The organism is Actinopolymorpha cephalotaxi (assembly GCF_013408535.1).
In the GTDB taxonomy this organism is placed as follows: domain Bacteria; phylum Actinomycetota; class Actinomycetes; order Propionibacteriales; family Actinopolymorphaceae; genus Actinopolymorpha; species Actinopolymorpha cephalotaxi.
This window is the reverse complement of record NZ_JACBZA010000001.1, coordinates 57,672-516,869: the sequence shown is the minus strand read 5'-3', so window position 1 is coordinate 516,869 and position 459,198 is coordinate 57,672. Positions and strand designations below refer to the sequence as shown.

Annotated in this window: 413 protein-coding genes, 3 tRNA genes, 4 pseudogenes and 2 riboswitches (2 of these 422 running past the window's edge); of the genes and pseudogenes, 194 read left to right on the top strand and 226 right to left on the bottom strand. The window is 71.0% G+C overall.

The genetic code is table 11. From position 1 onward, the window contains the following. Positions 1–50, bottom strand: partial view of an NAD(P)/FAD-dependent oxidoreductase gene (locus FHR37_RS02305; protein WP_092881652.1) — the start only. The gene continues 1,351 nt to the left of window position 1, outside the view; the window shows 50 of its 1,401 coding nt (coding positions 1–50); the start codon lies at positions 48–50; its stop codon lies beyond the left edge, outside the window. A 127-nt stretch (positions 51–177) separates the two neighbouring features. Here FHR37_RS02305 and FHR37_RS02300 point away from each other — a divergent pair, with 127 nt between their 5' ends. Next, positions 178–852, top strand: coding sequence for a hypothetical protein (locus tag FHR37_RS02300; protein ID WP_092881650.1), 675 nt, complete (start codon positions 178–180; stop codon positions 850–852). A gap of 23 nt (positions 853–875) precedes the next feature. Here FHR37_RS02300 and FHR37_RS02295 read toward each other — a convergent pair whose 3' ends face one another. The 7 genes and pseudogenes from FHR37_RS02295 to FHR37_RS02270 form a co-directional block, all read right to left on the bottom strand. Continuing rightward, on the bottom strand, positions 876–1,748 hold the full coding sequence (locus tag FHR37_RS02295) for a uracil-DNA glycosylase (protein ID WP_092881884.1): 873 nt from the start codon (positions 1,746–1,748) through the stop codon (positions 876–878). Beyond that, entirely contained in the window at positions 1,748–2,710 is a 963-nt protein-coding gene (locus tag FHR37_RS02290) for a Ppx/GppA phosphatase family protein (protein WP_330831777.1), read from the bottom strand. Before FHR37_RS02290 ends, FHR37_RS02295 begins: the two co-directional genes overlap by 1 nt. Before the next feature lie 21 nt (positions 2,711–2,731). Next, a pseudogene (locus FHR37_RS30800) lies at positions 2,732–3,268 on the bottom strand (DUF501 domain-containing protein); the annotation flags it as partial. Beyond that, positions 3,265–4,032 carry an FtsB family cell division protein gene (locus FHR37_RS32870; RefSeq protein ID WP_092881645.1) on the bottom strand — a complete coding sequence of 256 codons (768 nt, stop codon included), beginning with the start codon at positions 4,030–4,032 and terminating at the stop codon, positions 3,265–3,267. The pseudogene FHR37_RS30800 and the gene FHR37_RS32870, both read right to left, overlap by 4 nt. 5 nt (positions 4,033–4,037) lie before the next feature. Further along, entirely contained in the window at positions 4,038–5,327 is a 1,290-nt protein-coding gene (gene eno, locus FHR37_RS02280; protein WP_092881643.1) for a phosphopyruvate hydratase, read from the bottom strand. A gap of 100 nt (positions 5,328–5,427) precedes the next feature. Next, on the bottom strand, positions 5,428–6,534 hold the full coding sequence (locus tag FHR37_RS02275; RefSeq protein WP_237768603.1) for a MazG family protein: 1,107 nt from the start codon (positions 6,532–6,534) through the stop codon (positions 5,428–5,430). Between the two features lie 19 nt (positions 6,535–6,553). Further along, positions 6,554–7,168: a SurA N-terminal domain-containing protein gene (locus FHR37_RS02270; RefSeq protein WP_175542376.1), complete on the bottom strand. Its 615-nt coding sequence runs from the start codon at positions 7,166–7,168 to the stop codon at positions 6,554–6,556. 108 nt (positions 7,169–7,276) lie between these two features. Here FHR37_RS02270 and FHR37_RS02265 point away from each other — a divergent pair, with 108 nt between their 5' ends. Further along, a complete protein-coding gene (locus tag FHR37_RS02265) occupies positions 7,277–8,620 on the top strand; it encodes a histidine kinase (protein WP_092881639.1) in 1,344 nt (447 codons plus the stop codon). 12 nt (positions 8,621–8,632) lie between these two features. Continuing rightward, entirely contained in the window at positions 8,633–9,295 is a 663-nt protein-coding gene (locus FHR37_RS02260) for a response regulator (protein WP_092881637.1), read from the top strand. A 16-nt stretch (positions 9,296–9,311) separates the two neighbouring features. Here the strand turns inward: FHR37_RS02260 and FHR37_RS02255 are convergent, their stop codons facing one another. After that, positions 9,312–9,683 (bottom strand): ArsR/SmtB family transcription factor, encoded by a 372-nt coding sequence (locus FHR37_RS02255; protein WP_237768602.1) that lies wholly within the window; start codon positions 9,681–9,683, stop codon positions 9,312–9,314. A 340-nt stretch (positions 9,684–10,023) separates the two neighbouring features. On the opposite strand from FHR37_RS02255, the gene FHR37_RS02250 reads away from it, so the two are divergent. Next, positions 10,024–10,611 carry a TMEM165/GDT1 family protein gene (locus FHR37_RS02250; protein ID WP_092881633.1) on the top strand — a complete coding sequence of 196 codons (588 nt, stop codon included), beginning with the start codon at positions 10,024–10,026 and terminating at the stop codon, positions 10,609–10,611. Between the two features lie 117 nt (positions 10,612–10,728). Here FHR37_RS02250 and FHR37_RS02245 read toward each other — a convergent pair whose 3' ends face one another. After that, positions 10,729–11,559 carry an aldo/keto reductase gene (locus FHR37_RS02245; protein WP_092881631.1) on the bottom strand — a complete coding sequence of 277 codons (831 nt, stop codon included), beginning with the start codon at positions 11,557–11,559 and terminating at the stop codon, positions 10,729–10,731. 199 nt (positions 11,560–11,758) lie between these two features. Here FHR37_RS02245 and FHR37_RS02240 point away from each other — a divergent pair, with 199 nt between their 5' ends. Then, positions 11,759–12,271 (top strand): GNAT family N-acetyltransferase, encoded by a 513-nt coding sequence (locus tag FHR37_RS02240; RefSeq protein WP_092881629.1) that lies wholly within the window; start codon positions 11,759–11,761, stop codon positions 12,269–12,271. Positions 12,272–12,315: 44 nt separating this feature from the next. Here FHR37_RS02240 and FHR37_RS02235 read toward each other — a convergent pair whose 3' ends face one another. The 6 genes from FHR37_RS02235 to FHR37_RS02210 form a co-directional block, all read right to left on the bottom strand. Next, complete coding sequence (locus FHR37_RS02235) at positions 12,316–13,266, bottom strand: CAP domain-containing protein (protein ID WP_092881627.1); 951 nt, start codon at positions 13,264–13,266, stop codon at positions 12,316–12,318. Between the two features lie 117 nt (positions 13,267–13,383). Continuing rightward, entirely contained in the window at positions 13,384–14,385 is a 1,002-nt protein-coding gene (locus FHR37_RS32295; RefSeq protein ID WP_139238833.1) for a hypothetical protein, read from the bottom strand. A 195-nt stretch (positions 14,386–14,580) separates the two neighbouring features. Further along, complete coding sequence (mfd, locus tag FHR37_RS02225; RefSeq protein WP_092881625.1) at positions 14,581–18,225, bottom strand: transcription-repair coupling factor; 3,645 nt, start codon at positions 18,223–18,225, stop codon at positions 14,581–14,583. Positions 18,226–18,394: 169 nt separating this feature from the next. Then, complete coding sequence (locus FHR37_RS02220) at positions 18,395–19,354, bottom strand: sulfotransferase family protein (protein ID WP_092881623.1); 960 nt, start codon at positions 19,352–19,354, stop codon at positions 18,395–18,397. A gap of 2 nt (positions 19,355–19,356) precedes the next feature. Next, positions 19,357–20,118, bottom strand: a complete 762-nt coding sequence (locus FHR37_RS02215) for an AMIN-like domain-containing (lipo)protein (RefSeq protein WP_175542375.1) — start codon at positions 20,116–20,118, stop codon at positions 19,357–19,359. Next, on the bottom strand, positions 20,115–22,964 hold the full coding sequence (locus FHR37_RS02210; protein ID WP_175542374.1) for a PKD domain-containing protein: 2,850 nt from the start codon (positions 22,962–22,964) through the stop codon (positions 20,115–20,117). The genes FHR37_RS02215 and FHR37_RS02210 overlap by 4 nt, the downstream gene beginning before the upstream one ends. Before the next feature lie 457 nt (positions 22,965–23,421). Between FHR37_RS02210 and FHR37_RS02205 the strand changes: the two genes are divergently transcribed. The 4 genes from FHR37_RS02205 to FHR37_RS02190 are packed head-to-tail and all read left to right on the top strand — an operon-like array spanning position 23,422 to position 28,560. Beyond that, positions 23,422–24,774, top strand: coding sequence for a hypothetical protein (locus tag FHR37_RS02205; RefSeq protein ID WP_237768601.1), 1,353 nt, complete (start codon positions 23,422–23,424; stop codon positions 24,772–24,774). Beyond that, positions 24,771–26,078, top strand: coding sequence for a phosphotransferase (locus FHR37_RS02200; protein ID WP_092881619.1), 1,308 nt, complete (start codon positions 24,771–24,773; stop codon positions 26,076–26,078). Before FHR37_RS02205 ends, FHR37_RS02200 begins: the two co-directional genes overlap by 4 nt. Then, positions 26,075–27,544 carry a YveK family protein gene (locus FHR37_RS02195; protein WP_092881617.1) on the top strand — a complete coding sequence of 490 codons (1,470 nt, stop codon included), beginning with the start codon at positions 26,075–26,077 and terminating at the stop codon, positions 27,542–27,544. The genes FHR37_RS02200 and FHR37_RS02195 overlap by 4 nt, the downstream gene beginning before the upstream one ends. Next, the gene (locus tag FHR37_RS02190; protein ID WP_202817922.1) at positions 27,544–28,560 is read left to right on the top strand and encodes a glycosyltransferase family 2 protein; all 1,017 of its coding nucleotides are present in this window, start codon (positions 27,544–27,546) and stop codon (positions 28,558–28,560) included. The genes FHR37_RS02195 and FHR37_RS02190 overlap by 1 nt, the downstream gene beginning before the upstream one ends. Before the next feature lie 32 nt (positions 28,561–28,592). Here the strand turns inward: FHR37_RS02190 and FHR37_RS02185 are convergent, their stop codons facing one another. Together FHR37_RS02185 and pssD are read right to left on the bottom strand one after the other, a co-directional pair. Further along, positions 28,593–29,096, bottom strand: a complete 504-nt coding sequence (locus FHR37_RS02185) for a glycosyltransferase (protein ID WP_092881615.1) — start codon at positions 29,094–29,096, stop codon at positions 28,593–28,595. A 16-nt stretch (positions 29,097–29,112) separates the two neighbouring features. After that, complete coding sequence (gene pssD, locus FHR37_RS02180; protein WP_092881613.1) at positions 29,113–29,616, bottom strand: PssD/Cps14F family polysaccharide biosynthesis glycosyltransferase; 504 nt, start codon at positions 29,614–29,616, stop codon at positions 29,113–29,115. 320 nt (positions 29,617–29,936) lie between these two features. Here pssD and FHR37_RS02175 point away from each other — a divergent pair, with 320 nt between their 5' ends. After that, positions 29,937–31,850, top strand: coding sequence for a hypothetical protein (locus FHR37_RS02175; RefSeq protein WP_092881611.1), 1,914 nt, complete (start codon positions 29,937–29,939; stop codon positions 31,848–31,850). 12 nt (positions 31,851–31,862) lie between these two features. Then, positions 31,863–34,964 (top strand): polysaccharide biosynthesis C-terminal domain-containing protein, encoded by a 3,102-nt coding sequence (locus FHR37_RS31185; RefSeq protein WP_092881609.1) that lies wholly within the window; start codon positions 31,863–31,865, stop codon positions 34,962–34,964. Between the two features lie 118 nt (positions 34,965–35,082). On the opposite strand, the gene FHR37_RS02165 is transcribed toward FHR37_RS31185, so the two are convergent. The 6 genes from FHR37_RS02165 to FHR37_RS02140 all read right to left on the bottom strand — a co-directional run bounded on the left by FHR37_RS02165 (position 35,083) and on the right by FHR37_RS02140 (position 41,675). Next, positions 35,083–36,117 carry a glycoside hydrolase family 26 protein gene (locus FHR37_RS02165; protein WP_139238832.1) on the bottom strand — a complete coding sequence of 345 codons (1,035 nt, stop codon included), beginning with the start codon at positions 36,115–36,117 and terminating at the stop codon, positions 35,083–35,085. A 287-nt stretch (positions 36,118–36,404) separates the two neighbouring features. Then, on the bottom strand, positions 36,405–36,989 hold the full coding sequence (gene pth, locus FHR37_RS02160) for an aminoacyl-tRNA hydrolase (protein ID WP_237768600.1): 585 nt from the start codon (positions 36,987–36,989) through the stop codon (positions 36,405–36,407). Positions 36,990–37,049: 60 nt separating this feature from the next. Next, positions 37,050–37,724 (bottom strand): 50S ribosomal protein L25/general stress protein Ctc, encoded by a 675-nt coding sequence (locus FHR37_RS02155; RefSeq protein WP_092881605.1) that lies wholly within the window; start codon positions 37,722–37,724, stop codon positions 37,050–37,052. Positions 37,725–37,918: 194 nt separating this feature from the next. Further along, entirely contained in the window at positions 37,919–38,899 is a 981-nt protein-coding gene (locus FHR37_RS02150; protein ID WP_092881603.1) for a ribose-phosphate diphosphokinase, read from the bottom strand. Then, entirely contained in the window at positions 38,896–40,458 is a 1,563-nt protein-coding gene (glmU, locus tag FHR37_RS02145; protein ID WP_330831713.1) for a bifunctional UDP-N-acetylglucosamine diphosphorylase/glucosamine-1-phosphate N-acetyltransferase GlmU, read from the bottom strand. Before glmU ends, FHR37_RS02150 begins: the two co-directional genes overlap by 4 nt. A 155-nt stretch (positions 40,459–40,613) precedes the next feature. Beyond that, the gene (locus tag FHR37_RS02140; RefSeq protein ID WP_092881601.1) at positions 40,614–41,675 is read right to left on the bottom strand and encodes a helix-turn-helix domain-containing protein; all 1,062 of its coding nucleotides are present in this window, start codon (positions 41,673–41,675) and stop codon (positions 40,614–40,616) included. A gap of 108 nt (positions 41,676–41,783) precedes the next feature. Here FHR37_RS02140 and FHR37_RS02135 point away from each other — a divergent pair, with 108 nt between their 5' ends. The 8 genes from FHR37_RS02135 to FHR37_RS02100 all read left to right on the top strand — a co-directional run bounded on the left by FHR37_RS02135 (position 41,784) and on the right by FHR37_RS02100 (position 49,444). Then, positions 41,784–42,740 (top strand): phytanoyl-CoA dioxygenase family protein, encoded by a 957-nt coding sequence (locus FHR37_RS02135; protein WP_092881599.1) that lies wholly within the window; start codon positions 41,784–41,786, stop codon positions 42,738–42,740. Positions 42,741–42,798: 58 nt separating this feature from the next. Beyond that, the gene (locus FHR37_RS02130) at positions 42,799–43,590 is read left to right on the top strand and encodes a sugar phosphate isomerase/epimerase family protein (protein WP_092881597.1); all 792 of its coding nucleotides are present in this window, start codon (positions 42,799–42,801) and stop codon (positions 43,588–43,590) included. A 44-nt stretch (positions 43,591–43,634) separates the two neighbouring features. Beyond that, a complete protein-coding gene (locus FHR37_RS02125) occupies positions 43,635–44,621 on the top strand; it encodes a Gfo/Idh/MocA family protein (protein ID WP_092881595.1) in 987 nt (328 codons plus the stop codon). After that, positions 44,618–46,033 (top strand): sulfatase family protein, encoded by a 1,416-nt coding sequence (locus FHR37_RS02120; RefSeq protein WP_092881593.1) that lies wholly within the window; start codon positions 44,618–44,620, stop codon positions 46,031–46,033. Before FHR37_RS02125 ends, FHR37_RS02120 begins: the two co-directional genes overlap by 4 nt. Positions 46,034–46,151: 118 nt before the next feature. Then, positions 46,152–47,525 (top strand): sulfatase, encoded by a 1,374-nt coding sequence (locus tag FHR37_RS02115; protein ID WP_092881591.1) that lies wholly within the window; start codon positions 46,152–46,154, stop codon positions 47,523–47,525. Positions 47,526–47,551: 26 nt separating this feature from the next. Next, a complete protein-coding gene (locus FHR37_RS02110) occupies positions 47,552–48,181 on the top strand; it encodes an MBL fold metallo-hydrolase (protein WP_092881589.1) in 630 nt (209 codons plus the stop codon). Between the two features lie 71 nt (positions 48,182–48,252). Next, positions 48,253–48,447 carry a hypothetical protein gene (locus FHR37_RS02105; RefSeq protein ID WP_092881587.1) on the top strand — a complete coding sequence of 65 codons (195 nt, stop codon included), beginning with the start codon at positions 48,253–48,255 and terminating at the stop codon, positions 48,445–48,447. Positions 48,448–48,595: 148 nt separating this feature from the next. After that, positions 48,596–49,444: an alpha/beta fold hydrolase gene (locus FHR37_RS02100; RefSeq protein ID WP_092881872.1), complete on the top strand. Its 849-nt coding sequence runs from the start codon at positions 48,596–48,598 to the stop codon at positions 49,442–49,444. A gap of 36 nt (positions 49,445–49,480) precedes the next feature. Here FHR37_RS02100 and FHR37_RS02095 read toward each other — a convergent pair whose 3' ends face one another. Next, a complete protein-coding gene (locus FHR37_RS02095) occupies positions 49,481–49,807 on the bottom strand; it encodes a DUF4333 domain-containing protein (protein ID WP_175542373.1) in 327 nt (108 codons plus the stop codon). A gap of 266 nt (positions 49,808–50,073) precedes the next feature. On the opposite strand from FHR37_RS02095, the gene FHR37_RS02090 reads away from it, so the two are divergent. The 5 genes from FHR37_RS02090 to FHR37_RS02070 all read left to right on the top strand — a co-directional run bounded on the left by FHR37_RS02090 (position 50,074) and on the right by FHR37_RS02070 (position 54,500). After that, on the top strand, positions 50,074–51,285 hold the full coding sequence (locus FHR37_RS02090) for a low temperature requirement protein A (protein WP_202817921.1): 1,212 nt from the start codon (positions 50,074–50,076) through the stop codon (positions 51,283–51,285). 67 nt (positions 51,286–51,352) lie between these two features. Next, positions 51,353–51,724 (top strand): hypothetical protein, encoded by a 372-nt coding sequence (locus FHR37_RS02085; protein ID WP_202817920.1) that lies wholly within the window; start codon positions 51,353–51,355, stop codon positions 51,722–51,724. Positions 51,725–51,885: 161 nt separating this feature from the next. Continuing rightward, positions 51,886–52,740, top strand: a complete 855-nt coding sequence (locus tag FHR37_RS02080; RefSeq protein ID WP_237768599.1) for an inositol monophosphatase family protein — start codon at positions 51,886–51,888, stop codon at positions 52,738–52,740. 97 nt (positions 52,741–52,837) lie between these two features. Next, positions 52,838–53,527: an alpha/beta fold hydrolase gene (locus FHR37_RS02075; RefSeq protein WP_092881583.1), complete on the top strand. Its 690-nt coding sequence runs from the start codon at positions 52,838–52,840 to the stop codon at positions 53,525–53,527. 229 nt (positions 53,528–53,756) lie between these two features. Then, on the top strand, positions 53,757–54,500 hold the full coding sequence (locus FHR37_RS02070; protein WP_202817919.1) for a calcium-binding protein: 744 nt from the start codon (positions 53,757–53,759) through the stop codon (positions 54,498–54,500). Position 54,501: 1 nt separating this feature from the next. Here the strand turns inward: FHR37_RS02070 and FHR37_RS02065 are convergent, their stop codons facing one another. Then, positions 54,502–54,867, bottom strand: a complete 366-nt coding sequence (locus FHR37_RS02065) for a VOC family protein (RefSeq protein ID WP_092881579.1) — start codon at positions 54,865–54,867, stop codon at positions 54,502–54,504. Between the two features lie 65 nt (positions 54,868–54,932). Here FHR37_RS02065 and FHR37_RS02060 point away from each other — a divergent pair, with 65 nt between their 5' ends. Continuing rightward, complete coding sequence (locus FHR37_RS02060) at positions 54,933–56,102, top strand: ArsR/SmtB family transcription factor (RefSeq protein WP_175542372.1); 1,170 nt, start codon at positions 54,933–54,935, stop codon at positions 56,100–56,102. An 82-nt stretch (positions 56,103–56,184) separates the two neighbouring features. Continuing rightward, entirely contained in the window at positions 56,185–56,460 is a 276-nt protein-coding gene (gene rpmB / locus FHR37_RS02055) for a 50S ribosomal protein L28 (protein WP_456237018.1), read from the top strand. 387 nt (positions 56,461–56,847) lie between these two features. Here the strand turns inward: rpmB and FHR37_RS02050 are convergent, their stop codons facing one another. Then, the gene (locus FHR37_RS02050; RefSeq protein ID WP_175542371.1) at positions 56,848–57,012 is read right to left on the bottom strand and encodes a hypothetical protein; all 165 of its coding nucleotides are present in this window, start codon (positions 57,010–57,012) and stop codon (positions 56,848–56,850) included. Between the two features lie 147 nt (positions 57,013–57,159). Between FHR37_RS02050 and dnaE the strand changes: the two genes are divergently transcribed. The 3 genes from dnaE to FHR37_RS02035 all read left to right on the top strand — a co-directional run bounded on the left by dnaE (position 57,160) and on the right by FHR37_RS02035 (position 62,418). Continuing rightward, positions 57,160–60,720: a DNA polymerase III subunit alpha gene (gene dnaE, locus FHR37_RS02045; RefSeq protein WP_092881575.1), complete on the top strand. Its 3,561-nt coding sequence runs from the start codon at positions 57,160–57,162 to the stop codon at positions 60,718–60,720. Positions 60,721–60,912: 192 nt separating this feature from the next. Next, positions 60,913–61,506, top strand: a complete 594-nt coding sequence (locus FHR37_RS02040; RefSeq protein WP_092881573.1) for a GNAT family N-acetyltransferase — start codon at positions 60,913–60,915, stop codon at positions 61,504–61,506. A 99-nt stretch (positions 61,507–61,605) separates the two neighbouring features. Beyond that, on the top strand, positions 61,606–62,418 hold the full coding sequence (locus tag FHR37_RS02035; protein ID WP_092881571.1) for a hypothetical protein: 813 nt from the start codon (positions 61,606–61,608) through the stop codon (positions 62,416–62,418). 13 nt (positions 62,419–62,431) lie between these two features. Here FHR37_RS02035 and FHR37_RS02030 read toward each other — a convergent pair whose 3' ends face one another. The 4 genes from FHR37_RS02030 to FHR37_RS02015 all read right to left on the bottom strand — a co-directional run bounded on the left by FHR37_RS02030 (position 62,432) and on the right by FHR37_RS02015 (position 65,947). Continuing rightward, complete coding sequence (locus tag FHR37_RS02030) at positions 62,432–62,878, bottom strand: HIT family protein (RefSeq protein ID WP_202817918.1); 447 nt, start codon at positions 62,876–62,878, stop codon at positions 62,432–62,434. Between the two features lie 41 nt (positions 62,879–62,919). Further along, positions 62,920–64,128: a class I SAM-dependent methyltransferase gene (locus tag FHR37_RS02025; protein ID WP_092881569.1), complete on the bottom strand. Its 1,209-nt coding sequence runs from the start codon at positions 64,126–64,128 to the stop codon at positions 62,920–62,922. Between the two features lie 86 nt (positions 64,129–64,214). Beyond that, positions 64,215–65,150: a DUF2332 domain-containing protein gene (locus tag FHR37_RS02020; RefSeq protein WP_092881567.1), complete on the bottom strand. Its 936-nt coding sequence runs from the start codon at positions 65,148–65,150 to the stop codon at positions 64,215–64,217. Continuing rightward, entirely contained in the window at positions 65,147–65,947 is an 801-nt protein-coding gene (locus FHR37_RS02015; protein WP_175542370.1) for a class I SAM-dependent methyltransferase, read from the bottom strand. Before FHR37_RS02015 ends, FHR37_RS02020 begins: the two co-directional genes overlap by 4 nt. Positions 65,948–66,056: 109 nt before the next feature. On the opposite strand from FHR37_RS02015, the gene FHR37_RS02010 reads away from it, so the two are divergent. Continuing rightward, positions 66,057–67,025 (top strand): phosphotransferase family protein, encoded by a 969-nt coding sequence (locus FHR37_RS02010; RefSeq protein ID WP_092881862.1) that lies wholly within the window; start codon positions 66,057–66,059, stop codon positions 67,023–67,025. 24 nt (positions 67,026–67,049) lie between these two features. Here FHR37_RS02010 and FHR37_RS02005 read toward each other — a convergent pair whose 3' ends face one another. After that, entirely contained in the window at positions 67,050–67,430 is a 381-nt protein-coding gene (locus tag FHR37_RS02005; protein ID WP_092881563.1) for a MerR family transcriptional regulator, read from the bottom strand. Between the two features lie 73 nt (positions 67,431–67,503). On the opposite strand from FHR37_RS02005, the gene FHR37_RS02000 reads away from it, so the two are divergent. Next, complete coding sequence (locus FHR37_RS02000) at positions 67,504–68,454, top strand: alpha/beta hydrolase family protein (RefSeq protein WP_092881561.1); 951 nt, start codon at positions 67,504–67,506, stop codon at positions 68,452–68,454. Positions 68,455–68,500: 46 nt separating this feature from the next. Here FHR37_RS02000 and FHR37_RS01995 read toward each other — a convergent pair whose 3' ends face one another. Together FHR37_RS01995 and FHR37_RS01990 are read right to left on the bottom strand one after the other, a co-directional pair. Further along, a complete protein-coding gene (locus tag FHR37_RS01995; protein ID WP_139238830.1) occupies positions 68,501–69,427 on the bottom strand; it encodes a phosphotransferase in 927 nt (308 codons plus the stop codon). Between the two features lie 65 nt (positions 69,428–69,492). Beyond that, positions 69,493–70,122 (bottom strand): LUD domain-containing protein, encoded by a 630-nt coding sequence (locus FHR37_RS01990; protein ID WP_092881557.1) that lies wholly within the window; start codon positions 70,120–70,122, stop codon positions 69,493–69,495. Positions 70,123–70,325: 203 nt separating this feature from the next. Between FHR37_RS01990 and sigJ the strand changes: the two genes are divergently transcribed. Then, positions 70,326–71,279 (top strand): RNA polymerase sigma factor SigJ, encoded by a 954-nt coding sequence (sigJ, locus tag FHR37_RS01985; protein ID WP_092881555.1) that lies wholly within the window; start codon positions 70,326–70,328, stop codon positions 71,277–71,279. A 12-nt stretch (positions 71,280–71,291) separates the two neighbouring features. Here sigJ and FHR37_RS01980 read toward each other — a convergent pair whose 3' ends face one another. Continuing rightward, on the bottom strand, positions 71,292–71,780 hold the full coding sequence (locus FHR37_RS01980) for a hypothetical protein (RefSeq protein ID WP_092881553.1): 489 nt from the start codon (positions 71,778–71,780) through the stop codon (positions 71,292–71,294). Positions 71,781–72,388: 608 nt separating this feature from the next. Between FHR37_RS01980 and FHR37_RS01975 the strand changes: the two genes are divergently transcribed. Continuing rightward, positions 72,389–73,915, top strand: coding sequence for an FAD-binding oxidoreductase (locus tag FHR37_RS01975; RefSeq protein WP_092881551.1), 1,527 nt, complete (start codon positions 72,389–72,391; stop codon positions 73,913–73,915). Here FHR37_RS01975 and FHR37_RS01970 read toward each other — a convergent pair. Continuing rightward, complete coding sequence (locus FHR37_RS01970) at positions 73,842–74,474, bottom strand: MarR family winged helix-turn-helix transcriptional regulator (RefSeq protein WP_202817917.1); 633 nt, start codon at positions 74,472–74,474, stop codon at positions 73,842–73,844. The two genes, FHR37_RS01975 and FHR37_RS01970, sit on opposite strands and share 74 nt — an antisense overlap. Positions 74,475–74,513: 39 nt before the next feature. Here FHR37_RS01970 and FHR37_RS31180 point away from each other — a divergent pair, with 39 nt between their 5' ends. The 5 genes from FHR37_RS31180 (at position 74,514) to FHR37_RS01950 (ending at position 77,688) form a co-directional block, all read left to right on the top strand. Beyond that, on the top strand, positions 74,514–75,131 hold the full coding sequence (locus tag FHR37_RS31180; RefSeq protein ID WP_237768622.1) for a mycothiol-dependent nitroreductase Rv2466c family protein: 618 nt from the start codon (positions 74,514–74,516) through the stop codon (positions 75,129–75,131). Next, entirely contained in the window at positions 75,047–75,568 is a 522-nt protein-coding gene (locus tag FHR37_RS31175) for an HIT family protein (protein WP_237768618.1), read from the top strand. The genes FHR37_RS31180 and FHR37_RS31175 overlap by 85 nt, the downstream gene beginning before the upstream one ends. 145 nt (positions 75,569–75,713) lie before the next feature. After that, entirely contained in the window at positions 75,714–76,616 is a 903-nt protein-coding gene (locus tag FHR37_RS01960; protein WP_092881549.1) for a hypothetical protein, read from the top strand. Next, the gene (locus FHR37_RS01955; RefSeq protein WP_092881547.1) at positions 76,613–77,062 is read left to right on the top strand and encodes a phage holin family protein; all 450 of its coding nucleotides are present in this window, start codon (positions 76,613–76,615) and stop codon (positions 77,060–77,062) included. The genes FHR37_RS01960 and FHR37_RS01955 overlap by 4 nt, the downstream gene beginning before the upstream one ends. Then, on the top strand, positions 77,035–77,688 hold the full coding sequence (locus FHR37_RS01950; protein WP_092881545.1) for a DUF3618 domain-containing protein: 654 nt from the start codon (positions 77,035–77,037) through the stop codon (positions 77,686–77,688). The genes FHR37_RS01955 and FHR37_RS01950 overlap by 28 nt, the downstream gene beginning before the upstream one ends. 94 nt (positions 77,689–77,782) lie before the next feature. Here FHR37_RS01950 and FHR37_RS31170 read toward each other — a convergent pair whose 3' ends face one another. Together FHR37_RS31170 and FHR37_RS01940 are read right to left on the bottom strand one after the other, a co-directional pair. Continuing rightward, positions 77,783–79,813, bottom strand: a complete 2,031-nt coding sequence (locus FHR37_RS31170) for an HNH endonuclease (RefSeq protein WP_237768598.1) — start codon at positions 79,811–79,813, stop codon at positions 77,783–77,785. 168 nt (positions 79,814–79,981) lie between these two features. Continuing rightward, entirely contained in the window at positions 79,982–80,917 is a 936-nt protein-coding gene (locus FHR37_RS01940; RefSeq protein ID WP_202817916.1) for an AraC family transcriptional regulator, read from the bottom strand. A 114-nt stretch (positions 80,918–81,031) separates the two neighbouring features. Between FHR37_RS01940 and FHR37_RS01935 the strand changes: the two genes are divergently transcribed. Continuing rightward, positions 81,032–81,799: a class I SAM-dependent methyltransferase gene (locus FHR37_RS01935; protein WP_092881539.1), complete on the top strand. Its 768-nt coding sequence runs from the start codon at positions 81,032–81,034 to the stop codon at positions 81,797–81,799. Between the two features lie 28 nt (positions 81,800–81,827). Here FHR37_RS01935 and FHR37_RS01930 read toward each other — a convergent pair whose 3' ends face one another. The 6 genes from FHR37_RS01930 to FHR37_RS32865 all read right to left on the bottom strand — a co-directional run bounded on the left by FHR37_RS01930 (position 81,828) and on the right by FHR37_RS32865 (position 87,382). Then, entirely contained in the window at positions 81,828–82,406 is a 579-nt protein-coding gene (locus FHR37_RS01930) for a calcium-binding protein (RefSeq protein WP_092881537.1), read from the bottom strand. Positions 82,407–82,554: 148 nt separating this feature from the next. After that, the gene (locus tag FHR37_RS01925; protein ID WP_092881535.1) at positions 82,555–83,142 is read right to left on the bottom strand and encodes a hypothetical protein; all 588 of its coding nucleotides are present in this window, start codon (positions 83,140–83,142) and stop codon (positions 82,555–82,557) included. Between the two features lie 130 nt (positions 83,143–83,272). Further along, positions 83,273–84,157 (bottom strand): phosphotransferase, encoded by an 885-nt coding sequence (locus FHR37_RS01920; RefSeq protein WP_092881533.1) that lies wholly within the window; start codon positions 84,155–84,157, stop codon positions 83,273–83,275. An 8-nt stretch (positions 84,158–84,165) separates the two neighbouring features. Then, positions 84,166–85,014: a fructosamine kinase family protein gene (locus tag FHR37_RS01915; protein WP_175542368.1), complete on the bottom strand. Its 849-nt coding sequence runs from the start codon at positions 85,012–85,014 to the stop codon at positions 84,166–84,168. 34 nt (positions 85,015–85,048) lie between these two features. Then, positions 85,049–86,341, bottom strand: coding sequence for an MFS transporter (locus tag FHR37_RS01910; RefSeq protein WP_092881529.1), 1,293 nt, complete (start codon positions 86,339–86,341; stop codon positions 85,049–85,051). 78 nt (positions 86,342–86,419) lie between these two features. After that, a complete protein-coding gene (locus FHR37_RS32865) occupies positions 86,420–87,382 on the bottom strand; it encodes an FkbM family methyltransferase (RefSeq protein WP_092881527.1) in 963 nt (320 codons plus the stop codon). Between the two features lie 123 nt (positions 87,383–87,505). Here FHR37_RS32865 and FHR37_RS01900 point away from each other — a divergent pair, with 123 nt between their 5' ends. Then, positions 87,506–88,087, top strand: a complete 582-nt coding sequence (locus FHR37_RS01900; protein ID WP_175542367.1) for a hypothetical protein — start codon at positions 87,506–87,508, stop codon at positions 88,085–88,087. Positions 88,088–88,101: 14 nt separating this feature from the next. Beyond that, positions 88,102–88,863: a carbon-nitrogen hydrolase family protein gene (locus tag FHR37_RS01895; protein WP_175542366.1), complete on the top strand. Its 762-nt coding sequence runs from the start codon at positions 88,102–88,104 to the stop codon at positions 88,861–88,863. A gap of 43 nt (positions 88,864–88,906) precedes the next feature. Here FHR37_RS01895 and FHR37_RS01890 read toward each other — a convergent pair whose 3' ends face one another. Next, positions 88,907–89,206, bottom strand: coding sequence for an MmcQ/YjbR family DNA-binding protein (locus tag FHR37_RS01890; RefSeq protein WP_092881523.1), 300 nt, complete (start codon positions 89,204–89,206; stop codon positions 88,907–88,909). Between the two features lie 127 nt (positions 89,207–89,333). Here FHR37_RS01890 and FHR37_RS01885 point away from each other — a divergent pair, with 127 nt between their 5' ends. Then, on the top strand, positions 89,334–89,987 hold the full coding sequence (locus FHR37_RS01885) for a class I SAM-dependent methyltransferase (RefSeq protein WP_092881521.1): 654 nt from the start codon (positions 89,334–89,336) through the stop codon (positions 89,985–89,987). A 65-nt stretch (positions 89,988–90,052) separates the two neighbouring features. Here the strand turns inward: FHR37_RS01885 and FHR37_RS01880 are convergent, their stop codons facing one another. The 4 genes from FHR37_RS01880 to FHR37_RS01870 form a co-directional block, all read right to left on the bottom strand. Further along, on the bottom strand, positions 90,053–90,688 hold the full coding sequence (locus FHR37_RS01880) for an NADP-dependent oxidoreductase (protein WP_237768596.1): 636 nt from the start codon (positions 90,686–90,688) through the stop codon (positions 90,053–90,055). 12 nt (positions 90,689–90,700) lie between these two features. Continuing rightward, a complete protein-coding gene (locus tag FHR37_RS31160) occupies positions 90,701–90,973 on the bottom strand; it encodes an alcohol dehydrogenase catalytic domain-containing protein (RefSeq protein ID WP_237768595.1) in 273 nt (90 codons plus the stop codon). A 565-nt stretch (positions 90,974–91,538) separates the two neighbouring features. Beyond that, positions 91,539–92,183, bottom strand: a complete 645-nt coding sequence (locus FHR37_RS01875) for a hypothetical protein (RefSeq protein ID WP_139238829.1) — start codon at positions 92,181–92,183, stop codon at positions 91,539–91,541. Between the two features lie 173 nt (positions 92,184–92,356). Further along, entirely contained in the window at positions 92,357–94,534 is a 2,178-nt protein-coding gene (locus FHR37_RS01870; protein WP_175542365.1) for an NACHT domain-containing protein, read from the bottom strand. 502 nt (positions 94,535–95,036) lie between these two features. Here FHR37_RS01870 and FHR37_RS32290 point away from each other — a divergent pair. Beyond that, positions 95,037–95,258, top strand: a pseudogene (locus FHR37_RS32290) (arginine--tRNA ligase); the annotation flags it as partial. Positions 95,259–95,579: 321 nt separating this feature from the next. Here the strand turns inward: FHR37_RS32290 and FHR37_RS32285 are convergent. Continuing rightward, a complete protein-coding gene (locus FHR37_RS32285; protein WP_269086063.1) occupies positions 95,580–95,861 on the bottom strand; it encodes a hypothetical protein in 282 nt (93 codons plus the stop codon). Between FHR37_RS32285 and argS the strand changes: the two genes are divergently transcribed. From argS to FHR37_RS01855, 3 genes are all read left to right on the top strand, one after another. Next, positions 95,860–96,717 (top strand): arginine--tRNA ligase domain-containing protein, encoded by an 858-nt coding sequence (gene argS, locus FHR37_RS32280; RefSeq protein WP_269086062.1) that lies wholly within the window; start codon positions 95,860–95,862, stop codon positions 96,715–96,717. The genes FHR37_RS32285 and argS overlap by 2 nt on opposite strands. A 161-nt stretch (positions 96,718–96,878) precedes the next feature. Continuing rightward, positions 96,879–98,042, top strand: a complete 1,164-nt coding sequence (locus FHR37_RS01860; RefSeq protein WP_202817915.1) for a hypothetical protein — start codon at positions 96,879–96,881, stop codon at positions 98,040–98,042. A 1,184-nt stretch (positions 98,043–99,226) separates the two neighbouring features. Then, positions 99,227–102,574, top strand: coding sequence for a P-loop NTPase family protein (locus FHR37_RS01855; protein WP_139238828.1), 3,348 nt, complete (start codon positions 99,227–99,229; stop codon positions 102,572–102,574). Between the two features lie 50 nt (positions 102,575–102,624). On the opposite strand, the gene FHR37_RS30795 is transcribed toward FHR37_RS01855, so the two are convergent. From FHR37_RS30795 to proS, 3 genes are all read right to left on the bottom strand, one after another. Then, positions 102,625–103,032 carry a tyrosine-type recombinase/integrase gene (locus FHR37_RS30795; RefSeq protein WP_202817914.1) on the bottom strand — a complete coding sequence of 136 codons (408 nt, stop codon included), beginning with the start codon at positions 103,030–103,032 and terminating at the stop codon, positions 102,625–102,627. An 84-nt stretch (positions 103,033–103,116) separates the two neighbouring features. Then, positions 103,117–103,190: transfer RNA gene (locus FHR37_RS01845), tRNA-Gln, on the bottom strand. A 166-nt stretch (positions 103,191–103,356) separates the two neighbouring features. Next, positions 103,357–104,769: a proline--tRNA ligase gene (proS, locus tag FHR37_RS01840; RefSeq protein ID WP_092881515.1), complete on the bottom strand. Its 1,413-nt coding sequence runs from the start codon at positions 104,767–104,769 to the stop codon at positions 103,357–103,359. Between the two features lie 51 nt (positions 104,770–104,820). On the opposite strand from proS, the gene FHR37_RS01835 reads away from it, so the two are divergent. Next, entirely contained in the window at positions 104,821–105,306 is a 486-nt protein-coding gene (locus FHR37_RS01835) for a hypothetical protein (protein ID WP_092881513.1), read from the top strand. Positions 105,307–105,324: 18 nt separating this feature from the next. On the opposite strand, the gene FHR37_RS01830 is transcribed toward FHR37_RS01835, so the two are convergent. From FHR37_RS01830 to FHR37_RS01810, 5 genes are read right to left on the bottom strand one after another with little or no spacing between them, the layout of a single operon-like run. Beyond that, complete coding sequence (locus tag FHR37_RS01830; protein ID WP_092881511.1) at positions 105,325–106,137, bottom strand: CPBP family intramembrane glutamic endopeptidase; 813 nt, start codon at positions 106,135–106,137, stop codon at positions 105,325–105,327. A 9-nt stretch (positions 106,138–106,146) separates the two neighbouring features. Continuing rightward, positions 106,147–107,028, bottom strand: a complete 882-nt coding sequence (locus FHR37_RS01825) for an NAD-dependent epimerase/dehydratase family protein (RefSeq protein ID WP_092881509.1) — start codon at positions 107,026–107,028, stop codon at positions 106,147–106,149. A gap of 28 nt (positions 107,029–107,056) precedes the next feature. Then, on the bottom strand, positions 107,057–107,428 hold the full coding sequence (locus FHR37_RS01820; protein ID WP_092881507.1) for a VOC family protein: 372 nt from the start codon (positions 107,426–107,428) through the stop codon (positions 107,057–107,059). Beyond that, complete coding sequence (locus FHR37_RS01815; RefSeq protein WP_092881505.1) at positions 107,425–107,901, bottom strand: GNAT family N-acetyltransferase; 477 nt, start codon at positions 107,899–107,901, stop codon at positions 107,425–107,427. The genes FHR37_RS01820 and FHR37_RS01815 overlap by 4 nt, the downstream gene beginning before the upstream one ends. Next, entirely contained in the window at positions 107,898–108,740 is an 843-nt protein-coding gene (locus FHR37_RS01810) for a trans-aconitate 2-methyltransferase (protein ID WP_092881503.1), read from the bottom strand. The genes FHR37_RS01815 and FHR37_RS01810 overlap by 4 nt, the downstream gene beginning before the upstream one ends. A 222-nt stretch (positions 108,741–108,962) precedes the next feature. On the opposite strand from FHR37_RS01810, the gene FHR37_RS01805 reads away from it, so the two are divergent. Further along, complete coding sequence (locus tag FHR37_RS01805) at positions 108,963–109,436, top strand: MarR family winged helix-turn-helix transcriptional regulator (protein ID WP_202884617.1); 474 nt, start codon at positions 108,963–108,965, stop codon at positions 109,434–109,436. A gap of 75 nt (positions 109,437–109,511) precedes the next feature. After that, complete coding sequence (locus FHR37_RS01800; protein WP_092881501.1) at positions 109,512–109,964, top strand: RrF2 family transcriptional regulator; 453 nt, start codon at positions 109,512–109,514, stop codon at positions 109,962–109,964. Positions 109,965–109,994: 30 nt separating this feature from the next. Here FHR37_RS01800 and FHR37_RS01795 read toward each other — a convergent pair whose 3' ends face one another. Next, on the bottom strand, positions 109,995–111,875 hold the full coding sequence (locus tag FHR37_RS01795; protein WP_092881499.1) for an ABC-F family ATP-binding cassette domain-containing protein: 1,881 nt from the start codon (positions 111,873–111,875) through the stop codon (positions 109,995–109,997). A gap of 247 nt (positions 111,876–112,122) precedes the next feature. On the opposite strand from FHR37_RS01795, the gene FHR37_RS01790 reads away from it, so the two are divergent. Next, entirely contained in the window at positions 112,123–113,382 is a 1,260-nt protein-coding gene (locus FHR37_RS01790; protein ID WP_092881497.1) for a mandelate racemase/muconate lactonizing enzyme family protein, read from the top strand. A 119-nt stretch (positions 113,383–113,501) separates the two neighbouring features. Here the strand turns inward: FHR37_RS01790 and FHR37_RS01785 are convergent, their stop codons facing one another. Both FHR37_RS01785 and FHR37_RS01780 read right to left on the bottom strand, forming a co-directional pair. Continuing rightward, entirely contained in the window at positions 113,502–113,705 is a 204-nt protein-coding gene (locus FHR37_RS01785) for a DUF397 domain-containing protein (RefSeq protein ID WP_092881495.1), read from the bottom strand. After that, positions 113,695–114,585: a helix-turn-helix domain-containing protein gene (locus tag FHR37_RS01780; protein WP_092881493.1), complete on the bottom strand. Its 891-nt coding sequence runs from the start codon at positions 114,583–114,585 to the stop codon at positions 113,695–113,697. Before FHR37_RS01780 ends, FHR37_RS01785 begins: the two co-directional genes overlap by 11 nt. Positions 114,586–114,933: 348 nt before the next feature. Between FHR37_RS01780 and FHR37_RS01775 the strand changes: the two genes are divergently transcribed. Then, positions 114,934–115,146 carry a hypothetical protein gene (locus FHR37_RS01775; protein ID WP_237768594.1) on the top strand — a complete coding sequence of 71 codons (213 nt, stop codon included), beginning with the start codon at positions 114,934–114,936 and terminating at the stop codon, positions 115,144–115,146. Here the strand turns inward: FHR37_RS01775 and FHR37_RS01770 are convergent. From FHR37_RS01770 to rsmI, 8 genes are all read right to left on the bottom strand, one after another. After that, a complete protein-coding gene (locus FHR37_RS01770; protein WP_092881489.1) occupies positions 115,114–115,722 on the bottom strand; it encodes a pentapeptide repeat-containing protein in 609 nt (202 codons plus the stop codon). The genes FHR37_RS01775 and FHR37_RS01770 overlap by 33 nt on opposite strands. 65 nt (positions 115,723–115,787) lie before the next feature. Then, the gene (locus FHR37_RS01765) at positions 115,788–116,846 is read right to left on the bottom strand and encodes a serine protein kinase RIO (RefSeq protein ID WP_237768593.1); all 1,059 of its coding nucleotides are present in this window, start codon (positions 116,844–116,846) and stop codon (positions 115,788–115,790) included. Between the two features lie 313 nt (positions 116,847–117,159). Further along, the gene (locus FHR37_RS01760) at positions 117,160–118,068 is read right to left on the bottom strand and encodes a 4-(cytidine 5'-diphospho)-2-C-methyl-D-erythritol kinase (RefSeq protein ID WP_092881487.1); all 909 of its coding nucleotides are present in this window, start codon (positions 118,066–118,068) and stop codon (positions 117,160–117,162) included. Beyond that, a complete protein-coding gene (rsmA, locus tag FHR37_RS01755; RefSeq protein WP_092881485.1) occupies positions 118,065–119,006 on the bottom strand; it encodes a 16S rRNA (adenine(1518)-N(6)/adenine(1519)-N(6))-dimethyltransferase RsmA in 942 nt (313 codons plus the stop codon). The genes FHR37_RS01760 and rsmA overlap by 4 nt, the downstream gene beginning before the upstream one ends. Before the next feature lie 82 nt (positions 119,007–119,088). Next, positions 119,089–120,297, bottom strand: coding sequence for a ubiquitin-like domain-containing protein (locus FHR37_RS01750; RefSeq protein WP_330831712.1), 1,209 nt, complete (start codon positions 120,295–120,297; stop codon positions 119,089–119,091). A gap of 369 nt (positions 120,298–120,666) precedes the next feature. Next, positions 120,667–121,473 carry a TatD family hydrolase gene (locus FHR37_RS01745; RefSeq protein WP_238344867.1) on the bottom strand — a complete coding sequence of 269 codons (807 nt, stop codon included), beginning with the start codon at positions 121,471–121,473 and terminating at the stop codon, positions 120,667–120,669. Between the two features lie 98 nt (positions 121,474–121,571). Further along, entirely contained in the window at positions 121,572–123,176 is a 1,605-nt protein-coding gene (gene metG, locus FHR37_RS01740; RefSeq protein ID WP_092881479.1) for a methionine--tRNA ligase, read from the bottom strand. A gap of 35 nt (positions 123,177–123,211) precedes the next feature. Beyond that, positions 123,212–124,039 (bottom strand): 16S rRNA (cytidine(1402)-2'-O)-methyltransferase, encoded by an 828-nt coding sequence (rsmI, locus tag FHR37_RS01735; RefSeq protein ID WP_092881477.1) that lies wholly within the window; start codon positions 124,037–124,039, stop codon positions 123,212–123,214. A 170-nt stretch (positions 124,040–124,209) separates the two neighbouring features. On the opposite strand from rsmI, the gene FHR37_RS01730 reads away from it, so the two are divergent. The 3 genes from FHR37_RS01730 (at position 124,210) to FHR37_RS01720 (ending at position 127,412) form a co-directional block, all read left to right on the top strand. Next, the gene (locus tag FHR37_RS01730) at positions 124,210–125,862 is read left to right on the top strand and encodes a dolichyl-phosphate-mannose--protein mannosyltransferase (protein WP_092881475.1); all 1,653 of its coding nucleotides are present in this window, start codon (positions 124,210–124,212) and stop codon (positions 125,860–125,862) included. 142 nt (positions 125,863–126,004) lie between these two features. Continuing rightward, complete coding sequence (locus FHR37_RS01725; protein WP_092881473.1) at positions 126,005–126,622, top strand: DinB family protein; 618 nt, start codon at positions 126,005–126,007, stop codon at positions 126,620–126,622. A gap of 100 nt (positions 126,623–126,722) precedes the next feature. Continuing rightward, on the top strand, positions 126,723–127,412 hold the full coding sequence (locus FHR37_RS01720) for a CBS domain-containing protein (protein WP_092881471.1): 690 nt from the start codon (positions 126,723–126,725) through the stop codon (positions 127,410–127,412). Positions 127,413–127,416: 4 nt separating this feature from the next. On the opposite strand, the gene FHR37_RS01715 is transcribed toward FHR37_RS01720, so the two are convergent. Next, on the bottom strand, positions 127,417–127,941 hold the full coding sequence (locus FHR37_RS01715) for a hypothetical protein (protein WP_092881469.1): 525 nt from the start codon (positions 127,939–127,941) through the stop codon (positions 127,417–127,419). A gap of 261 nt (positions 127,942–128,202) precedes the next feature. Then, positions 128,203–129,639 (bottom strand): GuaB1 family IMP dehydrogenase-related protein, encoded by a 1,437-nt coding sequence (locus FHR37_RS01710; protein ID WP_092881467.1) that lies wholly within the window; start codon positions 129,637–129,639, stop codon positions 128,203–128,205. 304 nt (positions 129,640–129,943) lie between these two features. On the opposite strand from FHR37_RS01710, the gene FHR37_RS01705 reads away from it, so the two are divergent. The 5 genes from FHR37_RS01705 (at position 129,944) to FHR37_RS01685 (ending at position 137,089) form a co-directional block, all read left to right on the top strand. Beyond that, positions 129,944–130,720, top strand: a complete 777-nt coding sequence (locus FHR37_RS01705) for a response regulator transcription factor (RefSeq protein WP_092881465.1) — start codon at positions 129,944–129,946, stop codon at positions 130,718–130,720. Positions 130,721–130,763: 43 nt separating this feature from the next. Further along, on the top strand, positions 130,764–132,281 hold the full coding sequence (locus FHR37_RS01700) for a sensor histidine kinase (RefSeq protein ID WP_092881463.1): 1,518 nt from the start codon (positions 130,764–130,766) through the stop codon (positions 132,279–132,281). Between the two features lie 34 nt (positions 132,282–132,315). Further along, on the top strand, positions 132,316–134,421 hold the full coding sequence (locus FHR37_RS32270; RefSeq protein WP_092881461.1) for an ArnT family glycosyltransferase: 2,106 nt from the start codon (positions 132,316–132,318) through the stop codon (positions 134,419–134,421). Between the two features lie 189 nt (positions 134,422–134,610). Then, positions 134,611–135,873, top strand: coding sequence for a bifunctional glycosyltransferase family 2/GtrA family protein (locus tag FHR37_RS01690; RefSeq protein WP_237768592.1), 1,263 nt, complete (start codon positions 134,611–134,613; stop codon positions 135,871–135,873). Positions 135,874–135,949: 76 nt separating this feature from the next. Further along, positions 135,950–137,089 carry an alpha/beta hydrolase-fold protein gene (locus FHR37_RS01685; RefSeq protein ID WP_092881457.1) on the top strand — a complete coding sequence of 380 codons (1,140 nt, stop codon included), beginning with the start codon at positions 135,950–135,952 and terminating at the stop codon, positions 137,087–137,089. A 16-nt stretch (positions 137,090–137,105) separates the two neighbouring features. Here the strand turns inward: FHR37_RS01685 and FHR37_RS01680 are convergent, their stop codons facing one another. Both FHR37_RS01680 and FHR37_RS01675 read right to left on the bottom strand, forming a co-directional pair. Beyond that, entirely contained in the window at positions 137,106–137,831 is a 726-nt protein-coding gene (locus FHR37_RS01680; RefSeq protein ID WP_092881455.1) for a pentapeptide repeat-containing protein, read from the bottom strand. Positions 137,832–137,916: 85 nt separating this feature from the next. Beyond that, positions 137,917–138,174 (bottom strand): hypothetical protein, encoded by a 258-nt coding sequence (locus FHR37_RS01675; RefSeq protein WP_092881453.1) that lies wholly within the window; start codon positions 138,172–138,174, stop codon positions 137,917–137,919. Positions 138,175–139,042: 868 nt separating this feature from the next. Here FHR37_RS01675 and FHR37_RS01670 point away from each other — a divergent pair. From FHR37_RS01670 to FHR37_RS01660, 3 genes are read left to right on the top strand one after another with little or no spacing between them, the layout of a single operon-like run. Then, entirely contained in the window at positions 139,043–140,032 is a 990-nt protein-coding gene (locus FHR37_RS01670) for a phosphotransferase family protein (RefSeq protein WP_092881451.1), read from the top strand. A 30-nt stretch (positions 140,033–140,062) separates the two neighbouring features. Then, positions 140,063–141,415, top strand: a complete 1,353-nt coding sequence (locus tag FHR37_RS01665; RefSeq protein WP_092881449.1) for an MATE family efflux transporter — start codon at positions 140,063–140,065, stop codon at positions 141,413–141,415. Positions 141,416–141,441: 26 nt separating this feature from the next. After that, entirely contained in the window at positions 141,442–142,218 is a 777-nt protein-coding gene (locus FHR37_RS01660) for a phosphotransferase enzyme family protein (RefSeq protein ID WP_092881447.1), read from the top strand. Between the two features lie 6 nt (positions 142,219–142,224). Here FHR37_RS01660 and FHR37_RS01655 read toward each other — a convergent pair whose 3' ends face one another. Then, positions 142,225–143,991 carry a glycoside hydrolase family 13 protein gene (locus tag FHR37_RS01655; protein WP_202817912.1) on the bottom strand — a complete coding sequence of 589 codons (1,767 nt, stop codon included), beginning with the start codon at positions 143,989–143,991 and terminating at the stop codon, positions 142,225–142,227. Between the two features lie 230 nt (positions 143,992–144,221). On the opposite strand from FHR37_RS01655, the gene FHR37_RS01650 reads away from it, so the two are divergent. Further along, complete coding sequence (locus tag FHR37_RS01650) at positions 144,222–144,656, top strand: VOC family protein (RefSeq protein ID WP_092881443.1); 435 nt, start codon at positions 144,222–144,224, stop codon at positions 144,654–144,656. 12 nt (positions 144,657–144,668) lie between these two features. On the opposite strand, the gene FHR37_RS01645 is transcribed toward FHR37_RS01650, so the two are convergent. Beyond that, a complete protein-coding gene (locus FHR37_RS01645) occupies positions 144,669–145,055 on the bottom strand; it encodes a VOC family protein (protein ID WP_092881441.1) in 387 nt (128 codons plus the stop codon). A gap of 34 nt (positions 145,056–145,089) precedes the next feature. Between FHR37_RS01645 and FHR37_RS01640 the strand changes: the two genes are divergently transcribed. Next, positions 145,090–145,617, top strand: coding sequence for a DinB family protein (locus FHR37_RS01640; RefSeq protein ID WP_237768591.1), 528 nt, complete (start codon positions 145,090–145,092; stop codon positions 145,615–145,617). 77 nt (positions 145,618–145,694) lie between these two features. On the opposite strand, the gene FHR37_RS01635 is transcribed toward FHR37_RS01640, so the two are convergent. The 7 genes from FHR37_RS01635 to galU all read right to left on the bottom strand — a co-directional run bounded on the left by FHR37_RS01635 (position 145,695) and on the right by galU (position 151,171). Beyond that, positions 145,695–145,771: transfer RNA gene (locus FHR37_RS01635), tRNA-Ala, on the bottom strand. Between the two features lie 126 nt (positions 145,772–145,897). Then, positions 145,898–146,947, bottom strand: a complete 1,050-nt coding sequence (gene sepX / locus FHR37_RS01630; RefSeq protein ID WP_092881436.1) for a divisome protein SepX/GlpR — start codon at positions 146,945–146,947, stop codon at positions 145,898–145,900. A gap of 162 nt (positions 146,948–147,109) precedes the next feature. After that, positions 147,110–147,748: a GNAT family N-acetyltransferase gene (locus tag FHR37_RS01625; protein ID WP_330831776.1), complete on the bottom strand. Its 639-nt coding sequence runs from the start codon at positions 147,746–147,748 to the stop codon at positions 147,110–147,112. A gap of 50 nt (positions 147,749–147,798) precedes the next feature. Then, a complete protein-coding gene (locus tag FHR37_RS01620; RefSeq protein WP_202817911.1) occupies positions 147,799–148,329 on the bottom strand; it encodes a MogA/MoaB family molybdenum cofactor biosynthesis protein in 531 nt (176 codons plus the stop codon). After that, entirely contained in the window at positions 148,326–148,817 is a 492-nt protein-coding gene (moaC, locus tag FHR37_RS01615; RefSeq protein ID WP_092881432.1) for a cyclic pyranopterin monophosphate synthase MoaC, read from the bottom strand. The genes FHR37_RS01620 and moaC overlap by 4 nt, the downstream gene beginning before the upstream one ends. A 70-nt stretch (positions 148,818–148,887) precedes the next feature. Continuing rightward, the gene (gene glp / locus FHR37_RS01610) at positions 148,888–150,132 is read right to left on the bottom strand and encodes a molybdotransferase-like divisome protein Glp (RefSeq protein WP_092881430.1); all 1,245 of its coding nucleotides are present in this window, start codon (positions 150,130–150,132) and stop codon (positions 148,888–148,890) included. Between the two features lie 79 nt (positions 150,133–150,211). Continuing rightward, entirely contained in the window at positions 150,212–151,171 is a 960-nt protein-coding gene (gene galU, locus FHR37_RS01605) for a UTP--glucose-1-phosphate uridylyltransferase GalU (protein ID WP_092881428.1), read from the bottom strand. 255 nt (positions 151,172–151,426) lie between these two features. Between galU and FHR37_RS01600 the strand changes: the two genes are divergently transcribed. Beyond that, a complete protein-coding gene (locus FHR37_RS01600) occupies positions 151,427–152,011 on the top strand; it encodes a 5-formyltetrahydrofolate cyclo-ligase (protein WP_092881426.1) in 585 nt (194 codons plus the stop codon). A gap of 19 nt (positions 152,012–152,030) precedes the next feature. On the opposite strand, the gene FHR37_RS01595 is transcribed toward FHR37_RS01600, so the two are convergent. Continuing rightward, positions 152,031–154,694: a penicillin acylase family protein gene (locus tag FHR37_RS01595; protein ID WP_092881424.1), complete on the bottom strand. Its 2,664-nt coding sequence runs from the start codon at positions 154,692–154,694 to the stop codon at positions 152,031–152,033. Positions 154,695–155,714: 1,020 nt separating this feature from the next. Here FHR37_RS01595 and FHR37_RS01590 point away from each other — a divergent pair. The 9 genes and pseudogenes from FHR37_RS01590 (at position 155,715) to mscL (ending at position 165,347) form a co-directional block, all read left to right on the top strand. Beyond that, positions 155,715–157,868, top strand: coding sequence for an ABC transporter substrate-binding protein (locus FHR37_RS01590; RefSeq protein ID WP_092881422.1), 2,154 nt, complete (start codon positions 155,715–155,717; stop codon positions 157,866–157,868). A 92-nt stretch (positions 157,869–157,960) separates the two neighbouring features. Then, on the top strand, positions 157,961–158,947 hold the full coding sequence (locus FHR37_RS01585) for an ABC transporter permease (RefSeq protein ID WP_092881420.1): 987 nt from the start codon (positions 157,961–157,963) through the stop codon (positions 158,945–158,947). A gap of 13 nt (positions 158,948–158,960) precedes the next feature. After that, positions 158,961–160,079 carry an ABC transporter permease gene (locus FHR37_RS01580; RefSeq protein ID WP_092881418.1) on the top strand — a complete coding sequence of 373 codons (1,119 nt, stop codon included), beginning with the start codon at positions 158,961–158,963 and terminating at the stop codon, positions 160,077–160,079. 102 nt (positions 160,080–160,181) lie between these two features. Further along, positions 160,182–161,408, top strand: a complete 1,227-nt coding sequence (locus FHR37_RS01575) for an ABC transporter ATP-binding protein (protein ID WP_092881416.1) — start codon at positions 160,182–160,184, stop codon at positions 161,406–161,408. 8 nt (positions 161,409–161,416) lie between these two features. Continuing rightward, positions 161,417–162,511 (top strand): ABC transporter ATP-binding protein, encoded by a 1,095-nt coding sequence (locus FHR37_RS01570; protein WP_092881414.1) that lies wholly within the window; start codon positions 161,417–161,419, stop codon positions 162,509–162,511. Continuing rightward, the gene (locus FHR37_RS01565; RefSeq protein ID WP_092881412.1) at positions 162,508–163,044 is read left to right on the top strand and encodes a hypothetical protein; all 537 of its coding nucleotides are present in this window, start codon (positions 162,508–162,510) and stop codon (positions 163,042–163,044) included. The genes FHR37_RS01570 and FHR37_RS01565 overlap by 4 nt, the downstream gene beginning before the upstream one ends. Positions 163,045–163,229: 185 nt before the next feature. Further along, positions 163,230–163,541: pseudogene (locus FHR37_RS32860) on the top strand (FmdB family zinc ribbon protein); the annotation flags it as partial. A 333-nt stretch (positions 163,542–163,874) separates the two neighbouring features. Then, complete coding sequence (gene cpaB / locus FHR37_RS01555) at positions 163,875–164,732, top strand: Flp pilus assembly protein CpaB (RefSeq protein WP_202817909.1); 858 nt, start codon at positions 163,875–163,877, stop codon at positions 164,730–164,732. 105 nt (positions 164,733–164,837) lie between these two features. Beyond that, complete coding sequence (gene mscL, locus FHR37_RS01550; protein ID WP_092881406.1) at positions 164,838–165,347, top strand: large conductance mechanosensitive channel protein MscL; 510 nt, start codon at positions 164,838–164,840, stop codon at positions 165,345–165,347. A 19-nt stretch (positions 165,348–165,366) separates the two neighbouring features. Here mscL and FHR37_RS01545 read toward each other — a convergent pair whose 3' ends face one another. Further along, a complete protein-coding gene (locus tag FHR37_RS01545; protein WP_175542362.1) occupies positions 165,367–165,540 on the bottom strand; it encodes a hypothetical protein in 174 nt (57 codons plus the stop codon). Between the two features lie 111 nt (positions 165,541–165,651). Here FHR37_RS01545 and FHR37_RS01540 point away from each other — a divergent pair, with 111 nt between their 5' ends. Together FHR37_RS01540 and FHR37_RS01535 are read left to right on the top strand one after the other, a co-directional pair. Continuing rightward, positions 165,652–166,596 (top strand): ABC transporter permease, encoded by a 945-nt coding sequence (locus tag FHR37_RS01540; protein WP_092881404.1) that lies wholly within the window; start codon positions 165,652–165,654, stop codon positions 166,594–166,596. After that, positions 166,593–167,705, top strand: a complete 1,113-nt coding sequence (locus tag FHR37_RS01535) for an ABC transporter ATP-binding protein (protein ID WP_237768590.1) — start codon at positions 166,593–166,595, stop codon at positions 167,703–167,705. Before FHR37_RS01540 ends, FHR37_RS01535 begins: the two co-directional genes overlap by 4 nt. Here FHR37_RS01535 and FHR37_RS01530 read toward each other — a convergent pair. Both FHR37_RS01530 and FHR37_RS01525 read right to left on the bottom strand, forming a co-directional pair. Further along, positions 167,693–168,277 (bottom strand): GNAT family N-acetyltransferase, encoded by a 585-nt coding sequence (locus FHR37_RS01530; RefSeq protein ID WP_092881850.1) that lies wholly within the window; start codon positions 168,275–168,277, stop codon positions 167,693–167,695. The two genes, FHR37_RS01535 and FHR37_RS01530, sit on opposite strands and share 13 nt — an antisense overlap. A 67-nt stretch (positions 168,278–168,344) precedes the next feature. Beyond that, positions 168,345–169,448, bottom strand: a complete 1,104-nt coding sequence (locus tag FHR37_RS01525) for an LLM class flavin-dependent oxidoreductase (RefSeq protein WP_269086061.1) — start codon at positions 169,446–169,448, stop codon at positions 168,345–168,347. A 106-nt stretch (positions 169,449–169,554) separates the two neighbouring features. Between FHR37_RS01525 and FHR37_RS01520 the strand changes: the two genes are divergently transcribed. From FHR37_RS01520 to FHR37_RS01510, 3 genes are all read left to right on the top strand, one after another. Then, a complete protein-coding gene (locus FHR37_RS01520) occupies positions 169,555–170,349 on the top strand; it encodes an aldo/keto reductase (RefSeq protein WP_092881400.1) in 795 nt (264 codons plus the stop codon). 173 nt (positions 170,350–170,522) lie between these two features. Then, positions 170,523–171,311 (top strand): phytanoyl-CoA dioxygenase family protein, encoded by a 789-nt coding sequence (locus tag FHR37_RS01515; protein ID WP_092881398.1) that lies wholly within the window; start codon positions 170,523–170,525, stop codon positions 171,309–171,311. A gap of 57 nt (positions 171,312–171,368) precedes the next feature. Then, positions 171,369–172,292 (top strand): D-isomer specific 2-hydroxyacid dehydrogenase family protein, encoded by a 924-nt coding sequence (locus FHR37_RS01510; protein WP_092881396.1) that lies wholly within the window; start codon positions 171,369–171,371, stop codon positions 172,290–172,292. Positions 172,293–172,315: 23 nt separating this feature from the next. Here FHR37_RS01510 and FHR37_RS01505 read toward each other — a convergent pair whose 3' ends face one another. After that, complete coding sequence (locus FHR37_RS01505; protein ID WP_092881394.1) at positions 172,316–174,202, bottom strand: MFS transporter; 1,887 nt, start codon at positions 174,200–174,202, stop codon at positions 172,316–172,318. 125 nt (positions 174,203–174,327) lie between these two features. Between FHR37_RS01505 and FHR37_RS01500 the strand changes: the two genes are divergently transcribed. Then, a complete protein-coding gene (locus FHR37_RS01500; protein WP_092881392.1) occupies positions 174,328–174,585 on the top strand; it encodes a hypothetical protein in 258 nt (85 codons plus the stop codon). A 182-nt stretch (positions 174,586–174,767) separates the two neighbouring features. Here the strand turns inward: FHR37_RS01500 and FHR37_RS01495 are convergent, their stop codons facing one another. Together FHR37_RS01495 and FHR37_RS01490 are read right to left on the bottom strand one after the other, a co-directional pair. After that, positions 174,768–175,487 carry an ABC transporter permease gene (locus tag FHR37_RS01495; RefSeq protein ID WP_092881390.1) on the bottom strand — a complete coding sequence of 240 codons (720 nt, stop codon included), beginning with the start codon at positions 175,485–175,487 and terminating at the stop codon, positions 174,768–174,770. Between the two features lie 59 nt (positions 175,488–175,546). Further along, positions 175,547–176,434 (bottom strand): ABC transporter ATP-binding protein, encoded by an 888-nt coding sequence (locus tag FHR37_RS01490; protein ID WP_092881846.1) that lies wholly within the window; start codon positions 176,432–176,434, stop codon positions 175,547–175,549. Positions 176,435–176,543: 109 nt separating this feature from the next. Between FHR37_RS01490 and FHR37_RS01485 the strand changes: the two genes are divergently transcribed. The 3 genes from FHR37_RS01485 (at position 176,544) to FHR37_RS01475 (ending at position 178,517) form a co-directional block, all read left to right on the top strand. Continuing rightward, positions 176,544–177,707 carry a sensor histidine kinase gene (locus FHR37_RS01485; protein ID WP_237768589.1) on the top strand — a complete coding sequence of 388 codons (1,164 nt, stop codon included), beginning with the start codon at positions 176,544–176,546 and terminating at the stop codon, positions 177,705–177,707. After that, the gene (locus tag FHR37_RS01480; RefSeq protein WP_092881386.1) at positions 177,704–178,306 is read left to right on the top strand and encodes a response regulator transcription factor; all 603 of its coding nucleotides are present in this window, start codon (positions 177,704–177,706) and stop codon (positions 178,304–178,306) included. Before FHR37_RS01485 ends, FHR37_RS01480 begins: the two co-directional genes overlap by 4 nt. Before the next feature lie 138 nt (positions 178,307–178,444). Continuing rightward, positions 178,445–178,517: transfer RNA gene (locus FHR37_RS01475), tRNA-Arg, on the top strand. Positions 178,518–178,589: 72 nt separating this feature from the next. On the opposite strand, the gene FHR37_RS01470 is transcribed toward FHR37_RS01475, so the two are convergent. The 7 genes from FHR37_RS01470 to FHR37_RS01435 form a co-directional block, all read right to left on the bottom strand. After that, on the bottom strand, positions 178,590–179,093 hold the full coding sequence (locus FHR37_RS01470) for a P-loop NTPase family protein (RefSeq protein WP_092881384.1): 504 nt from the start codon (positions 179,091–179,093) through the stop codon (positions 178,590–178,592). Between the two features lie 230 nt (positions 179,094–179,323). Beyond that, positions 179,324–179,995 carry a Type 1 glutamine amidotransferase-like domain-containing protein gene (locus FHR37_RS01465; protein WP_175542361.1) on the bottom strand — a complete coding sequence of 224 codons (672 nt, stop codon included), beginning with the start codon at positions 179,993–179,995 and terminating at the stop codon, positions 179,324–179,326. A gap of 154 nt (positions 179,996–180,149) precedes the next feature. Then, complete coding sequence (locus FHR37_RS01460; protein ID WP_175542360.1) at positions 180,150–181,106, bottom strand: GNAT family N-acetyltransferase; 957 nt, start codon at positions 181,104–181,106, stop codon at positions 180,150–180,152. Positions 181,107–181,179: 73 nt separating this feature from the next. Further along, the gene (locus FHR37_RS01455) at positions 181,180–182,199 is read right to left on the bottom strand and encodes a phosphotransferase (protein WP_092881378.1); all 1,020 of its coding nucleotides are present in this window, start codon (positions 182,197–182,199) and stop codon (positions 181,180–181,182) included. Further along, positions 182,196–182,465, bottom strand: coding sequence for a hypothetical protein (locus tag FHR37_RS01450; RefSeq protein ID WP_139238827.1), 270 nt, complete (start codon positions 182,463–182,465; stop codon positions 182,196–182,198). Before FHR37_RS01450 ends, FHR37_RS01455 begins: the two co-directional genes overlap by 4 nt. A gap of 740 nt (positions 182,466–183,205) precedes the next feature. Further along, positions 183,206–184,096 carry a hypothetical protein gene (locus tag FHR37_RS01440; RefSeq protein ID WP_092881374.1) on the bottom strand — a complete coding sequence of 297 codons (891 nt, stop codon included), beginning with the start codon at positions 184,094–184,096 and terminating at the stop codon, positions 183,206–183,208. Between the two features lie 154 nt (positions 184,097–184,250). Then, complete coding sequence (locus FHR37_RS01435; protein ID WP_202817907.1) at positions 184,251–184,847, bottom strand: hypothetical protein; 597 nt, start codon at positions 184,845–184,847, stop codon at positions 184,251–184,253. Between the two features lie 155 nt (positions 184,848–185,002). Here FHR37_RS01435 and FHR37_RS01430 point away from each other — a divergent pair, with 155 nt between their 5' ends. Further along, on the top strand, positions 185,003–186,586 hold the full coding sequence (locus FHR37_RS01430) for an FG-GAP repeat domain-containing protein (RefSeq protein WP_092881372.1): 1,584 nt from the start codon (positions 185,003–185,005) through the stop codon (positions 186,584–186,586). A 308-nt stretch (positions 186,587–186,894) separates the two neighbouring features. Here the strand turns inward: FHR37_RS01430 and FHR37_RS01425 are convergent, their stop codons facing one another. The 3 genes from FHR37_RS01425 to FHR37_RS01415 all read right to left on the bottom strand — a co-directional run bounded on the left by FHR37_RS01425 (position 186,895) and on the right by FHR37_RS01415 (position 188,621). Then, a complete protein-coding gene (locus FHR37_RS01425) occupies positions 186,895–187,656 on the bottom strand; it encodes a S1C family serine protease (protein ID WP_175542359.1) in 762 nt (253 codons plus the stop codon). 76 nt (positions 187,657–187,732) lie between these two features. Continuing rightward, complete coding sequence (locus FHR37_RS01420; RefSeq protein ID WP_175542358.1) at positions 187,733–188,125, bottom strand: COG4315 family predicted lipoprotein; 393 nt, start codon at positions 188,123–188,125, stop codon at positions 187,733–187,735. A gap of 217 nt (positions 188,126–188,342) precedes the next feature. Then, positions 188,343–188,621: a COG4315 family predicted lipoprotein gene (locus FHR37_RS01415; RefSeq protein WP_175542357.1), complete on the bottom strand. Its 279-nt coding sequence runs from the start codon at positions 188,619–188,621 to the stop codon at positions 188,343–188,345. A 1,012-nt stretch (positions 188,622–189,633) separates the two neighbouring features. Here FHR37_RS01415 and FHR37_RS01410 point away from each other — a divergent pair. Continuing rightward, positions 189,634–190,290 (top strand): Type 1 glutamine amidotransferase-like domain-containing protein, encoded by a 657-nt coding sequence (locus tag FHR37_RS01410; protein WP_092881364.1) that lies wholly within the window; start codon positions 189,634–189,636, stop codon positions 190,288–190,290. A 17-nt stretch (positions 190,291–190,307) separates the two neighbouring features. On the opposite strand, the gene FHR37_RS01405 is transcribed toward FHR37_RS01410, so the two are convergent. From FHR37_RS01405 to FHR37_RS01390, 4 genes are all read right to left on the bottom strand, one after another. Beyond that, positions 190,308–190,907 (bottom strand): DinB family protein, encoded by a 600-nt coding sequence (locus tag FHR37_RS01405; RefSeq protein WP_092881362.1) that lies wholly within the window; start codon positions 190,905–190,907, stop codon positions 190,308–190,310. 396 nt (positions 190,908–191,303) lie between these two features. Then, positions 191,304–191,882, bottom strand: a complete 579-nt coding sequence (locus tag FHR37_RS01400) for an AAA family ATPase (RefSeq protein ID WP_092881360.1) — start codon at positions 191,880–191,882, stop codon at positions 191,304–191,306. Between the two features lie 47 nt (positions 191,883–191,929). After that, positions 191,930–194,503 carry an MMPL family transporter gene (locus tag FHR37_RS01395; RefSeq protein WP_092881358.1) on the bottom strand — a complete coding sequence of 858 codons (2,574 nt, stop codon included), beginning with the start codon at positions 194,501–194,503 and terminating at the stop codon, positions 191,930–191,932. Positions 194,504–194,561: 58 nt separating this feature from the next. Next, positions 194,562–195,230: a TetR/AcrR family transcriptional regulator gene (locus FHR37_RS01390; RefSeq protein ID WP_092881356.1), complete on the bottom strand. Its 669-nt coding sequence runs from the start codon at positions 195,228–195,230 to the stop codon at positions 194,562–194,564. 90 nt (positions 195,231–195,320) lie between these two features. On the opposite strand from FHR37_RS01390, the gene FHR37_RS01385 reads away from it, so the two are divergent. Together FHR37_RS01385 and FHR37_RS01380 are read left to right on the top strand one after the other, a co-directional pair. Further along, the gene (locus FHR37_RS01385; protein ID WP_092881354.1) at positions 195,321–196,367 is read left to right on the top strand and encodes a hypothetical protein; all 1,047 of its coding nucleotides are present in this window, start codon (positions 195,321–195,323) and stop codon (positions 196,365–196,367) included. 55 nt (positions 196,368–196,422) lie between these two features. Then, positions 196,423–197,373 (top strand): hypothetical protein, encoded by a 951-nt coding sequence (locus FHR37_RS01380; RefSeq protein ID WP_092881352.1) that lies wholly within the window; start codon positions 196,423–196,425, stop codon positions 197,371–197,373. Positions 197,374–197,382: 9 nt separating this feature from the next. On the opposite strand, the gene FHR37_RS01375 is transcribed toward FHR37_RS01380, so the two are convergent. From FHR37_RS01375 to FHR37_RS01360, 4 genes and pseudogenes are all read right to left on the bottom strand, one after another. After that, a complete protein-coding gene (locus tag FHR37_RS01375) occupies positions 197,383–197,934 on the bottom strand; it encodes a putative immunity protein (RefSeq protein WP_092881350.1) in 552 nt (183 codons plus the stop codon). Positions 197,935–197,936: 2 nt separating this feature from the next. After that, positions 197,937–198,788 (bottom strand): PHP domain-containing protein, encoded by an 852-nt coding sequence (locus tag FHR37_RS01370; protein ID WP_092881348.1) that lies wholly within the window; start codon positions 198,786–198,788, stop codon positions 197,937–197,939. Between the two features lie 454 nt (positions 198,789–199,242). Beyond that, positions 199,243–199,305: pseudogene (locus FHR37_RS33405) on the bottom strand (hypothetical protein); the annotation flags it as partial. Between the two features lie 187 nt (positions 199,306–199,492). Then, positions 199,493–200,089 (bottom strand): TIGR03086 family metal-binding protein, encoded by a 597-nt coding sequence (locus FHR37_RS01360; RefSeq protein ID WP_092881344.1) that lies wholly within the window; start codon positions 200,087–200,089, stop codon positions 199,493–199,495. A gap of 84 nt (positions 200,090–200,173) precedes the next feature. Between FHR37_RS01360 and FHR37_RS01355 the strand changes: the two genes are divergently transcribed. Continuing rightward, complete coding sequence (locus tag FHR37_RS01355; RefSeq protein ID WP_092881342.1) at positions 200,174–201,178, top strand: fructosamine kinase family protein; 1,005 nt, start codon at positions 200,174–200,176, stop codon at positions 201,176–201,178. 12 nt (positions 201,179–201,190) lie between these two features. Here FHR37_RS01355 and FHR37_RS01350 read toward each other — a convergent pair whose 3' ends face one another. Continuing rightward, a complete protein-coding gene (locus tag FHR37_RS01350) occupies positions 201,191–201,691 on the bottom strand; it encodes a GyrI-like domain-containing protein (RefSeq protein ID WP_237768588.1) in 501 nt (166 codons plus the stop codon). Positions 201,692–201,788: 97 nt separating this feature from the next. Here FHR37_RS01350 and FHR37_RS01345 point away from each other — a divergent pair, with 97 nt between their 5' ends. Beyond that, entirely contained in the window at positions 201,789–202,196 is a 408-nt protein-coding gene (locus FHR37_RS01345; protein ID WP_092881338.1) for a VOC family protein, read from the top strand. 28 nt (positions 202,197–202,224) lie between these two features. On the opposite strand, the gene FHR37_RS01340 is transcribed toward FHR37_RS01345, so the two are convergent. Continuing rightward, positions 202,225–202,962: a CG0192-related protein gene (locus tag FHR37_RS01340; RefSeq protein WP_092881336.1), complete on the bottom strand. Its 738-nt coding sequence runs from the start codon at positions 202,960–202,962 to the stop codon at positions 202,225–202,227. Between the two features lie 121 nt (positions 202,963–203,083). Here FHR37_RS01340 and FHR37_RS01335 point away from each other — a divergent pair, with 121 nt between their 5' ends. Further along, positions 203,084–204,493 carry an acyltransferase family protein gene (locus tag FHR37_RS01335; protein ID WP_092881334.1) on the top strand — a complete coding sequence of 470 codons (1,410 nt, stop codon included), beginning with the start codon at positions 203,084–203,086 and terminating at the stop codon, positions 204,491–204,493. Here FHR37_RS01335 and FHR37_RS01330 read toward each other — a convergent pair. Further along, positions 204,484–204,876, bottom strand: a complete 393-nt coding sequence (locus tag FHR37_RS01330; RefSeq protein ID WP_092881332.1) for an ArsR/SmtB family transcription factor — start codon at positions 204,874–204,876, stop codon at positions 204,484–204,486. The two genes, FHR37_RS01335 and FHR37_RS01330, sit on opposite strands and share 10 nt — an antisense overlap. 58 nt (positions 204,877–204,934) lie before the next feature. Here FHR37_RS01330 and FHR37_RS01325 point away from each other — a divergent pair, with 58 nt between their 5' ends. Then, positions 204,935–207,043, top strand: coding sequence for a heavy metal translocating P-type ATPase (locus tag FHR37_RS01325; protein WP_275936392.1), 2,109 nt, complete (start codon positions 204,935–204,937; stop codon positions 207,041–207,043). A gap of 8 nt (positions 207,044–207,051) precedes the next feature. On the opposite strand, the gene FHR37_RS01320 is transcribed toward FHR37_RS01325, so the two are convergent. Both FHR37_RS01320 and FHR37_RS01315 read right to left on the bottom strand, forming a co-directional pair. Then, entirely contained in the window at positions 207,052–207,621 is a 570-nt protein-coding gene (locus FHR37_RS01320; RefSeq protein WP_092881328.1) for a hemerythrin domain-containing protein, read from the bottom strand. Positions 207,622–207,745: 124 nt separating this feature from the next. Continuing rightward, on the bottom strand, positions 207,746–208,084 hold the full coding sequence (locus FHR37_RS01315; protein WP_092881326.1) for a hypothetical protein: 339 nt from the start codon (positions 208,082–208,084) through the stop codon (positions 207,746–207,748). Positions 208,085–208,386: 302 nt separating this feature from the next. Here FHR37_RS01315 and FHR37_RS01310 point away from each other — a divergent pair, with 302 nt between their 5' ends. The 4 genes from FHR37_RS01310 to FHR37_RS01295 all read left to right on the top strand — a co-directional run bounded on the left by FHR37_RS01310 (position 208,387) and on the right by FHR37_RS01295 (position 210,307). Continuing rightward, positions 208,387–208,626: a LapA family protein gene (locus FHR37_RS01310; protein WP_092881324.1), complete on the top strand. Its 240-nt coding sequence runs from the start codon at positions 208,387–208,389 to the stop codon at positions 208,624–208,626. 178 nt (positions 208,627–208,804) lie between these two features. Further along, complete coding sequence (locus FHR37_RS01305; RefSeq protein ID WP_092881322.1) at positions 208,805–209,143, top strand: SHOCT domain-containing protein; 339 nt, start codon at positions 208,805–208,807, stop codon at positions 209,141–209,143. A gap of 101 nt (positions 209,144–209,244) precedes the next feature. Then, entirely contained in the window at positions 209,245–209,847 is a 603-nt protein-coding gene (locus FHR37_RS01300; RefSeq protein WP_092881320.1) for a right-handed parallel beta-helix repeat-containing protein, read from the top strand. A 76-nt stretch (positions 209,848–209,923) separates the two neighbouring features. Next, positions 209,924–210,307 carry an SHOCT domain-containing protein gene (locus tag FHR37_RS01295; RefSeq protein WP_092881318.1) on the top strand — a complete coding sequence of 128 codons (384 nt, stop codon included), beginning with the start codon at positions 209,924–209,926 and terminating at the stop codon, positions 210,305–210,307. A 28-nt stretch (positions 210,308–210,335) separates the two neighbouring features. On the opposite strand, the gene FHR37_RS01290 is transcribed toward FHR37_RS01295, so the two are convergent. From FHR37_RS01290 to FHR37_RS01265, 6 genes are all read right to left on the bottom strand, one after another. Further along, positions 210,336–211,910: a N,N-dimethylformamidase beta subunit family domain-containing protein gene (locus FHR37_RS01290; RefSeq protein ID WP_237768587.1), complete on the bottom strand. Its 1,575-nt coding sequence runs from the start codon at positions 211,908–211,910 to the stop codon at positions 210,336–210,338. A gap of 94 nt (positions 211,911–212,004) precedes the next feature. Then, on the bottom strand, positions 212,005–213,564 hold the full coding sequence (locus FHR37_RS01285; protein WP_092881316.1) for an alpha-N-arabinofuranosidase: 1,560 nt from the start codon (positions 213,562–213,564) through the stop codon (positions 212,005–212,007). Positions 213,565–213,594: 30 nt separating this feature from the next. Next, positions 213,595–215,202 carry a hypothetical protein gene (locus FHR37_RS01280; protein ID WP_139238824.1) on the bottom strand — a complete coding sequence of 536 codons (1,608 nt, stop codon included), beginning with the start codon at positions 215,200–215,202 and terminating at the stop codon, positions 213,595–213,597. A 213-nt stretch (positions 215,203–215,415) separates the two neighbouring features. Continuing rightward, positions 215,416–215,670, bottom strand: a complete 255-nt coding sequence (locus FHR37_RS31140; RefSeq protein ID WP_092881312.1) for a type II toxin-antitoxin system RelE family toxin — start codon at positions 215,668–215,670, stop codon at positions 215,416–215,418. Beyond that, positions 215,667–215,954, bottom strand: coding sequence for a type II toxin-antitoxin system Phd/YefM family antitoxin (locus tag FHR37_RS01270; protein WP_092881310.1), 288 nt, complete (start codon positions 215,952–215,954; stop codon positions 215,667–215,669). Before FHR37_RS01270 ends, FHR37_RS31140 begins: the two co-directional genes overlap by 4 nt. Before the next feature lie 136 nt (positions 215,955–216,090). After that, a complete protein-coding gene (locus FHR37_RS01265) occupies positions 216,091–216,705 on the bottom strand; it encodes an NADPH-dependent FMN reductase (RefSeq protein ID WP_092881308.1) in 615 nt (204 codons plus the stop codon). 426 nt (positions 216,706–217,131) lie between these two features. Between FHR37_RS01265 and FHR37_RS01260 the strand changes: the two genes are divergently transcribed. The 5 genes from FHR37_RS01260 (at position 217,132) to FHR37_RS01240 (ending at position 221,865) form a co-directional block, all read left to right on the top strand. Continuing rightward, a complete protein-coding gene (locus tag FHR37_RS01260) occupies positions 217,132–218,238 on the top strand; it encodes an ABC transporter substrate-binding protein (RefSeq protein WP_092881306.1) in 1,107 nt (368 codons plus the stop codon). A 79-nt stretch (positions 218,239–218,317) separates the two neighbouring features. After that, entirely contained in the window at positions 218,318–219,160 is an 843-nt protein-coding gene (locus FHR37_RS01255) for an ABC transporter permease (RefSeq protein WP_092881304.1), read from the top strand. After that, a complete protein-coding gene (locus tag FHR37_RS01250) occupies positions 219,136–219,921 on the top strand; it encodes an ABC transporter ATP-binding protein (RefSeq protein WP_092881302.1) in 786 nt (261 codons plus the stop codon). Before FHR37_RS01255 ends, FHR37_RS01250 begins: the two co-directional genes overlap by 25 nt. After that, entirely contained in the window at positions 219,918–221,300 is a 1,383-nt protein-coding gene (locus FHR37_RS01245; protein WP_092881300.1) for an LLM class flavin-dependent oxidoreductase, read from the top strand. Before FHR37_RS01250 ends, FHR37_RS01245 begins: the two co-directional genes overlap by 4 nt. Before the next feature lie 22 nt (positions 221,301–221,322). Continuing rightward, complete coding sequence (locus tag FHR37_RS01240) at positions 221,323–221,865, top strand: flavin reductase family protein (RefSeq protein ID WP_092881298.1); 543 nt, start codon at positions 221,323–221,325, stop codon at positions 221,863–221,865. A 99-nt stretch (positions 221,866–221,964) separates the two neighbouring features. On the opposite strand, the gene ku is transcribed toward FHR37_RS01240, so the two are convergent. Beyond that, entirely contained in the window at positions 221,965–223,068 is a 1,104-nt protein-coding gene (gene ku / locus FHR37_RS01235) for a non-homologous end joining protein Ku (protein ID WP_092881840.1), read from the bottom strand. A gap of 83 nt (positions 223,069–223,151) precedes the next feature. Further along, positions 223,152–224,264, bottom strand: a complete 1,113-nt coding sequence (locus FHR37_RS01230) for a Gfo/Idh/MocA family protein (RefSeq protein WP_092881296.1) — start codon at positions 224,262–224,264, stop codon at positions 223,152–223,154. A gap of 109 nt (positions 224,265–224,373) precedes the next feature. Between FHR37_RS01230 and FHR37_RS01225 the strand changes: the two genes are divergently transcribed. The 3 genes from FHR37_RS01225 (at position 224,374) to FHR37_RS01215 (ending at position 226,511) form a co-directional block, all read left to right on the top strand. Next, positions 224,374–225,180: a DUF4118 domain-containing protein gene (locus FHR37_RS01225; RefSeq protein WP_092881294.1), complete on the top strand. Its 807-nt coding sequence runs from the start codon at positions 224,374–224,376 to the stop codon at positions 225,178–225,180. A 46-nt stretch (positions 225,181–225,226) separates the two neighbouring features. Further along, positions 225,227–225,481, top strand: a complete 255-nt coding sequence (locus tag FHR37_RS01220) for a hypothetical protein (protein WP_092881292.1) — start codon at positions 225,227–225,229, stop codon at positions 225,479–225,481. Positions 225,482–225,791: 310 nt separating this feature from the next. Continuing rightward, positions 225,792–226,511, top strand: a complete 720-nt coding sequence (locus FHR37_RS01215; protein WP_237768586.1) for a DUF2267 domain-containing protein — start codon at positions 225,792–225,794, stop codon at positions 226,509–226,511. Positions 226,512–226,603: 92 nt separating this feature from the next. Here the strand turns inward: FHR37_RS01215 and FHR37_RS01210 are convergent, their stop codons facing one another. Further along, the gene (locus FHR37_RS01210) at positions 226,604–228,553 is read right to left on the bottom strand and encodes an ABC transporter substrate-binding protein (protein WP_092881290.1); all 1,950 of its coding nucleotides are present in this window, start codon (positions 228,551–228,553) and stop codon (positions 226,604–226,606) included. Between the two features lie 114 nt (positions 228,554–228,667). Further along, positions 228,668–229,489 carry a phytanoyl-CoA dioxygenase family protein gene (locus tag FHR37_RS01205; RefSeq protein ID WP_139238823.1) on the bottom strand — a complete coding sequence of 274 codons (822 nt, stop codon included), beginning with the start codon at positions 229,487–229,489 and terminating at the stop codon, positions 228,668–228,670. A gap of 280 nt (positions 229,490–229,769) precedes the next feature. On the opposite strand from FHR37_RS01205, the gene FHR37_RS01200 reads away from it, so the two are divergent. The 7 genes from FHR37_RS01200 to FHR37_RS01170 all read left to right on the top strand — a co-directional run bounded on the left by FHR37_RS01200 (position 229,770) and on the right by FHR37_RS01170 (position 233,698). Beyond that, positions 229,770–230,378, top strand: a complete 609-nt coding sequence (locus FHR37_RS01200) for a MauE/DoxX family redox-associated membrane protein (protein WP_139238822.1) — start codon at positions 229,770–229,772, stop codon at positions 230,376–230,378. Then, the gene (locus tag FHR37_RS01195; protein ID WP_092881284.1) at positions 230,378–230,950 is read left to right on the top strand and encodes a hypothetical protein; all 573 of its coding nucleotides are present in this window, start codon (positions 230,378–230,380) and stop codon (positions 230,948–230,950) included. Before FHR37_RS01200 ends, FHR37_RS01195 begins: the two co-directional genes overlap by 1 nt. Positions 230,951–230,978: 28 nt before the next feature. Then, positions 230,979–231,179: a hypothetical protein gene (locus FHR37_RS01190; protein WP_092881282.1), complete on the top strand. Its 201-nt coding sequence runs from the start codon at positions 230,979–230,981 to the stop codon at positions 231,177–231,179. 15 nt (positions 231,180–231,194) lie between these two features. Beyond that, positions 231,195–231,755, top strand: coding sequence for a hypothetical protein (locus tag FHR37_RS01185; protein WP_092881280.1), 561 nt, complete (start codon positions 231,195–231,197; stop codon positions 231,753–231,755). Positions 231,756–231,837: 82 nt separating this feature from the next. Beyond that, a complete protein-coding gene (locus tag FHR37_RS01180) occupies positions 231,838–232,617 on the top strand; it encodes a hypothetical protein (RefSeq protein ID WP_092881278.1) in 780 nt (259 codons plus the stop codon). After that, entirely contained in the window at positions 232,614–233,183 is a 570-nt protein-coding gene (locus tag FHR37_RS01175) for a hypothetical protein (RefSeq protein ID WP_092881276.1), read from the top strand. The genes FHR37_RS01180 and FHR37_RS01175 overlap by 4 nt, the downstream gene beginning before the upstream one ends. A gap of 53 nt (positions 233,184–233,236) precedes the next feature. Further along, the gene (locus FHR37_RS01170; protein WP_092881274.1) at positions 233,237–233,698 is read left to right on the top strand and encodes an MSMEG_6728 family protein; all 462 of its coding nucleotides are present in this window, start codon (positions 233,237–233,239) and stop codon (positions 233,696–233,698) included. Positions 233,699–233,701: 3 nt separating this feature from the next. Here the strand turns inward: FHR37_RS01170 and FHR37_RS01165 are convergent, their stop codons facing one another. Next, a complete protein-coding gene (locus FHR37_RS01165; RefSeq protein WP_092881272.1) occupies positions 233,702–234,499 on the bottom strand; it encodes a TetR/AcrR family transcriptional regulator in 798 nt (265 codons plus the stop codon). Positions 234,500–234,749: 250 nt separating this feature from the next. Between FHR37_RS01165 and FHR37_RS01160 the strand changes: the two genes are divergently transcribed. Then, on the top strand, positions 234,750–235,256 hold the full coding sequence (locus FHR37_RS01160) for a WhiB family transcriptional regulator (protein WP_092881270.1): 507 nt from the start codon (positions 234,750–234,752) through the stop codon (positions 235,254–235,256). Here the strand turns inward: FHR37_RS01160 and FHR37_RS32265 are convergent. The 4 genes from FHR37_RS32265 to FHR37_RS01140 all read right to left on the bottom strand — a co-directional run bounded on the left by FHR37_RS32265 (position 235,155) and on the right by FHR37_RS01140 (position 239,992). Continuing rightward, positions 235,155–236,627 carry a glycoside hydrolase family 130 protein gene (locus FHR37_RS32265; RefSeq protein ID WP_092881268.1) on the bottom strand — a complete coding sequence of 491 codons (1,473 nt, stop codon included), beginning with the start codon at positions 236,625–236,627 and terminating at the stop codon, positions 235,155–235,157. The genes FHR37_RS01160 and FHR37_RS32265 overlap by 102 nt on opposite strands. Then, positions 236,624–237,637 carry a glycosyltransferase gene (locus FHR37_RS01150; protein WP_202817906.1) on the bottom strand — a complete coding sequence of 338 codons (1,014 nt, stop codon included), beginning with the start codon at positions 237,635–237,637 and terminating at the stop codon, positions 236,624–236,626. Before FHR37_RS01150 ends, FHR37_RS32265 begins: the two co-directional genes overlap by 4 nt. Further along, on the bottom strand, positions 237,634–238,767 hold the full coding sequence (locus FHR37_RS01145; protein ID WP_092881266.1) for a glycosyltransferase: 1,134 nt from the start codon (positions 238,765–238,767) through the stop codon (positions 237,634–237,636). The genes FHR37_RS01150 and FHR37_RS01145 overlap by 4 nt, the downstream gene beginning before the upstream one ends. A 172-nt stretch (positions 238,768–238,939) precedes the next feature. Further along, complete coding sequence (locus tag FHR37_RS01140) at positions 238,940–239,992, bottom strand: glycosyltransferase family 4 protein (RefSeq protein WP_202817905.1); 1,053 nt, start codon at positions 239,990–239,992, stop codon at positions 238,940–238,942. A gap of 360 nt (positions 239,993–240,352) precedes the next feature. Between FHR37_RS01140 and FHR37_RS01135 the strand changes: the two genes are divergently transcribed. Beyond that, a complete protein-coding gene (locus FHR37_RS01135) occupies positions 240,353–240,958 on the top strand; it encodes a DinB family protein (protein WP_237768584.1) in 606 nt (201 codons plus the stop codon). Positions 240,959–241,015: 57 nt separating this feature from the next. On the opposite strand, the gene FHR37_RS01130 is transcribed toward FHR37_RS01135, so the two are convergent. The 4 genes from FHR37_RS01130 to FHR37_RS01115 form a co-directional block, all read right to left on the bottom strand. Next, positions 241,016–242,212: an enolase C-terminal domain-like protein gene (locus FHR37_RS01130; protein ID WP_237768583.1), complete on the bottom strand. Its 1,197-nt coding sequence runs from the start codon at positions 242,210–242,212 to the stop codon at positions 241,016–241,018. Continuing rightward, complete coding sequence (locus tag FHR37_RS01125) at positions 242,209–243,072, bottom strand: HpcH/HpaI aldolase family protein (protein ID WP_092881262.1); 864 nt, start codon at positions 243,070–243,072, stop codon at positions 242,209–242,211. The genes FHR37_RS01130 and FHR37_RS01125 overlap by 4 nt, the downstream gene beginning before the upstream one ends. Continuing rightward, positions 243,069–244,106, bottom strand: a complete 1,038-nt coding sequence (locus FHR37_RS01120; protein ID WP_092881260.1) for an NAD(P)-dependent oxidoreductase — start codon at positions 244,104–244,106, stop codon at positions 243,069–243,071. The genes FHR37_RS01125 and FHR37_RS01120 overlap by 4 nt, the downstream gene beginning before the upstream one ends. Before the next feature lie 101 nt (positions 244,107–244,207). After that, the gene (locus tag FHR37_RS01115) at positions 244,208–246,262 is read right to left on the bottom strand and encodes a beta-galactosidase (RefSeq protein WP_092881258.1); all 2,055 of its coding nucleotides are present in this window, start codon (positions 246,260–246,262) and stop codon (positions 244,208–244,210) included. Positions 246,263–246,655: 393 nt separating this feature from the next. Here FHR37_RS01115 and FHR37_RS01110 point away from each other — a divergent pair, with 393 nt between their 5' ends. Beyond that, positions 246,656–248,332, top strand: a complete 1,677-nt coding sequence (locus tag FHR37_RS01110) for an HNH endonuclease signature motif containing protein (RefSeq protein WP_092881256.1) — start codon at positions 246,656–246,658, stop codon at positions 248,330–248,332. Positions 248,333–248,352: 20 nt separating this feature from the next. Here the strand turns inward: FHR37_RS01110 and FHR37_RS01105 are convergent, their stop codons facing one another. Further along, on the bottom strand, positions 248,353–249,249 hold the full coding sequence (locus FHR37_RS01105) for a nucleotidyltransferase domain-containing protein (RefSeq protein ID WP_139238820.1): 897 nt from the start codon (positions 249,247–249,249) through the stop codon (positions 248,353–248,355). A gap of 111 nt (positions 249,250–249,360) precedes the next feature. Here FHR37_RS01105 and FHR37_RS01100 point away from each other — a divergent pair, with 111 nt between their 5' ends. Further along, a complete protein-coding gene (locus FHR37_RS01100) occupies positions 249,361–250,341 on the top strand; it encodes a phosphotransferase enzyme family protein (RefSeq protein WP_092881252.1) in 981 nt (326 codons plus the stop codon). 442 nt (positions 250,342–250,783) lie between these two features. On the opposite strand, the gene FHR37_RS33400 is transcribed toward FHR37_RS01100, so the two are convergent. Beyond that, positions 250,784–251,128, bottom strand: coding sequence for a sortase domain-containing protein (locus FHR37_RS33400; protein ID WP_378079812.1), 345 nt, complete (start codon positions 251,126–251,128; stop codon positions 250,784–250,786). A 430-nt stretch (positions 251,129–251,558) separates the two neighbouring features. Between FHR37_RS33400 and FHR37_RS01090 the strand changes: the two genes are divergently transcribed. Next, positions 251,559–252,353 carry an SDR family NAD(P)-dependent oxidoreductase gene (locus FHR37_RS01090; RefSeq protein WP_092881248.1) on the top strand — a complete coding sequence of 265 codons (795 nt, stop codon included), beginning with the start codon at positions 251,559–251,561 and terminating at the stop codon, positions 252,351–252,353. Positions 252,354–252,383: 30 nt separating this feature from the next. Here the strand turns inward: FHR37_RS01090 and FHR37_RS01085 are convergent, their stop codons facing one another. The 4 genes from FHR37_RS01085 to FHR37_RS01070 all read right to left on the bottom strand — a co-directional run bounded on the left by FHR37_RS01085 (position 252,384) and on the right by FHR37_RS01070 (position 258,701). Continuing rightward, positions 252,384–255,137, bottom strand: coding sequence for a helix-turn-helix transcriptional regulator (locus FHR37_RS01085; protein ID WP_237768582.1), 2,754 nt, complete (start codon positions 255,135–255,137; stop codon positions 252,384–252,386). Next, entirely contained in the window at positions 255,104–255,376 is a 273-nt protein-coding gene (locus FHR37_RS01080; RefSeq protein ID WP_092881244.1) for a hypothetical protein, read from the bottom strand. Before FHR37_RS01080 ends, FHR37_RS01085 begins: the two co-directional genes overlap by 34 nt. A gap of 203 nt (positions 255,377–255,579) precedes the next feature. Further along, the gene (locus FHR37_RS01075; RefSeq protein ID WP_092881242.1) at positions 255,580–257,970 is read right to left on the bottom strand and encodes a glycoside hydrolase family 65 protein; all 2,391 of its coding nucleotides are present in this window, start codon (positions 257,968–257,970) and stop codon (positions 255,580–255,582) included. Then, a complete protein-coding gene (locus FHR37_RS01070) occupies positions 257,967–258,701 on the bottom strand; it encodes an HAD family hydrolase (RefSeq protein WP_092881240.1) in 735 nt (244 codons plus the stop codon). The genes FHR37_RS01075 and FHR37_RS01070 overlap by 4 nt, the downstream gene beginning before the upstream one ends. 148 nt (positions 258,702–258,849) lie before the next feature. Between FHR37_RS01070 and FHR37_RS01065 the strand changes: the two genes are divergently transcribed. Beyond that, entirely contained in the window at positions 258,850–259,899 is a 1,050-nt protein-coding gene (locus FHR37_RS01065; RefSeq protein ID WP_092881238.1) for a zinc-dependent alcohol dehydrogenase family protein, read from the top strand. Between the two features lie 143 nt (positions 259,900–260,042). On the opposite strand, the gene FHR37_RS32855 is transcribed toward FHR37_RS01065, so the two are convergent. Then, positions 260,043–263,330: a tetratricopeptide repeat protein gene (locus FHR37_RS32855; protein WP_092881236.1), complete on the bottom strand. Its 3,288-nt coding sequence runs from the start codon at positions 263,328–263,330 to the stop codon at positions 260,043–260,045. A gap of 347 nt (positions 263,331–263,677) precedes the next feature. After that, a riboswitch (ZMP/ZTP riboswitch) is annotated at positions 263,678–263,769 on the top strand. Between the two features lie 20 nt (positions 263,770–263,789). On the opposite strand from FHR37_RS32855, the gene FHR37_RS01055 reads away from it, so the two are divergent. Both FHR37_RS01055 and FHR37_RS01050 read left to right on the top strand, forming a co-directional pair. After that, positions 263,790–265,277 (top strand): glycine hydroxymethyltransferase, encoded by a 1,488-nt coding sequence (locus tag FHR37_RS01055; RefSeq protein ID WP_092881234.1) that lies wholly within the window; start codon positions 263,790–263,792, stop codon positions 265,275–265,277. A 93-nt stretch (positions 265,278–265,370) separates the two neighbouring features. Beyond that, complete coding sequence (locus tag FHR37_RS01050) at positions 265,371–268,022, top strand: DEAD/DEAH box helicase (protein ID WP_092881232.1); 2,652 nt, start codon at positions 265,371–265,373, stop codon at positions 268,020–268,022. Positions 268,023–268,056: 34 nt separating this feature from the next. On the opposite strand, the gene FHR37_RS01045 is transcribed toward FHR37_RS01050, so the two are convergent. Both FHR37_RS01045 and FHR37_RS01040 read right to left on the bottom strand, forming a co-directional pair. Beyond that, the gene (locus FHR37_RS01045) at positions 268,057–268,836 is read right to left on the bottom strand and encodes a 6-phosphogluconolactonase (RefSeq protein ID WP_175542356.1); all 780 of its coding nucleotides are present in this window, start codon (positions 268,834–268,836) and stop codon (positions 268,057–268,059) included. Between the two features lie 95 nt (positions 268,837–268,931). After that, the gene (locus FHR37_RS01040; protein WP_175542355.1) at positions 268,932–269,450 is read right to left on the bottom strand and encodes a DUF6790 family protein; all 519 of its coding nucleotides are present in this window, start codon (positions 269,448–269,450) and stop codon (positions 268,932–268,934) included. Positions 269,451–269,715: 265 nt separating this feature from the next. Here FHR37_RS01040 and FHR37_RS01035 point away from each other — a divergent pair, with 265 nt between their 5' ends. After that, positions 269,716–271,527 (top strand): hypothetical protein, encoded by a 1,812-nt coding sequence (locus tag FHR37_RS01035; RefSeq protein WP_175542354.1) that lies wholly within the window; start codon positions 269,716–269,718, stop codon positions 271,525–271,527. Positions 271,528–271,604: 77 nt separating this feature from the next. On the opposite strand, the gene FHR37_RS01030 is transcribed toward FHR37_RS01035, so the two are convergent. Beyond that, the gene (locus FHR37_RS01030; RefSeq protein ID WP_092881230.1) at positions 271,605–272,198 is read right to left on the bottom strand and encodes an O-methyltransferase; all 594 of its coding nucleotides are present in this window, start codon (positions 272,196–272,198) and stop codon (positions 271,605–271,607) included. 290 nt (positions 272,199–272,488) lie between these two features. Between FHR37_RS01030 and FHR37_RS01025 the strand changes: the two genes are divergently transcribed. The 3 genes from FHR37_RS01025 (at position 272,489) to nudC (ending at position 274,997) form a co-directional block, all read left to right on the top strand. Next, entirely contained in the window at positions 272,489–273,526 is a 1,038-nt protein-coding gene (locus tag FHR37_RS01025) for a hypothetical protein (protein WP_092881228.1), read from the top strand. A gap of 65 nt (positions 273,527–273,591) precedes the next feature. Next, positions 273,592–274,074, top strand: coding sequence for an Lrp/AsnC family transcriptional regulator (locus FHR37_RS01020; protein ID WP_092881226.1), 483 nt, complete (start codon positions 273,592–273,594; stop codon positions 274,072–274,074). Then, the gene (gene nudC, locus FHR37_RS01015) at positions 274,062–274,997 is read left to right on the top strand and encodes an NAD(+) diphosphatase (RefSeq protein WP_092881224.1); all 936 of its coding nucleotides are present in this window, start codon (positions 274,062–274,064) and stop codon (positions 274,995–274,997) included. The genes FHR37_RS01020 and nudC overlap by 13 nt, the downstream gene beginning before the upstream one ends. Positions 274,998–275,044: 47 nt before the next feature. Here the strand turns inward: nudC and FHR37_RS01010 are convergent, their stop codons facing one another. Then, complete coding sequence (locus FHR37_RS01010) at positions 275,045–278,263, bottom strand: bifunctional cytochrome P450/NADPH--P450 reductase (RefSeq protein ID WP_092881828.1); 3,219 nt, start codon at positions 278,261–278,263, stop codon at positions 275,045–275,047. A 98-nt stretch (positions 278,264–278,361) separates the two neighbouring features. Between FHR37_RS01010 and FHR37_RS01005 the strand changes: the two genes are divergently transcribed. Further along, a complete protein-coding gene (locus FHR37_RS01005; protein WP_092881222.1) occupies positions 278,362–279,051 on the top strand; it encodes a TetR/AcrR family transcriptional regulator in 690 nt (229 codons plus the stop codon). Positions 279,052–279,162: 111 nt separating this feature from the next. On the opposite strand, the gene FHR37_RS01000 is transcribed toward FHR37_RS01005, so the two are convergent. Next, the gene (locus tag FHR37_RS01000; protein WP_092881220.1) at positions 279,163–280,611 is read right to left on the bottom strand and encodes an NAD(P)/FAD-dependent oxidoreductase; all 1,449 of its coding nucleotides are present in this window, start codon (positions 280,609–280,611) and stop codon (positions 279,163–279,165) included. 192 nt (positions 280,612–280,803) lie between these two features. On the opposite strand from FHR37_RS01000, the gene FHR37_RS00995 reads away from it, so the two are divergent. From FHR37_RS00995 to FHR37_RS00980, 4 genes are all read left to right on the top strand, one after another. Then, the gene (locus tag FHR37_RS00995) at positions 280,804–281,238 is read left to right on the top strand and encodes a DUF1275 family protein (protein ID WP_092881218.1); all 435 of its coding nucleotides are present in this window, start codon (positions 280,804–280,806) and stop codon (positions 281,236–281,238) included. A 14-nt stretch (positions 281,239–281,252) separates the two neighbouring features. After that, positions 281,253–281,399: a hypothetical protein gene (locus tag FHR37_RS00990; protein WP_175542353.1), complete on the top strand. Its 147-nt coding sequence runs from the start codon at positions 281,253–281,255 to the stop codon at positions 281,397–281,399. 169 nt (positions 281,400–281,568) lie between these two features. Then, complete coding sequence (locus FHR37_RS00985) at positions 281,569–283,041, top strand: glutamate synthase subunit beta (RefSeq protein ID WP_092881216.1); 1,473 nt, start codon at positions 281,569–281,571, stop codon at positions 283,039–283,041. A gap of 151 nt (positions 283,042–283,192) precedes the next feature. Continuing rightward, complete coding sequence (locus FHR37_RS00980) at positions 283,193–285,838, top strand: Tex family protein (RefSeq protein ID WP_275936391.1); 2,646 nt, start codon at positions 283,193–283,195, stop codon at positions 285,836–285,838. Between the two features lie 13 nt (positions 285,839–285,851). Here the strand turns inward: FHR37_RS00980 and FHR37_RS00975 are convergent, their stop codons facing one another. Beyond that, the gene (locus FHR37_RS00975; RefSeq protein WP_175542352.1) at positions 285,852–286,550 is read right to left on the bottom strand and encodes a DUF402 domain-containing protein; all 699 of its coding nucleotides are present in this window, start codon (positions 286,548–286,550) and stop codon (positions 285,852–285,854) included. A gap of 234 nt (positions 286,551–286,784) precedes the next feature. Here FHR37_RS00975 and FHR37_RS00970 point away from each other — a divergent pair, with 234 nt between their 5' ends. From FHR37_RS00970 to FHR37_RS00960, 3 genes are all read left to right on the top strand, one after another. Next, the gene (locus tag FHR37_RS00970) at positions 286,785–288,590 is read left to right on the top strand and encodes a M15 family metallopeptidase (RefSeq protein WP_139238818.1); all 1,806 of its coding nucleotides are present in this window, start codon (positions 286,785–286,787) and stop codon (positions 288,588–288,590) included. A gap of 3 nt (positions 288,591–288,593) precedes the next feature. Next, positions 288,594–289,370: a hypothetical protein gene (locus tag FHR37_RS00965; protein ID WP_092881210.1), complete on the top strand. Its 777-nt coding sequence runs from the start codon at positions 288,594–288,596 to the stop codon at positions 289,368–289,370. Positions 289,371–289,558: 188 nt separating this feature from the next. Beyond that, positions 289,559–290,944, top strand: coding sequence for a M15 family metallopeptidase (locus tag FHR37_RS00960; protein WP_092881208.1), 1,386 nt, complete (start codon positions 289,559–289,561; stop codon positions 290,942–290,944). A 52-nt stretch (positions 290,945–290,996) separates the two neighbouring features. Here FHR37_RS00960 and FHR37_RS00955 read toward each other — a convergent pair whose 3' ends face one another. After that, positions 290,997–293,168 (bottom strand): prolyl oligopeptidase family serine peptidase, encoded by a 2,172-nt coding sequence (locus FHR37_RS00955; protein WP_092881824.1) that lies wholly within the window; start codon positions 293,166–293,168, stop codon positions 290,997–290,999. An 8-nt stretch (positions 293,169–293,176) separates the two neighbouring features. Then, positions 293,177–293,980, bottom strand: a complete 804-nt coding sequence (locus FHR37_RS00950) for a TetR/AcrR family transcriptional regulator (protein ID WP_202817904.1) — start codon at positions 293,978–293,980, stop codon at positions 293,177–293,179. A 145-nt stretch (positions 293,981–294,125) separates the two neighbouring features. On the opposite strand from FHR37_RS00950, the gene FHR37_RS00945 reads away from it, so the two are divergent. Next, entirely contained in the window at positions 294,126–294,602 is a 477-nt protein-coding gene (locus tag FHR37_RS00945) for a YrdB family protein (RefSeq protein WP_092881206.1), read from the top strand. A 9-nt stretch (positions 294,603–294,611) separates the two neighbouring features. Here FHR37_RS00945 and FHR37_RS32850 read toward each other — a convergent pair whose 3' ends face one another. From FHR37_RS32850 to FHR37_RS00910, 7 genes are all read right to left on the bottom strand, one after another. Next, entirely contained in the window at positions 294,612–295,430 is an 819-nt protein-coding gene (locus tag FHR37_RS32850) for a VOC family protein (protein WP_175542351.1), read from the bottom strand. Positions 295,431–295,523: 93 nt separating this feature from the next. Further along, a complete protein-coding gene (locus FHR37_RS00935) occupies positions 295,524–296,549 on the bottom strand; it encodes an aspartate-semialdehyde dehydrogenase (RefSeq protein ID WP_092881202.1) in 1,026 nt (341 codons plus the stop codon). Positions 296,550–296,662: 113 nt separating this feature from the next. Next, positions 296,663–297,253, bottom strand: a complete 591-nt coding sequence (locus FHR37_RS00930) for a hypothetical protein (protein ID WP_092881200.1) — start codon at positions 297,251–297,253, stop codon at positions 296,663–296,665. Next, positions 297,250–298,623, bottom strand: coding sequence for a DUF58 domain-containing protein (locus tag FHR37_RS32845; RefSeq protein WP_237768581.1), 1,374 nt, complete (start codon positions 298,621–298,623; stop codon positions 297,250–297,252). Before FHR37_RS32845 ends, FHR37_RS00930 begins: the two co-directional genes overlap by 4 nt. 10 nt (positions 298,624–298,633) lie before the next feature. Beyond that, positions 298,634–299,620: an AAA family ATPase gene (locus FHR37_RS00920; protein WP_092881198.1), complete on the bottom strand. Its 987-nt coding sequence runs from the start codon at positions 299,618–299,620 to the stop codon at positions 298,634–298,636. Next, complete coding sequence (locus FHR37_RS00915) at positions 299,617–300,135, bottom strand: hypothetical protein (protein ID WP_092881196.1); 519 nt, start codon at positions 300,133–300,135, stop codon at positions 299,617–299,619. Before FHR37_RS00915 ends, FHR37_RS00920 begins: the two co-directional genes overlap by 4 nt. After that, on the bottom strand, positions 300,132–300,869 hold the full coding sequence (locus tag FHR37_RS00910) for a DUF4129 domain-containing protein (RefSeq protein WP_202817903.1): 738 nt from the start codon (positions 300,867–300,869) through the stop codon (positions 300,132–300,134). The genes FHR37_RS00915 and FHR37_RS00910 overlap by 4 nt, the downstream gene beginning before the upstream one ends. A 188-nt stretch (positions 300,870–301,057) precedes the next feature. Between FHR37_RS00910 and FHR37_RS00905 the strand changes: the two genes are divergently transcribed. After that, complete coding sequence (locus FHR37_RS00905; RefSeq protein WP_092881194.1) at positions 301,058–302,002, top strand: carbohydrate kinase family protein; 945 nt, start codon at positions 301,058–301,060, stop codon at positions 302,000–302,002. Positions 302,003–302,100: 98 nt separating this feature from the next. Here FHR37_RS00905 and FHR37_RS00900 read toward each other — a convergent pair whose 3' ends face one another. Continuing rightward, positions 302,101–302,295, bottom strand: a complete 195-nt coding sequence (locus FHR37_RS00900; RefSeq protein ID WP_139238817.1) for a hypothetical protein — start codon at positions 302,293–302,295, stop codon at positions 302,101–302,103. 68 nt (positions 302,296–302,363) lie between these two features. Here FHR37_RS00900 and FHR37_RS00895 point away from each other — a divergent pair, with 68 nt between their 5' ends. The 9 genes from FHR37_RS00895 (at position 302,364) to FHR37_RS00855 (ending at position 312,641) form a co-directional block, all read left to right on the top strand. After that, positions 302,364–304,157 (top strand): ABC transporter substrate-binding protein, encoded by a 1,794-nt coding sequence (locus FHR37_RS00895; RefSeq protein ID WP_092881192.1) that lies wholly within the window; start codon positions 302,364–302,366, stop codon positions 304,155–304,157. Positions 304,158–304,510: 353 nt separating this feature from the next. Then, a complete protein-coding gene (locus FHR37_RS00890) occupies positions 304,511–304,675 on the top strand; it encodes a hypothetical protein (protein WP_175542349.1) in 165 nt (54 codons plus the stop codon). Between the two features lie 21 nt (positions 304,676–304,696). Continuing rightward, a complete protein-coding gene (locus FHR37_RS00885; protein ID WP_092881190.1) occupies positions 304,697–305,935 on the top strand; it encodes an FAD-dependent oxidoreductase in 1,239 nt (412 codons plus the stop codon). Positions 305,936–306,025: 90 nt separating this feature from the next. After that, positions 306,026–306,823, top strand: a complete 798-nt coding sequence (locus FHR37_RS00880) for an SDR family NAD(P)-dependent oxidoreductase (protein WP_092881188.1) — start codon at positions 306,026–306,028, stop codon at positions 306,821–306,823. A 31-nt stretch (positions 306,824–306,854) separates the two neighbouring features. Then, entirely contained in the window at positions 306,855–308,087 is a 1,233-nt protein-coding gene (locus FHR37_RS00875; protein ID WP_092881186.1) for an enolase C-terminal domain-like protein, read from the top strand. 74 nt (positions 308,088–308,161) lie between these two features. Next, a complete protein-coding gene (locus FHR37_RS00870; protein WP_202884459.1) occupies positions 308,162–309,655 on the top strand; it encodes a DNA-3-methyladenine glycosylase 2 in 1,494 nt (497 codons plus the stop codon). Next, on the top strand, positions 309,652–310,155 hold the full coding sequence (locus FHR37_RS00865) for a methylated-DNA--[protein]-cysteine S-methyltransferase (RefSeq protein ID WP_092881182.1): 504 nt from the start codon (positions 309,652–309,654) through the stop codon (positions 310,153–310,155). The genes FHR37_RS00870 and FHR37_RS00865 overlap by 4 nt, the downstream gene beginning before the upstream one ends. Before the next feature lie 188 nt (positions 310,156–310,343). Then, positions 310,344–311,489: an NAD(P)/FAD-dependent oxidoreductase gene (locus FHR37_RS00860; RefSeq protein WP_092881180.1), complete on the top strand. Its 1,146-nt coding sequence runs from the start codon at positions 310,344–310,346 to the stop codon at positions 311,487–311,489. 105 nt (positions 311,490–311,594) lie between these two features. Next, positions 311,595–312,641 (top strand): lactonase family protein, encoded by a 1,047-nt coding sequence (locus tag FHR37_RS00855; RefSeq protein WP_175542348.1) that lies wholly within the window; start codon positions 311,595–311,597, stop codon positions 312,639–312,641. 72 nt (positions 312,642–312,713) lie between these two features. Here the strand turns inward: FHR37_RS00855 and FHR37_RS00850 are convergent, their stop codons facing one another. From FHR37_RS00850 to FHR37_RS00830, 5 genes are all read right to left on the bottom strand, one after another. Further along, positions 312,714–313,757 carry a zinc-dependent alcohol dehydrogenase gene (locus tag FHR37_RS00850; RefSeq protein ID WP_092881815.1) on the bottom strand — a complete coding sequence of 348 codons (1,044 nt, stop codon included), beginning with the start codon at positions 313,755–313,757 and terminating at the stop codon, positions 312,714–312,716. Between the two features lie 174 nt (positions 313,758–313,931). After that, complete coding sequence (locus FHR37_RS00845) at positions 313,932–315,383, bottom strand: rhamnulokinase (RefSeq protein WP_092881813.1); 1,452 nt, start codon at positions 315,381–315,383, stop codon at positions 313,932–313,934. Between the two features lie 91 nt (positions 315,384–315,474). Continuing rightward, a complete protein-coding gene (locus FHR37_RS00840; protein WP_092881176.1) occupies positions 315,475–317,508 on the bottom strand; it encodes a bifunctional aldolase/short-chain dehydrogenase in 2,034 nt (677 codons plus the stop codon). A gap of 54 nt (positions 317,509–317,562) precedes the next feature. Further along, positions 317,563–318,735 carry an L-rhamnose isomerase gene (gene rhaI / locus FHR37_RS00835; RefSeq protein WP_092881811.1) on the bottom strand — a complete coding sequence of 391 codons (1,173 nt, stop codon included), beginning with the start codon at positions 318,733–318,735 and terminating at the stop codon, positions 317,563–317,565. Between the two features lie 25 nt (positions 318,736–318,760). Further along, on the bottom strand, positions 318,761–319,072 hold the full coding sequence (locus FHR37_RS00830; protein WP_237768580.1) for an L-rhamnose mutarotase: 312 nt from the start codon (positions 319,070–319,072) through the stop codon (positions 318,761–318,763). Positions 319,073–319,424: 352 nt separating this feature from the next. Here FHR37_RS00830 and FHR37_RS00825 point away from each other — a divergent pair, with 352 nt between their 5' ends. Next, entirely contained in the window at positions 319,425–320,732 is a 1,308-nt protein-coding gene (locus FHR37_RS00825; protein ID WP_092881172.1) for a Gfo/Idh/MocA family protein, read from the top strand. 111 nt (positions 320,733–320,843) lie between these two features. Next, positions 320,844–322,820, top strand: a complete 1,977-nt coding sequence (locus tag FHR37_RS00820) for a S9 family peptidase (protein WP_092881170.1) — start codon at positions 320,844–320,846, stop codon at positions 322,818–322,820. Between the two features lie 20 nt (positions 322,821–322,840). Here FHR37_RS00820 and FHR37_RS00815 read toward each other — a convergent pair whose 3' ends face one another. Beyond that, positions 322,841–324,535 carry an HNH endonuclease signature motif containing protein gene (locus tag FHR37_RS00815; protein ID WP_092881168.1) on the bottom strand — a complete coding sequence of 565 codons (1,695 nt, stop codon included), beginning with the start codon at positions 324,533–324,535 and terminating at the stop codon, positions 322,841–322,843. A gap of 442 nt (positions 324,536–324,977) precedes the next feature. On the opposite strand from FHR37_RS00815, the gene FHR37_RS00810 reads away from it, so the two are divergent. Then, positions 324,978–326,783: a glycoside hydrolase family 2 protein gene (locus tag FHR37_RS00810; RefSeq protein WP_092881809.1), complete on the top strand. Its 1,806-nt coding sequence runs from the start codon at positions 324,978–324,980 to the stop codon at positions 326,781–326,783. A 108-nt stretch (positions 326,784–326,891) separates the two neighbouring features. Continuing rightward, positions 326,892–328,682: a hypothetical protein gene (locus tag FHR37_RS00805; RefSeq protein WP_092881166.1), complete on the top strand. Its 1,791-nt coding sequence runs from the start codon at positions 326,892–326,894 to the stop codon at positions 328,680–328,682. Positions 328,683–328,766: 84 nt separating this feature from the next. Here the strand turns inward: FHR37_RS00805 and FHR37_RS00800 are convergent, their stop codons facing one another. Further along, positions 328,767–330,776 (bottom strand): aldo/keto reductase, encoded by a 2,010-nt coding sequence (locus FHR37_RS00800; RefSeq protein WP_092881164.1) that lies wholly within the window; start codon positions 330,774–330,776, stop codon positions 328,767–328,769. 262 nt (positions 330,777–331,038) lie between these two features. Here FHR37_RS00800 and FHR37_RS00795 point away from each other — a divergent pair, with 262 nt between their 5' ends. From FHR37_RS00795 to FHR37_RS00785, 3 genes are read left to right on the top strand one after another with little or no spacing between them, the layout of a single operon-like run. Beyond that, complete coding sequence (locus FHR37_RS00795) at positions 331,039–332,430, top strand: extracellular solute-binding protein (protein ID WP_237768579.1); 1,392 nt, start codon at positions 331,039–331,041, stop codon at positions 332,428–332,430. Then, on the top strand, positions 332,427–333,377 hold the full coding sequence (locus FHR37_RS00790; protein WP_092881162.1) for a carbohydrate ABC transporter permease: 951 nt from the start codon (positions 332,427–332,429) through the stop codon (positions 333,375–333,377). The genes FHR37_RS00795 and FHR37_RS00790 overlap by 4 nt, the downstream gene beginning before the upstream one ends. A 15-nt stretch (positions 333,378–333,392) precedes the next feature. Then, positions 333,393–334,265 (top strand): carbohydrate ABC transporter permease, encoded by an 873-nt coding sequence (locus FHR37_RS00785; protein WP_092881160.1) that lies wholly within the window; start codon positions 333,393–333,395, stop codon positions 334,263–334,265. Positions 334,266–334,610: 345 nt separating this feature from the next. Here the strand turns inward: FHR37_RS00785 and FHR37_RS00780 are convergent, their stop codons facing one another. From FHR37_RS00780 to FHR37_RS00770, 3 genes are all read right to left on the bottom strand, one after another. Continuing rightward, a complete protein-coding gene (locus tag FHR37_RS00780; RefSeq protein WP_092881805.1) occupies positions 334,611–334,964 on the bottom strand; it encodes a response regulator transcription factor in 354 nt (117 codons plus the stop codon). Positions 334,965–335,393: 429 nt separating this feature from the next. Further along, entirely contained in the window at positions 335,394–336,491 is a 1,098-nt protein-coding gene (locus FHR37_RS00775; RefSeq protein WP_092881158.1) for a Gfo/Idh/MocA family protein, read from the bottom strand. Next, on the bottom strand, positions 336,476–337,156 hold the full coding sequence (locus FHR37_RS00770; protein WP_092881156.1) for a ThuA domain-containing protein: 681 nt from the start codon (positions 337,154–337,156) through the stop codon (positions 336,476–336,478). The genes FHR37_RS00775 and FHR37_RS00770 overlap by 16 nt, the downstream gene beginning before the upstream one ends. 338 nt (positions 337,157–337,494) lie before the next feature. Between FHR37_RS00770 and FHR37_RS00765 the strand changes: the two genes are divergently transcribed. Together FHR37_RS00765 and FHR37_RS32840 are read left to right on the top strand one after the other, a co-directional pair. Further along, on the top strand, positions 337,495–341,421 hold the full coding sequence (locus tag FHR37_RS00765) for a S8 family serine peptidase (protein ID WP_092881154.1): 3,927 nt from the start codon (positions 337,495–337,497) through the stop codon (positions 341,419–341,421). A gap of 60 nt (positions 341,422–341,481) precedes the next feature. Next, positions 341,482–342,282 carry a methylenetetrahydrofolate reductase gene (locus FHR37_RS32840; RefSeq protein ID WP_092881152.1) on the top strand — a complete coding sequence of 267 codons (801 nt, stop codon included), beginning with the start codon at positions 341,482–341,484 and terminating at the stop codon, positions 342,280–342,282. On the opposite strand, the gene FHR37_RS00755 is transcribed toward FHR37_RS32840, so the two are convergent. Further along, positions 342,266–343,102, bottom strand: a complete 837-nt coding sequence (locus FHR37_RS00755; RefSeq protein WP_092881150.1) for an aminoglycoside 6-adenylyltransferase — start codon at positions 343,100–343,102, stop codon at positions 342,266–342,268. The two genes, FHR37_RS32840 and FHR37_RS00755, sit on opposite strands and share 17 nt — an antisense overlap. 320 nt (positions 343,103–343,422) lie before the next feature. On the opposite strand from FHR37_RS00755, the gene FHR37_RS00750 reads away from it, so the two are divergent. Beyond that, positions 343,423–343,734, top strand: a complete 312-nt coding sequence (locus FHR37_RS00750; RefSeq protein ID WP_330831710.1) for a winged helix-turn-helix domain-containing protein — start codon at positions 343,423–343,425, stop codon at positions 343,732–343,734. 104 nt (positions 343,735–343,838) lie between these two features. Here FHR37_RS00750 and FHR37_RS00745 read toward each other — a convergent pair whose 3' ends face one another. Then, positions 343,839–347,093, bottom strand: a complete 3,255-nt coding sequence (locus FHR37_RS00745) for a family 78 glycoside hydrolase catalytic domain (protein ID WP_092881148.1) — start codon at positions 347,091–347,093, stop codon at positions 343,839–343,841. Between the two features lie 270 nt (positions 347,094–347,363). Between FHR37_RS00745 and FHR37_RS00740 the strand changes: the two genes are divergently transcribed. Next, positions 347,364–348,428, top strand: a complete 1,065-nt coding sequence (locus tag FHR37_RS00740) for a LacI family DNA-binding transcriptional regulator (RefSeq protein WP_175542347.1) — start codon at positions 347,364–347,366, stop codon at positions 348,426–348,428. Positions 348,429–348,457: 29 nt separating this feature from the next. On the opposite strand, the gene FHR37_RS00735 is transcribed toward FHR37_RS00740, so the two are convergent. From FHR37_RS00735 to FHR37_RS00725, 3 genes are all read right to left on the bottom strand, one after another. Beyond that, positions 348,458–349,309, bottom strand: a complete 852-nt coding sequence (locus FHR37_RS00735) for a class I SAM-dependent methyltransferase (RefSeq protein WP_092881144.1) — start codon at positions 349,307–349,309, stop codon at positions 348,458–348,460. Between the two features lie 136 nt (positions 349,310–349,445). Then, positions 349,446–350,198, bottom strand: a complete 753-nt coding sequence (locus FHR37_RS00730) for a metal-dependent transcriptional regulator (RefSeq protein ID WP_092881142.1) — start codon at positions 350,196–350,198, stop codon at positions 349,446–349,448. Positions 350,199–350,669: 471 nt separating this feature from the next. Continuing rightward, complete coding sequence (locus FHR37_RS00725; protein WP_092881803.1) at positions 350,670–351,686, bottom strand: hydroxyacid dehydrogenase; 1,017 nt, start codon at positions 351,684–351,686, stop codon at positions 350,670–350,672. A 102-nt stretch (positions 351,687–351,788) separates the two neighbouring features. Here FHR37_RS00725 and FHR37_RS00720 point away from each other — a divergent pair, with 102 nt between their 5' ends. Continuing rightward, on the top strand, positions 351,789–352,517 hold the full coding sequence (locus FHR37_RS00720) for a 3-keto-5-aminohexanoate cleavage protein (RefSeq protein WP_092881140.1): 729 nt from the start codon (positions 351,789–351,791) through the stop codon (positions 352,515–352,517). Positions 352,518–352,552: 35 nt separating this feature from the next. Here the strand turns inward: FHR37_RS00720 and FHR37_RS00715 are convergent, their stop codons facing one another. After that, a complete protein-coding gene (locus FHR37_RS00715; RefSeq protein ID WP_092881138.1) occupies positions 352,553–353,587 on the bottom strand; it encodes a LacI family DNA-binding transcriptional regulator in 1,035 nt (344 codons plus the stop codon). Between the two features lie 383 nt (positions 353,588–353,970). Between FHR37_RS00715 and FHR37_RS00710 the strand changes: the two genes are divergently transcribed. From FHR37_RS00710 to FHR37_RS00690, 5 genes are all read left to right on the top strand, one after another. After that, the gene (locus FHR37_RS00710) at positions 353,971–355,128 is read left to right on the top strand and encodes a Gfo/Idh/MocA family protein (protein ID WP_092881136.1); all 1,158 of its coding nucleotides are present in this window, start codon (positions 353,971–353,973) and stop codon (positions 355,126–355,128) included. Beyond that, positions 355,125–356,300, top strand: a complete 1,176-nt coding sequence (locus FHR37_RS00705) for a dihydrodipicolinate synthase family protein (protein ID WP_092881134.1) — start codon at positions 355,125–355,127, stop codon at positions 356,298–356,300. The genes FHR37_RS00710 and FHR37_RS00705 overlap by 4 nt, the downstream gene beginning before the upstream one ends. Further along, positions 356,297–357,157 (top strand): sugar phosphate isomerase/epimerase family protein, encoded by an 861-nt coding sequence (locus FHR37_RS00700; RefSeq protein ID WP_092881132.1) that lies wholly within the window; start codon positions 356,297–356,299, stop codon positions 357,155–357,157. The genes FHR37_RS00705 and FHR37_RS00700 overlap by 4 nt, the downstream gene beginning before the upstream one ends. Positions 357,158–357,532: 375 nt before the next feature. Then, positions 357,533–358,825, top strand: coding sequence for an ISL3 family transposase (locus FHR37_RS00695; protein WP_179770970.1), 1,293 nt, complete (start codon positions 357,533–357,535; stop codon positions 358,823–358,825). A 10-nt stretch (positions 358,826–358,835) separates the two neighbouring features. Further along, the gene (locus FHR37_RS00690; RefSeq protein WP_179770969.1) at positions 358,836–361,043 is read left to right on the top strand and encodes an HNH endonuclease signature motif containing protein; all 2,208 of its coding nucleotides are present in this window, start codon (positions 358,836–358,838) and stop codon (positions 361,041–361,043) included. Between the two features lie 140 nt (positions 361,044–361,183). On the opposite strand, the gene FHR37_RS00685 is transcribed toward FHR37_RS00690, so the two are convergent. Then, positions 361,184–361,567: a VOC family protein gene (locus FHR37_RS00685; protein WP_092889502.1), complete on the bottom strand. Its 384-nt coding sequence runs from the start codon at positions 361,565–361,567 to the stop codon at positions 361,184–361,186. 28 nt (positions 361,568–361,595) lie between these two features. Continuing rightward, positions 361,596–361,979, bottom strand: coding sequence for a nuclear transport factor 2 family protein (locus FHR37_RS00680; RefSeq protein WP_092889499.1), 384 nt, complete (start codon positions 361,977–361,979; stop codon positions 361,596–361,598). 82 nt (positions 361,980–362,061) lie between these two features. On the opposite strand from FHR37_RS00680, the gene FHR37_RS00675 reads away from it, so the two are divergent. After that, positions 362,062–362,634, top strand: a complete 573-nt coding sequence (locus FHR37_RS00675; protein ID WP_092889496.1) for a TetR/AcrR family transcriptional regulator — start codon at positions 362,062–362,064, stop codon at positions 362,632–362,634. Between the two features lie 63 nt (positions 362,635–362,697). Here the strand turns inward: FHR37_RS00675 and FHR37_RS00670 are convergent, their stop codons facing one another. From FHR37_RS00670 to FHR37_RS00655, 4 genes are read right to left on the bottom strand one after another with little or no spacing between them, the layout of a single operon-like run. Then, on the bottom strand, positions 362,698–363,534 hold the full coding sequence (locus FHR37_RS00670; protein ID WP_092889492.1) for a class II fructose-bisphosphate aldolase: 837 nt from the start codon (positions 363,532–363,534) through the stop codon (positions 362,698–362,700). Positions 363,535–363,584: 50 nt separating this feature from the next. Beyond that, positions 363,585–364,745 carry an N-acetylglucosamine-6-phosphate deacetylase gene (gene nagA / locus FHR37_RS00665; protein ID WP_092889489.1) on the bottom strand — a complete coding sequence of 387 codons (1,161 nt, stop codon included), beginning with the start codon at positions 364,743–364,745 and terminating at the stop codon, positions 363,585–363,587. A gap of 16 nt (positions 364,746–364,761) precedes the next feature. Beyond that, positions 364,762–365,709: an ROK family protein gene (locus FHR37_RS00660; RefSeq protein WP_237769110.1), complete on the bottom strand. Its 948-nt coding sequence runs from the start codon at positions 365,707–365,709 to the stop codon at positions 364,762–364,764. Further along, on the bottom strand, positions 365,706–366,611 hold the full coding sequence (locus tag FHR37_RS00655) for an SIS domain-containing protein (protein WP_092889486.1): 906 nt from the start codon (positions 366,609–366,611) through the stop codon (positions 365,706–365,708). The genes FHR37_RS00660 and FHR37_RS00655 overlap by 4 nt, the downstream gene beginning before the upstream one ends. Positions 366,612–366,884: 273 nt before the next feature. On the opposite strand from FHR37_RS00655, the gene FHR37_RS00650 reads away from it, so the two are divergent. Together FHR37_RS00650 and FHR37_RS00645 are read left to right on the top strand one after the other, a co-directional pair. Next, complete coding sequence (locus FHR37_RS00650) at positions 366,885–367,673, top strand: DeoR/GlpR family DNA-binding transcription regulator (RefSeq protein WP_092889483.1); 789 nt, start codon at positions 366,885–366,887, stop codon at positions 367,671–367,673. 66 nt (positions 367,674–367,739) lie between these two features. Further along, complete coding sequence (locus FHR37_RS00645; RefSeq protein ID WP_092889480.1) at positions 367,740–368,585, top strand: metallophosphoesterase family protein; 846 nt, start codon at positions 367,740–367,742, stop codon at positions 368,583–368,585. Between the two features lie 314 nt (positions 368,586–368,899). Here the strand turns inward: FHR37_RS00645 and pdxH are convergent, their stop codons facing one another. Continuing rightward, positions 368,900–369,616, bottom strand: coding sequence for a pyridoxamine 5'-phosphate oxidase (pdxH, locus tag FHR37_RS00640; RefSeq protein WP_092889477.1), 717 nt, complete (start codon positions 369,614–369,616; stop codon positions 368,900–368,902). A 140-nt stretch (positions 369,617–369,756) separates the two neighbouring features. Between pdxH and FHR37_RS00635 the strand changes: the two genes are divergently transcribed. Together FHR37_RS00635 and serC are read left to right on the top strand one after the other, a co-directional pair. After that, a complete protein-coding gene (locus FHR37_RS00635; protein WP_202818388.1) occupies positions 369,757–370,404 on the top strand; it encodes a class I SAM-dependent methyltransferase in 648 nt (215 codons plus the stop codon). A gap of 101 nt (positions 370,405–370,505) precedes the next feature. Beyond that, the gene (gene serC / locus FHR37_RS00630) at positions 370,506–371,651 is read left to right on the top strand and encodes a phosphoserine transaminase (RefSeq protein WP_237769109.1); all 1,146 of its coding nucleotides are present in this window, start codon (positions 370,506–370,508) and stop codon (positions 371,649–371,651) included. A gap of 67 nt (positions 371,652–371,718) precedes the next feature. Here the strand turns inward: serC and FHR37_RS00625 are convergent, their stop codons facing one another. Further along, positions 371,719–373,509, bottom strand: coding sequence for a hypothetical protein (locus FHR37_RS00625; RefSeq protein ID WP_092889471.1), 1,791 nt, complete (start codon positions 373,507–373,509; stop codon positions 371,719–371,721). 324 nt (positions 373,510–373,833) lie between these two features. Between FHR37_RS00625 and FHR37_RS00620 the strand changes: the two genes are divergently transcribed. Further along, positions 373,834–374,469 carry a YesL family protein gene (locus tag FHR37_RS00620; RefSeq protein WP_092889465.1) on the top strand — a complete coding sequence of 212 codons (636 nt, stop codon included), beginning with the start codon at positions 373,834–373,836 and terminating at the stop codon, positions 374,467–374,469. On the opposite strand, the gene FHR37_RS00615 is transcribed toward FHR37_RS00620, so the two are convergent. After that, complete coding sequence (locus tag FHR37_RS00615; RefSeq protein WP_202818387.1) at positions 374,452–375,375, bottom strand: helix-turn-helix transcriptional regulator; 924 nt, start codon at positions 375,373–375,375, stop codon at positions 374,452–374,454. The two genes, FHR37_RS00620 and FHR37_RS00615, sit on opposite strands and share 18 nt — an antisense overlap. A gap of 101 nt (positions 375,376–375,476) precedes the next feature. Here FHR37_RS00615 and FHR37_RS00610 point away from each other — a divergent pair, with 101 nt between their 5' ends. Together FHR37_RS00610 and FHR37_RS32835 are read left to right on the top strand one after the other, a co-directional pair. After that, positions 375,477–376,934 (top strand): MFS transporter, encoded by a 1,458-nt coding sequence (locus FHR37_RS00610; RefSeq protein ID WP_139239208.1) that lies wholly within the window; start codon positions 375,477–375,479, stop codon positions 376,932–376,934. A 105-nt stretch (positions 376,935–377,039) separates the two neighbouring features. Continuing rightward, the gene (locus tag FHR37_RS32835) at positions 377,040–378,203 is read left to right on the top strand and encodes a DMT family transporter (protein WP_237769108.1); all 1,164 of its coding nucleotides are present in this window, start codon (positions 377,040–377,042) and stop codon (positions 378,201–378,203) included. Between the two features lie 9 nt (positions 378,204–378,212). Here the strand turns inward: FHR37_RS32835 and FHR37_RS00600 are convergent, their stop codons facing one another. Beyond that, a complete protein-coding gene (locus tag FHR37_RS00600) occupies positions 378,213–378,803 on the bottom strand; it encodes a TIGR03086 family metal-binding protein (protein ID WP_092889457.1) in 591 nt (196 codons plus the stop codon). A gap of 165 nt (positions 378,804–378,968) precedes the next feature. On the opposite strand from FHR37_RS00600, the gene FHR37_RS00595 reads away from it, so the two are divergent. Together FHR37_RS00595 and map are read left to right on the top strand one after the other, a co-directional pair. Then, positions 378,969–379,814: a helix-turn-helix domain-containing protein gene (locus tag FHR37_RS00595; protein WP_092889454.1), complete on the top strand. Its 846-nt coding sequence runs from the start codon at positions 378,969–378,971 to the stop codon at positions 379,812–379,814. 52 nt (positions 379,815–379,866) lie between these two features. Continuing rightward, on the top strand, positions 379,867–380,637 hold the full coding sequence (gene map / locus FHR37_RS00590; RefSeq protein WP_092889450.1) for a type I methionyl aminopeptidase: 771 nt from the start codon (positions 379,867–379,869) through the stop codon (positions 380,635–380,637). 47 nt (positions 380,638–380,684) lie between these two features. On the opposite strand, the gene FHR37_RS00585 is transcribed toward map, so the two are convergent. The 6 genes from FHR37_RS00585 to FHR37_RS00560 form a co-directional block, all read right to left on the bottom strand. Next, positions 380,685–382,226, bottom strand: coding sequence for a molybdopterin-dependent oxidoreductase (locus FHR37_RS00585; RefSeq protein ID WP_237769107.1), 1,542 nt, complete (start codon positions 382,224–382,226; stop codon positions 380,685–380,687). Positions 382,227–382,520: 294 nt separating this feature from the next. Further along, on the bottom strand, positions 382,521–383,135 hold the full coding sequence (gene thpR, locus FHR37_RS00580; RefSeq protein ID WP_092889444.1) for an RNA 2',3'-cyclic phosphodiesterase: 615 nt from the start codon (positions 383,133–383,135) through the stop codon (positions 382,521–382,523). A 16-nt stretch (positions 383,136–383,151) separates the two neighbouring features. Continuing rightward, complete coding sequence (locus FHR37_RS00575) at positions 383,152–384,942, bottom strand: MFS transporter (protein ID WP_092889441.1); 1,791 nt, start codon at positions 384,940–384,942, stop codon at positions 383,152–383,154. Next, positions 384,939–385,313, bottom strand: a complete 375-nt coding sequence (locus FHR37_RS00570; RefSeq protein ID WP_238344775.1) for a MarR family winged helix-turn-helix transcriptional regulator — start codon at positions 385,311–385,313, stop codon at positions 384,939–384,941. Before FHR37_RS00570 ends, FHR37_RS00575 begins: the two co-directional genes overlap by 4 nt. A gap of 363 nt (positions 385,314–385,676) precedes the next feature. After that, complete coding sequence (locus FHR37_RS00565) at positions 385,677–386,450, bottom strand: SDR family NAD(P)-dependent oxidoreductase (RefSeq protein ID WP_092889435.1); 774 nt, start codon at positions 386,448–386,450, stop codon at positions 385,677–385,679. A gap of 97 nt (positions 386,451–386,547) precedes the next feature. Continuing rightward, complete coding sequence (locus FHR37_RS00560) at positions 386,548–388,044, bottom strand: NCS2 family permease (RefSeq protein WP_092889432.1); 1,497 nt, start codon at positions 388,042–388,044, stop codon at positions 386,548–386,550. Positions 388,045–388,214: 170 nt separating this feature from the next. Between FHR37_RS00560 and FHR37_RS00555 the strand changes: the two genes are divergently transcribed. Further along, positions 388,215–388,535: a DUF2530 domain-containing protein gene (locus FHR37_RS00555; RefSeq protein ID WP_237769105.1), complete on the top strand. Its 321-nt coding sequence runs from the start codon at positions 388,215–388,217 to the stop codon at positions 388,533–388,535. 76 nt (positions 388,536–388,611) lie between these two features. Here FHR37_RS00555 and FHR37_RS00550 read toward each other — a convergent pair whose 3' ends face one another. Beyond that, the gene (locus tag FHR37_RS00550; RefSeq protein ID WP_237769104.1) at positions 388,612–389,427 is read right to left on the bottom strand and encodes a DUF3027 domain-containing protein; all 816 of its coding nucleotides are present in this window, start codon (positions 389,425–389,427) and stop codon (positions 388,612–388,614) included. Positions 389,428–389,570: 143 nt separating this feature from the next. Between FHR37_RS00550 and FHR37_RS00545 the strand changes: the two genes are divergently transcribed. Further along, a complete protein-coding gene (locus FHR37_RS00545; protein WP_237769103.1) occupies positions 389,571–391,220 on the top strand; it encodes an MFS transporter in 1,650 nt (549 codons plus the stop codon). 32 nt (positions 391,221–391,252) lie between these two features. Here FHR37_RS00545 and FHR37_RS32830 read toward each other — a convergent pair whose 3' ends face one another. The 5 genes from FHR37_RS32830 to FHR37_RS00520 form a co-directional block, all read right to left on the bottom strand. Next, positions 391,253–391,636: a cold-shock protein gene (locus FHR37_RS32830; protein ID WP_092889426.1), complete on the bottom strand. Its 384-nt coding sequence runs from the start codon at positions 391,634–391,636 to the stop codon at positions 391,253–391,255. A 170-nt stretch (positions 391,637–391,806) separates the two neighbouring features. Next, positions 391,807–393,249 carry an ATP-dependent sacrificial sulfur transferase LarE gene (gene larE / locus FHR37_RS00535; protein WP_237769102.1) on the bottom strand — a complete coding sequence of 481 codons (1,443 nt, stop codon included), beginning with the start codon at positions 393,247–393,249 and terminating at the stop codon, positions 391,807–391,809. 70 nt (positions 393,250–393,319) lie between these two features. Beyond that, positions 393,320–394,207 carry an META domain-containing protein gene (locus tag FHR37_RS00530; protein ID WP_092889423.1) on the bottom strand — a complete coding sequence of 296 codons (888 nt, stop codon included), beginning with the start codon at positions 394,205–394,207 and terminating at the stop codon, positions 393,320–393,322. Between the two features lie 67 nt (positions 394,208–394,274). Continuing rightward, entirely contained in the window at positions 394,275–394,781 is a 507-nt protein-coding gene (locus FHR37_RS00525; RefSeq protein ID WP_092889420.1) for a type 1 glutamine amidotransferase domain-containing protein, read from the bottom strand. Between the two features lie 148 nt (positions 394,782–394,929). Beyond that, positions 394,930–396,093 (bottom strand): lysylphosphatidylglycerol synthase transmembrane domain-containing protein, encoded by a 1,164-nt coding sequence (locus tag FHR37_RS00520; protein ID WP_092889417.1) that lies wholly within the window; start codon positions 396,091–396,093, stop codon positions 394,930–394,932. A 351-nt stretch (positions 396,094–396,444) separates the two neighbouring features. Here FHR37_RS00520 and FHR37_RS00515 point away from each other — a divergent pair, with 351 nt between their 5' ends. Both FHR37_RS00515 and FHR37_RS00510 read left to right on the top strand, forming a co-directional pair. Beyond that, the gene (locus FHR37_RS00515; protein ID WP_092889535.1) at positions 396,445–398,715 is read left to right on the top strand and encodes a helicase-associated domain-containing protein; all 2,271 of its coding nucleotides are present in this window, start codon (positions 396,445–396,447) and stop codon (positions 398,713–398,715) included. A gap of 67 nt (positions 398,716–398,782) precedes the next feature. After that, on the top strand, positions 398,783–399,673 hold the full coding sequence (locus tag FHR37_RS00510) for a DUF3152 domain-containing protein (RefSeq protein WP_092889414.1): 891 nt from the start codon (positions 398,783–398,785) through the stop codon (positions 399,671–399,673). A gap of 8 nt (positions 399,674–399,681) precedes the next feature. Here FHR37_RS00510 and FHR37_RS00505 read toward each other — a convergent pair whose 3' ends face one another. The 4 genes from FHR37_RS00505 to FHR37_RS00490 all read right to left on the bottom strand — a co-directional run bounded on the left by FHR37_RS00505 (position 399,682) and on the right by FHR37_RS00490 (position 403,238). Beyond that, positions 399,682–400,554: an HAD-IIA family hydrolase gene (locus FHR37_RS00505; protein ID WP_092889411.1), complete on the bottom strand. Its 873-nt coding sequence runs from the start codon at positions 400,552–400,554 to the stop codon at positions 399,682–399,684. Positions 400,555–400,579: 25 nt separating this feature from the next. Then, positions 400,580–401,863, bottom strand: coding sequence for an ArsB/NhaD family transporter (locus tag FHR37_RS00500; RefSeq protein WP_092889409.1), 1,284 nt, complete (start codon positions 401,861–401,863; stop codon positions 400,580–400,582). Between the two features lie 30 nt (positions 401,864–401,893). Beyond that, a complete protein-coding gene (locus tag FHR37_RS00495; protein WP_092889406.1) occupies positions 401,894–402,340 on the bottom strand; it encodes a CBS domain-containing protein in 447 nt (148 codons plus the stop codon). 79 nt (positions 402,341–402,419) lie between these two features. Then, on the bottom strand, positions 402,420–403,238 hold the full coding sequence (locus FHR37_RS00490; protein WP_092889403.1) for a class I SAM-dependent methyltransferase: 819 nt from the start codon (positions 403,236–403,238) through the stop codon (positions 402,420–402,422). Between the two features lie 86 nt (positions 403,239–403,324). On the opposite strand from FHR37_RS00490, the gene FHR37_RS00485 reads away from it, so the two are divergent. Both FHR37_RS00485 and FHR37_RS00480 read left to right on the top strand, forming a co-directional pair. After that, positions 403,325–403,945, top strand: a complete 621-nt coding sequence (locus tag FHR37_RS00485) for a CGNR zinc finger domain-containing protein (RefSeq protein ID WP_202818386.1) — start codon at positions 403,325–403,327, stop codon at positions 403,943–403,945. Between the two features lie 132 nt (positions 403,946–404,077). After that, positions 404,078–405,733 carry a DNA repair helicase XPB gene (locus tag FHR37_RS00480; RefSeq protein WP_092889400.1) on the top strand — a complete coding sequence of 552 codons (1,656 nt, stop codon included), beginning with the start codon at positions 404,078–404,080 and terminating at the stop codon, positions 405,731–405,733. 84 nt (positions 405,734–405,817) lie between these two features. Here the strand turns inward: FHR37_RS00480 and FHR37_RS32825 are convergent, their stop codons facing one another. Then, the gene (locus FHR37_RS32825) at positions 405,818–407,617 is read right to left on the bottom strand and encodes a glycoside hydrolase domain-containing protein (protein WP_092889397.1); all 1,800 of its coding nucleotides are present in this window, start codon (positions 407,615–407,617) and stop codon (positions 405,818–405,820) included. 429 nt (positions 407,618–408,046) lie between these two features. On the opposite strand from FHR37_RS32825, the gene FHR37_RS00470 reads away from it, so the two are divergent. The 3 genes from FHR37_RS00470 to FHR37_RS00460 are packed head-to-tail and all read left to right on the top strand — an operon-like array spanning position 408,047 to position 412,316. Continuing rightward, positions 408,047–410,248 (top strand): HelD family protein, encoded by a 2,202-nt coding sequence (locus FHR37_RS00470; RefSeq protein ID WP_139239207.1) that lies wholly within the window; start codon positions 408,047–408,049, stop codon positions 410,246–410,248. After that, positions 410,245–410,949, top strand: coding sequence for an HD domain-containing protein (locus FHR37_RS00465; RefSeq protein WP_092889394.1), 705 nt, complete (start codon positions 410,245–410,247; stop codon positions 410,947–410,949). Before FHR37_RS00470 ends, FHR37_RS00465 begins: the two co-directional genes overlap by 4 nt. Before the next feature lie 44 nt (positions 410,950–410,993). Then, positions 410,994–412,316 (top strand): hypothetical protein, encoded by a 1,323-nt coding sequence (locus FHR37_RS00460; protein WP_092889391.1) that lies wholly within the window; start codon positions 410,994–410,996, stop codon positions 412,314–412,316. A gap of 56 nt (positions 412,317–412,372) precedes the next feature. On the opposite strand, the gene FHR37_RS00455 is transcribed toward FHR37_RS00460, so the two are convergent. Together FHR37_RS00455 and FHR37_RS00450 are read right to left on the bottom strand one after the other, a co-directional pair. Continuing rightward, entirely contained in the window at positions 412,373–412,636 is a 264-nt protein-coding gene (locus tag FHR37_RS00455; protein WP_092889388.1) for a DUF4031 domain-containing protein, read from the bottom strand. Continuing rightward, positions 412,633–413,391, bottom strand: a complete 759-nt coding sequence (locus FHR37_RS00450; RefSeq protein WP_092889385.1) for a copper homeostasis protein CutC — start codon at positions 413,389–413,391, stop codon at positions 412,633–412,635. The genes FHR37_RS00455 and FHR37_RS00450 overlap by 4 nt, the downstream gene beginning before the upstream one ends. A gap of 27 nt (positions 413,392–413,418) precedes the next feature. Between FHR37_RS00450 and FHR37_RS00445 the strand changes: the two genes are divergently transcribed. Beyond that, positions 413,419–413,760, top strand: a complete 342-nt coding sequence (locus FHR37_RS00445; protein WP_092889526.1) for a hypothetical protein — start codon at positions 413,419–413,421, stop codon at positions 413,758–413,760. A 211-nt stretch (positions 413,761–413,971) separates the two neighbouring features. Then, positions 413,972–414,730: an RraA family protein gene (locus FHR37_RS00440; protein WP_092889381.1), complete on the top strand. Its 759-nt coding sequence runs from the start codon at positions 413,972–413,974 to the stop codon at positions 414,728–414,730. A gap of 93 nt (positions 414,731–414,823) precedes the next feature. Here FHR37_RS00440 and FHR37_RS00435 read toward each other — a convergent pair whose 3' ends face one another. Next, a complete protein-coding gene (locus FHR37_RS00435; RefSeq protein ID WP_175542813.1) occupies positions 414,824–415,756 on the bottom strand; it encodes a helix-turn-helix domain-containing protein in 933 nt (310 codons plus the stop codon). Positions 415,757–416,012: 256 nt separating this feature from the next. Here FHR37_RS00435 and FHR37_RS00430 point away from each other — a divergent pair, with 256 nt between their 5' ends. The 5 genes from FHR37_RS00430 (at position 416,013) to FHR37_RS00415 (ending at position 418,636) form a co-directional block, all read left to right on the top strand. Next, entirely contained in the window at positions 416,013–416,345 is a 333-nt protein-coding gene (locus FHR37_RS00430; protein ID WP_139239206.1) for a hypothetical protein, read from the top strand. 196 nt (positions 416,346–416,541) lie between these two features. Then, complete coding sequence (locus FHR37_RS32240) at positions 416,542–416,664, top strand: hypothetical protein (RefSeq protein WP_269086109.1); 123 nt, start codon at positions 416,542–416,544, stop codon at positions 416,662–416,664. Between the two features lie 138 nt (positions 416,665–416,802). Beyond that, on the top strand, positions 416,803–417,255 hold the full coding sequence (locus FHR37_RS00425; protein ID WP_092889373.1) for a hypothetical protein: 453 nt from the start codon (positions 416,803–416,805) through the stop codon (positions 417,253–417,255). An 88-nt stretch (positions 417,256–417,343) separates the two neighbouring features. Further along, a complete protein-coding gene (locus tag FHR37_RS00420) occupies positions 417,344–417,775 on the top strand; it encodes a hypothetical protein (protein WP_092889370.1) in 432 nt (143 codons plus the stop codon). A 186-nt stretch (positions 417,776–417,961) separates the two neighbouring features. Continuing rightward, positions 417,962–418,636, top strand: coding sequence for a hypothetical protein (locus FHR37_RS00415; protein WP_237769101.1), 675 nt, complete (start codon positions 417,962–417,964; stop codon positions 418,634–418,636). Positions 418,637–418,648: 12 nt separating this feature from the next. Here FHR37_RS00415 and FHR37_RS00410 read toward each other — a convergent pair whose 3' ends face one another. From FHR37_RS00410 to FHR37_RS00365, 10 genes are all read right to left on the bottom strand, one after another. After that, entirely contained in the window at positions 418,649–419,851 is a 1,203-nt protein-coding gene (locus FHR37_RS00410; protein WP_092889368.1) for a dipeptidase, read from the bottom strand. A 143-nt stretch (positions 419,852–419,994) separates the two neighbouring features. Continuing rightward, the gene (gene groL / locus FHR37_RS00405; protein ID WP_092889365.1) at positions 419,995–421,626 is read right to left on the bottom strand and encodes a chaperonin GroEL; all 1,632 of its coding nucleotides are present in this window, start codon (positions 421,624–421,626) and stop codon (positions 419,995–419,997) included. A 322-nt stretch (positions 421,627–421,948) separates the two neighbouring features. After that, entirely contained in the window at positions 421,949–422,149 is a 201-nt protein-coding gene (locus FHR37_RS00400) for a cold-shock protein (protein WP_092889363.1), read from the bottom strand. Positions 422,150–422,462: 313 nt separating this feature from the next. Continuing rightward, positions 422,463–424,040: an alpha-amylase family protein gene (locus FHR37_RS00395; RefSeq protein WP_237769100.1), complete on the bottom strand. Its 1,578-nt coding sequence runs from the start codon at positions 424,038–424,040 to the stop codon at positions 422,463–422,465. Between the two features lie 65 nt (positions 424,041–424,105). Beyond that, positions 424,106–424,387, bottom strand: a complete 282-nt coding sequence (locus tag FHR37_RS00390; RefSeq protein WP_092889361.1) for a MoaD/ThiS family protein — start codon at positions 424,385–424,387, stop codon at positions 424,106–424,108. Continuing rightward, on the bottom strand, positions 424,384–425,664 hold the full coding sequence (gene thrC, locus FHR37_RS00385; protein WP_092889358.1) for a threonine synthase: 1,281 nt from the start codon (positions 425,662–425,664) through the stop codon (positions 424,384–424,386). Before thrC ends, FHR37_RS00390 begins: the two co-directional genes overlap by 4 nt. Before the next feature lie 13 nt (positions 425,665–425,677). After that, a riboswitch (SAM riboswitch) is annotated at positions 425,678–425,850 on the bottom strand. 162 nt (positions 425,851–426,012) lie between these two features. Then, complete coding sequence (locus FHR37_RS00380; RefSeq protein WP_092889355.1) at positions 426,013–427,284, bottom strand: serine hydrolase domain-containing protein; 1,272 nt, start codon at positions 427,282–427,284, stop codon at positions 426,013–426,015. Positions 427,285–427,396: 112 nt separating this feature from the next. Further along, positions 427,397–427,840: a hypothetical protein gene (locus FHR37_RS00375; protein ID WP_139239205.1), complete on the bottom strand. Its 444-nt coding sequence runs from the start codon at positions 427,838–427,840 to the stop codon at positions 427,397–427,399. Next, the gene (locus tag FHR37_RS00370; RefSeq protein WP_092889349.1) at positions 427,827–428,021 is read right to left on the bottom strand and encodes a helix-turn-helix transcriptional regulator; all 195 of its coding nucleotides are present in this window, start codon (positions 428,019–428,021) and stop codon (positions 427,827–427,829) included. The genes FHR37_RS00375 and FHR37_RS00370 overlap by 14 nt, the downstream gene beginning before the upstream one ends. A 32-nt stretch (positions 428,022–428,053) precedes the next feature. Continuing rightward, entirely contained in the window at positions 428,054–428,653 is a 600-nt protein-coding gene (locus FHR37_RS00365; protein ID WP_092889346.1) for a hypothetical protein, read from the bottom strand. A gap of 204 nt (positions 428,654–428,857) precedes the next feature. On the opposite strand from FHR37_RS00365, the gene FHR37_RS00360 reads away from it, so the two are divergent. Both FHR37_RS00360 and FHR37_RS00355 read left to right on the top strand, forming a co-directional pair. After that, positions 428,858–430,309, top strand: coding sequence for an alpha,alpha-trehalose-phosphate synthase (UDP-forming) (locus tag FHR37_RS00360; protein WP_092889343.1), 1,452 nt, complete (start codon positions 428,858–428,860; stop codon positions 430,307–430,309). A gap of 195 nt (positions 430,310–430,504) precedes the next feature. Further along, the gene (locus tag FHR37_RS00355; RefSeq protein ID WP_175542812.1) at positions 430,505–432,076 is read left to right on the top strand and encodes a P-loop NTPase; all 1,572 of its coding nucleotides are present in this window, start codon (positions 430,505–430,507) and stop codon (positions 432,074–432,076) included. A 19-nt stretch (positions 432,077–432,095) separates the two neighbouring features. Here FHR37_RS00355 and otsB read toward each other — a convergent pair whose 3' ends face one another. Next, positions 432,096–432,941, bottom strand: coding sequence for a trehalose-phosphatase (otsB, locus tag FHR37_RS00350; protein WP_237769099.1), 846 nt, complete (start codon positions 432,939–432,941; stop codon positions 432,096–432,098). Continuing rightward, positions 432,938–433,291 carry a DUF3263 domain-containing protein gene (locus FHR37_RS00345; protein ID WP_237769098.1) on the bottom strand — a complete coding sequence of 118 codons (354 nt, stop codon included), beginning with the start codon at positions 433,289–433,291 and terminating at the stop codon, positions 432,938–432,940. The genes otsB and FHR37_RS00345 overlap by 4 nt, the downstream gene beginning before the upstream one ends. A gap of 271 nt (positions 433,292–433,562) precedes the next feature. On the opposite strand from FHR37_RS00345, the gene FHR37_RS00340 reads away from it, so the two are divergent. After that, positions 433,563–435,194: an amidase gene (locus FHR37_RS00340; RefSeq protein ID WP_175542811.1), complete on the top strand. Its 1,632-nt coding sequence runs from the start codon at positions 433,563–433,565 to the stop codon at positions 435,192–435,194. 15 nt (positions 435,195–435,209) lie between these two features. Here the strand turns inward: FHR37_RS00340 and FHR37_RS00335 are convergent, their stop codons facing one another. Then, positions 435,210–435,635 (bottom strand): VOC family protein, encoded by a 426-nt coding sequence (locus FHR37_RS00335; protein ID WP_175542810.1) that lies wholly within the window; start codon positions 435,633–435,635, stop codon positions 435,210–435,212. 352 nt (positions 435,636–435,987) lie between these two features. On the opposite strand from FHR37_RS00335, the gene FHR37_RS00330 reads away from it, so the two are divergent. The 4 genes from FHR37_RS00330 to FHR37_RS00315 all read left to right on the top strand — a co-directional run bounded on the left by FHR37_RS00330 (position 435,988) and on the right by FHR37_RS00315 (position 442,261). Further along, positions 435,988–437,019, top strand: coding sequence for a Gfo/Idh/MocA family protein (locus FHR37_RS00330; protein ID WP_092889337.1), 1,032 nt, complete (start codon positions 435,988–435,990; stop codon positions 437,017–437,019). A gap of 379 nt (positions 437,020–437,398) precedes the next feature. Next, entirely contained in the window at positions 437,399–438,775 is a 1,377-nt protein-coding gene (locus FHR37_RS00325) for an alpha,alpha-trehalose-phosphate synthase (UDP-forming) (RefSeq protein WP_092889508.1), read from the top strand. Next, a complete protein-coding gene (locus tag FHR37_RS00320) occupies positions 438,772–440,229 on the top strand; it encodes an FGGY family carbohydrate kinase (protein ID WP_092889334.1) in 1,458 nt (485 codons plus the stop codon). Before FHR37_RS00325 ends, FHR37_RS00320 begins: the two co-directional genes overlap by 4 nt. 160 nt (positions 440,230–440,389) lie before the next feature. Continuing rightward, on the top strand, positions 440,390–442,261 hold the full coding sequence (locus FHR37_RS00315) for a SpoIIE family protein phosphatase (protein WP_175542809.1): 1,872 nt from the start codon (positions 440,390–440,392) through the stop codon (positions 442,259–442,261). Positions 442,262–442,289: 28 nt separating this feature from the next. Here FHR37_RS00315 and FHR37_RS00310 read toward each other — a convergent pair whose 3' ends face one another. Next, entirely contained in the window at positions 442,290–443,255 is a 966-nt protein-coding gene (locus FHR37_RS00310) for a sugar kinase (RefSeq protein ID WP_179770967.1), read from the bottom strand. Beyond that, positions 443,252–443,911, bottom strand: coding sequence for a bifunctional 4-hydroxy-2-oxoglutarate aldolase/2-dehydro-3-deoxy-phosphogluconate aldolase (locus FHR37_RS00305; protein ID WP_092880188.1), 660 nt, complete (start codon positions 443,909–443,911; stop codon positions 443,252–443,254). The genes FHR37_RS00310 and FHR37_RS00305 overlap by 4 nt, the downstream gene beginning before the upstream one ends. 441 nt (positions 443,912–444,352) lie before the next feature. Here FHR37_RS00305 and FHR37_RS00300 point away from each other — a divergent pair, with 441 nt between their 5' ends. Further along, positions 444,353–445,792: an Nramp family divalent metal transporter gene (locus FHR37_RS00300; protein WP_092880185.1), complete on the top strand. Its 1,440-nt coding sequence runs from the start codon at positions 444,353–444,355 to the stop codon at positions 445,790–445,792. Positions 445,793–445,976: 184 nt separating this feature from the next. Continuing rightward, complete coding sequence (locus FHR37_RS00295; protein ID WP_139238775.1) at positions 445,977–446,813, top strand: FadR/GntR family transcriptional regulator; 837 nt, start codon at positions 445,977–445,979, stop codon at positions 446,811–446,813. 86 nt (positions 446,814–446,899) lie between these two features. Here the strand turns inward: FHR37_RS00295 and FHR37_RS00290 are convergent, their stop codons facing one another. From FHR37_RS00290 to FHR37_RS00265, 6 genes are all read right to left on the bottom strand, one after another. Then, positions 446,900–447,655, bottom strand: a complete 756-nt coding sequence (locus tag FHR37_RS00290; protein WP_092880179.1) for an SDR family NAD(P)-dependent oxidoreductase — start codon at positions 447,653–447,655, stop codon at positions 446,900–446,902. Between the two features lie 66 nt (positions 447,656–447,721). Next, positions 447,722–448,732, bottom strand: a complete 1,011-nt coding sequence (locus FHR37_RS00285; protein ID WP_092880176.1) for a hydroxyacid dehydrogenase — start codon at positions 448,730–448,732, stop codon at positions 447,722–447,724. A 46-nt stretch (positions 448,733–448,778) separates the two neighbouring features. After that, complete coding sequence (locus tag FHR37_RS00280; protein WP_237768528.1) at positions 448,779–449,570, bottom strand: SDR family oxidoreductase; 792 nt, start codon at positions 449,568–449,570, stop codon at positions 448,779–448,781. Next, on the bottom strand, positions 449,567–451,060 hold the full coding sequence (locus FHR37_RS00275; RefSeq protein ID WP_092880172.1) for an aldehyde dehydrogenase (NADP(+)): 1,494 nt from the start codon (positions 451,058–451,060) through the stop codon (positions 449,567–449,569). The genes FHR37_RS00280 and FHR37_RS00275 overlap by 4 nt, the downstream gene beginning before the upstream one ends. Continuing rightward, on the bottom strand, positions 451,057–451,974 hold the full coding sequence (locus tag FHR37_RS00270) for a fumarylacetoacetate hydrolase family protein (RefSeq protein ID WP_092880169.1): 918 nt from the start codon (positions 451,972–451,974) through the stop codon (positions 451,057–451,059). The genes FHR37_RS00275 and FHR37_RS00270 overlap by 4 nt, the downstream gene beginning before the upstream one ends. Before the next feature lie 68 nt (positions 451,975–452,042). Next, complete coding sequence (locus tag FHR37_RS00265) at positions 452,043–452,849, bottom strand: IclR family transcriptional regulator (RefSeq protein WP_092880166.1); 807 nt, start codon at positions 452,847–452,849, stop codon at positions 452,043–452,045. A 154-nt stretch (positions 452,850–453,003) separates the two neighbouring features. Here FHR37_RS00265 and FHR37_RS00260 point away from each other — a divergent pair, with 154 nt between their 5' ends. Beyond that, the gene (locus FHR37_RS00260) at positions 453,004–453,951 is read left to right on the top strand and encodes a U32 family peptidase (RefSeq protein WP_237768527.1); all 948 of its coding nucleotides are present in this window, start codon (positions 453,004–453,006) and stop codon (positions 453,949–453,951) included. Positions 453,952–454,067: 116 nt separating this feature from the next. Here FHR37_RS00260 and FHR37_RS00255 read toward each other — a convergent pair whose 3' ends face one another. From FHR37_RS00255 to FHR37_RS00235, 5 genes are all read right to left on the bottom strand, one after another. Beyond that, positions 454,068–456,227, bottom strand: a complete 2,160-nt coding sequence (locus FHR37_RS00255) for an HNH endonuclease signature motif containing protein (RefSeq protein WP_179770966.1) — start codon at positions 456,225–456,227, stop codon at positions 454,068–454,070. A 156-nt stretch (positions 456,228–456,383) separates the two neighbouring features. Beyond that, a complete protein-coding gene (locus FHR37_RS00250) occupies positions 456,384–456,686 on the bottom strand; it encodes a hypothetical protein (protein ID WP_092880157.1) in 303 nt (100 codons plus the stop codon). Between the two features lie 18 nt (positions 456,687–456,704). Further along, positions 456,705–457,577, bottom strand: coding sequence for a carbohydrate ABC transporter permease (locus FHR37_RS00245; protein WP_092880154.1), 873 nt, complete (start codon positions 457,575–457,577; stop codon positions 456,705–456,707). Beyond that, the gene (locus FHR37_RS00240) at positions 457,574–458,530 is read right to left on the bottom strand and encodes a carbohydrate ABC transporter permease (protein ID WP_092880151.1); all 957 of its coding nucleotides are present in this window, start codon (positions 458,528–458,530) and stop codon (positions 457,574–457,576) included. Before FHR37_RS00240 ends, FHR37_RS00245 begins: the two co-directional genes overlap by 4 nt. Before the next feature lie 22 nt (positions 458,531–458,552). Beyond that, positions 458,553–459,198, bottom strand: partial view of an ABC transporter substrate-binding protein gene (locus FHR37_RS00235; protein WP_202884458.1) — the 3' end only. Its footprint extends 755 nt past the window's final position; the window shows 646 of its 1,401 coding nt (coding positions 756–1,401); its start codon lies beyond the right edge, outside the window; the stop codon is at positions 458,553–458,555.

Genomic DNA, 459,198 nt, shown 5'->3' with positions numbered 1-459,198 from the left:
CCGACGTAGCCGCCTCCGGCGATGAGGACGTGGCGTGTGTTCACGTCCATTCACCTCCTCGGTCGCTGTTCAGGCTAGTCGCTCGTGAAATCTTTCACAAGGACCGGACGGCACTGTCGGGAACGTCACACGATTCGCATGACACGCCCTAAGCTCGAATGAACGAGGGAGGGAGCCGTGGGCGCGATCTTCGCTGTCATCCTCATCGCCCTCGTCGTCGCAGCAGTAGCGCTGACCGTGCCGCTCGTCGCGCTCGTCCAGCGCCGCGAACAGCGTCGACTCGAGGGGCTTGCCGCCTGGGCGTCGTCGATCGGATGGACGACGTACGCCGGCAGCGTCGAGGTGCCCTGGACCGCCCGCCTGCCCGGAGCGAACCCACGCGGGGTCCGGTGTCTGTTCACCGGCATCTACCGCGAACTACCCGTGAGCATGGCGGAGTACACGTACCAGACCACGCACACGACCTACGTCAACGGGCAAACCCAGGTCACCACCGACAACCACGACTTCGTCGCGTGCGTCGTGCACCTCCCGTACACCTACCCCGGCATCGAGGTCGCCAGCCGCGGCTCCGGCTCGCGCATGTGGCGCTGGCTCAACGGCCCGGACCAGACCGAGGAGGTGGGCATCGACGAGTTCGACCGGGACTACCGGGTCCACAGCACCCACCCCGAACTCGTACGTCAGGTGATCGGCCCGGCGCTGGTGCGCACCCACCTGGCCGGCATGGCGCCCAACTGGAGCCTGCACGGCACCGACCTGCTGGTGTACTGGCAGGGCCGGATGGAACCCACCCGCGTACTGCCTGCCGTGGACTCGGTCATCCGGGTCGCCAATCTCCTCGGCCGCTGAGGCAGTGGCGGCGCGCGGCTCGGTCAGTGCGCGGGCAGACCGGCGTGGTCGGCCGCGCGGGTGAGGACGGCGTCGAGCATCGGCTCGGTGAGCTTGCCGGTGAAGGTGTTCTGCTGGCTCGGGTGGTAGGAGCCGACGAGGAGCACCTCGGGGCGCTCGGCCGGAGCCTCGTCGGGCGCGGCCAGCGGCACCTCCGCTCCGTGGCCGAACCGCGGCCGCGGGCGGGGAATCCGGTAGCCCAGCGCGGCGAGGGTGCCGACGGCGGCGGTCCAGCCGTACGACCCGAGGGCGACCACCGACCGGACGGTCGGTGCGCACAGTTCCCACTCCCTGCGCAGCCAGGGAAAGCACGCGTCGCGTTCGGCCGGCAGCGGCTTGTTCGCGGGCGGCGCGCAGCGGACCGCGGCGACCACGCGGACGCCGAGCAGCCGTTGCCCGTCCCCTGCGGAAACGCTCGTCGGCTGCACCGCGAGGCCCACCCGGGCGAGCGCGGCGAACAACCAGTCGCCGGACCGGTCGCCGGTGAAGATCCGGCCGGTACGGTTGCCGCCGTGCGCGGCCGGAGCCAGCCCGACGACCAGGATCGCGGGCGCAGGATCGCCCCACCCGGCCACCGGGCGGCCCCAGTACGGCTCGCCGGCGAACGACCGGCGCGGCGAGGCGGCGACCTCCTCGCGCCACTCGACCAGGCGGGGGCAGGCCCGGCACACCGACTGCCGGGCGGTCAGCTCGCCGAGGTCCGGCGCGGTGGCCGCGAGCCGCTCGACCTCGGCCGCGTCGTGCGCGACGGGAGTGTCCGGCTCGGCCGGGTCGTCGGGCCAGCCGGTGCCCGGAGGAACCGGACTGGCGAACGCCACACCGGTCACCGGATGCGGACGCTGTTCGGGCGCTGTCATCAGCCGGCCGGACGGGACGCCTGCTCGGCGGCGCTCCACGCGATGCCGTCCAGGATGTCGTGCTCGCTGACCAGCAGGTGCGTACGGGCGAGGTGCGGCGACACCCGGGCGAGGATCCGGTCCAGGATCAGCGCGCCGGCGCCGATCACGTCCACCCGGCCCGGATGCATGTACGGCAGCGCCTTCCGCTGCGCATGGGTCATCGTCAGCAGCCGGTCGGCGGCCGCGTGCACGTCGGCCGCGGGGACGCGGGCGTGGTGGATCCGGTCGCGGTCGTACGACGGCAGGTCCAGCGCCATCGCCGCCACCGTGGTCACCGTGCCGGCCAGGCCGACGAGGGTACGGGCGCGCTCCAGCGGAACCTCCCCGGCCACCTCGTCCAGCTGACGCTCGACCTCCGCCCGGGCCTGCTCGATCTGCGCGGGCGTCGGCGGGTCGTCGGTGAGGTACCGCTCGGTCAGGCGTACGCAGCCCAGGTCGACCGAGACCGCGGCCTCCGGGCGGGCGCCGCCGAGGACGAACTCGGTGGAGCCGCCGCCGATGTCCACGACGAGGTACGGCGTCGGGATCCGGCGTCCGGCGAGCTCCCGAGTCGAGCCGGCGAAGGACAGGTCCGCCTCCTCCGCGCCGGTGATCACCTCGGGTTCGACGCCGAGGACCTCCCGGACCCCCGCCACGAACTCGGCCCGGTTGCCGGCGTCGCGGGAGGCTGAGGTGGCCACGAACCGCACCTGCTCCGCACCCAGCTCGCGGATCCGCTCGGCGTACCGCTCGCAGGCGGCGAACGTCCGGTCCAGCGCCTGCTCGGACAACCGGCCGGTACGGTCGACGCCCTCGCCCAGCCGGACGATCTCCAGCCGGCGGTCCAGCTCGTGCAGGGCCCGCGTCCCGGTGGCCGGCTCGGAGGTGATGTCGGCGACCAGCAGCCGGATGGAGTTGGTGCCGCAGTCGACGGCGGCCACGCGGACCGGCGGATCGACCTCCACGCAGCGCCCCTCCGCCGCCCAGTCGGGCAGCAGCGCCAGCGCCTCGTCCCCGAGCGGGTTGACCCCCGGCCCGGCCGCGAGCGCGTGGCCGACGAGGGAGTGCAGGCACTTCACCCGGTCGGGCATGCCACCGGCGGAGATCCCGGCGATCTCGGGTACGTGACCGAGCCGCTCGCGCGCGCTGAGGTAGTGCTCGTGTGCGCGCCGGTAGCGGGCGGCCAGGTCGGGGTCGGCGGACAGGCGTTCGGTCCATTCCCGCATCAGCCCACTCGCCTCCAGCCGCCCGATCTCGGCGGCCAGCCGCGGGCAGGTGAGGTAGAACGTGGTCGGGAACGGCGTACCGTCGGGCAGCCGCGGCTCGGTCTCCACGACGTCGGGCAGCCCGCACCGGCATCGGTGCGCGACGCGGTGCACACCGCGGGCCGGCCGGCCCAACTGGGCGCTGACCGCGGCCACGTCAGCCGGGTCCACCGGGGTGACCGGATCCGCAGGGTCCACGGGGTCAACGGGGTCCACGGGGTCGGGCGCGGTCATCGGTTCGGTCGCGGCGTCTGGGTGGGACTGGGGTCGATGGTCTTCGGCGGCTGGTGCTTCGGCGTGCTGGGCGTCTTACCGACCGGGGGCGACGTCGGCTGCACACCGGCCCTCTCGACACTCCCCCACAGGCTGGACCACCAGGCCTGCTGGGGTCCCGTGGGTACGGCCGCGGCACCGGCGACGGCCGGCGCCTTCGAGACCGAGCCGTCCTCGTCCACGACGACGTATCCCGTCTCGCCCGGCTTCACCCAGCGCAGGCGTTCGCGGGCCTGCGCCTGGACGTACGCCGGATCGTGCCAGCGCCGCAGCTCCTTCTCCAGCGAGGCCACGCGCTTGGTGCGCTGGGTCTCCTCGGTGCGCAGCGCGGCGATCTGGCTGCGTTGTTCGACCCAGGCCCGCAGGCTGGACGCGTAGGAGATGACCAGCGCCGCGATCACCAGCGCCAGGATCGCCGCCCGGCCGGTGACGTTGGCGTTGCGCCGCGAGGCGAGTTTGGCAGCGTCGGGCCGGCCGGGGTCGCGGCGTGCGCTGGGCACGGTTCCGGAGGTCGCGCGGGCCACCCCGGGCCGCACCGCCGCCTCCGGACGGGCCTCGCCCCGGCCGGCCGTGCGGGTGGGACCGGCCCCGGCGGAGCGGCGGGTGGTCCGGGAAGCACCCGCACCACCCCGCGCTCCGCGCCCGGACGCGCCGGGCTTGGCCCGGCCCGGACCCTGCCCGCGGCCCGCCGGCCGGGCGTTGCGGCCACCTCGCGCGTCGCTCACCGGACCTACTCGGAGGTGAACCGCGGGAACGCCGTACGTCCGGCGTACCGGGCCGCGTCGTCCAGCTCCTCCTCGATCCGCAGCAGCTGGTTGTACTTCGCCACCCGCTCACTGCGCGCGGGGGCACCGGTCTTGATCTGCCCCGCGTTGGTCGCCACCGCGAGGTCGGCGATCGTGGTGTCCTCGGTCTCACCGGACCGGTGGCTGATCATCGTGCGGAAGCCCGCCCGGTGGGACATGTCCACCGCGTCGAGGGTCTCGGTGAGGGTGCCGATCTGGTTGAGCTTGATGAGCACCGCGTTGGCCGACTGCTCGGCGATGCCGCGGCTGATCCGCTCGGGGTTGGTGACGAACAGGTCGTCGCCGACCAGCTGCACCTTCCCGCCGAGGGTCTCGGTGAGCCCCGCCCAGCCGGACCAGTCGTCCTCGGCCAGCGGGTCCTCCAGGGACACCAGGGGGTACGACGCACGCAGCTCGGCGTAGTAGGCCGCCAGCTCCTCCGACGTCTTGTCGCCACCCTCGAAGCGGTAGCGGTCGGTGTCGGCGTCGTAGAACTCGGTGGCCGCGGCGTCGATGGCCACGGCGATGTCGGTCCCGAACCGGAAGCCGGCCGCGCCGACCGCGGTGGAGATCAGGTCCAGCGCCGCCCGGTTGGACGGCAGGTTGGGCGCGAAGCCGCCCTCGTCGCCGAGCCCGGTGGACAGGCCCTGGCTCTTCAGAACCGCCTTCAGCGCGTGGTAGGTCTCCGCACCCCAGCGCAGCGCCTCGGCGAAGGTGGCCGCCCCGATCGGGGCGATCATGAACTCCTGGAAGTCGACGTCGTTGTCGGCGTGCGCGCCGCCGTTGACGATGTTGAGCATCGGCACCGGGAGCAGGTGCGCGTTGGGCCCGCCGACGTAGCGGAACAACGGCAGGTCGGCCGAGGACGCGGCGGCGCGGGCGACGGCCAGCGACACACCGAGCAGCGCGTTGGCGCCGAGCTTGGCCTTGTTGGGCGTGCCGTCCAGGTCCATCAGACGGGCGTCGATCAGCCTCTGCTCGCTGGCCTCGTAACCGACCAGCTCGGGGGCGATCACGTCGACCACGCCGCGCACCGCGCTGGTGACGCCCTTGCCGACGAAGCGCTTGTCGTCACCGTCGCGCAGCTCCACCGCCTCGAACGCGCCGGTCGACGCGCCGGAGGGTACGTCAGCGCGGGCGATGGTGCCGTCGTCGAGACCCACCTCGACCTCGACGGTGGGATTGCCGCGCGAATCCAGAATCTCGCGGGCGGTGAGGGCCTCGATCGTTGCCACGTGCTGCCTCCCAGACAACTCAGGTCATGGACTCCCCGAGCCTAGCGGCGTGACCTGTGCGCACCGCGAACCGACCCGCGCACCGCGGCGATCGCCGTGATCAGCCGCCGCGGTGCTGCTCGGCGGTGCGGTGCTGCTCGGCGGCGCGTACGGCGTCGACGTAGCGCCGGCAGGCGTCCCGCAACGCCTGCTCGGGGTCGAGGTCCGCGGATCGCGCGCGGTCGACCAGCGCCAGCAACGCCTCGCCGAGCCGGTCGGCGTCCAGGCGTTCCGGCCCGGTGGTGGTGTCCGTGGTGTCCGCGGAGATCTCGGCGAGTACGGCGGGATCGGGCCCGGCCACCCGGACACCCGACCGCCGCGTACGCCCGACCAGCTTGTCGGCGAGCGTCAGCGCGGGTAACGCCAGCGGCACACCCTCGACCACGGAGGTGCGCTGCTTCTCCTCGGCCTTCAGCTGGTCCCAGACGTTCTCCACCTCGGCTGCCGTCGACCCAGCCGGGCCAGTGGGGCCGACAGCGGTGGGGCCGAAGACGTGCGGGTTGCGCCGGATCAGCTTGCCCACCAGGTCGGCGGTGACGTCGTCGATGGAGAACGGCGTCTCCGCGTCCTCCTCGGCCAGCCGGGCGTGGAACACCACCTGGAAGAGCAGGTCGCCGAGCTCCTCACGAAGGTGCTGCCCGCCGCCGGTCTCGATCGCCTCGACGGTTTCGTACGACTCCTCGACGAGGTACCGCACCAGCGACCGGTGCGTCTGGTCGCGCACCCACGGGCAGCGGTCGCGCAGCTGGTCCATCACCGACACCAGGTCGAGCAGCCGGGCGCCGGGCAGGTCGTAGGAGGCGGGCACGACTTCCAGCGTCGGCAGGCCCTGCGTACCGGCCTCGGCGGCGGTGGCCAGCAGGTGGCCCAGCGCCCGGCCGAGCACGGGGTCGCCGTCGTCGGCGGCCAGCCACACCACGTCGGCGCCGGAACGCGCCCTCGTCACGAGGAGTTCGGCCAGCTCCGCGGGACCGAGCGGATCCTCGACCACGTGGACCCGGACCCCGGCGGCCTCGACCGCCGCGCGCTGCGGATGGGCGGCGTCGTCGGTGAGCACCTGGTCGGCCGAGCGCAGCAGCTCCCAGGCCGGCCAGGCGAGCAGCCCCGGCGCCACCCGCGGACTGGTCAGCAGCAGGGCGACCCGGCCGGCGGTCAGCTGCGGAGCCACGGTGGGATCCACGGTGGGATCAGGGCATCTGGGGTTGGGCGGGAGCCTCGGGCGCGGTCGGCTCCGGGGTGACGAGCTGGCCGCCCGGCTTCACCGCTCCACCGGACCAGGTGCCGTAGCGCGGGTTGACCTTGACCCCGACCTGCTCGGCGGTCTTGGACATCTCCCTGGCCACCAGCTGGTCGGCCTTGGCCTGCTCCTGCTGGCTGGACGGCTCCCCGCCGAGCAGCTTGGTGTTGAGGCCGCGGCGGAGGACGACCCAGCGGGCGAAGCCGTCCAGCATGTCCGGCGGGATCACCACACGCTGCGCCTTGATCTGCGACTTCACCTCGTCGATGTCGGCCTGACTGGCGCTCACACCCGCACGCGCGGCGGTGGGCACGATCAGGGCGTCGTCGACGAGCTGCTGGAGCAGGTCACTCTGCAGCTTCGTCGCCTCGGAGTCACCGAGATCGGACCGGCCGGCCTTGGCCAGGATGTCGCGCGACTGCTTCTGGAGGTAGGACACCGAGATCGTCTCGTCGCCGACCTGGGCCGCGGCTCCGGGGTTGGAGACCGCGCCGCAGCCGGACAGCGCCAGCCCGGCGACCAGGGCGACAGCGGCGACTCGACCAGCGTGCCTTCGACCGACCACGGGACCTCTTCTCGCACGTTCTCGCAACGGATACCAGCCACGTCCGCACCCGATCGTACGCAGACCGTTCCGGCGGCGGGCCGACGGGCCGGACCCTACTCTCGTCCCATGTCCGGCCCCATCTCCGAACGAACCGGCCCTTCCGGAACCCGCCCATCCGGATCCCACCCACTGCGAACCGGCGCGGCCAGGTTCCGGACGGGCCTCGCCGTGGGCGGGCTGTTCGTCCTCGCCGGCTGCGTGGCGGCGTTCCTCGTCAGCCCGTTCGTCAGCGTTCCGGCGGGCGTCGCCGCGGGCGGTCTGGTGTGGCTCCTGGTGGCCGGGCCGGCGTACCGGAACACCCTTGTCCCCGTCGCGACCGCCGCCGCGCTGGTCTCCCTCGCCGCCACGATCCTCATTCCGGAGTCGCTGCCGCCGAGCGTGCAGTGGTTCGGGCTGTTCGAGCTGGCCGGGCTGCTCTGGTTGATCATCCTGGTGGTCCGGCTCGCGCCGCTCTGGCAGGCGGTCGCCGTCGGCCTGCTCACCTCGGCCGCACAGGCGACGATGATCCTGCGCGCGGTGCACGGCTGGTCCCTGCTGGACCAGGTGGGGTCGGTCGGCTTCTGGGCGCTGGGCGCGGTGTGCGCGGCGCTCGGCGGGACCTACCTGCGGTCGCTGGACGGCACCCGCGAACGAGCCGTGCGCGAGGCCCGCCGCACGCAGCGGCTGGCGCTGGCCCGCGACCTGCACGACTTCGTGGCGCACGACATCAGCGGCATCGTGGTCCAGGCGCAGGCCGCGCGGGCGGTGGCGGCGCAGCGGCCGGAGGCGGTCCTCGAGGCGCTCGCGCGGATCGAGGAGGCCGGACTCGCGGCGCTGTCCTCGATGGACCGGACCGTGCACATGCTGCACGACCTGGAGGAGGACGTGGAATCACCGAGCCCGGCGTACGCCCAGGACACGGACCGGGCACCCGCGCCGGGCGTCGCCGACCTGCCCGAACTCCTCGACCGGTTCGCCGCCGGCGGGTCCGGGCCGGTGCGGCTGCAACTGCCGCCCGACCTCGCCGCCTCGGTGCCCCGCGAGATCGGCTCCACCGTCCACCGGGTGGTGGTGGAGGCGCTGACGAACGTACGCCGGCACGCACCGCTGAGCTCCGCCGTCACCGTCACGCTCGCCCGGGAGGACGGCGACGCCTCGGCGCTGACCGTGGACATCACCAACCAGCCGGTCGATCCGGACCACACGCCGGACCACCCGGACGCACCCGTCGACGGCGGCGACCGCCGGGGTGGCCTCGGCCTGGTCGGCCTCGCCGAACGCGTGCACGCTCTCGGCGGCACGCTGACCGCCGGTGCGTACGGCCGGGCGGGATGGCGTACGACCGCGGTCCTCCCACTGGCGACCGGGCGAACCGGCCGCGGCGACGACCGAGGCGAGCACCAGGGTGACTACCGGATGACTACCGGGTGACACGGTGACACGATGGCCGGCGTGGCCACCCGGATTCTCATCGCCGACGACCAGGAGAACATCCGCAGCGGCTTCCGGCTGATCCTGGACTCCCAGCCGGACATGCAGGTCGTCGCCGAGGCCGCGGACGGCGCCTCGGCACTGGAGCAGGCCCGGCACCTGCGCCCGGACGTCGTGATCGCCGACATCCGGATGCCGCGGCTGGACGGTCTGGAACTCACCCGGGCGCTGGCCGGGCCCGACGTCGCCGACCCGCTGCGGGTGGTGGTGGTGACGACGTTCGACCTGGACGAGTACGTCCACACCGCGCTGGAGTACGGCGCCTGCGGGTTCCTGCTCAAGCGGGCCGGGCCGACACTGCTGGTGGAGGCGGTACGCGCGGCGATGGCCGGGGACACGCTGATCAGTCCGTCGGTCACGGTCCGCCTGCTGCGCCATGTCACCCAGCGACGGCACACCCGCGCCACTCCTCCGGTCGAGCCGCTGACCGACCGGGAGGTGGAGGTGGCCCGTCTGGTCGCCGCCGGCAAGACGAACGCCGAGATCGGCGCCGACCTGTTCATCTCCGCGGGTACGACCAAGACCCACATCGCGAACATCCAGCGGAAGCTGGGCGTACGCAACCGGGTCGGTGTCGCCGCGTGGATATGGGCGACCGGCGAGACGATCCCCTGACCGCGGGTGAGCCGCCTCAGGGGCGGCGCGGGTGGCGTGGCGTGGGCGGGTCCGGCGCCAGCGAGCCGTCCGGGGCGATGTGCTGGAAGATCTGGTCCACCAGGGTGAGGACGTGCGGATCCTCCACGGCGTAGATCTGCCGCCGGCCCTCCCGCCGGGCGGTCACCAGGCCGGCCAGCCGGAGCTTGGCCAGGTGCTGACTGACCGCGGCGACGTTGGCGCCGGTGCTCTCCGCGAGCGTGCCGACGTCGTACTCGTGCCGGGCGAGCAGCCACACCAGGTGCAGCCGGGTGGGTGAGGACAGCAGGTCGAACGTCTCCGCCGCCGCTCGAAGCTGCGGCCCGGACGGCCCAGATAGCCCGGATGACCCGGATGACCCGGACGTCACAGACTGCCCGGTTGGCGAGGGCGGATCGGCTGGATTGACCATGACGCCGCCGATTCTTCCGTATCCGCCCGGTGAGCGGAACGGCCGGATGTGAGCCGGCCCACAACAGTTCGTCACTTGCGCAACTGGTTGACAATCGTGCCGGTCCGCGCCAGGCTGTACGACGCGAAGGGGAGTAGCCCCCAATGCCGTCGTCGACACACTGGCAGCCACCCCGCAGGGGCGGTGCCCGGCCCGGCAGCCTCCACCCAGGCGGGCGAGACCTTCGACCAGGCAGTAGTACGCCCGGGTCGAGGTCGCGCATTCCTCGATCCGGCCTGATCGAGGAGCGACACTTCCCATGGACGCCCTGACCGCCAGCTTCTTCCTCAGCTTCGGCGTCATCTTCGTGGCCGAGCTCGGCGACAAGTCCCAGCTGATGGCCCTGACCTTCGCCACCCGCTACCGCCCGCTCCCCGTACTCGTCGGGATCACCGTCGCGACCGCCGTGGTGCACGCGGTGTCGGTGGGCGTCGGCTACTTCCTCGGCGCGAACCTGCCCACCGGCTGGATCTCCCTGGTGGCCGCGCTGGCGTTCTTCGGCTTCGCCGGGTGGACACTGCGCGGCGACAGCCTCACCGAGGACGAGGAGCAGAAGGCCCGCCGGGCCAAGCAGTCCGCGATCGTCGCGGTCTCCGTCGCGTTCTTCCTCGCCGAGCTCGGCGACAAGACGATGCTGGCCACCATCACCCTGGCCACCCAGCACGGCTGGCTGGGCACCTGGCTCGGGTCGACCGTCGGGATGGTGGTCGCCGACGCCATCGCCATCGTGATCGGCCAGCAGCTCGGCCGGCGACTGCCCGAACGCACGATCCGGTACGGCGCCTCGGCGCTGTTCGCGGTCTTCGGTGTCTGGCTGCTCATCGAGGCGATCAGCCAGCTGCGCTGAGCTTTCCCTCGACGTAGGAACGACAAAGGCGGCGGCCCGTCCCTCGTGAGGACGGGCCGCCGCCTTTCGTTCGTACGTCAGTACGTGAGTACGTCGGTACTCCGGTGGATCGAGACCTCAGGAACCCAGCGTGTCCGGGTCGCCGCCGGTCCGCTCGTTGCGGTTCAGAGACGTGATCGTGCCCAGGTCGGTCGCCGACAGCTCGAAGTCGAACAGGTCGAAGTTCTCCGCGATCCGCGAAGGAGTGACCGACTTCGGGATGACCACGTTGCCGAGCTGAATGTGCCAGCGCAGCACGATCTGCGCGGGCGTCTTGCCGTACTTCTCGGCCAGCGTGTTGATCTCGGCGTCCTTCAGCAGCTCGCCGCCCTGCGCCAGCGGGCTCCACGCCTCGGTGGCGATGCCGTGCTCGCTGTCGAAGGCCCGTAGCTCCTCCTGGATGAGGTACGGGTGCAGCTCGATCTGGTTCAGGGCCGGGACGACGGTGGTGTCGGCGAACAGCCGCCGCAGGTGGTGCGGGTTGAAGTTGGAGACGCCGATGGAGCGGGCCCGCCCGTCGGCGTACAGCTTCTCGAACGCCTTCCAGGTGTCGACGTACTTGTCCTGGCTCGGCACCGGCCAGTGGATGAGGTACAGGTCCACGTAGTCGAGCTTGAGCCGGCGCAGGCTCTCCTCGAACGCGGCGAGGGTGGTGTCGTAGCCCTGCTCGCCGTTCCACAGCTTGGTGGTGACGAAGAGCTCCTCGCGCGCGACACCGGACTCGGCGAGCCCCTTGCCGGTGCCCTCCTCGTTGCCGTAGATCGCAGCCGTGTCGATGCTGCGGTAGCCGACCTCGATCGCGGTACGGACGGCGGCGGTGGCGTCCTCGTCGGGCACCTGCCAGACGCCGAAACCGAGCTGCGGCATCTGCACACCGTTGTTCAAAGTGACGTTGGGTACTGCGGACATGCGCGTGAACCTCCATCGAGTGCACTGGTGTGCCGGTCGCGTCGGCCTCACGTGGGGTCACGACCGACCGGGCATCCCAAACATCAGACCACAGGTGCGGCTCAGCGGCGAGTTGGGGCCGACCGGGGTCGGCCGCGGTCTGCCGATCGGAGGCGGGCAGTCGGAGTCGGGCCTACCCGCGCCGGTTAGATTTGCCCGCGTGGACCTGCGTACGGTCGGCTTCGACCACCCCGACGCCCAGACGCTGACCGAGCAGGTGCAGCAGGAGTACGTCGTCCGCTACGGCGGGATCGACCGCTCACCGATCGACCCGCGCGAGTTCGACCCGCCGGGAGGGCTGTTCCTGGTCGGCTACCTCGACGGCAAGCCGGTCGGCTGCGCGGGCTGGCGTACCCCGCCGTACACCCTGCTGCGGCCCGGCGACGCCGAGGTCAAGCGGATGTACGTCGCACCCGAGGCCCGCGGCCGGGGCCTGGCCCGCCGGATGCTGGCCGCCCTGGAACGCGACGCCGCCGTGGCCGGGAAGATTCGGATGGTGCTGGAGACCGGGCTCGGCCAGCCGGAGGCGATCACGCTCTATCTGTCCGCGGGATATACACCGATCCCGTCGTACGGCCTGCACCGCGAGGCTCCCGGCAACCGGTGCTACGCCCGGTCGCTGACGGTCACCACCGGTCCGGCGCCGGAGCAGGTGGGCGAGCCCCAGCCGTAGGTCGGCCGTAGCGCAGTTGCAGGTCGGGGCAGGTCAGCGACAGGTCAGTTGTAGCCGAAGTCCTGCGTCCACCACGGGCCTCCGGATCCGATGTGGGCGCCGACCCCGATCGCCTTGATCTTGCAGTTCAGCATGTTCGCGCGGTGGCCCGGGCTGTTCAGCCAGGCCTGGGTGACGTCCTGCGGCGTCTGCTGGCCGCGGGCGATGTTCTCCGCCGCGGGGGCGTCGTAGCCGGCGGCCCGGATGCGGTCCCAGGGGGTCCTGCCGTCCGGTGTGTCGTGCCCGAAGTAGTCACGGGCGGCCATGTCGTAGGAGTGCGCGTGCGCGGCCGACCGCAGCCGGTCGTCCACTCGCAGCGGTCCACAGCCGGCGCGTGCCCGGGCCTCGTTGGTCAGCCGGGCCACCTGGTCCTCGTAGGAGGTCTCACGGCCGGTGCTCGTGGTCCCCGAGCCGGTGTCCGGCTTCGCGGTGTGCGCGGGCGGCGCCGGCTCACGCGTGCGCAGGGAGGTACGCCGGGGGCGCGGCGAGTCGGCCTTGGACGCCTCGGGCTTGTCCGCCGTCTTCGGCGCAGGGTCGGCGGCCTTCTGCTTGCGCGCGGGGGCGGCCGGCTTGTCCGCCGGGGCGGTGTTCTTCGGAGTCGCGGTGCGCGCCGGCGTGGCCGCGGGCCGCGCCCTCACCGACCTGGCCGGGGTGGGGGTCGGCTTCGCGGCCGGGGCCTCGGCGGCGCGTTCGGGCGTACCCGCACCCTGCGGCGGATCGGCGACCACCCGTGCCCGGCCGGCCTGGGGAGTCGGATCGGCGGACTGGAAGTAGCCGCCCAGCGCGACCGCACCGCCGCCGAGGGCGAGAACCCCGGCCGCCACCAGCGCCGGCGCCATCAGGCGGCGCGAGAGCGGACTCCGACCCCGGTGGCGGGGCTGGTCCGCCTCCTCGTCCCAGTGGGCGTGGTCGCGTCCGTCGTCGTGGTGGAGTACGTCTCGCTCGTCGCGCGCCACGGCTTCTCCCAGGTCCTCGAGTTGCTGGCGGTCGGTGGTCGTGCGGTGTGTTTCAGCCCAGTGGGCGGCACCTGTCGCGAATGTCGGTTAAGACAAGTTGATGTCTGTTGATGTGTGTTACGGAAGGTCCGGCACCGGAATATTAGGGGACTTCGGCAGCGGCAGCGGCAGGTTCGGCAACGGTTTCCCGGTCGGCGAGCGCGTCGGCTCCGGTGTGGCCGTCGGCGAGGGATCCTTCGTCGGCGACACCGTCGGCTCCGGCGTCTTGGTGGGCGTGGCCGTGGCGGTGGGAACGGGGTCCTTCGTCGGCGACCGCGTCGGCTTCGGCGTGTCCGTCGGCGTCGGGCTGCCGGTCGGCGTCGGGTCCTTCGTCGGAGTCGAGGTGGGCGTCGGCGTACCGGTCGGCGTCGGCGTATCCGTGGGTGCGGGAGTACCCGGCGCCGTCGGGTCGCCGGTGGGCGTCGGCTGCCCCGTCGGGCTCGGGTCTTCGGTGTGGCCGGGGCGGTCGGGCGACCGGGTCGGGCCCGGCGCAGCGGTGCGCGGTGCGAGGGCGCCGGGCTCGGTCAAGCCCGCGCCCGGCAGCGGACCGGCGGCGAGCACGAACGGCGACTTCGCCGGCGGAACCTCCGTGGGGGCCGGCTCGCCGGGAACGGGGTTCGGCAGCGCGTCCGGAACGGCGTTCGTGAGGGTGACCGGCAACCCCAGCAGCGCCAGGCCCACGCCGGCCGCGCCGGGACGCTGGGCGGCGGCAGGCAGGAACGGGACCGGCCATGACTGGGCGGACCCCATCTCCGCCACGTGGGCGGTGGACCCGAGGGCGCCGCGGACCGCCCTGGTGGGCGCCGGCGTCGCCGTCGCCCCGCCGGGGCGGAGTGTCGACGCGGCCAGCGCACCGGGCTCGTCGCGACCCTCACCGAGGAGGTACCACCCCACGCCGGTCGCGGCGACACCCACGGCGACGACGCTGGAGAGGACCGAGGCGACCACCAGGGTCGGCCGGGGCCGACGGTGCCGGCCGGGCTGCCACTGGTCGGAGCGCTCCACCGAGGCGAGCTCGCCCGGGTCGGGCGCCGCGTGGTCGTCGTGGGCCCGCGAGGCGGACTGATGGTCGTCGGGCATCGGCACTACTCCTGGAAGGTACGAACACCCCGGTGCCGTCCTCCCCACGGCCACGGGTCCAAAGCCGCCGCAACCATAACTGATTGCCGCAATGCCGCCTTCCGGGCACAGTGCGTCACAACCGGACCAGCCGGACAGCCGGACAGCCGCGCGCCGGGCCGGCCGGGCTAACGAGGCCGGACAGCCGACCCGCTGTCAGCCGCCCGAGGACGCGCCCACCGGCGCGTCCAGCAGAACCGCGTCGATCAGGTCGTGCGCCCACTTCAGCAGCTCGACGTCCCGCAGCGGCTGCCCACCGATCGGGGCGGTGGCCGGACGGGGAACCAGGATGGTGCGCGCCGGCCGCTTGACGATCGTGCGGGGGTACAGCCGCATCAGCCGCAGCTCCTGGCTCTCCCGCAGGTCGGCCGGCGCGAACCTCACCTGGTTTCCCTGCAGGGTCACGTCGGTCAGCCCGGCCCGCTTGGCGTGCAGCCGGAACCGCGCGACCTCCAGCAGGTTGACCACCGGCTCGGGCAGGGTGCCGTACCGGTCGGCGAGCTCCTCCCCCACCTGGTCCACCTCCGCCTCGTCGCGGACGGCGGCAAGCCGTTGGTACATCTCCAGCCGCAGTCGCTGGCTGTCGACGTAGTCGTGCGGCAGGTGCGCGTCGATCGGCAGCTCGACCTTGACGTCGTTCTCCTCCTCGGGGCTGTCGCCGCGGTATTCCGCGACCGCCTCGCCCACCAGCCGGACGTAGAGGTCGAACCCGACGTCGGCGATGTGCCCGGACTGCTCACCGCCCAGCATGTTGCCCGCGCCCCGGATCTCCAGGTCCTTCATGGCCACCGCCATGCCGGCGCCGAGCTCGGTGTTCTGGGCGAGGGTGGCCAGCCGGTCGTGGGCGGTCTCGGTGAGCGGCCGCTCGGCGGGATAGAGGAAGTAGGCGTACGCCCGCTCCCGGCCGCGGCCGACCCGCCCGCGCAGCTGGTGCAGCTGGGACAGCCCGAACAGGTCGGCGCGCTCGACGATCAGTGTGTTGGCGTTGGAGATGTCCAGGCCCGCCTCGACGATCGTGGTGCACACCAGCACGTCGGCGCGCTTCTCCCAGAAGTCGGAGATGACCTCCTCCAGCTGGTGCTCGCCCATCTGGCCGTGCCCGACGCTGACCCGCGCCTCCGGCACCAGCTGCCGGATCCGGGCCGCCGCCTTCTCGATCGTGTTGACCCGGTTGTGTACGAAGAACACCTGGCCCTCGCGCAGCAGCTCGCGGCGGATGGCGGCCACCACCTGGCGTTCGTCGTACCCGCCCACGAACGTCAGCACCGGGTGCCGTTCCTCCGGCGGCGTCATGATCGTGGACATCTCCCGGATGCCGGTGATCGCCATCTCCAGCGTGCGCGGGATCGGCGTCGCCGACATGGTGAGCACGTCGACGCTGGCCCGCAGCGCCTTCAGCTTCTCCTTGTGCTCGACGCCGAAGCGCTGCTCCTCGTCGACCACGATCAGCCCGACGTCCTTGAACGACACCTCCTGGCCGAGCAGCCGGTGGGTGCCGATGACCACGTCGATCTCACCGGTGGTCAGGCCCCGGAGCACCTCCTCGGCCTCCTTGTCGGTCTGGAAGCGCGACAGTGCCCGCACCGTCACCGGGAACGGCGCGAACCGCTCGGCGAAGGTGGAGTAGTGCTGCTGGACGAGCAGCGTCGTGGGGACGAGGACACCGACCTGCTTGCCGTCCTGCACCGCCTTGAACGCCGCCCGCACCGCGATCTCGGTCTTGCCGTAGCCGACGTCGCCGCAGACCAGCCGGTCCATCGGGACGGTCTTCTCCATGTCCAGCTTGACGTCCTCGATGGTGGCCAGCTGGTCCGGTGTCTCGACGTAGGGGAAGGCGTCCTCGAGCTCGCGCTGCCACGGGGTGTCGGCGCCGAAGGCGTGCCCCTGGGTCGCCTGGCGCGCGGCGTACAGCTTGATCAGCTCGCCGGCGATCTGCTTCACGGCCTTGCGCGCCCGGCCCTTGCGCTTGGCCCAGTCCGAACCGCCCATCCGGTCCAGGCTCGGCTGCTCGCCGCCGACGTAGCGGGTCACCTGGTCGAGCTGGTCGGTGGGTACGAACAGCCGGTCGCCGGGCTGGCCCCGCTTGGAGGGGGCGTACTCGACGACGAGGTACTCCCGCGTGGTGCGGTGCTGACCGGTGCCGACCGTGCGCTGCGCCATCTCGACGTAGCGGCCCACGCCGTGCTGCTCGTGCACCACGTGGTCGCCCGGGGTGAGCTCCAGCGGGTCGATGGTGCGCCGGCGCCTCGCGGGCATCCGCCGCATGTCCTTGGTGGACGCACCGGACCGGCCCGCCAGGTCGCCCTCGGTGAGGACGACGGCCTGCGCGGTGGACGCCACGAACCCGTGGTCGATCCGGCCGCAGGTGACATGGACGACCGACGGCTCGGGCGCGTGGTCGAGGTGTTCGTCCAGGCGGGCGGGCAGGTCGTTGCCGCGCAGCACCTCCACCATCCGGTTGGCCGGCCCGTGGCCCTCGGTGACGAACACGATCCGCCAGCCGCGCGCGATCCAGTCGCGTACGTCGGTGAGCGCGCGTTCGGTGTCGCCCTGGTAGGTGTCGACCGCCCGCGCTGCGATCGCGTGCGACTCCACCGCGCCGGTGTCGACGTCGACGTCCAGCGCGACGATCTCGCCCATCTCCGTGCGCAGCGGGGCGGTCGGCGGGGCGTCCTCGGGCTCCAGGGTGAAGGGCGAAAGGCTCCACCAGGCCAGCTCGGTGTCCAGGGCGTGCCGGCGTACGTCGGCCAGCGTGCGGTAGGCCGCCGGGCCGAGGTCGATCGGCGCCTCGCCACCCCCCGCGGCGGCCGCCCAGCTGGCCTCCAGGAACTCCTGGCTGGTCGCCACCAGGTCGTGCGCCCGGCTGCGGACCCGCTCCGGCTCGGCCACCACGACGTGGGTGCGCTCGGGCATCAGGTCGACCAGCAGCTCCATGTCGTCGACCAGGACCGGGGCCAGCGACTCCATCCCCTCCACCGCGTGGCCGTTCGCGAGCTTCTCGAACAGCTCGGCCAGCTCCGGGTGGGCAGCGGCGAGCTTGGCCGCCCGCTCGCGTACCTGGTCGGTGAGGAGCAGCTCACGGCACGGCGGTGCGTACAGGCGCTGCTGCTCGGTGCTGTCCAGCGACCGCTGGTCGGCGACCTTGAACGACCGGATCTCCTCCACCTCGTCGCCGAAGAACTCCACCCGCAGCGGGTGTTCCTCGGTCGGCGGGAAGACGTCCACGATGCCGCCGCGCACCGCGAACTCGCCGCGCCGCTCCACCAGGTCGACCCGGGTGTAGGCGGCGGCCGCCAGCCGGCGCACCAGGTCGTCGAGGTCGATCTCGTCGCCGACGTGCAGCCAGACCGGCTCCAGGTCGGCGAGGCCCTTCACCTGTGGCTGGAGCACGCTGCGTACGGGCGCCACCACGACCTTCGGCGCCGGCGTCTCCTCCGTCGGGTGCACCAGCCGGCGCAGCACGGCCAGCCGGCGGCCCACGGTGTCCGACCGCGGGGACAGCCGCTCGTGCGGCAACGTCTCCCACGCGGGGTAGTAGGCGGCCGCCCACTCGGCGCCGAGCAGGCTCTGCAGCGTCTCGGTGAGGTCCTCGGCCTCCCGGCCGGTGGCGGTGACGGCGAGGACGGTGCGGCCGGCACCGCCGTGGTCGGGGGCGGCGGCCAGCGCGGCGATCGCGAACGGCTGCAGCGCCTTGGGTGCGGTCAGATCCAGCGGGGCGCCGGCGCCCGCCCGTGCGGTCTCCACGGCGGCGGCCAGCGCGGGATCGGCGACGACGAGCTCGACGAGTCCGGTGAGGCTCATGGGTTCCTTCGCGTGCGGAGGAGGTGGGCGGCGACACCCTCGCGGGTGGGGCCGAAACACCACGAACGCCCCGATTCGCGTGGCGAACCGGGGTTGCCCGTCCAGGCTAGCGCGGCCCGCCGACAGTCACCCCGGTGCTCCGTCTCCCTGGCGCTTCGTCGCGCGAACGTCAGCGGGCGGGGTCGCCCGGCGCCGCCACCGCCGGGCGCCGCCACACCGGCGGCTGACCGAGCAGCTGCGCGAGCTCCTCGTCGTACGGCGCGAAGTGGTCGTCCAGGCGGCGGCGGAGCGGCTCGGGCATCGGCTTGCCGGGCCGGGCGTTGTACCGCTCGAAGGATGCCGGCCGCCAGCCGGGCAGGCCGAGGAAGTCGAGGATGCCGGCGAAGACGGGTTCGGGCCGGGTGGAGAAGTCCTCGCTGGAGACCACGTGCACCTGCTCGGGGTCGAAGACGTCGTACAGCCGCCGCAGTTGTTCGACGTAACGCCCACGCGTGAGGTAGGCGTGGTGGCGGTGCGAGTGGCTCACGTAGCTCGGGTCGGTACGCAGCCGCTCCTCCTCACCGGCGAGCCGGCTCTCCTCCAGCTCCAGCGCACCCTCGAAGGTCGGCTCGGTCTCGAAGCCGCGCGCCACCCCGTGCTTGTAGGCGGAGTAGGCGCGTTCGACCGGATCCCGCAGCATGACGATCAGGCGTACGTCCGGGAGGTCCTGCCTGATCCTCGGCAGCGCCAGCGGGTGGTAGAGGTAGTAGCCGCTGGACTCCATCGCCTGGGGTTCGGGTGTCCCGGAGGCGCCGCCGGGGAGCGGGAGCCGCGCGCCGGCCGCCCGCCGCCGGGCGTTGAACCGCAGCGGGAAGTGGCCGCGGTACCACTCCGGGCCGTGGTGGTAGCCGAGGTCGAAGTAGTTGATCCCCTTGTGCAGAACGGGTCCGGCCACCACCGGGTGGGCGATCAGCGCGCGGTGCAGCGCCGTGGTGCCGCACCGCTGGCCGCCGATCACGAGGAACGACGGCAGCAGCCGGTGGCTCGCGGTGAGCCGGCCGAACGCGACGCTGAGCGTACGGCCGGAGTTCTTCACCCAGGGCGGCGCGGACGACCGCAGCGGGTTTCTGCCCGTGCCGGTTCCCTGCATGCTCACTTGTCGCGTACCTCCAGCACCAGGCTCGCCTTGCCCTTGCTCTCGTGCAGGCGGAACTCCGCGCGGTGGTCCAGTCCGACACCGAACGTCAGGCTGCCGGCGACGTTGTGCACCAACAGGATCTGCCGCACCTGCGGCTGCCCGGGCGAGAGGTCGGGTGGCACCGCCAGCCGGCCGCTGACGTTGGGGTTGGTCAGCTTGAACGACACCTGGAGGTAGGCGTTCCCCTCCACCGCGATCGGGTCGTCCTCGGGGTGGGCACGTACGACGTCGACGTAGCGGACGTCGTACTTCGGCACGACCTCGGTGCCGGCGAAGCGGAACGTCACCGTCTCCGACCCGCGTCCGCGTGCGGTGGTCAGCCCGACCAGGCGCGCCCGGGCCGTGCTGGTGTTGGTGCGCGGCTTCACGCTGTACACCCTCGGAGGTACGGGAACCGGGCTCGGCGCCGTCGTCGGCGCGGGAAGGTCGCGCCGGGGAGGCGTCTTCTGCTCGGAGTCGTCGTTCCCTGACACCTGCCGGACCTTCGCCGAGGGAGTCGGCGCCGCCGTCGGCGTGGGCGTGGCGGTCGGTGTGGCCGACGCGGTCGCGCGCGGGGTGGCGGGCGCACCCTGTGCGGCCGGGCGCCCGGCCTCCTGGTCGCCGGAGGAGTTCGAGCACGCACCGAGTCCGACGGCGAGCACGGAGACGGCCAGCAGGGCGCACACCTTCCGGCCGGATGTGACCTCGACGTTCCCGGCGTTCTTCAGAGGCGTCACGATCGGGCTCCGATCAGGAAGGACCACATGGTGGCCTGGGCACTCGCTGAGTCGGCGGTCGCGATCAGCCCGCCCGCCGTGGTCGTGCCGGCGGCGACGGTGCTGTCGGTCGCCAGCGTGGTGACGTGTCCGCCGCCGGTGCCGGTCCCGCTGCGGCGCACCTCCTGCCCGGCCGGGCCCGTCAGCGCCGTGGTGGTCGAGGACTTCTCGGCCCAGTAGCTGACCAGCCGCGGCGCTGTGCCGTCCGGCACCTGGACCGTCGGAGTGGTGTGGGCCGTCCCCGACGTGGTCTCCGACCTGCCCGCGGCGCCGAGCACGACCAGGGCGTTCCCGCGGTAGGCGAGCAGTGTCAGGTCGCCCTTGACATAGATGGAGGTGGTCACCGTGAGGGCCGTTCCCGCATCGCCTGCCTCCGCCACCTTCTGCCAGGCGCGGGTCTGCAGGCCGTTGGTCTGCTGTGGCGCGACGTCGGACCACCCGGTGACACCGGTGGGCCCGGAGACGGTCGCGGTCACGTCGTTGAACGAGCCCAGCAGCAGCAACCGGTCACCGGCCTGCACCGCTGTCGGGACGGTCACCCGGTGGGCCGTGGCGTTGGCGTTGGCTCCGGCCGCCCCGACGAACTCCACGCCGGTCGGAACCGTCGTGGTCGTCGCGGTGTAGGTCGCGGTCGAGGTGGCTCCCTTGTCGTCGGTCACGGTGAGCTTGACCACGTGGTCGCCCGCGTCGGTGAAGGTGTGCGAGACCGTCGGGCCGTCACCGGTTGCGCCGTCGCCGAAGTCCCAGGAGTACTTCGCGATCGTGCCGTCGGCGTCACTGGACGACGTACCACTGAACGTGCACACGAGATAGCGGCAGTCGCCCGAGGCCACGGCCACCGGCGGGTCGTTGGCCGCCGGTGCGCCCAGGGTGGACAGGAACATCGCCCGCGACCGCCAGTTCAGCCCGTCGATCGAGGGGCCGCTGATGATGCGGACCGTCCCGGACACCGGCACGTCGTTCACGAAGTCCACCCGGCGCAGGTTGCCGTCCACCGAGCTGCCCCAGTAGAGGCGGCCGTTGGCGTAGAACATCCCGGTCACCTTGGAGAAGTCGATCTGCGCCGTGCTCGCCGAGGCGGTGAACCGCTGCGCGCCCACCACGTAGCTCTCCACGGTGAACCTGCGGTAGTACAGCGAGGTCTGGCCGTTGACGGTGTAGTAGAGCCGGCCGTCCTTCCAGAACATCCCGGTCGCCGCCGCGACGTCGGTGTGCCAGGCGGCGTCGTTCACGATCTGGTCGGCGAGGTTGACCAGGGTGGCGGCGCCGTAGGTCGTCCCGTCGAAGGTGCGCCGGGTGAACTGCCCGTTGGACCAGCCGGTGTAGATCTGGTTGCCGAGCATGAAGCCGCCGCGCACGCTCGTCCAGTCGATCCCGCCGCCGGGAACGCTCCTGCTGGGACCGGAGGAGGTTTCGGTGACGGCCCGGACGAGCGGCTGGTTGCCGGTCGTGGGTACGACATAGACGTCACCGGGAATCGCGCCGACCGTCGGCCGCGGCGGCGTGGTGCCGCCGGCGAGCGGCAGGAAGCCGATCCGGGCGTGGTACTCGTAGTTGCCCAGCCGGTCGGTGTCGCTGCCCACCCACAGGCCCGCGGACGTGGCCAGCATGTCGAACACGCCGACGCCCTTGGTGCGGCCGGGGTTCCACCGGAACGGCAGACCGGTCGCCGGGTCCAGGGCGGCGATGCCCTCCCGGCTCACCGCGCCCGGACCGGCCTTGTCGCCCGCCCACGGGTTGTTGTGCCAGCGGAAGTGGCCACCGACGTAGACCGCGGCACCGGTCACCGCCACGGCGTAGGTGGTGTCGCCGCCGGTGTACTCGGCCCAGGTCGGGGTGATGCCGGTGCCGCGGGCACGGGTCTCGAACCGGCTGTTGGTGTCGCACGACTTGGGCGGCCCGCCCGCGTAGGCCCCGGTCGTCGTGACGACGAAGTAGTTGCCGTCCGGGGAGATGTCGATGTCGCGCATGTAGGAGTCGAACGACGACGAACAGAACGACGTGCCGTCGCTCTTGACCATGGGGTAGAAGTCGGTCTGCCAGTTGGCGACCGACGCCGAGGTGCCGCCGATGTCCAGCATCGCGACCTGGGATCGGGGCTGCCCGCCGACGACGGTGTAGTTGCCGATGGTGACCAACGTGGAGCGGTCCGGCGAGACGTCCATCTTCAGCACCTGCACCACGCCGCCGTTCTTCGGGCCGGCGTACTGCACCTGCATGAAGGGGTCGTACGCACCGGTGGTGGCGTTGATCGTCGCCAGTCCCGGCTGGGCGCGGCCGTTGACGGTGCCGAAGGTGCCGGCGATCCACAACCGGCTGCCCACCAGCCGCATGTCCTTGATCCGGCCGTTGAGCGTCGGGCTGGTGAAACCCGATGTCAACTGGCCGTTGGCAACGTTGAGTTTCGCGATGCTTTTCGCGGTGGTCACGCCGTTGACGGTGTTGAAGAAACCGCCGGCGTACACCGTCGAACCGTCGGCCGACACGATCAGTGTCGTCACCTCACCGTCGGTGCGGGGATTGAAGGTCGTGCTCACGACTCCGGTCGTGGCGCTGAAGGCGACGATGTTGGAGCGGTTGTAGATCGTGCTTCCGTCGGCGGAACTCACCTGGGAGAACTCACCACCCAGAATGATCATGCCGCCGACCTGGACGATCGACATGACCCGTCCGTCGAGCACATGGGGTGTCCAGTTGACCGGATCGGCACTGACGACCTTCGACTGCGGAACCTGCACGGCCGACGCCTGGGAGGGCAGCACGACCGTCGCCAGGGCGACCAGCATCAGGGCAGCGGCAACACGCATGCGGCGTAGCAACACGAGTTCCCCCCAAGGAACGAATCCCCGCCGGCGCCCCAGGATCCGAAGCGGGTTGTCGGCCAGCGCGGCAAGACGCCGCGTATGGATGAATGGTGCCAGCAGAAGTCCCCCACGACCAGAAAAGTAACCATATCTTTCTGAACGACACCGATGCCCAGGCCGGTCTCGTATCCTCGGGGGATAATCGGGGCGGATCCGTGCAGGTCCCGCAGTGTGAGGACGGTGCAACTTCCCTGCCCTGACGGCCCGCCGGCCTTTCACGCAAGCCATCCTGGGGGTTCATCCGGTGCGGGACGAGCAGCACGAGAGTGCGCGGAACGCCACGCTCGCGACGCGTCCGGTGACACCTTCTCGGGCGACACCTTCTCCGGCGACCGATCCACCGTCCGCCGACCCGTCGGCGACGACCCGAGCAACGACGACCGCGACGGTGACACCTCCGGTGGGCACCGGGTCGGTCGGTTCGTGGACCACCCCGAAGGTGTTCCGGCCCGGTTGGCCGCTGACGGCACTCTTCCTGTTGTTCCCGTTGTGGTGGGTGTTCGGCCTCACGTCCTTCGCCTTCGTGATCTTCGCGGTGCCGCTCGCCGTCGAACTCCTCCGCCGGCGCGCACTGCGCGTCCCCCGCGGCTTCGGCACCTGGCTGTTGTTCCTCACCTGGGTGCTGGCCGGCGTGACCATGCTGTGGAGCGACGCACCCACCGGTGAACCCGGTGGCGGTGGCGCCGGGCGGCTGATGGTCTTCGGCTTCCGTGCCGCGATGTATCTCGCCGCGACCGTCTTCCTGCTCTACGTCGTGAACGCCGACGAGCGCCGGCTGCCGACCCGGCGGGTGCTGCGGTTGCTGGGGTTCATGTTCGTCGTCACCACGTGCGGCGGGCTGCTCGGCGTCGTGGCGCCGTCACTGGAGTTCCGTTCGGTGCTGGAGCTGGTGCTCCCGCACGGGCTGGCGGGCAACGCGTTCATCAACCCGATGATCCATCCGGCCGCGGCCGAGACCCAGAACATCCTGGGGTACGAGGAGGGCCGGCCGATCGCGCCGTTCGCGTTCGCCAACTCCTGGGGCGCCAACTATTCGCTGTACCTGCCGTTCTTCCTGCTGGCGTGGTTCGGCCCCGACGCGGGGTGGCGGCGCCGGCTGGCGCCGTTCGTCGTGCTGCTCAGCCTGGTGCCGGTGGTCTACTCGCTGAACCGCGGACTGTGGGGCGCGCTCGGCGTCGGCATCCTCTACCTCGCGCTGCGGCTCGCGGCGATGGGCAGGGTGTGGGCGTTGCAGGCCGTCGTCGCGGCCCTCCTGCTCGGCGCGATCGCGTTCGTGGCCAGTCCGCTCGGGACGATGGTGCAGGCGCGGCTGAACGCACCGCACTCCAACGAACGCCGGGGGCAGCTCGCCACCGACACCGTACGCAACGTGGTGGAGGGGTCGCCGATCCTCGGCTTCGGATCGACCCGCAACGTGCGCGGCAGCTACTTCTCCATCGCCGGTGGCTCGACGCCGGACTGCCCCGCCTGCGGTGTGCCGCCGCTCGGCACCCAGGGCCAGCTGTGGATGGTCGTCTTCTCCCAGGGCCTGGTCGGGCTGGCGTTGTTCCTCTACTTCTTCGCCCGGCGGTTCTTCGCCCACTGGCGAGATCAGGCTGCCCTGAGCATCGCGGGTTGCGTCGCGCTCATCTTCTGGGTCATCGAGTTGTTCGTCTACGACACCCTCGACTCCCCGCTGTTCACGGTGATGATCGCCGTCGGGCTGACGGCCCGGATGTCCCGAACGGAACGAAGGGCGGTGGGTGCGCGATGAGCGAGCTGCCGTACCCGGCCACCGAGGACCGCCACCAGACCACGATCGAGGCCCTCCTGGAGACCACCCGGATGCTGTGGCCGGGCCCCGCGTGCAGCCGGGTCGAGGGGTCGATGCCGCGCGGGCATCGGGTCGTACGCGAGTACGCACTGCTACCGGACCGCTGTCAACCTCGCCTTGCGCTGCCCGTCGGCGCGCCCCGGGCCGCGGCCGAGCTGTTCCGGAAGTACAGCCAGGGGCTCTCCCGCCGCGAGCGGTACAGCCGGGCCGCGATGGCCCGGCTGGTCGGCACCCGCCTCGGCAACCGCGCCGTCACCCGGCTCCTCCCGGAGCGGCTCACCATCAGCGTGCCGGCCGGGCGTGTGGTCGAGTCGATCGAGGACCACCTCTCCCGACTGCTGGACAGCGAGGTGCTGGTCACGGTCGGCGTCGGACCGCCCCGTGCCAATCGCAAGCCGATCCTGCGGGTGCTCACCCCCGACGGCCGTACTCGCGCCTTCGTGAAGGTGGGGTTGTCGCCGGTGACCACCGAGCTCGTCCGGGGCGAGGCCGAGGCGCTGGCGGCGTACTGGTCCGCCGGTCCGCCCGGCCGGCTCGTGCACGCGCCCCGCGTGCTGCACCACGGCCGGTGGCGTTCCCTCGAGCTGCTGGTCATCGAGCCCGTACTCCCCGGCCGTGCCCGCTGGAGCCGGCCGGACGTACCCACCGCCGCGATGGCGGAGCTCGGCACCCGGCTCGGCACGAGCCGCCGCCCGCTCGACCGCAGCCTGGTCTGGGAAGGCGCCCGGTCCAGCCCGCCGGCGTTGACCGACCCGGACCAGGCGGCCGCGCTCGCTCGGGTCGTCGCCACCGTGGAGCGGCGCTTCGGCTCGACGCGGTTGACGTTCGGCGCGTGGCACGGAGACTGGACGCCGTGGAACATGGCCTGGGACGGCGACCAGGTGCTGCTGTGGGACTTCGAACGCTTCGCCGTCGGTGTCCCGCTCGGCTTCGACCTGGCGCACTACCGCCTGCAGTCGGTGCTGCGCTCGCACGGGGAGACGGCCGCGGCCGAACGCGCGCGGGCCGGACTGCTCACCGGCGGCCGGGCTGCCGGGACATCCACCCGGGCACCCACCCGGGCGTCGGCGGGGGACGCCGCGGGCGAGTGTGCGCCGGGTGATGATCCCGAGGCCGTCCAGGTGGCCTATCTCGTCGAGCTCGCCCGCCGGTACGCACTTGCCAGCCAGCCCGTCGAGGGCAGGCCGTTGCGCGCCCGGACCGCCTGGCTGATCGCGTTGCTGAGCGAACTGGTGGGCCGGTGAGCGACACCTCGCCGGACACGCCGGACACGCTCGAGGTGTCGGGGTACTCGCGGTTCGTACGCCGGCACTGGCTGGTGTGCTGCCTGCTCGGCCTGGTGGGGTTCGCGATCGGCATGCTGGGTCCGCTGCGCGCGCCGGCGACCTACCGGTCGACGGTCGAGGTGTTCGCGCCGGCGACGCCGGCCTACCTCGCGATCTCGGTCGACCCGGCGGCGCCCGCCGTCGACCCACGGGAGTGGACCCAGGACACCGAGGCCGCGTTGCTGCTGTCCGAACCCGTGCTCACCGCGGTCGCCCGGCGGCTTCCCGGCCACCCCGACCCCGCGACGCTCACCGGCCGGGTCGAGATCTCGGTGCCCACCAGCACCCGGGTGTACCAGATCGGCTTCACCGACACCGACCCGCGGCGAGCCCAGGAGGGAGCGCGGGTGCTGGCCGTGGAGTTCGCCCGCTACCGGGCGAAGGTGCTGGCGGCGCGCGCCGAGCGGGTGGCCACGGCGCTGGACTCCCGGCGTCATTACCTGCAGAACCTGCTGGACGACATCCCGGTGCCCGGCAGCGTACGAAACGACGACCGCGACGGCGACTCCGACGACCCCTCTCCCGCGCCCGCCAACCTGGTGCCGCGCGGTCAGATCCAGGCCCAGATCGGCGAGATCGACGACGCGCTGACCGCGACCGCGTTCACCGGGGCCAACACCGCGGCGGTAGTACGGTCGGCCACCCTCCCGGAGCGGCCCGAACGCCACAACCCCGAGGTGCCGCCGATGTCCGGGCTGATGGCCGGGCTGGCGGCCGGGCTGGCCGTCGGCGCGGTGCGCGAGTGGAAGCGCCCGGCGGTACGCGACGTCGCCGAGGTCACCGCCGCCACCGGCCTTGCTCCGGTCGCCGTCCTGAGCCGGCGGGGCCTGCGACGTCCCGCGGGCCACCGGGAGGCAGCCGACCTGCACCCGCTCGCCGTCCAGGTCCGCCTCATCCTCGGCGCGGAGCCCCTGAAGAACTCGACCGGCGCCTCGACCGGCCCGTCGGCCGCCGATCCCCCGGTCGTGCTCGTCACCGGGCACTGCACGGACGAACTGACCGCCGCCGTCGCCGACCATCTGCGTACGGCACTGGCCTCCGCCGGCCACGCCGCCGGCGACGAGCCACTGGTGAACGCCCGGGTGCCCACCAGCCGTCCCGATGCCAGGGACACCTTCGCGCTCGCCCGGGCCGCGGACGTGGTGCTGCTGGTCGCCGACCTCGCGCACAGCACCCGCACCGAGCTCGACCGGTGCGCCCGCCTCCTCACCCGGGCGGCGGGACCGCGCGTCGCCACCGTCGCGGTCGGCGACGCGAGGACAGGTCGCCCTCCCGCGGCCGGTCGTACTCACCCGGCTCATCCGACCCATCCGACCCAGCGGGTCCTCGACCGCGCGAGCCTGCCGGCCTCGCCCGCAGCGAACGCCGAACGGAGCGACACCTGATGGACACCCAGCCCACGCCCTCCACCGCGCCGTCCACCACCGCGCCGTCGGCCGTACCGCCGGGCATGCCGCTGGTCTCGGTCGTCATCGCCACCCGCGACCGGCCCCAGCTCCTCCGCGTCGCCGTGCGGGCGGTCCTCGACCAGGACTACGCCGGCCCGGTCGAGTGCGTCGTGGTGTTCGACCAGGCGCCGCCGGACACCTCGCTCGCCACGGACCCGGAGGAGGACCCGGACGCGGACCCGGACGCGGACGCCGGCGCCGCACCGACCCGCTCGGTCCGGGTGGTCGGCAACGTCCGTACGCCCGGCCTGGCCGGCGCCCGCAACTCCGGCATCGACAGGGCGGCCGGTGAGCTGGTCGCCTTCTGCGACGACGACGACGAGTGGCTGCCGGAGAAGCTGCGGCTACAGGTCGCGCAGCTGTCCGCCACCGGGGCCGACGTGGCCGTGTCCGGGATCGAGGTGCACTACGGGGACCGGGTGATCACGCGGGTGCCGGCCGCCTCCGACGTCGTGGCCACCTCGATCGCCCGCCGCCGGGTGATGGAGGCGCACCCCTCGACGGTCCTCGTGCGCGCCCGGGCGCTGCGCGAACGCATCGGGCTGGTGGACGAGAAGATCCCCGGCAGCTACGGCGAGGACTTCGACTGGATCCTGCGCGCGGCGCAGGCCGGGCCGATCGCCGTCGTCGAACGCCCACTGGTGAAGGTGTTGTGGGGCAGCCAGTCGTACTTCTCCGACCGCTGGGCGACCATCATCGAGGCCATCGACTACGGCCTGGTCAAGCACGAGGTGCTGCGTACCGACCCCGTCGCCCAGGCACGGCAGCAGGGCCGGAAGGCGTTCGCCTACGCCGCCATCGGTGACCGCAGAGCTGCGCTGCGCTGGGCCCGGCACACCCTGCGGCTCAACCCGCGCGACCCGCGCGCCTACGCCGCGATCGTGGTCGCGCTGGGACTTGTGTCCGCGGACCGGGCGATGCGGCTGGCGAACTCCGCCGGCCGCGGCATCTAGTCGGGCCTGGTAGGGATCAGGCCTGGCGGAGGTCAGGCCTGGAAGAGGCCGGCGACCAGCGAGCCGAACCGCTGCACGGTCGCCTCGGTCTGCCGCTCGTCGTCGGTGTCGCCGCGCCGGACCATCGCCGGATCGGCCAGCGCCGCGTCCAGCAGGATCTCGAATTCGTGCTGGGTGGTCGCGGTGAGTACCTGCCCGGTCTGCGCGAGCCGGTTGGTGAAGAGGTACTGGTGGTCGTCGACGTGCTCACCCCACCGCGCCCGTCGCGGAACGACGATCGGCCGGCGGCCGAGACGCCGGGCCTCGACGATGGTGGTCGGCCCGCCGTGACACACGAGCACCTGCGCCTGGTCCATCCAGGTGTTGAGCTCGCCGGGTTCGACGTAGGCAAGGCCACGGGCGTGCCGGGGAGGCATGGACGTGCCGTACTGGATCATGCAGTCGTCGGCGGGAAACCGTCGGCTCCATTCGTCGACCCAGCGAACGAGGCGGTGGAACGGGTGGTGGTCGGTGCCCACCATGGTGAGGACTCGCATGTTGCTCCGCCTGGTTCTAAAGGAGGGTCCCCACCACGTGGGAGCCCTTGTAAAGCGTGGCTTGCTCTTCCCACTGGACGCAGAAGAGGGACGACAGCGGCCGGCACAGTCGCCCGGTGAGGGTGCGGCTGTCGAGCCGGTCGTAGACCTCGAGGTAGACGGTTCGGATCCGCATCAGCCGGGCGACCAGGAAGAACGGGAACGCCACGCCCGCGCCGGTCGAGACCACGAGTTCGGGACGTTCACGGGTGATGACGCGCACGGCCAGCACAAGGTTGCGTACGAGGTTGGGCAGATTGCGGGTCGTCGGGAAGTACGCCCACGCGACGTGTTCGTCGCGGAGTCTCGCCTTGGCGTCCTGGGTCGCGAAGGTCACCCACGTGCGCTCCCGCCCTTCCCACCAAGGCTTCAGGGCAAGGAGCTGGGCGAGGTGGCCGCCGCTGGAGCCCACCAGGAGCAGGCGCTGCGGGTGCGTGGTGACCGCCTCTTCGGCCGGTGCGGCCTCGTTGATCACGTGCATGTTCGCCCCCCCGACGATTGTGAGCACGATGCGTGGTGAAAGGTCCGGAAAAAGACGATCTTGTGGGTACGGAGAAGTGCTGAGGCTCGAGGTTGAACGTCGTGATGGCGGAGAGGGTCCCATGAACACCGGATCGTTGCTGAAGCTAGGTACTACCCACCGCTTGTGGGCGTCATAAACCAATTGTTCCTCAGAAGATTGAGGAAAGCACCCGGACGCGCACGACCGTTGCCGACCGGCAACAATCGTTCCAAACGACACCGAAACGACGGCCGCTGGACTACCGTCTGTCCAGCACGGCACGTGGAGTTGGGGGGTTCATGCGCGACGACGACAACGCGTCCGCGCTCACGTCGTTCGTCCTCGACGCACTCCGTCGCCACCTCGCTCTCCTGATCGTCCTCGGCGTGGTGTGCGGCGCGGCCGGCGCCGGGGTGGCACTGCGCAAGGGTCTGCACTACACCGCGAGCGCCTCGATCCTGTTGAGCCCCCTGCAGGGGAATCCGTACACCCCCGACGGGCGCGGCGACCAGCTCGTCAACCTCCAGACCGAGGCACAGCTCGTCAGCACCAACGGCGTGGCGTCCGACGTCCGCCGCCGGCTGCACCTGGCGCAGAGCATGGAGGAGATCCGCTCCCACGTCCTCGTGGAGAACCCCACCAACACCCAGGTGCTGAAGGTGTCGTACACCGCCGGCTCCGCACGCGACGCGGTCCGCGGGGCGCAGGCGTTCGCCGACTCCTATCTCGCCTACCGCGAACGACGTGCGAACTCCGTGATCAGTTCCCAGCTGGGCAAGATCCGCCAGCAGCAGGCCAAGACCCAGCGGTCGCTGAACGAGGTGAGCGACGAGATGGGCCGGTCGGACACGACCGACTCCCGGCGGGCCTATCTCGCCGAACGCCTGAGCGCGCTGGCCTCCCAGCTCGCCAGCCTGGAGACCGAGACCAGCACCCTGACCGCCACCGACCAGTGGCCCGGCCAGGTGATCAGCTCCGCCGCGCCGGACCCGGGCACCGGCTTCCGCGACGCGATCGTCCTCGGCGGTGCCGGCGTTGTCGCCGGCCTGCTGCTCGGCATCGCCCTCGCCCTGCTGCGGACCCGGATCGACCTGCGCCTGCACCACCCCTACGACGTGGAACATCTGGGCATCCGGCTGCTCGGCCTGGTCGGCCCCGGCCGGCGGATGCGGCTGCGCCGGTCCACCACCGACCCGATCGACCTGTCCGAGCCCTACCGCGCGCTGCGCACGTCGGTCGTCACCGGCGTCGACGCCCCGCCGGTGACGCTCGCGGTGACGGGGATGTCGGACGGAATCGCCGCCGCCCCCGAAGCCGCCGGGCTCGCGGTGGGCCTGGCCCGAGCGGGGTTCGGTGTCGCGGTCGTCGACACCACCGGCGAGGTGTCCCGGCTACTCCTCGGAGGCGGTTCGCAGCATCCCGGGTTGTCCGAACTCCTCGCCGGTATCGCCGACCTGACCGAACTGCTGGTGGAGCCCGAGGACAACCTCGTCGTGCTCCCGCTCGGCTATCCCGCCCGGCAGACGATGGACCAGCTGCTGTCCGACCCCATGCGGGCGACCCTGGCCAGGCTGCGGGACTGGTACGACTACGTGATTCTCTGCGGGCCGCCGGCCGCCGGAGCCGACGGGCAGGCGCTGGCCTCGCTGGCCGACGGCGTGGTGCTCGTCGGCGCGGTCGGCGTCACCACCCGTACCGAGCTGATGGTCGCGACCGCCGCACTGGAACACGTCCACGCCAGCCTGCTCGGCGTGGTGATGGTCGAGGGGGTGTCGCCACGACGCTCCGGCGGCGGCCACTCCCGGCGCGCCGAACGCCGCGAGGAACGCCGGGAGGAGCGCCGGGAACGCAGGGCACGCGGCGGGCGGTCCGGGCACGGCCGCGCCCTGCCGGCGGACGGACTCGGAGCGGGTACGGCGCGGGCCAGGCCGGTGCCCCGGAAGGGCACCACCGAGGCACCACCGGTGATCGACACCACCCGGCGGCGACGGATCAGGCCGAGCGGACCGCGTCCTGCGTCCGCCCCGTCGGAGTCCGGGCAACCCGCGGCGGGGCCGGCGACGTCCGGGCAGGCAGCTCCGGAACGACCGGAACCGACCCGTCCCGGGGCGGTACCTCGGGCCGGAGCACATCCGACCAACGGCGACCACTGGTCGCCGGACCCGACCGCGGACACCACGGTCGACGAACCACTCGACCGGCCACGGTCCTAGGGGGAACACGCGGTGAGTGCGGTGAGTACGGCCGGTACGACGAGTACCCCGTCCATCCAACGGCTGGCACGTAACGGAATTCTCAACCTGGCCGGCACGCTCGTCGGCGGGGCGGCGAGCATCGCCCTGGTCGTGGTGGTCGCCAACGGCGTCCCCCAGGACGTCGCCGGGCTGCTGTTCGCGGCCACGTCGTTCTTCCTGATCGTCACCGCGATCTCCGGCCTGGGGACCGACGTCGGCCTGGCGCACACCATCCAGCGGCAGCTCGCCGTGGGCAGTCTCGCCGGCGCGGTGCGCACGGTGTGGATCGCGCTGCGCCCCGTCCTCGGGTTGAGTGTCGTCGCCGCGGTGGCGGTCTGGCTGGCGGCGCCGTGGCTCGCGACGGTGCTGGGCAGTGGCGACGGCGGTGGCGCCGCGAGCGTGCAGCACGGCGCCACGATGACGGCGATGCTGCGCGTCCTCGCGGTCAGCCTGCCGGTGGCCACGGCGTACGACACGATCCTCGCCGCCACCCAGGCACACCAGACGATGCGGCCCAACGTCATCGTGGAGAAGCTCGGCCGGCTGCCGGGGCAGATCCTGTGCATCGCGGTCGTCCTGCTGCTCGGGGCCGGTCCGGTGTGGCTCGCGGTGGCCTGGGTCGCGCCGTACGCCGTCGGCCTGGTCGGCGTGGCGTGGTGGTACCGCTCGATCGTCGCCGCACTGCGGTCCGCCCCGGCCGGCGACGCCCCCGGTGAGGGCCCGGTGGACGCCGCGCCGGCGGCCACCCTCGCCCGTGACTTCTGGGGGTTCACCGCGCCCCGCGCGCTGGGCCGGATCTGCCAGGTCGCGCTGCAGCGCTCGGACATCGTGCTTGTCGCCGCGCTGCTGTCCCCGCGCGACGCCGCCGTCTACACCGCCGCGACCCGCTTTCTCGTCCTCGGCCAGCTCGGCGTCCAGGCCATCCAGCAGGTGCTGCAGCCGCAGTTGGCGGCGTTGTTCGCCCGCGCGGACCTGGCGGGGGTGCGCGAGTCGTTCTCGGCGTCGACCGCCTGGCTGATGGCGCTGGCGTGGCCGATCTACCTCTGCAGCGCGGTCGCCGCGCCGGTGCTGCTGAAGGTCTTCGGCGGTGGGTACGAAGCCGGCCGGGCCACGGTGGTCATCCTGGCCCTCACCATGCTGGCCACCACCGCAACGGGTTCGGTGGACGTCGTGTTGCTGATGGCCGGGCGCAGTCGGCAGAGCCTGGTCAACAACGCCGCCGCCCTGGTCGTCGACGTGGTCCTCGTCGTCGTGCTGGTCCCCCGGCTCGGCATCACCGGTGCGGCGGTCGCGTGGGCGGCGGCGCTCGCGGTCCGCAACTCGCTGCCGATGCTGCAGGTGCGGCGGGCGTACGGCGTGATGTCGTTCGGCCCGGCCGTGCTGTGGGTCGCCGCCGCGGCGACCCTGTGTTTCGGCGTGGTGCCGCTGCTGGTGCACCTCGTGGCGCCGATGAACGTCGGTGTGGTGATCGGCTGGCTGGTCCCGATGTGCCTGGTCTACGCCGCGCTGTTGTGGAAGGGCCGGCACCACCTGCAGCTCGGCGCGTTCCGGACGGCGCTGGCGTCGGTGCCCCTTGCCAGGATCGGAACCCCGGTCCGGCGCCTGCACGGCCGGGCCCGGCAGACCGCCGGGCAGGGACTGCTGGCCGGGGTGGGCGCGCTGCGGCGGCTGCCGCTCCCCCACGGCGCCCGGGTCGCGCTGTCCACGCTGGTGCTCCGCCGGCCCGGGCTGGCCCGGGTGCCGCTGGACCGGCTGCTGCTCGGCATCCAGGACGGCGTACCCGCGACCACCTACGCCGCGGAGTTCGACGACCTGCTGTGGGCGTCCACGCCGATCGCCCGCGGGCCGCACGCCGGCCTGCTCCGGCTGGCGGCCGACCACCGTGCGCACGGTGACGGCGAGCTGACCGACGAGGCCATCCTCGCCTCGCCGTACGCCGAACACGCCCGGCGCTGCCTGCGGCTGACCGGACGCTACTTCTGGGCCACCGACGAGCGCGGAGTGGTGGAGGTAGCCCGGTCGTTCCTTGCCCGGGCGTCCGTCACCGACCCGTCGGAGGACGTACCGTCGCCGGTCGCGGTCGGCACCGCCGTGGGAACCGCCGTCGCCACCGGCGGTGCCGCCACCGAGGGTGCCGCCGGCCCGGTCCCGACCACCGGCTCGGCCGTCGAAGCCGCCGCCGGGCCGTCGGCGGACGACGGTGGTGGTGAGGAGGAGGAGGAGGAGGAGCCGGTGCGGGCCGGGCAGAGCGGCGCGTCCGATCCGGTTCTGGTGGCGCCGATCCGCGACTCCGACTGCTTCCAGGTGCTCGACGGCCACCACCGCCTGGCGCTGCTCGCGCACCGCGGAGCGGAGTCCGCCTCGGTCAAGGTCAAGCGGGTTCCGGTGACGACGCCGCTGCAGGACCTGCTGGGGCAGATGAGCTGGATCGGCGGGAAGAAGGAGCTGTACCAACCGATTGACGCGCCGGAGCTGCAGCGCAGCTGGACGACCGTACGCCGCTGCACCGACCGGCTGTCGATGATGGAACGCCGGCTGGCGGCCGAGGGCGTCGACGGCCCGGGCCACAGCTACCTCGACGTGGCCTGTTGCTACGGGTGGTTCGTGCACCAGCTCGGGCAGCGCGGGTTCGCCGCCGAGGGCATCGAACGCGACCCGCTTGCGCCGCGGCTCGCCGCCGGCATCTACGGGCTGGACCCGGCCCGGATCACCACGGGCGACGCCGTGGACTTCCTCCGTGCCGCCCGCGACGCCGGCCGCACGTGGGACGTGGTGTCCTGCTTCAGCCTCCTGCACCACTTCGTCCTCGGGCGGGCGAGCGTGTCCGCGGAGGAGCTGGCCGGACTCCTGGATTCGGTGACCGGGCGAGTGCTGTTCCTCGACACCGGCCAGGAGCACGAGGCGTGGTTCGCGCGGTCGCTGCGCGGCTGGGACACCGAGCACGTCGCCCGCTTCCTCACCACCCACACCGGCTTCGACCGGGTGGTCGACCTCGGGCCGGACGAGGACGCGGTGGCGCCGTACGCCGACAACTACGGCCGGCATCTGTTCGCCGGAATCCGGACCGCGGGTCAGCGCGACGCGCAGCGGTAGCCAGGAGGCCGGCTGCCGCGGCCGGAGACGCCGCTGGCCCGTACGCCTGGGGCGCCGGGCCAGTCGGTCGTCAGCCGTCGTCGGTCGTCGTCGTTCGGCCGTGGTTTCCTGTTTCGGCCTAGGGGTTGAAGTACGGCATCAGCCCCGTGGTGCGATAGGCCTGCAACGACGCCGTCGTGGAGTCGATGCGGGTGGCTCCGACCGTACGGTCGGCGGCGGCATTCCAGTACACCATCGCCTTCACCGCCGGCCAGTTCTTTGCCTGTGACCCCAGCGCCTTGAAGAAGTCCGGCTTTCCGGCCGGATTACCCGGCTGTTCACCGACTCCCCATTCGGAGAGCATCAATGGCTTTCCGGGCGCGAACTGCGTAGCCCAGGAATAGAAGCCGGGCCACTTCGGGTACTCGGGGAATTTCCGATTGAAGAGATCGGAAACGGGACCCCAGTATGAACCGCTACCGAAGATGTAGGGGTCGTAGGAGATCCAGTCGACCACGTCGTTGCCGGGGTACAGATCCTCGAACCACGGCTGGCTTCCCCACTTCGGCGAACCGATGTAGTTCATCACCGTGACGATCTGGGTGGCGCCGTCTCCGCGCAACCGCTGGACGACGTGGCGATACATCGCGCGGTAGTCCTGGGCGGTGTAGCCGGATCCCGTCGTCTGCCGGACCTCTTCCTCCGGCTCGTGGTGGATCGTGAGGAAGAACGGCTTGTTGAAGTTGGCCTTGATGTAGGCGGCCAGCGAGTCCAGCCTGTCGTCCTGCGCACCCGCCGCCACCTGGGCCCAGGTCTTCCCGCCCTCGGGCTTGTAGTTGATCGAGAGCAGGCGCTCCTTGCCTGCCTGGTTAGCCCGGGCTATCTCCGACGACGTCGGGAACAACTGTCCGGACGAGTGGTAGTAGTGCACGATGTTGACCGGCCGCTGAATCTGGTTCTCGAAATTCGTCAGCGCGGTGTCCCAGCTTTCCCCGGCGAGGGGATTGGGGGCGACGCCCCACCACGTGCCACATTTCGGCGTGAGTTTTGTACCCACGCCACAAGTGCTCTTGACGACGCCGCCCCCCGGCGCCGGCTTCTGGCCTGGTTGACACGCGGCACCGGCAATCAGCACGACCGCGAGTAATGCTGCGAGAAAAAGTTTTCGAAACACGGTGGCCCCTCCCGTCTGGCCAATTCATTCACCATAGGCAGGGGTCGTTGTCGGCCTCAGCCAAACGAAGCTGTGTGTCCGACAAAAATGAGTTCCCAGTGGGCCGGAGGGTAAACATGAAAATGCCGGCTCCACGCACCCCCCGGGCGCGAAGCCGGCACCTACGTACCCACCGACTCCCTGAGCCCGGAGAAAGTTGCATGCGAGATCGAACCGTGATCTGAACGTCGTGGTCAACCCTCGCGGGCGCGGACGGGTGCCGACGGGTCGGCCGGGCGGGCCGGAAGTCAGCCGTGCCAGGTGTTCTGCGCACGGTCGAGGCCCTCGGCCACCAGTGCCTCCACCGCGTCCGCGGCGTTGTCGACGAACAGCGGGACTTCCTTGCGCTCGGCCGCGGAGAAGCCGGACAGCACGAAGTCGGCCGGGTCCTGGCGCCCGGGCGGGCGGCCGATGCCACACCGCACGCGATGGAAGTCTCCGGTGCCCAGAGAGCGACGGATCGACCGGAGACCGTTGTGCCCGTTGTCGCCGCCGCCGAGCTTGAGCCGCAGTGCGCCGAACGGGATGTCGAGCTCGTCGTGGACGGCCACCACGCGCTCGGGTGGAACCTTGTAGAAGGTGGCCAGGCTCGCCACCGGGCCGCCGGTCTCGTTCATGTAGGACCGGGGCCGGGCCAGCACGACGCGGACGCCGGGGACGCCGCCGAGGCGGCCTTCGAGCACGTCGGCGCGGCCACGTGGGTGCGGCCTCAGCTTCCCGCCCACCCGGGCGGCCAGCAGGTCGAGGACCTGCTGGCCGATGTTGTGCCGGTGGGCGGCGTACGTGGGCCCGGGATTACCCAGGCCCACGACCAGCCAAGGGCCTTCGGACATGCGGTCGGACATGCGGTCGGACATGGAGGGTTACGCAGGTCGGGCCGGTGAGCGGCTCGACTACTCCTGCTCGCCGGACTCCTCGCCGGCGCCTTCCTCGGTCGCCTCGGGCTCGGCGGCCTCGGCACCCTCGGCCGCACCCTCGCCGCCCTCGATCTCGGCTTCGGCCTCGGCCAGCTCGCTCTCGACCTGCTCGGCGGTCGGCGCGGCGGTGATGTTGACGACCAGCGTCTCCGGCTCCAGGTGCAGCGTCGTGCCGCGCGGGAGCGAGATGTCCTTGGCGAGGATCTGCGTGCCGACCTCCAGGCCCTCGATGGAGACCTCGATGCCCGCGGGGATGTGCGTGGCCTCCGCCTCGACGGACAGGGTGGTGTGCTCGGTGGAGACCAGCGAGCCGGGTCCGGCCTCACCGGTCAGCGTCACCGGCACCTCGACGACGACCTTCTCGCCACGGCGGACGATCAGCAGGTCGACGTGCTCGAGGAAGCCCTTGATCGGGTCGCGCTGGACCTGCTTGGGGATCGCGAGCTCGCTGCGCTCACCCAGGTCGACGTCGAACAACGCGTTGGCGGTCTTGAGCGCGAGCATCAGCTCGTGACCCGGCAGCGTGATGTGCACCGGAGCGCCGCCGTGGCCGTACAGGACGGCGGGCACCAGACCCGCGCGTCGGATCCGTCGTGCCGCGCCCTTGCCGAACTCGGTGCGGGACTCGGCCTTGATCTTGACCTCGGACACGGAAAAAACTCCTCAGGAACGTGCGACGTCGGCTGCGGTCGATGGCTGCTCGGCGGCGCACATGTCCGCAACCGCGTCGATCACGGAGCCGGATATGGGCGTCCCTCGCCGAGGCAACCGGGAAAGAATACCTGCCGGTCTGTCAGGGGACGCGCAGGGGTCCGCCGAGTCGCGGATGAGAAACCCGCTGGTGATCAGCTTGCGCCGTTGAACAGGCTGGTCACCGAGCCGTCCTCGAACACCTCGCGGATCGCACGGGCGATCATCGGGGCGATGGACAGCACCGTCAGCGTGTCGAAGCGGTGCTCCTGCGGGATCGGCAGCGTGTTGGTGACCACGACCTCGCGGATGCGGGAGTTCTTCAGCCGGTCCACGGCGGGGTCGGACAGCACGCCGTGCGTCGCGGCCACGATCACGTCGGAGGCGCCCGCGTCGACCAGGGCCTCGGCCGCCTTCACCACGGTGCCGCCGGTGTCGATCATGTCGTCGACCACCACTGCCGTACGGCCCTCGACCTCACCGACCACGCGGTTGGCCACCACCGAGTTGGGGACGTTGACGTCGCGGGTCTTGTGGATGAACGCCAGCGGGCAGCCGCCGAGCCGGTCGGCCCACTGCTCGGCGACGCGCACCCGGCCGGAGTCGGGCGCCACGACGGTGACCCGGGAGGTGTCCACCCGGGTCTCGATGTAGCTCGCCAGCACCGGCAGGGCGAACAGGTGGTCGACCGGTCCGTCGAAGAAGCCCTGCGTCTGGGCGGTGTGCAGGTCGACCGCCATCAGCCGGTCGGCGCCGGCGGTGCTGAGCAGGTCGGCCATCAGCCGGGCCGAGATCGGCTCCCGGCCGCGGTGCTTCTTGTCCTGCCGGGCGTACCCGAAGAACGGCGTCACCACGGTGATCCGCTTGGCGGAGGCCCGCTTCAGCGCGTCGACCATGATCAGCTGTTCCATGATCCACTCGTTGATCGGCGCCGGGTGGCTCTGGATCACGAAGGCGTCGCAGCCGCGCACCGACTCCTCGAAGCGGACGTAGGTCTCGCCGTTCGCGAAGTTGTAGGAGGTGGTCGGCACCAGGTCGACCTCGAGAATCTCGGCCACCTCGTCTGCCAGTCCGGGATGAGCCCGACCCGAGAAGAGCATGAGGTTCTTCTGGGTGGTGAGTTTCATCCCGGTCACTGCTCACTCCTTCGTGGCGCGTCATCGACGTCGCCAGTGTCTCTCGTCCCGTTCGTGTGCGGTGCACGGGTCTCCCCCGTCGCCTCCCGTCCGGACGGTGTATCCGAGGCGGTGTTCCCCGCCGTGTTCCCGGCCGCCTGCGCGGCCTCCGCGGCCTCGGCCGTCCGGGTGCCGGCGCGCTTGCGGGCGACCCAGCCGCCGATGTTGCGCTGCTGGCCGCGGGCCACCGCCAGCTCGCCCGGCCCGACGTCCTTGACCACCGTGGAACCGGCGGCGACGTAGGCCCCGTCGCCGATCTGCCGGGGCGCGACCAGTACGGAGTCGCTGCCCACGAAGGAGTGCCGGCCGACGTCGGTGTGGTGTTTGTGCACCCCGTCGTAGTTGGCGAAGATCGTCCCGGCGCCGATGTTGGTGCCCTCGCCGATGGTGGCGTCGCCGACATAGGTGAGGTGCGGGACCTTGGCGCCGGGGCCGATCTCGGCGTTCTTCGTCTCCACGAAGGTCCCGATCTTGCCGGATTCGCCCAGGTTGGTGCCGGGCCGCAGATAGGCGTACGGGCCGACGGTGGCGCCGGCGCCGATCACCGCCCGCTCGCCGTGGGTGCGGACCACCGTGGCGTCCGGGCCGACGGTGACGTCGGTCAGCGTGGTGTCGGGGCCGACCTCGGCGCCGGACGCGACGCTCGTCGCGCCCCGGAGCTGGGTCTGCGGGTGCAGCGTGACGTCGGGTTCGAGGCGTACGGTCTCCTCCACCCAGGTGGTGGCGGGGTCGAGGACCGTGACGCCGGCCCGCATCCACTCGGTGAGGATCCGGTCGTTGAGCACCCGGCCGAGCTGGGAGAGCTGCACCCGGTCGTTGACGCCGAGGATCTCCGTCTCGTCCGAGGCGACGAACGCGCCCACCCGGTGCCCGTCGCCGGCCAGGATCGCGAGGACGTCGGTGAGGTATTCCTCACCCTGGCTGTTGTCGGCGTCGAGCCGGCCGAGCGCGTCGGCCAGCCGGGCGGCGTCGAAGGCGAACATCCCGGAGTTGATCTCGGCGATCGCCTGCTGGGCCGGGGTGGCGTCGCGGTGCTCGACGATGCTCCGCACCGCGCCGTCCGGTCCGCGCACGATCCGGCCGTACCCGGTGGGGTCGGCGACCTGCGCGGTCAGCACGGTCGCGGCGGACCCCTGCTCCTCGTGGGTGGCGAGCAGGGCGCGCAACGTCTCCGGCCGCAGCAACGGGACGTCGCCGTTGGTCACCACCACCGTGCCGCGCAGCGGGGGCAGGGCCTCCAGGGCGGTGCGGACGGCGTGTCCGGTGCCGCGTTGTTCGGCCTGGACGACCGGCTGCGCGCTCGGGTCGAGGGTCTGCAGGTGGGCGGCGACCTGTTCGCGGGCGTGTCCGACGACCACGACGAGGTGCTCGGGCTCCAGCGAGCGGCCGGCCCCCGCCGCGTGGGCGAGCAGACTGCGGCCACCGAGCTGGTGGAGCATCTTGGGGGTCCGGGACTTCATCCGCTTGCCCTCGCCGGCGGCGAGCACGATGACGGCGGCCGGCTTCACAGACGCGATCACTGGGGTACTCCTCAGGCGTCGCGGGCAGATTCGGGCCGAGCATATCCGTGACCGCCCGCCCCCGTGGCCGGGCCCGGTCAGCGGGTCGCGGGGTTCCGGACGCCCACCGCCGGCGGCCCGGCAAGCTCGGAGGTACAGCCTCAGGAGGTACAGCCTCAGAGCAGGCGTTCGCGGCGGCGCCACGCGGTGGGCGGCCGGCCGGTGCGGTCGCGGAAGATCCGGGAGAAGTAGTTCGCGTCGGCGAACCCGCACCGGCGGGCGACCTGGGCCACCGTCAACGGTGTGGTGCGCAACAGCCCCCGGGCGTGCTCGATCCGCTGGTCCAGCACCCACCCCATCGGCGACCGCCGCAGATAGGTGTCGAACCGCCGGCTCAGCGTCGCCCCGCTGCACCCGGCGACCTCGGCCAGCCCGGCCACCGTGAGCCGGTCGGCCAGGTGGTGTTCGACGTACGCCAGTACGCGGCGCAGCTCGTCCGGGACCACGCAGGTGTCGGACCCGCCTCTCCCCCCGAACCCGCCTCTACCCCCGAACCCGCCCGGCCCCGCGAACCCGACCGGCCCCGCGTACGCCTGGTCGCCGGTGCGCGCGGCGAGCTGACACGCCAGCCCGGTGAGCTCGTCGACCATCATCGTGCCGAGCGCCCGGATCGACGCCTGCGACGGCGTACCCCGCCGCCACACCTCCACCGCGTACGCGCTCAGCTGGGCCAGTCCCGGCGCGGCGTCGGCGGTCGTGGCCACCACCTGCGTACCCAGGTCCGGTTCGCCGTCCCGCCGCCACGGACAGCCGGCGTGCCGGTGGTTCGCGTCGTGCGGGACCGTCGGCTCCAGCGGGAACCCCTCCTCGTGCCGCGGCACGAGGTGCACGCCGACCAGCAGGAACGGGTCGACCTCCGCCGCCGTGTAGTGGATCCGGTGCCCCCACGGCAGGACGAGCAGCACGCCCGGCGCCAGCGAGAAGCGCACCCCATTGACCCGCGCCTCGCCCCGGCCGGCCCGGCACCAGGTCACCATCCGCGACTCCACGCGGGGAAAGCCGAAACGTTCACCCGGGCCGAACTGCACGGCGTTGGCCAGCAGCAGTGCCGGGAACGCGGGCGGGGTCACCGGGGTGAGCGGTGCCGGAACGAGAGGCCTCGATGCCCGTACCGGTTCGGCCACCACGGTGGTTCCCGAGGCGGCGCGCGGCGCCACGTCCGGCAACGGACCTGTCATGCGTGGATCCTCCAGTCTTCGACTGCTCAGACCATGTCGCGGGGCCCTGGTGCGTGGTGGGCTGGACTCATCGGCCGATCGGGAGCGAACGCCCACTCGGGAGCGACCATGACGACACCGCCCACGGCAGCACGCACCGCGGACTTCCTCGACTCCTCCGCACTCCTCGGCGACCCCGCCGCGCTGCGGGCCCGCGCGGACGAGCACGGCTATCTGTTCTTCCGCGGACTGCTGCCGGTCGACGACGTGCTCGACCTTCGCCTGCGGTTCCTGGAGATTGTCCGCCGGTACGGCTGGCTGGTCGACGGAACGCCGGTCTCGGACGGCATCGCCGACGTCGCGGCGTTCGACCGGGTGCCCCGCGAGGAGACGGCGTTCTGCGGGGTGGGCATCACGAGGGACGCCTACGCCGACATCCAGCGGGTACGCGAGTTCCACGAGCTCGCCCACCATCCCCGGCTGCTCGCGGTCTACCGGGACCTGTTCGGTGCGGACGTACTCCCCCATCCGCGCAACATCGCCCGGGTCGTGATCCCGGGTGGCGGCACCCGGCCGACGCCACCGCACCAGGACTTCATCCACATCCAGGGAACGCCGCGGGTGTGGACGGCGTGGTTCCCGCTCGGCGACTGCCCGCGCGAGCTCGGCGGCCTGTCCGTGCTTTCCGGTTCGCACCGCGAAGGCCTGATGTCCTACCGCGAGGCCGAGGGCGCCGGCGGGCTGGAGGCGTACCTGTGCGACCTCGACCTGCCGTGGTCGCAGGGCGACTTCGCGGCCGGCGACGTACTCACCTTCTCCAGCCACACCGTCCACCGGGCGCTGCCGCACGCGGCCGGCGACCGGGTGCGGCTGTCCTGCGACTTCCGCTACCAGCCGGCCGCGGAACCGCTGCACGAGGGATCGCTGAGGGTGCACTGCGACGTGCTCGGCTGGGACGAGGTGTACGCCGACTGGCCCGAGCCACAGACGCCGCGCGACGACGTGCGGTGGTACTGGCGGGACCTGGACCTGCGGCGCAGCGAGTGGGACGAGTCGATCCGCTGGCAGAAGGACCGGATCTGCTGAACGTACGTACCAAGCACGAACGACAGCCACCACGAAACCGAAGAGAAGAAGGTGACCTGTGAAGCTCGGATGCAACACGGTGCTGTTCGCCGGATTCGACGTGCAGGAGGCGCTCGACCAGATCGCCTTCGCCGGTTACGAGTACGTCGAGCTCGCCGCGATCAAGGGCATGTGCGAGCACCTCTCCGTCGACCAGGGCACCCGCGGCGCGGAGGAGGTCGGCAAGCGGGTCGAGGCGGCCGGGCTCACCGCGACCGCCGTCGAGGCCGCCACCACCGACCCCGAACGCCTGGCCCGGGTCTGTGAGCTCGCGGCCGCGATCGGCATCGACATCGTCAACGTCGGATCGGGCGGGAAGTCCGGGAACGAGGAGTCCACCAAGGAGGCGATCGCGAACGTCGTCCGGCTGGCCGACGTCGCCCGCGACCACGGCTGCCGGCTCGCGGTGAAGCCGCACGTCGGGCAGGCCATCTTCGACGCGGCGACCGCGTTGCGGCTGACCGCGGAGGTGGATCACCCGGCTCTCGGGCTGAACTTCGACCCGAGCCACCTCTACCGTGCCGACGAGGACCCCGACGACGTGGCCCGCCAGTGGGGTCCGCGGATCATCACCAGCCACTTCCGCGACTGCGCGTCCCGCGAACGCCAGGTCGGCCCGCCGCCCACCCAGGTGCCCGGCCGCGGAACCGTCGACATCCCGGCGGCGCTGCGTGCGCTGAAGGACGTGGGGTACGCCGGACCGCTCAACCTCGAGGTGATCGGCGCCGCGTCGTACACCCTGCCGCAGGCCACCTCGATCGCGGCCGAGACCCGCGGCTACCTCAACCGCTGCCTGCAGGAACTCGGCTGACCCGGCCGAACCCGGCTCTGCTCGTACCCCTCGAAAGGAGACCCATGTTGCGTGTGGCAGTCGTCGGCCTGGGCAACATCGGCAAGACGCACTCCCGCTACTACTCGGAGAACCCCGACGCCGAGCTCGTCGCCCTGTGCGACATCGACGCCGGCCGGGTCGACCCGGTGGCCAAGACGTACGGCGTACTGGCCTATCACGACCTCGGTGAGATGCTCGCCGCCGAACGCCCGGACGCGGTGAGCATCGCCACCGCCGGACCGGAGAACGGCGGCCACCACTACGAGCCGACGATGCAGGCGATCGAGGCCGGCGTGCACGTGCTGGTGGAGAAGCCGATCTCCAACAACATCGAGCACGCCCGGGAGATGGTCCGGGCGGCCAGGGAGCGCGGCGTCCTGATGGGCGTCAACCTCAACCACCGGTTCACCCCGGCGGCCGAACGCGCCAAGAAGCTGCAGAAGGACGGCACGCTCGGCGAGGTGCTGTTCCTCAACATGGCGCTGTGGATCAACAACCCGAACGAGAGCTCGCCGTGGTTCCACCTGCGGGCGCTGCACCCGCACTCGATCGACGTGATGCGGTACTTCGGCGGGCCGATCACCAAGGTGCAGGCCTTCTGCCACAAGGGTCCGGGCCGCCAGATCTGGTCCAACGCGTCGGTCAACGTGCAGTTCGCCAGCGGCGCGGTCGGTCACCTGACCGGCAGCTACGACGCCAGCGGCCTGCACCCGATCGAGCGGTGCGAGGTCGGCGGCAGCGCCGGTCGGCTGGTGATCGAGAACGTCTACCAGAAGCTGGAGTTCTTCCCGCGTACGTCGCCGGAGAAGCTGGTGGTGGAGAACTCCATCATGGGCGGGATGGGCACCTTCAACGAGACGTTCCGCAACCGGATCAACGCGTTCGTCTCGCAGGTCTCCGCGGGCGGTCCGCTGGACGCCTCCGGCGAGGACGGCCTGGCCGCGCAGGAGGTCATCGAGGCGGCGATCCGTTCGTTCGAGAACGGCACCATCGAGGAGGTGGCCGGATGACGGAGACCGCCGGGCGCAAACCGCCGAACATCGTCGTGATCGCGCTGGACACCCAGCGCGCGGACCACCTCGGCTGCTACGGCTACGGCCGCGACACCAGCCCGAACATCGACGCGTTCGCCAACCAGGGTGTGGTGTTCGAACATTGCATCGCGCCGAACATCCCGACCCACCCGAGCTTCACCACGTTGTTCTCCGGCAAGGAGGCGATCACCCACGACATCGTCAACATCGGCGGCGGTGTGCCGGTCGCCGACGGCGTACGCCTGCTGCCGGAGATCCTTCGGGACAACGGGTACGCCACCGCGGCGGTGGACAACATGGGGCGGCACTTCACCCGCGGCTACGAACGCTACGAGCAGTACCAGTGGGACCGTTCGGACCCGACGGTGCTGCGCAAGGCCGAGACGGTGACGAACCTCGCGCTGCCGGTGCTGGACGATCTCGTCGCCGACGAGCGGCCGTTCTTCTGCTTCCTGCACTACTGGGACCCGCACACGCCCTACCTCCCGCCGCCCGGCTATGAGGACCTCTACACCGACAGCGGCCGGGACCCCTACGACCCGGACAACCGCAGCATGGACGAGGCGTGGAGCTGGGAACCGTTCAAGTGGTACTTCCACGACTGGATGCCCGGCGTCACCGACGCCCAGCACGTGATCGACCTGTACGACGGCGAGATCCGCTACATGGACGAGCACCTCGCCCGGGTCTTCGCCGCACTCGAACGCGTCCGCGAGGACACGATCGTGGTGATCACCGCCGACCACGGCGAGGTGCTGAACGAACAGCTCGGCTACTTCGACCACCACGGGCTGTACGAGGGCAACGTGCACATCCCGCTGATCTTCTCCTGGCCGGGAACGCTGCCCGCGGGCAAGCGCATACCCGGCCTGGTGCAGAACCTCGACGTCGCGCAGACGCTGCTCGACGCCGCGGGCATCCCCCAACGGGAGCACATGGAGGGGCTCAGCCTTTTCCCCGTCCTGTCCGGCGTACGCGACGGCAACTACGACACGGTCTACCTGTCCGAGGCGACCTGGGAAGTCAAGCGGGGCTTGCGTACCGACCGGTGGAAGTTCATCCGGGCGATCGAGCCGGACCCGCACGGACGGCCGATGGTCGAGTTGTACGACCTGCACGCCGACCCGGGCGAGCAGAACAACATCGCCGAACGCGAACCCGTTGTGGTGAAGGAGCTTTCGGACCGGTTGGACGCGTGGCTGTCCCGGCGGCTGGCCGAGACCGGGAAGACCCGGGACCCGGTGGCCGAGCAGGGCGCCTGCGCGTCGAACATCGGCACGCCGAAGCCGGAGGAGGTGGTCGGCGCGGGCGCGACACCGCTCCGCGAACGCGTCGGCGGGGGCGCGGCCGGCATCCCTGACCCGAGCGAGCTCAACGCCGGCCGCTGAAGCCCTGAACCGAACCGCCGAACCGCCGAACCGCCGAACCGTCGAACCGTCGAACCGTCGAACCGTCGAACCGCCGAACCGTCGAACCGTCGAACCACCGAACGGAGCAGAACCCAACGTGCGAAGGCGTCCGCACATCGTCGTGGTGGGGATCGACACGCTGCGTCCGGACCATCTGGGGTGCTACGGCTACCAGCACCCGACGTCTCCGGGTCTGGACGGGCTCGCCGCGCAGAGCGTCGTCTTCGACGCGTTCTGCGCGGCGGGCATTCCCACCACGCCCGCGTTCACCACGTTGCTCACCGGGCTGCACCCACTGGTGCACCAGGTCGTCACCCACCCGGCGCGGCACCGGATGGGTGGGCGGATCGCCGGCCTGCCGCAACTCGCGCAGGAGGCGGGCTACCACACCGCGGCGTGTGACAACCTCGTCGTGCAGGGGTCCGGCCGGGGCAGCTGGTTCGCCCGCGGGTTCGAGCAGTACTCCGGCTTCGTCTACACGCCGTTCGGCGACCAGAGCGCGCGCATCACCGACGCGGCGCTGTCCCTGGCCGCCGACGCCGCCGGCGCTCCCGGGGACGACCCGCTGCTGCTGTTCGTGCACTACTGGGACCCACACACGCCCTACGGTCCGCGGCCGCCGTACGACACCCTCCACTACGAGCCGGGGTCCGGACCGTTCGACCTGGCCGACGTCCGCGCGCTGTCGCCGGACTACTACGACGCGTTCCTCGCCGACATGCGGCTGGCCCACCCCGACGACTACGCCTACGTCGTCGCGCAGTACGACGGCGAGATCAGCCAGGTCGACGCGCAGGTGACCCGGCTCGTCGACGGGCTCACCGGCCTCGGCCTGTGGGACGACACGGTGTTCGTCGTCCTGTCCGACCACGGCGAGTGCTTCGGCGAGGGCGACTTCCACTTCGACCACCACGGGCTGTACGACGCGGTGACCCGCACGGCCCTGATGATGCGGGTGCCCGACCTCGCACCGGGCAGGCGCGGCGCCCTCGTCTCCCACGAGGACCTGCTGCCGACGCTGTGCGACCTGGGCGACATCCCGTTGCCGGCGTACCCGCTGACCGGCACCAGCCTGCTCCCCGTACTCGCCGATCCCACCGCGCCCGGCCGGGAGCACGTACTGACGGTGGAGTCCACCCGGCAGGCCTCGATCTCGGTACGAACGCCTCACCACAAGCTGATCCAGCCGGTCACCGCGCTCGCCGACGGCACGGCGTTGCCGGACTTCTACGGCCGACCGCGCCGTCCGGACCCGCTGGTGTTCGACCTGTACGCCGACCCGGACGAGTCCCGCGATCTGTCCGCCGAGTGCCCGGCGCTGACCGAACGCCTGCGGGGCCTGCTGGAGCGGGAGCGGTCCCGGCTGCTGGCGTACCACGACGGCCCGGATCCCCTGCTCACACAGGGACTCGGCCTGCCGTTCGACCGTTTCCTGTCACGGGTGCTCGCCCGCGCCTCCGCCGGCCGCTGACGCCGGGCTCTGCCACGATGGGCCGCATGAAGCTCACGAAGTTCGGCCACGCGTGCGTACGCCTGGACAAGGACGGCCGGGCGATCGTCGTCGACCCCGGGGTGATGACGCCGGAGGCAGAGGCGCTGAACGGAGCCGACGCCGTCCTCGTCACCCACGAACACCTCGACCACCTTGACGCCGACCGGTTGGCGGAGTCGACGCTGCCCGTCTACACCTGCCCGGGCGTGGCCCGGCACCTGACCGGGCTCGGCGAGCGGGTGCACGTGGTGAACGACGGCGAATCGTTCTCCGTCGCGGGGTTCGAGGTGACGGTGGTGGGCCGCAAGCACCACCTCAGCCACCCGGACGTGCCGCCGGTGGACAACGTCGGCTTCCTGGTCGACGGGGAGGTGTTCCATCCGGGCGACGCGCTGACGGTGGTGGACGTACCCACGCTGCTGTTGCCCGGCCAGGCTCCTTGGCTGACGGCGCCCGCCATGATCGGCTACCTGCGTGAGGTCGCACCGCTGCGCGCGTACGCCATCCACGACGGACTGCTCAACGAGTGGGGGCTGCGAGTCCTGGACGACGTCCTCGCCATGGAGGCCCAGCGGGCCGGCACCGAGATCCGGCGGCCGAGAGCAGGCGAAAGCGTCAAACTCGGCGACCTCTGACGCGGGCGGGCGCACAATAAAGACAGGCTCGAGGCGAACACGTTTTCACGCGTCCCAGAGGAGGTCGGAAGATGACCGACACCACCGGCCCCCGAGAACGCTTCACCGACGAGGAACTCGCGTTCCTCCGGTACGTCCGTTTCGGTGAGCTGCCCGAGCGCGTCTCCCCGGCAGAATGGGTCGAAACCGCCGAAACCGACCCGCCGGAGCCGTTCCCCAACCGCCGGGACGACCCGCGCCACTGGGGCGGCGTCAACGCCGTCTGACCACCGCCGGATCACCGCCTGACCACCGCCGGATCACCGGAGTCTCCCGCTTACCGACTATTTCTTCCGGGTTCTGCCGGGATCCATGGTCGGAGCGTTCGCGGACCGGGAAGACAAGCCTGGAGCCGCAGGCACGGGAGGCGCCGTCATGACCAACTCCACGACCACGCCACCGCGCGGTTCGGGCCCACCGCCGGGTGCCGGCACGAGCGGCCACCTGCCGGTGAACGGCCTGAACATGTACTACGAGGTGCACGGCGAGGGCCGCCCGCTGGTCCTGCTGCACGGTGAGCTCACCACCATCGGCACGTCGTTCGGCTCGATCCTGCCGCTGCTGGCCGGCAATCACCGGGTGGTCGCCGTCGAACAGCAGGCGCACGGCCACACCGCCGACATCGAACGCCCGCTCACCTACGAACAGCTGGCCGACGACACCGCGGCCGCGCTGCGCCACCTGTCCGTACGCGATGCCGACATTCTCGGCTTCGGCATGGGCAGCGGCATCGCCGTCTGTCTCGCCATCCGCCATCCCGAACTCGTGCGCAAGCTGGTGCTGGCCACCCCCGCCTACGACCGGGACGGCTTTCACCCCGGCGTGGTCGAGGACATGGCCGCGCTGTCGCCCGAACACCTCGCGGGCAGTGCGTTCGAGGAGGACTACCTGCGCACCGCGCCCAGGCCGCAGGACTGGCCGGTGCTGATCGAACGCGTGAAGCGGCTCAACCTGGAGTTCGTCGGCTGGCCGGAGGAGGCGGTGGCGGCCATCAGGGCGCCGGCGCTGATCGTCGTGGGCGACTCCGACGTCGTACGCCCGGAGCACGCACTGTCGATGTTCCGCCTGCTCGGCGGCGGAGTGGCCGGTGACGTCGCCGGACTGCCCAGCTCCCAGCTCGCCGTCCTCCCGGGCACCGGGCACCTCGCGCTGATGGAGCGCGCCGAGTGGCTGACGCCCATGGTCGAGGCGTTCCTGGAGACTCCCGTACGCGCGAAACCCTGACCGAACGCTCTGCGCGGAAGGCCGGCAACCTGCACGTCAGAGGAGGTCGAGGGTGTAGTGGCCGTGCGCGTCCTCGAAGTACACGATGACGGCCCAGTCGTCGCCGCTGATCGAGCCGTGGCAGACGGCGACCGCGCCCTGGACGACCGAGGCGACGTCCGGGCACCTCATCGTCTCGACGTCGCCGCCGTCGTCGGTGATCCGGTTGGTCACCGAGTCCTCGAGGTCGGCCCCGCGGACACCGGCCGTCGTGGTGGTCAGTTTGCCGGTCAGCGGGCCGCCGCCTCCGGGCCCTCCCCCGACGAACAGCACCAGCAGCACGATCACGCCGAGCAGCGCGAGGCTGGACAGAACGAGACTCACGATCGCGAGCTTCGACGGCGAACCACGGTCGGGCCTCACCGGGGGCGGTGGCATCGCGGGCCAGACCGGCGGCTGTGAATAGTGTGCGTCCGTACCCTGGTGCATCAGACCGCGCTCGCCTTCGGGGTTTCCATGGTGCGTGGCCGAACGCTAGGCCCCGGCCGGCCGGACCGGCGGGACGATCTCCCAGGTTGGCCATTTCGGCCAGACCGGGATCGTGCCGGTACGTACGCCCAGACACTCGGTGAGCAGGACGGAAACGCAGGTTGAGCGAGATCCGGATCCACGTCCGCATGACCGCGCGGCCGGTCGACGAGCCGCACCGCGCCTCGAGCCAGCTCGAGCTGCTGTTCGACCTCACGTTCGTGGTCGCGGTCGCGAGCATCGTGGCCCAACTCGCCCACGGCATCGAGGCGGGGCACGCGGTCGCGGAGATCACGCCGTTCCTGGAGGTGTTCTTCGCGATCTGGTGGGCGTGGATGAACTTCACCTGGTTCGCCTCGTCCTACGACACCGACGACGTGACGTACCGGCTCCTGACGCTGGTGCAGATGGCCGGGGTCCTCGTGCTCGCGGCGGGGGTGCCCGCGGCGGTGAACGACGGCAACCTCGCCGCGGTGACACTCGGGTACCTGATCATGCGAGTGGGCCTCGTCGCCCAGTGGCTGCGGGCGGGAATCGAGGATCCGGGAAGTCGTGGAACGGCTTTCCGGTATGCCGCCGGGATCTCGATCGTGCAGGTGGGCTGGGTGCTCCGCCTCCTCCTCGCCGAGGCCGGGGTACTCCCCAAGGGCCTGCTGCTACCGGTCTTCGTCGTTCTCGTCGTGCTGGAGCTCACGGTGCCGGTCGTGGCGGAGCGGGCCGTGTCCACGACCTGGCACCCGCACCACATCGCCGAACGCTATGGCCTTTTCACGATCATCCTGCTCGGGGAGAGCGTGCTCGCCACCTCAGTCGGCGTCGCCACGGCGATCAAGGGCGGTGTGAACGGCTCACTCGTGACGGTCTCCGTGTCCGGGCTCGTCCTGCTCTTCGCGCTGTGGTGGCTCTACTTCCTCCAGCCAGCGGGCGAGGGCCTCAGCCGCAACCGCGAGCAGTCCTACCTGTGGGGGTACGGCCACTACTTCATCTTCGCGGCGCTCGCCGCTCTCGGCGCGGGGCTGGAGGTCGTGGTCGCGCGGACCGGGCACCACGCCGGGGCGTCGCACGTGTCGTCGCCGACGCTGTGTTACGCCGTGGCCATCCCGGTCGGCGTGTTCCTCGTACTGCTGACGGCGGCGCACGCGCCGATCGCGCCGGCGCCCCGTCAGGTCGTCCACCCCGCGGTGACTCTCGTCGGCGCCGGCCTCGTCCTGCTGCTGCCGCTCGCGTCGACGCTGACCGGCCCGGCGTTCGTGATCGCGGCCATCGCGGCCGTGTGCGTGCTGGCCGTCGCGGTGACGACCGTCCGGCAACGTACGAGCACGCCTGCGCAGTGAAAGTCACCTTGCCGCGGTTCGGAGCCGGGTGCGATGCTTGGGCGGCGTACGACCTCGGGGGTGCCCTGTGAGCAACTGGATGTGGATCCTTCTCATCTTCCTATGGCTCGGCGGTGCCAGCTGGATCGTGGACACCACCCGGAAGGCGCTGAAGACCCGCCACACGCGCCGGCTCGAACTCGAGCAGGAGACCACCCGCCGTACTCTCGCCCGGCAGGCCGCCGACCAACCTCCACAACCCATCTGCGGCTGCACCCACCACCTCGCCAAGCACGACCGGGCCACTGGCAAGTGCCACGAGCAGGTGCAGACCCCGGTCACCTGGGACGCCGAGCGCAAGCCCGTGCAGTTCGAGGCGCGGCAGTGCAACTGCCAGCAGTACATCGGTCCGGAACCCCTCGGCACCATCTACGCCCCCGAGATCGTCGACCCCGGCTGAGCCGGGGCCCGTCTGGCCCTGGCCCTTGGCGCCCCGGTCTGGATCGCCTACGGAGCGGGTAGGCGGACAACGCCGCCGCATGGCCGGCCGGTGTGCTCGCGTAACCTCGACCGACGTCGGCGTACGCACGCCCAGCGTGAGCGATCAGCAGGAGGACAGCTGTGGTCGGGGTGGACCTGGACGAACTCCTGAACGTCGCCCTCGGCGCCGCGGACATCGCCCGGCGCACACTGCGCGGCGAGTCCGGGGTGTCCCTCACCTCGGTGACCCAGAAGAGCGACCGGGACTTCGCCTCCAACCTCGACTTCGCCGTCGAACGCGAGCTCCGGGCGTACCTCCGCGAACGCACTCCACGGTTCGGCTTCCTCGGCGAGGAGGAGGGTTCCGGAGCGGCCGGCGGCGACCGCTCGGAGCTGCCCGCGACCGACCCGAGCCTCGACGAGCAGCCGTTCTGGGCGCTGGACCCCGTGGACGGTACATCCAACCTCATCCACGGCGTGCCCATGTGCGGTACGTCGCTCGGGCTGGTCCACCGCAGGCGCCCGGTCCTCGGCGTGATCGACCTGCCGTTTCTGGACGAGCGCTACCACGCGGTGCGCGGCGGTGGTGCGTTCCTCAACGGCGAGCCCATCCACGCCGGTACGGCAACCAGCCTGGAGCGTGCCTTCGTCGCGGTCGGGGACTTCGCCACGGGCGCGGCGGCCCGGCGGCAGAACCCCCTCCGGCTGGCGATGGTCGAGCAACTCGCCCATCGGGTCGAGCGGATCCGGATGCTCGGTTCGGCGGCCACCGACCTGGCGTGGACGGCGGCCGGCCGCCTGGACGCCTGCGTCCTGCTGAGCAACAAACCGTGGGACATGGCGGCCGGTGTGATCATCGCCCGCGAGGCCGGCGCCTCTGTCGTCGACATCGACGGCAGCCAGCACGACCTGGACTCCGAGCGGACCATCGCGGCGACGCCGGCCGTCCGGGACGAGCTGCTGGCCCTGCTCGCGGCCGCCGGAGTCGATCACTAGCTGGTACGCGACTTCTGGCCGGACCGATGAGTTCGCGGGCGGGCGACGGTCTACCCCGGGACGACAACGGCCGAGCAGGAGAGGTGGTCTGCCGAAGATGGCGACCTTCGTGTTGATCCACGGTGGCGGAGACGTCGGGTGGGCCTGGCATCTGGTGGAGGCCGAACTCCGGGCACGCGGCCACGACACGGTCGCTCCCGACCTGCCGTGCGAGGACGACTCCGCGGACCTCGACGCGTTCGCCGGCGCCGTCCTAGCGGCGGTCGGTGACCTGCGGGACCGACGGGACCTGGTGGTGGTCGGCCACTCCTACGGCGGCTTCACCGCCCCCCTTGTCGCCGACCGGCTCCAGGCAGATCTGCTGGTCCTGATGGCCGGGATGGTCCCCTCCCCCGGCGAGCCTCCGAACGACTGGTGGGCCAACACCGGGTACGCCGAGGCGGCGGCGAAGCAAGCGGACCTTGACGGCGGTCTCACGGGCAGCGACGACCTGTACGTCCTTTTCTACAACGGAGTTTCCCGCCCGCTTGCCGAGGAGGCGCTGGGGCGTGGGCGCGACGAGTCCTCCGCCGCGGGCCGTCAACCCTGGCCACTGCCGAAGTGGCCCGACGTGCCGACGAGGTTCGTGCTCTTCGGCGACGACCACCTCTTTCCCGCCGACTTCTTCCGCCGCCTGGTGCCCGAACGCCTGGGGATCACTCCGGACGAGCTGCCCGGGTGTCACTGCGCGATGCTCAGCCACCCCAAGGAACTGGCGGACACCCTGGTCGGCTACCTCGAACCATGAACACCACAACGCCCGAAGCATCGTACGTCCGGGCTGACGAAGCACTCCGAACTCGCCAAACGCAACGGCAGCGTCAAACGCCGGTTTCCCCCGTAAAGAAAGCGTGAAAGCTGCCCGGCAGCGTCGGGTTCGGCGGTGTTTCCAGGTGCGGTGAACGACTACAGTGACCTCGCCGAAGCGCCGCCGAACGATCGGGCACAGCCGCGCTTCTTCTCCAAGGGGAACTCACATGATGCGCAAACGCGCTGCTGCCATGCTCGCTGCCACCGCGGCCGTCGTCGGACTCGCCGGGCTGTCCGCTCCGGCCGCCAACGCCTCGGTCTACGGCGACACCGAGATCACCGGCGTGACGGTGAACGGCGGGAAGAGCGTCGTCATCGGTACGACGTACGCCAAGACGTTCAACGTCACCGTCCGCGGACGCGACGACTCTGGACTGATGTCGGTTGACACCGACCTGACCGGACCGGGCGGGTACTTCTTCAAGGACGGCACTCACTGTCAGAGCGCCACCTCGTGCACTGCCAGCTACACCATCGACCCTCGAGTGGACCTGTACAACGAGAATGCAGGCACGTGGTACGTCGGCGCCTGGCTGGACGCCAACGACGGCGACTACGCGTATGACGAGCGAGTCGGTCACTTCTCGCTGAAGCGGGCCGGCAGTCTCACCGTCAACGCCTCGCCCGAGCCGGTGACGAAGGGCAAGCTCATCACCGTCGCCGGCACCCTCAAGCGGGCGAACTGGGACACCGGCCACTACGCCGGCTACACCAAGCAGACCGTGGCGCTGCAGTTCCGCAAGAGCGGCACCTCGACGTACAAGACGGTCAAGACCGTGATCAGCGGAACTGGCGGCGGTCTGTGGACCAGGGTCACCGCGTCGGTTGACGGCACCTGGCGTTGGTACTTCCCGGGCACCGCCACCACCGCCGCGGTGACTGTGGCCGGCGACTACGTGGACGTGCGGTAGTTCAGCCCTTCACCCGGGCGGTGACGTAGAACTCGTTGCCGTCCGGGTCGCGGAAACCTGCCTCGCGTACGCCCCATGGCGCGTCGGCCGGCTCGGCGGTGATCTCGCAGCCGGCCGCACGCACCTGGTCGACCAGCGCGTCGACGTCGTCGGTCTCGAAGGAGCCGAGATCGGCCGGCTGGGGGTCGTCGCCGCGGTGCAAGAGGAAGTTGACAGTTGCCGAGGAGTCGCCGACGGGAACCGCCAGGGTGATGTCACCGTCGTCGTCGGACCGCCGTACGAAACCGAGTGTCCGCTCGTAGAACCTCGCCGACTTCTCGACATCGGCACAGAAGATGCTCCGTCCCGTGAACGCCACCGTGCTCATCGCGATCCTCGCCTTCCGTGGACGTCTCGGTTGCATGCGTCATGCGCAATGCACATACTAAGCAGATGCCCGACTCGTTGCCAGTCTTCGCGCAGGCCTGTCCGGCACCCCGACTGGAGATCGCCTCCCCCACGCTGGCCGTCGCGATGCCGACCGCCATGGTGCTGGTCGACTACGCGCTGGCCGGCCTGACGACTCCGACGTCCGATCCGAGCCTGGTGGCCGGCCAGTTGCCGGCCGACCTGGTGCGGGCGAGCCATCCGGTCCGTGCCGTGCTCGCCCACGGCACGGTCCTTCGCGACGTACTCCTCGCGCAGCTTCCATCCGAGCACAAGGGCCACACCTCCTGGCCCGCGCTGCGCCGGTGGCTGGCGGGCCTGGACGACGCCCGCGTGCTCGGGCTGGTCGAGTTCGGCGCGTACGCCTGTCTCGCCTACGACCAGCCCGCCGATGCCGGTGACACCGCGCAGCACTCACCGCGCGACGCGGCGGAGGTGCGGGGAACCCGTGCCGCGCTTCGACGAGATGTCACCGCCGTACTCGAGTCCTGGCCGGTGCCCCGCGCCGCCAGGCGTTCGGCCGAACTCCTCGACCCCGCCTCGGTGCGCGACACCCTGCTGGAGTTGCTGGACGCGATCTGGGAGCTCTGGCTCGAAGACGCCTGGCGCGAACAACTGCCTGCCCTGCGTGCCCAGACCGCGGCCGGCCCACCTCCACCCGGTTGTGGCGGCGCGCAGTGGATCAGCGTCGTCACGGGCCTGCGACCCGAAGCGGAGTACGCCGAGGCGGCCGACCAGGCTCGCCGGGTCACGCTGATGCCGTGCCCGGGACTTGGCAGAAGCCTGTCCCTGGTGCGGGACGAGGACGACATCTGGGTTCTGTACAGCCCGGCGTACGAACCGGGTCCTGACGCCGGCGCCGACGACAGCGCGGCGAGGCCGTCGCGACGTCGACGGTCAGGCATCTCCGTCGGAAGGCTCGGCTCGCTCGCCCCCGCGATGCGCGCTCTCGGCGACCGGACCCGGCTGGCGATCGTGCTGCAACTCCTCGACGACGGGCCGCTCACCATGGCGCAACTCGTCGACGCAGTGGGGGTTCACCAGAGCACCGTGTCCCGCCAGGTCGCCGCCCTGCGAGATGCGGGACTGGTGGAGGTCGACGACCAGCGGTACATCGCCGTCAACCGCGTTCAGGTTCGCCAGGTGTGCCGGACACTCCTGGATGCGCTTGAATAGCCGAGCCGAAGACCATCGCGGTGCTGCGACGTTCTAATTCCGTTGCTGGGAAACACATGCCTGGTTACGCTCGCCGAGCCGCGTGCTGATCTTCGACCGCAACGCGGCATTGAATTCCGGCGACCCACTCAGGAGATCCGCCATGGCTGGCGTGTGCGATATCTGTGACAAGCGCCCAGCGTTCGGAAACAAGGTTGCACGGCTGGGACACCGAGCGTTGAAGCGGAAGGTCAAGGGCCGTTCGCGTCGTCAGTTCAAACCCAACATCCAGACTGTGCACGCGGTGGTCGACGGCAAGCCCACGCGACTGAACGTGTGCACCTCCTGCATCAAGGCCGGCAAGGTCGAACGCCGCTGATCGCTTGGCGTACGTTCCTCTCCCCTTCGAATTTCGGTCGAGGCTTGAAATGCACTAACTCCCGCAACTAGTTCAGCCGACTTTCACCGAACCGACGAAACAGGTCGACGACCTCTTCCTGATTTCCGAGGATCGTGCGCCATACGTCATGCTGCATCGAGACGCGGCTAATTCCCGTTGGCGAACTGAGTACGGCACCAGTCGGCGACCTCGGCGACGTCGACCTCCCGGGCAGTGTCCACGCGTACCGGACCTATCGACCACGTGCCGCCGTGATCTGCGTGGCAGTGGGCTGTCCACGACCCCGCCGCAGGGTGACAGGGCGAGCAGGTTCCACATGGTCTGGCTGGCGGCGGCACCGAAGAGCGCGTTCCATTCGCGCTGCGGTCATTCGTCCGGCGGGTGGGAGCCGAGCACGTCGGCCCAGGTCTCCTTGATCAGGTCCTTGCCGAACAGCGGGACTCCGAGCTCACGTGCGAGCGGGTACGCCAACGTCGACTTCCCGGCGCCGGGCAACCCGTTGACGAGGATGACCAGTCGGTTGTTCGCCACCCCGGAAAGCCTAGATCCTTTACGTGGTGGCCGGGACCGGTCCGGGGTCGTCCCGCGCCACGATCGGGCGGAGTGTCCGGGGTTCGGATCCCGCACGGAGCGGTAGCCTCGTCGGCCTCGTCTGGCAGTTCCGGCTGAGGGGAGCCCATGCCCGCTTCGGGAAACGGCGACTTCGTCCACCTGCACGTCCACTCCGAGTACTCCATGCTCGACGGCGCCGCCCGGGTCGGCGACCTGTTCGCGGCCTGCGAGGAGCAGCGCATGCCGGCGGTCGCGCTCACCGACCACGGCTACCTCTTCGGCGCGTACGAGTTCTACAAGGCCGCGCAGCGCACCGCGGTCAAACCGATCGTGGGGCTGGAGGCCTACCTCACTCCCAAGACGCACCGCGGCGACCGCACTCGGGTGCGGTGGGGCGACGGAGGAGGCGCGGGTGGCGACGACGTGTCCGGGGGCGGCGCGTACACCCACCTCACCCTGCTGGCCGAGAACAACCTGGGCATGCACAACCTGTTCCGGCTGGGCTCACGGGCGGCGATCGAGGGCTTCTTCTACAAGCCGCGGATGGACCGCGAACTCCTGCACGCCCACGCCGACGGACTCATCGCCACGACCGGATGTCCGTCGGGTGAGGTGCAGACCTACCTGCGGCTCGGGCAGTACGACCAGGCGCGAGCGTCGGCGGCGGAGTTCCGGGACATCTTCGGCGCAGGCAACTACTACGTCGAACTCATGGACCACGGCCTGCAGATCGAGCGACGCGTACGCACCGACCTGCTGCGGCTGGCGAAGGACCTCGCTCTGCCGCTGGTCGCGACCAACGACCTGCACTACGTCAGACGCGAGGACGCCACCGCACACGAGGTGCTGCTGTGCGTCCAGTCCGCCTCGACGCTGGCCGACCCGAAGCGGTTCAGGCTCGACGGCGACGGCTACTACCTGAAGTCGGCGGCGGAGATGCGGGACCTGTTCCGCGACCTGCCGCAGGCCTGCGACGCGACGCTGGACATCGCCGAGCGGTGCGAGATCTCGTTCTCCGAGGGCGAGGGCCGCTACATGCCGCGGTACCCATGTCCGCCGGCTGAGGACGAGACGTCGTGGTTCCTCAAGGAGGTCGACGCCGGCCTACGGCGCCGCTACCCGGCCGGCATTCCCGGCGACGTGCGGGCACGCGCCGACTTCGAGGCCGAGGTGATCATCGGAAAGGGCTACCCGGGCTACTTCCTGGTGGTCGCCGACTTCATCACCTGGGCCACCGACCGCGGCATCCGCAGCGTCGTACGCGGGTCGGGCGCGGGGTCGATGTGTGCGTACGCGATGCGGATCACCGACCTCGATCCGCTCGAGCACGGGCTGATCTTCGAACGCTTCCTCAACCCCGAGCGGAAGTCGATGCCGGACTTCGACGTCGACTTCGACGAGCGTCGTCGCGGCGAGGTGATCCGCTACGTCACCGAGAAGTACGGCGACGACCGCGTCTGCCAGATCGTCACGTACGGAACCATCAAGGCCAAGCAGGCGGTCAAGGATGCCAGCCGGGTGCTGGGCCATCCGTTCGCGACCGGTGACCGGATCACCAAGGCGATGCCCGCACCGGTGATGGGCAAGGACGTCGGGCTCAAGCAGCTCTTCGACACGTCGCACAGCCGGTACGGCGAGGGCGGGGAGTTCCGCGCGCTGTGCGAGTCCGACGCCGAGGTCGCGACCGTGGTGGAGAAGGCGACCGGGATCGAGGGACTGAAACGCCAGTGGGGCATGCACGCCGCCGGCGTCATCATGTCGTCGGAACCGCTGATCGACATCGTTCCGCTGATGAAGCGGGAGCAGAACGGCGCGATCCTCACCCAGTTCGACTACCCGGCCTGTGAGTCTCTCGGCCTGGTCAAGATGGACTTCCTCGGGCTGCGCAACCTGGCGGTGCTCGGCGACGCGATCGCCAACGTGCAGCTCGCCCGTGACGTGGACGTCGACCTGGAGTCGCTCGGGAAGTCACGGGACGACAAGGAGACGTACGCACTCCTGGCGCGCGGTGACACCCTCGGGGTGTTCCAGCTCGACGGCGGCCCCATGCGCGCGCTGCTGAAGCTGATGAAGCCCGACCGGTTCGAGGACATCGCCGCCACCATCGCGCTATACCGTCCCGGCCCGATGGGCGCGAACTCCCACATCAACTACGCCCAGCGCAAGAACGGGCAACAGGAGACCAGCTATCTGCACCCGGAGCTGGCCGAGGCACTCGAGCCCATCCTCGGCGAGACGTACGGCCTGATCATCTACCAGGAGCAGGTGCTGGAGATCGCCCGCCAGCTCGCCGGCTACTCCCTCGGCAGCGCCGACCTGCTCCGCAAGGCGATGGGCAAGAAGAAGAAGGAGGTGCTGGACGCGGAGTTCGTCAACTTCGAAGCCGGCATGGTCTCCCGGGGATTCTCCGCCCAGGCCGTCACGGCACTGTGGGACGTGCTCGTGCCGTTCTCCGACTACGCGTTCAACAAGGCACACTCCGCGGCGTACGGGCTGGTGGCGTACTGGGCCGCCTACCTCAAGGCGCACTACCCCGCGGAGTACATGGCCGCCGTGCTCACCTCCGTCGGCGATGTCAAGGACAGGTTGGCGCTGTACCTCGGCGAGTGCCGGCACATGGGAATCACCGTGCTGCCGCCCGACGTTAACGAGTCCGACGCGACGTTCACCCCGGTGGGCGAGGATGTCAGGTTCGGGTTGACGGCGGTACGCAACGTCGGCGCCAACGTGGTCGAGGCGATCGTCGCCGCGCGGGGCGAGAAGGGCCGGTTCGCGGACTTCACCGACTTCCTGGCGAAGGTTCCCCTGCCGGTGTGCAACAAGCGGGTCGTGGAGTCACTGGTCAAGGCCGGCGCGTTCGACTCCCTGGGACACCGCAGGCGCGCGTTGACAGCCTGCCACGAGGACGCGATCGACCATTTCGTACGCGAGAAGCGCGCTGAGGCGGTCGGTCAGCACTCGTTGTTCGGCTCCTTCGACGCCGACGGCGGTGACCGCGGTGCCGAGCTCGGGATGCCGTTCGCGATCCCCGACGTCGAGGAGTGGGACAAGCGCGTTCTGCTCGCCAACGAGCGCAACATGCTCGGGCTCTACGTCTCCGACCACCCGTTGAACGGCCTCGAACACGAACTGGCGAAGCTGTGCGACACCACGGTCGCTCCGCTGCTGGCCGACGACGAACGCCCCGACGGCGCGACCGTCACCATCGCGGGCCTGGTCACCGCCATCCAGCGCAAGATCACCAGGCGCGGCGACGCGTGGGCCGTCGTCCGCGTGGAGGACCTCACCGCCGGGATCGACGTCCTGCTCTTCCCGTCCACGTACCAACTGGTCGGAGCCAACCTCGCCGAGGACAGCCTGGCCGTCGTCACCGGCCGGCTCGACCGGAGGGAGGACACGCCGCAACTCATCGCCACCGACCTGTCCCAGCCCGACCCGAGCGCCCTGGCGAGCAGCGCCGAGCCACTGGCGATCACACTGACCCGTGAGCGATGCACGCAGCCCGTCGTCGACCGGCTGAAGGAGATCTTCGCCGCGCACCACGGCTCCGTACGGGTTCACCTACACCTACGGGCCGTCGACCGGACGCTCGTCCTCCGCCTGGAGGACCACTGGCAGGTCACGCCCGGCCCGGCCCTGGTCGGTGACCTCAAGGCGTTGCTCGGCCCCGGATGCCTGCGCCCCTGACCCATCGTCGCCGCGTTCGCACTTCAGCCGCGCCGCCTCGTAGGCTTCGTGCGCTCCGGGTTCTGTCATCCGACGCTCCCGGATCTTCCGCCACCTGGTGTGCTCGCTCATCACACGCCTCCTCTGTTTCCAGTCGCGTCTGGTGCGCGCACCTGCTTGCGGCGAAAGCGCGCCGCACGTCAGGCTGCAGCCATGGATCCTGTCGCGTCGACCGAGCGGCTCGTGCTGCGGCGGTTCGAGCCGTCGGACGCGGACAACCTCTGGACGCTGTACGGCGACCGGGCGGTCATGCGCCACATCAGTCTGCCCACGATCCCGCGTTCCGAACTCGACGACCACGTGCTTCCGGAACTCCTTGCGGAGTACGACGAGTGTCCCGGCTTCGGGCACTGGGCGGCGGAGACGAGAACGGACAGGGAGTTCGTCGGCTGGTTCGGGCTCCATCCCGCCGTGCCGACCGACGACGGCCTGTGGACCCGCGGCACACCCACCGATGCGTTGGCCATGGTGTCGCTCGGCTATCGGCTACGACAGGCGGCCTGGGGCCGGGGCTTCGCGACCGAGGGCGCTCGCGCACTGATGCGGTGGGCGTTCGCCGACGTCGGCACGGCCGAGATCCGCGCCACCACGATGGCCGTCAACACCGGCTCGCGGAACGTCCTGGAGAAAGTCGGTTTCGAGCACATCCGTACGCTCCACCTGGACTGGCCCGATCCATTGGACGGTAACGAGCACGGCGACGTGGTGTATCGCCTGCGCCGGCGTGACTGGACGACACGTACGTAGCTCGGACCGAAAAGTCGTTGCGCCGCCAGGCCGGCCGAAGGCATCCTGAAAAGATTCGTTTTCAGTACGTCTGCCGATCGAGTGAGGTGCGCCGTTCCGATGTCCCAACCCTCGTTGCCCACGTTGCCCGAGACCCACCAGCAGTTCCTCGAATCGCTCCTGAAGCACCTGCGGGACGACGACCGCTTCGTGGGGCTCGTCGCCGGAGGGTCGCTGCTGTCGGGGAACGTCGACGAGTACTCCGACCTCGACCTGATCCCCGTCGTGGCCGACGAGCACCACGCGGCGGTGATGGCCCAGCGCATCCAACTCTGCGGCACCTGGGGGAAGCTGCTCTCGGGCTTCACCGGTGAGCACGTGGGCGAGCCGCGGCTGGTGATCTGCCTGTACGACGACCCGCTGCTGCACATCGACTTCAAGTTCGTCACCGCCGCAGACCTGGCCGACCGCATCGAGGACCCGGTCATACTGTGGCAGCGGCACGGCGATCTCGCCGAGTCCTTCTCGGATACCGTCGCCGAACACCCCATGCCCGACCCGCAGTGGATCGAGGACCGCTTCTGGGTGTGGATCCACTACGCCGCCACCAAGCTCGGGCGGGGGGAACTCTTCGAGGTCGTCGACTTCCTCGGCTTCGTGCGCGGGCAGGTGCTCGGCCCGCTGGCGCTGGTGTCCGCCGGGCATCTCCCGCGGGGCGTGAGGCGTCTGGAGACCAACGTGCCGGACTTCGCCGCCAAGCTACGCGGCACTGTCGCGGCGTACGACGCCACCTCCTGCGGCGAGGCGATCGAGCAGTGCGTGCACCTCTACAAGGAGCTTCGCGACCAGCTCGCGCCGGCCGACCTCGTTCGCAGAGACGACGCCGAGCGGGCCAGTGTCGCCTACCTGCAGCAGGTGCGGGCTGCCAAGTAGACCTTGACAGCAGTCAGTGTGCCGCCAGGCGAGCACGCAGCCTGGCGGCAAGCTCCGCGCGTTGGGCGGGGCTGACCTTCTCCCGCTCACCGGCGGCGAGGAAGCCGAACACGCCCGGGCCTGCCCGGTCCTGTGCCAGGTCGGCGGGACGCGCGACCACGTGGAAGTGCAGGTGGGATCCAGGGGACTCACCGAACCCCGCGACGTACGCCTTGGGAGTTCCCAACTCTTCAGCCAGCGCCCGCGCCAGCCGGACTTGCCAGACCCCGAGGCCCGCGGCTTCCTCGTCGGTCAAGTCGGCCAGGTGGATGACGTGCCGGCGAGGTTGCAGGATGAGCCAGCCCAACAGCCCGCTGCTGTAGGCGTGCACGACCGACCAGTGGTCGTCGTGGGCGATCAGAAATTCCGACGGGAGTCGTTCATCGTCGCCTCGCCCGCACGGGCACGCTGCGCGTTCCATGCGGGGTGAGCGTACCGGTTTCGCACAGGCGCTGCCTGCGCTCACGCGTCCAGGAGGCGTGCCAGGGCAGGTCGTACGTTCCACTGTTTGGTCATGTCGGCGTACTCCTCGCCGATGTTGTCACCGGCGTCGGCTCCGGTACGCGTGGCGCGCAACATGATGTTGCGGGGCGTGTGTTCGCTGCCGACGAACTGGATCGTCTCCACGCGATAGCCGTGCCGGCGCAGGATGGACGCACGCAGCGCGTCGGTCAGCACGTCCGCGAAGCGTTCGCGCAGGATGCCGTGCCGGGTGATCATCGTGTACGGCTCGGGCGCCTCGGCTTGGGCCAGCTGAGCCTGGATGTCGTGGTGGCAGCAGGGTGCCGCCAGGATCAGCGGCGCGTCCCACCGCACCGCCCGGGCCAGCGCGTCGTCGGTCGCGGTGTCACACGCGTGCAGGGACAGCACAAGGTCGGGAGCGTCGTCGAGCTCGGCGGCGGCGATACTCGAAGCGGCGAAGGTCAACTGGTGACCGAAGCCCAGATCCTTTGCCAGCTTGGTGTTCCGGTCACGTGCCTGCGGACGCAGGTCGATCCCGGTCATCCGCAAGGGCAGCTTGCGGACGTTCGCGAGGTAGCTGGCGGCGGCGAAGGTGAGGTAGGCGTTGCCACAGCCGAGGTCGACGACGCGCAGCGGCCGCTCCTCGGCCGGCCGCGGAACCAGGCCCGTCTCGAGCGCCCGGTCGAGCGCGGGCTCGAGCACCCGGAGAAACTCGTCGACCTGGCGGTACTTCGCCTGCCGGGTGGGCTTGATCCGGCCCTGGTGGTCGGCGATCCCGACCGCCCTCAGCACCGGGTCGTCGGCCGGCAGCAGCCGCGGCTTCTCCCGGTCGTGCTCGCGGCTGACCGGCTGCTCCTCCACGCGCGGGCGGACGTGCACCTGCGCCTCGCCCTTCTTGGTGACCCGAAGCTGCAGCGTCTCGTCCACGGAGTCGAGGTGCCAGTTACCGAACGCCGTCGCGAGCAGGCCGTCGACCGCCTCCTCCGCGTCCGGTCCGGGAGCGGCGTTGCGGGTGTGTGCCTGGTGTTCGTCGTACGTCGTGACCTGCAGCACCCGCCCGGCCCGGACGTCGACGTACCTCACCTCGGCCCGCCGCCAGGCGACCTCGTGCCCACGGCGCCGACCGGCGGCCACGGCGCGGACGAGCCGCTCGGGATCCAGGAGTTCCTCGCGTACGCGGGCAAGCGCCTGCGACAGGGGTTCGGGCATGTCGCCAAGGGTGTCACGAAGGCGGTCGCCGTCGGCCCGGCCGTCCCGTCGGACACCATGCGTAGCCGAACGGTCGCGTGGCCGGACTACCCGAACCAGTGGACCGCCTGGCCGTGCCCGCGGGTCCAGCCCAGCGGCCTGCCGTCGAGGGCGAGCACGTTGAGATGGGCATCATCTGGTGGTTCGGGAAGATCGTCGTACGGCAGAACGCCCGGGGCCTCGTTGGACACCCAGTGCCCGGGCAACCCTCTGACCAGGTCGGTGAACGCGGCCCGGCGCGCCGGCAGCAACTGGTACAGCACCGAGGTGTGGAACACCACCAGCGTGGCCTCGGCCGGTGCCCGCTCGACCAGAGCCGGCAGGTCGTCGACCAGGTCCCCGCGTACCAGCAGCGGAGGGTCGGCCGCGGCGACGGCCGCCGCTGTCCGCAGCCTGGCCCGGCGGTGGGCGTGCTCGGGCCAGATGAGCGCGTCGAGCCACGCGACGTCCGCAGGGTCGGTCACGTCGAGCGGGTTGAGGTCCAGGCCGCCCCGCCAGACGACCTCCGGCACCATGAGCGGCGGAAGCACACCGGTCGCCTCGCAGTCCAGCACCGGCGCGCCGTCACCGATCAGGTGGTCGCCGTAGCGGTAGGCATACCGGTCGGGATACAGACACAGCCCGGCGGACGCGCCGACCTCGAGCAGGGCGAGCGGTTGCGGCAGGGTGGCGAGCACCGGCAGCAGGACGGCGCACCGGCCGGCCTCGTTGGTCTGCGTGGCCCGGGTGCGTATCTGCGCCTCGATCCGCGGCCAGTTCGCCAGGGTGTAGTCGTGGAACGCGGCCGGGTCCTCCACCGGACCTCCCAGCAGGCGTACGACACCGAACAGGAGGTTCGGCTGCCGCTTCGCCGGTGGAAGGCCGTCCAGCAGGGCGAGCACCTCGTCGTCGCCGGACACCGCCAGCGACAGGCGTTCGTACGCGGGTGAAACTCCACGCGCCTCACGTGCGGAGAAGTTCGCGTAGGTCTGTGCGGTCGTCATGGCAACCTCCGGGCGACGGTGAGGAGCGCGACGAAGCCGACGGTCAGCACGGGCCGACCGAGCGAGTCCAACCGGCGTTCGATCCCGGCGAGAAACTCCGCACTCCTCGCCTCGCCGAGGGCGTGCGTTCCGGACTGCGTGGCCAGATTGGCGAGGTAGTCCGAGGCGGCGTAGCGCACCTCGAACGGGTAACGCCTGCTCGCCACCTCCTCGAACAACGTCCGTGCCTCGGCAGGAAGATGCCGCGGGCTGACCCGCTCGGGCGCGGGTGGTGGGTCACCTTCGTAACCCACCGCCCGGTAGTCCTCCTGCACCTGCGTCCAGAACGCATCGGCGTCCGCGGCCTGCACCCGCACGCAGCCGGCCACCGCCATGCAACCTCCCGGGCGCAGTAGCTGATGAGGTTTCGCGTACCGGAGTTGCGGATCGACCCAGTGCAGGGAGTTGACGGCCACCACCGCGTCCACCGGCGGTGCGGCCGAAGGCGGCTGCCAGTCCTCGAACGAGGACGTCACCACGTCGGTGGCGGGGAACCCGGCCAGCCGGGTACGGGCGAAGGCCGCGAGGTCGGAACCCAACTCCACGGCGGTGACGGCCAGCCCGCGTTCGGCCAGCGGCACGGTCGCCTGCCCGGTGCCGCAACCGATCTCGACCACGCGGTCTCCGGGCACGAGGCCGGCGACGTCCACCAGGTCGTCGAACAGCCGGGGCGGGCACACCGGCCGGGTCCGCTCGTAGTCCTGCGCCGACCGGTCGAACCCGGCATGCAGCACATGCCGTCTCGGATCGTCGTCCACGTACACCTCCCGGCCACCGCCTGCCGCCGCACCGCTGAGCAGCGGTGCTCGTACGGCACCTACGCTGATCCGACACGATGCTACGTGGGAGACGTCGACGGGAGCGCGCATGTCCGGGACCGACCGCATTCCAGGCTCATTTGCCGAGCAGGTCCACGCGATCGCGGCGCACTACGGGATCCCACGCGGCGAGGTCTCCCCTGCACCTGAGCAGGGACAGGTCAACTTCACCGTCTTCCTGGGGGACGACCTCGTTCTCCGTCTTCCTCGTGAGCAGAGGTTCGAGGTCCGGCTGGCGAAGGAGGCAGCCGTGATTCCCATTGCACAACACGCGGGAGTGCCGACGGCGGACCTTGTCCGCTACGACGCGAGCCACGAGGTGGTGGACGTTCCGTACATGCTTCTGGAACGCCTGCGCGGGCACACTCTCGGCGAGCGCGGATACGAGCCCGGGACGAGTGAGCGGGCGCATACGTCTCTCGGTGAACTGCTCGCGACTCTGCACGAGGTACGCATGAAGGATGTGGGCCCGCTCGCCGGGGTCGAGCAGCGGCCCGCGTTGTTGCCGGGACCAATGGTCGACTGGCTGATCGACGCCGGTGAGCTGGGACGCACGCAGGGACGGTGGCTGCTGGGCTGGCTCGCCTTCCTGGAGGCGAAGGAGGCCGGGGCGTCCGAGCCGGTGCTGGTGCACGGCGATGTCAGCCCGTCCAACCTGTTCGTCGACCGCCACGGCGAGGTCGACGCGATCATCGACTGGGGATCCTGCCACTGGGGCGATCCGCTACGCGACACGGTGGACCTTCCGATGCGGGCGTTGCCGAGCATCCTCACCGGCTACCGTTCGGCCTCCCGCTCCGCTGGTTTCGACAGTGACGTACGCGGTGACGACGCAGCGCTGGAAGCCCGCGCGCTTCGGTGGCACATCCTCATCGCACTGGCGAAACTCCACAAGGGCCCGTCGACGTCGGAGCGACGTCACTGGTCCGCGCCCAAGCAGGCAAGGCTTCTGGAGATCCTCAGGTTTTTCGCGAGCGACCCACCGAGCCCGTGGCCGGAGCTCGTGCTGCCGACCTAGCGAGGTGCGGCCTGGCGAGGTGGCCTAGCGACGTTGCCGTGCCCCACATGGCCGGCCGGTGCGCAGGTTCGTGGTGGCGCCTGCCACGACGTCGTCGAGTCTGTCCCGGACCGCTACCAGCTCGGCGATCTGGTGGTCGATCCGGCCCCGCTCGACCGCCAGCCCGTCGAGCAGTTCGGGCGTGGCGGTGCCGTCGACGACGCATGGCAGGAGCGTGAGAATCGCCTTGCTGGACAGGCCCGCGGAGTAGAGCTGCCGGATGAGCAGCACATGGTCGACCGCGCTGTCCGGGTAGTGGCGCTGACCGCTGGGACTGCGTTCGGCGGCGAGCAGTTTCTGTTCCTCGTAGTAGCGCAGCGCACGGGTGCTGACGCCCGACCTGCCCGCGAGTTCGCCGATGCGCATCGCCACGTCTCCTCTGTGAGCCGCGCCACAAGACTTGCCTTTGACGTCAACGTCAGGTTTTACCGTAACCCCCATGGCCACTCTGGACACAGCACCACCCCGGAACTCCGGTACCGCTCCCACGCCCGTCGTCTCTGTCAAGCCGATCTTGCTGCCCGCGCCGGAGCGCGGCGAGGACCTGCGTCTCCGCGTGGCCGCACCGGCCACCGGGACCAGGCTGCCGATGATCCTCTTCTCCCACGGCTACGAGTCGTCACTCGAGGGCTACCGTCCCCTCACCGACTACTGGGCCGCGCACGGCTTCGCGGTGATCCAGCCGACCCATCTCGACTCGAAAACGGTGGGCCTGCTCCCGGACGATCCCCGCGGGCCGCGGCTGTGGCGGCTTCGCGTCGAGGACCTCAAGCTCGTCCTCGACAACCTCGACACTCTGGAGGCGGCCGTTCCCGGCCTCGCCGGGAGGCCGGACCACAGCCGGGTCGCCGTGGCCGGGCACTCCTTCGGCGGCCAGACCGCGGGCGTCCTGCTGGGCCTGCGGGTCACCGACCCGGAGACCGGGACGGCAGAGGACCTCTCCGACCCGCGAGTCGGTGCAGGCGTGCTGTTGGCGACGGCCGGCCGGGGCGGAGACGACCTGACTCCGTTCGCGGCCGAGCACCTGCCCTGGTTGAGGAACCCGGACTTCGCCCACCTGACAACCCCGGCCCTGGTCGTCGCCGGCGACAAGGACGATCTCCCGCTGACCGTTCGGGGAGCGGACTGGACGACCGACCCGTACGCACTGAGCCCCGGTGACAAGAGCCTGTTGACACTGTTCGGAGGGGAACACTTTCTCGGCGGGATCTCCGGTTACGAGGTCACCGAGACCACCGACGAGAACCCCGCGCGCGTCGCACTGATCCAGCAGGTCACCCTCGCCTACCTGCGGCACGCACTCGGCATCGACAGCACCGACTGGACCGCGGCCCAGACGTCCCTCGGCGACCACTACCATCCCCTGGGCCGACTGGAATCCAGACCGTGAGCACGAACGTGGAGTGCCGGGCCGGCGACCTCAGATCACGCGGGATTCAGATCGATCGCCAGTCGATGCCGTCGGGTCGCGGAAGGTCCAGACAGGAAGCGGCCCAGGCCAGGTCGATCGCCAGCAGTCGAACGAACACCTTCACCAGCCAGCCCGGCGCCCCGGCGTCGTCCAGGATCCGCCGGGCGAGCGACGCACCACCGGCAGCAGCCCAACCACCGGCGGCCGGCAGTACGTCGTACGGCATCGGACCGCCTTCGAGGTGCAGGGTGGGAAGAAGCAGCGCCAGGTCGTGCTCGGCGCTCCCCCGCGAGGCGTCCGACCAGTCGACGAAGACCACCCGATCGTCCGCGACGCAGATGTTGTCGCTGCGCAGGTCCCCGTGGACCAGCGAGTCGCCGCTGTCGTCCAGGCCCGCTTCGGCCTCGGTGAGGGCGGTAGCGGCGCCGTTCAGCCAGCCGGCCGAGCACAGCCCGAGGTCGAGGAAGGCGGCCCGGTCCGGTCCCTCGCGCAGCAGGCTCGGCCAGTACGCCGGCCGGGGCGGCGTCGGCTCGAACGCGGCCGGAGCCCGAACCCCCGCCAAGTCCGCCACCGCGGCGAGCACCCGATCGATGTCGCCCTCTCGCCAGTCGACGCCCTCGTGGCCGGCGGGCCAGTGCGCGCGCCTGAGGTCCTCGACCACGAGGACAGGACGGCTGCCGGGTTCGTCGAGCCACGCCACGACCCGCGGCACGAAGCGTTCGGGCACCTGCCTAAGCGCGAGGTACTCGGTGTGAAGCCAGCGTTCCGTCTGCTCGTCGGTGGCCGCCTTGACGAAGACGCCGCTTCCGTCCTTCAGCGTCACCAGGAAGCGCGCCGCGGCCGTCAGGCCCGTGTCCGGCACTATCCACTTCGTGGTCGGCTGATCGACAGCGCGTTCCACGCGCGTGCGAAGCGTCGTCGCGGACGTCGACCGGGCGTCGTCTGGGGACATGACCCCATCCTGGCAGCGGGCCGTGCGCCACGGAAGGCTGCGGTGCACGGCCGGGTCGCGGGCGCTCAGAACCCGATCGCCTCGCGGAGCAGCAGGACGGTGCCGCGCCCTGGCTGGTACTCCGCGTTGAGGACGAGCAGCCGGTTGATGGCGCTGGGTGCTCCGTACACCGCCTGGGCACGGATGTTCTCCAGCGGGAAGGCGTGCTCCTCGACGCGGCGCAGCGCGGTGTCCAGGTCGGGCACCACCTTCTGCGCGCCGACGACCCAGATCGCGCGGGCGGCGCCTCCGGCGTAGGCAGGCAACTGGCTTCCGCTGCCGGAGGCGACCACGAGGGACCCGGTCTCGGTGACGGCGGCGACGCTGCCCACCACGACGTCGGGGGTGGCGGTCAGCCGCCGGATCTCGTCGGCCTGGGTGGCGCGGTCCATGGCCAGTACCCGTGGCTTGACGGCCCGGTATCGCCCACTGGCATTGAGATCGTCCTGGATGCCGGACAGCCGCAGCGTCTCACTGGCGCCGGTGAACACACTCGCGCCCTCGGGCACCAGCTCACCGACGCGAGTACGCGCCGCCGCCACGTCGTCGAGGATCTCGACGCCGAAACCGTGTGCGGCAAGGGAAGCGGCCGCCCGCTCCAGACTCCGCGCGGATGCCGGGTCGGCGAAGGTCGTTGCCGGGAAGGAGGTGGTCATGGTGCTCCTGAACTCGTCGGGCAGGCACGGTTGTCTACTTGTCACGTGCCTTCTCACGAGTACGACGGGGCAGCCCCGCCGGATGTCAGGCGTACGTCGCCTCGGCCTGTCCGTCGGCCCGGCGTCCCCGGCCTCACATTCGGGCCGGCGGTCTCGTCGTACCACCGAGGGCAGGACCGATCCCCGAGGGAGCCGTCGACGACATGACCACACCGCCAGAGCCGGGGAGCCGGCGAACCGAGGCCGGCCAGGACGCGATCATGGGCGAGCGGCGTCAGTTGATCAGTCTCGCGTACCGGCTGCTCGGCTCGCTGGCCGACGCCGAGGACGCCGTGCAGGAGGCCTACGCACGCTGGTACGCCATGTCCGGCGCGCAGCGGGAAGCCATCGTCTCCCCCGGCGCCTGGCTGACGACGGTCACCGGCCGCATCTGCCTGGACCTGCTCGGCTCCGCCCGTGCCCGGCGGGAGAAGTACGTGGGCGAGTGGATCCCCGAACCTCTGCCGGGCTCCACGGACTGGATCAGTGGCCGGCGCAGCACCGGCGACGCCACCTCCGAACGCGCCGACCCGGCCGACCGGGTCACCCTCGACGAGTCGATCAGCATGGCCTTCCTCGTCGTGCTCGACTCGATGACCCCGGCCGAGCGGGTCGCATTCGTCCTGCACGACGTCTTCGGCTACCCGTTCGCCGACATCGCCGAGATCGTCGGCCGCACCCCCGCGGCCTGCCGCCAGCTCGCCTCCTCGGCGCGCCGCCGCGTCCGTACGTCGCAGGCTCCACCGACCCCGGCGGCGCGGCAGGCCGGGATCGTCAGGGAGTTCAGCCGGGCTTGGCAGGCCAAGGACGTGGACGCCCTCATCGGCCTGCTGGACCCCGACGCCACGCTGGTCGCCGACAGCGGCGGTTTCGCGCCCGCCGCCCTGCACCCCATCGAGGGCGGCGAACTGATCGCGCGCCTGCTCGCCGACCTCGCCGGCAGGGCGCCGGGCAACGTGACCTTCGCCCAGCAGGTCGTCAACGGCCAGCCCGGTCTGGTCGCGCGAGAGGACGGCGTCACGATCACGGTGTATGCGTTCGAGATCGTGGCCGACCGGATCAGGCACATCTGGGCGGTACGCAACCCGGAGAAGCTGCGGCCGTGGACGGCCGGCTGAGTCCTCGACGGATCAGCCGGCGGGCTTGAGGGTGCCGAGGAGGCCCGGCGTCGACGTGGCGGAAAGGCACCGGCGGGGAAGCGAAACCCGTCCGGGCCGGTGCTCGAACGTGTTCATCTGCGCCCACTCGTCCAACTGGGGGTCGTAGAGGTTCTGCAGGCCGAACTGCAGGAGCTCCCAGAAGGTGGTGCGGTCACGCTGGTCGACGTAGATGTCGCCGAGGGCGATCGGCAACCGCGGCCACAGTCCGGGAGGAAGCTGCGGTACGACGATGCCGACCCGCCAGTGGTCGACGTACCGCAACTGCTTCCGCTGCAGTATTTCCGGCCCGACGAATCGAGACCCCGCGAGCAGACCGTTCAGGGTTTCCAGACTGAAGCCCGGAATCTTCGAACACGTGTGAACGGTCAGTCCGGGCCATTTGTAGGTCAGCGTGTAGAGCGTGTTGTGATAAATGAGGTTCGTGAACCAAATCGGATACTGCGGACCTCCGGCGACCATTTGACTGTTGCCGTTTCTGCCCTGCCATCTGAACGGAACGGTGATACCGAGGTCCCGCACGATCCATTTACCCGTTCCGCGGAAGTTTCGCGGAAGCCGGGGCGGCTGCGGTGTCTGCTCGCGACCCCAGGCGGCCACCTTCGGTGACGCGGCGGCGTGGGCCGGCGGAAGTGCCCTGGCGCGCGGCGCATGACTGACAGGCAAGGCCGGCTTGACGTCCGACACGGTTTCGGTACGCGTCACCCGCGTCGCAGCCGACGCTCCGCCGTCCCGCGGAAGTGCGGGAATGACGGCAAGTGCCCCGATGGCGGCAACAGACGCTATCGCCCGACGCGTGTGACCCATTGTGGCTCCCCGAGGTTCGCGTCACGTCCGGATGCGTGACGCCGGATCCCTGCCCGGCAATGAGGGCCGTCCCCGAAGCGGCGAATACCAAAACCGCACGGCGTGTCGAACTCTTTTACGGCCGACGCCCGAACCGGTCGACGCAATGTACGACGGTGCCGAGAAAACGCCGGGAAATCGGCGAGAACGGTTGCCCGACTCTGCACTCGGGCAGGAATTCCCGCGGCCGACCAGTCGCCGTACGCGAACTCCAGGAGCGCACCATGCCCGACCTCACTCGTCGCGACCTGATCAGGGCCACGGCCGCCGCCGGGTCCGGGGCCGTCATCCTCCCGGGCGTCGCGTCCGCCGGCCCGTCCCACGACCCGCACGGCCCACACGACGGGCACGACGAGCACGACCATCCCCGGCACCCGAAGAGCGAACCGGCGGAGCTGACCGGCCGGATCGTCCGCCCCGGTGACCCCGACTACCCCAGGGCCAGCCTCGGCTGGGACGAGCTCTTCGTCCACTATCCGCTGGTCATCGTCTTCGCCGAGGAGACCAGGGACGTGCTCAACGCGCTCGCCTGGGCGCGGCAGCACAACGTCGCACTGCGGGTACGGAGTGGCCGGCACAGCCTCGAGGGCTGGTCCAACGTCGACAACGGCATCGTGATCGACGTCAGCGAGCTGAAGTCGGCGCACATCGACAAGGCCTCGCTCACCGCCACGGTCGGCGCGGGGCTCAACCAGCTGGAGGCGGTGACTGCTCTCGGCCGGGAGGACCTCGCCGTCACGACCGGGACGGAGGGCAGCGTGGGCCTGTCGGGCGCGACGCTCGGCGGGGGTTTCGGCTTCCTCACCCGCTATCTCGGCATGGCCTGCGACAACCTGATCGGGGCCGACGTCGTCGTACCGTGGGGCGCCGACGGTGCCAAGGTGCTGCACGTGAACGAGAAGTGCCACACCGACCTGCTCTGGGCTCTTCGCGGCGCCGGCAACGGCAACTACGGCATCGTCACATCCCTTACCTACAAGGTGTCCCCACTGAAGGAGGTCGTCTACGTGCAGGCGGCCTGGGATGGGCTCGGCGACCTGCACGGCGTCTTCGACGCGTGGCAGAGCACGGCCCCGTTCACCAACAGTCGGCTCGGGACACAGGTGGAGATCCACAAGCCGCAGATCCTGCTGTTCGCCGTCCTCGCGGACGGGACCCGGGCCGAGGCTCTCGAACTGCTGTCCCCGATCCTCTCGGTCGGCAAGCCCACGGTCACGGTGCAGACCGGTGGGTGGGCCGAGATCTACGCCGGGTTCCAGATCCCGACCCGGGACGAGCCGGCGAACTGGAAGTTCTTCTCGCAGTTCACCCGCAAGCCGTTCCCTTCCAGGGCCGTCAGCATCATCGGCGAGTTCATGAACAACGCACCCACCGACGACAGCAACTTCTTCACTCAGGCGTTCGGCGGACGCGTCCGGAGGGCGACCAGGCCGGCCGGCGGCACGTCGTTCGCGCACCGCGACGCACTCTTCTACTCCGAGCCCGGCGCCGGCTGGGGCAAGCGGGGAGAGCCGAACTGCAACGACCCGCTCACCTCGCAGTCCCAGGCCTGGATCGCGGAGTTCAGTCAGGCGCTTCGCCCCTACGTGGACGGCGCGTACGTCAACGTGCCGAACATCGGCATGGCCGAGTGGGAGACGGCATACTGGCGATCGAACTTCTGCCGGCTGCGCAAGATCAAGTCGAAGTACGACCCGACGAACCTCTTCCAGTACGAGCAGAGCGTCCCGCCCTGGTCCTGCGACCGGTAGCACCGCCATCGCCCGCACCCGTGCCCCCGGTGCTCGGCAGGGTCTCGACAGACGTCAACAGCTTGCCGAGCAACGACGCGAGCTGGCGTTGCTCCCGGTCGTCGAGCGTCTCGAGGATGGCTGCCTCGTTCAGCATGTGAGCGCGCATGAGCTTGTCGACGAGTCGCCGGCCGGCTGTGGTCAAGGTGGCGATCCGGCCTCTGGCGTCCTCCGGGTCACGGGTCCGCGTCACCAGCCCGGCTGCGGCGAGCCGGTCGACCCGCTTGGTCACCGCGCCGGGAGTGACCAGGGTCGCGCGGGCGAGCTCGCCGCTGGGCAGCGCATGGGGCGGTGCGCTTCGGCGCAGGGCAGCCAGGACGTCGAAGTCGCCGGGTGCGAGCCCCGCGTCGGCGAACGGCGGCCGGAGTATCGGGTCACACACCGAGGCCAGTCGTTGGATTCTTCCCAGGACCAGCATCGGTGAAGGATCCAGGCCCGGCAGCCTGGCTCGCCACTGGTCGACGATCGCGTGCACGGCGTCGCTGTCGGGGGATGGTTCGCGCTCACTGCCTAGGGCCACCTCGCCAGGATACTTTCCTGGTCAAGTACTCTGCTTTCCATGGAAACTAATCCCGCTCTTTCCGGTGTGACGATCTATGTCGACCCGACCTGTCCCTTCGCGTGGATCACCAGCAGGTGGCTCGCCGAGGTCGAGCTGCACACCGGCGTGGAGGTGCGCCGCGAGCTGATGAGTCTCTCCGTTGCGAACGAGGGGCGGGAGCTCGACGACTGGTATCGGGACTACAACGACGGTGCGTGGCGCCCCGCCCGCGTTGCGGCCGCCCTCCTCGCCTCTGCTCATGCGGGGCGCTGGACGGAATTCTACGAGACGTTCGGACAGCGGCGCCACGTCGGCGGCCTACGGGACGACGCGCGGAACGTCGCACTGACCTTGGACGAGCTCCGGCTGCCGGTGGAGCTGACTGGCGCGGCCGAGGACTCCTCCTGGGACGACGATCTGCGCGCCCGTACGAAGGCGGCCACCGCGCCCCTGACCGACGACGGCGGCACCCCGATCGTGCACGTCGGCGACCGGGGATTCTTCGGGCCCGTACTCACGGCCGTGCCCCGCGGAGACGACGCCGTCCGGCTCTGGCACGCGGTGTCGACGCTCGCGACCATCCCCTCCTTCAGCGAACTCAAGGGCGCACGCGGCGAGCACCTGCAGACGGACTGATCGCACGAGCCACCTCTTGCGGCTCACTCAGGTCACTGGGAGGCCAGGACTGCCCGAGTGCCGTCATCGCGGAGAACGACCTGGCTCTGTCGTTCGTCCGCGACGACCGGCTGGACGGTTACTCGTACGTCATTCCGAAGCGGCATGTGCCGCTGCTCGCCGATCTCCGGGACGACGAGGCCTCCGCGGTCATGACCATGATTCGTCAACTCGCAACAGCCATCACGTCCGAACTGCGGCCAGACGGTCTGAACGTCTTCCAGAACAACGGGATCGTCGCCAACCAGACCGTGCCGCACGTGCACTTCCACGTCGCGCCGCGGACCGTCGAGCAGATGGCGACGTGGACGCCGGCGAGCGACGCCTGGAGCGGTGCCGTCCAGCCCGTCGAGCCCCGTCGCGAACTCGCCCAGCGCTTCGCCCGCCACCTGCCGTAGCACCCCGTGGACTGACCAGGCCGGACAGCACGCGCGACGACCCGGCCTCAGCCTTACGTGTTAAGGCACCGAACCGGGGTAGGCCAGCACGACATGCGACCGAGGGCCTTCTCGGCCCTTCGCACCTACGACAGTTGGAGGAAGCATGTCGACCCCTAGCTACGGTGGCCCGGCCGGTTCGGAGCCGACAGGCGCCAGCGATGGCAAGGAGCAGGCACGGCAGGTCGCGGGGAACGCCGCACAGGAGGGTTCCCGCGTCGCCGGGGTTGCCAAGGACCAGGCGCAGCAGGTCGCGTCGGAAGCTCAGCACCAGGCCAGAAACCTCCTCCACGACGTACGCGGACAGGTGGACGAACAGTCCCGCCTACAGCGGGACCGACTGGTCGGCACGTTGCAGAACTTCAGCGACGACGTCGAGAAGATGGCGAGCGGCCAGGACGGCAACGGAGGGCTTGCCCACGAAGTCGCCCGGCAGGTCGCCGGTCGAGTACGTGAGTTCAGCTCGCGGATCGACGGCCGTGAGCCGGCCGAACTCCTCGACGAGGTCCGCCGCTTCGCGCGCCGGCGGCCGGGCACGTTCCTCGCGGGCGCACTCGCGGCCGGTGTGGTGGCAGGCCGGCTGACCCGCGGCGCCAAGGAAGCCAACAACAACTCAGATGGTGCGCACAGCACCAGCGGCTCGGCAGGTTCCACCTCCGGCTACGACGGCGGAGTGGGCGGTTACACCAGGCCCGGAGCCACCGACTCGAACACGGTCGGAGACGCCGCGGCCAACTACGGGCCGAGCAGCCAGTACGAAACCTCCAGCACCGCCGACCCGACGAGCACCACCGGCTACAGCGGCGGCACCACCGCTCCGGCCGCCGGACCCGGCTGGTCCGAGCAGGAGAACCCGTACGCACCTCCGCGTACGGGCGCGGGCTCGGGAGGCTCGGGTGGGGTCGCTCCGCTGGACCCCGCGTCGGACGAGTACGCCCCGCCCGCCGAGCAGACGCCCGGTAGCGGCCGGATCGCCGACCGGCGCGGAACCACCGGGGAGGCGCCGTGAGCGGCACGGAACCGTTCAGCCCATCCGATTCCTACCACGCGACGACCGGTGGTGAGAGGCCGTCGGACAACCGTTCGCTCGGCGAGATCGTGGGGGCGATCGCCGGCGACCTGACCACGTTGGTACGCGCGGAGCTCGACCTCGCGAAGACGGAACTGAAGCGGGAGGCGACTCATGCCGGCAAGGGCGCGGGCCTCCTCGGAGGTGCCGGTGTCACCGGCCTGCTCGCGCTCGTGTTCGCGTCGCTGGCGTTGATGTTCGTACTCGACAACTGGATGCCCATCGGCCTGGCGGCGCTCATCGTCGCCGTCATCTGGGGCGTCGTCGCCGCCGTGCTCGCCACCCGCGGCAAGAAGGAACTCAAGCAGCCCATGCCTCCCCTGGAGGCGACACAGCGCACCCTGAAGGAGGACGTGCAATGGGCCAAAGCACAGAGGGGCAGTTGACCGACCAGATCGCCGACACGCGTGAGGACCTCTCGCGCAACCTCGACGCTCTGACCGACAAGGTGAGTCCGAGTCGGGTGGTCGAACGCCGCAAGGAAGCCGTACGCGGCCGGTTCGGTCGGGTGCGCGACCGGTTCATGGGGACGGCGCACGACGTCCGCGGCGTTGCGGGTCACGCGACCAGCAATGCGGGCGGGTCCGTGAGCGACCGCGCATCACAGGTCGGAAGCACGGCCAGTGACGCGGCCTCCGGCGCCGTCGACACGGTGTCCAGCACCGCGCACGGCGCTGCCCACACGGTGCAGGAGCGGACCGAGGGCAACCCGTTGGCGGTCGGGCTGATCGCGTTCGGGGCCGGCGCCCTGATCGGCTCTTTGTTGCCGGCCACCCAGAAGGAAACCCGGGTGGCCCGGCAGGTGGTGGAAACCGCCAAGGAGAAGGGCCAACCGCTGGTGGAGGAAGCGAAGTCCGTCGGCCAGGACGTCAGCCAGGACCTCCGCGAACACGCCACCGAAGCTGCCCAGGAAGTTCGCAGCACCGCCGAGGAAGGCGTACGCCAGGTAAGGGACGAAGGTCAGTCCTCGGCGCAGAACGTCAAGGACGATGCGAGGTCGCGTACGCGATAGAGGTCTGTGCACCAAGACCACTTCGCGTTTCGCCTGAACGTACGGCGCGTGGATGTCACTCATGTCGAGTGGATCCACGCGCCGTTCGTCTTCCTCAGAACGGCGGCAGGTCATCCTCGATCGTCCCTGTGCTCGCGCCGGTGGTGGCCGGCTCGGGTGGCACAGGGTCGGTGAGTGATGGTGCCGCGCTTCGGTACCGTCGGCCGAACGGGTCGGCAAGAGTGTGTTCGCCGGGGCCGGTCTGCTTGAGTTTCCAGTCCCGTTCGGTCTTGGCCTTGTGGTGGCGTGGGCACAGCGGGGCGATGTTGTCCACCGACGTTTCGCCACCGTCGGCGTACTCGGTGTTGTGGTCCAGGTGACACGTCGCGGCCGGGCGTCGGCAGGTGGTCCACACACACCGCTGGTCGCGGGCATGCACCAGCTCGGCCTGCAGCCCGCGCAGGAACCTCGCCGGGATCGGATGCAGGTGCAGTAACCGCCCGGTCACCGGATGGGTGACCCCGACACTGAATCTGGCTTCGGGGTTGTCGAGGTGGTTCGCCACGATCCGGCGGGCCACCTCGGTGATGATCGGCCCGACTCCGCCGAGCTCACCGGGCCGGGTGGACAGCCCCATCAGCGTGGTCAACGGCACGTTCAGCTGAATCTTCGAGCGCGTCCTTATCGGACCCCAGCTCGGCTGCAAAGAGGTCCACGGCGGTGGTGGCGGTGTGGAATTGTCTGTCGGCGGAGCCTGCGAATCAGGTGGATCAAGTGGATCGGGTGGGTCGGGTGGGTCGGGGTGTCCCGGCGGCTCGGCGGTGCGGGCTGCGGCCTCGTGGGCGGCGGTGTCGTGGACTCGGACCCCGTTCGTCGCGGCCGCGCCGCACACACTGCAAATGGCCGGTGCCGGAGAACAGTTCCCACACTCACACCAACTGTCGTGCAGGTCGTGGTCGGGGAACCGGTGAACAGCACAGCGCCCCGGTCCACCCTGGTCAGTGTCGCTCTGCGCCCACTTGGTCTCGGGCTCGGCCTCGGGCCACTCGGTCTGGCTTTGCGCCCGCTCGTTCTTGGGCTGGGCGTCGTCTCCGGCTCGCGGCTCGTCTTCGGGCTGCTCGGCGTCGACCTGCTCGCCGTCGGCCCGCTCCTGCGGAGAGTCGCCATCCGCAGGCCGCTGCCCAGAGTCCTCCTGCCCAGAGTCGGCCTGCTCGAGGTCGTCCAGCTCGAGGTCGCCTTGCTCAGATTCGCCTTGCGCCGCTGGGTTCTGTGCCCCAGCCTTCGTCTGCGTGCACTCCCCCTGATCAGCGGTGGCTGTGGGGGCGGAGCAGTCAACGAGGTCGGCGGAACCACTGAGCAGGGAGAAGGCGACGTCCGCGCGCAGTTGGCTCAGCTTGCGCGGGTCGCCGGCGGACTTCACGGCACGGGCGATCGCGTCGATGTACCCGTACGCCTCCGCGGCCTGATCAGCGGACAGGCCGCGGATTGCCAGGTCGGCGACACCGTCGACAGCCGGCCAGATCGCGACGTTCCGCCCCGTCCGCGCGGCGCGGTGCCGTTTACCGGCAGCCTCGGGATCGGCTTTCACGACCTCCGCCTCCACCTTCGCCCGCAACAACCCGCCCCGCAGTTCCAGCACCTTCGGGAAGATCGCGTCCTCGACCGCACCCCACAGGTCGGGTTTCGCGTCGGTGATCCGGTCCACGATCGCCCGCACGTCGGGCAGCTCCAGCCCACCGGACGCCAGCGCCGCACGTGTGCGCGGCAGACGGGGCACGGTGAGGGCCAGCGCCAAATACCAGCTGGAGCGGTAGCCCGACCACCGCAGCAAAGGTTCCAGCACGGCCTGGGTCATCGGGTCCATCTCGGCACTGCGCTGCGCCGGCTCATCGGGCATACCGGGTTCGGCGAAGGCCAGCTCGTTCACCTCGGCCAGACACTCGGCCTCCGCCCAGCCGATCAGCCGCCGCCACGCCCTGGCCCGCTCCTCCACCTCAAACCCGTTACACACCCCGCGATCCACCGACGCCAGCAACACCGCAAGCCGCGGCCCACCCGGCACATCAGCAAACCCGCCCGGCAGCACCCGGCGACGACCCGGACCCTCACCCGGATCGCCGCCGAAGTACTCACCGCCGTCGCTCATGTGTTCGAGTCTACCGCACATGATCGGCTTCCGCTCGCAGGAAACCGCCTGTCCACAAGAAGAATCGATGTCAATTTCTGCTTGCATCGACATCGCCCGACGCCTCGTCGTACACGCATGCAACGCCAGGACACGCAACGCAGAGGCACCACCGACAAGCCTGCCCCGTCAACCGGCGCGCTGGCTGCGACGCCACCGCTCGGGGGTGATGCCGTAGCGGTCGCGGAAGCGGCGTACGAGATAGGTGGCGTCGCGCAGGCCGGTCCGTGCGGCCACCACGCCGAGCGGTAGGTCGGTCTCCCGCAACATCCGCCGCACCTCGGTCATGCGCCGTTCGGTGACCCATTCGAGCAGCGGGCGGCCGGTGCGTTCACGGACCACGGTGGTGAGATGTCCCGGCGTGTACCCGAGCGCCCGGGCGATGTCCGCGGCCGAGACGGGATCGCGGAAGGTTGCCTCGATCTGGTGGAAGACCTGTTCCACCAGGGGATCCGGCGCGCCCACCGATGCCGGTGGAGCCAACCGCGCGGCCGCGACCAGAACGCGGGTCAGGAGCCCGGCGACGACCTCACCGGCGCCGAGACGATGCGGATCGGCAAGCTCGTCGGACAGTTCGGCCAGCCACTCCGACCATCGGGCCCGGTCCGGTTCGGCGACCAGGCCGTGCCCCGCGTCGGGTGCGAACATCGCCAGCAGCGGATGGGTGGACCAGGCCAACGGCGAGACCGCCGCCAAGGCCGGCACCGCGTCCGGTGTGAACGCGACCGACCATGCGCGGCAGCGGGTCAGCGCGATCACGGCCGATATGTCGATCACCCGGCCCGGCGGCACCGCGTGCACCTGACCAGGACGCAGCGGCAGGTCCGTACCGTCGACGGAGAACGAACCCTCGCCCTCCTCGACGTACACCAGGACGAGGAAGTCGTGCGCGTGCCGGTGAGCCGGTGGAACACCCACGTGCGCACCCTCGGCGTCGAAGCACTCCACCGAGACCGGCGGCACGCCCGGACGAAGCTCGTAGCGGTAGACGGGCGTCCCGTCCGAACGCATCGTCCGCAGGCGCGAGGACCGTCCCGGCGAGGTGCGAACCGAAGGATGTGCCATGGCGTCCGACTCCTGTCCTGTCCTGGAGCCGAAGAATATCCAAGGCTGGACGGTGACAACACCACGTCGTACGGACCCGCCTGATCCGGCGGGGCGAGCAGCCAGGGAGCAACCATGACATCCGGGACCAACGTACGCATCATCGACCAGCGCGCGCCGGAGGACCACGGCCGCCCGTTCCTGCCGGGAGCGGGAAAGACCTGGCTCCTCCCCTTCTACGATCTCTTCAGCCGGGTGGCCGACGTCCGGCGGCTGCACGAACGCGTCGCCCAAATCGCCGGTATCACGCCCGGCCAGACCGTGGTCGACGTCGGGTGCGGAACCGGCAACCTGTCGCTCGCGGTCCTCGCGGCACAACCGGGCGCCCGCGTTACCGGCCTCGATCCGGACGACGACGCACTTCGCCGGGCCGCCCGCAAGGCGCTGCGGCGCGGCGTGTCCCTGACCCTCACCCAGGGATACGCCGACCGGATTCCGGTCGAGGATGCCACCCTCGACCACGTCGTCTCGTCGCTGGCGCTGCACCACGTCGACAACGACGGACGGGTGGGGTTCGCGAAGGACGCGCTGCGCGCACTCCGGCCGGGAGGCAAGGTCACCGTCGTCGACTTCGGCGGCCCGGCGTCCGGTGCCGACGGCGCCGCCGCCGATCATGCTCACCACGACGCGCACAGCCACGGCCGCGGCCATGCGCTCCGGCACCTCCCCGGCCTGGTCCGCATGATCCGCTCGCGGGTCGCGACCAGCCCCGTCGTCTCCCGCAACTTCGACAACGGCCTCGTCACGCTCCTCCTCGACGCCGGGTTCGCCGACGCCCGCGAGGTCGAACACCTCGATCACAGGTTCGGGCGGATCACCTTCGTCCAGGCGACCCGCCCGTAAGACCCACCGACAACGCGACGCGTAACGGTCAGGGGATGGTGGCGTCCTTGGTGTCGGCTTCCCCGGCGCGGAAGTCGACGGCGATGTCGGTGCCCGTGCCGCCGGAGAAGGAGTCGGCACCGCGTCCGCCGGCCAGGAGATCCGAGCCGGCGCCACCCTGGAGTACGTCGTCGCCGAGCCCGCCGGCCAGACCGTCACTACCGGCACCACCCTGGAGTACGTCGTTTCCCGCGCCTCCGACGAGGGCGTCGTTACCCAGACCACCGTCAGCGGTGTCGTCACCGGCATCGGCGAGCACCACGTCGTTTCCTCCACCCGCCGCGACCAGGTCGATCCCTCCGCGGGCGTCGACGAGATCGTTGCCGTCACGGGTGAAGATGAGGTCGGGTTCGTCGGTGCCGGTGATGTGGTCGGTTCCGGCGCGGCCGGTGATGACGGTGACCGTGGCTGTGCCGGTCAGGGCGCCGTCACCGACCCGCACCGTGACGACCGTGGTTCCGTACGCCTGCGGGTTGGTAGGTACTGTCAACGTGCGGTTGGCACCGCTCCCGGCGAAGGCGATCCCGGTGTCGGGGAGCACCCGCTGGTTGCCGGAGGTCGCCGACACCGTGAGCTGCCCGGACGGCGTCTCGGCGTCGCGGCGACGGCGAACAGCCTGGTTCCTGCGGGTAGCTCTCCCGGAATCACCCGTCCAGGAGTGGCCCGGTCATCGGTGGTGCCGGCGCGCCGCGCGAATTGCCCGCAGGGATCCCCGGTCAGGGAGCGGTGCGCGAGGTGGCTTGCGAAGCCCACTCGTACAGCACGGAGTACGCCGGGCCGTCGGCACCGAGCCCGGTGACCTCGTTGATGTGCTCGACGACCCGCCGGGTGGAGGGGTCGCCGAGATCTCCAAGCCCGCGAACCTTCACCAGGTAACGAATTCCGGCCGCGGCGTCGGCGGCGATCCCGTTGTGGGCGAGTACGTCGAACACCTCGGCGACCGAGTCGGCATGCAGGCTCGAGGCGAGGCGGTATCCGGACGCGACCAGTTCGAACGCGCGCTCCACCTCGTCACCGGCCAGGTAGCCGGGACGGCCACGGTGACCCATCTCGGCGACCACCAGGTACCCCCGGTCCGGGTCCGCGGTGAGCTCGGCCACCTCCTCCCGGGTCCCGAAGAACTCCTGTCGCGGCACGTCCGCAGGCACCTCCGCGAGGATCGCGTTCGTCAGGGTGCTCTTGCCCGCGTTCCGCGGGAGCGCGTAGACCAGGAACGACTCACCCGACGCCGCGATCCGCCGCAGGAGGTCGGCACCATCCTCCGTGACGGACCCGTTCGCCACCATGTCGGTCAGCGTGATCACAGCGACTCCCCTCGACGAAACATCGGCAGGGTACCGCCGGACACTGGCAGGAACGACTCGTCGTACGAACGGTGAACGGCCAGACAAGGACATGCTGCCGCCCTACTCCCGCGCACGCATGCCGGGCACTCTAGTCGCGCAGGTCGGCGGGCGGCGTGTGGAAGGTACCGGCTGCAATCCGTTCGCGCACTCGGCTGAGTATCCGGTCACCGGACCGTGTGTCCCCACTTCGGTACGCGGCCGTCGCAGCCTCCACCGCGAACATCGGGCGATAGACACGCGCTCGCGCGAGCACCTCGTCATCGACAACGGAAGCGAGCGCCCGGAAGCCGAAACCGTCGGCCAGACAGGCGACGTCGTAGGCGTGATCGCCTTCGAAGGCGAAGTCCCAGTCCAGTACGCCGACGAGTTTCTCGTCGTTCCAGAACAGGTTGTAGCCGGTCAGGTCGGCATGCACGAGAACCGGTGGATCGGCTGCCGGCAGTGACATCAGCTCGGTGAGGCCCCGTTCGACCACCTGGGCATCCCCGGGGCCGAGCCGGGGCAGAACGTAGGCGTCGACCTCCTCCGCGAACGGATCACCCCCGGCATATCCGTAGGGCTGTGCAAGGTGCTCGCGGAGGCTGTCATCGACCGCCACGGCGGCAATGGCGGCGAGCAGTTCGCGGAGCGGAGTCAGGTCGCTGAGCCCCGGGTCCGGTTGTGGTCGGGAGGCGCCGCCGACATAGGTGACCGCGACCGCAACCCGGTCCTCGTACGCCACCACCTCACCCAGGGGTGCCGGAACCTCGAACGGCAGAGCAAGACCGGCGAGGTGTTCGTGCAAGGCGACACTGCGACGCAGCTCGGGGCCTGCGGTCTCGGGCGCGATCCGGATGGCGGCAACCCCGGGAACCACGACCACCTGGTGACAGGTTCCCTCGCTCAGGTAGGCCTTGGACAAGTCGTACTGTGGCCACAGGGCAGTGACGAGCACGCGAAGCTTCTGGGGCAGGGACCTGGCAGCGACCGGCATGACAGCCGTCACACACCGCTCTTGGTGAGGGTCTCGTCGAGCCAGCGCTCGTAGCGGCGACCGAAGTAGAGCACGTGCATGATCGCCGTGTAGACCTGGTAGATCGGTGCACGGGCCTCGAAGAAGTCCTTGTCGATCGGGTGGAATCGCTGGTACGCCTCGAACACCGCGTCGGCGTAGGGCTGACCCACCACGTGGGACAGATCCAGCTCCGGGTGGCCGTAGACGACGGACGGGTCGAGCAGACCCGTTATTTTGTTGCCTTCTGCGAGGATGTTGGCGCTCCACAGGTCGCCGTGCAGCAACGTCGGAGCGGTCGGCTCGCTGAGACGTTCACCCAGTTGTTCGCAGAGCGTTTCGACACGTGCGCGGAAGCCTGCGTTCAGGGTCCCGTTCGCCACCGCCGCATCGGCGCAGTACCGCAGCCGCTGATCCCTGAAGAACGGCACCCAGGCGCTGGACCACCCGTTCGGTAGAACGAACCAGCCGTTCAGCGTCGGACCGTCGAAGCCGAAGTCGGCGGCGTGCCGTCCGTGCACGATCGCCAGTTCCTCACCGAGAGACGTGGCCGCGGCGTCGGTCAGGTGCGAGCCGGGCATGAAGGTCTGGACGAGGAGTTCCGGATCCGCATAGATCACCTCCGGCACGACGCGGGGATGGGTGTCGTGGAGATGGCGCACCATCGTCGCCTCGATGTCAAGGTGGGCTTGCTCCCCGAACGCCGCCTTGCAGACGACGGTACGCCCGTCCGCCAGAGTCAGCCGCCGCACGTCCGCCACCATCCCACCGGCCAGTGGGCTCTGGTCGACGACGTCCATTCCCGCACGACGGCGTACGGCGTCAAGGATGCGTTGCACCGCGTCACTGTCGGCAGGTGCCATGGTCCTTCTCTCACACCCTTGCCGCGAAGGCGGCATCGTCCGGACGGAAACGACGTGCGGTGAGCAGGAAGCCGACGAACCCGAGGGCGGTCAGTGCGGCGGGGATGACGAACAGCTGGGGTATCCCGAGCCAACCGACGCCGAACGCTCCGACCGACCCGCCGACGGCTCCGGCGAGCGGGATGCAGCTGCTGAACATCGACGAAGCGAGCCCGATCCTGTCCGGGCAGAGTTGCTGGGCAACGGTGATGCCAAGACCCGCCACCGCGGCCCACAGCCCGGACATCAGCATCTGGCCGACGAACAACCCAGCGACCTGAGTGCTGGTGGCGTACGCGAGATGGGCGCCGACTCCGAGCAGCGCCGCCATCGCGAGTACCCGAATCGGGGTGAACCTGTCGGCCAGCCGGGCGAAGACAGGCATCAGAAGGAGCTCGAGGAACGGCTGTACGGCGATCACGGTCCCGCGCAGGGCGTCACCGACGTGCAGCTGGTTGGCCATGTACAACGGAAGGAACGCGAACTTCATGGTGTCCCCGTTCATCACCAGCACACAGCATCCGAGGAACACCAGCAGCGGCGTAAGCCCGTTCTTCGTTCCGTACCTCGTCGTTCCTCTGATGCGATCACCGTGCCGACGAGCCGTCGACTCGGCGCTCTCGTCCGGCTTGCCGGTCTCCAGCCTGAAACGTTCGACGCGGCGGGTGCCCAGCGGAACCAGCTGCACGACCAGGCACGCGGCGTTGGCCAGGAGCAGCGGCCGCAGGCCGAAGGTCGCGCCGAACCAGCTGCCGAGAACGGGGCCGACGATCCAGCCTGCGGTGAACGACATGCGGACGGCGGAGACGATCCTGTTGTCCGCCGGGGACGGATGCCGGCTCAGCTCGTCGCGGGTGGCGGCGAACAGCTGCCCCATCGCACCGCCGCCGAAGCTCAGGACGAACGCCCCGATGAGGAACGGCATCCACGGCCGGTCGGCCAGCGCCATCGCGGTCCAGCCGAGTGCAGCGATCACCGCGCAGGTTCGATACAGGAACAGCCGGTTGGCCAACCGCTCCGACAGCGTGCCGACCAGAAAGCCTGCGACCGGCGCCGTGAGGTTGACCAGGTAGTACAGCCCGGCGGCCTGGATCGGGATGTGCAGCTCGGTGACCAGGTACAACGTCATCTGCGGCATGGTCGACGACGTGCCGATCCCGGCGACGAACAGACTGATGCACGCGGCCCTCAGGAACGGCGTACGCCAGATGATTCGCGCGACGGACGTGTCCTTCAGGCTATGGTCACCCTCAGCTTGTCCCAACCCGGCTCACAACCATCCTCTGGTCTGGCATGATCAGGCCGATCGTACGAGAGTGTTGCCGGCGCGGTCGGCCGAGGATCAGTCGGCGACCGGAATCCCGAGGTCGCGCAACTCCTCGGCACTCCGGGTGGTGAACAGCCAGTCCCGGTACTGCGAGTTCGGGCTGAGGTCGCTCGCGGGGGCCAGATCGTGGTCGCGAACGAGATGGAACCGGTAGCCGTGCGGCTCCACGAACTCCGCCAAGCCCGCACCGTCACTGTGCTCGAGGACCTCGCACAGGATGTCGGGCCGGTGGGTGGCGAGGAACTTCTGCCCGTACTCGAACACTGCGTGCTCGCCTCCCTCCACGTCCACCTTCATCACCACGCGCGCATCAGACTCGGCGACATCGGTGAACGAGTCCAGCGAGCGGATGCCGATGGGTACACCGTCGCTGAAGTGCATGTCCACGGAGTAGTAGCACGGCAGGGCGGAGTCACCCGAGGCGATCGGCATGTCCACGGTCGAGCCGGGAAGGCCGAGACCGACGTGGTGCAACGTCGTTCGGTCAAGGACGCGGTTGCGCACACAGTTGTCGAACAGCATCCGGTAGACCTCGGGAACGATCTCGAACGCGTGCGCTGTCAGCTTCGGGTTGACAGTGGTGCCGACGAGGGTGAACAGCCCGGTGTACGCGCCAACGTCGAGCATCACGTCGGCCGGTCGGGCGAGAGCGGCGAACATCCGTACGGCGAAGTCGTCAGCCGGTTGGGGTCGTCGCCCCTTGCCCCAGTACAGCTCCTTCGCCACCACACACGCCGCCGGAGCCAGCATGACGTAGCGCTCGTCGTCGACGATGCCGGTGACCTCGCGCACAGTTGCCGGTGCCGGCAGCCGACCCGTCCGGCGCAGCTCGGGGCGAACCGCGGACACCGTCGCCCGCATCGCCGCGTTCGGCAGCCGCCAGCCGAGCACGCGCTTGACGTGCTTCTTCGCACCGCGCCAGCTCTGCCGTCGTCCCGTTGCCGTGTCGCGGAAGTCGACCTCGGACTGTGCTCCCACCGTGAACTCCTTCGACGTCGGCTGCCCAAGCTATCCGTCGCGACCAGCAACTGCCAGCACCGTTGGCCGACACCACGTGTCATGCTCGGCGGCGTGAGCCGACCGGCGGATCAGGAGGCAGGCGTGCACGAGCCCATCACCCAGCGCGGTATCAAGATCGCCGGTGAGAACCCGATGATCATCCTCTACCGCCCCGGCAGTGACGACATCGTCGTACTGGCAAGCATGTGGACCGCGCGGTACTCACCCGTCGGTGCGGGACGCGCCCTGCTGATCTGGGCCGACCCCGAGCAGTCGGGGCTCGCTGTGGACGCGCCGATCGGCATCTACACCGACAACCCCGAACTCGCCACGTACGTCTGGGAGCACTTCTACCGCGACTACGACACGATCCGTGGGCGCGGCATCGAGAGCGGGTCACCTGTTCCGGCCCGGTTCGCCGAGGTCTCCGGCGGCGACCGGTTCCACCGGATCACCTGTGTCACCGCGGCCGCCACGATCGAGCTCGAATGGCGGGAGGTGCTCGACTGCTTCCAGGTGACGACGCAGCTGACCGGCTTCGAGACCTCGGTCGTCGCCTGCCCGTGCGCGGTGGGCGAGGTGCGCGTGAACGGCGTTGCCGCCCGCGGCGAGGTCCATCAGCCGGAGGGATGGTTCGGCAGTTCGGCGGCACTGGCCTTCGCCGAAACCTGGCGCGAGATCTGAACCCGGGAGATCCGATGCAAGCTGCGCTTGCGGTTCACCGCGTGGTCGCCGACCAGGCAGCCAACCTGACCAGCATCACGAAGCTGACGAGGGAAGCCGCCGGCAAGGGCGCGGACCTGGTCGTCTTCTCCGAGACGGCGCTGACCGGCTTCGTGGGCAACGACGACCCGGCACACGACCGTCTGCTCGCCCAGCCGATTCCAGGGCCGGTCACTGAGCACCTGGGCGCCCTGTCACGCGAGACCGGGATGTGGATCGCCATCGGCATGTACGAACGCGAGCGGACGGCGACGGAAGAGCGCCTCTACGACAGCGCGATCCTCATCGACCCGGACGGGAAGGTTCAGCTCCACTACCGGCGGATCAGTCCGCAGTGGCACGGGTCGCCGGACCGTCGGGTCTACCGCCAAGGAACAGATCTTCCTGTGGCGTCGACCGACTTCGGAACCTGCGCCTTCCTCCTCTGCGGCGACCTGTTCGACGACGAACTCGTGCAGCGGCTGCGCCGCGTCCAGCCGAACTGGTTGCTCTTCCCCTTCGCGCGCAGCTACGACTCCGAGGTGGCCGACGCCGAGCAGTGGGAACGGGAGGAGCGGTTCGTCTACGCAGATCGGGCCGCGCGCGCCGGAGTCGGTGCCCTGATGGTGAACCACCTCGCAGCACGTGACGTCGGCGGCTGTTTCGGCGGCGCCTTGGCGGTGGCTCCTGACGGCACGATCATCGGTGAGCTTCCGCCGGGCAACGAGGGCATCCTCCTCGTCGACCTCTCCCGCTGACGACGCTCACGTGCGCTGCAGAGAGGCAGAAGAACCGCGGTCCTCAGATGCCGGCGATCCGGTACGAGTCACGGAGCAGCTCATCGAGTTCGTCCACGTCGACTCGCCCCAACCGGACAAGGACCAACTGTGGTGATCGATCGTGGTGACTGGTCCAGTAGTAGGTGTCCGGCTCCGCCGATGCGAGCGCGTCACGCTCGTGAGTCTTGACGGTGAGCACGTCGTCTTCCCACACCCGAGCCATGAGAGTCCTCGCGAACCAGGCCGGGCGACCCCAGCTGAGCCGCTCGGTGACGCCGGGCAGCGCCAGGCAGATGCGTCTCACGTCGTCCTCGGTGGCCACAGGCCAACGATGGCGGCTGGTGGCTGCGACGTCCAGCATCCTCGTCCGCCGAGCGAAATTCGTACAACCGACGGCCGGACCTTCGCCGCTCCGCCGCGCCGCTCAGAGGTGTGATCAACTGGATCTCGTGGCGAAGACAGACTGGCACGAGTGGCATGCGAAGTACGACGATCCGGCGGGCTCGCTGTCGAAACGTCTCGGCACCGTTCGAACGGAGCTGACCCGAATCCTCGATGCCCGCGGTTCTCACCCCACTCAGCTGGTGAGTATCTGCGCAGGGGACGGTCGTGACGTCCTTCCGGTACTTGCCGCTGGGCGCGGTCACGTTAGCGCCGTCCTCGTTGAGTTGGACGGTGATCTCGCAGGTACCGCCCGGCGCGAAGCGGCCGGCCTTGGTCTCCACGGCATCGACGTTCGCACGGCCGACGCAGGTGCACTCGACTCCTATCTCGAGGTGCCCCGAGCCGACGTGTTCCTCGCGTGCGGTGTGTTCGGGAACATCACCCACGAGGATCTGGAAACCACGATCGCGACCCTGCCTCAACTGCTTGCCCCCCACGCTTCGGTGATCTGGACGCGTGGCGCCGAGAGGACCGAAGACCCGAGTGCCTCAACCGGCGATCCAGTCGATCTCGTACGCGAGGTGTTCGCTCAACAGGACTTCGTTGAGGACACGGTGATCCGCCCCCACGACGCAGGGTTCAGGGTTGGCGTCCATCGCTTCGTTGGAGCGCCCACGACGCCACGCCATGGCGGCCACATGTTCCGGTTCATCCGCTGACCGGGCTGAGCGCCGCCACCTTGGCACCAGCTGCTGGCGGGCCCGAGCAGTTCTGCGCAGCCAACCTACGGAACCACGATGAGCTTGCCCCGAGAGTGCCCGCCCTGGCTGACCTTGAAGGCTTCCGCAACCTCGTCCAGACCGTAGGTCGCCCCGACCTCGACGGTGAGGTGCCCCTCGTCCGCCAGCGCGGCCAGCCGCGCGGTTTCGGCACCGTCCGGACGCACCCAGATCAACCGGCCTCCATGGGCCTCGACCTCCCCATCGGTGACCGAGGCGTGGCGCCCGCCCGACTTCAGCACCGACAGCGTCACCTCGAGCTGACCTCCGACGAAGTCTGCCACCGCATCGACTCCGTCCGGAGCCAGTTCCCGGACCCGATCGGCCAGACCCTCGCCGTAGGCGACCGGCTCCGCACCGAGTTCGCGCAGGTAGGCGTGGTTGCGTTCGGAGGCGGTGCCGATCACTCGTGCACCGCGAGCCCGGGCGATCTGCACGGCGAAGCCGCCGACCCCACCGGCGGCCGCGTGCACCAAAAGCGTCTGGCCGGCCTCCACTTCCAGCGCGTCGAGCGTTCGTAGCGCGGTGCCCCCAGCCAGTGGCAGACCCGCCGCCTGTTCCCAGGTGAGCGAGGCGGGCTTACGAGCCACCGCGTGCACCGGAATCGCCATCTGCTCGGCGAAGGATCCACCGCTCAGCACGTCCTTACGGGCCTAGGCGATCACCTCGTCGCCGATCTGAAACTCCGGCGTGTCCATGCCCAGACCGACCACGACCCCCGCGACGTCCCAACCGGGGATCACCGGGAAGACAGCGTCGATCAGCCCGTCGAGACCGCCCGACATCGCCTTCCAGTCGACCGGGTTCACGCCGGCGGCACGCACCTCGACCAGAACCGAGCCGGGAAACAGCTTCGGGGTGGGAAGCTCTCGCGCAACCAGGGTGCTCGGGTCCGAGCTGTACTCGTCATAGACCACCGCGCGCATTGGATCTCCTCTCGTAGCGGTCTCCTCCTACAGCCCATGTTGCCGCCAGATATTCCGTACGCCGGCTCGTGGCGTGGTCATGCGTAGAGGCCCAGACGATCGGCAGCGAACTGGGTCGACCACGACAAAAGCGCTTGGTCAGAGGGTGGCTGGGGTGGGAGGACTCGAACCCCCATCATCAGATCCAAAAGGCGATGATCACCGTCAGCCCCTTGCTGACCTGCGGCGATTCTGGCCGAAGCGCTGTCTGAGGTGTCATCCAGAGCCACATGCGCCTGCAGTTCATTGACAGTGCCATTGACAGCCGGCGGCCGGGTCCGGCGGGCCTGCGGAGAGATGTCCCCCACGTTGAGCAACGCGTTACGAGTGGGTTCTCGTGCGCGGAGCATCGACGGGAATGGCGCCGGGGCATCGTCTGACGCGGCTGGTGTCGCCGCACCTTCACCCGGTCCCTCTCCCCGAACGCCCTGCGGTTGCAGGGCGCTCCCGATCATCATGTGTGGTGTCCTCTCAGGTGGATCAGGTACCAACCAATAGACCCGAGCTTGCCTTGCCGCCGTCCAGCTCAGTCGTATTCGTAGATGTAGCGCCCCGGATCGGCACGGAACGTCTCCAGGTCGACTCCCTCATTCCTGCCCACGTCGAAGAACAGCCTGGCTTCGGCGGGCTGCTTCACCGCCCAGTCCACGACTTCGCGTAGGTCATCCGAGGTGAAGATCGCCAGCCCCGCGTAGAGGTCGTACCAGACCCCCTGCCACTGAGGCTTGCCCTGGTCGAATCGGATCTCTAAGACCCCACAGCCAGGGTCAGGTGCCCGGTTGACCGCTTCAGGCGGCTCGATCGGCCCGCCTTCACCGACCGCGCCCTGAACTGATTCCAGCACCCGTGCGGCATGCTGGCGGGCGGCCCACTCATAGACGCCGCGCTGGTGGTTGACCGGGCAGGTGGCCATTTCAGGCCCATCGTCGCTGTACCACTCGGCGAACCACACAGGGCGCAGGAAGTAGTCGGGGATCTGTTTGAGGTCCAGGTAGCTCATCCCCTCCGCCCACGTCGGTAGGTGTTTGCCGATGAGGATCTTGCCGGTTCCAGGCTCAGGACCGGGGGCGAACTGCACGTCGGTCGACCATTCGTGCCCGCCTCCATCCCCAAAGTCGCGGGCGCGTCGCAAGCTGGCCTTCCGACGTTCCAAGGCGCTCCACTCAGGCATGTGGCATCTCTCACTTTCGGTTCACATAACACGTGCCCCCACCCGAGAGAGTGGGGGCACGTCGAGGTGGTGCTGGCTAAACTAAGGCGTCCGCTCTGACCTGCACTCTAGGACCTCGGGCGCAAGCAACCGGTGAGCGCCACCGAGGTAACCGTCTTGCTCGCACCGACCTACTAGTTCTGTGCCGTGTCCGTGGGAGTCAGGGTGTTGGGGGATGCGGCTTGGTACGAGGGCTGGGGTGGGTGCTGGAGCCAGTCGCGTAGTTCCAGGTGGCGGAACTGGTAGGCGTTTCCGCTCTCACGCAGGATCCCGGCTTGGTGGCAGCGGTTGAGAAACCTTCCGAAACCAAGTGGCAAGATCCCCTCGCGGCGCGTGAGCCAGAGGGCGAGTACGTACCGCAGCCATGCATTGGCCGCGAGCCCACTCGTGAGCGTGGCTCCTAACGTGATCACGAACCCGAATGCGGCTATAAATAAGAGCCCGATCCCCCAGTCCCTACCCTTGAGCCAGGGCGACAGCGACAGCAACAGTGACAGCCCGGCCGCGAGCGAGAGCGCGAGCCAGTTGACTAGGTCGTTTCGCAATGCGTCGCGCGGGTTGAAACCTGCCGCGTCCAGCGGCGTCAGCCCTGCCGTGAGCGCGAACGTGAGCGCGAACGTGAAGCTGACAGCGAGGCTGACCACGAGGGCGGCCTCGCTGGGCAAGCTCCCGACCACGAACGCGCTGAGTACGAATCCACACCCGAACCCAACCGCTAGGTTTCTCGGGAGTTCCCTGGCGAGGCGGCGGCGGCCTTGGGGGGTGTGTAGTTGCTGCAGGCTGGCGCCCTTCGGCCTCACCATTTCTTGGTGACCTGTTGACCACGCCAACTGACACCAGGCCGTTATGACCAGCACAAAAAAAGCGCCTACCAAGATGTAGAAGAAATAGAATACGGACAGTGGGCTCAGGTAGTACCGAACGGTGTCTGTCACGGCGAGAGGATCGAATCTACTGAACGCCGAGAAGATCACAGCGAAACCAGCGACTAAGAGCGCGACGTTGGTACAGGCGTGCCAGCGGCGTACTCGCCGTGAACCGGCGATGTGCCACCATTGGTGCAGCACGATGTCGGTGCCGGCCATGCCGTGCTGTTGCTGCCAGGCCAGGTGCCGAGCCACAGTCCGCAGCCACGCCGTGATCTGGGCGGTGTTGGCGGTGGAGTCAAGCACCCGGATCCGGGTGGGGATGAACTGCTCCAGCAGCAGCTTCCGGACCCTGCTGTGGTAAGCGTCGGAGTCCTCGGCCCCGCTGGCGTCGATCTGGCGGAGCAGGCTCGACGGGTGTCCGTTGGCCCGACCGTAGGTGACCGCGAGGGTCAACCGCCATGGGGTGTTCAACGCGTGTAACAGTTCGATGCCGACGTCGGTGTCCAACTGGTCCAGTAGCAGCTGCCAGCCCTTCCAGGTGTCAGGTCTCGCACTCGTGCCGACCTCGAGACGCAAGTAGTCACGGATTTGATCAGGCGTCAGGGGTTGGATGACGACCTCGGTGGCGGGCCGGACCGGCTGGCCTAAGGCGAGATATTCGTCGTTGCGGCAGGTCAGCACCAGCGGTGCACCGCGCTCACCAGCGGTGTACTCATCGTTGAGCCGTGCCACAGCCCGCCGTGCCCGTTGCGGGTCGCCATCCTGCGGGTCCATTTCATCTAGCCCGTCCAGCATCGGAAGTACCCGCCGGGCCGCCACCAGCGCCGTCGCCTCCTGCCGCCGCATACCGTAGTCGGCGACCAGCCGACGGGTCAGCCACTCTTCGAAGGGCACGTCCACATTCCAGGTCGGGAGGCTGGCCCGCACCGGCACTGGCAACAGCCGCCGAGTCTGACCATCTGGCTGTTCCTGCCGCGCCTCGAGGGTTTGCACGAGCAACTGCACCGCCAGCACAGTCTTACCCGACCCAGGATCACCCAGGATCACCAGTCGTCCACCGGTCGCATGGTCTTGGTAAAACAGTCCTACCTCACCCAGATGCCCTGACCACCCCGATCCCGCTTCGGCGAAGACGACCAGCCGTTCTGCGAACCTCACATCCGCCGCCGCTGAGCCAGACTGGCCCGCCGCGAGCAGCCCTCGCAACGCGCGGCTCTCCTTCTTCAACGCCTGGTCGGTTAGCTCGTCGGCCGCTTGATCCAGGCGCTTCGCGAACACCTCATCGGCGTGCCAGCGCCGATCGACGACGTTCAGCAGGAAGCCGACCACGCCCAGACTCAGAGCCAGGACGTTCGACAACCCCACCCATCGGTTGAACTCATCGCCACTCGCGCCCCACGCCCGTACCGGAAGACCCACCGCCAAGAGCAGTAAAGCCACCATCAGCAGCGTCCACCCCAACCGCCGCGGCCACGACCATCTTCGCCACCACATCGCACTCCCCCACCCCCGGCGACCTCACAGCCCCTATACGCGCACACCCCGCTGAATCGTGGATCTCGTGATCGCGTGGCAGGCCGGCGTGTGGTCATCATGCCGGGAAGCAGGGCGGCGGCGGGTAGCTTTGTCGCTCTCGGTCGTTGTTCGCCGCGGAGGCCAAGGACTTGGCGACCGCTTGCTACGACGATCTTGCTAATCCCGCAAGTGGGCGGTTTTGCGGCTACGACTGGTTGTCTGCTGCTTCCGAACTACGTCGAGGCGGGGCCCAACGAGGACTGTTCTCCGCGCGCGGCAATGCCCTTGTGCCTCGGTTGAGCCTCATCACGAACCGGGCATCACCTGTTAGGTCCAAGACAGCGGGGCCCTCTTCGTCGCCCCTACAGGACGCCGACCCTTGCCGGAAACGTTCGTGCCGGGGACAGTTCGACGCCGATAGGATCCTCCGGTGACCTCAGAACAGCTCTCGTCCGCGGTAGTCGCCGTCTTGGCGAGTCTGACTGCTGACGGCACGGTGACCCTGCCCGACGGAGTACCTACTCAGGTCATCGTCGAGCGACCGAAGGTCCGAGAGCATGGCGACTACGCCACGAACATCGCGCTCCAACTGGCCAAGAAGGCGGGGATGCCGCCACGCGACCTCGCCGCGCTCCTGGCCGACCGACTCCGCGAGGTGCACGGGATCGCGTCGGTGGAGATCGCCGGTCCGGGATTCCTGAACGTACGCATCGATGCCGGCGCGCAGGGCGCCATCGCAGCGGAGATCGTGACCGCCGCCTCGTCGTACGGCCGTAACCGGATGTACGCCGGGGAGAGAATCAACCTCGAGTTCGTCTCCGCCAACCCGACAGGGCCGATCCACCTCGGCGGTACCCGCTGGGCAGCCGTAGGTGACGCCCTGGGCCGGATCTTCTCCTTCAGCGGAGCAGAGGTCACCCGCGAGTACTACTTCAACGACCACGGCGGACAGATCGACCGCTTCGCCCGGTCCCTACTCGCCAGCGCCCGCGGCGCGGCCACCCCCGAGGACGGCTACGCCGGCCAGTACATCGTCGACATCGCCCAGCAGGTACTCGCCACACACCCCGACACCCTCACACTGCCCGACGACGAGGCGCAGGAAGTCTTCCGGTCGGTCGGGGTCGAGCTGATGTTCGCCGAGATCAAGAAGACGCTCCACGAGTTCGGCGTCGATTTCGACGTGTACTTCCACGAGAACAGTCTCCACCACTCCGGCGCCGTCGAGCGGGCCATCAGCCGGGCTCTCCAGCATGGGCAACACCTACCGACACGACGGCGCGTTGTGGTTGCGAACCACGAAGTTCGGCGACGACAAGGACCGGGTGATCATCAAGTCCGACGGCAATGGCACCTACATCTCCGGCGACGTCGCGTACTACCTCGACAAGCGCGAACGTGGCTTCGACCGGTGCCTGATGATGCTGGGCGCGGACCATCACGGGTACGTCGGGCGGATGAACGCCGTGTGTGCCGCGTTCGGCGACACTCCGGGAGTCAACCTGGAGTTCCTCATCGGACAGATGGTGAACCTCCTCTCCCACGGCCAACCGCTGCGGATGTCGAAGCGCGCCGGCACTGCGATCACTCTCGACGATCTCGTCGACGCGATCGGCGTAGACGCGGCTCGCTACGCTCTGGCCCGATACAGCTGCGACAGCACAATCGACATCGACCTGGACCTGTGGGCCAAACAGACCAACGACAACCCGATCTACTACGTGCAGTACGCCCACGCACGCCTGTCCTCGATCCTGCGGAACGCGGACGAACTTGGGATCTCGGCCGACACTCTCACCGGTCTTGTCGACACCTTCGATCCGTCGCTGCTGTCCCACGAGAAGGAAGGCATCCTGCTCCGGACGCTCGCGGAGTTCCCACGCGTAGTGGCCACCGCCGCGGAGCTGCGCGAGCCGCACCGGGTCGCCCGCTACCTCGAGGACACCGCGTCCGCGTTCCACAAGTTCTACGACCTCTGCCGGGTACTGCCGCAAGACGACGAGGAGTTGTCCGATCTTCATCGCGGCCGGCTGCTGCTGGTCACCGCCACGCGGACGGTCCTGGCCAACGGGCTTGGCCTGCTCGGAGTGTCCGCGCCCGAGCGGATGTGAGGCGCACCCAGCCGATACCAGGTCGTGATGAGGGCTCATCTCCCGTCGGTCGGACAGCTTGTCCGCACCCGGGTTCTGCGCGGGGTCGCCAGGCTCGCTTGTCGACCGCTCGCGGCTTGGCCTGGCGACCCCGCGCAGGTTCCGGGTACGCCGCTTGCGCCGTGAAGCTTCGTGACGAGCTTGAGTCGGTCCTTCGGGCCTGGAACGCCTACGAGGTCAACCGCGGCACGCCCGCAGTCATCGACTTCGACTGCCACCCCACGACCGAGACCATCGAGCCTGCGACCAGCCGGCTTCAGGTCTACGAACAACTCCGGGCGCTCCGTAAGCGCACAGACGAGGCCGAGACGCCACACGTATCCGCACGCCTGACCGCCGACCTGGCCTACCTCGGCAGCCTCCTCGGCGAGCGCCCACCGTTCGCCGAATACATCCGCGCCACGCAGGGCTGCGGCGCGGCGGGATGGTCCGACGAGTACGTGAGGGAACGCGGCGAGCTTGCTCGTTCTGCGCTTGCTGACGTCGGGATCGGTTGGGGGCCGAACACCGACAAGGAGTTCCGGGCACTCGAAGGGCACATGAAGACAGCGGACGCGCCGGATGCTATTCGCGCGGCCGCCGACACCTACGAGAAGGCCGTACGCCGCGCGACCGGCTCCGACGCGCCTTTCAACCTGACCATTGAGACCGCCGACGTCGACGCGTACTGGGCGTACTGGCTGGACGGTGTGGGCGCCGACGTCCGGCTACGCCTCAACCTTCGGCAAGCGACCTTCACCGAGGTCGCCGCAAGACAGTTCGCTCTCCACGAGGTACTCGGGCATGGGCTCCAGGGCGCCAGTTGGTCGGCGCGCTGCGCCGCTGAAGACGTGCCTTGGGTCCGCCTCATGTCCGTCCACGCCAACCAGCAGGTCCTCCTCGAAGGCCTCGCCCAGGCGCTGCCGCTGTTCGTCGCCTCCGACGACCAGCTCCTGATGACGCGGGTGCGGCTTGACCACTACACCCAACTCGTCCGCGGCGAGCTACACCTCGCGATCAACACCGGCTCCAGCATCGACCAGTGCGTGCGTCACGCACGCGAGCGCGTGCCGTACTGGACCGATGCCCAGATCTCCGACTTCCTCACTGACCGCGGCTCGAACCCGCAGCCCGCGCTCCTACCTCTGGTCCTACCCGGCTGGCGTCGACTGGTTCATCAACCTCGCCAACGCCGCGCAGCCCGTGATCGAATACTGCCTGCGGTCCTTCTACCAGAACCCATATGGCCCAGAGGAACTCGAAGTCACCTGGCCATCCGGACCAACCGTTGGCGGGAGCGGATCTAAACCGACCTGACCTTGCCTGAGGCGCTGACGATCCGAGGCGGAGTTCCGCGACAGCAGTAGCCGTCGGTGGCCCGTTGGGCACCAACACCTATGCGAAGCGTCCGTCGCGAGGTCGACCGACCAGCGACATTTGGTGCTCAAGCCTACTAGAGACGGTCTAAACTCAGCGCGTGGCTGATCATTCCGCTGCTCGACCCCAGAGGAGACGCGCGAGCCCATACTCAACGGGCGGCGGAGGCACCGTCCTGGAGCATCGTTACGGTGCACTGCTGTTGAGCCATCTGCTGACTGCAGACCCATTGCCCGAGCTTGGGGACGACGTAACCCCGCGCGAGATCCACTTCCAAGCTAGTTCCTACAGCGTCGTCGACGACGTGGTAGTGCGCGGATATTCAGCGGATGGCACTCCCCGCCTGGTATCGATCGGAGTACGCAGGTCTCCTTCGTTTGTGCCAAGCGATCGCGCCTCGGTCGAATTACTCGGCTCCTACCTTCGAGTAATTCACGATCATCCAGCCGAGATAGCCACCGGCCGGTGGCGACTTGCGTTGGTTGTCGCTAGCCCCAACCAGCACGTACGACAGCTCCGAGAGTTAGCTGCCATGGCTAGGGACGCTGGAAGCGAAGATCATTTCAGGTCCGAGGTCAGACGCGTCGGGCGCTTGAACCGCACAGCTAGGGAGAGACTGCAACAGATCGATAAGGTTGTCGCTCTAGCCGCAGTGACGGAGGGAATCGATACTCAGAGGCTGCCAAACTCTGAGCTGACCTGGCGCCTTCTCACTTCCCTTACGCTTCGAGAAATCCGACTTGAAGGCATTGACGAATCGGACCGCTCATTTTGCGTTGCTCGACTCCGCGGAATCGTCTCGGCTGGCACAGCAGCTGCGGCCGATCGCCTATTTAGTCGACTGAGCGAACTCGCCGGCAGGTACGCACCAAATGCAGCCGCAAAGAACATGGAATCTCTGCGCCGCGATTTGGTCGGATACTCTCTGGTGGGAGGATCGTCGAGCGATGACCAAGAGACCGCGACCGAACAGCGGCCAACAAGAATTTTGGCACGGTCCGCGTACCTCTCCCAAGTACGGCGAATAGCGCCCCAGCAATTACGCGCCAGGGAGACCGACCTGGCCGAGCTTACACGGTTTTGCACATCCCTCGAGTCGAGCTCATATCTTTGGTTGCGCGCCGAAGCGTGGGCTGGGAAATCAGCCTTGCTGTCGAGCTTCGCCTTGAATCCGCCGCAAGGCGTGAGGGTTGTATCGTTTTTCATTACGGCACGCTGGGCAGGGCAAGCGGACCGAACAGCTTTTATTGAAGTCGTGCACGAACAACTTCTAGAACTACTCGGCGAACCTATGCCGGTGCTATTGACAGGAGCAACCCGCGAGGCCCACTTACTAGATGCGTTCGAGCGGGCCGCGAACCTATGCAGGCGTCGGGAAGAGCGCCTGATCTTGGTAGTGGACGGTCTCGACGAGGACTCCGGGGTCACTACTTCCCCAGACGCACATAGCATCGCCGCAGTTCTTCCCGAGAACCCCCCAGCAGGGATGCGGGTGATCGTTGCCGGACGCCCCAATCCCCCAATTCCGACAGATGTCCCTGATAGTCACCCTTTACGGAAAGCAGACATTGTTCGATCATTGCGTCGATCGGAATATGCCACGGTGGTTCGGCAGGATGCAGAGCGGGAACTCAAAAGACTTCTTCGTGGGAGTGCCATCGAGAAGGACTTGCTTGGCCTCCTGACAGCAGCAGGAGGCGGCCTCTCGGAGGGGGATTTGGCGCAGCTTACGGACGCGCCAGCATGGGAGATACAGGATCATCTTCAAGCCGTATCTGCTCGCACCTTCAACTCCCGAGCGGGCCGATGGCAGGCGGAGGTTCCCGTCTACGTTCTCGGCCACGAAGAAATTTACCAACAAGCACTGCGATTCCTCGGAGAGACGCGGCTGGAAGAATACCGAGAACGGATCCACGAGTGGGTGGAAGGATACCGAGCGGCCAAGTGGCCACCTAACACTCCTGAGTATCCCCTACGCGGCTACTTCAGGCTCCTGCAGGCTACGGCCGACACACCACGCATGCTGAAGTGCGTAACGGACCCTGATCGGCATAACCGCATGCTCGACATCATAGGCGGTGACAGCGCGGCGCTCAGCGAAATATTTGCCACACAGGAACAGCTGCTGAGCACAACTTCTCCGGATCTTGTCGCGTTGGGCAGGGTTGCCGTCCACCGAATTCGACTTACGGAGCGTAACGATCATCTGCCCGTCAATCTTCCCGTAGTCTGGGCCCAGGTGGGACGCTACAGCCGCGCCGAGGCCCTGGCACGCTCCATCACTACTCCGATTCGCCAAGTTCGAGCCTTGGTTTCGGTGGCGCAAGAGTTGAATGCTCTCGGAGAGTTGGACCGCGCGCGAGCGGTCGCGGAGCAGGCAGAGCAGGGGCTACGTGCAATCACCTCCACGGACAGCGAGGAACAGGCTCATGCCAATGCCGCCGTCGCTCGTGCGTACGCCAAGATTGGGGATATACCCCATGCACAAGCCTTAATTGGCCGAGCGTTAACTGCCGCTAAAGCGCTAGATAACGGACCCCAACGAGCCGATGCATTCAGAGCTGTGACACGCGCCGTCGCAGCAACCGGAAATATAGGAGAGGCGCTCGCGTTGGCCGGTGAGATCAACCGTTCACCAGAGCGTGCCGGTGCCGTTAGTGCCGTCGCGTTAGAAATAGCTGAGTCAGGAAACTGGAAACGGGGATACTCGATTTCCCGCTCAATACGCCCCCGAGCCGATCGAGCCCATACCCTAGCGACCATCGCTAAAGCAGCGTCAATATCTGGCGCTCGTCGTCGCGCAGATAGCATCGCTGCCGAAGCTCAAAGTCTTGCATTCTCTATCCAAAATCCGGGGCGGCGAGCATGGATCCTTGCTGCTGTCGCCCGCGAAGTTCGATCCATTTACGGTCCGGAAGCAGCTTGGCAGATCCTGCGTGAGGCCGAGTCCGCAGCGCTTGTCACCCCGAAGGCATCCGAAAGGACCGACGCCTTAACATCTATTGCCGGCGTACTAGCTCTTTGTGGCGTCCCAGACCGTGCCGCTGAGCTCGTTCGTGATATTCCCAGCCTTCGCCGACGCGCAAGAGCGCTTGCAGTTCTTGCATCCAATGTAGCTATGGCCGGCGAGAAGCATACAGCTGAGCAAATTGCTAATGAGGCTGAAGCCATCTCAAGATCGCTCGACGGAGGGAGCCGAGTTGCCGTCGGTCAGGCCGCACTGGCACAAGCCACAGCAGCGGTCGGAGACATCGAGCAAGCTGTCCATCTTGCGCATTCGATTTCTGACGTCCCACGGCGGGATCGTGCGTTAACTACGACGGCAGAGGCAGTAGCACGCGCCGGTAACCTCGACCGAGCGCTGGAGGTAGCCAAATCGGTCTCTGATGTTACCCAGCAGTCGGTCGCGTTGTTTTTGGTCGCAAAAGTCGCAATTGGGGTCGGGGACATTGAGCAAGTGAAGCGAATCTCGGGCTTAATAGAAGACCCGGCGTACAAAACTAAGGCATTCTATCTACCGTCTCGCGTAAATTCGGGCCGGAGTGGTGGAAATACGCAGCCGGCGCAGACCGTCCGCGTAACAGATTCAGACGACGATGCGACATCAGCAGACGAGCCGATAGCCCCACCGACAGACTCTTCTTTAACGCCATTTGAACTATCCGAGAGATTAGTAGGTCGCGCGCTAATACTTGTTCACGACCGGAACATCGAGCAGGCCGCGAAAGTGGTTGAATCGATCTCTGTCCCGGTGCTCCGCGTGAGAGCCCTGGCTACGCTTTCACGTGCTTCGGCATCAAATGGAGATGTAGACGCTGCTCGTGAACTTGTAGATCGTGCGTTGGTTATGGTGGATATGACCCCTCAGGGGTCATATCGCGATAGCGCACTGAACGAAGTCCTACACCAGTTGGTCGCAATCGGCGAGTCAGAAAGGGCGGAGCGCCTTGCGGCTACCATCTCCAACCCTGTACTTCGCCACCGAGCATTGAGCACCATAGCCTCAGCAATAGCACTCTCTGGAAACATCCTGTCCGCCGAGGGGACTGCTCGGAGAATCTCCGACGGACAATTGCGAGCGAAGACGTTGGCCTCCATTGTAGAGGTCGCGGTTTCCTCGGGCGAAATGACGGATGCCGAGCGTATTGTGTTCTCCATTGCAGCGCCAGCTTCGCGTGCTCGTGCCCTTGGGGTGGTAACCCAAGGGTGGGCGAGTAAAGGAAATATGCAGCGTTCCGAGACAGTTGCGTCCGAGATTACCGACCCGATAGAACGTTCAAAGACTCTCAGCGATTTAGCAGTGAACTACCCGAGTGATAGGTCACACCATCTCCTCGCGCAGGCGCTAGTAATTGGGCATTGGAGCACCTGCCTGCGTGCTCTGGCGCGGATCCGGCCGGACTTGATCACTGTAATTGGCGCAGAATTCCTTCACGCAAATGGGCCGGGCGGCTCCGTGTAAGAGGCCGCGATCATGGCCGCATGTGCCTACTGCGCTCCGCTTCCTGGGCGCTATGGAGCCGAGCGCATTAGCCGGTCGGCGAGGATTTCGACTGCACGTCTGTCTGATTCGGCTACCCAGGCAGTGTAGACGCGCAGGGTGGTGGTGCCGCCTCCACCATGGCCGAGGCGGCCGGCGACAGTGCGAATGTCGACGCCGGCGGTGATGAGCTCGGTCGCAGAGTAGTGGCGCAGGGCGTGCAGGTGGCTGTCGATCGTCCCTTGGCGCTGCTGGTCGACCTGCGCGAGAAGCCGGGTGCGGATCCGCTCGGCCTCCCGAGCGTCCTTTGTCGACTCGGTGAGGTAGCTGTCCTTACCCGTCAACGGGTCCGTGCCGGCGTAGACGAGCACCTGATATGAGTTCCCGCGGCGCCGTATGAACCCGCGCTGGCGGCGCTTCGGAGCGGCCTCGGTGGGCATGTCCGGAGTGTACTCATTGACACTCCCATTGACACTGATCGTCAGCGAACCGCATCCAGCGCGACAAAAGCGCTGGTCAGAGGGTGGCTGGGGTGGGAGGACTCGAACCCCCATCATCAGATCCAAAATCTGAGGTCTTGCCCTTAGACGACACCCCAAGGCGCCCACAGCCTACGCGGCAGCCGATCAGGCTCCCGCACCCGGTTGAGGGCGTTTCGGCCGGTCCGTACGACCCATTACGACCCATTACGACCCATTACGACCCATTACGCCAATTACGACCCATTACGACGCGGTACGACTGGGTACGGACCGGCCGATGCCTCAGTACGACCGGCCGACGATCGCGATCAGGTCCGGTTCCTTCTCGGTCTCCGGCACGCTCCCGTCGGGGCGGAGCAGGCAGCGTACGGTCACCGCGCTCTCCGCCAGCCTGGCCTCGCCCTCCTCGCCGAGAGCCGACCACGGGATCCGCGCCCAGCCCGAAGCGGACGCCTCGGTGGCCTCGTCGATCGTCGCCACGTCGACGGTCCGCGAGTCGCGGAACGCCGACGCCTCCCGCAGCAATGCTGCCTGGTCGACGGAAAGCGCCTCCGCGACCGCCGCGCCGACACCCGCGACCGGCGTCGGCGTCTTCGTACCCTGGATCCGCCGCACCACGGTGACCGTGCCGGCGGTCACGTCGCGCGGGCCGATCTCGATCCGCACCGGGACGCCCTTCAGCTCCCAGTCGACGGCCCGCCGCCCGTACGCCACCGACACCTGGTCGTCCAGGGCGACCCGTACGCCGGCGGCGCGCAGGTCGGCCACCAACCCGGCCGCGAGTTCCGCGACACCCTCACCGGCCTTGACCATGGTCACCACGACCTGGGTGGCGGCGAGCCGCGGCGGGATCCGCAGGCCGGAGTCGTCGCCGTGCGTCATGATCAGCCCGCCCACCATCCGCGTGGACGCGCCCCAGGAGGTCGTCCAGGCGTACGGCCGCTCCCCCTCGGCGTCGAGGAAGCGGATGTCGAACGCCCGGGCGAAGTTCTGCCCCAGCTCGTGACTCGTTCCCATCTGCAGGGCCTTGCCGTCTCGCATCATCGCCTCGCAGGTCAGCGTCTGCGCGGCACCGGCGAAGCGTTCCTTCGGCGTCTTCAGGCCGGGGATGACGGGGATCGCGAGCACGTCGGTCATGAACCCGGCGTACGTCTCGTGCAGGATGCGGCGCGCGAAGGCGGCCGCGTCGGCCTGCGTGGCGTGCACCGTGTGGCCTTCCTGCCACAGGAACTCCGTCGTACGCAGGAACAGCCGTGGCCGCAGCTCCCAGCGCACGACGTTCGCCCACTGGTTGATCAGCAGCGGCAGGTCGCGGTAGCTCTGCACCCACTTCGCGAGGTACTCGTTGATGACGGTCTCGCTCGTGGGCCGGACGACGAGCGGCTCCTCGAGATCCTTCCCACCGGCGTGGGTGACGACGGCGAGCTCGGGGCTGAACCCCTCGACGTGCTCGGCCTCGCGCTGGAGGTAGCTCTCCGGGATGAACAGCGGGAAGTAGGCGTTCTGGGCGCCCGCGTCCTTGATCCGGGCGTCCAGCTCGGCCTGCATCCGCTCCCAGATGGCGTAGCCGTACGGACGGATGACCATGGTGCCGCGGACGGGGCCGTTGTCAGCCAGCTGGGCCTTGGCCACGACGTCCTGGTACCACCGGGGAAAGTCGCTCACCTGGGAGGTGAGCACCGCTGCTCTGCTCATGGGGCGACACTAGTGTGACGCCGGACGGCGGTGCGAGCGAGAATGCCCTCCATGACCGCCGCCGACCCGCGCGACCCTCGTGACCCCGGTGATCCCAGCGACCCCGGTGCCCCCCGCGATTCGGGTGATCCTCGCGACGCCGAACAATCCCGCGACTCCGGAGAACCCCGCGATCCTCGCGATCTGTACGACCCGGGCGAAGCCACCCCGGCGCGGCCCCAGCGCCCGCCGCGCAACCGGTCCGGGTGGATCGGGCTGGCGCTGGCCGGTGTGGCCTTCCTCGCCTCGCTGCTGGTCGCCTGGACCGGCGCGGTCCTGCTCGCCGCCCTCGGCCTGGCACTGTCGGTGACCGGCCTGGTCCGCGCCTACCGTGGCCGGGCCACCAACGGCAAGGCGGCCGCGGGCGGGCTGGTGCTGGCGATCCTCACCGTCGCGCTCGGCTTCTTCTGGTCCCACCAGGCGCAGCCGTGCCTTCCGTACACCCAGGACAAGATGAAGTTCAGCCAGTGCTACCAGGACCACACCGGGCTGCTCTGAGCCGCGGACGAAGCAAGATCAGTGCAGCCACCCCACGTGGCCGCGCAGCAGCGCGTACCCCACGAACGCCACCACGTCCAGCAGGGTGTGCGCGACGACGAGCGGCCACAGCCGGTTGGTGCGCTGCCAGAACCGCCCGAAGATCAGCCCCATGATCACGTTGCCGACGAAGCCGCCGAACCCCTGGTAAAGGTGGTACGACCCGCGCAGCACCGCCGACGCGACCAGCCCGGAGTTCTCCCCCCACCCGAACTGCCGCAGCCGGGTGAGCAGGTAGCCGACGACCAGCACCTCCTCGGCCCAGGCGTTCCCGGCCGCGGACAGGATCAGCACCGGCGTACGCCACCAGTGCTCGCCCAGGGTGGACGGCTGCACGTTGAGGTTGAGGCCGAGCGCCTGGGCGAGGAAGTACAGCCCGAGCCCCGGGATGCCGATCACCGCGGCCAGCACGGCACCCGCGCCGAGGTCGCGCGGCCAGCGGCCCATGCCGAGCCCGACCAGCCGGGGTCCGATGCCCGAACGCCACAGCAGGTACGCCCCGAGGCCGCCCCACGCCAGCAGCTGAATGACCCCGGTGAGCTGCAGCGCGAAGTCGATCAGCTGCTGCGCGGCCTGGGAGACGTTGAGCGCGACCGACTGCTTGCTCAGCGGCTCCGACTTCAGCAGCGAGTCGAGCAGCGACAGCAGGCTGCGCAGCCCGGACAGTCCCAGCGTGACGCTGAAGACGAGCAACACCTCGACGAGCAGCCCGCGGCGTTCGCGGGGATCGGTGACCACCTCGGGCCGGTCGGGCCGTTGGGGCACCAGCCACCCGCGTACGTCGTGTCGCACAGCGGAACGCTACCCCTTGTCGCCGTGCAGCAGGCGGGCGATGTCGGCGGCGAACCGGCGTTCGGAGTCGTCCTGCGGTGCGTACCCGATCACCTCGCGCGCGTTGGTGATGCTCCAGAACTTCCGCGCGTTGTCGGAGACGCCGTAGAAGATGTGGAACGGCACACCGTGCTCGTCGGCGATGTCCGGCGTGTCGATCGAGCGTACGAACAACTGCCGCAGGTCGCGTTCGCTGATGTAGCCGGCGAGCTCCCGGACGTAGCGGTGGGCGGGCTGGTCGGCGAAGTTCTCCGGGTCGATCTCACGCGGCACCACGATCCGCACCTGGATCACCTCCAGCAACCGGCCGAGGCTGCCGCAGGCGTAGAGGAATCCCAGCGACTCGTACGCCGCCTTCGCCCAGCCGTAGAAGTTGTCCGGTCGCGGGTAGTCCTCCGGGCTCACCCGGTCCCGCCGCCCGGCGAAGTAGGGCTGTTCGTACCACTTGGCGGCCTGGTTCGTGCTGGCCGCGACCACCCGGCGCACACCGTGGTCAAGGGCGAGCTGGTAGACGCGCTGCATCAGGTCGACGTTGCGGCGCTCGCCGTCGTAACCGGTCTGCGGGTCGTCGCCGTCGGGCCGGTGGTACGCCAGATGCACGACCGTGTCGACGCCCTCGAAGTACTCCGCCAGCTCGCTCGCCGGGGCGCCGAGCAGGTCGACCACCTCGACGTCGCGACCGGGGCGTACGTCGAGGGTTCGTACGTCGTAACGCTCCCGGAGCTCGGGCACCAGCTGGCCGGCGATGTAGCCGGTGGCGCCGGTGACCAGCACCTTGCGGCGGGTCCCGGCGCCGGCGGAGGTGGCCGCGTCGGCGGTCGCGTCGGTCAGGGGGTCTGTGTAGGTCGGCATCCTCCCAGCCTCGCACCACCGCGTTCGGTCACCGCAGCGGCGTGAGGATCTCCACCCGGTTGCCGTTGCCGTCGGCGGTGTGGAACCGCCGGTAGCCCGGGAACAGGTCGTCCCAGTCCACCGGGACGCCCGCCGCTTCGGCCCGCGCCGCCACCGCGTCGATCCCGTCGTTGCCGTCGACGCAGAACGCCGGGTGGGCCTTGCGCGCCGGGGCGAAGTCGGCCTCCACGCCGACGTGCACCTCGACCCGCCCGTCGGCGGACCGGAACCACGCACCGCCCCGCGCCGCGAGCGCCGGCGGCTTGGCGACCTCGGACAGGCCGAGCACGCCGGCGTAGAACGCCCGCGCCCGGTCCTCCCCGCCCGGCGGGCAGGAGACCTGGACATGGTGCAGCCTCATGCGTCCACCCCCAGGTAGCGCTTCATCCCCACATGGCTGGCGACGAAGCCGAGCCGTTCGTAGAACCGGTGCGCGTCCGCCCGGGCGGCGTTCGAGGTGAGCTGCAGCCGGACCGCCCCGCGCCGCCGGCACTCGGCCAGCACCCACTCCATCAACGCGGTGCCGATCCCCCGCCCGCGCAGCTCGGCCGCGGTGCGGACCGACTCGACCTGGCCGACCAGGCCGCCGTGGTACATCAGGTGGCGCAGGAAGTTGACCTGGCAGGTGGCCACCACCTCGCCGTCGAGGACGCCGACGAGCAGCAGCGCGTTCGGGTCGGCGGTGATCTCCTCGTACGCCGCGACATAGCCCGGAGCCGGTTCGCCGTCGCGTCCCACGTCCTCGGCGACCTCGCGAATCGCGTCCGCGGCCACCAGCGCCAGCACCGCGGGCAGGTCCGCGCGGGTGGCCTCGCGTACGGTCAGATCGTTCACGACGAGGCCCGGTGCGCGACGGCGAACACCCGCCGGAACGGCAGCACGGTCCCGTAGTCGCGGCGCGGATAGGCGGCGGCGAGGCGTTCCTTGTAGACCTTCTCGAAGTCCGGACGTACGTCATCGGGCAACGCCTGCAGGATCGGCCGAGCGCCGGTGCCCCGGATCCACTCGAAGACGGCGTCCTCGCCGGGCAGCACGTGCAGGTACGTCGTCTCCCAGGCGTCCACCTCGCAACCGGTGCCGGCCAGCAGGGCGAGGTAGTCCTCGACACCCGGCGCGGCGGCCCGCTGCCGGACCCGCCCGGCGAGGTGTGTGGCCCACGGCTCCTCGGCGGCGAGTTCGAACAGGATGCGGTGGGTGGGGCTGTCGAAGTTGGCCGGCACCTGCAGGGCCAGCCAGCCGCCGGGGGCGAGGTGGCCGACCCAGGTGGGCAGCAGCGCCTCGTGGCCGGGCACCCACTGCAGGGTCGCGTTGGTGACCAGGACGTCGACCGGCCGTTCCGGCACCCACGAGTGCGCGTCGCCGAGCCGGAACGACAGCCGGTCGTTGGCCGTCTCCGCAGCCAGCTTCTGGGCCAACTTTTGGGCCCGGTCGATCATCTCCGGCGAGGAGTCGACGCCCTCGATCCGGGCGTCCGGCCAGCGGTCGGCCAGGGTGGCGGTGAGGTTGCCGGGCCCGCAGCCGAGGTCGACGACGTACGCCGGCGCCGGTGCGGCCACCCTGGCGACGAGATCGACGAACGGCCGGCCGCGCTCGTCGGCGTACTTCAGGTACTGCCGCGGATCCCACCGCAGCCCGCCCGTGCCACCCGTGGGCCGCTGGTCGTCGGTTCCCATTCGCTGCCTCCCGTGAGAGTCGTGCCCACGAATTGGACACGCAGATTTATCTTGACGTCGAGATAGCTTGCCCGAGCCAGTATCTCGACGTCAAGAGTCTTGACACCCCCTAGGGTGGACGTCGTGGAGAGCAACGAGCCGGCAGACCCGGGCGCGGACGCACCGGGACAGGCACCGGGCCAGGCACCGGGCCAGCCATCGGGAGAGGACGAGGTCGACCGGCTGGTCACCGCCTGGCGCCGGGAGCTGCCCGACCTGGACGTCTCGCCGTTCGAGGTGCTGTCCCGGGTCACCCGGCTGGCCCGCCACCTCGACCGTGCCCGGCGGCTGGTCTTCGCCACCCACGACCTGGAGTCGTGGGAGTTCGACGTTCTCACCGCGCTGCGCCGCGCCGGTACGCCGTACGAGCTCTCCCCCGGCCGGCTGCTCACCCAAACCCTCGTCACCAGCGGCACCATGACCAACCGGATCGACCGGCTGGCCGCCAAGGACCTGGTCGAACGCCGGCCCGACCCCGCCGACCGCCGCGGCGTACGGGTCCGGCTCACCGGGAAGGGCCGCGACCGGGTGGACACCGCCCTCGCCGACCTGCTCGCCCACGAACGCGAACTCCTGGCCGGGCTCCCGGTCGCCGACCGTGACCAGCTCGCGGACCTGCTGCGCCGGCTGATCGGCCCGTTCGACGAACGCAGCTGACCAGGACCGACCCCACGGCGCGCCGCGCGCCGGGCACCCGCCGACCTTCTCGCCGCGGCACGGCATGATGAGCCCGTGCAGATCTCGGCCCGCGCCGACTACGCCGTCCGCGCCATGCTCGAACTCGCCGCGGCACCCCACACGGTGACCGCGCAGGCGCTGGCGGACGCCCAGGGGCTGCCGCACAAGTTCCTCGAGGCGATCCTCGGCGACCTGCGGCGGGCCGGACTCGTCCGCAGCCTCCGCGGCGCCGAGGGCGGCTACCGGCTCGCCCGTCCCGCCGAGGAGATCGCGGTCGGCGACGTCATCCGCGCCGTCGACGGTCCGCTGGCCGGGGTTCGTGGCGTACGCCCGGAGCAGGCGTCGTACGAAGGAGTGGCGGCCAACCTGCAGACGGTGTGGGTGGCGACCCGTGCGGCCGTGCGCGGTGTCCTGGACGAGACCAGCCTCGCCGACGTGGTCAGCGGCAAGCTCTCACCGCATCTGAAGCGGCTGGTGAAGAGCCCGCAGGCCTGGGAACCCCGCTGACGGCGGGATTCCACCGATGGGTCACGCCGTTCACTCCAGGGACTCGGCGAGTTCCAGCCAGCGCAGCTCGACCTCGTCCTTCTCCGCCTGGACTCCGCGCAGTTCGCCGTCCAGCTCCATCAGGCGTTCGTAGTCGCTGGCGTGTTCGGCCTGCGCGCTGTGCAGCTGGTCGACCCGGCTGGTGAGCCGGGAGAGCTGGCGCTCCAGCTTGGCCAGCTCCTTCTTTGCCGCCCGCTGGTCGGCGGCCGAGGCCTGCGGCACGCCACCGTCCGGCGTCGGCGAGCCGGTGGGTTGCGGCGCCGCCGAGCCGGAAGCTCCCGACCCGAAGGCGCCGGACGACGTGCTCGCGCCGGTCGTTTCCGTACCAACTCCGTCCCGGCGCCGCTGGAGGTACTCCTCCACGCCGCCGGGCAGCATCGCGAACCGGCCGTCGCCCAACAGCGCCCAGACCGTGTCGCAGGTGCGCTCCAGGAAGTACCGGTCGTGGGTCACCACCACCAGCGAGCCCGGCCAGCCGTCCAGGAAGTCCTCGATCACCTGCAGGGTGTCGATGTCCAGGTCGTTGGTCGGCTCGTCCAGCAGCAACACATTCGGCTCGGTGAGCAGCAGGCACAACAGCTCCAGCCGGCGCCGCTCGCCACCGGACAGCTCACCCACGCGGGTGCGCAGCCGGTCGCCGCGAAAGCCGAAGCGTTCCAGCAGGGAGATCGCGGTGACCTCCGGCCCGACGGTCGGCACCGGGCGACGGCCGACGGCGCCCGGCCGGACGTTGTCCGGCGCCAGCTTGACCACCCGCTTGATCTCCTCGGCCGCGGCGGCCACGGTCACGTCCGGGTCGAGCGTGCCGAGCTCCTGGGACAGGTGGGCGAGCTGGACGGTCTGGCCCCACGCCACCTTCCCGTGGTCGGGTTCGGCCTCACCGGCGAGCAGCCGGAGCAGGGTCGTCTTGCCGGCGCCGTTCACGCCCACGACGCCGATGCGTTCGCCCGGGCCGAGCTGCCAGCTCACCTCCTGCAGCAGTTCCCGCGTGCCGCGGCGTACGTCGACGTCCTTCAGGTCCACCACGGTCTTGCCGAGCCGGGCGGAGGCGAACTTCGCCAGTGCCGGGCTGTCCCGCGGGTCGGGCTCGTCGGCGATCAGCGCGGACGCCGCATCCAGGCGGAACTTCGGCTTGGACGTACGCGCCGGAGCGCCCCTCCGCAGCCAGGCCAGCTCCTTGCGCAGGAGGTTCTGCCGCCTGGACTCGGTGGCGCCGGCCATCCGGTCGCGTTCGGCCCGGGCCAGCACGTAGGCCGCGTAGCCACCCTCGAACGAGTTGACCCGCGCGTCGGCCAGCTCCCAGGTCGTCGTACACACCGCGTCCAGGAACCACCGGTCGTGCGTCACCGCCACCAGCGCCTCCGACCGCCCGCGCAGGTGCTGCGCCAGCCAGTCGGTGACCTCGATGTCGAGGTGGTTGGTCGGCTCGTCGAGCAGGACGAGATCGTGCTCGCGGACCAGCAGCCGGGCCAGCGCCGCCCGCCGCCGCTCGCCACCGGACAGGTTGTCGACGGTGCGTTCGAGGGGTACGTCGGCGAGCAGGCCGGTGAGCACGTCACGTGCCCGGCGGTCCGACAGCCAGGTGTGCGGGGGCAGGTCACCGAGTACGACGTCGGAGACGGTGCGGCCCGGCTCGAAGTCGTCGCGCTGGCTCAGCACGCCGACCCGCAGCCCGCGGTTGTGGGTGACCCGCCCGGCGTCGGCCTCCTCGGTGCGCGCGAGCAACGCCAGCAGGGTCGTCTTGCCGGCGCCGTTGCGCCCGACCAGGCCGATCCGCTCCCCCGCGGAGACGCCGAGGCTCACCTGCTCCAGCAGCGGCGCGATGCCGTAGGACTTGTCGACCCGTTCGAGGTTGACGAGGTTGGTCGCCATCCCTGCCTTTCCGTAGTGGGGCGCTGCCGGTCCGATCCGGTGACCGCTGTGACCACCGCTGCACAGCAACCGGCCGCCGCGCCGCTGTCGAGGCTATCCGCTCGGGTGGATCACCCCCACGTCCCCGTCCCGCCCCCTGGCAGGTCCCCTGGCTGAGGCCGGACCGAGGCGTTCCGGCCGCGCCCGACCTGGGTGACGATGGACCGATACGCACCGAACGCCGTACGCCGAGTGAGGAAGGGTGCCGATGAGCGCGCCGCTGAGGATCACCGAGGTCGAACGCATCGTCGTCGACGTGCCGTTCACTCCCCGCTGCCAGGAGTGGAACGCCCTCCTGGTGTGGGACTGGGGCGTCATCGAGGTGGTGAAGGTGACCACCGACGCCGGCCTGGTCGGGTGGGGCGAGACCCTGCTGCACTACGGCTGGGGACTCGTACCCGAGCAGGCGATCGCGAAGGTACGCGGCGGCAACCCGGCCGACTTCCTGGGTGACGACTCGCTCGGCCCCGGCCTGCAGATGGCGATGTACGACCTCGTCGGCAAGGCGCTCGGCGTACCCGTGTCCGCCCTCCTCGGCCGGCAGGTGCGCGAGCGCGTCCCGATCGCCTGGTGGAACACCAAGATGTCCCCGGAGGCGCTGGCCGAGGAGGCGAAGGAGGCGGTCGCGGCGGGCTACGTCTTCCACAAGTTCAAGGCCCGCCCGTGGCTGGACGTCTACGCCCAGGTCGACCAGGTGAGCGCGGTGACTCCGCCGCACTACCGACTGGACATCGACTGGAACGCGATGCTGCTGTCGGCCGGGGACGCCGCGCCGGTGCTGCGTGAGCTCGACCGCCGCGAGCGCGTGGCGATCTACGAGACCCCGATCCCGCACGCGGACCTGGAGGGCTACCGCCACCTCCGCGACCGGGTCGGCCGGCCGCTGGCGGTCCACCTCGCCGCCCAGCCGTTCCAGGCCGTCGTACGGCAGGAGACCTGTGACGGCTTCGTCGTCGAGGGCGGCGTGGCGACGGCGCTGCACCGGGGCGCGATCTGTGCGGAGTTCGGCAAGGCGTTCTGGCTGCAGTGGGTGGGCGCCGGCCTCACCACGGCGCTGGTGGCTCACCTCGGCTCGGTCCTCACCCACGCCCGCTGGCCCGCGGTGACCGCGCTCAACAACTACGCCGACGACCTGATCGTGGATCCGCTGCGGGTCGAGCAGGGCTACCTCGTGGTGCCCGGCGGTCCGGGCCTGGGCGTCGAGGTGGACGAGGAGGCGCTGGAGCGCCACCGGATGCCGGCGCCGCACGTCCTGCCCGAACGCCGGCACGTCCTCTCGGTCGTCTGGCCGTCCGGCCGTGCCGTGCACTATGCCCGGATGGCCGACATGTGGATGGACTTCCTGGCCGGCAACCACCCCGTCCAGGAGCCCGGCGTGCGGATGGACGTACGACTGGACGACGGGTCCCCGGAGTGGCGGGAGCTGTTCACCCGGGCCCAGCGCGGTCCGGTACACGCGTCCGCCTGAAACACACGAAACCCCCGGCGGGAGGCCGGGGGTTTCGTGCTGTCACCGGATCGATCTCCGGATCCATTCACTGAGGCGGTGCCTGCTCAGTGCCCGGTCAGGGCCTGGTCGAGCGCAGGTCAGCGCAGGTCGAACTCGCCCTTCTTGGCGCCTCCGACGAAGCTGGACCACGCGCCGGAACCGAAGACCAGCTTCGGGCCCTGCCGGTCCTTGGAGTCGCGGACTGCCAGCTGCGCACCGAGGTCGGCGACCTCCACGCAGTTCGACATCCCGACCGAGGCCGATGCCTTGCGCCATCGCGCTCGGGACAGGTCAACTTTCATTTTCGCCTCCTTGTTGGGTGGCCATCTCCGATGCGATGGCCACGACTTTGCGGGCCGACTCGGTGGGGCTGAGCGCCACGGCGGCCATGTGCGCGAACGCGCGGTTACCTCGGTCGACGTCGGCCTCGGACTCCAGCAGCGCGATGCCGGCGTGTCCGTCGGTGAAGACGACGGGTGAGTGGACGTCCTCGTCGAAGTCGAAGATGGTGAACGGGCCGGACGTGCCCGGATAGCTGCCGGCCTCGAACGGCACCACCTGGAAGATGCAGCGCTCGGCCAGCTCCAGCACCCGCAGCAGCTGGCCGCGCATGATGCTCAGGTTGCCGCCCACGGGCCGGCGCAGCGCCGCCTCGTCGACGATCACCCACAGCCGGCTGCGGTCGTCGTCGGCGCCCTCCGCCCAGAACTGCTCCTGGCGGGCCATCCGCACCTTCACCGCCCGGGCCTGCTCGTCGGCGGTGAGGAACGTGCACATCGCGTCGAGCGCACTGGCGTACTCCTCGGTCTGCAGCAGACCAGGGAGCACCAGCGGCTCGAACTGCCGGATGCGCAACGCCTCCGACTCCAGCCCGACGAAGACGCTGTACTGCTTGGGGAGCGAGCCCAGCGGGGCCCACCATCCACGCTGCTTGCCGAGCTTCTGCAGGTCGCGCAGGAGCGATGCGAGCTGCTCGTCGTCCACCTTGTAGAGGTCGAGCAGCAGGTCGAGCTCAGCCTTCACGACTCCCACCTCGCCCGCCTCGATCTTGCGGATCTTCGAAGGTGAGCACCCGAGGAGCTCTGCCGAGTCGTCGAAGGAGCGTCCCGCCTCCTCGCGCAGCCGCTTCAACTCCTTGCTGAGCCGCCACCGCGAGATCGTGGGTCCGGTCACTCTGGGCATGCGAGCCTCCCCGGTGCGTAACTGCAGAAAGTCTGGACCTTGGGCCCGAATGTGGCAAGTACTTATGCCATACCAGTCCGGAAAACCCGGAACGGGAAGATCAACTCGGACTATGAAAATTTACATTGGAAGTCTTACTTGACCATACGTGGTGCTCCTGTCACTCTAGGAGTCCCTACGGGCCGCCGTAGACCCCGGCCCATTCCCTGCGCGGCGGCCCGTAGGACTCCACTTCGCGGAGCACGTGATGGAGAGGAAGGGCTCATGCCCACCAGCGCGACAACCATGCCGTGTCGCTTCCAGCTGTATCGACACCGTGACGCAACGGGCGTTTCGGGAACGGGTGTCGTGGCGTGGGGAACCGTGTACCCCAACGGGAAGGTCAGCCTCGCCTGGTGCGGGCCGCGACCCTCGATCAACGTCTACGAGTCACTCGCCGACGTCACCGCGATCCACGGCCACGACGGCCACACCCAGATCGTGGTGTACGACGAGCTGCCGCATCCGGCGGCCATCGACGCGGCCCGGCTACTCGGCCGTTTCGACGCGCGCGCCGTGTGACTCCGCGAGCAGCACCGCCCCGGCGAGGTCGAGCCGGGTGTCACCCAGCTTCGCCACACTCAGGTCGACCGCGTGCAGGTTGGCGCCGCGCAGATCCGCCTCGGTGAGCACCGTGCCCCGCAGACTGGCGAACGACAGGTCCGCGTCGCGCAGCACGCTCCCGTGCAGGTTGGCCTCGGCCAGGTCGGCGTCACCCAGCCGGAGCCCGCGCAGGTCGAGCCCGTTCAGGTCGGCGCCCCGCGCGGTGATGCCGCCCCACTGGCCGCCGCGTACGGTCAACGGCCGGAACACGCAGTCGACGAACGTGCTGCCGGTGAACTTGCAGCCGTCCAGGACCGCGGAGAAGAAGGAAGTACGCCGGAACTCACACCCCGCGAACGACGACTCGCGGTGCTCGGAGGCGTTGAGCCGGCAGTTGTGGAACTCGCACCGCTCGAACGACGCGCCGTGACTGCGGGACTCGGTGAGGTCGACCTCGCGGAACACGCACTCGACGAACCGCTCCGCCTCGAAGTCGCGGGCGTACCAGTCGAGCCGGTCGAAGGTCTCCGCCGTGGTCTGCGCGTTCGCCGCCATCCCCCCATGATGGTGGCGGCCACCGACAACGCCGGTGGCCGCCACGTCCGCACCTGCGGGAGGGGTCAGCTCGCGCCGGCCTCCTCGAGCACCTCCTCGGCCAGCCGGTCGGCGTCGGCGACGTCGGGATCGGTGCCGCGGGCCACGAACCACTCGCAGATCCGCTTGACGTCCCGGCGCAGGAAGTCCTGACCCTGCGGGTTGGTCACCACGTCGACCAGCTGGGGCAGGTCGATCAGGATCAGCTCGCCGTCGTTCACCAGCAGGTTGTACGCCGACAGGTCGCCGTGGGCGTACCCGTTGCGGCCGAGCAGGACCAGCGCGTCGTGCAGCTGCCGCCACAGGTCGGCCAGCTGGTCCGGCTCCGGGCGAAGCTGCGCCAGCCGCGGCGCCGCCTGCCCGTCGGCGGAGCCGACGAACTCCATCAGCAGCTCGGTGCCGAGGTGCTGGACCGGGTAGGGCACCGGCAACCCCGCGGTCCACAGCTGGCTCAGTGCGTCGAACTCGGCGACCGCCCACTGCTGGGCGATCAGGTTACGGCCGAAGTTGGTGCGGTTCTCGACCGCACGCTGGTCGCGGGTCCGGCGCGACCGCCGGCCCTCGAGATAGCCGGCGTCCCGGTGGAAGAGCCGGTGGTCGGCCGAGCGATACCGCTTGGACGCCAGCAGGCACCGGTTGCCGGTGCCGTCGGTGCCATCGGTTCCGTTGGTGTCATCGGTTCCGTTGGTGCCATCGGTGGCCGGCACGCCGCGTTCGATCAGGAACACGTCGGCTTCCTTGCCGGTCTTGAGGACGCCGAACTCGGTGTCCACCGCGGCCAGGTCGGTGACCAGCCACGACGGGTACGGCTCGGGACCCTGGCCGCCGGGGTCGTCCCAGGTGGTCCAGCGGTAGCCGGTCGGCGGCCCGTCGTCGGTGGCGGCGGCCTCGCGTTCGGCCGCCAGCCGGGCGCGGGCCTCCTCGGTCATCCGGCCCCGGGAGCGGGGCCCGGGGTCGGTGTCGGAGCGGCGGCGGCGCATCCGGGCCGAGGCCGGTGCGTCGTCGAAACCGGGGTTGAGGTCCTTGGCGACGTCGTAGGCGGAGACGTCGATGTTGCGGTCGTACTTCAGGTTGCGCTTGCGCACGGTGAGAGAACTCCTTGGGAGGGTGCAGCCCTCCCGCCGTACGCGGAGAGTTCGGCGCCTGTCAGCGGCCGGAGGGCTGCGCGAGAGGACGGGTACGAGACCACGCCCGGACGGCATACTTGGTCACTTCGCACCTCCTCGATCGCGCCGGCTCGACGGCCGGTCTGCCCTGGTCGCCGCGACAGGCACCGCCCGCGGCTGACGACTGCCGACACTCTGGCCCAAGCCCGCGGACGCCCGCAACCGGTTTTTCGGGGGCAGGGATTCTTCGGGTCTCCCGGACGATCCGGAGCCGGGACGACTCCGGGGGGACTCAGGACTCGACGACCCGGGCGCCCGGCACCGGCCCGGTGGCCCGGCGCACCGAGGCGCACAACCCCGTGCCGGCCAGCCGCGCGGACAGGTCGACCGCGTGCGCGTGGTCGCGGGCCAGGAACGCGCAGGTCGGACCGGATCCGGAGACCACCGAGCCGATCGCGCCGTAGTCGCGGCCGGCCTCCAGCACCTGGGCGAGCCGCGGCCGGATCCGCAGGGCGGCCGGCTGCAGGTCGTTGACCAGGGTCGCCCCGAGCTCGGCCGCCGAACCCGACGCCAGCGCGGACATCATCGGCTCGGGGATCCGCGGCGGCAAAACGGCCAGGTTGTCGCGGATCCGGTCCAGCCGGGCGTACACCGCGGGCGTGGACATGCCCTCGCCGTCCAGCGCGAACACCCACTCGTAGGACCCCCTGGCCAGCGCCGGGGTGACGATCTCGCCGTGCCCGGCGCCGATCGCGGTGCCGCCGAGCAGGCAGAACGGCACGTCGCTGCCGAGCCGGGCGGCCAGGGCGAGCAGCGTGGACCGGTCGGCATTGGTCCCCCACAGCGTGTCGCAGGCGACCAGGGCGGCCGCCGCGTCGCTGCTGCCGCCGGCCATGCCGCCGGCCACCGGGATGCCCTTGGTGATGTCGATCGAGACGCCGGCGTCGACCCCGGCGTGGTCGGCGAGCAGCCGGGCCGCGCGGATCGCGAGGTTGCCGTTGTCGAGCGGCACCTTGCCGGCCTCGCGACCGCTGACCCGCACCGAGAACTCCCCCGGTGGCGCGGGCGTCGCCGCCACCTCGTCGTACAGGCCGACCGCCTGGTAGACCGAGGCGAGCTCGTGGAAGCCGTCGGTGCGCAACGGGCCGACCATCAGCGCCAGGTTGACCTTGGCCGGCGTCCTCACCACTACTGCGCTCACCGAGCCTGCTTCCCTTCCGTACGTTTCGATCTCTGCGTGGACCGCGACGTGTCCGCGTCCTCGATGTCGGGCAGCGCCTCCGCGATCCGGGCGAAGGCGGTGACGTCCAGGCGTTCGCCGCGCTCGCCCGGGTCGATCCCGGCCGCCCGCAGCGCGCTCTCGGCCGCGGCCGGCGAGCCGGCCGGCCGGGACAGTGCCGCCCGCAGCGTCTTGCGGCGCTGGGCGAACGCCGCGTCGACGACCGCGAACACCTGTTCCCGGGACGCGGTGGTCGGCGGCGGCTCGCGGCGGGTGAACGCCACCAGGCCGGAGTCGACGTTCGGCGCCGGCCAGAACACCGTCCGGCCGACCAGGCCGGTCCGGGCGACCTCGGCGTACCACGCGGCCTTCACGCTGGGCACGCCGTACACCTTGGATCCGGGTGCCGCGGCCAGCCGGTCGGCCACCTCCAACTGCACCATCACCAGGCCGCGCTCGACCGACGGGAAGTGCTGGAGTACGCCGAGCAGGACCGGCACCGAGACGTTGTACGGCAGGTTGGCCACCAGCGTGGTCGGCGGCGGTCCGGGCAGCGAGCGGAGGTTCATCGCGTCGGCGTGCACCACCTCGAGCCGGTCGGCCTGCCCGGGTGCGAACCGTCCGACAGTCTCCGGCAGTGCGCCGGCGAGCACGTCGTCGATCTCCACCGCGACCACCCTGGCCGCCGCGCCGAGCAGGGCGAGGGTCAGGGAGCCGAGCCCCGGGCCGATCTCCAGCACCACGTCGTCGGGCCCGACCCCGGCGGTCCGCACGATCCGGCGGACGGTGTTGGCGTCGGTGACGAAGTTCTGCCCGCGCTGCTTGGTGGGGCGCAGGCCGAGGTCCGCCGCCAGCACGCGAACGTCCGCCGGGCCGAGAAGACTCGGCCCGGCGGACGCAGCTTCGAACGCGTTACCCACACCGGAACGCTATCTGGCGCCCACCTGCGCCCTTACGCGCGGACGCGCTCAGCGGTCCGGGGTGGTCACCAGGTGGTGATCGTCAGTCGTACAGGTGGCTGCCACAGCTCCACTGACCCGCGCCGTCCCGCTTGAACAGGAGCTTGGCCCGGTAGGTCTGCTCCGCGGAGGAGTTGTCGATCGGGTTGCCCGAACCGCCCACGGAGTGCCAGGTCGACAGCGAGAACTGGTAGAGGCCGTAGTAGCCGGACGGGTTGACCGCCCGCGGGTTGCCGCTGGACTCGCACTGGGCCAGTGCCGCCCAGTTGAGGCTGTCCACGCCGCCGCCGACGTTGCCGCCGCCGCCACCGCTTCCGCCGCCACTGCTGCTGCCGCCACCGCTGCTGCTGCCTCCGCCACTGCTGCTACCGCCGGAGGAGCGCGTCTTGGTGCCGTCCAGCACGATCTTGTCCACCGGCTGGCGGACGACCTTCTGGGACAGCAACTGGGTCTTGACCTTCTTGCCGTCGACGTAGGTCGTACGGAAGACCTGGGCCTTCTCGCCCTTGTGACCCGTCCGGCCGACCTTGCTGCTGCCCTTGTACAGGGACGACGTCTTCCGGTGGATCGTGTCGTACGACAACGCGACCTTGCGGGTCGCCTTGCGGACCTCGACCCGGTTGACGGTGATCGCGGTGCCGTCCTTGACCTCGGTGGACAGGCTCGGCTTCACCCGGTCGTCGGCGTCCACCTTGACCTGGGCCTTGGCGAGTGCCTCGGACACGGTGCGCAACGGCTCGTCGAGCGGGGTCTTCTTGCCGTCGTGGCTGATCACCACCGACTTGCTGGTGATGACGTCGACCGTGAGGCCCTTGCGCTCGATGCCGACTCCGCGGCTTGCCGAGGTGCGGGCGCCGTCGAAGCGGCCGCCCAGGTCGTTGAGCGCCTCGCCCAGGCTCATCGCGGTGACCCAGTGGGTCTGCTTGGAGCCGTCGACGTCGAGGGTCAGCGGACGGGCGTACCGGACCGCGATCCGGGTGCCGTCGGCGACCTTCGCCGTCCTCGCCGGCGCCACCACGTCACGGGGGCCGACCTTGATCTTCTGCGACGCCAGCACGTCACCGACGGTGGAGTCGAAAGTATGGAGATTGCGAGCCTTGCCGTCGACCGAGACGGTGACGGACTTGTCCAGCGACGCATAAGCGGTCGTACCGCCGATTCCCAGCGCGCCGACCAGTCCGATGCCGACGGCACCGATAAGTACCTTCTTGTGCACGGTGCTCCGATGGTCGTGCTTTCCGGGCACGGACACACAGACGGCACGCCTCAACGGGGGGCCAGGATCCGCGCGGCTCGACAGTGAGCTGATGACCAGCACGAACACGCGCCGGTATCGGGCGCGGATGACGCCCCCCTCTGCGCCGTCCGAGGCTTCCCCGACCCCGGCCAACGACACGGGACGATAACGAACAATGTCATCGCTATCAACTCGGGACACATTAGATGCTTATTCCGGACAGCTATCCGGACTTGTCGAGATGACCACGCATTGTCAGAAAAGCCGAAATGCGCTGGGCAGATGCGGTTCTCGGTATCGGTGAATTCCGTCGGTGTGATTCCGCCTGCGCGGAGTCCGGAACTCCGCGACCACCCGGTGACCACCCGGGTGCCCGGCAGGGGGTCACCAGGCGCCGAAGACCGCCTCGGTCGCCTCCGCCACGGCCACGCACATGGCCTCCTCCGAGACGCCCTTCACCTCGGCCATGCACCGGATGGTGAGGGGAACGAGGTAGCTCGCGTTCGGCCGGCCGCGGTGCGGTGAGGGGGCGAGGTAGGGCGCGTCGGTCTCCACCAGGATGCGGCCGAGCGGCACCTCGGCGAGGGCCTCGCGCAGCGGTGCGGCGTTCTTGAACGTCACGGTCCCGGCGAAGGAAAGGTAGTAGCCGCGGCGGACGCACTCCCGGGCCATCTCGGCGTCCCCGGAGAAGCAGTGCATCAGCACCCGCTCCGGCGCGCCCTCCTCGGCGAGCACCCGGAGCACGTCGTCGTGGGCGTCCCGGTCGTGGATGGCCAGCGCCTTGCCGTGCTTCTTCGCCAGCGCGATGTGGGCGCGGAAGCCGTCCTCCTGGACCTTCCAGCCCTCCTCGCCGGTACGGAAGTGGTCCAGGCCGGTCTCCCCCACCGCCCGCACCCGCGGGCTGGACCCGGCCAGCCGGTCGATCTCGGCCAGGGCCGCGTCGAGTTCGCCCGCCGCCGCGAGAACCGGCACCTCGTTCGGGTGCAGGGCCACCCCGGCCACCAGGGCGGGGTGCTCCTCGGCGGCCTGGACCGCCCAGCGCGCGCCGGGCAGGTCGCAGCCGATCTGCACGATCCGGGGTACGCCGACCGCCGCCGCCCGGGCCACGGCGTCCTCGACCGGGAGCCACCGGCCGCCGGGGCCGTCGGCGATGTCGAGGTGGCAGTGGGAGTCGGCGACCGGCGCGGCCAGGGGTGGCGGCGGCTCGGGCCGGCTGCGGTCGCGGCGGTCCTCCCCACCGGCCCGCTGCCGGGTCGGGCCGGCGTCGTGCTGTGCACCCGGCCGATGCGTCACGACGCCTCCGGCTCCTCGATCCGGGGGAACAGCGGCGCACCCTTGGTGAGCACCGACCCCTCGGGCAACTGGCCCCAGTTGCCGGCCTCGGTCAGCTGCTGGTCGGCCAACTCACCGATGCTCTGCCCGGCGCCGAGCATCTCCCACAGCGCCGCCGCGCTGCGCGGCATCACCGGGTTGTAGAGGACGGCCACCGCGCGCAACGCCTCGGCGGCGGTGTAGAGGATGGTCGCCAGCCGGGCACGCGCTTCCGGGGAGTCGTCCTTGGCGACCTTCCACGGCGCCTGCTCTGTCAAGTATCCGTTGACAGCGCCGACGAACGCCTCGCCCGCGGCCAGCGCCTCGTGGAAGCGCAGCGACACCGCGGCCTCGTCGGCCACCCGCACCGTCTGCACGAGGCGTTCGGCGATCACCTGCTCGGCGGGTCCGGAGTCGGCGGGGGCGGGCAGGTTGCCGCCGAAGTAGCGGCCCACCATCGCCGCGACCCGGGACGCGAGGTTGCCCAGCCCGTTGGCGAGTTCGGCGGTGTAGACGGCGGTCAGGTGCTCCCAGGAGAAGGAGCCGTCGGAGCCGAACTGGATGGCCCGCAGGAAGTAGTAGCGGAAGGCGTCCGACCCGAACGTGTCGATGATCTGGCTGGGCGCGATCCCCGTCAACTTCGTCTTGCTCATCTTCTCACCGCCCACCAGCAGCCAGCCGTGCGCGAACACCGTCGTCGGCAGCGGAAGGCCCGCGGCCATCAGCATGGCCGGCCAGATGACCGCGTGGAAGCGCAGGATGTCCTTGCCGACCAGGTGGACGTCGGCGGGCCAGACCTGCTTGAAAAGAAGGGGATCCGTGCGATAGCCGGCGGCCGTGACGTAGTTGAGCAGCGCGTCGATCCACACGTAGAGGACGTGCTCGTCGTCCCACGGGACCGGGATGCCCCAGTCGAAGGTGGACCGGGTGATCGACAGGTCCTGCAAGCCCTGCTTGACGAACGCCACGACCTCGTTGCGGGCGCTCTCCGGCTGCACGAACTCCGGGTGCTCCTCGTACAGCTTGAGGAGCTTGTCGGTGTAGGCGGAGAGTTTGAAGAAGTAGTTGGTCTCCGACAGCATCTCCACCGGCCGGCCGTGCACCGGGCACAGCTTCTGGCCGTTCTCGCCGTCGAGCAGTTCGGCCGGGAGCTTGAACTCCTCACAGCTCACGCAGTAGGGGCCCTCGTAGGTGCCCGGGAAGACCTCGCCGGCGTCGTACAGATGCTGCCAGAACTCCCGAACCCGCTCGGTGTGCCGCGTTTCGGTCGTACGGATGAAGTCGTCGTTGCTGGCGTCGATCGTCTCGAGCACGGGCTTCCACGCCGTCTCCACCAGCTGGTCGGCCCACTCGCGGGGCGTCACGCCGTTGGCCTCGGCGCTGCGCATGACCTTCTGGCCGTGCTCGTCGGTGCCGGTGAGGAACCACACCTTCTCGCCGCGCTGGCGGTGCCAGCGGGCCAGGACGTCGGCCGCGACGGTGGTGTAGGCGTGCCCGATGTGCGGCTTGTCGTTGACGTAGTAGATCGGCGTCGTGACGTAGAACGCCTTGCCGTCCTGACGGCTTGCGGAGGCATCGACCATGTCCGCGATCCTAGGGTCTGCCCTCGGGGAACGGCTCAGTGACCGGCGACGGCGGCGGCGTAGACGACCCGCTTCGCCACCCCGGACTCCTGCGCCACCGCCGCGATGGCATCCCTCCTGGAGGCGCCGGCCTCGACCCGCGCGTCGACCATCCGCGCCAGCTCGGCCGGGGGCAGGTCCTGCGCGGCGGCCGCCGGGGCCCCGCCCACCACGACCGTGATCTCCCCGCGTACGCCCTCCTCGGCCCAGGCGGCCAGCTCGGCCAGCCCTCCCCGGCGTACCTCCTCGTAGGTCTTCGTCAGCTCCCGGCACACCGCGGCGGGACGCTCGGCGCCGAACACCTCCGCCATCGTCTGCAGGCTCGCGGCCAGCCGATGCGGCGCCTCGAAGAACACCATCGTCCGCCGCTCGCCGGCGACCTCGCGCAGCCGGGCGGACCGTTCGCCGGCCTTGCGCGGCAGGAACCCCTCGAAGCAGAACCGGTCGACCGGCAGCCCGGACACCGCCAGCGCGGTGAGCACCGCCGACGGCCCGGGCACGGCGGTGACCCGGATGCCCTCCTCCACCGCGGCGGCGACGAGGCGGTAGCCGGGGTCGGAGACCGACGGCATGCCCGCGTCGGTGACCAGCACGACCCGCTGCCCGGCCAGCAGCGCCTCGACGAGCTCGGGGGTACGGCGGGCCTCGTTCCCCTCGAAGTAGGACACCACCCGGCCGGCCGGGTGGACGCCGACGGCCGAGGTGAGCCGGTGCAGGCGCCGGGTGTCCTCCGCGGCGATCACGTCGGCGGCGGTCAGCTCGGCGGCCAGCCGCGGCGGCGCGTCGTCGAGGGAGCCGATGGGGGTGGCGGCGAGGACGAGCACCCCGGCCTCCGCACCGGCCTCGCGGCCCGCTCCCCGGCCAGTCTCGCGGCCTGTCTCACGACCCGCTTCGCGGCCTGCCTCATGGGGGGAATTCGTACGGGCCGACACGTGCCCATCCTCGCACCGCGCCGGTCAGGCCGTTCCCACCTGGTGTCCGTACGATGACCCCGATGACGACGACAGCCTCCGAGCGCGCCGGCGACGGGTCGCCCGGACAGGCCGGCGCCGACGACGCCGCCGACCCCGCCGCCGTGATGGGACGCGACCCGGACGGCAGGCCCATCCCCCCGCTGCGCGGGCGGCTGTGCCCGCCGCTGCCCGACGACGGGTGGCGGGGCTGGATCGTGCCGCTGCTGATCACGGTGTTCGCCGCGGGGCTGCGGCTGTGGAACCTCGGCCGGCCGGCGAAGTTCGTCTTCGACGAGACCTACTACCCCAAGGACGCGTTCAGCCTCCTGCACTTCGGGGTCGAACACCAGTTCGTGGACAAGGCCAACGAGCGCATCCTGGCAGGCGACCTGAACGTGTTCGGCGAGCCCGCGTTCGTCGTCCACCCGCCGGCGGGCAAGTGGCTGATGGCGGCCGGCGAGTGGATGTTCGGCATGACGCCGTTCGGCTGGCGCGTCGCCGTGGCCGTCGTCGGCGCGCTGTCGGTGCTGGTGATGGCCCGGATGGTCCGCCGGCTCACCCGGTCCACGCTGCTCGGCTGCCTCGCGGCGTTCCTGTTCGCCGTCGACGGGCTGCACCTGGTGGAGAGCCGGATCGCGCTGCTCGACATGCCGGCGATGTTCTGGCTGCTGCTCGCGGTGACCGCGCTGCTGATCGACCGCGACTGGGTGCGCACCCGGCTCGCGGACGCGGCCGAGCCGCTCGGCCGGGTCACGCCCGGCACCTGGGGGCCACCGCTGCTGTGGCGGCCGTGGCGGCTGGTGGCCGGGCTGTGCTTCGGGCTGGCCGCCGCCACGAAGTGGAACGCCGCCCTCGCGCTCGCGGCGTTCGGCCTGCTCACCTGGGCGTGGGACGTCGGCGCGCGCCGGGCGGTCGGCGCGGCGTTCGCGCACTGGGCCGGGGTGGCCCGGCTGGCGCTGGACGCGGCGGTCGCCTTCGTCACGATCGCCGGCACCGCGGTGGCCGTCTACGTCGCGTCCTGGGCCGGGTGGTTCGCCTCACCGGACGGCTGGGACCGCACCTGGGCGGCGTCCAACCCGGCGCGCGGACTGGCCGGCCTGGTCCCCGACGCGGTGCGCTCGCTGTGGCACTACCACGCCGAGATCATGTACTTCCACACCCATCTGACGGAGAAGCACCAGTACGCCTCCTCGCCGTTGGGCTGGCTGGTGATCGCCCGGCCGGTGTCGTTCGACTGGGTCGACAACCTGGGGCCCAAGCAGGGCTGCCCGACCGACCGGTGTGTCCAGGAGATTCTCGGCATTGGTACGCCGGTGCTGTGGTGGCTCGCGGTGATCGCCCTGGCCGGCTGCCTGGTCTGGTGGATCCTGGGCCGGGACTGGCGGTTCGGCATCCCCGTGGTCGGCGTCGCCGCGACCTGGCTGCCGTGGTTTCAGTACGCCAACCGGCCGATCTTCTACTTCTACGCGATCATCATCCTGCCGTGGATGGTCGTCGGGCTCACCCTCGTGCTCGGCAAGGTGCTGGGGCCGCGGGACTCCTCGCCGCGGCGCCGGATGTGGGGCGCCGCCGTGCTGGGCGGGGTGACGCTGCTGGTGGTGCTGAACTTCGCGTACGTCTACCCGATCCTCACGGACCAGGTGATCCCGTACGACGCCTGGCTGCGGCGGATGTGGTTCCGCTCCTGGGTCTGATCGTCGGCCCGTCCGTGTAACAAACGTAGGGTCCGAACCTACGGTTGTTACACGGACGACGTGATCTTGGGAGGCGGAAAACCGACTGCGGACGCGGGCGTGCGGGTGACATGATCCCCGCGTTACTGATCGGGGAGGTGCAGTGGCAGACATTTCGAACACGCAGGGCACACCGCGGATCGCGCTGCTGCGCTGGCAGCTCGACGTCGCGTGGTCGCTGCTCGAGGTCCACCTGGGCGACCTCGACAACTCCGCCTACCTGTGGGAGCCGGCTCCCGGAGCGTGGACCGTACGCCGGGAACCGGACGGGCGGTGGACCGCCGACCGGCCGATGACCGACCTCTCCGTCCACCCCGAGCCGGCCCGCACGATCGGCTGGCTGACCTGGCGGCTGGGCTCGTGGTGGGCCGAGACGTCGGAGCGGTGCTTCGGCGCGGAGTTCGGCGACCATCCGCCCTCGGGTGACTGGCCCGGAGACGGCGAGGCGACCCTGGACTGGCTGCGTTCGGTCCGGGACGGCTGGAGCCGGGGCCTGTCCGCACTGGAGGACACCGACCTCGACTCCACCGCGCGGGCGGAGTGGCTGCAGCGGGGCACCCGGCCGTTCGGGTACGTCGCCGCGTGGGTCAACACCGAGGTCACCCGCTTCGCCGCCGAGATCGGCCTGCTGAGGAGCCTGCACCGCGCGGCCACCGACCCGTGGCACCGGCCACGATCGGGTCGCCGCCCCGGGCCGGGCTGGCACCGGCACACCGCCTGAGCCGTACGGGACCTTCGGCTCTGGGGCCTGCCCGGCGGCCGTCGCGACAGTGGGACCAGCCCGCCCTCCTGAAACACGTCCCAGGTCCGGCTGGAGTGAGATGACCGTCCACGTCGGCGACCGCATCGTCCTGGCCCACGAGCCCGATCGGGCGCACCGCCGGCACGGGACAGTACGCGAGGTGCTGGGCACACCCGAGTCACCGGAGTACCGCGTGGTCTGGGACGACGGGCACGAGTCGTTCATCTATCCGGGCCCGGAGGCGATCGTGCTGCCCGCCGGGACCGGGGAGACCGAGGACACCGCAGGCCCCGGGGACACCGCGGATCTCGAGGACGCCGCGCGGGTTCCGCGGGCGAGGAGCGGCAGGGGCGAGAACGCCGTCCCGGTGGGCCGGCACGACCCGGTCGAGCGGATCATGCGTTCTCCCGTACGTACCGTCGACGCCGCGAGCACCCTGCGGTCGGCGGCCGAACTCCTCGCCGAGGCCGACGTCGGCGCGCTGGTCGTGAACCGGAACGGCGTACCGGCGGGCATCCTGTCCGAGCGCGACATCGTCCGCGCCGTCGCTGGCGGCGGCGACCCGGACGAGGTGTGGTCCGCGGACGTGGTCGGTGTGGACGCCGACGACATCGTCTGGGCCCGCCCGAGCGACCCGATCCTGCAGGTCGCCGAACTGATGCGCCGGCACCACGTACGCCATGTTCCGCTGCGGGCGCGGGCGCGGCCGGGCGCTGTCGGCATCGTGTCCGCGCGCGACGTGCTCGACGTGCTCTACGACGACCGCTGAGTTCCTACGCCAACCGCTGGGACGCGTCCAGCCGGCGAAGCTCGGCGATCACCAGGTCGAACACCTCGTCGACCGCCCGGTCGGCGAGCACGCTGGTGGCCTCGCCGTCCCCGGAGCCGTCCTCGAGGCCGGCCTCCACGGAGAAGACCACGACCCGGGGCGGCAGGTGCAGGGACGTGAGCGCTCCCATGACCCCGCCGGGTGCGGTCGTCCCGGGCTCGGGCCGGCCGGGGCCGTGGGTCTCCATGACCGACTGCCGGATCGAACCCGGCGTACCGCCGGCGCGGGTCGACTCGACCATGATCAGCTCGTCCAGGCCGCTGTCCGCACTCAGCAGGCGTACGGGCAGATCGGTGCTGGCCAGGACCTGCACGCCCTCGACGTGCGTCTGCTCCCCGGACGCTCGCTGACCCGGGACCGGCTGCCCCCCGGTCAGCCGGTCTCCGGTCAGCCGCGCCACGATCCGCGGGCCGACGTCCCAGGCACCGGGACCGGCGCCCCCACTCCCCACGACTGCCACGGTCAACATCGGACCCTCCCCCGGCTTCGGGCCGCTGCTGGCGCAGATCTTTCAACGCGGCAAGGGAAACCCCTCTCGCCCGCGGCGCGGCACTGCATCGTTCACCCCCGCTGCCATGCCGCTGCGCCGAAGGGTTTCCCTTGCCACCTCACTTCAGCATCGGGCGGGCGGGCTCAGGAGAGTCGTTGGTCACCGCGCCGAGGGACGTTCGGCTGGCGCGTCCCGGTTTGCCGGAACGAGCCCGCTTGCCCGCCTCGTCACAACCGGAGATCACCAGCTGGTCGCGAGTGGCATTCCCTCGGCGAAGCCGGCCGCGGTCTGCACCCCGACCACCGCCCGGGCGTGGAACTCCTCGATGTCGGCCGCGCCGACGTAGGTGCACGAGCTGCGCACCCCGGCGACGATCCCGTCGAGGACGTTCTCCACGCTCGGCCGCTCCGGGTCGAGGTACATCCGGGAGGTGGAGATTCCCTCGCCGAACAGCCCCTTGCGGGCCTGCTGGAACGGCGTGTCCTCCGCCGTTCGCAACGCGACCGCCCGGGCGGAGGCCATGCCGAAGTTCTCCTTGTAGAGCCGGCCGTCGCTGTCACGGTGTGCGTCACCGGGCGACTCGTACGTTCCGGCGAACCACGAACCCACCATGACGTTGGACGCCCCGGCCGCCAGGGCGAGGGCCACGTCGCGCGGGTGCCGGACGCCGCCGTCGGCCCACACGTGCTTGCCCAGCTCGCGTGCCCGGGCGGCGCACTCCAGCACCGCGGAGAACTGCGGCCGGCCCACCGCGGTCATCATCCGGGTGGTGCACATGGCGCCGGGCCCGACGCCGACCTTCACGATGTCGGCGCCCGCCTCCACCAGGTCGGTCACGCCCTCGGCGGTGGCGACGTTGCCCGCCACGACCGGGACCTGCGGGTCGAGCCGGCGGACGATACGCAGTACCTCGAGGGTGCGTTCCTGGTGCCCGTGCGCGGTGTCGATCACGAGGACGTCCACCCCGGCGGTGAGGAGCGCCTTCGCCTTGGTCTCGACGTCGCCGTTGATGCCGATCGCCGCGGCGACCCGCAGCCTGCCGGCGGCGTCGACGGCCGGGTTGTAGAGGGCTGCCCGCAGGGCGCGTTCGCGGGTGAGGAGCCCCACGATCCGGCCGTCGTCGCCGACCACCGGAGCCAGCCGGTGCCGGCCGTCGTGGAGCTGGTTGAACGCGTCCTCGGCGTGGATGCCGTCGGGCAGGGAGAGCAGCTCACGCGACATCACCGAGGCCAGCTGGGCGAATCGGTCGACACGTTCGAAGTCGGCCTCGGTCACCACCCCGACGGCCCGGCCGTCCTCGACCACGACGACCGCGCCGTGCCCGCGCTTGGGCAGCAGGTTGAGTGCCTCGCCGACGGTGCCGGACGGGGCCATCGTGATCGGGGTGTCGTACACGGTGTGCCGGTCCTTGACCCAGCCGATCACCTCCGACACCACCTCGACGGGGATGTCCTGCGGGATCACCGCCAGGCCGCCGCACCGGGCGATCGTCTCCGCCATCCGCCGTCCGGACACCGCGGTCATGTTCGCCGCGACGATCGGGATGGTCGTCCCGCTGCCGTCTGACGTCGCCAGGTCGACGTCCAGCCGGGAGGAGACGATCGAGCGGTTCGGGACGAGAAAGACGTCGCTGTAGGTGAGGTCCTGCTCGGGGACCCGGTCGTGGAGGAAGCGCACATCCACCTCCTTGGGTGGCGGCTGGGAGTCGCCCGGCGGACGACTCAGGACAGTTGAAGATTACGGCGTTCCAAGGTTCGCGCGGACGCCGCGGCCGGACCGCCCCGACCGTCCGGTTGCCCGGGTGCGCGGCGAAACGGTGTGGTCACGCAGGGCTTTCGCGACGGCTGCCTGCCAGAGGGACGAACGTCGCACAACGGACGTCCGGGCGCGTTGGCCGTGCGTACGAAATCCTCCGCGGGGTCACAGCCTGTTCACAGCAATCGTTGAGGTTCCGCACAGACTTCGCAGTGACGATGCCCGCATGACGCGTACGACCTCGGCTACCCGACCGGACTCCTCCCACTCACCGGCTTCACCGGCACTGCGCCGGGCCGACGGCGGACCCGTCCGGGTGCTGGTCGTCGACGACGAGCCGACCCTCACCGACCTGCTGGCGATGGCGCTGCGCTACGAGGGCTGGGACGTGCGCACCGCCGACGCCGGTCGCGCGGGCGTCCGCGTCGCCCGGGAGTTCCAGCCGGACGCGGTGGTGCTCGACGTGATGCTCCCCGACCTGGACGGCCTGGAGGTGCTGCACCGGATGCGGGGCGAGGACCCGCGGGTGCCCGTACTCTTCCTCACCGCCAAGGACGCGGTCGAGGACCGGATCGCCGGGCTGACCGCCGGCGGCGACGACTACGTGACCAAGCCGTTCAGCCTGGAGGAGGTCGTGGCCCGGCTCCGCGGTTTGATGCGGCGTACGGTCACCACGACGACCCGTGAGGACGCGCTGCTGGTCGTCGGCGATCTCACTCTCGATGAGGACAGCCACGAGGTACGCCGGAGCGGTGATCTGGTCAGCCTCACCGCCACGGAGTTCGAGTTGCTGCGCTATCTCATGCGCAACCCGCGGCGGGTGCTGAGCAAGGCGCAGATCCTGGACCGGGTGTGGAGCTACGACTTCGGCGGCCAGGCCAACGTCGTGGAGCTCTACATCTCCTACCTGCGCAAGAAGATCGATGCCGGACGGGCGCCGATGATCCACACCATGCGGGGCGCGGGCTACGTGCTCAAGCAGGCTTACGGATCCGCGCCGTGAGGATGCCGGAAGCACCGCCAGGGGTCCTGCCGTGGTTGCTGCCGTGAGCGGTGTCAAGCGGGCGTTGACGCCGAACGGGTGGACGCTGCGGACGCGGCTGGTGGCGGCATTGACTGCGGTGTCGTTGCTGGTGTGCGCGGTGGTGGCGACGGTCACGCTGCTGGCGCTGCACACCTCGCTCACCGGTCAGCTCGACGACCAGCTCGCCGCCGCGGCCAGTCGCACCGCGACCGCGGAGCGCCCTCCGGGTGACGCCCCGCACCGGCCGTCCGATCTCCCCGCGGGACTGAGGTTCCTCGGCGCGCCCGGCATGGGCGTGGGCACTCTCGGCGCCCGGCTGGTCGACGGGACGGTCACCGACGCCGGCGTCCTGGACTCCTCCGGTGACCTGCTCCAACCCTCCTTCGCCGCGCGTTCGGCTCTCACCCGGCTCCCGGCCGACGGGCAGCCGCACACCCTCGACCTCGCCGGAGTCGGCAGTTACCGGCTGATCGCGGCCCGGACGCCGGACGGCGACGTCCTCGTCACCGGCCTCTCCCTGGAACCGGTGAACCGCACCGTCGTGCAGGTGGCCGGCGTCGTCGCCGGGGTCGCCGCCCTGGGCCTGCTGGCGGCGTTCCTCGCCGGCGCCACGATCGTGCGGCGCAGCCTGCGGCCGCTGAACCGCGTCGCCGCGACCGCCACCCGGGTCGCCCAACTCCCCCTGCACCAAGGCGAGGTCGCGCTGTCCGAACGGGTGCCCGCGATCGACACCGATCCGCGTACGGAGGTCGGCCGGGTCGGCGCCGCCCTCAACCAGCTGCTCGGCCACGTCGCGGACGCGCTCGTCGCCCGGCACCGGAGCGAGACCCGGGTCCGGCAGTTCGTCGCCGACGCCAGTCACGAGCTGCGGACACCGCTCGCGGCGATCCGCGGGTACGCCGAGGTGACCCGGCGCGGCCACGAGCAGGTGCCCGGCGACGTGGCGTACGCGATCGGCCGGGTGGAGTCCGAGGCCGCCCGGATGACCACCCTGGTGGACGACCTGTTGCTGCTGGCGCGGCTGGACGCCGGACGGCCGTTGGCTCAGGACGAGGTGGACCTGTCCTGCCTGCTCGTGGACGCGGTCAACGACGCCCGGGTGGCCGGCCCGGACCACCGGTGGGAGCTGCGCCTGCCTGCCGAGGCGGTGGTCGTCACCGGAGACCAGCACCGGCTGCACCAGGTGCTGGCCAACCTGCTCACCAACGCCCGTACGCACACCCCGCCCGGCACCCGGGTCACCGTCAGCCTGGCGAGGACGGGAAGGCGGGTGCGGATCGGTGTGTGCGACGAGGGTCCGGGCATCCCGGCGGAGCTTCTCCCGGTCGTCTTCGAACGCTTCGCCCGCGGCGACACGTCCCGGTCCCGGGCGGCCGGCAGCACCGGCCTCGGGCTCGCGATCGTGTCCGCGGTCACCGAGGCGCACCACGGGCAAGTACGGGTTGACAGCGCGCCCGGTCGTACGGAGTTCACGCTGGAGCTGCCCGTACGGCAGCCACGACCACTGGAACCGCACAGCCCACTCACAGCCGTCCGGTAGCTCTCGCACAGCCCGCCCGAAGACGCTTGCGGGCATGACGACGACACTTCTGCGCCGGCCCGGCGACCCGCGCTGGGTACGCCCGGCACTGCTCGCTCTGCTCGTGGCCACCGGCGTGCTCTACCTGTGGGGGCTCGGCGCCTCCGGCTGGGCCAACAGCTTCTACTCGGCGGCGGTCCAGGCGGGATCGGTGAGCTGGAAGGCGTTCTTCTTCGGGTCCTCCGACGCCGCGAACTCCATCACGGTGGACAAGCCGCCCGCCTCCCTGTGGCTGATGGCATTGTCGGTAAGGGCTTTCGGTCTCAGTTCGTGGAGCATCCTGGTGCCGCAGGCGCTGGCCGGGGTGGCCTCGGTGGGCGTCCTCTACGCGACCGTACGCCGGTGGTTCTCCCCTGCCGCCGGCCTGCTGGCCGGTCTGGTGCTGGCGACCACACCCGTTGCCACGTTGATGTTCCGGTTCAACAACCCGGACGCGCTGCTGGTCCTGTTGCTGGTGTTGGCGGCCTACGCCACGGTGCGGGCGACCGAGCGCGCGAGCACGAAGTGGCTGATGCTCGCCGGCGTGCTGATCGGGTTCGGCTTCCTGACGAAGATGCTGCAGGCACTGCTCGTCCTGCCCGCACTCGCGCTGGTCTTCCTGCTCGCCGCGCCCACCGGGCTGTGGCGGCGGATCGGTCAGCTTCTGCTCGCCGGGCTGGCCATGGTGGTGGGCGCAGGCTGGTGGATCGCGATCGTCGAACTCGTACCGGAGAAGTACCGACCCTACGTCGGCGGCTCGCAGACCGACAGCGTCCTCGAACTGACGTTGGGCTACAACGGCCTGGGCCGGTTGACCGGGAACGAGACGGGCAGTGTCGGCCCGGGCGCGCAGCAGGGTGGGTTCGGCGGTGGCGGCGGGCCGGGTGCCGCCTTCGGTGGGCAGACCGGCCTGGGCAGGCTGTTCAACGCGGAGATGGGCGGGCAGATCTCCTGGCTGCTCCCGGCCGCACTGGCGTTCCTCCTCGTCGGGCTGTGGCTGACCCGGCGTGCTCCGCGGACCGACCGAACCCGCGCCGCCCTGCTGCTGTGGGGCGGCTGGCTGGTGGTCACCGCGCTGGTGTTCAGCTTCATGGCGGGCATCATCCACGCGTACTACACCGTCGCGCTGGCACCCGCGATCGGCGCGCTGGTGGGCATCGGCGCGGTCGGCCTGTGGCGGCTTCGTGACCGGCTCCCGGCGCGGGTCGTACTGGCCGTCGTGGTGGGTGGCACCGCCCTCTGGTCCTACGTCCTGCTGGGCCGCACACCGGAGTGGAATCCATGGCTGCGCCCGGCCATCCTGGTCGCCGGCGGGGTGGCGGCACTGGGACTTCTCTTCGGCGCGCGGCGGCGCGCGGTGGCGCGGGCCGGCGCCGTGGTGGCACTGGTGACGATGCTCGCCGGTCCGCTGAGCTACTCCGTGGCCACCGCGTCCACCACTCAGGGCGGGTCCATCCCGTCGGCCGGCCCGGCCGGTCAGGGCGGGCCCGGTGGGATGGGCGGGCCCGGTGGGATGGGTGTCAGACCCGGCGGCATGGGCGGTCCAACAGGTATGCGTGGTGACGGAAACGGCAACGCTGCAAGGGGTTTTCCGGCCGGGCCACCACCCGGCGGCCGAGCAGGCAGCGGCAGGGCGGGCGGCATGGGCGCACTGCTGAACGGCAGTACGCCCAGCGCGAAGCTCACCGCGATGCTCGAGCAGGACGCCAGCTCCTACACCTGGGTCGCCGCGACGGTGGGGTCCAACAGCGCGTCCGGCTACCAGCTCGCCACCGGTGAGCCGGTGATGCCGATCGGCGGGTTCAACGGCAGCGATCCGGCCCCCACGCTCGCGCAGTTCAAGGCCTACGTAGCCGCCGGCAAGGTGCACTACTTCATCGCCGGCGGCATGGAGGCGCTGGGTTCGGTCAAGGACACCTCGCAGAACTCCCGGGCCGCAGGTCCGGGCGGACCCCCCGGGATGCGCGGCGGCACGAACTCGACCTCGGCCGGGATCGCCGCCTGGGTCGCGGCCACCTTCCCGTCCACGACCGTCGACGGAGTGCAGGTCTACGACCTCACCGCGACGAACGCCGCAAGCGTCGACGGAAGCACCAGCGGGAGTACCGCAAGCAGCAGTTGACACCGGACCACCGACGTCCGCGGCGGACCCCGTCGCGGCCCGCCTTCACCTTACGTCCTCGCGACCGGCGCGCCCTGCCGGTCGCGAGGACGTGCGCGTCTGCCAGGGCGCGTGGGGCTCCGGCACGTCACAGCCGTCCCACAGTTTCACCACACATCGCTCATAGCCGCCGCGTCAACTCTGGCTTGCATGACGACCGCGACCACGCCCATGACCACACCCACGACCTCGACCACCTCCGTGCACGCCGTACGCCACGACCACCGGCCCGATCCCGGCAGACCCGTTGTGGACGTGGTGATTCCGGTCCACAACGAGGAGGCCGACCTTCCTCGGTGCGTACGCCGGCTCCGCGATCACCTAAGCACCTACGTGCCGTACCCGTGCCGCATCACCATCGCCGACAACGCCAGCACCGACGCCACCTGGGCGATCGCCACCGAACTCGCGGCGGAGTACCCCGAGGTGGAGGCCGTTCACCTGGACCTGAAGGGGCGCGGCCGCGCGTTGCGTACGGTGTGGACGGACTCACCGGCACCCGTCCTCGCCTACATGGACGTGGACCTGTCCACCGACCTGGCTGCCCTGCTTCCGCTGGTGGCACCGATCCTGTCCGGGCATTCCGACCTCGCCATCGGCACCAGGCTCACCCGGCAGTCACGCGTCCTGCGCGGGCCCAGGCGCGAGCTCGTCTCCCGCTGCTACAACCTCCTGCTGCGCGGGACGCTGGTCGCCAGGTTCTCCGACGCGCAGTGCGGGTTCAAGGCGATCCGCGGAGACGTCGCCCGCCGGCTGCTGCCCCTCGTCGAGGACAGCGGGTGGTTCTTCGACACCGAACTCCTGGTCCTCGCCGAACGCGCCGGGCTGCGCATCCACGAGGTTCCGGTGGACTGGACCGACGACCCCGACAGCCGGGTGGACATCGTGGCCACCGCCCTGGAGGATCTGCGCGGCATCGTCCGCCTCGGTCGGGCGTTCACCACCGGCCGGCTGCCGCTGGCCCGGGTACGCGCGGAGTTCGGGCGCGGCCGTCCCGAACCACTCGCCGCTGGGGTGCCCGCCGGCCTGTCCCGGCAGTTGCTGCGCTTCGGTGCCGTCGGAGTCCTGAGCACGCTCGCCTACCTCGGGCTGTTCGTCACGCTTCGCCCCGGTGTCGGCGCCCAGGCGGCCAACCTTCTCGCGCTGCTGGTCACCGCGGTCGCCAACACGGCCGCGAACCGCCGGCTCACCTTCGGCGTGCGCGGCCGGGAGGCGGCCGGTCGCCACCAGGCGCAGGGCCTGCTGGTGTTCGGCCTGGGGCTGGCGCTCACCAGCGGCTCGCTCGCGCTGCTGCACGCGGGCGTGGCCGCACCCGGTCGCGGGGTCGAACTGGCCGTCGTGGTGGCCGCCAACCTCGCCGCGACCCTGCTGCGGTTCCTGTTGCTGCGCCGCTGGGTGTTCCGGGCCGCGTGACCACGAGGGCCAACGATGCGAAGGTAGGACGCGACGCCCAGGCCAGGGCCGGAAGCGACCAGCGAAGGTGGAGCCCATGATCCCCGATTCCACGCCGGAAACCAGCCACGGGCAGCGCTCCCCGTCGGCGGTGCGCACCGCCGAACACCCCTGGATCCATGCCGACCGCGCGGTGACGTTCTCCGTCTCGGCCCCGACCGCGCACACGGTCGAGCTGCAACCGGGCGGCCACGAGAGCGGGCTGGCCGCCGGGAGGACGCTGCCGTTCACCCGCGGCGAGAACGGCACCTGGACGCTGACAACCCCGCCGGTCAGGCCCGGCTTCTACTACTACTGGCTGCTCGTGGACGGGGTACCCACCAACGACCCGAACACCGAGACGTTCTTCGGCTACGGCCGGCCCACCAGCGGCCTGGAGGTCCCCGACCCGGACACCGACTTCCACGACCTGCTGGACGTGCCGCACGGCGAGGTCCGGACGCGGTGGTTCCGCGCGGCGACCACCGGCACGTGGCGGCGTTGCCTGGTCTACACGCCTCCGGGGTACGACGACGACCCGGGCAGGCGCTACCCCGTGCTCTACCTGCAGCACGGGGCGGGTGAGGACGAGCGCGGCTGGACCACCCAGGGCCGGGCCAACTTCATCCTGGACAACCTGATCGACCGCGGTGAGGCCGAGCCGATGATCGTGGTGATGAACAACGGCTACACGTTGGAGCCGGGCGCGGTCCCGGCCGAGCCGGGGTCCATACCGGAACTGTCCGAACGCCTGCTCACGGTGTTCGGCGACCTGCTCCTACGTGACGTCGTACCCATGATCGACGCCACCTACCGCACCGTCCCCGACCGGCGTTCGCGCGCCCTGGCCGGGCTGTCCATGGGCGGTGCGCAGGCGCTGTCGGTCGGGCTGACCAATCCGGACACCTTCGCGAGCGTCGTGGGGCTCAGCGCCGCGGTGTTCGAACCGCTCGACCCGGAGACGGCGTTCGGTGGCGTGCTGGCCGACGCGGACGCGTTCAACGCGCGGACCAGGCTGCTGTGGCTGTCCGCAGGCACCGGCGAGCAGTGGTTCGACGAGGTGCTCACCTCGATGGAATCGGTGCTGAGCAAGCAGGGCATCCACCACCGCACGTATCGTTCGCCGGGCACCGCGCACGAGTGGCAGACCTGGCGGGCCAGCCTGTACAACGTGGCCCCGCTGCTGTTCCGCGACTGACGTACGTACGCACTGCTCAGTCGTCGCCGGACCGGTCGCCGGGCTGGTCGTCGGCATCGTCGCCGGTCCCGATGACGATCCCGAGCGCACCGGCCAGGGCGTAGCTCAACGCCACCAGGTCGTCGGGGTCGATCACGGCGCCGCGCAGGCTTTCCACGCCGCGTACGCCGGCGAGCACGCAGTTGCGGAGCCGGGCGCCGGTCAGGTCGGCGTGCGCGAACTGCGCGCCGGACAGGTCGCAGTCGTCGAAGCGCGCGTTGCGCAGGTCGGCGTTGGTGAAGTCGGCCTGGGTCAGGCGGCAGCCGGTGAACCGCACCGCGGTCAGGGTGCTGAACCGGAACGCGGACAGGTCCAGCCGGCACTGGTCGAAGACGACGTCCCGGATGGTGCCGTCGGTCCAGTGCAGGCCGGTGGTACGCAGACCACGCAGCTCGCACCGGATCAGCGAGGAACTCGTCGTGGTGAGGTTGGCGAGGTCGCAGCGCTCGAACCGGCAGTCGGCGAACGTCGACTTCGCCAGGACGCCACCGCGCAGCTCGACGCCCTCGAAGAGACACTCCTCGACGTCGCAGGAGGTGACGTCGCGTTCGGCGAGGTCGAGGTCGGAGTAGGCGAGCCGGCGCAGGTGACCCTCGTCGGCCAGGTCGTCGCGCGGGAGCACCGCGGCGGTCAGGGTCTTCGGCAGCCGGGGCCGGGCCGGCAGGCGGCGGGCGGGGCGCCCGGATCGTGCGGGTGGCGGCATGCGCCGACCCTACGATCCACCACCCCCGGCGCCCGCCGGCACCATCGTCCGTACCCCCCGATGGCCGGGAAGCGACTGCCCGCCGTCACCTGCGGCGGTAGCGCTCTTCCCGCTCCTGTTCACTCTCGGCGCCGCCCCCACCGCTGCCCAGACTGAACCAGTTGCCCCACGCCGGACGCGTGGTGCGCATGTCGGAGTCGACGCGGGGCTGGACGGCACCGCGATCGTTGTCCCAGACGACATCGCTCTGCTTCCGGTGCTGGCGGATGTTGAGGATGCCCAACACCACCAGGGCCACTATTACCCCCGCGACTGCCCAGAGAAAGGTCATGTGGTCGAGCATGAGTCCCGACGATCATCGTGCCTATAGGCGAAACTACTCAACCTGGGCGGGCTCCGGAGATCAGCATCCGCCGTCGCCGCCACCTCCGCCTCCATCACCCCCGCCGCAGTCGCCGCCGCCCCATCCACCGCCGCCGTCTCCGCCGAAGAAGCCGCCCCCGCCGTCAGCGCCGAAGGCACGACCACTGCCACCACTGGCGCTACTCCGCCCCCCGTCCCAGGGAATGGAGTGGGTGAAGGGCAGGGTCGGCCCCTGGTCCTTGGTTCCTTTCATCTGGCGCTTGCGGTCCGAGCGACCGTCAAGGAAATGCACGAGGAGCAGCAGGAGAATCATTCCGATGATCCACGTGCCCACGACGTACCCCATGGCACCGAGGATGATCCCGGGCGACGGCCGTGTCCACAAGGCTGGGCGACCAGGTCAGCATCCGCCCCCTCCGCCGTCGCCTCCCCCGCCACCGCAGTCACCACCACCGCCTCCGCCATCGCCGCCGCCTCCGTAGCCCCCGCCGTAGAACCCGACAGCACCGGCGTCCCCACCTCCGTGCCACGACGACGAGCCGCGCGGCGCCGAGCGGGTGAGGGCCCGGCTCGTGCCGCGCTCGTACTTCTGTTTCGGCCCGACGTGCTTCCGGAACGACCGGGGCTTGCCGAGGCGTCTGCCGACCAGGACCACCAGGATCACCACCACGTCCCGGTGCCGAGGAGATAGAGGTTCATGGCACCGAGACTGAGCGCGGGTGCCGCCGTTGTCCATAGGCGAGAAGGGCCGAACCGCGCGTTCCCAGCCGCTGGCCACCGCCTTGTCGTTGTCGGCGGCTGCTGGGAGGCTGCGTCCGTCGCATACCTCCGGCCACGGGCAGGGATCAATGGAGAGCATCACCAAGAACCGCCAGTCGCCGCGGACGCTGAAGGCGATGGTCGCGCGCGCCTACGGTCCGGACCAGGTTCCGGCGGACGGCGACGACTGGGTGAGCGAGCTGGGGCACGGGTGGTTCAACGTCGCGTACCGGATCCGGCTGCGTGACGGCACGGCCGTCGTCGTCAAGATCGCGCCACCGGCCGGTGTCGAGGTGATGACGTACGAACGCGGCGCGATGGGCATCGAGCTGGCCGCACTGCGCCTCATCCGGGAGCGGACCACCGTGCCGGTGCCGACGGTCGACTTCGCCGACAGCAGTCACGAGCTGTGCGATGCCGACTACTTCTTCATGCCGTACGTCGACGCCGACAACCTCGGTATCGTCAAGGACGAGTTGACACCCGCCGTTCTGGATTCATACCAGGAGGCTCTCGGCGCGGCCAACCGCGAGCTCAACTCCATCCGTGGCACGGGATTCGGCCCGCTCGCCGGTCCCTTCGACCAGAGCTGGCGCGCGGTGTTCACCCGCATGGTCGAGGACGTGCTGCGTGACGGTGAACGCCGTCAGGTCGACATCGGCTGGGACTACGACGTCGTACGCGAGGTGTTCGACGCCCACGCCGGGACACTCGACGAGGTGGTCCAGCCCAGGTACGTCGAGTGGGACCTGTGGGACAGCAACGTCCTGGTCCGCGACGGGAAGATCGTGAGCATCATCGACCACGAGCGCGCGTTCTACGGCGATCCGCTGATCGAGGCCGGTTTCGTGCCCACCCAACTCGCGGCGTTCGGCGACGCGGCCGCGTTCATGCGCGGTTACGGACAACGCGAACTCACCGAGACCGAGCAGGTGCGCCGGCGGCTGTACTGCCTGCACCTGGTGCTCATCATGGTGATCGAGACCGTCTACCGCGGGCACACCGACAGCAGTCAGTACGACTGGGCGCGGGTTCAGGTGGCCGACCTCATGACGCGGTTCGGCCGCCGGCCCCGATGAGCGGTTCGGTGAGTGCGTGGTGAGCAGCGCATGGTGAGTGCGCCCCCGGGCAGGCGTTCGCCGATCGACCACGCGACGGCGCTGGGCACCGCGCCGGTCGGCCGGCTGCTGTGGCACACGTGCTCGCAGACCACGCTGTCCGTGGGCGTCTACGGGATCTACGCGCTGACCAACGCGTGGTTCGTCGCACGCGGGGTGGGCCCCCTCGCGATGGCCGCAGTTAACCTGGCAACGCCCGTGTTGCTGATCCTCGGCGCGGTGTCGACGACGGTCGGGGTCGGTGGCGCCTCGCTGGTGTCACGCAGCCTCGGGGCGAACGACCCACGGTCTGCCGCCCGGGCCGCCGGCAACGCGTTCGTGGTGTTCTGGGCGACAGCCGTCCTGGTGACCGTAGTGGGCCTGCTCGCGCTGGACCCCCTGCTGACGTTGCTCGGCGCCGTCGGGAGCACCCGCGAGCCGGCGGCCGAGTACGCGATCGTCCTCCTCGCCGGAGCGATCTTCTCCACCGGATTCTCCAGCCTGGTAAGGGCCGAGGGGCGCATGCGGTTCTCGACCATGCTGTGGCTCGTTCCGGTCCTGGTGCAGATCACGCTCGATCCCCTGCTGATCTTCGGGTTCCACCTCGGCGTGCGCGGCGCGGCGATCGGCACCGTCGGCGGGCAGGCGGTCTCCGCGGCGATGAGCCTGTGGTTCTTCTTCGGCCAGCGGCACCGGCCGTACCGGATCGGCCTGGCCGACCTCCGCCCCCATCCACCGACGATCCGCGCCCTGCTCGGAGTCGGCGCTCCGTCGTTCCTCGCCGGTTTCGGAGCCACCCTGCTGGCGGTGCTGGTCAACACGACGCTCTCGCGTGTCGGCGGCGCGACGGCGCTGGCCGCGTTCGCCGTGTGCGCACGGATCCAGACGTTCGCGATGATGCCCCAACTCGGCATCAGCCAGGGCCTGCAACCCGTGGTCGGCTACAACGCCGGGAGCGGGTTGTACGACAGGGTGCTGCGCGCACGAACCCTGTCCCTGCGCGCCACCGTCGGCTACGGCGTACTCGTCCTCGTCGCGGTCGTCGGGTTCGCCGGCCCGCTCGTGGCGGCCTTCGTCGACGACCCCGAGGTCGCGTCGACGACCCGGAACGCCCTGCGCATCATCGCGCTCGGGTTCGCCGTCGCGGGGGTCGCACCGCTGGTGTCGGCGTACTTCCAGTCGCTGGGGCGAGCGCGCCCGTCGTACCTCATCTCGGTCGGTACGATCCTTGTGATCAAGGTCCCGCTCGTGGTCGCGTTCAGCCACACGGGTTCGTCCGGGGTGTGGGTCAGCCTGGCCATGGGTGAGGTGGTGTCCGCGCTGGCGGCGCTGGTCGTCCTGCGCCGGGTCCGGCTCGGCGACTGACAGCCTGCCGTGGGTACGCTCGCCGGATGGCTGAGGCAATGTCTGGTGGCCGCTTCGCGAAGCCGGTTCGCCGGGGAGACACGGTCGAACGTGACCTTCGGCACCGAAACCCCAACGTGCACGCGCTCCTGCGGCATTTCGAGAACGTCGGATTCGAACTCGCGCCACGGTTCCTCGGCGTCAGTGCCGACGGAAGCCGGGAGGTGCTGAGCTTCGTCGAGGGCGAGACCGGCTACCCCCCGCTTCCGGCCGCGCAGCGATCGGACGAGGCGCTGGTGGAGGTCGCCCGCGCGATTCGCGCCATGCACGACGCCACCCAGGGCTTCGAACCGGTGGACCCGGCCGCCTGGCACCATCAGGACGTCGCGATGCCGACCCGGATCGACTGCATCGGCCACCACGACCTGGCCCCGTGGAACATCGTCTTCGACGGAAGCCGGGTCGTCGGCATCATCGACTGGGACAGCGTCGGCCCTTCCAACCGGGTGTGGGATCTGGCGTACGCGGCACACCAGTTCGTGCCGTTCCACCCGCCCGCGGGGCTGAAGGCGTTCGGCTGGGACACCGAGCCGGACCGAGCCGCCCGGCTGAGGATGTTCGCCGAGGCGTACGGCAGCGGGGTGACGCCGGAGGAGATCGTCGACCTCGCCGCCCTGCGACTGCTCTCGATCGGCGCCCACATCGCAGGGCAGGTACGCGCCGGGGACCCGAGCTTCGAGGTGCATCGCGAGGAGGATCACGCGCAGGGCTACCGGATCGCGGCGGAGTTCGTACTGGCCCACCGGGCGGCTCTGCTCACCTGACGGCGACTACCGGATCGGTGCCCGGCGCAGCACGAGCCCTTCCCACGCTCGCAGAACGATCTGTCCTCCGCCGGTGGCCGGCGATGCCGGGTAGTTGCCGATGACCAGTGCCGCCTGGTCCCAGTCGGGGCCGACCGGCACGGTCTGCTCGGTGCCGGAGAAGTTGCCCAGCACGAGCAACTGCTCATCGCCCCACGTACGGGTGAACGCGTAGATGTGCGGGTCGTCGGGCAGCAGCAGGTGGAAGTCGCCACGCTGGACCACCGGATCCTCGTGGCGCAGGGCGATCAGCCGTCGGTAGAGATGGAAGACCGAGTCGGGGTCGGCCACCTCGGCGGCGGCGTTGATGGTGTCGTGGTGGGGATTCACGTCGATCCACGGCTGCCCGGTCGTGAACCCCGCCTGCGGTGTGGCGTCCCACTGCATCGGGGTTCTCGCGTTGTCGCGGCTGCCCGCGGCCAGCCAGCTCAGCAGTTCCTCGTCGTTGAGCTGACCGCGCTGCCGCTCCGACGCGGCGAACCGGAGCGACTCGATGTCGCGGTACTCGTCGAGGGAGGTGAAGTAGGCGTTGGTCATCCCGAGCTCTTCGCCCTGGTAGACGTACGGAGTGCCGCGGTGCAGGTGCAGCACGATCGCGAGCATCATGGCCGACTCGCGACGGTAGGCGCCGTCGTCACCGTAACGGGAGACGACCCGGGGCTGGTCGTGGTTGTTCCAGTACAACGCGTTCCACCCGGCCTGCTCCAGCCCGGTCTGCCACCGGCCGAGTGTCGCCTTCAGGTCGCGCAGGTCGAGGGGAACGACGTCGAACCGCCCGGCCGGGCCGTGGTCCAGGGACACGTGCTCGAACGTGAACACCATGTCCAGTTCGTGGCGCGCCGGGTCGGTGAGGAGCTTGCCGTCCTCGACGGTCGCGCCCGGGGTCTCCCCAACCAGGAGCAGCCCGTCGCGGCGGCCCTCGTACACCTCGCGGTGAATCTCCTGCAGGAACTCGTGCAGCCGCGGTCCGTTGACCGTCGCCGCGAACGCGCTTCCGTACAACCCGTCCTCCGCGGGCACGTCCGGCAGGGACCCGTCGGGGCGGACATGCTTGGAGATGAGGTTGATGACGTCCATCCGGAACCCGTCGATCCGGCGGTCCAGCCACCACCGCATCATCGCGTACACGGCCTGACGGACCTCGGGGTTCTCCCAGTTCAGGTCGGGCTGCTTGCGGCTGAACAGGTGCAGGTAGTACTCGCCGGTGGTCTCGTCGTACTCCCAGGCCGGGCCGGAGAACACCGAGCCCCAGTTCGTCGGCTCCGCCCCAGGGGTGCCCGGCTCCATGCCCTCCCGGGCCGGCCGCCACCAGTACCAGTCCCGCTTCGGGTTGTCGACCGACGACCGGGACTCGGCGAACCAGGGATGCTCGTCGCTGGTGTGGTTGACCACGAGGTCCATGACCAGCTTGATGCCGCGCTCGTGCAGGGCCTCGATGAGCTCGTCGACATCCTCGAGAGTGCCGAAGGTGGGGTCGATGTCCTGGTAGTCGCTGATGTCGTAGCCGTTGTCGTCCTGCGGGCTGCGGTAGATGGGCGACAGCCACACCACGTCCACGCCCAGCTCCGCCAGGTAGTCGACCCGCTGGAGGATGCCGCGGACGTCGCCGATGCCGTCCCCGTTCGAGTCCTGGAACGATCGCGGATAAACCTGGTAGACGACGGCGCTCTTCCACCAGACGTCACTGGCCTCGGGCGTGTCAACGTGCGATTGCTCTGCGCTGTCGCTGATCATCAGGCTCTTCCCTTCGAGGGGCATCCACTCACGTGCCGGATGGGACGAGGGCGCGCGAACCGGCCATGCCGCAGGGCAGACCCTAATGGGGATACCGAACGATCGCCAGACGGTCCAGCGAGGCCCACTGTTGCCCGCAGTCGCTCCTGGATCACCTGCTGCATAGTGACGCGCTATCGCTATAGATCGCAGTAGTGCGATATGCCGAGGGGTGCGTCTATGGTGGCTCGATGACGTCGGTCAAGCAGGTCCAGGTCACCTTTGACTGTGCACAACCCGAACGTGTCGCCCGCTTCTGGTGCGAGGTGCTGGGGTACGTCGTACCGCAGCCTCCGGACGGGTTCGCCACGTGGGACGACTTCGATCGCTCGCTGCCGCCTGAGCACCAGGGTTCGGCGTTCGCATGCGTCGATCCCTCAGGTGTGGGCCCGCGGTTGTACTTCCAGCGCGTTCCCGAGGGCAAGGTCGTCAAGAACCGGTTGCATCTGGACGTACGGGTGGGCACCGGGCTCGTCGGCGAGGAGCGCCTGGCCGCGCTGGAGTCCGAATGCACGCGGCTCGTCGCACTCGGCGCCGTACGCCAACGGCTCCTGCCGGCCGATGACCACAACGAGTCGTGCATCGTGATGCAGGACGTCGAGGGCAACGAGTTCTGCCTCGACTGAGCGGCCGCGACGTCAGGAGACCTTCGAGACGATCTCCACGAGGTTGCCGTCCGGATCGCGCAACAGCGCGTTGCGGTTGCTGTTGCCGGCATCGTGGGGTGCCTGGACCGCGGGCACTCCCGCAGCGACCAGCTTCTCGAACGCCTCGTCGACGTCCCGGGTCCAGACCACCAGAACCATCGCCGGTCTCCCCGGTTCGGCGTTCACCCCGTGAACTCTCCTGGCCGCCTCGACCGTGCCGAGCCCGATGGTGAACCCGCCGAGCCGCAGCTCGACGTGCTCCGGAACACCTTCGGTGGGTGTTCGGAAGGTCTCCTCGAACCCGAGCAGATTCCGGTAGAAGCCGACAGCCGCCTCGATGTCGGCGGTGTAGAGATTCACCAGCGCGGCCTCGAACATGCGTGCACACTATCGGCAGGTAGCGTTGGCCGTCGTGACCACCGAATGGACCGCTCCTCCGATCGAGCGCGCTGACCCGGATCACATCGCCGCCGAGCGCAGGGCACTCGAGCAGTGGCTGGACTACCACCGGGACACCCTGCTGATGAAGTGCGCTGGGCTGACCCCCGAGCAACTGAAGCTGCGTGGGGTTCCGTCGTCGAACCTCTCGCTGCTGGGTCTGGTCCGGCATCTGGCCGACGTCGAACGCGGGTGGTTCCGCCAGTGCGCCGCGAACCAGGACGTGCCCGACCTGTACTGGACCGAGGCCGACGGGTGCGCCGACTTCAACAACGTCGAGTCGGCGGACGCCGAGGCAGACCTGGACATCTACCGGCGCGAGATCGTCGCCGCACGCGAGGCGGTGGCCGGCAAGGGCCTCGACGACGTCGTGCCATACCGGTGGGGCGGTCCCGACCGCGACCTCCGGTGGATCTACCTGCACATGATCGAGGAGTACGCCCGCCACAACGGCCACGCGGACCTGATCCGCGAAGCCATCGACGGTACGACCGGCGACTAGCGTCCGCGCCTACGGACTGCCCGGAGACGAACACACGAAGGCCCTGCCGGGTGATCCCGACAGGGCCTTTCGAGATGTGGTGGAGCTGAGGGGATTTGAACCCCTGACCCCCTCGATGCGAACGAGGTGCGCTACCGGACTGCGCTACAGCCCCATCCCGTGCCACGTCCCCCGCTGTGTGCGTAGCGGGCGGCGAACGACCAAGACGATAGCACGCGCACTCACCCAGAACGCCACCGCATCCGCCGCCCCGGCGGGGACACATCGACCGGTCACCGGCTCAGTCGCCCACTGCCCGCCAGTCGGTGTCGCCGCTCTTCTGTTCGCCGTTGGCGGACCCCCGCTCCGCGCCGGAACGATCATCGGCACCGGACTCGTCGAGCAGCATCTTGGGCGCGTCCCCCGGCCGGGTCAGCAGGCCGTCGGCCGACGTTCCGCCTGCGGCCCAGACGCCCGACTGGGCGAGATCGACGGTACGGACGGTCCGCGGCGCCTTGGCCTTGGTGACGTACGTCGGCAACGGCACCCGCACCGGGTCCCACAGCTCACCGGACGGCACCGACGGTCCCAGGGACACCCGGTCCGACGCGACCGGCGGCGCTGTCTCGGCGGCGGGAGCCGACGGGACGGAAGGTGTGGAAGGCGTGGAGAACGCTGAGGGTACGGGCGGCTCGTAGGCGGCCACGGTGATCGTGGGCGTCTCGACCGGGACGTCCCGGATCCGGTCCTCACCGACGTTGCGGGTGACAGCAGGCGCGGCGTGACGCGACACGGTCCGCGGCGACGGCATCTCGCGACGGTCGTCGGCCCGCTGCCGGTCGTCGGGCACCCGACGGGCCGACGGCGCGTCCATCGACCGGTGCTCATCAACCTGCCGACGCTCCTGCCGGGCGGCGGCGGCCGACACCATCAGGAAGCCCACGGTCAGCCCGACCGGCACCAGAACACTCCACCAGCCGACGACGCCGGCCATCGACAACACGGCGGCCAGCGTGGTCAGGACGGTGAGCAGAAGAAGCGTGCGTCTGCGGCGAGCCGCCGGGGAGACACCCGGAGCACTCCCCGGCCGGCGCGAGTGCGCGAAGGCCGACGAGAACTCCGGAGAGGTCGAGGAGGTGCGCTGCGGTGGCACCGCGACCTGCCCACCAGACTCGGCCGGGCGGGCACTTTGACGGCGAGCCAGAACGCGCGAAGTCGACGGAACGTCCTCGGAGGGGACGTCGTCGACTGGCCGCGCGGCGGTCGCCTCGTCGTGCCGGCGTAACCAGAGGGGGACGAGGTAGACGGCCCACGCAACCACGATCGCTGCATAGATCAGGCCAGTACCCACGTGGACGAACGTACGCAGAAAATCATGGAATCCGGCGCAGGTAACACGGTGTGTCGCCGGACTGGCCCCAGGACTTGTCCCGGACTTCTTCCCAGGCTCGCCCCGAACCCGTCCCGAACCCGTCCCGAACCCGTCCCGAACCCGGCCCGAACCCGGCCGGACTCAGCCCGGTGGCGCGTTGCTGCCGTGCTGTTCGGAGCTCCCTCGCTGCTCCGGAGGCGAGCTTCGCTGAGCGCGGCGCCAGCGGTTCAGCAGACCTTCGGGCACCTCCTCGGCGTTCAGCGCGAACGCCAGATGGTCGCGCCAGTCGCCGTCGATGTGGAGGTAGCGCGGACGCAAGCCCTCCTTGCGGAAGCCGAGTTTCTCCACCACCCGAAGGCTGGCTGCGTTCTCCGGGCGGATGTTGATCTCGATACGGTGCAGGCCGAGAACGAAGAAGCAGTGGTCGGCGGCCAGCGCCACCGCGGTCGGCATGATGCCGCGGCCGGCGTAGGACTGGTCGATCCAGTAGCCGATCTGCGCCCAGCGGGCCGAGCCGAGCGTGATACCGCTGACGGTCAACTGGCCGACGAGGCGTTCGACCTGCACGCTCCGCCCGCCCGGCGCCGGCGGCTCGGTGTAGGTCACCACGAACGGCAGGCAGATGCCGGCGCGCGCCTGCGCCCGCAGCATCCGCACCATCGACCGGAACGTGCGCGGACGCGGCTCGACGCCCGCCGGCGGCGTTGCCTCCCACGGCGAGAGCCAGGAGAGGTTGCGCGCGCGGACGTCCCGCCAGGCGCGGGCGTCACGGGTGCGCAGCGGGCGCAGCCCGACGGGGCCCTCGGAAAGCCGTACCGGCCAGGTCCTGGTCAGCGTGCACCTCCCGCGTGATCGCCGGGGACATGATCGTGGGGTACATGATCGCCGGGCGCGTGGTCGCCGCCGGCCACCTGGTCGACGGCATGGACGAGCACCGGTGCGAGCACGGCCAGGCCGTCCCGCGCACCTCCGGTCGAACCCGGCAGGTTGACCACGAGGGTGCGTCCCGCGAGCCCGGCAAGGCCGCGGGACAGGCTCGCCGAAGGTATGCCGCGCCCGAGACCATACGCCCGGATCGCCTCCGCCAAACCCGGAACCTCCCGGTCGAGCAGCGGCCGGGTGACCTCCGGCGTCCGGTCGGTGGGGCTCAGGCCGGTGCCGCCGGTGGTGAGCACCACGTCGTACGCCGCGGCGACGGCCTCCCGGAGTGCCTCGCCGACCGGCTCGCCGTCGGGCACCACCCGCGGCCCGTCCACCTCGAAGCCCAGGTCCGCCAGTCCCTCGACGAGCACCGGCCCGGCCCGGTCGGCGTAGACGCCCGCGGCCGCGCGGTTGGACACCGTCACCACCAGCGCTCTCACGACGGTCGCCGCCAGTCGCCGGAGACTCCCCCGGCCTTCTCCTCGACCCGGACGTCGGTGATCACCGCGCCCGGGTCGACGGCCTTCACCATGTCGACCACGGACAGGGCCGCCACCGAGACCGCGGTGAGGGCCTCCATCTCGACGCCGGTCCGGTCGGCGGTGCGTACGGTCGCGGTGATCTCCACCGCGTCGTCGGCCACTGTCAGGTCGACCTTGACACCGGTCAGGGCGATGGGGTGGCACAGCGGAACGAGGTCGGGTGTCCGCTTCGCGCCCATGATGCCGGCGACCCGGGAGACGCCGAGCGCGTCGCCCTTGGGTACCCCGTCACCGCGCAGCAACGCGACCACCTCGGCACTGACGAGCACCCGCCCGGTCGCGCGCGCGGTCCGGGCGGACACCTGTTTGCCGGACACGTCGACCATCCGGGCCTCCCCGGACTCGTCCACGTGGGTGAGACCACGGGGCCGTGCTGGTTCCGACATCCGCCGCCTTTCTCTTCCTGGGTCACCGGGTGTTCCTGGGCCACCGCACTCAGCCCGGGCCACACAGTGCTCAGCCGGACGAAGCCCCGCCCGCGGCCTCGGCGTCGAGCAGCATGACGTTCATGGTCGTGCCCTCCTCGACCTGGGTGACGTCCTCGGGTACGACCGCGAGCGCGTTGGCCTCGGCCAGCCCGCCCACCAGGTGCGATCCGGGCCCACCGACCGGGGCGACGTGGGCGCGGCCGTCCTCGTCGACGGAGTAGCGCACCCGGGTGTACTGCTGCTTTCCCTCGGGCGAGGTCCACCCGCCGGTCGCGGTGGCGGTGACCGTCGGCGCCACGTGCGGGGTGAGTCCGAGCATCTTGCGCAGCACCGGGCGTACGAACACCTGGAAGGAGACGTACGCGCTGACCGGGTTGCCGGGCAGGGTGAAGATCGGCGTGGAGTCCTCACCGACCACCCCGAACCCCTGCGGCTTGCCCGGCTGCATCGCGACGCTGGTGAACTCCACCGTGCCGAGCCGGCTCAGCACCGACTTGACCACGTCGTAGGCGCCGACGCTGACGCCGCCGCTGGTGACCACGAGGTCGGCCCGGACCAGCTGGTCCTCCAGCACCCGCATGAACTCCCGCTCGTCGTCGGGCACGCCCACCACGCGGTAGGCGATCGCGCCGGCCTCCCGTGCGGCGGCGGCCAGGGTGAAGCTGTTGGAGTCGTAGATGGCGCCCACGCCCAGCGGCTGGCCGGGTTCGCGCAGCTCCGAGCCGGTGGAGAGAACGACCACGCGGGGCCGCGGGCGTACCCACACGACGTCGCGGCCGACCGAGGCGAGCAGCCCGATCCGGCGGGCGTCCAGCCGGGTACCCGCGCGGACCAGCAGCTGGCCGGTGCGGACGTCCTCGCCGCGCCGCCGGATGTAGTCGCGGTCGCCGGGCGCCTGGGTGATCGAGACCTTGGCCACGCCGCCGTCGGTCCACTCGACGGGGACGACCGCGTCCGCGCCGTGTGGGATCGGGGCTCCGGTCATGATCCGCAGGGCCATGCCGGGTGCGAGGGCGAGTGCCTCCACCCCGCCCGCCGGCAGGTCGCCGATGACAGGAAGCACCACGGGCGAGTCCTCGCTCGCGGTCTCGACGTCCTTCCGCCGGACGGCGTACCCGTCCATCGAGGAGTTGTCGAACGACGGGAGGTCGAGGCCGGCCTCGACGTCCTCACACAACGCGCACCCCTGCGCGTCCAGCAGGTGCTGCTGGAACGGCGGCAGCTGCTGCACGGCGGCCAGCGCCTGGGCGAGGTGCTCGTCGACGGTTCTCACCGCGGGTCCTCCGATCTCACCGCACGTACCGCGCGTCTGCGTCCCGGCCCGGGCCGTCCCACCGACCCCGCCCGTCCTGCTACTTGCCCTTGCCGTCCTTGCCGTTGCCGCCGTCGTGACCGTCCTGCCCGTCCTTCTCCGCCACGAACTCCCGCAGCCAGGACAGGAACTCCGGCCCGAGGTCGTCCCGCTCGGCCGCCAGCCGCACCGTCGCGCGGAGGTAGTCGGCGCGGTCGCCGGTGTCGTAGCGGCGGCCGCGGAAGAGGACGCCGTGCACCGGGCCGCCCTCCTCGGCCTTGCGCCCGGCCAGGGTGCGCAGGGCGTCGGTGAGCTGGATCTCCCCACCGCGCCCGGGCTTGGTGTCGCGGAGTACGTCGAACACCTCCGGGGCCAGCACGTAGCGGCCGATGATCGCGAGGTTGCTCGGCGCCTCCGACGGGTCCGGCTTCTCCACCAGGTCGGTGATCCGCACGACGTCCTCGCGGTCGGTGGCCTCGACGGCGGCGCAGCCGTAGAGGTGGGCCTGCGAGGGCTCCACCTCGATCAGTGCCACGACGCTGCCGCCCTTCTCGCGCTGGACGTCGATCATCGCGGGCAGCAGCGGGTCGCGCTCGTCGATCAGGTCGTCGCCCAGCAGGACGGCGAACGGCGAGTCGCCCACGTGCGGCGCGGCGCACAGGACCGCGTGCCCCAGGCCCTTCGGCGCGCCCTGGCGGACGTAGTGCACGTCGGCCAACTGGCTGGACAGCTGCACCTCGGCCAGGCGGTCGTCGTCGCCCTTCTCCCGCAGCGTCTCCTCCAGCTCCCACGCCCGGTCGAAGTGGTCCTCCAGGGCACGCTTGCCGCGCCCGGTGATCATCAGGACGTCCTCGAGTCCGGCGGCGACGGCCTCCTCCACGACGTACTGGATCGCGGGCTTGTCGACCACCGGGAGCATCTCCTTCGGCGTCGCCTTCGTCGCCGGCAGGAAGCGGGTGCCCAGCCCGGCGGCGGGGATGACGGCCTTACGGACAGTGGAGGAAGAAGCGGAGTGACCCATGCGCCGAACCCTAGTGGGTGTGGGGGTATTCGCTCCGGAGCACCGCCGAGCCTGGCCGCTGATCACTGCGCGTACAGCATCGCCTACGCGGACCGGTCACGATCTGTAGACCATGCCGGAAAATTTGCGCACGGTCGGTTGATCTGGTTGGTCATTTCCCGGAAGTGATGCGTCTACCCGAATGTTGAGAGAAGATAACGAACCATGCAGGCCGAGAGCTTCCCGCCGCCTGACAGGCAGCTTGCCAAGGAGAAAATGCGCCGCCGCGTGCTAGGGCGGCGGGCTCGGCTGCGCCCGCCCGACCTGCAGGCGGCGGCCGTCGCGCTTCGTGACGTGCTGCTCAGCGTGTCCGAGGTGAGCCGGGCCGCGGTGGTCGCGGCGTACGTCGGAGTGGGCAACGAGCCCGGCACGGGTCCGTTGTTGGACGCACTCCGCCAGCGCGGCATCCGGGTCCTGCTGCCGGTCCTCGAGGCCGACTACGACCTCGACTGGGCGGTCTACACCGGGCCCGACGACCTGGTCCGGGCCACCCGCGGCCTGCTCGAGCCGACCGGCCCACGGCTCGGTCCCACCGCCGTCGGCACCGCCGACGCGGTTCTCGTACCCGGGCTCGCCGTCGACCGCTCCGGCATGCGGCTCGGCCGCGGCGGCGGCAGCTACGACCGGGTGCTCGTCCGGGCCGCCCGGGACGCGTTCCGCTGCGCGGTCCTGCACGAGGGTGAGCTCGTCGACGACGACCTCCCCGCCCAGCGGCACGACCAGCGGGTGCAGGCCGTCGCACTGCCCTCGGGGCTGGTGCGCTTCCCGCTCGCCAGGCACGAGAACACCCTCAGGTCCTGACCCGCCGGGCCCGGGCCGGCTAGGGAACCAGCGCCTGCAGATGCTCGGCGGCCCGCTCCACCGCGGGTTTGGCGTACGGCCAGGCGAACGTGCCGCCGGCCGCCCAGGTCCTGAACTGGTCGTTGTAGTGCGCCGACCCCGGATGCCCGGAGATGCCGGTGAGGTTGACCCAGCGCGAACGGTCGAAGTCGGCGAGGTCCACGACCATCCGCATCGACGGGACTGCCCGCACGTCGAACCCGGTCGCGGCGTTCCACGCGGTCGCCAGCACCGCGTCCGTCCCGCCGGGAAGGTCGTAGGGGCCGCGGTTGAAGAGCCGCTCCAGCGGCGCCACCCCGCTTCGCCCGAACGACTGGTCGACGAGCTCCAGCCGGTGCAGCCGACCCCACCGCCACTCGGCCGGATCCTTCGCCAGCCGCCGGGTGAGGTCCCGGCGCGCGCCCTCCAGTGCCCGGCGCAGGATGACGTCGCGGTCCTCTCGTACTCCCTTGGTGCGTACGTCGTCCCACCACGGGCTGTTCGGCCGGCTCAGCTGGCCGCGCACGACCTCCCACCACCGGTCACCGCCCGACGGCCAGGCGTTCCTCGGCAGCTCGTCGTGGAAGGTGTCCCCGAGCAACCTCGCCCAGACCGCGTTGAAGTACGCCGCGGGCGCGGAGTCGGCGCCCTGGCTGTAGTTCCAGCCGCGGAACAGCCGCTGGGCCTGCGCGGTGAAGTCGTCGACGCGGACCCGCAGGAGGTACGGCACCAGCATGGCGGCGGCTTCGTTGCGGGTGTCGGTCTGGATGGCCTGCATGTCGGCGACGTCGAGCCGGCCCTCGCGGCGGATCAGCTCGGTGATCAGGTCGCCGATCCGGTCGCTGCGGTAGCCGTAGGAGTAGTGGTCGGCGAGCTGGAAGGGGTACGACGCCGGTGCGACCGCCTGGTTGGCGGTGACGATGTAGCCGCGCGGCGGGTCGAACTCGGCCGGCAGCCGGTCGAAGGGCACCCAGCCGGTCCAGTCGTAGTCGCTGCTCCACCCCGGGACCGGCCAGCGGCCGTCGCTGCCCTTGCGGATCGGGATCCGGCCCGGCGCCTGGTAGCCGATGTGCCCGTCGACGTCGGCGTAGACGAGGTTCTGCGCGGGCGAGTCGAACAACGCCGCCGCGGCGCGGAACGACTGCCAGTCGCGCGCCGCGTCGATGCCGAACAACGCTTCTGCGGCCTTGCCCGGCTCCAGCGCGGTCCACCGCAGCGCGACCGCGGTCTGCCAGCCGCCGGCCCGCGACCAGCGGCCGACCCGGGACCCGCCGACGGCGCGGCCGACGGACGGGTTCGCGTCGGACAGCACCGGGCCGTGCCGGGTGGAGCGGACGACCACCTCGACCGGGTGCCGGCCCCGGACCTTGATCGTCTCCCGCCGGGTGGTCAGCGGCTCCCGCGCTCCGTCGTACAGGTAGCTGTCGCCGTCGATCCGCTCGACGTAGAGGTCGGTGACGTCCGCGCCGAGGTTGGTGAGTCCCCACGCGATCCGGTCGTTGTGGCCGATCACCACACCCGGCATCCCGGAGAAACCGAAGCCCGCCACGTCGAACGGGCAGTCCTCGCCGACCACCCGGCAGTGCAGGCCGATCTGGTACCACAGCGAGGGCAGCTGGGGAGCCAGGTGCGGGTCGTTGGCGAGCATCGGCTTGCCGGTGGTGGTGTGGGAGCCCGCGACCACCCAGGAGTTCGAGCCGATGCCGGCGTTCGCCCCGTCGCCGGGGCCGAGCGGGGAGGGCGCTCCGGCGAGGAACGCACGAGCCTCCCGCAACGCCGCCGCGGTGTCGGCGGGCAGGCCGGGGGGCGGCGAGTCGGCCGCGGGGTCGGTGAGCGGTGGGCCGGTGAGCGGTGGGCCGCCGGCCGGAGTGCGGGGCCCGGCGGGGACGACGACCGACCGGCCGGGCATCCGGACGGACCCGGCGCCGGAGTCGCCGCCCGCCGCGCTGTCCGCCGCGCTGTCCGCCGTCGGCAGCTGGGTGACGATCGGCGGGTGCCGGTCGAAGGGGTACGCGGGATAGAGCTGGTCGACCCGGTCCGGTGCCAGCCTGGTCGAGTCCAGCGCCCGGGCGATCTCGTCGTCGAGGTTGCCCCGCAGGTCCCACGCCATCGCCTTCAGCCAGGCCAGCGAGTCGACCGGCGACCAGGGCTCGGGGCGCTGCTCGGGCCCGAGCAGGCCGAGGGTGTACTCCACCGACAGGCGGGATCCGCTGTGGGTGTCGAGGTAGGCGTTGACGCCGTCGGTGAACGCCCGCAGGTAGCCGCGTACGGGGTCCGACAGCCGGGGGTACTCCTCCGCCGCCACCCGGCGCCAGCCCATGGTGCGGACGAACCTGTCGGTGGACACCAGCCGCGGTCCGAACCACTCCGCCAGCCGCCCGGCGGTGAGGTGCCGCCGGAAGTCCATCTCGTAGAAGCGGTCCTGCGCCTGGACGTACCCCTGGGCGCGGAACAGGTCCTCGGGGGTGTCGGCGTAGATCTGCGGAACGCCCCGCGCGTCGCGCCGGACCTCCACGGCGGCCGACAGCCCGGGCAGCCGCGCCTCGCCGTCGTACCCGGGAAGCGAGCGCCGAACGGCGACGATCGCGGCGGCACTGCCCACGACCAGAACGAGCGCGAGCAGGGTCACCAGAGCGACCGCGAGGCGCACCAGTCGTCGTTGCACGCTCCGCAGCCTAGTGGTTACACCAGGACATCCAGGGCACGTCTCGGACACGTCCCGCCGCGATCATGGGGGCTTCGACCGGCGGCGAGCCGGCCGGGAATTCGACGAAAAGGAATTCACGGAATGCACAATGGGCTGCCGTCAAATAAACAAAAACGGCAGCACTATTGAGCAACGACGAAATCGGGCGTCCCGAAACAATAGCGGCCCGAGCCGTCGGTCGCGGAAGTATGGCACAACTTCCGCACACCGGCGTCAAGAGGTGAACGTAGGGTCGGATCCGCGACGTCCCGGATCCGAAGGGTGGCCACCCGTGTCCGACCGGTAACGGCCAACCACTTCGCCGATACCCCTTGCACAGCAAGGCTTCCGGGCGGTACAAGCAGACCACTTCATCGATCCTGGGCGCCCCGGCCGCGTGCCGGACGGGGTGCATGTGGGATCGATTCCAGTACGTAGCGCATTCCTGCGACAACCCGGCGTAGTTCCTTCCACATTCTGACGTTTAGTTTCTTCCAGACCCTTGGAACGTCGACCCGGGCGGTATTAACATGCCCGAAATTACGCACAGGTCTCCGACTTGGGAGGCCTGACGTGCAGTGTCCGGAAGAGGTAACGAGACGGTCGCAAAACGATGACAATTCATCAGCACGCAACACGGGTTCGGCGAGGAGATTGCTCCTCGCCGGCGTCGTGCTGCCGTGCGCGCACCGTGGGGCCCGCGTCAAGGCGCCGGGCCGACCACCTCGGCGAGCCGGGCATGACCAACTTCACGACGCCGGAGACCAGGCCCGCGGAGGCCGCCGGCCCCTGCGGCGTCGTGACACCGGGGGTCGCCCTCGTGGGCACTCCTTCAACCACTGCACAACGCGCACATGTACTCACGCGACCGGGGCGTTCGGATCGTCCTGCGGTGGGATCGCGCGGTACTGAATCACCACGGGCTCGGCCAGTCGGCAGTTTCCGGCGGTCCTTCGGGATGCCGGCCCGCAGCGCCTTGAAGGAAAGGGCACAGATCAGATGACCGGAAAGGCCATGCTCAACCGGCGGACGTTCCTTTACGGGACCGCCGCTGCCGCGGGTGGCGTCATGCTTGCTGCGTGTTCGAGCGGCGGAGGCTCGACCGACGGAAGCGGACCCAAGAAGAACGCGGGCGACGGCGGGAACGCCTCCACCGCGAAGGGTTCCAACACCAAGGCGCTCCCCAAGCCGTCCAAGTTCCAGGAATCTCCGCTGCTCGCCGAGCAGGTCAAGGCCGGCAAGCTGGACGCGATCGAGAAGCGTCTCCCGGAGAACCCCTTCGTGATTCCTCACAAGTGGGTCAAGCCGGGCAAGTTCGGCGGTGATCTGCTGATGATCAGCCCCTCCGCCTCCGGTGGCGCGATCGACGCCTCCAACAAGGAGTACATGTACGGCCACACGCTGCTGCGGTGGCTGAACGACGGTCTGGCCATCACCGGCGGCCTGGTCGAGTCCTGGGAGCACAACGCCGACGCGAGCGAGTGGACCCTGCACTTCCGCAAGGGCCTGCGCTGGTCGGACGGGGAGCCCTGGTCCACCGAAGACATCATGTTCTGGTGGAACGACCTGGTGCTCAACACCGACCACAGCGAGACGCCCCCGGACGAGTGCAAGTCCGGCACCGGCAAGGTCGCCACGCTCAGCGCGGTGGACCCGAACACCCTCACCATGAAGTTCGACGCCCCCGCGCCGCTGACCGCCGACCGGCTGGCCATGTGGGTGAAGGGCACGAACGGCAACGGCCCGAAGTGGATGGTGCCGGCGCACTTCGCCAAGCAGTACCACCCGAAGTACAACAAGAAGGTCGGCAAGAGCTGGGCCTCGGCCGGCGGGCTGTTCGAGACCAAGGTCGACTTCTCCCGCAACCCGGACTGCCCGACGATGACCGGGTGGAAGCTGAAGTCCATCAAGGAGGGGCGCAGCATCGTCTGGGAGCGCAACCCGTACTACCACTGCGTCATGCCGAACGGCGACCAGCTCCCGTACGTCGACACCCTCAACATGTCGGTCGTCCAGGACAAGCAGGTCGGCAAGCTGCAGATGCAGCAGGGCAAGCTCGACTACGTGCACGGCCCGTTCTTCGGTGTCGCGCTGCCGGACATCTCGGCGATGAAGCAGTCGCAGAAGACGTCCAAGCTCGACGTCCTGCTGTGGGACGGCGGTTCGGGCACCGGGTCGGTGTTCTTCTTCAACTACGACCACAAGGACCCGAAGCTCCGCAAGCTCATCCGTGAGCCGAAGTTCCGCAAGGCGCTGTCGATGGCGACCAAGCGGGCCGACATGCAGAAGGCGATCTACTTCAACACCGGTGAGCAGACCACCGGCACGCTGAGCCCGAAGGCCAAGGAATACAAGGTCAACGACGAGGGCAAGCAGGTCTACCAGCAGTGGCGGGACTCCGCACTGAAGTACGACCCGGCGGCGGCCAAGAAGCTGCTGGACGAGCTCGGCGTGGTCGACAAGGACGGTGACGGCTACCGCGAGTTCCCCGACGGGAGCAAGCTGAAGTTCACCCTGGACTTCCCGGCCGACACCACCGACGACCACAAGCAGAAGAACTCCTACCTCGAGCGGGACTGGAAGGCCATCGGCATCAAGGCCCAGCAGAACCCCGTCGCGCCGCAGGGGTGGGGCGACCTGTGGAACAACGGCAAGCTCACGTCCACCACGGCGTGGGAGGTCGGGGACGGTCCCAACCACCTGGTCTACCCGCAGTGGCTGGTGCCGATCGAGAACAGCCGGTACTGCCCGCTCGAAGGCTCCTGGTACAACGTCCGTGGCACGCCCGACGAGGGCAAGCAGGCGAACGTCGACCCGTTCAAGCGGACACCGCCTCGGATGGAGCCCGAGAAGGGCGGTCCGATCGACCAGTTGTGGAAGATCTACGACAAGTCCAAGGTCGAACCGGACGAGATGAAGCGGACCCAGATGGTGTGGGAGATGATCAAGATCCACATCAAGTACGGTCCGTTCTTCCAGGGCTCGGTCGCCAACACCCCGCAGGTGGTGCTGGCCCGGCAGGGTCTGATGAACATCCCGAAGAAGGAAAACCTCGCGCAGGGTGGGTTCGTCAACCCGTGGATTCACCCGACGCCCGCGGTCTATGACCCCGAGACCTTCTTCTGGGACAAGCCCGACCAGCACAAGGTCTAAGGCGCAACGGATGGGTGGGGGTGCCGGTCGGCACCCCCACCCACCTGCCGCCGCCCCGCCCCACCGGGATCGACTGATCGGGAGACGCACAGATGGTCGTTTTCATTGTTCGGCGTTTGCTCTACATGATCCTCACGCTCTTCATCATCTCGATCGTCAGCTTCGTGATGATCCAGGCGCCGCCCGGAGACGCGCTGACGGCCGAGATCCAGCGGCTGCGCAGTATCGGCAACAACGTGTCGCAGGACCAGATCGACGCCCTCAAGACGCGCTACGGCCTGGACGACCCGGTGATGGTGAAGTACGGCAAGTGGATCGGCGGCTTCATGAAGGGCGACTTCGGTCAGTCCTTCACGTATCGCCAGCCGGTCGGCGACCTCATCTGGGGCCGGCTCGGGCTCTCGGTCATGCTCGCGGGCGGGGCGCTCATCATCGCCTGGTTGATAGCGATACCCATCGGGGTCTATTCAGCGACCCATCGATATTCGTTACCCGACTACCTCATCACCCTGTTCCAGTTCATCGGCGTGGCCGTGCCGGAGTTCCTGCTGGCGCTGGTCGTCCTGGTGTTCGCCGCGAGATTCCTGGGGTCCGACGTCGGCGGGTTGTTCTCCGCGCAGTATCAGGACGCCCCATGGAGTGGAGCGAAGTTCGTCGACTTCCTCAAGCACGTGTGGATTCCGCTGGTCGTCATCTCCGCGAGCAGCACCGCCTGGCTCACCCGCGTGATGCGGGCCAACCTGCTGGACGTGCTCAACCAGCAGTACGTCCAGACGGCCCGCGCGAAGGGCGTCCTGGAACGCCGGGTGATCTGGAAGCACGCCACCCGCAACGCCGTACACCCGCTCATCATGGCGCTGGGTACGACGTTGCCGGTCCTCATCTCCGGTGAGGCGATCGTGAGCATCGTGCTCAACCTGCCCACGACCGGACCGCTGTACCTGCAGGCTCTGCTGAACCAGGACATGTACCTCGCGGCCACGCTGCTGATGTTCTTGTCGATGCTGCTGATCCTCGGCAACCTGCTCGCCGACATCGCACTGGCCTGGGTCGACCCCCGGGCCCGGTCCGCCGAGTGAGAGGGCGCCACTGATGGCGATCATCCAGGAACCAATCTCCCAAGAGCACCAGGCGCCCGCCGAGAAGGGCTCCGACGTCGGCGAGATCCCCCAGTGGCGGTTGATGGCGCGCCGCTTCAAGCAGAGCAAGCTCGCCGTGGCCGGCGGGATCGTCCTGCTGGTGATGTACGGCATCGCGTTGTTCGCGCCGTTCCTGGCGCCGTACGACGCGAACGCCGTCAACTCCGACCGGGCCAACGCCGCACCGGCGAAGCTGACCTGGAAGGGCGGCCCGGCCGTCTGCGGGGTGGCCCAGACGCTGAACAAGGACACCTTCACCTGGGAGTACAAGACCAACTGCGACAAGCCGGACCCGATCAACTTCTTCGTGAAGGGCGCCGACTACAAGGTCTTCGGCCTCATCCCGACCACCACGCACCTGTTCGGGGTGGACAAGCCCAACACCGTCTACCTGTGGGGCGCCGACGACCAGGGCCGGGACATCTTCAGCCGGACCATCATCGGCTCCCGGGTCTCCTTGACCATCGGCCTGGTGGGTGTCGGTATCGGCACCATCCTGGGTGCCATCATCGGCACGATCTCCGGCTACTTCGGCGGACTCGTGGACAACGTGCTGCAGCGCATCATCGAGATCATCCTCTCGGTGCCGACGCTGCCGCTGTGGGCGATGATGGCGGCCATCCTTCCCCGCGACATGACGGTGACCAAGCGATATCTGTTCATCACCGTCATCCTGTCGCTGGTGGGCTGGGCCGGCCTCGCGAGACAGATCCGCGGAAAGGTGATGTCGTACGCCGGCGCCGACTACGTGGCGGCGGCCCGGGCCGCGGGCAGCGGGCACGCCCGGGTCATCCTGAGCCACATGGTGCCGAACTCCATCAGCCACCTGGTGGTGGTGACCATGCTGGCGATCCCCACCACGATCATCGCCGAGACGTCACTGTCGTTCCTCGGCATCGGGATGTTGCCGCCGGCGGTCAGCTGGGGTGTGCTCCTGCAGGACGCGCAGAAGGTGCAGGCCGTCCAGCAGTACCCCTGGATGCTCATCCCCGCGGTGGCGGTGGTGATCGCGGTGACGTGTTACCAGCTGCTCGGTGACGGCGTTCGTGACGCGGTGGACCCCTATGGCTAGGCCGTACCCGCACACCACCGGCATCCGCGGCACGAGCGAGGCGGGACGTCATCTCCGGCGTCCCGGCCTCGTTCGGCACAGAGGAGAGACAGGGGTCTCGTCATGAGTGAGGCAACCATCAGCAACCCCTCCACCAGGATGGCCGCCGACGCCGTCGTCAGCGTCCGTGACCTGCAGGTGGAGTTCCCGACCCAGATCGGCGTCGTACGTGCACTGAACGGCGTCACCTTCGACGTTCCCCGCGGCCGGGTGCTCGGGATCGTCGGCGAGAGCGGCTCGGGCAAGAGCGTGACCGCCCGCGCGATCCTGCGGATCATCGAGCGGCCGGGCCGGATCGTCAACGGCGACATCCTGTTCCGCCCGGGTGTGGAGCGGAAGGGCGGCGGCCGGGCCACCAGGCGCAACCGCGGCCGTACGGGTACGGGCGGGCCCAAGGAGGCCGCGCCCGAGGCCGGCGCGACCGAGGAGACCGGCACCGGCACCGTCACCAAGGCGCCCGCCGAGAACTCCCGGGGCGTGGTCGACCTGACCTCGCTGGACCCGACCGGTGACCGGATCCGGGCCATCCGCGGCCAGGAGATCTCGATGATCTTCCAGGAGCCGATGACCTCGCTGAACCCGGTCTACACCGTGGGCGACCAGATCGCCGAGGCGATCCTGCTCCACCAGACGCCGGACCGGAACGAGGCCAACAAGCGGGCGGTGGAGATGCTGCGCCGGGTGGGGATGCCCAACCCCGAGCGCATCGCCAAGAGCTACCCCCACCAGCTCAGTGGTGGTATGCGCCAGCGGGCGATGATCGCGATGGCGCTGTCGTGCACGCCGACCCTGCTGATCGCCGACGAGCCGACCACGGCTCTGGACGTGACCACCGAGGCGCAGATCCTGGAGCTGATGCGCGAGCTGCAGGACGAGTACGGCATGTCGATCATGTTCATCACCCACAGCATGGGCGTCGTCGCGCAGCTGTGCGACGAGGTGGTCGTCATGTACCTCGGCCGGGTCGTCGAACGCGCACCGGTCGACGACATCTTCCACGACCCCAAGCACCCCTACACCGTCTCGCTGCTGCGGTCGATCCCCCGGATCGGCGTCAACCGCGGGACGCCGCTGGAGGTCATCAAGGGTTCGGTGCCCGACCCGTACTCCACCGTTCCGGGCTGCCCCTTCCACCCGCGCTGTCCAAGTGCGATGAAGGGGTTGTGCGACACGGTGCTGCCGGTGGAGGCTCCGGTGGAAGGGAAACCCGACCACAACGTCCGGTGCCACCTCTACCCGGGCAGCACACCTGCCGAGGCCGCGTCCGCGTCCGCCGCCGCGGGCAAGTAGGAGGAATCGTGAACGACGTTCTGCTCGAGGTCAGCGACCTCAAGAAGCACTTCCCCATCAAGCAGGGCTTCCTGAGGCGCACCGTCGGCCACGTGAAGGCCGTGGACGGGGTCAACCTCTCGGTCAACCGCGGCGAGACGTTCTCGATCGTCGGGGAGAGCGGGTGCGGCAAGAGCACCACCGGCCGGACCATCCTCCGGCTGGAGGAGCCCACCGAAGGCTCGGTGGTCTTCGACCACACCGAGCTGGGCAAGGTCAACATCGGGGACGCCGACCACAAGACGCTGAAGCGGATCCGGCCGGAGATGCAGATCATCTTCCAGGACCCGTTCTCGTCGCTGGACTCGCGGATGACGGTCGGCCGGATCATCGCCGAGCCGATGATCATCAACAACACGCTGTCCGGCCGGGCGCTGCGGGACCGGATCGCCGAGTTGCTCACCGTGGTCGGACTGCGGCCCGAGCACGCCAGCCGATACCCGCACGCGTTCAGCGGCGGCCAGCGCCAGCGCATCGGGATCGCCCGGGCACTGGCGCTGAACCCCAAGCTGATCATCTGCGACGAGCCCGTGTCCGCACTGGACGTGTCGGTTCAGGCCCAGGTGCTCAACCTGCTGGAGGACCTTCAGGATCGCTTCGACCTGACGTACCTCTTCATCTCCCACGACCTCAGCGTGGTCGAGCACATCTCCGACCGCGTTGCGGTGATGTACGTCGGGAAGGTGGTCGAGGTCGGCACCACCGACCAGCTGTTCTACAGCCCGAAGATGCCCTACACCGAGGCGCTGCTGTCCTCGCTGCCGCAGCCGGACCCGCGCAAGCGGACCCGGCCCACGCTGCTCACCGGCGACGTGCCCAGCCCGGCCAACCCCCCGTCCGGCTGCTACTTCCACACCCGGTGTCCGTACGCTCAGGACATCTGCCGGGCCGAGGAGCCCCCGCTCCGCGACACCGGTGACAACCACATGGCAGCCTGTCACTTCTCCGACACGCTCGAACTCAAGGGCGCGAGCCGCCTTGCCGAGATCCCGGTGGCGCCGGAGGTCATGACCAAGGTGGCGGAGCAGCAGCAGGCGCAGAGGCAGCAGGAGGCAACGAAGTGACCACTCCCGTCCGCGAGGGGCGGCCCCGGTTCACCGGGGTCAGCACCTACCAGGACCCGATGGGGCGGTTCTCGTTCCGGTTCCCGTCCGACTGGCACCAGTTCGAGCTGGACGAGGACCGGGAGGGCGTGCTGTTCTCCCCCGAGGAGGACGACCCCAGGACGTACTTCGCGGCGTGGGTCAGCAAGCTCGACGACCACGTGGTCGCCGAGGACCAGGACACGATCCGCGAGGGCATCGAGGCGGGGCTCGCCCAGCTGCCCGGTTGTGAGGTGGAGAGCCGCAAGGACGACCTGCTCGGCAACCTCGTCAAGCTGGAGCGGATCTACACCTTCGAGGAGGAGGGGGCCGTCCGGAAGCGCCGGGTCTGGACCCTCTACGTCGACACCTGGCGGATCGTGCTGGTCTTCCAGGGTTCGACCGTCGGGGAGTACGACTACTGGCTGCCGATGGGCAACTACTCCTACGCCACGTTCGAGATCCCCGAGGCGCTGTGGTTCGCCACCGACCGGGACCTGAAGGCGTTCGACTGACGGCGTACGGGTGGGTGAGGGCCGTGCGGGTCCTCGATGATCGGAGCCTCCGGGGCCGGGACTGCGCTTAGCAGTCCTTGCCTCGGAGTGCTAATCTTTGCTCCGGTATCGCCTTGGCCAGGCCGCCTGTAACCGAGCCGCCGAGGCCGGCGAAGGTCTTCAGACCGTGCACATGGAGGGTGGCAGTGCCTACCTATCAGTACTCCTGCGTCGACTGCGGCGAGCAGCTTGAGGCCGTCCAGAAGTTCTCCGACGACCCGCTGACCGTGTGCCCCGCGTGCAGCGGCAAGCTCCGCAAGGTCTTCAGCGCCGTCGGCGTGGTCTTCAAGGGTTCCGGCTTCTACCGCAACGACAGCCGCAGCAGCCAGCAGCGGTCCGGTGGCTCCGGCAACGGCAGCGGCAAGGACTCCGGGTCCAAGGAGACCAGCGGCTCCGGCAAGGAGTCCGCAAGCAGCTCGTCCGACTCCGGATCGGGCAAGTCCGGCAGCTCGGACAGCTCCGGCGGCTCCGGGAGCTCGAGCGGCTCGGGAAGCTCCGGCGGCGGGTCCGGCAAGGACTCCGGCTCCAAGGCGAGCACCTCGAGCGGCTCCGGTTCCTCCAACGCCGCCTAGCTTTTCGCCCGCGCCGGCGTGGAGCCGGCGGGGTTCGTACGTACGCACTGCCGTCCTCGGTCGAGGGCGGCAGTTCGTCTGTCCGGGCTCGTCGACCGGCTCGTTGGCCGGGCTCGTTGGCCGGCCAGGTTTTTGTCCACAGCCGGCGGTTCGGCCGTCTCGAGGGGCCCAACTGTGGACAACCGGATCCGGGTGGGTTCGGCTGCCTAGCCTCGTCGCATGTCCCGACGCCGCTTCGCCACCTCGCGTACCGACGCCTCGTCCACCGACCCTCCCCGGGCGGGTGGGCTCTCCTCGCCGGCCTCGCGTTCCGACGTGCCCGGCTCCCCCGCCCGAGCCCGCGACCGGCCCGGCGGGCGAGGGATGCTGAGCGAGGTCACCCGGGCGATCTCCCGGCATCGCCGGCTGGTCGCGGCCGGGCTGGCCGCGGCGGGCGTCGCGCTGGCCCTGCACCTGCTGGCACCCGAGCCGCCGCCCACCGTCACCGTTCTGGCCGCGGCGCGCGACCTTCCCGGCGGGGCGCCGCTCTCACCGGGCGACCTGCGCGAGGTCGCCCTCCCCCCGCACGTCGTACCAGCCGGAGTCCTGCGCCCCGGTGACCCACGGGCCGGCGGATCGGCGGGCCGCGGCGCCGTGCTGGCCGGCCCGGTCCGGACGGGTGAGCCGCTCACCGACGCCCGGCTGCTCGGGCCGGACCTGCTGGCCCGGGTGCGATCTACCGCGCAGGTGGTGGCCGCTCCGGTACGCGTCGCCGACCCCGGCTCGCTCGCTCTGGTCCGGCCCGGTGACCGGATCGACCTGCTGGCCGCCGAGACCGACGTCGACCAGGCGGCCCGTCCCGCTCGGGTGGTGGCCACCCAGGTCCGGGTGCTCGCCCTGCCGGGCAGCGCGGGTGAGGGGGCGGCCGGATCCGAAGGCGGCGGCGGTCCGCTCGGAAGTGTCGGCGCCGGTGGCTCGGTGGACGCCGGCGGCGAGGGTGGCCTGGTCGTGGTGGCGGTGCCGGCCGAGACCGCCGCCGACCTCGCCCGGGCGGCGGTGACGTCGCGGATCTCCCTGGTGCTGCGCGCGGTGCCCTGACCGGGGCGCGCCGGCCAGGACACGGACAGGGGGTGATGTGGCGCGGCCGGCGCGCGGTAGGTTCCGGCAACGACCGGTACGCCGAGGTGGCGAGGAAGGAGCCCGATGTTCAAGGGGTTCAAGCAGTTCCTGATGCGTGGCAACGTCCTCGACCTCGCGGTCGCGGTCGTGCTGGGCGCGGCGTTCACCAAGATCGTCACCGGACTGCTCGACGGCTTCATCAACCCGCTGGTGGCGGCGATCTTCGGTCAGCCCGACCTCACCAAGGTGGGACACTTCACCGTCCACAACGCGCAGTTCAGCCTCGGGCTGATCATCGACGCGGTGTTCAACTTCCTGATCATCGCCGCCACGATCTACTTCCTCGTGGTGGTGCCGGTCAACCGGCTGGCGGCGCTGCGCCGGCACCGCCACGACCCCGAGGCCGCCCCGGAGATTCCGCCCGCCGAGGACATCCTGCTGCTTCGCGACATCCGCGACCTGCTGGCCGAGGCGCGCGAGCAGCGAGCGGGCCGCGCCGGTGATCAGCGGGACGATCAGCGGGACGGAGCCGGCGACCGGAGCCCGGGCCCTGACTATCCGCCGCCGGCCGGGCAACCGACAGTCTCGCGCTGACGCCGGCTGGCTGCCCGTACTACTGGCCGTGGTGGGGCGGCACCTCGTCGCGAAGGCGACGGTCGGCGTCGTCCTCGGACCCGTCCCGGTCGCCCCAGCGCTCCGGGTCGTCCTCGCCGGCTCGGTCGGGCAGCAACGGGCCGATCGCGTCCGCGCGCCGGTCCGTGCGAGAGGGCCGCTTGGGTTCGTCCATGTCCTCGATGATGCCTCGCCGCCGGGGCGGCGGGTGATCCGCCCCGACCCGCGCGTCCCACGCCGCCCCCACCCCCGCCGCCGGCTGGGTGGCCCCGCCTAGGATCCCGGCATGGCCCGACGGACCGGTGGACCCGCTCCGCGCACCGGTCCGGACGCCGGCACCGGTGCACCGGGCTCCGGCGGCGACTCCCCCACCGGGCGGGACCTCCACCCCGACGAAGTACGAACCGGCCGGACGACAGCCGGCGGGCTACGCCGGCCGGGCGACCGGGGAGTTCGTGCCCGGGTTCCGGTCGTCCTCGCCGTTCCCGCCTGCGTCGGGCTGGCGTTCTTGGTCGTCCCGCTGCTCGGCCTGGTGGTCCGCGCACCCTGGTCGAGCCTGATCGACGAGCTCGGACGGCCGGAGGTCTGGCAGGCCCTGCGACTGTCCCTGGTGTCGGCCACTCTCGCGACGCTGGTCGCGCTGGTGCTCGGTGTCCCGCTCGCCTGGGTGCTGGCCCGGAGCACCCTCCCGGGCCGCGGACTGGCGCGCGCCCTGGTGACCGTTCCGCTCGTCCTGCCACCCGTCGTCGGTGGGGTCGCGTTGCTGCTCGTGCTGGGCCGGCGCGGCCTGGTGGGGCAGTGGCTGGACGCGTGGTTCGGGCTGTCGCTGCCGTTCACCACCGCGGCGGTCGTCCTCGCCGAGGCGTTCGTCGCCACGCCGTTCCTGGTGCTGAGCGTGGAGGGTGCGCTGCGCGCGGCGGACCGGCGGTACGAGGACGCCGCCGCGACGCTCGGCGCCTCGGGCTGGCTGACGTTCCGCCGGGTCACCCTCCCCCTGGTCGCGCCCGGCGTCGCGGCCGGCGCCGTCCTCGCCTGGGCCAGGGCGCTCGGTGAGTTCGGGGCGACGATCACGTTCGCCGGGAACTTCCCCGGCACCACGCAGACGATGCCGCTCGCGGTGTACGTCGCGATGGAGACCAGCCCCGACGCCGCGATCGTGCTCAGCCTGCTGCTGCTCGTCGTGTCGGTGGTGGTGCTCGCCGCTCTGCGCGACCGGTGGGTGCCCCGGTGAGGACGGCGGGCCACGACGCGAACAGGCGAACCTCGACGGGCCTGCGCGCACACGTCGTCGTCCGGCGGCCGGCGTTCGACCTCGACCTCGACCTGACCGCCGGTCCCGGTGAGGTGGTGGCGTTGCTCGGCCCCAACGGCGCCGGCAAGTCGACGACGCTGCGCGCACTGGCCGGGCTGCAGCCCCTGAGCGCGGGCGAGATCCACCTCGGCGACCGGGTGCTCGACCGGCCGGCGACGCGGGACTACCTGCGCGTGGAGCAGCGCCCGATCGGCGTGGTCTTCCAGGACTACCTGCTGTTCCCGCACCTGTCCGCCCTGGACAACGTGGCGTTCGGTCCGCGCGCACACGGCGTGCCGAAGGCGCCGGCGCGAGCGGCGGCACAGTCCTGGCTGGAACGCGTGGGGCTGGCCGACGTCGCCGGCGCCCGGCCGCGCGCGCTGAGCGGCGGGCAGGCGCAGCGGGTCGCGCTGGCCCGGGCGCTCGCGGTGGAGCCCCGGTTGCTGCTGCTGGACGAGCCGCTCGCCGCGCTGGACGCCGCCACCCGGATGGACGTCCGCGCCGACCTTCGCCGGCACCTCTCGGCGTACGACGGGACCTGCGTCCTCGTCACCCACGAACCACTGGACGCCATGGTGCTGGCCGACCGGCTGGTCGTCCTGGAGAACGGCCGGGTCACCCAGCAGGGCTCGCCGGCGGAGGTTGCCCGCACGCCACGCACGGAGTACGTCGCCCGCCTGGTCGGCCTCAACCTGTTCCGCGGGCACACCGACGGGGCGGGCGAGGCAGGCGCGGCCGGTGTCGTCCGGCTGGCCGACGGCGGCGAGCTGACCACGGGGAGGCGGGTGGCGGGCGAGGTGTTCGTCGCGTTCGCCCCGTCGGCGGTGGCGTTGTACGGCAGCGCGCCCGGTGGCAGCCCGCGCAACTGCTGGCAGGTGGAGGTCGTCGGCGTCGAACGCCACGGAGACCTGATGCGCGTACGTCTGACCGGCCGGCCGCCGGTGCTCGCCGACGTCACCGCCGACGCGGTCGCCGACCTCGGCCTGCAGCCGGGCGCCCGGGTCTGGGCGAGTGTGAAGGCGGCCGAGATCCGCTGCTACCCGGCCTGACTGTCCGCGGCCGTACCGGCGGGGCGAAAGTCGGCGGCACGGAGCCGGTAGAGCACGCAGCGCCGCAACGGACCTTCCGGCTCCGAGGGATCGTCGAAGTCCTCCGCGGGATCGCGGGTCATGCCGATGCGCCGCATCACCGCCTGCGAACGGTGATTACCGGCAGTCGTGACCGCCAGGATCTCCGGCAGCCCGAGGGTCCGGAAGCCGAACGCCAGCGTCGCGAACGCTGCCTCGGTGGCGTAGCCGTGCCCCCAGGCGGAGCGGGCGAGCCGCCAGCCGATCTCGATTCCGTCGAACGGCATGTAGTCGTCCACCAGGTCCAAGCCCGCGAAGCCGATGAACGTCCCGGTGGCGACCACCTCGACGGCCCACCATCCGTAGCCACGCTCGTCGAACTCGGCCCGGAAGTTCTCCACCGACGCGGCACTCTGCTCGGGGGTCAGCAGGTCGCCCAGGTGCTCACGGACGGCCGGGTCGGCGTTCATCGCCGCCCACGGCGCCAGGTCGGCCTCGCGCCATCGGCGGAGCAGGAGGCGATCGGTACGGATGTCGGTACGAGTGTCGGTCACGGGGACGAGCGTGTGGCCCGGCCGGTACAGGCGCAAACCAATTTGCCGACGACTCCCGGCCTTACGGCTATCCCGCCGATGACCCGGCCTCGCTCCCAGCGGGCCAGGCCTGGGCGAGCAGCTCGAAGCTGTGCAGGCGTTCGGGCAGTCCGTGTGTCATCGTCGTCACCATCAGCTCGTTCGCGCCGGTGGCCGACACCAGGTCGGTGAGCTCGGCGAGCACGGACTTCGGGTCGCCGATGGTGGGCCGGCTCGGGCCCTGCTCGATGATCCGGAGCTCGGCGTCGGTCCACTCGTGCGCGGCGGCCTCCTCCGGCGTGGGGGTCCGTCGCGGGCGGCCGGTGTAGAGCGACACCTGCGCCAGCCGGGCCGGCCGGGCGATCGCCTCCGCCTCCTCGGCGGTGTCGGCGACGTAGACCGACTGGGTCACCATCGCGTACGGCTCGGCCAGTCGCGCGGACGGCCGGAAGGTGGACCGGTACAGCTCCATCGCGGGCAGCGTGTTGGCCGCGCTGAAGTGGTGGGCGAACGCGAACGGCAGCCCCAGCATCCCGGCGACCTGCGCGCTGTAGCCGCTCGACCCGAGCAGCCACACGTCCGGCGCGGACGCGGCCACGGGCGTGGCGCTCATCCGCCGCAGCGCGAGCCGGCCGCCACCCTCCTCGATGCCCAGCAGGTCGAGCAGGTCGGCGAGCTCCTGCGGGAAGTCCTCGGCGCCGAGTCCCTCCTTCGACCGGCGCAGCGCCGCCGCGGTCGCCGGGTCGGTGCCCGGTGCGCGGCCGATGCCGAGATCGATCCGGCCGGGGCTGAGCGCCTCCAGCATCGCGAACTGTTCGGCGACCACCAGGGGTGGGTGGTTGGGCAACATCACCCCGCCCGAGCCGACCCGGATGCTCCGCGTCCGCGCGGCCACATGGCCGAGGAACACACCCGGTGACGTGGACGCGACGCCGGGCATGTTGTGGTGCTCGGCCACCCAGAAGCGGCGGTAGCCGAGTTCCTCGGCCCGCTGGGCCAGGGCCGCGGCGGCGTTCAGCGCCTCCGCGCTCGTCTGCCCCTCACCGACCGGGGCCAGCTCGAGTACGGAGAGTGGGATCCGGCCGGCCGGGTCTGCGGGCGAGGCGGCGGGCGAGGAGGCCCCGGACTGGGGCTGGGGAATCGAGTCGGACACGCCTCCGAACGTACCTCCGAGAACCGTTTCGGCCACATCTGGCCAGCCCGCCCCCGCCGGGCCAACTGGTTGGCGTTTCACCCGCGCGAAGGGGTAGGACCGAGGAATGACTGACATCGGCCTGTCCTCCCAACTCACCGCACCGCTCTCCCCCGACGCCCGCATCCCGCTGATCGGGTTCGGCACCTGGCAGCTCTCCGGCGACGAGGCTCGCCAGGCCGTCGCCTGGGCGCTGGAAGCCGGCTACCGGCACCTCGACACGGCCACCGGCTACGGCAACGAGGACCAGGTCGGCACCGCGCTGCGCGACAGCGGCGTACCCCGCGACCAGGTCTTCGTCACCACCAAGCTGCCGCCGGACCACGTGGGCCGGGAGCGGCAGACCCTCCAGCAGAGCCTGGACAAGCTCGGCGTGGACCACCTCGACCTGTGGCTGATCCACTGGCCGCCGAACGGCACCGCCGGCGTCGAGTCGTGGAAGGTGTTCGTCGAGGCGCAGAAGGAGGGTCTCGTACGCCACATCGGCGTGAGCAACTACTCCCTGGACCAGATCGACGAGCTCACCTCCCAGACCGGCGTGACGCCCGCGGTCAACCAGATCAAGTGGAGCCCCGTGCAGTTCGACCGCGAGCTGCTCGAGGGGAGCCGTGAGCGCGGCGTCGTCGTGGAGGGCTACAGCCCGTTCCGCGCCGCCAAGCTGGACGACCCGGTGCTGACCGGACTCGCCGAGAAGTACGGCAAGACGGTCCCGCAGGTGATCGTGCGCTGGCACCTGCAGCGCGGCGTCGTGGTGATCCCGAAGTCGGCCAAGCGCGAACGCATCGAGTCCAACGTCGACGTGTTCGACTTCGAGTTGTCCGCGGACGAGCTCACCGCGATCGACAACCTGTCCGAGGCGTGACCGACCGCCCGGATCACTGAACCGACGCCGCACCCGGCCCGGACCCTGGCTCCCGGGCCGGGTGTGGCGTCTGCCGGTTCGGGCCAGCCGGCGACCGCAGGCGGCCAACGGGTGGAACCCCACCCGCACGCGGCGAACCATGGAGCGCGGGACCCGACCGAACGGAGCGCACCATGGACATGGCGACCGCACTGCGCGACCTCGCCGTCACCGACGAAACCCTGTCCACGAAGGAGAAGGACCAGCTCGACCGGGACGGTTTCCTCCCGCTGCCGGGCATCCTCAGCTCCGAGCAGGTCGCGGCGTTCAACACCCGCCTCGCCGAGCTCACCGCCGCCGAGGGCGAGCAGGCCGGCCTCGAGGTGCACCAGGAGGAGGGTGCGGACCGGCTGTCGGACCTGATCAACAAGGACCCGATGTTCGACGTCTGCTTCACCCATCCGCGGGTGCTGGCCGGGATGCGGCACGTACTCGGGGAGTTCAAGGTGTTCTCCCTCAACAGCCGCGCCTCCCGTCCGGGCAAGGGACTTCAGGGTCTGCACACCGACTACGGCGAGCCCGTCCGGCCCGGTGCGTACCGCGTGTGCAACTCCATCTGGCTGCTGGACGACTTCACCGCCGACAACGGCGCCACCCGCGTCGTCCCGGGTTCGCACCGGTGGGCCAAGCTGCCGGGCCAGGAGCTGGCCGACCCCAAGGACGCCCATCCCGACCAGGTTCAGCTGCTCGCCCCGGCCGGCACGGTCGTGATCTTCAACAGCCACCTGTGGCACGGCGGGACGCTGAACAGCTCCGACCGGGCCAGACGGGCCATGCACATGGCGTTCTGCACCCGTGACCTCGCCCAGCAGCTGGACCAGAAGGCCTACATCCGTTCCACGACGTACGACCGGCTCAGCCCGGCGCAGCGGTTCCTGCTCGACGTCGCCGCCGAGGACGTGGCCGCCCGCCAGGCGAGCTGAGCAGGCCGGCCGAGCACCGCCGATCGCGACAACCACCCGCGCGGAGATACTGGACGGATGACCTCCGGTGCACGTACCCCCAAGATCCACGTCGGCCCACAGCAGCTGCCCGAGCTCCTCGAGGCGGTGAAGACGGCGGGCGGTGAGGTGGTCGACGACCCCGCGCAGGCCGAGGCGCTGGTGTGGTGGGGCGGGTCGCCCGACCAGTTCAAGGACGTCGACCACGACGGCATCAAGTGGGTGCAGCTTCCGTCGGCAGGCATCGAGTCGTGGTTCCGGGCCGGCATCTTCACCTCCGGCAAGGTCTACACCTGCGCGGTCGGCAGTTACGCCGACGGTGTCGCCGAGCACACGCTGGCGCTGATGCTCGGCGGCCTGCGCCAACTGCACACGCTCGCCGGCGAACGCACCTGGACGGGCGTACGGTCCGGAACCCTGCTGGACTCGACGGTCGGCATCGTCGGCTGCGGCGGCATCGGCCGGGCGCTGATCCGGATGCTGGAGCCGCTGCGGGTCCGGGTGCTGGCGATCACCCGCTCGGGTACGCCGGTGCCGGGTGCGGCGCACACCTACACCCCGGACCGGCTGGACGACGTACTCTCCGCCTCGGACGTGGTTGTGATCGGCGCCCCGTCGACGGCCGAGACCAAGCACCTGATCGGCGCGCGGGAGCTGGAGTTGATGCAGCCGCACGCCTGGCTGGTCAACATCGCCCGGGGATCGCTGATCGACACCGACGCGCTGGTGGAGGCCCTGCGCGCCGGCAGCATCGCCGGCGCCGGCCTGGACGTCACCGACCCCGAGCCGCTCCCGGACGGCCACCCGCTCTGGGACGAGCCGCGCGCGCTGATCACGCCCCACTCGGCCAACCCGCCCAGCCTGCTCATCCCGGGACTCACCAAGCGGGTGAACGAGAACGTCCGCCGCTACGTCGCGGGCGAGAAGCTGGTCGGGCTGGTCGAGGTGGAACGCGGCTACTGAGCTCTACCGACCTCTGCCGACCTCTACCGACCCGAGTCCTCCGGCGGGCCGAACTGCCGGCGGCCCGTCGGCCGGACGAGGCCCTCGGCGACGGCGGTGCGCAACGCGGCGTCGAAGCGGCGGGGGCCCCACCGGCGGGCGCCGAGTTCGCGGAACAACGTCTCCCGATCCATCGGCCCGCGTTCGCCTACCAGGTTGGCGATCCGGGCGACCTCCTCGTCCAGGGCGCGGTCCCCGGCCAGCCGGCTCTGGCTGGGCGAGGCGCCGGAGGCGTGCATGCCGGGCGAGTAGAACGACGTACCCGGGCCGGGCCGGTATCGCTGTGTGCGCAGGCGTTCCGACCGCCGGGCGATGCGTTCGTCGCGTTCGGACTCGGCCCTTCGGGCCGCCTCCCGCGCGCTCACCCGGTCCTCGTCCTCGGTTCCTGCTTCCGCCCGCTCTCCCTCGCCGGTGCGCTCGTCCGTCTCGTCCGCCTCCTCCGCGGTGAGCGGGCGGGCGATGTTCTCCAGGGACTGCTGCTCGGCGCGCACCCCGAACACCAGTTCGGCCACGCCGCCGAAGGCCATCGCGATCGCGCCGATGAAGAAGCCCAGCGCCACCAGGCCGAGGTTGCCGCTGTGGATGAACTGGCCGAACAGCAACGGCCCGGTGATGCCGCCGATCGCCGTACCGACCGCGTAGAACAAGGCGATCGCGAGCGCCCGGGTCTCCATCGGGAAGATCTCGCTGACCGTCAGGTAGGCCGAGCTGGCGCCGGCCGAGGCGATGAAGAACCCGATCGCCAGCAGGATGATGAACGAGATGGAGTTCAGCGAGTTGCTCAGCAGCAGGAAGCCGATCACCGCGGTCATCACCGCGGCGCCGAGATAGCTTCCGGCGATCATCGGTTTACGCCCGACTGTGTCGAAAAGCCTTCCCAGCAACATCGGGCCGAGGAAGTTGCCGACCGCGAACACGGCCAGGAAGAACGGCACCGAACCGGACGCCACCTTGAAGTACGTACTGAGAATCGTGCCCAGGTCGAAGGTGACCGCGTTGTAGAGGAACGCCTGGCCGATGAACAACGCCAGGCCGAGCAGCGTGCGGTGGGGGTACTTCCTGATCGCGACCCGGGCGAGCTCCCGGAAGGGAATGGTCTTGCGTTGGCGGACCGTGATGCTCTCGCCGGGTTCGGGGATCTCGTCGTCGGCTTCCTCGCGAACCTCGCGTTCGATCGAGTCGACGATCTTCTCCGCCTCGTCCTCGCGGCCGTGGATGAACAACCACCGCGGGCTTTCGGGCACGTGCCGGCGGACGATGAGGATGGCCAGGCCGAAGATGCCGCCCAGGCCGAACGCGAGCCGCCAGCCCAGGTCGGTGGCGAAGATGTCGGAGAGCAGGAAGATCGCGGCGATGCTGCCGAGCGCGGAGCCGACCCAGTAGCTGCCGTTGATGGCGATGTCGACCTGGCCGCGGTTGCGGGCGGGGATGAGCTCGTCGATCGCGGAGTTGATCGCGGAGTACTCCCCGCCGATGCCCATGCCGGTGAAGAACCTGGCCAGGAAGAAGTACCACGGCGCGAACGCGAAGGCGGTGGCCACGGTGGCGACGATGTAGACGCCCAGCGTGAGCAGGAAGAGCTTCTTGCGGCCGAACCGGTCGGTGAGCTGACCGAAGAACAACGCGCCTATGCAGGCGCCCAGGACGTAGATGGCGGCAGCCATACCGATGTCGCCGGCAGTGAGGTGGATCCCACTGCCCTTCTCGATCATGCGGCTGGCGACCGAGCCGACGATCGTCACCTCGAGCCCGTCGAGGATCCACACGGTGCCGAGGCCGATCACCACCCGCCAGTGGAATCGCGACCATGGCAGGCGGTCCAGCCGGGCCGGAACCCGGGTACGAATGGTGTCCAACGTGGTTGACGACATGTGCGGTCCGTTTCGCTCGCTCAGGAAGGCCGGATGGGACGCGCGGTGAGTGGTGCCGCACGTGCCGGCGGACTTCCTCTCGGCGAGATGGCGTACGCCGAGGTGGCGCCGTAGGATGCGCCGTCATGGTGCACTGTCGGATCCTCGGCCACAGGTATCGCTTCTCCACCGAGGGCGAGACCATGACCTGGCGGTGCCAACGCGGTTGTGGCGCCGCCGGCAGCAAGCGCTACCCCACCGCCGCCGACGCCGACCGGTACGCCGCGGCCTTCGACCGCGAAGACAGTGCGGATCTCGGCCGGCGCGCACCGCTCGTCGGTCTGCTTCCACTCCGCGTGGTCCGTGCCGTACGCGCCCTGCGCGGGCGCCGGGCGAACGACTGACGAACCCCCGGACCGCCCGACCGGCAGGCGCGTCCGGGGGGCTACCACGGAGGTTTCACCTGCCGGGGGCCGGGACATGGGCGGCAACATACTCCTGCAAAAGCCTTACCGCAGGGACCCTCCGCGCGGCCCGTCTCCGGCCCCATCCGGTCTCCGGCCCCATCCGGTCTCCGGCCGTCTGGTCAGCGGCGAGGCTCCCAGCGGAAGAGCCGGGTGGCCAGTACGACGGCGACGACGACCCAGCCCAGCGTCGGTCCCAGCAGGAGGAGGGAGTCGGCCACGGCGACGCCGCCGTTCCAGGCGTTCATCACCAGTTCGGTGGCCGATCCGCCGGGCAGCAGCCGCTTGAGCAGGGTGAGGTCCTCGGTTCCGCTGGTACCCACCCAGGTGGCGACGGCGATCACGCCGAGGGTGACCGGCAGCGTCGTCACCTGGGCATGCTCGGGCGAGTTCGTCAGCCCTGCCGTGGCCAGGCCCAGGCCGACCATCATGGCCAGGGTGGCGAGGACGGCGACCACCAGCAGGGCGACGTTGGCCGGTTCACCGGCCACAACGGCGAACACGGCCAGGATCACCGTCACCTGAACCAGCGCGATGACGGTGGCCGGCAGCAGCAGCCCGGCCAGGATGCCGGGGTCGCCGGCGGCGGTGGACCGCAGCCGTTTGAGGAAGAGGTTCTGCCTGCGGGACGCCAGCGTGGTCACGGCGGTGGTGTAGAGCCCGAACGCGGCGACGATGAACATCACGATGGCGGCGATGTAGCCGAGGCTGCCGATAGCCTCGAACGTCTCGTGCTGGCGTACGAAGAACGCGCTGACGACGACCGGCACGATGAAGCTGGTGACCAGCACCAGTCGGTTGCGCATGATCTGGATCAGCTCGCTGACAGCGATGGAGAACATGGCGGGAGTTCCTCTCGGAGGTCATGTCAACTGTCAATTGACAAGCGGGAGACTGCGTGTCAGGTGCCGATGGCGCGGAAGACGTCGTCCAGCCGGGTCGGGCCGGCTTCGAGGTCCCGCAGCTCCACGGCGTTGTCCTGTGCCCATCGGAGCAGGACGTGCAGGTCCTTCTGCAGCGCGAAGGTCTCGACCACGACTCTCCCGTCCGCGTCGGCGACGGCCTGCAACGGCAGGTCCGCTGCCGGCGCCGGTCCCGGCAACGAGAAGCGGACGACGGCCGGCAGGGTGCGGGTCAGTTCCGACACCGTGCCCTCCCGGTGCAGGGTGCCCTGGTGCATGAGGCCGATGCGGTCGGCGCGCTGCTGCGCCTCCTCCAGGTAGTGCGTGGTGAGCACGATGGTGGCGCCGTTCTCGCGGAGCCGGTTCACCGTCTCCCACAGGTCGTCCCGGGACTGGATGTCCAGACCCGTGGTCGGCTCGTCCAGGAAGATCAGCTCCGGGGAGCCGAAGACGGCGGTGGCGAAGTCGAGCCGGCGCTTCTCCCCGCCGGACAGTTGCGACACCTTCCGACCCGCCCGGCCGGTGAGGTCGACCAGGTCGAGCACGCGGTCCACGTCGTCCGTACGGCGGGTGAGCCGGCCGATCAGGCGTACCGACTCGCGCACCGTCAGGTCCGGTGCGAAGCCGCTCTCCTGGAGCATGACTCCCATCCGGGGACGGACGGCCCGACGGTTGCCCGGGCTGTGCCCGAAGACCCGCACCGTTCCCGTGGTCGGCGACCGGTGCCCCTCGACGGTCTCCAGGGTCGTGGTCTTGCCCGCCCCGTTGGTGCCGAGCAGGGCGTAGAGCTCGCCGCGGCGTACCTCGAAGGAAAGATCCCTGACGGCGTGGAAGTCGCCGTAGCTGACGTTCAGTTCGTCGACTTCGATGACTGGCGTTGTGGACATGCCACCCATGACACAGCGGTCGACCCCGTTCGGGCAGTGGCGCCGCGTCACGGCGCCATGTGACGTGGTGTCACTGGTCGCGATTCGGGCCCCCGTGAATACTTGGGGGGTGACCGCAAGATCACCGGGCTTCACCGAGGCGACGCAGGGACGGCTGCGCCGCCTCAACCTCACCACGTCCATCCCGCCGCTGGTGACCGCTGCCGCCGTCATCGTGTTCATCGACACTCACGCCTGGTGGCACCTCCTCGTCCTCGTCCCCGGCGTCGTGGTGGCCCTGGTGGCGTTCGAACGCTGGACGGCCGACGATCTTGCCAGGGTCGCCGTGCCCTGCATGATCGTGGGGGGCGCGGTGTGGCCGCTCGGGGTGCTGCTCACCGGCAGCCCGAACGCGTACTGGGGAATCTGCGCCGTGGGGTCTCTCGCGGTCTCCCGGGTGCGGCGCCGGGGCCTGCTGTACGTCGCGGCCGCCGGGCTGATCACCTACGTCGCCGTGGTGGGCGCGGCGCGGCTCCTGGTGGACCGGTCCGACGCCCACGAGGTGCTGGCGGCTTACGTCCTCGTTCCGACGGTGCTCACCCTGATGGTGACCATCATGACGACCGTGGGCGAACGCTTCTACGACATCTTCCGTGAGCTCGAACAGACCAAGGAACGCGAGGCCGAACACGCCGTCATCCGCGAACGCGTCCGGTTCGCCAGCGACCTGCACGACATCCAGGGCCACACGCTGCACGTGGTCAAACTGAAGATCGCGCTGGCACGGAAGCTGCTGGCCAGCGACCCCGACCGGGCGGAGAAGGAACTGCAGGAGACGTACGCCCTGGTCGCCGACACCATCACCCAGACGAAGGAACTCGCGTACGCCCAACGGCGGCTGAACCTCTCCGCCGAACTCGAGAACGCGAAGAACCTCTTCGAGGCCGCCGGTATCCGGGTGCGCGTGACCCGGGAGGCCGAGGTCGATCCTCGTGCCGGCGAACTACTCGGCCAGGTCCTGCGCGAGACGACCACCAACATCCTCCGGCACGCACAGGCCGAACAGGTGCAGATCACGCTTTCTCAGGCCGGCATCACGATCGTCAACGACGGCGTACGGGAGGATGCGCTTCCCGAGCTCAGAGGACTGTCCACGCTGAAACAGCGGGTGGCAGGCGAGGGAGGCGAGCTGACCGTGGAACAGCAGGGCAAGCAGTTCTTGACAGCCGCGAAGTTCCCATCTGCCCGAACCAGCCCGGCCGTGGCGGCGGCAGCGAGGGAGAACAGCCGATGACGACCATCGTGCTCACCGACGACGAGGTCCTGCTGCGCAAGGCACTTGCCGCGCTGCTTCCCCTGGAAGGCGACATCACCGTCCTCGCCGAGGCAGAGGACGGCGAGACCGCCGTCGAGGCCACCCTGAAGCACCGGCCCGACGTGCTGGTCGTGGATCTGGAGATGCCGGGAGTGGACGGCCTCGGCGCGGTCGCCGACATCCGCCGGACGCGACCGGAACAAGTGATCCTGATGCTGACCCGGCACGCCCGTCCCGGTGTGCTCCGCAAGGCCCTGAAACTCGGCGTCCAGGGCTTCGTCAGCAAGTCCGCCGAACCGGCGCTCATCACCTCTGTCATCACCTCCCTGCATGCCGGCAAACGCTGGATCGACCCGGAGGTGTCCGCGCTCGCGGTCATCGACGACTGCCCGCTCACCGACCGCGAACTCGACGTACTGCGGGCGACCGGCAAGGGCTACTCGGTGGCCGAGACCGCCGCCCAGATCCATCTCGCCGAGGGGACGGTACGCAACTACCTCTCCAACGCCATGCAGAAGACCCAGACCCGGACCCGCCACGAGGCGGCCCGCTACGCCCGCGAACACGACTGGCTCTGATTCGCCGGCAGAGACCATGATCCACAGGTGGGGTTGGTACCCGTGGGAGTGCCGCACGTCGCCTCGGTCAGTCCCTGCCGCCACCGACGAACCCCGGTCGCTAGACTGTGCGCCGCGCCCCCACAACTCGGGGGCCGTGCCCTCGTAGCTCAGGGGATAGAGCAACGGTTTCCTAAACCGTGTGTCGCAGGTTCGAATCCTGCCGGGGGCACCCACCAAATCCCAGGTCAGCCGCAGTGCCGATGATCAGTTCGGCCCCGGCCTCCTCAAGCCCACCGTGGCTTCACCGGCAGCCGCACGACGGCGGTCTCGCCGGGCCGTCGCCGGCGTCGAACCCGTCGAGGAACTCCCTGATCGCCCGCTTGGACTTGAACACGTGCCGAGTCACGTGGTGCCCGTGCTGGGCGATGATCGCAAGCTCGCGGTCGTTCGCGCGCCGGTCCCGCCAGATGGACGGGATCAGGCGCCATTCATCGCGCAACCGTTGCCACGCCGAGTACGTACATCCTTCTGGCAGCCGGCCCGGCATCCGGAAGCCGCGCAGGAACGCCCGGCCCGCGCACCGCCACCACGGCGTGACGAGCACCACCACGGTGTCGGCGCGTTCGAGACGGGGGTCGAGCGTCTCCGTGTAGTTGCCATCGGCGATCCACGCGTCGCCCGCAAGCACGCGACGCTGCTTCTCGCGCCACTCCGCTTCCGACGGCTCGACCCAGCCGGGCTTCCAGAACTCGAGGTCGAGATGAATGAGGGGGAAGCCGGACTTGGCAGCAAGTGCGTGTGACAACGTGGATTTCCCGGCCCCGGCCTGCCCCGTCACGATGATGCGGCGCCCTGGCGGCGCGGGTTGAGCAGAATCGGATACGGCTGAGGAAGCAGACGACACAAGGACCCCTTTGGGTTACTGAGAACGAGGCCACCACCCCGGCGTACGACAGGCACACCGGCAGTGCGGGCGGATCAGGCTCGCTGTGCCGCAGATCAGGGGCAGCACGCGATGACACCCGGGATCTCGGACTACGCCACCAAGGACCAGGTATGCCCCGGGCTCCGGCGTTCGGCTCCCGCAGGGCCGATCAGGTGAACGTCTTCGGGGCCCACGTTGCAGGCTCGACCGTCGGTGACGGCGACTCCACTACGTTCCGGAACCGCGAGAATCGTCTGGTCGTGAGTCCTTGCCCAGGTGCGGAGCAGGTGGTCGTCGCTTGCGTCGTAGTGGGGGCGGATGACCAGTCCGCCGAGCAGGTCGAGCGCCGACGTGTCCGTGATGCCGCAGTCGTTGGAGTCGACGTCGCCGGCGATCGCGATGTCCGCGCCGGCGAGAACCGCCCCGGCGCTTCCGCCGTACATGGCGCCACCCGCATCGAGGAAGTTCCGAACAGGCTGCAGGAAGTGATGCCGCTGGAGGTGATCAAGCAGGCCGAACGTGTTGCCGCCACCGACGAAAAGGAGATCAACATCGGCCAGATCCTGTTCGGAGCGGCCCGCGGGACTCGACCACATCTCGATCCGGAAGTCCCCACGCGCGGCCAGGCAGTCGGCCAGCCATCGAAAAGCTCCCTCATGCTGGTTCGTGGCGAGTGCGAACGGCCAGTAGAGGATGCGTTGGCCGGGCACCAGGAACCTGTCCCACAGCCGAGCCTCGTCCTGCTCCGAGCCACCGCCGCCGAGATACACCCCTGCCACCATCAGCGTATCGTCCACCCGCTCCGGGGCGCCACGCAAGCAAGTAACTTCGGCCTTCCTGCCCACCTGCCGTAGATGCCGACGTACGCCCATCGCGTGTCAATCCTGCCTTGCGCCGGGTCGTGGTCTCCGACCCGGAGTGTCCGCGAGTGGACCGTCAGGCGACTGTCACTCCACTCCTGTCGAACGGACGACGGTAGCGAGGTCTCCTGAGTACCTCGCGATAACCCATGCGCTCGTAGAAGCCGACCGTCTGGTTGGCGTTCTCGAGGATCGTGGCGATCCGTACCCGCTTCAGCCCGGCCGCACTGCACCGCGCCAGCCCGTTGCGCACCAGAGCCGTCGCCAGTCCACGCCGCCGATACCGCTTCCGCACCGCAACCCACGGCGTCAACCCGGTACCCGCATCGACCTTCTCGTTGATCACCACGCCGGCCACCTCGTCGCCGTCCCATGCCACACACCAAAGGCCGGTGTCCGACTGCCTGTCGGCGACGTCGCGCCGATACCGCTCGTAGGTTCGTGGCACGTACCCGTGAGTACTCGTTGCGAACGACTCCTCGATCGCCGCGTGGACAAGGCGATGCTCCACCTCGCCGAGTCTGCGTTCCACCAGGCCATCGGGCAATGGCACCGGTGCAGGGGCGGTCTCCTCCAGGTCGCACTCCAGATCCATCGCGGTGAACGCCAGCCGGAAGCCGGCCCGCATCAGCAGGTTCCGCACATCGGGCTGATCGATGTCAGCGTTGCCACCGAACACGTATGGACCGTCGCCGTCCATCGCCGGCGGATCCTGTCGCGCGGCCTCCAACTGCCAGGTCAGAAAGTGACCACCGATGCCGCGCCGCCGCCAGTGCGGGTGGACGTACCCGAGGAGAAGCAGCAGTCGCGTGCCGTCCCTCTCGGTCCACCAGTCCATCCAGGTGTAACCGACCGGTGCGTCACCGACGCGGGCGATCCGGCAGTACGGCAACCGGGACGCCGGATCGGTGTCCGGGCCGGGCATCCAGGCGTCCGGTTTGACAGTGCGGACCGCTGAACGCACCGCCTCGATGGCCCTGATGTCGGCATCACCGGTGAAGGCCGACAGAGTGAACGCCGCAGGCATCGTCATGTCCGATGACACTCGCCGATGCATCGTGACTCGGTCAACAGCTTTTGCTCGCAACCCGACGATCCGGCAGCGTTCACCCGTGACCGGACAGCGTGCCGCCGAGCCCCGGGTTGGCGATCAGTTCGAGGAAGCACCGCGCGGCGCTGCTTTCGGAGACGGGCCGGGGACGGCCCTCACCACGCCACCACCAGGTGACCTTGTCCACGCCGTCCGCGGCCAGGTAGGCGGCGAACAGCTTCGGCAGCAGTTGACGTTCGTCGTCCGACAACTGGCGTACGTCCGCGTAGGACCCGACCAGCTGTCGCACTCGTCGGGGATCGACGTGGCCGTCGGGCGAGCGTCCCCACGACCACAGAATCGAGCACAGATCGTAAAGCACGTGGGAGTACTGGCAGTCGTCGAAGTCGAGGAGAGCAGCCACATCCCCAGACGGGTCTCGCACCAGGTTGTTCGGTGCGACGTCTCCGTGGACCAGTCCGACCCACAGGCCGGAGGTGGTCTCCAGGGCGGCGGTGAGTTCGTCGATAAGGGACGAGAGTTCGGCCAGGAACGCGGCGCCACCAGGCACGGTCGAGAAGTCGGGGTCCGAACCATACCGGCTCATCCATCGTGTCAACCGCGTCAACGGGTCACTTCGCTCGACGCGAGAACCCGCGAAGGTCCGGTGGCGGGACACCAGGTGCATGCGTGCCAGCAAGCCTGCCGCGATGACGCCTTCGGCGAGGTCGTGTGCTCCCGTGTCACCCAGGCTCTCGCCGACAATGCCTGGTACGTACGTGAACAGCGCGGCCGGTCTGCCGTCGACCTGGTCGATTCCGGCGGTGCCGTCGAGCGGATCCACCACGCCGGCAAAGGGAAACGCGTTCGCTGCCAGATAGCGCAGAGCTGCCAGTTCGAAGATGATCTCGGCGTCGGCACTCGTCCGCACATAGTGCCGCAGCACGTAGCGTTCGTCGGGACGGCTGCCATCGGCGCGGGTCAGCAGCCAGGTCTCGTTCGTGACGCCCGGCAGCCGTCGCGCCCGCCAGTTCGCGGTGTCGAGACCTCGCCGGTGAAGGAACGGACTCCACTGCCGGCCGAGCGACCCCGTCATGTCGCCGTCTCCCCCGGGCGTCGGTTCTGGTCGTCGGTGACCCAGTGCTCGATGAAGTCGATGCCGTCGTGGATCCAGGTGTGGCCGCGCTGGCGGCAGCGTTCCCGCAGGATGTGCACCGAGGTCACCGTGTCCGTGGATGGCACCAGCAGAACGACGTTCGAGAACGGACGGAGCGCACTCGCAACGCGTTCGTGCAGCCCGCGGTCGAGGAAGGACGTGTGGCCGGCACCGAGATCGAAGACGCAGTCACGGTAGTCACGCACCACAGCTCCGACGGCGAACGCGACGGCCGGCTCGAAGGGCGGTAGGCGGCGACGAACGAGTCCGCCATCAACTCGTTGTAGGTGTCGGCGTTCCAGCCCGGGGCGATGCGGTAGTAGTCGTTGGCGATGGCGTCGAGGTGGACGTGTGAAACCCCGAGCCTGCTGGCCAGTCGGGTGCCGAGCGTGGTCATTCCCAGCACCAACGGGGCCGATCAGGACGTACTCCGGGCGCCGCTGCTCGACCATGGCCGGCGAGCTTAGTGCACAGCATCGGATCCTAGGAGTTCCTCGATGTCGCTTGGCTGGACCCTTCCGGAAGCCCGAGCCGCATCTGCAGGGCCCGTCGGACATAGTGCTTCGTCGTCACCGTCGCCCGGGAGCGCAAAGCACCGATCCACTACGACGCGCCAAAAGCCGTCACAGTCCCCTTCCTGGCTTCGCGAAGATGGCCGTTGTCGACAGCGGTGGTTCCGGGCTTGAGCCCGTCCTCGACGTCGGCCTGGCGCATCCAGTTACGCAGACACGACTCCGCGATCCCGAAATCGGCAGCGATCTGCTTGACCGTCTGCCCCGGCTCACGCCGACGGGCAACGTTGATTGACCACGTCGTCGCGGAACTCCTCGGGGTAAGGCTTCGGTCACAGCGCACATCCTTCCAGCAGCACCTGTCGGAGCTACAGTTCGGATGTCACCGGCTCATGCAGCAGTCCCATCCTGCCGACGGAAGACCGGCGTTGGGTTCAGGGCCGCGCGCGGAAGCGGCGGAGGCCAACGAACCCTAGGACGCTCACTCCGACCACCCCGAGCGCACCGGTGGAGAGCAGGGCGAGTGGCAGCGGCGCACTCAGGGTGGCGGGTAGTCCGAAGGTGCCGCGCGTGGCGGGGAAGGTCACGTCGCCCGTGGTCGTGTGTTCTGTCTCACCGCTTCGCAGCTTCAGTCGGAACTTCCACGGCCCATTGGGCAGGCGTTCGTCAAGGCGCACAGTGACAGAGCCGCGATTGCCGGGTGCGAGAGTTGTTCCCTCGTCGACTGGGAAGGGGCCGGCTCGAAGTGACCCGGGCCCGTGGTCCAGCCAGAGCTCGCCGCTGAGGTCGAGTGCGCGTTTACCGGTGTTGGTGACATCCGCGACGATTTCTGGAAGGCCAGATTCGGTGCGCTCGGGAACCACTCTGTTGACCTTGAAGTTTGACGGCGGTTCTCCTCCAGGTCCGACGTCGAGATAGACGCGGATCCCGACTCTGTTGACCAGGGAGACGTTCTCGTTCGCCTGCGCCTTGGGGGATTTCATCTGCGTCCAGATCACCGCGTACCGTTCACCCTCGCTCGCCTCCTTGGGCACGCTGATCGTGGCTTCCACGACGGCTTGCCCATGAGGAGGCAGACGGAGTTTCGGTTTGTCGACGTTGATCCACGAACTTAGCTCGTTCGATGTGTGGCCGGCGGCGAAGATGAAGGCGTCGCGACGTATCGCGGCCGCGGCTGCGTAGATCGTGACGACATGTGGTCTGGGTGAGGTGCTGCTCACCAGGAACTTCCGGCGGAAGGTAGTACCGGGATTCACGTGATCGACGATGTAGATCCGGGCGCGAGGGTCGTCTACTCGGTTCACTGGCGCTTCGAGCAGCCGCACACCGAACGCGCCCGTGTCTGCCGGTCGGGCCGGGCTCGGAGTCGGGCTCGGGCTCGGGGGCGGCCAACTGTCGGCGTTGGCGGGCCGCCCCCCGAGAACTCCGGGTACCAGCAGTGCGAGCCCTGCGAGCAGGACCGCGTAGCGGACGAGAGTTCTAACCAACGGAGTGGTTGACCGTTCCCCGGTAGACATCGGCCACCGCGTCAGCAGGGATGTTGATCGTGATGGTGGGGTTCCATGTGGCGGAGTTGTTCCCGGACCCACCTGAGTGGCTGTACGCGGTGAGTTGGACACCATCCAGTGCCTGCCCCGGCGGGGTGGCCTGGCCGGGCGTGAAGGTGCCGTTGCCGGTAGTGCTGGTCGCGATCCCGGAGGCGTAGAACACGTCGCCGTTCGGGATCACCGCACCTGTGCTGTCGCCGGTGAAGTTCGTGGAGGACGCCAGCGCTGTCCAGTTGGGTGTGGTCGATGCGCGCTGGTCGGAGACTGTGACCGCGCTTCCTCCGCCACCGGTGAAGGTGTTACTGATCGTGTCGCCCGGGTTGCCGTTGCCGAGGGAGATCGGGCCGGCCGGCACGGCGATTGTCAGGTTGCCCTGGTTGACGCCGAAGGTCACCGTGGTCGGGCACGTCGTCGACGCCGGGCAGGTCGCCGCCTGCGCCGGCTGAGCGGTCAGTAGAGCCGTGGCAAGGCCAGCCACTGCGAGAAGCGGCAGACCGAGAGATCGTTTTGACACCTTGAGCCCCCACATACCTATAGGTGGATCTGTTGCACTAGCTGCAAGATGGCTCGCCAAAGCATTCACGAAACGACGATGGCGACTTTCTCCCCGTTGAAACGTCCGACACCAAGGGACCGGATGGCAGAATCCGCTCAGGCACATCAGGCGGGAGGGACGCGCGGAGCATGAGGATTCGCCAACAGAGCCGTTCTGTTGCCCTCGCTCTCGTTCTCCTGACAGCCTGGCTCGTCTGGGCGCCCACGCCTCGGGCCTACGCGCAGACGGTCACGTTCGGGCCCGTCACCAACTACTCCACCGAAGGCCGCCAACCCCGATCAGTCGCGGCAGGTGACTTCAACCGCGACGGCAATATGGACCTGGTCACCGCGAACAACCAGGACAACAACGTTTCGGTGTTCTTGGGCATAGGTGCCGGCCTCTTCGGCGAGGCCACCCGCTTCGCTGCCCAGAACAACCCCCGATCGGTCGCGGTCGGCGACTTCAACAAGGACGGCCGTCTCGATCTGGCGGTCGCCAACTTCCTGTCCAACAGCGTCTCGATCCTTCTCGGTACCGGGACGGGCACCTTCGGCGCCGCGACGAACTTCACCGTAGGAACGGGCCCGCAGGCCGTCGCAGTCGGCGACTTCAACCGCGACAGCAACCCCGACCTCGCCACGGCAAACTTCACCGGCAACAACATCACCATCCGGCTGGGCACCGGGACCGGCGGCTTCGGGGCCGCCAGCACCTTCGGCCTCAACGGCGCGACCAGTCCATACGGTCTCGCCGTCGGTGACTTCAACAACGACACCAACCCCGACCTGGCGGTGGCCGACTCAGGCTCCAACAACGTGTCGATCCTGCTCGGCACCGGCACCGGAACCTTCGGGGCGGCCACCAACTTCGCGCTGGGCGGCGGAACCAGCCCACGCGGCGTCGCCGTCGGCGACTTCAACACCGACGGCAGAGCCGACCTGGCGGTCACCAACCAGGCCAGCGGCAACCTGTCCGTCCTCCTCGGCACCGGCACGGGCGGATTCGGCGCCGCCACGAACTACACCGTCGGAAACCAGCCATTCTCGGTCGCGGTCGCCGACCTGGACTTCGACGGCCACGAAGACCTCGTGACCGCTGACGGCGGCGGAAGCGCCACGGGCAACCGGATCTCGGTACTCCTCGGCACCGGCACCGCAACCTTCGGCGCCGCCAGCGGCTTCTCCATGGGAACGGGCCCCCAATCCGTGGTCGCCGCCGACTTCAACAACGACGGCCTACCCGACGTGGCCACCGCCAACAGCGGCTCCGACAACCTCTCCGTACGGCTCAACACCACGATCGCCGGAACACTGTCCATCACGGTCCCAGGTGGCCCGGTAAGCGCCGGAAACGGCGCCCCCGGAGCCCAGCTGAGCACTCAGCTCGGACCGGCGAGCGTTGCCGACCGCAGAGCTCCGGGCCCGAACCTGTGGACGGTGACCGTCACCTCCACCGACTTCGCCACCAGCCCACCAACCCAGACCATCAGCAAGGCCGCCGCATCCTATTGGTCCGGCCCTGCAACCAGCACCACCGGCAGCGGCAACTTCGTGCCCGGCCAACCCACCGCCGCCGGGGCAGTCAACCTCAACACCAGCCGCACAGCCTTCTCCAAAACCACCGGCACAGGCCTCAACACCGCCACGTGGAACCCGACCCTCATCATCAACATCCCCGCCCAAGCCACGGCCGGCACCTACACCGGCACCATCACTCACTCCGTGGCATAGCCACAGCCACAGCAGGCGACGCGACAGAGCGAAGCGCATACCCAGAACCCACGGTGGGCGGTTACGGGCGGGCAGCCATGCTGCCCACCGCGCCGGGCAGGCTACGGGCTGCCGACCTCCCGGACCAAGCCAGGACACCGGGTAAACCCTCCGCCCCTCGGTGCGCCCTGAACCGCTGCAGGCTGTCTGGTCGCCCGGGAGGATGGTGGCGTGGGCACCAGCGGCGTCGGCGACGACTGGGACGAGCGCCACAAGCAGCGCGCTCGCTGGATGACCTACGCTCGCCCGTCACCAGGCGGATGGGCGAGTCAGCCGCCTTCGGTGGAGAGGTTGTGGATGATCTGTTTCGCGGTGTTGATCGGTATTGCGAACCCGATGCCGGTGACAGGTGCCCGGTCGGGCGGTGTGTAGATCGCGGAGTTGATCCCGATGACGCGGCCATCCAGGTCGAACAGCGGGCCGCCAGAGTTGCCGGGGTTGAGCGCGGCGTCGGTTTGGATGGCGTCGTAGGTGACGACGCCTCCCGACGGCGCCAGGCCGGTCGACGCTTCGGGGACCGAGACCGGCCTGTTGAGTGCGCTGATGATCCCCAGCGACGCACTGTCGTGCAGACCCTCCGACGTCCCTACGGCAACGACGGTCTGGCCTACTTCCAGTGAGTCGGAGTCGCCCAACCGTGCCGGTGTGAGGCCACCGTCAGTGGTGACCCGGATGACCGCGAGGTCGGCTCTGGGGGCGGCGCTGACCAGGACCGCTGACAGCGGGGTTTGGCCCGGCACGAATCGCACACCGATACGGCGGGCGGGAGAGACGACATGGAAGTTGGTAAGGATCAGTCCGTCGTTGGTGAGGATCACACCCGTTCCGACTGCCCGGTGGCCCAAGAACCAGGTGTCGATCTCCACCACGCTCGGGTTGGTACGAGCGATCAGCCGAGGAACCAGTCCGGAGTTCTCCGACACCCCCAGGGCGCCGGCCGTCGGAGCGGTGTGGCCGTCACGGGCGATGTTGATGGCGGCGAATGTCCCGGCGGCCCCGCCGACCACGCCTCCGCACAGCACGGCGATCACCACCACTACGACAAGGAACCGCCGCGGGCTTCTCAGACCTGTGTGCGGAGACGACATGGCGACAGTGCCCCGTTGGTCACTTCGGTGTGAACACGACCCGGGCCGGCGCTCGTGGGGAGACGCGCACGGCTCGCCAGGTGTGGGTTTGGCCGCTCAGGCCTCCGGTGATGAACCCGTCGCCGGTGAGTTGTCCCGGCTTGGTGTCGTCGACGAAGGTGTAGGCGCGGTGTCCGTTCACGGCGAGCTGGTGCAGGCCACCGGGGCGGTCGAGCGTGCCGATCCGAACCCCCAGTCCGCCGGGGTCGCGTAGGCCTGCGCTGTGCACCAGCACCGGATGCCACACCGAGGTACAGGACCCTGTACACAAGGGGCCCTTCGCGTTCACCGGCCCGGTGCTGGTGTAGAGCGTCGCCCCCCGATAGTCGGCCAGGAAACGGCTGTGCCCCTTGATCTCAACGGTTCGCACCACCGGCGGGCCCACCGTCGGGGTGAACGCCGGCCGAGCACTCGGGACGGACCCGGCGGGCCTACCATGCTCAGGCGGTGGGCTGCCCTGACAGCCGTTCAGCACTACCACCAACACCGCGACCGTCACCGTCGCCACCACCACAACCCAACCGCCTGGCCGCAGCCGTGTGCGGACCTGCGTCCGCGTCTGGTTCATCACCACGACAGACCCCCGGACCTCAACGCTGCAGGAGGATCGTCCTCGGAGCTGATGACGGGACCACGACCGCCGACCACGTGTAGACACTTCCGGTCGGTCCGCCGGTCTGAAAGTCCTGGCCGTTGGTCTGGCCGGGTGCGGTGTCCAGCTTGAACGTGTACAGACGGTGCCCGTTGACGGCGAGTTGGTGCAGGCCGCCGGGTCGGGGCAATGTCTCGAACTGCACCGGCACCCCGGCCACCTTCGGTTTGACCTTCACCGAGCCGACCACCACCGGGTGCCAGATGTTGGTACACACGCCCGCACAATGTGGCGCCCGGTCGAAGGGAGCTGAGTTCTTGACATAGAGCGTCATTCCATGTGCATCGGTCAGTACCCGTCCACCGCGCACGGGAAAGGTTCCCGCCCTGGCCGGGCCGACCGTCGGGGAGTACGTCGGCTGCGGACCCTCCAGATGCCTTTCCCACCGGCTGGCGACCGGCGCTCCTTGCCAGGGCACAGACGGCTGTTGGCAGCCACTCACCCCCAAAACCACGACGACGAGTGTCCCCAACAACGCCCGGGCTGACCTGCTCGCAGCAGACATCCGCTCCTCCCCGTTGCGCTGGAAACCCAACGCGCTGTCTATCCCAGCCAACACCCGAACCTCCCGGACCAGGGAAGAGTCAAGAAAGCAACCATGCCTACGGCTGTTGTGCCAGATACATCCCAGCCAACCGGGGTGGTCATGGCTGCGGTGGCCAACGACGGAGATAGCAACCGCGGCGGCGGAGCAATCGCGCGCATCGGTTGGGCGTACGAATCCGAACCATCCCGACCACCGGCCTGGCGGGCACCCTCATCAGCACCGGCCTGCTCAGACGGTCGTCCCGAATCCGGGCGAGAACGCCTCCACCAAGCCATACCACCACCACAGCAAGCCATCCCGCCTAACCGCAGGGCCGTCCGGTCCAGCCAACCCGGACAGCGGTACCGGCAAAATGCTGCGCATCCGTCCCCCCGGTCAACGGAACAGATCCACCACCTCAGCCAGCCACGCCGGTGAGGAGTTTCCCTTCGTCTTCAAAGGGCGGCCGGACGCCGCCGCGCGCACGCTTTGGCGCCGAGGACGATCATCGTGTCACCGGGAGGCTCGACCGTCGGTGACCAGGCCTGGTGGTCGCCTACGCCCGAGAGCGCCCCGGCCTTCGTTCTTCGTCAAAGTATCTTCTGGCGGGGTGTCGGATCCGGGTCGAGGCGTTCGTAGGGGAGATGACTGACCGCGCGATGGGTCACGTCGATGATCCTTCGCACTCGAACCAGGAGACATCTTGAAGCTACTCCTCACCTCCGGGGGCATCACGAACCCGAGCATCCGCGATGCGCTGGTCGACCTGTTGGGCAGGCCGATCGCCGAATCCACCGCCCTCTGCATCCCCACAGCGGAGTACGGCCACCCCATGTGTACGCCGGACTCGGCCTGGCGCTTCATCGCCGGCCGGTCCCCGTCGCCCATGTGCGACCTCGGCTGGAAGTCGGTGGGTGTCCTCGAACTCACCGCGCTGCCCAGCATCGGCGAGGAGCGCTGGATCCCGTGGGTCCGGGAGGCCGACGTGCTGCTGGTGGACGGCGGTGACGCGACGTACCTGTGCCACTGGATGCGGCAGTCCGGGCTGGCGGACCTCCTGCCGTCGCTGCCCGAGACGGTCTGGGTGGGGGTGAGCGCCGGCAGCATGGTGATGACTCCCCGGATCGGCACCGATTTCGTGGAGTGGCCGTCCGCGCCGGACGACAGGACGCTGGGGATCGTCGACTTCTCGATCTTCCCGCACCTGGACGTGTTCCCGGACAACACCATGGCCGAGGCCGAGAGATGGGCAGCCGGCATCGGCGGTCCGGCGTACGTCATGGACGACCAGACGGCCATCAAGGTCACCGGCCGCACCATCGAAGTCGTCTCCGAGGGGCAGTGGAAGCAGCTCTCCTGACAGCCGCAGAGGGGACCTCACGAGGGTCGGGTTGTCCCGGCTTCACCTGCGGCGCGGAAGTGGTCGGCGACCGCTTGAGCTTCGCCAAGCTGGTCACGCCAGTACGTCGAATCTGCAGCGACGGATCCGTCGTCCCCGATTCGGCCGTCGATGAGTTCGCGGATGATGTCGGCGTGCCCGGCGTGCTGCGCGGTCTCACCGACCATCCCGACCAGGAGCACTCCGAGCGTCGTCTCGCGGTGACCTTCCGCCCAGTGCGCGACGTGACCGGGACGGTCCAGTTCAAGATCGGCGATCGTGGCGTCGGAGTGAGCACAGGCCTGGCGGTAGGTGCCGGTGATGTAGTCACTCGACTCGTCGGGGGTCGCCCACATGTCGATCTCGGTGTAGGGGTCGTCTCGGAACCAGGACGGTCGTTCGTACGCACACCGTCCGAACGCGTCGCCGAAGTGGCCGTACTCACAACCAGCCAGGTGCTTGACCAGACCGAGCAGGTTCGTGCCCGTCGGGGTCAGCGGGCGACGCCGGTCGTACTCCGACAACCCGTCCAGCTTCGCGAGCATCACTTCACGACGGCGGCGTAGGTCCGCGAGTAGCACCGCTTTGAGATCGGTCATCCCCATCACCTCGCGGCGACCCTACCGAGCAGGACGACGCTCACTCACACACGCTCGCCGACGCCAGTTGTCCTGCGTCGGCCCTGGCCATGGCGCAGCCGCCGGACCTCGGGACTCGCGGCGAAGCGTGAAGACCTGCGGTGGCCGTGCCCACCCTGTGTTTTCACGCTTGCCGAGAGGAGGCCGGCCCGATCCGCGAGCGTGAAGACTGGCGGTGGCCCTGACGACCCGGAGCTTTCTCACTGAGCGAGGTAGTCCGCCGACTCGGCCACGGCGATTCTTCCGCGGAAGAATCGTCGTCCACCCCCGGGGTAGTCCAGGGCTGCGCCCACCAGTTCGCGCCGCCGAGACCTCGGCGATGGAGGAACGACCGCCATTGCTCACCGAGCGATGCCGTCATGACGTCGATTCCCCTAGGAGAATCTCCTCCACGAGCGCGTCAGGATCCCGATCCTCGGTGAAGAGGACGCGGTCGGCCAGCCGTCGGTTCTGGTCGTCGGTGACCCAGTGCTCGATGAAGTCGACGCCGTCGTGGATCCAGGTGTGGCCACGTTGTCGACACCGTTCCCACAATGTACGTACGGATGTCATCGTGTCCGCCGAGGGCAGTAGCAGAACGACGTTCGAAAAGGGGCTGAGGGCGCTCACGACACGTTCATGCAGTCGGCGGTCGAGGAACGAGGTGTGTCCGGCACCGAGATCGAAGATGCAGTCGTGGTGGTCACGAACCACGGATTCGACCGCGAATGCCAGGGCCGGCTCAAAATGGCGGTAGGCAGCGACGAACGAGTCGGCCATCAGTGCGTTGTACGTGTCCGCGTCCCAGCCAGGAGCGATGCGGTAGTAGTCGTTGGCGATGGAGTCGAGCTGGACGTGCTCAACCCCGAGCCGCTCGGCAAGTCGTGCACCAAGGGTTGTTTTCCCCGCACAGACAGGGCCGATGAGGACATACTCCGGGCGACGCGGCTCGACCATGGCCGGTGATCTTAGTGCACGGGATCGATCCTAGGGTCGCCTCGGCGTCACGTGCTCGTGTTCGTCGGGGCCGGCGCCGGGACGACGTCGGCCGGGTGGTGTGAGACCGGGTGCGTGCGTTCGAGCTTCGCACCCTCGACGTCGACGTCGGGCAGGATGCGGTCCAGCCAGCGCGGGATCCACCAGGCCTTGTCACCGATGAGATGCATGGCGGCGGGGATGATCAGCATCCTTACCACGAAGGCATCCAGGAGGACGCCGAACGCGAGACCGAAGCCGATCGGCTTGATGGTGGTGTCGTGGGAGAAGATGAAGCCCGCGAACACCGAGATCATGATGATGGCCGCCGCGGTGACCACGCTGCGCCCGGCGTGCAGGCCGCGTCGTACGGCAACCTTGGCCGGGGCGCCGTGGGCGTAGGCCTCCCGCATCCCGGACACGAGGAAGAGCTGGTAGTCCATCGCCAGGCCGAACAGGATGCCGGTCTGGATGATGGGCAGGAAGCTCAGGATCGGACCTGGCGAGTGGACGCCGAACAGGCTGGAAACCCAGCCCAGCTGGAAGATCGCGGTGATTCCGCCGAAGGCGCCCAGCAGCGAGAGAACGAATCCGATCGTCGCGGTCAGGGGAACGAGCAGCGAGCGGAAGACCAGGATGAGGATCAGGAACGACAGCCCGACCACCAGCACGAGGTAGACCGGCAGGGCGTCGGAGAGCTTCTGCGACACGTCGATGTTGGCGCTGGCGTTCCCGGCGACCCCGAGCGTGGCGCTGCCGCCCTGAGCGGTGTCCGGTCGAAGCTCTCGCAGTCCCTGCACCAGGTCGGCGGTGGACTCGCTGTTGGGCCCGCCGGTGGGGATGACCTGGAAGGCGAGTTCGGTGCCGTCGTCGGACACACCGATCGGCACGACCGCCCGCACGTCGCCCTTGTCTTGGATGGCCTTCCCGACCGTGGCCTGTTCGGCCGTCCGGGTCGTCTCGTCGACAGCGTGGGGAAGGTTGGCCACGACGAGCAGAGGGCCATTGAAGCCGTCGCCGAACTTCTTCGCCTGGACCTCGTACGCCTGGTACGCCTGGGAGTCCTCGGGCTGGCTGGCCCCGTCCGGAAGCCCGAGCCGCATCTGCAGGGCGGGTAGCGCGACGACGGCCAGGGCACCGATGCCGATCACCACTGCGAGGATCGCACGACGAGTGCTCATCGGCCGGTCCGCGCCGGAGTGGGTGCCGTCGGCGCGGCGATGTCTGGGTCCCTTCGCGTCGACGTTCGGGTTCCGCCGGCTCGTCGACGCCGCGCCCGGCCGGAGTGCGGCGCGTTCCCTCTTACGCAGCACGCGCATGCCGACCAGGGAGAGTACGGCGGGGGTGAAGGTCGTGGCGACGAGGATGGCGACGAGCACCGCACCGGCGCCGACGGTGCCCATCAACCCCAGGAACGGGATGCCGGTGATGTTCAGCGCCAGCAGGGCCACGACGACAGTGGCGCCGGCGAAGACGACGGCGTTGCCGGAGGTGCCGTTGGCCAGGCCGATGGACTCGTGCAGGTCCATGCCCTGCCGGAGCTGGTTGCGATGCCGGTTGAGGATGAACAGGGAGTAGTCGATGCCGACCGCGAGTCCGAGCATCACGCCCAGCACGGGGGTGACGGACTGGAAGTCGACCAGCCCGGAGAACGACATCGCGGCGAGGGTGGCGACCCCCACCCCGAGGATCGCGCTGGCCAGTGGCAGCACGGCACCGATGGCGGTACCCAGCATGAGGACCAGCACGATCGCGGCGACGATGACGCCGGCAACCTCCCCGGGCCCGAGCACGGAGGGCACGGCCTGGGAAATGTCCTGTGACAGCAGGGCCTTGGTGCCCGTGATGCCGGCGGCGTCGACGAGGTCCTCGATCTCCGTCTTGACCTCGGCCGGCACCTCGGTGGTGGGTTGCTCGAAGCTCACGGTCCCGACCGCGGCAGCACGATCCTTGGAGACGAACCGGAATCCCGAGGAGAGTTCCGCGACCTGGGTCGCGGACTGCAGCCCCGCGGCCTGCCCGTCGAGCTTGGCGCTCTGCTGCTGGAGCTGCCGCTTGTTCTGGTCGAGCTTCTCCTGCTCGGCGGCCAGCCGCTGCTTCACCTTGTCCGGCGTTCCCTTGCCCGCTGCCTGCTCACGCTGCGCGTCAAGCTGCCGTTGCGCCGCCTTCAGCTGCTCCAGGCCCTTGGCGAGCGCGTCCTTTCCCTGCGTGAGTTTCCGGGTGCCGGTGGCGAGTTCGGCCTTGCCGCTGTCGAGCTGCGCCTGGGTGTCGAAGGGATTGGTGACGCCTCGCACCCCGTCGACGCGGGAGATCCGCTCGAGGAGGCCGGCGATGCCGTTTCGCTGTTCCCGGCTGAACGCCCTGCCGTCGACGGTCGTGAACGCCACGCTTCCGGAGCCTCCACTTGCACCCTTGAAGTCGCGGGCGAGCTGGTCGGTGACCTTGCCGGTCGGCGTACCCGGAATGGAGATGGCCGAGGAGATGGTGCCCGAGAACGCCGCGAACGTCCCGAGTCCGAGCAGCATCACGGCCGCCCAGATTCCGACCACGCTCCAGTGGCACCGCGCGGCGAATCGCCCTACGCGATAGAGGAGCTCAGCCATGGCGCTGCTTTCGGTTCCTTTCGATGGAGCATGTACGCGGGCCGGCTTCGGGCGGGGGTCACCGAGGGCCGCGCTGAATCGAGTCCCGGTATCCACCGGCGAGCTGGTCGGTCAGGCGCGTCATGTAACCGCGCCACGCCCGCCGGGACGCCGGCGTCACCTTGGCCGCGTACTCCTGGACCCATCGGCGGGCGATGACGCCGATGCCGTTCATGAGGAACGCCACCGTCAGGCCCAGCACCACCGCGTCGATGTCGGGGACATGGGCCTGCACCTGCGAGACGAGCCGCTGACCGACGTGGTCCAGGGCGGCCTGGGAAATCGCCTGCCCGCGCGGTTGTTCGTCGTGGTCCTCGCCGACGATGCCGACGATGGTGGTCATCGCGGTCGGCAGGTCCGTGTCGCGCAACGCCGCGCACAGCCCGTCGAGGGCGGCGACGTGCCGGGCCGAGTCCACGGGCAGGCTCGCGAGGTTCGCGTCGATGGCGCGCAGCAACTGGTCGGCGACCTGGGCAAGCACCTGCTCACACACGGCCACGAGCAGGCCCTCGAACGTCGGGAAGTGGTTGAAGACGGTGCGCCGCGACACTCCGGCCGAGGCCGCGACCTCATCGACGGTGAATCCGCCGGGACCGCTCGTCATCGCCAGCTCTCGGGTCGAGGCGAGGATCGCGTCGCGGCGCTGCTCTCGCAGGACGCTGCGTCCGTCCACCCTGGTCCCGGTCATGGCGCCACGGTAATCATCAACTTGCACTTGGTGCAAATTGATCAGAGCGCGGGGCCAATTCGATGGTGCGAAGCGCCCGGGCAGGCGACCATGGTCCACGTGCTGAAGGACCAGCGGCTCCCCCCACAGGGCGGGCTCCCGCCGGCCGAAGGGGCCGGCGGCGCCGTCGTGGAGATCGCCTGCGACGAGTCCGGGTTCTCCGGCACCAACCTGCTGGACACGGTCACCCCGCTGTTCACCCACGCCAGCGTCGACCTGAGCGTCGGCGAGGCGGGCGATCTCCTTGGCGTACTGCGATCCGGATCCAGATGGTCACTCAACGAGTTCAAGTCCGGGAGGTTCCTGCGCAGCCCTCGTTCGGGTGAGGCGCTGGAGTGGTTGCTGACGGAGCTGAGCGGCCGGGCGCACGTCCTCCTGGTCGACAAGGAGTACTTCCTCGTCACCCGCATCGTCGACCTGTTCCTGGTCGAGCCCACCTACGCGGCGGGTACGCGGCTGAGCCAGGCGCACCGCCCGGCCGCCCTCGCCCTCTACCGGGCGGGACGGCGGGGCGGTCGCGACTGGGGCAACTTCCTCGCCGCCTTCGTCAGGCTCGTCCGTACGAAAAGACGGCACCAACCGGATCGCGGCGCCCTGGAACGCTTCTTCTCCGCGCGCGACTCACTCGCCGCAGCCGGGCTCGGCGCGCAGGCCGATGCGGTTCTCGACGGGCTCACCCGTACGCGGGTGGAGGAGATCCTGGCCCGGCTGGCCCGCGACGACCGCTCGATCCCACCGCCGCTGGAGCCGATGCTGCCGGCGCTGGCCGAGACGGTGCTTTTCTGGAGCGGCGGCCGGCGGCGGGTGCTGGTGATCCACGACGAGCAGAGTGCCCTGACGGCGGGCCGATTGCGGCGTCTGCAGCTGATGCTCGCGTACGGCGGCGATCACCCGGCAGACGACGACGAGGAAGCCGTGGCACTGTCGGCCAGGACTTCACCGCTGGCCGGTCTGGTGAGCGTGGACTCCCGGGACGACCCGCGGGTTCAGGTGGCCGACCTGCTGGCCGGGATCGCGCGGCGGACACCGGACGTCGGCGACGGCGGCCTGCTCCGGCCGTTCCTCTCCCCCACCTCACTGCGAGATGTCGGGGACTGACGACCGTCTCGATTCCGGCAGGACGACGTCCGGGACCGGCACTACTTTGTCCGGCATGAACGAGAGAACTCCGCCGATCGACTGGCTGCTCGACTCCGACCCCGCGATCCGCTGGCAGGTCATGCGGGATCTCACGGATGCGCCTGACGGCGCCGTGGCCGCGGAACGTGCCCGGGTGGCGAGCGAGGGCTGGGGCGCCCAACTGCTGGCCGCCCGCGACCCGGACGGCCAGTGGATGGGCGGCGCATGCTTCCCTGGTCGTGGCGGCCCGCCGGCGGAAGGCAGCCAACCGTGGACATCGACACTGCCGGCCATGATGGAGCTGTACGACTTCGGCCTGGACCCGACCACCGAGGCCGCCCGCGAAATGACCTCGCAGGTCGCCGCGAACTGCCGCTGGGAGTACGACGGCGCGCCGTTCTTCGACGGCGAGGTGGAGCCCTGCATCAACGGCCGCACGGTCACCCTCGGCGCCTACTTCGGCGCCGACGTGAGCAAGGTCGTCGCGCGCCTGCTGGCAGACCAGCTCGCCGACGGCGGATGGAATTGCTGGACCGAGAACGGCGCCACGGTCTCGTCGTTCCACTCCACGATCTGCGTGCTCGAGGGACTGCTGGAGTACGAACGAGCGCGCGGCGGTACGCCGGAGACGAGGGCCGCGCGCCGCGGCGGTGAGGAGTACCTGCTCGACCGCTCGCTGTTCCGCCGTAGGAGCACGGGCGAGGTGGCCGACGATGCCTGGCTGACGTTCTCGTTCCCGACCAGGTGGCACTACGACGTCCTGCGCGGGCTGGAATACTTCCGCGCGGCCGGCGTCAGGGATCCGCGGCTCGGTGAGGCGATCGAGGTCGTACGGTCCAAGCGCCGGGACGACGGCACCTGGCTGCTGGAGAACACCCACCCCGGGGCGGTGCACTTCCGGTTCGAGGGCGGCGACGGCCGGCCGAGCAGATGGAACACGCTGCGGGCGTCCCGAGTGCTCGACTGGTGGGACCGGCGCGGCTGAGGTGCGGCGTCAACCGTGGCTTGCGCGGAGTTCCGCATCCAGCTCACGGATCAGCTCACCGACCCGGCCGCCGCCTCGCGGAGCAGGCGGATAACGCCGCAGTACGTCCACCACGGCGGGGCTTGCGAGAGACCGAGCCTGTGCGAGGTGGTCGGCTCCGACAGCGGGAGCGTCTCCGGCCGACAGCTCGAACGCGCGAGCGGCATGGGCGGCGGATCCGAGAATGTGCTTGATCTGCGTGGCCTTCGCCAACGGGTGGAGGTACGCCGCACCTGCCGCGGCGAGCGCCGCGCGTGCGGCTTCACTCGCCGCGGCCTGTCCCGCGTCCCGCGCCTCCGTGGCCGCACGCTGGGCCGCCCAGGCGTTGTCACGCAGCACCTTGGTGCGTTCGGCCCCGTCCGCGAACGCCTGTGCCGCCTCGATCGCATCACGAGGTCGTTGGTCATCCGGTCGTGCAGGTTCGAAGATCGCCAACGCGGGCAGTGCGCACGCCGCCGCGTAACCGGCGACCTCCCGAAGCTCGGCCAGGCTGAGCTCGATCCTCGCGGACTCCTCCGCCATGGTCACCGGGTCCAGAAGTCCGCCGGCCGGCGGCCCGGGCGGAAGCCGAAGTGCTCGACCATGGCCATGGCCTCGGGGAAGTTGTTCGCGAGTGCGCGGGGCTCGTGTGCGTCACTGCCGAAGGTGATTGCCTGTCCGCCCTCCTCACTCCACCACTGCGGAATCCACGGACGCAGCGGGCCACCGACGTTCATCTCCAGCGCACGCCCGCTGTCGGCCAGCGCCCGCATCGCCTGCCGGAAGCCGTCCTCGAACCGCCTCGGGTCGAACGGTCCCGCCTCCTGCACAGGCCAGTAGCGAACGGCGTAGTCGATGTGGGTGAGCACCTCGAACGTGTCCGAACCGCCGACCATGCGAGGCACCTCGGCGACGTACTCCCAAATCACCTTGTCCGCCGGCCACCTGCGATACAGGGTGGACGGCTCGTGCCGATGGCCGTCGACGACCAGCGTGTGCAAGGAGCCGTTGACACGATCCAGCTTCGACACGTCCAGCACCCGCGCGGCCGCCTCCTCGTCCAGGTGCGGTTGCCCGAACTCCACCCCGGTGAGGATCTGCAGGCCGGGAAATCCGTTCCGGCAGCGCTCGACGGACTCGAGGTAGCCGTCGACGTCCAGTGGCGGAGGGACCAGCATCCCGTCCGGATCGATGAGTTTCCGCACGTGGTCGACCTCGTCCCCGGGGTCGGCCACCCAGCCCACGAAGTCCAGGTGCTCGGTGAACACGACCGCCGGAAGCCCTATCTGCACTGCCCGTTGACAGGTCCGCTCCATGGTCCCGGCCGCCGCCGAGTCCGGACCGCCGGTGTCCCAGGAGTACTCGCTGTGCACGTGCGTGTCCGCCGGAAGCGCCATGGTCAACTATTGCACGGCCTGCCGAGGCTGGTTTCGAGCAGCGGCAGGCCGTGGCGTACGCGGATGGTGTGCGGCTATACGGGCGGCGACGGCCTGGCTCGGCGCCTGCGGAGCCGGAGCAAGACCGTTCCGGCGATGAAGAGGAGGGCGACCGCGGCGAGTCCGCCAGACACCGACAGGGCCATCGGGAGTGGCGTGCCGAACGATGCCGGGAGCCCCACATCCCGTTCTTGTCCGGGAAGGTGAGCGTCCCGCCGACCGAATGCTTGACGGTGCCGCTGGAGAGTCCGGAGGGGCTGGTCCCGCCGTTCAGGCCGAAGGTGGAGACCGAGCCGAAGCTTCCGGTGCCGGTGCCCAGCCGAAGTGTCACGGTGCTGCTGGTGAAGTTCGACGTCGCGAGGTCGAGGTTGCCGTCCCGGTTGAAGTCCCGGACCACCACGCCCTGCGGACCGGTGCCCATCGTGAAGTTGGTCGCCGTGCCGAAGCTTCCGGTGCCGGTGCCGAGAAGGACCGACACCGAGTCAGAGCCGAAGTTGCCGACCACCTGATCGAGTCCGCGGTCACCAGGTCGAGGGCGCCGTCACCGTCGAAGTCACCGTCGGCGACAAACTGGGGCTCGCTGCCGGCGGTCGGATAGAACTCCCCTGTTACGGAACTGCATCACGCAATTGCCGCATGTTACCCGCGCGGGTCGCGGTAGGGCGTCAGCGAAACGCCACGCTGCGGCCGAGTAGTGCGGCGAGTCTGTCGATCGCCGGGGCATCCTCGGCGACCGGTTGCGAGGCGCCGAACGGCCCACCCGGCCCGGTCCTGGCCCTGCCGACGTTCGCCTTCGTGAACGCCAGTTCCTGCTCGGCCAGAGCTTCGGGGAAGTCCGCCGACAGCTCCGTCGCCCGGGCGAGATCCCAGCCGTGGACCAGGAGTTCGGTGGTCCGCAGATGCACGAGAACGACACCGGGGACCTGCCCCACGGGCGACGGGTGGACGCGTTCGAGCACTCCTGGCTGTTCGAACGCCTTGATCAGGTCACCGACGGACTGCTGCGCGGCGGCAAGCGGGTCGTCGCCGAGCCGGTCCACCTGGCCGAGCCGGGCGCGTTCCTCCGGCGGCGGAAGCTCCGCACCTCCGAGGACCGCCGCGGTGAGGACGTTGCCGGCGACGAGGTGGTTGAGCAGTGCACGGACGTTCCAGTCCGCGCACGGGGTCGGAGCCTCCCACTGGTCCGCACCGATGCCGGCCACGATCCGGCCGGTCACCTCGCCCGCGGTTCGCAGGGACCCAAGATCTGCCGCCGGGTTCATCCGCGGCTCCTTCCGACGAGGATCGACGATCTGCCCGACAACCTAGGCCAATCCCCGGGAGACGGCGGCAGTACGCTCCGGTCGATGGCCACGACACATCCGCTCACCGCTCCCCCGATGCTGCGCGCGGTCGAGGCCGCGGCGTCCGCCCATCTCGGCCGGGCCTGGACCGCGACCGGCTTCGCCGACCTCGACGACCGCGCGTCCCACCCGTGCGGAATCGTCCGGGGCGAGCCGTTCTCGGTGTTCGTCAAGCTGGACCTGACAGTCGGAGGCAGCGAGCAGTTCACCGCGGAGCTGAGGGGTCTGGAGCTGCTGCGACGGCGTGCCGGAGTGGCCACTCCGATCCCGGTCGCTGCCGGGCAAGTACGCGTTGACACCGGCTCGCTGCTGTTACTGGAGGCGATTCCGGAGGTGCTCCCGGACGCGCGCTCGACCGAGCAGTGGCGCTCGATCGGCCGGGCACTCGCGACAGTGCACCAGGTGCACGGGCAGCGGTTCGGTCTGGACGAGTTCGACGGGTTCTTCGGGCCGCTGCGGCAGGACAACCGTCCGGTCGGCTCCAGATCGGACACCGAATCCGGCACTGAATCCGGCACCGGCTCCTGGTCGGACTTCTACGCCGAACGCCGGGTGCTCCCCCGGCTGCGGCAGGCGGTCGACAGCGGGCACCTTCCGCCGGAACTTGCCCGGGACGTCGAACGCCTCGTCGGCCGGTTCCCCGCGCTGTGCGGGCCCGAACCCAAGCCCACGCTGACGCACGGCGACGCCCAGCAGAACAACTTCCTGACGCCGGTCACCGGGGCCGGCGCCGGTGCCGAGGCCGTGGCGGGGGCCGTGCTGCTCGATCCCGCGCCGTCGTTCGGGCACCCGGAGGTCGACCTCGCGCTGGTCGACTACTTCGCGCCGGTCCCGGAGGCGGTCTTCGACGGCTACCGCGAGATCACCCCGATCGATCCCGGCTTCGCGCGGCGACGCGAACTGTGGCGGGTCTTCGGCTATCTCGCCGTGATCACCGTGGACGGGAGCTCGGCGTTCGGGCGTCCCTTCGTGGACCGACTGGCCGCGGCCGTACGCCTGTATCGATAGCCGCACGCTGCTTCAGTCGGCGAGCTTGAACACCAGGTCGGTCTCCCACCTGTTCAGGTCCGGCTCCTCGTCCGGGTCCGTCAGGTAGAACTCGACGCGAGCGGCCCAGCGCTCGCCGGCCGGACTGTCGGCGACGTCCCAGCGAAGGCCCTCGCCGTCGGCCCAGCTGAGCAGCGCCCCGGTGGCGTCGACCAGTTCGTCGGGATGGCCGGCATGCCGCAGCGTGGCGTACCGGCCGGCCGGAAGAACCCCGGAGCGGACCCGGTCGTCACCGGCGACCCTCTCCGCCACGGGCACGCCGACCTCGATCTCCAGGTCGCCGTCCATGTCGATGACGTTGTACTTCCACAGCGGCGCGCCGGCGGGCGCGATGTCGCGCGCCTCGAGCCAGCCGAACACCTCGCCGTTCAGCGGGGGCAGGGTGGCCGCCATCCGGGTCATCGGGACCGACGCCGTGATCGCGACGTAGGGCTGCGCGGGACGTTCGACGATCCTGGGCTCGCTGATCCTCACGGTCGGGCCTCCTCTGCCGAAATCCCCTGAGATCGGAAGCAAACCAGACCGTCGGTCATCGGGTCTACGCTGCGGGCACACTCTCTTTGGAGGCCCCATGACGTCGCAGACTTCCGGCCCCGTCATCTCGCTCATGCTGGCCGTGCCCGACGCTCCCGACGCCGCACGGTGGTACGCCCGGGCCGTCGGTGCCCGGGAGCTGTGGAACCTCGGCTCGGTCATCGGCCTGGAGGTCGAGGGCGCCCCGATCTTCCTCGGCGAGCCGGAGAAGAACGGCTGGGCGACTCCGGGCGAGACCGGCACGACGACGGTCCGGGTGGAGATCTTCGTGGACGACCCGGACGGCTTCGTCGCTCGGGCCGTCGCCGCGGGGGCGGACAACGACGATCCCGTACGCGACCACGAGATGCCGTGGGGCCCGCACCGTCAGGGTGGGTTCTTCGACCCGTACGGGCATCGGTGGCTGGTCGGCGACCGCTCTCCGCTCGGGCCGCACCCGACCTGAGCGGGGCGGTTTCCGAATGCAGAGAACGTCAGGTTCGCCGCGCCGTCGCCAACCGCACCGGCCGGGTCTGGTCCGTCCACGCGCCGAGCAGCGCGCCGCCCCGGTCGGTGCCGTCACCTTCACCGGTGGCGCCCTCGGCGCTGCCGGTGTCGTCGGTGTCGCCGGCCGGAAGCTCCACCAGGCGGACGATCGTGAGCTCCAGCCCAGCGGCTCGTACGACCGTGCGCCCGCCCTCGGTGGAGTCGCCCAGGTCCTCGACCGCCTCCGGAACCCCCACCGCGTTCAGGTCCTTCGCCGCTTCGACGTCCGTGACCGCCATGCCGCGGGCGCCGGTCCCCACGACCGAGACGGTGGGCGTACGCCGCTGCGGGCCGTCGGCGCCCTTGCCCTCGAGGAGTTCCTCCGCCTGCACCGCGTGCCCGAGAATCACCGCGGCCAGGGCGGACAGGTAGACAGGATCACCGCACCCGTCGTACACCCACCGCTGCCCAAGGACCGAGTGCTCCATCGTGCCCACCAGGAACGGCTCGCCACCCGCGAGCGGCGCCCCTCGGTAGGTCAGCGGGACCTGCACCACCTGACCGCCGGCGGTGCGGACCAGGAGCGTCTCGATGCCCACCTCGCCGCGCGGGTCGTCGAAGCGGTACGCCCCCACGGAGGCCGGCGCAGCCCCCGGGTCACCGGCGTACCAGGACTGCTTCGGGAGCCACTCGCCGAGGAGTTCCAGCTTGGTCGGACGGATCTCGGCCCGGTGGATGACGGCCACGACGGCTCCTTCTGTCAGGTCTTCCGGCGTACGCGAAAGGTCCGATACGTACCCAAGTCTGCTCCAGCCGCGGCTCCCGCCACCGGGCAGACCCTCGCGCAGTCACCCTAGGCTCGAAGCTGTGACCAGGTTGCGCGAGCTCGCCGACGAGACGCCGGCGTCGCGCGAGCGGTACGTGGATCTGCTGCGGGCGCTCGCGATCACGGCGGTCGTCCTCGGGCACTGGCTGCTCAGCGCCATCACCTACGACGCCCACGGGCGGCTCACCGGCCGCTCCGCACTGGACTCGATGCCCTGGGCGTACCCGCTCACGTGGGTGGCTCAGGTTATGCCGATCTTCTTCGTGGTCGGCGGGTACGCCAACGCCGCTTCCCTGCAGACACATCGCCGCCAGGGCGAGAACGCCACCGACTGGTTGCTCGGCCGCACCGGCCGGCTGGTCGGGCCGACCACCGGGTTGCTCGTGACGCTCGCCGTGGTCGGCCTGGCGGCGAACCTGGCCGGGGTCCGATGGCTGGGGCTCTCGCCCGGACTGGTCCGCTTCGGGGTGTGGGTGGCATCGATCCCACTCTGGTTCCTCACCGCGTACCTGCTGGTGGTCCTGCTGGCGCCGGTGATGTACCGCCTGCACCGGCGGTACGGTCTCCGGGTCGTTCTCGTGCTGGTGGTGCTGGTCGCCCTCGGCGACGTGGCGCGACTGGAGCTCTCGGAGTGGATGGCCGCCGGCAACTTCCTCTTCGGCTGGCTGGTGATCCACCAGCTGGGCTTCTTCTGGCGGGACGGGCAGTTGCCCGACACGCCGCGCGTCTGGATTCCCCTGCTGGCAGGCGGTTTCGGCATGCTGGCGCTGCTGACCCTCGTCGGCCCCTACGCGGTCAGCATGATCGACGTGACCGGACAGCAACCGCACAACGCGTCTCCGCCCACGCTCGCCCTGCTCGCCGCCGCGACCATGCAACTCGGCCTGGTCCTCATGCTGCGCAGACCCGCCGAACGCTGGTTGCACCGGCCGAACCCGTGGCTCGCGGTGGTGGCGGTGAACTCCGTGGTGCTGACGATCTTCCTGTGGCACATGAGCGCGGTGGTGCTGCTCGTCGGCGTACTCGCCGCCGCGCACCTGCTGCCCACTCCGGCTGTGGTCACCGCCTCGTGGTGGCTGTGGCGGCTGCCGTGGCTGGTGATGCTGTCCGCGTCGCTGGCCCTGCTGGTCGCGGTCTTCGGCCGGCTGGAGACCCGGCCGCGTCCCCGTCCCACCGAGGTCCCGCGCGGGCTGCCGGACGGTTTCGTTCGTACGGTGAGTCGCCCCGCACCACGCCTCGTCCTCGCCGTCATCGCGTTCCTGTCGGTCATGGCCGGCCTACTCGCCAACAGCCTCGCGCCGAGCACCGGCTCCTACCTGCTCGGCATGCCCGGCGGCGGGTTCGTCTGCTACCTGCTCGGCGCGGGCACGTTGTGGGTGCTCCGCTCGATCCCGAACCCGACCACGACCCCGACCGAAGGACGCGAGAACGCGGACCCCGGTCAGGCGTGAGAGGTCTCGCCGGCGTGGCGGTGACCCGCGCCACGCTCTGCGGTGCCGCTGCCGCCGGACAGGTCGCGGTCGAGATGGTCGGCGTGGAAGAGGCCCTGGGTGAGCAGCCGGCGTACGTGCTCGTCGGCGGCGGTGTAGTAGACGAAGGTGCCTTCGCGGCGCCCCCGCACCAGTCCGGCGAGGCGGAGCTTGGCCAGGTGCTGGCTGACCGCGGTCGGGGTGGCGTCGGCGAGTTCGGCGAGGCAGGCGACCGACGACTCGCCCTGCAGGAGCGCCCAGAGGATCCGGATCCGGGTCGGATCGGACAGCAGCCGGAACGACTCCGCGGCCAGGTGGACCTGCTCGTCGTTGGGCATGTCGAAGTCCGGCAGCGACTCGTGCATGCCGCCAGCCTAACCCCGTACCTGCATACCTGCGTGCATGCGCAGGTATGCTGCCGCGGTGACCGTCGACCTGAGCTCCTCCCCCGCCGGCTCCCCCGCCGACTCCTCAGCGGCACCCGACCCCACCGGCGCCGCGGAGACCCGGCCGGACCGCCGGCCGTCCCGCTGGTGGCACGGCACCTGGTCGCTGCCGGAGGTGCGCTGGGCGGTGATCGCGACCGCGCTCTTCGCCGTGGGTGGGATCTGCCAGCTGGCGGGCGCGCCGAGCTGGCTGTGGTGGAGCCTCTACCTCGTCTGCTACGCAGCCGGTGGCTGGGAGCCGGGCCTGGCAGGACTCCGCGCGCTGCGGGAGAAGACCCTGGACGTCGACCTGCTGATGGTCGCCGCGGCGATCGGCGCCGCCTCCATCGGCCAGGTCTTCGACGGCGCGCTGCTGATCGTCATCTTCGCCACCTCCGGAGCGCTGGAGGCGGTGGCCACCAAACGCACCGAGGACTCGGTACGCGGGCTGCTGGACCTCACCCCCGAAACCGCCACCCGGCTGAAGGTTGCCGAGGAGGGGCGAGAAGACGAGGTGGCCGGCGGCGACGCGTTCGACGGCGCCCGCGAGGAGCAGGTCGAGGCGGCCACCCTGGAGGTGGGCGACGTGATCCTCGTCCGTCCCGGCGAGCGGATCGGCGCGGACGGCCAGGTCGTCGTGGGTGCGAGCGCGGTCGACCAGGCGAGCATCACCGGCGAGAGCATCCCGGTGGACAAGGGCCCAGGAGACGAGGTGTTCGCCGGTACGTCGAACGGCACCGGCGCCCTGCGCGTCCGCGTGAGCCGGCAGGCGGCGGAGACCGTGATCGCGCGCATCGTCGCCATGGTCGAGCAGGCCAGTGCCACCAAGGCGCGCACCCAGCTGTTCATCGAGAAGGTCGAGCAGCGCTACTCCGTCGCGATGGTCGCCGCCACGGTGGCGCTGTTCGCACTGCCGCTGCTGTGGGGCGTCGCCCTGCAGGACAGCCTGTTGCGCGCGATGACGTTCATGATCGTCGCCTCGCCCTGCGCTGTCGTGCTGGCCACGATGCCGCCGCTGCTGGCCGCCATCGCTACCGCCGGACGGCACGGCGTGCTGGTGAAGTCGGCGGTGGCGATGGAACAGCTCGGAACGGTCACCCGGGTGGCGTTCGACAAGACCGGAACGCTGACCGAGGGACGTCCGCACCTGACCGGCGTACGAGTCCTGCCCGGTGGTGAGCTCACCGAGGAACGCCTGCTGGCGTTGGCGGCCACCGCCGAGCAGTACTCCGAACACCCACTGGGCACGGCCGTCGTACGGGCCGCCCGCACGGCCGGCCTGCCGTTCGGGCAGCTGGCGGACTTCACCTCCGAACCCGGCCGCGGCGTGCGGGCGCGGGTGGACGAGACGACGGTCGAGGTGTGCAGTCCCGCCCACCTCACGGCGGCCGGCGAGCGGTCCGGCCACGCCGACCTGCACGCCGTCGTGACCGAGCTCCAGGACGCGGGACACACCGCGGTGGTCGTACGCCTGAACGACGTGCCTGCCGGCGTACTCGCCCTGGCGGATCGGATGCGCCCCGGCGCGGCCGAGGCAGTCGCCCACCTCACCGAGCTGACCGGGGCCGCGCCGGTGTTGCTGACCGGCGACAACGCCCGGGCAGCTCACCGGCTGGCCGGCGAGGTGGGGATCACCGACGTCCGCGCGGACCTGCTCCCGGCCGACAAGGTGGCGGCGGTACGCGAACTCCAGGCCGACGGCACCGGCGGCACCGGTGGCTCCGGCACCAAGGTCGGCCTGGTCGGCGACGGCGTGAACGACGCACCCGCGCTGGCGACCGCGCACACCGGCATCGCCATGGGGCGCACCGGATCGGACCTCGCCCTGGACACCGCCGACGCGGTGGTGACCCGCGACGAACTCGCCGGCGTTCCCGCCGTGATCGCGTTGGCGCGGCGGGCCCGCCGGCTGGTGGTCGCCAACCTCGTCATCGCCGCGTCGTTCATCGCCGTCCTGGTGGCCTGGGACCTGCTGGGCGACCTGCCGCTGCCGCTCGGCGTCGCGGGCCACGAGGGGTCGACGGTGATCGTCGGCCTCAACGGCCTCCGCCTGTTGCGCGGCGCCGCCTGGCAGCGGGCGCTGCGCGGCGGCACCGGGACGGGGTGAACGAGCGGTCAGCCCTTGTTGGCGCGGCCCCAGTCGCGCACCGCGTCCCGCATCCGGTCGAACATCGCGACCGGCGGGCCGAGCAGCATGTTCCCCACCGCGGACTCACCGGCCGAGGGGTGCGGACGGGTCGGCGCGATCGCCTCGGCGGCCCGCACCGCTCCGGCCATCTTGCGCAGCTCGTCCTCCGACAGCACCTTGCGGAGCTGGGAGAACTCCTCGCGCTCCTCGTGGTCGGCGTGCGCGGTCACCGCCTCGGCCAGCTCGGCCAGCTTCTCGTCGAAGTCCGGGTGGTCCACACCCATGTCGTAGAGGGCGGCGAGCTCCTGCTTCGCCTCCGACTCCTCCTTCAGCCGGCCCGCGACGACCTTCTCACCCGACGGGATCTTCTCCCGGGAGGCCGGGTGGACGATCTCCTCCTCGGCGGTCTCGTGCACCGCGAGCAGCCGTACCAGGTCGTTGAACAGCTCCTCCTTGCGCTTGCCACGGGCGTTCTGCACCTTCGCGAAGAGATCCCGGATCTGCTCGTGCTGCTCCAGCAGCAGGTCGACGACGTTCTGTTGCCTGGTGTCGGTCATGGCGTTCGTCCTCATTCGGATTCGGGTCGGGCACGGTTTCTTGCGTATGTGTGGGAGTGCGTACCACCGGCACTTCAGGTCAAACCGAAGTCGCGGGTGTCCTTGGCCGCGGGTGTCCTTGGCCTCAGGCGACCCACACCAGGTCGGCCGGCCACGGGAACGCTTCCGGACACCGGCCGGTTCCGCGTTTCCGCCACGCCTGCCAACTGCGTTCGGGTACGACCTCCACGACGGGAACGCCCTCCGGGTCGACCAGGACGTCCGAGGCCGCCCGGTGACCATGCGTGTAGTGGGCGGTCTCGTTCTCCTCGTCCACGTCGATCAGGACGACCCGCCGACCGGCCAGATGCGGCTCGGTGGCTGCCGGGCGCGGCCCGTCCGGGCCAGGCACCTGGCCCTCGGGTCTGTCGGAAGCCGGCTCCGCGGCCGGCTCCGGATGGTTGGTGGCGGTCAGGTCTGCCACAGCCGATTCCCCCGTACAACTCGACTCAGCGGCTGCTGCTCAACCGATCTGGCACGTACCCACACCAAACGGGACCATTCGCGCGGACCCGGCGCGGGCGCGGCTCGTCGCCGCTCGATCTCGGCACCCTCGGGCCGACCGGACCTCGGCCGCGACCCAGGGGTGCACACAATTGGTCACACCTACCCGGGTCAGTCGTCTCCACACCCCTCGGGCGGTTGCCATCCGCTGATCTCCTGTCCTTTCGGGCAAGTGCGCGCAGGCTGGAGGTAGGCGTTCAACCGCTGTGGTTGGGGGGTCTCGTGAACAGTACACAGCCAGGTGAGGAACGACAGGGATTCTGGACACGGCCGGGCGTCCGGCGGGCGGCGAGGTTCGCCGTCGTCGCGGTGATCGCACTGGTCTTCATCTTCGAGAACACCGCCACGACGACGGTTCGGCTGCTGGTGCCTGAGGTGTCGATGCCGCTGTGGGGCGCCCTCCTCATCGCCTGGGCGCTCGGCCTGCTGGCGGGGACGATCAGCGTCCGCCGCCGTCGCTGAGCTTCCGGCCCGCCGATGGTCCGCTCGCCGGGGCTCGCGGCGCCGGGGTGGGGTCGTTCGGCAGCTGCCGTCCGACCTGCGGCTCTGCCTGCCGGTGCTCGGCCGCGCCACGATGGGCCTACCGGATCGACTCGTCGCCGGTGCGCGGTCGACGGTCGGTCCGTGATCGGAGACGACGATGTTCTGGTACGGCGGTGGCATGGGCTGGTGGGGCTACGTGCTCATGACGGTCAGCATGATCGTGTTCTGGGGTCTGGTGATCGCCGGTGTGGTGGCACTGGTCCGGTACGCCGGCCACGGCCCGCAGACCGGCCCGGGCGGTGAACGGCCGCATATTCCCGCTCAGGCGCAAGCGCCGGACACGCACGCGCCGCCGCCGGCCGCCCGGGCGACCATGCAGCCGACCCCGGACGACGTTCTGGCGGAGCGCTTCGCCCGCGGCGAGATCGACGAGGACGACTACCGCCATCGGCTGGACGTCCTGCACGCGACGGGTTCCGGCTCCACCAGGCGATGAGCGCTGAGGGCTGAGGGCTGTCCTGGTAGGCACCGGCATCGCCGCGGCGGCGGCCGGAGTGCTGCCCGCCGGACCGGCGTCGGCGGCACCGCCACACTCGCGTGGACCGGGCGGGCACCCACGGGATCGAGATCGCGGCCAGCCGGCAGGTGGTCGTCGACGACTGCACCGTGACCGGCGCCCGCGACCACGGGATCTACCTCGGCTGGCTCGGCAGCATCGCGTGCGCGCCGCAGTACGTCCGCGTCCGCGGCAACCAGGTGACCACCACATCGGAAGGCGCCGGAGTGGCGGTCATCGGCGGCGACCACGTGAGCGTCACCGGCAACACGGTGTCCCGCAGCTACCTCGCCGGCGTCTACGTCTACTCCCGCTGCGGCAACTTCCCGCCCGGCCGGGTGGAGGTCACCGGCAACGTGCTCACCGACACCAACGTCGGCCGGCTCTCCCACACCCCTGGGGCTATCGCGGTGCACAGCCTGCAGCGCGGGCGCACCAGTGCGGACATTCTCCTTGCCGGTAACGCGATCCGGCGCACGCCGTACGCCGGGATCTGGGTCGGCGGACCGACACCGATCGGGACGAAGCTCGCCGACCTGGCCCGGCTGGAAGTACGCGGCAACACGGTCACCGAAGCGAGCGGCTCGCCGGTGGACATCTCCGCCGAGCAGCGCGCGCACATCGACCAGCTGGTGATCTCCTGAGCTGACCTGCGGGAGAGCCACGCACGCCTACCCTGGAAGGAGCCGTGCGTGCACGGGTCTCGTTCGGGGGAACGTCATGGATTACCCACTTCTCAACGCATTCCTCACCATGCTGTGGCTGTTCCTGTGGATCCTGTGGATCTTCCTGCTGGTGAAGGTGATCAGCGACATCTTCCGCAGCCACGACATGGGCGGCTGGGCCAAGGCGGGCTGGACGCTGTTCGTCATCATCCTGCCGTTCCTGGGCGTCTTCGTGTATCTCATCGCGCGCGGCCGGTCGATGAACGAGCGGGAGCTGGCGCGCGCCCAGCAGCAGGAACAGGCCGTCCAGGAGTACGTCCGGACGACGGCGCGGGTGCCCAGCCAGGCCGACGAGCTGAGCAAGCTCGCCCAGCTGCGCGACCACGGCGACATCTCCGAGGCGGAGTTCCAGGCGGCCAAGTCGAAGATCCTCACCTGACCGAGCGGCGAGGCGGCCGGCTCGCAGGTCAGTCCGACGTGCCTGCCTGCCGGCCACCCCCGTGCGTGTACCGGTCGGCGTTGTCGTGCGCGGGGTGGCGTCGCCCGGCCGGTCCCGCGGCGAACGCCCTGAGCAGGTTGGCCGTGACACCTTCGACGAACCGCCAGGTGCGGGCGTCGAAGTGCTTGGAGTGAGCCAGGGCAGGGACCCACCTCATGGTGCCGGTGTCGAACACTCCCGCCCCCGAGTCGGTGGTGTAGTAGGCGGAGTTGGCCCAGGTACTTCTCTCCGTGCCGCACCGGACCGGCGAGTTGGACAGGACCTCGATCGGACGTGGGGTCGGATAGCTCAGGTCCAGGCGGTCGGACTCCACGCCCACCAGGTGGGGAAAGCTCGAGCCCTTGCGCACTCCGGTCCCGGCGAACAACCAGTTCCCCGGGTCGACCACCACGAAGGCCGCGTCAGCCGGGAAACAGTCGTAGGCCAGGCCGGTGAGTTCGCTCTCCGGCCGTGCGTTCGGTGGCTGCCGCCAGTCCTGCGTCGTGTCCGCCGGATCCCGCTTGCGCATCGGGTCCTCCGAGACGGACTTGTAGCAGACCACCAGCCGGTTCGAACCGTGCGGCGTGTTCGCGAACCGGATGTGCCGGTAGACCGCGTTCGCGCCGAGGAACGCGAGGTTCGTGCCCGCGTCGCGCGCCCGGATCGCGTGGTCCCGCATGGCCTTCGACCAGTACTCGTCGTGGCCCAGGCTGATCACCGCGCGTGCGCCGGTGAGGAGTCTCGGCTCCGTCGCGAGCTCCACGTCGGTGATGTAGGCGAGCGGAAGCCTCATCCGCTCCGCGAACACGACCGCGGCCCGCTCGCTGGTCGTGAACCGCGAGATGCCGGCGTCGTCGTAGGGCCGGTCGAAACTCACCGCCCGCGAGCGGTCCGCGAACCCGGTCGGCCCGCGGTAGAGGTCGTACCCGCCCCACAGGTTGTAGGCCTGCCAGGTGGTGACGGCGTTGACGAGGACCACCTTGCCGGAGGTGTCGGTGGAGCGGACCGTGACGGGGACGTAGCGCTCGTACCCGGCGGTCGAGATCAGCTTGACCAGGTAGTCGCCCTCCGGCCATCCGGTCGTCCGGACCGTCATGGACGGCTTCCACGCCGCGGCGGTCACGGTGTTGAGCGGCCGCGTCACGACCGGCTTCGGCTGCCGGCGCCCAGGCATCGCCGGCGACCGCCACACCTCCCGGCCCCCGGTGCCGCCGTACCATCCGATCCGGTACGCCACCGCCCGGTAGCCGTCGGCCGTCGTGGAGACGAACAGGCGGAAGGGCTCACCGGACCGAACCGCCACCCGGTCGGCGTATCCCTCGATCGCCGCGTTCGGGCTCTTCCGGCCAAGCTTCCATCGCGTGGTCCCGGGCAGGGAGTTCTCGACCTCGACCGCGGGACGAACGGGGCTGGGCCTGGCCGCCGGCGCATCCCGGAGAGACGACGGCGACGCCTTCGGGCCGACCGGGATGCCGACCGGCCCCGAGCACCCCGCCGTCACCAGGGCCAGCGCCGCCACCAGCCGGGCACCCGCGCCTCCTGCCCGTCGAGACCACACAACCACGCCGCCTCCACCCACGAGTCACGAACCGACGATCACTCATCGCTCGATACCCGCTCCGTGCGGCGCTCACCCGTCGGCCGGGAAGGCTGGTGACTCAGCCGATCCGGCCCGCGAGGGTCACGAACGAGTGCGGCGGCAGCTCGACCGTCAGGCCGGTCCCGAAGGCACCGGCGTCCCGGTCGGCCAGGGTGAAGCCGTCGAACGCCTTCGGCACAACGGCGTCCGGCTCTCCGGGCCGGTTGTGACCGTTCAGTGCTTCGGCGGTGAGGATCCGGCCGGTCAGCTCGGCGACGGCGCCACCACGCAGGTCGAAGTTGACAGTGAGGGCGTCACTGGCGTCGAGGTTCGTCAACGACACCAGCAGGTCGCCGTCCTTCACACTGGCCGACACCGACACCGTCTCAAGTTCGCCGCCGGCGTCGTTCTCGCCGTAGGACCGCGACGTTCCCTGCGTCGACAGGTGCACCGCCAGGTTGTGCGCGTCCTGGTGCCCCTTGTTCATCTCGAACACGTGGTAGGTCGGGGTGCGGACGAGTGCGTCCCCGTCGGTGAGCAGCATCGCCTGCAACACGTTGACCGTCTGCGCGATGTTGGCCATCACCACCCGGCGGGCGTGCTGGTGGAAGATGTCGAACGTCACGCTGGCGACCAGCGCGTCGCGCAAGGTGTTCTGCTGGAACAGGAAGCCCGGGTTCGTCTCCGGCTCGACGTCCCACCAGGTGCCCCACTCGTCGACCACGAGGCCTACCTGGGCGCCCGCGTCGTAGCAGTCCATCACCCGGGAGTGCCCGGCGAGGATCTCGTCCATCGCCCTGGCGGAGGCCAGGGTGCGGTAGTAGTCGTCCTCGGTGAAGTCGGTGGCGCTTCCCTTCGCGTGCCAGGGCCCGGCCAGCGTGTAGTAGTGCAGGGAGATGCCCTGGTAGTAGCCCCGCGGCCGGTTGGTGCAGCCCAGCGGGTTGAGCGCCTTCATCAGCGCCTCGGTCCACGCGTAGTCGCGGTCGTGGGCGCCGGCGGCGATCCGGTAGAGCTTGTTGCCGGCCTGGTCGCGGCAGTACGTGGCGTACCGGCGGGCGAGGTCGGCGTAGTGCTCGGCGCGCATGTTGCCGCCGCAGCCCCAGGCCTCGTTGCCGATCCCCCAGAACGGCACCCGCCACGGGGCCTCGCGCCCGTTCTCCTTGCGCAGGCGCACCATCGGGCTGTCGCCGTCGCGGGTGAGGTACTCCACCCACTCGCTCATCTCGCGGACGGTGCCGCTGCCGACGTTGCCGTTGACGTACGGCTCGGCACCGAGCAGCTCACACAGAGCCATGAACTCGTGCGTGCCGAAGTGGTTGTTCTCCTCGACGTCGCCCCAGTTGGTGTTCACCATCGCGGGCCGCTGGTCCTTGGGGCCGATCCCGTCCTTCCAGTGGTACTCGTCGGCGAAACAGCCGCCCGGCCACCGCAGGTTGGGGATGTTCAGCGCGCGCAGCGCCTCCACCACGTCGAGACGGATGCCCGCCTCGTTGGGGATGTCGGAGTCCGGCCCGACGTAGAAACCGCCGTAGATGCAGCGGCCGAGGTGCTCGGCGAAGTGCCCGTACAGGTGTCTGCTGATCTGTGGCCCGGGCAGGTCGACGTTGACAACGGCGCGGGCGGTGCGTCGCGAAGGCATGGTGCAGCCTATCGACCAAACATCTGATGACTAGCCCCGCGCCCTGGCCGCGTCCGGCACCGCCGGGCCGTCCTCTCGCTCGCCTTCCTCGCCCGCGGGGAGGGCGAGGAACTCCACCACGGCCATCGCCAGGCCCACCGCCACCGCGAGCCACCAGACGACCACGGCCGTCGGCTCGTTCCACAGCACGAAGATCAGCGCGGCCACGACGACGACCGCGACCCGGACCAGCGTGCGGTGGGCGTACACCCACGGTCCCACCGGCCCGGTGCGCAGCCCGATCGACTCGGCCCTGGTACGCAGCCAGCCGATGCCGCGGGCGAACACCGACCTGGTGCGCGTCGCGGTCACCGACGGCCCGGTCATGAACGCGCCGAACGCCACCGCCAGACCGAGCGCGAAGTAGGCCCACAGGTTGGTGTGCAGGAAGCGGACGAAGGTGTCGAAGATCACCGCGGCCGCGTCCGGTGGCAGCGCGGTCGGCGGCACCGAGCCCAGATAGAACGTCCGGCCGATGGCCAGCGCCAGCCACAGCACGATCATGCCGCCGGCCAGTCCGAGGCCGGCGGCGACCAGCATCCGGCGATGGCCACGGGCGAGGAAGACGCCGAGGCCGAGGAACACCACCGCCAGCACGGGCAGCGCGACCCCCAGGCGGTTGAGCAGCCCGTAGGCGTTCTGCGCCTTCACCAGGTCCTTGGTCTGGGCGACCGGGATGCTCGGGTTGATGTTCGGCAGTTTGTTGACGATGCCGAGGCCGTGGGCGGCCAGATCCTTCTTGGCCACGTCGATGAACGGCCCCAGTTGCAGCTTCACCGTGTTGCCGGACACGACCACCGCCTTCGACTGTCCGGACAGCACCTGCACCATCTGCTGGTGGGCGGTGGTGTTCACCTGCACCCACACCCGCGCGAACTGGTCGCTGCGTACGACGTCGACCAGCCTGGACTGGACGAAGCCGTGGATGCCGGAGGTCATCGGGCCGATCAGCGCGGTGAGCTGGTCGGCGACCAGCGGCGGTATCCCGCTGCGCGAGGTGAGCGCGGTGACCGTCTGGCTGATCAGCCGGTTGACGTGCAGGCGGGTGAAGATCGCGTCGGTGGCCTCGGTCGCCACCGCCTGCTGGACCGCGGGCTCCTTCGCCAGCGGCGCCACCGTCTGGACGTACTTCTGCGTGTCGGTGACCTCGGTCTTGACCCACACCGCCGCCACCGCGAGCGGTGCGAGCAGGCTGCCCAGCACCACCAGCGCGATCGCCACCGGCAGTCGCCACCGGCCGGGCGTACGCGGCCGCTCGGCAGCCGGCGGCTGGGTGGCCGGCGGCTGACCTGCGCGCATCCGGGCCGCCTCCGCCCGGGCCTCGGCGGCCTCCGCCCGGACCGAGGCAACCTCTGCCTGGACACTCGCGAGGTCGGCGCGCAACCGGTCGAGTTCGGTCCGCTGGTCCGGCACGGTGAGATGTTCGCGAACGGCGGGCTGCTCGGGCGTAGTGGGCTGGTCCGGCACGGTGGGCTGTTCGGACGCGGTGGGCTGTTCGGGCGCGGTCTCCGGAGCGTCCGAACGCTGGCCCGGAAGCTCGGTCCGGCGTTCGTCCGAGCGCGAGCCCGGACGCTCACCCGACTGTTCGCCCGAACCCATCGACACCTCCGGACCACGGCCGCCCCCGGCGTACGGCCGTGCCACCGCGGAATCCGCGGTGGTGCCTCCCAGTGTCCGCACCTGCGAGCCCGGGCGCGCAGAGCCGAAGGTCCGTCAGCCGGCCGCGGCCGGCCTCGCAAACCTCGTCAACCTCGCATTGTCAGCGAGTGGCGGCGCACGTATGTGGCACGGCAACTGACAGCTCGGGAAACGTCAGCGACGGACTTTGCCGAGGGACCACACCCGCACGGTGTCGTCCGTCACCTCGTACATGACCCGGCAGTCCTCGATGTGCAGCCGGTAGATCAGACTGCCGCCGAGGTGGATGCTGCCTTCTGGTTCGGGGTCGCTGGCGAGGGAGTTGACCAGCGCCATTACCCGCCGGGCCATGATCTGGTCTGTTGTGATGAGGTCCTTGAACCCGGTGAGGTAACCCTGCTCGAACAGCAGGTGCCGCTCCCTGCTCACCGGGTCTGGTCCCCGGCCGCGTCAGCCTCGTCCAGCCACTGGTTCATCTGACGCTGCGCGTCCTCGTTGCTCACCCACACAGGGCCCTTGGACTTGATCGCCTCGATCTCGGCCAGGTCCGCGGCATCCTCGAGTGCCTGGTAGCGGGCCATCATCTCTGGAGAGATCACGATCGCGGCCGGCTTGCCGTGGTCGGTGATGACCACCGGCTCCCCGCCGTACCGGGCTTCGTTCACCATCTCCGCCGTGCGCCGGGTGGCATCGGTCATCGTGTACGTCGACATGGCACCAAAGATACCCGCACGGTATGCAAATTTGGAAGATTTACAACTCGACCAAGTGTTGGGAGTGGCCTTGCTGCGGTGCAGGCGGTTCACCGGCCCGCATCCGGGCCGCCTCCGCCCGCGCCTTCGTGCATCGTCAGCGAGTGGCGACGAACTCCGTGCTATCGACCGCGCGGAGCATCCGGGCCAGGGTTGGCGCTTCGCTGAGTACCCACTCCTCCACCACCGCCGCCGGGTCGGCGAGCACGGCCTCCTCCACCGCGAACGCCCGGGTGGGCGTGCTGGCTCCCAGCTCCACCAGCAGCGGCCGCAGGTGAACGTCGGCGACCAGCCGGTGGATCGGGGCGCCGGCCACGGTCATCGGCACCGCCGCCACCCCTCGCAGCGCGGCACCGCCGAGCCGATCGAGGAACGACTTCAGCAGTCCGGTGTAGCTCGCCTTGTAGACGGGCGTGGCAGCGACCAGAACCGAGGCGGAGGTGACGGTCGCCAGCGCCTCGTCGACCGCGGGGCTGCCGTCGAGGACCGCGCCGCCGAACTCCGCCAGGTCGACCACCCGCAGGGCCGTGCCGGGCAGGCCGAGGGCGTCCACCAGCCGGGCGGAGAGGTGTTCGGTGAGCTCGCGAGTACGGGAGTTCCGGCGCGGGTTGCCGACCAGGGCGACCACGGAAGCCGCTGGTTCGCCGCCCTCCACCGGCGTCCGCTCCGGGAGCGGGCAGGTGGCCGGGTCGGCGATGGGCGGGGGTGCCATGGGTCCTCCGGGTGGTCTCGGTACGAGAACAAGTCGTCTCAGCCTTCGGATATCATAGTAATCCAGTAGGAATTAGCGGCTATGGTGACTGTCATGTGGGCAGCGCTCCTCCTCACCCAACGGCGTGAGATCGACCTGATGCACGTCGCCAGCGCGACCTGTCGCTGACATCCGGACGGGTTCGCTCCGCGACCCCTTCTCCCCGCACCATCGCGCACCATCTCGCCTGTTCTCGCCTGTCGCCACAGCCGTTCGGCACGGTGATCCAGGCTGTCCGGGCCGGCCGGCCTGTCCCTGCCGTCCGGCCCCGGCATACCAACCCGGCCGCGTGATTTGCCGTCGAGTCACCCCCTCACTTCCCCGCCTGCATCCGGAACCGCCTGAGTCCGCGACCGGCGCGATCCGCACACCGCAAGGAGTTCTGCCATGTCCTCGCCCGTCCCGCGTACCCGCCGCACCCTGCGCGCCGGTCTGGCCCTCCTCACCGGCCTCGTTCTGCTGACCGGATGCGGCCTGGGCAAGGCCGACGCCAACGGCACCGACGGCGCGAGCGGCGCCGGCGGGTCCGGTGGCAAGAAGCTGGCGCTGGACGCGCCGCTGCCGACCAAGGTGCCCGAGGGAACGACGCTCACCATCGGCGATCCCGCCACCCAGAAGGCACTGGAGCTGTCCGGGCAGATCGACAAGCTGCCGTTCAAGGTGAAGTGGGCCAACCTGAGTGGCGGACCACAGACCACCGAGGCCTTCCGGGCCGGCGCGCTCGACCTCGGCTCGGTCGCCGACATCCCGCCGATCCACGCGACCTGGACCGGCCTGCACGTACGGATCGTCGCCGCGAAGTTCCGCGTGGACCCGATCAACCACCCGATCTACCAGCTCGGCATCGCCCCCGGGGTGAAGGTGCGCTCGCTGACAGACCTACGCGGCAAGAAGATCGCGTACAGCCCCGGCCAGGCACAGGGCGCCCTGGTGCTGCGCGTGCTGCAGAAGGCCGGACTGAAGAAGTCCGACGTCACCCTGGTGGAGCTGCCCAGCACCGGCGACGTCTACCCCAACGCCCTTGCCGGCAAGCAGGTCGACGTCGCACCGATCGGCGGCGTGGCCATCAAGCGGTATCTCGGCAAGTACGCCAAGGACGGTGGCACCACGATCTCGCACGGGCTGCGCGACGACCCCGGCCACCTCTACACCCAGGTCGCCACGCTGGAGGACCCGGCGAAGGCGGCGGCGATCCGTGCGTACGTGGAGTACTGGGCCCGCGCCCAGATCTGGATGGACAAGCACCCGCAGCAGTGGATCGACGGCTACTACGTGAAGGACCAGGGCCTGTCCGAGGAGGACGGCCGCTGGCTGGTGGAGAAGTCCGGCCACCCCGACATCCCCGCCGACTGGACGGCGGCGATCGCCCGCCAGCAGCAGACCATCGACCTGCTCGCCCGGGAGACCGACAAGCCGAAGTTGACAGCGGCGGACCTGTTCGACCAGCGGTTCGCGCCGGTCGCCGCGGACGCCATCAAGAGCGAGGCGCCATGACAGCCATGACACCCGTGACTGCGACAACACGCATGACAGCCATGCCAGCCAGGACATCGACGAGGGGGCCGACGAACCGATGACCACCACCGCACCGCCCGTCCGGGTACCGGCGCGGCCGACCACCACCGCACCCGTCCGGCGCGCTCGCCGGCTCGGCCCGGGGCGGCCCGTCCGGTTCGGTTCCGCCGTCGGCCCGCTGCTGTTGCTCGCCGTATGGTCGGCCGGATCGGCGACCGGCCTGATCGACCCCCGGATCCTGTCCGCGCCCTGGACCGTGGTGACCACCACCATCGACCTGGTCAACGACGGCAGGCTGCCTGCCAACCTGGCCGTCTCGGCCCAGCGGGCCTTCCTCGGACTGGCGATCGGGATCGCCGTCGGCACCGTGCTCGCGCTCGCCTCCGGCCTGAGCCGGCTGGGCGAGGCACTGATCGACGGGCCGATCCAGATCAAGCGCGCGATACCGTCGCTGGCCCTGCTCCCGCTGCTGATCCTGTGGTTCGGGATCGGGGAGACGATGAAGGTCGTCACCATCACCCTGGGCGTGCTCGTCCCGGTCTACATCCACACCCACAACGGCCTGCGCACCATCGACAGCCGGTACGTCGAACTCGCCCAGACCGTCGGCCTGAGCCGGTGGGCGTTCCTCCGCAAGGTCGTTCTTCCCGGAGCGTTCCCGGGTTTCCTGCTCGGGTTGCGGTTCGCCGTGGTCGGCGCCTGGCTGGCCCTGGTGGTCGTGGAGCAGATCAACGCCACCAGCGGAATCGGCTACATGATGGAGCTGGCCCGCACCTACGGCCAGACCGACATCATCGTCGTCGGCCTGGTGGTCTACGGAATTCTCGGGCTCGCCTCCGACGGCGCCGTCCGACTCGTGCAGAGGAAGGCGCTGACATGGCGACGTACGCTGGCCGACTGACCGGTTCCGCGGTCGAGGTCCGCTCACTCGTCAGGGGGTTCGCCGAGCGGCTGGTCCTCGACCACCTGGACCTGGCGATCGCACCGGGCGAGTTCGTCGCCCTGCTGGGCCGCAGCGGTTCGGGCAAGAGCACCCTGCTCCGCGCGCTGGCCGGACTGGACCACGACGTCGAGGGCACCGGTGAGATCGGGGTGCCGAGGAACGTCTCGGTGGTGTTCCAGGACTCCCGGCTGCTGCCGTGGCAACGCGTCCTTGACAACGTGACGCTCGGACTGTCCGGGCCCGGAACGTCGGACAGGGGCCGGGAGAGTCTGGCCGAGGTCGGGCTGGCCGGTCGCGAACACGCCTGGCCCAACCAGCTGTCCGGTGGCGAACAGCAGCGGGTCGCGCTGGCGCGTTCGCTGGTCCGCGAGCCGGAGCTGCTGCTCGCCGACGAACCGTTCGGCAGCCTGGACGCGCTCACCCGGATCCGCATGCACGGCCTGCTCCGCCAGTTGTGCGAGCGGCACCGCCCGGCGGTGCTGCTGGTCACCCACGACGTCGACGAGGCGATCGCGCTCGCGGACCGGGTGCTGGTGCTCGCCGACGGCCGGGTCGACACCGAGGTCGAGGTGACGATCGACTCTCCGCGCGACCCGTCCGACCTGCGCTTCGCAGAACTCCGCTCCCTGCTCCTGGCCCACCTGGGCATCGTCAACGGCGGCTTGCCGGCCGCCGAGACCGACGTCACCTCCCGTCGACCCGAAGAGGTCTCCGCATGAGTACGCCACGCCGCAAACCCCTGCACCTGAACGCCTTCCTGATGAGCACCGGCCACCACGAGGCGTCGTGGCGACTGCCGGAGAGCAACGCCTACGCCAACACCGACGTCGAGCACTACCGCGAGCTGGCCCGGATCGCCGAGCGCGGCACCTTCGACTCGGTCTTCTTCGCCGACAGTCCCGCGCTGTTCGGCGACGTGGGCCGGCGGCCGTCCGGGTCGCTGGAGCCGACCGTTCTGCTCACCGCGATCGCGGCCGCCACCGAACGCATCGGCCTGATCGCCACCGCGTCCACCACCTACAACGACCCGTACAACCTGGCCCGCAGGTTCGCCTCGGTCGACCACGTGAGCGGCGGCCGCGCGGGATGGAACGTCGTCACCACCGCGTCGGTGGACGCGGCCCGCAACTTCGGCCTGGACGAGTTGCCGAGCCACCGGGACCGTTACGCCCGGGCGGCGGAGTTCCTGGAGGTGGCGCGGCGACTGTGGGACAGCTGGGACGACGACGCGGCCCTTGCCGACAAGGAGAGTGGTGTGTGGGCGGACGCGTCCCGCGTCCACCGGGTCGACCACACCGGGGCGTACTTCCGCGTCCGCGGCCCGCTCAACGTGCCCCGCTCTCCGCAGGCGCATCCCGTCCTCGTCCAGGCCGGGTCGTCCGAGGACGGCAAGGACCTCGCCGCGGAGTACGCCGAGGCGGTGTTCACCGCGCAGCAGACGCTGGCCGACGCGCAGGCGTTCTACACCGACCTGAAGGCCCGGGTGGCCCGGGCCGGCCGAGACCCGGAGACGGTGAAGATCCTGCCCGGCATCGTGCCGGTGCTCGGGGCGACCGAGGCCGAGGCCCGTTCCCGGGAGGAGCAACTGGACCAGCTGATCGTGCCCGAGTACGCCCGGGCACAGCTGGCCCGCACCCTCAGGGTCGACCCCGAGGACCTGCCGCTGGACCGGGAGCTGCCGGCGGACCTGCCCGACGAGGACGAGATCGAGGGCGCCAAGAGCCGCTACACCCTGATCGTCACCCTGGCCCGCCGGGAGCGGCTGACCGTACGGCAGCTGATCGGGCGGCTCGGCGGCGGCCGCGGGCACCGGACGTTCAGCGGTACGCCGGAACAGGTGGCCGACGCCCTCGAGGACTGGCACGCGAACGGCGCCGCGGACGGCTTCAACGTGATGCCGGCGGTGCTGCCGAGCGGACTGTCGGAGTTCGTCGACCACGTGGTGCCGATCCTGCGCCGGCGCGGGCTCTTCCGTACCGAGTACACCGGCACGACGCTGCGCGACCACTACGGCCTCGACCGCCCGGTCAGCTCCTTCCCACCGGCACCCGCCCAGGAACACGACCGCGACCACCACCTCGACCTGCTCGGCGCCTGAGCCGGTGCCCACGGAGGATCTGATGACCACGTACCTGGAAGCTCTGGAAGCGCCCACCGGCATCACCCCGGACCTCTACCGCGCGGTCTTCCGCAGGTATGCCGCGGGCGTCGTCATCGTTACTGCGGACGCGGGGTTCGGCCCGGTGGGCTTCACCGCCACGTCACTGGCGTCGATCTCCCTCGACCCGCCGCTGGTGTCGTTCGCCCTGTCCACGAACGCGTCCAGCTGGCCCACCATCGCCACCGCGGAGAGCGTGGTGGTCAACTTCGTCGGGGCGCACGACCACACTCTCGCGGCGAGGTTCGCCACCAGCGGCATCGACCGGTTCGCCGGCCCCACCAGGTGGTCGCGGCTGCACACCGGTGAGCCGGTGCTGGACGATGCCGCCGGTCACCTGCGCGGACGGATCGACTACCGCTACCCGGTCGGGGACCATCACCTGGTGGTCGCCGAGGTCACCGCGGCGGCGACCCGGCAGCACGCGCCGCTGGTCTACCACGCCGGGACGTACGCCACGGTGGGGCCGGCGACAACGGCAGCCACCACGCCGACGCCACGCTGAGCCTTCCCTCGCGGATACCGGAACGCCCCGCTCGTGACGAATCACGGGCGGGGCGTTCGGCACGTCACGTCGGTGTACGGACCTGCGGGTGCGCAGAGGTCAGGATGCCTTCTGAACCGCCTTCTGCAGTTGGGCTCTGGTCATCTTCGACCGGCCCTCGATGCCGAGCTTGCTGGCCCGGTCGTACAGGTCCTGTTTGCTGAGCTCGGCGACGTCGGCGGCCCTGGAGCGCCCGCCGGATCCGTTGCCCGCCGCCTTGCGGGAGCCCGACCCGCCGGTGGACTTCGCGGCCTTCTTCGCACCGGCCGACGTCGCACTCTTCTTGGCGGCCTCCTTCTTCGCACCGGCCGACTTCGCCGCCTTCTTCGCACCGGTGGACTTCGCGGCCTTCTTCGCGCCCGAACCCGCGCGCCCGGCCCTACCGCTCCTGGCCTCGTCGACGCTGCGGCGCAACGCGTCCATCAGGTCGACGACGTTGCTCTCCTCCGGCTCGTACTCCTCGACCTCGATCTCCTTGCCCTTGGCCTTGTCCTTCACGATGCCGAGCAGGCGTTCGCGGTAGCTGTCGTGGTACTGCTCCGGCTTCCACGGCGTGGTGAGCTGCTCGATCAGGTTGACCGCGGCCTTGACCTCGCGGGAGTTGTTCTTGCTGCTCGACGGCAGGGTGTCAACCACCTCTTGCGGGTCGCGTACCTCGTCGGCGAACAGCAGCGTCTCCAGAACCAGCACCCGCTTCCAGGGCCGGATCACCGCGAGGTACTCCTTGCCGCGCATCACGAACGAGCCCACTCCGGCCAGGCCGGACTGCTCCATCGCGTCGCGCAGCAGGGCGTACGCCTCGTGCGCGCTCTCCTCCCGCGGCGCGAGGTAGTAGCTCTTCTCGTAGTAGACGGGATCGATCTCGGCGAGGTCGACGAAGTCGGAGATCTCCAGCGATCGCGACCTGCCCAGGCTGGCCGACTCGACCTCCTCCTGGGTCAGCGTGACGAACTTGTCGCCGGGCAGTTCGTAGCCCTTCACCACGTCCTTGTACTCGACCTCGCGGTCGGTGCCCTCCGCGACGCGCTTGTAGCGCACCCGGGCGTTCGAGCCGGCCTCGCGCTGGTGGAAGGACACGTCCTTCTGCTCGGTCGCGCTCAGCAGCCGCACCGGGACGTTCACCAGCCCGAAGCTCAGCGATCCGTTCCAAATCGGACGTGCCATGGTGGTCACCTCGTGTGCTGTCGGAAGGTCGGTTCTGAGATCGGGAAGTCGGGTCGAAGGTCGTCTACCCGTGGGGCGCCGCTCTATCCCCCGGCCGCCGGCGCCCAGGGTTGACGCTCGGTGCGGACGGTCTCGCCGGTCCGCACGGCCTGGGCGATCATCATGCCGAGATAGTGGTCCTGGCAGGCCTCGTCCAGCCCGTAGAAGCCCGGCCCACCGGCCGCGTGCTCGGCCATTTTCGCCAGGCAGGTGGCGATGGCGATCTCGTCGTCGTACAACCTGGCCGGCGCGAACGGGTTCTGGTAGACCCAGCGGTCGCCGGCCGTGATGCCCTGCAGGAAGTAGCCCTCGGCGTTCTCCCACTCCCCGCGGTTGACCCGGGTCAGCTCGAGGTCCAGCGGCGTGCCGGACGGCTCCTGCACGCGGACCCGCCGGTCGAAGATCTCACCGCGGTGGCCCCGCACCGACACGTGGTTGGACCTGATCCAGGACCGGTGCTGGTTGGCGGTGAAGTCGTAGCAGCCGAGCCGGTCCCCGAAGTCCAGCCAGGCAAGGTCGCGTTCGGAGGTGACCAGGACGTCCTCGCGCGGCGGGCCCTCGCGGGTCGGCCCGGCCACCCAAGGCGACTCGAACCGCATCCCGCGGATCACCGCGTCGTCGTACCCCACGCCGAGGAGGAGCCGCAGCAGGCTGACGGCGTGGTAGAGGTGCGAGAACGACACGGTGGCCTGGGTAACCGGTCCCAGCCGGCCCTCCTCGACCAGCGCCAGCCGCGCCTGGTTGACCGGGTGCAGGTGATACTGCTCGGCCACCTGGACCCGGGCGCCGGTCCCGGCGAGGTCGGCCCACAACCGGTGCAGGCCGTCGAGGTCGGGAGCGGGCGGGGTCTCGGCCAGGACGGGTACGCCGCGACCGGCGAGGTCGCGGATGTAGCCGGCGCCTGCCGCCGCGGGCACCGACACCACCACGAAATCGGGGAAGTCGGGGGCGTTCGGCCGGGTGCGGGCGAGGAAGTCGTCGAGGGTACGAAACGTCGGCACGTCCCAGCGGCGTTCCATCTCCGCGCCGCGGTCGGCGTCGCGCACCACCAGCCCGGCCACCCGGAACCGCTCCGGCAGCGCCTGTGCGATCCGCAGGAAGTACTGCGCCCGGAAGCCCGCTCCACCCACGATCCCGAACGTCGCCGCACCGGTCATCGCGCTCCTCCCCAATCCGGGCGAACCGCTCCGGGCCGCTCGTCTCGGGCAGATTACCGTCGTCGCGGACGGGCCGCCGAGACCGCCGCGAGAGCGGTTTGATGGAGCCATGCGCGCGGAGTCGTTCCTGCAGGCACACCGCACCTGGGTCGGTGTGGTGTCCGCCGTGCTCCCGCTGGTCGCGTGCGCGGCGCTGGCACCGTTCCGGGAGAGCGTCGCCAACACCGACGTCGCCCTCGCCCTGGTGCTGCTGATCGTCGCCGCGGCATCCACCGGCGTCCGCTGGGCCGGGGTGGTCGCCGCGGTCTCCAGCGCGGTGTGGTTCGACTTCTTCCTCACCCGGCCGTACCACCAGCTCACCATCGCCAACCGGGAGGACGTGGAGACCGCCGTACTCCTGGTCATCGTCGGTGTCGCGGTCTCCGAGATCGCCCACTGGGGACGCCGCCAGCAGGCACGCGCGAGCCGGCAGGAGGGATATCTGTCCGGTGTGGTCCGTACGTCCGCCGCTGTCGCCGCCGGCCGGGAGTCACCGGACACGCTCACCTCGCACGTCGCCGACCAGATCACCGACGTGCTGCGGATCGACGACTGCCGCTTCGACCGAACCGGTGCCGGCAGCTCGAACGGCGATCACGGTGGCGGCGGTGGCGACGGCGACGGTGACGGCCTGCCGACGATGGACAGCGACGGGCACGTGACCCGGCGCGGCCGTCCGCTGGACGTGGACAGGTACGGCCTGCCGACGGACGCGGAGACGGCGCTCGTCGTCCGCAGCGGCGGTGTCGTACACGGCAGGTTCCTGCTCGTAGCGGCCACCGAGGTGGTGCACCCGACGCTGGAACAGCGCCAGGTCGCGGCCACCCTCGCCAGCCAGCTCGGCGCGGCACTGTCCAAGCCGGGCGCCCAATCGTGACTGGAGATCGCTGGACTCCGGACGGCACGCCTGTCACTGTGCGGACATGAGCGGAATCGTGGGACTGGTCCTGGTTGTCGCGGTGCTGGTCGCCGTGGGAGTCACCGTGGTCGTGGTCGGGCGCCGCCGGGAACGCCGTCGTGGGTACGCCGGAGAGTTCGTGGCCCGACACGATGACCGCGGCGACGCCAAGCTTCCCCAGGTCGGCCAGGACATGGGATCCAAGTGGTTCTCCGGCGGGTGGGGTGGGGGCGTCGGAGGAGGAGGCGGCGGAGGCGGGGTCGGAGGAGGCGGCAGCTGACGCCGCGGCGTCCCTGGGCGCAGTTGGAGACCTGTAGAACAATTTCCCTTCGCCGGCATTGTCCGGATCAGGTAGCTGGGGGTCGTCCAGGCGATCTCTCGACCGTCCGGGCCTCTCAGCCCTCTCGGGCTCCCTCGCTTGCTCCACAGGCCTTGCTGCCAAACTCCCGCGCCGGCCCCGTTGCCGCGTAGGGCAGAAGGTCCTCACCGGCCCGTACGCCGGACATCCCGCCGACCGGGCCGTCCGGCCGGGCCGTTCGCCCCTGGCTTCGGCGGTGGCTCGTCGCCGAGCGTGGAGGGAGACCACCCGAGTGCCGGTACGTCTCCCGGAGGCGACGATGACGATCCGCCCACATGCCCTGGCCCGTGCGGAGAACACCACCCACGCCTGGCTGCACACCGTCGCCCAGGAGCTGGGCAGCGACGACCCGGAGTTCACCTTCCGCGCGGTGCGCACGTGGCTGCACTGCGTCCGTGACCGGCTCACGGTGGAAAGTGCCGCCCACCTGGCCGCTCAGCTGCCGGAGCTGCTGCGCGGCGTCTTCTACGACGGCTGGTCGCCCAGCCGGGTGCCGACGAAGGCGGACGCGGAGGAGACCGCCGAACGCTTCGCGCACGAGGCGATGATCCCGCTTGCCGAGGTGCACCAAGTGGCCGCCGCCGTCTCGGTCGCGATGCGCGAGCAGTTCTCCCCGGGCCAGCTGGACACGACGTTCGGCAACCTGCCGGTACGCCTGCGGGCGCTGTTCGAACCCGACCCCGGCCACGCTGCCGGCGGAGACGGGAAGGCGGCCGGCGGCCGGGGCGAGAAGGGCGGCGAACGCGTACCCAGTCAGCGCAACCGTGCCGACACCGCTGTCAACGACAGGTTGGCAGACCTCGAACGCCACCTGCAGGCGCTCACCGAGGCGGTCCGGGCGCTGGCCGTCGGGATGGAGGAGGTTCCCGTCGAGGAGCCGTCCTCCCACCGGGCCGCGCGGGCCGCACGCCGGGCACACCAACTGCTGCTCGCCGCCGGCCGCGACGTGTGAGCCACCGCGGGCCGTCTGCCAGCAGTCGTCTGCGCGCGACCATGCCGGGAGCGTGCCCGCGGGCACGCTCCCGATAACCACGGCGCTCCGGCTCAGCTCGGCTTTATGTAGTACTGGCAGGGATTCGTCGGCGCGGGCGACATGTAGACCCAGGCGCCCTCGGTGGTGAACTTCGGCCAGTTGCCGATCTTGTTCGCCACCGTGCCGTAGCCGTTGGGCAGGGCGGCGATCCCGATGGCGTGGAAGCGCTGCTTGGCGATCGTGAGGATCTCCTTCATCAGCCGGGCCTGCTCGTCCATGTCCGACGTGGCGTTCACCTTGTCGTACAACGTCATCTGCTGACGTACGTCGGCCGGTGGCCGCTCGCCGGCCTTGCCCCTGGAGTTGTACCACTCCGCCCACTTCACCCCGAAGAACGAGTACGGGTTGAGCAACGGCAGGTAGTTGTAGGGGTTCAGCAGCACCACGCCGTCCAGGCCACCCTCGCCCGCCCACACCGAGAAGTCGTGCTTGTTGGCCGAACCGCGTTCGACCACGATCTCCGGGCTGCCGGAGTTCACGTGCGCGTCGATGCCGACCTTCTGCCAGAAGCCGACCACCAGCGAGAGGACGTCGGTCCAGGTGGGCACGATGGTGGCCACGTCGACGAGGAACGAGATGGGCTTGCCGTCCGGGCCCAGGCGTACACCCCTCGCGTCCTTCTTCGGGTACTCCTTGTCCAGGATCTCGTTCGCCTGGGCCACGTCGTACTCGGTGTACTGCGTGGCCATCTCCTTGTCGAGGTAGGTCGACTCCTTGCGCGGCGCCACCTGCCAGGGCTCGCCCTGCCGCTGGAACACCGCCTTGATGATCTCCGGCCGGTTGATGGCGTGCGACAGCCCGACCCGGAAGTTGCGGTTGTTGAAGATCTCCCGCTTGACCGGGTCGTCGTGGGTGAGGTTGGGGTAGATGCAGGCGACGTTCATCGCCTCGGGCACGACGTCGAAGAGCCGGAAGTCGCCGCGTTCGCGGTACTTCGCCACGATCGGCTTGTCCTTCAACTGCGGCGTCGCCACGTCGAGCTCGCCGTTGAGGGTCTTCAGCAGCGCGGCCTCGTCGTCGCCCACCACCGAGTAGACGATCCGGTCGATGTAGGGCAGCTGGCTGCCCTCCGGGTCGACCTTCCAGTAGTACGGGTTGCGCTCCACCACCACCTGGGACTTCTGGTCGGAGGTGGTGGTGAGCACCCACGCGTACAACGTCGGCTTGTCGGGGTTGCGGCCGAAGCTCCAGGTGCCGCCCACGTCCTGCAGGACGGTGATCCCGTCCTTGAAGCCGATCTTCTTGGCCTGGGCGGCGTGCTGGGGGTTGTACTTCGGGTGGAACTTCTCGAGGTAGTGGCGGGGATAGTCGGTCAGGGCCGCGCCGCGACGGGTGGCGAGGTAGTTCACGAACGTCCCGTTGGGCTTGGTGAAGGTGACCTTGACGGTGTGGTCGTCCACCTTGGTGGCTTTCATGTCACCGAACGGCGGGATCGACGTGATCCGCTTGTCCATCAGGATGTCCTGGACGGCGAACACCACGTCGTCGGGTCCGAACGGCTTTCCGTCCGACCAGCGCATGCCCTCGCGGAGTACGAAGGTGTACTCCGTGCTGGCGGCGTTGACCTGGTAGCTGGTGGCGATGTCCGGGACGACCTTCTTGAACGTCGGGTCCCAGCGCACGAGGTTCTCGTAGCCGGCGAAGGAGTAGATCGTCGCGGCGTCGCCGTAGGCCTCGCCCTTGATCCGCAGGTGCCAGGCCCCGCCGTACCGTCCGATCTTCTCGTTCGGCTTCACCACCAGTGGCTTGGCGGGCAACCTGTCCTTGACAGGCGGCAGCTTCCCGGCCTTGACCTTGGCGGCCAGCGTGGGCGGCTCCTTCGTCTTCTTCCCCGAGCCGGCGTCGGAGTCGCTGCCGCTGGGCTTGGTGGACAGGAAGCTGCACGCGCTTCCGGTCACCGCGACCGTCACCGCGACTCCACCCACCCGCAGGACGTCCCGCCGGGTCACCGCGTCTGTCATGTCCGCCTCCTAGGGCTCCTGGCCACACACCACCCCCGCACACACGTGCGTTCACACTCCCCGTGGGTCGACGGCCTCCACCGCCGACCCGAACCTCGCCGCCGGCGTCAGGGGCTACCAGCGATCCAGGCCCAGCAGCCGCCGGCCCAGGGAGGTGAGCTCGGCCGGCCGGCCACGCGCCGCCTCGATCCCGCGCGGGTCACCGGGGAAGGCGCGGTGATGTGCGAGCGGGCGGTTCTCCTGCCAGGCGTCGATGCGTGCCTGCCGTGCCTGGTCGTCGGTCTCCCGCGCGGGGTTCATCGAGATGTACTGCGCCAGGCGGGGGCGGTCGGTCAGGTTGTCGCCGTTGCCGTGGGCCAGCAGCGAGGTCCAGATGACCATGTCACCGGCCCGCAACGGCACCTGCACCGGAGTGTGCTCGGTCAGGTCGGCCTGCCGGGACCGGCCGTACTTCTCCAGGTAGGCAGGGAGGTTCTGGTAGATGCTCGGAACGCACTGGAAGCCACCCATGTCCTCGGAGGTGTCGGCCAGGGCGAGCACGCCCTGCACCCCGAACGGGATGTCGGGATACCGCTCGATGTCGGCGTCCCAGTGCAGGAAGCCGCGGTGGTGGTAGTCGGGATACTCCGGGACCGACGGCGGTTTGAGGTTCGTACGGTCGATGCTCACCCACAGCCGTTCGCTGCCGAAGATCTCGGCGAACACCTCGTGCACCCGTTCGTCCTGGCGGGTGTCCCACATCGACTGGTAGTGATACATCTCCACCATGCCGGCCGGTCCGATCCGGTCCGGGGCGTACCACGTGCTCCGGTCGGCGGGGTCGGCTCCGGTGTGCCGCCAGATGTCGGCCACCACCGCGTCCACGTTCTTTCTCGGGACCACGCCGGGGACCACGACGTAACCCTGTTCGTCGATGCGGCGACGAAGTTTCGACATGCGGATCTCCTCGGCCGGAGCCACCAACGCACAAAGACGACTTCTGCCTAACAGGCGTGGTGGGGGCCGTCAAACAACTGACCGACCACGGTCAGCAATCAACCGACGCCGGACCCGTTTGGCTGCTGCGGCCAGGTTGGGAAACCAGCAGTTGGCAGTACGAGAACCTCAGGGCGCATCGCGCCACGTGGGTTCGCGGCTGCATCGGCCGGACACAAAGTTGCCGGACACAGAGCGGCCGGACACAAAGCGACGACCGGCAGAACTACAGGGGGATTCGGTGGATGCAGTGCGGTCGGTCGCGGAGCTGGTCTGCTCGGCCGTCGCCGTGGCCGGCGGACTGCTTCTCCTGTGGGCCGGTCTCGGTCACGCGCGGGCGTTCGGCCGGCTCCGGGCGACCCTGCTGGTACACCGCCTGCTGCCCCGCGGCGGATCCCGGGCCGGTGCGGCCGCACTGGTGGTGGCCGAGGTCGGCGTGGGCGGCGCCGTCGTCGCCGGCACCCTGTCGTCGTTGCGCAGGACCTCGGCCCTGCCGAGCCGGCTCGTGCTGCCCGCGATGGTCGGCGAAGCCCTCGTCTACACAGGGTTTCTGGTGTACCTGACGGTGTTGCGGCGCACCCGTCCCGACGCGCCGTGCGGTTGCCTGCGCGACGACGGGCCGGTCCGGGCGCCCGTCCTGATACGGGCCGGGGTCTTCGCCGCGGTGGCCGCGGCCGCCGCGGGTCTTTCCGCCGGTCCCACACCGTTCGTCGAGAGCCTGACCGGGACGGGCCGGCTCGCGTCGGTGTCCGTCCTCGTCCCGGCACTCGTGCTGGCCGTTCTCACCGCCCTGGTGCCCGCCACGCTCGTCCACCCGTCGTCTCGAACCACCTCGTTCCGGAGGAACTGATGGAAACCCTTGTCGGCGCGGTCGTCCTCGCCTGGTTGGCGTTGGTGCTCCTCGCCTTCGCGATGGCCGGCATGCTGCGCCAGCTCCGCGACCTGCAGGCCGGCGTCGCGAGTGCGGCCGGCGTGCCGGCCACGGCGGGCGGTGCGGCGCACAGTGCGCTTGGTGTGGGAACGATCCCGGACAACCCGCAGACTCCGCTGTCGGTACGCCCGCGAGACGACGCGGCGTGCGCCCTCGTCCTGCTCGTCGACGACAACTGCCCGGTGTGCGCGGAGGTCGCGCCGTACTTCGACGACCTGGCGAACAAGTCCTCGGCGGCGGTGGACTTCGTGGTGCTCGCCCGGACGCCGGTGGCGAAGTTCGCCGGACTCACCGGCGCCAGGTTCGTCGCGGACTCGATCGCCTGCCACCTGCTGGATCCGGGCTGGCGGCCGGCGATCGTGGTTCTGGACCGGGCCGGCGCCATGGTGACCCGGGAACCGGCCGGCTCGAAGAAGGTCCTCGACGCGGTGGTCACCGACGCCGAGGCGCTGGCCGAGGCCGCAGCGACCGCACCCACCCAGAACAGCTGACGTCGCCATGTCGACCAGGACAGGCCCGGTGAGCTCCGTCGGCGGGACCGGCTCACCCCGCGTCCGGCGGCGCCTCACCCATCCGCTGGCGCCCGGCGCCGTGCTCGCCGTGGCTGCACTGACGGTGCCCGCGCTGACCTGGTGGTGGGCGTTCGCCACCGCCCCGGTCCTGCTCGCCTGGGTCGTGCTGGCACTGGCCGCGGGGTACTCGATCTCGGGATCGGTATGAAGCCACAACTCGGCGATGCTGGTCTCGTCGGTCTGGCGAGAACGTTCCCGGTGGTGGTTCAGTGCCGGCCTGCTGGCCGGAGGCCTCACCAGCGCGGTGGTCGCGGTGGCGCTCGGCCTGCTGGTGCGGCCGGTCGTACGCCCGGTCCCGGCCGCGTTCGTGGTCGGCGCGGTCGCCGTGCTGGTCTGCCTGAACGAACTCGGCGTCCTGCGGCTGCCGCTGCCGCAGAACGGCCGGCAGGTTCCGGAGTCGATCGGGGACGACGGTCCCCGCTACGGCGCGCTGCACTTCGGCTTCGAGATGGGCACCGGCGTACGGACGTACATGACCACGGGCCTTCCGCACGTGCTGGTGCTGACCGTGGCGCTGTGCGCGACCTGGCCGCAGGGACTGGCCGCCGGGCTGGCGTTCGGCGCCGGGCGGGCCGCGATGGTGCTGGCCCGGCACGCCCATCGCGACGACGGCCACTGGGACGCCCGGCTCGCGACGTACGACCGGACCCTGCGCCCGCTGCTGACCTTCGCCTGCGGCTGCGTCCTGGCCGTGGTCCTGCTGGCCGCCACCAGGACCGGCTGACCACCTGACCGACCTCGCCCCGACCCCTGCCCCGACCCGACCACCACCACGACGACCGCTACGACGACGAACAGGAGCCACGGTGCACGACGACCAGCGCGCCGCCGAACGCACGCACTTCCGGGCCGCGGACGGCGGCCGGGTGACGCTGTGCGCACCCGGATACGACCTGACCGAGCCGTGGTCGGCCTCGGTCCGCATCACCACCAACCGGCCGTACGCGGGTACGCCGGAGGGCCTCGACCTGCGCCAGTTGCACATCGCCAGGGCCGGCAACTACGACCACGTCCTCGAACGCGTCGTCGACGGGCACTGGAGCAACGTCGTACAGATGCAGGGCGGCCAGTGCATGATCGGCCACAGCGACACGGCCGACCAGGGACTCGCGGTGTGGCGGGGACCCTGGCACGAGGCGGCAACCTGGCTGCCGGACCCGAAGATGCCGGGTTCGCACGTACTCCGGTACTTCGCCGGGCTCGGCTTCCACGACAGCCCGGAAGGCCTGCGGGTGACCGCGGCCAGGCCCGCCGCGCACACCGTCGAGGTGCTCGAGGTCAGCAAGCGGGTGCCCGGGGTCGGCCACCTCGACATCCGTCAACCCGCCCTTGCGCACCGGCTGGTGCCGGTGTGGTCGGGCGCGACGGTGCCCACCGGTGAGGTGTGGGCGGAGGAGGTCTCCCCCGCGTCGGCGGAGTCCACGGACATGGTCGTCGTCCACGCCACCCCGTCCACCGTCACGACCGTCGCCGGTGAACGCGACCACAAACACCGCTGCGAGCAGCGGGTGGAGTTCCTGCACCGGGTCACCGAACTGTGCTGGGCGCCCGAGCGGCCCACCACCCGACGGAAGGGATCGTCATGACCGCTGCCATCCCCACGGTTCCGAGCGCGAGCACGCCGCCCCCGAACGCCACACCGAGCGCGGTACGCAAGCTGATCGAACGCGACCACATCAACCGCCGCAGCCTGCTCAAGGGCGTCCTGACCACCGGCATGGTGCTCGGCCTGAGCGCCCTGGACCTGCTGCCCGGCCGCCGCGAGGCACAGGCCAGCCGGCACGGCAGCGACCCATGGGAGTACTGGAACAACTGCCACGACTACAGCACCGGCTCGCGGCGGACCGACTGGCGGTGGTGCAATCCCGACGCCGCGCGGGTGAGCAGGCGCTACTGCAAGCCCAACATCAGGCGGCACCGCACGGCGGTCAACGGCAGGTGGGTCGACGAGTGCGAGTACGAGGACTACCGGATCGACTTCCGGTGCTGGAACCTCGCCGGCACCGAGGTCATCAACGCCTGGGTGTGGCGGCGAGGACAGTCCGGCGGAAACCTGCCGAGCGTGATCTGCTCCGACGGCAAGACCTACGTCCTGAACGACTGCGGGCCGGACTACCACTACAAGTCCGCGTGCCGGGAGTACCTGGAGTAGCCGGCGGCACAGGTCCCGAGGTTGGCCCGGGTGGTGCCGGGAAACTCAAGCGGATGCAGACCTTCCTGCCGTACGCCGACTTCGCCGCCTCCGCCCGGGTCCTCGACCAGCGGCGGCTGGGCAAGCAGCGGGTGGAGGCCCTGCAGGCGCTGCGCGGGCTGACCGTCCCCGGCTACGGCTGGCGGCACCACCCGGTGGTGCGGATGTGGACCGGCTACCCCGAGGCGCTGGCGAGGTACGGGCTGGAGGTCTGCCGGGTCTGGACGGACACCGGCCGGAAGGACACCTGCGCGGCCACCCTGCGGGCCGACCTCGCGCTGGCCACCGGCCGGGAGGAGGTCCGCGACCAGCCCGCCCTCGCCGACGCAGGGGAGCTGCCCCCGTGGCTGGGCGACCCGGACTTCCACCGCAGTCACCAGTCCGCGCTGGTGCGCAAGGACAGTGCGACGTACGCCGAGCTGTTTCCCGGCGTACCGCCCGATCTGCCCTACGTCTGGCCCGAGTCGGACCGCTGACGCTCAGGTCAGGTCGCTGGCCAGCAGCCGCTCGATCCGGTCCAGCATGTCCTCCAGGGACAGCTCGAACTCCAGGTCGGTGTGGTCCTGGGACAGCAACGTCTCCACCCGCTGGATGTGGGGATAGTCGTCCAGCGGGATCGGCGAGGGCGGCGGGGAGTTGGCCACCTCGGTCAGCGAGTCCTCCGCGACGGTGCGGCCACTGATCGTGGACACCTCCAGCAGGAGGTAGCCGAGCAGGTAGCTGGTGAAGGCGCGGTAGGCCATCACGGCGTTCTCCATGGTGAACCCGCGGTCGACGAGGGTGGCCAGGAAGTCCTCGACGACGTCCAGGCTGCGCAGCGGTGGGCGTAGCCAGGGGGCGGCCGGGTGCCGGGTGGCGATCAGCGGGAACAGCTGCGGATGCTGGCGGGCCAGCCGGCGTACGGCGTGCGCGAGCCACTGGAGGTAGGCCTGCCAGCCCGGGCCTGCGAGGAGCTCGCGCCGGGCGCGGTCCACGTGCAGGCCGTCCACCATCCGGCGGACGATCTCCTCCAGCAGGTCCTCGCGGCCGTTCACGTAGCGGTAGAGCGACATCGCCTCCACGCCCAGGTGCTCACCGAGGCGGCGCATGGTGAGCATCGCCAGTCCGTGCTCGTCGACGTACTCGATGGCGGCGGAGACGATCAGGTCGCGGTTGAGCGCGCCGCGCCCGGAGGCCGCGTGCTCGTTGGGTCGCGTCGTCCCGGCCGACCGGGTCGACCCGCCCGACCGACTCGATCTGTCACCGCCTGGTGTCTGCGGTGTCCCGGGTGAGTTCATGGGGACGCTCCTGTATCGCCGTGGCTCGGACTGGGCGTGTCCACCCCCTGCGTACCACGTCCACGGCCGACGCGACATTTGCGCCCGGCCGCTTACAGCGTAAGGTTGGCCCCCGTGTGGGTGGCTTACACCGTAAGCCCACCGTGGTCCTGTGTCAGGAACGCAGGGGCTCGGAGCACGGCGCGAGAACGAGGGGTGAGCGCGGGAAGCCGGCGCAAGTCGGACGAAAGCAGCGGAATGGGGTTCTCGCATGGCGCGACGGCGCGCCGCCGTACCAGGCGGCCGGAGGAAGCCGATGCCCGCCCGGTCGCGGGCGTGGCACCTGGAGGCTGCCTGCGTCCACGCACCTGACGGGCTGTTCTACGGACCGGAGGGCGAGAAGCCTCCGGAGCGGCTGGCGCGAGAGGCCCGGGCGCTGGAGTTCTGCGCGGCCTGCCCCGTTCTCGACGCCTGCCGTACGCACGCGCTCGCGCTGCCGGAGACCTACGGCGTGTGGGGCGGCACCACCGAGGCCAACCGGAACGCCGTCCGCCGCGGGCGGATCAGCGCCGCCGCCCTGCCCGCGCCCGAGTCCGGGCCGGAACCGGAGCCGGCTCTCCTGCCCGTCGGCGCGTCACTGTCCGCAGACGAAGCTGCGGCCGTGACGGTCACGACTTCATTGCCCCATGGCGGCGAGCAGGGTGGCGATGTCGACGGTGGCGAAGCCGACCCGGGTGTCGCTTGCGCCGTAGGGCAGCCACAGTGTTCCGGCGTGTAGGACGCCGCCGCAGGAGTAGACGACGTTCGGCACGTAGCCCTCGCTCTCCTCGTCCTGCGGCGCGAGCAGCACCCCCGGCAGTTGGGCGATCACGCGTTCCGGCCGGTGCAGGTCGAGCAGCAGCGCGCCGATGGCGTACCTCCGCATCGGCCCCACCCCGTGGGTGAGCACCAGCCAGCCCGCCTCGGTCTCCAGCGGTGAGCCGCAGTTGCCGACCTGGGTCAGCTCCCAGCCGAGCCGCGGGACGTGCAGCGGCACCGGCTGCTGCCAGCGGTTCTGCCGGTCGAGCGCGCTCAGCCCGATGGTCTCCCCGTCGGAGCGGCACAGGGCGAAGTGGCGGCCACCGACGGTACGCGGGAACAACGCCATCCCCTTGTTGCGGGCGGCCGGCCCGCGCACCGGCGTCACCTCGAAGTTGCGCAGGTCCGCGGTGCTCAGCATGCGCACGCTGATGTGCCGACCGTCGTACGTCGTGTAGGTCGCGTGGTAGGCGGCCTCGCCGTCGTCGGACACGAAGCGTACGAACCTCGCGTCCTCCATGCCGTTGCTCTCGGTGGCGGTCAGCGGCCACAGCACCCGCTGGCTCAGCGGCACCTCCTCGGGGAAGGTGACGGCGTAGCTGGCCGAGGCGGCCCACCGGAGCCGGTCCACCGCGGCCGCCTCCTCCTCGTCGGCCAGCAGGTCCGCCGGCAGGTGGGACAGCGCGCGGTCGAGGTCCTCGTCGTCGAACACCTCCGGCAGCGTGGCGAGGACAGCCGCGGACACCTTGTCGGTCCAGCCGTCCTCCTCCAGCCCGGAGGCGAACAGGTCCCGGCGGTGCCGGGTGCCCGCCCGCCGCCCGGCCAGCAGCGGGCCCCGCCGGTCGGCCACGTCCAGCCGGCCGCGCCCGGGGTCCAGAACCCCGGTGGCGAACCCGATCGAGGACAGGTGACCCTCCCCGATCTGGCGCAGGCTGAGCGCCACCCGCAACTGCCCGGCGGACAGGCCGGACTGGTCCGGGTGGGGCACCATCGACGGGTTGCACAGCGCCGCCGCCTCGACGGCGTACTCCTGACTGCAGTACGCACCGACCAGCAGCCGGGCAGTGGGTGACAGCTCGGCGTGCCGGTCGATGCGCGGGCGTACGAGGTCGTAGTGGTGCAGGAACGTCATCTCCAGGTCGTGGTGACGTCCCCCGAAGTGCAGCAGCGTCTGCTGCAGCAGCCGCCCGGTCTCGTCGTCGTCGAGGTGGACGACCCGCTCGACCAGCGCCGAGATCCGGGCGCGGACGAGGTCGTCGTCCTCCCCCGGCACGAACGGCCGGATGATCACCCGGCGGGACTCCGGGGCCAGCACCAGGTCCAGCCGGGAGGCCAGGCCCGGTGCCGTCACGACAGGCGCCTGGCGTGCTGCAGGGTGGACACGAGCGCGAGGGTGGACTCCGCGCCCTGGTTGGGGTTGGGGCCGGTCGGGGTCAGTCCGTCGTAGCTGCCGCCGGTGGTGGAGTCCCACATGGGCGTGCCCAGGTCGTTGTCGCCGAGGAACCACGCCACCGCCTGGCTGACGCCGTCGTCCCAGGCCGGGTCGCCGGTCACCTCGGCCGCCGTGGCGCAGGCGTCGGCGAAACTGGCCACCTCGATCGGCTGCTGGTCGTGGCGGTTCCTGGGCCCGTCGCGGCGGTATCCGCCCACCGCGATCACCGACAGCCGGTCGCCGGTGCGCTGCACGTCGTGCAGCCAACTGAGCATCCGCAACCCCGACTCGAGCACCTGCTGGTCACCGCCCAGCTTGCCGGCGGCGATCACCACCTCGGCCAGCGAGGCGTTGGCGTAGGTGAGGTGTTCCTGCGGCCATGGCCAGTCGGGGTCCTCCCCCGGGCCGCCGACCGCCTTGGCGGCGTCCGCGAGCAGCGCCGCCGCACCCTTGTGGTCCGGGTGGGCGCGGAGCACCTCGGCCGCCCCGAGGCCGGCGAACGCCATCGCGCGCACCGCCCAGGACCGCTTGGTCGCCCCCAGGTCGAAGGCGATCATGGCCTCCTTGCGGATCCAGGGTGCGGGGTTGCGGGCCGCGGCGGTGCCGAGACCCCACAACGCTCGCCCCCACCAGTCTCCGAGGGCCGGTCGGTCGCTCCACCGCCGGTCGTGGCCGAGCCGGTTGCGGAACGCGCCGGTGTGGTCCTGGGCGTGGGTGAGGAACGTGAGGTAGACCTCCGCCAGCCGGACCACCTCCTCCGACGGGTTCGGCTCGCGGCTGGTGACGACGAGCCCACGGGACACGTCGTCGGTGCAGTAGCCGTGCTCCCGGCGCACGATGGCGTTCCGGGAGTGTTCGAACAGCCCGGTGTCGTCCGACATCCGGATGACGTGGCTGAACGAGGGCGCGGGCGCGATCACGGGCGTCACGAGGGCAACGCCTCCGCGGTGTAACGCCGCGCGGCCAGCAGACGGTTGGCCAGGGTGTCGTACCGGTCGGCCACCGCCGGCCAGCTCAGCGTCGAGGTGGTGCTCGCGCCGACCATCCCGCCGGCCAGTCCGGGCTCGGTGAGGATCCGCCGGACCGCCGCGGCCAGCGCCACCGGGTCCTGGTGCGGAACGACCAGGCCGGCGCCGTCCGCGAGCAGCTCCACCGCGTGCGGGAAGCTCGTCGCCACCACGGGGATGCCCGCCGCGACCGCCTCGATGAGCACGCCCGAGGTGACCTGCTCGCGGGAGTCGTAGGGCAGCACCACCACGTCGGCGGACCGGATCAGCCGGTTCAGCGCCTCGGTGTCGCGGTAGATCGCGTCGAACGTCACGGTGTCGGCCACGCCGAGCTCCTCGCCGAGGCGCTGCAGCCCGCGGCGGTAGGCCTCGCCGTCGCGTTCCAGGATCTTCGGGTGGGTGCGGCCGGCCACGGTGTACGTCGGCCGCGGGTCGATGTCGCGCAGGTGCGGGAGCGCACGCAACGCCCACTCGATGCCCTTGCCGGGCCCGATCAGACCCCAGGTGAGCAGGTGCGGCGCCGTCCGGGCCTCGGTCGGCCGGGTGACGTACTCGGGCGCGCCGTGCGGGATGACCGTCACCTTCGACGGGTCCACGGCGTACCCCGCCACCAGCCGGTCGCGCGCGGCCTGGGTCATGGTGACCACCGCGTCGGCCATCGCACCGATCTGCTCGAGCAGGATCCGCTGCCGGAAGCTCGGGTTGGTCAGGACGCTGTGCAACACAACGATGCTCGGGACCCGCAGTCGTCGCAGCAGCGGCAGGACGTCCTGGCCGTCGGGCCCGGGGTAGATGCCGTACTCGTGCTGGATCACCGCCACGTCGAACTGGTTCAGTGCCGAGGCGGCGCCCAGCCAGCCGGTGGCGTGCGCCGCCGACCAGGTGTGCACGACACCCGGCGAGGCGCGTCGGTCGTCACCGTCTGTAAGAACCCGGACGATCCCACCGCCGACGCCGCCCGCTGTGAGCTGGGCGGCGAGTGAGCAGTTGAAGGTCGCGAGACCGCACTGCGTCGGGGGGTGGGTACTGAGGAAGCCAAAGCTGGTAGCCATACCGTGCCTTCTACTCATGCGCCCGGGCGGCAATTACTGCCACACGGGGGAAGGCGCCAGCCGGCCGGGCTTTCGAGGCCAACAGAAAACGGGTTCAGCGGGGCGCCTTCCTACGAAATCGGCCTCCGCGAACCTGCACCGGACCCGGTCGGGTCTCTTCGGCGGACTGAATTTACCAAGGGCTCAACTCGGTTGCGGCGATATCGCGGTAGACACGCACGTATTCGTCGACCATCCGGTCCACTCCGAAGCGTTCTTCCACATGTTTACGACAGGCCGCCCGGTCCAGCGTGCCGGCCGCACCCACCGCCCGGACGGCCTCCTCGACGGTGTGCACCAGAAACCCGGTCACACCGTCGTCCACGACCTCCGGCATCGAGCCCCGGCGGAACGCCACCACGGGAGTTCCGCAGGCCATCGCCTCCACCAACGACAGGCCGAACGGCTCGTCGAAGGAGATCGGATGCAGCAGCGCGAGACTGTCGCCGAGGATCTCCGCCCGGTCCTTCGGTCCCACCGAACCGAGGTAGCGCACGCGGTCGCCGTCGATGTGCGGGCGGACGCGTTCGATGAAATAACTCTCATCCTGAACAATCCCGCAGATCGTCAACGGCAGGTTGGCACGGTGGGCGATGTCGATCGCCTCGGCGGTTCCCTTGTCCGGGTGGATGCGGCCGAACGCGACCAGGCCGGTGCCGCCCTCGGGCGCGTACGGGAGTTCGGTCAGGTCGATGCCGTGGTGGATGGTGGCCACGTAGTCGAGTTCGGGTGCGCGGTCCGCGTCGGAGATCGAGACGTACGACGACTTCGCGCGGGCGTAGGCGGGCACGATCCCGCGGCCGGAGAAGCCGTGCACGGTGGTGAGCAGTGGCGCGCGGCAGTGTGCGGAGAACGCCAGCGGCAACCAGTCCAGGTGGCTGTGCACGAGGTCGAACTCGCCCGAACGCTCGAAGGCGTACGCGATGTGCATCGCCTCCCACACCCGCCCGTCGAGCCCGGGGTCCTCGGCGTAGCCGTTCGGGCAGATCCCGTCCAGCGTCGCGGCCGTGACCGAGTCGAGGGTGGCGAACAACGTGACGTCGAGCCCGCGGGCGACCAGCCCTTCGGTGAGCAGGCTGGTGACGAGTTCCCAGGGGCCGTAATGACGCGGCGGTGTTCGCCACGCGACCGGGCCGAGAACGGCGACCTTCAACGGGCGCTGGTGAAGGTGAGGCTCAAGAGGCATAGCGGACAGGATAGGTACGCCGCCGTCGCCGATCGCGCAATTCCCGGTTGCGTCGAACTCCCTTTCCGGGTGCACGACAAGGACGCCGGAGCGGGTTTATCGAAGCCGCGAACGGGCTCGACAATCGCTTCGGAAAAAACTTCGGACGAACTGGATTGGGGCTCGGTAGTGCAGGGCATAAATACTCGTTCGGCTGGGTCGTTCCGGATGGTCGCGGCGAGCGCCGGCGGTGACTTTGTGTGACATCAGTCGGGTTCGTTGGGCCCGATCCGCGGAAGTTCCGGAGTGCTCGACATTGAGGACAGGAAGTGGCCGGTGTGGCTTCTAGCGTGGGATCAACGCCACCGAGAAGGGACCGCCATGAACGCCTCGACCACGAACCAGCCCGACTCCACCACCGCCTCCGCATCCATGTCCGCTTCCGTTTCCGCCGCCTCCGACGCCTCGTCCGCGGCCTCCGCCGCGTCCGTCACCGGCGAGCGGGCCGACCTGCTGGCCGCCCTGGCCCAGGCACGGCACTTCCTCCGCTACACCACCCGCGACCTCACCGACGAGCAGGCCGCCATGCGGACCACCGCGAGCGCGTTGTGCCTCGGCGGCCTGATCAAGCACGTCGCCTCCTCGGAGAAGAACTGGGCGCAGTTCATCGTCGAGGGCCCGGCGAGCCAGGAGTACAGCGAGGAACTCGTCGCGGCATGGTCGCAGGAGTTCCGGATGCAGCCGGGCGAGACGCTGGCCGGAGTGCTCGACCACTACGCGGAGATCGCCCGCCGAACCGACGAGCTGGTCGCGACGCTCCCGGACCTGGACGCCTCACACCCGCTGCCGGAGGCACCGTGGTTCGCACCCGGCACCCGGTGGTCCGCCCGTAGGGCACTGCTCCACATCGTCGCCGAGACCACCCAGCACGCGGGGCACGCCGACATCATCCGGGAGTCCCTGGACGGCGCGAAGACCATGGGCTGACCGAGCGCCCCTTCCGGGGTGGGGCAAGGCCGGCTTGACAGGGGTACGCCGTGGCGCTCAGCCGACCAGGCCACGCACCAGGCGGTGCAGGTCGGCCTTGCCCTCGATCCCCACTCCCGGACAGTCGCCGAGCCGGACCCGCCCGCCGGCCACCGGTGCGTCGTCGGCGAAGCCGCCGAACGGCTCGAACACCCGCGGGTACGACTCGCACCCACCGAGGCCGAACGCCGACGCCACGGCGAGGTTGTACAGATGGCCTCCGTGCGGCACGCAGCGCGCCGGCGACCAACCGGCACCCTGCAGAGCGTCGAGCATCGCGGCGTACTCCGGCACGCCGTAGCTCAGCGACGGGTCCATCTGCAGCACGTCGCGGCCGGCGCGCAGGCCGGCGTGGCGGGCGAGGTTACGCACCTCCGGGACGGCGAACAGGTTCTCTCCGGTGGCCAACGGCCCGGGATAGGCCTCGGCCAGCACGGCGTGACCGAGGTAGTCCAGCGGATCCAGCGGCTCCTCGTACCACCGCAGGTCGTACGCCGACAACGCCTCGGCGTACGACAGGGCCGTCGGCAGGTCGAACCTCCCGTTGGCGTCCACGGCCAGCCGGCAGCCGTCGGGCAGCAGGTCGAGCACCGCCTCGACGCGTTCGACGTCCTCGGCGAGCGAGGCGCCGCCGATCTTGATCTTGACGTCGCGGTAGCCGAGGTCGAGGTAGCTTGCGATCTCCTCCCGCAGGGAGCCGACCGTGCCGTCGGGGTGGTAGTAGCCGCCGGCGGCGTAGACCCAGACCGAGTCCTCCTGAACCGGATCCTCGTGCGGGACGGACGCCGCGGCAGGCCGCTCGTAGCGGGTCCGCAGGAACCGGTGCAGCGGCTGACCGGCCGCCTTCGCCGCGGCGTCCCACAGCGCCATGTCCATGATGCCGACCGCGACCGCCCGGTCGCCGTGCCCGCCGGGCTTCTCGTTCGTCCGCATCACCGCGTTCGCGGCGACCGGGTCCAGCACTCCGGTCTCGGGGTCGACCAGCCGCTCGGGCGGGCACGCGCGCAGCCGCGGGAGCAGTCGCCCGGTGAGGATGCCGGTCTGGGCGTACCTGCCGTTGGAGTTGAAGCCGTAGCCGACCACGCGTTCGCCGTCGACCACCAGGTCCGTCTCCACCGCCACCACCGAGACGGTCATCGAGGAGAAGTCGATCACCGCGTTGGCGAACCCCGAACCGATCGGCGCCTCGGCGACGCGTACGTCGGTGATCCTCACTTCGCTGCCCTGGTTGACTTCCCGCCGTTGCGAGCGCCTGCCGCAAGGCCGGCTTGCGCCTTCCCCCGTACATCGTCGATGCCGGCCCGGAGCGCATCCTGGTAGATCCACAGGTCACCGCTGTAGGCGAACATCGAGAAGCCTCTTTCGGCCAGCATCGCCGCCTCGGCAGGGGTTCCGGCCATGAAGCCGGCGACCTTCCCGTGCGTGCGCGCGGCCGTGGCCACCCGGTCCAGGGCGGCGAGGTAGTCCGGGTGGCCGAACTCTCCGGGGATGCCCATGCTGGTGGTCAGGTCGTACTGCCCGACCCAGAGCACGTCCACACCCTCGACCGCGGCGATCTCCTCCACGGCGGCCAGCCCGGCGGCGGTCTCGATCTGTGTCAACACGAGGTTGTCAGCGTTGGACCGACGCATGTAGGCGGCACCGTCACCGCGTACGTAGTCGTCGTGGGCCAGGCCGAACGCCGCACCACGCAGACCGACCGGCGGATATTTCGCCCACCGCACGATGGCGCTCGCCTGCTCGGCGGACTCCACCATCGGGACCATCACCCCGCGGGCGCCGACGTCCAGCGCCCGGGAGATCTCCGAGCGGTCGGTGGTCGGCACCCGCACGTAGCTGTCGGCACCGGCGCCCCGCGTGGTGGCCACCAGCGTGCCGATGGTCTCCCACGTCCAGCCGGTGTGCTCGGCGTCGTAGAGGACGAACGACGCGCCGGCGCCGGCTGCCAGCCGCCCGATGCCCGCGGTGGCGAACTCGAACACGAACGTGCCCACGACGAGATCACCGGCCCGGATCGCTGTGTGCACAGCGGTTTCGGAGTGCTCGGAGTGCTCGGTGTGCTTGGACCTGCTCATCGGTCGGCTCCTTCGCTCGGGACTGACGGCGCCCACGCCTGCGGGTTGACCACGTGGGTGGGACGGCGACCGGCGGCCACGTCCAGGATGGCCTGCACGGCGCTGCGGCCGTTGCCGAGCGCGAGCTCGTCGGTCCAGGCGATCGCGTGCGGTGCCAGCAGGACGTTGTCCAGGGCGAGCAGCGGGTCGTCGGGCGCGGGTGGTTCGGGGTCGAACACGTCCAGCGCGGCGCCGGCGATCCGGCGTTCGGCGAGTGCACGCGTCAACGCCTGCTGGTCGACCACCGGCCCGCGGGCGACGTTGACCAGGAACGCCGACTCCTTCATCCTGGCGAGCCGGCCGGCGGCGATCAGGCCGCGGGTCTGCGGCGTCAGGGCGCAGGTGAGCACCACGAAGTCGGACCGGGTCAGCAGGTCGTCCAGGTCGAGGAGTTCGACGCCTGCCTTTGCCGCGGCGGAGGCGTCGGCGTACGGGTCGGCGGCGACCTGGCGCATCCCCAGCGGCGCGCAGACCCGGGACACCTCCTGGCCGATGTTGCCCCAGCCGACCACGCCGAGGGTGCGGCCGGTGACGCCGACGCCGAGGTGGTCGAGCTTGTCCTGCCAGCGCCCGGCGCGGACCAACTGGTCCTTGGCGCGGACCCGATGGGTCAACGCCAGCAGGAGAGTGAGCGCGGAGACCGCCACCGGACGGCGTACTCCGTCGGGGGTGATGGTGACCAGCACGCCCGCGTCGGTGCACGCGGCCACGTCCACGTTGTCGTAACCGACGCCGAACCGAGCCACGATCCGCAGCCGGTCCGCGCGGGTCAGCGACGCGGCGCTCACCCGCGGCGTGAGCACCAGCAGGGCGTCGTACCCGGCGACCACCTCGGCCGGGAGCTCGTCGCGCCCGTCGCGCCCATCGGGGGCGTCCGGCAGGAACTCCCACTCCACGCCGGGCGCCTGTTCCAACGCCGACAGTCCGATGTCACCCCAGCCGATGCGCCCGTCGGGTGCGCGGAAGTCGCGCGTGACGCCGACCCGGAAGGCCATTGTCGGTCCCCCTCTCCGTACTCCTGCGGCCCCGTCTTCCTGCGGCTTCGCGCTCCTGCGGCTTCCTACCCCTGCCGTGCATCCGCGCGTGGCGGCGGCGGTCAGCTCGTCGGCTCGGTCAGGATGACTACGCCGCGGTGGGGCACCGGCACCTCTCCCTCGTACGACCGCCCGGTGAGCAGATCGGTGTGCACGCCCGGGCGCAACCGCACGTTGACAGCCTCCGCACCGTGGTTGAGCAGGTGGAGCACGCCCGCCCCGGACGGGCCGACCCGGCGGGTCACCTCCACCCCGGCAGGCGGCGGAGCACCGTCGGCGAGCGGCGAACCGATGCCGGCCTCGGTGCACAGCGCGGCGAGGAGTTGCCGCAGCCCCTCGCCTCCGAGCAGGGTGGGCAGGTAGTACGCCTGACCCTCGCCGTGGGAGTTGCGGGTGAGGCCCGGCTCGCCGGCGTAGAAGTCGCGGGTGTACTCCCCCACCGGCTTCGCGCCCTCCAGGAACACCCGCTCGCACAGGATCCCGGCGGCCAGCTCGGTCCCGGCCGGCAACGTTCCCACATCGGTGCCGAGCCGGACCGCGTTCGTCCGGTCGGGCGGGAGCGCGTCGGTCTCCTCGACGGTCAGCCCGAGCACCTCGCGCAACGGGCCGGGCGCTCCTCCCGGGTGGACGAGATCGTGCTGGTCGACCAGCCCGGTGAACGCCGTGGCCACGAACGTCGCCCCGGCGCGTACGCGCTCGGAGATCGCGGTGGCGACCGGCTCCTCGACCATGGTGAGCACCGGCGCCACGATCAGGTCGTACGCCGAGAGGTCGGCATCCGGTGCGAGCACGTCGGTCTGCACGCCGAGCTGGTGCAGCGCGGCGTATACCGATCGGCACTGGTCGAGGTAATCCAGGTCGACGCTCGGGCCGCTGGAGAACCGCAGGCTCCACCAGGTGGGCCAGTCGAACAGCACCGCGGCCCGGGCGGCGACCCGGCCGCCGGTCGTGTGGGTGCCGAGGGACTCCAGCTCGCGGCCGAGCTCGGCCACCTCGCGGAAGACCCGGGCGTCGGAGTGGCCGTGGTGCTCGACCACCGCGCCGTGCAGCTTCTCGATGCCGCCGCGGGAACGCCGCCACTGGAAGTACATCACCGAGTCCGCGCCCTGGGCGACCGCCTGGTAGGACTGCAGCCGCAGCAGGCCCGGCGGCTTGATCCAGTTGTAGGGCTGCCAGTTCTGCTGGGACGGGCTCTGCTCCATCAACAGGAACGGCTGGCCCTCCCGCAGCCCACGCATCAGCGCGTGGTTGAACGCCACCGTCTCCGGCGGGTCGTTCGGGCGCGGGTAGTTGTCCCACGACACGATGTCGAGCTCGCGCGCCCAGCGGTGGTAGTCGAGCGGGAAGAACGCACCCATCAGGTTGGTCGTGATCGGGATGTTCGGAGTGACCTCGCGGATCACCGCCACCTCGGCGCGCAGGCAGTTCAGCAGGGCGTCCGAGGCGAACCGGTGCCAGTCGATGCGCAACGCCTGGATGGCGCGTTCGCCCTTGCTGACCGGGGGTTCGACCTGTGCCCAGTCGGTGAACGTGTGGCCCCAGAACGCGGTGTTCCAGTTGTGGTTGAGCTGGTCGAGACTGCCGTGCCGCTCGCGCAGCCACTGACGGAACGCGTCCGCACACAGGTCGCAGTAGCACAACGTGCCGTACTCGTTGCCGATGTGCCACAACTGCAGGGCCGGGTGGTCGGCGTACCGCGTGGCGATCTCGCGGACCAGCGCGGTGGACAACCGGCGGAAGTTCGGCGAGGACGGGCAGAACATGTGCCGGTTGCCGTGCCGGCGGCGGATGCCGTCCTCGTCGACGACCAGCACGTCCGGGTAGCGGCGGGTGACCCACGCCGGGACCGAGGCGGTCGCGGTGGCGAGGTTTGCCCGCACTCCCTGCGCGGACAGTTTGTCCAGTACGCGGTCCAGCCAGTCGAAGGTGAACGTCTCCTCGTCCGGCTGCAGTGAAGCCCAGCCGAAGACCGGCACGCTCACCGTGGTGACGTGCGCCTCCCGCATCAGGCGGACGTCCTCGTCCCAGACGTCCTCCGGCCACTGCTCGGGGTTGTAGTCGGCGCCGTAGAGGACCTGACCGAAGTCCACGTCCGCGTCGCGGTCGTCCTGCGCCATTCCTGCCGTCCCTTCGCCTGAGGATCTGTGCGCGATCATCTTCCATTCCGGGTTCGCAGGACGGGAAGACCGTGCTCGGCAGGTGGTCGTCAAGGACGGCTTGCGCGGGCTGCGGACGGCAGTGAAACACCAACGTGTATGGGGAAACTTCCCTCCGCCCTGGCGGCGCCGGTGGGATGGCCGCCTCCGGACATCGCCGCCCCGCCGACTTCGGCCGCCCGAGCATCCCGGCCCGTGAGGGGGATACTCACACGCCTATGGCGAGCGACGTAGGTATCGACAACTGCGAGGTGACTGGCGCTCCCACAGTCAGCCTGAACCTCCTGTGTACGTTGAGGAATCCCGCCTTGTGGGCTAACCGGGCTTGTCGGTGGTGGCCGATACGATTCGATCATGTCTTCGAGCGAGTGGGGTGCCTGGACCGGTGGCGATGCCGCCGGCCGGATCCTGGCCGCGCTCGACCGGGTCGACGCGCCGCTGGACGAGGCGTGGGTGGCGCCGAAGGGTGGCCTGAAGCCGGAGGAGCTCGCGGCGGTGATCGCTGCGGCGCGGGCGAAGAAGGCCCGCTTCGAAGCCCTCGAGCTGGACCTGGTGGCTCTGGCGGAGGCCTGTGACATCGGCAGGCTGACCGGCTCCCCGAACGCCACCGTGTATCTGCGCACCGCGCAGCGGCTCGCGCAGCGGGAGGCGTCCGCGGTCGTCGGGCTGGCCCGCGACCTGGGCAAGGTGGCGCGGCTGACCCTGGAGGCGATGGCCGCCGGGGCGGTGTCGGCCCAGCAGGCCAAGGTGATCGCCGAAGCACTGAAGAAACTCCCGGAGTACGTCGGGGCCGATGAACGGCACCGGGCGGAGGAGTTCCTGATCGAGAAGGCCGCCTTCGCCAACCCCGACGAACTCCGCGGAATGGGCGAATCTTTGCTGGAACGCATCGCGCCCGAAGAGGCCGAACGGCTGGAGGGAGAGGAACTGGCGAAGAAGGACCGCAAGGCCGAACAGAAACGGTCCCTGCGCTACCTGCCCAACGGCATCCCCCAGTCGGAGACGGTGCGGATCACCCTGCCGGCGTGGGAGATGGAACTGTTCCGCAAGATCATCGAACCGTTGGCCGAACCGAAGAAGGGCGCAGAGCCGGACAACCGCCCGATCGACCAGCGGCGAGGGGACGCGTTCGCCGAAGCCCTCGGCCTGCTCGCCGCCGCCACCACCGCACCCGTACGCGGCGGGAGACCACCCCAGGTCGCGGTCACCATCCCGATCGACGTCCTCCTGACCGGCGTGGGTGCCGGGACGATCGACGACACCGCCACCCCCGTACGCCCACGGCCCTGCAGCTGCCCCTGCACCGACCCCAAGTACGGCACCAGCAAGAACACCGGCAACGCCAAGAACGCGAAGAACGCGGCCAAGGACCCCGACCAGGCGGGTGAGCCGACCCCCCACGAGGCGGAAGGCCAGGACGAGGGCCAGGAATCCCAGCCAGGTAAGCAGAAACGGCAGTCACCCGGCACCGGATCACCCGCCGACGGGATACCACCACCCCGAACACCCGGCCAACCCCCACAACCGAACACCGACCCCGAACCCGACCAGGGTGCGGTGGGGATGAAGGACGCCATCGACCCGCACGACGGGTGCCCGAAGTGTGGCGGTGGCGGGTCGGCCCGCTACCTCGGCACCGACGGGAAGCCGATCTCCGCCGCAACTGTGCGCCGGTTGGCGTGCGAGGCCGACCTGGTCCCCGTCGTGCTCGGCGGTGATGGGCAGGTCCTCGACCTCGGCCGCTCGGACCGGTTCTTCAAGGAGCACCAACGCCGTGCCCTGGCGATCCGCGACGGCAGCCACTGCCACTTCCCCGGCTGCCAGATCCCGGAGCCGCGTTGCGTCACGCATCACATGACCGCCTGGGACCACAGTGGCCCGACCGATCTGTCGAACGGTGTGCTGTTGTGCCGCTTTCACCACGTCACCGTCCACCACAGGGGCTGGCTGGTACGGATGGGAGCACACGGCCACCCCGAGTACGTACCCCCGGAGTGGGTGGACCCGCAGCAGTGCATCCTCCGCCCATGACGGTTGGGGATCCGCCTCGGTCACCGATTCGACAGGGCCTCGACCAGGTTGAGGTAGCTCCGAACGGCCCAGCCCACGTCACCTGGCAGGTCAACGCCGAGGTCGACCAGTCGTGGAGCCAGTGCGTCCATCCGGTCGGCGAGCAGCCACAGTGACCCGACCTGACCGCGGAGCCGCTCCGCAGTTGACGGTCGGACGCGGTCAGGCTCGGCCGGGTCCGGGTCCGGGTCCGGGTCCGCGGGCGGAGTCACCCCGGTGAACCGGCTCACGACGTCCAGCGACCGAACGGCGTACCCCAGCAGCGTCGCGCAGGCGGTCGGGTCGGCGCGCGCGGCGTACTTGCCCGCCCACATCAGCATCGACCAGAACGAGCAGCACTCCGCGACCGACACCTCCAACGGCGCTCGCGGTGGCGACTCCGAGGCTGCCGCCCCTGCGGTGCCGGGACCCGACCGGGCCGGGTGATCCACCGCGGCGTCGGAGCGGTCGAGCAGAACCACCGTGTGTTCCGGGGGTACGGCAGCCGACCGGGGAACCCACTCCCAGTCGACTCCGTGCGGTCCGTACTCACCGGGAAAGAACGACGACAGGAAGGCGCCGGCGGCCGGCGCGTTCTGCGGTGCCTCGGTCAGCAGCGCCGGTGCGCCCAGGCCGGCCACGAACCGGCCACGCGGGGACGTTCGTATCCGCTCGTAGGTAGTGGGCCGGTCCGGCGCGCTGGCGGTCGCCGCCAGCGCTTCGTCGGCCACCACGACGGTCACGTCCAGGTCGCTGAGGCCGTCCGCCTCACCGCGTCCGACGGAGCCCTGCAGCCAACCGGCCAGCACCCTCGGATCGTCGGCCAACAGCCGAGCCAGCCGGGTGGCCAGCCGCGCCCGCTCCTGCTCGCGCCGCGCCAGCGCCTCGCCTACGTTCACCAACGCCACCTCCCCACCCCTCCACCCGGCGAAGCCACACGATACGCATGGCCGTGTTCGGCCATGCGCGAAGTCGTGCGAACGACCGCATGCGCTTCGTAGCCTCCTGGGATGGCCGAGACAGCTGAGATCACCGCCGCCCGATCCGCGCTCCGAGCGTGGAACTCCGCCGTGGGTGACGCCCACCTGGAAGCGATGCCCCTCGTCAACAACCCCGTCTGGCGTGTCGTCGCCGAAGACGGCCGGCGCTTTGTGCTCAAACGGCTTCCCGAGTACGCGCCGGGCGCCGGACCCGTCGACGCCTTCCGCGTACTGGGTCATCTGCAGGCCGCCGGGGTGCCTGTCGTGGTCCCGATCGTCACCGACGAGGGCGCCATCCACACCGCCGGGGACGAGCACGCGTATGCTCTTTTTCCTTTCGTACGAAGCGATTCCGGCAACCACGAGCTCGGCCCGTACGCGGAGGAGACCTCCTACGCCATCGGCGCCGCGATCGGGCAGCTCGACCGCGCGCTGGCCGAGTGCCCGTGGCAGCCGAGGTCGTACGTCGACGACCCGGTGCCGGAGGCGCTGGGCGCGGCACTGCCGGGCCTGCCGCCGGAAGTGACCGGACTCCTCGAACCGCTGGTCGGGCACCTCACCGCCACCGTCTCCGGGCTTCCCGTCCAGCGCACGCACGGAGACTGCAACACCGGCAACGTGCTGGTCCACAAGGGCCAGGTGAGTGGATTCATCGACCTGGACCATCTCCCGCTGGGTCCGAGAGTCCGTGACCTCGGCTACTACCTCGCCAGCCGGTTGCGCGTGCACGTCGGCAACCGGCACGAGGCCGAACGCGACACGGCCGCGATGCTCGCGGTGCTGGGCGAGTACGTCGCCGGCTACCACGACGCCTACCCGCTGTCGGAGCGCGAGCGCGCCGCCGTCGTGCCGATCATGCTGCTGGTCGAGATCGGGAGCGCGTCCTGGGCCCTGCACGGCTGGACGCCGGATCCAGACGCCTATCAGCGCGCCGCCACCACCATCGCCTGGATCGTCGACCACCTGGACGAGGTCATCGCCGCCGCGGCCGTGCCGTCAACCCGTGCCTGACACGAGAAGGTGATGGCCGCCGCACCCCCTTGTGCGACGGCCATCACCTGACCGACCTGTTCAGGCCGGGCTCACCGAGGACGCGATGTCCGATCGGCTTCGGTGAGCCACGGCCCCAGGCTCACCGAAGTTGAGCCCGTGACACTCTCATCTTTCCCCCACACCTAAGAATTCGCCCAATATCAGGGTTGGCTGGCTGCTTCCCACCCACGTGCCGGGTAATGCCGAAATTGCGCGTCTCTCACAGCTTCGGGCGAAGGCAGGAATACGGAAGTACGGGATAGAACGAAAAGGCAACCAAAGAGGTCCGCCGCATTCCTGCGCGCCGAACTACGTCGGACCCCGCGACGGTTCATGACCGTTTTCGGCGCGGTACCGACCAGGTGCCCGAAGACCACCATGCGTTGTGTCGTACGGAAAAGGTCCGCGCAGGTGACCAGCGTCAGCCGGGCGACCGTCGGAGTGACGTCGGTGAACTCCTTCGCAGGAACGGGATCCAGCACCCAGGTCGCGTCGTCGCGCACCACGAGCTCGCGCGGTTCGGAGTCCAGCGCGTAGGTGTACGTGGCGCGGACGTCTCCACCACGACTTTGTCGCCCACGCGGAGATTCGGCATGTCACGAAGGGGTTCGCCGTGGGTCACCCGGTGGCCGGCGAGGGCGCAGTTGCCCCGTTGACCCGGCAGTGCGGTCTCGGGAAAGTGCCCGAACCCCTTGGCCAGATCCTCTTTCCGGATGCCCTGGATCGCCGGCACGACGTAGGACCTGCCGAACCTCGGTATCCGCACCAGCGCCAGCGGCCTGCCCTGGGCGACGTTCCTCTCCACCGGGTGCGCCTTCGCGCCGACCCACGATCATCGCAGGTTGTCAGAGATCTGCCGCCGGCTGTTCTGGGCGACGAAATTGCTTCCCCAGTACTCCCAGCCGAAGTAGCCGACGGTGCCGAAGCCGGCCAGCAGGAAAGCGAGTCCGACAACGAGCAGCCAGCGGCCGGGCGATTTTTGTGGGACCGATGAGGAGTGCCCGGGTATTGCGTCACGCCAGTCATCTCAGTCATGGCGCCATTGTGCGAAGCAATGAACCAGCCCGGGAGAAATCGGGCATGTATGTTGCGACCCTCACCTTTTCTCCGCCCGGGCGAGCAGGGGACCGATCCACCTGAACGCGACGTCCGAATGCCGCCGGACTCCGTAGCCGGCTCCGGCCAGGATCGACGCCATGTCCTTCCACAGCAACGCCCCGACCCAGACAGACTCAGCCCAGACGGAGCGGCTCGCTCCGCTGACCGGAAAGGTGGCCCTCGTCACCGGCGGCAGCCGCGGCATCGGCGCGGCCGTCGCCACCCGGCTGGCCGCGGACGGCGGCGACGTGGTCCTCACCTACCAGCACCGCTCCGACCGGGCGGCGGAGGTGGTAGCCGCCGTCAAGGCCGCGGGCCGCCGGGCCCTGGCCGTCCAAGCCGACAGCGCCGACGCGGCGGCCGTCCGCACGGCGGTCGAGGCGGCTGTCGCGGAGTTCGGCCGGCTCGACATCCTCGTCAACAACGCGGGTCTCGGCGTACTCGCTCCGCTGGAGCAACTCAGCATTGACGACATCGACCGGAGCCTGGCCGTCAACGTCCGCGCGCCGCTGGTCGCCGCGCAGGCAGCCGTGCCGCACATGGTGGACGGCGGCCGCATCATCACCATCGGCAGCTGTGTCGCCGAGCGGGTCGCCTTCCCGGGCTTCACCGCGTACGCCACGAGCAAGTCCGCCCTGCTCGGGCTGACGAAGGCACTGGCCCGCGAGCTCGGCGGGCGGGGCATCACCGCGACCCTCGTCCACCCGGGGCCGACCGACACCGACATGAACCCGGCCGACGGGCCCGGTGCCGAGGCGCAGAGCGCGCTCACCTCGCTGGGGAGGTACGGCCACGCCGCGGACGTGGCGGCGACGGTCGCGCATCTGGCCGGCGAAGGCGGCCGCTACATGACGGGTACGGCCGTCGCGGTGGACGGCGGGTTCGCCGGCTGACCCGGCCGGAGCGACAGCGACGCGAGGTCGTCAGCGCAGGGCGCCGGCGACCTCGGTGCGCGACGTCAACTCCAGCTTGCGCAGGATGTTGGACACGTGGATGGCGGCGGTCTTCGGCGAGATGTACAGCCGGCGGGCGACCTCGGCGTTGGTCAGCCCGTCGGCGACGAGGAGGGCGACCTCGCGTTCGCGCCGGGTGAGGGTGCCCACGCCGGTGACGGCCTCCGGGGCCGCGTCGGCGGCCGCCGCCAGCCCGAGCTGTTCGCGCAGGCGTTCCAGCTGGGCCACCCGCCACCCGCTCCACCCGGCCAGCAGCTCGGTGGCCGCCTCGACGTGGCCGAGCACGGCGGCCCGGTCACCGGAGCCCGCCGCCGACAGGCACCGCGCGGCGCCGACGTGGGCGGTGGCCCGGACGTATCCCGGCAGGACGGTCGAGCCGGTCACCGCGCGGTAGCCGGCCAGCGCGGCCGGGAAGTCTCCGTGCGCCTCTGCCACCTGGGCGTCGACCAGTGTCCGGCTGTCGTCCCACAGGTCGGCGTCGAGCAGGTCGTCGACCAGTTTCTCCAACCTGGCCAGGGGAAGCCCCACGTGCACCGCGGCCGAGACCAGGTCGTGGGCCTGGGACGCGCTGCGCCACGCCTGCTCGGCCAGTGCGGCGTGCACGTCGTCCAGGGTCTGTTCGGCGGCCACCAGGTCGCCGCGCCGGCACGCAAGGTGGAACGCCAGTGCCGGCACCGTCAGCGCCCGGACTCCACCGGCGGTGCGGAGTTCGGCGATCAGCGCCTCGACCCGGTCCAGCTCGCTCGCCTCGAGGTACAGCCCGGCCAGGAACACCGCGTGGTACTCCGCACGCCGCCCGCGCAGCTCGTATCCGCGTTCGCGTGCGCGGCCGTGCTCGAGTGCGGTGATCGCCGCGCCGAGGTCACCGGACCGCATCGCCAACCGGGCCTTGCCCTGGTAGTACGCCGCGACCGCGAGCTTCTCGAAACCGGCCCGCTCGGCGGCGGCTCGCATGCGTTCCAGCATCTCGGTGTGCTGGACCGGCCCGGGCGGCGGCGCCTCCTGGACGAGGTTGTTCAGCGCCCGGGCCGCCAGCACCCACTCGCCGAGCTCCTCGGCCTGGTCGACCAGCCCGGACAGCAGCTCCCAGCCCTCATGGCTGGTGCTCGACTGTTCGGTCAGCGCCATGCCCTTCTCCACCAGGGCGGCCAGCCGGACGCGCGGCATGTCGAACTTCTCCGCCAGGGTCACCGCCTTGTCGGCCCACTCGGCGGCGTGGTCGAAGTGGTCCCGCAGCGTGCACGACTGTGCCACCGCGATCATCGCCCGGGCCTGGTCCGTACCCGGCTGCAGCCGGCCGATCAGGTGCTTCACCCCGTCGGTGTACTCCTCCATCTCGGTGGTCTGGTCGGTCTCCCAGGCCAGCCGGATCAGCAGGTAGTGGGCGTCGGCGCTCTCCCGTGCGGTGGTGGCGTTGTCGCGCCAGCGGCGGGCGTACTTCAGCGCGTCCTCGACCAGCCCGGCCAGCCAGGCGGCCTGCGCGGCGGCGGACAGCAGCGGGACGTCGTCGCAGGCCTCGTCCAGCCCCATCTCGGCCAGCCGCAGTGCCTGGTACGCCGAACCGATGGAGAGGTACGACGTGGCACCCCGCCGGGCGGCGTCCAGCATCTCGTCGTACCGTCCGGCGGCGCGGGCGTGACCGGCCACCATCGCCGGGTCGGATCCACCGGCCGCGAGCAGTGCCTCCAGCGCGGCCTCGTGCAGCCGGCGCTGCTGACGCCCGAGCAGCCGCCCGGTGATCGCCTCGCGCACCAGCGAGTGCCGGAACCTGAACTCGTCCTCGCCGGCCTCGACCAGGACGCCGCACACGACCAGCTCCCGCAGCGCGGCGATGAGCTCGTCCTCGCCGGTGCCGGTGACGGCGGCGAGGAGGTCGAACGGCACCCGCAGGCCGAGCACGGCGGCGGCCTCGGCGATCGCGACGACCGAGGGTTCCAGGTTGTCCACCTGCTGGCGGAGCACCTCGGCGAGGCTCCACGGCAGCGGCTGGTCGGCGAGGTCGTCCAGGCAGGTGTCCTCGTGGCCGCGCAGGAGCTCCTCGATGAAGAACGGGTTGCCGCCGGTGCGCTGGTGCATGGCGGCGATCACCCGGAACGGCGCCGGCGTGCCGATGATCCCGGCGACCAGGGCCGCGGTCTCGGACTCGTTCAGGCGTTCCAGGGAGACGTGGTGGACGGGCCGGCGGCGTTCCAGCCGGGCCAGCAGGCCGGCGGCCGGGTGCCGGCTGGTGATCTCCTCGGGCCGGTAGGTGCCGACCAGCAGCCGGGGGCCGTCCTGGTCGGCGAGGCGTTCGAACAACGCCGCGCTCTCGGAGTCGGCCCAGTGCAGGTCCTCGAACACGAGCACGGCCGGCCGCCCGCCCACCAGGTCCGCGACCAGGGCGAGGCCCGCGTGCAGGCGCTCGACCGGGCTGCGGCTGGGATCGGCGACGACCGACCGCAGCTGCTCGTCGGCGGGGCGTCCGGAGGGCCGGCCGTCCAGCGCGTCGAGAAGCACTTCGTACGGACGGGACAGGGAGCCGGGCACGGCGTTGCCGACCAGGACCTCGACCTCGGGTCCCACCCTGGCCAGGAACTCCTGGATCAGCCGGGTCTTGCCGAGCCCGGGCTCCCCGGCGACGAGCGCGACCTGGGCGTGGTGGGAGGTCGCGAGCTGGACGAGTGCGTTCAGCTCGCGATCCCGTCCCACCATCACCTGACCGGCCTCGCCCCGAACTCTGTGCACCCCGCCAAGTTACCCGCAGGCCTGGGGTTGCGTGGAGGGCTGGTGCGTACGCCGGGATGGCCGCCGGCACCGTCGGCTTCGTCCGGGCCGGACCGCTCGGCGGCGGCCGTGGAACGACGGCGGGCGAGCGCCCGGCGATAGCTGCGGGCGAGGGAGTACCGGTGGTACCGCTCGGCCTGGTCGAGCAGGTCCTGCTGGTGTGCCCTGGCCAGCTCGGAAGCGACGTAGGAGTTGAACATGGTGGTGGTGTCCTTTCGAACCTTTCCGGACTCTCCGGATCGGTGACACCATCCTCGTTCGGTAAGGGCCGCGAGCCATCGGCACCGATTACCTATCTTCGCTCCGTCGGGGATACCTAGAGGCCGGCCCGGACCCACCTAGAGGGCAGCGGACCGGTCGGCGGACCTAGGTATCCCCCGCCCGGATCCCTACGTCGAGGCGCCTACGTCCAGGTCTGGCGGCGGCGGGCCGGCTCCCGGCCCGGAGGCTGGCGGGGCCGCGGGTGCGAGGGCGGCGGCGGGATCGGCAGGGTCCGGCTCTCGCCGGCCCGCAGCACGAACGGCTCGCCGTGGTGGGACGTCGACAGCTCCCGGCCCCGCAGCAGCTCGTACGTCGCCTCCTTGGAGGTGATCCGTACGCCGATCTGGCCGTCGCACACGGTCAGCCGGAACGCGATGCCGGTGAGCTCCTCCGGGAGCCGGGGCGCGAACGTCAGCCGCCCGTCGTGGTCCCGCATCCCGCCGAAGCCCGCGACCGTCGCGATCCACGCCCCGGCCAGGGACGCGATGTGCAGCCCGTTGTGCACGTTGCCGTGCAGGTCGTGCAGGTCGGCCAGGGCCGCCTCGGCGAGGTAGTCGTAGGCGAGTTCGAGGTGGCCGCACTCGGCGGCGAGCACCGACTGGGTGCACGCCGACAGCGAGGAGTCCCGCACGGTGAGCCGCTCGTAGTAGGCGAAGTTGCGTGCCTTCTGCTCGGGCGTGAACGCGTCGCCGCGCAGGTGCATCGCGAGCACCAGGTCGGCCTGCTTGACCACCTGCTTGCGGTACAGGTCGAAGTACGGGTAGTGCAGCAGCATCGGGTAGTGGTCGCGCGGGGTGTCGGCGAAGTCCCAGACGGCGTGGTCGGTGAACTCCTCCGACTGCTCGTGCACGTCGAGGGACTCGTCGTAGGGCACCACCATCCGGTGCGCGGCGTCGCGCCAGCGCGCCGCCTCCTCCTCGTCGACGTCGAGGGACCGGGCGACGTCGGGGTGCCGCTCGCAGTGTTCGGCGGCCATCCGGAGGTTGCGCTGCGCCATCAGGTTGGTGAAGACGTTGTTGTCGGCGATCGCGCTGTACTCGTCCGGGCCGGTCACCCCGTCGATCCGGAAGCCGGCGTGCACGTCGTGGTGGCCGAGCGACATCCACAGCCGGGCAGTCTCCACCAGCAGTTCGATGCCGTACGCGCGTTCGAACTCCTCATCGCCGGTGACCGCGACATAGCGGGCGACCGCGTCGGCGATGTCGGCGTCGACGTGGAACGCCGCGGTGCCGGCCGGCCAGTATCCCGAGCACTCCTGGCCGTCGATGGTGCGCCAGGGGAACGCCGCGCCGGCCTGGCCGAGCTGGCGGGCCCGGGCACGTGCCTTGTCCAGCGTGGAGTGCCGCCAGACCAGCGCGTCGCGTACGGCGTCCGGCTGAGTGTAGGTGAGCACGGGCAGCACGAACGTCTCGGTGTCCCAGAACGCGTGCCCGTCGTAGCCCGGCCCGGTGAGGCCCTTGGCCGGGATCGCCCGGGTCTCACCGCGGGCCCCGGCCTGCAGCACGTGGAACAACGCGAACCGCAACGCCTGCTGGAGTTCGGCGTCCCCGTCGAGCTCGACGTCGGCGTGGGACCAGAAGTCGTCGAGGTAGGCACGCTGCTCGTCAAGGAGGCCTTGCCAGCCGGTACGCCGCGCGCCGGCCAGGGCGGCGTCCACCTGGGCGCGCAGCGCGGGGGTGGACCGCTGGCTGGACCAGCCGTAGGCGACGAACTTCGTCATCCGCAGCACGGTGCCCGGCGAGATCTGGGTGGCGACGGTCAGCCGGGCGAGGTCCTCCTCGGCCTGGATCTCCCGGCGCAGGTCGCACTCGGTGTCGAACTCGTGCTCCATCGCCGCGGCCATCCGCAGGTCCGAGCGCCGGGTGTGGTGGGCGAGGACGGCGTGGTCTCCCTCGGCCATGGCGAAGTCGGCGACCAGCGGCCGGTCCAGGGCGGCGGCCACCCGCGGGTCGCCGCCGGCCGCCTCGACGGGTTCGTTGGCCAGCAGGTCCGACTGGAGTACGACGTTCAGCGGGCCGTCCAGCGCCTCCACCTCGAAGTGGATCGCGGCCACCGCGCGCTGGGTGAACGACACCAGCCGCTCGGAGCGGATGCGGACCCGCCGCCCGGTCGGCGAGACCCACTCGGTGACCCGGCGCAGCGTGCCGGACCGGAAGTCCAGCGTGCGTTCGTGAAAGGGCGCCGCGCCGTAGCGCATGTCCAGCGGCTCGTCCTCGACCAGCAGCCGGATGATCTTGCCGTCGGTGACGTTGACGACGGTCTGACCGTCCTCGGGATAGCCGTAGCCCGCTTCGGCGTACGGCAGCGGCCGGCGCTCGAAGAAGCCGTTGAGGTAGGTGCCGGGCAGGCCGCGCGGCTCGCCCTCCTCGAACGAGCCACGGATGCCGATGTGCCCGTTGGACAGGGCGAACGTCGACTCGGTCCGCTTCAGCGCCTCGAGGTCCAGGCCGCGCCAGCGCAGCTCCCACGGCGCCACCTCGTAGCTCGGCCGCTCCTCCTGGAGCCGTCGGGTGTCCCGGGGGGTGGCGCTCACGCGTCCCCCTGCAGCAGGTCGGCGAGGTCCTTCACCACGACGTCGGCGCCGTGGGAGCGCAGTTCGTCGGCCTGGTCGGCACGGTCGACCCCGACGACGTGGCCGAAGTGGCCGGCCCGTCCGGCCTGGACACCGGCCAGGGCGTCCTCGAAGACCGCCGCCCGGCCGGGCTCGACGCCGAGCGCCTGCGCGCCGGCGAGGAAGGAGTCCGGCGCCGGCTTGCCGGAAAGGCCGCGCTCGGCGAGGACGTTGCCGTCGACCAGCGCCCGGTAGTAGTCGGTCAGCCCGGCGGCTTGAAGCACCTTCTCGCCGTTGCGGGAGGAGGTGACCACCGCGACCGCGAGCCCGGCCTCGCGGACGGCCCGGAGGTAGCGGAGCGAGCCGGGGAACGGCTGTACGCCGCGCTCGGCGATCACCTGGTCCAGCAGCTCGTTCTTGCGGTTGCCGACGCCGTTGACGGTGACCTCGGTGGGCGCGTCGTCCGGGGTCCCCTCGGGCAGGGTGACGTCGCGCGACCGGAGGAACTCGCGGACGCCGTCGGCACGCGGCCGCCCGTCGACGTACTCCGCGTAGTCGTGCTCGGTGAACGGCGCGAAACCGTCGCCGTCACGTGCCCGCAGGAACTCGTCGAACGCCTTCTTCCACGCCGCCATGTGCAGCTCGGCGGTCGTGGTGAGCACGCCGTCCAGGTCGAACAGGCACGCGGTGATCGTGTCCGGTAGTCCCAACATTCCCCCGACGCTACAGGCGAAGCGGGGCATCCGGGTGTCAACCGGGCACCGCGCCCGCCCGCCACGGCGACCGGTTCCCACCTGTGCGACCCTCGCAGACGCGGGGAGAACGAACTTGTCCGACTGAACACAACTTCGAGGGAGTGGCATGCGAGCTGCCGTCATTCACGGTAAGGGCGACATCCGGATGGAGGACCGCCCCGACCCGGCCATCCGCGGTGCGTCCGACGCGATCGTCAGGGTGACCGCGAGCTGCGTGTGCGGCTCGGACCTGTGGCCCTACCGGGGCGTCGTGCCGACCGACGAGCCGCACCCGATCGGCCACGAGTTCGTCGGCGTGGTCGAGGAGGCCGGCGCCGGGGTCACCTCCGTACGCCCCGGCGACTTCGTGATCGCGCCGTTCGTCGCCAGCGACGGCACCTGCCCGGCCTGCCGCGACGGGATCACCACGTCGTGTGACCGGCTCGGCTCGTGGGGTGGCGAGGACGCCGACGGCCTGCCGGTGGACGGCGGGCAGGGCGAGTACGTCCGCGTGCCCGAGGCCGACGGCACCCTGGTGAGCCTGCCCGAGGTGCCCGACGAGGCGCTGCTGCCCGGCCTGCTCACCCTGTCGGACGTGATGAGCACCGGCCACCACGCGGCCCTGGCCGCCCGGGTCGGGCCCGGGCGCACGGTCGTCGTGGTCGGCGACGGGGCGGTCGGCCTGTGCGGAGTGATCGCGGCCCGCCGGCTCGGCGCCGAGCGGGTGATCGCGATGTCCCGGCACGAGTCCCGGCAGGCGCTGGCGAAGGCGTTCGGGGCCACCGACATCGTGGCCGAACGCGGCGAGGAAGGTGCCGCGAAGGTCCGCGAACTGCTCGGCGGAGTGCTCGCCGACTCCGTGCTGGAGGCGGTCGGCACCAAGGGCTCGATGGAGCAGGCGTTCGCGGTGACCCGGCCCGGCGGCCAGATCGGCTACGTCGGGGTGCCCGCCGGTGGTGCGGAGCTGCCGATCCGGGCGATGTTCTCCGGCAACCTCAACGTCGCGGGCGGCGTGGCCCCCGCTCGTACGTACATCCCGGAGCTGCTGCCCGACGTGCTGTCCGGCGCGATCGAGCCCGGGAAGGTGTTCGACCTGACACTCGACCTGGACAAGACGCCCGAGGCGTACGCCGCGATGGACGAACGCCGCGCCGTCAAGGTGATGTTGCGCCCCTGAGATCGCCTACCCGATAAGGGAAACGACCGGTAGGGGAGCCTCGCCCGCGGGCCCGGATGGGTGCCTGGTGTTGCCCGCGGGCGAGGGGAACCGGTCAGCCGCGGCGAGACCGCGCCGGCTGTCAAGGCGGACTTGCGCGACCGCTAGGTGCGGCGGCCGTTCGGCCCCTCGTCCTCGCCGAGCCCCTCCTCCATGGCTTCGAGGGTGCCCAGATCGTCCCCGCCCTCGACGTCCGCGCCGGACTCCCCCGCCCGGGCACCCAGGGCAGCGGTCTCGCGTACGCGATCCGCGCCGATCCGGGCGGCCGGCCGGGCGTTCACCGAACCGCCCTGCCCGGCCAAAAGCACCCGCAGGTGCCCGGCCGAGACCGGTGCGATGTCGACGAACCCGGAGTCGATCGCGAGGTGGAACGCCGCCCGGGCGCCGGCCACGTCGCCCTGGTCGCGCAGCAGCGTGCCGAGGTTGACCGCGGCCACCGACACCACGTCGGCGTGCCCGGAGTCCACCGCCAGCTCGTACGCCGACCGCGCACCACCCACGTCGCCCTGCGCGTCCAGCAGCAGGCCGAGGTTCAGCGCCGCCATCGGCGCCACGTCGGCGTGCCCGGAGTCTACCGCCACCTGGTAGGCGGCGCGGGCGTCGTCGACCTCGGCCTCCTCGGTGAGCAGCACCCCGAGGTTGTTCGCCGCCATCGGCGCCACGTCGGCGTGCTCGGACCGCACGGCCAGCTCGTACGCCGCCCGGGCGCCGCCCACGTCGGCCTCCTCGGTGAGCAGCACGCCGAGGTTGTTCGCCGCCATCGGCGCGACGTCGGGGTGGCCGGAGTCGACCGCCCGCTGGAACGCCGTCTCCGCACCCACCAGGTCGCCCTGGTCCTTCAGCAGCGAACCCCGGTAGAGCGCCGCCATCGGCACCACGTCCACGTCGCCGGAGTCGACGGCCCGCTGGTACGCGGCCTCCGCGCCCTCGGGATCGCCCTGGTCCTTCAGCAACATGCCGAGGTTCAGCGCGGCGACCGGCATCACGCCCGGGTGGTCGGAGTCGACCGCCCGCTGGTAGGCCGTCCGCGCACCCGCCATGTCACCCTGCTCGCGCAGCAGCGAACCCAGGTTGAGCGCGGCCACCGGCACCACCTCGGCGTGGCCGGAGTCGACCGCCCGCTGGTACGCCGTCCGCGCACCCGCCATGTCGCCCTGCTCGCGCAGCAGCGAACCCAGGTTCAGCGCGGCCACCGGCACCACCTCAGGGTCGCCGGACCCCATCGCCCGTTCGTACGCCGTCTCCGCCCCGGCGACGTCGCCCTGGTCCTTCAGCAACATGCCGAGGTTGAGCGCCGCCGACGGCACCACGTCGGTGTGGCCGGAGTCGACCGCCCGCTGGTACGCCGTGCGCGCGCCCGCGACGTCGCCCTGCCCGCGCAGCAGCGAACCCAGGTCGTTGGCCGCCCGGGGCACCACGTCGGTGTGCCCGGAGTCGATCGCCTTCTGGTACGCGCCGCGCGCGCCGCTCACGTCGCCCTGCTGGCGCAGCAGCGCGCCCAGGTTGTTCGCCGCCCTCGGCATGACGTCCGGGTGACCGGAGTCGATCGCCTTCTGGAACGCCGCCCGCGCACCGGCCACGTCGCCGCGCTCGCGCAGCAGCAGGCCGAGGTTGTTCGCCGCCCGCGGCGCCTCGCCGGCGTGGTCGAGGTCGAGGACCTTGCGGAACGCGAGTTCGGCCGCGGACTGGTTGCCGCGCAGGCTCGCGCCGATGCCGATGTCGAACGCGTCATCGGGCGGAACAGCGGCGATCAGCTCCTGCCACATCGCGTCGAAGACCGGCCGGGCCTCCTGGCCGTGGCGGCCCTCCTCGATCGCGACCACGTAGTCCAGGACCTCCAGGGCACCGTCCGGGTTCTCCGTCGGCTTCGCCCGGGTGCCCGGTCCGGTGGTCGAGCCGAGCGACGAGCCGAGCGCACCGTGCGCCACGCCGGCACCCCCGGCGCCCCCGGCACTCCCGGCACCGCCTCCGACCTGGCTGAGCAGCGAGACCTCGGAGGCGACAGGTTCGGTGGCCCATGCCATCCCCTCCTCGAACAACGCGGTGGTGGGGTCGAGGTCGATGCGCACCCGGCGCAGGTACAGCGGGTAGAGGCCGCGGAGCTCGGACTCGGTGAGCGGGCGGTTCAGCCCGGCCCGCCGCGCGTCCACCGCCGCCTGCACGATCGTGTAGCCGGCGGGCTCCCGGTCCCGGCCGGCGCGGAACTTCGCCACCAGCTGGTCCCCGCCGATCAGCGCCTCGCCGATGCTGGCGTTGATCTGCAGCTGCGGATACAGCTGCTCGGCCTCCGCGCGCTCGCGTACGGTCAGCTCGAAGTCGAGCGGCACCTTCGTCGCCCGGCGCAACGCCGCCTTGGCGGTGGCCGCGACGTCGCCGTGGCTGTCCAGCACCTGGTCCCAGCGTTCGTCGGTCATGCTCGCCACGATCATGGCGTGCCGGGCCGCGCGGTCCAGGGTGTCCGCGGACAGGTGTACGAGGTCCGCGGCGGTCACGTCGTCCAGCCAGATCACCCACGGCTGGCGTCCCCGGGGCAGGGCCTCCTCCTCGCGCAGCACCTCGGCGAGCTCCTCGCCGCTGCCGGGCACGAACACACCGGGGTCCCGGCCGCCGAGCACCGACCGCACGGCCTCCACGACCGTGCGCGACTTGCCGGCCTTGGACGGGCCGACCACGACCACGAACGGGAACGGCTGGCTGTCGGCGTTCAGCAGCGCGGCCAGCCGGCCGTCGGCGGCGGGACGGCGTACGTACGGCGCCTGGCCGCGGTGGGCGTAGTGCGTCGGAGTCGGTCCCAGCACCACCTCGGACAGCTCCGACAGGCGGGGGAACGTCCGCTCGGGAACCTGCGGTGCCTTGCGTCCGCGTTCGCGCCGCTGGCCCGGCACCCGGGTGGCGGCCTGGGTCTGGGTGCGGGCACCCGCGCGGGCGCCGGGCGGGGCGCCCTGCCAGCCGCCGGCCCGTTCGGCCGGTGCGCTGGGCTCGCCGCGTTCGCTCCACGGTCCCTCGCCCTCGTTCCAGCCGCCCTCGCCGCCGTCGCCGCCCTCCTCCTGCCAGGGCCCGTCGGCGTCCTCCCGCCACGGGGCGTCGTCCTCCTGCCAGGGCCCGGACCGTCCGTCCGGGTCCGAGGCCCCGTCGGCGGCCTGTGCCCGAGCGGCGCGCACGCTCTCCGGCTCGGTCAGCCGCCCCACCCCGGCCACCACGAACGCGGCGATCGCGAGCAGAGCCAGCCCGCCCACGATCGGGCGCTGGGTCCCGGCCGTGATCGTCTCGATCAGGGCCGCGAGCACCAGGAGGACCAGACCGATCATTCCCAGCGAGCGGACCCACGGCCGCCCCTGCGACTCCTCCGGCTTGCCCGGGTCGCCGTGCTGCTGTCCCTTCTGCGCCGCCACAACCTCACCCCCCGACGCTCAGAGCCTGCGGCCCCGCGGTCGGCGTACCGCCTCTGACCTGCGAAAACGGTTCCGCCCACAGAAGTCCCTGAGACATTCCTCATCCCAGTGTCCACAGCGGTGGGTGGGTGAGGGCACAAACGCCGGAGAGGGCGCCGTCTTCACGGGCCGGAGTGCATCCGGCCGCGCCGGAGCGTCCCGGTCCGGGCGGGCACGACCGGAATGGCGGACACCGCCGGGCCGGGCGGATCGTGCCGGGCTCGGCGGGGAAGGTCGCGCGGGCGTGACGTGGGCGGATGTGTGGGGGTACGGGTGGCTGCGCGGCGGCGGGCGGTCACGATAGCCTCGGTGCAGGCCGTGACTGGCGCGTTGGGATGGGATCGACCATCGGGAAGCGGCCTCGTCGAAGGACGGAGTGCCGTGCGCCTGGGCCCCCTTCCGTACGCCACAGGAGGTCCCATGAGCCCCGCGTCCGCCCCGGACAACCCCCAGAGCAGCTCCCCCAGCAGTGCCGCGAACAGTGCCGAGTCGACCGCGTTCCGGAGCGCGCTGGACGTGATCGCCGGGGTGGAGCCCCGGGTCGCCGCCGCGATCGGCGCCGAGCTCACCGACCAGCGCGAGTCCCTGAAGCTGATCGCGAGCGAGAACTACGCCTCGCCGGCCGTGCTGCTGGCGATGGGCAACTGGCTCAGCGACAAGTACGCCGAGGGCACCATCGGGCGCCGCTTCTACGCCGGCTGCCAGAACGTCGACACCGTGGAGGCGCTGGCCGCCGAGCACGCCCGCGAGCTCTTCGGCACCCCGCACGCCTACGCCCAGCCGCACTCCGGGATCGACGCCAACCTGGTCGCGTTCTGGGCGATCCTCGCCAACCGGGTCGAGGCTCCCGCGCTGGAGAAGGCGCAGGTCCGCCAGGTCAACGACCTGTCCGAGCAGGACTGGTTCGAGCTGCGCCGCGAGCTCGGCAACCAGCGGATGCTCGGCATGTCCCTGGACGCGGGCGGCCACCTCACCCACGGGTTCCGGCCGAACATCTCCGGCAAGATGTTCGACCAGCGCAGCTACGGCACCGACCCCGAGACGGGCCTGATCGACTACGACGAGGTACGCCGGGCGGCGCAGGAGTTCCGCCCGCTGATCCTGGTCGCCGGCTACTCGGCGTACCCCCGGCTGATCAACTTCGCCACGATGCGCGAGATCGCCGACGAGGTGGGTGCGACGTTCATGGTCGACATGGCCCACTTCGCCGGGCTGGTGGCGGGCAAGGTGCTCACCGGCGACTACGACCCGGTGCCGCACGCCCACATCACCACCACCACGACGCACAAGTCGCTGCGCGGGCCGCGCGGCGGCATGGTGCTGTGCCAGCCCGAGCTCGCCGACCAGGTGGACCGCGGCTGCCCGATGGTGCTCGGCGGCCCGCTGCCGCACGTGATGGCGGCCAAGGCGGTCGCACTCGCCGAGGCACGGCAGCCGGACTTCCGCGACTACGCCCAGCGGATCGTGGACAACGCCAAGGCGCTGGCCGAGGGGCTGACCCGGCGCGGCGCGAAGCTGGTCACCGGCGGCACCGACAACCACCTGGTGCTGCTGGACGTGTCGTCGTACGGCCTCACCGGGCGGCAGGCCGAGTCGGCGCTGCTCGACTCGGGCATCGTCACCAACCGCAACGCCGTCCCGCAGGACCGCAACGGCGCGTGGTACACCTCCGGCATCCGGCTCGGCACCCCCGCGCTCACCACCCGCGGCCTCGGCACCGCCGAGCTGGATGAGGTGGCCGGGCTGATCGACACGGTGCTCGGCCAGACGAAGCCCGGCACCACCAGGCAGGGCGCCCCGTCGAAGGCCTCGCACGTGCTCGACGAGGCAGTGGCCTCCCGGGTCTCCCAGCAGGCCGCCGACCTGCTGGCCAACCACCCGCTCTACCCCACGATCGACCTGGGCTGAGAGCTACGACGCTCACCGAGGCCCACCCGAGGGTCCACCCGCGTCCGGCGCGGGTGGGCCCTCGCGTACGGCGTAGGGCACGATGGAAGCGCCATGTCGCTCACTGATCCGTTGTCCCCGCCGTCCACGTCCGCCCTCTCCGCACCGGCCGCACCGGCCTCGGCCGCGCTGTCACCGGCCACGTCCTCGCCGGCGACCGTGCCGCTCAGGCAGCTGCACCCGCCGGCCGACCCGGCCGACGCCGACCCCGACTCGCTCTACGAGACCTTCGTCTCCTGGGCGGGCGAACGCGGGTTCACCCTCTATCCCCACCAGGAAGAGGCGCTGATCGAGGTCGTCTCCGGCGCCAACGTGATCCTCGCGACCCCCACCGGCTCGGGCAAGAGCCTGGTCGCCGCCGGCGCCCACTTCGCCGCGCTGGCGCAGGGCCGGCGGACCTACTACACCGCGCCGATCAAGGCGCTGGTGTCGGAGAAGTTCTTCGGGCTGTGCGAGATGTTCGGCGCCGACAAGGTGGGCATGCAGACCGGCGACGCGAGCGTGAACGCCGACGCGCCGATCATCTGCTGCACCGCCGAGATCCTCGCCAACATCGCCCTGCGGGACGGGGCCGACGCCGACGTCGGCCAGGTGGTGATGGACGAGTTCCACTTCTACGCCGAGCCCGACCGGGGCTGGGCCTGGCAGGTGCCGCTGATCGAACTGCCGCACGCGCAGTTCGTCCTGATGTCGGCGACGCTGGGCGACGTCAGCAGGTTCGAGGAGGACCTGACCCGGCGGACCGGGCGGCCCACCACCCTCGTGCACGCGGCCGAGCGCCCGGTGCCGCTGGTGTTCTCCTACGTCACCACTCCCCTGCACGAGACGCTGGAGGAACTCCTCGGCACCCACCAGGCGCCGGTCTACGTCGTCCACTTCACCCAGGCCGCCGCGCTGGAACGCGCGCAGGCGCTGATGAGCGTCAACATGTGCACCCGGGCGGAGAAGGACGCGATCGCGGCGATGATCGGACACTTCCGGTTCACCGCCGGGTTCGGGCGCACACTGTCCCGGCTGGTCCGGCACGGCATCGGCGTCCACCACGCCGGCATGCTGCCCCGCTACCGCCGGCTGGTGGAGACGCTCGCCCAGGCCGGGCTGCTGAAGGTGATCTGCGGCACCGACACCCTCGGCGTGGGCATCAACGTGCCGATCCGCACGGTGCTGTTCACCGGACTGTCGAAGTACGACGGGCAGAAGGTGCGGCTGCTCAAGGCGCGGGAGTTCCACCAGATCGCCGGGCGGGCCGGTCGCGCCGGCTACGACACCCTCGGCACCGTGGTCGTGCAGGCACCCGAACACGTGGTGGACAACGAGAAGGCGCTGGCCAAGGCCGGCGACGATCCGAAGAAGCGCCGCAAGGTGGTGCGCAAGAAGCCGCCGGAGGGCTCCATCGGCTGGGGCCGGCCGACGTTCGAGCGGCTGATCGCCTCCGAGCCCGAGCCGCTCACGTCCAGTTTCGCGGTCAGCCACGCGATGCTGCTGAACGTCATCGGCCGGCCCGGAGACGCGTTCGCCGCGATGCGCCACCTGCTCACCGACAATCACGAGGAGCCGGCCGCGCGGCGCCGGCACATCCGTCGGGCGATCGCGATCTACCGCGCGTTGCTCGCCGGCGGCGTGGTGGAGCGGCTGGACGAACCCGACGAGACCGGGCGCCGGATCCGGCTCACCGTCGACCTGCAGTGGGACTTCGCCCTCAACCAGCCGCTGTCGCCGTTCGCCTTGGCCGCGATCGAGCTGCTGGACAAGGAGTCGCCGACGTACGCCCTGGACGTGGTGTCGGTGATCGAGTCCACGCTGGACGACCCGCGGCAGGTGCTGTCCGCCCAGCGGAACAAGGCGCGGGGCGAGGCGGTCGCGGCGATGAAGGCGGAGGGCATCGAGTACGACGAACGCATGGAGCTGCTGGAGGACGTCACCCATCCGCGGCCACTGGTCGACCTGCTCGACGCGGCGTACGACATGTACCGGCGCGGGCATCCCTGGGTCGCCGACCACGAGCTCTCCCCGAAGTCGGTCGTCCGCGACATGTACGAGCAGGCGATGACGTTCGTGGAGTACGTCGGCCTGTACGGCCTGACCCGCTCGGAGGGGCTGGTGCTGCGCTACCTCGCCGACGCGTTCAGGGCGCTGCGCCAGACCGTGCCCGAGGACGCGCGGACCGAGGAGCTGACCGACCTGATCGAGTGGCTGGGCGAGCTGGTCCGCCAGGTCGACTCCAGCCTGCTGGACGAGTGGGAACGTCTGCGCAACCCGTCCGAGGAGGCGCTGTCGGCCGGCGCTCCGGGCATCGGTGTCAAGGAGCCGTTGACAGTGACCTCGAACGCGCGGGCGTTCCGGGTGCTGGTCCGCAACGCGTTGTTCCGCAGGGTCGAGCTGGCCGCGCTGCGCCGCTCCGGCGAACTCGGTGAGCTGGACGCCGAGGCCGGCTTCGACGCGGACGCCTGGGCGCAGGCCCTGGCGGAGTACTTCTCCGAGTACGACTCGATCGGCACCGGCCCGGACGCGCGCGGCCCGGCGTTCCTGGTGGTGGACACCACGACCGAGCCCGGCCGGTGGCTGGTCCGGCAGATCTTCGACGACCCCAACGGCGACCGCGACTGGGGCATCACCGCCGAGGTCGACCTGGCCGCCTCCGACGAGGCGGGCACGGCCGTGGTCATCGTGACCGCCGTCGGTCCCGCCACCGCCCTGCGCGACTGACCGGCGTACCAGCCCCTGCGTCCCGGCCCGCGGCTCAGGCCACCTGGTCGCGCAGTGTTCCGGCGGACTCCTCGTCGAGGAACAGCTGCGCGTGGCCGACGGTGCGCAGGACCGACGCCGGGCAGTCCGGGGTGACCGGGCCCTCCAGCGCGGCGCGGACCGCCTCCGCCTTGCGGGCCTCGGGCGTCACCACCAGCACCGTCCGCGGCCGGATCAGGGCCGGCACCGTCAGCGACAGCGCCTGCGTCGGCGTCTGCGCCAGCGACGGGAAGTGGCCCTCGCCGACCTGCTGGCGCCGGCACGCGTCGTCCAGGTCCACCAGGTGGACCAGCGCGGTGGTGTCGAAGTCGGCGGGCGGGTCGTTGAACGCCAGGTGGCCGTTCTCGCCGATGCCCATAACGCACACCGCCGGGTCGAGGTCGGCCAGCAGCTTCGAGTACCTCGCCAGCTCCTCCTCGACCGGCTCGTGGTCGCCGCGGATGCCGTGGAACTCCCGCGGCGTGACGTACGGCAGCAACTGGTCGGCGAACCACCGGCGGAAACTCGCCGAGTGGTCCGCCGTCATGCCGGCGTACTCGTCCATGTGCAGCACGACCAGCCGCGACCAGTCGATGTCGTCGCGTTCGCGCACGGCCCGCACGAAGCCGAACTGGGAGTTGCCGGTGGCCAGGATCACCGCCACCGCGTCGCCGGTGTCGACGGTGGCGAGTTCGGCGCGGACGGCCGCCGCGAAGCGTTCCGCGGCCGCGGCTCCGGCCGCCTCCGCGGACGGTGCGACGGACACGGTGAGTTCGTCGTAGCGCAACTGGCGCATGGCTTCCTTCCGGCGGTGGGCAGCTCTTCCGCGGGGCCCGCGGACACCGACGGCCCGCGAACCGGTCGCCCGCCCGAGTCTGCCACGCGCCGGCGTCAGTCGGCGGCCTTGGTTCCGGTGGTGGCCCGGCCGACGGCGGGTTGGTGCCGGCGGTACTCCACCAGCAGGACCACCGCGACCAGCGGCTGCAGCACGTCGACCGGGATCGCTCCCACATTCGCCGTCGCGGTGTTGTCGTGCGCGATCAACTGCATGACGTGTCCCACCGCGTCGCCCCAGAACAGGATCGCGAGCGCGACGACCGCCGCGGTGAGCCAGCTGTCCCGCTTCCGTACGCAGACCACGCCGAGCACGCCGACCGCGATGTCGGCCCAGCCCACCTCCCACTGGAAGAAGCTCTGGTGATATCCGATCGAGGCCGCGACCTCGCTGGAGTTGGGCCCGAGGTGGCTGAGCCCGCCGAAGATCGCCCACACGCCGCCACCCACCACGAACCACAGCAGCCACAGTTCGATCACCCGGGGCCGGGTCCGCCGCTGCGGGGTCTTGTCGACGAACGTGTGCACGAGCGCACCCACCACGAGCGTGGCCATGGTGAACGTGAAGTACGCCATGCTCCGACCCTAGGAAGCAGACGTCGCCCGCCTCCCGTACTTGCGGGCGCGCCGCCGGGTGGTCCGGTCGCGGGTTGTCCGACTTCGCCATCGGCGGCCCGGGCCGAGCCGGGTCTGCGGTGCGCCGGTTTCGCCGGTTCGGCCGTTCCGCCGCCTTTGCGCCCGTGCACGGCGTACCGTCACCACTGTCCGGGATCGGACAGTTCACGGACGTTCGGTTTCGCCGCGGTCCGGCGTGGGCGCGGTGGTGTCGGGAAGTCGGTGCGTGGCGATGGTGGATGCGGTACGTCGAAACCGCCCGCGGCCGGGCAGCCGGGCACGGGTCGCCGGTGCGGCCGCCCTGCTGGTCGCGGGAGCGCTGAGCCTGGGCGCCACGGGTGCGCCCGCCGCGGCGGCCGGCCCGGCCCCGGCTGTGCGGGCGCCCACCCCGGCGGCGGCGATCCCGCTGCCCTCGGCGGAACGCACCAGCCCGGCGGTCACGTCCTACGGGCCCGGCCGTACGGACCTGTTCAACACCTCCTCCGGCGGCGACCTGCTGCAGCAGATCCGCTATCCGGGCGGCTCCTGGACCCGCACGCTCAACCTCGGCGGCGACCTCGCCTCGCAGCCGGCGGCCGTCTCCTGGGCACCCGGACGGATGGACGTCTTCGCCCGCGGCACGGACAACGCCCTGTGGCACCGGGCCTACGCCGCCGGCGGCTGGCAGAGCTGGGAGCGCCTGGGCGGCGTCCTCACCTCGGCGCCGGCGGTCGCGTCCCAGGGACCAGGCCTGCTGGACGTCTTCGTCCGCAACGTCGACAACGGCCTGTCCCACAAGGCGTTCGCGTCCGGAAGCTGGTCGGCCTGGGAACGCCTGGGCGGCGTGCTCTCCTCCAGCCCGGCGGCGACGTCGTGGGGTCCGGGGCGGCTGGACGTCTTCGTACGCAACGCCGACAACACCCTGTCGCAGAAGTGGTTCGGCGACGGGCGCTGGCGCTCGTGGGTGCGGGTCGGCGGCGCCACCACCCTGCTCAACTCCCAGCCCGCCGTGGCCTCCCCGGGCGTCGGCCTGCTGGACGTGGTCGCGCGCGGCAGTGGCAACAGCATGCGGCTGCTGCGGTGGACGGGATCGGCGTGGACGTCGTGGGCCTCGCTGGGCGGCACGTTCTCCTCCGGCCCGACCGCGAGCGACGGCGACGCAGCGGTGCGGGTCGTCGGATGGTCGTCGACCGGCTTCCAGTACGAGTCGGTGCGGTCGACCCCGGCCGGTACCTGGAGCCCATGGACGGCCGTCGACGCCTACGTCGCCTTCCGCCGGCTCGGCACCTGGGTGGACACCTTGGACTACGCCACCCTCGAACCGGTGTCCTCGGTGGCCGACATGCGCGCGCGGGACGTACGCACGCTCTACCTCGGCACCGCGCGGTTCAACAGCGCACAGGACTTCTTCGACGAGACCAGGATGGGGCAGTGGCTGGACGCCGCGCACGCTGCCGGGATCCGGGTCGTCGGGTGGTACGTGCCCGGCTACGGCGACCTCGAGCGCGACGTGCGCCGCACCGTGGCGATCGGCTCCTACGTCAGCCCGGCAGGGCAGCGGTTCGACGCGGTGGGGGTGGACATCGAACGGTTCGGCTCCGACGGCGAGGTCACCCATGCCCAGTTCAACCAGCGGCTGGTGACCCACCTGCAGCAGGTGCGCACCCGTACCCCGGCGGTGATCGGGGCGATCGTGCCCTCGCCGTTCGGGACCGATCCCGGCAACCGCTGGGAGGGCTTCCCCTGGGCGTCGATCGGACCGAACAGCGAGGCCGTCGTACCCATGGCGTTGTGGTCGTTCCGGTCGAACTTCTCCGCGGCGCAGGTCTACACCTGGGTGAAGGACCAGACGACGCGGGCGAGGTCGCTCACCGGGCGCCGGGTGCACGTCGAGGGCGGGGTGATCGGCGAAGGAAGTACGCCGGTCACGGCCGACCGCGTGCAGGCGTTCGTGAACGCGGTCCGCGACGGCGGCGCGGTGGGCGGCAGCCAGTACGACTACGCCACGATGACCGGCCACGAGAGCCTCTGGCCGATCCTCGACCAGCTGAACAACTGACGCCGGCAGCCAGGTCGTACGCCGGCGACGTCGCATCTCGGCTTCGTCGGTTCCGTCGGTTACGTCGGCTACGTCGGCTACGTCGCAAGCCGGGTGGCGAGCAGCAGCCCCTTGCCCACCGGCACGACGGTCGACTCCAGGTCGGCGGAGCCTTCCACCAGCGCACGGAACTCCGCCACCTCGTCCGGGTGGGAGAGCACGTTGTCGACGGCGAGGAGGCCACCGACGCGCAGCGCCCGCACCGGATGCGGCCACCACCGCGGATACTCCGGGCGCTCGGAGTCGAGGAACAACACGTCCAGGCCCGCGTCGGGCAGGTCGGCCAGCACCGCGCCACCGTCCCCGGTCCGGAGCTCGACGGTCGCCGCCAGCCCCGCGGCCTCCAGGTTGGTCCGCGCCTGCACCTGCACGGAGGCGTCGACGTCCACGCTCACCAGCCGCCCGGCTCGCCGGGCCAGCGCGGCCGCGAACCAGATCGCGGAGTACCCGTTGGAGGTGCCGATCTCCACCATCGTGGTGGCACCCATCGCCTGGAGTACGACCGACAGCAGAGCGGCCGCCTCGGGCTCCAGGTTGCGGCGGCGGAGCAGCCGGTCCTCCTGCGCCGCATCGTGGGTGAGCCCGTCCTGGTGGAGACCTTCGAGCAGGTGCCGGATGTCGGTGTCCGCCATCGCGCCGTCCTCATTCCTCGTCGGATTCGTCGTCGGATTCGTCGTCGGATTCGTCGTCGTATTCGTCGTCGGGTCGTCTCGACTGCCTGCGCCCCCGGTCGCCCGGTCGCTTCGGCAGTTCTCCTGTCTCCTGCCAACAGTCGCGGTCGGCCGGTCTGTCGTGACTGTTCCGCAGTGGCCGGGGCAGGACAGATGTCATGGCCGCGGGCGACCGGATGACATCGGACCGGGTCCGCGCTCGGGGCGACGCTGGGATGGTCGGATCGCGCGCACGAACCAGGAGGCCTTCCATGCGCCGCGTCGCACCTGCCGTCGGACTGTTCCTGACCGCCCCGCTGGTCGCGGAGTTCCTCTTGGGGAACCTCCCCATCACCCTGCTCGTCGGCCTGGTCCTCCTGGCACCGCTCTACGGCGGTGGTGCGTTGCTGATCAGGGAGTTCGTCCGGCGTACCGGCCGTGGCTGGCCGAGCATCCTGCTGCTCGGTCTGGCGTACGGCGTCTTCGAGGAGGGCGTCACCACCCAGTCGCTGTTCAACCGCAACTACGTCGGCGCGCACCTGCTCGACGTCGGCTACGTCCCGGCGCTGGGCATCGCCGTCCCCTGGACGCTGGCGGTCCTGGCACTGCACACCGTGTGGAGCATCAGCGTGCCCATCGGGCTGGTCGAGGCGATGGTGCCGGAACGGCGCACCACACCCTGGCTGGGCAAGGTCGGATTGACAGTGACCGGAGTGCTGTTCGCCTTCGGCTCGTTGGCGACCACGGTGATGCAGATCGCCCGGGATCCGTTCGTGGCCTCGGTTCCGCAGTTCGCCGGAGTCGCGGTCGTCGTCGTGGCCACGGTGGTCGCGGCCTTCCTCGTCCGTCCGTCCCGGACCGTCACGACCGTCGAGGCTCACGTGGAGGCTCCCGCGGAGGAGGCCGGTCGGCGCGGGCCCTCGGCGTGGCTGGTCGGCGGGCTCGCCCTGGTGTGCGGTTCGGCGTACCGGCTGGCGCCCGGCCACTCGGCGGCGTGGGTCCCGGTCGTCATGATGACGGCCATCGCGGGCGTCGCCGTGGCGGCCGTGGCGTACTGGTCCCGCCGGCCCGGCTGGGCGCCGCGGCACCAGCTCGCACTGGTCGCCGGAGCGGCGCTCGCGTACGCCCTGCACGCCTTCATCGAGACTCCGGTCCTTCCGGTGTCGACCACGATCGACCACGTGGGCGACGTGGTCTTCGGCGCGGCGGCGGTGGTGGCCATCCTGGTCGCGGCCCGCCGCACCCGGCAGTCGTCGGCTTCGTTCGGCATCTATCATGATCCACCGAACGAGATTTCGCCAGTCGGGTGATCTGCCGACTGCAGATCGGTCGTGATCTAATATGGCCGAACGAACACCGATGCCCGAGGTGATCCATGGACTCGATCGACACCACGTTGCTCTCCCGCCTGCAGGAGGACGCCAGTCAGCCCTACGCGGCCCTGGCCGAGGCGGTCGGCCTGTCGAGCGCTGCGACGCACGAGCGGGTGCGCAAGCTCCGGGAGCGAGGAGTGATCAGGCGGACGACCATCGAGCTCGATCCGACCGCCCTCGACCGAGGCGTCCTCGCGTTCGCGATGGTCGAGGCCACCTCCTGGCTGGGCGGCGCCGAGACCGGAGAGGCCCTGCGCGCGCTCCCGTGGATCGAGGAGGCGCACATCGTGGCCGGGAGCGCGTCGTTGTTCGTGAAGGTCAGGGCCGCCACGACCAAGGAGCTCCAGGAGGTGCTGCGCCGCATCTACGACATCGACGGGGTGACGGGTACGCAGACGATCGTGGTGCTGGAGACCTTCTTCGAGCGTCCGGTGCATCCCGATCCGACGATCGCGGTGGACGAGGAGGGCGCATGGCATCGCTGACAGGGACCGCGCCGCCCGTGGTCCTGCCCTACAGCGGCGGGCGGCTCGACCGGGCGGCCGAACTCCGCACGGACCCCGACTGGGTGCGCGACCTCCTCGGGCGGCCCGAGACCCGGCTGATCACGACCTGGCGGGACCGCTTCCTGGTCGACGGCACCTCGGTCCGGCCCGCGTGGCGACAGGGTGCGTCGGCCCGATCCCTGCTCGACCTCTGCGACGAGCCGGTCCTGCTGGGCCTGGACTCCGGGACGGGGGTGTTCGCCGGCGACCTTTCCGTTCGTACGGAGGAGGAGGCCGTCACCGCGGTCGGCGCGACGGCGACTCTCGACCTGCGGTCGTTCGCCTGGACCCTGCCGGCCCACGAGGCGAGCACCCTCGCCTACGCCCGGGGGCTCCACCACTGGCACCGCAACCAGCGGTTCTGCGGCACCTGCGGAGAGCAGACCACTGCCTGCGAAGCCGGGCACGCCCGGCGGTGTCCGGGATGCGACCGGCTCTGGTTCCCCCGGATCGAGCCGGCCGTGATCGTGCTCGTCGAGGCACCCGATCGCACGCGGTGCCTGCTGCTCCGCCATCGGCACGCCGCCCCCGGGAGCTTCTCCACGCTGGCGGGCTTCGTCGAGGTCGGCGAGAGCCTGGAGGACGCCGTGCACCGTGAGGTGGGCGAGGAGGTCGGCCTGCGGTTGGCCGAGCTGCGCTACCTGGCTTCCCAGGCCTGGCCGTTCCCCGCCGGCCTGATGCTCGGATACCGCGCCCGGGCCTCGGCCGAGACGGTCGCGGTCGACGGCACCGAGGTGGTCGAGGCCCGGTGGTTCACCCCCGCGCAGGTGCGCGACCAGCAGGCGGCGAGCACGCGTGACCACCCGCCCGACTCGATCGAGCACTTCCTCATCGACGACTGGCTGCGCGAGCATCCGGCCTGACGCACGAACGCCTGACGTGCCGGCACCCGGCGAGACGGCCGGACCCGTCAGGCGAAGACGTCCTGCTGGTAGCGGCCGTCCCGCTCGAGTCCGGCCAGCCACTCCTCGGCGTCCACACCGGACCCGCCCGCGTTCCTGCGGAAGATCTCCAGCAGGGCCGCACGCACCGCCGGCGCCATCCGCGCGCCGTCGCCGCACACGTAGAAATGACCGCCGTCGGCGAGGGCCGCCCACACCGCGTCGCCCTGCGCCAGCACCGCGTCCTGCACGAATCGGTACGGATGGCCGGGCACCGCCGAGTACGCCGCGTGCACGGTCACCACGCCGGACCGCTCCCACTCCGCGAACTCCGCGCCGTAGAGCCAGTCGTGCTCGGGGTGCCGGCAACCGTAGAACAACAACGCCGGGCCGACCCGCTCTCCCGCGGCCGACAAGGTGGCCCGTTCCTCGACGAAGCCACGCAGCGGCGCGATGCCGGTCCCCGGGCCCACCAGCACCATCGGCGTGGCCGGGTCGGCCGGCGGCTCGAACGCCGGGGCCGGCGTCCGCACGTAGCCGTAGACCACGTCGCCGGGCTCCAACCGCGCGAGGTACTGCGAGCACAGCCCGCGGTACTCCCCCGTGCCCGCCCAGGCCGGACCCTCCACCAGGCCGACCGTCAACCGCGGCCTGCGCGGGTCGACCGCGGGCGAGGAGGAGATGGAGTAGAACCGCGGCCGGATCGGACCGGCCAGCTCCAGGAACGCCGCGAGCGGCAACTCCACCGCCGGGAAGCGTTCCAGCAGGCCGAGCACCGACACCCGCTTGGCCAGGATCTCGTCGGCGTACCGCTGCTGCGCCTCCGGCTCCTCACCGCACAGCCCCTCGATCTCGCGCGTGGTCCACGGGCAGCCGGTGTGTCCGAGCAGCGTGCGCAGCTGCGCCCTGGTGGCCACCTCCTGCAGTTCGACGAACTCCGTGAGCAGCAGCTCCACCGGCACCGGAACCCCGACCGGCAGGTGGGTGCGCCGGCCGTCCTCCTGGGACAGCCGGACCACCTGGTCGGGTCGCACCCGCAGCTGCCGCATCGCCCAGGCCACCAGCTCCGGATCGTTCTTCGCGAACACCGCGAGGTGGTTGCCGGTCCGGTACGTCACTCCCTCGGGGAGTTCGAGCACCACCGAGCGGGCCGCCGGTCGGGGCGCCTCCAGGGCGAAGTCCCACAGGCCGGTCGCGTCGGCGACCAGATCCTCGCTGCTCACGACCGTGAGCGGGACGGCCTGCTCGGACACCACGGAGGGCCGGATGTCGGCCTCGGTGAGCACCTCCAGGCGGTAGCGCGGGCCTGCCGCGGCACTGGTGTCCGCGCCGTACTCCCGTGCCAGCGCGGTCCACAGCTCACCCAGCCAGGCCTCCGCCATGCCGTCGAAGTCACCGGCCGCGTCGGCCTCACCGCGCGGCACCACCGCGGTCGCGCCGGCGGCGAGCAGCCCGGCCTCCACCCTTCTGGGAAAGGCCTGGTAGGTCGCCCACTGGGTGTTGCCGGCGCCCAGCACCGCGAACTTCAACCCCGCAAGGGATCCGGGCGCCAGCCCACCGCCGTCCAGCAGGTGGTCGAAGCGCTGCGCGTTGTCGGGCGCCTTGCCGTTGTAGCTCGCGGTGACAGCGACCAGCAGGCCGTCGGCGGGTACGTCCCCGGCGAGTTCGTCCAGCGTGCACAGCGTGGTCTCGAACCCGGACTGGCGGGCCCGCTCGGCCACCACGTGCGCGAGATCCTCGGTGCTGCCGAGATTGGAGCCGTACGCCACCCGCAGCGAAACCCCCACCGCCCGCACGTCCAACGTGGACGAGGCCGCCGCGGCACCGGCCTCGCCCGAGTCCTCCGCAGCCGCGACCGGGACCGCCCGCTCGTGCGGACGGCGCTCACGCACCCGTACGGTGAAACCCTCCGGCTTGATCGTCAACGTCTGCTTGACATGCATCCGGTAGGAGTGCGGGTCGGACAGCGCGAACCTCCGCAGCAGCAGGGCGAGCGCCAGCCGGGCCTCGGTGAGCGCGAACTGCCGGCCGATGCACGCCCGCTCGCCGTTGCCGAACGGCTTGTACGCGTGTGGGTGGTGCTCGGCCTTGCGCTCGGGCAGCCACCTGTCGATGTCGAACTCCTCCGGCCGCTCCCACGCACCCGGGTGCGTGTGCAGCGGGGCGAGCAGGACGCTGATCTTCTGCCCCTTCGCGACCGGATACCGCCCGCCGAGCACGGTGTCCTCGTACGCCGTGAGCCCGATGCCCGGAATCGGCGACCACAGGCGCAGCGTCTCATCGAGGATGCGCGGGATGACGTCCAGCTTCATCACGGTCTCGTACGTGGGAAGGCTGTCACCCGGCAGCAGCCGGTCGACCTCGGCGTAGGCCTGGGCGAGCACGTGCGGGTTGCGCAGCAGCAGGTACAGCGCGAACGACAACAGTCCGCTGGTGGTCTCGTGGCCGGCGATGAGGAACGTCAACACCTGGTTGCGGATGTTCTCGTCACTCAGACGCTCGCCGGTGACGGGGTCCGCGGCGTCCAGCATCAGGCCGAGCAGGTCGCTGCCACCGGTGCGTCCCTCGGCGCGGCGTTCGCGGATCACCTCGTCGACGAGGTTCTGCATGGTCTGGATGTCGTCGCGGTACGCACGGTCCTGCCCGCGGCGCATGCTGGTGACGAACGGCAGCTGGCGCATCCGCGTCATCGCCTCGACCAGCGCGTTGCCCATCGCCTGCAGGAACGGGTGCAACTCCTCGGCGTCGAAGGAGTTGAAGCGGTGGCCGAACCCGGTGAGGGAGATCGTGTCCAGGGCGAGCCGGGTCATGTCCTCGGCCATGTTGAGGTCGGCGCCCTGCCGGTGCTGCCACTTGCCGACGAGTTGCTCGGCGACCTCGAGCATCTGCGGGAAGTACGCCTTCATCGAGCGCTGACCGAAGGCCGGCATCAGGATCCGGTGCGCCTGGCCCCACGACGGCTCGTCAGACCGGGCGGTGAACAGCCCGTCACCGGCGAAGTCCCGGACGTGGCTGAGCGGCGGGTCGATCGGCTTGTGGAAGCGGGACTCGTCACACACCTCGGCCACCAGGTCGGGGTCGTGGACGAAGATCACCTGCCGGCCGGCGAGCTCCAGCCGGAAGATCCCCTCGGGATACTCCCGCGCCAGGGCGGCGAAGTGGGCGCTCGGCCCGTCGGCGGGCACCTGGAAGGTGTTGCCGAGCACCGGGACGCCACGCGGGCCGGGAATGGGGAGCAGGTCGGCCATGATCGTCACTTCCTCGTCGGGTTCGGGCCGCCCGGACGGACAGCCATACACCGTATGATCGTCTTACCATACACCGTATGGCTGATACGGTACGAGCCATGGTCATCAGGTCAGGCCGGCCCCGGCAGGCGCGGGAGCGCGAGCAGGCGCGGGAGCCCGAGCAGGCGAAGTCGCCGGAGAGCCGGGAGACCAAGGCGGCGCGGGCGGTTCGGAAGGAACCGCCCCACCTCACGCCCGAGCTCATCCACGCCACGGCGCTCGCGATGGTCGACGCCGACGGCATCGAGGGCCTGAGCATGCGCAAGCTCGCCGCCGCGCTGGACGTCAACCCGATGTCGCTCTACCACCACGTGCCGAACAAGGCGGCGCTGCTGCTGGGCATCTCCCAGCTGGCCGTTGCCGACCTGCGGATCGCGCCGGCGCGGGACGACACGCCCTGGCCGCGGCAGCTGCGCCAGATCGGGCACAGCTTCCGCGCGCTCGCCCACCAGCACAGCAACCTGATCGTCTACCTGCTGGCGCACCCGGGGTTCATCCAGCGCGAGGGACCGCTGTGGGGGGCGCTGTGTCACACGTTGCGGCGCGCCGGTCTTCCCGACGCCGAGGTAGGCCGGATCGGCAACGTGCTGTTGACGTTCGTCTCCGGCTTCGTCCTTGCCGAGATCAACGGCTCACTGGGTGACCTGCTCGACTCCGGCGACGCGGCGGAGATCGACCGCGGCTTCGAGGCCGGGCTGGACATCCTCGTCGCCGGCCTGGCCGCGCACGGCGCCTCGCCCGCGACCTGACGCGGGACCGACCCGGCCCGGCGCGAGCCGAAGGCGAGCTGAACGCGAGCTGCTCGCGAGCTGCTCGCGAGCTGATCCAGGCTGACCCGGGCTGACCTGGGCTGACCTGGGCTATCGCGCCGCCAGCGCGGCGGCGAGCTCCTCGTCGGACGGGTCGGGCAACGGAGGCCGTTCGACGCTCGCCAGGATCTCCCGCACCCGGCGCACGACCGCCGGGTCAGCCAGGATCTCCTCGGCCGGGGTGAGCATGCCGAGCAGCCGGACCTGGGCGCGGAACAGGTCGGGGTCGAAGCCGGCCGCCTGACGCAGCGAGGCCAGATCGACCCGCCCGTCCGCCGAACCACCCGAACCACCCGAACCACCCGGCCCAGCCGAACCACCCGGCTCCGCAGGCGTACGCCGGAGTTCCCTCCGCAGCGCGGCCAGCCGGGCGGCGTCGATCGCGGCCTGGTCGGCGAACCACGGCTCGATCCGGGTGGACGTCAACTCGTCCATCACCTTGGTGAGCTCCTCGACCGGATACTCCCCCACGGCGTCCGCCAGGTGGATCACCTGCTGCAGGGCGAACGCGATCCCGCGGGCGAACGTCGGGTTGGTGGTGCACAGCGAGTCGCCGACGGCGAGGATCCCGGTCGCGACGGGTACGCCGTCCACCACGAGCCGGCGCAGCGTGTTGTGCAGATCCCCCATCGGGTAGACGCCTGTCTCCGGCTCCATCACGTCCAGCCAGGCGGCGGCCTGCGGCACGGTGCGCGCGACGGCGGTGAAGACCGCGGGATCCCGTACCGCCTTGAACGCACGGTCCTCCGCCGGCGGCACGAGGCACATCCCCACCGTGTCGTGGTCGCAGCCGAACATCGCCAGCATGAACCTGCGCATCGGGAGGTTCACCATCATCGCCGGTGAACCGGGCAGCGTGGCGCCGGGCCGCAGCCGGTAGTAGCGGGTGTAGTAGGCGACGCCGCACTCGGCGGCGGTGAGCTCGGTGGGGCGCGCGCCGATCCCGCGCAACCACTGGTCGATGCGGGTACGCCGGCCGGACGCGTCCACCACCAGGTCCGCCTCGACGATCCCGGCGTCGGTGGTCACCCCGGTGACCCGCGGCGGGTCACCGGCGGCCGCCGTCAGGCCGGTGACCCGGACATCCGACCGCACGTCGACGCCCGGCTCCGCGGCGACCGAACGCCGGATCACCCAGTCGATCGTCGAACGCCGGAACAACAACATCGTGAGCTCGTCGTCGCCCGGCCGCGGCGACCGGTCGGCCAGGGTCGGTGGCATCTGCTGGGCGAGGGGATACTCCACGACACCGGCGTCCAGCCAGCCCGCGTACACGTCGGGAAGATGCCGGCGTACGGGCAACCACCCCAACGGCCGGATCACGTGCAACTGGACGATCTGGGGCGCACCGGCGCGGAACGCCGTCGCCGCGGCGGCCTCCGGGTCGCCGGCCGGCGTCAGGTCGTCGCGGTCGAGCACGACCACCTCGTGCCCGCGCCTGCCGAGAAGCATCGCCGCGACCAGCCCGGCCAGGCTGCCGCCGACCACCGCGATCCGCATGGCGGACCTCCCACTCGGACATCGCCCCGGCGTACGGCCCCGTACCGTCGACCACGGCGGCGGTGTCCATGGGGAACGTACATAGTGGCCGGCCGGTGCCGCAACGACCGAACGGCAACGATGCGGACTCGGGCGGCGGCCTCTCCCGGTATGCCCCGCACCCGACCGGGTTGTGGAATCGTCGGTGGCGACATGACCGAACCTCCCCGACCGCCCGGGCCGCCACCGGCCTTGCCCGCGCGAACGCCCCCGCCTCCGCACCGCCCACCGCCTCCGCACCGCCCACCGCCTCCGCCGACGCCGGCGCTCACCCTGCTGGCCCTGGGGTCGGGTGCGACCGACGCGCTCAGCTTCGCAGCCCTCGGTGGCGCCTTCACCAGCGTGATGACCGGCAACCTCGTACTCACCGGACTCGCCGCCGGAAAGGCCAAGCCGGCAGGGGATCTGCTGCCGTCGATCCTCGCCATCGCCGCGTTCGTCACCGGCGTGTTCCTCGTGTCCCGCCTGCTGCGCGCCGCGCGGTCCGGCCCGCAGGACCCGTGGCCGCCGCGGATCACCGTGGCGCTGGCGATCACGGCGGTCGCCCAGGGCTGCGTACTCACCGGCTGGCTGGTCACCGCCGGGTAGCCCTGCTGCTGGCGGTGGTGGCCGGCGCGGCCGGGGAGTCGGTGCTGCTGACCCATGCGCACCGGCTCGCCCCGGTGCTGCAGGTGAGCGCCGCCGTCGCGGTGGTGGCCCTCGGCCTGGTGCGCGACCTTCGCCAGAGACGGTCGGCGCGTACCGGCTGAAAGCCCTTGTAGGGAAGCGAATCCGCGAACCCGGACCGATTCGTACGAGCGTCGCGGAACGGACCGGCCGCAAGCTCCCGCGCTAGCATCGACAGGACGTACGCACTGTCAACGCCGGCTTGCGCGAGCCCAGACCCAGCCTGGAACCAGTCCGGACCCAGCCCAGATCATGCCTGCCGAACCCTGGGGATTCCTGCACCACGCACGCGTGGAGTTCCGCAAGCGGCCGATCGCCGAACGCCTGCGGGACTGGCGGGCCGTGCTCCAACTGCCGCTGACCGAGACCGCACGCACCCAGGCGGCGCGGTGCATGGACTGCGGGGTGCCGTTCTGCCACGCCGGCTGCCCGCTCGGCAACCTCATACCGGAGTGGAACGAGTACGTCGCGCGCGGGGAGTGGCACCGCGCCCTGGACTCCCTGCACTCCACCAACAACTTCCCCGAGTTCACCGGCTGGCTGTGCCCCGCGCCCTGCGAACCCGCCTGCGTCCTCGCCATCAACGCGAGCCCGGTCAGCATCAAACAGGTCGAGCTGGCGATCATCGAACACGCCTGGGCGCGGGACTGGGTGCGCCCGTGCCCGGCGCCGATCCGAACCGGTCGGCGGGTCGCGGTGGTGGGTTCGGGTCCGGCGGGCCTGGCCGCCGCGCAGCAACTGGCCCGCGCGGGCCACGACGTCCACGTGTTCGAACGCGACGATCGGATCGGCGGCCTGCTGCGGTACGGCATCCCGGACTTCAAGCTGGAGAAGCGGGTCGTCGACCGGCGGCTCGGCCAGCTCGCCGCGGAGGGCGTGCGGTTCCGGCCCGGCGTCGACGCCGGAACCGACGTGTCCGGTGAGTGGCTGCGGGCACGCTACGACGCCGTCGTCCTCGCGGTCGGAGCGCTGCGGCCACGCGAGGTGGACCTGCCCGGACGCGGACTCGCCGGGGTCCACCAGGCGATGGACTACCTGCCGCAGGCCAACCGGGTCGCGGCCGGCGACCTGCGTACGCCCACCATCGACGCGTACGGCCGCCACGTCGTCATCATCGGCGGTGGGGACACCGGGGCCGACTGCCTGGGTACGGCGAACCGGCAGGGCGCGGTGGAGGTCCGCCAGCTCGACCACAATCCGCGGCCACCCGAACTCCGCGACGACGACACCAACCCCTGGCCGCAGTGGCCCAGGGTGCACCGGGTCTCCCCCGCGCACGAGGAGGGCGTGGTGGAGGACTGGTCCCGCGAGGTGGTCGCCTTCGCCGGTGACGAGCAGGGTCACGTACGCCGGGTGCGGACGGCGGTGGTGGAGCGCCGGTTCGACGCGCACGGTCACCGGTGGTTCCACGTCGTACGCGACAGCGAGGAGGACCTGCCCGCCGAGCTCGTGCTGCTGGCCGCCGGGTTCGTCGGGCCCGACACGGTACCGCTGCTGGACCAGCTGGAGGTCCAGCTCGACCCGCGTACCGGCACGGTCCTGGTCGACGACGAGTGGGAGACGACCGCGCCGGGTGTCTACAGCTGCGGGGACGCCCAGCGAGGCGCGAGCCTGGTGGTGTGGGCGATCGCGGAGGGCCGGGCCTGCGCGGCACGGGTGGACCGCGCCCTCACCGGACGCGGTGTGCTGCCCGAACCGGTGGCGCCGTCCAGCCGGCCCCTCTGAGCAGGTACGTCGGGCCGGGCTGTGGACGGCCGGCCGCGGCTGGGGGTGGCGCCTGGCACGATGCTCTGAACACGCCCGCCCCAGGCCGGCACCGCTGACCAACAGCCCGGTGCGGCCGTACGAACGTCGTGCACGCGAAGTGGAGCTACACGTGACCGAAGCCTCCGAGGCAGCCCCCAACCCGGCCCAGCCGCCGACCGAGACGCCGACCGAGACGTCGGCACAGCCGTCGGCTCAGCCGGCCCGGACGCCGGGACAGCCGGGACAGTCCCCGGCCCAGTTGGCCACCGCCCTCAACCAGCGGATCGCCGAGGAGCTCGGTGTCCGCGAGGGGCAGGTGCGGGCCGCGGTGGAGCTGCTCGACGGCGGGGCCACCGTGCCGTTCATCGCGAGATACCGCAAGGAGGTGACCGGCACCCTCGACGACGCGCAGCTGCGCACGCTGGAGGAGCGTCTGCGTTACCTCCGTGAGCTGGAGGAACGCCGCGCCGCCGTCCTCGACTCGATCCGCGAGCAGGGCAAGCTGGACCCGGAGCTGGAGGCGCGGATCCTGGCGGCCGAGTCCAAGGCGCGGCTGGAGGACATCTACCTCCCCTACCGGCCCAAGCGGCGGACCAAGGCGCAGATCGCCCGCGAGGCCGGGCTCGAGCCGCTCGCCGACGCGCTGCTGGCCGACCCGTCGCTGGATCCGCGGGAGACCGCTGCCGGCTACGTCGACGCCGACCGGGGTGTGGCCGACGCCGGTGCCGCGCTGGACGGCGCCCGGTCGATCCTGGTCGAGCGGTTCGCCGAGGACGCCGACCTGATCGGCGAGCTCCGCGAGCTGGTGTGGTCGCGCGGCGGGCTGGTGACGAAGGTACGCGCCGGCAAGGAGGAGGCCGGAGCGAAGTTCGCCGACTACTTCGACTTCGCCGAACGGTTCACCTCGCTGCCGTCCCACCGGGTGCTGGCCGCGTTCCGCGGCGAGAAGGAGGAGGTTCTCGACCTCACGCTGGAGCCGGACGAGCCGACCGCGTCGACCGGTGACGGGCCGGGGGCGCCCGAGCTCGCCGCGGCGGGCCGCACCGCGTTCGAGGCCCGGATCGCCGACCGCTACTCCATCGTCGACCAGGGCCGGCCCGGCGACAGCTGGCTGGCCGACACCGTGCGGTGGGCCTGGCGTACGCGAATCCTGGTGCACATCGGCATCGACCTGCGGATGCGGCTGCGCCAGGCCGCCGAGGACGAGGCGGTCCGGGTGTTCGCGGCCAACCTGCGCGACCTGTTGCTCGCCGCTCCGGCCGGCACCCGGCCGACCATGGGTCTCGACCCGGGCCTGCGCACCGGCGTGAAGGTCGCGGTCGTCGACGGCACCGGCAAGGTGGTGGCGACCGACACCATCTACCCGCACGTGCCCGCCCGGCGCTGGGACGAGTCACTGGCCACGCTCGCCCGGCTGGCGCGTGAGCACCACGTCGAGCTGATCGCGATCGGCAACGGCACCGCCTCCCGGGAGACCGACAAACTGGCCGAGGACCTCATCCGCCGGCAGCCGGAGCTCACGCTCACCAAGGCGGTGGTGTCCGAGGCCGGTGCGTCCGTCTACTCCGCCTCCGCGTACGCCTCCGCCGAGCTGCCCGGAATGGACGTCTCCCTGCGCGGCGCGGTGTCCATCGCCCGCCGGCTGCAGGACCCCCTCGCGGAGCTGGTGAAGATCGACCCGAAGTCGATCGGCGTCGGGCAGTACCAACACGACGTGTCCGAGACCAAGCTGTCCCGCTCCCTCGACGCGGTGGTCGAGGACTGCGTCAACGCGGTCGGCGTCGACGTCAACACCGCGTCCGCACCGTTGCTCACCCGGGTGTCCGGCATCACCGAGGCGCTCGCCGCCAACGTCGTGGCACACCGCGACGCGCAGGGGCCGTTCCGATCCCGGCGGGCGCTGAAGGACGTTCCCCGGCTCGGGCCGAAGGCGTTCGAGCAGTGCGCGGGCTTCCTGCGCATCCCGCAGGGCGACGACCCGATCGACTCCTCCAGCGTGCACCCGGAGTCCTACCCCGTCGTACGCCGGATCCTGGCCTCGGTCGGCGGCGACCTGCGGGGCCTGATCGGCAACACCTCGACCCTGCGCGGGCTGAAGCCGTCGGACTTCGTGGACGAGACGTTCGGCCTGCCGACCGTCACCGACATCCTCGCCGAACTGGAGAAGCCGGGCCGGGACCCGCGGCCGGCCTTCCGCACCGCGACGTTCGCCGAAGGGGTGGAGGAGCTCACCGACCTCGTGCCCGGGATGGTGCTCGAAGGAGTGGTGACCAACGTCGCGGCGTTCGGCGCGTTCGTCGACGTGGGCGTCCACCAGGACGGCCTGGTGCACGTGTCGGCGATGTCGAAGAACTACGTCAAGGATCCGCGCGAGGTCGCCAAGCCCGGCGACATCGTGAAGGTCAAGGTGCTCGAGGTCGACGTCGCCCGCAAGCGGGTGTCGCTCACCCTGCGGCTCGACGACGAGGTCGGCGGCGAAGCTTCCGGCGGCACGCGGCCGGGTGGTTCGAGGTCTGGTGCGTCGAAGCCCGGCGGTTCGAGGTCTGGTGGCTCGAGGTCTGGTGGTTCGAGATCCGGTACGCCGCGATCGGGTGCGCCGCGGTCCGGTGGATCGAAGCCGGGCGGGGAAGCGCGTTCGGACCGCGGGCGGCGGGACGACCGCGGCTCGGGTCGGCGCGACGACTCCGGCCAGCGCGGCGGCACCGACACCGCACTGGCGGATGCCCTGCGGCGTGCGGGCCTGGTCGACAACGACCAGCGCGGGAAGAAGCGGTAGCTCCGGGGCTCCCTCAGACCGGTGGCCGGGCGGACCACGCCGATCCGTCCGGCCGGTAGGCAGGCGGGAGGGCCGGGAATGGCCACGCCGGGTCCGGTCGCCAGTGCAGCCACCTCGCCTCGAACGGACCGGTGCGAGCCTTCGCATGCGCCAGCACGGCGTGCGCGTGGTCTTCCAGGGTGCCGAGCAGTTCGCGGTCGAGCACACCCCGGCGGACCGCCTCGTCGAAGTCCTCGCGGTCTTTCCAGGCCCACGAGCCGTCCGGGCGTACCTGCACGTCGAGCACGAGGTCCATCGTCTGGATGCCGTCGGCCGTCCGCGTCGGCGGGAGCTCCAGGTTGACGTACCACCCGCGAAACTCCCCCGTCGCGGTCCACACGAGGATGACCCGCGCCCAGGTGTCCGGTGCGAAGAAGTGCAGTGTGCTCAGGTCGATCGATCGCTCGACGACCTTGTACACAAGGGTTTCCATCGCGAGCAGCTTGCACTCCGAACGCGAGACGTCCTCGCGCCCGGGGACGCCGACACTGCTCGCGTAGGTCGCGGTCGTACCGGCGGGAACGTGGGTGACGCACCAGTCGCCGTCCTCGACGACCACGTGCGGCACGGCACTCCACAGCTGGTCGCGCCAGCGTTCCTCGACGACCAGCGGTGTTCCCGGCCGCCAGGCGTCAGGGGAGTCAGAGGTGTCAGAGGTGTGCTGGAAAGGCATCGGATCAGTCCTCCGATTCTTCCGCGGAAGAATCCGGCACGTGTCGGACCTGGGCGCTAGACTCCACATCCCCCAAGCCGCCGCGAGTTCTTCCACCGGAGAACGCCACTCGCACGCAACGATCTTCGCGGCCCGGGAGTACTACCTTGCACGACCGGGCCGGTGTGCGCACCTGCCCTCCTGGGGTCCGCCGGTTTCGGGCGCGGCCTGACGAGATCTGGTGAAGGGGAGCACATGAACGCCGTTCGCGTCCGAGCGCGGCTGCACGCCAAGGCGGTGGCCGCACTCACCGGTGCGGTCCTGGTCGGAGCAGGCGTACTCGCGCCGTCGGCAGGCGCGACACCCGTCGCGCCGACACCGACGCCGACCGCAACCCCCACCGCATCGCCGACACCGACCGCCGCCCCGACGCCGGACCCCACCGGCACCGCCACCCCGACGCCCACGCCCACCCCCACCGCCGACAAGCAGCCCGCGCCGAAGGATCCCGCGACCGCGACCGCGGCCGACGCCGCCGCCGCGATCGAGGCCCGCTACCAGACACTCGGCGGGAGCACCGGCGTCCTTGGCGCCGCCACCTCGGCGGTCACCGCCGTCACCGGTGGCTACGTCCGCAGGTTCGAGCACGGCAGCATCTACTACTCCGACTCGACCGGCGCCTGGGACGTCCGCACCGGCCCGATGCAGAACTACTACGACTACCTGGGCGCCCAGCAGAGCAAGCTCGGCTTCCCGACCGGCGCGCAGTATGCCGGTGCGACGGCGGGAGCCCTGGTCCAGCGCTTCACCGGCGGACGCATCTACTACTCCGCGGCCACCGGCGCACGCGGCGTCTACGGCCCGCTGCTGGCGCGCTACCTCGCCCTCGGCGGCGAGGCCGGCAAGCTCGGCCTGCCCACCCACGGCGAGGGGTCGGCGCAGCCCGCCGGCGCCCGGCTCAGCGCGTTCGAACACGGCCGCATCTACTGGTCGTCGTCGACCGGCGCATGGGACCTGACCGGCGTGATGGAGGCCTACTTCGTCAAGCTCGGCGGTTCGGGAAGCCCGCTGGGTCTGCCCACCGGCGCGGCCTACTCGGCGCCGGGCGGCGTCACCGTGCAGAACTTCGTCAAGGGCCGGGTCTACCACTCCGGGACCACCGGCGCGCAGGGCGTCTACGGCGCGACCCTCACCCGCTACCTCCAGCTCGGCGGATCGAGCGGCGTCCTCGGCCTGCCCACCGTGGCCGAGAAGGCCGGCAAGAAGGCGGGCTCCCGGGTCACCGTTTTCAGGAATGGCCGAATCTGGTACTCCAGCACGACCGGTGCCCGTGAGGTTCGCGGCGTCACCCTCGCGCGCTACCTCTCGATCGGCGCCGAGGCGTCTCGGATCGGCCTGCCGAACACCTACCACAAGCCGACGTCGTACGGCGACTGGCAGGGCTTCGAGTACGCCGCGATGAAGTACTACTCCTCGACGAAGAAGGCCTATGTCCGGATGCCGTTCACGGTGACGTCGAGGACGCCGAGCGCCTCCGACATCCCCTACACCTACCGCAGCGGCTGCCCGGTCGGGCCGTCGTCGCTGCGGATGCTGAAGGTGACCTTCCGGAACTTCTCCAACGACGACCAGTACGGCACGATCGTGGTGCGTTCGACCGTCGTCGGCGACATCACCGCGATGTACCGCGCGGCCTACGACAACGGCTGGCCGTTCCGCCGGGTCAACCCGGTCGACGTCTACCAGGGTGACGACATCAAGGCGATGGCCGCCGACAACACCTCGGCCTTCAACTGCCGCAAGGTGACCGGCAACCCGTACAAGCTTTCCCAGCATTCTTACGGAAATGCCATCGACATCAACACCTACGAGAATCCGTACGTCACCGCGTCCAACGTCTACCCTGAGGGTTCGGACACGTATCTCAACCGTGGCAACAAGCGCAAGGGAATGATCCTTCGCGGTGACCCGGTCGAGTCCACGCTGCGAAGCCGGGGCTGGCCGTGGGGCGCCCGCTGGAGCTACCCCGACTACCAGCACTTCTCCGAGAACGGCGGCTGAGCAGTGCAGCGAACCCGACAACTCCTCGCCGGCCTGGCCATCGGCGGACTCGCCCTGGCCTGCGCCGCCTGCGGGTCCCCGGCGACGGACACCACCAACGCCGCCGAGGGCACCAGGACGGCCAAGCCCACCGCGGCCGCGGACCAGGCGCGCGCCAAGGCCGCCGATCCGCCCATGCCCACGCCGCCCGCCACCACGGCCGGGCCGCTCACCCGAAAGAACCTCCCCGCTGCCGACCGGCTCGGGTCGGGCTTCAAGCCCTACACCGAGCCGGACGCTCCCGAGGAGGGGTTCGTCTCCAACGGTCAGCCGGTCCGCCAGCGTGACCCGAAGGAGGTCGCGGCGTCGATCGTGCCGCTGGGATGTCCCGGCGTCGACCAGCTGCCGCCGCTGCCGGTCCCGGCGAACGCACTGGAGCAGACCTACCGCGTTCCCGGGCGCCAGGCCGCGGTGGCGCTGGTCCTCGACTACCGCTCGGAGGCGTCGGCGGCGCGGTTCGTCGACGGGCTGGCGGACATCCTCGCCAAGTGCACCCCACCGTCGGCCAAGGCCAAGCTCCTCACCGCGAGGACGGTCGCCAAGCTGGACCGGCCGGACGCCCGGACGCTGTTCGACTCCCGGCACGACGAGGGCCCCCGCGCCACCCCGGGCTGGTGGGACGAGACCGTCGTACAGGAAGGGCGTCGAGTCGGCCTGGCCATCGTCCAGCGCGGAACCCGCGAGGCGAAGATCGACCACACCGCCCTCGCCGGTTACCTGAGGTCGCTCCTCACCCGCTGACCCACCACATCCGCTGACCCGCCACACCCGCCGACCTGCAACCTGACGCGGCGTCGCGACAGTAACCCCGGTCGCGGCGCCGCGTTTGCGTTTCCTCCTTTGGCCGCACGACCTGCTCAGGGCGTGTCAATCTCCGCATGACACGCACCTGACACCAGGTGCCGCATCGCACGTCGGGGGGACTGGCGATGAACGAGGAAACAACGCGTGCCGTCGGCAGACGTGCGGAGAGCAGACGTCCGGAACGCCGGCGTCCGGCGGCGGTCCGCGGAACGCTCCCGATCCTGCTGGTGCTCCTCACCTGTGTGCTGGGTCTGTTCCTGCCGCCGGGTTCGGCGCTCGCAGCGAGTGCGCCTGGTCCGGCGGTGACCCCGGAAGCCGCGATCGAGGCCCGCTACCAACAGCTCGGCGGCCCGGCCGGCGTGCTCGGCCCGGCCACGTCGCCGGTGGAGGCGGTCCCGAAGGGGTACCACCGCGTCTACGCCAACGGCCACATCTACTACTCCCCGGCCACCGGGGCGTGGGAGGTGCTCCAGCCCTTCCTCGCCTACTACCTCGGCCTCGGCGCCTCGGCCGGTGCCCTCGGCCTGCCGACCAGTACGGCGTACACCTCAGGACGTGGCGCCAGGGTGCAGAACTTCTACCACAGCAGGGTTTACTGGACCTCCGCGACCGGCGCACAGAGCGTCTACGGGCCGACGCTCGCGCGGTATCTCGCCCTGGGTGGCTCGGCCGGCTCGATGGGAGTTCCGACCGTCTCCGAACACGCCGGCAAGCGGCCGGGAGTACGCGTGACCGGCTTCTCCAGCGGCCAGATCTGGTACTCCCCGAGCACCGGCGCCCGCGAGGTACGCGGCTCGATCCTGGCGAAGTACCTCCGGCTCGGCGCCGAGGCGTCCTGGATCGGCATACCCACCGGCTACATGCGGGGCACGTCGTACGGCTACCGGCAGGACTTCCAGCACGCGTCCCTGCAGGCCATCCACAGGAGCAGAGGGGTCTTCATCCGGGTGTCGTTCGCCACCTCGGTACGCACCCCTCGAGCGAGGGACATTCCCTACACCTACCGCAGCGGTTGCCCGGTGCCGCCGTCCGGGCTGCGCATCATGACGGTGCCGTTCCGCAGCTTCAACGGTGACGACCACCTCGGCCGGATCGTCCTCCGCGCCGACGTGGTGAGCGCGATCCGGACCGTGTTCAGGTACGCCCACGCCAACGGGTGGGTGATCCGCAAGGTCTACCCGGTCGACAAGTACCGCGGCAGCGACGAGGCCTCGATGGCCGCCGACAACACCTCGGCGTTCAACTGCCGCAAGGTGACCGGCAACCCGTACAAGCTGTCCCAGCACTCCTACGGGAACGCGATCGACCTCAACACGTTCGAGAACCCCTACGTCACGGCGAGCCAGGTCTACCCGCCGGGCTCGGCCACCTATCTCGACCGTGGCAACGTGCGGCCGGGAATGATCGTGCGCGGCGACCCGGTGGAACGCACCTTCCGCGGGCTGGGCTGGCCGTGGGGCGCGCGCTGGGCCTACCCCGACTACCAGCACTTCTCCTCCAACGGCCGCTGACGTACGGCGCCGGCGCAGTGGCTGTCAACCCAAGCTTGCGCCGGCGATCCGGTCAGGACTTCGTGAGCTGCCGCCACAGGAACTCGTAGGAGAGTGCGTTGCGGAACGCCAGCTGCTCGTTGTCGGCCGCCGCACCGTGGCCGCCCTCGATGTTCTCGTACGACGCCACGTCGTAACCGAGGTCGCGCATCCGGGCGACCATCTTGCGGGCGTGCCCGGGGTGCACCCGGTCGTCGCGGGTCGAGGTCATGAACAGCGTGGGCGGGTACGGCTTGCCGGCACGGACGTTCTGGTAGGGCGAGTACTTCGAGAGGAAGGCCCAGTCGCCCTCGTCGTCGGGGTCGCCGTACTCCGCCATCCACGAGGCCCCGGCCAGCAGCCGGTGGTAGCGCTTCATGTCCAGCAGCGGAACCTGGCACACGATCGCGCCGAACAGCTCGGGATAGCGGGTGAGCATGACGCCCATCAGCAGGCCGCCGTTGCTGCCGCCCTGGGTGCCCAGCCGGGCGGGCTCGGTGATGCCGCGGGTCACCAGGTCGCGGGCGACGGCGGCGAAGTCCTCGTAGGCACGCGGGCGGTTCTCCCGCAGCGCGGCACAGTGCCAGCGCGGGCCGTACTCCCCGCCGCCGCGGATGTTGGCGACGACGTAGGTACCACCGCGGGCCAGCCAGGCCCGCCCGGTGGCGGCCTGGTAGCCGGGCAGGTTGGAGATCTCGAAGCCGCCGTAGCCGCCGAGCAGGGTCGGCGAGTCGGCTGCGGGCCGCTCCGGGCCGACCACGAAGTACGGCACCTGGGTGCCGTCGTCGGAGGTCGCGAACAACTGCCGCACCAGAAGGCCTTCGGTGCCGAACATCGCCGGGGCCTGCTTGACGGGTTCGAGGTCACCGTCGACCGTGCCGTACCGCAGCGTCGCCGGCTCGGTGTAGCCGCTGGTCTGCAGGAAGAACTCGTCGTCGTCGTGCGGGTCGGTGCCCACCTGCCCGACGCTGCCGAACTCGGGTACGCCGGACAGCGGCTGCCGTGTCCAGCCGGAGTTGACACCCTGAGTCTCGGCGCCGCCACCCGCGTCACCGGTCGCCGCCGGCGGGGTGAGCACCTCCAGCCGGCTCTTGACGTCCGAGAGCGTGTTGAGGATCAGGTGGTGGCGGGTCCACGCGGACCCGACCAGCGACGTGTGCTCGTCCGGCTCGAACAGCACTGTCAACGTGCGCTTGCCCGCCCGGAACTCCTCGAACGGCGCGGCCAGCAGGGCGCCCGCGGGATAGGTCGTCCCGTCGACCGTCCACGGCGTGCGGGTGACGACCATCAGCCAGTCACGCTCGACGTCGACCTCGGCGTCGTTGGGTACGTCGATCCGCTCCAGGTCGGCAGCGTCGGCAGCGCCAGCAGCGCCGGTGCCGGTGCCGGTGCGCAGATAGGTCTCGCCGCTGTAGAACTCGATCCGGCGCCGGACGAAGTCGCGTTCGTACCCCTCCGTAAAGTCGTGCCCGGCGTAGGCCAGCACGTCGTCGGGCTTGCCCTCGAAGACGGTCTCCGCCTCCGCCAGCGGGGTGCCGCGCCGCCATTCCTTCACGACGCGGGGATAGCCGGACGAGGTCAGCGAACCCGGCCCGAAGTCGGTGCCGACGTAGATGCGGTCGGCGTCGATCCAGCCGACGAAGCTCTTCGCCTCGGGCAGCTCGAACCCGCCCTCGACGAACGTGCGGGTCTGCAGGTCGTACTCGCGGACGACGGTCGCGTCCGCGCCGCCACGGGACAGCTCCACCAGCGCCAGCCGCAGCTCGGGGCGCAGCACCGGCGCACCCTTCCACACCCAGCTCTCGCCCTCGTCGGCGGCGAGCCGGTCGACGTCGAGGAGCACCTCCCACTCGGGGTGGTCGGTGCGGTAGGACTCCAGGGTGGTCCGACGCCACAGGCCGCGCGGGTGTTCGGCGTCCTGCCAGAAGTTGTAGAGCAGGCCGCCGCGGCGGGCGACGTAGGGGATCCGGTCGTCGGAGTCGAGCACCTCCCGGATCTGCGTACGCAACTCCTCGAACCGCTGCCCGGTGGCGAGGCCGGCAAGGGTCTCGTCGTTGCGCTCGCGCACCCAGGCCAGCGCCTCCTCGCCGGTGACGTCCTCCAGCCAGAGGTACGGGTCGGCGGCCTCCTCCCCTGACCCGGAGGTTTCGGGGGACGCGGAGGTCGCGGGCTGCTGGTCGTCGGCGGGCCGGGCGGCGTCAGTCATACCGGCCATTATGTCCGGGCGTCGAGCCCCACCACGTGGGCCATGAGGTCCACGGACGTGGCGAAGAACGGCGCGTCGTCGGTGAACGCCCCCTTCAGATGGCCGAAGAGCTCGAGGCTGACCGCGCCGAAGACCTGGGTCCAGGCGATCACGGACCGTATGAGGATCGTGTCCGGCAGGTCCTCCAGCCCGGTCGCCGCGGCGAGGTGCGCGGCCTGCGCGGCCATCTGCGCGGACAGGGCCGGCGCCTCGGCACCGGCGGGATCCCCGAGCGCCCCGGCCCCTTCCGGTGCACCGGTCTCCCTCAGGGCACCGGCCGCCCACGCGTCGCGGACGACCCCCAGCAGAAGGTACGGCAGCCGGGTGCCCGCCTCGATCGTCTCCTCGGGCGCGGCGTATCCGGGTACGGGCCAGCCGTAGACCAGGGCGTACTCGTGCGGGCTTTCGTGCGCCCAGCCCCTCACGGCGTGGCAGATCGCCCGCCACCGGCCGAGGAAGTCCCCGGCCGGCACCTTCGCCTGCGCCGCCTCGGCCCGGTCGGCGAGTGCGGCGTACGCGTCGATGATCAGCGCCGTCAGCAGCGCGTCCCGGCTGGGGAAGTAGCGGTACAGCGCCGACGACGCCACCTCGAGCTCACGGGCGACCGCGCGCATGGACAGGGCCGCGGCGCCCGACTCGGCGATCTGCCGGCCGGAGATGTCCAGGATGTCGCGGATGAACGCGGCCCGGGCACGCTCTCGCGGACCGGGGGCCTTCCTGGTGGCGCTCCTGGGCGTGGGGTTCTTCGGCGCGGCACTCCTGGGCGTGGGCACGGGCGCAGTCTGCCACAACCGTGAGCGTCGCTCTCTTTCGAGAGCACCGCTCTTGACAGTTCCCCCCTCGGCAGAGGACAGTGCTCTCAGGCGAGAGCACTGCTCTCGTTTTCTGATCCGGTTGGTACGAGAGACGAGGACTACCATGGCCGGCGGCATCACGACGAACAGCATCGCCACGAACGACATCGCAGCGAACGGCATCACCACGGCGGTCGCCCGGGTCAACTTCGCCGCCATCTTCGCGCTCGAACTCGCCGCACTCGGCGCCCTCGGCTACGCGGCATCGCGCGGGACGGCCCCGCTGGCGGTGCGGATCGCCCTCGGCATCGGCGTACCCCTCATCGCCGCTGTGTTGTGGGGCCTGTTCGCGGCGCCGAAGGCGCCGTTCGGCAACCCGGCCGTCATGGTCGCGGTGAAGGTGCTGGTGTTCGGGAGCGCCGCGATCGGGCTGGTTCTCACCGGCCACCGACCGCTCGGCGTGGCGTTCGCGGGCGTGGTCGTCCTCACCGCCGTACTGGCCCACGTCCTGCCGTCCCCCGACCCGACCAGCACGACCAGCACGACCAGCACGACCAGCACGGCCGACCACTCCGCTCCCGCCGCGCCCCCGACCCGGTGACAGCGAGGATCAGGCCGCGGACAGCGGGCCGGCCAGCCGGAACGAGATGCCGGCCGGATCGGCCACGCAGGCCAGCCGTCCGTGCGGGCTGTCCCAGGGTTCGCGTTCGACCCGCCCGCCCTGCCGGCGTACCTTCCCGACCGCCTGGTCGGTGTCGGCCACCGCGAAGTACGTGATCCACTGCGGCTCCACCTCGGTGGTCTCCCGCCGGCTGCACACGTCGTGCCCGCCGGCCTTCCAGACGGTGACGCCCGGGTCGGCCGGCGCCTGCGCGTCGTAGTCGAAGATCGCCCGGTAGAAGGCGTCGGCGACCGCGCCGTCAGGGGTGGCGAGCTCGTTCCAGGTCACCGCGCCCGGGTCGCCCCACAGCCCGGCGCCGGTGTGGCCGCGCCCGTGCCACATGCCGAACGTCGCACCGGTCGGGTCGGCGACGAACGCCATCCGCCCGCTGTCGGCCACGTCGACCGGCTGCACGATCAGCTTGCCGTCGTGCTGGGCGGCCACCCGGGCCGCGGCGTCGACGTCCGGCGTGGCGAGGTAGACGTTCCACATCGGGTGTGCGCCGTCGCCCGGCTGCGGAGGCATCAGCGCCGCGACCGGAATGTCGTTCAGCAGGCACATCGTGTAGTGGCCGTAGTCGCGGCCCTGGTCGGCGAACGCCCAGCCGAAGACCGAACCGTAGAAGCGGCGCGCCACCTCCAGGTCGGGCACCGTCGCGTCCACCCAGCAGGGGCTGCCGACGGCGAAGCTGCTCGGCTTGATCACGGTCTCCCCCTCGGCCGGCCCGTGGTGGCCGGCACGGGCGTGCGGCCACCACCAGCGTCGCACCGAGAGGGAATCCCCATGCCCGGAACGCGAACCGTCACCCCGGACGGAGGACGGGCGTTCCGGGCGGATCGCCCGAAGGCGGGCCCAGAAGGCTCAGCCGACCCGGGCCGCCAGGAGTTCGGCGATCTGCACGGTGTTGAGGGCGGCGCCCTTGCGCAGGTTGTCGTTCGACACGAACAGCGCCAGGCCGTGCTCGACCGTGGGATCGCGGCGCACCCGGCCGACGTAGGACGGGTCCTGACCGGCGGCGAGCAGCGGGGTGGGCACGTCCACCACCGTCACGCCGGGCGCCGCGGCGAGCAGCTCCAGCGCCCGGGCCGGGGTCAGCTCGCGCTCGAACTCGGCGTTGATCGACAGCGAGTGGCCGGTGAAGACCGGGACGCGTACGCAGGTGCCGGAGACGGGCAGGTCCGGGATGTCCAGGATCTTCCGGCTCTCGTTGCGCAGCTTCTGCTCCTCGCCGGTCTCGTAGCTGCCGTCGTCGACGAGGCTGCCGGCCAGCGGCAGGACGTTGAACGCGATCGGCTGGGCGAACTGCGACGGCGGCGGGAAGTCGACCGCGGCGCCGTCGAAGGTGAGGGCCGCGGCGTTGCCGGCGGTCTTGCGTACCTGCTCGTCGAGCTCGGTGACGCCGCTGCCGCCCGCGCCGGACACCGCCTGGTAGGTGCTGACGATCAGCCTGCGCAGCCCGGCCGCCTGGTGCAACGGCGACAGAACGGGCATGGCGGCCATCGTGGTGCAGTTGGGGTTGGCGACGATGCCCTTCGGGAGCGACGCCAGCGCGTGCGGGTTGACCTCGGAGACGACCAGCGGCACCTCGGGGTCCATCCGCCAGGCCGAGGAGTTGTCCACCACGACCGCGCCGTCGGCGGCGACCTTCGGCGCCAGCTGCTTCGACGTGGCGGCTCCGGCGGAGAACAGCACGACGTCCAGACCGGCGTACGACGCGGTCTCGGCGTCCTCCACGATCACCTCGCCGCCCAGCCACGGCAGCGCCCTCCCTGCCGACCGGGCGGAGGCGAAGAAGCGCACCTCCTCGACCGGGAAGCTGGCCTCGGCCAGCAACTGCCGCATGACTCCACCGACCTGGCCGGTGGCTCCCACTACTCCAACGCGCATGGTCGAAAGGCTACGAGGTCGCCCCCGGGCCCCGCACGGCGGTTTCGCACAGTGGGACCGGACCCCGACCGACCAGCCCCGGCCTGCCCAACCCAACCCAACCGGCCAGGCGATCACTCACCGGGCTCGGGGTCCGGGCCGGGCGCCCGGGCGTAGGCGACCACCCCCACCGCGAACAGGGCGAGGAGTACGCCGAGCACCGGGATCGCCACCGTGGGCGCGACCGGCAACCGGCCGGCCACCCCCAGGGCGAGGGCGGCGACCAGCGCGGTCCCGGCGACCACCGCCGCCCACCGGGTCAGCCAGCGGCGCAGCACCGAACCGGCGACCACCGCGTCCAGCGGGAGGACGGCCGCGAGCGCGCTGCCGGTGTGGTGGAGGTACGCCGCGCCGGCCAGCACGACCAGCGCCCACCAGGACCCGGAGGAGTCGAACGCCGTGGTGCGCACCAGCCAGCCCGCCATGGCGAGCAGCTCCAGCGCCAGCACGACCCAGGTGCCCGGCAGCACGGCCGGGACCAGCGCCAGCGCCGCGCAGATCAGCAGCGACAGCGGCCCGAGGACGGCGGCCGGCAGGACGAGTACGAGTGCCGCGAAGCCGCTCACCGCGACCACGGCCCGCACCAGCAGGGCGCCTCGCCGGACCCGTCGGGTGGCGTCCCCGACTCCGGTCAGCGCGTCCCGCAGCATCCCGGCGTAGCTCATCGCGGGGCCGCCGCTCGCCGGGAGACGTCGCGCAGCGCCTGGTCGAGGGAGCCGGCGCCGGCCCAGGTGACGGTGGGTACGCCGTGTTCGAGCAGCTGGGCGACGGTGTTGCGCCGTTCCAGCCGCCACAGCCCGAACGCCACCGGCGTCCAGGGGTTCTCCCGGTCCGGCCGGGCAGAGTCGGGCAGCGTGTCGACGGCGAGCACGGTCCGGCCGCTGCGTGCGAGCCGGGCCAGCAGCGCCACACTGCGGTGGTCGAGCAACGGCGTGAGGACCACCAGCAGCGCCTGCTGCGGCAGGATCTGCCGGGCGAAGATGCCGGCCGACGGATCGTGCGGACCCTCTCCCGCCCGGATGGCGAGCAGCCACTCCAGCGCGGCGACGAAGTGCCGGCGGCCGGAGCCGACCCGCAGGGCGCGGTTGCGGCCGCCGTACTCCAGCAGCCGCACCCGGTCGCCGCGGCCGAGGTAGTGCTGGGCGATCCCGGCGGCGGCCCGCACCGTCGTGTCGAGCACGCTCGGCGCGCCGTCGATGCCCTCCGAGCGGCCGGCCTCGTGGAGTACGTCGAGAACCAGCACGAGCTCGGCGTCCCGGTCGGACAGGGTTTGTGCGACGTGGAGTTCGCCGGTACGCAGGGAGGCGCGCCAGTCGATCCGCCGCAGCCGGTCACCGGGTGCGAACTGCCGGATGCCGGCCAGCTCGCCGCCCTCGCCGAACCGCCGGGACCGGTGCACACCCACCAGGCCGGCGGCGTTCGGCATCGCCTCGTCGGCGGCGAACGGCTCGGTGCGCGGGAACACGCGTACCGCAAGGGAGTCCGAGGTCACCGGGGCGCAGGTCAGCAGCCCGTCACAGGCCGCCGCGCGCACCCGCACGGGAGGAACGACGTAGCGGCCCCAGCGCGCGAGCTGTCCGGTGAGGGTGAACCGTGTGCCCGCGTCGGCCGGCACCGCGCCCGCGTGGGTGCGGGCGCGGGTCCGGTCGCGCAGCCAGGGCGGCTGCTCGCGTTGCACCAGTGCGACGTCGAAGGCGGCCCCGCGAGCCCGCACGTCGACCAGGACGTGCAGGTCGGCGCCCTCCACCAGGTCGCCCGCGACCGCCGGGTCCGCGCCCTCGGCGGCGCTCACCCCGACGACGGGCAGCCCGCGCGGCCGGCGCAGCAGCGCCGCCGACGTACCCACCGCGAACGGCGTGGCGAGCACCACCAGGTCCGCCCGGCCGGTGAGGACGGCGGCGACCAGCAGCGCGAGGGTGACCACCAGCGCGCGGCGCAACGCCGGCGTCGGCGACCAGCCCGGGGAGTCGCCGCCCGACGGCCGGAGACGATCCCGAAGACGAACCCGGAGGAGCTCCGGAAGGGGGATGCGCACGCCGGCCCGTTCAGCCCGTGTAGGTCGGCAGGGCCGCGCTCGCCGGCGCCGGCACGGTCGCGAGGGCTTCGGCCACCACCTGGGCCGGGTCGATCCGCTGCAGCCACATCTCCGGGCGCAGCGTGATCCGGTGGGCGAGGGCGGGTACGACGACGTCCTTCACGTCCTCGGGCACCACGAAGTCGCGGCCGTCCAGCACCGCCTTCGCCCGGGCCAGCAGCAACAGGGCCAGCGAACCCCGCGGCGAGGCGCCCACCAGCACCCGCTGGTCGGACCGGGTCGCGCGGACCACTTCCACGACGTACCGGCCGATGGAGTCCTCGACCGCGACGTCTTCCAGCGAACGCTGCATGGCCACCAGCGTCGCCGGGTCGACCACGGGTGCGACCCGTGCCTCCTCCTGCCGGCGCGACATCCGGCGGCGCAGCACGTCGAACTCCTCCTCCGACTCGGGGTAGCCGAACGACACCCGCAGCAGGAACCGGTCCAGTTGCGCCTCAGGCAGCGGGTAGGTGCCCTCGTACTCGATCGGGTTCGCGGTGGCCAGCACGTGGAACGGCGTGGGCAGCAGGTGGGTCTCGCCCTCGACCGACACCTGGCGTTCCTGCATCGCCTCCAGCAGCGCGGCCTGGGTCTTCGGTGGCGTGCGGTTGATCTCGTCGGCCAGCAGCAGGTTGGTGAAGACCGGCCCGCGCCGGAACGTGAAGTCGTGGGTGCGCTGGTCGTACAGCGAGGAGCCGGTCACGTCGGCCGGCAGCAGGTCGGGGGTGAACTGGATGCGCCGGAACTCCACCCCCAGCGCCTGCGCGAACGTCCGCGCGGTGAGGGTTTTCCCCAACCCTGGAAGGTCTTCCAGCAGTACGTGCCCGCCGGCGAGGATGCCGGCGAGGACGAGTTCGAGCGCTCCCCGCTTGCCGACCACGACACCGGACACGGCGTCAAGTACCTGTTGACAGCGTTCACTCACGGTCGGAATCGGCAACTCTGGTTGGCTCACAGGTCCTCCACCTCGGCGATGACGTCGGCCAGCTCACCCGGCGAGGGCGGCCGGCGGGACTGGGTGGTGGTGAGCAGATCCCACATCCGGGCGCCCACCAACTCCCGGCTGCGGTCGGGTTGGCCGTCTCGGGTCACACCGTGCCCGACGCGCAGCCGCTCGTCGACCACCGCGGCGATCGCGGGCCGGACGACGCGCTCGTAGTAGTCGCGGTCGCCGCGCATCAGGTCCAGTCGTTCCTCCCAGCGGCGGACGTCGGCGAACGGCCGGTCCGGTACGCCGTACACCGTCCCGGAGGTGTCCTCGCGCACCAGCGCCCGCCCGGCCGGCGGCGGGGTGAACGCGCGGACGAGCAGCCGGCCGAGCACGACGACGAGCACCACGGCGAGACACAGCGGGTACGGAACCCGGGCGTGGAAGACGAGCACCAGCAGGGCGTACGCCAGTCCGGCCGCCGCCGCGGTGACGACGAGGCCGCGCAGCACGCCCGGCACCCGGCGCGCCCACCCGTTCACCGGACCACGCCCCGCGACTCCTGGCCGGCGGCGAGTTCGGTCCGCAGCCGGCCGAGCGCCTCCCGCGCCTGGGTACGCATCGACTCCTCGACCTCGCCCGGTGCGTACCGCGCCCGGCGGTACAGGTCCGCGCACCCGCGCAGCACCGGCGCGCTGACCCGGTGCGAGGCCAGCATCCTGGCCACCAGGTCACCGGGGGTGTCGGCCGGCGCGCGCGGTGTGCCGGCCTCTGCGGCCGCCGCCTCCAGCCGCAGCCAGCAGGCGATCACCGCCCGGCGCGGGTCGGTTCCGTCGTCGTCCAGTTCCTCGATGCCGGCGTCCACGGCGGCCCGCAACCGCTGCCCGGTCTCGTCCTCGATCTCCACCGGCAGCGGGGCGACGTCCACGTCCTCGCGGTCTCGCGGGGTCCGGTTGCGCAGGTAGAGCCGGACGAGGTGGACCACCAGCACGACCAGCGCGGCCAGCAGGAGTACGCCGAAGACCGCCGGGACCCAGGCCAGCCATCCCGGAGCGGACACCGACGGCGGCGCGGTGCTCACCGTCGGCGTCGGGGCCGCGGTGGGTCCCGCGGTCGGGGGTGGCGGCGGGGTCACCACCCGCTGCCCGCGACCGGGCAGCGGCAGTCCGGTGACCTCCGGTCCGGACATCGCGGCCACCACGACCAGCAGGCCGAGCAACCCGGCGACGGCGACCACCGGCAGGACACGGCGTACGGCCGCGCCGACGTCGCTCACCACCGATCGCCTCGTCCCTTCCGGCCCGGCCCTCCGTCGCACCGGAGGCTGCTCATCCCGATGACCCTAGGCTCTGAACGCAGCAGGGACGAGGAGCGCCCGCGTGCCGGGTCCGCCATCGGCCGCCGCTGGCCCGGCGTGGGACCCTGCGAGATGCTGGCACTCCCCCGAACCGCAGGAGACGACACGTGATCACGGTGATCGGCGAGGCGCTCATCGACCTCGAGGGCGACGACCAGGGCGTCTTCCGCGCCAGGCCCGGCGGCGCCCCGTTCAACGTCGCGGTCGGCCTGGCCCGGCTCGGCGTTCCCACGGCCCTGCTGGCCCGGCTGTCGGAGGACGCCTTCGGCGCCCGGCTGCGCGCGCACCTCGCCGCCAACGACGTGTCGACGCGGTACGCCGTGACCGCGAGCGAGCCGACCACGCTCGCGTTCGTGTTCCTGGACCCGCACGGCTCGCCGCGGTTCGAGTTCTACTGCAACGGCACCGCCGACTGGCAGTGGACCGCGCAGGAACTCCCCGACCCGTTCCCCGCGGAGGTGACCGCGGTGCACACCGGGTCGCTCGCCCTCGCGCTGGAGCCCGGCGCGAGCGTGCTGGAGAAGCGGCTCGCCCGCGAACGCGACCGCGGCGCGGTGACGATCAGCCTCGACCCCAACATCCGCCCGCACCTGCAGCCGGACCGGGACGCCGCCCGCGATCGGGTCGAGGCCCAGCTCGGTTCCGCACACCTGGTGAAGGTCAGCGCGGACGACCTCGGCTACCTGTATCCCGGCACCGATCCGGCCGACGTCGTACGCCGGTGGTGCGAGCGCGGCCCGGCGCTGGTGGTGGTGACCCTCGGCCCGGACGGCGCGTTCGCCGCCGGCCCGGCACAGCCGCGGGTGGACGTCACCGCCCCGGTGGTGTCGGTGGTGGACGCGGTCGGCGCCGGCGACGCGTTCAGCGCCGCACTGCTCGCGGGGCTGCACGACCACGACCTGCTGCCCGCTCTGCGGCAGCCGCGGCCGACGCTGCCGGAGGAAACGCTGCACGGCCTGCTCACCCGGGCCGCCACCGCCGCGGCGCTCACCTGCACCCGCCCGGGCGCGGATCCGCCGCGGGCCGACGAGCTCGCCGACGTCATTCTCTGAACGTTCGACAGACACCGCGGGCCTCGCGGCCTCCACAACCCGAACGCGGCTTGACGTCCTGACACCCGCCGCGGTTTCCCGTACGTCCTCACCCGCCCTCACACGCCATCACATCGATGAACAAGCGTGCCCGATTCGTGACCGCCGACCGCCCGCTTGCCGCCTATCGTTCCAACCGGCTTGATCGACAGCGTCGGCCCGGACGTCAGCGCCGGCGGCATCGCGAACGCATCGCAGGCAAGCAAGCCGGCAACCAACCAAGCCGGCAAGGAACACAGCATCGGCATCTCCACATCGACGGGTGAGCGACGTGCGCGGCCGGCACGGGTGAGCAGGGGCCGCGGACAGGGAGTGGGTTGGCATGCGATACAGGAGGTTGGTGGCGGTCGTCGGGGCACTCGCTCTCGGCCTGACCGCCTGCGGTGGGGGCAAGACTCCATCCCAGGAAGCGGCCCAGCAGGACAAGCAGCAGCAGAACGAGTCGCCGGCGACTCCACAGGGCGCGGGGTTCCAGGTGGTGCAGGACGCCAACGCCAAGGGACCGGCCAAGGACCTCGCCGGTGCGCAGAAGGGCGGCACGGCGACGATCCTCACGGTGCAGGCACCGGAGACGTTCGACCCCACCCGTTCGTACTACATCGACACCGGTTCGGTGCTCCGCCTGACGGCGCGCACCCTCACCGCGCTGGAGCTCCGCCCGGACGGGAAGTACTACCTGATCCCGGACCTGGCCACCGACCTGGGCCGGCACAACGCGGACTACACCGAGTGGACGTTCCACCTCAAGGACGGGCTGAAGTACGAGGACGGCTCCGCGGTGACCGCGCAGGACCTCGCCTACTCGGTGAAGCGTTCCTTCGCCACCGAGGAACTCCCCGGCGGCCCGGTGTACCAGCAGAGCTACTTCCTGGACGGCGGAAAGTACAAGGGCCCGTTCAAGACCAAGGCGCAGGGCGGCGGACTCGACTACCCGGGCGTGTCCACTCCCGACGACAAGACCGTCGTGATGAAGATGGCCAAGCCGTTCCCGGACCTGCCGTACTACACGACGTTCCCGGTGTTCACGCCGATCCCGCAGGCCAAGGACACCAGGGACGCCTACGGCAACCACCCGCTGGCCACCGGGCCGTACAAGTTCGACAGCTACCAGAAGGGCAAGCGGCTCGTGCTGGTCAAGAACGACCAGTGGGACCCGAAGACCGACGCCGCCCGGCACCAGTACGTCGACAAGTACGACTTCAAGTACGGCCAGAACCCGATCAAGTTGCAGGAGCAGCTGATCGCGGACAACGGCCCGGACCAGACCGCGATCACCTACGACAGTGTCGACTCCTCACTGCTGCCCAAGATCCAGGGCAAGGAGCCGGAGAAGCGGATGATGACCGGTGACGGCACCTGCACCAGCTTCATCTTCATGGACACCCGGCGGATTCCGCTCGAGGTGCGCAGGGCGCTGATCACCGCCTGGCCGTACGACTCGCTGCACAAGTCCGGCGGCGACAACCCGTTCACCTACACCCCGGCGACCACGATCCTGCCGAAGGTGACACCGGGCTTCGTCAACTACGACCTGTTCGGCAACGGCAGCAAGGGGGACGGAAACCCCACCAAGGCCAAGAAGATGCTGGAGAAGGCCGGGAAGCTCGGCTTCGACATCGTGTGGGCCTACTCCAACGACAACGACATCTCCGCGCAGGTCTCGGCCGTCCGCTCGCAGAAGCTGAAGGCCGCGGGCTTCAGGACCACCGCGATCCCGATGCCGCGCGACCAGGTGCGGGCGGAACTCGAGAACTCGAGGTCGAAGATCAACATCCGTCCGTCGGGCTGGTGCCTGGACTGGCCGTCGGGCAGCACCGTGTTCCCGGCCATCTTCGACGGCCGGCTGATCGCGCTCAACCCGGCCTCGGCGCCAGTCAAGTCGTTCCTCAACGCCAAGGACATCAACGCCGAGATCGACCGGATCTCCGCCCTGCCGCTGAAGGAACAGCAGGCCGAGTGGCCCAAGCTCGACAAGATGATGATGCAGAAGTACGCCCCGGTGATTCCGGTGTCGTACTCCAAGACGAACTTCCTGTACGGCTCCAAGCTCGGTGGCGTCGTCCTCGACCCGTTCAGCGGCGGGCCCGACTTCACCAAGCTGTTCGTCAAGCAGTAGGCGGAACGCAGTAGCGGCACGCACTAGCCGGCACGCGGTAGCCGTCAAACCCGCGACTGCACACGTCGCGAGGAGCGGTTGCCGGACGGACGCGGTGGTGGCGAGCGGACACGTTCGCCACCACCGCGTCGTAGGAAGTTGAAGGCCTCGACCACTCAACGACGACCCAATGATCAATCGTCGGCCACTCAACGCAACAATACCTTGACAGTGTGTAGGTCCCGGCGGGTGGCAATCTCGGATCAGTGACCGGAGACTGCGCTTTTGGTAACGTCCTGCGCAGTCATCGCATTGCTGGCATCGTTTCTTGTCGAGAACCGGCGCGATCAGAACCGGCGGCGATCGGGGACAGCATGGACTGGAAAGTGGTCGTGGCGATAGCCGTCGCCGGGTTCGTCTGCCTGATGATCCTGTTCATGATCGTCGGGGCTGTACGCAGCACCCGCGGCGGTCTCGACTGGGACCACACCGCCGACAGCGGCTTCCGTCCGTGGGACGAACACAACCGCGACGACTGACGAGACCGGAGCGAGCGACCCATGCCGGAACCGACTGTCTGCGTCGCCGGCGGCGGGCCCGCCGGGGTGATGCTGGGGTTGTTGCTGGCCAGGGCCGGCATCCGGGTGACGGTGCTGGAGAAGCACGCCGACTTCCTTCGTGACTTCCGCGGCGACACCGTCCATCCGTCCACGCTCGAGGTGCTCGCCGAACTCGGGCTGGCCGACCGCCTGGAGGAGATACCGCACCAGCGCGTCGAGCGTGCCGGTTTCGAGGGCGCCGGCCGCCGGGTCGACATCCTCGACCTGCGGCGACTGCGGGTGCGGCACCCCTACATCGCGCTGGTACCGCAGTGGGACTTCCTGGAGCTCCTGGCCGCCGCGGCCTCGGCCTACCCGGAGTTCGAGCTGCGCCGCGAGGCGGAGGCGTACGACCTGGTGGTCGAGAGCGGCCGGGTGGTGGGCGTACGTTTCCGCGACCGGGGCGGTGACCCCGGGGACGGTCACGTCCTGCGCGCGGCGCTCACGGTGGCCGCCGACGGCCGGCACTCGACGCTGCGGCGGGCGGCGGGCCTGACCTCCCGCGCGTTCGGCGCACCCATCGACGTGGTGTGGTTCCGGCTGCCCTGGGCCGAGAGCGACTCCGCCGCGCAGGCGCTGACGTTCCGCTTCGGGCCCGGACGGGCGGCGGTCACCATTCCCCGGCGGACGTACTGGCAGATCGCCTACCTCATCCGCAAGGGCGGCTTCGAGGATCTGCGCGGCCAGGGCATCGACGCGCTGCGCCAAGGCGTGGCGCAGACGGTGCCGTTCCTCGCCGACCGGGTGGGTGAGCTGCGGAGCTTCGACGACACCAGCGTGCTCGAGGTCCGGATGGACCGGCTGCGGCGGTGGTACCGCCCCGGCCTGCTGGCGATCGGCGACGCCGCCCACGCGATGTCGCCGGTGGCCGGGGTGGGCATCAACCTCGCCGTCCAGGACGCCGTGGCCGCCGCCAACCTGCTCGTCCCGTCGTTACGCGAGGCCCAGCGGTCCGGTGTGCCGGTGCCCGACCGCGCACTGGCCGCCGTCCAGCGCCGCCGGCAGCTGCCGACCGCCGTCACCCAGGCGTTCCAGCGGGCGGTGCAGACGTTCGGGCTCAACCGTGCGCTGCGCGCGGACCCCGGCGCCTCCCCGGCGGCGCCCGTGCCGGCCTGGCTGGCGCCGGTGATCCGCCGGCCGATGAGCCGGTTCGTCGGTCTCGGCGTACGACCCGAACACGTCCGGACCCGGCCGGACTGAGCCCGCGGGCTCCGCCGCACCCGTTCCGTCCGTCCCGGCGAGGCTAGGGTCGGCGCGGACGGATGTTCCGGCGCCGGGAGGACGTGCTGCATGGGTGAGTTCACGGGCAAGGTGGCCCTGGTCGCGGGCGGCGGCTCCGGCATCGGCCGCGCGGTGGTCGGGCTCCTCGCCGCCGAAGGCGCCACCGTCGCCGTCGCCACGAACGTCGAGGACCACGTTCGCGCCCTGCGCGAGGAGCTCTCCGAAACCCCCGGCCAGGTCGATGCGGTGGTCGCCGACTGCACCCGTGCCGACGAGGTGCGCGGGTTCGTCGACGAGACGGCCCAGCGGTACGACGGGATCGACGTTCTGGTCAACTCCGCCGGTGTCCAGCGGTACGGCACCGTCGAGGAGACGTCGGAGGAACTGTGGGACGAGGTGCTCGCGGTCAACCTCAAGGCGATGTACCTCACCGCGAAGTACGCCGTACCCCACCTGCGCGCCCGTGGCGGCGGGTCGATCGTGAACGTCGCGTCGGTGCAGGCGTACGTCACCCAGGACCGGGTGGCCGCCTACGCCGCCTCCAAGGGCGGCATCCTCGCACTGACCCGGGCGATGGCCGTCGACCACGCCCGCGACGGCATCCGGGTCAACGCGGTCTGCCCCGGCTCGGTGGACACCCCCATGCTGCGCTGGTCGGCCGGGCTGTTCAGCGGTGACCGGGACACCGAGGACGTGCTCGCCGACTGGGGCCGCAGCCACCCGATCGGCCGGATCGCCACTCCGGCCGAGGTGGCCGAGGTGGTGGCGTTCCTCGCCGGCGACCGGTCGTCGTTCGTCACCGGCGCCGACTACCGCGTCGACGGCGGCCTGCTGGCGAAGGCGCCCGTCGTCCTGCCCCAGACGTGAGCCCCGGACCTGACGCAGGGAGCAGCCCGCGATGAGGATCATCGACCTCCGTGCCACCACCGTGACCGTCCCGCTGGAGGCGCCGCTGCGGCACTCCAACGGCGCGCACTGGGGCCGGTTCGTCCGCACGGTCGTCGAGGTGGACACCGACGAGGGCATCACCGGCCTGGGCGAGATGGGCGGCGGCGGACAGGGCGCCGCGCTGGCGTTCGCGGGCCTGCGGCCGTACCTCCTCGGGCACGACCCGTTCGCGCTGGAGGAGCTGCGGTTCAGGATCGCCAACCCCACCGCGTCCCTCTACAACAACAGAACCCAGCTGCTGGCGGCGATCGAGTTCGCCTGCCTGGACATCGTGGGCAAGGCGCTCGGCACTCCGGTCTACAACCTGCTCGGCGGCAAGGTGCGTGACCGGGTGCCGTTCGCGAGTTACCTGTTCTTCCGGTACGCCGACGGCGGCAGCGGGCTCGGCGAGGTGCGCACACCGGACCAGCTGGTCGAGCACGCCCTCGCCCTGAAGGCCGAACACGGCTTCACCACCCACAAGCTGAAGGGCGGCGTCTACCCGCCGGCGTACGAGCTGGAGTGCTACCGCGCACTGGCGGCGGCGCTGCTCGGCGACCGGTTCCGCCACGACCCCAACTGCGCGCTCTCGGTGGAGGAGGCGATCCGGTTCGGCCGGGCGATCGAGGACCTCGACAACGACTACTACGAGGACCCGACCTGGGGGTTGAACGGCATGCGCCGGGTGCGCGAGGCGGTCCGCATCCCGCTGGCCACCAACACCGTCGTGGTCAGCCCCGAACAGCTCGCCACCAACCTGCGCGACCCCGCGGTCGACACGATCCTGCTGGACACGACGTTCTGGGGCGGGATCCGGGCGTGTGTGAAGGCGGCGAACGTGTGCGAGACGTTCCAGCAGTCGGTGGCCGTGCACTCCTCCGGCGAGCTCGGCATCCAGCTGGCCACGATGCTGCACCTCGGTGCCGTACTCCCCGCGCTGACGCTGGCCGCCGACGCCCACTACCACCACCTCACCGACGACGTGCTGACCGGCGGGAAGCTGCCGTACGCCGGCGGCTCGATCGCGGTGCCGGACGGGCCGGGCCTCGGCGTCACCCTCGACCGCGACCGGCTGGAGCGGTACGCCGAGCTGTACCGCGAGCTCGGCGACTATCCCTACGACCGCGACCCGGGCCGGCCGGACTGGTACCCGCTGGTGCCGAACGACCGGTGGGCGAACCCCGACCACGAGGGCAGGCCCTGACCAGGCCCGGCGCCACGCCCAGGTCCGATTCCCGCTAGCCCGGGCCGGGGATCCGTGCCAGTGTCGTACCCGTGATGCCGTCCTTCGAGCAGTGCTACCGAGCCGTGGAGTCACGCGATCCCCGCTTCGACGGCTGGATCTACATAGCCGTCGCCTCCACCGGGATCTACTGCCGCCCGAGTTGTCCCGCGACCACCCCGAAACGGCAGAACGCGCGGTTCTTCCCGACCGCCGCGGCCGCCCAGGACGCGGGGTTCCGCGCCTGCCGGCGGTGCCGACCCGACGCCGTCCCGGGCTCGCCGGACTGGGACCTGCGGGCCGACGTGGCCGCCCGGGCCATGCGGCTGGTCGACGACGGGCTGGTCGAACGCGAGGGCGTCGCGGGCCTGGCCGCCCGGCTCGGCTACACCACCCGCCACCTCGGCCGGCTGCTGTCCGCCGAGCTCGGGGCCGGCCCGCTCGCGCTGGCCCGCGCCCGCCGGGCACACACCGCCCGGCTGCTGCTGGAGACCACCGACCTGCCGATCACCGACGTCGCGTTCGCCGCGGGGTTCGGCAGCGTACGCCAGTTCAACGACACGATCCGCGCGGTGTTCGCGGCCACGCCCGGTGACGTCCGCCGCGCCGGCCGGAGGCAGGAACCCACCAACGGCGCGGTCACGCTGCGGCTCCCCTACCGCCCGCCGTACGACGCCGAGGCCGGCTGGCGCTACCTCGCCGACCGGCTCGTGCCCGGCCTGGAGGAACTCGACGGCGCCACCTACCGCCGGGCGGTCCGGCTGCACCACGGCACCGGAGTTCTGTCGCTCACTCCCGCCGACGGCTACGTCCGCTGCGAGCTCCACCTGGAGGACCTGCGCGACCTCGGCCCGGCCGCGGCCCGGTGCCGGCGGCTGCTGCACCTGGACGCCGACCCGGCCGGGATCACCGACGCGCTCGGCGAGGACCCGCTGATCGGCCCGCTGGTCCGCGCCCGCCCTGGGCTGCGGGTGCCGGGGAGTGTGGACGCGTTCGAGACCGCCGTCCGCGCGGTCGTCGGCCAGCAGGTGTCGGTGGCCGCGGCGCGTACGGTCGTCGGCCGGATGGTCGCGACGTACGCCGAACCGCTGCCCCACCCCGTCGGCACCCTGACCCACAGCTTCCCCGCACCCGGCGCCCTGGCGGAGGCGGGCACGCTGCCGATGCCGACCGCCCGGACCCGCACCGTGACCGCACTGGCCGGCGCGGTCGCGGGCGGCGACCTCGACCTCGCGCCGGGCGCGGACCGGGCCGAGGTGGAGGCCGGACTCCTCGCCCTGCCGGGGGTGGGGCCCTGGACCGCCGCGTACGTCGCGCTGCGCGGGCTCGGCGACCCGGACGCGTTCCCCGGCACCGACCTCGGCATCCGCCGCTCGCTGGTCTCCCTCGGCGTACCCGACCGGCCGGCGGAGATCGCCGCCGTCGCCGACCGGTGGCGGCCGCTGCGCAGTTATGCCGCACAGCACCTGTGGACCGCCGCCCCGCCGCTCACCCGCACGGCGTCCGGCGCCACCCGCCCGGATGCAAGCACGGAAGGACGAGCCGCATGACCTCCGCGACCAGCACGGCCAACACCTGCACGATCGACTCCCCCGTCGGCGCGCTCACCCTCCGGTCGAACGGCACCCACCTGACCCAGCTGCACTTCACCGGCGACGCACCCCTTGACCGCGGCGACCTGGACGACGACCCGGTGCTGGCCGCCGCGGTCGAGCAGCTGGCGGAGTACTTCGCCGGCGAACGCACCGAGTTCGACCTGCCGCTGGACGGGGGCGGTACGCCGTTCCAGCGCCGGGTGTGGAAGGCGCTGACGGAGATCCCGTACGCCGAGACCGAGACCTACGGCGAGCTGGCCCGGCGGATCGGCTCGCCCACCGGCTCCCGCGCGGTCGGCGCGGCGAACGGCCAGAACCCGATCGCGATCGTCGTGCCCTGCCACCGCGTGGTGGGCGCCAACGGCAAGCTGGTCGGTTTCGGCGGCGGGGTCGAGCGCAAGGTCGTCCTGCTGGAGCGGGAGGCGAAGGTCCGGCTCGAACGCGACTTCGGCTGACCAGCGATTCCTCGGGACCACCGGCGGCACTTCGCGGGCCGACCAGCGGCGCTTTGCGGTCAACCGACGGCGCTTTCCGGGCCGACCGGCCGCGCGTTCGGGGCCGACCGGCCGGTCACGGTGGCCGAACCCAGCCAGGTTGTCCAAGCCGGGGATAAGCGCGGGGCCCTGTGCCAGAGTGAATTCTCATGCGGGTGGTGGTGATCGGCGGGGGCATCGTCGGGGCGAGCGCGGCGTACCACCTCGCCACGCGTGACGTCGAGGTCGTCCTGGTCGACCGGGCGGACCCCGGCCGGGCCACCGACGCCGGCGCCGGGATCGTCAGCCCGTGGCTGTCGCGTTCGGCCGCGGACCCGGACGCGTTCCGGCTGTACGTCGCGGGCGCCTGCTACTACCCCGAGCTCCTCGACCGACTGGCCGCCGACGGCGAAACCGACACCGGCTACGAACCGGTCGGCGGCGTGCAGGTCGACGCCGACGAGGACAACCTGGCCGCGACGTACGAACTCACCCGCGAGCGCGCCGCCCGGATCCCGCAGGTGGGGACGGTCACCCGGCTGACTCCCGCGGAGGTGCGCAGGTTGTTCCCTCCGCTGCACCCGGACCTGTCGGCGGTTCACGTGAGCGGCGGCGGCCGGGTCGACGGCGCCCGGATGCGCGACGCGCTGACCCGTGCGGGCGCCCGCCGTGGCGTCCGGTTCGTCACCGGGTCGGCCAAGCTGTTGCTGGTCGACGGACGCGTCGGTGGGGTGCACCTGGACAACGGCGCGAGCGAGAACGGCGGCAACGGCGAGGCCGGCACGATCATCGGCTCCGACGCGGTGGTGGTCGCCGCCGGCGCCTGGTGCGGCGAACTCCTCGAACCCGCGGGCGTCAAGCTCGCCCTCGCACCGCAGAAGGGCCAGATCGTCCACCTGTCGCTGACCGGCGCCGACACGACCGGGTGGCCGGTCGTCCAGCCGCCCGGCGGGCACTACCTGCTGGCGTTCCCGGAGGGCCGGGTGGTGGTCGGCGCGACCCGGGAGACAGGTTCGGGGTACGACCACCGGGTCACCGCCGCCGGCATGCACGAGGTGCTGAACGCGGCGCTGACGGTCGCGCCCGGCCTCGCCGACGCGCGGGTGCTGGAGACCCGGGTCGGGTTCCGGCCCAGCAGCGAGGACGGGCTGCCGCTGCTGGGGTGCGTCCCCGGGATCGAGGGGCTGGTGCTCGCCACCGGGCTCGGCGCCACCGGCCTCACCGCGGGCCCTTATACCGGTGCGGTCGCCGCCGCGCTCGCGGTCGGTGAGCGCCCGGGCCTGGACCTGTCGGCGTACGATCCGCTGCGCCGGTGACCACTCGACCACGATGTGGCACACGGATCGGCACTGTCGGCGACTACCGGTAGGTTCGAGCACGGTTCGCCCCACCTCGACAGCGCAGTCACTTCGGAGGTAATCGTGGACGGCATCCGCAGGGTCTACATCGGCTCGTTCACCAAGGACGCGGGCGGGGAGGGCACCGGCATCAGCCTGGCCCACCAGGACGCCTCGACCGGGGCGCTCAGTCTCGTCGACGTGGTGGCGCAGACGACGTCCCCGGCCTTCCTGGCCTGGCATCCCGACGGCACCCACCTGTACGCCGTGAACGAACGCGGCGACGCCTCCGTCACCGCCTACGCCGTCCGTCCGGACGGCGGCCTGCGCGAGCTCAGCACCGAGCCCACCGGCGGCAACGGCGCATGTCACCTGACCGTGCACCCGTCCGGGCGGTTCCTGCTCACCGCCAACTACGGCAGCGGCCACCTGTCGGTGCACCCGATCCGGCCCGACGGCTCGGTCGCCGAACGCTCCGACCTGATCCAGCACGAGGGGTCCGGTCCGCGCGCCGACCGGCAGGAGGGCCCGCACGCCCACCACATCCGGGTCGACCCGACCGGTGGGCACGTGCTGGCCGTCGACCTCGGCCTGGACGCGGTGCTGACCTACACCCTCGACCTCGACGACGGGACGCTCGCACCGGGACCGGTGGCCGAGACCGCACCGGGTGCGGGTCCGCGGCACCTCGCGTTCGGTCCCGACAACCTCGTGCACGTGGCCGGTGAGCTCGACTCGACCGTCACGACGTACGTACTCGACCCGTCGACCGGCGCGCTGACCCACCAGGGCGTGGCGCCCTCGACCCTGGCCGAGGCGCCGGACGACAACTACCCGTCGGAGATCGGGATCAGCGACGACGGGCGCATGCTCTACGTCGCCAACCGCGGGCTGGACGTCATCGGCGCGCTGTCGGTCCAGGGTGGCCGGGTGACGCCGGTCGCCGACGTGCCGACCGGTGGGGCCTGGCCGCGGCACCTGGTGGTGGCCGGTCAGCACCTCTACGTCGCCAACGAGCGCTCCCACCAGGTCACGCACTTCGTGCTCGACGCCGCGACCGGCGTGCCGGAGCAGGCCGCCGACGTGCTGGAGATTCCCAGCCCCGCCTGCGTTCTGCCCGCCCCGCAGTAGGCGGTCCGTACGACAACGACGCCCGGTCGGCATCCCGACCGGGCGTCGTTCTCGCGCGCGAATCCCGGTGGTTCAGCCGCCGGCGCCGGATGGGAAGACGAGCACCTTGCTGGAGCCGTCCCTGCCCTCGGCCAGCGCCCGGAACGCCGACGGCGCGTCGGCCAGGCCGACCCGCCCCTCGACCAGGCGGGCCAGCTCGGCCGGCCCGTCGGCGACCCAGGCGGCGGTGCTGGTGAAGTCCTCCCGGGTGTAGCAGTAGCTGCCCACGACGCTGCGCTCGGCGATGCTGACGGCGTACGCCGACAGGCTGACCTGCGGCTCGTGCATGCCCACCAGCACCACCCGCTCGCCCTCGGCGGCCACCGCCAGCGCGTCGCCCAGCGAGCGCGAGGATCCCACCGCGTCCACGACCAGGCTGGGGTTGGCGACACCTGCCCCGGCGAGGGTGTCGGCCAGCGGCGCGGCCGCCGGGTCCACCGCCGTCAGGCCGATGTCGGCGAGCAGCGCCCGCCGTCCCGGGTGCGGCTCGGACACGGTGACCCGGCCGGCGCCGAAGCGCCGGGCGGCCAGCGCGCAGGCCTGCCCGATCGGGCCGCCGCCGACCACCAGCACGTTGTCGTCGGGTCCGCACCGGCCGCGGGCCATGGCGTGGTAGCCGACCGTGAGGGGTTCCACCAGCGCGCCGTACTCCTCCGGCATGCTCTCCGGCAGCGCGACGGCGTTCGCGGCCGGCACCACCATCAGGTCGGCGAACGCCGCGCTGATCGCGGGAGCCACCCCGATGATCTGCTTGGTCGGGCAGCGGTGGTCCTGCCCGGCCCGGCAGGCGTCGCAGGTGCCGCAGGCGAGCACCGGGTGCACGGTCACCAGCGCGCCCTCGGTCAGCTCCGCGGACGCCGGCACGTCGGGACCGACCGCGACCACCCGGCCGACCGTCTCGTGGCCCATCACCTGGCCCGGAAACCTCCGGCCGTTCTCACCGGTGTAGCCGTGCAGGTCCGAGCCGCAGATGCCGGTGGACACCACCCCGACCAGGACCTCGCCCGGACCGGCCACCGGGTCGGGCCGCTCCTCGACCGCGAGATCCCACGGGCCACGAAAAACGAGTGCACGCACCGGACGCCTCCCCAGGTTGAACGACTCCCGCACCCTACTCACGCGACCACGGCGATGGCACCGCCGCGTCAGCGGGCTGACATCTTCCGCCGGGCAGGAGTCCTGAACCGGTCGGCGGGCCGGCCGGCGTCCCCGGGCTCGGGCCCGGGCTCGGGCTCGGGCTCGGGCTCGGGCTCAGGCGGCCAGCAGTGCGGACCAGCGGTCGTGGTCGCGGGGTTCGTACCTGTGCAGTTCCTGGGTACGCCGTACGACGTCCCTCGCCTCGGCCCGGTCGACGAGCACACCGTGCGCGCGGGCCTGGACGAGCAGGTTGCCCAGCGCCGTCGCCTCCACCGGGCCGGCCACCACGGGGAGCCCGCAGGCGTCGGCGGTGAGCTGGCAGAGCAGGGCGTTCTGCGCACCGCCGCCGACGACGTGCACCACGTCCACCCGCCGCCCGGACAGCCGCTGGGCGGCCGTGACGTTGCGGGCGTGCGCGAGCGCCAGGCTGTCCAGCACGCACCGGGTGACCTGGGCCTGCGTCGTCGGCTCGGGCTGCCCGGTGTCGCGGCAGTGCGCACGGATCCGCTCCGGCATGTCGCCGGGCGCGAGAAAGTCCGGGGACTCCGCGTCCACCACGCTGCGCAGCGGCGGCTCCGCCTCGGCGTCGGCGAGCAACCGCGCCAAGCTCACCGGCCGCCCCTCCTCCCGCCACGTGCGCATGCTCTCCTGCAGCAGCCACAGCCCCATCACGTTGCGCAGGTAGCGGATCGTCCCGTCGATCCCCACCTCGTTGGTGAAGTTGGCCTCCACGCTCGCCGCCGACAGCACCGGCGAGCCCAGCTCCAGGCCCACCAGCGACCAGGTGCCGCAGGAGACGTAGGCGAAGTGCCCGTCGTGCGCCGGGACCGCCGCGACCGCCGACGCGGTGTCGTGCGAGCCCACCGTGGTGACCCACAGGTCGCGGGAGACGCCGAGCGGACCGTGCAGCTGGTGCCTGATCGGGCCGAGCAGGTCGCCGGGGTCGCGCAGCGGCGGCAGCAGCCGGCGGGGCAGGCCGAGCCGGCGGACGAGGTCGTCGGACCAGGAGCGCGCCCGTACGTCGTACAGCTGGGTGGTGGACGCGTTGGTGCGTTCGGCGCCGATCCGTCCGGTGAGCCGGTGGCAGAGCAGGTCCGGCACCAACAGCATGGTGTCGGCCTTGCGCAGCGTCGCCGGGTCCTCGGCCAGCAACTGGTAGGCGGTGTTGAACCCCATGAACTGCACGCCGGTGGTGGCGTAGAGCGTGCGGTCGCCGACGTCGGCGCGTACCCGCTCCATGATCCCGTCGGTACGCGAGTCGCGGTAGTGGACCGGTGGCGCGAGCAGCCGGCCGGCCTCGTCGAGCAGACCGTAGTCGACACCCCAGGAGTCGACGCCGACGGAGGTGACGCCGCGTTCGCCCGCCTCGCGAACACCGGCGAGAATCCCACGCCACAACGACGGAAGGTCCCATGACAACCTGCCGTTGACATGGATCGGCTCGTTGGGGAACCGGTGGACGACCTCGGTGTCCAGGTGGTCCGGGCCCACCGTGCCGACGAGTACGCGCCCGCTGGACGCACCCAGGTCGACCGCGGCGGCCCGAAGTCGCACGTCGTCGCTCATCCGCATGCCCCCTTCGTACAGCCCCTACGTACAACCCCGTCGTACAGCCCTGTTGCCGACCAAGCCGGCCCGCCGGCAGCCGGCCGGGCCGTCAGCGCAGGAAGGCCGCGGCCACGCCGCTGTCCACCGGAATGTGCAGGCCGGTGGTCTGGGCCAGGTCGCCGGAGGTGAGCGCGACCACCGCCGCGGCGACGTGCTCGGGCAGCACCTCCTTCTTCAGCAGCGTGCGCTGGGCGTAGTACTCGCCGAGCTTCTCCTCCGGTACGCCGTACACCGCGGCCCGCTGCGCGCCCCACCCGGAGGCGAAGATGCCCGAGCCGCGCACCACACCGTCGGGGTTGATGCCGTTGACCCGGATGCCGTGCTCGCCGAGCTCGGCCGCGAGCAGCCGCACCTGGTGGGCCTGGTCGGCCTTGGCGGCGCCGTAGGCGACGTTGTTCGGGCCGGCGAAGACGCCGTTCTTGCTGGAGATGTAGACGATGTCGCCGCCGAGTCCCTGGGCGACCATCGCCGCCGCGGCCGCCCGGGCCACCAGGAACGACCCGCGGGCCATCACCCGGTGCTGCAGGTCCCAGTCGGCGGTGGTGGTCTCCAGCAGTGGCTTGGAGATCGACAGGCCGGCGTTGTTGACCACCAGGTCCACGCCGCCGAACGCGAGCGCCGCCTCGTCAAGCGCTGCTTGCACCTGCTCCTCGTCGGTGACGTCCACGGTGACGGGTACGGCCACGTCGGTGCTGCCGATGGCCGTCGCGACCTCCGCGGCGGCCTCGGTGTTCAGGTCGGCGACCACGACGCAGGCGCCTTCGGCGGCGAGACGTTCGGCGATCGCCCGGCCGATGCCGGATCCCGCGCCGGTGACGAACGCGACCCGAGTGGCCAGCGGCTTCGGCTTGGGCATCCGGGCCAGCTTGGCCTCCTCCAGTGCCCAGTACTCGATCCGGAACTTCTCGCGTTCCTCGATCGGGCGGTAGCTGGAGATCGCCTCCGCGCCGCGCATCACGTTGATGGCGTTGACGTAGAACTCCCCCGCCACCCGGGCGGTCTGCTTGTCCTTGCCGAAGGTGAACATCCCGACGCCGGGCACCAGCACGACGGCCGGGTCCGCGCCGCGCAGGGCCGGCGTCGCGTCGTCGGCGTACCGCTCGTAGTAGGCGCGGTAGTCCTCGCGGTAGGCCGCGTGCAGCGCACGCAGCCGCTCCTCGACCTCCGCCAGCGGCGCCGTCGCCGGCAGGTCGAGCACCAGCGGGCGCACCTTCGTCCGCAGGAAGTGGTCGGGGCAGGAGGTGCCGAGCGCGGCCAGGCGCGGGTGGTGCTCGCGGGCCACGAAGTCGAGCACCGCGTCGCTGTCGTTGTAGTGGCCGACCTGCGGGCGGTCGGTGGAGGCGAGGCCGCGGATCAGCGGTGCGAGGGCCGCGGCCCGGGCCCGCCGCTGCGCGGGAGGCAGCGGCTCGTACCCCTCGATCACCGGCCCGAACGGATCCGGCTTCCCGTTGCGTTCGATGTACGCCTGGCAGGCCGTGATGATCTCCAGCGAGTGCTCCTCGCACTCCTGCGACGTCGCGCCCCACGCGGTGATGCCGTGCCCGCCGAGCACCACCCCGATCGCCTCCGGGTGCTCGGCGTGGATCCGGGCGATGTCCAGCCCCAGCTGGAATCCCGGCCGCCGCCACGGCACCCACGCCACCCGGTCGCCGAAGCACTCCTTGGTGAGCGCCTCCCCGTCGGCCGCGGCGGCGAAGGCGATCCCGGCGTCGGGATGCAGGTGGTCCACGTGCGGCGCGTCCACCAGCCCGTGCATCGCGGTGTCGATGGAGGGAGCCGCTCCGCCCTTGCCATGCAGGCAGAAGTCGAACGCGGCCACCATCTCGTCCTCGCGTTCGACACCGGGGTAGACGTCGGCCAGCGCCCGCATCCGGTCCAGCCGCAGCACGGCCAGCCCGGCCTCGGTGAGGGTGCCGAGGTCGCCGCCGGATCCCTTCACCCACAGCAGTTCGACGTCGGCCCCGGTCACCGGATCGGGTTCGGCACCCTTGCAGGAGGCGTTGCCGCCGGCGTAGTTGGTGTACGTCGGGTCGGCGCCGAGCCGGTGGCTGCGCTCGATCAGCTGGGCGACCTCAGGGTGCATGATGCTGGCCTCTCCTCAACCTCTGTGGGTGTGCGGTGCTCGCGACCGTGCGGGTCACGCGCCCCAGCCGGCGGCCTGGCCGCCGCGGCGTTCCTCGCGTACCCGCTCGGCGTGGCCGGTTCGACGGTAGGCGGCGATCGGGTCGGGATCGACACCGAGGTCCGCGCGAACCTCCGCGAGCAGCGGCCGGACGTCGTTGTTGTAGGCGTCCATCACCACGGCGTTCGCGCCGAGCACGTCGCCCTCGCGCTGCGCGGCGGCGAGCGCGCCGGCGTCCACCAGCAGCGCCTTGGCGGTGGCCTCCTGGACGTTCATGATGGACCGGACCATGGCCGGCACCTTCGGCTCGAGGTTGTGGCACTGGTCGAGCATGAACGCGATGTTCGCCGACTCCTCCAGCGCTCCGGCCTGCACGATCTCGAGCATGATCCGGAACAGCTGGAACGGGTCCGCGGCACCGACCATCAGGTCGTCGTCGGCGTAGAACCTGCTGTTGAAGTGGAAGCCGCCGAGCTTTCCCTGCCGCAGCAGGAACGCCACGATGAACTCGATGTTCGTGCCCGGTGCGTGGTGGCCGGTGTCGACCAGCACCTGCGCCCGCTCGCCGAGGGTGACGCAGTGCGCGTACGACGTGCCCCAGTCGGGGATGTCGGTGGCGTAGAACGCCGGCTCGAAGAACTTGTACTCCACCAGCATCCGCTGGTCCGCACCCAGCCGGTCGTACGCCGCGGACAGCGCCTCGGCGAGCCGGTCCTGGCGGGCGCGCAGCGAGTCCTGCCCGGGGTAGTTGATCCCGTCGGCGAACCACAGGCTGAGGATCGAGGAGCCGGTGGCGTCCATGATGTCGACGCACTCCAGCAGGTGCGCGAGCGCCTTTTTGCGTACGGCCGGGTCGGGGTTGCAGACGCTGCCGAGCCGGTAGTCGTCGTCCTGGAAGACGTTCGGGTTGATCGCCCCGAGCCGGATGCCGGCGTTCTTCGCGTGCGCGGCGAGGTCGGCGTAGTCGTCCACCTTGTCCCACGGGATGTGCAGCGCCACGCTCGGCGCGACTCCGGTGAGCTTGTGGACCAGCGCGGCGTCGTCGACCTTCTCGTAGGCGTTGCGCGGAATGCCTTCCTGCGCGAACACCTTGAACCTGGTGCCGGAGTTGCCGTACGCCCAGGACGGTGTCTCGATCTGCTGCGCGCGCAGGGCGGACTTGACAGTCTCGATCGTGGTGGCGGCCATGCCCTTCATCTCCCGTTCAGCATGCTCAGTCGAGGTGGAAGACCTCGGTGAGCGGTCGCATGTCGGTGTCGGCGCTGCCCGACTCCAGGTCCTCGAAGAACTCCGCCATCTCACTTTGCCAGCGGCGGTTGATCTCCCGCTCCGCCATGCCCGCCTTGGCCGCCTCGAAGTCCTCGGTCTCGAGATAGCCGACCAGCAGCCCGTCGTCGGTCAGGAAGAGCGAGTAGTTGTGCCATCCGGTCTCGCGCAGCGCCTGCTGCATCTCCGGCCAGACGGCGCGGTGGCGTTGCCGGTACTCGTCCAGGCGGTCAGGCCTGACCCGCAGCAGAAAACACACCCGTCGCACGGCACCGCCTCCCGTCGATCGCTCGCGTGATCGACTGAATCGTTTCACGGATGGTAGGGACCTGCCGGGAACGCGGTCAACGACCGGGTCCCGGGCCGGACAGGCCGGTTCCGGAACACCGGGAATCGGCTCGGCGCGAGGGCCTGGCGGGCCCGACCGGCTCCCGGTCGCGGGCCGTCGCGGGACCACTGCGGTCCGCTGCCGCAGGCCCACCAACCGTGTACGACCGGTCGCCGATCTGGACGTGAGTGCTCCAACTGGCGAGCTAGTGCGCAACAAAACGCATTCACCTGGCACCATCGGGAGCGGACCACTGACAACCCACGCGCGACACCTGGAGCACATGGTGACCGAGGAAACCCTTCCCACGACCGGGCGTCCGGTGACGATCGCCATCCTGGGTGCCGGCAACCGCGGCTCGGTCTACTCCAGGTGGGTGGCGGCCCACCCCGACCGGGCCAGGGTGGTGGCGGTCGCGGAGCCGCGTGACTACCAGCGCAAGACCCTCGCCGAGCTGCACGGCGTACCCCCCGAGCGCACGTTCTCCTCCTGGACCGACCTGGTGGCCGCCGGCCACGGCGGCAAGCTCGCCGACGCCGCCGTCGTCGCCACCCAGGACCACGACCACGTGGAGCCCGCCACCCAGCTCGCCGAGCAGGGCTACCACCTGCTGGTGGAGAAGCCGATGGCGCCGACCGAGGAGGGCTGCCGGGCGCTGCTGGACGCGGTCCAGCGCACCGGCGTGATGTTCGGCGTCTGCCACGTGCTCCGCTACACGCCGTACACCCAGCTGCTCAAGGAGGTGCTGGACTCCGGCCGGATCGGCGACATCATCAGCATCCAGCACCTGGAGCCGGTCGGCTACTGGCACCAGGCGCACTCCTACGTACGCGGCAACTGGCGGCGCGAGGACGAGTCGTCGTCGATGCTGCTGGCGAAGTCCTGCCACGACATCGACTGGATCCGCTACGTCGTCGGCGCGCAGATCGACAAGGTGTCGAGCTTCGGCCGGCTGTCGTACTTCACGCGGGAGAACCAGCCCGCCGGCGCCTCCGACCGCTGCCTGGACTGTGCGGTGGAACCCGGCTGCGCCTACTCCGCGAAGAAGCTGTACCTCGGCATGATCCAGCGCGGCGAGACCGGGTGGCCGCTGCACACCATCACCAACGACATCACCGAGGAGGGCGTCACCAAGGCGCTGGCCGAGGGGCCGTACGGCCGGTGCGTGTGGGCCTGCGACAACGACGTGGTCGACCACCAGGTGGTCTCGATGGAGTTCGCCGGCGGGGCCACCGGGACGTTCACCATGGTCGGGTTCGCCGAGAAGGGCCACCGGCGTACGCAGATCTTCGGCACCCAGGGCACCGTCGACTGCGACGGCGAGCACGTGACGGTCTTCGACTTCCTCACCGACCGGACCGAGGTGCTGTCGGTGCCGGCCACCGGGCACGACGCGGGGTCGGGTCACGGCGGCGGCGACGCCGGCCTGGTGGACTCCTTCACCGCCGCGGTGGCCGCGGGCGACCCGTCGCTGATCAGGTCCGGCGGCCTCGAGTCGCTGGAGACCCACCTCGCGGTCTTCGCCGCCGAGCGCGCCCGGCACGCCGGCACCGTCGAGCGGGTCGACGTCCCGTCCGTCACCGCGGGCTGACACTCCGTCCCGGTCCCGCCGGGAAGAACCACGACCGGCCCGCACGCCGCCCGAGGCGGGTTCAGGGCGGAGCCTCGACCAGCACCACGGCGGCTACTACAGTCCGGCGGCATGAAGCCTGCTGATCTTGGACTGCTGCGGACTCCTGGTACGCCCACCGTGTCTCCGGACGGGCGCACCGCCGTCGTCGCCGTCACCCGGCTCGACCTGGAAGCCGACGCCTACCGCGGCCAGCTGTGGACGGTACCGACCGAGCCGACTGGGCCGACCGGGCCGACCGACGGCGCCGAAACCGCCCGGCCGCTCACCCACGGCTGGAACGACCAGGCGCCGGCGTTCTCCCCGGACGGGCGGTGGCTGGCGTTCCTGCGCGCGGCCGGCAAGAGCGGCAAGGAGGCCAGGCCGCAGCTGTACGTCCTGCCCACCGGTGGCGGCGACGCGCGGCAGGTCACCACGGTCGACCAGCACCCGCTCGGCGCTGGCGCCCCGGTCTGGAGCCCGGACTCGACCCGGCTCGCCTACGTCGCCAGGGTTCCCGACGAGGGCCGCTACGGCACCCGCGAGGACGTCGCGCCCGAGCAGGAGCCGCCGCGCCGGATCACCAGCCTGCGTTACCGCCTGGACGGGGTGGGCTTCGTCCTCGACCGGCGGCCGCACGTCTTCGTCGTCGACCCGTTCCACGCCGAGCCGGCGTCACTGCAGGTGACCTCGGGCGACTTCGACCACGCCGACGTCGCATGGAGCCCCGGCTCCGACCTGCTGGCGTTCACCAGCGCCCGCCACGCCGGCCGGGACCGCGACCTGCGCAGCGACGTGTTCGTCTGTACGCCGGACGGCAAGGATCCACGCCAGGTCACCGACACCACGCTCAGCGTGGGGCAGCCGGCGTTCGGGCCGGACGGGCGGACGGTGTACTTCCTCGGCAGCGAGGTCGGCCCGAGCGGGCTGGACTTCGTGGCCCGTCACACCGGGTTGTACGCGGTGCCCGCCGACGCGGCCGAGGGCACGCCGAGCCGGCTCACTGCCGCCGAGACCCTGCAGCACGGAGACAGCACCGGCCGTACCGTCGTCACCGCGGACGGCGTGCTGTTCGGCCACGAGAACCGCGGCGCGGTCGACCTGGCGCTGGTCCCGTTCGACGGCGGCGAGCCCCGCCCGGTGCTGACCGGGCAGCGACAGACCGTCGGCTTCGACGCGGCCGCCGGTGTGCTGGTGGCCACCGTCACCACCGGCGACAGCGCCGGGGAACTCGTCGCGGTCCGGGACGGCACCGAGCGGGTCCTCACCGCGTTCGGGGCGGACCTGGCGAGGACCGGCCGGGTCCGCGCGCCCGAGGAGCTCGACACCACCGCACCGGACGGCTACCCCGTGCACGGCTGGCTCGTCCGACCCGAGGGCCCCGGCCCACACCCGGTCCTGCTGCTGATCCACGGCGGCCCGTTCGCGCAGTACGGCTGGACTCTGCTGGACGAGGCGCAGGTCTACGCGGGTGCGGGCTACGCGGTGGTGATGGGCAACCCGCGCGGCTCCTCCGGCTACGGACAGGCGCACGGAGCCGCCATCCGGTACGACGTCGGCGAACGCTCGGCGGCCGACCTGCACGCCCTGCTGGACCACGCCCTGGCCACCCACCCGGAGCTGGACGCGGACCGCACGGGAGTGATGGGTGGGTCGCACGGCGGCTTCATGACCACCTGGCTGGCCGGGCACTCCGACCGGTTCCGAGCGGCGATCAGCGAACGCGCCGTGAACGCGGCGGACAGCTTCACCGGCTCCAGCGACATCGGGTGGTACTTCGCCGAGGGCTACTACGGCGACGCCGACCGGCGCGCCTGGATGTCCCCGCTGGCGGCCGCCGGCGACATCGCCATCCCGATGCTGATCATCCACTCCGAGCACGACTGGCGGTGCCCGGTCGAGCAGGCACAGCGCCTGTTCGTGGCGCTGAAGCTGCGGGGCGTGGAGACGGAGTTGCTGCTCTTCCCCGGTGAGGGGCACGAGCTGTCCCGGTCGGGCCTGCCCAGCCACCGGATCGCCCGGTTCGACGCGATCCTCGACTGGTGGGAACGCCACCTGCGGACGAGTTAGTCGCCCGTACGCCTGCCCCGTCATGGGCGGAGGGTTCGCTGCTGTGGGTCCACCCATTCCGGGGGTACGTACTCGGGGTGGCCGTGTGCGCCCATGCGGACCAGCCAGCCTTTGTGGTGGACGGTGACGTGGTGGAAGCGGCATAGGAGTACGCCGTTGTTCAGGTCGGTCGGCCCGCCGTGGTCCCAGGCGGTCATGTGGTGCGTGATGCAGCGCGGTTCGGGGATGTTGCAGCCGGGGAAGTGGCAGTGGCTGCCGTCGCGGATCGCCAGTGCACGTCGCTGGTGTTCCCTGAAGAAGCGGTCTGAGCGGCCGAGGTCGAGCACCTGCCCGTCTCCTGCGAGGACGACCGGGATCAGGTCGGCCTCGCACGCCAACCGGCGCACGGTGGCGGCGGAGATCGGTTTCCCGTCGACCCAGAGGTAGCGGGCCGACCCACCGCCACCGCACTTCGGGCACCCGTCGTGCGGGTCTATGAGGTCGGTGGCAGCCTTCGACCCTTCTGCACCCTGGGCGCGGTCGGCGACCTCGGAATCGGTGTTCGGTTGTGGGGGTTGGCCGGGTGTTCGCGGTGGTGGTATCCCGTCCGCTAGTGAGCCGGCGCCGGGTGGCGGCCGTTTCTGCTTACCTGGCTGGGATTCCTGGCCCTCGTCCTGACCTTCTGCCTCATGCGGGGTCGGCTCACCCGCCTGGTCGGGGTCCTTGGCCGCATTCTTCGCGTTCTTGGCGTTGCCTGTGTCCTTGCTGGTGCCGTACTTGGGGTCGGTGCAGGGGCAGGTGCACGGCCGGGGGCGTTCGGGGGTGGCGGTGTCGTCGATCGTCCCGGCACCCAGGCCCTTCAGCAGAACGTCGATGGGGATGGTGACCGCGACCTGGGGTGGTCGGCCGCCGCGTACGGGTGTGGTGGTGGCGGCGGCGAGCAGGCCGAGGGTTTCGGCGAACGCGTCCCCGCGCCGCTGTTCGATGGGGCGGGTGTCGGGTTCTGCGCCCTTCTTCGGTTCGGCCAACGGTTCGATGATCTTGCGGAGGAGTTCCATCTCCCACGACGGCAAAGTGATCCGCACCGTCTCGGACTGGGGGATGCCGTTGGGCAGGTAGCGCAGGGACCGTTTCTGTTCGGCCTTGCGGTCCTTCTTGGCCAGTTCTTCCCCTTCCAGCCGTTCGGCCTCTTCGGGCGCGATGCGTTCCAGCAGCGATTCGCCCATTCCGCGGAGTTCGTCGGGGTTGGCGAAGCCGGCCTTCTCGATCAGGAACTCCTCCGCCCGGTGCCGTTCATCGGCCCCGACGTACTCCGGGAGTTTCTTCAGTGCCTCGGCGATCACCTTCGCCTGCATCGCCGACACCGCCCCGGCGGCCATCGCCTCCAACGTCAGCCGCGCCACCTTGCCCAGGTCGCGGGCCAGCCCCACGACCGCGGACGCCTCCCGCTGCGCGAGCCGCTGCGCGGTGCGCAGGTAGACGGTGGCGTTGGGGGAGCCGGTCAGCTTGCCGATGTCACTGGCCTCCGCCAGAGCCACCAGGTCCAGCTCCAATGCTTCGAAGCGGGCCTTCTTCGCCCGCGCCGCAGCGATCACCGCCCCCATGTCCTCCGGCTTCAGGCCACCCTTCGGCGCCACCCACGCCTCGTCCAGCGGAGCGTCGACCCGGTCGAGCGCAGCCAGGATCCGGCCGGCGGCATCACCACCGGTCCAGGCACCCCACTCACTCGAAGACATGATCGAATCGTACCGGCCACCACCGACAAGCCCGGTTAGCCCACAAGGCGGGATTCCCCTTGCATGTAAAGAGCAATCTCCGTGCCGATCGACGATCCGGCTCGTCACCGTACACGTTTCAAAGGGGCCGGCATTCACTGCGACAGGTCAGATTCCGGCCCACGACGTAGGCCCTCATCGTCCAGTCGGCATCGAGAACCTGCCCCTGGGAACGGGCCCGCACCTTGGCGACTCCACGGGCGGCGAGCGTTCCGATCAGGTGGCGGAACGCCGCTGCCGGATGCCAGTTTGTGGAACGCACTCTGGTCCTGGCGGTGGGCTTCTGGGAGGATCCCGTTTACAGCGATGTAATGATCGACGCCGACGACGCTGACGACGTCGGCCGAGCACCATACGTACCGCCCCCGACGCAGGAGCCCCCGTGCCCGAGGAGCCCACCACCATGACCTCGACCGCGACCTCGACCGACCAGCCCCGCCCGGAGTACCCGCGACCGCAGTTCGTCCGTCCCGACTGGCTCAACCTCAACGGACGCTGGCAGTTCGAGACCGACCGGGGCGACTCAGGCCTCGAGCGCGGCGTGCTCGAACGCGACCTCGGCGGTGAGATCCTGGTGCCGTTCTGCCCGGAGTCGGAGCTCTCCGGGATCGGCGACGTCGACTTCATGGAGGCGGTCTGGTACCGCCGTACGTTCGCGGTCCCCGAGCAGTGGCGCGGACGCGACGTGCTGGTCCACTTCCAGGCCGTCGACCACGACACCACGGTGTGGGCGGACGGCGCCGAGGTGGCCAGGCACCGCGGCGGCTCGACGCCGTTCAGCGCGAACCTCGGCGACGTCGCCGGCCGCGAGGTGACGCTCGTCGTCCGTGCCCGCGACCACCGGGCGGGCCCGCAGGCTCGCGGCAAGCAGTCCGACCAGTACGGCAACCACGACTGTCACTACACCCGGACCACCGGCATCTGGCAGACCGTGTGGCTGGAGCCGGTGCCCACGTCGCACCTGAACCGGCCGCGGATCACGCCGGACGTCGCCGGCAGCGCGTTCCACGTGGAGGTCCCGCTGGCCGGGCCGCGTCGCGGGCTCAGTGTCAAGGCGACCTTGTCAGACGACGCCGGCGTGGTGGCCACCGCGCAGGTGCGCGCCGACCTCGACCTCGCCGTCCGGCTCACCCTCGCCGTGCCGGACGACCGCCGCACGCTGTGGTCGGTGGGTGCTGGCCACCTGTACGACCTGGCGTTCGAGCTGGTCGGCGCCGACGGCGCCGTGGTCGACCAGGCGACGAGCTACGCCGGACTGCGTTCGGTCAGCATCGACGGCAAGGCCGTCCTGCTGAACGGCGAACCCGTCTTCCAGCGGCTCGTACTGGACCAGGGCTACTACGCCGACGGGCTGCTCACCGCGCCCGACGACGCCGCCCTCGTCGCCGACATCGAGCTCTCCCTCGCCGCCGGCTTCAACGGCGCGCGACTGCACCAGAAGGTGTTCGAGGAGCGCTTCCTCTACCACGCCGACCGGCTCGGCTACCTCGTGTGGGGCGAGTTCCCCGACTGGGGGTGCAACGTCGGGAAGGACGGCGACAACCAGCAGCCCACCGCGACGTACGTCACGCAGTGGCTGGAGGCGGTCGAGCGCGACTACTCCCACCCCTCGATCGTCGGCTGGTGCCCGCTGAACGAGACCTGGCAGCGGCTGCACGACCGGATCACCGTTCTGGACGACGTGATGCGCGGGATGTTCCTTGCCACCAAGGCCGCCGACCAGTCCCGGCCGGTACTGGACACCTCCGGCTACTCCCACCGGGTGCCCGAGACCGACATCTACGACTCGCACAACTACGAACAGAACCCGGCGAAGTTCGCCGAGGCGATGAAGGGTCTCGCCGAGGGCAGGCCGTACGTCAACGACGGCGGGCAGGACAAGCCCTTCTCGGTCGCCTACGCCGGACAGCCCTACTTCTGCAGCGAGTTCGGCGGGATCTGGTGGAACCCCGACGCACGACCGGACGAGGACTCCTGGGGGTACGGCGAACGCTGCCGCACGCTGGAGGAGTTCTACGACCGCTTCGAGGGGCTGGTCGCGGTGCTGCTGGACGACCCGGACATGTTCGGTTACTGCTACACGCAGTTGACCGACGTCTTCCAGGAGCAGAACGGCGTCTACCGCTTCGACCGCTCGGAGAAGTTCGACCTCGAACGCGTCCGCGCCGCCCAGACTCGTACGGCGGCGATCGAGAAGGCGCACGGCTGAGACCCGGCCACGACCAACGCGATGACCGGGGCCGGGCGAAAACCGTCCGGCCCCGGTCAGCCGCTCCCCCGCCGCGAACCCCTGCCGGCCGGTGCGCGTCCCACTGCCATGACCACTGATTCCGTCGCCGTCCTCACCACCGGCGTGGACAGCTTCTTGCCGTACGTGCAGGAGTCCGGCGAGTTGCACGACCCGGTGTTCGACGAACCCACGCAGTACGGCACCGCCTACCACGCCTACTGTCAAGCCGTCCTTGCCGAGACAGGGCCGGCCGCGCACCGCGCCGACCGGCTGGCCCGAGCCGGTCGGGGGCTGGACGCGGCCCTCGCGCACACCGAGAATCCCGACCTCCCGCCGACCGGCGCCTCCTTCTCCCGCGCCGACGGGTCGGTTCGCCGGTCCAACCATCGCGACTTCACCTGGCCGCCGATCCTCAAGACGTTCCGCGTTCTGCGGGACGCCGGTGACGGGCGTACGGCCGAGTTCGCCGGCCGGATCGCCGCCGTGGACCTCATGCGTTCCTTCCGCTCCCGGCCGCCGTCGAACTGGGCGTCGGTGTGGCTGTCCGGTGAGTGGATCCGCATCCGGGAAGGGCTCTCGCCGTACTCCGTCGCCGACGTAGACGAGTGGCTGGCGGTCTTCCTCGCCGACCTCCTCCGGCCCGAGACCGGCTTCTATTTCGAACCGGGCAAGCCGAACTCCTACGACCTGTTCACCCGGCTGCACGTGGCGGACCTGCTGGTGGAGGGGTACGACGGCCGGCACCGTCCCGCCCTGGAACGGCTGATGGCGACCGGCCTGGAGCGCAGCCTCGCCGTGCAACTGTCCGACGGGTCGCTGGCCTCCGCGCACCGCAGCGCCGGGCAGACGTGGACGCTGGGCGCGCAGGTCGCGTACTTCACCCACGCACGCGCGTACTTCACCGAGCGCCAGGACACCGAGCGTGCGGACCGGGCCGCGGAGGCCGCCACGCGCGCGTTCGTGTCAATGCGGCGTTGGCAGCGGCCCGGCGCGACGTTCAGTCCGGTGGAGAACGTGCTGCCCGAGGGCTGGCGGGTGGGGTACGAGGCCTACACCGCCGACGGCCACTACGCCAACCTCGCGCTGGCGTTCCTGGCCACCGCGGTCCGGGCAGGGTTCACCGGCACCGCCCCGCTGCCCGCGGAGCGTACGCCGGCGACGCGGGTGGAGCACGACCCGACCTTCCGCGGCGTTGCGAGCGCCGGCCGCTACTCGGTCGCGGTGAACGCGGACCCCGCACCGGCTTACGACGGGTTCGGGATCACCGACCTCACCGTCGGACCGGACCGCCACCTGCAGTTCGCGTCCAGCGTGCGGCACCTGGAGAGCGGGCGTTTCCTCAACCTGGGCACGGCTCTGCGCTCCGGAGGCGTACGCGGCGACCTGGATGTCCTGGCCCAGCGCACCTTCGCCCTGGACGCGCCGATCGAGGCGATCCAGGCGGCCGATGCGTTCGATGCAGTTCATCTGGACGGCGCCGAGAGCCGAGCAGGCGCACTGGCCGGCCTGAGGGTGCGGGGGCGGTCCGACGCAGACGGCGGGGCCGACGCGATGCCGTACCGGCTCGAGGTCACCGTGCACGACGACGGCGTCCACGTGGACGAGGCAACGCCCGGCGTGGCCGGCGAGCGAACCCTGCTGGTGCCCTACCTTCGCGACCCCGGCACCGGCGTGCACACCCAGGTCGAACGCACTCCCCACGGTGTGCGCCTCGTGCACGGCGAGGAGGTCCTCGACGTGAACGTCGAGGTTCCCGTGGAGGCGATGGTGCACCTGCCGTACGGATTCGAGAACCGCCGCGGACTGTGCGGCCTGGTCCGCCTCGACCTGACCGGCGTGCACGACACGGTGCGCTTCACCGTCACCGTCGAACGCTGAGCCCAGAACGCGTTCGGGCCCCGCACCGACGAGCGATGCGGGGCCCGAAACCCCGGTCGGATCACCAACCGGACAAGGCGGAACTCAGTCGCGCAGGTCCAGCCAGCGCACCTCGTCCGGCGTCAGGTCCACCTGCAGGCCGGGCAGCGAGCTGTGCGTCTCCGACAGAGCGCGCGGGCCGATCAGCGGGAACGTCGGGAAGTCCTGGTGCAGGACGTACGCCAGCGCGATCGCGGTCGGGTGCACACCCCGCTTGCGCGCCAGCGACGTGGCCCGGGCCAGGCGCTCGAAGTTGTCGTCGCTGTACCAGCACCGCACCAGTTCCGCGTCGGAACGGTCCTCGGGCTTTGCACGTCCGGTGAAGAAGCCCCGCGCCTGGCTCGACCAGGGCATCAGCGCCAGCTGGTTCTTCTCCAGCCACTGCCGGGACTCGTCGTCGCTGATCGCCAGGCAGCCGGCCCAGGGAACGTCCAGCGCCCTTGCCAGGCTGAAGTTGTTGCTCACCGCAACCATGGGTTGACGGCCGTTGGCCTCGGCGTAGGCGTTCGCCTCGGCGAGGCGCTCCAGGGTCCAGTTCGAACCACCGAACGCCTTGATCCGGCCGGCACGGTAGTGCTCGTCCAGCACGTCGACGAACTCGCCCACCGGGTAGTCGGTGTTGTCCCGGTGCATGAAGTACACGTCGACGTAGTCGGTCTGCAGGCGTTCCAGCGACTCGTGCAGCTGCCGGGTGATCGACTCCGGGTCGCAGTGCGGGGTGTGCGCTCCCTTGCCGATGACCACCACGTCGTCGCGGACACCGCGGTTGTGGATCCACTGCCCCAGAACGCGTTCGCACTGTCCCCGGCCGTAGATGTAGCCGGTGTCGAAGGTGGTCCCGCCGCGCTCGAAGAAGTCGTCGAACATCGCGGTGCCGTGCGAGAGGTTCATCTGGTTGTCCACGCCCATCACCAGGCGGGAGACCTGCTTGTCCACGCCCACGATCTGGCCGTACTTCATGGTGTGGTCGTCGCGCCGGCGCAGCGGCCGACGGTGCACGGTCGGCCGGTTCGCGTCCAGCCGCTCCGAGGGGTACTCCAGCCCGATGGCGGCCCGCCAGGCGTCCAGGGTGGCCGCCTGGCCGAGGGAGTCCGCCCAGGCCATCGCCGGCGCCTGGCGGTCGGCCAGGTGCGCGGCCACCGTGTCGGCCTCGGCGGCGTACAGCGGAACCGTCTCCACCTCGACGTGCCGGTCGTCCTCACCGACGCGGTGCACCTCGATGCCCGCGCTGCTTCCGTCCCGGGCCGGCAGCCACGGGTTGGGCACCACGAGGTAGCCCTCGCTGCCGACCACCCGGACGACGTTCTCCGCGCCCTTGCGGATGCCGGTCACCACGTGGGCGGACACTCCACCGGGGAACGTGAGGGTCGCCGCGGTCCACTCGTCGACACCGGTCTCGCCGACCCGGCCGACCGCGCTGACCGACTCCGGGTCGGCGAACGGCTGCCCGGCCGCGACGCCGGCGATCAGCCGGGCCATCGAGACGGGATAGCCGCCCACGTCGAGGATGCCGCCGCCGGCGAGCTCGGGGTCCCACAGCCGGCTGCCCGGGTTCGGGGAGCCACCGAACGCGAACGACGCCTCGATCTGGTGGATCTTCCCGATCGCGCCCTCGCGCAACAGGTCCAGCAGCGCCGCGGTCTGCGGCACGCAGCGGTACATGAACGCCTCCATCAAGAAGACGTCATGCTCGCGGGCCGCCTCGATCACGGCCATCGTCTCGGCGTGGTTCACGGTCAGGGGCTTCTCGCACAGGATGTGCTTGCCCGCCTCGGCCGCCCTGATCGCCCACTGGGCGTGCTGCGGGTGCGGGGTCGAGATGTAGACCGCGTCGACCTCGTCGTCGGCGAGTAGTTCCTCGTAGCTGCCGTAGCCGCGGGCGCCGCCGAACTCCGCGGCGAACGCCTTCGCCTTGTCGAGGTCGCGGCTGCCCACGGCCACGAGCACGCCGGTGCTCGACGCCGGGAGGTCTCCTGCAAAGCGGCGGGCGATGTTGCCCGGGCCGAGAATTCCCCAGCCCAGCTTTCCGTCCGCACGTGTGATGTCTGGTGCCATGAGGCCAAGCCTTCCAGGCTGTTCGCCCAACCTTCGCGCCGAGCCGCTACCGGTCGCCTGGCTGGCCGAACTCGGACAGCGCAAGGCGGGGTTGGCGGTTTTCGACGACCCTGGGTCGTCTCCACCCACCCCGGCGTGTTCGGCAGTGTGATCGATCCTTGCCAGATGCGGGGCTCGATGCCATCTTCTGGTGCTCACCCGGGGTCAGCAAGGTGTGCGGAGCGCGACGATCAAGCGCGACGAGCAAAGGAGTGCGATGGTCATGCCGGCAGCACGCATCTCGCGCCGACGGGCGATCCAGGCCCTCGGCGGGCTTGGCCTGGGCGCGATGGGCCTCCTCACCGGGGGGTGCACGTTCACCAAGGGCACGCCGCCCATCACCGACGTCGGTCTGGACAAGAAACCGGCGCCGGGACGTAAGACGAACATCGAGGTCTACAGCGTCTGGGGTTCGACCGTCGGTGCGGGGATGGTCAACCTCGCGAAGAAGTTCGAGGAGGCCCAGCCCGACATCGGCGTACGCGTGACCTACGCGCCGGCCGGGATGGGCGGCGGCGCGGTCCAGCAGAAGCTGTTCACCGCGATCGCCGGCGGCAACCCACCCGACGTCGGTCAGCTCGTTCCGTCCCAGGCGCCGCAGTGGGTCGAGCTCGGCATCATGACCGACCTCACCAGCCGCTACCGGGCGGCGGGCCTGTCCCAGGACGACTTCTTCGCGCCGGTCTGGGAGAGCATCACCTACAAGGGCAGCGTCTGGCAGATGCAGTGGGACGCCGACCCGAACTTCCCGTTCTTCTGGAACAAGCAGTTGTTCGAGGACTCGGGTCTGGACCCGGAGAAGCCGCCGAAGACGCTGGAGGAGGTGGACGAGTACTCCGCGAAGATCCTGAAGAAGTCCGGGGCCAACGTCACCAAGATCGGCATGATCCCCTGGGACTCCTACGGCTACTCCAACTCGCTGTTCACGTGGGGCTTCGGCTTCGGCGCGGAGTTCTACGACAAGGAACGCGAGGAGGTCACTCCCGACCACGAGTACTCCGTGAAGGCGCTGGAGTGGATCGTCAAGTACGCCAAGTCGGTGGGCGGTGCCGACCGGGTGACGGTGACGCCGCCGGGCCTGCAGCTGCACCCGTTCAGCACCGGCAACATCGGCATGGCTCCGCTGGTCGCGCCGAACTACCGCGACATCAAGACCAACGCCAAGGACATGAAGATCGGCGCCACGCTGCTTCCCTTCGAACCGCCCGGGGCGAAGGCTCCCGGTGCGGGTGCCTGGATCGGTGGCTGGGGGATGTTCATCCCCGCGACCGCCCGGCACAAGGACGAGGCGTGGGAGTTCCTGCGCTGGGTCGGCGCCACCGACGAGGGCACCAAGGCCCAGTGGGAGACGGTCGGGTTCCCGCCCGGCTACCGCAAGGCCGCGGTCCTCGCGGAGATCCGCGACGACCCGGTGATGGCGCCGTTCTACGACGTACTCACCACCGCGACCAACATTCGCCCGCCGGTGCCGGTGGCCGACTTCTACTTCACCCAGCTCGACGAGCAGATCAGCAACGCCGTGCTCGGCTTGAGCACACCCATCCAGGCCCTGCGCACGGTCAAGAAGAACGTCATGGGCGAGTGGGACAGGTTCCGGAAGGAGGTCGAGGCATGACCACGACCACGGCACAGTCGTCGTCAGCCGAGCGCCGGTCGGCCGCCAGACGGCCCGCGCGCACCCCCCAGCAACGCCGCAACTTCTTCTGGGGCCTGGTGTTCACCTCACCGGCGATCATCGGGCTGTTGTGGTTCACCCTCTACCCGGTGCTGGTGTCGCTGTACTACAGCTTCACCTCGGCCACGATGATGAAGCCCGCGCAGTGGCTCGGGCTCGGCAACTACGAGTCCCTGGTGTCGGACTCCTCCTGGTGGGACTCGCTCGGCAACACGCTCTACTACATCGTGGTGAGCGTGCCGCTCGGCATCGCGGTGGCGTTGTTCCTCGCCATCCTGCTCAACCTGAACGTCCGCGGTCAGTCGATCTACCGGGTGATCTTCTACCTGCCGGCGATCGTGCCGCTGGTGGCCTCCGCCGTGGTGTGGTTGTACGTCTTCAACCCGCAGTACGGCGTCTTCAACACGGTCCTGGGGTGGTTCGGCATCACCGGGCCGGGCTGGCTGGCAAGCCCCGAATGGGCGATGCCCGCGCTGATCATCTTCAGCACCTGGGGCGCGGGCAACCTGATGATCATCCTGCTGGCGGGCCTGCAGGACGTGCCGCAGGACCTGCACGACCAGGCCAAGGTCGACGGCGCGGGGGTGTTCCGGCGCTTCCGGCACGTGAGCCTGCCGTTCCTCAGCCCGCACCTGCTGTTCGCCCTGGTCACCGGTCTGATCGCCGGCTTCCAGTTCTTCACGCCGGTGTTCGTGCTGACCAACGGCACCGGCGGCCCGGCCGGCAAGACCCTCGTGTCGGGCCTGTACCTGTACCAGAACGCGTTCCAGTTCTTCAAGGTCGGCTACGCGAGCGCGATCGCCTGGGTGCTGTTCATCATCGTCGGCCTGGGGACCGCGCTCGTCTTCCGCCTGGTCGGCCGGCGCGTCTACTACGGCGGAGCATAGGAGGGCTGAGGAAAGATGGCAGTCGCACAACGCACGGCCCTCCCCGCCCAACGGGGCGCGGGCTGGAACAAACTCGCCGAGAAGGTCGTCGCGCACGCCTTCCTGATCGCGATCAGCGTGATCTTCATGGTGCCGTTCTTCTGGATGGTGTCCGGCTCACTGAAGACCGGCGTGGACCTGAACGCCTTTCCGGTGGTGTGGTTTCCGAAGACGCTGACGCTGGAGAACTACATCGCGGGGCTGCAGGTGTTCCCGTTCGCCCGCTATCTGTTCAACACGCTGGTGATCTGCGCCTTCTCCATGCTCGGCGCGGCGCTGTCGAGCTCGTTCGTGGCATACGGGCTGTCCCGGATCGAGTGGCGGTGGCGCACACCGCTGTTCGTGGTGATCCTTTCCACGATGATGATCCCGTTCTACGTCACGATGGTGCCGCTGTTCACGATGTTCCGGTCGATCGGGTGGACCGACACCTACCTGCCGTTGATCGTGCCGCACTTCTTCGGTGTGCCGTTCTACATCTTCCTGCTCCGGCAGTTCTTCCTGAGCATCCCGAAGGAGATGTCGGAGTCGGCCCGCATGGACGGCGCCAACGAGCTGGTCATCTACTGGCGGATCATCCTGCCGCTTGCCAAGCCGGCCTTGGCAGCGGTGGCGCTGTTCCAGTTCCTCACGTCCTGGAACGACCTGCTCGGCCCGCTGATCTACCTCAGTGACGCCGACAGTTACACCCTCTCGCTCGGGCTGACCTTCTTCCGCAGCGAGTACAGCTCGCAGTTCGGGCCGCTGATGGCGGCCAGCACCGTGGTGGTGATCCCGGTGATCGTGGTGTTCTTCTTCGCCCAGCGCACGTTCATCCAGGGCATCACCCTCACTGGCGTGAAGGGCTGAAGGACCGAAACCCCAGCAGGAACCCACGAACGCCCGGCCGGGAGCATTCGGCCGGGCGTTCGTGTTGCGCTTTTCGTCACTCTCGGTGGTAATTCCCCTCGAATTCTCCGCCCGCGGCGCCGATCACAGGCTGGTAACGATCCCACACCGAGAACACCCACTGCGGGAAACCGCTCTCCGGACGCGAGCTCCGTCCACCGAACTCGGCCCACAAAAAACCGTTGGGCGGGTGTCATCACGACACCCGCCCAACGGGAGATTCGGTTGGCGACCGACGGCCGAACGCCTCGTTGCGCTGCGACCACCGGCGCGGGGGGAGCTGATTCGAACCCTGCTCGGGGGTTCTTAGATCAGCCCGTTCCTCGCGGCCCAAGCGACGACCTGAATGGGCGCCCGGGCACCGAGTCGGTCGCAGAGCGCCCGCGAACGCCGGCGCACCGTCCGATCGGAAAGCGCTAGCCGACGCGCGATGGCTTCCACCGGAAGCCCGTCGGCCAGCAGTGCCAGGAGCCTGATCTCGTCGTCGGTCACGCGGCGCCTGAGGTCGGTCGTCGTCGTGACATGACTTGGAACGTGACTCGGAACATGACTGGGAACATTGTGATGCGTCGTGGTGACAGTTGGCGCACTGTAGATGCCCTCGTTAGCGACACCAGCCGGTCGAAGAGCCCTCACTACGCCATGGCTGAGATCTGACATGCCCATCCGCCTTCGCGTTGACCCCGTACCCTGCGTTCGCGTTAACCCCGTGTTAAAAGAAGCGGCCTGAGTCGTTTCAATGTGCACCTAAGGTACGGGCGCCGCCCCGCCTAGTCAACGGTCGGACGCACGCTGTTCCCGACTACTTCCCGCTATCAACAAACGCTTCGTGAGCGACTGAACTCGCCTTGTCACATTGCGTTCGTTTCTTCCAGGTAACGCCGACCACGCTACGCGGACACCGTCCGATGACTGCCGTTCCACGCCCGGTGACCTTGACGCGTAACCCGAGCGAAAATTCGTGCCGTCACCACTTCCGGAAGCGGACACCGAAACGCCGACGGCCCCCACACCGTGCGGTGTGGGGGCCGTTCGTGCCGTCGTACGTCGAACGCTTCGGGTCGACGCGGTCCAGGCCTGGGGCCTGCCTCAGGCCTTGTCGGGGGTCGCACCCTCGGGGACGGCCGCCGGCCGCTCGACCGTGCTGTCCACCTCGACCGGAGCGCCGCCCTGGGCGCCGGACTCCAGCAGCGACTCCATCACGTCGAGCACGTGGTAGGCGAGCTCGCCGCTGGCCCGGTGCGCGCCGCCGTCGCGGATCGCCCGTGCCATGTCCGCCAGGCCGTAGCCGCGGCCGGAGTCGGCGTACCCACCGGCCACCTTCGCCACCGACCAGTCGCTGCCGGGCTTGTACAGCTTGACGTCACCGGCGAAGCCGTTCGGGTCGGGCACCGACAGCGAACCCTCGCTGCCGTAGACCTCGATCCGGGGCAGGTTGGAGCCCCAGACGTCGAAGCTGGTGACGACCGTGCTGAGGACGCCGGACTCGTGCTCGAGGACGCCGGTCACGTGCGTGTCCACCTCGACGCTGAACGTCGTCCCCTCCTTGGGGCCACTGCCGACGGTGCGCTCCTGCTTGGCCCGGCCGACCCGGCCGGTCACCCGGGCGATCGGCCCGAGCAGGTTGATCAGCGCACTGAGGTAGTAGGGGCCCATGTCCAGCAGCGGCCCGCCACCCGGCTTGTAGTAGAACTCCGGGTCCGGGTGCCACGGCTCGGGTCCGGGGCTGACGAAGAACGCGCTCGCCGCGGTCGGCTGACCGATGTCACCGCGGTCGAGCAGCGCCCGTGCGGTCTGCGTACCGGTACCGAGCACGGTGTCGGGCGCGCAGCCGATCCGCAGGCCGGCCTTGGTGGCGGCGTCGAGCAGCGGACGGGCCTCCTGCCGGGTGGCGGCCAGCGGCTTCTCGCCGTAGACGTGCTTGCCCGCACCGAGCGCGGCCAGCGCCACCGAGGCGTGCGCGGCCGGGATGGTGAGGTTGAGGATGGCCTCCACCTCGTCGTCGGCGTACAGCTCGTCGGGAGTCAGCGCCCGTACGCCGTACTTGTCACCGGCGGCCTTGGCCCGCGAGATGTCCAGGTCGGCGGCGGCGACGACGTCGAGACCCGGCAGCTTGGCCATGTGCTCGAAGTACGTCTTGCTGATCGTGCCCGTGCCGACGACGCCAACCTTCAGCGGCTCGCCCATAGCAGTCCTCTCTCGATGATCGTGCGAACCTCGGGGGTGTCGAGGTCGTCAAGCTTGTGACCGACCGTACAGACGAAGACCCGGCCGGAACCCCACGGCTTGGTCCACACGGCCGGCATGGTCACGCCGTCGATCCAGGGGTAGTCCGGATGCGCGGCGAAGGTCGTGGACGCGAGCACGTCGATGCTCGGGTCCGCGTGGACGTAGTACTGCTCGGTGTGCACGGCGAACCGGTCGACACCGGCGACGATCGGGTGGTCGGCGCGCTCGGGGAGCACCTGGACCTCGTGGTCGACGAAGCCGCCCGGGTGGCAGATGAACTGCCCGCCCACCATGAAGTTGTACTCGAGGTCGGCGCGGAAGGCGTCGGCGATGCCACCGTGCCAGCCGGCCAGCCCGGTGCCCGCGCGCACGGCCGTGTCCAGGCCCTTGCTCTGCTCGGGGCTGATCTGGCCCATCGTCCAGCACTGCACGATCAGGTCGGTCGAGGCGAGCAGGTCGGCGTCGAGGTAGGAGTCCAGGGTGTCGGAGACCTCCACGGTGTAGCCGCTCTCCCGCAGGAACGGGACGAAGCGGTCGGTGGCCTCCACGGGCACGTGGCCGTCCCAGCCTCCGCGGACGACCAGCGCGCGGCGCGATCCGGCGGGACCCGGCGATGTTGTCACGGGCGTCAACTCCTCTGTGCGGGCCCAAAAGCGAGGGCTCGACGCTATGGCGCGCGGTAACGCAGGGCAACGCCGACCCCCTGCACGTTCACCATGTGAGAACCCCGCCCGCGCGGGGTGTCCGGAGCTCGCCAGCCGCCGGACCCCTTGTGGCGTGGACGAACCGCGGCCGTCGGCGCCCCGCGCGGTGCTGTGTGGCTGAAATGTGCCAGCGTGCCTCCGCACTGTTTACGACAGCGGGTGAGCGCGGTCATACTCCCCGTTGACCGGGCCGCCGGCCGGTCTCGGGTGGTCACGGCGCGGTTCCCGGCGGGACGACGACGTCTCCGGGAGCCTCCATGCGTACTCGCGTGTCCGCCGCCGTGGTGGCGGTGTGTGCGGTTGTCGCCGCCCTGCTTACTCCCACCGGGTTGCTGTCCCCCACCGTCGCCGGCGCGGCGCCGCCGGGTTCCGGCGGTGACGGTTCGGCCGGCAGGGTCGGCTCGGGCGCCGGCGCCCGGTCGTCGTCGGCGGTGGTCACCCTGGTCACCGGTGACGTCGTACGCCTGGACACCTCCGGCGGGCAGAACTCCGCGGACACCGCCACGCTGGTGCGCCCGGCGGCGGGCGGTGGGGGTTACCACTCCTACACCGACCCGTCCGGTGACGCGCACTTCGTTCCCGAGGCCGCCCGGCGGTTGCTCGGCGCCGGGCGGCTGGACCCGGCGTTGTTCGACGTCTCCGCGCTGGTGCGCCGGGGCTTCGACGACGCGCACACCTCCGCCCTGCCGCTGATCCTCACCTATCCGACCGCGTCCGCGTCGGCCCGGGCGGCCGCGCCCTCGGCGGCCCGGCTCACCGCCCGGCTCGGTGCGGCGCACGCCGGCGCGGTGTCCGTACGCAAGCAGGACGCGACGCGCTTCTGGTCCGGGCTCACCGGCAAGCCCGCGAACGCCCGGCACCCGAGAACCGACCCCACGCTGACCGGCGCCACGCTGACCGGCGGCGTCCGCCGGGTATGGCTGGACGCGAAGGTGCGGGCGAGCCTGGACCAGAGCGTCCCGCAGATCGGCGCGCCCGCCGCCTGGCAACGCGGGCTTGACGGTTCGGGCGTCAGGGTCGCCGTCCTGGACACCGGCATCGACGCCACCCATCCCGACTTCGCCGGCCGGATCGAGGCGACCCGCGACTTCAGTGGCAAGGGCAACGTGGTCGACGGCGCCGGGCACGGCACGCACGTCGCGTCCACCGTGCTCGGCTCGGGCGCGGCCTCCGACGGTCGTTACCGCGGCGTCGCGCCGGGTGCGCACCTGCTGGTGGGCAAGGTGCTCGGCGACGACGGCTCCGGCTCGATGTCGCAGGTGATCGAGGGCATGCAGTGGGCGGCGAGCGCGGGCGCCGACGTCGTGAACCTCAGCCTGGGCGGGGATCCGTCCCGCGGTGACGACCCGGTGAGCCGGGCACTGGACGACCTGTCCGACCGCTACGGCACGTTGTTCGTCGTCGCGGCCGGCAACTTCAACCCGTACGGACAGGACAGCAGGTTCGTGACGTCACCCGGTGCGGCCGGCGACGCGCTCACCGTCGGCGCCGTCTCCAAGCAGGACCGGATGTACGCGGGGTCACGCCGGGGCCGGCTCGGCGACACCGCGATCAAGCCCGAGGTGGTCGCGCCCGGCGTGAGCATCACCGCCGCGCAGGCCGCCGGCACCGGCGACGGCAGCCCGTACACCACGATGACCGGCACCTCGATGGCAACTCCACACGTCGCCGGCTCCGCGGCCCTGCTGTTGCAGGAGCATCCCGGCTGGACCGTGGCCGATGTCAAGGCTGCCTTGACATCGACCACCGTGCGGATCAACGGCGCGACAGTCGTCGACCAGGGCGCCGGCCGGATCGACGTCGACCGCGCCACCCGCCAGCAGGTCCGGGTCGACCAGGGCACCGTCGACGCGGGCTACTTCGCCCGGCCGTACGACGACTCGGCGATGGTCGTCAAGAAGACGTTGACATACCGCAACGACGGCGAGGATCCGGTCACCCTGCACCTGTCCACGACGCTGACCGACCAGAAGGGCCAGCCCGGCGACGCCTCCGGCCTCACCGTCACCCCGGCGCAACTGACCCTGCCGGCCGGTGGATCCGGCCAGACGACCGTCACCGTGGACGCCCGCACGATCGCACCGAGCAGCTATACCGGCGCCGTGGTCGCCACCGCCGCGGCGGTCCCCGATGGCGCCGATCTCGCGATCCGAACCACCGTGGGCTTCTACAAGCAGGACGACACCGTGGACATCTCGGTGAAGGCGCTGGACCGGCACGGACGTCCGGCCTACGCCACGCTGCGGATGGCGCCGTACAAGAAGGAGGACTTCGACGGCCGCTACTACCCCGACTACTTCTACCTCGACCCGGGCGAGACCGAGCAGCTTCGACGGGTGCCCGAGGGTGACTACAACCTGTGGGCCGACATCCTCACCTTCGACGAGTCCGGGCGATTCGTCGAGGAACACAGCGTGGTCGCCATCCCGCGCGTGCACGCGTACGCACCGAACTTCTCGATCGTCCTCGACGCCCGCAAGGCGGAGCCGGTGCGGCTCACGACACCGCGCGCCTCGACGATCCGGTCGCTGGCGCTGTCGTGGTGGCGGGGCACACCCGGAACGCCGTACCGCAGCTTCGACGCCCTCGGCGTGATGGTCGGCGACGGCTCACCGGAGAAGGTGTCGGTGGCCGGCACCGACCGGGTCGACGACGCGCCGTTCGTGGTGACCACCGCCTTCGACGCCGGGCCACCTGTCCTCACCGGACGGATCGTCGGCGGCGCACGCCCACCGGGCGACGGCGTCCTGCACCCGGTCTGGGAGGGCGGGCCGCCGATCGACGGCACCGTGGTGATGGCCGCCGCGGACGCGGGCACCGCGAGCCCGGACGATCTGGCAGGGGCCGACCTGCGCGGCAAGCTCGCGGTGGTCCGGGAGAGCTCGGACGTGTCCTACGCCGACCAGGTGTCCGCCGTGGTGGCGAAGGGCGCCCGGGCGGTGCTGCTCACCTCCGCCGAGCCCGGCGTGTTCTGGCCGTCCGCCGGCGGCCCGGTGCCGGTGCTGGCGGCGCCGAAGTCCGACGGTGACGCGCTGGTCGCGGTGCTGGGCCGCGGGCCGGCGTCGGTGCGGTTCGTGGGCGAGCCGGTGGCGCCGTACGCCTACGACGTCGCCTACGTGGAGCAGGGGCAGGTCCCGCGGCAGCTTTCCTACGTCGTCCGGCCCGATGACGTCGCGCAGGTCGACGTACGCCTGTCCACCACCGGCACCGGCGAACGCGGCTGGCGCCTGCACAACTTCGTCGCCGCGCCCTGCGCGTGCGGTTCGACCCTGGTGGCCGACTACCTGCCCCTGCTCGGCCGCACCCGGACCGAGTACGTCACCGCGCGACCGGACGTGGGGGTGCAGCCCAGTTGGCAGTACCGCTACGGCAATCCCGGCGACGTGATGTACACCCGGGACCTGCCGGCATACCAGCCCGGACAGCGCCTCACCGAGGACTGGCTGGCCGCGCCGTTCTCCCCCGGGCCTGCCAACTCCGAGTTGACACTGAGCGGCGCGCGGCGGGCGAGCACGCGGTTCCACGACACGCTGACCTATGACATCGCGCCCTGGACCGACTCGGCCGGGCACTGGACCCCGTCGCTCGGGCCGGCGACCTCGCAGAGCCGGCTCTATCGGGACGGGACGCTGATCGCGTCCAGTGACTACGGGCTGCGGGGGTCGGCGCAGGTGCCGGCCGCCGAGTCGGGCTACCGGCTGGAGACCGAGGTCGACCCCGACGAGACGGTCTTCGGGCTGTCCACCCACGCCCGGTCCACGTGGACGTTCCGCTCCGCCGGCAACGGCGGGGAGTACGTCCTACCGCTGGTCGACGTCGACTACACCGGCGTCGTGGACCCGGCCACCGGCCGCTCGGCCCTGGACCTCGCCAACACCGCGGCCGACGACCGGGACGTCTCGCTGCGGCTCCGGGTGGGCCACCAGTTGGGATCGGCGGCGCCCGAGGTGCGATCGGTCGCGGTCTGGGTCTCCTTCGACGAGGGCACGACCTGGCGGCGGGCGACCGTACGGTCCACACCGGGCGCCGGGGAGGCCGGTGAGGCCGCCGGCTTCACCGCGACCTACCACCACCCCCGGGTGCGGGGATCGGGTTCGGTGTCGTTGCGGGTCACCGCCGACGACGGGGCGGGCAACACCGTGGACCAGACCCTGGTCCGGGCGTACCACCTGACCCACCGCTGAGCGCCCGGGCGAGGAGCGACGCGGAGTAGGCAGCCTGGATGTACGGCCTAAGGTGAGCGGGTGCCCACTCCCGCGTTCGAGGTCGTCTGCGAGGTCGAGCCGCCCGCGCGGCCCGATCTCGCCCACGTCCGCCGGCAGATCGAGGTGCTGGGTCCCGTCGCGGACGCCTTCCTCGCCCCCGACAACCACCTCGGCAGGGCGACGATCTCCAGCGTCGCCGTCGCGCACGAGATCCAGCGTGCCGGCGGCCGCGGGCTGGCCTGCCTGAACGCCCGGGACCGCAACTTGCTCGGCCTGCGCCGCGACCTGCTCACCGCGGCGGCGTACGGCGTCCAGCGGTTCGTGTTCGTGTACGGCGACAAGCCCACCTCCGGCAACCGGACCGGCGACCTGACGGTGCGCGCCATGCTGGAGGAGGTGCGGCGGTTCGCCGAGGAGCCGGACCTACGGGGCGGGGGTTTCCGCGCCGGTGTCGCCGCCGGGCCGGGCCCGCTGCCGGCCTGGAAGCGGGCGGCGGACTTCGTGTTCGCGCAGGTGGGTTTCGACGTGGCCGAGCAGGTGCGCTGGCGGGAGACGCACGGGCCGGACCGCCCGGCGTACGCCGGAGTGCTGGTGCTGTCCAGTGAGCCGATGGCCCGCCGGCTCGCGGCGAGCATCCCCGACCTGGACGTCCCCGAGGAGCTGATCCGCCGGGTCGGGCAGGATCGGCAGGCCGGCGTCGAGGCGGCGTGCGACCAGGTGGAACGCATCCGGGACAGCGGCGCCTTCGACGGCGTACACCTCGTCACCGGCGTGCGTTTCCGCCCGATGGCCGAGGCACTCGCCCGGCGCGGGTTCGGCGGAGTCAGAGCCGGGCGATAGCGGGCCCCTCCAGAAGGCAGCGCTCCCGGGCCTGGTCCAGCAGCACCGTGAGGCCGGACCAGTCTGGCACGTAGTCGGGCCACACTCGCGCGGCGAGGTCGTCGAACAGTCCGGCCGAGGCGTCCACCAGGTCGAGCACGCTGTCGCGCCCGGAGTCCTGCTCGGGCATCAGGTCGAGAACGTGGTCCCAGACGTCGTTGCGGGCGCCGCCGAACCGGTGGTGCGCGGTGCCCTCCGCGCGGTCGCGCAGGAGCATGGCGAGGACCAGGCACAGGCGCGGCAGCTCCAGCGCGAGATGGCCGCCGATCAGCAGGTCGTCACGGGCGTCCTTGACGACGGCGAGCGCGGCGGTGAACCGGAACTGGTGCACCAGGTCGGGCAGCTCCACCTCGTCCGGACCGGAATCCGGGTGACTCGGTTGACTCGGGTGGCTCGGGTGGCTCGGGTGGCTCGGCTGGCCCACGCGGTCCGCGTCACTCACGATCAGGTCGATCCGCCGCCGGTCCGCCGGGAGCACCTCCGGGTCGCCGACGGCGCTGAGGTCGATCCGGCGCCCGTCCCGGAACACCGTCCGCACCAGTGCGCCGCCGTCCCGGTCGGCGCACTGGAAGGTCCAGATCGGGCCGAGGGAGGCGAGCCAGTCCGGCGCCGCGATCTTGCGCGGGTCCTCCCCGGACACCACCAGGCCGACGTCGAGGTCGCTCCACTCGTCGAGGTCGCCACTCGCCCCGGAGCCGTACACCCAGGCCTGCGTGACCGCGCGGTCCGCCGCGGCCGCCACGGCGATGTGGTTCAGCGCGTCCGAATGCCAGCTGCGCATGCGGAGCCTCCTTGTCGTCGTACCTCTGCCCGCCACCCAAGCATGTCCGGCAGGTCCGGGACACCTGTCGCCCGGGGCGCCGCCGCTATGTCCTGACGTGTCGACGTCCTCGCGTTGCGTTACGACGCACGGTCACCATGCGCCGGTTCCCGATCCTGCCGGAGCGTTTCCGGGCGTTCCGGCCGGAGCCGGCGCACTCTCGGGGACCTGCTTGCGGAAACCTTCCCTGCTCTTGGACCAAATCACAGGTCGCTCTCAGGTTTGACGGCGAAGCTCCCGACGTAGCCAGCCGCCCCGATTTCGACCCCTGAGGACCGCCGGTGTTGACCTACTGTGACCTGGAACTCGACGAGCACGCCCACGAGGTTCGCCGCAGCGGCGTCAGCGTCAGGCTCTCCCCCACCGAGTTCAACCTCCTCCGCTACCTGCTGATCAACGCGGAGAAGGTGGTGAGCAAGACCCAGATCCTGGACCGGGTGTGGGACTACCAGGCGGGCGGGGACAGCCGCATCGTCGAGTCCTACATCAGCTACCTCCGCCGCAAGATCGACAAGCAGGACCCGCCGCTGATCCACACCGTGCGCGGTGTGGGCTACACGCTGCGCAGGCCCCGCGGCGCGGCCGTCCGCTGACGGTCGGCTGACCGCGCGCCGACCGGGGTGGGTGCCCAGGTCGTCTGGGAAACGCGGGCACCCACTCCGGCCGGCGCACGGCCGGCCGGGCCCAGTCAGCCCGGTCAGGTCGTGGCCGGCACCTGGAACACGTACGTGCCCGAACCCAACCGGACCAGCGTCTCGTCGCCGCTCCGCTCCACCGCCAGGCCGTCCGCCCCGGCGAGCGGCTCGCCGCTCTCGGTCACCCCGGACGCGTCCGCCGTCGGTAGCCAGACCTCGCCGGTGACGTTCGGGGGCAGCGTGACCTCGAGGGTGAACGCCCCCTCCGGCGTCCGCCGCCAGCGCGTCGACACCTTGCCGTACGGCGTCCGCAGGGACGCCCGCGCCCAGCTGACGTCGCCGCCGGCGCGCGGACGGACCACCACCGTGCGGTAGCCCGGCTCTCCCGGCGCGATCCCGCCGAGCGTCTGGTAGATCCACTCCCCGACCGCGCCGTAGGCGTAGTGGTTGAACGACGTCATGCCCGGGTCCTGGAAGCCGCGCGAGTCGCTCCAGGAGTCCCAGCGCTCCCACATCGTGGTGGCGTCGCCGTGCACGACGGGGTAGAGCCAGGACGGGAAGGTGTCCTGGGTGAGCAGCCGGAACGCCACGTCCTCGAAGCCGAACCTCGACAGCACCGGCAGCAGGTAGGGCGTGCCCAGGAAACCGGTGGCGAGGTGCCAGTTGCGGGAGGCGATCTCCTCCACCAGGTGCCGCGCGGCGAGTGGCTCCTCCCCGGGCTCGAGCAGCCCGAAGTGCAGCGCGAGCACGTACGACGTCTGGGTGCCGGACTGCACCCGCCCGCCGCCGCGCACGTAGCGGGCCCGGAACGCCGCCCGCACCTGGTCGTACAGCTTCTCCCACCTGGCCGCCTCGTCGGCCCGGTCGAGCTCGGCGGCCAGCCACCCGGCGACCCGGGCGGCGTAGGCGAAGAACGCGGTGGCCACCAGGTCGGCGGGGGTCGGCATCGGCGCCAGCCAGTCCGCGAACCCCTCGGCCGGCCGCACGAAGTCGGTGCTGTGTTCCTCGAGATAGTCCAGCCAGGAACCGACCGCGGCGAGGTTCTCCGCGACCACCCGGCGGTCGCCGTACACGCGCAGCAGTTCCCACGGCACGATCTCCATCGCGTCGCCCCACCCGGCGGCACCCGCGGCCGCACGGCCGTCACCGCCCATCAGGAACGACTGCGGCGAGAGCACGTCCGGAGCGACGTGGGGTACGCCGCCGTCGGGCTGCTGGCCGTCGCGCAGGTCGCGCAGCCACTTGCGCAGGAACGAACGGACGTCGTAGTTGTACGCCGCGGTGGAGGCGAAGACCTGCGCGTCGCCGGTCCAGCCGAGCCGCTCGTCGCGCTGCGGGCAGTCGGTCGGGACGCTGAGGAAGTTGCCGCGCTGACCCCAGACGATGTTGTGCTGCAGCTGGTTGAGCCGCGGGTCGGAGCATTCGAACGCGCCGATCTGCTCCATGTCGGCGTAGACGACCTTCGCCTGCACGTCGGCCGGGTCGAGGTCGCCCGCCAAGCCGACGATCTCGGCGTACCGGAACCCGTGCACGGTGAAGCGGGGTTCGAACACCTCGCCGTCGGGATCGCCGCGCAGGACGTATTCGTCGGTGGCTCGCGCGTCGCGCAGCGCCTCGACGTACAGCTCGCCGCGGTGGTCGAGCACCTCGGCGTGCCGCACCAGCAGCCTGGTGCCGGCCTGTCCGCGTACGCGCAACCGCACCCAGCCGACGAGGTTCTGGCCGAAGTCGACCAGGTGCACACCCGGCCGGGGCGCGGTGACGGTGACCGCGGGCAAGGTCTCCTTGACACGGATCGGCGGGGCCACCTCGGCTTCCAGCGGACCGTGCCTGGGTGAGCCGGCGACCGCGTGCGGCCAGGCGGAGTCGTCGAAGCCGGGCAGGTCCCAACCGGCTGGTTCCAGCCGGGCGTCGACGACCTCGCCGTTCTGCAGGTCGGTGTACCTCGTCGCTCCCTCGCCCACCCGCCAGGACTCGTCGGTGGCCACGACTGTGCGCGTGCCGTCGGTGTGCTCGACCTCGAGCCGCGCGCGGAACGCACGATGCCGGCCGTACTGGAACGGACCGAACCAGCAGACGTTGCCGGTGTACCACCCGTCGGCGAGCACGCCGGCCAGCACGTTGTCGCCGGAGCGCACCAGGTCGGTCACGTCGTAGGTCTGGTACGGAACGCGGCGGGCGTAGTCGGTCCAGCCCGGAGCGAACCGGTGGTCGCCGACCCGCTCGCCGTTCAACCGGGCCTCGTAGATGCCGAGCGCGGTGGCGTAAAGCCGGGCGCGGCGAACCGGTGCGCCGGTCCGGAACTCCTTGCGCAGATAGGGAGTGGGGCGGTGGCTGAGGGGTGAGCGGCCGTGCGGCGCGACACCGTGCAGACCGAACGCCTGCGCCAGCTGCCAGCCCGAGTCGTCGTGGTCGGTGGTCTCCCAGCCGTCGTCCGCGACCGGCGAGCACCGCCAGCTGTCGTCGCTGGTCACCACGACGTCGTCCTCGCCCGACTCGGCGTTCAGGTGCACCACCAGACCCGACACGTCGTTCGCGTGCGTTGCGGGGTCCGTCTGTGTGTGCGTCTGCGTGCGCGTCTTCGGGTTGCCGTCGACGGCGACCGCGAGCACGTTCGAGCCCGTACGCAGCACGCCCGCCTCGATCGGGGTGCCGTCCGCGGCGACCTCACGTCCGTTGCAGTACACGCGAACGGCCGCGTCACTCGCGTCGGCCACGACGCGCACGCGCTCGGGGACCGAACCGTCCGGCACCTCGAACCGCGTCCTGAAGTAGGCGGTGCGCGCGGCCGAGGACAGGTCGCCGGGCAGCCACACGCGTTCGATCCGGTGCCGCGGCCGGCCCGCGTAGTCCAGCGACACCGCGCCGGACAGGTCGTCCTCGCCGGGCGAGCCGATCCACCGCGTGCCGACGCCGTCCGCGTGCCAGTCCGACTCCGTCAACAGGCCCAGCTCGAACTCCGCCGGCTCGCTCCACCCCGAGTCGCGCCCGGACTCGTCGGTCACCCGCACCGCCCAGGCGTACCGCTCACGGGCGGCCAGTACCGGACCGGCGTACTCCACACCGGCCGAGTCGCGCGAGGTCACCTCACCGGAGTCCCACACGACAGCGGGGTGCACGTCGCCGCCGTCCGCGAGCGGATCGGCGCCGGCCGCGGCCGGGAAAAGCCGGATGCGGTAACCGCGCTGCGCCCTGCTCCGGCCGTTTCCGGTCAGTTCCCAGGCCAGAAGCGGCCTGGGCTCGTCCAGGCCGAGGGGGGATTTCGCGGTTTCTGTCCGAAGATCGTGCGGCCGAAGTGGCCCGGCGGTTTCGTCCACGTCACAGTCCGTCCGTTGAATGGGCGGTGAAACCTTTCAAGATTCGCGCGAGTGACGCTATTGTCGGCGCAGCGGACTGTCAAGGGCTCCTATGCTGGATCCCAAGCCTGGTTCGTGTGTGGCTTCGTGTCTGGCTTCGTGTGTGGCTTCGCAGGTGGGCATTAGCCCGGCGGTTCGGGTCCGCTCTTCGCGGCCGGTCCGGCGGGTGCGTTTCATGGCCGGTTCCGGGGAATGCCTTTCCGGGGCGGGCCTTACTGTGGGAGGGATTTCATGGCGGCGATTGTCGAAAGCGTGGGTCGTACGCCGCACAGCTCCGCGCGTCGCCGGGGAATTCGGGACGTGGCCGAACTCGCGGGCGTGTCTGTCGGGACCGTTTCGAACGTGCTGAACAAACCCGCACTGGTGGCCGAGGAAACCCGGCGCAGGGTGGAGGAGGCCATCGCCACTCTCGGCTTCGTCCGCAACGGTTCGGCCCGCCAGCTCCGTGCCGGCACCAGCCGTGCGGTCGGGGCGATCGTCCTCGACATCGCCAACCCCTTCTTCACCGACGTCGCCCGCGGCATCGAGGACCGTCTCGCCGAGGACGACCACATCCTCATCCTGGCCAGCTCCGACGAGAGCAACGAACGCGAGCTGCGCTACCTCCGGCTGCTGGAGGAACAGGGTGTGCAGGGCGTCCTGGTCAGCCCGGCGGAGGAGGACCTCACCTGGCTGGACCAGGCCCGCGCCCGCGGCACCGCCGTCGTGCTGCTCGACCGCAGCGACGGCGGCACGATGTGCTCGGTCGGAGTGGACGACGTACGCGGCGGCGAGCTCGCCGCCGCGCACCTGATCTCGCTGGGCCACCGGCGGATCGCGTTCGTCAACGGACCCACGAAGATCCGGCAGTGCGCGGACCGGCGCAAGGGAGTTCGGAAGGCGCTGAAGGCCGCCGGTCTCACGCTGTCCGGCTCGCTGGTGGAGGTGACCGTCAGCGCGCTGAACGCCGACGGCGGCGAGCAGGCCCTCACCCGGGTGCTGGACCAGGCCGACGGTGTCACCGCGATCCTCTGCGTCAACGACCTGACCGCGCTCGGCGTGCTGCGCGGGCTGCGTGCCCGCGGTCTCGGCGTGCCCGACGACGTCGCGGTGGTGGGGTACGACGACGTGGAGTTCGCGGCCGTGCTCACCACCCCGCTGACGTCCATCCGCCAGCCGCGCTACCAGATCGGCCGGGCCGCCGCCGACCTCCTCCTCGCCGAGGCCGGGACCCGCGGACAGCACGAGCACGAACAGGTGCTGTTCCAGCCGGAACTGGTCGTACGGGAGTCCAGCGGACCGCACCAACCGCGTTGACAAGGAACGATTGACAGCGAGGAACGCTGTCAATCCCGCCTTGCCTCCAGCGCCCGAGCGTGTTTCGCAGGGCTCGTCGGCGCGGGCTCACGACGCATCGCCAGCACCCGGCGGATCGGGATGGCGATGTCCACTCCTTCCGGACGACCGTGCGCGCGTTCGGTGAGCCAGGCGATCGCCGTGGACCGCCGCTCCGGCGACAGGTCCGGCAGGTACAGCGCGGCAATCAGCAACTCGGCGTCGGCCGCGTCGCGTACGGAGAACACGAAGCGCTCGCGGGCGTCCTCGACGACGTGCAGGCCGGCGTCTTCCAGCCGGTCGCCCAGGTCGCCGAGCTCGGACCAGCCGGGGAACCGCGGCGGCGTCCGAAGCCTGGCGGTGAGCGGCCCCAGGACCAGCAGGTCGCTCGGCCGCAACGGCACCGCGGCCGGCACGGTCGCGGACAGCATGCCGCCCGGGCGCAGCACCCGCGCGATCTCCGCCAGTGCCTCCGCCAGCGGCTGGACCACCATCAGGCTCATCGAGCACACCACCGCGTCGAACCCGCCTTCGGTGAACGGCAGCCTGGTGGCGTCGGCACACAGCACCTGGGCGTGGTGGCGTTCCCTGGCCTTCGCGAGCTCCTGCCGCGACCGGTCGACTCCGACGACCAGCGGATCCTCGATGCCCTCCCGTTGGTACTGCTCCAGGTGCAGGTCACCGGCCACCGCACCGCTGCCGCACGCGACGTCGAGTACGCGACGCCCCTTGCCGGCCACCGGCCGAAGCACCCAGCCGTACGGCGTGAGGTCGCCCGCACGGCAACGCCGCAGCAGGTCCTCGGTGACACCGGCGTGGCGGACGTGGAAGTCGTCGAGATAGCCGCGCCAGTCAGACGTCACGGCGCTTCAGCCTCCTTCGCGGAGGACGGGGGCAGGGCAGATCGAGGATAGGACCCGGTCCGGGAGGGTGGCACCGCGCCCTGTCCGCCGCACCCGGCTCGATCCGAGAGAACCCAGGTCGTAGTTCCACCACGACCTAGAGCCGGCGGACGAAGATGTGACCGGCGTGCTGGTGGGCGATCTCGGCGGTCGCGCCGGCGATCCGCGCCGACCCGTCGCCGCTCATCCCGTCGCCGCCGCCGTCGCCGCCCCGGACCTGCACGGTGTCCGGTCCGGCCGTCACGGTCACCGTCTGACCCGGGAGCGCACCCGCCCGGCGCAGCACCTCCATCAGCTCCGGCGTCGTCTGCAGCGGCTCACTGATCCGGCGTACGACCACCTTGGTCTCCTCACCGGGCCCGGCCTTGCCGACCACCTGCTCCAGCGACTCCACCTCGGTCAGGAAGTCCTCCACCGCGCCGGTGTAGCCGAGCTCGGCGAGACCGGGGATGGGATTGCCGTAGGGCGAGACCGTCGGCTCGCCGAGGATCGTCACCAGCCGGCGTTCGACGTCGTCGGAGATCACGTGTTCCCAGCGGCAGGCCTCGACGTGCACCAGCTCCCAGTCCAGCCCGATCACGTCGACCAGCAGGCGCTCGGCGAGCCGGTGCTTGCGCATCACCCGGGTGGCCAGCGCCCGGCCCTTCGGCGACAGCTCGAGGTGCCGGTCACCCTGGACGGTGAGCAGTCCGTCGCGTTCCATCCGGGCGACCGTCTGGCTGACCGTCGGGCCGGACTGGTGCAGGCGTTCGGCGATCCGGGCGCGGAGAGGGACGATGCCCTCCTCCTCCAGCTCGTACACGGTGCGGAGATACATCTCCGTGGTGTCGATCAGATCGCTGTGGCTCACGCCGCGTGCTCCTTCTCAGGTCTGCCTGCCCAAAAGAATACGCGGCGGCGTCCGGACCTGGCCGCGGTCAAAACGGGCGAAAGGCTGGCAGGTGCGTCGAAACCGTCGTAACGGGGTGTCGATGCTCGGGCTCGGCATCATAGGCCGAAAGGAGCCCACACGTGCCGTATCGCTCCCGGACAGGGTGCGGACCGGCCGAAGAATCACGCCTGCGCCCGGCGGGCGGGTCATCCGCGCTCAGCGCTGCCTGCCGGGGGCGGGAGACCGCCGTGTTGCCGGGGAACGCCCCGGCAACACGGCGAACTCCCACGGGCGACGACCCGCGGTCAGCCGCTCTTGCGCGCCGCGCCTCGTTCCTCTGCCTTGCGCTTGTCCCGCTCGCGCTTACGGCGGGTGCGTTCCTTCGTCCAACGAACCTTCGCTCGCGATCCTCGTCCCATGGCCGGAGCCTATCCCGGTACCGGTGCTCGCTCAGGCCAGCAGGTCCAGTCGCGCCCGGTCGACCGGGTGGGCGAAGCCCTCTCCCCGGGCGAAGCGTTCGACCTCGTCCACCGCGAGCGCGCCCATCCGGTGCACCTCGTTGCCCAGCGACCCGGCGATGTGCGGGGTGAGTACGACGTTCGGCAGCCCGAACAACGGCGAGTCCGCGGGCAGCGGCTCCGGATCGGTGACGTCCAGCACCGCGGACAGCCGCCCGCTCACCGTCTCCGCGGTCAGTGCGGCGGTGTCCACCAGCCGGCCGCGCGCGGTGTTGACGAGGGTGGCGCCGTCCGGCATCAGGGCCAGCCGGCGGGCGTCGAACAGGTGGTACGTCGCAGGTACGTCCGGTGCGTGGATGCTCACCACGTCCGAACCGGCGGCGAGCTCGTCCAGGTCGACCAGCCGGGCGCCGAGGCCGGCGGCCTGCGCCGCGGTCAGGGTGGGGTCGGCCAGCAGGACGTCCATCTCGTACGCCGCGAGCAGGTCCAGCACCCGCCGGCCGACGTGCGAGGCGCCGACGATCCCGACGGTGGTGTGGTAGTTGCCGAGGCCGGGGAACCGGGCGGCCCAGTCCTGTCGGCGCGCGTCGGCTCTGTAGGCCGCCTGGATGGGGGACGCCCGCTTGCCGGCGAGCACCACCATGGCCACGGTGTACTCCGCGACGGGGACGGCATTCGCGGCGACCGCCGAGGAGACCCGGACGCCGTGGTCCCAGGCGGCCTGGGTGACCAGGCTCTTGACCGAGCCGGCACCGTGCACGACCGCGGCCAGCCCGGGCGCGGCGGCGACCGCCTCGGCGTCGACGGGCGGGGCGCCCCAGCAGGTGAGCAGCACCTCCGCCCGGCCGAGGGCCGCCCGGGCGCGCGGGCTGTGGTACTCGTCCAGAACGAGGTCGAGGTCCACGTCCGCGATCGCGGCGAGGCGCTGCCGTTGGTGGTCGTCGAGCAGGCGGGGCAGGTTGGCCGGGGACATCGCGAGGACGACGGCGGGGCGGCGCGCTGGGACCATGTGCGGCAGCGTAGCGCGCGTGGGTAAGCGCTTCCCGAGACTGGCGACGACGGTGGTGACCACGTCCGGCACCGGCTGGGGTGTGGCTGCGAGGATGGCGTCGTGCTGCAGGTGTGTCCCAACGGTGCTCGAAGCCGGGTCGAGTGCGCCCACCTGCCGGTCACCGCCGAGGAGTTGGCGGTGGCGGCCCGCGAGGCTGTGGCCGCCGGCGCCGAGGACGTCCACCTGCACCCCAAGGACCACGACGGTCAGGACACGCTGGAAGCCGCCGCCGTCGCCGCCGCGGTGAGCGCGGTGCGGGCTGCCGTCCCGGGGGTCCCCGTCGGAGTCACCACCGGCGCATGGGCCACGCCGGACCCTCGTGCCCGTGCCGCGCAGGTCCGGTCCTGGACCGTGCTACCCGACCACGCGTCGGTGAACTGGCACGAGGACGGCGCATCCGAGGTCGCCACGGCCCTGCTGGATCGGGGAATCGGCGTCGAGGCCGGCATCTACTCCGGCACTGCCGCGGCACGACGGTTCCTGGACTGGCCCGGGGCTCGCCGGGTCCTGCGCGTCCTGGCCGAGATCACCGAGGCCGCCCCGCAGGAAGCGCTGCACGCCGCGGCCGAGCTCCTGGACGGACTCGGATCTGTTCCCGCGCCGATTCTGCTGCACGGCGAGGACACCGCCGCGTGGGCGGTCCTGCGGCTCGCGGCCTCCCGCGGCCTGGACACCCGTATCGGCCTGGAAGACGTGCTTCACCTCCCTGACGGCGCCCCCGCCCCGGGCAACGCCGCCCTCGTCCGTGCGGCACGCGAGATCATCCAGGACACACCGAAACGCACCTGACGTCCGCCCCAGAGCGGGTTGCCACCGCGCGCGGGTCAGCCGCGGACCTTGCGGGTGCTCTCCCGGATCACGACCTCGCCGCGTACGCGCACCAGCCGGTCCTTCTCCGGAGCGTCCAGCTCCAGCGCCAGCTCCGCGGCGCGCACGCCCATCTCCTCCAGCGGGAGCCGGACCGTGGTCAGCGGCGGGACCAGGTCGCGCAACGTCTGGATGTCGTCGAAGCCGGCGATGGAAAGATCCCGCGGAACGTCGACGCCCTCGTCGCGGCAGGCCGCCATCGCACCGACCGCCATCACGTCGTTGACCGCGAAGACGCACGAGACGCCGAGCCCGCGGGCCATCAGGTCGCGTGCCGCCTGGTACCCGCCGTCGCGGGTGAAGGGCCCGTCGACGACCGCGTCCGGCGCGAGCCGTACGCCCTTCTCGGCCAGGCCCGCCTTGAACCCCGCCAGCCGGTCGCGCGCCGTCAGCAACTGGCGCGGACCGGCGAGTACCCCGAACCGCCGGTGCCCGAGCTCGGCCAGCCTCACCGCCAGCTCCCGCGCCCCCGCGCGGTTCTCCGGCAGCACCGTGTCGGCGGGCAGCTTGTGCTGGCTCACGCAGGCGACCCGGCCGCCCGAACGCCGGAACGCCGTGACCTCCGCGGCCAGCCGCTCGGTCTGTTCCTTGTCGGCGGTACGGGTGCCGGCGAGGATCACCGCCCGGGCACGCTGGGCCCGCATCATCGCGACGTACTGCAACTCTCGGTTGGGATTGCGCGAGGTGGTGCCCAGCGTGACGATCAGGCCACGCTCGTCGGCGACGCGCATCACCCCGGAGGCGATCGCGGAGAAGTACGGGTCGGCGATGTCGTGCATGACCAGGCCGACGGTCGAACTCGTCCCGCGCGCGACCGCCTGGGCGTGCAGGTTGGGCGAGTAGCCGAGCTCCTGCGCCGCCTTCAGCACGACGACCCGCAGGTCCTCGTTGACGCGCCGGGTGCTGCCGTTGAGCACCCGCGACGCGGTCGCCAGCGACACCCCGGCCCGCCGGGCGACGTCGCCGAGGGTGACCACCGTGGGAATGCTCATGTGTTCCGTGTCTCCGCCCGCAGTTCGTTCCCGGTGTACGTCGGTGTACGCCGGGTCACGTCGGTGTGGGTCTGCCTGGTCCGACGTACGCGCCCCAGCATGCCGGATCGCCCGCCCGCGCGGGTGGGCAGACGCACCGGCGAGCCAGCCGGCGCGGGAAAATGCCTCGACCCTGCCCGGCGTACCCGAGGGTGCACCCGGCGGCCCAGGGACCTGCCCGACGATCTGCCCGACGACGTGCTCCCACAGGGTCCGACAGCGTCCGACCCCTGCCCGTTGCCGGGCTTGCTCACGGTCGACCGGCTCGGCTAGGCTCCTTCGAATCGTCGGAAAGCGTTTTCCATCCTGTTTCCCAGACAGGTTCGTTCAGCGGGGAGGGTCCGATGGCCGTGCGTGAAGTCGGGATCGTCATGAACGGCGTGACCGGCCGGATGGGGTACAACCAGCACCTGGTGCGGTCGATCCTCGCCATTCGGGACCAGGGCGGCGTCGAGCTCGCCGACGGCACCCGCGTCGTTCCCGCCCCTCTCCTGGTCGGCCGCTCCGAGCAGAAGCTGCGCGACATCGCCGACCGCCACGGCCTGAACCGGTGGACCACCGACCTCGACACCGCCCTGTCCGACCCCTCCACCCTGATCTACTTCGACGCCCAGACGACCCGCGCCCGAGAGAAGTCGGTGCTCGCCGCGATCGCCGCCGGCCGGCACATCTACTGCGAGAAGCCGACCTCGGACTCGGTGGCCGGCGCGCTCGAGCTCGTCCGGGCGGCCCGCGAGGCGGGGGTGAAGAACGGCGTAGTGATGGACAAGGTCTTCCTCCCCGGCCTGCGCAAGCTCCGGCGGCTGGTCGAGGGCGGGTTCTTCGGCCGGATTCTTTCCGTACGCGGAGAGTTCGGCTACTGGGTGTTCGAGGGCGACTGGCAGCGCGCGCAGCGGCCGAGCTGGAACTACCGCGCCGAGGACGGCGGCGGGATCACCCTGGACATGTTCTGCCACTGGAACTACGTCCTGGAGTCGATCGCCGGCCGGGTGCGTGCCGTCACCGCCCGTTCGGTGACCCACATCCCGCAGCGGTGGGACGAGCAGGGCCAGGCCTACGAGGCCACCGCCGACGACGCCGCGTACGCGATCTTCGAGCTGGAGGACGGCACCATCGCCCAGCTCAACTCCTCCTGGGCGGTGCGGGTCTACCGCGACGAACTGGTGGAGTTCCAGGTCGACGGCACCGAGGGCAGCGCGGTCGCCGGACTGCGCAACTGCCGGATCCAGCACCGCTCGACCACGCCGATGCCGGTGTGGAATCCCGATCTGCCGGTCACCGAGCCGTTCCGCGAGCAGTGGCAGCAGGTGCCGGACAACGCGGAGTACGACAACGGTTTCAAGGCCGAGTGGGAACAGTTCCTGCGGCACGTGCTGGAGGAGGACGCCGCGCCGTTCCCGTACGACTTCCTGGCTGCGGCCCGGGGCGTTCAGCTGGCCGAGCTCGGCATCGCGTCGTCCCGGGAGGGCCGGCGGATCGAGGTGCCGGAGGTCGGCGCGTGACCGGCACACGGCTGAACCTCCCCTCGGAGGACGGATCGATCCGGCCGTACGAACTGATGGCGCCGCCGCAGTGGGTCCGGCGCGGCGAGGGCTTCACCTCCCGGGTCGCGTTCGCCGCCGCGCACGTGGTGGCCGACCCGTTCGCCGACAACACTCCCGGCGCACCGGCCCGACTGGACTGGGACGCGACCCTGGCCTTCCGCCGGCACCTGTGGGCGCACGGCCTTGGGGTCGCCGACGCGATGGACACCGCGCAGCGCGGCATGGGCCTGACCTGGGACACCACGGCGGAGCTGATCCGGCGCAGCGCCGCCGAGGCCGCGTCCTGTGGCGGGCGAATCGCCTGCGGCGCGGGAACCGACCAGCTGCCGGCCCTGGGCGCTTCCGCCGCTGCCGGGCCACCGAGCCTGGACGACGTGGTCGCGGCGTACGAGGAACAGCTCGCGGTGGTCGAGAACGCCGGTGCACAGCCCATCCTGATGGCCAGCCGGCACCTGGCGTCCGCTGCCCGGGACGCCGACGACTACCGCAAGGTCTACGACCGGCTGCTCGGCCAGGTACGCCGCCCGGCGATCCTGCACTGGCTGGGGCCGATGTTCGACCCCGCACTGAGCGGCTACTGGGGTTCGGCCGACCTCGCCGCCGCGACGGACACGTTCCTGTCGCTGGTACGCGACCACGCGGGCGTGGTCGATGGTGTCAAGGTGTCCTTGCTCGACGCCGACCACGAGATCGCCGTGCGGTCGGCCCTGCCCGCGGGCGTACGCCTCTACACCGGCGACGACTTCAACTATCCCGACCTGATCGCCTCCGGATCCGACGCCCTGCTGGGGATCTTCGCCGCCATCGCACCCGCCGCCGCGACCGCGCTGGCCGCGCTGGACGCCGGTGACACCGCTGCCTACGACGAGGCGTTCGGGCCGACCGTTCCGCTGTCGCGGCACCTGTTCGGCACACCGACGTACTACTACAAGACCGGGATCTGCTTCCTGGCCTGGCTTTCCGGCCACCAGGACGCGTTCGCGATGGTGGGCGGGCTGCAGAGCGCGCGCAGCGTTCCTCATCTGGTGGAGGCGTTCCGGCTCGCCGACCGGGCCGGACTGCTGCCGGACCCGGACCTCGCCGCTGCCCGGATGCGAACTTTCCTTGCCCTGCACGGAGTCGCCGCGTGAGTGCTGCCGACGGTGCCGCCGGGAGTCTCGTCAAGGCGGACTTGACACGGTTGTCTCTCAACCAGAAGACCACCAACAGCTGGGGTGTCGCGCAGGCGGTCGCCGGCTGTGTACGCAAGGGAATCCCCGCCATCGGCCTGTGGCGCGAACCCGTGCAGGACATCGGGGTGGAACGCGCGGCCACCCTCGTACGCGATACGGGCCTCCGGGTTTCCTCGCTGTGCCGGGGTGGTTTCCTCACCGCCGCCGAGCCTGCTGCCCGTCAACGCGCACTTGACGACAACCGGCTCGCGATCGACGAGGCAGCGGCGCTCGGCGCGCCCTGCCTGGTGCTGGTCGTGGGCGGGCTGCCGGACGGGTCCCGGAACCTCCCCGCGGCGCGGGAACGAGTAGCCGACGCGGTCGCCGAACTCGCGCCGTACGCCGGTGAACGCGGTGTCCGCCTCGCCCTCGAGCCTCTGCACCCGATGTACTGCGCGGACCGCGCGGTGCTGTCCACCCTGGCGCAGGCACTCGACCTGGCCGAACTGTTCCCGGTCGAGCAGGTCGGCGTCGTCGTGGACACCTTCCACCTGTGGTGGGACCCGGCTGTCTTCGCCCAGATCGCCCGTGCGGGTGGGCGGATCGCGTCCTTCCAGGTGTGCGACTTCAACCTGCCGATCCCCGCGGACGCGCTGCTGGCCCGGGGAATGATGGGCGACGGCGTGATCGACTTCCGGCCGTTCCGGGAGGCGGTCGACGCGGCCGGCTACACCGGCGACATCGAGGTGGAGATCTTCAACGCCGACGTGTGGGCCGCCGATCCCGACGATGTGCTCGCCACGATGATCCAGCGGTACGCCGACCTCGTTCTCTGAGCCGTACCGTCAGGTTCCGCGTCTGGACGACACGGACCGCTGACCTTTCGACCACGCCAGGTTCACGAACCTGCCCACGTCCCGGGCCAGAAGTGCCGGCCATAAGGGACCGGCGAGGTGGCGGCTGCCAGCTTTTTGTCCACAGGTGGCTGATCGGCTTGCCCTTGTGGACAACAGGTGAGGTGTCGGTGGCAGCCGGTAGAGTTCGAACATGCATCCCTCTCCTCGGCTTGGTGTGGGTTCGTAACCAGGGCCGGGAGGGGGGTTGGTGTGGCTGGGTTGGGGTGTGTGGGGCGGGGCGGGGCATGAGAAGACGCGCACGTGGTTGCCCTTAGGTTCTGGGTGTCGAATCCTTAACCGTCTGGAGCAACGCACGTGCGCGTCACCACGGTATTCAACCGCATTCTGGGTTTGTCCGGGGCATCGGTGTGCTCGGTGGACTTCACCACCGACGGCCTCGTTCTTGGCCTTCGCCGCCGGCGTGGCCGCCGCTACCGGTGTGAGTGCGGGTTCTCCACCCGGGCCCGCTATGACATATCCCGCCGCCGCTGGCGCCACCTGGACTTCGGGGCCACCAAGGTGTGGCTGGCCGCCGACATCGCCCGGATCGCCTGCCCGGCGTGTGGAATCCGCACCGAGACCGTGCCCTGGGCGCGGCGCAACGCCCGGCACACCCGCGACTTCCAGGACGTGATCGGCTGGCTGGCCCAGCGCATGGACAAGACGAGCGTGGCCCGGCTGCTGCGGTGCTCGTGGGAGGCGGTGGACCGGGCGGTGAGAATGCTGGTGGCCGACCATCTGCCCACCGACCGGCTGGACGGGCTGTATCGGATCGGGGTGGACGAGATCTCCTACAAACGCGGCCACCACTACCTGACCATCGTCTGCGACCACGACACCGGCCGGGTGGTCTGGGTGACCAAGGACCGCACCCGCAAGGCGTTCGAGGGCTTCTTCACCGCCCTGGGCCCTGACCGCAGCAAACAGCTGACCGCGATCACCATGGACGGCTCCCCGATCTACATGCCCGTCGCCGCACAGAAGGCGCCACAGGCCGCGGTGTGCCTGGACCCCTTCCACGTCATCAAGTGGGCCAACGAAGCCCTCGACAGAGCCCGCCAGGCCAACCCCGCCGTCCCACCACTGCCAGCCGCCCCGGCCAACCCGGCCAGCCCGGCCGCCCCGGCCAGCCCGGCCAAGCAGCACACCGTCGCACAGGTCAACGCCCCGGCCAGGGCGTGGCGACGGCTGAAGACAGCGCTGCGCTCAGGCGCTGAAAACCTCACCGACGACCGCCGCGCCCTCATCAACGCCCTGCGCCGCCACAACTACCAGCTCTTCCGCGCCTGGACCCTCAAAGAACAACTACGAGACCTCTACCGCATCCCACCCGAACAGGCCCGCCGCTACCTTCGAAGGTGGATCACCCGCGCGTTCCGATCCACCATCCCCGCGATGCGCCAACTGGCCACCCGCCTGAAGAAGTACTTCCAACAAACCATCGCAGCCGTCGAACTCGGCCTGTCCAACTCACGAGCAGAAGGCATCAACAGCAAAATCCGCGTCATCCAACGCCGCGGCTACGGACACCCAGGACCAGACTCCCTCACCGCCATGATCTACCTCTGCCTCGGCGGAATCACCCTCAACCTCCCCACACAAACCTGAGGAGAGGGACATGCATTCGATGACGCAGGACTCTCCGGGCTGGGACGGTGGCAGTGGCACCGTCGCCGAGCTAAGGGCTGCGGTCGGCATGTTCCGTGCCGGACTCGACAAAGCGCTGTCCACCCCCTCCACCTATGTGTCGGTGGGTGATCTCGGAGAGCTGATCAGCGAACTGACCGTGGAGGAGTCCCGGCTCGACGCGCTGAAGCTCGGGTGGGTACGCCAAGCAGAGGCCTGCGACATCGGCAAAACCACCGGCGCGGCCACGACAGCGGCGTGGCTGCGCACCACCCAGCGGATGGGCACGAAGGACTCCTACGCCACCGTCAACCTCGCCCGCGACCTGGACCGCACCATCACGTTGACCGCCCGCGCCATGGCACGAGGGGAGGTCTCCTTCCGGCACGCCCAGGTGATCGCCGCCGCGATCACCGATCTGCCCAAGTGGATCAGTCTCGAACAACGTGTCAAGGCCGAGGAGTACCTGATCGCCGAATCCCGGCGGCGCAACCCTGACGACGTACGCCTGCTGGGCAGGCACCTGTTGCGGGTCATCGCGCCCGAGGAATGGGAGAAGCAGCTCGGCAAGGAACTCGACGCCGCCGAACGCGCCGCCGAACGCAGCAGGTCCCTGTTCTACCGGCCCAACGGTGTTCCCGGCTCCGAAACCGTGGTGATCAAACTGCCGGTGCTGGAGATGGAACAACTCCGCAAAATCATCGAAGCACTCGTCGCCGCCGACAAGCGCGCCGAACCTGACGACCGTCCCCTGGACCAGAAGCGTGGTGACGCGTTCGCCGAACTCATCGCCCGGATGGCCGAGTGGGAGGCATCGCCCAACCGCGGCCGGGGCCGGGACTGTGTCACCGTCCTGATCCACCTGCAGCAACTGGGGAACGGCCTCGGGTCCGGCACCATCGACGACCTCAACCCCGTCCGCCCCATGCCATGCGGCTGCCAAACCCCCGACGCCAAACGCCAAGCACAGCGCAAGGCCGCCAAGCGCAAGGCCCGCAAGCCCAGCAAGAAGGCCGGCGGCACCGAGGACAGCAAAGAGAAGAGCGCCGAGCCCAGTGCAGACGCCGAGCCTGGCGAGAACGCCGATGACACCCGGCCGGAACCCCCTCCGGGCCAAGGAGTCACCGAACCCGACGACACGAGCGGCCCCACCATCGAGCCTGCTGACGCCAGCGTGCCTGACGACCACGACGACGCCGGCGACCCGGACGTGACGAGCGACCCCGTCCAGTCCGGCGACCCGGCCGATGCCGGTGACCTGGACGCGACGAGCGGGCCCGGCGAAACCGCCGAGCCTGCCGACCTCGGCGACCCGGACCTGACCAGCGCCCCCGTCCAGCCCAACACCCCGGCCGGCACTGGCGACCCGACGGCGACTCCCGGCGGCGCGGAGACCACAGCAACCGCCTCGAAAGGTCAACCAGACAACGAGAAAACACCAGCCGACCAGCCGGACCCGCCGGCCGGGGCCGCGGAGCGGATACCCGCACCGCGAGAACCCGGCCAGCACCCACAACCGAACACCGCCACCGGTACCGGCCCCGAAACTGAGCCGGGACCCCGATGGGATCCGCAACCCGAACCACACAACGGGAATCCGGAACCACATACCGGACCCGAGGACTGCGACCTCAGACCGGAAGACGACGACGCCGAACCCGAAGAGGGCGCGGCGGAGCCCGAGGCTGCCCTCGACCCCGACGCCGCAACCGACACCTACGACCGTGGCGACCCCAACCAGCCCATCGACCCCCACGACGGGTGCAGCAAGTGCGGCGGCGGTGGATCGGCTCGCATCACCGGTCTGCGCGGGGAGCCGGTCTCGGTCGCCACGATCCGGAGGATGGCGTGCGACGCGAACATCATCCCCGTCGTCCTCGGCGGCAATGGCGAGGTCCTCGACGTCGGAATGGCGGACCGGTTCTTCACCGAAGCGCAGCGCCGCGCACTCGCCGTCCGCGACGGCTCCCACTGCCACTTTCCCGAATGCCAAGTGCCAGAACGACGCTGCGTCGCCCACCACATGACGGCTTGGGACGACTTCGGGCCGACCGACCTCGACAACGGAGTGCTCCTGTGCAAGACCCACCACACGTTCGTCCACCACAAAGGCTGGACCGTCCGCATGGGCAGCCACGGCCACCCCGAGTACATCCCGCCCGAATGGGTGGACGTCCACCAGATGGTGCAACGACCGTGAGGACGCCGCGAGGAATCGCCGGTGCCCATGAGCTCCGCGGGCAGATCGTCGAGCGCGGAGAGCACCCGTACGTAGGCCGGCCCGCGGACCGGTTCGGCGGCGGTCCGGCGACCGGACTACTCCGGCCGGGCCGAGTGTGCTCAGAGCTGCTGGGTGAGATTGAGCGCATTGCCGTCCGGGTCGCAGATATGGGCGACCCGATGGCCCCACGGCATGTCCTTGGCCTTGCCGTGCACCTCCCCGCCCGCCGGTTTCACCCTTGGCAGCAGCTCGTCGACGTTCTCGACGAAGACGGCGAACACGGCGACGGTGACCCGGGCCGGCTCCGCGTCGGCTCCCCGTTTGTCGGCGACCAGACAAACGCTGGCGTCACCGAACCGGAGCGTCACGAAGAACGGCCCCTTCCTGCCCGGCACACTCAGCTCCTCCTTCGCGCCGAACAGCTCGGTGTAAAAGGAGCCCAACCGCTCGATGTCGTTGGTACGCAGGACCGGCTGGACAGCGAACCCGCTTGGCTTGTTCATTGTTCGATCCCCGTCTCGTGTCGGCTGCTCATTCGGCGGCGAGCGGAATCTCGCCGCCGGTCTTGCTGTATCCGAGCGCTTCGGCGATCCGCCCGTCCCGCACCCGCATCAGGTTCACCCCGCGCACCGAGTCCGCGGGACCGTCTCCGAAGCGGTAGCGCCAGCGGATGGTCGCGCGTTCGCCCGACACCGAGACCTCCTCGGGCTCGAACTGTGTGCTGTGGTCCTCGGCCAGCGCCCGCCAGAAGGTCAGGCACGCCTCGCGGCCTTCGGTGCGGGCCCCGTCCGGTGCCGGTTGGATCGCCTCCATCACGCAGTCGTCGGCGATCAGGTCGTCCAGGGCGGTGGGGTCGTGGTGGACGAAAGCGTGGTTGAAGCGGTCGATGATCTCCGAGGTGGTGAGCTGGGTCACGTCGACTCCCTAGATAGAACGGTCGGTCTACAAACCATATAGACCGGTTGTTCTACTGGCAACCCCGTGGCACGCTGCCCTCATGACCACCCGCACCGCGAGCCGCCCACGCGAACGGCTGATCGCCGCAGCCAAGGAACTGACGTACAGCCAGGGAGTCGGGGTGGGTGTCGACGCCATCCTCAAGGAGGCGAATGTCGCCCGACGTTCGCTGTATGAGCACTTCGGCGGAAAGGACGGGCTCATCGCCGAGGTGCTACGAGTGACCACGGCAGAGGACGAGGAGCTCTTCCGCACCACCATGCGGGCTGCGGGCGATGATCCACGCGTTCGCCTGCTGTCGATCTTCGACATGCTCGCCGAGGTCATCGAGACCCCGGACTTTCGCGGCTGCAGGTACCTGTCGGCCGACCTCGCCCTGACCGATCCCGACCATCCCGCACACAGGATCACCCGCGAGTACCGCGAGCGCGTCCACGAACTCCTCGAGGAGGAGCTCGTCAAGGCCGGCCATCAGCAGCCGGCGTCGGCCGCCGACCAGCTCATGCTGCTCATCGACGGAACCCTCGCGGCCGGGGTGACGAAACCCCACACCGACCCGGCGCGGCTCGCGCGCCAATTGGCCGACCAGGTGATCGGCCCGCGGAGGTCGTGAGCCGTCGCCTACCGGGCACCTGACGCGCACCGGCCGGTGCCGGCCCCGGCCCGTCGGCTCGGTTCAGGCCGCGCGGAGGACACCCAGCAGGCGGGCCACCTCGGCGGCGACCGCGTCGCGTCCCGGCGCGAGGTACTTACGGGTGTCGACGACCTTCGGGTTGGCGCTGAGGTAGTCGCGCACCGCACCCGTGAACGCCTGGTTCAGCGAGGTGGCGATGTTGACCTTCGTCATCCCCGCCTCCACGGCCCGGGTGAGGTCGGCGTCGGGTACCCCGGACGAGCCGTGCAGCACGAGCGGGACCGGCACCGCCTTGCGGTTGGCGGCGATCAGGTCGAGGTCGAGCGACGCGGTCTTCTCCAGCATCGCGTGCGAGGTGCCCACCGCGATGGCGAGCGCGTCGATGCCGGTGGCCTCCACGAACGCCGCGGCCTCGGCCGGATCGGTCCGCGCGCCCGGAGCGTGTACGCCGTCCTTGCCGCCGACCTCACCGAGCTCGGCCTCCACGAACACTCCGGCCGCGTGGCAGTGTTCGACCACGTCCCGCGTGGCCTGGACGTTCTCGTCGTACGGCAGGACCGACGCGTCGTACATCACCGAGCCGAAGCCGAGCGCGACGGCCTCGCGCACGAGTTCGGGCCGGGTGGCGTGGTCGAGGTGGACCGCCACCGGCACGGACGCCGTGCGGGCCACCGCGAGCGTGGCCAGCCCGATCGGCTCCAGCGCACGGTGGTACTTCACGGCGTTCTCGCTGATCTGCAGGATCACCGGCGCCCCCGCGCGTTCGGCACCGTCAACCAGCGCTTGCGCGTGCTCGAGCTGGATCACGTTGAACGCGCCGACACCGCGACCGGCCCGCGCCGCGTCCCCAACGATCTGTCCGGTCGGCACCAGCGGCATCGCAGATTCTCCTTAGTCAGTAGGAAACAGCGGTCAGTGGGGAACGGCGGTCAGTGGGACGACAGCTCGTCGGCGGCGGCTTCACGCGACACCCAGCCGCCGCGCCGCATCACCGCGACCGTCCGCAGGTCCTCGTCCAGCACCACCAGGTCGGCGAGCAGCCCCGGCGCCAGGGAGCCCACGTCGGTGAGCCCGAACGTCGCCGCCGGTGTGGTGGCCGACATCCGCGCCGCGTCGCGCAGGTCGAAGCCGGCCTCGCGGACCACCAGCCGGAACGCCACGTCCATGGTCAGGGTGCTGCCGGCGATCGAGTCGCCGTGGACCAGCTTCACCAGTCCGTGGTCGACGCGTACGGACTGCCCACCGAGGTCGTAGATCCCGTCGGGCATCCCGGCCGCGTTCATCGCGTCGGTGACCAGCGAGACCCGGCCCGGCCCGGCCGAGCGGGCCGCCACCGCGATCACCCCGGGGTGTACGTGCATGCCGTCGGCGATGAGTTCCACCGTCACCCGCGGGTCCTCCAGCAGGGCGCCCACCGGCCCCGGGGTCCGGTGGTGCAGCGGCGGCATGCCGTTGAACAGGTGGGTGGCCACTCGGGCGCCGGCGTCCACGGCGGCGATCACCGTGGCGTAGTCGGCGTCGCTGTGCCCGACCGCGACGACCACGCCCGCGCCGGTCACCTGACGGACCGCGTCCAGCCCGCCCGGCAGCTCCGGCGCCAGCGTCACCATCGACACCGTGCCCTTGCCCAGGCGCAGCAGCCGGTCCAGCTCAGCGGGTTCGGCCGGCCGCAGGTAGGCGGGGTCGTGAGCGCCGCGGCGGACCTCGCTGATCCACGGGCCCTCCAGGTGCATCCCGGCGACCACTCCGTCGAGCACGAGGTCCGACGTCGCCGCGACCTGGCGTTCCAGCTCCTCCGCGGTGGTGGAGACCAGACTGGCGAACGTCGTGGTGGTGCCGTGCGAGAGGTGGAACGCCGCCACCCGCGCGGTCTCCTCGGGGTCGGCACGCAGGTACGACCCACCGCCGCCGCCGTGCACGTGGGTGTCGACGAACCCGGGTACGACGGTCCGCCCGGCCAGGTCGACGTCGGCGGGCCGGTCCGGCGTCCCGGCACCGACGCCGACGATCCGCTCGCCGTCCACCTCCACCCAGCCGGGGTCGAGGATCTCCTCCGGGGTCACGACCTTGGCGTTGGCCAGCAGCGTCACGGGCTCCTCCGTCGCGTCAGTGCTTCGTGCCTTCGGCCAGCAGGGCCGCGCCCAGACATCCTGCCTGATCACCCAGTGCGGCCCGGACCAGCCTCGGCCGCCGCTGGAACGTCAGCCGCTCCTCCAGCCCGCGCCGCAGCGGGTCGAGCAGGAGGTCCTCGGCCTCGGCCAGGCCGCCGCCGACGATGACCACCTCCGGGCCGAGCAGGGTGACGGCCGTGTAGAGGACCGTCACCAGCGCGGCGACGGCCTCGTCCCAGACCGCCCGGGCGTCGGCGTCGCCGTCTCGTACCCGAAGAGCGACATCGGCCGCTCCGGACACCGGCGTACCGGTACGTGCGGTGTAGCGGCGCGCCACGGCGGCCGCGGAAGCGATGCGTTCCAGGCACCCTCGCCCGCCGCAACCGCAGAGTTCGCCGTCGGGTTCGACCACGACGTGCCCGACCTCGCCGGCGTACCCTCCGGCCACCAGCGGCCGGCCGTCCACGATGCAACTGGCGGCGATCCCAGTGCCGAGGGCGATGAACAGCGTGTCCCGCGCACCGGCGCCGGCGCCGAGCACGCGCTCGGCCAGCCCGCCGCCGCGTACGTCGTGGCCGAGCGCCACCGGGATGCCGAGCCGGTCCCGCAGAACCGCCACCAGGGGCGCGTCCTGCCAGCCGATGTTCGCCGCCGCGACGGCCACGCCGCGCGCCTCGTCCACGATGCCGGGTACGACGACGCCGGCGGCCGCCGGTGCGTCCAGCCCGGTCGCGGGCGCCCGCGCGGCCAGCGTCTCCAGCGCCGTACCGATCTGGTGGATCACGGCGTCCGGCCCGTCGGCCACGGGGGTGGGGAAGCTCATCCGCGCGCGGACCCGGCGTTCGGCGTCGACGAGGGCACCCTTCATGGAGGTGCCGCCGACGTCGAGGGCCGCGACGCAGCCGCGCGGCGCCGGGCCGCCACCCGGGGCGGAGTCGGTCACGCCTGGCCCGACCCGCTCGCGGTGTCCAGGACGACCGACCTGGTGAGGTTGCGCGGCCGGTCGGGGTCGAGTCCCTTGCCCGCGCCGATCTCCACGGCGAGCCGCTGGATCCGGATCAGCTCCGCCATCGGGTCACGCGCGGGCTCGCAGACCACCAGCGCGCCGAGCTTGCCCACCTCGTCCAGCAGGCCGTTGGGCGGCGTGCCGAGGAACCACACCACCGACGATCCGTCGGTGATGCTCATCGGGCCGTGGCGGTACTCCATCGCGGGGTAGGCCTCGGTCCACGACAGCGACGCCTCGCGCATCTTCAGCGCGGCCTCGTTGGCCAGGCCGATCGTCCAGCCGGCGCCGAGGTAGGTGAACTGCCGGCGCTCGGTGGCACCGACGGGGAGCGGCTCGGTGACCGTGGTCTCGGCGTCGGAGATCGCGCCGGTGAGGTCGGCGCCGAGGTGGGTGCGCAGCAGGGCGAGGACGGAGGTGGCGAACCGCGTCTGGACGACCGACTTCTCGTCGGCGAAGTCGAGGACGACCGTCTCGTCGGAGCGCTCCATCACCGGGGTGTTCGGGTCCGCGGTCAGGGAGACGGTGGGCACCCGGCCGTGCAGCCGGGTCAGCGCGGCGAGCACCTCGGTGGTGGTGCCCGAACGCGTGATCGTGACCACCCGGTCGTAGCGCCGGTCGGCGGGCAGCTCGGTGGCGGTGAACGCGTCGGTCTCGCCCTGGCCCGAGCCTTCCCGCAGGCTGGCGTACGCCTGGGCCATGAACCACGACGTGCCACAGCCGAGCACCGCGACCCGCTCGCCCGGGCGGGGCAGCACCGCCGCGGCGGACTCGGCGAGCGCGACGGCACGCCGCCAGCAATCGGGTTGGCTGGCGATCTCCTCGGTCACGAATTCCATGCCTGGTCCCTTCCGCGAAGTCGGCTGCCCGCAGCATAGGGCATCGAACGCCCATTTGTGCATGCTTCAGCGCATAAATGAGCAGTCCTGTGCAAGATCGGCACCCCGGAGCGCTCGTGGGTCCTACTCGGGGTGATTGTTCCCGGATGTGCGTTCAAGCACCAGCCTTGCAGGCTCCGGGCACTCTATGATCGGTTCTCCTACCACGCGCGCAACTTCGAACAGCCCGCACGGAGCCCCGAAGAGCCGCGGTACCGAACAGAGGCGATGCCCATGAACCGCTACGAGCGGCTCAACGCGATTCTCGAGCTCGTCGCCGAACGCGGCCGGATCGACGTCGAGACCCTGGCCGGGGAGCTCGCGGTCTCCACCGCCACCATCCGGCGCGACCTCGACCACCTCGCCCAGCAGCAGTTCCTCACCCGGACCCGGGGCGGAGCGGTCGCGCACAGCGTCGCCTACGACCTCCCCCTGCGCTACAAGACCGCCCGCCAGGCCACCGAGAAGCAGCGGATCGGACAGGCCGCGGCCGACCTCGTGGCGGTCGGCATGGTGATCGGCATCAACGGCGGCACCACCGCCACCGAGGTTGCCCGCGCCATCGCCACCCGCACCGACCTGCGGTCCCCGAACGAAGGGCGCCGGGCGGTCACCATCGTCACCAACGCCGTCAACATCGCCAACGAGCTCACCGTCCGCCCGCACGTCAAGATCGTCGTCACCGGCGGTGTCGCCCGGCCGCAGTCGTACGAGCTCGCCGGTCCCCTGGCCACCCACATCCTGGAGGGTGTGAGCCTCGACCTCGCCATCCTCGGCGCGGACGCGGTCGACCCGCTGTACGGCGCCAGCGCCCACCACGAGGGCGAGGCGGACATCAACAAGCTGATGGCCTCGCGTGCCCGGCGGGTGGTGGTGGTCGCCGACAGCTCCAAGATCGGCGGCCAGGCGTTCGCCCGGATCCGTCGCCCGGACGAGATCGACATGCTGATCACCGACGTCGGCGTCGGCGACGACGCGGTGGCGAAGTTCGAGGAGGCCGGCGTCCAGGTGATGCGCGTCTGAGACTGGCCAGCCGGGGCCGGAGACCGGCGGTGGGCGCCACGCCCGCGGTCTGCGAAAGTCGGGGCCATGCGCATCCTGCACATCTCCGACCTGCACGTCGAGCCCGCGCCGGAGGAACGCCTGCCCGGGCTGATGGCCTCCCTAGCCCTCGACCGGGACCCGCTGCGGCGCGTCGGCGCCGACCTGATGATCGTCTCCGGTGACCTGACCACCTACGGCAGCTCCCGGCCCGACCACCTCGCCCTCGCCCGGGAGTGGCTGGACTCCCTGGACGTCCCGTACCTCGCCGTGCCCGGAAACCACGACCTCGGGCCGAGCCCGGACCGCGGCCGGCGCAGTCCGGTGCAGGAGGCGTACGAGGACGTGGCGTACGCCCGGACGGGGTACGGCCGCACCTTCGGCACCGACCCGGTGGAGGTTCGCGACCTGGGTCAGCTGCGCGTCGTCGGCGTGGGTGTGCGCGAGGACGACCCCGACGGCGTACTCCCCCGGCTGGCGGAGACGCTCGCCGCCGACATCCGGCCGGTGATCCTGGTCGGCCACTACCCCCTCGTGCCGACCCGGGACCCCAAGCCACACGAGGAGTTCGGCTCGGAGGCGTTCGTGCCGCGCACCGGCGCGGCGCTGCTCGACCTGATCCGCCGGCACCCGCACGTCCGGTTGTACGCCTGCGGCCACGTGCACGTCACGTCCGTACGCCCGCTCGCGCCGCACTGCACCCAGGTGACGGCGGGCTCGCTCGGCCAGGGCGCGAGCACCTACCGCGTGTACGACGTGGACCCCGACGGGCTCACCTACGCCACCGCGCTGGGCGCAGGTCCGCTGGGCTTCTGGCACACCGTGGTTCCCCACCTGTCCGGGGAGTTCTCGCTCGGCACCGGCACCGAACGCTCCGGCCGTCTCAGCTGGTGACGTGTCCGGGAAAAGGTTGTTGTCTGTTCGCCCGGCACCGCGTACGGTCGGGCGTACACGAGGAAGGAGGTGGTCCAACGCATGCATAGCTTTGGGACTCGTGAGGTGGCTGTCCGCTAGCCGCTGTCCCCTTAGTAAGGACTGACTGCCGATCACCGGCTCGTCCTGAGGGTGCCCGCGCCAACGCGTGTAGGTGCACCGGATGGCGGTCGGCGAAACCAAGGGCAGCCACCCGACCCGCGGGCGCTGGAACCAGTCCCTCCAGCACACAAAGCCCGCGGGTCGTCCCATGCCCGAAACCGGTCGGGCGGCGCTCAGGGCGCCAGCCGCTCCACGATCCAGTCCCCCTGGTTCTCCCGCTTCTCCTCCGTACGCCGGAACCGCACCCGGTCGTGCATCCGGCCCTGCCGGCCCTGCCAGAACTCCACCACTTCGGGGCGTACGCGATATCCGCCCCAGAAGTCCGGAAGCGGCACGTCCTCGGTGCCGGCGAACCGCTCGGCCGTCTCCGCGTACACCCGGTCCAGGCTCTCCCGGTCGGCGACCACCCGCGACTGCGGACTCGCCCACGCACCCAGCCTGCTCTCCAGCGGCCGGCTCGCAAAGTACGCGGCCGACTCCTCCCGGCTCACCCGGGCCGCCGGGCCGGTCACCCGGACCTGGCGTTCCATCGCGTGCCAGGGAAAGACCAGCGCGGCGTTCGGGTGGGCGTCCAGGTCGGCGGCCTTGGCCGAGCCGTAGTTGGTGTAGAAGACGAAGCCGCGCTCGTCGAGGCCCTTGAGGAGTACGGTCCGCGCCGACGGGATGCCGTCCGGGCCGACGGTGGCGACCACCATCGCGTTCGGCTCGGGCACCTTCTCCGCCAGCGCGTCGGCCAGCCAGGTGTGGAACAGCGCCAGCGGATCGGCGGGCAGCGCGCCCTCCACGAGTTCGCCGCGCCCGTAACGCCGGCGCAGCTCCGCCAGCCGGGCGGGCGACGGCAGCTGCGGTGCCTGGGGGCTCTGCTCGCCACCCTCGTCGTGTGCGTCCATGGATCCCGACAGTAGGGGATCCGGACAGTAGGGGATCCAGGCAGCAGGGATTCCGGCAGTAGGGCATGTCCCGGAACACACCCTGGCATCCCGCGGCGGACCTTGACGTGGAGCGCGGAGGAGGTGCCACGGTGGACTCCATGAGCGAGCAGCACACTCCGGAGGCGCCGCGTTCCTGGCTGCTGGACAGGCCGCTGCGCGGGTTCGCCCTCCCCACCGGACGCATCGGGTCGCTGCAGGGCCGGCTGATGGGCCTTCTGAACGGCGACGAGCAGGACGAGGCGAGCACCCTGCTCGCCGCCCGGCCCGGCGAGCACGTCCTGGAGGTCGGGTTCGGGCCCGGCGTCCTCGTGCAGCGGACCCTCGCCGCGGGTGCCCGGGTCACCGGCGTCGACCCCTCGCCGCAGATGGCCGCCCAGGCGCGGCGCCGCAACGCCACCGCCGTCAGCGCCGGCCGGGCCGACCTGCGGGTGGGTACGGCCGAACGCACCGGCCTGCCCGGCGCCGCCTTCGACGCGGTCGTCTCGGTGAACAACGTGCCGATGTGGTCCGACCTGGACGCCGGGATGCGGGAACTGCACCGGGTGCTGCGACCGGGCGGCCGCGCGGTGGTCACCTGGCACGGCGGCGCCCGGCCGAGGTTCGTCGCCCGCCGGATGCTGCTGGCCGACGACGTACTCGACCGGATCGTGACCAGCATGCGGGCGGCGTTCGGGGCGGCCGAGCTGCACCGGGGCGACCGGCTGGTGGCGATGCTGGCCCACCGCGCCTCGGGCGAGCCGGACTGAGCGCTCGCCGGCCGAGCCCGGCTGACACAATGGCGGGGCCGGACACAGACGTCTGGGTGACCCGTTTGTCCCGCTCCCCGCCCGTCCGCAGAGGTGGCACCGTGGCTGACGCCCTCGATCCCGCACGCATCACCATCCCGTCCGACCGGCTGCCCGGCGACGGCCGGTTCGGCTCCGGTCCGTCCAAGGTCCGCACGGAGGCGCTGGCCACCCTCGCCGGCCCTGCCGCCGCGCTGATGGGCACCTCCCACCGGCAGGCGCCGGTCCGCAAGCTCGTCCGGCGGGTACGCGAGGGCATCGCCGCGCTGTTCGAGCTTCCCGACGGCTACGAGGTCGTTCTGGGCAACGGCGGCAGCACGGCGTTCTGGGACATCGCGGCACACAACCTCGTCCGCGACCGGGCGCAGCACCTGTCGTTCGGCGAGTTCTCCGCGAAGTTCGCGTCGGTGACCGACGGGGCGCCGTTCCTCGGCTCGTCCTCGGTCGTCCGCGCGGAGCCCGGCTCGCTCGCCTCACCGGCCGCCGAGGCCGGGATCGACGTGTACGCCTGGCCGCACAACGAGACCTCGACCGGCGTGATGGCACCGGTGCGCCGCGTGCCCGGGGCCGACGACGACGCCCTGGTCCTCGTCGACGCCACCTCCGGCGCCGGCGGCCTGCCGGTCGACATCGCCGAGGCCGACGTCTACTACTTCGCACCGCAGAAGTGCTTCGCCTCCGACGGCGGGCTGTGGCTCGCGGTCATGTCGCCGCGGGCGCTGGCCCGGGTGGACGAGATCGCGGCGTCCGGTCGCTACGTGCCGACGTTCCTCGACCTGCCGACCGCGATCGACAACTCGCGCAAGGACCAGACGTACAACACCCCGGCGATCGCCACGCTCGTGCTGCTCGCCGAACAGCTGGACTGGCTGCTCGGCCTCGGCGGGCTCACCGGAGCGGTCGAGCGTACGACCGACTCCTCCGGCCGTCTGTACACCTGGGCGGAGAAGTCGGAGTACGCCACGCCGTTCGTGACCGACCCGAACGCCCGCTCACTGGTCGTCGGCACCATCGACTTCGACGACGCGGTGGACGCCTCGGCGGTGGCGAAGGTGCTCCGGGCCAACGGCGTCGTGGACGTCGAGCCCTACCGCAAGCTCGGCCGCAACCAGTTGCGGGTGGCGATGTTCCCGGCCGTCGAGCCGGCCGACGTGGAGGCGCTGACCGGCTGCGTCGACTACGTGGTGGAGCAACTCCGCACCCGCTGAGCGTCGCCGCTCTTCGGGGTCACGGGCCTTCGGGGTCACGGGCCTTCGGGGTCACGGGCCTTCGGGATCACGGCCCTTCGGGGTCGCGGTCCTCGTCGCGGTACAACGGCCGCCGGCGTCGGCCCCGTCCGGTTTCCTCGCCCCTCGGTGGCGGGCTTCCGGCCGGCTCGTCCGGCCAGTCGGTCTCGGCGGGCGGGCGAGCCGCGGGTGGCCGGGCACGCCGCCCGGCCGAGCCGGCAGCCGAGCCAGACGGACCCGACGGACCCGAGGAGGCCGGTGAGCCCGACGTCCGAGGCGGCGGACCGGCCGGGCGAGGTGCTCCGGAGGACCGCGGCCGGTCGGCCGGTCGGGGTGGCGGTACGTCGTTTCCGCGTTCGTTCCCGCGTTCGCGCCGCCAGTCCTCGTCCTCCCACGGAAGCGGGGTGTCGTCCTGCCCGGCGTGCCGGGCCGACTGCCGGGGCGCTTCATGAGCCGGCCGCTGGGGCGACTGCTGAGCCGACTGCTGGGCCGACCGCCGGGCCTGCTGCGGGCCCGGCCCTTCGGTGCGTCGCCGCCCGCCCGGATCCTCGGGCCCCGCCGGCTCCGACGGCTCCGCCGGCCAGATCGGTCCCCGGCCCACGTCGCCGTACCCCGCGGCCTGCACCGACCCCGGCGGGCGGGCGTACGCCTGCTGCGAACCCGAGTCGGCCGGAGCGGGGTCGGCCGGCCACGGGCTGGCCGACGCCGGCGGGCGGCCCATACCGGGCGGCCGGCTGGACGCCGACGGCCGGCGCCGGCGCGAGGCCGGGTACGCCGCGAGTCCGGCCAGCAGCGCGGCCGCGATCACCAGGAGCAGGATCCAGCGCGGCAGGCCGCTCAGCAGCGAACCGTCGCTGCCGCTGGACGTGGGTGCCTGCGCGGTCGGGGACGGGCTGGGCGACGGGGTCGCGCCCGGAGCCCGGCGCGAGGGAGCGGGTGCGGCCGCGGCGACCGACATCGAGTACACCGGCGAGTTGGCGCCCTCGCTGCCCAGGAACAACTGCTTCCCGTCCGCGCCGACGGCGATGGACTCGCCCTGCCGCTGCGGCTGACTCAGCGAGATGGTGCGCTCGGGTTTTCCGCCGGGCCAGCGCAGCACCCGCACGTCGGCGTACGTCCGCAGCACGATCGCCGAGCCGTCCGGAAGGAACGTGCCGTCGGTCACCATCGCGGGTGCATCGGCAACCTTGGTGAGGGTGGCGGTGGTGCCGGCCACGAGGGTGGACGGCGCGGCGTAGATCGCCCCGCCGCCGGGGTCCTTGGTCACGACGTAGACCCGGGCGGTACGCGGGTCCACCAGCAGCGCCTCCGCGTCGTGCGCGCCGTCGGGGTACCTGAACCGGAAGCGGCTCCACTCCACCGGCTGGTCGCCCGTGGAGCTCGGCTCGCGGAAGCGGTAGATCGTGATCCGGTCGCGAACGCGGGTGTTGTCGCCGATGTCCCCCACCCAGACGCGCTGGTCCGGGCCGGGGGCGATGGCCTCCCAGTCGACGTTCTCCGCCGTCCGGAGGGAGATCGTCCCGGCCACCTGGCCGCGCGGGTCGAGCAGGAAGACCCGGGGGTCGTCGCCGGAGTCGTTGTGGGTGTAGAAGTACCCGCGGTGCAGCGCGCTCGCGGCCAGCCCACTGGACTCGTTGATCCGGGAGTCGCCGATGCTGAACGCCCTGCGCTCCTTGGCCGGATCCGCCGGGGCGGCGTACGACGGGGTTGCGTACGACGGAACCACCACCGCGCCGAGCAGCAGCGCCGCGAACGCCGTGGCGAGCCGCCGTGGCCGCGGCCGGTCCGCCTGGCGAGGTGGGCCTGACCGGTGACCGTCCAGTGCGGGGTGCGCCCTCACGTCCGTCGTACCTCCAGCAGGTCGTGCTCGGAAGCGACGAACTCCATCACATCAACCTGGTGGCCCACAAGTCTTCCGAACGCAGCGGTCGGACCGTCGGTGCGCACAGCCGTCCGCCTTTCACGAAGGGTTCGGTAGCGGACCCGGAGCGCGCGCACCAGGCCCGGCATCGCGCCATTGTCGACCACTTCGCCCGGCCGATGACCTTGACCCAGGGGGAGCCGCCGGGTGCCGCGTCCGGTATTCACCGCCCGCCGACCTGTCGGCCGGCGGTGATCGACCCGTAGGGTTGGTGATCGCTCATCAACGCCGGAGGACGATCGGATGCAGATCCTCACCAGACCCCTCGAGGCCCTGTTCACCATGGTGGTCGCGGGGTTGCTGTGGGTGCTCACCGCCGTCCCGCTGGTGACCCTCGGCCCGGGAACGGCCGGTCTCGCCGCGGTGATGATGGAGTGGGGCGAGGACGGGCCGCCGTCGGTGTGGTCGACGTTCTGGGGCGGGTTCCGGAGCCACCTGCGGCAGAGCCTGGCCCTGGGGTTCGCAGCCGCCGTCGCCGGTGGGCTGCTGACGATCGATCTGCTGTACGGCCTGCGGGCCGCCGACGCGCCGCTGCGGGCGGTGGTCATGGTCGCCGCTATCGTCGGGATCCTCGCCGTCGGCGGCACCCTGGTCTTCCTGTTCCCGGTGATGGTCACCTACCCCGCGCCGTGGCGGCGGGTGCTGCGCAACAGCGCGCTGTTCGCGGCGGCGCATCCGCTGACGACGCTGCTCAGCCTGTTCCTGTTGCTGCTCGCGTCGTTGCTGGTGATGACGGTGCCTGCGGTGGTGCCGGCGATCGCCGGGTTCTTCACCTGGGTGATCAGCCGGCTGGTCCGGCGGGTGTTCCGCCGGTTCGCGGCCCGCCAGGAGGCGGTCGCCGCCAGGTCCCGGCGTACGGACTCAGTCGCGACGAGCTAGCTCGGACCACTCGGCGGAGGCCGGAAGATCCCGCGGCCGGCTCAGCGCCTCCTCGGTCGCGGCGTCGGCGGCGGTGTAGACGACCATCCGCGCGTCGGGGTGTTCGCGCAGCCACAGGCTGCGGGTCTCCAGCCGGAGCGGGCCGATCTCACTGTGCAGGAACAGCTTGACGCGGGTGGTGGGACTGGCGACCGCGTGGTCGTTCCACATCGCCGCGAAGTCCGGTGAGACCTCCGTGAGCTCACGTACGAGATCGCTCCACGCCGGCTCGCCCACGTGTTCCGCGCTCGCGCCCCGGAACAACGCCAGCGAGTGCGCGGCCTCGGCGTCCCAGTCGACCAGCATCCGCCGCCACGACGGTTCGGTGAACAACAGCCACAGGACGTTGCGCCGGTGCTGCGGCAGGGCGCGCCAGTCGCCCATCAGCAACCGGTCGGCCCGGTTGCCGGCGACCAGGTCGTACCGCGGCGTGACGACGTGCGCCGGATACGGGTCGAGGGCGTCGAGGACGCGCTGGACCACCGGGTCGACCGGACCTGGCGGGCTCGGCCGCTCCGGCGGCGCGGCCCCGGACAACGCGAACAGGTGCCGGGACTCGTCGGGATGCAGCCGCAGGCTGCGCGCGATCGCGTCGAGGACGGACGGCGAGGCGTTGATCCGCCGGCCCTGCTCCAGCCAGGTGTACCAGGTGACCCCGACCCCGGCGAGCTGGGCGACCTCCTCCCGGCGCAGGCCGGGAGTGCGGCGGCGGCCGCCGGGCGGCAGGCCGACGTCCTCGGGTCGCAGGCGTTCCCGGCGCGAGCGCAGGAACGCCGCGAGCTCGGCCCGCCGGGATTCGGCGCCGCGGGGGTCGGCGATGCGGGGTTCGGCGCCGCGGGGGCCGGCGATGCGGGGGTCGGCGGTCACGGACACCATGATGCTCCCGCCGGAGAACCGGTACCAGGTGCTGCCGATACCAGGATGAGGACACTCTGGTACCAGGCTCGCGGGCGTCGAATGCTGATGGCGTGACTACCACCACCCTCACCTCTCCGGCGGGTACGACCGCCCGGGTGGCCGACCGGCTCGCCCTGCCGGTCCTCCTGCTCGGCTCGTTCCTCGCCACCGCCAACTTCTTCGTCGTCAACGTCGCCCTGCCCACGATCGGCAGGTCCCTGCACGCGAACGCCGCCTCGCTGCAACTGGTCGTCGCGGCGTACTCGGTGTCGTACGCCGCCGCGCTGGTCGCCGGCGGCCGGCTCGGCGACCGCTTCGGCCGCCGGCGGATGTTCGTCCTCGGCCTGGTCGCGTTCGCCGTCTCCGGTCTCGCCTGCGGCCTGGCCGGCGACGTCTGGACCCTCACCGGCGCCCGGCTGGTCCAGGGCGCGGCGGCGGGCATCTTCGTTCCGCAGGTGCTCAGCACGATCCAGGCCGGATACTCCGGGGCGGCGCGTCAACGTGCGCTTGCGGGTTTCGGCGCCGCCCTCGGAATCGCCTGTGTGGTAGGGCAGTTGTACGGCGGAGCGGCGGTCACCTTCGACGTCGCGCACCTGACCTGGCAGCTGGTCTTCTGGCCGTTCGCGCCGATCGCTCTGCTGGTCGCCGCACTGGCGGTCCGCCTGGTTCCCGAGACCCGGGGCCGGCCGCTTCCGCTGGACCTGCGCGGTGCGGCGCTGCTGACCCTCACCCTCGTTCTGCTGCTCGTACCGCTGAGCGTCGGGGCGGGCGCGGGCTGGCCCGCGTGGGCGTGGGTGGGCCTGGCCGCCGCGCCGGTCGCGGCGTACGGGTTCGTCCGCGACCAGGCGGCGCGCGAACGTGCGGGCGGTGCGCCGCTGCTGCCGCCGTCGCTGGTCCGGTTGCCGGCGTTCCGGCGCGGGCTGGCCGTCGTCGCGGTGTTCTTCGTCGGCCTGGGCGGGTTCCTGCTCACCACCGGGATCTCGTTGCAGGAGGGCCTGGGCATGAGCCCGCTGGGAGCGGGGTTCGCGCTCGCGCCGTACGCGCTCGGCTTCCTCGCCGCCTCACTGACCGTGCCGCGGCTGATCGGGCGGTACGCCGCCCGGGTGATCGTCGCCGGTGCGGTCGTCCTCGCGGTGAGCCTGGCCGCCGCTGCCGTACAGGCGGGTGTGGGCTACGACGGCCTGACGGCCCGGACCCTGCTGCCGGCGTTCGTGGTGATCGGTTTCGGCCAGGGCCTGGTGATGATCCCGGTGTTCGGCGTGGTGCTGGCCGGGGTTACCACCGACCGGGCCGGGGTCGCCAGCGGCGTCCTCACCACGACCCAGCAGGCGATGATCGCGGTCGGCGTGGCCGCGCTTGGAACGATGTTCTTCCGGGTCGCGTCGACCGGCTCCTCGACCGGCTCCTCGACCGGCACGGCCGCCGGCGGCGACTGGCGGGCCGCGACGGTCGCGGTCCTCGCCGCCGAGGCCGCCCTGGCCCTGCTGACCGGGATCATCGCCACCCGCCTCCTCCGCTCCGATGAGTGATCTCCGGTAGGTGAACTCCGGTGATCTCCGACGGGGAGGCGCTCGACCGGATGCCGATCCGGGGGCGGCGTGCCCGGTCGGCATCCGGTCGGCAGAGGATGGGGTGTGACCCAGACGCGCAACTCCCCCTCCGTGACCGACCAGCACGCTCCACCGGCCCAGCTCGCGGTGGGTATCGCGATCACGTTCGTGATCGGTGTTCTGCTCGCCTGCCAGTCGCGGGTGAACGGCCAGCTCGGCGCCGAGCTGCACGACGGGATCGTCGCCGCCACCTGGTCGTTCGGCTCCGGCCTCGTGGTGCTGGTGATCGTCGCCGCGCTGGTACCCGGCGTGCGGTCCGGGCTGCGGTCGGTGGTGGGCGCCCTGCACGCCGGACGGGGCAGCAGTAGTAGTAGCAGCAGCAGCGGCACAGAGCGGGACGGAGGTGCTGCCGGCACCGCGTCCCCATGGGCGCTGCGGCCGTGGCAGGTGCTCGGCGGCGTCTGCGGCGCGTACCTCGTGGTCACCCAGTCCGCGACCGTCGGCCTGGTCGGCGTGGCCGTGTTCACCGTCGCGGTGGTCGCCGGGCAGGCCGGCAGCAGCCTCGTCGTCGACCGGCTGGGGCTGGGGCCGGGGGGCCGGCAGCCGGTGACGACCCGGCGGATGGTCGGCGCTGTGCTGGCGCTCGGCGCGGTCGTGCTCACCGTCGCCCACCAGTTGGGTACGCCGTCGACCGCGGCGCTGGCGATCCTGCCCGCGCTGGCCGGGGTGGGCACGGCGTGGCAGCAGGCGGTGAACGGCCGGGTGGCACGGGCCGCCGCCGGTGCGCCCGCCGCCGGTGCGCCCGCCGCCGGTGCGAAGGGTCCGCGGACTGCTTCCGGATCCAGGCCCGCGGGCACCAACGGCAACGGCCTGCTCGCCGCGCTGGTGGCCGCACTGACCAACTTCGGTGTCGGTACGGCCGCCCTGGTGATCGCCGCCGCGGTCGACGTCGGGCTGCGCGGGCTGCCGGCCTCATGGCCCTCCAACCCGCTGCTGTACGTCGGCGGACTGTTCGGGATCGCGTTCATCAGCCTGGCGGCGTACGTCGTGAAGATCACCGGCGTACTCCTGCTCGGCCTGACCTCGGTGGCCGGGCAGCTCGTCGGCGCGCTGGTCCTGGACGCGGCGCTGCCCACGAGCTCGGCCCACCTGACCACGACCACGATCATCGGGACGCTGCTCACTTTGGTGGCGGTCGGCATCGCCGCCGCGCCGGCCCGGCGGCGGTCCGGCGCCACCTCCGGCTGAAGGACGCGGTCACGGTGTCCAGCGCGGGTCCCGTCCGCTGAGCGCCAGCACCCTGTCCAGCTCGCTCGCGCGCGTCGGCACCTCCACGGGCGGGCCGAACAGGCCCATCTCCCGCGCCTGCTCCGCCGACCGCGCCGTCGCGTCGTACGCGGCCCGCGCCACGTCGTCCGGGCAGTCCAGGCTCTGACCGGTCGCGACTGCCAGGTCCCAGCCGTGCAGGACCAGTTCGTCGAAGAGCATCTGGGCCACGAAGTCGGCGGGAAGCTCGGCGTCGCCCATCCGGGTGGTGCCGTCCTCCGCGCCCGGCTCACCCCACGCGGCGACGGCCAGCTCCAGCTGCTTGGCATAGGCCTGCGCCCAGTCCCCGTGCAGGAAGTCGTGACCGGGTTCCATGATCGCCGGGTCGGGCAGCTCGGCGGCGGACCGGCCACGCGCGCTGAGCTCGCTGAGGTGGCCGGTCCACAGGATGAGGTGGTTGAGCAACGCCTGTACGTCGTAGTCCTTGCACGGTGTCGGCGACCGGAAGTGCTCCGGCCGGACACCCTGGACGACGGTGGTCGCCGACGCGGCGGCCCGTGCCATCAACGGCTGGATTCTCATCACTGTGCCTCTCACTCGTTCGGACCTCGTTGGTTCAGGCCCTCGACCGGGAACCAGTGAAGTGCGTGGGACGGCGTCGGTCTTGAACAAACGCGACCTGTCACGGGGGCCCTCGAGACGACGCGCGTCGGAACCACTGTCGGCGGGGTGTCCTAGGCTCGGGTCATGAACGGGCAGGCTCCGGTGCAGGGTCTGCACAGCACCCGCGGGATCCTGCACGCGCAGGAGGGCCTGTCGCGGTTCGAGCTACGCCGGCGGCTGCCCTCCCCCGCGTTGGCGGGGTTGGTGTCACACCACTGGATCGCGTCCTGGGACCTGCGCGGGCTCCCCCCACACACCCAGCGCCTCCTGCCGTACCCGTGTGTCAACCTCACCTTTCAGGCCGAGCGCAGCCAGGTCGCCGGCGTGCTGCGGACCCCTCATGATCAGCTGCTCGCCGATGCCGGCCGGGTGCTCGGCGTGATGTTCCGGCCGGGCGGGTTCCGGCCGTTGATGGGTCGTTCGGTGGCCACGATCACCGACCGGTTCCTGCCGCTCGGCGAGGTCTTCGGTACCGAGGGAGCCGAGGCGGACGCCGCGGTGCTCGCCGCACCGGACGACGACGGTCTGGTCACGGCGGCGGAGGAGTTCCTCACCCGGCTCGTCGTCCGCGCGCGCAGGCGGGACGCGTCCAGCCTGTCCACCGCCGAGCGGGTGGCCGGGATCGTCGACCTGGTCGCGGCCGACCCCACCATCCTGCGCGTGGACCAGCTCGCGGCCCGGCTCGGGCTCGGCGTCCGGGCACTGCAGCGGCTGTGCGCGGAGTACGCCGGGGTGGGTCCGAAGTGGGTCATCCGGCGCTACCGTCTGCACGAGGCCGTCGAACGCGCGGGCGAAGACCGCGACCCGGACTGGGTACGCCTCGCCGCCGACCTCGGCTACAGCGACCAGGCACACCTGGTCCGCGACTTCACCGCGGCCACCGGTCAGTCGCCGAGCCGCTACGCCCGAGCGACCCGGCTCCGGAACTGACGGCGACGCGCGCCCACCGGAACAGACCCCTCGAAGGACGGACGAACAGAGCATGGTGGAACTCAAGACCGCGAACGAGATCGCCACGATGCGGGCCGCCGGCCGCGTGGTCGCACAGACGCTGGCCGCCTGCGCGGAGGCGGCCCGGCCCGGCGTACGCCTCCGCGACCTGGACGAGGTGGCCCGGGGCGTGCTCGCGGCCAACGGCGCGCGGTCGTCGTTCCTCGACTACCACCCGCACTTCGCGCCCACGCCGTTTCCCGCCGTCCTGATCACGTCGGTGAACGACGTGATCGTGCACGGAATCCCGGACGACTACCGCCTCACCGACGGGGACCTGCTGAGCATCGACTTCGGCGCCGAACTCGACGGCTTCCACGGCGACGCGGCCACCAGCCTGGTGGTGGGCACGGCGGCGGATCCCGCGGACGAGAAGCTGATCGCCACCACTCGGGCCGCCCTGGACGCCGGCATCGCCGCCGCCACCCCCGGCAACCGGATCGGCGACATCTCCCACGCCATCGGCCGGATCGGCCGGGACGCCGGGTACGGCATTCCGGCCGACTTCGGCGGGCACGGTATCGGCCGGCAGATGCACGAGCCGCCGTCGGTCCCCAACGAAGGCCGGCCCGGACGCGGCTTTCCGCTGCAGCCCGGCCTGGTGATCGCGATCGAGCCGATGTTCGTCTCCGGCGGCCACGACGGCTACCACCCCGCGCGGGACGGGTGGGCGCTGTGCACAGACGACCGGAGCCGGGCCGCACACGTCGAGCACAGCGTCGCGATCACCGAGGACGGCCCGGTGGTGCTCACCCTGCCCTGACCGCCGCGCGCGGCCCCGCTCAGTGTGCCCAGCCGCGCACAGGCCGCTCAGCCGACCGCGACCTCGATCGTGTGGTAGCCGCTGGCGCCGTTCGGCGCGGGTGGGGCGACGGCCGCGGCCTGCACCTGCCCGGTGCCGTCGAACGCCCGCACCTGCAGCCGGTGCGTACCCTTCGGCGCCTGCCAGGTCCAGGTCCACTGTCGCCAGGAGTCCTTCGTCGGCTGCCCGGCCAGCCGCGCGACCTGCCACGCTCCGTCACCGGCCCGGACCTCGACCCGGGACACGCCGCGGTGCTGGGCCCAGGCCACCCCGGCGACGGTCACCGTGCCCGCCGGCACGCTCACACCGCTCGCGGGTACGTCGATCCGGGACGCGGTCTTGATCGGTCCCTGCGCCGACCAGCCGCGGGTCGTCCAGTACGCCTGGAACCTGTCGAACCTCGTCACCTCGATGTCGACCACCCACTTGGTCGCCGAGACGTAGCCGTACAGGCCGGGCACCACCATCCGCACCGGGAAGCCGTGCTCCAGCGGCAGCGGCGCGCCGTTCATCCCGAACGCCAGCATCGACGCGCGACCGTCGGTGAGCGCCGACAACGGCGTGCCGCACGTCCAGCCGTCCGCCGACGTCGACTTCACCGCGTCCGCGCCGGGCCTGACGCCGGCCTCCTTCAGGAGGTCGTCCAGGAGTACGCCGGTCCACAGGGCGTTGCCAACCAGGTCGCCGCCGACCTCGTTGCTCACGCAGGTCAGCGTCACCCAGCGGTGCACGATCCGGCGTCTGCGCAGGTCCGCGATGGTGAGGGTCAGCGGGCGGTCGACCATCCCGTGGATGCGCAGCCGCCAGGTCGCAGGGTCGACCACGGGAACCGAGAGTGCGGTGTCGATGCGGTAGAAGACGTCGTTCGCGGTACGCCACGGAGTCAGGTCGCGGATGCGCAGGTCGGCTCCGGCGGGCACGGACGTGGTGGGTGGCCGCGGCACCGGGAACGAGGCCCGCGCGTCGGCCACCGCTCCCCGCCGGCGCAGCAACAGTGAGCCCGCACCAGCCGCGGCCAGCGACCCGGCGACCACCAGCCCGCCCCGCAGCAACAGGTCCCGCCGCCCCTGCCCAGTCGGCTGCCCGGTCGGCCGCGCCGGCGCGGTCCTTCCGGAAACGGCCCGGCCCGGGGTTCGTTCGACCGCACCCAGTCCCCAGGCGAGGATGCCGCCGGCCGCGAGCGCGGCGAGCACCGACGGGACCACCGCGGCCGTTCCCGCGTCCGGGCGACTGGCCGCGGCCAGCACGCCGACCAGACCGAGCACGCCGAACACCACCCAGCCCAGCGGGCGTCGCCAACCGCCGGCCAGGCCGGCCAGTGCGCCGAGTGCGACGACGAGCACCACGATGCCGGTGACGAGCACGGGCTTGTCGGCGGTCCCGAGCGTCCGGATGCCGAACTCCCGTACGGACGCGGGGATGACGTCGATGAACGCCGCACCCACCGCCACCACGGGCGCGGACCGCGGCTCGGCGATCAGGCCGGCCGCGAGCTGGGCGAGGGCGAGCCCCGCACCGGCCGCCACCACACCGGCGCCTGCCGCCCACACGCGAACGGACCCGCGCCCAGATCCAGACCCAGAAGCAGACCCGGGCCCGGAACCGCGGCCGGCATCAGGCCCGGAGTTCGTCGTTCCCATCCTCGAATCCTCACCCCACCCGCGCCGCCTGGCCAGCGCGGGGTGGACCGCGGGCGGAAGAGTTCGAATTCCGTAAGGACCGGGGCTGCCTGCGACGGCGCCGCTCAGCCCCGGCTGACCGCCGTCACGACGACGATCGCCACGAGGAGCAGGAGTACGCCGGGGATCACCAGGCGCCGGTACCGAGGATGCACGTCTGGGAGGCTACCTCTCCGCGCTCGTGGGGTCGGCCCGGCCGGTGAGCGGCCAGTCCTCGACGGTCTCGTACCGCGAGTGCCGGCCTTCGCCCTGACCGAGGTGGGAGGCCACGAGTTCGAGCCGGTCGGCGACCCACTCCGGGCCCGCGTAGTCGGCCAGCGCGGCCGTCACCTGCCCCACGTCGGCCGGCTCGCGCAACCGGGCGAGGGTCAGGTGCGGCTTGAACCGCCCTTCGCGTACGTCCAGCCCGCAGCGGCGGGCGGCGGCCGAGACCGAACCCGCCAGCGCCCGCAACGTGCGCGGGTCACCGTCGACGCTGTCGATCCCGGCCCACAGCACCCTGGCCCGCCGGACCGAGCCGAAGCCCCCGCCACCGGCGACCCGAAGCCGCAGCGGCGGGTACCGTCCGGCGGCCCGGCCCAGGCGGCGGTGAAGGTCGGTGCGCGCGGAGTCGGGCACCTCACCCAGGAAGGCCAGGGTGAGGTGCCACTGTGCCCGCAGCGACCAGCGGTAGTTGTCGTCCGGCCCGTCCGGCGCGAACCGCTCACGCAGCCGGGCGAGCTCGTCGGCCAGGTCGTCCAGCACCGCGGGCGGCGGGACCACCGCGACGAACAACCGCATCAGCGCACCGCGCGGACTACCGGGCCGCGGATCGGCCGGCCTCGCCGCGCCGGGCCTGGCGCGCCGGGACCCGCGTCCGCCCCGGCCGCACAGCCGGCGGGATCGGGCCCGAGCAGCGGGTGGTGGCGACCGAACTCCATGCCGGCACTCTCTCACCGGCCGGCGCGGATGTACGGCGCACCGCCGACCGGGCCGGCGCGACCGGCGCCACCGGAGTGGGTCGCCGGTCCTCACCCGAGGCGTGTCCGTACCGGCGCACGCCGTCGTGGTACGCCTCCCGGCCGCCGTCCGGCGTACCGCCGTCGTGTCGCGGGTCGTCCCGGTCAGCCCTGCCGTCCAACCGCTCCGGCCCGTCCGGCGCGCTCGACCCGGTGCGTACGCCGACCGGTTCACCCCTGACCGGCTCATTCCCGACCGGTGCGGTCTGCGCCGGTTCGGTCTGCGCTGGTTCGGCGTCGATCGGGCGTTCCTGGGTGACCACCTCTTCCTCGGCGGCCCCCTCCGGCCCGGCGGCATCGGTCGGCAGCCCGGCACCGGTCGCCGCCGGCCGGTCCTGGGTCCACCACATGTGCAGGTGCGGCCGCGGCCGCAGGTGCGCCCGCATCACGAGTCCCTGCCGGTGGGTCAGGATCAGCGCGGCGCCGAGCGTGCCGAACAGGCTGATCAGGCCGCCGCCGATGAGGGTCCACCGGGCGCCGAAGGACTGGCCGACCCAGCCCACGATAGGCGCGCCGAACGGGGTGCTGCCGATGAACACCATGCTGTACAGCGAGATCACCCGCCCGCGCATCTCCGGAGTGACCGACAACTGCATCATCGCGTTCGCGGCGGTGATCATCGTGAGCTGCGCGAACCCGAGGAACGGCAGCATGAGGGCGAAGGTGAGGTAGGTCGGCGCCAGGCCGTTCAGCGCCTCCAGGATCCCGAAGATCACCGCGGCGACGAGCACGATCCGCAGCCGCGGCTTGCCCGTGCGGGCGGCGCGCAGGGCGCCGATCACGGCACCGACCGCGACGATCGAGCCGAGAACGCCGTACTCTCCGGCACCCTTGCCGAACACCTCGGTGGCCATCAGGGCGCTGGTCATCTGGAAGTTCAGGCCGAAGCAGCCGACGAAGAAGACGACCCACAACACGAGCATCAGGTCCGGCCGGCCGCGCACGTAGCGAACGCCGTCGCGGAGCATCCCGGGCTTGCGCGGGACGGGTGCGGCCGTGTGGAGCTCCGAGGACCGCATCCGGGCCAGGGCGACGATGGTCGCGGCGTAGGTGATCGCGTTGATCAGGATCACCCAGCCGGTGCCGACCCAGACGATGAGGAACCCGGCCAGCGCGGGCCCGATGACCCGGGCGCCGTTGAACGACGCGGAGTTCAGCCCGACCGCGTTGGGCAGGTCCTCCTTGCCGACCATCTCCACGACGAACGACTGCCGCGCGGGATTGTCGATCGCGCTGGCGACGCCGAACAGGAAGGCGATGAGGTAGACGTGCCACACGGCGACGACACCGGTGAGGTCGAGCAGGGCCAGCGCGGCGGCGGTGACGCCCATCGCCACCTGGGTGCACTGCAGCACCTTGCGCTTGGAGAAGCGATCGGCGATCAGCCCGCCGAACGGCGCGACCAGCAGGAACGGGAGGAACTGCAGGCCGGTGGTGATGCCGAGGGCGGTGCCGCTGTTGTGGGTGAGCTCGAGGACGAGCCAGTCCTGGGCGACCCGCTGCAGCCAGGTGCCGGTGTTGGATACTGCCGAGCCGGTGGCGTAGAGACGGTAGTTGCGGTTCCGGAGGGATCGGAACGTCTCGATCACGCTGCGGCCAGCCTTTCCAGGATCGGCGCCGCCTGGCGCAGGATCTCTTTCTCGTCGGGGGAGAGTTCACGAAGGCGCCGGGCCAGCCACGCGTCGCGTCGCTTCCGGTCCTCGGCGAGGATGCGGCGTCCTTCGTCGGCCAGCCGGACCACCACCTGGCGCCCGTCGGTGGGGTGCGCCTCACGCACCGCGAGACCGAGGGCCTCCAGCGAGCTCACCGTGCGAGTGGTCGACGGGGGCCGCACCTTTTCCAGGGCGGCGATCTCACCGATCGTCAACGCCCCGTGACGGTTGACAGTGGCCATCACGCCGAGCTGGTTCGCTGTGAGCTGGTGGTCGGCGGCGCGCTGGTTTCGCAGCCGACGGGACATCCGCATCACCGATATACGCAACACGCTTGCGAGGCCCGCGTCAGACTTCACGGGCAAGGTTGATGACGGCATGAAAGTTAGCGTACCTCATTACCTTTGCTAACGACCACCCGACGCCGAGCATTCCCCCCGCACGTTCCCAGCATGCAGGTAAGGGTTTCCGGTTTCGGCAAGCGCTATCCCGCCGTGGATGTGGTTGCGTTCCCACACTGTGGACAGGGGAGTTTCCGAGCACCGCGGAGGTTTCCCGCAACCGTCCAGACCGCGCATCCCGCGCCTTCCGGGCGCCCCGGTCCCGACGCCGAGAGGGACCGCGAACGGGGATCAGGATGGGGCGGGAGCGGTCACTCAGGCCGGCGATCCTCAGGTGACGGAGAAGCCGCCGTCGACGAAGATCGCCTGCCCGGTGATGTAGTCCGCGGCGTCCCCGGCCAGCAGCACCGCCACGCCCGCGAAGTCCTCCGGCAGCCCGTTACGGCCGATCATCGTCCGGGCGGCCAGCGCGTGCTCGCGGTCGGGGTCGCTCATCACCGCCTCGGTGAGCGGGGTGCGGACGAAGCCCGGAACGATCGCGTTGCACCGCACGCCCCGTGCCGACCAGGCCTCCGCCTGGGAACGGGTGAGGGCGAGCACGCCGGCCTTGGACACGCCGTACGCACCGCTGTTGCCGAACGCCCGGATGGACTGCTGCGAACCGACGTTGATGATCCGGCCCCAGCCACGGGCGGCCATCGCCGGGCCGAACCGCTGGCCGAGCAGGAACGCGGCGTCGAGGTTGACCGCCAGGGTCTGGTCCCAGTCGGCGGGGGTGAGCTCGGCCAGGGGCGGGCGGCGGTTGACCCCGGCTGCGTGCACCACGATGTCGGGCTCACCGAACACCGCCACCGCCTCCTCGGCCGCCCGGAACACCTCCGCGCGGATCCCGAGGTCAGCCTGCACGTGCGCGGCCTGGCAACCGGCCCGGCGCAGGGCCGCCACCGTCTCCAGCAGCGGGGGCTCCCGCCGGGCGACCACCACCACGTCGGCGCCGGCCCGGGCCAGGGCAGTCGCGATCGCCGCCCCGATCCCCGAGCTTCCACCGGTGACCAACGCCACCCGGCCGTGCAGCGAGAACAGACCTTCCACATAACCCGGCATGGGCACAGTGTCCCGTAACCTCCCGGCTCGTGCCGGACCGGACCCCGAAGGTCCCGCAAGGGCCCCGGCCGGCAAGCCCGGGACCCGGCGCAGGGCCTCAGGAGACGCCGAGGGCCTGCTTGATCGGGTCGATCGCGAAGTACACGACGAACAGCAGCGCGACCACCCACAGCAGCGGGTGGATCTCACGCGCCTTGCCACGGGCGGCACGCAGCACGACGTAGGACACGAAACCCGCGCCGATGCCGACGCTGATGGAGTACGTGAACGGCATCAGCACGATGGTGAGGAACGCCGGGATCGCGATGTCGTACTTGTCCCAGGAGATCTCGGTGACCTGGGTCATCATCAAGAACCCGACCACGACCAGGGCCGGCGTGGCCGCCTCGTAGGGAATGATCTCCACGATCGGCGCGAAGGCCGTGGCGAGCAGGAAGCACACGCCGGTGACGACGCTGGCCAGCCCGGTGCGCGCACCCTCGCCGACGCCCGCGGCGGACTCGATGTAGGACGTGGCCGACGACACCGACGCCGCACCACCGGCGGCCGCGGCCACCGAGTCGACCACCAGGATCCGCTGGGAGTTCGGCGGTACGCCGTCCTCGTCCAGCAGCCCGGCCTCGGAGCCGATCGCGGTCATCGTCCCCATCGTGTCGAAGAAGTCGGCGACCATCAGGGTGAAGATGAGCAGGACCGCGGCCACGACGCCGACCCGCTCGAACGAGCCGAGCAGGCTGAAGTGGCCGAGCAGACCGAAGTCGGGCACCTGGATCCAGTGGTCGGGCAGCCGCGGGACGTTCAGGCCCCAGCCCCGCGGGTTGGTGGCGTAACCGGGCCCGGCGGCGCCGACCTTGGTGATCGCCTCGATCACGATGGCCAGCACGGTGGCGCCGAGGATGCCGTACAGGATGGCACCGCGCACCTTGCGTACCACCATGATCGTGATTGCCAGCAGGCCCACCACGAACACCAGGACGGGCCAGCCGCCGAGGGACCCGTCGACGCCGAACTGCACCGGCACCGGCGGTGCGGCGGTACGCCGGACCAGACCCGCGTCGACGAAGCCGATCAGCGCGATGAAGAGCCCGATGCCGACACTGATCGCGGTCTTGAGCTCGCGGGGCACGGCGTGGAACACCGCCTTGCGGAAGCCGGTGAGCACCAGCACCAGGATGACCAGGCCCTCGAGCACGATGAGCCCCATCGCGTCCGCCCAGGTCATCGAGGACGCGATGCCGAACGCGAGGAAGGCGTTCAGGCCGAGCCCGGTCGCCAGCGCCAGCGGATAGTTGGCGACCAGGCCCATCAGGATCGTGACGACGCCCGCGACCAGCGCGGTGGCCGCGGCGACCATCGCGATGTTCGGCGAGGTGCCGCCACCGAGGAAATGCCCGCTCGCGTCCTTGACGGTGCCGATGATCAGCGGGTTCAGCGCGACGATGTAGGCCATCGCGAAGAACGTCACCAGCCCGCCGCGGACCTCCCGGCCGACCGTCGAGCCGCGCTCGCTGATCCGGAAGAAACGGTCGAGTCCACCGTTGGGACTGCTGTCGCCCTTTTCGGTGGTTACCGTGTCGGTTGCCGCACCGGCCATCGAAGGAACCTTTCTAGCCATGGAGGGCGGCCCGCGCCCCACGAGCAGGGCGCGCGCGCCCCTGAGAATCCGGCGGCAGCATGCCAGACGCCGACCCTCGGCCCGACGCGGAGGTGCCACCAACCGCGAATGATGTCCTACGTATGAGACGCCCGGGTTACGCTCGGCGTGTGAACCCGGACGAACCTACCCCGGATGCCGCGGCCACGGACGAGTCCGGTCGGCCGGCCGGCGGGCGGCTTCTCGCCAGCGAGGTGCACCCGCTCGACGTCGACGGCGTACGCACCGTCCTGGTCGGCATTCTGGTCTGGGCGGCCGCCCTGCTGGGCCTGCTGCCGTTCGCGTCCCGGCTGCGCGCGGCCGGCATGGAATGGTGGCTGTGGACGTGCGTGACCGGGATCGTGCTGGGCCTGGTCGGGCTGGCGTACTGCCGCTGGCGCCGCGACCGGATGCGGCAGGACTCGCAGGCGCGGTCCCGGCAGGGCGAGTAGGCAGAAGCAAGCAGAGCAGGCGCCGGCCGGACCGAGCAGGCCCCGGACACGGGCCCGGCTCAGCGACCGGGCCGGCTCAGCGACCGGATCGGCGGGACTTCCGGGGTTGGTACTCCAGGTCGTCGTAGCCCAGGGTGTCGAGCACGTGCGAGGGCAACCCGGTCGGCTCGGCCGAGGCGGGGGTGGGCGCCTGGATCTCGGAGTGCGCACCGCAGCCATGGTCGAACGCCACCACCTGGGCGTCGCTCGGCGAGAACTCGTTGCTGCACACCCCGAACACCGTGCCCAGCGGTCCGGCCAGCGGGACCAGGAAGGCGCAGGTGGAGCAGGCGGCCGGGGCGGCCTGCGCGACCGGGTCCTCCGGGCCGTTCGGTCCGGTGTACCAGCGTTCGGCGGCGTCGTCGCGGCCTTCCACCGACAGCACCCGGACCCGGCCGAGGCCGACTTCCTGGTTGAGGACGCGGAGGGAGTCGGCGGACCCGGTGTCGTCGGGGCCGAGGTAGCCGGGCACCAGACGGAAGTCGTCCGCCGCCGTCGGCAGGATGTCGCCGGGGCCCAGGTCGCCCGCCTGCACCCGCTGCGACCACGGCACCCAGGCGGGCGAGGTGATCGCTTCCGGACCGGGGAGGAGTACGACCTCGTCCACGGTCGCGGCCTTGGCCCGGGCGGCGCGGGCCACGCTGACCGCCCAGCGCCAGCCGAGGTAGCCGCGATGATCGGCGGCGAAGTAGTGGGTGACGACTCGCTCGCCCTCGGTCTCGCAGCCGAGGTAGGCGCCGACCTCGCCCTCGGCCGCGACCTCGCGGGCGGCGGCGCGCGCCAGCTCCACGGCCCCCGCGCACACGGCGTCGATCCGCACGGTCCGGGAAAGCCGTCGGGTGGTGGTACTCACGACAGCGATTCTCGCACGCGCCCGCTTGGTCCTCACCGGGTGCCGCGTCCCCGCCCGGAATGGCCCTCCCTGGGTCCGTCTCCGGTCCGGTCGTCGCGGGGGAGCACGAGACGCCGGTGAGACGACCGGGAGAGGATGTGACGGTGGAACCACGTGATCGCCCGCCGGGCCGGCCGCTCGGACCGCCGGGCCGCCGCGCCGGGCAGCGGGCGGCCCCGGACTCCCCCGGCGCCGACCGCACCCGCCCACTCGACGAGCAGCCGGCGGGCGAGAACGGATCCACGCCGAACGGGTCCACACCGAGCGGACCGACACCCAACGGGTCCACGCCGAACGGGTCCGCCCCGCCGCGGAACGACCCGAACTCCCCGCCCCGCAGGTCGCGTGCCCGCGCCGCGCGGGACGGGCTCACCCGCACCGCCGGCGTGGTCGGCGCGGCGGGCGCCCGGGCCGGCCGGGGAGCGCGACGGGCGGGTGGCGCGGGCGTCCGCCGGGTACGCCGGGCGACTCATGCCCAGGGCATGGGCGAGTCCGGGCTGGCCAAGCTGATCGAGCTGAACGCGTTCCACGCCGGCGGCGACGCGGCGATGGCCATCGGGCTCGCCGGCACGCTCTTCTTCGCCGTGCCGTCCGGCGAGGCCCGCGGCCGGGTGGCGCTCTACCTGCTCATCACGATGGCGCCGTTCGTCGTGGTCGCCCCGCTGATCGGGCCGTTCCTGGACCGCTTCCGCCGCGGCCGCCGATGGGCGATCGGCTCGACGATGGCGGTCCGGGCGTTCTTCTGCTGGGTGATGGCCGGCGGCGTCGCCACCGGCGCGCTGTGGCTGTACCCGCTGGTGTTCGGCTGCCTGATCGCGTCCAAGGCACACAACGTGACCCGGGCCGCGGCGGTGCCACGGCTGCTGCCGGACGGCGTCGCGCTGGTCACCGCCAACTCGCGGATCTCCCTCGCCGGCAGCATCGGCGCGGGTGTCGTCGGCGCGGCCGCGGGCGGTCTGGCGTACTTCGGTTCGCAGTGGCCGTTGCGGTTCGCGTTCGTGGTCTTCGCCGCGGGCACGGTCGCCGCGATTCTGCTGCCCACCCGGGTGGACTCCGCCGAGGGTGAGGAGGACGTCCGGATCGCCGACATCGGCCGGCGGCTGCGAGGCATCTCCCCCAGCATCGGGATGGCGCTGCGGGCGAACGTCGCGTTCCGCGTGCTGTCGGGCTTCCTGTTGATGTTCATGGCGTTCCTGCTGCGCGAGGTGCCGCTGCCCGGCTGGTCGGCGACCGTGCAGGTGGCCGCGGTGGTCGGCGCCGCCGGTGCCGGCAACCTGGTGGGTACGGCACTCGGCGCGCTGGCCCGGGCCCGGCGGCCCGAGCTCGTGGTGTCGGTACTCCTCGGCGTCACTGCCGTGGTGGCCGCCCTGGCCGCGACGTTCTACGGACTGGTGACGGTCGCGGTGCTGGCGTTCGCCGCGGGTTTCGCGCAGCAGGCGGGCAAGCTGTCACTGGACGCGCTCATCCAGCACGAGGTGCCCGAAGCCGTGCGGACCAGCGTCTTCGCGCGCTCGGAGACGCTGATCCAGCTGGCCTGGGTGGTCGGCGGCGGCATCGGGATCGTGCTCCCGCTGATCCCCCAGCTCGGGCTCGGGCTGTGCGCCGCCGGGCTGGCGGCGGGGCTGGTGGTCGTCCTGCGAACACCGCGCGGGTCGGCGTCTGCGCCGTCCACGACTACCCGGACGGCACAGTCGCCGCAGTCGGCGCAGACGCCACCGGGGCCGCGGACGCCGACCGGCGCGGCGGACCGCTGACGGCGCCTTCGGGTGACCGGGTGAGGCCCCGGTCAGAGCTCCAGCTCGTCGGCCAGCGCGCGTAGCACGGTGGACACCTTCTTGGACGTACGCGGGTCCGGGTGACGCTCGCGGCGGTAGGTGGTCTCCAGGCCGTCGAGCAGCCGGATCAGGTCCTCCACGATCAGCACCATCTCGTCCGGTGTCTTGCGCATCGCCTTGGACACGCTCGGCGGGGCTTCCAGCAACCGCACCGACAGCGCCTGGTCGCCCTTGCGGCCCTCGACGATGCCGAACTCCACCCGCTGACCGGCCTTGAGCGCGGTGACTCCCGCGGGCAGGGCGCTCGCCCGGACGTAGACGTCACCGCCACCGTCCTTGGTGAGGAAGCCGAAGCCCTTCTCCGAGTCGTACCACTTCACCTTGCCAGCCGGCACATCGACCTCACTCGCGCTGAACCCGAAGGTTGCGTAGAACGCGGACCGTCCCGCGCCCGTCCATGACAGTGGCCCCCGTCGCACGGGGGCCACTCCCAGCCTAGACGGCGCGAAGCCCGCACTCCACTACTTAGATCAGCTTCGCCGGTAACGGCTTGCGCCCGGCCGGATCAGCGGTAGCGCACCGGATCGGGCAGGAGCTCGTTCATCGCACCGGAACGGAAGCCCTTGGGATCGACCTCCGCCACCTCGAAGCCGGCCGCGAGCACCGCCTCGATCGCCTCGTCCATCCCGGCCACCTGGTCGACGAGCTCGGCGTCCACCTCGATCCGGGCGGTGTCGCCGACGTCGCGGACCCGCAGGTTGCGGTAGGGCGTACCGGACTCGGTCAGGACCGCCCGCAGGGCGACCTCGGCCTGTTCGACCCGGGCCAGCCGGGCCGGGGTGATCGCCAGGCCGTACGCGATCCGGCTGGACAGGCAGGCCGCGGCCGGCTTGTCCCAGGTGGGCAGCCCCCACCGCCGGGAGGCCTCGCGTACCTGCTCCTTGGTGAAGCCGGCGTCGCGCAACGGCGTGACCGCGCCGCGCTCGGCCGCCGCGCGGATACCTGGACGGAAGCCGGCCCGCGCGTCGTCGGCGTTGGTACCGGTGGCGATGTGGGTGAACCCGAGCCGCTCGGCCAGCGGGCCGAGCACCTCCACCAGCTCCGCCTTGCAGAAGTAGCAACGGTCGCCGGCGTTGGCGCGGTAGCCCTCGCGGGCCATCTCGTCGGTGTGCGGCGTGTGGTGTTCGACGCCCAGCGACTGGGCGAACTCCCTGGCCGGATCGAGTTCGGCGTCCGGCAGGGACGGCGACACGGCGGTCGCGGCGGCGACCTTCTCCGGTCCGAGCGCGCGGACCGCGGCGGCCAGCAGGAACGCGGAGTCCGCGCCGCCGGAGAACGCCACCATCACCGAGCCCAGGCCCGCGAGCTGGGTGTCGAGGTCCGCCAGCCGCTGCTCGATCAGGTGGTCGTCCAGCCAGTACGGGAAGTCGGCCAGGTCGGCGAGGACCACGTCGGCGCCGGCCGCGCGCAGGTCCTCCGCGGGCACCGGGCCGGTGGCGACGCCGAGCGCGAATGCCCCGGCGGCCCGGGCACCGCGGACGTCACCCAGGTGGTCGCCGGCATAGATGGCCGCACCGTGTGCCAGCAGCACCTCGCCCTTCTGCTCCGCCCACACGCTGCCGATCACCTCGTCCACCTCCAGCCCGTGGTGTTCGACGTGCAGCTTCGCGTGGTCGGTGTTCTTCGCGGTGACGACCAGCACCCGGCCGCCGTGCCGGCGTACGGCGGCGATCGCCTCGGCCGCGCCCGGCATCAGCGACGCCGCGCCGATCGCGGTCTCGGCGTAGAGGCTGCGGTAGAGCGCGACGACGTCGGGCACCTGCTCGGGCGGGAACCACAGCCCCGCTTCGTACTCCAGCGGTGGGCCGAGCCGGCTCACCGCGAGCGCGCTGTCGACGGCGACGCCCGTGCGGGCGGACACCGCGTCCCACACCGCGGCGATGCCGGGGCGGGAGTCGATCAGGGTCATGTCCAGGTCGAAACCGACGACGAACGTATCCGGGGCCACCCCTCGACCCTACGGGCTTTCGGACGGTAGCCGCCCTCCCACCCGTCGTGCGGCCACAACCGGACCCCGGTCAGCGGCCGGTGGGGTGCGCGGTGAGGACGAGTCCCCTGCCGCCGGGTCCGTCGATGGTGAGCTGGTCACCATCGATGTGGTACGCCACCGGGTCCCCGCCCTGAATCACGGCGAGGACGTGTTCCTCGACGCGCGCCCGGTCGTCAAGGCATCCCCTCGCCTCGGAGATGATCATTCCGAACGTCAGGTGCGTGCTCGTGTGGGTCACCGGGCCGCCCATGCCGTTGCACCCGTCCGACCCCCGCATCTCGTTCTCGGAGAAGACCATCCGGGCGTCGGTCGACCGCGCGATCGTGGACGCGGTGTCGCCGTCCACCAGGGTCGTCACGTCCCACCGGGTGCCGAGCAGCGGGCGGTCGGGTTCTGCCACCTCGCGGTCGAGCAGCACGATCCGGGTGCCCTGGTGCGGACGGTCGGCGGTCAGGACGAGCCGGTGCCCGCTGACCCGCCAGGACGGGCCGGCGGCCAGGAAGCTCGTCAGCCAGTGGTCCTGCGCGTGCCGGGGCGCGTCGCAGCCGATGTCGGTGCCGGCCAGCTCACCGACGGCCAACCGGTCGTCCTTCAGCGCGACCGTCCCGCCCATGGACGAGCAGCCCGCGTCGACGGCCAGCCGGCCGTCCTCGGTGAACTCCAGCCGGACGCGGGTCCCGGGCGCGAGCGTTCGCGGTGTGCCCGCCTCGGTCACGGCGGTGGAGAGGTACGTGTGACCGGTCGGCTCGGCCTTCCCCGTCGTGGTCGTCGTGGTCGTCGTGGTCGTCGTGGTCGTCGTACCGGTCGCGCGGCCGCAGCCGGTCAGGACGAGGAGGACCAGCCCGACCGCGAGGGCGCCGGGGATGCCGGGGCGACCGGGGCGACCGGGGCGGGAGACCGAGCGCGCGGTGTTCATGTCGTACGGACGAGAAGACCCCGCCCCGGGTTGCCCGGGACGGGGCGTTCGACGTGCTCGGGTCGGGTCAGGGCAGCTGCTTGAGCAGCGCCGCGCAGAACGCCGGCAGGTCGTCCGGCGTACGGGAGGTGATCAGGTTGCCGTCCTCGACGACCTCCTGGTCCACCCAGGTGGCGCCGGCGTTCTTCAGGTCGGTACGGATGGAGGCGACCGACGTCACCGTGCGACCGCGCACGATGTCGGCCTCGGCCAGCACCCAGCCCGCGTGGCAGATCGCCGCGACCGGCTTGCCGGCCTCGTGCACGCCGCGGGTGAGGGCGACCGACGCCTCGTCGGTGCGCACCTTGTCCGGGGAGTACCCGCCGGGTACGACGACCGCGTCGAACTCGTCGGCGCGTACGTCACCCGAACCCTTGTCGACGGTGACCTTGGAGCCTTTCTTGCCGGTGACCTGCCTGCCGGATTCCTTGCCCACCACGACCGCCTCGTGCCCGGCGTCGCGGACCGCGTCGTAGGGCTGGTGGAACTCCGAGTCCTCGAAGACGTCGGCGAGGAGGAACGCGACCTTCGCCATGGGGGCTCCTTCCGTGCTCGGATTCCGTGCTCTGGATGTGGTGCTCGGAATCGATGACTGCTGATCGGGTACCCGTCCTTCCTACCCGACCAGTCCGCCCGCACCCGCATCCGTTCGAGGGACGCCGGTCAGGTCGCGGTGTCGTCGGTCACAACAGGCCGCGCCGGCGCATCACGCCGACACTCACCGCACCCGCCGGCAACAGCATCCACAGCGTGACGAGTCGGAACAGCGCGACCGCGGGCAGTGCCACCGCGAGCCCGACGCCGGTCGCGGCGAGCGCGGCGGTCAGCGCGGCGTCGACCGTGCCGAGGCCGCCCGGCACCGGCACGGCGTTGCCGGCGCTGGTGCCGAGCAGGAGTACGGCGGCGACGGTGAGGATCGCGAGGTGACCGCCGAACGCGTGCACCGACGCCCACAGCGCGGTGATCAGGCCGGCGGAAATGAGGACGGCACCGGTCAGGCTGACCAGCGCCCGCAGGGGATGCGCCGCCATCGCGCGCAGCGACCTGGTGAGCTCCTTCACCAGCGCACGCGCCCGGCGGGTGAGCCGAGGAGACCGCCGGAGGACCAGGAGCCCGGTGGCCAGCAGAACCACCAGACCACCCACGACGTACGGAGTGAGCCACAGAACGTCGCCACCCAGGAGCTCGACGTCGGCGTTGGCGGCGTACGCGACCGGCGGCAACAGGCACAGCGCGAGCAGCACCTGCACACTCTGCGCCACCGAGACGGTGCCGACCGAGGCGGAGGTGCCGACGCCGGCGCGGCGGAGGTACTGCACGTTGACCGCGGCCGAGCCGACCGCCGCCGGCGACACGATCCGGACCAGCGAGCCGGCCAGCTGCGCACCGAACGTCGCACCGAACCGCAGCCGCACCGGGCTCGCGCCCATGAGGTTCCAGGCGTTGCCGGCGAGGGTGACGACCATGCCGAACACCGCGAGGCCCGCCCACCAGAGGTTCAGCTGCGAGCGCCACAGCCCGAGGTCGATCGCGTGCCGGTTGGCGTAGGCGAGCACGCTGACCAGCACCGCCACCGCGGCCAGCAGCAGGAGCTGCCGCGGCTGCCAGGAGAACCGGATTCCGGGCCGTCGCTCCGGCACGGCCGTCGAGGGAGCCGCCGTGGAGGGAGCCGCCTGCGAAGGGACCGCCGTGGAGGGGGCGGGCACGAGAGTGGACGGACGTACCGGCGTCTGCGTCCGGTCCGCCACCGCGACCCCGCCCGCGGGCAGGTCACGGCGCGGCCGCGCGTCCGTGCCCGGGGCACGTGAGGTCGCGGCCGGGACGGGCACCGGGGCGAGAGTGGTCACCGGTCATCTCCTACCTGAACGGGACGGATGGTAATCATCGGGGCACGGACCGGGTGATACGTGCGGTCGGACGTCGGGCAGGTTCCAGGCTGCCGTTCGGAGCGGCCGGCCCACATCAGGGAACGACCGCGCGTGACCCTGGAGGGGTGCTCAGGGTGGCCCAGGGTCCGTGCGCGGGGGTGCCGATCATCCACGCCTCGATCCTGCCGGTCCGAACCCACCCGGGACGTCGCCCGATAGTCGGGACCTTGCTACGACCTGGGTAGGGGTCGCCGGGCCGGAAGGATGGACGAAGGTGCCGTACGCCACACCGAACGCGACTCGCTTGCGCCGCGCTCTACGGTTGAGGTGATGCCCAGATCCACCTCGCGCCCCGCGACGCTACCCGAGACGTTGCGCGGGTTCGACGACGACGCGCTCGCGGAACTGCTCCGCAACCGCCCCGACCTGATGACGCCGCTGCCGTCCGACCTCGCCCAGCTCGCGTCCCGTTCCACCACCCGCAGCTCGCTGGCCCGCACGCTCGACCAGCTCGACCGGCGGGCCCTCGCGGTGCTCGAGGCGTTCGTCGTACTCCCCCGGCCGGCTCCCGAGGCCGCGGTCCGCACGCTGGCCGGCCTGCCGGACGCCCGTGTCAAGGAGACGTTGGCGCAGCTGCGCGGCCTCGGCCTGGTGTGGGGTCCGAGGGACGCCCTGGAAGTACCCGTCGCGCTGGCGGACCTGCTCGGCCCGTACCCCGCGGGTCTCGGCCCGCCCGCCGACCTCGACGACCTCGCGGGCGACGAGCGGATCGCCGCACTGCTGGCCGAGGCGGGGCCGGAGGCCCGGGCGGTGGCGGAACGACTCGCCGCCGGGCCGCCCGTCGGGATCGTGACCGCCGCCGACCGGCCGGTCACGGTGGAGACCGCGCGTACTCCCGTCGAACGGTTGCGTGCCCGCGGCCTGCTCACCGCGGCGGACGCACGGTCGGTGGTGCTGCCGCGCGAGGTCGGCCTGCACCTGCGCGGTGGCCGGCTCTACCCGGCCGAGCAGCTGACCCCGCCCACGCTGGAGGGCACCACTCGCGACCCCGCGCTGGTCGACCGCACCGCGGCCGGCACCACGCTGGAGGTCGTACGCCAGGTCGAGCAGCTGCTGGACGCGTGGGGTGCGGACCCGCCGCCGGTGCTGCGCGCGGGTGGCCTCGGCGTCCGCGACCTGCGGCGCACCGCCGGCGTTCTCGGCGTACCCGAGCCGAGCGCGGCGCTGTTGCTGGAGACGGCGTTCGCGGCCGGCCTGGTGGCCGTCGGCGAGGACGACTCCTGGCTGCCGACACCGGCGTACGACAGCTGGCTCGCCCTGGACACCGAACACCGCTGGGCACGCCTCGCCACCGCCTGGCTGGACTCCCCCCGCGTGGCCGCACTGGTCGGCAGCCGGGACGAACGCGACCGGCCGCGGCAGGCGCTGTCGGCGGAACTGGAACGCTCCGTCGCCCCCGGCATCCGCCGGCTGGTGCTCGCCGCCCTGGCCGAGGCCGACGCGGGTACGGCGCCGGGCACGGAGACGGTCACCGCGTGGGTGCGCTGGCGGCGGCCCCGGCGGATGACCGCGTTCGTGGAACAGCTCGTCGCCTGGACACTGGAGGAGGCGTCGGCGTGGGGCGTCACCGGGCTCGGCGCGCTGGCCGGCCACGGGCGCGCGCTGACGTCGGGTGCGGCAACCGGTGAGGAGGCGGCCGCCGCCGCGCTCGGCCCGCACCTGCCCGAACCCGTCGACCACGTACTCCTGCAGGCCGACCTCACCGCCGTCGCGCCCGGACCACTGCGCCCAGAGCTCGCCAGGTCGCTGGCCGCGATGGCGGACGCGGAGTCCCACGGCGGCGCCACCGTCTACCGCTTCACCGAGAGTTCCGTACGCCGCGCGCTGGACGCCGGCCGCACCGCCGCCGAGCTGCACGAGCTGCTCGCCCACCATTCCGCGACGCCGGTGCCCCAGCCGCTGTCGTACCTCGTCGACGACGTCGCCCGCCGGCACGGCCACCTGCGGGCGGGGTCCGCGACCGCCTACCTGCGCTGCGACGACCCGGCCCTGCTGGACGCCGTACTCGCCGACCGTCGTACGGCCGCCCTCGGGCTCCGCCGGATCGCACCGACCGTGGTGGTGGCCCGCCAGCCCGTACGCGCCCTGGTCGACGAGCTCCGCGCGCTCGGCTTCTCCCCGGTTCCCGAAACCGCCGACGGTGCGCTGATGCTCAGCGAGACCCGGGTCGGGCGTACGGCGGAAACCCCGCAGCGCACGCCGGTCACGGCGGGCAGCCGTACGCCCGAACCAGAGGTGCTGGCGGCCGCGGTCCGGGCCGTCCGGGCCGGTGACCGGGCGCGCGCGTCCCGGCCGGCGGGCGCGGCTGTCGGACAGTTGCGCCGAACGCCTTCGGGTGAGGCCGTCGACGTTCTCCGGGCCGCGCTGGCAGGTGGCTGGTCGGTGTGGATGGGGTATGTGGACCAGCAGGGGGGTGCCCTGGATCGCATCGTCGATCCGGTACGCATCGACGGTGGCTGGCTGACGGCGTACGACCATGCCGCCGGTGAGGCGCGCACGTTCGCGTTGCACCGCATCACCGGCGCGGCTCCGGTCGACTAGTCCGCCGATGCCGAACAGTGGTCGACTAGGGTTCCCCCGGGTTCGCACGGAGGGGAGCCGGACGTAGATGGTCAGTCGTAAGGAGTGGCGACTCCGGCGACGCCGACGGCTCCGGCGGTCACTCACCGTGCTCGCCTCGGCCGCGGTGGTCGCGGTCGCCCTGATCGCCGGCCTGCGCGGCCTGGCGCCGACGAACCCGTTCGACCGGGACGCCTCCGCGCGGATGCTCGACGCGGCGGACCGGACCAGCGGCGCCGGCAACGCGGACGACTCGAACGGTTCCGGAGACACCGACGGCAACGCGGCGTCGGAGGGAGTCCGGTCGGCCCTGCGCGGTGCACCGGACCGGGTCTCCCGCAGCGACGGGCGTACCACCCCGGCGACCGCGCGGCCGGCCCCCGAGTCCGCCCCGAGTCCGGTGACCGTCGCCGAGAAGGGGTCGGGGGTGCTGGTTGCGGCGCCGGGACACGCCGGGCAGTTCGGAACCGGCCGGGTCGTGCGCTACCGGGTCGAGGTGGAGGACTCCCTGCCCTGGCGCCCGGCCGACGTCGCCCGCGTCGTCGACGCGACCCTCGCCGACCGGCGCAGCTGGGCCGCGGCGGGCCGGGCGAGGTTCGAACGCGTCTCCGGTGAGAAGTTCGACCTGCGCATCGTGATCGCGTCACCGGACACCACGGACAAGCTCTGCGCGCCGCTGGGCACCGGCGGCGAACTCTCCTGCCGGATGGGCGACCACGTGGCGATCAACGCGCGCCGGTGGGCGGGCGCCGTACCAGCGTTCGGTGGAGACGTCCTGAAGTACCGCCGGTACGTCGTCAACCACGAGGTCGGGCACGCGCTCGGCGAGAGCCACGCCCGCTGCCCGGGGCCCGGCAAGCCGGCGCCGGTGATGATGCAGCAGACCAAGAGCGTCGGCGCCTGCAAGGCCAACGCCTGGCCGCTGCCCTCGGAGTTGTGAGCCGGCTCTCAGCCTCTGGGGCCGGCCAGCGCGTCCGGAAGCTCGGCGATGCTGTCCAGGACGAACGTCGGCGCCGGCCGCAGTGCCGCCGCGGCCGCCCGGTCGGTGATGCCGGTGAGCACCAGAGCGGTCGCCACGCCACCCCGGTGGCCGAGCTCGATGTCGGTGCCCGGCCGGTCGCCGACCACCACGACCTCCTCCGGCGCGCAGCCGAGGCGTTCGAGGGCGGCGGCCAGCATCAGCGGCGACGGCTTGCCGGCCACCGCCTCCACCCGGCGTCCGGTGGTCGCTTCCAGAGCCGCGATGATGCCGCCGCAGTCGGGCACCTCGCCGCCCTCCACCGGGCAGGTCGGGTCGGGGTTGGTGGCCACGAACCGCGCCCCGGCCCGCAGCGCGTTGAACGCCTCCAGCCACGTCTCGTACCGGAACGTCCGGTCGAAGGACGCCACCACCACCTCGGCCTGGTCGCCGCTGTCCACCAGCACCGCGCCGGCGGCGGTGAGCTCGCGGCGCAGGCTGTCCTCGCCGAGCAGGTAGACCTTCGCGCCGGGGGTCTCCTCGGCGAGCCAGCGGCCCATCACCACACCGGAGGTGAGGATGTCGTCGGCGGTGGCGGTGATGCCCAGCCCGGTGAGCCGTTCGGCGTACGACACGGGGTCGCGCAGCGGGTTGTTGGAGACGAACAGCACCCGCACGCCGTCGGCCCGCAGGCGGGCCAGCGCCTCCACCGCGCCCGGCACCGGTCGGCCGGACAGGTAGACGGTGCCGTCCAGGTCGCAGATCACCGCACGGCACCGCTCGGGTGCCGGGGCGGACTCGAGGCCGGCCGCCGGGTCGGGCACGGCGGCGGGCCGGGAGTCGGGGGTAGGGGTCGCGTTCATCAGCGCCAAGCCTGGCACGTCCGGGTCAGGCGTAGCGGAGCAGGAGGTACGGCAGCGCCAGCGCGACCGAGATCGCGGCGACCAGCGCGCCGTACTTCGTGAACTCCCAGAAACTGATCGGGAAGCCGTTGCGTTTGGCGATCCCGAGAGCGACGACGTTGGCGCTGGCGCCGACGGCGGTGGCGTTGCCGCCCAGGTCCGCGCCCAGCGCGAGCGCCCACCACAGGCCGGTCTGCCCGGCGAGCGGGCCGTGCGGTCCGGTGAGCTCGGCGACCACCGGCGCCATCGTGGCCACGAACGGGATGTTGTCCACGATCGCCGACAGCAGCGCCGACCCGACCAGCACGACGCCGATCGCCAGCGCGGCCTTCCCGCCGGTCGCCTCCGCCAGCCAGTGCGCGATGGTGTCGATCACGCCGACCTTCACCAGGGCCCCGACCATCACGAACAGGCCCATGAAGAAGACCAGCGTCTCCCACTCGACCTCCTCCAGGTAGGCGCCGGACGACAGTCCGCTGAGCAGGACCAGCACCCCGGCGCCGAGCAGCGCGACGATGGAGGGTTCGACGTGCAGGACGGGGTGCAGGACGAAGCCGAGCAGGACGCCCGCGAGCACCACGAGCGAGCGGCGCAACAGGGGGACGTCGCTGATCGCCTCGCGTTCGGACAGTGACATCACCTCGGCCACGCGTTCGGGGTCGGCTTCGAACGCGCGCCGGAACAGCCACCTGCACAGCCCGAGGAAGACCACCAGCAGGACCACGATGAACGGCGCCAGGTTGACGAGGAAGTCGTTGAACGACAGGCCGGCGCGGCTGGCGATGATGATGTTCGGCGGATCACCGACCAGCGTCGAGGTGCCGCCGATGTTGGAGGCGAGCACCTCCGCGACCAGGAAGGGTTCGGGGCGTACGCCGATCCGCTGGCACACCAGCAACGTGACCGGCGCGATCAGCAGCACGGTCGTCACGTTGTCCAGCAGCGCCGAGGCCACCGCGGTGAGCAGGCACAGCAGCACCAGGACGCGGTAGGGCCGGCCCCGCGCCCGTTTGGCCGCCCAGATGGCGAGGAACTCGAAGATGCCGGTCTGGCGGAGCACCCCGACGATGATCATCATGCCGAGAAGCAGGAACACGACGTTCCAGTCGATGCCGCTCTCGGCCGAGTAGAAGACGTCGTGCGCGCCGACGATCCCCAGCGCCAGTACGACACCGGCTCCGCCGAGGGCGGCGGCCAGCCGGGGAACGCGTTCGGTGGCGATCAGGGTGTAGGCGACGACGAACGCGGCGACCGCGATCCACAGGCTCATCTGGTGTGCAGACTCATCAGGCGTGCAGGCTCATCCGCTGTGCAGGGACAGCGACAGCAGCCTGGACGCGGTGACCACGCCCAGCACGCTGTCGTCGTCGACGATGGCGACCAGCGGGCAGCGCAGCCGGGCCATCACCGCGGCCAGCTCCAGCACCGTGTCGTCGCCGTGCAGCACCGGAAGGTCCTTGGTCCGCGGCGGCAGGAGATCTCCGACTTTGCGGCCGGCGAGTTCGTTGACGATCCGGTCGGCCGCCCGCTCGTCCAGCACCCGGGCCAGCGAGGGATCCTCCTGGACGTACCCCGGGATGACGAACCGCACCACCTGCGAGGCGGGGAGCACGGCGATCGGGCGGCCGCCGTCGCCGGTCACCACCAGGCCGGGCAGGCGGTGCTCGCCCATCAGCCGGGCGGCGTCCAGGGCGTCGTCGTCGACGTGGACCGACGGATAGTCCTCGACCAGATCACGGGCCAGCATGCACCGCACGCTACCCGTCCCGGGCGCCTCCGGTCTCCCCGTCCGCCGGTCATCGGCCAACGGACGGCCCGGTCATCGGTCAGCGGACGGCGGCGAACGCGGCGTCGGTCAGCCCGCGCCAGACCAGCCCCACCTCGGCGAAGCCCGCGGCCCGCAGGTAGTCCAGATGCGTGGTGTACGGCGGCATCGACTCGGAGCTGCCGTGCGAGGCGGCGAAGATCGCGTCGCGTTCGGCCACGGCGTCGGCGAGCTCGGGCGCCGAGCGCGCGGCGTCCCACCACTGCGACCAGGACAGCGCTGTCCCCTCGGCGTACAGGCTCTCCCGGCGGGCGTCCCGCCACTGCCCGAGCCGGCCGGTCAAAGCCGGTAGGCCCGGGTCGGGCATGTGGTCGGCGTTGCAGAACACCCCGCCCGGCGCGAGCAGCCCGGCCACCTCGGCGTACAGCGCACGCTGGCGTTCCGGGGTCAGCCAGTGCAACGCGGTGGCGGTGAGCACCGCGTCGAAACCGCCGTGGGCGACCTCCGGAGCGGCGTCGGTTACCGCCCGCACCCAGTCCGGCGTACCCAGGTCGGCGCGCACGATCCGCACCCGCTCGTCGCCGGCGTGGGTGCCCGCGGCGATCCGGAGCAGGGCGGGGTCGAGGTCGACCGCGACGCTGGTGGCGCCCGGGAGCCGGGCCAGCAGCCGGCCGGTGATCGAGGCGGTGCCGCAGGCCAGGTCGAGCACCCGCGGCTGCTCACCGCGGGTCGCCTCCACGACGTCCAGCAGCGCGGCGAACCGCTGCTCGCGGTCGGGCAGGTACGCCTCCTGCTGCCGGTCCCAACTGGTCTGCCGACTGCTCCACCGCGCGGGCTGCTCGGTGGTCGTCTCGGCGGTCGTCCGGGCGGTCGGTCCCATGGTCTCTCCTGGCATCCTGAGCAACAGTAACAGCCATAGTCGGCTTGTGAGGATTACACCTTAGAGGCGTGGAGTAAGGTGCACAAGTGGACTTTCTCCGTTACGCCGAACGCGCGGCGACCATGGTCAACGCGCCGCTGGAGGACGAGGACGACCTGCGGTCACTGCTCGCCGACCGGCCCTGGCTGGCCGAACGCGTCGGCGCGGCCGACGTCCGCACGTTGCGCCGGCTGCGACGCGACCTGCGACCGGTGTTCACCCGGGCCACGGACTCCGCAACGGACTCCGCAACGGACTCCGAAACGGACAAGGAGACGGAGACCCACCCGGACACCGCCACCGCCGACACCGTTGACACCCCCGCCACCGCCGCCGCCCAGGTGGTCGAACGGCTCAACGAGCTCCTCGCCCGTCACCCGGTGTCGCCGTTCATCTCCGGGCACGGCGGAGAGGGACTCCACCTGCACGTCGCCGAACGCCGGTCCTCGGTGGCCGAAACCCTCGCCGCGGAAGGGCTGATGGGGCTCGCGATCGTGGTCTGCGACCTCGGCCCGGACCGGCTGGGCGAGTGCCAGGCGGGCCGCTGTGACCAGGTGTTCGTGGACACCTCCCCCAACCGTTCCCGCCGCTACTGCTCCGACCGGTGCTCCTCGCGGGCCAACGTCGCGGCGTTCCGGGCCCGCCGAAGGGCGGCCGCGGCCCCGTGATCCTCCCCACCCGATGACCCTCCCCACCCCCGTGACCCTCCCCACCCCGGCCCCGGTGACCCGCGGAACACGCCGGGCTTGCCCGGGGTTGGACACTGGAGTGAAACCCCCGACGCCCCACCCGGAGACCTCGTGAACGACGGACCGTTGATCGTCCAGTCCGACAAGACCCTGCTGCTGGAGGTGGGGCATCCGGCGGCGGACGAGGCGCGCAAGGCGATCGCGCCGTTCGCCGAGCTCGAACGCGCACCCGAACACGTGCACACGTATCGGCTCACCCCGCTCGGGCTGTGGAACGCCCGCGCCGCCGGGCACGACGCCGAGCAGGTGGTCGACACGCTGCTGAGGTTCAGCCGGTACGCCGTACCCCACGCGCTGCTGGTGGACATCGCCGACACCATGGCCCGCTACGGCCGGCTGCGGCTGGAGAACCACCCCTCGCACGGGCTGGTCCTGGTGACCACCGACCGCCCGGTGCTGGAGGAGGTGATGCGCAGCGCGAAGCTCAAGCCGATGCTCGGCGCGCGTCTCGACCCGGACACGGTGGCGGTGCACCCCTCCGAACGCGGCCATGTCAAGCAGGCCTTGCTCAAGCTCGGCTGGCCGGCCGAGGACACCGCGGGCTACGTCGACGGCGAGGCCCACCAGATCGACCTGCTCGAGGAGGACTGGTCGCTGCGGCCCTACCAGCAGCAGGCCGCGGAAGCCTTCTGGCACGGGGGTTCCGGCGTCGTCGTACTCCCCTGTGGTGCCGGGAAGACGCTGGTCGGCGCGGCCGCGATGGCACACGCGAAGGCGACCACGCTGATCCTGGTCACCAACACCGTGTCCGCCCGGCAGTGGAAGGACGAGCTGATCCGCCGCACGTCCCTGACCGAGGACGAGATCGGGGAGTACAGCGGTGCCCGCAAGGAGATCCGGCCGGTCACCATCGCGACCTACCAGGTGATGACGTCGCGGCGTAAGGGCGCCTACACCCACCTGGAGCTGTTCGGCGCGCGCGACTGGGGCCTGGTGCTCTACGACGAGGTGCACCTGCTGCCGGCGCCGATCTTCCGGATGACCGCCGACCTGCAGGCCCGGCGCAGGCTGGGGTTGACAGCGACGCTCGTACGCGAGGACGGCCGGGAGGGCGACGTGTTCTCCCTGATCGGGCCGAAGCGCTACGACGCACCCTGGAAGGACATCGAGGCACAGGGGTGGATCGCGCCGGCCGACTGCGTGGAGGTCCGGGTCACCCTCACCGACGCCGAACGCATCACCTACGCCACCGCCGAGGTCGACGAGCGCTACCGCCTCGCGTGTACGACCGACACCAAGGCCCGGGTGGTCTGCCGGCTGGCCGAGCAGCACCGCGGCGAACCCACCCTGGTGATCGGCCAGTACATCGACCAGCTCGACGAGCTCGCCGCCAGGCTGGACGCCCCGATCATCAAGGGCGAGACGACCGTCCGCGAACGCCAGCGGCTGTTCGAGGCGTTCCGCAGCGGGGAGATCGACCTGCTGGTGGTGTCCAAGGTCGCGAACTTCTCCATCGACCTGCCCGAGGCGGCGGTGGCCATCCAGGTCTCGGGCACCTTCGGGTCCCGCCAGGAGGAGGCCCAGCGGCTGGGCCGGTTGCTGCGTCCCAAGCACGACAAGCGGGCCGCGCGTTTCTACGCCGTGGTCTCCCGGGACACCGTCGACCAGGACTTCGCCGCGCACCGTCAACGCTTCCTTGCCGAGCAGGGGTACGCCTACCGCATCGTCGACGCCGACGACGTGCTCTCCGGCGACCTGCCCAGCTGACCGAACCCCAACGAAACAAGGGCCGCCCGGCAGCTCGCCGGACGGCCCTTGCTCGTTTCCGCACCCGCTACCACGGGCAACCCATCACGGGCAACGTGGAATCGTCGCGGTGTACCCCGGACGGCCGGTCGCGGTGGTGTACCAGTCCGCGATGTAGCCGCCGTTGTCCAGCTTGTCCCACACCCTGCTCTTGCCGACCTTCGTGCCGGTGCGCTGGCACAGGACGTTCGCCATGCCGCCGTAGAGGATCTGGCCGACCTGCGGGTAGTTCGTTCCCGGGCCGGACCGCACCCGCAGCGAGTCGGTCCACACCATGTAGGAGTAGCGGCACTTGGGGATCGGGGCGGAGTAGCCGCGGTTGTTCGGCGTACCCACGTACAGGTCACTGACGTAGGTGCCGTCGGCGAGGCGGTCCCACACGTTGGTCGCGCCGACCTGGCCGCCCGCTGCCTGGCAGAGCACGTTGACGTTGCTGCCGGACTCCCGGCGGCCGACGGCGGGGTAGGACGCACCCGGCCCCTTGCGCGTCACCAGGTCACCGCTGGAGACGACCTCGTAGGAGAACTTCGCCGACGCCTGCAACGAGTCGACCCGGTCGCTGTCGATCTCGATCCGCCGTCCGCCCCAGCTCTCGGTGTGCGGGCCGCGGTACTGCTTGATCCGCTGGTGCATCGACCACTTCGAGTTCGCGACGTACGGCTCGCCCCACACGCTCGGCTTGCCGTCCCACCGCGCCGTCCAGATGACGTCCGGCCGGGCGAAGGTGCTGGAGACGTAGACCCTGGACAGGTCCCGGATCCCCGACGAGGCACTGGAGTAGACGCCGGACAGGTAACCGCCGTCGTGCAACCGCTTGGTCCAGCCGTTGAGGAACGCCAGCACGATCCGGCGGCAGGAGGCGCTTCCGGTGTCGTACCCCTCCATGTCGTTGTAGATCGTGCTGCCCGGCACCAGCCCGAACCGCCTCGCGTCGGCGATCGCGTCCTCCGCCGCGGCCACGCCCTGCCCACCGGGGTTGGTGGCCCGGATCGGGCCGAGATCACCCTGCAGCGCGCACGGCGCCTGCCTGCCGACGTAGATCGGCGTGAACTTCCAACCCATCCTGGCGACCGTGCGTACCCAACTGGCGCTCAGGTTGCCGTCCGGGCAGGCTCGGTTGACGCCGCCGATGTAGATGCCGACGCTGCGGAACGGCGAGGCCAGCCAGGCCCGCATCGTCGTCGCGGACGGGGCCGCACAGGTGTCGAAACCCAGGCCGCGGAAGCGGGTCGTGGTCGAGCCGGCCGGCAGCGAGGGCGGGTCGCTCAGGCTGGGCGCCGCGCTCGTACCCCCCGACAGTGCCGGTCCGCCGCCCGAGCGCTTCGGACCGGCGTAGGTGGCGTCGGCGAGAATCGCCTCGACCAGCCCCGGCCGGTCGGCGTACGCCGTGGTGGCGACCAGCCCGGTGCCGGTCAGGTCGAAGTGCGCCTCCTGGTCCGCGGTGCTGCCGGCCGTGACCGACGTCGCCCGGCCCGGAACCAGTTCGCGCACCTCGGCGCCGCCTCCCGACGCGGCGAGGGCCTTCGCCGACGCGGCCGGTTGCACCAGCACCACCTCGGTGCGGCCCACCGCGCGGGCGGGACAGCGCTGGTCGGCGCCCGGCCTGCCCAGGTAGAGCGCCGGCCGGTCGAAGCGCACGCACGTCCGCGGGGCGCGGTCGAGGTCGTGCACGGCCCAGCCGGAGGGCACCGTGAGCCGGAGCCCGCGGTACTCGACCGTCCGGGTCGAACCCTTCGTCAGGGCGGCGACCCGGCCGGCGCCGGCCCGGGCGGGCTGAACATCGTCGGGTGCAGGGGTGGTGGTCGCGCCGACCGCGGCGTTCGCCACGGTGGCGGAGGTGGTCACGGCACTCGTCCCCGCGACCATGCCGGCGACGGCAAGAGCGAGACCGACCCGATTGCGGGCGGCCCTCCGACCGCCGGTCACCGGAAGGAACCGCCGTACACCGGACAGGTATGTGTGGTCAGGTCTGATCACGATCCGCCTTTCCCGTAGGAGTCCCCCCGGCGAAAACAGCTGATGGTGACAACTGGTGCAGGACCGGCGCCGGACACGAAGAGCGTCCGGAAGCGCACTCACCGCGCACAGCATCACATTCGACAAGACGGGCAGAGTGCACATGTGGTAACCACACGCATGTAGTTCCCGGATCGTCCGGGGTCGGTCAACGCCCTGGTCACCGCGTCGCCAACCGGCCGACCGACAGTTCAAAACCGGTCGATCGGGCGACGTCCGCGTGTTAACGTTCCTGGCCGTTTTCCGGGAGGACGCACCATGCCCACGCACGAAACTCTCGAGCCACCCGATACCAGCCCGGCCGATCCGGTCGGCTCCCCCGATCCGCTCACCGCCGATCCACCGACCGATCCACCGGCCGATCCGCTGACGGCCGAACAGGCCCACCTCGCCGCCTCCCGCGACGCGCTGCGCCGGATGCGCGAACGCACCGAGTCGCTGGACGCCGAGGGCGGCAACGCCGTCTCCACCGAGTACCTCAAGGCCACGCTCTACCACCGTGCCCGCTCCCTCGCCGACGACCCGGGCACGCCGCTGTTCTTCGGCCGGCTCGACTACGCACCCGGCGCCGGTCCCACCGAGGACCTGCCGGGCGGCCGCACCGCCACCCACTCCGCTCACCGCGGCGAGCGCTTCTACATCGGGCGCCGGCACGTCACCGACGCCGAGGGCGACCCGATGGTGGTCGACTGGCGCGCCGGGGTGTCCCGCCCCTTCTACCGCGCGACCAGGACCGCGCCGATGGGCGTGCGGTTGCGGCGGCGGTTCGGCTTCCACCGCGCCGACCTGACGGCGTACGAGGACGAACACCTCACCGACCGGTCCGAGGCCGACGCCGCGAGCTCGATCCTGGAGACCGAGATCGAGCGGCCCCGCGTCGGGCCGATGCGCGACATCGTGGCCACCATCCAGCCCGAGCAGGACGACATCGTCCGAGCCGATCTGGCCGGCACGGTGGCCGTCCAGGGAGCACCGGGCACCGGCAAGACGGCCGTCGGCCTGCACCGCGCGGCGTTCCTGCTCTACGCCCACCGCGACCAGCTCCGCCGCCAGGGCGTCCTCGTGGTCGGCCCGAACGACTCCTTCCTCCGCTACATCGGGGACGTGCTGCCCGCCCTCGGCGAGATCGACGCCCGGCAGGCCACGGTGCCCGAACTCGTCGGCCGGGTCCGGATCCGGGCCGAGGAGCCCGCCGACGTGGCCACGCTGAAGGGCGACGCCCGGCTGGCGGAGGTGCTGCGCCGCGCCGTCTGGAGCCACCTGCGCGCTCCGGCCGAGGGCCTGCTGGTGCCGAGGGGTGCGCGGCGGTTCCGGGTTCCGTCGTACGAGGTGAGCGAGATCCTCGGCGGTATCCGCGACCGCGGCGTCCGCTACGGCGCCGGGCGGGCGATCCTGCCGCAGCGCCTCGCGCACGCCGTCCTGCTGCGGATGGAGGCCGACGGCGACTCACCCGACGACCGGGTGCAGAACTCCGTCGCCCGCAGCCGGCAGGTGCGGGCGTACGCCGACCAGGTGTGGCCAGCGGTCGACCCGGCGCGGCTGGTCTTCCGGCTGCTGTCCGAACCCGCGTTCCTCGCCGAGCACGCCGACGGCCTGCTGGACGAGCGGGAACAGGCGCTGCTGGTCTGGGCCAGGCCGCCGCGTTCGGCCGGATCGGCCCGCTGGTCACTGGCCGACGCGGTGCTCGTCGACGAGGTGGCCGACCTGCTCGAACGCACCCCGAGCCTGGGGCACGTCGTCCTGGACGAGGCGCAGGACCTGTCGCCGATGCAGCTGCGGGCCGTGGGCCGGCGCTGCTCGACGGGTTCGGCGACCGTGCTGGGCGACCTGGCCCAGGCCACCACGCCGTGGGCGACCCGGGCCTGGGACGAGGCGCTCGCGCACCTGGGCAAGCCGGACGGCCACGTCGAGGAGCTCACCAAGGGGTTCCGCGTACCCGCCGACGTGATCGACTTCGCCGCGCGGCTGCTGCCCTACATCGCGCCGACGCTCACCGCACCCACGTCGGTCCGCCGGTCCCGGGGCGACCTGGAAGTGGTGGCCGCCGCCGATCAGGCCGCCGCTGTCGCGGCCACCGTGGACGGTGTGCGCGCCGCCCTCGACCGGCCGGGGTCGGTGGGGCTGATCGTGGCCGACGCGCAGGTCGGCGCGCTGCGCGCCGCGCTGGACCGGGACGACGTGCCGTACGCCCAGCTGGGTGAGGAAGGCGACGTCGACGCCCGGCTGGACGTCGTACCCGCGTCCCTGGCGAAGGGCCTTGAGTTCGACCACGTGGTCCTCGCCGAGCCGGCCCGGATCGTCGCCGGGGAGCACGACGAGGTGACCGGTCTGCGCCGGCTCTACGTCTGCCTGACCCGCGCGGTGACCTCCCTTCGGGTCGTCCACGCCGAACCCCTCCCCCGCCAGGTGGCGGTACCCGCGCGGCCGGGTGAGGATGGCGGCATGAGGACGGCCGGATGAGCCCCACCGTGGCCGACGAGGCGGACCTGCTGTGGCGCTGGACGGAGACGGTGACCCGCGCCGCGGATGGTCCTGCCGCCACCGAGGCGGTGACGGCGGTGGGCCGGGACCTGCTCACGCGCTATTCCGAGCCCACCCGGCGCTATCACGACGTACGGCACCTGACCGACGTACTGGACCGGATCGACCACCTGGCCGAGTTCACCCGCGAGATCGACACGGTCCGGCTCGCCGCGTGGTTCCACGACGCGATCTACGATCCGCACCGCGGTGACAACGAGGAGGCGTCCGCGCAGCTCGCCGCCGGGGCGCTGGCCCGGTGCGGTGTGGACGACCCGACCGCCGCGGAGGTGTCCCGGCTGGTCCTGCTCACCGCCGGCCACGCCCCGGACGCCGGCGACCCCGACGGCGCTGTGCTCTGCGACGCCGACCTGGCCGTGCTGTCCACCGCGCCGGAGCGCTACGCGGTCTACGTCGCCGACGTCCGCGCGGAGTACGCCCACGTGCCCGACGAGGCGTTCCGGGAGGGTCGTACGGCGATCCTGTCCGACCTCGCCGCCCGCGATCGTCTCTTCGGCACCGACTACGGCCGGGCGCACTGGGAGAAGCGCGCCCGTCACAACCTCGCCGCCGAGCTCATCCTGCTCACCCGGCCGGAGGACCTGGTGCGGGAGCCGGAGGAGAACCGGCCGGAGGACTGAGCCTCCCGGCATCGGCCCGCGTCCTCGCGGGTACAACCCGAGGCATGTCCGCCCGCGAGCGCCGGCGACGCCTCACCCTCACCACCGAGACCCTCACCACGCTGGTCCTGCTGGCCGGCCTGCTCACCGCGTTCGCCGTCCTCGCCCGGATCGGTCTGGCCGACATCCCGGGAGCGCTGACGTTCACGGGTCGGCTGACCGGCGGGCTGGCGGTGCTCGCCGCCCTCCTCGTCGGTCTGGCGGCGGTCGCGGTGACCGACTACCGGGGCCGCAACCGGGTCGCCAACTCCGGCGCGGCGATGCTGGCCGGCGTCCTCACGGTGGCGCTGACCGCGGTGATGCTGATCGCGGTCGGCGTGGCCGGCGGGGACTACCGGCCCACACCCGGGCTGTGGATGCTGGCCACCAACTTCTGGCTGTGGCTGGCGCTGCTGGGCTGGTCGGCGTGGGCGCTCGGCGTCCTGCACCGCCAGCACATCTGGGGCCAGCTCCCCTCTGCGCACGGGTTCGCGCTGGGGGTGGGGGTGACCGCCGGGCTCGCGCTCGTCAACTTCGCGTACTCCCAGATCTACCTGCCGTTCGCGCTGCCGGTGAGCGTGTCGGCCGGCGCGGAGTTCGGGACGCCGCGGCTCGCGCCGGACCGGCGGTCGGTGTTCGTCCCGCTCTCGGTCACGGTGAAGAACCGTGGCTCGGTCCCCGTGCACGTGCTCGGCACGATGTACCAGGTCAGCGGGCGGCTGGGCAGCTTCACCCCGGACGCCGGAGGTGCCGGAAGCACCGGAGGCGCCGGCCGGCTGGCCGGACTGCTCGACGGGCGCGCCCAGCTGCTTCGCGACACGACGGTTCGGGGATACGAACTCGTCGGCGCCGGTCAGCTCGACTCCCTCCGCCCGGGCGACCGGCTGGAGGCGGGTGCGGAGACGACGGAGGTACGGCTGGTCCAGGTCCCGGTGCGCGCCGCGTACGACGCGATGGTCGCCTCCAGCCAGGTCACCGTGCTGCGCGGGGACCGGGCCACGATCTACGGCAGCTATCCCGTCCGGCCGAGCTCCCGGTCGACCGGCGCGCCGGCGTGGGTGGCCGAGCCCGGTGTGGCGTACCTGAAGTACCACGCCCCGATCAGCCAGGCGAGCCACCTGCTCGGGGTCACCCGCGAGCAGAAGTACGTCACGTTGTGGTGGGTGCTGGGCTCACCGCGCGGCCGCTCGCCGTGGCCTTATCTCGCGGCCACCGTCGCCTCCGCGCACCAGGAGGACCTCGGCGGGATTCCGGCGTACGAGCAGAAGGTCTCCGCCCGCTACGGCCTGACCACGGCGACCAGCGGCACCGTCGAGGCGTCCCGGGCCGCGCTCACTCCCGCGCCCTGAGCAGGTGCCGGCGCCCTGCGCCTGTCACTGGTGCCGACCGGACTGACGACGGGAAGCTACTCCCGGGGCTTGCGGCGGCGCAGGCCGGCGGCGGTGATCCGGGCCACGAGTTCCCGGCTCGTCACCGGCCGCGCGCCCGCGGCGAGCACCTCGGCGTACCTCGACTCGGGCACGTCGTAGTGGTCGCGGTGGAAGCCGCTCTCGGGCAGCCCGCACCGGCGGGCGAAGTCGTGCAGCTCGTCGAAGGACCGGTCGCTCACCAGGTGCGACCAGACGGTGCCGCGCGCGGGCCAGGTCGGCGGGTCGAGGAGCAGCGTCACAGCTCCGTCCCGGTCCCGCTCTCCTTCACGGTCCCGGTGGAGAGCAGGTCGAGGGCGCGGGCCACCTCGTCGTCGACCAGGGTGCGCCAGGCGCGGACGTACGAGGCGTCGGCGTACGCCTTCCAGGACCGGTCCGGGCGGACCGCCGTACCGACGTGGAACGCCCGGATCCCGGACTGCGCCAGCCACGGCACGTGCTCGGCCCGCAGGCCCCCGCCGGCCATGATCCGGTCGGTGGCGAACGGGTCGGACTTGGCCCGCCGGGTCAGGTCGTCCAGGCCGGCCTCCATGCCGCGCGGCGAACCCGCGGTCAGCACGTGGGTGAGGCCCGCAAGCTGCCGGAGGTCGTGCCAGGCCCGGTCGGGTTCGAGCGCGTGGTCGACCGCCCGGTGGAACGTCCACGGCCGGTCGGGGAACTCCTCGACCAGCGCGCCGGTGGTCTCCTGGTCGATCTCCAGCGTGCCGGTGAGGAAGCCGAGCACGAAGCCGTCCGCGCCGGCCGCGACGTACGACGAGGCAAGTCCGCGCAGCCGGGTCACCTCGGCACCGGTGGCGCTGAACGTGTCGGACAGGCGGAGCATCACCCGCAGCGGGATGTTCGTACGGCGCCGGATCTCCTCCACCACCGACGGCTCCGGCGACAGGCCGTCGGCATCCATGTCGGTGACCAGCTCCACCCGGTCCGCGCCGCCGTCCTCCGCGGCGACGGCGTCGGCGACTCCGAGGGCGATGACCTCGAGCAAGGGACGCGTCATGGGACGAAGCCTGCCAGGATCGTGTCCGTGACGGACGACGACCCGCTCATCAACGCCCGAGCCCTGGTTTTTCACGACCTGCAGGCCTCCGGTCACGCCGACCCGCGAGGCGTGTCGATCCTCGAGGACGCGGTGGCCCAACGCCGATGGTGGGTCGCGCAGTGGCCCGAGGGTGCGGAGTACGTCGCCGGTCAGGTGGCCCAGGACGTCCAGGACGCGCTGATGGACTCGGTGGGGCGCTGGCCCCGGTGCAAGGCCTGCGACGACGTGGAGCCGCACGAGCTGCGGATCGAGCCGGAGCTCGGACCCGAGCCGCACTGGGTGTGCGACCGCGGCGGCATCGACGTCGGCCCCCTCGGCGAGCTCTGACGGCTCGCGCCTCCCGCTGACCCATCCCGGACGTACGCCTTGGCGACAGACGGTTGTAGACAATAATCGGAACGAGTCGAGGGCCCATCGGCGATCTCCCGTCCCCCACGTGCGAGCTTCCGCGTCCATGCAGTCCATGCGTTCCATGCGTTCCATGCACTCCATGCGATCCATGGACCGGATCCGCGTTCACGTACCGGAAAGGAACGCCATGACCACGGGCAAGACCGCCGCGTCCGCGGCGACCAGCCCCTCCGAAGTCGCCGGCCTCTACAAGTACCTCCGGGTGACCGACGTCGCCGACGCCATGGACGGCATGGGCTACTTCGACATCGGCCTGGTCTCCCGCGACGTCCGCCCGCTCTGGGGCGGGATGAAGTTCTGGGGCGAGGCGGCGACCCTGCGCTGCGTACCCGCCAACCGTCCGATGTGGAAGCTCGACACGACCGAGGACATCGTGGCCGCGCACGGCATCTGGTTCGAGGAGGTCGGCCGTCCCGCCGGCCTCGGCGACCTCCCGCCGGGCCACGTGATCGTCACCGACGGCGGCGGCGCGCGGGAGGTGGGCTTCTGGGGTTCGGCGAACGCCATGTCCGCCCACGCGAACGGCGCCGTTGGCATCGTCACCGACGGATACTGCCGGGACACCGCCGAGATCGAGCTGCAGCGGACGCCGATCTGCGCCGCGGCCCGCGGCCGGACGATCATCCCGGGCCGGATCGAGGCGGTGGAGGCCCAGGTCACCATCGGCTGCGGCGGGGTGCAGGTGCGCCCCGGCGACATCGTGGGCACCGACGACGACGGCGTGATCGTCGTGCCCACCGAGATCGCGGGCGAGGTCGCGCTGCACGCCCGTGCGGTCCTGATCGCCGACATGCACGCCCGCCGGAAGCTGTACGAGAAGCTCGGCCGGAAGCCGGACGAGACGGTGGACATCGAGGCGGTCGAGGCGTACTACGCCGGCAAGTAGTGCGGCCTGACCTCTCCGATCCCCCAGCAGGTAAGCCGGAAGCCCTTCCCCGTCACGTGGGGAGGGCTTCTCGGTTTCGTACTTTCGTACGCCCTAAAGCGCCGAAGGCACCGACTCCGCGGGCGTCACGACCTGAGCGATGTCGGACGATGCGGCCCGGCGGGGTTGCCTGCGGGCCAGCTCGCCGGCGGCTTTCCCGAGCAGTGCCAGGCTTTCCTGCGCGGGCAGCGCCGCCTCCAGCAGGCGTTTCCACAGAGTCGTGTGCAGGCGTACCTCGTCCTCACCGGTGAGGACCGTGTCGAACGCGACGTTGTCGACGGTCACCAGGGTCTTGGAGAACGGCTCCGGATACGTGTAGAGCCCGAACGCGCCCTTGGGTACGGCGGGACCCTTGATCTGCGCGTCCACGGGTAGCACCCGGATGTCGGCGTGCATGGGTTGCTCGGCAAGGTGGCGGAGCTGCTCGGCGAGCACGTCCTTCGGAACAGCGGGGCGGCGGAAGATCAGCTCGTCGACGATCACCTGGTAGGTCGGCCGGCGCCGCCGCAGCATCCGCTGCCGGTCCGCGCGCCCGCGTACGACGCCCTGCTTGGTGATGGTCGGTTCGACGAACGTCAGGTCGTCGACCTCGGCGATGCTCCGGGCGTACGCCTCGGTCTGGAGCAGGCCGGGAACCAGCGCCATGGCGTAGTCGCGGATCTGCGAAGCCCCCTGCTCCAGGTCGGCGTAGCGCGCCTGCCGGTGGCCCATCCGGCTGGTGTGCGCCTCCCACCAGCCGCGCTCGGCGGCACCACGCGCGGTGTCGACGAACAGCGTCCAGGCGTCTCCCTGGATGTTCAGGGCTTCGGCGATGTCGAGAATCTCGTCGATCTGCGGGCGCAGATGGCCGTTCTCCAACTTGGACAACTTCGCCTGGGACAGCCCGGTCGCCTTCGCGAGTTGCGCGTGGGTCATCTTCGCCCGTTGCCGATGAGCGACCAACTCCTCGGAAAGACGCAGTCGGCAGACGTACGGACTGCTGATCACTGGCACCCCTTGCACCCGAATGATTCGCCCCTGAGGCATGACCATAGCTCCCTCCAGGCGTGACGGACAGTGCCGGTCAACGTGCGCAGCGTACTTGCAGACCTGGCCGAAGCCTGCCAAGGTGTGCATCATTCGGCAAATCGTCATCATGACGCCGCGCTGACACCCGCCGGTTCAGGTCCATTCCTGGTCCTTCCTGAGGCGCGGTGACGGCAGGCGCGACGTGACGCGAGCGCACACGACGGGGAGTCGCCGCATGTTCGAAACGCGGAGCGGGCGAGGCGAAACGCTCGTCGACGGGAATGCACCGCCCGTGGCCATCACCACCGCCAGGCAGCGGGCACACGAACTCGCCGACCTCTTTGCCCGCGACGGCATCGCGGCCGAGGTCGTCCGGGACGACCAGCGGTCCGCGTGGGGCGTGCGCGTGACCGAACCCGCCGATGAGCGACTTTTCATGTGCCTGTGGCTACGCGACGGCCGGTGGACCTGGGTTCCCGGCTGCGCGTTCGACGCCGAGGCCGGCGACTACCTCGCCGTCCTGCGGTTCGCGACCGTGTGGATCACCGAGCATCGCGTCGCTCTCTGAGACACCCCCGGATTCCCGTACGCCGGTTGGGCATCCGTGCCCGCCGGCGACGGGTTGCAGGCCTCGCCCCTTCGGATCCATCCAGGGCGGGGCCGACGAAGCGTGGTCGCCGCGGAGGCGCCGTACCTCTCGATGAGGTGCGTTCGGCGGCGGCCACCTTGATGAAGAAGGCACACCCGACAAGAAAGGAAACGCCATGCAGGCAAGCACCAACCCCGGCAATGGATCGAGCAGCGTCGACGAGTCGCTGTTCGGCTCCACCGGCATCAAGCGTGACCAGGTGACCGGACAGCAGTCCGGCATCGGGCACGACGCCTGACCTCAGGCCAGGCAAGCCGATAGCGGAGGGGTCCCCGGTGGCCGCCGGGGACCCCTCCTGACCACCACTCACACACCGAATCCAGCAAGGGAAAACAGCATGAAGAGATGGCTACCAGCCACCCTAGCGATCGCCGTAGTGGCACTCGGATTCTCCACCCCGGCCGCGAACGCCCAAACCCTCGACACCGATGACGGTGTCCCGGTCGCAGTCGAGACGCCAGTGGCCGCGCACCCGCAGTTCAGCTATGACTGCGATCTCGAAGCGGACCCGCCGGAGTTCACGGTGCGCGGCACCCGGATCACCGGATACGTGAGGTCGGGGTGCGACTATCCGCTGCCTGCCGGGCAGATCACCGACGCCTACATCGAGCACCACGTCGGGAACGCGGAGTGGAAGACGCTGCCCGGCGCGCACGGCCAAAGCAAGAAGATCGCCCGGGCCGTCCTGGTCGACGCCAACTTCCCCTGCTCGGCCGACGACCCAGTGCGGCGGACCGTCCGCACGGTCGGCACGCTGCGGGCATGGAAGTTCGGCCACCTGCCGGAGTCGAAGCGCGTGGTGAGCGGCGTGGTCACCCTGACCTGCTGATCCTCTGACTGTGCGCGTTCTGCCCCCGCATCCACCAGTGCGGGGGCAGACTGCATTCGGACATGCACAGTGCGTGATTGGAGGCGTCATGGGTGATGACGAAGCTAAGGCTCGGGATGCCCTGGCCGCTGGGCGTGCCGACGAGGCAATCGCCTACGCGTTGCTGGACGTGAATTCCACGCTGCACGACCTGTGGTGGGCTACAGCGAAACGCAACATCCAGACGAACACGTGGATGCGGACCATCGCCCAGCAGGAAGGCCGCGCGGTGACCCTCATCCGCCGCACCGGCGCCCGCCCGGACATGTGGCGAGGCGAGTGGCACGCTGGGTCGACTGGAGGGATGAAGGCCTACGAGGCCGCCAACAAGGACGCCGTGCTTAGGTGGGCAGCAGACCTCCCGGCGGGGGTGCGGCTGATCCTCGAACCCGACAGCAACGAGTGGGTTCCGTGGGAGGACATGGACGTGGAGGCCTATGTCACCCGCGACCCGGAGGATCGAGAGCAGCGGGGGACGTAAACGTGGCGTGACCTCTACCCTCTTGGCGGCCGTCTTTGTAGGTAGTAGGGCGCGGCCCTACGGCGACCCGTGCCCTGAGGACCAGCCGCTCATGCCTGGCGGGAATGTCGACACCGCACCGCAGCCCAGGCCAAGCCTGTCAACTATCTATTGACTGCACACGAAAGCAGCGATGGGAGGCCACGCATGACGAACTGGAGTGCGCTGTCACGGCGTACGGCCGAAGAGAAGATGCACCGCGAACACCTGCGTGAGCATCCAGCAGTCATGGACATGCCCGACGAGGCGTCACTGCACGAGATCCCCAACTGGAAGCCGGAGCCCCGGCCTGAGCCGGGAACCGGTCACGTGTACATCATGTCGCGGGAACCGCCTTGGATACACAGGCTGTCGGCACTGGAACGCCGCGCCCTGCCTGATGAGCTGAAGAAGCGAACCTGGCATGCGGTCTGGTACTCCAACGACGGCGTTCCCGGCTCCGTGGAGTGTCCGGTGACGCATCGCCGTGGCGTGGAGGAGTGGGCGGCTCGCCAACCTGCCGAGACGGTGGTGGAGCCCAGGCGCGGGAGTCTGGTGAATGTGCCCGCGAAACTACCGCCGGCGGTGAACCGCGCGCCCGACCCGGGCTGCGGCATCCTGCGCATCTGGCTGGACGGGCAACGACCGGAGTGGCGTGCGGCCTGGTTCGACATCTACGCCGGGCTCGCGGAGTTCTCCCACGACGACCTGCGCGAGGTGATCACGTGGGCAGACGCCCAGCCCGCCGCCGAGAAGGTCATCCAGGGCGACGTGTTGCCACACGACGAGATCGACCTCGCGGACTTCAGGGCCGATCCCGACCTGTACCTCCAGGGCTACTGAGCTCAGGGCGGGTCAGGGGGTGCCGTCGAGGGAGTCGATGGTCGCGATGGACGGGCCGCGGCGCGTGCGCAGATCACGGGAGACGGCCTCGGCGTCCCGGAGCGCCCGGATGGCGTTGGCGCCGGCCAGTTTGGCGAGGTCCTGCTCGGACCAGCCGCGCTCCAGCAGCGCCGCGAACAGCCGCGGGTAGCCCGACACGTCACCGAGCCCCACCGGGAACGTGTCGGTCCCGTCGTAGTCGCCGCCCAGGCCGATGTGGTCGACGCCGGCGACCTCGCGTACGTGCTCGACATGCGCCATCACGTCGGCCAGCGTGGCATCCGGCTTGGGGTGCTCGTTGCGCCATTCCCGGGTGAACTCGAAGAACGCGCCGAGGTCGGTCGGGCTGACGCCCTGTGCCCGTGCTGCCTCCGCAGCCTCCGTCCGCCACAGTGCGCACGTCGGCGAGACGAACTCCGGTACGAACGTCACCATGCACACGCCGCCGTTCGCCGGCAGCAGGGCGAGCACGTCGTCGGGAACGTTCCGCGCCACGTCGCACACCGCGCGGGCCGAGGAGTGGGAGAAGATCACCGGTGCCTCGCTGCCTGCCAGGGCCGCCCGCATGGTGTCCGCGGAGACGTGGGACAGGTCGACGAGCATGCCCAGCCGGTTCATCTCCGCGACGACCTCCAGCCCGAACCGGGACAGCCCACCGACAGCCGGCTCGTCGGTCGCCGAGTCCGCCCACGGCACGTTGTCGTTGTGGGTGAGCGTCATGTACCGCACACCGAGCGCGTGCATCGCGCGGAGCGTGGCCAGCGAAGAGTCGATGGAGTGGCCGCCCTCCATGCCCATCAGGGATGCGATCCGGCCGGATGTGAAGACCTGCTCCACCTCGTCGGCGGTGGTCGCCAGCCCGAACGTGCCGGCGTACCGGCCCACCATCGCGTGCACGGCGTCGATCTGCTCCAGCGTCGCCGAGACCGCGTGGTCGCCCTGCAACCGGCTCGGCACGTAGACCGACCAGAACTGCGCGCCGACCTGACCCTGACGCAGCCGCGGGATGTCGGTCTGCAGCCGTGGCTGGTCGACGGCGATGTCCACCTTGTCGAAGTCGTACGCGCTGGCGTGCCGCATCGCGATCGGCAGGTCGTTGTGCCCGTCGACCAGCGGATGGGCGGCGAGCAGGGCGCGCGCTCGATCGAGGTGGTCTGCGGATGTCGTGGTGGCCATGCCCTGATCCTGCCGTGCAGGGGCGCGAGGACGCACGAAGGGGCGGCCGTGCGGGACAAGGAGGACACACGAAGAGGCGGCCCCGGAAGGTTCCGGGACCGCCTCTGTCGGGTGCTACGGGAGTTGCCGGGCTTCGAGCGAACTCAGAAGTCCATGCCTCCGCCGTCGGGCATGCCGCCGCCCGCCGGGGCCTTCTCCTTCTCCGGCTTGTCCGCCACGACCGCTTCGGTGGTGAGGAACAGGCCGGCGATGGACGCGGCGTTCTGCAGCGCCGAACGCACGACCTTGGCCGGGTCGGGCACGCCCGCCGCGAGCAGGTCGACGTACTCGCCGGTCGCGGCGTTGAGGCCGTGGCCGTCGGGGAGTCCGCGGACCTTCTCCGCGACGACGCCACCCTCGAGGCCGGCGTTGATCGCGATCTGCTTCAGCGGAGCCTCGAGCGCCACCTTGACGATGTTGGCGCCGGTGGCCTCGTCACCTTCGAGGTCGAGCTTGTCGAAGGCCTTCTTGCCGGCCTGGACGAGCGCCACGCCGCCGCCGGCGACGATGCCCTCCTCGACCGAGGCCTTCGCCGCGCGAACGGCGTCCTCGATGCGGTGCTTGCGCTCCTTCAGCTCCACCTCGGTGGCGGCGCCGACCTTGATCACCGCGACGCCGCCGGCCAGCTTGGCCAGCCGCTCCTGCAGCTTCTCGCGGTCGTAGTCGGAGTCGCTGCGCTCGATCTCGGCGCGGATCTGGCTGACCCGGCCGGCGATCTGCTCGGGGTCGCCGGCACCCTCGACGATCGTCGTCTCGTCCTTGGTGACGGTGACCTTGCGGGCGCGGCCGAGCAGGTCGAGACCAGCGGTCTCCAGCTTCAGGCCGACCTCCTCGGAGATGACCTGGCCACCGGTGAGGATGGCGATGTCGCCGAGCATGGCCTTGCGGCGGTCACCGAAGCCGGGAGCCTTGACGGCGACCGACTTGAACGTGCCGCGGACCTTGTTGACGACGAGCGTGGCCAGGGCCTCGCCCTCGACGTCCTCGGCGATGATCGCCAGGGTCTTGCCGGACTGCATGACCTTCTCCAGCAGCGGGAGCATGTCCTTCACCGCGGAGATCTTGCCGTTGTAGACGAGAACGTAGGGGTCGTCGAGGACGGCCTCCATGCGCTCGGCGTCGGTCCAGAAGTACGGCGAGATGTAGCCCTTGTCGAAGCGCATACCCTCGGTGAGCTCGAGCTCGAGCCCGAAGGTGTTGCTCTCCTCGACGGTGATGACGCCTTCCTTGCCGACCTTGTCCATCGCCTCGGCGATGATCTCGCCGACGCTCGCGTCGCCACCGGCGGAGACGGCCGCCACAGAGGCGATCTGCTCCTTGGTCTCGACGTCCTTGGCGGCCTGGGCGAGCTGCTCGGTCACCCGGTCGACGGCGGCCTCGATGCCTCGCTTGAGGCCCATCGGGTTGGCCCCGGCGGCGACGTTGCGCAGACCCTCGCGGACCAGTGCCTGGGCGAGCACGGTCGCGGTCGTGGTGCCGTCACCGGCCACGTCGTCGGTCTTCTTGGCAACTTCCTTGACGAGCTCGGCCCCGATCTTCTCCCACGGGTCCTCGAGCTCGATCTCCTTAGCGATGGAGACGCCGTCGTTGGTGATCGTCGGCGCGCCCCACTTCTTCTCCAGGACGACGTTGCGGCCCTTGGGGCCGAGGGTCACCTTGACGGCGTCGGCGAGGGTGTTCATACCCCGCTCGAGACCACGGCGCGCGTCCTCGTTGAACGAGATGATCTTGGGCATCTAGCTGGATCCTCCCCCAGGTGGGTGGATGGTCGTGGGTTCGGGTCGACGCCCGCGACGGACGCTTCCCGGCCAGGCCGGGAACCTCGTCGAACCAAACCGAGGTGGATTGTCACTCGCGACCTTCGAGTGCTAACACGTGTTTAGCACTCGGCCTGGGAGAGTGCAAGCCGAGAGGCGAGTACGCCGGACAAGCCGAACGCCGGCCCGCGCGGCATGCGGGCGAGTACGCCGGACACGCCGAACCCGGCCGCCGCGGACGTGCCGAGGGCCCGGACGGATCATCCGCCCGGGCCCCGCGACGTCGCTTTCGTGGTCCGGCTCAGACCGGTCGCACCTCGTGCGCCTCGAGCCCCTTCGGACCCCGGACGACCTCGAACTCGACGGCCTGGCCGTCGGCAAGAGACTTGTAGCCGTCCATCAGGATCTTCGTGTAGTGGACGAAGACGTCGTTACCGTCCTCCACCGCGATGAAGCCGTAGCCTTTTTCCGAGTTGAACCACTTCACGGTTCCCTGCGTCATGCCCTCTCCTCAGACCCGTTCGGGTGTCAGACCCGCCCGGCGCGGGTCCGGGTCGTACTCACCACACCCGTCCCGCGAGGGGAGGTGTTGCGATCGATCGGCGCGTGTTCCCACCGTTGGCGGTCGAGCCGTTACGCACGATCATGGCGACCACGGCCGACCATAACCAAAAACATCTCCGGTGTGGAGATGTCTGAACGATCTCCTTTGGGCCAGGTTCGGCCCCGCCATCCGGTTCCGGAGAACTCATTGTGAACAGTCCGTCACGGCCGTCACGGCACGTGACAGTCGTCCCGCTATACGGGACAAAACCTCAGCTGGCCAGGGGAGATGCTCCGACGGGTTCGGCCCAGTCGTAGTGGAGTTCCTCGCCGCCAGAGCGCCACCGGCGGGGTGCCGTCGTGCTCAGCCAGTCCAACGGCTCGACCCCGCCGGGCTCCCCACCGTCGAGGGCCAGCCGGACGGCCGCGCGCAGGTCGGCGTCCACCTTCGGCGTACGGGCAGCCGGGTCGACCGAGACGAACAACGCCGTACCCGACCGGGCCACCAGGTCGAGGAACTGACGGTTCTTCTCCCACGGCGTCACCGGCGTGCACGGCACGCAGTCGGCGTCGGCGGCGAAGAAGGAACCATGCTGGGCGAGCCGGTACGCGAGCGTGTTGACGCCCATCCGGCGGGTGCGCTCCCAGTCCCGGCCGGAGGTGTCGTCACCGATCCGCTGCACCTGCACCAGACCGGCGGCCAGGTGCCCGACCGTGTTGCAGCCGATCACCACCGCGTCCCCCGCATTCGCGCGGACCGTTTCGTACAGCCGGAGGAGGACCTCGGCGTTCGTCCGCCCGCGGTCGGCGAAGTGCCATCCCGGGTCGGTCAGCTCCGCCCCCATCGCCGGGCCGAACCGGCCGAAGGCGTCGAACGTCGAGAAGTCGTGCTTGACCAACTCGAAGCCCCAGCCGACGAGCCGGGCCACGTCCTCACCGATGGCCTGCAGGTTGCCGGGCAGGGTGAGGTCGAGCGGCTGCTCGCGGGCCGGGCGCGGACCGGGCCGCAGTCGCGCCGGGTCGGTCACGGTGGACAGCGCGGCCGGGCGCATCCAGATCCCCGGCCGGGCACCGCGGGCCGCGATGTCCGCGGCGAAGGCCGGCATGTCGTCGAAGAGGCCGGGCACTCCGGCCGTCCACGGGCCACCCGGGCAGGCGCCGCCCGGACTCCACCCCGCGTCCACCACACAGAACGGCCGCACCGGATGGCCGTCGGCGTACGACACGATCGTCTCGGCGTCGCGCAGGATCTGCGCGGGGCCGAAGTCGCGGCCGTAGGCGTAGTACCAGTTGTTGGCGCCGACGACCGGCTCCGCGAGCGGCAACGGGTCGGCGCACATCGCCGCTGTCAACCCGCGCTGGACAGCGTACGGCGAGGCGTTCACGTCACCGGCCACCTCGACCACCGTGGCCGCGGACAGCACCCGCTCCCCCAGCGACACCGGGCCGCCGCCGTTGCGGACGTCGAGCCACAGCGAGCAGCCGTCCTCGTCGACGGTCCAGGCACAGAAGGCGTTCGGGCGTACGCGGACACCCATGCCCGTTGTCGTCGTGGACACCGGATCATGCGCGAGCCACGACCACGGCAGCAGCCGTTCGGGCTGGTGGTGGCGCCAGGACAGGTCGCCGTAGGAACGTTCCCAGGTGTCACCGAGGACCAGTGCCGACGAGGCCACAGGGCGCCGCCAGCGCAGCACCACCCAGGACAGGCCGGCGTTCGGACAGGCCACCGTGACGTCGAGACCGTACGGCCCCGGCGCCAGCCCGACCTCCACCTCCGCGGTGGTGAACCTGCCGGACCGGCCCGCGTCAGGACGCGCCTGACGCGGGCCGTCGGCGCGTTCGTGCACGACGAACACCGCGTCCGGGACCGCAGGGGTGGCGGTGGTGACGCCCTCCGTTGCCGGCGAAGAGGTCAGCGGGCACCGCCGGCGACGGCGGGAATCACCGAGACCTGCGTACCCTCCGGAGTCGGCGTGTCCAGGCCGCCGGCGAACCGCACGTCCTCCTCGCCGACGTAGACGTTGACGAACCTGCGCAGCTTGCCGCTGTCGTCGAGAAGGCGCGCGCGGATGCCCGGGTAGTTCGCGTCCAGCGACGCGAGCACCTCGGCCAGCGTGCCGCCGTCGGCCTTCACCTCCGACGAGCCGTCGGTGTAGGTGCGCAGGATGGTGGGGATCCGAACCTTCACGCTCATGCGAGCCCAGCCTCCGTGAATGCTTCGTACGTCGGACGGATGGTGGCCTTCGGGCCGACCCTGCCGGCGATGGCGTCCAGGGTCTTCAGCCCGTCGCCGGAGTTGATGATCACGGTCTCCGCGGCCGGGTCGAGCTTGCCCGAGCGGACCAGCTTCGCCAGCGTGGCCACGGTCACCCCGCCGGCGGTCTCGCCGAAGATGCCCTCGGTGCGGGCCAGCCGGGCGATGCCGTCCACCACTTCCTCGTCGGAGACGTCCTCGACCGACCCGCCGGTACGCCGCACCACGTCGAGCACGTACGGCCCGTCCGCGGGGTTGCCGATCGCCAGCGACTTCGCCAGCGTGTCGGGCTTCACCGGGGCGACCACGTCGTTGCCGGCGTGGAACGCCGCCGACACCGGGGAGCAGCCGGTGGCCTGGGCGCCGTAGATGCGGTACGGGGCGTCCTCCACCAGTCCCAGCTCGACCAGCTCGCGGATGCCCTTGTCGATCTTCACCAGCTGGGCGCCCGACGCGATCGGGACGACGATCTGTTCGGGCAGCCGCCAGCCGAGCTGCTCGGCGATCTCGTACCCCAGCGTCTTGGAGCCCTCGGCGTAGTAGGGCCGGACGTTGACGTTGACGAACGCCCAGGTCTCCTCCTCGCCGGCGATCTCGCTGGCCAGGCGGTTGACGTCGTCGTAGTTGCCCTCGACGGCGACGAGCGTGCCGCCGTACACGGCGGTGGTGAGGATCTTCTGCTGCTCGAGGTTGTGCGGAACCATCACCACGCTGCGGATGCCGGCACGGGCGGCGGCCGCGGCCACGGCGTTGGCGAGGTTGCCCGTGGACGGGCAGGCCAGCACCTGGAATCCCAGCTCACGGGCCGCGGTCAGCGCGACGGCGACGACCCGGTCCTTGAACGAGTGGGTGGGGTTGCCGGAGTCGTCCTTGACCCACAGCCGGGCCAGGTCGAGGTCGGCGGCGAGCCGGTCGGCGCGGACCAGCCGGGTGAGCCCGGGCTCGGTGTTGGGGAACGACGCGACGTCGGCCGGCACCGGCAGAAGCTCGCGGTAACGCCAGATGTTGTGCGGTCCCGCGGCGATCTGCTCGCGGGTGACCTGTGGGAAGTCGTAGCCGACCTCGAGCGGTCCGAAGCACTCGAAGCACGCGTAGTGGGCGCCGAGCGGGCTGGTGGCTCCGCACTCCCGACATCGCAGTTCGGTGGCGTTCCCGAAGGCGCCGGGGCGGATCGTGTGGGTGCCGGGCGTGGTGCTGTCGGCGTAGGTCGTCGTCATGCGAGGCCTCTCCTCCTCATCTTTCCCGCGTACGCCCGCCCGGGAGGTCGTCCCGAACGCGGAGTCGTGGGCCGGAGTTGGCACCGTGGCCGCCGTGGGCCTGCAAGAACGCGAGACACACTCGTCGGCGGTCGGCCGGTTGCCGGGGCTTCGTCGGGCCGGTCCCTCTGCCCCTCTGGATGAGTTCCTTGTGCAGTTGTGGTGGTTCGGTCGTGCGTGCCCCTCCCGGGGCAGGCGGCGACACCGGTCGCGTCACCGCCTGCGGGCGAGCCTAACGGGTAGGTCCGGGCGAACGTCGGCTGGGTTCAGAATGCGAGACGAGGTGTCCGAATGGAGGACAACCCGGACTCATCGGACCGGCGCCGCCGCTGCCGCGACCGGCGTGGCCCGCCACGGCGGCGCCACCTCGGCCGGGCTCGGCGAGCCGTCGCACAGGGCGGCGGCGGCCGCCTGGGCCGGCAGCGGGTTCAGTTCACCCGCGTCGGTGAGCAGCCAGGTGTTGGCGCCTACGGCGGCCTGCCGGGAGCCGTCCGGCGTACTGAAGACTCCACTGCTGTAGCCGAACACCGCGCCGTCGTGGCCCCAGGCGACGCCGCCGGGCACGCAGGGCACCCGCACCGGGAACCCCAGGCCGTAGCCGAACTCACCGGTGTCCGTCATCTGCGCGAGCTGCGCCCTCGGCAGCAGCCGGCCGGTGAACAACGCGTGCAGGAACGTCGTCTCGTCGCGGGTGGTGGACACCACCGCGCCGGCCGTACGCACCCAGCTCATGCCGTACACCGTGAGGTCGACCGGCGGCTCACCCTCCCCTGCGGGCAGGTAGCCGTTCAGGTGCCTGCCCCGGACGAAGGGACTGGCCACCGGGAAGTAGGTGTCGTGCAGGCCGAGCGGACGGAAGATCCGCCGGGCCAGCTCCACCTGCGCCGGGTGGTGGGTGACGGCCTCGATCAGCATGCCGGCGATGACGTAGTTGGTGTTGGAGTACTCCCAGTGCGTGCCGGGCGCCTGGCGCGGCTCGGGGTTGGTGAGGGCGAGCCGGACCAGTTCCCGCGGGGTGAAGTACTCGAAGCGCACGGACTCCACGGTGCGCGGCGGCGTGAAGACCATCGTGTCGGTGTGCAGACCGCTGGTCTGCTGGAGCACGTGCCGCACCGTCATCCGCGGATCCAGGCCGAGGCCGGGCAGGTGACGCACCACCTTGTCGTCCAGGCTCAGGCGGCCCTCGGCCACCAGTTGCAGGACGACCACCGAGGTCATCGTCTTGGTGTTGCTGCCGATGCGGTAGCGGTCGTCGGGACGGGCGGCCCGGCCGGTGCGCAGGTTCGCGACGCCGCGGGCCACCCGGGTGAGGCGGTCGCCGTCGCGGCGGGCGACCACCACGCCGGGCACACCCGCGTCCCGCAGGTGGTCGGCGAGCTGCCGCAGCCGGTCCGCGGTTCCGGACGAGGTGGTTGAGGCGGTCTTGGTGGACGAGGTGGACGAGGTGGACGAGCTGGTCGAGGTGGTCGCGGCTTCGGCTGGCGCCGCCTGCGCGGGCGGCGGAGGAGCGGCCAGGAAGCCGAGCGTGGCCGTTCCGAGGACGAGTACGACGAGCCGTCTGGCCCAGAATCCGGGCAGCATGATGTGTCCCCTCGTGAGTGGGTGAGTACGTGAGTACGTGCGTACGGAGGTGGGGTGCGGGCCGGCCGCGCGGGTGCCGCCCGCCGGCGGGGCGTTCGGTGAGCCCGGCAGGTCACCCGCGCCGGTTGAGGACGAGCAGGCAGCCGACGTACGTCACACCGATCAGCCCGGCGATGTAGACCCAGGGTGTTCCCGGGCCGCCCCGGGCGAAGTCGACGATGGCGGCGACCACGACGACCGCGGCGACGAGGTTCAGCGTGATCAGCGCGGACCGCCGGTGGAGCTCGACGTTGCGTTCCTCGTGGAGGTCGTCGCCGAGCAGCGCCACCGTGTCGCTGAACCGCGAGCCCACCACCAGCACGACGGCCAGGCCGACCATGATCAGCACCGCGATCGCACCGGCGAGGTACTCCTCCTGGACGAAGCCCACGACGCCCATCACGACGCCGCCGAGAACACAGACCGCCACCATCGGCATCGAGACGCGACGGCCCGCGCGAGCGCGGCCGCCCGGCCGGTCGACCGAGTGCTCCGAACCGCTCTCAGGTGTCGACATGGAAGACCTCCTCCACGGGCCGCCCGAAGTAACGGGCGAGCTGGATGGCCAGCGCGAGCGAGGGGCTATACCGCCCGGTCTCGATCGCGTTGACCGTCTGCCGGGAGACGCCGAGCACCCCGCCGAGTTCGGCCTGGGACAGCCCGTTCCCGACTCGGAGCTCCCGTACGTCGTTTCGCACGGTGTCAAGGGTGCTTTACATGCACGGCGGTGTCAAGCGTGCTTTACATCGATGCCTGGTACGAGCCGCAGGTAGGCCGGCGCGGCGTCGGGCACCAGTACCCGCAGGGCGAGGTCGCGGACCGAGGCCTTCGGCACGAGGAACGCGGTCACGACGTTCTGCGTCTTCCCGGCGGGAATCGGGTGCCGCAGGAACCGGCCGGTGTGCCGGAAGCAGCCGATCGCCGCGTCCTCGACCTGCCGCCGGATGTCGGTGAACAGCACGCCCGCGGGATACCAGGCGTGACCCCCGCGGTCGGCGACGGAGAGCCGGCACCCCTGGATCCGGCCGCCCGCGGCGCTGTCTCGCGGGGTGACCGTCAGCGCGACGTACACGGCCGTCCAACCGGTCCGCACCCGCAGGGCATGCCGCGGCGCGCTCGGGACGAACGTCACCAGCCGCCAGGCGGCACCCGCGTACTCCCCGGTCCGGCCGAAGGCGACCGTCTGCCCCTGCCGCATCACCGGCGTACCGGGATGGCCGGCCGCGACGGCGTCCGTCACCGCCGCGAGCGGCAGCAGGAGGGCGAACGCCAGCAGCCACCGCAGGCGTACGACCGGCTGTTTGCGTACGACCGAAAGGCCACGGCCCACCACACTTCTGTGCACACTTCTGGGCATGCTCTTCGGCCCACTTCGCGATGCCACGCTGCAGATGTGCCCGGGTGTGGCACCGCCGACCCGCCTTCGCACAGCTTTGTAACCAGGTTCGCCACCAGGTTCGCGACCTGTCGGTCAGCACTCCCGAGTGGCCTGAACGGCGGATCGGCCCGAGCCCAGGGCCTAGGCTCAGACGCCATGGCGAGCGAACCGAACAAGAGCGTCCTGCTCGCCTCCAACCGGGGCCCGGTCTCGTTCCGCCAGGACGACGCCGGCCGGCTCCACTGCGTCGGAGGCTCCGGCGGACTGTCCTCGGCGCTCGCGGCGATCCCCCCGCAGGAGGACGCGCTCTGGGTCGCGGCCGCACTGTCCGACGCCGACCGGCTGGCGGCCAGGTCGGCGCCGTCGGGCAGGCTGGACGCCGCGGGCTACGACACCGGGACGCTTCCGGTCCGGCTGCTCGACATCGAACCGCTCACCTTCACCCGTGCGTACAACGGCATCGCCAACTCCACGCTGTGGTTTCTGCACCACCTGCTGTTCGACACCGCCAACACGCCCGTCTTCGACCGGAGGTTCCGCCGGGAGTGGGCGTCCTACGTGGACTACAACACGGCGTTCGCGCAGGCGCTCGCCGAGGAGGCCGCACCTGGCGGGCGGGTGCTGATCCAGGACTACCACCTCACCCTGGCACCGCAACTGCTGCGCGCCCGCCGGCCCGACCTCGCCATCGGGCACTTCTCGCACACCCCGTGGGCGCCGCCGGACTACTTCCGGCTGCTGCCCGACGACGTGGCCGTCGCCCTGCTGGAGGGACTGCTCGCCGCCGACAACGCCGGGTTCCTCACCGAGCGGTGGGCGGCCGCGTTCCTGGCGTGCTGTGAGTCCGTCCTCGGCGCGCGGGTCGACCGGGCGCACAACACCGTGGAGTACGCCGGCCGGCGCACCGTCGTGGGCGTGCACCCCCTCGGCGTGGACGCCGGCGCCATGCGCGCCCGGGCCAACGCACCCGACGTGTGGGCCCGGATGGCGGGGCTGCGCGCCCAGGTCGGTGACCGGCTCCTGCTGGTACGGGTCGACCGGGCCGAGCTGAGCAAGAACATCGTCCGGGGGTTGCTGGCGTACCGCGAACTGCTGCGCCGCCGGCCGGAATGGCAGGGCCGGGTCGTGCACGCGGCGCTGGCCTACCCGAGCCGGCACGACATTCCGGAGTACCGCGAGTACTCCGCCTCGGTGCAGCGGATCGCCAAGGAGATCGTGGACGAGTTCGGCAGCCCGGACTGGGACCCGCTGCTGCTGAGCGTCGACGACGACTACGCGCGCTCGCTCGCGGCGTACCGGATGGGCCACGTCGCGGTCGTGAACCCGATCCGGGACGGCATGAACCTCGTCGCCAAGGAGATCCCGATCGTCTCCGACAACGGCTGCGCGCTGGTGCTGTCGCGGGAGGCCGGCGCCGCCGTCGAACTCGGCGACGCGGCGTTCCTGATCAACCCGTTCGACATCGAGGAGACCGCCGAAGCCATGCACGCCGCGCTGTCGCTGAGCGGTGCGGAACGCCGCGCGCGGTCGGCTGCGCTGGCGGAGGCGGCGGGCAGGTGCCCGCCGCGCGGCTGGCTGGCCGAGCAGCTCGACGCCCTGAGGGCCTGAGGCCTGAGGTCTGAGGCCGTACGCCGGAACGACCCGAAATCCGCTGGTTCGGAATCCGGCGATTGTCCGGCATGCCCGCTGGAGAGCATTCACTACCGAATGCGCGATTTCCGACAGCCGCTGCGCAAGCCGGGGTTGACGGGCGTTCCCGACGCCCGGAATCCCGGCCGCCGCGTACCTGGAAAGGCGACCGACGTGAGCAGCTCTCTCAACCGTCGCGGCGCGGTGCGCGCCGCCGGGTGGCCGGCGGGCATCCTCGTCCTGACCACCGGCATCGGCCTGGCCGCCGCGTTCGCCCTCACCATCTGGGTGACACCGACCTACGAGGCGCGGTCGTCGATGACGGTGGCGGCGTACTCGCCGGCACCGGCGAACACCGGCCGGCCCGCACCTGCCGACGGCACCGGCATCCCGGCCGCCGGCGGGTACGACCCGGTCCTGTCGCAGGGCGCGGTGGCCACCGTCGCCCGGCTGGCCGAGTCGGCACGAGTCGCCCACCTCACCGCCGCCCAGACGGGGATCCCCGCCGGCGCGGTGTCGGGTCACCTGCACGCGAGCTACCAGCCCGGGGTCCAGGTCGTCACCCTCACCGGCGACGCGAGGACCTCCCGGCGGGCCGCGGCGATCGTGAACACCGCGGCGACCGTGCTCCGCGCACAGGTCGCTTCCGCGGGAACGTTCGGGAGCGGGACGACCTTGACGGTGAGTCCCTGGGACCGCGCGGCGACCTCCACCACCGCGACACCCACCAACCTGCCCCGGAACCTGTTGCTGGGCGGGGTCGCCGGACTCCTCGCCGGCCTGGTGATCGTGGTCGTACGCCGGCGCACCGACAGCACTTTGCGGTCCACCGACCAGATCGAGCGCGAACTCCAGGTCGGCATCCTGGGCACCCTTCCGCGGGTACCGGACCGGCATCAGCGCAAGGGTGCGCTCGGCGCGTGGCGCCGCCTGCGGGTCGCCCGGCCGGTACGGTCCGCGGTCGCCGCGCTGGCTCCGCTCACCGACATCCCGGACCGTCGGCTGCTGGTCACCAGCGCCTACCAGGACGACGGCAAGGCATTCGTCAGCGCGTTGATCTCGCTCGCGCTCGCCGAGCAGTACTACCGCGTGACCCTGGTGGAGACGGACCTGCACCGTCCCGGCGTCGGTCCGCACTTCCCGGGCGGCGGGGAGTACACCGTCCAGCAGCTGATGTCGAAGCCGGAGCAGCTGAAGTCCGCGCAGGGTCCGCTGCGGGTGGTGTCCGCCGACGAGTGCGATCCCGAGCTCAGCCGCGCCCTGCTGCGCAGCGTCGCCTTCCGGGACTTCCTGACCTCGACTCGCGAGCACAGCGACGTGCTCGTCCTCGACGGCCCGCCCGTACTGGTCGGCGCCGGGCTGTCCGCACTGGCCGCGGAGTGTGACGCCGCGGTGGTCGTCGTACGTGCCTGCTCCACCGGCGTGGCCGAGGCACGGCGGGCGATTCAGGTTCTGGACCGGCTGCAGCTGCCGATCGCGGGCATCATCGTCGTCGACGCCCGCGACGAGGGCGGCCGGACGCGGTATCGGTCCGGCTCCGCACCGACGTACGCACCGGCGCCCGCACCACTCCCGGACGCCTCGCCCGCACTGTCGCCCGCACTGTCGCCACCCGCAGGCACCGCTGTGGACACCGACGAGGAGAGGTACGCCAGCACCGGCGACGAGGCCGACCGGTTGACCCGCAGCGGCGGGGCACCGGACCAACCGGCGCAACAGGACACCGAACCCGCAACCTCGCGTTGACACACCCCGGCAACCGGAGTCAGGCGTCCAAGGTGTCGGCGAGGGCGTCGAGGAACGCCGCCACTCCCGGCGGGCCGTCGAGCACCAGGTCGGCCCGGTCGGCGAGGGCGGTGACCTCGGTCGATCCCGAGCAGACCTTCAGTCCGGCGATGCCCTGCGTGCGCAGCTCCTCGACCGTGTCGTAGGCCGGCAGGTCGCCGAGGTCGTCGCCGGTGTAGGCGAGGGCGCGCGGGCCCACATCCTCGGCCAGCCTGCGCAGCGCCGCGCCCTTGTCCATGCCGCCGGGCTTGAGCTCCAGCACCATCCGGCCGGGCTGGGCCTCCAGGTCGTGGGCGCGGGCCAGCTCGGTGAGCCGGTCGGTGAGGAGCTCGGTCGCGGCGGCCGGGTCGGCGGTCTGGCGTACGTGCACCGCGACCGCCCGGCCCTTGTCCTCCACGCGGGTGCCGTCGGGCGCACCCCAGCGGCGCAGCAGGTCCGGCAGCGCGCGGCGGACCTCCTCGACGCCGGGGGCCACCGGCGGTGCGGTGACCTCACCGGTGCGGGCGTCCCAGCGTTCCTCGCCGTAGTGGCCGACCACGAGCAGGCCGGCCAGCTCGGAGACGCCGGCGAACTCACCCAGCCGGACCACGAGCTCGGCAGGCCGTCCGGTGACGATCGCGAGCGCACGGAAGCTGGGGGCCAGCCGCCGGAACGCGGGCAGCACTCCGGGGTGGGCGAAGGCGCGTTCGGGGTCGTCGACGATCGGTGACAGCACTCCGTCGAAGTCGAAGGCGAGCATCGACTGCCCGGGATCTTCGACGATCGCGCGTAACGCGGCCTCGCCCTCGGGCGTGGTGGGCGTCGGCAGTGTGTCCGGGGAGGTCACCCGTCGGTGCCGAGGCGGCGCGCGGCGCGAGCCCGCTGGCGGCTGGAACGTAGCCGGCGGAGCCGCTTGACGAGCAACGGGTCGAACGCGAGCGCGTCCGGACGGTCGATCAGAGCGTTGAGCACCTGGTAGTAGCGGGTGGCGGACATCCCGAACTGGTCGCGGATGGCCTGCTCCTTGGCGCCGGCGTACTTCCACCACTGGCGCTCGAAGGAGATGATCTGCTGGTCGCGCTCGCCCAGTCCGGAGGTGCGCGAGTCGACCTCGGCCGACTCGGCGGATGAGTCGATGGTCGGGTCGTCGGAAACGCCGGCAGTGATCTTCGGGGCCGGCTCCATTGCAGCGTCCATACCCAGGCATCCCTCCTCGGCGATCAACGACGACTGACATCGTACGGCCGAAGCACATCGATGTCATTCAGCGCCGCCGCGCGATCGTGGCGTGTTCTTCGTGGGATCTGTCGTACCGCACACCACCGACAAGTCCCCCGAACGGGACCAACCGCGGCCACCTCCCCGCCCCCGGCCACCCCGGCCACCCCGTCCAGCCCTGTCCAGCCCTGTCCAGCCCTGTCCAGCCCGGTCGCCAGCGAGATCGCGACCGGCAGGGCACCATTGCCGGGTGCCCGCCGCCGCTCCGTCATCCGGCTCCGCCGCAGCCTCGTCCGACCCTGCCCCCATCCGGGACCCGTCGCCCTCGACCGCCGACGCGGCCGACCTGGACGCCGCCGGCCTCCGCGACCGGTACGCCGCCGGCGCGACCTCCGCGACTGAGCACGTCGCCGCGCTGCTGCGCCGGATCGAGGAGATCGACCGGTCCGGTCCCACGGTGCGGTCGGTGCTGGCCGTCGACCCGCACGCGGCCGACCGTGCGGCCGAACGCGACGCCGAGCGCGCCCGCGGCCAGGTCCGGGGCCCGCTGCACGGCGTTCCGGTGCTGGTCAAGGACAACATCGATACCGCGTACGCCGGCGACACGGGTGACACCGCGGGCAGGGACGGCGGCCTGCCGACCACCGCCGGGTCGCTGGCGCTCGCGGGCGTACCGACCCCTGCGGACGCTCCCCTGGTCACCGCCCTGCGCGCGGCCGGGGCGGTCGTCCTCGGCAAGGCCAACCTGTCGGAGTGGGCCAACTTCCGGTCCGGCTCCTCGACGTCGGGCTGGAGTGCCGTCGGCGGCCTGTGCGTCAACCCGCACGCCCTGGACCGCTCGGCCGGCGGGTCGTCGTCGGGTTCGGCGGCGGCGGTGGCGGCCGGGCTCGCGCCGCTCGCGGTCGGCACCGAGACCGACGGTTCCATCGTGTGCCCGGCGGCGCTGTGCGGGGTGGTGGGCATCAAGCCGACGGTCGGGCTGGTCTCGCGGACCGGTGTCGTGCCGATCTCGCACAGCCAGGACACTCCCGGGCCGATCGCCACCACGGTCGCCGACGCCGCGCTGCTGCTCGGGGTGCTGGCGGGCGCCGATCCCGACGACGCCGCCACCATGCGGTCCGGCCGGGTGGCGTACTCCGACTACACGCGCTTCTGCCGGCCGGACGGGCTGGCCGGCGCCCGGATCGGCCTGCCCCGCGCCGGCCTGTGGGGATACAGCGCGGCGGCGGACGCGCTGGCCGAGGAGGCGGTCCGGCTGCTGGCCGCCCGGGGCGCCACCGTCGTCGACCACGCCGACCTGCCCAGCATCGACGAGATCCGCGAGAGCGACGCGGAGCTCACGGTGCTGAGTACGGAGTTCAGGGCCGACCTGGAGAGCTACCTCGCCGCCCGCCGGCCGGAAGGCCCGCGCACGCTCGCGGAGCTGGTGGCGTTCAACGACGACCACGCCGACCGCGAGCTGACGTACTTCGGTCAGGATCGCTTCGAGAGCGCCCTGGCCACCCGCGGAATCTGCGACCCGGTCTACGTCGAGGCGCTGCGCACCTGCCGCCGGCTCGGGCGTACGCACGGCATCGACGCCGCGCTCGGCGCCGGCCGGCTGGACGCGCTGGTGATGCCGACCTATCCCCCGGCGTGGAAGATCGACCTGGTCAACGGCGACCAGCTTCCCGGCGCGTGCTCGACCCCGGCGGCGATCGCTGGCTACCCGGTGGTCACGGTGCCGTGCGGCGCCGTGGACGGACTGCCCGTCGGACTGGCGTTCGTGGGTACGGCATGGAGCGAGCCGACGCTGATCCGGCTGGCGTACGCGTTCGAGCAGGCGCAGAACGCGCTCGGCCCGCGGGCGCGACCGGCGTACCGGCCGGCCGGGATCGGCTGACCGCGCCAGCGGGACTCAGCAGGCGCACAGGCAGAACGGGTGCCCCACCGGGTCGAGGAACACCCGGAACGTCGTGCCCGGCTGGTACTCCGTCTTGCGCGCGCCCAGGGCGAGCACCCGCTTCTCGGCCGCGTCCAGGTCGGGGACCTCGACGTCGACGTGGGCCTGCTGCGGGCGGTCTCCGCCGGGCCAGGTCGGCGGCGCCCAGTCCTGCGCCTGCTGGAAGCTGAGCCGCCGGCCGCCGTCGAGGTGCAGGTCCACCCAGTCGGCCTCGTCGTCGTCGATCGCCAGCTTGCCGCCGAGCACCGCGGCGTAGAACTCGCCGAGCGCCCTGGGGTCGGGGCAGTCGAACGCGACCGTGCCGAGCGCGCCGACGGGGCCGGAGCCGGGGTTCGCCGGTCCGGCGTTCGTGGAACCGGTGGAGCCGGTGGTGCCGGTCATGAGGGCCTCCTGTGGGACGGGGATTCACCTGTCGGTGGTGGCGTACGCCCAGGTCGCGCCCGGCCAGCACGTCACCTGCAATCGGATTATGGCGGTCACCATCGAGGGGCGCAACCGGTATCAGCGTTTTACCGGTGTCGCGAACGACCGGCGTCCCCGCCGTGAACACCAGTGGTCCACCAGGCACGACCCGGCCGGTACCGGACGGCCGCCGGTACCCGCGCCAGCCGTCGACACGTACCTCCCACGCCCGACCAGTAGCGTCGGAGTCCTGCCACGCCTCGCCCCCGCGCCCAGAGCCGGCCGGGGACGACCGCGAGGCAGCCGGAGGCAGCCGACAGGAAAGGGAGCCATGCAAGCCCGACTTCGCTGGGGCATCGTCGCCACCGGGAACATCGCCGGCGTCTTCGCCCGCGAACTGGCCCTGCTGCCCGGCCACGAGGTGGTGGCGGTCGGCTCCCGCAACCTCGACCGCGCGAAGGCGTTCGCGCAGGAGTGGGACATCCGCCGGGCGTACGGCTCCTACACCGAGGTGGCCGAGGACCCGGAGGTGGACGTCGTCTACGTCGCCACCCCGCACTCCGACCACCTGGGCACCACCCGGCACGCGCTGGAGAGCGGCAAGGCCGTCCTGTGCGAGAAGGCCCTGACCGTCAACGCGGCCGAGGCGCGTGAGCTCGTCGACCTGGCCCGCGGGCACGGGCAGTTCCTGATGGAAGCCATGTGGATGCGGTGCAACCCGCTGCACCTGCGGCTTCGCGAGCTCCTCGACGCCGGCACGCTGGGCGAGCCCCGGTCGGTGCACGCCACCCTCGGGTTCCTCGCCGACTACGACCCGGACGACCGGCTGTTCGCACCCCACCTGGCCGGCGGCTCCCTGCTGGACGTCGGCATCTACCCGGTGAGCTTCGCCCACCACCTGCTCGGCGCCCCCGACACGGTGCGGGCCACCGGGACGCTCGCCCCCACCGGGGTGGACGCGAGCGCCGGCCTTCTCCTCGGGTACGCCGGCGGCGCGGTCGCCACGCTCACCGGTTCGCTGGCCGGGCCGCTCCCGAACACCGCGTACGTCAGCGGCACCGAGGGCTGGGTGGAGATCCCGGCCGACTTCCAGGCCGCCGACCGGCTGGTCGTCCACCACCCGGACAAGGAGCCCGAGGACGTCACCGTCGACCTGCTCGGCGTCGGCTACACCTACGAGGCCGAGGAGGTGGCCCGGTGCCTGCGCGCCGGGCTGCTGGAGAGTCCGCTGGTGCCCTGGGCGGACAGCATCGCGGTGATGGAGGTGCTCGACGCGGCCCGCGCCCAGGTCGGCGTCCGGTACCCCAACGACGCCAACGGCCCCGACGGCCCCGACGGCCCTGGCGGCGGCGACTCCGTGTAACTCGCTGGTTTCCGGCGGTCGGAAGCGGGTGGATCGTCCCGGATGGTACGGCCACCCACCGTCGCGCCCGTAGGGTCGAAGAGAGAAGTTCGCATCACCGATCGAGGGAGTTGCCCCGGTGCCCACTGAGTCACCCGCCGAGTCGTCCACGTCCGACCCCACCGACCAGGCGGCCACCGTCGCGACCGAATCCGCCGCCGACGCGGCGAGCGAGGCCGCGACCGGCGAAGCCGGCGACAGCGCCACCAACGGTGCCGGGGACGGCGCGCCGGCCCGGACGTCGAAGTCCAACCGGACCTCGAAGGGCGGCTCCCGCACCTCCACCCGGGCGGCGGGCTCGAAGGGCGGCTCCGGCAGGTCGGGCCGGTCGGCGTTCGTCGTGGTCGCCAACCGGCTGCCAGTGGACCGCGTGGACACCCCCGACGGCAGTACGCAGTGGCGGCGCAGCCCCGGCGGCCTTGTGACCGCGCTCGACCCGGTGATGAAGGCGAACAAGGGCGCCTGGATCGGCTGGGCCGGGTCCACCGACGAGGCACCCGAGCCGTTCGACGAGGCCGGCATGCACCTCGTGCCCGTTCCGCTGTCGGCCAAGGAGGTGGAGGAGTACTACGAGGGCTTCTCCAACGCCACCCTGTGGCCGCTCTACCACGACGTGATCGCACCGCCGGTCTACCGCCGCGAGTGGTGGGAGGCGTACGTCAAGGTCAACCGGAGGTTCGCCGAGGCGGCGGCGGAGACCGCGGACGACGGCGCCCTGGTGTGGGTGCACGACTACCAGCTCCAGCTCGTGCCCGAGATGCTCCGCGCCCTGCGCCCGGACCTGCGGATCGGCTACTTCCTGCACATCCCGCTGCCCCCGGTGGAGCTGTTCGCCCGGCTGCCGTGGCGCCAGCAGATCCTGCGCGGCCTGCTCGGCGCGGACCTGGTCGGCTTCCAGCGTCCCGGCGCCGCGTCCAACTTCCTGCGCCTCACCAGGCGGCTGCTCGGCTACCAGACCCAGCGCGACCAGACGTTCCTGCCCGACGGCCGGGTCGTGCGCGCCCGCTCGTTCCCGATCTCCATCGACGTGGCCCAGCTTGAGGAGATCGCCCGGCGCCCGGAGACGCAGCGGCGCGCGGAGGAGATCCGGGAGGAGATCGGCTCGCCGGCGAAGGTGCTCCTCGGCATCGACCGGCTCGACTACACCAAGGGCATCGGTGAACGCATCCACGCGTTCGCCGAGCTGCTCACCGACGGCGACGTGACACCGGACGAGGCGACGTTCATCCAGGTCGCGACACCCAGCCGGGAACGCGTCGAGCAGTACAAACTGCTGCGCGACGAGGTCGAGCTCGCCGTCGGCCGGGTCAACGGCACGCACGGCCGGATCGGCCGGCCCGCGGTGACCTACCTGCACTCCAACCACGACCGCGAGGAGCTGGCCGCGCTCTACCGCGCCGCCGACGTGATGGTGGTGACGCCGCTGCGCGACGGCATGAACCTCGTGGCGAAGGAGTACATCGCCTGCCGGTACGACAACACCGGTGCCCTTCTGTTGAGCGAGTTCGCCGGCGCGGCCGACGAGTTCCGGCAGGCCTTCCTCGTCAACCCCTACGACGTGGACGGGCTGAAGACCACCCTGGTCGACGCGCTCCGGTTGGATCCGCGCAACGCCACCCGCCGGATGCGCTCGATGCGCCGGCACCTGGTGGAGCACGACGTGGACCGGTGGGCCAGCTCGTTCCTGAGCGCACTGACGGGAGAGCTCCGGACATGACCGCACGGCGGCTTCTCGCGCTCGACCTGGGGTCGTCGTCGGTGCGGGCCGTCGTCTGCGACGAACGCGCCGAACCGCTGCCCGGCCTGCTGGCCCGGCGTTCGGTCACCGCGCGCCAGGACGAGGACGGTCGCGGCGAGCTGGACCCGGACGGCTACCTCGCCGACCTGGTGAGCTGCCTGGACGAGCTACACACGGCCGGTGCGCTGGACGGCGTGGAGCTGGTGGCCACCTCCTCGCAGTGGCACTCGGTGCTCGCGGTGGGCCCGGACGGTACGCCCGTGTCGGCGGTGCTCAGCTGGCTCGACACCCGCGCGCGGCCCCGGCCGGACCGGCTGCCGGCCGACCCCGAGGCGTTCCACGCCCGCACCGGCGCCTGGGTGCACCCGCTCTACTGGACCACGAAGGTGCCGTTCCTCCGCGAGCGGCTGCACGACCGGTTCGGAGGCCGGCCGCTGCGGTTCCTCGGCCTGCCCGACTACCTGCGCGGCGTACTCCTCGGCACCGACGCGACCTCGGTGTCGATGGCCTCCGGCACCGGTCTGCTGGACGTGCTGGCCATGACCTGGGACCCCGAGGCGCTGGCGCTGGCGGAGGTGACCCCGGCCGAACTGCCGGTCGTCGACGACACCCCGGCCCGGCTGACGACCGCGTGGCAGGACCGCTGGCCGGCGCTCGCCGGCGCGAGGTGGGCGCCGGCGCTCGGCGACGGCGCCGCGTCCAACCTGGGCAGCGGGTGCACCGACGCCGGCACGGTCGGCGTCACCGTCGGCACCTCGGCCGCGCTGCGCGTGGTACACGGCCCCGACGTCCCGCCGCCACCGGCCACCGTGTGGCGCTACCGCGTGGACGCCGACCGGCTGGTGAGCGGCATCGCGTTCTCCGGCGGCGGGGTGCTGCGCGCCTGGGTGGTCCGGCTGCTGCGTCTCGGCGCGGACGCCGAACCCACGCTCGCGCCCGGCACCAGCGGCCTGGTCTGCCTGCCGATGCACGCCGGCAGCCGGCCACCCGGCACGATCCCGCCGGGGTCCGGCGTCGTCGCCGGGCTGTCCCTGGAGACCTCCCCGGAGGAACTCCTCGCGGGGACGCTGGAGGGTGTCGCGCTGGAGTCGGCCCGCGCCCTGGACACCCTGGAGGGGTCGTTCGGCGCCGAGCTCGACGTCGTCCTCGGCGGTGGCGCCGTACACGCCTCGCCGTGGTGGAGCCGGGTGTTCGCGGCCACCTTCGACCGGCCCCTGCGACTCGCCGAGGACCCCGAGGTCGGCGCCCGGGGCGCGGCGGCGCTGGCGCTGGGGATCGACCTGCCGCCGCCGAAGGAGCAGCTCGTGCCCGACCCGGAGGACGTCGTACGCATGGCCGCCGCCCGGGTCCGCTACGACCGGCTGCGGAACGCGCTGGCCGGCGAGCTCGTCCGACATCGCGACGGCCCGGCTCCGGCGCCCGACCCGACCTGACCGACCCGACCCGACCCGACCGACCCGACCGACCCGACCCCCCTCGCCAGATCCCCGGGTACCGGCTTCCCGGCCGGGCTGACCTTGCGTGATCCGGCATCAACCCTACGTACCGCGCCGTGAACCGGCATGATGCTCCGCAATGGAAGGTGCACCCGGCGTGACCAGACCGCTCGAACGGGAGCTGATCGACGCCGTCCTCGAACTCAGCGCGAACGCGATCGTCCTGGTCGACGAGCGCGGCCGGATCGCGCTCTGGAACGCCGCCGCCGAATCCGTCCTCGGCTGGCCGGCGGAGGAGGCGCTGGGCCAGGAGGTGCTGACCGCGATGGTCGCGCCGACCTCCCACTCCACCGCCCGGGACCTGCTGGCCAAGCTCGCGGTGAACGGCACCTGGGAGGGCGCCGTACCCCTGCGGCATCGCGACGGGCACGCGGTGGTCTGCGCGGTCCGGGCACGCGCCCTGGCCGGTGACGGCGGGAACAGCGGCGCCGGCAACGGGAACAGCGGCGGCGGCAACGACAGTGCGCACGGCGCGGTCGGAGAGGTGCTCGCGGTCTTCGCCGAGCTCGGCCGGTCCGGTCCGGACGGACCGAACGGACCGGACGGCCCAGACCCGGCGGGTACGGTCCGCGGCGACGACCGGGCCGCGTTGCTGCGCGCCGAACGAGCCGCCCTGCTCCGCGCCGAGCGGACCGCGCGGGCCGAGCTCGAACACGTCCGCGACCGGCTCGCCTACGTCGTGCATGCCAGCAGCCGGCTCGCATCCTCCCTCGACGTGGGCATGACGATGGAGACGGTCGGCGACCTGGTCGTCCCGCGCTTCGGGACGCTGTGCATCATCGACCTGTGGGACGGCCGCCGCCTCGATCGCGTCTACGTCCGCGCGTCCGAGCCCGCCCGGCAGGCGCTGGTCGAGCGGATCCGCGGGCTCGGCGGGTCCCAGCGCGACGGCCACCCGGCGATGCGCGCGGTGTTCACCGGGCGCCCGGCGGTGCTCTCCACCGCCGACCCGGACGCCCTGGCCCAGATGTACGCCGACCCGGGAGCGCACGCGGTGGTGCAGGAGGCGACCCGGGGATCCGGTTTCGTCGCGGTGCCACTGGTCACCCGGGGCCGGGTGATCGGCGTCCTCACCCTGCTCGGCCCGGGTCACGCCTACGGCCGCGACCTCGCGCCCGGTGAGGACCTCGCCGTGCTCGAACAGGTCGCCACCCGGGCGGCGCAGAGCATCGAGAACGCCCGGCTGTTCGACGCCGAACGCCGGCTGGCCCGCAACCTCGCCGACAGCGAACGCCGGCAGCGGCGTACCGCCCTCACCCTGCAGCGCAGTCTGCTGCCGGCATGGATCAACCCGCCCCGGGAACTCGAGGTGGCCACCCGCTACTTCCCGGGTGCGGAGGAGGCCGAGGTCGGCGGCGACTGGTACGACGTCATTCCGCTCGGGCCCGCCCGTACCGCGCTGGTCATCGGCGACGTGATGGGCCGCGGGCTGCGGGCGGCGACGTTCATGGGGCAGGTACGCACGGCGGTGCGCGCCTACGCCCGCCAGGACCTGCGGCCCAAGGAGATCCTCGCCCTGCTCGACGGCGTGGTCGCCGACCTGGGCGACACCGAGATCGTCACCTGCGCGTACGCCGTGTTCGACGCCGCGCGCGGGACGCTGACGTACGCCTCGGCCGGGCACCTCCCGCTGCTCACCGTCGACGGGAACGGCAAGGCGCGCCGGCTGGACCACGAGGCCGGGCTGCCTCTGGGCGTGGGCGCCTCGTCGGCGGCGCCGGCGCGGACCGCGCCCGAGCACGTCGTCGCGCTGCCCGTGGAGACGACGGTCGCGTTCTACACCGACGGGCTGGTGGAGAACCGCCGGCGCGACGTCGACGCCGGCATCGACGCGCTGGTGGACGCGCTGGCCAGAGCCTCGGGCAGCCTGGAGGGCCTGTGCGACCAGGTGATCGACGCGTTGCGGCCGCCGGGCGGGTACGACGACGACGTGGCCCTGCTGCTGGCCCGGTCGCTGCCCCGCGGCTGACCAGGGTCTGTCCTGCGGACCCCGGCGGTCAGCGGGCGACGTTCTCGGTGGCGTCCATGGTGGCGAGTTCGGACCGGCGCGGGAGTCCCTCCCAGTCACCGGCGACCGAGACCGCGAAGGCTCCGCACACGTTGCCCCGGCGCAGCCGCTGCGCGGGGTCCAGCCCGTCCAGTGTCGCGGACAGGTAGCCCGCGACGAACGCGTCGCCGGCGCCCACCGGGTCGATCAGGCTGACCGCGAGCGCGGGCTCGGTGAAGCTCTCCCCGTCCACCACGGCGTACGCACCGGCCGCACCGCGCTTGAGCACCACCTGCGCCGGCCCGAGCGCGGCCAGTTCCTTGGCCACCTCCTCGACCGAGCCGGCGGGCACCACCATGGCCGCCTCCTCGTCACCGGCGAAGACCAGGTCGGCGGCGGCGACGAGCTCGCGGAAGGCGGCACCGGCCTCGGTCACCGACCACAGGGCGGCGCGGTAGTTGAAGTCGAACGACACGGGTACGCCGACCGCGCGGGCCGCGTCGACCGCGGTGTGCACGGCGGCACGGGCAGACTCCGACAGCGCGGGGGTGATCCCGGAGACGTGCAGGACCCGGGCCGCGGCCACCAGGTCGGTGTCGACGTCGGCAGGAGCCAGCCGGGACCCCGCCAGCCCGCGGCGGTAGTAGCTCACGCGTACCCGGTCGGCGGTGCGGTGCTCGCGCAGCATCAGCCCGGTGGGCACCTCGGTGTCGGTCCGCACGTGGGAGACGTCCACACCCTCGCCACGCAGGGCGTCCTTGACGAGGTGGCCGAGTGGGTCGGCGCCGAGCCGGCCGATCCAGGTCGCGCTGTGCCCCAGCCGGCTCAGGCCGATGGCGACGTTGGTCTCCGCGCCGCCGAAGGAGATCCGGGCCGGAGCACCGACCGCGAACGAACCGGTGGTGGTGGCGGCGACCAGTGCCATCGTCTCGCCGAGCGTCACCACATCGACCGGACCGCCCGCCGGACCGGTCATGCGCGGCCCGCCGCGCTCGCGTCGAGGGTGCCGCCCACGCCGGCCACCAGGGTGCGTGCCCGCCGCGCGAGGGCGTCAAGGTCGCCGCCCGGCTCGCAGGCGTCGGCCACCAGCGGACTGCCCACGCCCACCGCGACCGCGCCGGCCCGCAGGTAGGCGCCCGCGTTGTCGACGTCCACGCCGCCGGTGGGCACGAGGGGGATGTCGGGCAGCGGACCGCGGATCGCCTTGAGGTACGCCGGTCCGCCGAGTGCCGACGCCGGGAACACCTTCACCATCGCCGCACCCGCCCGCCACGCGGTGAGGATCTCGGTGGGAGTGGCCGCGCCCGGCAGGACGGGTACGCCGAGCCGGTTGGCCTCCTCGATGACGTCGAGGCAGACCGTCGGTGAGATGAGGTACGTCGCACCCGCGTCGACCGCCTCGCGGGCCTGTTCGGGGGTGAGGACCGTGCCGGCGCCGAGCGCGACGTCGGCGGGCTTGCGCGCGGCGTAGGAACGGATGGCGTCGGCGACGTCGGGTGCGGTGAACGTGAACTCAACCGCCCGGATGCCCGCGTCCACCAGAACGTCGGTGACCTCGGTGTAGCGCGCGGCCGACGCCGACCGCAGGATCGCCACCGCCGGGCAGATCTCCATCGCCTGCTGCAAGCTCACGCGGGTGCCTCCTCGAGGGTTCGCCGTACGCGCCGTCCGGCTTCCGCAGTCTAAGGGCCACCGGCCGGGCGGTCACCGGGCCGCGGGCGGACGCGAGGATCCTGCCCGGGACCGGCCGCGCCCCCATCTCCCCGGGTCCGGCAGCACCCACGGCCCCCTCTCCCTGCTGTCAACTTCTCCTTGACAGCGAGCCGGGACCGGGCGACTGCCCCGGCATCACATCCCACTGCCCGCCGGCATGCGTCGTTCGTTCGGCATGCGTTCGCCATTCGTACGTCTGGCCGGATCCGGCCACGCGCCGGCTACCCGAAACGCCAAGCAGCGTTCACACTCCGGCGAAAGGCCACCGAGCCGACCGGCTTGACCACTCGGCGTACTGGCGGTTCACTGAACGCGCAGCGTTTCGTCCAGATCTCGCACATTTGTCGGAAAGGACGACGCATGACCGTGTCCCGTTCGACCGGTGGGGAGTCCGAGCCCACGTCTGCGCTGTCCACCAAGCACCTTCCCGGTGCACAGGTGCGCGAGTTGCCCGCACCGCCCACGCAGACCTGGCGGGTCATCGGTCCCGGGCTCGTCGGTGCCGGGGTGGGCCTGGCCTCGGGTGAGTTCATCCTGTGGCCCTACATCTCCTCCCAGATCGGGCTGGTCTTCCTGTGGGGAGCCGTGCTCGGTGTCATCACCCAGTGGTTCCTCAACATGGAGATCGAGCGCTACACCCTCGCCACCGGGGAGACGGCGCTGACGGGCTTCAGCCGGATGTGGAAACACTGGGGCCTGGTCTTCGCGGTGCTGACCTACTTCGCCAACCTCTGGCCGGGATGGGCGACGAGTTCGGCCACGATGGTGACGTACATCGTGGGCGGCAACGTCACCGCGATCGCGATCGGCATCCTGGTCGTGTGCGGCCTGGTGCTCACCCTCGCGCCGGTGGTCTACACCGCGCTCGAACGCGTCATCGTGGTGAAGCTGGTGGCGATCACGATCCTGATCGCCGGCGCCATCATCTTCGCGTTCACCGCGGACACCTGGCGCGGGCTCGGCTCGGCGGTGACCCACTTCGGCCGGTTCCCCGACCTCGACTTCGCGCTGATGCTCGGCGCGATCGCCTACGCCGGCGCCGGCGGCGGGCAGAACCTCTGCCAGAGCAACTGGATCCGGGACAAGCGGTTCGGGATGGGCGCCTACGCACCGCAGTTGGTGAGCACTGTCACCGGCAAGGACTCCGGCGCCCCGTCGGCGTACACGTTCGAGCCGAACGAGGCCAACCTCACCCGCTGGCGGGGCTGGTGGAAGTTCGCCAACATCGAGCAGGCGGCGACGTTCGTCCTCATCACCTGCTTCACCATCGGCTTCATGTCGATGCTGGCGTTCTCGACGGTGTTCGGCCGTACGGGACTCAGCCAGGACATCGGTTTCCTGCAGGTCGAGGGCGCGGCGCTGCAGGACCGGATCGGCCCGTGGTTCGGCTACTTCTTCTGGGTCATCGGCGCCTACTCGTTGTTCGCGGCGGCGATGGGCATCATCGACTACACCAGCCGGCTCGCGGCCGACCTGCTGGCCACGGTCTACCTCCGCCGCCGCGGCATCTCCGAGAGCCGCGTCTACTTCTGGCTGGTGTGGGGGCTGGTCGCGTTCGGCTGTGCCGTCCTGCTGGCGGGCCTGAACCAACCCCTTGTGCTGCTGGTCATCTCCTCCTGTGTGAGCGGGGTGATGATGGCCATCTACGGCGTCCTGCTCATCGTGATGAACAAAAGATCGCTACCGGTTGCCATCTCGATCCGAAGGTTTCGTACGATCATCATTGCTCTGGCTGTCGCGTTCTACGGCACGCTCGGCCTGATCACGATCGTCCAGCAGGCGCAGAAGCTGTTCGACTGACGCACCGACGCACCGCATTGACGTACTGACGTACCGACGGCAGCACCGACGTACGACGTACGTGACTCACAGCCCGAACGACGCCCGGACCCCGCGGCGTTCGGCGCACGCACAAGCCGACGCGACAACTGAAGGAACGACAGACCCGTCAGACGGTCCGGCTCGTTGGTCAAAGGGGGACCCGGTGAGCCCGCATACTCGCGACAGCCTGTCCACACATCTGCTCGACGAGATACTCGCCGGGCGGATCGCATCCGGCACGAAGTTGCCACCCGAACGCGAACTCGCCCGGAGGTTCGGCCTGTCCCGCCCGATCGTGCGGGAGGTGTTGCGCGGACTCGCCGAACGCGGGTTCGTGGAGATCCTGCCGTCCCGGGGCACCTACGTCCGTGAGGCGCAGGCCAGCGACGGCGCACGGTCGCTGGACACGTCCTACCGGCGGCGCAACACCACCGTGCGCGAGCTCACCGAGGCCCGCTCGATGCTGGAGACCCAGGCCGCCGCACTGGCCGCCACCAACGCGACCGAGGTCGAGGTGGAGGCGATGCGCCGGTGCCTGGACGACCTGAAGATCACGACGTACGTCCTGGAACAGGCCCGGCTCGACCTCGCCTTCCACGCGCTGGTCATGCACGCCGGCCACAACACCGTGCTGGAGTCGATGTACGCGTCGATCACCACGCTGACGTTCGAGCTGATGCTGCGCAGCCTGTCCGACCGGCAGGTGCGCCAGGCCGGTACGCCCCGCCACGATCCGATCTGGGAGGCGATCCGCGACCACGACGCGGCCGCGGCCGCCGAGGCGATGCGGGTGCACCTGGAGGCGGCGGAGGAGCTGTACGGCACCGACCTCGACCGCGGCGTCGACCAGGTGGCCCAGCGGGAGCTGCAGCGGATGCTCGGCCCGGCCGCCTCGCTGGAGGGCCTGCTGGAGGAGGTCGCGCGGCGGCAGGCGGCGTTCATCCGCGCACCGTCAACCTCGTCACCGTTGTCAACACCGTCGGCGCCGTTGACAACGTAAGCACTGCACCGTTGACAACCTGAGCAACCTGAGCACCGTCGGCCCGCCCGGAGTGACGCGGGCCGGGCCGACGGTGCCGCGCCGGATCAGCTGAAGTACGTTCCGCCGTTGAGGTCGATGACCGCGCCGGTGCAGAACGCGCCGAGGTCGGAGACGAGGTAGAGCACCGCGCCGGCCACGTCGTCGGGGAAGCCCGCACGGCGCAGCGGCGTGGCGTCGATCGTCGCCTGCTGCTGGTCCGGCGGGGTGAACGCCTCGTGGAACGGCGTGTCCAGGATCAGGCCCGGTGCCACCGCGTTGACGGTGATGCCACGTGGCCCGACCTCCTTGGCCAGCCCACGGGTGAGGCCGTGCATGCCGGCCTTGGCGGCACCGTAGGCGGCCGCGCCCGGGCCACCGCCGTTGCGGCCGGCGAGGGAGGAGATGTTGACGATCCGGCCGCCGTCGGGCAGGTGCCGCAGCGCCGCGCGGCTGCAGGCGAACGCGCTGAACAGGTTGACGTCGATCACCTGGTGCCAGTGCTCGTCGGACATGCCGGCGACCGGCTGCCGGCCGATCATCCCGCCGGCGTTGTTCACCAGGATGTCCAGGCTTCCGCCGAACTCCCCGGCCGTGGCGTCTACCACCGCGTCGACCTGCCTGCTGTCGGACGCGTCGAGTTCGTACGCCGCGGACCGGCGGCCCAGTGCGGCGATCTCCTTCGCCACCGCCGCGCCGTCGTGGCTGCGGTAGGTCACCGCCACGTCGGCGCCGGCGTCCGCCAGCGCGAGCGCGACACCGCGCCCGATGCCGGTGGCGCCGCCGGTGACGAGTGCCGATCGGCCGGACAGGTCGATGCTCATGTGCGTTCTCCTCTTCGGGGTTGAGGGTTCATGGCAATCTGCTGGGGGACGAGCTGCGCTGGTGAATCAGGCGAGCACGGCCACGGAGTCGGCCGCGACGGCGTACCGCGGGGGTTCGCCGCGCAGGAACGCGACGACGTCCTCCACCATCGCCTGGCCCTGCCGGACGTGGGAGTCGACGGTGTGGCCGGCGGTGTGCGGGGACAGAATCGCGTTCGGCACCTGCCGCCACGGACTGTCCGGCGCCAGCGGTTCGGTGGGGAACACGTCCAGCGCGGCCCGGATCCGGCCCGACCGAAGCTCCGCCGCCAGGGCGTCCGCGTCGACCAGGCCACCCCGTGCCGCGTTGACGAGCAGCGCGCCGTCGGCCAGCAGCGCGAGTTCCCCGGCGCCGAGCAGGCCTTCGGTCCGCGGCAGCAGCGGCGCGTGCAGCGTCACCACCTCGCTGTCCCGCAGCAGGTCGTCCAGCTCCACCAGGGTCACGCCGAGGTCGTCCGCCTCCGCCGTTGTCAGCAACGGGTCGGCGACGAGCACCCGCGCGCCGAACGCCCGCAGCAGGCCGATCACCGCCCGGCCGGTGCGGCTGGCACCCACCACTCCGACGGTCCGGGCACCGAGCAGCCGGCCGGGGTGGCGCTCCCGGAGCTCGCCCCATCCCTGCCTGGTGCGCAGGCCGGCGTCGAGGGCGGGCAGGTCACGCAACACCGACAGGATCTGCGCGATGACGAGCTCGGCCACCGAGTCCGCGATCAGCCCGGCCGACTGGCACACCGTCAGCCGGCCGCCCACCGCGTCCTGCGGGACCAGCGCCCGGATGCTGCCCGCGGTGTGCGCCACCAGCCGCAGGTCGGGGGCGTTCGCCAGCGCCTGCTCGGTGATCGGTGGCGTACCCCACCCGGTCAGGCAGGCGACCGCACCGTCCAGCAGCTCTCGCAGGTCCCACTCACCGGGTGGCCCCTGCGCCCACCGCACCCGCGCCGCGGCGGTGAGCAGGCCTTCGGCCGCCGGGGTCAGCACCATCGCGCGGGTCCTGTCGGTCAGCAGGACCGCCACCACCGCACGTGCGTCGGTCGACATTCGCACCACCTCCCTCACGGCGCGCCCGGGCGTCCCGGGGCACGACCTAAGGCCGGCTGGGGTAGAGCAACAACTCCGGTACGTACGCCCTGCCGGGCAACGCCATCACGGCGAGACACATCCGGGCGACGTCGTCCGGCGCCAGCGCGGCGGCGAGCTGTTCGGGGGTCGGCGCCACCGGCCGGCGTTCGACCATCGGGGTGTCGGTGAACCCCGGGAAGAGAACGCTGACCCGGATGCCGTTCGCCCGCTCCTCCTCCATCGTGGCGTGCGCGAGCGCGGCCACACCTGCCTTGCTGGCCTGGTATCCGACGCCGGACGCGTCCGGGCGCTTGGCCGCCGAGGACGAGATGTGCACGAGTAGGCCGTCGCCCTGCGCGCGGAACGTCGGCAGCACCGCCTGGGTGAGGACGTACGCCGCGTCCAGGTTGGTCGACAGCAGCTCGCGCCATCCGGCCGGGTCCAGCCGGGCCAGGGACCGCTCGCGCACGTTGGTGCCCACGCTGTTGACGAGTACGTCGAGACCGCCGTACTCCCGCACCGCCACGTCGACGGCGCGGCCGGCGGCATCGGCATCGGTGGCGTCACCGGCGACGACCAGCGCCGCTCCACCGGCGACGCCGATCTCCTCGGCCAGCTTGGTGAGCGCGTCGGCCCGCCGGGCGAACAGCACCAGCCGAGCACCTGCCCGGGCGGCGGCGAGCGCGGTGGCGCGGCCCATCCCGCTGCTCGCGCCGGCCACCAGGACCCGTCTGCCGGACAGGTCCTCGCCGCTCACCTGCTCGCCGCCCACGCCGTCGCCGGTCGCGTCCCCGCCGCTCACCCGGTCGGAGGTCACGCCGGCACGTCGTCCTTTGTCAAGGTGCCGTTGACACGACGTGGGATGCCCAGCACGTTGCGGTCGTGCAGCGCCTCCGGGAGGAGTTCCTCCGGCATCGTCTGGTAGCTCACCGGCCGCAGGAACCTGCGGATCGCGGTGGTGCCCACCGACGTGTGCAGGGACGCCGTGGTGGCGGGCCAGGATCCGCCGTGCTGCATGGCGTACGTCACCGAGACACCGGTCGGCCAGCCACCCCACAGGATCCGGCCGGCCCGGTCGCGCAGCAGGTCCATCAGCCAGCCGAGCTCACCGGTGTCGGACTCCTCGCCGTGGATGGTCGCGGTGAGGTTGCCGCCGAAGGCCTCCGCGGCCCGGCGCAGCTCGTCCTGGCCGTCGTACTCCACCACCAGCGAGAAGGGTCCGAAGCACTCCTCGAGCAGCGTGTCGGCGTTGTCCAGCAGCACCGGGACGGTCGTCTTCGCCAGCGTCGGCCCGACCACCAGGCCGTCCACTCCGGATGCCTGGACGAGCGTCGTCACGCCCGGCGTGCCGACCAGCTTCGGCAGCCCCTCGTCGTAGCCCTCGGCGATCCGCTTGTTCAGCAGCGGCGCGGGCGCCACGTCACCGGCCGCCGCGACGATCGCCTCGTCCAGTCCGTGCCCGGCGGGGACGAACAACAGGCCCGGCTTGGTGCAGAACTGACCGGCGCCGAGGGTCGCCGAGGCGACGAAGCCGGAGGCGATCTCGTCCCCGCGTGCCTTGACCGCGCCGGGGGTCACGAACACCGGGTTGAGGCTGCCCAGCTCGCCGTAGAACGGGATCGGGTCCGGACGCTGGGAGGCGATGTCGAACAGTGCCCGCCCGCCGGGAATGGAGCCGGTGAACGAGCCCGCCTTGATCCGCGGGTCCTTCAGCGCCTCGACACCGCGTTCGAAGTTGAAGATCACGGCGAACGTGCCGTCCGGCGCACCCGCCTCGGCCAGCGCGCCGCGGACGATCTCGCCGGTCCGCTGCGACAGCCGCGGGTGCCCCGAGTGGGCCTTGACGATGATCGGGTTTCCGGCCGCGAGCCCGGAGGCGGTGTCGCCACCGGCCACGCTGAAAGCGAACGGGAAGTTGCTGGCGGCGTAGACCAGCACCGGCCCGAGTGGCACCAGCATGCGGCGCAGGTCCGGACGCGGGCCCATGCCCCAGTCGGGGTCGGACTGGTCGACGATCGCCTCGAGGTAGGAGCCTTCCTCCAGCACCTCGCCGAACAGCCGCAGCTGGAACGTCGTCCGGGTCAGCTCGCCCTTCAGGCGGGCCTCGGCCAGGTGCGACTCCTCCATCGCCAGGGGCACGAGCTCGTCCGCGGCCGCGTCGAGCGCGTCGGCCACGGCCCGCAGCAGCCGGGCGCGTTCGGCCGGTCGCAGGGCGCCGAGCGGACCCGCGGCTTCGGTGGCAGCGGCGAGGATCGACTCCAGTTCCGCGGGTGTCGTGGGGCTCGGAGCGGTCGTGGGTGCGGTCATCGGGCTACCTCCCGGGCAAACGGATCGGACAGGGCGTCGACGAGCCACGACAGTGACTCCTTGCCGACCACCACCGGATTGGACAGTACGCCGACCCCGGCGACCTCGATGTCCACGCGGTCACCGCCGGCGAGGGTGAACGACATCTCCGGGATGATCCCGGTGCCGGTGGCGAGGAACGCGCCGGCCGGGTGGGCGTCACCGCGGAACAGGTAGTCGACCAGCGTCTCCAGGTCGCGGTGCATCCGCGCGGTCGACGTCTCGCCCTTCCAGGCGGTCTGGCCGTCGCGGACGACGGCGAGGGTGATGTCGAGCGAGGTGGCGTCGGGGATCTCCCACGCGGGCCGGATGCCGGTCGAGATCGCGCAGCTGCCGGCGTAGACCTTGGCCTGCGGGAGATAGAGCGGGTTCTCGCCCTCGATGGAACGTGAGCTCATGTCGTTGCAGGTGACGTACCCGACGATCTCGCCGTGCGCGTTGGCGACCACGCCGAGCTCGGGTTCGGGCACGTCCAGACCGGAGTCGGCGCGGATCGCGACGGGCTCCCCGTCGGTGACGACCCGCCAGGCCGGCGCCTTGAAGAAGAGTTCGGGTCGCTCCGCCTCGTACACCTTCTGGTAGGCGTCCTTCTGGCTGCTCTCCTCGACCCGGGCGGCCATCGAGCGCTCGTACGTCACGCCGGAGGCCCACACCTCGGTCAGCCCGTCGACCGGCGGAAGCAAAAGTACCTGCGACTCGTCCAGGGTCTTCGCGCCGGCTCCGGCGCCTTCCAGCAGGCCGCGCAGCTCCGCGAGGGGCAGCCGCAGCAGCGCGCTGACGCTGGTGACACCGGCCAGCGGACTCACCTGGCCGGCTCGTCGGATTCCTACCCGGACCGCACGGTCGCTGCGATCGGCGTATCGGACGATCTCCACGGGACCTCCTCAGCCAGTCAACTGACAGTCATCTGATGTATGGCGGTCTGCGCAAGTCTTGCAAAGAATCACCGGAACGTCTCGCCCCGGTCCGCCACTTCCGCCACGACGGCCGGAACATGCCCCAGCCGGCCGGACAACGCGCTCGCACCCTGCCGCGCCAGACCCGCCAGCTCCGTGGCGCGTTCGGGTGACCAGCGGACGGTCGGGACGGAGATGCTCATCGCGGCGACGGTGGCTCCGGTGTGGTCGGCGACCGGCGCGGCCACGCAGGCGACCGCCTCGTTGGACTCGCAGTACTCCTGTGCCAGACCGTCGGCGCGGACCGCGTCGAGGCGTTCGCGCAACTGCCGCGAGGTGGTCAGGCTGCGGCCGGTCAGCCCTGCCAGCCGGCGTCCGGGTGGGAACAGCGTGTCGAGGGCGCGCTGCTCCAGCCGGGCCAGCAGCATCAGGCCGACCGCCGTGCAGTGGGCGGGCAGCCGGCGGCCGACCGCGGACACCATCCGGACCGGGTGTGTGCTGTCCACCTTCGCGACGTACACGACCTCCCGGCCCTCCAGCACCGCCACGTGCACGGTCTCGTCGCACGCGGCCGCGACCTCCTCCGCGGCGGCCTGGCCCTCCCGGGCGAGGTCGAGGCGTTCGGCGTAGGCGGAGCCGAGGTGGAACACCCCCACGCCGAGCCGGAACCGGTGCGGCTGGCCGGGCACCGGGGCGAGGTAGCAGCGCTCGACCAGCGTGCCGACGATCTCGTGGACGGTCGTACGGGGAAGGCCGAGCCGGGCGTGGATCTCCGGGATGGACAGCTCCTCGGTCGTCCCGAACAGCTCGAGGACGTCCAGCGCGCGGAGTACCGCAGGCACCGCTCGACCCATGGCTTCCGCACCTCCGCACGCGTCCGCTGCCATCACGTCCTGTTGTTCGTCCACCCGAACGCAACTTGACGGCAGTGTGATCCCATCGCAACGATGTCCGAGTATACGGATGTCGTTCGAGATACCGGACAACCCATTCTTCAAGGGGGACCTCGTGGGCGGGACACCAGCGTCGCACCTGTTGGACATCCTCGAGCTTCCCCGGGGCGACCTGAACGACCTGCCCGCCTCGGCCAAACGGTTCCCCGACGGCATGCGTTACCGGGTGGAGATCCCGAGCACCGAGGGCCCGCGCTGCCTGGAGGCGGCGCTGGAGGAGGCCGATCGCCTGGAGGTGCCGGTACGCCGGATCTCCCAGGGCAGCGGGGTGTTCCTGCTCACCGACGCCGAGCTGGACGAGATGGCCGAGCAGGCCCGGTCCGCCGGTGTGGAGGTGAGCCTGTTCGCCCGCCCGTGCGCCGGTTGGGGCACCTCGGCCACCGCGCGATCGCAGGCCGGTGGGGGGTTCGCGGCCACCGCGCACGGTCAGGACCAGGTGTCCGCCGTACTCGAGGACGTCGTCCGAGCCGCCGAGCACGGCATCCGCAGCGTGCTGATCTCCGACCTCGGCGTCCTCGCGGCGTTCGGGAAGCTGCGGGCGGGGGGTCACCTGCCCGCCGACATGCAGGCCAAGGTCTCGGTGATGCTGCCGGTCACCAATGCCGCCACCGCGCGGGTGCTCGAGGACCTCGGCGCCGACACCCTCAACCTGGCAACGGACCTGAGCCTGGCCCAGATCGCGGCGATCCGCGCCGTGGTGGACGTGCCGCTGGATGTGTACGTCGAGGCGCCGGACAACCTCGGCGGCTACGTCCGGCACCACGAACTCCCCCGCCTGATCGAGGTGGCCGCGCCGGTGTATGTCAAGTTCGGCTTGCGCAACGCGCCGGACGTCTACCCCGCCGGTACCCACCTCGAAGCCACCACGGTCGCGCTGACCCGCGAACGCGTGCGGCGGGCTCGGCTCGGCATGGACCTGCTGGTCCGTCACGGCGCGGCCGAGGCGACCTCGGAACGCAACGCCGCCGGGCTCGCAGTCCCGGTCAAGGCCGCGAACGCCTGACCCGACCCCACCTGACCCGATCCCGCCTGACCCGATCCTGCCTGTCCCGATCCTGCCTGTCCCGACCCCGCCGGCCCGTCTTCGGCGGCACCTTCGGGCAGGGGCGTGGTCGGCACTCATGGCCGTTGCACCTTCTGGTGGACGTCCACCCACTCCGGCGGGATGTATTCGGGGTGGCCGTGGCTGCCCATCCGTACCTGCCAGCCCTTGTGGTGCACGAACGTGTGATGGGACTTACACAAGAGCACTCCGTTGTCGAGGTCGGTCGGCCCGAAGTCGTCCCAGGCCGTCATGTGGTGCGCGACACAACGTCGTTCTGGCACCTGGCATTCGGGGAAGTGGCAGTGGGACCCGTCGCGGACCGCGAGAGCTCGGCGTTGCGCTTCGGTGAAGAACCGGTCGGCCATCCCCACGTCGAGGACCTCCCCGTCGCCGCTGAGGACCACCGGGATGATGTTCGCGTCGCACGCCATCCTCCGGATCGTGGCGACCGAGACCGGCTCCCCGCGTAGGCCGGTGATGCGAGCGGACCCGCCGCCACCGCACTTGCTGCACCCGTCGTGGGGGTCGAGGGCAGCATCCGGCCCCGCCGCACCCTCGTCGAAGCCGGGTTCGGCGTCGTCGTCTTCAGCTCCGAGGTCCCAGTCCCCGGGTCCGGTATGTGGTTCCGGATCGGGCCCGGGTTCGGTTGCGGTGGCGGTGTTCGGTTGTGGGGGCTGGCCGGGTTCTCGCGGTGCGGGTATCCGCTCCGCCGCCCCGGCCGTCGGGTCTGGCTGGCCGGGTGGTGGTTTCTCTTTGTCTGATTGACCTGTCGGGGCGGTTGCTGTGGTCTCCGCGGCAGTGGGAGCTGCCGCCGTCGGGTCGCCGGTACCGGCCTGGCTGTTGGGCTGGACGGGGTCGCTTGTCACGTCCGGGTCGTCGAGGTCGGCAGCCTCGACGGTTTCGCCGGGGCCGCTCGTGTCGTCCGGGTCGCTGGGGTCGTTGTGGTCGCCGGGCTCGCTGGCCTCAGCAGGCTCGGCGGTTTCGCCGGGGGCGCCCGTGTCCTCAGGGTCGGTAACTGCTTGGCCCGGACCGGAGTCAGGCCTGATGTCGTCAGCGTTCTCGCTGCTGGGTTCACCGTCACTGGGTTCACCGTCACTGGGTTCACCGTTGCTGGGTTCGCCGTTACTACTGGGCTCACCACTCCTGGGCTCGGCGCTTTCTTCCTCGCCGTTCTCGGTGCCGTCGGCCTTCTCGCTGGGCTTGGTGTTCCTCGTACCGGTGGCGTCGTTGGTGCTGGTGCGCTTGCGGGCTTTCCGCTTGGCATTCTGGCGTTTGGCGTCGGGGGTTTGGCAGCCACACGGCATGGGGCGGACGGGGTTGAGGTCGTCGATGGTGCCGAACCCGAGGCCGTTCATGAGTTGCTGCAGGTGGATCAGGACGGTGACGCAGTCCCGCCCGCGGCCACGGTTCGGGGAGGCTTCCCACTCGGCCATGCTGGTGACGAGGTTGGCGAACGCGTCACCGCGGCGTTGGTCCAGCGGACGGTCGTCGGGTTCGGCACGCTTGTCGGCGGCGACGAGCGCTTCGATGATCTTGCGGAGTTGTTCCATCTCCAGCACCGGTAGCTTGATCACCACCGTCTCCGACCCCGGAACACCGTTGGGCCGGTAGAACAGGGACCTGCTGCGTTCGGCGGCACGTTCGGCGGCGTCGAGTTCCTTGCCGAGCCGCTCCTCCCATTCCTCGGGCGCGATGACCCGCAACAGGTGCCTGCCCAGCAGGCGTACGTCGTCAGGGTTGCGCCGCCGGGACTCCTCGATCAGGTACTCCTCGGCCTTGACCCGTTGTTCGAGGCCGACCCACTTGGGCAGGTCTTTGATGGCTCCGGCGATGACCTGCGCGTGCCGGAACGAGACTTCCCCTCGTGCCATGGCGCGGGCGGTCAGGGTGATGGTGCGGTCCAGGTCGCGGGCCAGGTTGACGGTGGCGTAGGAGTCCTTCGTGCCCATCCGCTGGGTGGTGCGCAGCCACGCCGCCGTGGTGGCCGCGCCGGTGGTTTTGCCGATGTCGCAGGCCTCTGCTTGGCGTACCCATCCGAGTTTCAGCGCGTCGAGCCGGGACTCCTCCACGGTCAGTTCGCTGATCAGGTCACCGAGGGCGCGGGCGTCGACGTAGGTGGTGGGGGTGGACAGGGCGTCGTCGAGTCCGGCGCGGAACATGCCGACCGCAGCCTTCAACCGGGCGACGGTGCCATGGCCACCGCTGCCGGGAAGGTCCTGCGTCGTCGAATGCATGTTCGAACTCTACCGGCTGCCACCGACACCTAACCCGTTGTCCACAAGGGAAAGCCGATCCGCCACCTGTGGACAAAAACCTGGTCGTCGCAGCCCGCCGGTGGCACCGCCGGCTCACGACGACGGACGCCGGCCGGCAACGACAAGCAGGGCTGATCAGTCGCGGCCCTCCGCCGACCTGAGGGTCCAGCCTGGGTGGAGCTCCTGGATGCCGTCGCGGACCTCGTCCCAGGCCTCCGCTGTCGACCGGACGCGCGGCGGCCTGCTCGTCACCACACCGTCGTCGTCCACCTCGTACCCCCAACGGAAAGCGCACAGCGGCTCGATGATCGGGGTCATCAGCGCGTCGGGAGTCGCCACCAGGAAGGAGTCCGCCCACCAGTCGACCGAGGATTCCACGATCGCCGGCGCGTCGAACAGCGTCGGCCCGTGCAGCACGAAGTCCAGGGTGAGCGTCATCTCCGGATCCTTGGCCGGTCAGCTCTTGATACCGGTCAGGGTGACGCCCTCGATGAAGTACCGCTGGAGTACGAAGAAGAGCACGATGATCGGCGCGATCACCGCCGCCGACGCGGCCATCAGGTAACCCCACTGTGCGGTGTAGACGCTCTGGAACGACGCCAGCCCCAGTGCCAGGGTGTACTTGCTCTCGTCGCTGAGATACAGCAACGGCCCGAGGAAGTCGTTCCACACGCCGATGAAGGTGAAGATCGTCACCACCACCAGCGCCGGCTTGGACAGCGGCATGATGATCATCGCGAACACCTTCCACGGTGACGCGCCGTCGATGTAGGCCGCCTCGTCCAGTTCGAACGGGATGGTCAGGAAGAACTGCCGCAGCAGGAAGACGTTGAACACCCCGCCGCCGGCGCCGGCGAACCACGCGGGCACCGTGAGCGGAAGGAACGTGTCCAGCGCGCCCAGCGAACGCCACATCACGAACGTCGGGATGAGGGTCACCGCGTACGGCAGCATCACACTGCTGAGCAGCAACGCGAACACCACGTTGCGGCCCCGCCAGCGCAGCCGGGCGAAGCTGAACGCCGCGACGGAACAGGTGAGCACCGTGCCCGTCACGGTGAACAACTCGATCACCATCGTGTTGAGGAAGTACCTCAGGAACGGCTGCGCGGTGAGTGCCCCGCTGAAGTTGGCCCACTCGAACGGGTTCGGGATCCAGTCCGGCGGTGCTACGAAGATCTGGTCGTCGTTCATCAGCGCGCTGCGGATCAGCCACACGAACGGCAGCATCGTCGGGACCGCGCCGAGCACCAGGACGACGTAGAGCGCCAGCCGGCCGGGACGCATCCGCCTCCCCCGCGTGCCGCTCACACCGGCCACCGAACTCATCGCGCACCTGCCATCTCGTAGTAGACCCACCGGCGGGCGTTCCGGAACAGGAAGAACGTGATGACCATGATCACCATGAAGAGGATCCAGGCGAGCGCGCTCGCGTACCCCATCTGGCTCTCGGTGAACGCGGTCCGCCACAGGTAGTAGATGTAGAACAGCGTGGCGTTGTTCGGACCGCCCTGGGTCATGACGTACGCCTGGTTGAACACCTGGAACGTGCCGATCACGCCGGTGACCAGGTTGTAGAAGATGGTCGGCGTCATCATCGGCAGGGTCACGTGCCGGAACCGCTGCCACACGCCGCCGCCGTCGATGGACACCGCCTCGTACAGATGCCGCGGCACACCCTGCAGCCCGGCGAGGAAGATCACCATCGCGTTGCCGAATCCCCAGGTGCTCATGATGACCAGCGACGGCACCGCGGCGCCCTCGCTGTAGATCCACTGCGACGTGGGCAGTCCGCCCTCGCGCAGCAGGGAGTTGAGCAGACCGAAGTCGGGGTTGAAGATCCAGATCCACAACACGGCACTGGCCACCGCCGGCACCAACGTGGGCAGGTAGTAGATCGTGCGCCACAGGGCGAGTCCGCGCACCTTCTGGTTGAGCAGCAGGGCGACGACGAACCCGATCACCAGCGCGAGTGGCACCGCTCCCAGGGTGTAGTACGTCGTGACGCTCAGGGACTTCCAGAACAGCTCGTCGCCGCCGAGGGTGCGGTAGTTGCCGAGCCCGACGAACGACGGGCTGCCGCCGATGGTCCAGTCGGTCAGGCTGAAGACGAACGACGCGATCATCGGCCCGATGGTGAAGATCGCGAAGCCGAGGATCGCCGGCAGCGCCATCGCGACACCCCAGCGGCGCTCCAGCCGGCCCTGCCCCGAAAGGTGGGCCGGCCCACGAGAGCGCGCCTGACCGGACCGGGACGCCGGCACGGTGGGAGCTACGGTCATGCGAACGCCTTCCTGCCGCCGGTCACGGCGTCTGGCTCGGGTACCAGCCCTGCAACAGCTTGTCGATCTTGGGTACGAGCGCTGTCAACACTTCCTTGGCAGGCTGCTTCCCGGTCTCGATCCGCTGCAGCGCGGGCGTCAGCACCTCGCTGATGTTGTCCATGTTCTTCAGGCGCTGGTTGAACGCCGTCTGGGCGTGGTTCAGCGTGTAGTCGACGACCGCGGTGCGGTACTCCGGCGGGTGCGAGTCGTTCTTGATCCAGGAGTCGATCGCCCGCGGGTCGGTGTAGTACTTCTTCTCCAGCGGCATCCACAGGCCGTTCTTGAACAGGTCGACGTACCTCGGGTCGTTGTGGAACATGAACAGCTCCACCGCCTCCTCCGGGTGCTTCGATCCGGAGAACACCACCGACGCGCCGCCCAACTGGGTGGTGGCCGGCTCGCCGTACCTCGGCAGCACACCGATGCCGTAGTCGACCTTGCTCTGGGCCATGTCCAGCAGCGTCCACTGGCCGTCCACCGCCATCGCGATCCGCTTGGTCTGCAACTGCACGTTGGTGGCCGGTGCGTTGTTGCCGAGCTGTACGGGAGTCGGCGCGACGTGGTGTTTGTACATGAGGTCCTGGAGGTTCTGGAACACCTCCACCGCCTCCGGCCGGTCCAGCAGG

What these genes read in the sequence shown, in the direction of transcription:
- FHR37_RS02245 (WP_092881631.1), bottom strand. Translation starts at nt 11,559, where the DNA reads ATGTCCGCAGTACCCAACGTCACTTTGAACAACGGTGTGCAGATGCCG.
- FHR37_RS01270 (WP_092881310.1), bottom strand. Translation starts at nt 215,954, where the DNA reads ATGTCGACGTACACGATGACCGATGCCACCCGGCGCACGGCGGAGATG.
- FHR37_RS01995 (WP_139238830.1), bottom strand. Translation starts at nt 69,427, where the DNA reads ATGTCCCCAGACGACGCCCGGTCGACGTCCGCGACGACGCTTCGCACG.
- FHR37_RS01345 (WP_092881338.1), top strand. Translation starts at nt 201,789, where the DNA reads ATGACGTCGCAGACTTCCGGCCCCGTCATCTCGCTCATGCTGGCCGTG.
- FHR37_RS01020 (WP_092881226.1), top strand. Translation starts at nt 273,592, where the DNA reads ATGGACTCGATCGACACCACGTTGCTCTCCCGCCTGCAGGAGGACGCC.
- FHR37_RS01575 (WP_092881416.1), top strand. Translation starts at nt 160,182, where the DNA reads ATGAGTGAGGCAACCATCAGCAACCCCTCCACCAGGATGGCCGCCGAC.
- FHR37_RS01170 (WP_092881274.1), top strand. Translation starts at nt 233,237, where the DNA reads ATGCAGACCTTCCTGCCGTACGCCGACTTCGCCGCCTCCGCCCGGGTC.
- FHR37_RS00775 (WP_092881158.1), bottom strand. Translation starts at nt 336,491, where the DNA reads ATGGGCGAGCCGCTGAAGGTTGGCGTCGTCGGCACGGGCACGATCAGC.
- FHR37_RS01825 (WP_092881509.1), bottom strand. Translation starts at nt 107,028, where the DNA reads ATGCCGACCTACACAGACCCCCTGACCGACGCGACCGCCGACGCGGCC.
- FHR37_RS01790 (WP_092881497.1), top strand. Translation starts at nt 112,123, where the DNA reads ATGAGCGCGCCGCTGAGGATCACCGAGGTCGAACGCATCGTCGTCGAC.
- ku (WP_092881840.1), bottom strand. Translation starts at nt 223,068, where the DNA reads ATGGCACGTCCGATTTGGAACGGATCGCTGAGCTTCGGGCTGGTGAAC.
- FHR37_RS01665 (WP_092881449.1), top strand. Translation starts at nt 140,063, where the DNA reads ATGGTGAGTGCGCCCCCGGGCAGGCGTTCGCCGATCGACCACGCGACG.
- FHR37_RS01495 (WP_092881390.1), bottom strand. Translation starts at nt 175,487, where the DNA reads ATGTTCTCCATCGCTGTCAGCGAGCTGATCCAGATCATGCGCAACCGA.
- FHR37_RS01010 (WP_092881828.1), bottom strand. Translation starts at nt 278,263, where the DNA reads ATGGCCGACCTGCTCCCCATTCCCGGCCCGCGTGGCGTCCCGGTGCTC.
- FHR37_RS01055 (WP_092881234.1), top strand. Translation starts at nt 263,790, where the DNA reads ATGAGCCCCGCGTCCGCCCCGGACAACCCCCAGAGCAGCTCCCCCAGC.
- FHR37_RS00795 (WP_237768579.1), top strand. Translation starts at nt 331,039, where the DNA reads ATGCCGGCAGCACGCATCTCGCGCCGACGGGCGATCCAGGCCCTCGGC.
- FHR37_RS00470 (WP_139239207.1), top strand. Translation starts at nt 408,047, where the DNA reads ATGCCCACGCACGAAACTCTCGAGCCACCCGATACCAGCCCGGCCGAT.
- FHR37_RS01080 (WP_092881244.1), bottom strand. Translation starts at nt 255,376, where the DNA reads ATGTTCAACTCCTACGTCGCTTCCGAGCTGGCCAGGGCACACCAGCAG.
- FHR37_RS01285 (WP_092881316.1), bottom strand. Translation starts at nt 213,564, where the DNA reads ATGCCTTCGCGACGCACCGCCCGCGCCGTTGTCAACGTCGACCTGCCC.
- FHR37_RS01770 (WP_092881489.1), bottom strand. Translation starts at nt 115,722, where the DNA reads ATGGCGGCGAACGCGCAGACCACGGCGGAGACCTTCGACCGGCTCGAC.
- FHR37_RS01670 (WP_092881451.1), top strand. Translation starts at nt 139,043, where the DNA reads ATGGAGAGCATCACCAAGAACCGCCAGTCGCCGCGGACGCTGAAGGCG.
- FHR37_RS01065 (WP_092881238.1), top strand. Translation starts at nt 258,850, where the DNA reads ATGCGAGCTGCCGTCATTCACGGTAAGGGCGACATCCGGATGGAGGAC.
- FHR37_RS00955 (WP_092881824.1), bottom strand. Translation starts at nt 293,168, where the DNA reads ATGACTGACGCCGCCCGGCCCGCCGACGACCAGCAGCCCGCGACCTCC.
- FHR37_RS00765 (WP_092881154.1), top strand. Translation starts at nt 337,495, where the DNA reads ATGCGTACTCGCGTGTCCGCCGCCGTGGTGGCGGTGTGTGCGGTTGTC.
- FHR37_RS02075 (WP_092881583.1), top strand. Translation starts at nt 52,838, where the DNA reads ATGGCGACCTTCGTGTTGATCCACGGTGGCGGAGACGTCGGGTGGGCC.
- argS (WP_269086062.1), top strand. Translation starts at nt 95,860, where the DNA reads ATGGGCAACACCTACCGACACGACGGCGCGTTGTGGTTGCGAACCACG.
- FHR37_RS02220 (WP_092881623.1), bottom strand. Translation starts at nt 19,354, where the DNA reads ATGCAGGGAACCGGCACGGGCAGAAACCCGCTGCGGTCGTCCGCGCCG.
- FHR37_RS00785 (WP_092881160.1), top strand. Translation starts at nt 333,393, where the DNA reads ATGGCAGTCGCACAACGCACGGCCCTCCCCGCCCAACGGGGCGCGGGC.
- FHR37_RS01430 (WP_092881372.1), top strand. Translation starts at nt 185,003, where the DNA reads ATGAGGATTCGCCAACAGAGCCGTTCTGTTGCCCTCGCTCTCGTTCTC.
- FHR37_RS00985 (WP_092881216.1), top strand. Translation starts at nt 281,569, where the DNA reads ATGCCTGCCGAACCCTGGGGATTCCTGCACCACGCACGCGTGGAGTTC.
- FHR37_RS01990 (WP_092881557.1), bottom strand. Translation starts at nt 70,122, where the DNA reads ATGACCACCTCCTTCCCGGCAACGACCTTCGCCGACCCGGCATCCGCG.
- FHR37_RS01455 (WP_092881378.1), bottom strand. Translation starts at nt 182,199, where the DNA reads ATGACGGGGTCGCTCGGCCGGCAGTGGAGTCCGTTCCTTCACCGGCGA.
- FHR37_RS02070 (WP_202817919.1), top strand. Translation starts at nt 53,757, where the DNA reads ATGATGCGCAAACGCGCTGCTGCCATGCTCGCTGCCACCGCGGCCGTC.
- FHR37_RS01040 (WP_175542355.1), bottom strand. Translation starts at nt 269,450, where the DNA reads ATGGCGTACTTCACGTTCACCATGGCCACGCTCGTGGTGGGTGCGCTC.
- FHR37_RS01680 (WP_092881455.1), bottom strand. Translation starts at nt 137,831, where the DNA reads ATGCCGCCACCCGCACGATCCGGGCGCCCCGCCCGCCGCCTGCCGGCC.
- dnaE (WP_092881575.1), top strand. Translation starts at nt 57,160, where the DNA reads ATGCCCGCTTCGGGAAACGGCGACTTCGTCCACCTGCACGTCCACTCC.
- FHR37_RS32285 (WP_269086063.1), bottom strand. Translation starts at nt 95,861, where the DNA reads ATGCTGGAGAGCCCGGCTGATGGCCCGCTCGACGGCGCCGGAGTGGTG.
- FHR37_RS02190 (WP_202817922.1), top strand. Translation starts at nt 27,544, where the DNA reads ATGGACACCCAGCCCACGCCCTCCACCGCGCCGTCCACCACCGCGCCG.
- FHR37_RS01250 (WP_092881302.1), top strand. Translation starts at nt 219,136, where the DNA reads ATGGCGACGTACGCTGGCCGACTGACCGGTTCCGCGGTCGAGGTCCGC.
- FHR37_RS02140 (WP_092881601.1), bottom strand. Translation starts at nt 41,675, where the DNA reads ATGACAGGTCCGTTGCCGGACGTGGCGCCGCGCGCCGCCTCGGGAACC.
- FHR37_RS01435 (WP_202817907.1), bottom strand. Translation starts at nt 184,847, where the DNA reads ATGTGGGGGCTCAAGGTGTCAAAACGATCTCTCGGTCTGCCGCTTCTC.
- FHR37_RS01195 (WP_092881284.1), top strand. Translation starts at nt 230,378, where the DNA reads ATGGAAACCCTTGTCGGCGCGGTCGTCCTCGCCTGGTTGGCGTTGGTG.
- FHR37_RS00390 (WP_092889361.1), bottom strand. Translation starts at nt 424,387, where the DNA reads ATGAGCGTGAAGGTTCGGATCCCCACCATCCTGCGCACCTACACCGAC.
- FHR37_RS01165 (WP_092881272.1), bottom strand. Translation starts at nt 234,499, where the DNA reads ATGAACTCACCCGGGACACCGCAGACACCAGGCGGTGACAGATCGAGT.
- FHR37_RS00465 (WP_092889394.1), top strand. Translation starts at nt 410,245, where the DNA reads ATGAGCCCCACCGTGGCCGACGAGGCGGACCTGCTGTGGCGCTGGACG.
- FHR37_RS01600 (WP_092881426.1), top strand. Translation starts at nt 151,427, where the DNA reads ATGCGCCGCCGCGTGCTAGGGCGGCGGGCTCGGCTGCGCCCGCCCGAC.
- FHR37_RS00755 (WP_092881150.1), bottom strand. Translation starts at nt 343,102, where the DNA reads ATGCGCAGCTGGCATTCGGACGCGCTGAACCACATCGCCGTGGCGGCC.
- FHR37_RS02035 (WP_092881571.1), top strand. Translation starts at nt 61,606, where the DNA reads ATGTCCCAACCCTCGTTGCCCACGTTGCCCGAGACCCACCAGCAGTTC.
- FHR37_RS01975 (WP_092881551.1), top strand. Translation starts at nt 72,389, where the DNA reads ATGCCCGACCTCACTCGTCGCGACCTGATCAGGGCCACGGCCGCCGCC.
- FHR37_RS00250 (WP_092880157.1), bottom strand. Translation starts at nt 456,686, where the DNA reads ATGACGCTCACCCTGGACTTCGTGCTGCACGGGCCGACGCTGTTCGAC.
- FHR37_RS01660 (WP_092881447.1), top strand. Translation starts at nt 141,442, where the DNA reads ATGGCTGAGGCAATGTCTGGTGGCCGCTTCGCGAAGCCGGTTCGCCGG.
- FHR37_RS01255 (WP_092881304.1), top strand. Translation starts at nt 218,318, where the DNA reads ATGACCACCACCGCACCGCCCGTCCGGGTACCGGCGCGGCCGACCACC.
- FHR37_RS00645 (WP_092889480.1), top strand. Translation starts at nt 367,740, where the DNA reads ATGCGCATCCTGCACATCTCCGACCTGCACGTCGAGCCCGCGCCGGAG.
- FHR37_RS02005 (WP_092881563.1), bottom strand. Translation starts at nt 67,430, where the DNA reads ATGCGCATCGGCGAACTCGCGGGCAGGTCGGGCGTCAGCACCCGTGCG.
- FHR37_RS00490 (WP_092889403.1), bottom strand. Translation starts at nt 403,238, where the DNA reads ATGGGACCGACCGCCCGGACGACCGCCGAGACGACCACCGAGCAGCCC.
- FHR37_RS01220 (WP_092881292.1), top strand. Translation starts at nt 225,227, where the DNA reads ATGAGCGGAATCGTGGGACTGGTCCTGGTTGTCGCGGTGCTGGTCGCC.
- FHR37_RS01960 (WP_092881549.1), top strand. Translation starts at nt 75,714, where the DNA reads ATGTCGACCCCTAGCTACGGTGGCCCGGCCGGTTCGGAGCCGACAGGC.
- FHR37_RS32240 (WP_269086109.1), top strand. Translation starts at nt 416,542, where the DNA reads ATGCAGGCAAGCACCAACCCCGGCAATGGATCGAGCAGCGTCGACGAG.
- FHR37_RS00975 (WP_175542352.1), bottom strand. Translation starts at nt 286,550, where the DNA reads ATGCCTTTCCAGCACACCTCTGACACCTCTGACTCCCCTGACGCCTGG.
- proS (WP_092881515.1), bottom strand. Translation starts at nt 104,769, where the DNA reads ATGAGCAGAGCAGCGGTGCTCACCTCCCAGGTGAGCGACTTTCCCCGG.
- FHR37_RS00880 (WP_092881188.1), top strand. Translation starts at nt 306,026, where the DNA reads ATGGGTGAGTTCACGGGCAAGGTGGCCCTGGTCGCGGGCGGCGGCTCC.
- FHR37_RS00440 (WP_092889381.1), top strand. Translation starts at nt 413,972, where the DNA reads ATGACCACGGGCAAGACCGCCGCGTCCGCGGCGACCAGCCCCTCCGAA.
- FHR37_RS01050 (WP_092881232.1), top strand. Translation starts at nt 265,371, where the DNA reads ATGTCGCTCACTGATCCGTTGTCCCCGCCGTCCACGTCCGCCCTCTCC.
- FHR37_RS32270 (WP_092881461.1), top strand. Translation starts at nt 132,316, where the DNA reads ATGACGACGACACTTCTGCGCCGGCCCGGCGACCCGCGCTGGGTACGC.
- FHR37_RS00890 (WP_175542349.1), top strand. Translation starts at nt 304,511, where the DNA reads ATGGACTGGAAAGTGGTCGTGGCGATAGCCGTCGCCGGGTTCGTCTGC.
- FHR37_RS01375 (WP_092881350.1), bottom strand. Translation starts at nt 197,934, where the DNA reads ATGGCGGAGGAGTCCGCGAGGATCGAGCTCAGCCTGGCCGAGCTTCGG.
- FHR37_RS00335 (WP_175542810.1), bottom strand. Translation starts at nt 435,635, where the DNA reads ATGACCGGCACCACCGGCTCCACCGGTTCCACGAACGCCGGACCGGCG.
- FHR37_RS00825 (WP_092881172.1), top strand. Translation starts at nt 319,425, where the DNA reads ATGGTGACCGAGGAAACCCTTCCCACGACCGGGCGTCCGGTGACGATC.
- FHR37_RS01330 (WP_092881332.1), bottom strand. Translation starts at nt 204,876, where the DNA reads ATGCACGAGTCGCTGCCGGACTTCGACATGCCCAACGACGAGCAGGTC.
- FHR37_RS00895 (WP_092881192.1), top strand. Translation starts at nt 302,364, where the DNA reads ATGCGATACAGGAGGTTGGTGGCGGTCGTCGGGGCACTCGCTCTCGGC.
- FHR37_RS01505 (WP_092881394.1), bottom strand. Translation starts at nt 174,202, where the DNA reads ATGTCGTCAACCACGTTGGACACCATTCGTACCCGGGTTCCGGCCCGG.
- FHR37_RS00815 (WP_092881168.1), bottom strand. Translation starts at nt 324,535, where the DNA reads ATGTCTTCGAGTGAGTGGGGTGCCTGGACCGGTGGTGATGCCGCCGGC.
- FHR37_RS01005 (WP_092881222.1), top strand. Translation starts at nt 278,362, where the DNA reads ATGGTCATCAGGTCAGGCCGGCCCCGGCAGGCGCGGGAGCGCGAGCAG.
- FHR37_RS00530 (WP_092889423.1), bottom strand. Translation starts at nt 394,207, where the DNA reads ATGAACACCGCGCGCTCGGTCTCCCGCCCCGGTCGCCCCGGTCGCCCC.
- FHR37_RS00675 (WP_092889496.1), top strand. Translation starts at nt 362,062, where the DNA reads ATGACCACCCGCACCGCGAGCCGCCCACGCGAACGGCTGATCGCCGCA.
- FHR37_RS00515 (WP_092889535.1), top strand. Translation starts at nt 396,445, where the DNA reads ATGCCCAGATCCACCTCGCGCCCCGCGACGCTACCCGAGACGTTGCGC.
- FHR37_RS02040 (WP_092881573.1), top strand. Translation starts at nt 60,913, where the DNA reads ATGGATCCTGTCGCGTCGACCGAGCGGCTCGTGCTGCGGCGGTTCGAG.
- metG (WP_092881479.1), bottom strand. Translation starts at nt 123,176, where the DNA reads ATGGTCGATGCCTCCGCAAGCCGTCAGGACGGCAAGGCGTTCTACGTC.
- FHR37_RS00360 (WP_092889343.1), top strand. Translation starts at nt 428,858, where the DNA reads ATGGCGAGCGAACCGAACAAGAGCGTCCTGCTCGCCTCCAACCGGGGC.
- FHR37_RS01320 (WP_092881328.1), bottom strand. Translation starts at nt 207,621, where the DNA reads ATGACCGACACCAGGCAACAGAACGTCGTCGACCTGCTGCTGGAGCAG.
- FHR37_RS00400 (WP_092889363.1), bottom strand. Translation starts at nt 422,149, where the DNA reads ATGACGCAGGGAACCGTGAAGTGGTTCAACTCGGAAAAAGGCTACGGC.
- FHR37_RS01715 (WP_092881469.1), bottom strand. Translation starts at nt 127,941, where the DNA reads ATGTTGACCGTGGCAGTCGTGGGGAGTGGGGGCGCCGGTCCCGGTGCC.
- FHR37_RS01045 (WP_175542356.1), bottom strand. Translation starts at nt 268,836, where the DNA reads ATGCGCCAGTTGCGCTACGACGAACTCACCGTGTCCGTCGCACCGTCC.
- FHR37_RS01185 (WP_092881280.1), top strand. Translation starts at nt 231,195, where the DNA reads ATGCTGGTCTCGTCGGTCTGGCGAGAACGTTCCCGGTGGTGGTTCAGT.
- FHR37_RS02105 (WP_092881587.1), top strand. Translation starts at nt 48,253, where the DNA reads ATGACCGACACCACCGGCCCCCGAGAACGCTTCACCGACGAGGAACTC.
- FHR37_RS00860 (WP_092881180.1), top strand. Translation starts at nt 310,344, where the DNA reads ATGCGGGTGGTGGTGATCGGCGGGGGCATCGTCGGGGCGAGCGCGGCG.
- FHR37_RS00255 (WP_179770966.1), bottom strand. Translation starts at nt 456,227, where the DNA reads ATGCATTCGACGACGCAGGACCTTCCCGGCAGCGGTGGCCATGGCACC.
- FHR37_RS01500 (WP_092881392.1), top strand. Translation starts at nt 174,328, where the DNA reads ATGGTGCACTGTCGGATCCTCGGCCACAGGTATCGCTTCTCCACCGAG.
- FHR37_RS00620 (WP_092889465.1), top strand. Translation starts at nt 373,834, where the DNA reads ATGCAGATCCTCACCAGACCCCTCGAGGCCCTGTTCACCATGGTGGTC.
- FHR37_RS01225 (WP_092881294.1), top strand. Translation starts at nt 224,374, where the DNA reads ATGCGCGCGGAGTCGTTCCTGCAGGCACACCGCACCTGGGTCGGTGTG.
- FHR37_RS00460 (WP_092889391.1), top strand. Translation starts at nt 410,994, where the DNA reads ATGTCCGCCCGCGAGCGCCGGCGACGCCTCACCCTCACCACCGAGACC.
- FHR37_RS01305 (WP_092881322.1), top strand. Translation starts at nt 208,805, where the DNA reads ATGTTCTGGTACGGCGGTGGCATGGGCTGGTGGGGCTACGTGCTCATG.
- FHR37_RS00945 (WP_092881206.1), top strand. Translation starts at nt 294,126, where the DNA reads ATGGCCGGCGGCATCACGACGAACAGCATCGCCACGAACGACATCGCA.
- FHR37_RS02260 (WP_092881637.1), top strand. Translation starts at nt 8,633, where the DNA reads ATGGCCGGCGTGGCCACCCGGATTCTCATCGCCGACGACCAGGAGAAC.
- groL (WP_092889365.1), bottom strand. Translation starts at nt 421,626, where the DNA reads ATGCCCAAGATCATCTCGTTCAACGAGGACGCGCGCCGTGGTCTCGAG.
- FHR37_RS00710 (WP_092881136.1), top strand. Translation starts at nt 353,971, where the DNA reads ATGGCCGTGCGTGAAGTCGGGATCGTCATGAACGGCGTGACCGGCCGG.
- FHR37_RS01785 (WP_092881495.1), bottom strand. Translation starts at nt 113,705, where the DNA reads ATGAAAGTTGACCTGTCCCGAGCGCGATGGCGCAAGGCATCGGCCTCG.
- FHR37_RS02060 (WP_175542372.1), top strand. Translation starts at nt 54,933, where the DNA reads ATGCCCGACTCGTTGCCAGTCTTCGCGCAGGCCTGTCCGGCACCCCGA.
- FHR37_RS31160 (WP_237768595.1), bottom strand. Translation starts at nt 90,973, where the DNA reads ATGCGCGCGGTGGTCTATGACGAGTACAGCTCGGACCCGAGCACCCTG.
- FHR37_RS01675 (WP_092881453.1), bottom strand. Translation starts at nt 138,174, where the DNA reads ATGCTCGACCACATGACCTTTCTCTGGGCAGTCGCGGGGGTAATAGTG.
- FHR37_RS01125 (WP_092881262.1), bottom strand. Translation starts at nt 243,072, where the DNA reads ATGAGCAGGTCCAAGCACACCGAGCACTCCGAGCACTCCGAAACCGCT.
- FHR37_RS01205 (WP_139238823.1), bottom strand. Translation starts at nt 229,489, where the DNA reads ATGTCGAAACTTCGTCGCCGCATCGACGAACAGGGTTACGTCGTGGTC.
- FHR37_RS01935 (WP_092881539.1), top strand. Translation starts at nt 81,032, where the DNA reads ATGACATCCGGGACCAACGTACGCATCATCGACCAGCGCGCGCCGGAG.
- FHR37_RS00790 (WP_092881162.1), top strand. Translation starts at nt 332,427, where the DNA reads ATGACCACGACCACGGCACAGTCGTCGTCAGCCGAGCGCCGGTCGGCC.
- mscL (WP_092881406.1), top strand. Translation starts at nt 164,838, where the DNA reads ATGTTCAAGGGGTTCAAGCAGTTCCTGATGCGTGGCAACGTCCTCGAC.
- FHR37_RS02025 (WP_092881569.1), bottom strand. Translation starts at nt 64,128, where the DNA reads ATGCCCGAACCCCTGTCGCAGGCGCTTGCCCGCGTACGCGAGGAACTC.
- FHR37_RS00685 (WP_092889502.1), bottom strand. Translation starts at nt 361,567, where the DNA reads ATGAACAAGCCAAGCGGGTTCGCTGTCCAGCCGGTCCTGCGTACCAAC.
- FHR37_RS02175 (WP_092881611.1), top strand. Translation starts at nt 29,937, where the DNA reads ATGCGCGACGACGACAACGCGTCCGCGCTCACGTCGTTCGTCCTCGAC.
- FHR37_RS01230 (WP_092881296.1), bottom strand. Translation starts at nt 224,264, where the DNA reads ATGACCGGTGCGGCGACGTTCGGGATCGTGGGTGGAGCGGGCTTCCGG.
- FHR37_RS02250 (WP_092881633.1), top strand. Translation starts at nt 10,024, where the DNA reads ATGGACGCCCTGACCGCCAGCTTCTTCCTCAGCTTCGGCGTCATCTTC.
- FHR37_RS00450 (WP_092889385.1), bottom strand. Translation starts at nt 413,391, where the DNA reads ATGACGCGTCCCTTGCTCGAGGTCATCGCCCTCGGAGTCGCCGACGCC.
- FHR37_RS00285 (WP_092880176.1), bottom strand. Translation starts at nt 448,732, where the DNA reads ATGTCGACCGACGCACGTGCGGTGGTGGCGGTCCTGCTGACCGACAGG.
- FHR37_RS02200 (WP_092881619.1), top strand. Translation starts at nt 24,771, where the DNA reads ATGAGCGAGCTGCCGTACCCGGCCACCGAGGACCGCCACCAGACCACG.
- FHR37_RS00600 (WP_092889457.1), bottom strand. Translation starts at nt 378,803, where the DNA reads ATGAGAATCCAGCCGTTGATGGCACGGGCCGCCGCGTCGGCGACCACC.
- FHR37_RS01295 (WP_092881318.1), top strand. Translation starts at nt 209,924, where the DNA reads ATGGATTACCCACTTCTCAACGCATTCCTCACCATGCTGTGGCTGTTC.
- FHR37_RS00970 (WP_139238818.1), top strand. Translation starts at nt 286,785, where the DNA reads ATGAACGCCGTTCGCGTCCGAGCGCGGCTGCACGCCAAGGCGGTGGCC.
- moaC (WP_092881432.1), bottom strand. Translation starts at nt 148,817, where the DNA reads ATGTCGGAACCAGCACGGCCCCGTGGTCTCACCCACGTGGACGAGTCC.
- FHR37_RS00930 (WP_092881200.1), bottom strand. Translation starts at nt 297,253, where the DNA reads ATGAGCTACGCCGGGATGCTGCGGGACGCGCTGACCGGAGTCGGGGAC.
- FHR37_RS01110 (WP_092881256.1), top strand. Translation starts at nt 246,656, where the DNA reads ATGTCTTCGAGCGAGTGGGGTGCCTGGACCGGTGGCGATGCCGCCGGC.
- FHR37_RS01920 (WP_092881533.1), bottom strand. Translation starts at nt 84,157, where the DNA reads ATGCCGGTCGCTGCCAGGTCCCTGCCCCAGAAGCTTCGCGTGCTCGTC.
- FHR37_RS01655 (WP_202817912.1), bottom strand. Translation starts at nt 143,991, where the DNA reads ATGATCAGCGACAGCGCAGAGCAATCGCACGTTGACACGCCCGAGGCC.
- FHR37_RS00415 (WP_237769101.1), top strand. Translation starts at nt 417,962, where the DNA reads ATGACGAACTGGAGTGCGCTGTCACGGCGTACGGCCGAAGAGAAGATG.
- FHR37_RS01515 (WP_092881398.1), top strand. Translation starts at nt 170,523, where the DNA reads ATGGACATGGCGACCGCACTGCGCGACCTCGCCGTCACCGACGAAACC.
- FHR37_RS00650 (WP_092889483.1), top strand. Translation starts at nt 366,885, where the DNA reads ATGAACCGCTACGAGCGGCTCAACGCGATTCTCGAGCTCGTCGCCGAA.
- FHR37_RS01030 (WP_092881230.1), bottom strand. Translation starts at nt 272,198, where the DNA reads ATGGCGGACACCGACATCCGGCACCTGCTCGAAGGTCTCCACCAGGAC.
- FHR37_RS01405 (WP_092881362.1), bottom strand. Translation starts at nt 190,907, where the DNA reads ATGACCGATCTCAAAGCGGTGCTACTCGCGGACCTACGCCGCCGTCGT.
- FHR37_RS01520 (WP_092881400.1), top strand. Translation starts at nt 169,555, where the DNA reads ATGACTGACATCGGCCTGTCCTCCCAACTCACCGCACCGCTCTCCCCC.
- FHR37_RS01645 (WP_092881441.1), bottom strand. Translation starts at nt 145,055, where the DNA reads ATGTTCGAGGCCGCGCTGGTGAATCTCTACACCGCCGACATCGAGGCG.
- FHR37_RS00275 (WP_092880172.1), bottom strand. Translation starts at nt 451,060, where the DNA reads ATGACCGCACCCACGACCGCTCCGAGCCCCACGACACCCGCGGAACTG.
- FHR37_RS01820 (WP_092881507.1), bottom strand. Translation starts at nt 107,428, where the DNA reads ATGAGGCTGCACCATGTCCAGGTCTCCTGCCCGCCGGGCGGGGAGGAC.
- FHR37_RS01895 (WP_175542366.1), top strand. Translation starts at nt 88,102, where the DNA reads ATGCAAGCTGCGCTTGCGGTTCACCGCGTGGTCGCCGACCAGGCAGCC.
- FHR37_RS00560 (WP_092889432.1), bottom strand. Translation starts at nt 388,044, where the DNA reads ATGGCCGGTGCGGCAACCGACACGGTAACCACCGAAAAGGGCGACAGC.
- FHR37_RS00375 (WP_139239205.1), bottom strand. Translation starts at nt 427,840, where the DNA reads ATGTCGACACCTGAGAGCGGTTCGGAGCACTCGGTCGACCGGCCGGGC.
- FHR37_RS02210 (WP_175542374.1), bottom strand. Translation starts at nt 22,964, where the DNA reads ATGCGTGTTGCCGCTGCCCTGATGCTGGTCGCCCTGGCGACGGTCGTG.
- FHR37_RS00635 (WP_202818388.1), top strand. Translation starts at nt 369,757, where the DNA reads ATGAGCGAGCAGCACACTCCGGAGGCGCCGCGTTCCTGGCTGCTGGAC.
- FHR37_RS01705 (WP_092881465.1), top strand. Translation starts at nt 129,944, where the DNA reads ATGACGCGTACGACCTCGGCTACCCGACCGGACTCCTCCCACTCACCG.
- FHR37_RS00935 (WP_092881202.1), bottom strand. Translation starts at nt 296,549, where the DNA reads ATGCGCGTTGGAGTAGTGGGAGCCACCGGCCAGGTCGGTGGAGTCATG.
- FHR37_RS00290 (WP_092880179.1), bottom strand. Translation starts at nt 447,655, where the DNA reads ATGAGCATCGACCTGTCCGGCCGATCGGCACTCGTCACCGGCGGCGCC.
- FHR37_RS02125 (WP_092881595.1), top strand. Translation starts at nt 43,635, where the DNA reads ATGTTGCGTGTGGCAGTCGTCGGCCTGGGCAACATCGGCAAGACGCAC.
- pth (WP_237768600.1), bottom strand. Translation starts at nt 36,989, where the DNA reads ATGTCCGAAGGCCCTTGGCTGGTCGTGGGCCTGGGTAATCCCGGGCCC.
- FHR37_RS00245 (WP_092880154.1), bottom strand. Translation starts at nt 457,577, where the DNA reads ATGAGTTCGGTGGCCGGTGTGAGCGGCACGCGGGGGAGGCGGATGCGT.
- FHR37_RS00320 (WP_092889334.1), top strand. Translation starts at nt 438,772, where the DNA reads ATGACCGCACGGCGGCTTCTCGCGCTCGACCTGGGGTCGTCGTCGGTG.
- FHR37_RS00510 (WP_092889414.1), top strand. Translation starts at nt 398,783, where the DNA reads ATGGTCAGTCGTAAGGAGTGGCGACTCCGGCGACGCCGACGGCTCCGG.
- FHR37_RS01810 (WP_092881503.1), bottom strand. Translation starts at nt 108,740, where the DNA reads ATGGGAACCGACGACCAGCGGCCCACGGGTGGCACGGGCGGGCTGCGG.
- FHR37_RS01400 (WP_092881360.1), bottom strand. Translation starts at nt 191,882, where the DNA reads ATGGTCGAGCCGCGTCGCCCGGAGTATGTCCTCATCGGCCCTGTCTGT.
- FHR37_RS00820 (WP_092881170.1), top strand. Translation starts at nt 320,844, where the DNA reads ATGAAGCCTGCTGATCTTGGACTGCTGCGGACTCCTGGTACGCCCACC.
- FHR37_RS00330 (WP_092889337.1), top strand. Translation starts at nt 435,988, where the DNA reads ATGCAAGCCCGACTTCGCTGGGGCATCGTCGCCACCGGGAACATCGCC.
- FHR37_RS00595 (WP_092889454.1), top strand. Translation starts at nt 378,969, where the DNA reads ATGAACGGGCAGGCTCCGGTGCAGGGTCTGCACAGCACCCGCGGGATC.
- FHR37_RS00780 (WP_092881805.1), bottom strand. Translation starts at nt 334,964, where the DNA reads ATGTCAGATCTCAGCCATGGCGTAGTGAGGGCTCTTCGACCGGCTGGT.
- FHR37_RS01580 (WP_092881418.1), top strand. Translation starts at nt 158,961, where the DNA reads ATGGCGATCATCCAGGAACCAATCTCCCAAGAGCACCAGGCGCCCGCC.
- mfd (WP_092881625.1), bottom strand. Translation starts at nt 18,225, where the DNA reads ATGAGCCTCACCGGACTCGTCGAGCTCGTCGTCGCCGATCCCGCGCTG.
- FHR37_RS02000 (WP_092881561.1), top strand. Translation starts at nt 67,504, where the DNA reads ATGGCCACTCTGGACACAGCACCACCCCGGAACTCCGGTACCGCTCCC.
- FHR37_RS02065 (WP_092881579.1), bottom strand. Translation starts at nt 54,867, where the DNA reads ATGAGCACGGTGGCGTTCACGGGACGGAGCATCTTCTGTGCCGATGTC.
- FHR37_RS00240 (WP_092880151.1), bottom strand. Translation starts at nt 458,530, where the DNA reads ATGACCGTAGCTCCCACCGTGCCGGCGTCCCGGTCCGGTCAGGCGCGC.
- FHR37_RS01780 (WP_092881493.1), bottom strand. Translation starts at nt 114,585, where the DNA reads ATGCCCAGAGTGACCGGACCCACGATCTCGCGGTGGCGGCTCAGCAAG.
- FHR37_RS01280 (WP_139238824.1), bottom strand. Translation starts at nt 215,202, where the DNA reads ATGGGTTCGGGCGAACAGTCGGGTGAGCGTCCGGGCTCGCGCTCGGAC.
- FHR37_RS01175 (WP_092881276.1), top strand. Translation starts at nt 232,614, where the DNA reads ATGACCGCTGCCATCCCCACGGTTCCGAGCGCGAGCACGCCGCCCCCG.
- FHR37_RS01370 (WP_092881348.1), bottom strand. Translation starts at nt 198,788, where the DNA reads ATGGCGCTTCCGGCGGACACGCACGTGCACAGCGAGTACTCCTGGGAC.
- sigJ (WP_092881555.1), top strand. Translation starts at nt 70,326, where the DNA reads ATGACCACACCGCCAGAGCCGGGGAGCCGGCGAACCGAGGCCGGCCAG.
- FHR37_RS01545 (WP_175542362.1), bottom strand. Translation starts at nt 165,540, where the DNA reads ATGGACGAACCCAAGCGGCCCTCTCGCACGGACCGGCGCGCGGACGCG.
- FHR37_RS02295 (WP_092881884.1), bottom strand. Translation starts at nt 1,748, where the DNA reads ATGACAGCGCCCGAACAGCGTCCGCATCCGGTGACCGGTGTGGCGTTC.
- FHR37_RS00690 (WP_179770969.1), top strand. Translation starts at nt 358,836, where the DNA reads ATGCATTCGATGACGCAGGACTCTCCGGGCTGGGACGGTGGCAGTGGC.
- FHR37_RS00960 (WP_092881208.1), top strand. Translation starts at nt 289,559, where the DNA reads ATGAACGAGGAAACAACGCGTGCCGTCGGCAGACGTGCGGAGAGCAGA.
- FHR37_RS00420 (WP_092889370.1), top strand. Translation starts at nt 417,344, where the DNA reads ATGGGTGATGACGAAGCTAAGGCTCGGGATGCCCTGGCCGCTGGGCGT.
- FHR37_RS01490 (WP_092881846.1), bottom strand. Translation starts at nt 176,434, where the DNA reads ATGTCCACAACGCCAGTCATCGAAGTCGACGAACTGAACGTCAGCTAC.
- FHR37_RS01795 (WP_092881499.1), bottom strand. Translation starts at nt 111,875, where the DNA reads ATGGCGACCAACCTCGTCAACCTCGAACGGGTCGACAAGTCCTACGGC.
- FHR37_RS01540 (WP_092881404.1), top strand. Translation starts at nt 165,652, where the DNA reads ATGGCCCGACGGACCGGTGGACCCGCTCCGCGCACCGGTCCGGACGCC.
- FHR37_RS01140 (WP_202817905.1), bottom strand. Translation starts at nt 239,992, where the DNA reads ATGCCTCTTGAGCCTCACCTTCACCAGCGCCCGTTGAAGGTCGCCGTT.
- FHR37_RS01210 (WP_092881290.1), bottom strand. Translation starts at nt 228,553, where the DNA reads ATGACAGACGCGGTGACCCGGCGGGACGTCCTGCGGGTGGGTGGAGTC.
- FHR37_RS00410 (WP_092889368.1), bottom strand. Translation starts at nt 419,851, where the DNA reads ATGGCCACCACGACATCCGCAGACCACCTCGATCGAGCGCGCGCCCTG.
- FHR37_RS01100 (WP_092881252.1), top strand. Translation starts at nt 249,361, where the DNA reads ATGGCCGAGACAGCTGAGATCACCGCCGCCCGATCCGCGCTCCGAGCG.
- FHR37_RS01360 (WP_092881344.1), bottom strand. Translation starts at nt 200,089, where the DNA reads ATGAACCCGGCGGCAGATCTTGGGTCCCTGCGAACCGCGGGCGAGGTG.
- FHR37_RS01090 (WP_092881248.1), top strand. Translation starts at nt 251,559, where the DNA reads ATGTCCTTCCACAGCAACGCCCCGACCCAGACAGACTCAGCCCAGACG.
- FHR37_RS01870 (WP_175542365.1), bottom strand. Translation starts at nt 94,534, where the DNA reads ATGGTGGCTTTACTGCTCTTGGCGGTGGGTCTTCCGGTACGGGCGTGG.
- FHR37_RS02265 (WP_092881639.1), top strand. Translation starts at nt 7,277, where the DNA reads ATGTCCGGCCCCATCTCCGAACGAACCGGCCCTTCCGGAACCCGCCCA.
- FHR37_RS00380 (WP_092889355.1), bottom strand. Translation starts at nt 427,284, where the DNA reads ATGCTGCCCGGATTCTGGGCCAGACGGCTCGTCGTACTCGTCCTCGGA.
- cpaB (WP_202817909.1), top strand. Translation starts at nt 163,875, where the DNA reads ATGTCCCGACGCCGCTTCGCCACCTCGCGTACCGACGCCTCGTCCACC.
- FHR37_RS01390 (WP_092881356.1), bottom strand. Translation starts at nt 195,230, where the DNA reads ATGACCGGGACCAGGGTGGACGGACGCAGCGTCCTGCGAGAGCAGCGC.
- FHR37_RS02135 (WP_092881599.1), top strand. Translation starts at nt 41,784, where the DNA reads ATGACGACACCGCCCACGGCAGCACGCACCGCGGACTTCCTCGACTCC.
- FHR37_RS01460 (WP_175542360.1), bottom strand. Translation starts at nt 181,106, where the DNA reads ATGACGATGCCTGCGGCGTTCACTCTGTCGGCCTTCACCGGTGATGCC.
- FHR37_RS00670 (WP_092889492.1), bottom strand. Translation starts at nt 363,534, where the DNA reads ATGCCGCTGGTGCCGACCGGACAGATCGTTGGGGACGCGGCGCGGGCC.
- FHR37_RS00300 (WP_092880185.1), top strand. Translation starts at nt 444,353, where the DNA reads ATGACCGTGTCCCGTTCGACCGGTGGGGAGTCCGAGCCCACGTCTGCG.
- FHR37_RS00265 (WP_092880166.1), bottom strand. Translation starts at nt 452,849, where the DNA reads ATGGGTCGAGCGGTGCCTGCGGTACTCCGCGCGCTGGACGTCCTCGAG.
- map (WP_092889450.1), top strand. Translation starts at nt 379,867, where the DNA reads ATGGTGGAACTCAAGACCGCGAACGAGATCGCCACGATGCGGGCCGCC.
- FHR37_RS31180 (WP_237768622.1), top strand. Translation starts at nt 74,514, where the DNA reads ATGGAAACTAATCCCGCTCTTTCCGGTGTGACGATCTATGTCGACCCG.
- FHR37_RS00345 (WP_237769098.1), bottom strand. Translation starts at nt 433,291, where the DNA reads ATGGACGCTGCAATGGAGCCGGCCCCGAAGATCACTGCCGGCGTTTCC.
- FHR37_RS00995 (WP_092881218.1), top strand. Translation starts at nt 280,804, where the DNA reads ATGACCGAACCTCCCCGACCGCCCGGGCCGCCACCGGCCTTGCCCGCG.
- FHR37_RS02020 (WP_092881567.1), bottom strand. Translation starts at nt 65,150, where the DNA reads ATGACGACCGCACAGACCTACGCGAACTTCTCCGCACGTGAGGCGCGT.
- FHR37_RS00570 (WP_238344775.1), bottom strand. Translation starts at nt 385,313, where the DNA reads ATGTCCCGTCGGCTGCGAAACCAGCGCGCCGCCGACCACCAGCTCACA.
- FHR37_RS01510 (WP_092881396.1), top strand. Translation starts at nt 171,369, where the DNA reads ATGACCTCCGGTGCACGTACCCCCAAGATCCACGTCGGCCCACAGCAG.
- FHR37_RS00740 (WP_175542347.1), top strand. Translation starts at nt 347,364, where the DNA reads ATGGCGGCGATTGTCGAAAGCGTGGGTCGTACGCCGCACAGCTCCGCG.
- FHR37_RS02030 (WP_202817918.1), bottom strand. Translation starts at nt 62,878, where the DNA reads ATGGAACGCGCAGCGTGCCCGTGCGGGCGAGGCGACGATGAACGACTC.
- FHR37_RS30795 (WP_202817914.1), bottom strand. Translation starts at nt 103,032, where the DNA reads ATGCCCACCGAGGCCGCTCCGAAGCGCCGCCAGCGCGGGTTCATACGG.
- FHR37_RS01000 (WP_092881220.1), bottom strand. Translation starts at nt 280,611, where the DNA reads ATGCGGATCGCGGTGGTCGGCGGCAGCCTGGCCGGGCTGGTCGCGGCG.
- FHR37_RS00725 (WP_092881803.1), bottom strand. Translation starts at nt 351,686, where the DNA reads ATGGTCCCAGCGCGCCGCCCCGCCGTCGTCCTCGCGATGTCCCCGGCC.
- FHR37_RS31170 (WP_237768598.1), bottom strand. Translation starts at nt 79,813, where the DNA reads ATGAGCGACGGCGGTGAGTACTTCGGCGGCGATCCGGGTGAGGGTCCG.
- FHR37_RS01245 (WP_092881300.1), top strand. Translation starts at nt 219,918, where the DNA reads ATGAGTACGCCACGCCGCAAACCCCTGCACCTGAACGCCTTCCTGATG.
- FHR37_RS00800 (WP_092881164.1), bottom strand. Translation starts at nt 330,776, where the DNA reads ATGGCACCAGACATCACACGTGCGGACGGAAAGCTGGGCTGGGGAATT.
- FHR37_RS01650 (WP_092881443.1), top strand. Translation starts at nt 144,222, where the DNA reads ATGACGTCGGTCAAGCAGGTCCAGGTCACCTTTGACTGTGCACAACCC.
- FHR37_RS01690 (WP_237768592.1), top strand. Translation starts at nt 134,611, where the DNA reads ATGACGACCGCGACCACGCCCATGACCACACCCACGACCTCGACCACC.
- pdxH (WP_092889477.1), bottom strand. Translation starts at nt 369,616, where the DNA reads ATGGACGCACACGACGAGGGTGGCGAGCAGAGCCCCCAGGCACCGCAG.
- FHR37_RS02110 (WP_092881589.1), top strand. Translation starts at nt 47,552, where the DNA reads ATGAAGCTCACGAAGTTCGGCCACGCGTGCGTACGCCTGGACAAGGAC.
- FHR37_RS02010 (WP_092881862.1), top strand. Translation starts at nt 66,057, where the DNA reads ATGTCCGGGACCGACCGCATTCCAGGCTCATTTGCCGAGCAGGTCCAC.
- FHR37_RS00845 (WP_092881813.1), bottom strand. Translation starts at nt 315,383, where the DNA reads ATGAGCGACGACGTGCGACTTCGGGCCGCCGCGGTCGACCTGGGTGCG.
- FHR37_RS01265 (WP_092881308.1), bottom strand. Translation starts at nt 216,705, where the DNA reads ATGGCACCCCCGCCCATCGCCGACCCGGCCACCTGCCCGCTCCCGGAG.
- FHR37_RS00525 (WP_092889420.1), bottom strand. Translation starts at nt 394,781, where the DNA reads ATGGCGAAGGTCGCGTTCCTCCTCGCCGACGTCTTCGAGGACTCGGAG.
- FHR37_RS01160 (WP_092881270.1), top strand. Translation starts at nt 234,750, where the DNA reads ATGGCGCGACGGCGCGCCGCCGTACCAGGCGGCCGGAGGAAGCCGATG.
- FHR37_RS00430 (WP_139239206.1), top strand. Translation starts at nt 416,013, where the DNA reads ATGTTCGAAACGCGGAGCGGGCGAGGCGAAACGCTCGTCGACGGGAAT.
- FHR37_RS00715 (WP_092881138.1), bottom strand. Translation starts at nt 353,587, where the DNA reads ATGAGCATTCCCACGGTGGTCACCCTCGGCGACGTCGCCCGGCGGGCC.
- FHR37_RS01070 (WP_092881240.1), bottom strand. Translation starts at nt 258,701, where the DNA reads ATGTTGGGACTACCGGACACGATCACCGCGTGCCTGTTCGACCTGGAC.
- FHR37_RS00870 (WP_202884459.1), top strand. Translation starts at nt 308,162, where the DNA reads ATGCCGTCCTTCGAGCAGTGCTACCGAGCCGTGGAGTCACGCGATCCC.
- FHR37_RS01940 (WP_202817916.1), bottom strand. Translation starts at nt 80,917, where the DNA reads ATGGCACATCCTTCGGTTCGCACCTCGCCGGGACGGTCCTCGCGCCTG.
- FHR37_RS01395 (WP_092881358.1), bottom strand. Translation starts at nt 194,503, where the DNA reads ATGGCTGAGCTCCTCTATCGCGTAGGGCGATTCGCCGCGCGGTGCCAC.
- FHR37_RS01385 (WP_092881354.1), top strand. Translation starts at nt 195,321, where the DNA reads ATGGTCCACGTGCTGAAGGACCAGCGGCTCCCCCCACAGGGCGGGCTC.
- FHR37_RS00565 (WP_092889435.1), bottom strand. Translation starts at nt 386,450, where the DNA reads ATGCCGGGTTATGTGGAAGGTCTGTTCTCGCTGCACGGCCGGGTGGCG.
- FHR37_RS00810 (WP_092881809.1), top strand. Translation starts at nt 324,978, where the DNA reads ATGACCTCGACCGCGACCTCGACCGACCAGCCCCGCCCGGAGTACCCG.
- rhaI (WP_092881811.1), bottom strand. Translation starts at nt 318,735, where the DNA reads ATGGCCGCCACCACGATCGAGACTGTCAAGTCCGCCCTGCGCGCGCAG.
- FHR37_RS02100 (WP_092881872.1), top strand. Translation starts at nt 48,596, where the DNA reads ATGACCAACTCCACGACCACGCCACCGCGCGGTTCGGGCCCACCGCCG.
- nudC (WP_092881224.1), top strand. Translation starts at nt 274,062, where the DNA reads ATGGCATCGCTGACAGGGACCGCGCCGCCCGTGGTCCTGCCCTACAGC.
- FHR37_RS02185 (WP_092881615.1), bottom strand. Translation starts at nt 29,096, where the DNA reads ATGCGAGTCCTCACCATGGTGGGCACCGACCACCACCCGTTCCACCGC.
- FHR37_RS00805 (WP_092881166.1), top strand. Translation starts at nt 326,892, where the DNA reads ATGACCACTGATTCCGTCGCCGTCCTCACCACCGGCGTGGACAGCTTC.
- FHR37_RS00495 (WP_092889406.1), bottom strand. Translation starts at nt 402,340, where the DNA reads ATGCTGGCCCGTGATCTGGTCGAGGACTATCCGTCGGTCCACGTCGAC.
- FHR37_RS01145 (WP_092881266.1), bottom strand. Translation starts at nt 238,767, where the DNA reads ATGGCTACCAGCTTTGGCTTCCTCAGTACCCACCCCCCGACGCAGTGC.
- FHR37_RS01240 (WP_092881298.1), top strand. Translation starts at nt 221,323, where the DNA reads ATGACCACGTACCTGGAAGCTCTGGAAGCGCCCACCGGCATCACCCCG.
- FHR37_RS01465 (WP_175542361.1), bottom strand. Translation starts at nt 179,995, where the DNA reads ATGGTGGCAGGGGTGTATCTCGGCGGCGGTGGCTCGGAGCAGGACGAG.
- FHR37_RS00505 (WP_092889411.1), bottom strand. Translation starts at nt 400,554, where the DNA reads ATGAACGCGACCCCTACCCCCGACTCCCGGCCCGCCGCCGTGCCCGAC.
- FHR37_RS00840 (WP_092881176.1), bottom strand. Translation starts at nt 317,508, where the DNA reads ATGCACCCTGAGGTCGCCCAGCTGATCGAGCGCAGCCACCGGCTCGGC.
- FHR37_RS01120 (WP_092881260.1), bottom strand. Translation starts at nt 244,106, where the DNA reads ATGGCCTTCCGGGTCGGCGTCACGCGCGACTTCCGCGCACCCGACGGG.
- galU (WP_092881428.1), bottom strand. Translation starts at nt 151,171, where the DNA reads ATGGGTCACTCCGCTTCTTCCTCCACTGTCCGTAAGGCCGTCATCCCC.
- FHR37_RS01380 (WP_092881352.1), top strand. Translation starts at nt 196,423, where the DNA reads ATGAACGAGAGAACTCCGCCGATCGACTGGCTGCTCGACTCCGACCCC.
- FHR37_RS00875 (WP_092881186.1), top strand. Translation starts at nt 306,855, where the DNA reads ATGAGGATCATCGACCTCCGTGCCACCACCGTGACCGTCCCGCTGGAG.
- FHR37_RS01835 (WP_092881513.1), top strand. Translation starts at nt 104,821, where the DNA reads ATGACCGCCGCCGACCCGCGCGACCCTCGTGACCCCGGTGATCCCAGC.
- thpR (WP_092889444.1), bottom strand. Translation starts at nt 383,135, where the DNA reads ATGCGGTTGTTCGTCGCGGTGGTCCCGCCGCCCGCGGTGCTGGACGAC.
- FHR37_RS00865 (WP_092881182.1), top strand. Translation starts at nt 309,652, where the DNA reads ATGACCTCCGCGACCAGCACGGCCAACACCTGCACGATCGACTCCCCC.
- FHR37_RS00655 (WP_092889486.1), bottom strand. Translation starts at nt 366,611, where the DNA reads ATGGAATTCGTGACCGAGGAGATCGCCAGCCAACCCGATTGCTGGCGG.
- FHR37_RS01260 (WP_092881306.1), top strand. Translation starts at nt 217,132, where the DNA reads ATGTCCTCGCCCGTCCCGCGTACCCGCCGCACCCTGCGCGCCGGTCTG.
- pssD (WP_092881613.1), bottom strand. Translation starts at nt 29,616, where the DNA reads ATGCACGTGATCAACGAGGCCGCACCGGCCGAAGAGGCGGTCACCACG.
- FHR37_RS01585 (WP_092881420.1), top strand. Translation starts at nt 157,961, where the DNA reads ATGGTCGTTTTCATTGTTCGGCGTTTGCTCTACATGATCCTCACGCTC.
- FHR37_RS01875 (WP_139238829.1), bottom strand. Translation starts at nt 92,183, where the DNA reads ATGCCTGAGTGGAGCGCCTTGGAACGTCGGAAGGCCAGCTTGCGACGC.
- FHR37_RS00310 (WP_179770967.1), bottom strand. Translation starts at nt 443,255, where the DNA reads ATGACCGGTCCGGCGGGCGGTCCGGTCGATGTGGTGACGCTCGGCGAG.
- FHR37_RS01025 (WP_092881228.1), top strand. Translation starts at nt 272,489, where the DNA reads ATGCGCCGCGTCGCACCTGCCGTCGGACTGTTCCTGACCGCCCCGCTG.
- FHR37_RS01685 (WP_092881457.1), top strand. Translation starts at nt 135,950, where the DNA reads ATGATCCCCGATTCCACGCCGGAAACCAGCCACGGGCAGCGCTCCCCG.
- FHR37_RS01730 (WP_092881475.1), top strand. Translation starts at nt 124,210, where the DNA reads ATGACGACGACAGCCTCCGAGCGCGCCGGCGACGGGTCGCCCGGACAG.
- FHR37_RS01135 (WP_237768584.1), top strand. Translation starts at nt 240,353, where the DNA reads ATGAACGCCTCGACCACGAACCAGCCCGACTCCACCACCGCCTCCGCA.
- FHR37_RS02120 (WP_092881593.1), top strand. Translation starts at nt 44,618, where the DNA reads ATGACGGAGACCGCCGGGCGCAAACCGCCGAACATCGTCGTGATCGCG.
- FHR37_RS00500 (WP_092889409.1), bottom strand. Translation starts at nt 401,863, where the DNA reads ATGAGCCTGTGGATCGCGGTCGCCGCGTTCGTCGTCGCCTACACCCTG.
- FHR37_RS01355 (WP_092881342.1), top strand. Translation starts at nt 200,174, where the DNA reads ATGGCCACGACACATCCGCTCACCGCTCCCCCGATGCTGCGCGCGGTC.
- FHR37_RS01480 (WP_092881386.1), top strand. Translation starts at nt 177,704, where the DNA reads ATGACGACCATCGTGCTCACCGACGACGAGGTCCTGCTGCGCAAGGCA.
- FHR37_RS01950 (WP_092881545.1), top strand. Translation starts at nt 77,035, where the DNA reads ATGGGCCAAAGCACAGAGGGGCAGTTGACCGACCAGATCGCCGACACG.
- FHR37_RS01720 (WP_092881471.1), top strand. Translation starts at nt 126,723, where the DNA reads ATGACCGTCCACGTCGGCGACCGCATCGTCCTGGCCCACGAGCCCGAT.
- thrC (WP_092889358.1), bottom strand. Translation starts at nt 425,664, where the DNA reads ATGACGACGACCTACGCCGACAGCACCACGCCCGGCACCCACACGATC.
- FHR37_RS01115 (WP_092881258.1), bottom strand. Translation starts at nt 246,262, where the DNA reads ATGGCGCAGGACGACCGCGACGCGGACGTGGACTTCGGTCAGGTCCTC.
- FHR37_RS01590 (WP_092881422.1), top strand. Translation starts at nt 155,715, where the DNA reads ATGACCGGAAAGGCCATGCTCAACCGGCGGACGTTCCTTTACGGGACC.
- FHR37_RS01980 (WP_092881553.1), bottom strand. Translation starts at nt 71,780, where the DNA reads ATGGTCGCCGGAGGTCCGCAGTATCCGATTTGGTTCACGAACCTCATT.
- FHR37_RS32295 (WP_139238833.1), bottom strand. Translation starts at nt 14,385, where the DNA reads ATGCCCGACGACCATCAGTCCGCCTCGCGGGCCCACGACGACCACGCG.
- FHR37_RS00885 (WP_092881190.1), top strand. Translation starts at nt 304,697, where the DNA reads ATGCCGGAACCGACTGTCTGCGTCGCCGGCGGCGGGCCCGCCGGGGTG.